At 39.1% G+C, this 461,373-nt stretch carries 425 protein-coding genes, 10 tRNA genes and 2 pseudogenes (2 of these 437 only partly in view); 153 read left to right on the top strand and 284 right to left on the bottom strand.

Translation table 11 applies throughout. The features are described from left to right. On the top strand, nucleotides 1–2,723 hold the 3' portion of the coding sequence (locus tag CH364_RS07330) for a vitamin B12-dependent ribonucleotide reductase (RefSeq protein WP_100742891.1). Its footprint begins 898 nt before the window's first position; only the last 2,723 of its 3,621 coding nucleotides appear in the window; its start codon lies beyond the left edge, outside the window; it ends in the stop codon at nucleotides 2,721–2,723. A 333-nt stretch (nucleotides 2,724–3,056) separates the two neighbouring features. Here the strand turns inward: CH364_RS07330 and gspN are convergent, their stop codons facing one another. The 14 genes from gspN to CH364_RS07260 form a co-directional block, all read right to left on the bottom strand. Continuing rightward, on the bottom strand, nucleotides 3,057–4,019 hold the full coding sequence (gspN, locus tag CH364_RS07325) for a type II secretion system protein GspN (protein WP_100742890.1): 963 nt from the start codon (nucleotides 4,017–4,019) through the stop codon (nucleotides 3,057–3,059). A 1-nt stretch (nucleotide 4,020) separates the two neighbouring features. Beyond that, nucleotides 4,021–4,545 (bottom strand): hypothetical protein, encoded by a 525-nt coding sequence (locus tag CH364_RS07320; RefSeq protein ID WP_100742889.1) that lies wholly within the window; start codon nucleotides 4,543–4,545, stop codon nucleotides 4,021–4,023. Beyond that, complete coding sequence (locus CH364_RS07315; protein ID WP_100742888.1) at nucleotides 4,545–6,167, bottom strand: cell division protein FtsA; 1,623 nt, start codon at nucleotides 6,165–6,167, stop codon at nucleotides 4,545–4,547. The genes CH364_RS07320 and CH364_RS07315 overlap by 1 nt, the downstream gene beginning before the upstream one ends. Before the next feature lie 2 nt (nucleotides 6,168–6,169). After that, nucleotides 6,170–7,270: a type II secretion system minor pseudopilin gene (locus tag CH364_RS07310; RefSeq protein ID WP_243401284.1), complete on the bottom strand. Its 1,101-nt coding sequence runs from the start codon at nucleotides 7,268–7,270 to the stop codon at nucleotides 6,170–6,172. Then, a complete protein-coding gene (locus CH364_RS07305; protein ID WP_100742887.1) occupies nucleotides 7,233–7,874 on the bottom strand; it encodes a type II secretion system protein GspJ in 642 nt (213 codons plus the stop codon). The genes CH364_RS07310 and CH364_RS07305 overlap by 38 nt, the downstream gene beginning before the upstream one ends. After that, nucleotides 7,874–8,401 carry a prepilin-type N-terminal cleavage/methylation domain-containing protein gene (locus CH364_RS07300; protein WP_100742886.1) on the bottom strand — a complete coding sequence of 176 codons (528 nt, stop codon included), beginning with the start codon at nucleotides 8,399–8,401 and terminating at the stop codon, nucleotides 7,874–7,876. The genes CH364_RS07305 and CH364_RS07300 overlap by 1 nt, the downstream gene beginning before the upstream one ends. After that, nucleotides 8,379–8,897: a general secretion pathway protein GspH gene (locus CH364_RS07295; RefSeq protein WP_100743461.1), complete on the bottom strand. Its 519-nt coding sequence runs from the start codon at nucleotides 8,895–8,897 to the stop codon at nucleotides 8,379–8,381. Before CH364_RS07295 ends, CH364_RS07300 begins: the two co-directional genes overlap by 23 nt. 88 nt (nucleotides 8,898–8,985) lie before the next feature. Next, a complete protein-coding gene (locus CH364_RS07290; protein WP_100742885.1) occupies nucleotides 8,986–9,447 on the bottom strand; it encodes a type II secretion system protein GspG in 462 nt (153 codons plus the stop codon). Nucleotides 9,448–9,452: 5 nt separating this feature from the next. Further along, entirely contained in the window at nucleotides 9,453–10,679 is a 1,227-nt protein-coding gene (locus CH364_RS07285; protein WP_100742884.1) for a type II secretion system F family protein, read from the bottom strand. A 5-nt stretch (nucleotides 10,680–10,684) separates the two neighbouring features. Then, entirely contained in the window at nucleotides 10,685–12,361 is a 1,677-nt protein-coding gene (gspE, locus tag CH364_RS07280) for a type II secretion system ATPase GspE (RefSeq protein WP_100742883.1), read from the bottom strand. After that, nucleotides 12,358–14,118 carry a type II secretion system secretin GspD gene (gene gspD, locus CH364_RS07275; protein ID WP_100742882.1) on the bottom strand — a complete coding sequence of 587 codons (1,761 nt, stop codon included), beginning with the start codon at nucleotides 14,116–14,118 and terminating at the stop codon, nucleotides 12,358–12,360. The genes gspE and gspD overlap by 4 nt, the downstream gene beginning before the upstream one ends. 1 nt (nucleotide 14,119) lies before the next feature. After that, the gene (locus tag CH364_RS07270) at nucleotides 14,120–15,034 is read right to left on the bottom strand and encodes a general secretion pathway protein GspC (RefSeq protein WP_100742881.1); all 915 of its coding nucleotides are present in this window, start codon (nucleotides 15,032–15,034) and stop codon (nucleotides 14,120–14,122) included. A 29-nt stretch (nucleotides 15,035–15,063) separates the two neighbouring features. After that, entirely contained in the window at nucleotides 15,064–16,062 is a 999-nt protein-coding gene (locus CH364_RS07265; protein ID WP_100742880.1) for a peptidoglycan DD-metalloendopeptidase family protein, read from the bottom strand. An 18-nt stretch (nucleotides 16,063–16,080) separates the two neighbouring features. Further along, nucleotides 16,081–16,446, bottom strand: coding sequence for a type II secretion system-associated lipoprotein (locus CH364_RS07260; protein WP_100743460.1), 366 nt, complete (start codon nucleotides 16,444–16,446; stop codon nucleotides 16,081–16,083). Nucleotides 16,447–16,529: 83 nt separating this feature from the next. Between CH364_RS07260 and CH364_RS07255 the strand changes: the two genes are divergently transcribed. Next, complete coding sequence (locus CH364_RS07255; RefSeq protein WP_244280400.1) at nucleotides 16,530–18,011, top strand: ATP-binding protein; 1,482 nt, start codon at nucleotides 16,530–16,532, stop codon at nucleotides 18,009–18,011. Here CH364_RS07255 and CH364_RS07250 read toward each other — a convergent pair whose 3' ends face one another. The 28 genes from CH364_RS07250 to rfaE1 all read right to left on the bottom strand — a co-directional run bounded on the left by CH364_RS07250 (nucleotide 18,012) and on the right by rfaE1 (nucleotide 41,648). Beyond that, the gene (locus CH364_RS07250) at nucleotides 18,012–18,212 is read right to left on the bottom strand and encodes a hypothetical protein (RefSeq protein WP_004788727.1); all 201 of its coding nucleotides are present in this window, start codon (nucleotides 18,210–18,212) and stop codon (nucleotides 18,012–18,014) included. A gap of 104 nt (nucleotides 18,213–18,316) precedes the next feature. After that, nucleotides 18,317–18,664 carry a YraN family protein gene (locus tag CH364_RS07245; RefSeq protein ID WP_100742879.1) on the bottom strand — a complete coding sequence of 116 codons (348 nt, stop codon included), beginning with the start codon at nucleotides 18,662–18,664 and terminating at the stop codon, nucleotides 18,317–18,319. A gap of 19 nt (nucleotides 18,665–18,683) precedes the next feature. Further along, nucleotides 18,684–19,871 (bottom strand): cyclic di-GMP phosphodiesterase, encoded by a 1,188-nt coding sequence (locus tag CH364_RS07240; RefSeq protein WP_100742878.1) that lies wholly within the window; start codon nucleotides 19,869–19,871, stop codon nucleotides 18,684–18,686. A gap of 34 nt (nucleotides 19,872–19,905) precedes the next feature. Then, a complete protein-coding gene (locus tag CH364_RS07235; protein ID WP_100742877.1) occupies nucleotides 19,906–20,166 on the bottom strand; it encodes an EscU/YscU/HrcU family type III secretion system export apparatus switch protein in 261 nt (86 codons plus the stop codon). Continuing rightward, a complete protein-coding gene (locus tag CH364_RS07230; RefSeq protein WP_243401281.1) occupies nucleotides 20,163–20,759 on the bottom strand; it encodes a hypothetical protein in 597 nt (198 codons plus the stop codon). Before CH364_RS07230 ends, CH364_RS07235 begins: the two co-directional genes overlap by 4 nt. Before the next feature lie 40 nt (nucleotides 20,760–20,799). Then, nucleotides 20,800–21,450: a ribonuclease HII gene (locus tag CH364_RS07225; RefSeq protein WP_243401280.1), complete on the bottom strand. Its 651-nt coding sequence runs from the start codon at nucleotides 21,448–21,450 to the stop codon at nucleotides 20,800–20,802. 113 nt (nucleotides 21,451–21,563) lie between these two features. Next, complete coding sequence (gene rplS / locus CH364_RS07220; RefSeq protein WP_165779488.1) at nucleotides 21,564–22,001, bottom strand: 50S ribosomal protein L19; 438 nt, start codon at nucleotides 21,999–22,001, stop codon at nucleotides 21,564–21,566. An 8-nt stretch (nucleotides 22,002–22,009) separates the two neighbouring features. Further along, nucleotides 22,010–22,663 (bottom strand): tRNA (guanosine(37)-N1)-methyltransferase TrmD, encoded by a 654-nt coding sequence (trmD, locus tag CH364_RS07215; RefSeq protein WP_100742873.1) that lies wholly within the window; start codon nucleotides 22,661–22,663, stop codon nucleotides 22,010–22,012. Then, on the bottom strand, nucleotides 22,653–23,189 hold the full coding sequence (gene rimM, locus CH364_RS07210) for a ribosome maturation factor RimM (RefSeq protein WP_100742872.1): 537 nt from the start codon (nucleotides 23,187–23,189) through the stop codon (nucleotides 22,653–22,655). The genes trmD and rimM overlap by 11 nt, the downstream gene beginning before the upstream one ends. Beyond that, nucleotides 23,179–23,409, bottom strand: coding sequence for a KH domain-containing protein (locus tag CH364_RS07205; RefSeq protein ID WP_002974362.1), 231 nt, complete (start codon nucleotides 23,407–23,409; stop codon nucleotides 23,179–23,181). The genes rimM and CH364_RS07205 overlap by 11 nt, the downstream gene beginning before the upstream one ends. Before the next feature lie 7 nt (nucleotides 23,410–23,416). After that, nucleotides 23,417–23,674 carry a 30S ribosomal protein S16 gene (gene rpsP, locus CH364_RS07200; RefSeq protein WP_002973959.1) on the bottom strand — a complete coding sequence of 86 codons (258 nt, stop codon included), beginning with the start codon at nucleotides 23,672–23,674 and terminating at the stop codon, nucleotides 23,417–23,419. 47 nt (nucleotides 23,675–23,721) lie between these two features. After that, entirely contained in the window at nucleotides 23,722–24,384 is a 663-nt protein-coding gene (gene rpe / locus CH364_RS07195) for a ribulose-phosphate 3-epimerase (RefSeq protein ID WP_100742871.1), read from the bottom strand. A 1-nt stretch (nucleotide 24,385) separates the two neighbouring features. After that, complete coding sequence (locus tag CH364_RS07190) at nucleotides 24,386–25,405, bottom strand: PASTA domain-containing protein (protein WP_100742870.1); 1,020 nt, start codon at nucleotides 25,403–25,405, stop codon at nucleotides 24,386–24,388. Next, the gene (gene fmt / locus CH364_RS07185) at nucleotides 25,402–26,370 is read right to left on the bottom strand and encodes a methionyl-tRNA formyltransferase (RefSeq protein ID WP_100742869.1); all 969 of its coding nucleotides are present in this window, start codon (nucleotides 26,368–26,370) and stop codon (nucleotides 25,402–25,404) included. Before fmt ends, CH364_RS07190 begins: the two co-directional genes overlap by 4 nt. An 11-nt stretch (nucleotides 26,371–26,381) precedes the next feature. Further along, nucleotides 26,382–28,334, bottom strand: a complete 1,953-nt coding sequence (gene priA, locus CH364_RS07180) for a replication restart helicase PriA (RefSeq protein ID WP_100742868.1) — start codon at nucleotides 28,332–28,334, stop codon at nucleotides 26,382–26,384. Next, complete coding sequence (locus tag CH364_RS07175) at nucleotides 28,334–29,152, bottom strand: hypothetical protein (protein WP_100742867.1); 819 nt, start codon at nucleotides 29,150–29,152, stop codon at nucleotides 28,334–28,336. Before CH364_RS07175 ends, priA begins: the two co-directional genes overlap by 1 nt. A gap of 1 nt (nucleotide 29,153) precedes the next feature. Beyond that, nucleotides 29,154–30,506 (bottom strand): sigma-54-dependent transcriptional regulator, encoded by a 1,353-nt coding sequence (locus CH364_RS07170; protein WP_100742866.1) that lies wholly within the window; start codon nucleotides 30,504–30,506, stop codon nucleotides 29,154–29,156. Beyond that, nucleotides 30,506–32,329 (bottom strand): LIC_11548 family sensor histidine kinase, encoded by a 1,824-nt coding sequence (locus CH364_RS07165; protein WP_100742865.1) that lies wholly within the window; start codon nucleotides 32,327–32,329, stop codon nucleotides 30,506–30,508. Before CH364_RS07165 ends, CH364_RS07170 begins: the two co-directional genes overlap by 1 nt. Next, nucleotides 32,319–32,594, bottom strand: coding sequence for an HPr family phosphocarrier protein (locus CH364_RS07160; RefSeq protein ID WP_100742864.1), 276 nt, complete (start codon nucleotides 32,592–32,594; stop codon nucleotides 32,319–32,321). The genes CH364_RS07165 and CH364_RS07160 overlap by 11 nt, the downstream gene beginning before the upstream one ends. Beyond that, the gene (hprK, locus tag CH364_RS07155; RefSeq protein ID WP_100742863.1) at nucleotides 32,569–33,537 is read right to left on the bottom strand and encodes an HPr(Ser) kinase/phosphatase; all 969 of its coding nucleotides are present in this window, start codon (nucleotides 33,535–33,537) and stop codon (nucleotides 32,569–32,571) included. Before hprK ends, CH364_RS07160 begins: the two co-directional genes overlap by 26 nt. A gap of 4 nt (nucleotides 33,538–33,541) precedes the next feature. After that, entirely contained in the window at nucleotides 33,542–34,963 is a 1,422-nt protein-coding gene (gene rpoN, locus CH364_RS07150; protein ID WP_100742862.1) for an RNA polymerase factor sigma-54, read from the bottom strand. Further along, nucleotides 34,964–35,671, bottom strand: a complete 708-nt coding sequence (gene lptB / locus CH364_RS07145; protein WP_035983849.1) for an LPS export ABC transporter ATP-binding protein — start codon at nucleotides 35,669–35,671, stop codon at nucleotides 34,964–34,966. Nucleotides 35,672–35,720: 49 nt separating this feature from the next. Further along, nucleotides 35,721–37,058 (bottom strand): hypothetical protein, encoded by a 1,338-nt coding sequence (locus CH364_RS07140; protein ID WP_100742861.1) that lies wholly within the window; start codon nucleotides 37,056–37,058, stop codon nucleotides 35,721–35,723. Then, nucleotides 37,055–37,600: an LPS export ABC transporter periplasmic protein LptC gene (gene lptC, locus CH364_RS07135; protein WP_100742860.1), complete on the bottom strand. Its 546-nt coding sequence runs from the start codon at nucleotides 37,598–37,600 to the stop codon at nucleotides 37,055–37,057. The genes CH364_RS07140 and lptC overlap by 4 nt, the downstream gene beginning before the upstream one ends. A 10-nt stretch (nucleotides 37,601–37,610) precedes the next feature. After that, entirely contained in the window at nucleotides 37,611–38,456 is an 846-nt protein-coding gene (kdsA, locus tag CH364_RS07130; protein ID WP_100742859.1) for a 3-deoxy-8-phosphooctulonate synthase, read from the bottom strand. Between the two features lies 1 nt (nucleotide 38,457). Further along, complete coding sequence (locus CH364_RS07125) at nucleotides 38,458–40,080, bottom strand: CTP synthase (RefSeq protein WP_100742858.1); 1,623 nt, start codon at nucleotides 40,078–40,080, stop codon at nucleotides 38,458–38,460. Nucleotides 40,081–40,143: 63 nt separating this feature from the next. Further along, nucleotides 40,144–40,632, bottom strand: a complete 489-nt coding sequence (gene rfaE2 / locus CH364_RS07120; protein ID WP_100742857.1) for a D-glycero-beta-D-manno-heptose 1-phosphate adenylyltransferase — start codon at nucleotides 40,630–40,632, stop codon at nucleotides 40,144–40,146. Continuing rightward, the gene (gene rfaE1, locus CH364_RS07115; RefSeq protein WP_423790163.1) at nucleotides 40,629–41,648 is read right to left on the bottom strand and encodes a D-glycero-beta-D-manno-heptose-7-phosphate kinase; all 1,020 of its coding nucleotides are present in this window, start codon (nucleotides 41,646–41,648) and stop codon (nucleotides 40,629–40,631) included. The genes rfaE2 and rfaE1 overlap by 4 nt, the downstream gene beginning before the upstream one ends. A 111-nt stretch (nucleotides 41,649–41,759) precedes the next feature. Between rfaE1 and CH364_RS07110 the strand changes: the two genes are divergently transcribed. Then, nucleotides 41,760–42,311 carry an LON peptidase substrate-binding domain-containing protein gene (locus tag CH364_RS07110; protein WP_243401278.1) on the top strand — a complete coding sequence of 184 codons (552 nt, stop codon included), beginning with the start codon at nucleotides 41,760–41,762 and terminating at the stop codon, nucleotides 42,309–42,311. Here the strand turns inward: CH364_RS07110 and CH364_RS07105 are convergent. The 3 genes from CH364_RS07105 to CH364_RS07095 all read right to left on the bottom strand — a co-directional run bounded on the left by CH364_RS07105 (nucleotide 42,295) and on the right by CH364_RS07095 (nucleotide 45,633). Next, a complete protein-coding gene (locus CH364_RS07105) occupies nucleotides 42,295–42,966 on the bottom strand; it encodes an LIC11631 family protein (protein ID WP_100742854.1) in 672 nt (223 codons plus the stop codon). The two genes, CH364_RS07110 and CH364_RS07105, sit on opposite strands and share 17 nt — an antisense overlap. A 78-nt stretch (nucleotides 42,967–43,044) precedes the next feature. Next, complete coding sequence (locus tag CH364_RS07100; protein WP_100742853.1) at nucleotides 43,045–44,979, bottom strand: AMP-dependent synthetase/ligase; 1,935 nt, start codon at nucleotides 44,977–44,979, stop codon at nucleotides 43,045–43,047. A gap of 135 nt (nucleotides 44,980–45,114) precedes the next feature. Then, nucleotides 45,115–45,633 carry a TlpA family protein disulfide reductase gene (locus CH364_RS07095; RefSeq protein ID WP_100743457.1) on the bottom strand — a complete coding sequence of 173 codons (519 nt, stop codon included), beginning with the start codon at nucleotides 45,631–45,633 and terminating at the stop codon, nucleotides 45,115–45,117. A gap of 92 nt (nucleotides 45,634–45,725) precedes the next feature. Here CH364_RS07095 and CH364_RS07090 point away from each other — a divergent pair, with 92 nt between their 5' ends. Continuing rightward, the gene (locus tag CH364_RS07090) at nucleotides 45,726–46,034 is read left to right on the top strand and encodes a hypothetical protein (RefSeq protein ID WP_100743458.1); all 309 of its coding nucleotides are present in this window, start codon (nucleotides 45,726–45,728) and stop codon (nucleotides 46,032–46,034) included. On the opposite strand, the gene CH364_RS07085 is transcribed toward CH364_RS07090, so the two are convergent. The 8 genes from CH364_RS07085 to recN all read right to left on the bottom strand — a co-directional run bounded on the left by CH364_RS07085 (nucleotide 46,017) and on the right by recN (nucleotide 56,389). Then, complete coding sequence (locus CH364_RS07085) at nucleotides 46,017–47,156, bottom strand: glycosyltransferase family 4 protein (protein WP_100742852.1); 1,140 nt, start codon at nucleotides 47,154–47,156, stop codon at nucleotides 46,017–46,019. The genes CH364_RS07090 and CH364_RS07085 overlap by 18 nt on opposite strands. Further along, nucleotides 47,150–48,019, bottom strand: a complete 870-nt coding sequence (locus CH364_RS07080; RefSeq protein ID WP_100742851.1) for a 3'(2'),5'-bisphosphate nucleotidase CysQ — start codon at nucleotides 48,017–48,019, stop codon at nucleotides 47,150–47,152. Before CH364_RS07080 ends, CH364_RS07085 begins: the two co-directional genes overlap by 7 nt. Nucleotides 48,020–48,036: 17 nt before the next feature. Next, a complete protein-coding gene (locus CH364_RS07075) occupies nucleotides 48,037–48,465 on the bottom strand; it encodes an LIC11625 family surface-exposed protein (RefSeq protein ID WP_100742850.1) in 429 nt (142 codons plus the stop codon). Between the two features lie 18 nt (nucleotides 48,466–48,483). Next, nucleotides 48,484–50,667 carry an ATP-dependent helicase gene (locus tag CH364_RS07070; RefSeq protein ID WP_100742849.1) on the bottom strand — a complete coding sequence of 728 codons (2,184 nt, stop codon included), beginning with the start codon at nucleotides 50,665–50,667 and terminating at the stop codon, nucleotides 48,484–48,486. Then, nucleotides 50,668–53,544 carry a BamA/OMP85 family outer membrane protein gene (locus tag CH364_RS07065; protein ID WP_100742848.1) on the bottom strand — a complete coding sequence of 959 codons (2,877 nt, stop codon included), beginning with the start codon at nucleotides 53,542–53,544 and terminating at the stop codon, nucleotides 50,668–50,670. It lies immediately after the preceding gene. Nucleotides 53,545–53,548: 4 nt separating this feature from the next. Beyond that, a complete protein-coding gene (locus tag CH364_RS07060; protein WP_004788434.1) occupies nucleotides 53,549–53,980 on the bottom strand; it encodes an ExbD/TolR family protein in 432 nt (143 codons plus the stop codon). Nucleotides 53,981–53,986: 6 nt separating this feature from the next. Continuing rightward, the gene (locus CH364_RS07055; protein ID WP_100742847.1) at nucleotides 53,987–54,604 is read right to left on the bottom strand and encodes a MotA/TolQ/ExbB proton channel family protein; all 618 of its coding nucleotides are present in this window, start codon (nucleotides 54,602–54,604) and stop codon (nucleotides 53,987–53,989) included. Nucleotides 54,605–54,679: 75 nt separating this feature from the next. Further along, nucleotides 54,680–56,389 (bottom strand): DNA repair protein RecN, encoded by a 1,710-nt coding sequence (recN, locus tag CH364_RS07050; protein ID WP_100742846.1) that lies wholly within the window; start codon nucleotides 56,387–56,389, stop codon nucleotides 54,680–54,682. A 130-nt stretch (nucleotides 56,390–56,519) separates the two neighbouring features. Here recN and CH364_RS07045 point away from each other — a divergent pair, with 130 nt between their 5' ends. Further along, a complete protein-coding gene (locus tag CH364_RS07045) occupies nucleotides 56,520–58,226 on the top strand; it encodes a patatin-like phospholipase family protein (protein ID WP_100742845.1) in 1,707 nt (568 codons plus the stop codon). Here CH364_RS07045 and CH364_RS07040 read toward each other — a convergent pair. From CH364_RS07040 to CH364_RS06995, 10 genes are all read right to left on the bottom strand, one after another. Then, a complete protein-coding gene (locus CH364_RS07040; protein WP_100742844.1) occupies nucleotides 58,223–59,224 on the bottom strand; it encodes a PLP-dependent cysteine synthase family protein in 1,002 nt (333 codons plus the stop codon). The genes CH364_RS07045 and CH364_RS07040 overlap by 4 nt on opposite strands. Next, nucleotides 59,224–59,601 carry an FKBP-type peptidyl-prolyl cis-trans isomerase gene (locus tag CH364_RS07035; protein WP_100742843.1) on the bottom strand — a complete coding sequence of 126 codons (378 nt, stop codon included), beginning with the start codon at nucleotides 59,599–59,601 and terminating at the stop codon, nucleotides 59,224–59,226. The genes CH364_RS07040 and CH364_RS07035 overlap by 1 nt, the downstream gene beginning before the upstream one ends. A 7-nt stretch (nucleotides 59,602–59,608) precedes the next feature. Beyond that, nucleotides 59,609–60,235 (bottom strand): 3-isopropylmalate dehydratase small subunit, encoded by a 627-nt coding sequence (gene leuD / locus CH364_RS07030; protein WP_100742842.1) that lies wholly within the window; start codon nucleotides 60,233–60,235, stop codon nucleotides 59,609–59,611. Between the two features lies 1 nt (nucleotide 60,236). Further along, a complete protein-coding gene (gene leuC, locus CH364_RS07025; protein ID WP_100742841.1) occupies nucleotides 60,237–61,631 on the bottom strand; it encodes a 3-isopropylmalate dehydratase large subunit in 1,395 nt (464 codons plus the stop codon). Between the two features lie 77 nt (nucleotides 61,632–61,708). Further along, on the bottom strand, nucleotides 61,709–62,533 hold the full coding sequence (locus CH364_RS07020; protein WP_100742840.1) for a hypothetical protein: 825 nt from the start codon (nucleotides 62,531–62,533) through the stop codon (nucleotides 61,709–61,711). Between the two features lie 4 nt (nucleotides 62,534–62,537). Next, nucleotides 62,538–64,010, bottom strand: a complete 1,473-nt coding sequence (locus CH364_RS07015) for an FHA domain-containing protein (protein WP_100742839.1) — start codon at nucleotides 64,008–64,010, stop codon at nucleotides 62,538–62,540. Next, complete coding sequence (locus CH364_RS07010) at nucleotides 63,970–64,725, bottom strand: ATP-binding cassette domain-containing protein (RefSeq protein WP_100742838.1); 756 nt, start codon at nucleotides 64,723–64,725, stop codon at nucleotides 63,970–63,972. The genes CH364_RS07015 and CH364_RS07010 overlap by 41 nt, the downstream gene beginning before the upstream one ends. Then, nucleotides 64,712–65,299 carry a D-sedoheptulose 7-phosphate isomerase gene (locus tag CH364_RS07005; RefSeq protein ID WP_100742837.1) on the bottom strand — a complete coding sequence of 196 codons (588 nt, stop codon included), beginning with the start codon at nucleotides 65,297–65,299 and terminating at the stop codon, nucleotides 64,712–64,714. The genes CH364_RS07010 and CH364_RS07005 overlap by 14 nt, the downstream gene beginning before the upstream one ends. Next, a complete protein-coding gene (locus CH364_RS07000) occupies nucleotides 65,289–66,062 on the bottom strand; it encodes an LBBP_01157 family protein (RefSeq protein WP_100742836.1) in 774 nt (257 codons plus the stop codon). Before CH364_RS07000 ends, CH364_RS07005 begins: the two co-directional genes overlap by 11 nt. Next, on the bottom strand, nucleotides 66,049–66,870 hold the full coding sequence (locus tag CH364_RS06995; RefSeq protein WP_100742835.1) for a glycosyltransferase family 2 protein: 822 nt from the start codon (nucleotides 66,868–66,870) through the stop codon (nucleotides 66,049–66,051). The genes CH364_RS07000 and CH364_RS06995 overlap by 14 nt, the downstream gene beginning before the upstream one ends. 30 nt (nucleotides 66,871–66,900) lie before the next feature. Between CH364_RS06995 and CH364_RS06990 the strand changes: the two genes are divergently transcribed. After that, nucleotides 66,901–68,787: an O-antigen ligase family protein gene (locus CH364_RS06990; RefSeq protein WP_100742834.1), complete on the top strand. Its 1,887-nt coding sequence runs from the start codon at nucleotides 66,901–66,903 to the stop codon at nucleotides 68,785–68,787. Between the two features lie 308 nt (nucleotides 68,788–69,095). Here the strand turns inward: CH364_RS06990 and CH364_RS06985 are convergent. Both CH364_RS06985 and CH364_RS06980 read right to left on the bottom strand, forming a co-directional pair. Continuing rightward, nucleotides 69,096–69,179, bottom strand: a tRNA-Leu gene (locus CH364_RS06985). Nucleotides 69,180–69,193: 14 nt separating this feature from the next. Next, a tRNA-Cys gene (locus tag CH364_RS06980) sits at nucleotides 69,194–69,264 on the bottom strand. Between the two features lie 132 nt (nucleotides 69,265–69,396). On the opposite strand from CH364_RS06980, the gene CH364_RS06975 reads away from it, so the two are divergent. After that, on the top strand, nucleotides 69,397–69,807 hold the full coding sequence (locus CH364_RS06975) for an LIMLP_04285 family protein (protein WP_100742833.1): 411 nt from the start codon (nucleotides 69,397–69,399) through the stop codon (nucleotides 69,805–69,807). A gap of 44 nt (nucleotides 69,808–69,851) precedes the next feature. On the opposite strand, the gene guaA is transcribed toward CH364_RS06975, so the two are convergent. Continuing rightward, a complete protein-coding gene (guaA, locus tag CH364_RS06970) occupies nucleotides 69,852–71,651 on the bottom strand; it encodes a glutamine-hydrolyzing GMP synthase (protein WP_100742832.1) in 1,800 nt (599 codons plus the stop codon). Between the two features lie 42 nt (nucleotides 71,652–71,693). Between guaA and queF the strand changes: the two genes are divergently transcribed. The 3 genes from queF to CH364_RS06955 are packed head-to-tail and all read left to right on the top strand — an operon-like array spanning nucleotide 71,694 to nucleotide 72,565. Next, on the top strand, nucleotides 71,694–72,095 hold the full coding sequence (gene queF / locus CH364_RS06965; RefSeq protein ID WP_100742831.1) for a preQ(1) synthase: 402 nt from the start codon (nucleotides 71,694–71,696) through the stop codon (nucleotides 72,093–72,095). After that, entirely contained in the window at nucleotides 72,096–72,350 is a 255-nt protein-coding gene (locus CH364_RS06960; RefSeq protein WP_100742830.1) for a SemiSWEET transporter, read from the top strand. Beyond that, nucleotides 72,347–72,565 carry a ferredoxin gene (locus tag CH364_RS06955; protein WP_100742829.1) on the top strand — a complete coding sequence of 73 codons (219 nt, stop codon included), beginning with the start codon at nucleotides 72,347–72,349 and terminating at the stop codon, nucleotides 72,563–72,565. Before CH364_RS06960 ends, CH364_RS06955 begins: the two co-directional genes overlap by 4 nt. Before the next feature lie 9 nt (nucleotides 72,566–72,574). Here the strand turns inward: CH364_RS06955 and CH364_RS06950 are convergent, their stop codons facing one another. Next, a complete protein-coding gene (locus CH364_RS06950; protein WP_100742828.1) occupies nucleotides 72,575–73,459 on the bottom strand; it encodes a LysR family transcriptional regulator in 885 nt (294 codons plus the stop codon). A 137-nt stretch (nucleotides 73,460–73,596) separates the two neighbouring features. Between CH364_RS06950 and CH364_RS06945 the strand changes: the two genes are divergently transcribed. Next, complete coding sequence (locus CH364_RS06945; RefSeq protein ID WP_100742827.1) at nucleotides 73,597–74,265, top strand: type 1 glutamine amidotransferase domain-containing protein; 669 nt, start codon at nucleotides 73,597–73,599, stop codon at nucleotides 74,263–74,265. 48 nt (nucleotides 74,266–74,313) lie between these two features. On the opposite strand, the gene CH364_RS06940 is transcribed toward CH364_RS06945, so the two are convergent. From CH364_RS06940 to CH364_RS06910, 7 genes are all read right to left on the bottom strand, one after another. Continuing rightward, nucleotides 74,314–75,726: an alkaline phosphatase family protein gene (locus tag CH364_RS06940; protein WP_100742826.1), complete on the bottom strand. Its 1,413-nt coding sequence runs from the start codon at nucleotides 75,724–75,726 to the stop codon at nucleotides 74,314–74,316. A gap of 20 nt (nucleotides 75,727–75,746) precedes the next feature. Beyond that, nucleotides 75,747–76,772, bottom strand: coding sequence for a flagellar motor switch protein FliM (gene fliM / locus CH364_RS06935; RefSeq protein WP_002974265.1), 1,026 nt, complete (start codon nucleotides 76,770–76,772; stop codon nucleotides 75,747–75,749). Then, complete coding sequence (locus CH364_RS06930) at nucleotides 76,769–77,755, bottom strand: hypothetical protein (protein ID WP_100742825.1); 987 nt, start codon at nucleotides 77,753–77,755, stop codon at nucleotides 76,769–76,771. Before CH364_RS06930 ends, fliM begins: the two co-directional genes overlap by 4 nt. Before the next feature lie 61 nt (nucleotides 77,756–77,816). Then, a complete protein-coding gene (locus tag CH364_RS06925; protein ID WP_100742824.1) occupies nucleotides 77,817–78,416 on the bottom strand; it encodes a hypothetical protein in 600 nt (199 codons plus the stop codon). Next, the gene (locus tag CH364_RS06920) at nucleotides 78,413–79,294 is read right to left on the bottom strand and encodes a peptidylprolyl isomerase (RefSeq protein ID WP_100742823.1); all 882 of its coding nucleotides are present in this window, start codon (nucleotides 79,292–79,294) and stop codon (nucleotides 78,413–78,415) included. Before CH364_RS06920 ends, CH364_RS06925 begins: the two co-directional genes overlap by 4 nt. 2 nt (nucleotides 79,295–79,296) lie before the next feature. Next, nucleotides 79,297–80,727 (bottom strand): argininosuccinate lyase, encoded by a 1,431-nt coding sequence (gene argH / locus CH364_RS06915; RefSeq protein ID WP_100742822.1) that lies wholly within the window; start codon nucleotides 80,725–80,727, stop codon nucleotides 79,297–79,299. Then, on the bottom strand, nucleotides 80,724–81,152 hold the full coding sequence (locus CH364_RS06910; RefSeq protein ID WP_100742821.1) for a heme-binding domain-containing protein: 429 nt from the start codon (nucleotides 81,150–81,152) through the stop codon (nucleotides 80,724–80,726). The genes argH and CH364_RS06910 overlap by 4 nt, the downstream gene beginning before the upstream one ends. A 93-nt stretch (nucleotides 81,153–81,245) precedes the next feature. Between CH364_RS06910 and CH364_RS06905 the strand changes: the two genes are divergently transcribed. The 3 genes from CH364_RS06905 (at nucleotide 81,246) to CH364_RS06895 (ending at nucleotide 83,635) form a co-directional block, all read left to right on the top strand. Then, nucleotides 81,246–81,701, top strand: coding sequence for an NfeD family protein (locus CH364_RS06905; protein ID WP_100742820.1), 456 nt, complete (start codon nucleotides 81,246–81,248; stop codon nucleotides 81,699–81,701). 91 nt (nucleotides 81,702–81,792) lie between these two features. Next, nucleotides 81,793–82,713 carry an SPFH domain-containing protein gene (locus CH364_RS06900; RefSeq protein ID WP_004789303.1) on the top strand — a complete coding sequence of 307 codons (921 nt, stop codon included), beginning with the start codon at nucleotides 81,793–81,795 and terminating at the stop codon, nucleotides 82,711–82,713. Between the two features lies 1 nt (nucleotide 82,714). Beyond that, a complete protein-coding gene (locus CH364_RS06895; RefSeq protein ID WP_100742819.1) occupies nucleotides 82,715–83,635 on the top strand; it encodes an SPFH domain-containing protein in 921 nt (306 codons plus the stop codon). A 31-nt stretch (nucleotides 83,636–83,666) separates the two neighbouring features. Here CH364_RS06895 and CH364_RS06890 read toward each other — a convergent pair whose 3' ends face one another. The 3 genes from CH364_RS06890 to fliN form a co-directional block, all read right to left on the bottom strand. Next, nucleotides 83,667–84,143, bottom strand: coding sequence for an RNHCP domain-containing protein (locus tag CH364_RS06890; RefSeq protein ID WP_100742818.1), 477 nt, complete (start codon nucleotides 84,141–84,143; stop codon nucleotides 83,667–83,669). A gap of 189 nt (nucleotides 84,144–84,332) precedes the next feature. Continuing rightward, nucleotides 84,333–84,785 carry a GNAT family N-acetyltransferase gene (locus CH364_RS06885; protein WP_100742817.1) on the bottom strand — a complete coding sequence of 151 codons (453 nt, stop codon included), beginning with the start codon at nucleotides 84,783–84,785 and terminating at the stop codon, nucleotides 84,333–84,335. Between the two features lie 32 nt (nucleotides 84,786–84,817). After that, complete coding sequence (gene fliN / locus CH364_RS06880; protein ID WP_100742816.1) at nucleotides 84,818–85,336, bottom strand: flagellar motor switch protein FliN; 519 nt, start codon at nucleotides 85,334–85,336, stop codon at nucleotides 84,818–84,820. 86 nt (nucleotides 85,337–85,422) lie between these two features. Here fliN and CH364_RS06875 point away from each other — a divergent pair, with 86 nt between their 5' ends. The 4 genes from CH364_RS06875 (at nucleotide 85,423) to CH364_RS06860 (ending at nucleotide 88,839) form a co-directional block, all read left to right on the top strand. Further along, nucleotides 85,423–86,673, top strand: a complete 1,251-nt coding sequence (locus tag CH364_RS06875) for an AAA family ATPase (protein ID WP_207762244.1) — start codon at nucleotides 85,423–85,425, stop codon at nucleotides 86,671–86,673. A 121-nt stretch (nucleotides 86,674–86,794) separates the two neighbouring features. Next, on the top strand, nucleotides 86,795–87,628 hold the full coding sequence (gene fcpB, locus CH364_RS06870; protein ID WP_100742815.1) for a flagellar-coiling protein FcpB: 834 nt from the start codon (nucleotides 86,795–86,797) through the stop codon (nucleotides 87,626–87,628). Nucleotides 87,629–87,681: 53 nt separating this feature from the next. After that, a complete protein-coding gene (locus CH364_RS06865) occupies nucleotides 87,682–88,113 on the top strand; it encodes a hypothetical protein (RefSeq protein ID WP_100742814.1) in 432 nt (143 codons plus the stop codon). Nucleotides 88,114–88,116: 3 nt separating this feature from the next. Further along, nucleotides 88,117–88,839, top strand: coding sequence for an RsmE family RNA methyltransferase (locus CH364_RS06860; protein WP_100742813.1), 723 nt, complete (start codon nucleotides 88,117–88,119; stop codon nucleotides 88,837–88,839). Here CH364_RS06860 and CH364_RS06855 read toward each other — a convergent pair. Next, nucleotides 88,829–90,424 carry a hypothetical protein gene (locus CH364_RS06855; protein WP_100743455.1) on the bottom strand — a complete coding sequence of 532 codons (1,596 nt, stop codon included), beginning with the start codon at nucleotides 90,422–90,424 and terminating at the stop codon, nucleotides 88,829–88,831. The two genes, CH364_RS06860 and CH364_RS06855, sit on opposite strands and share 11 nt — an antisense overlap. 156 nt (nucleotides 90,425–90,580) lie before the next feature. Between CH364_RS06855 and CH364_RS06850 the strand changes: the two genes are divergently transcribed. Genes CH364_RS06850 through metW form a run of 3 tightly spaced genes read left to right on the top strand, consistent with a single transcriptional unit; the run spans nucleotide 90,581 to nucleotide 93,644 of the window. Continuing rightward, entirely contained in the window at nucleotides 90,581–91,885 is a 1,305-nt protein-coding gene (locus tag CH364_RS06850) for an O-acetylhomoserine aminocarboxypropyltransferase/cysteine synthase family protein (protein ID WP_100742812.1), read from the top strand. 8 nt (nucleotides 91,886–91,893) lie between these two features. Continuing rightward, nucleotides 91,894–93,030 carry a homoserine O-acetyltransferase MetX gene (metX, locus tag CH364_RS06845; RefSeq protein WP_100742811.1) on the top strand — a complete coding sequence of 379 codons (1,137 nt, stop codon included), beginning with the start codon at nucleotides 91,894–91,896 and terminating at the stop codon, nucleotides 93,028–93,030. Continuing rightward, on the top strand, nucleotides 93,027–93,644 hold the full coding sequence (metW, locus tag CH364_RS06840; RefSeq protein WP_100742810.1) for a methionine biosynthesis protein MetW: 618 nt from the start codon (nucleotides 93,027–93,029) through the stop codon (nucleotides 93,642–93,644). Before metX ends, metW begins: the two co-directional genes overlap by 4 nt. Before the next feature lie 418 nt (nucleotides 93,645–94,062). On the opposite strand, the gene ilvA is transcribed toward metW, so the two are convergent. Beyond that, nucleotides 94,063–95,295 carry a threonine ammonia-lyase IlvA gene (gene ilvA / locus CH364_RS06835; RefSeq protein WP_100742809.1) on the bottom strand — a complete coding sequence of 411 codons (1,233 nt, stop codon included), beginning with the start codon at nucleotides 95,293–95,295 and terminating at the stop codon, nucleotides 94,063–94,065. Nucleotides 95,296–95,489: 194 nt separating this feature from the next. After that, nucleotides 95,490–96,338 (bottom strand): flagellin N-terminal helical domain-containing protein, encoded by an 849-nt coding sequence (locus CH364_RS06830; protein WP_002974229.1) that lies wholly within the window; start codon nucleotides 96,336–96,338, stop codon nucleotides 95,490–95,492. A 238-nt stretch (nucleotides 96,339–96,576) separates the two neighbouring features. Between CH364_RS06830 and ispH the strand changes: the two genes are divergently transcribed. The 10 genes from ispH to CH364_RS06780 are packed head-to-tail and all read left to right on the top strand — an operon-like array spanning nucleotide 96,577 to nucleotide 108,198. Next, on the top strand, nucleotides 96,577–97,524 hold the full coding sequence (gene ispH / locus CH364_RS06825; protein WP_100742808.1) for a 4-hydroxy-3-methylbut-2-enyl diphosphate reductase: 948 nt from the start codon (nucleotides 96,577–96,579) through the stop codon (nucleotides 97,522–97,524). Between the two features lies 1 nt (nucleotide 97,525). Then, nucleotides 97,526–99,142 carry a sensor histidine kinase gene (locus CH364_RS06820; protein ID WP_243401273.1) on the top strand — a complete coding sequence of 539 codons (1,617 nt, stop codon included), beginning with the start codon at nucleotides 97,526–97,528 and terminating at the stop codon, nucleotides 99,140–99,142. Nucleotides 99,143–99,190: 48 nt separating this feature from the next. Further along, nucleotides 99,191–100,483, top strand: coding sequence for a response regulator (locus tag CH364_RS06815; RefSeq protein WP_100742806.1), 1,293 nt, complete (start codon nucleotides 99,191–99,193; stop codon nucleotides 100,481–100,483). A gap of 11 nt (nucleotides 100,484–100,494) precedes the next feature. Then, nucleotides 100,495–100,860 carry a response regulator gene (locus CH364_RS06810; protein WP_100742805.1) on the top strand — a complete coding sequence of 122 codons (366 nt, stop codon included), beginning with the start codon at nucleotides 100,495–100,497 and terminating at the stop codon, nucleotides 100,858–100,860. A 1-nt stretch (nucleotide 100,861) separates the two neighbouring features. Then, the gene (locus CH364_RS06805) at nucleotides 100,862–101,233 is read left to right on the top strand and encodes an STAS domain-containing protein (RefSeq protein WP_100742804.1); all 372 of its coding nucleotides are present in this window, start codon (nucleotides 100,862–100,864) and stop codon (nucleotides 101,231–101,233) included. After that, nucleotides 101,233–103,437, top strand: coding sequence for a chemotaxis protein CheA (locus CH364_RS06800; protein WP_100742803.1), 2,205 nt, complete (start codon nucleotides 101,233–101,235; stop codon nucleotides 103,435–103,437). Before CH364_RS06805 ends, CH364_RS06800 begins: the two co-directional genes overlap by 1 nt. 10 nt (nucleotides 103,438–103,447) lie before the next feature. Further along, nucleotides 103,448–106,162 (top strand): methyl-accepting chemotaxis protein, encoded by a 2,715-nt coding sequence (locus CH364_RS06795; RefSeq protein WP_100742802.1) that lies wholly within the window; start codon nucleotides 103,448–103,450, stop codon nucleotides 106,160–106,162. Between the two features lie 14 nt (nucleotides 106,163–106,176). Then, on the top strand, nucleotides 106,177–106,653 hold the full coding sequence (locus CH364_RS06790; protein WP_100742801.1) for a chemotaxis protein CheW: 477 nt from the start codon (nucleotides 106,177–106,179) through the stop codon (nucleotides 106,651–106,653). After that, nucleotides 106,653–107,141, top strand: a complete 489-nt coding sequence (locus tag CH364_RS06785) for a chemotaxis protein CheD (RefSeq protein WP_100742800.1) — start codon at nucleotides 106,653–106,655, stop codon at nucleotides 107,139–107,141. The genes CH364_RS06790 and CH364_RS06785 overlap by 1 nt, the downstream gene beginning before the upstream one ends. A 4-nt stretch (nucleotides 107,142–107,145) precedes the next feature. After that, nucleotides 107,146–108,198, top strand: a complete 1,053-nt coding sequence (locus CH364_RS06780; protein ID WP_100787840.1) for a protein-glutamate methylesterase/protein-glutamine glutaminase — start codon at nucleotides 107,146–107,148, stop codon at nucleotides 108,196–108,198. On the opposite strand, the gene CH364_RS06775 is transcribed toward CH364_RS06780, so the two are convergent. The 5 genes from CH364_RS06775 to CH364_RS06755 are packed head-to-tail and all read right to left on the bottom strand — an operon-like array spanning nucleotide 108,199 to nucleotide 116,052. After that, nucleotides 108,199–110,952 carry an ATP-binding protein gene (locus tag CH364_RS06775; RefSeq protein WP_100743454.1) on the bottom strand — a complete coding sequence of 918 codons (2,754 nt, stop codon included), beginning with the start codon at nucleotides 110,950–110,952 and terminating at the stop codon, nucleotides 108,199–108,201. It abuts the gene before it with no gap. A 4-nt stretch (nucleotides 110,953–110,956) separates the two neighbouring features. Then, nucleotides 110,957–112,603: an acyl-CoA carboxylase subunit beta gene (locus CH364_RS06770; RefSeq protein ID WP_100742798.1), complete on the bottom strand. Its 1,647-nt coding sequence runs from the start codon at nucleotides 112,601–112,603 to the stop codon at nucleotides 110,957–110,959. Nucleotides 112,604–112,650: 47 nt separating this feature from the next. Further along, on the bottom strand, nucleotides 112,651–112,992 hold the full coding sequence (locus CH364_RS06765; RefSeq protein ID WP_100742797.1) for an STAS domain-containing protein: 342 nt from the start codon (nucleotides 112,990–112,992) through the stop codon (nucleotides 112,651–112,653). After that, nucleotides 112,989–115,736, bottom strand: a complete 2,748-nt coding sequence (locus CH364_RS06760) for a SpoIIE family protein phosphatase (RefSeq protein ID WP_100742796.1) — start codon at nucleotides 115,734–115,736, stop codon at nucleotides 112,989–112,991. The genes CH364_RS06765 and CH364_RS06760 overlap by 4 nt, the downstream gene beginning before the upstream one ends. A gap of 4 nt (nucleotides 115,737–115,740) precedes the next feature. Beyond that, the gene (locus tag CH364_RS06755) at nucleotides 115,741–116,052 is read right to left on the bottom strand and encodes a hypothetical protein (protein WP_100742795.1); all 312 of its coding nucleotides are present in this window, start codon (nucleotides 116,050–116,052) and stop codon (nucleotides 115,741–115,743) included. A 75-nt stretch (nucleotides 116,053–116,127) separates the two neighbouring features. On the opposite strand from CH364_RS06755, the gene CH364_RS06750 reads away from it, so the two are divergent. The 3 genes from CH364_RS06750 to CH364_RS06740 all read left to right on the top strand — a co-directional run bounded on the left by CH364_RS06750 (nucleotide 116,128) and on the right by CH364_RS06740 (nucleotide 120,144). Further along, nucleotides 116,128–116,200 (top strand) — tRNA-Ala (locus CH364_RS06750). Nucleotides 116,201–116,314: 114 nt separating this feature from the next. Further along, nucleotides 116,315–116,854 (top strand): peptide deformylase, encoded by a 540-nt coding sequence (def, locus tag CH364_RS06745; RefSeq protein ID WP_100742794.1) that lies wholly within the window; start codon nucleotides 116,315–116,317, stop codon nucleotides 116,852–116,854. A gap of 26 nt (nucleotides 116,855–116,880) precedes the next feature. Next, on the top strand, nucleotides 116,881–120,144 hold the full coding sequence (locus tag CH364_RS06740) for an efflux RND transporter permease subunit (protein WP_100742793.1): 3,264 nt from the start codon (nucleotides 116,881–116,883) through the stop codon (nucleotides 120,142–120,144). Between the two features lie 149 nt (nucleotides 120,145–120,293). On the opposite strand, the gene CH364_RS06735 is transcribed toward CH364_RS06740, so the two are convergent. Both CH364_RS06735 and tyrS read right to left on the bottom strand, forming a co-directional pair. Then, nucleotides 120,294–121,484 (bottom strand): polysaccharide deacetylase family protein, encoded by a 1,191-nt coding sequence (locus tag CH364_RS06735; RefSeq protein WP_100742792.1) that lies wholly within the window; start codon nucleotides 121,482–121,484, stop codon nucleotides 120,294–120,296. A 71-nt stretch (nucleotides 121,485–121,555) separates the two neighbouring features. Continuing rightward, a complete protein-coding gene (gene tyrS, locus CH364_RS06730; protein WP_100742791.1) occupies nucleotides 121,556–122,782 on the bottom strand; it encodes a tyrosine--tRNA ligase in 1,227 nt (408 codons plus the stop codon). 97 nt (nucleotides 122,783–122,879) lie between these two features. Here tyrS and CH364_RS06725 point away from each other — a divergent pair, with 97 nt between their 5' ends. Continuing rightward, the gene (locus CH364_RS06725; RefSeq protein WP_100742790.1) at nucleotides 122,880–124,487 is read left to right on the top strand and encodes a glycerol-3-phosphate dehydrogenase/oxidase; all 1,608 of its coding nucleotides are present in this window, start codon (nucleotides 122,880–122,882) and stop codon (nucleotides 124,485–124,487) included. 47 nt (nucleotides 124,488–124,534) lie between these two features. Here the strand turns inward: CH364_RS06725 and CH364_RS06720 are convergent, their stop codons facing one another. The 6 genes from CH364_RS06720 to CH364_RS06695 all read right to left on the bottom strand — a co-directional run bounded on the left by CH364_RS06720 (nucleotide 124,535) and on the right by CH364_RS06695 (nucleotide 130,916). After that, entirely contained in the window at nucleotides 124,535–125,641 is a 1,107-nt protein-coding gene (locus CH364_RS06720; RefSeq protein ID WP_243401272.1) for an NADase-type glycan-binding domain-containing protein, read from the bottom strand. A 56-nt stretch (nucleotides 125,642–125,697) separates the two neighbouring features. Continuing rightward, nucleotides 125,698–127,470 carry an RNA polymerase sigma factor RpoD gene (gene rpoD / locus CH364_RS06715; protein ID WP_100742789.1) on the bottom strand — a complete coding sequence of 591 codons (1,773 nt, stop codon included), beginning with the start codon at nucleotides 127,468–127,470 and terminating at the stop codon, nucleotides 125,698–125,700. Nucleotides 127,471–127,486: 16 nt separating this feature from the next. Next, entirely contained in the window at nucleotides 127,487–129,298 is a 1,812-nt protein-coding gene (dnaG, locus tag CH364_RS06710) for a DNA primase (protein WP_100742788.1), read from the bottom strand. A gap of 12 nt (nucleotides 129,299–129,310) precedes the next feature. Then, nucleotides 129,311–129,766: a GatB/YqeY domain-containing protein gene (locus CH364_RS06705; protein ID WP_100742787.1), complete on the bottom strand. Its 456-nt coding sequence runs from the start codon at nucleotides 129,764–129,766 to the stop codon at nucleotides 129,311–129,313. A 19-nt stretch (nucleotides 129,767–129,785) separates the two neighbouring features. Beyond that, nucleotides 129,786–130,004, bottom strand: a complete 219-nt coding sequence (gene rpsU, locus CH364_RS06700; protein ID WP_002973784.1) for a 30S ribosomal protein S21 — start codon at nucleotides 130,002–130,004, stop codon at nucleotides 129,786–129,788. A gap of 87 nt (nucleotides 130,005–130,091) precedes the next feature. Beyond that, nucleotides 130,092–130,916 (bottom strand): hypothetical protein, encoded by an 825-nt coding sequence (locus CH364_RS06695; RefSeq protein ID WP_100742786.1) that lies wholly within the window; start codon nucleotides 130,914–130,916, stop codon nucleotides 130,092–130,094. Between the two features lie 105 nt (nucleotides 130,917–131,021). Between CH364_RS06695 and fbp the strand changes: the two genes are divergently transcribed. Together fbp and CH364_RS06685 are read left to right on the top strand one after the other, a co-directional pair. Further along, on the top strand, nucleotides 131,022–132,056 hold the full coding sequence (fbp, locus tag CH364_RS06690) for a class 1 fructose-bisphosphatase (protein ID WP_100742785.1): 1,035 nt from the start codon (nucleotides 131,022–131,024) through the stop codon (nucleotides 132,054–132,056). Between the two features lie 89 nt (nucleotides 132,057–132,145). Further along, complete coding sequence (locus CH364_RS06685) at nucleotides 132,146–132,394, top strand: hypothetical protein (protein ID WP_015681059.1); 249 nt, start codon at nucleotides 132,146–132,148, stop codon at nucleotides 132,392–132,394. A 113-nt stretch (nucleotides 132,395–132,507) separates the two neighbouring features. On the opposite strand, the gene CH364_RS06680 is transcribed toward CH364_RS06685, so the two are convergent. After that, entirely contained in the window at nucleotides 132,508–133,791 is a 1,284-nt protein-coding gene (locus CH364_RS06680; RefSeq protein WP_100742784.1) for a hypothetical protein, read from the bottom strand. Between the two features lie 105 nt (nucleotides 133,792–133,896). Here CH364_RS06680 and pdhA point away from each other — a divergent pair, with 105 nt between their 5' ends. The 3 genes from pdhA to CH364_RS06665 are packed head-to-tail and all read left to right on the top strand — an operon-like array spanning nucleotide 133,897 to nucleotide 137,222. Then, on the top strand, nucleotides 133,897–134,883 hold the full coding sequence (gene pdhA, locus CH364_RS06675; protein ID WP_100742783.1) for a pyruvate dehydrogenase (acetyl-transferring) E1 component subunit alpha: 987 nt from the start codon (nucleotides 133,897–133,899) through the stop codon (nucleotides 134,881–134,883). Further along, nucleotides 134,884–135,858 carry a pyruvate dehydrogenase complex E1 component subunit beta gene (locus CH364_RS06670; RefSeq protein ID WP_100742782.1) on the top strand — a complete coding sequence of 325 codons (975 nt, stop codon included), beginning with the start codon at nucleotides 134,884–134,886 and terminating at the stop codon, nucleotides 135,856–135,858. 11 nt (nucleotides 135,859–135,869) lie between these two features. Continuing rightward, nucleotides 135,870–137,222: a pyruvate dehydrogenase complex dihydrolipoamide acetyltransferase gene (locus CH364_RS06665; RefSeq protein ID WP_100742781.1), complete on the top strand. Its 1,353-nt coding sequence runs from the start codon at nucleotides 135,870–135,872 to the stop codon at nucleotides 137,220–137,222. A gap of 22 nt (nucleotides 137,223–137,244) precedes the next feature. On the opposite strand, the gene CH364_RS06660 is transcribed toward CH364_RS06665, so the two are convergent. Continuing rightward, a complete protein-coding gene (locus tag CH364_RS06660) occupies nucleotides 137,245–137,454 on the bottom strand; it encodes a hypothetical protein (protein WP_100742780.1) in 210 nt (69 codons plus the stop codon). Nucleotides 137,455–137,583: 129 nt separating this feature from the next. Between CH364_RS06660 and fliG the strand changes: the two genes are divergently transcribed. Then, on the top strand, nucleotides 137,584–138,603 hold the full coding sequence (gene fliG, locus CH364_RS06655) for a flagellar motor switch protein FliG (RefSeq protein ID WP_100742779.1): 1,020 nt from the start codon (nucleotides 137,584–137,586) through the stop codon (nucleotides 138,601–138,603). A 14-nt stretch (nucleotides 138,604–138,617) separates the two neighbouring features. Here the strand turns inward: fliG and CH364_RS06650 are convergent. Next, nucleotides 138,618–138,694: transfer RNA gene (locus CH364_RS06650), tRNA-Asp, on the bottom strand. A gap of 103 nt (nucleotides 138,695–138,797) precedes the next feature. Here CH364_RS06650 and CH364_RS06645 point away from each other — a divergent pair. Beyond that, nucleotides 138,798–139,472, top strand: coding sequence for a CDP-alcohol phosphatidyltransferase family protein (locus CH364_RS06645; protein WP_100743452.1), 675 nt, complete (start codon nucleotides 138,798–138,800; stop codon nucleotides 139,470–139,472). 92 nt (nucleotides 139,473–139,564) lie between these two features. On the opposite strand, the gene CH364_RS06640 is transcribed toward CH364_RS06645, so the two are convergent. After that, nucleotides 139,565–140,230, bottom strand: a complete 666-nt coding sequence (locus CH364_RS06640; protein ID WP_100742778.1) for a TetR/AcrR family transcriptional regulator — start codon at nucleotides 140,228–140,230, stop codon at nucleotides 139,565–139,567. A 140-nt stretch (nucleotides 140,231–140,370) separates the two neighbouring features. On the opposite strand from CH364_RS06640, the gene CH364_RS06635 reads away from it, so the two are divergent. Next, nucleotides 140,371–141,801, top strand: a complete 1,431-nt coding sequence (locus CH364_RS06635; protein WP_100742777.1) for a flavin-containing monooxygenase — start codon at nucleotides 140,371–140,373, stop codon at nucleotides 141,799–141,801. Further along, nucleotides 141,798–142,637 (top strand): SDR family NAD(P)-dependent oxidoreductase, encoded by an 840-nt coding sequence (locus tag CH364_RS06630; RefSeq protein WP_100742776.1) that lies wholly within the window; start codon nucleotides 141,798–141,800, stop codon nucleotides 142,635–142,637. Before CH364_RS06635 ends, CH364_RS06630 begins: the two co-directional genes overlap by 4 nt. A 165-nt stretch (nucleotides 142,638–142,802) precedes the next feature. Here CH364_RS06630 and CH364_RS06625 read toward each other — a convergent pair whose 3' ends face one another. The 3 genes from CH364_RS06625 to CH364_RS06615 all read right to left on the bottom strand — a co-directional run bounded on the left by CH364_RS06625 (nucleotide 142,803) and on the right by CH364_RS06615 (nucleotide 146,006). Next, on the bottom strand, nucleotides 142,803–143,102 hold the full coding sequence (locus tag CH364_RS06625) for a hypothetical protein (protein ID WP_100742775.1): 300 nt from the start codon (nucleotides 143,100–143,102) through the stop codon (nucleotides 142,803–142,805). Nucleotides 143,103–143,336: 234 nt separating this feature from the next. After that, the gene (locus CH364_RS06620) at nucleotides 143,337–145,196 is read right to left on the bottom strand and encodes a PP2C family protein-serine/threonine phosphatase (protein WP_100742774.1); all 1,860 of its coding nucleotides are present in this window, start codon (nucleotides 145,194–145,196) and stop codon (nucleotides 143,337–143,339) included. Between the two features lie 183 nt (nucleotides 145,197–145,379). Further along, the gene (locus CH364_RS06615; RefSeq protein ID WP_100742773.1) at nucleotides 145,380–146,006 is read right to left on the bottom strand and encodes a TetR/AcrR family transcriptional regulator; all 627 of its coding nucleotides are present in this window, start codon (nucleotides 146,004–146,006) and stop codon (nucleotides 145,380–145,382) included. Nucleotides 146,007–146,153: 147 nt separating this feature from the next. Between CH364_RS06615 and CH364_RS06610 the strand changes: the two genes are divergently transcribed. Next, nucleotides 146,154–146,798: a class II aldolase/adducin family protein gene (locus CH364_RS06610; protein ID WP_100742772.1), complete on the top strand. Its 645-nt coding sequence runs from the start codon at nucleotides 146,154–146,156 to the stop codon at nucleotides 146,796–146,798. A gap of 37 nt (nucleotides 146,799–146,835) precedes the next feature. Further along, nucleotides 146,836–147,567 carry an aldose epimerase gene (locus CH364_RS06605; protein WP_100742771.1) on the top strand — a complete coding sequence of 244 codons (732 nt, stop codon included), beginning with the start codon at nucleotides 146,836–146,838 and terminating at the stop codon, nucleotides 147,565–147,567. A 32-nt stretch (nucleotides 147,568–147,599) separates the two neighbouring features. Here CH364_RS06605 and CH364_RS06600 read toward each other — a convergent pair whose 3' ends face one another. From CH364_RS06600 to CH364_RS06585, 4 genes are all read right to left on the bottom strand, one after another. Beyond that, nucleotides 147,600–148,088 (bottom strand): GyrI-like domain-containing protein, encoded by a 489-nt coding sequence (locus CH364_RS06600; RefSeq protein ID WP_100742770.1) that lies wholly within the window; start codon nucleotides 148,086–148,088, stop codon nucleotides 147,600–147,602. Between the two features lie 73 nt (nucleotides 148,089–148,161). Continuing rightward, entirely contained in the window at nucleotides 148,162–149,022 is an 861-nt protein-coding gene (locus CH364_RS06595; protein WP_100742769.1) for an AraC family transcriptional regulator, read from the bottom strand. 11 nt (nucleotides 149,023–149,033) lie between these two features. Next, complete coding sequence (locus tag CH364_RS06590) at nucleotides 149,034–150,053, bottom strand: response regulator (protein ID WP_100742768.1); 1,020 nt, start codon at nucleotides 150,051–150,053, stop codon at nucleotides 149,034–149,036. Nucleotide 150,054: 1 nt separating this feature from the next. Continuing rightward, entirely contained in the window at nucleotides 150,055–153,402 is a 3,348-nt protein-coding gene (locus CH364_RS06585; protein ID WP_100742767.1) for an MHYT domain-containing protein, read from the bottom strand. 453 nt (nucleotides 153,403–153,855) lie between these two features. Here CH364_RS06585 and CH364_RS06580 point away from each other — a divergent pair, with 453 nt between their 5' ends. Continuing rightward, entirely contained in the window at nucleotides 153,856–154,608 is a 753-nt protein-coding gene (locus CH364_RS06580; RefSeq protein WP_100742766.1) for an SDR family NAD(P)-dependent oxidoreductase, read from the top strand. Nucleotides 154,609–154,739: 131 nt separating this feature from the next. Here CH364_RS06580 and CH364_RS06575 read toward each other — a convergent pair whose 3' ends face one another. Then, nucleotides 154,740–155,600 (bottom strand): flagellar hook-basal body protein, encoded by an 861-nt coding sequence (locus CH364_RS06575; RefSeq protein ID WP_100742765.1) that lies wholly within the window; start codon nucleotides 155,598–155,600, stop codon nucleotides 154,740–154,742. Nucleotides 155,601–155,713: 113 nt separating this feature from the next. Between CH364_RS06575 and CH364_RS06570 the strand changes: the two genes are divergently transcribed. From CH364_RS06570 to CH364_RS06550, 5 genes are read left to right on the top strand one after another with little or no spacing between them, the layout of a single operon-like run. Continuing rightward, nucleotides 155,714–156,082, top strand: a complete 369-nt coding sequence (locus tag CH364_RS06570; protein ID WP_100742764.1) for an RNA recognition motif domain-containing protein — start codon at nucleotides 155,714–155,716, stop codon at nucleotides 156,080–156,082. Beyond that, a complete protein-coding gene (locus tag CH364_RS06565; RefSeq protein ID WP_100742763.1) occupies nucleotides 156,083–157,285 on the top strand; it encodes an ATP-grasp domain-containing protein in 1,203 nt (400 codons plus the stop codon). After that, entirely contained in the window at nucleotides 157,282–157,890 is a 609-nt protein-coding gene (locus CH364_RS06560) for a class I SAM-dependent methyltransferase (RefSeq protein WP_100742762.1), read from the top strand. The genes CH364_RS06565 and CH364_RS06560 overlap by 4 nt, the downstream gene beginning before the upstream one ends. Further along, nucleotides 157,890–158,774 carry a class I SAM-dependent methyltransferase gene (locus CH364_RS06555; RefSeq protein ID WP_100742761.1) on the top strand — a complete coding sequence of 295 codons (885 nt, stop codon included), beginning with the start codon at nucleotides 157,890–157,892 and terminating at the stop codon, nucleotides 158,772–158,774. The genes CH364_RS06560 and CH364_RS06555 overlap by 1 nt, the downstream gene beginning before the upstream one ends. Before the next feature lie 5 nt (nucleotides 158,775–158,779). Continuing rightward, nucleotides 158,780–161,131 (top strand): YhjD/YihY/BrkB family envelope integrity protein, encoded by a 2,352-nt coding sequence (locus CH364_RS06550; RefSeq protein WP_100742760.1) that lies wholly within the window; start codon nucleotides 158,780–158,782, stop codon nucleotides 161,129–161,131. A gap of 83 nt (nucleotides 161,132–161,214) precedes the next feature. On the opposite strand, the gene CH364_RS06545 is transcribed toward CH364_RS06550, so the two are convergent. The 14 genes from CH364_RS06545 to rimP form a co-directional block, all read right to left on the bottom strand. Beyond that, complete coding sequence (locus CH364_RS06545; protein ID WP_100742759.1) at nucleotides 161,215–161,697, bottom strand: rod-binding protein; 483 nt, start codon at nucleotides 161,695–161,697, stop codon at nucleotides 161,215–161,217. 35 nt (nucleotides 161,698–161,732) lie between these two features. Beyond that, nucleotides 161,733–162,881: a flagellar basal body P-ring protein FlgI gene (locus CH364_RS06540; protein WP_100742758.1), complete on the bottom strand. Its 1,149-nt coding sequence runs from the start codon at nucleotides 162,879–162,881 to the stop codon at nucleotides 161,733–161,735. 6 nt (nucleotides 162,882–162,887) lie between these two features. After that, on the bottom strand, nucleotides 162,888–163,646 hold the full coding sequence (locus CH364_RS06535; RefSeq protein ID WP_243401271.1) for a flagellar basal body L-ring protein FlgH: 759 nt from the start codon (nucleotides 163,644–163,646) through the stop codon (nucleotides 162,888–162,890). Between the two features lie 6 nt (nucleotides 163,647–163,652). Beyond that, complete coding sequence (gene flgA / locus CH364_RS06530; protein ID WP_100742757.1) at nucleotides 163,653–164,603, bottom strand: flagellar basal body P-ring formation chaperone FlgA; 951 nt, start codon at nucleotides 164,601–164,603, stop codon at nucleotides 163,653–163,655. Beyond that, entirely contained in the window at nucleotides 164,603–165,400 is a 798-nt protein-coding gene (flgG, locus tag CH364_RS06525) for a flagellar basal-body rod protein FlgG (RefSeq protein WP_004788667.1), read from the bottom strand. Before flgG ends, flgA begins: the two co-directional genes overlap by 1 nt. 72 nt (nucleotides 165,401–165,472) lie before the next feature. Further along, nucleotides 165,473–165,916: a dUTP diphosphatase gene (gene dut, locus CH364_RS06520; RefSeq protein ID WP_100743450.1), complete on the bottom strand. Its 444-nt coding sequence runs from the start codon at nucleotides 165,914–165,916 to the stop codon at nucleotides 165,473–165,475. A gap of 120 nt (nucleotides 165,917–166,036) precedes the next feature. Continuing rightward, the gene (locus tag CH364_RS06515; protein WP_100742756.1) at nucleotides 166,037–167,323 is read right to left on the bottom strand and encodes a M16 family metallopeptidase; all 1,287 of its coding nucleotides are present in this window, start codon (nucleotides 167,321–167,323) and stop codon (nucleotides 166,037–166,039) included. Between the two features lie 36 nt (nucleotides 167,324–167,359). Continuing rightward, nucleotides 167,360–169,450, bottom strand: coding sequence for a polyribonucleotide nucleotidyltransferase (gene pnp, locus CH364_RS06510; protein ID WP_100742755.1), 2,091 nt, complete (start codon nucleotides 169,448–169,450; stop codon nucleotides 167,360–167,362). Nucleotides 169,451–169,455: 5 nt separating this feature from the next. Beyond that, nucleotides 169,456–169,722, bottom strand: coding sequence for a 30S ribosomal protein S15 (gene rpsO, locus CH364_RS06505; protein ID WP_100742754.1), 267 nt, complete (start codon nucleotides 169,720–169,722; stop codon nucleotides 169,456–169,458). A gap of 26 nt (nucleotides 169,723–169,748) precedes the next feature. Further along, the gene (gene truB / locus CH364_RS06500; protein WP_100742753.1) at nucleotides 169,749–170,678 is read right to left on the bottom strand and encodes a tRNA pseudouridine(55) synthase TruB; all 930 of its coding nucleotides are present in this window, start codon (nucleotides 170,676–170,678) and stop codon (nucleotides 169,749–169,751) included. Nucleotides 170,679–170,753: 75 nt separating this feature from the next. After that, nucleotides 170,754–171,224 carry a 30S ribosome-binding factor RbfA gene (rbfA, locus tag CH364_RS06495; RefSeq protein WP_100742752.1) on the bottom strand — a complete coding sequence of 157 codons (471 nt, stop codon included), beginning with the start codon at nucleotides 171,222–171,224 and terminating at the stop codon, nucleotides 170,754–170,756. 10 nt (nucleotides 171,225–171,234) lie between these two features. Then, nucleotides 171,235–173,898, bottom strand: coding sequence for a translation initiation factor IF-2 (gene infB / locus CH364_RS06490; RefSeq protein WP_100787839.1), 2,664 nt, complete (start codon nucleotides 173,896–173,898; stop codon nucleotides 171,235–171,237). Between the two features lie 15 nt (nucleotides 173,899–173,913). Beyond that, nucleotides 173,914–175,311 carry a transcription termination factor NusA gene (nusA, locus tag CH364_RS06485; RefSeq protein ID WP_100742750.1) on the bottom strand — a complete coding sequence of 466 codons (1,398 nt, stop codon included), beginning with the start codon at nucleotides 175,309–175,311 and terminating at the stop codon, nucleotides 173,914–173,916. A 4-nt stretch (nucleotides 175,312–175,315) separates the two neighbouring features. Continuing rightward, a complete protein-coding gene (gene rimP / locus CH364_RS06480) occupies nucleotides 175,316–175,804 on the bottom strand; it encodes a ribosome maturation factor RimP (RefSeq protein WP_243401270.1) in 489 nt (162 codons plus the stop codon). 48 nt (nucleotides 175,805–175,852) lie between these two features. On the opposite strand from rimP, the gene CH364_RS06475 reads away from it, so the two are divergent. From CH364_RS06475 to vapC, 5 genes are all read left to right on the top strand, one after another. Then, complete coding sequence (locus CH364_RS06475; RefSeq protein WP_243401269.1) at nucleotides 175,853–177,043, top strand: LIC_12708 family protein; 1,191 nt, start codon at nucleotides 175,853–175,855, stop codon at nucleotides 177,041–177,043. Further along, nucleotides 177,044–178,534 (top strand): NAD(P)H-hydrate epimerase, encoded by a 1,491-nt coding sequence (locus tag CH364_RS06470; RefSeq protein ID WP_100742748.1) that lies wholly within the window; start codon nucleotides 177,044–177,046, stop codon nucleotides 178,532–178,534. Continuing rightward, a complete protein-coding gene (locus CH364_RS06465; protein ID WP_100742747.1) occupies nucleotides 178,535–179,146 on the top strand; it encodes a hypothetical protein in 612 nt (203 codons plus the stop codon). It begins immediately after the preceding gene. Nucleotides 179,147–179,260: 114 nt separating this feature from the next. Continuing rightward, nucleotides 179,261–179,491, top strand: a complete 231-nt coding sequence (locus tag CH364_RS18795; protein ID WP_100742746.1) for a toxin-antitoxin system, antitoxin component — start codon at nucleotides 179,261–179,263, stop codon at nucleotides 179,489–179,491. Next, a complete protein-coding gene (gene vapC, locus CH364_RS06455; RefSeq protein ID WP_100742745.1) occupies nucleotides 179,488–179,886 on the top strand; it encodes a type II toxin-antitoxin system tRNA(fMet)-specific endonuclease VapC in 399 nt (132 codons plus the stop codon). The genes CH364_RS18795 and vapC overlap by 4 nt, the downstream gene beginning before the upstream one ends. Before the next feature lie 30 nt (nucleotides 179,887–179,916). Here the strand turns inward: vapC and CH364_RS06450 are convergent, their stop codons facing one another. The 5 genes from CH364_RS06450 to CH364_RS06425 form a co-directional block, all read right to left on the bottom strand. Continuing rightward, on the bottom strand, nucleotides 179,917–180,336 hold the full coding sequence (locus CH364_RS06450) for a DUF1398 domain-containing protein (RefSeq protein ID WP_100742744.1): 420 nt from the start codon (nucleotides 180,334–180,336) through the stop codon (nucleotides 179,917–179,919). Between the two features lie 10 nt (nucleotides 180,337–180,346). Beyond that, on the bottom strand, nucleotides 180,347–180,817 hold the full coding sequence (locus tag CH364_RS06445) for a MarR family winged helix-turn-helix transcriptional regulator (protein ID WP_100742743.1): 471 nt from the start codon (nucleotides 180,815–180,817) through the stop codon (nucleotides 180,347–180,349). 633 nt (nucleotides 180,818–181,450) lie between these two features. Further along, on the bottom strand, nucleotides 181,451–182,191 hold the full coding sequence (locus tag CH364_RS06435; protein WP_100742741.1) for a UDP-galactose-lipid carrier transferase: 741 nt from the start codon (nucleotides 182,189–182,191) through the stop codon (nucleotides 181,451–181,453). Next, nucleotides 182,188–182,949, bottom strand: coding sequence for a polyphosphate kinase 2 family protein (locus CH364_RS06430; protein ID WP_100742740.1), 762 nt, complete (start codon nucleotides 182,947–182,949; stop codon nucleotides 182,188–182,190). Before CH364_RS06430 ends, CH364_RS06435 begins: the two co-directional genes overlap by 4 nt. Nucleotides 182,950–182,996: 47 nt before the next feature. Beyond that, on the bottom strand, nucleotides 182,997–183,353 hold the full coding sequence (locus CH364_RS06425) for an HIT family protein (protein WP_100742739.1): 357 nt from the start codon (nucleotides 183,351–183,353) through the stop codon (nucleotides 182,997–182,999). Between the two features lie 32 nt (nucleotides 183,354–183,385). On the opposite strand from CH364_RS06425, the gene CH364_RS06420 reads away from it, so the two are divergent. The 4 genes from CH364_RS06420 (at nucleotide 183,386) to CH364_RS06405 (ending at nucleotide 187,103) form a co-directional block, all read left to right on the top strand. Then, a complete protein-coding gene (locus tag CH364_RS06420; RefSeq protein WP_100742738.1) occupies nucleotides 183,386–184,228 on the top strand; it encodes a hypothetical protein in 843 nt (280 codons plus the stop codon). A 19-nt stretch (nucleotides 184,229–184,247) separates the two neighbouring features. Continuing rightward, nucleotides 184,248–184,322 (top strand) — tRNA-Arg (locus CH364_RS06415). 895 nt (nucleotides 184,323–185,217) lie between these two features. Then, nucleotides 185,218–186,207, top strand: coding sequence for a PAS domain-containing protein (locus tag CH364_RS06410; RefSeq protein ID WP_100742737.1), 990 nt, complete (start codon nucleotides 185,218–185,220; stop codon nucleotides 186,205–186,207). A 92-nt stretch (nucleotides 186,208–186,299) separates the two neighbouring features. Further along, complete coding sequence (locus CH364_RS06405) at nucleotides 186,300–187,103, top strand: PhzF family phenazine biosynthesis protein (RefSeq protein ID WP_100742736.1); 804 nt, start codon at nucleotides 186,300–186,302, stop codon at nucleotides 187,101–187,103. Between the two features lie 3 nt (nucleotides 187,104–187,106). Here CH364_RS06405 and CH364_RS06400 read toward each other — a convergent pair whose 3' ends face one another. The 3 genes from CH364_RS06400 to CH364_RS06390 all read right to left on the bottom strand — a co-directional run bounded on the left by CH364_RS06400 (nucleotide 187,107) and on the right by CH364_RS06390 (nucleotide 192,373). Further along, on the bottom strand, nucleotides 187,107–188,909 hold the full coding sequence (locus CH364_RS06400) for a methyl-accepting chemotaxis protein (RefSeq protein WP_100742735.1): 1,803 nt from the start codon (nucleotides 188,907–188,909) through the stop codon (nucleotides 187,107–187,109). A gap of 72 nt (nucleotides 188,910–188,981) precedes the next feature. Beyond that, nucleotides 188,982–191,150, bottom strand: coding sequence for a CHASE2 domain-containing protein (locus CH364_RS06395; RefSeq protein ID WP_100742734.1), 2,169 nt, complete (start codon nucleotides 191,148–191,150; stop codon nucleotides 188,982–188,984). Next, entirely contained in the window at nucleotides 191,147–192,373 is a 1,227-nt protein-coding gene (locus tag CH364_RS06390; RefSeq protein WP_100742733.1) for a M48 family metalloprotease, read from the bottom strand. The genes CH364_RS06395 and CH364_RS06390 overlap by 4 nt, the downstream gene beginning before the upstream one ends. A 99-nt stretch (nucleotides 192,374–192,472) precedes the next feature. Between CH364_RS06390 and CH364_RS06385 the strand changes: the two genes are divergently transcribed. Genes CH364_RS06385 through CH364_RS06375 form a run of 3 tightly spaced genes read left to right on the top strand, consistent with a single transcriptional unit; the run spans nucleotide 192,473 to nucleotide 198,157 of the window. Next, nucleotides 192,473–194,011, top strand: coding sequence for a hypothetical protein (locus CH364_RS06385; RefSeq protein WP_100742732.1), 1,539 nt, complete (start codon nucleotides 192,473–192,475; stop codon nucleotides 194,009–194,011). Nucleotides 194,012–194,033: 22 nt separating this feature from the next. Continuing rightward, nucleotides 194,034–195,500, top strand: a complete 1,467-nt coding sequence (locus tag CH364_RS06380; protein WP_100743448.1) for an OmpP1/FadL family transporter — start codon at nucleotides 194,034–194,036, stop codon at nucleotides 195,498–195,500. 47 nt (nucleotides 195,501–195,547) lie between these two features. Then, nucleotides 195,548–198,157, top strand: coding sequence for a PAS domain-containing sensor histidine kinase (locus CH364_RS06375; RefSeq protein ID WP_100742731.1), 2,610 nt, complete (start codon nucleotides 195,548–195,550; stop codon nucleotides 198,155–198,157). A gap of 1 nt (nucleotide 198,158) precedes the next feature. Here the strand turns inward: CH364_RS06375 and CH364_RS06370 are convergent, their stop codons facing one another. From CH364_RS06370 to CH364_RS06360, 3 genes are read right to left on the bottom strand one after another with little or no spacing between them, the layout of a single operon-like run. Next, nucleotides 198,159–199,049, bottom strand: a complete 891-nt coding sequence (locus tag CH364_RS06370; RefSeq protein WP_100742730.1) for a patatin-like phospholipase family protein — start codon at nucleotides 199,047–199,049, stop codon at nucleotides 198,159–198,161. Between the two features lies 1 nt (nucleotide 199,050). Next, the gene (locus CH364_RS06365) at nucleotides 199,051–200,301 is read right to left on the bottom strand and encodes a C40 family peptidase (RefSeq protein ID WP_100742729.1); all 1,251 of its coding nucleotides are present in this window, start codon (nucleotides 200,299–200,301) and stop codon (nucleotides 199,051–199,053) included. Nucleotides 200,302–200,325: 24 nt separating this feature from the next. After that, the gene (locus CH364_RS06360; protein WP_100743447.1) at nucleotides 200,326–202,200 is read right to left on the bottom strand and encodes a patatin-like phospholipase family protein; all 1,875 of its coding nucleotides are present in this window, start codon (nucleotides 202,198–202,200) and stop codon (nucleotides 200,326–200,328) included. Between the two features lie 170 nt (nucleotides 202,201–202,370). Here CH364_RS06360 and ruvA point away from each other — a divergent pair, with 170 nt between their 5' ends. Then, the gene (gene ruvA, locus CH364_RS06355) at nucleotides 202,371–202,970 is read left to right on the top strand and encodes a Holliday junction branch migration protein RuvA (RefSeq protein ID WP_100742728.1); all 600 of its coding nucleotides are present in this window, start codon (nucleotides 202,371–202,373) and stop codon (nucleotides 202,968–202,970) included. A 1-nt stretch (nucleotide 202,971) separates the two neighbouring features. Here the strand turns inward: ruvA and CH364_RS06350 are convergent, their stop codons facing one another. Beyond that, nucleotides 202,972–203,604 (bottom strand): hypothetical protein, encoded by a 633-nt coding sequence (locus CH364_RS06350; RefSeq protein ID WP_100742727.1) that lies wholly within the window; start codon nucleotides 203,602–203,604, stop codon nucleotides 202,972–202,974. After that, nucleotides 203,604–205,148 (bottom strand): restriction endonuclease, encoded by a 1,545-nt coding sequence (locus CH364_RS06345; protein ID WP_100742726.1) that lies wholly within the window; start codon nucleotides 205,146–205,148, stop codon nucleotides 203,604–203,606. The genes CH364_RS06350 and CH364_RS06345 overlap by 1 nt, the downstream gene beginning before the upstream one ends. Between CH364_RS06345 and CH364_RS06340 the strand changes: the two genes are divergently transcribed. The 5 genes from CH364_RS06340 to CH364_RS06320 are packed head-to-tail and all read left to right on the top strand — an operon-like array spanning nucleotide 205,142 to nucleotide 208,630. Continuing rightward, on the top strand, nucleotides 205,142–205,750 hold the full coding sequence (locus CH364_RS06340; protein ID WP_100742725.1) for an ABC transporter permease: 609 nt from the start codon (nucleotides 205,142–205,144) through the stop codon (nucleotides 205,748–205,750). The genes CH364_RS06345 and CH364_RS06340 overlap by 7 nt on opposite strands. After that, entirely contained in the window at nucleotides 205,750–206,421 is a 672-nt protein-coding gene (locus CH364_RS06335; protein ID WP_100742724.1) for an ABC transporter ATP-binding protein, read from the top strand. Before CH364_RS06340 ends, CH364_RS06335 begins: the two co-directional genes overlap by 1 nt. 2 nt (nucleotides 206,422–206,423) lie before the next feature. Then, a complete protein-coding gene (locus CH364_RS06330; protein WP_100743446.1) occupies nucleotides 206,424–207,320 on the top strand; it encodes an ROK family protein in 897 nt (298 codons plus the stop codon). Nucleotide 207,321: 1 nt separating this feature from the next. Next, nucleotides 207,322–207,666 carry a histidine triad nucleotide-binding protein gene (locus tag CH364_RS06325; RefSeq protein WP_100742723.1) on the top strand — a complete coding sequence of 115 codons (345 nt, stop codon included), beginning with the start codon at nucleotides 207,322–207,324 and terminating at the stop codon, nucleotides 207,664–207,666. Between the two features lie 10 nt (nucleotides 207,667–207,676). Beyond that, nucleotides 207,677–208,630: a lysylphosphatidylglycerol synthase transmembrane domain-containing protein gene (locus tag CH364_RS06320; RefSeq protein ID WP_100742722.1), complete on the top strand. Its 954-nt coding sequence runs from the start codon at nucleotides 207,677–207,679 to the stop codon at nucleotides 208,628–208,630. A gap of 103 nt (nucleotides 208,631–208,733) precedes the next feature. Here CH364_RS06320 and CH364_RS06315 read toward each other — a convergent pair whose 3' ends face one another. Next, on the bottom strand, nucleotides 208,734–209,195 hold the full coding sequence (locus CH364_RS06315; protein WP_100742721.1) for a VOC family protein: 462 nt from the start codon (nucleotides 209,193–209,195) through the stop codon (nucleotides 208,734–208,736). Between the two features lie 307 nt (nucleotides 209,196–209,502). Between CH364_RS06315 and CH364_RS06310 the strand changes: the two genes are divergently transcribed. Beyond that, nucleotides 209,503–209,835 (top strand): YkvA family protein, encoded by a 333-nt coding sequence (locus CH364_RS06310; RefSeq protein ID WP_100742720.1) that lies wholly within the window; start codon nucleotides 209,503–209,505, stop codon nucleotides 209,833–209,835. 80 nt (nucleotides 209,836–209,915) lie between these two features. Here CH364_RS06310 and CH364_RS06305 read toward each other — a convergent pair whose 3' ends face one another. From CH364_RS06305 to CH364_RS06290, 4 genes are all read right to left on the bottom strand, one after another. Then, entirely contained in the window at nucleotides 209,916–213,077 is a 3,162-nt protein-coding gene (locus CH364_RS06305) for an efflux RND transporter permease subunit (protein WP_100742719.1), read from the bottom strand. Nucleotides 213,078–213,191: 114 nt separating this feature from the next. Next, entirely contained in the window at nucleotides 213,192–215,909 is a 2,718-nt protein-coding gene (locus CH364_RS06300) for a PAS domain S-box protein (protein ID WP_100742718.1), read from the bottom strand. A 31-nt stretch (nucleotides 215,910–215,940) separates the two neighbouring features. After that, nucleotides 215,941–216,510 (bottom strand): Tll0287-like domain-containing protein, encoded by a 570-nt coding sequence (locus tag CH364_RS06295; RefSeq protein WP_100742717.1) that lies wholly within the window; start codon nucleotides 216,508–216,510, stop codon nucleotides 215,941–215,943. A gap of 27 nt (nucleotides 216,511–216,537) precedes the next feature. Continuing rightward, nucleotides 216,538–218,085, bottom strand: coding sequence for a sensor histidine kinase (locus tag CH364_RS06290; RefSeq protein ID WP_243401265.1), 1,548 nt, complete (start codon nucleotides 218,083–218,085; stop codon nucleotides 216,538–216,540). A gap of 151 nt (nucleotides 218,086–218,236) precedes the next feature. Between CH364_RS06290 and argC the strand changes: the two genes are divergently transcribed. Continuing rightward, nucleotides 218,237–219,259, top strand: coding sequence for an N-acetyl-gamma-glutamyl-phosphate reductase (gene argC / locus CH364_RS06285; RefSeq protein WP_100743445.1), 1,023 nt, complete (start codon nucleotides 218,237–218,239; stop codon nucleotides 219,257–219,259). Next, nucleotides 219,246–219,842, top strand: a complete 597-nt coding sequence (locus CH364_RS06280; RefSeq protein ID WP_100742715.1) for a nucleoside phosphorylase-I family protein — start codon at nucleotides 219,246–219,248, stop codon at nucleotides 219,840–219,842. The genes argC and CH364_RS06280 overlap by 14 nt, the downstream gene beginning before the upstream one ends. Here the strand turns inward: CH364_RS06280 and CH364_RS06275 are convergent. After that, nucleotides 219,828–220,439 carry a glutathione S-transferase family protein gene (locus CH364_RS06275; protein WP_100742714.1) on the bottom strand — a complete coding sequence of 204 codons (612 nt, stop codon included), beginning with the start codon at nucleotides 220,437–220,439 and terminating at the stop codon, nucleotides 219,828–219,830. The two genes, CH364_RS06280 and CH364_RS06275, sit on opposite strands and share 15 nt — an antisense overlap. Nucleotides 220,440–220,492: 53 nt before the next feature. Next, nucleotides 220,493–221,653, bottom strand: coding sequence for a deoxyguanosinetriphosphate triphosphohydrolase (locus tag CH364_RS06270; protein WP_100742713.1), 1,161 nt, complete (start codon nucleotides 221,651–221,653; stop codon nucleotides 220,493–220,495). A gap of 49 nt (nucleotides 221,654–221,702) precedes the next feature. Here CH364_RS06270 and CH364_RS06265 point away from each other — a divergent pair, with 49 nt between their 5' ends. The 6 genes from CH364_RS06265 (at nucleotide 221,703) to CH364_RS06240 (ending at nucleotide 226,926) form a co-directional block, all read left to right on the top strand. Beyond that, a complete protein-coding gene (locus CH364_RS06265) occupies nucleotides 221,703–222,323 on the top strand; it encodes a DedA family protein (RefSeq protein ID WP_100742712.1) in 621 nt (206 codons plus the stop codon). Then, a complete protein-coding gene (locus CH364_RS06260) occupies nucleotides 222,324–222,806 on the top strand; it encodes an LIC11661 family lipoprotein (RefSeq protein ID WP_100742711.1) in 483 nt (160 codons plus the stop codon). A 169-nt stretch (nucleotides 222,807–222,975) separates the two neighbouring features. Then, nucleotides 222,976–223,878, top strand: a complete 903-nt coding sequence (locus CH364_RS06255; protein WP_100742710.1) for a TRAP transporter TatT component family protein — start codon at nucleotides 222,976–222,978, stop codon at nucleotides 223,876–223,878. Between the two features lie 22 nt (nucleotides 223,879–223,900). Beyond that, on the top strand, nucleotides 223,901–224,908 hold the full coding sequence (gene dctP / locus CH364_RS06250; RefSeq protein WP_100742709.1) for a TRAP transporter substrate-binding protein DctP: 1,008 nt from the start codon (nucleotides 223,901–223,903) through the stop codon (nucleotides 224,906–224,908). A gap of 21 nt (nucleotides 224,909–224,929) precedes the next feature. Beyond that, on the top strand, nucleotides 224,930–225,625 hold the full coding sequence (locus CH364_RS06245) for a TRAP transporter small permease (RefSeq protein ID WP_100742708.1): 696 nt from the start codon (nucleotides 224,930–224,932) through the stop codon (nucleotides 225,623–225,625). Then, nucleotides 225,625–226,926: a TRAP transporter large permease gene (locus CH364_RS06240; protein WP_100742707.1), complete on the top strand. Its 1,302-nt coding sequence runs from the start codon at nucleotides 225,625–225,627 to the stop codon at nucleotides 226,924–226,926. The genes CH364_RS06245 and CH364_RS06240 overlap by 1 nt, the downstream gene beginning before the upstream one ends. Nucleotides 226,927–227,084: 158 nt before the next feature. Here CH364_RS06240 and CH364_RS06235 read toward each other — a convergent pair whose 3' ends face one another. Genes CH364_RS06235 through fliS form a run of 3 tightly spaced genes read right to left on the bottom strand, consistent with a single transcriptional unit; the run spans nucleotide 227,085 to nucleotide 228,465 of the window. Then, nucleotides 227,085–227,615, bottom strand: a complete 531-nt coding sequence (locus CH364_RS06235) for a J domain-containing protein (protein ID WP_100742706.1) — start codon at nucleotides 227,613–227,615, stop codon at nucleotides 227,085–227,087. Then, complete coding sequence (locus tag CH364_RS06230) at nucleotides 227,594–228,007, bottom strand: flagellar protein FlgN (protein WP_100743444.1); 414 nt, start codon at nucleotides 228,005–228,007, stop codon at nucleotides 227,594–227,596. The genes CH364_RS06235 and CH364_RS06230 overlap by 22 nt, the downstream gene beginning before the upstream one ends. 11 nt (nucleotides 228,008–228,018) lie before the next feature. Next, entirely contained in the window at nucleotides 228,019–228,465 is a 447-nt protein-coding gene (fliS, locus tag CH364_RS06225) for a flagellar export chaperone FliS (RefSeq protein ID WP_100742705.1), read from the bottom strand. 77 nt (nucleotides 228,466–228,542) lie between these two features. Here fliS and purN point away from each other — a divergent pair, with 77 nt between their 5' ends. Genes purN through fsa form a run of 5 tightly spaced genes read left to right on the top strand, consistent with a single transcriptional unit; the run spans nucleotide 228,543 to nucleotide 232,821 of the window. Then, entirely contained in the window at nucleotides 228,543–229,157 is a 615-nt protein-coding gene (gene purN, locus CH364_RS06220; RefSeq protein WP_100742704.1) for a phosphoribosylglycinamide formyltransferase, read from the top strand. Continuing rightward, the gene (gene purH / locus CH364_RS06215; protein WP_100742703.1) at nucleotides 229,154–230,695 is read left to right on the top strand and encodes a bifunctional phosphoribosylaminoimidazolecarboxamide formyltransferase/IMP cyclohydrolase; all 1,542 of its coding nucleotides are present in this window, start codon (nucleotides 229,154–229,156) and stop codon (nucleotides 230,693–230,695) included. Before purN ends, purH begins: the two co-directional genes overlap by 4 nt. Continuing rightward, the gene (locus CH364_RS06210; protein WP_100742702.1) at nucleotides 230,695–231,411 is read left to right on the top strand and encodes a hypothetical protein; all 717 of its coding nucleotides are present in this window, start codon (nucleotides 230,695–230,697) and stop codon (nucleotides 231,409–231,411) included. Before purH ends, CH364_RS06210 begins: the two co-directional genes overlap by 1 nt. A gap of 43 nt (nucleotides 231,412–231,454) precedes the next feature. Next, on the top strand, nucleotides 231,455–232,126 hold the full coding sequence (locus CH364_RS06205; RefSeq protein ID WP_100742701.1) for a hypothetical protein: 672 nt from the start codon (nucleotides 231,455–231,457) through the stop codon (nucleotides 232,124–232,126). A 50-nt stretch (nucleotides 232,127–232,176) separates the two neighbouring features. Further along, nucleotides 232,177–232,821, top strand: a complete 645-nt coding sequence (fsa, locus tag CH364_RS06200; protein WP_100742700.1) for a fructose-6-phosphate aldolase — start codon at nucleotides 232,177–232,179, stop codon at nucleotides 232,819–232,821. Nucleotides 232,822–232,825: 4 nt separating this feature from the next. Here the strand turns inward: fsa and CH364_RS06195 are convergent, their stop codons facing one another. The 3 genes from CH364_RS06195 to CH364_RS06185 are packed head-to-tail and all read right to left on the bottom strand — an operon-like array spanning nucleotide 232,826 to nucleotide 235,165. Then, nucleotides 232,826–233,299, bottom strand: a complete 474-nt coding sequence (locus CH364_RS06195) for an HPP family protein (RefSeq protein ID WP_423790162.1) — start codon at nucleotides 233,297–233,299, stop codon at nucleotides 232,826–232,828. A 40-nt stretch (nucleotides 233,300–233,339) separates the two neighbouring features. After that, nucleotides 233,340–234,365 carry a DUF1574 domain-containing protein gene (locus tag CH364_RS06190; RefSeq protein ID WP_100742699.1) on the bottom strand — a complete coding sequence of 342 codons (1,026 nt, stop codon included), beginning with the start codon at nucleotides 234,363–234,365 and terminating at the stop codon, nucleotides 233,340–233,342. Between the two features lie 56 nt (nucleotides 234,366–234,421). Continuing rightward, entirely contained in the window at nucleotides 234,422–235,165 is a 744-nt protein-coding gene (locus CH364_RS06185; RefSeq protein ID WP_100742698.1) for a pseudouridine synthase, read from the bottom strand. Nucleotides 235,166–235,214: 49 nt separating this feature from the next. Between CH364_RS06185 and lipA the strand changes: the two genes are divergently transcribed. Further along, nucleotides 235,215–236,120, top strand: a complete 906-nt coding sequence (gene lipA / locus CH364_RS06180; protein ID WP_207762217.1) for a lipoyl synthase — start codon at nucleotides 235,215–235,217, stop codon at nucleotides 236,118–236,120. A 19-nt stretch (nucleotides 236,121–236,139) separates the two neighbouring features. Next, on the top strand, nucleotides 236,140–236,436 hold the full coding sequence (locus tag CH364_RS06175; RefSeq protein WP_100742696.1) for a hypothetical protein: 297 nt from the start codon (nucleotides 236,140–236,142) through the stop codon (nucleotides 236,434–236,436). Between the two features lie 75 nt (nucleotides 236,437–236,511). Here the strand turns inward: CH364_RS06175 and CH364_RS06170 are convergent, their stop codons facing one another. Further along, nucleotides 236,512–237,693, bottom strand: coding sequence for a lipoprotein LipL45 (locus CH364_RS06170; protein WP_100742695.1), 1,182 nt, complete (start codon nucleotides 237,691–237,693; stop codon nucleotides 236,512–236,514). 257 nt (nucleotides 237,694–237,950) lie between these two features. On the opposite strand from CH364_RS06170, the gene CH364_RS06165 reads away from it, so the two are divergent. Next, entirely contained in the window at nucleotides 237,951–239,273 is a 1,323-nt protein-coding gene (locus tag CH364_RS06165; protein ID WP_100742694.1) for a radical SAM protein, read from the top strand. A gap of 36 nt (nucleotides 239,274–239,309) precedes the next feature. Beyond that, nucleotides 239,310–241,385 (top strand): PP2C family protein-serine/threonine phosphatase, encoded by a 2,076-nt coding sequence (locus tag CH364_RS06160; RefSeq protein ID WP_100742693.1) that lies wholly within the window; start codon nucleotides 239,310–239,312, stop codon nucleotides 241,383–241,385. A gap of 20 nt (nucleotides 241,386–241,405) precedes the next feature. Here CH364_RS06160 and CH364_RS06155 read toward each other — a convergent pair whose 3' ends face one another. Together CH364_RS06155 and CH364_RS06150 are read right to left on the bottom strand one after the other, a co-directional pair. Beyond that, nucleotides 241,406–241,831: a hypothetical protein gene (locus CH364_RS06155; RefSeq protein ID WP_100742692.1), complete on the bottom strand. Its 426-nt coding sequence runs from the start codon at nucleotides 241,829–241,831 to the stop codon at nucleotides 241,406–241,408. A 260-nt stretch (nucleotides 241,832–242,091) separates the two neighbouring features. Further along, nucleotides 242,092–243,285 (bottom strand): aminotransferase-like domain-containing protein, encoded by a 1,194-nt coding sequence (locus CH364_RS06150; protein WP_100742691.1) that lies wholly within the window; start codon nucleotides 243,283–243,285, stop codon nucleotides 242,092–242,094. A 74-nt stretch (nucleotides 243,286–243,359) separates the two neighbouring features. On the opposite strand from CH364_RS06150, the gene CH364_RS06145 reads away from it, so the two are divergent. Then, nucleotides 243,360–244,766: an aminotransferase-like domain-containing protein gene (locus CH364_RS06145; RefSeq protein WP_100742690.1), complete on the top strand. Its 1,407-nt coding sequence runs from the start codon at nucleotides 243,360–243,362 to the stop codon at nucleotides 244,764–244,766. 50 nt (nucleotides 244,767–244,816) lie between these two features. Next, nucleotides 244,817–245,074: a hypothetical protein gene (locus CH364_RS06140; protein ID WP_004788896.1), complete on the top strand. Its 258-nt coding sequence runs from the start codon at nucleotides 244,817–244,819 to the stop codon at nucleotides 245,072–245,074. A gap of 7 nt (nucleotides 245,075–245,081) precedes the next feature. Here CH364_RS06140 and CH364_RS06135 read toward each other — a convergent pair. Continuing rightward, a tRNA-Phe gene (locus CH364_RS06135) sits at nucleotides 245,082–245,154 on the bottom strand. A 70-nt stretch (nucleotides 245,155–245,224) separates the two neighbouring features. Between CH364_RS06135 and CH364_RS06130 the strand changes: the two genes are divergently transcribed. The 6 genes from CH364_RS06130 to CH364_RS06105 all read left to right on the top strand — a co-directional run bounded on the left by CH364_RS06130 (nucleotide 245,225) and on the right by CH364_RS06105 (nucleotide 250,363). Further along, nucleotides 245,225–246,163: an alpha/beta fold hydrolase gene (locus CH364_RS06130; protein ID WP_100742689.1), complete on the top strand. Its 939-nt coding sequence runs from the start codon at nucleotides 245,225–245,227 to the stop codon at nucleotides 246,161–246,163. An 83-nt stretch (nucleotides 246,164–246,246) separates the two neighbouring features. Then, the gene (gene coaE, locus CH364_RS06125; protein ID WP_100742688.1) at nucleotides 246,247–246,867 is read left to right on the top strand and encodes a dephospho-CoA kinase; all 621 of its coding nucleotides are present in this window, start codon (nucleotides 246,247–246,249) and stop codon (nucleotides 246,865–246,867) included. After that, nucleotides 246,864–247,649: an SPOR domain-containing protein gene (locus CH364_RS06120; protein WP_100742687.1), complete on the top strand. Its 786-nt coding sequence runs from the start codon at nucleotides 246,864–246,866 to the stop codon at nucleotides 247,647–247,649. Before coaE ends, CH364_RS06120 begins: the two co-directional genes overlap by 4 nt. Before the next feature lie 133 nt (nucleotides 247,650–247,782). Then, complete coding sequence (locus CH364_RS06115; protein ID WP_100742686.1) at nucleotides 247,783–248,193, top strand: DUF2452 domain-containing protein; 411 nt, start codon at nucleotides 247,783–247,785, stop codon at nucleotides 248,191–248,193. 9 nt (nucleotides 248,194–248,202) lie between these two features. Beyond that, nucleotides 248,203–248,913: a VanW family protein gene (locus CH364_RS06110; RefSeq protein WP_100742685.1), complete on the top strand. Its 711-nt coding sequence runs from the start codon at nucleotides 248,203–248,205 to the stop codon at nucleotides 248,911–248,913. Then, complete coding sequence (locus tag CH364_RS06105) at nucleotides 248,870–250,363, top strand: hypothetical protein (RefSeq protein ID WP_100742684.1); 1,494 nt, start codon at nucleotides 248,870–248,872, stop codon at nucleotides 250,361–250,363. The genes CH364_RS06110 and CH364_RS06105 overlap by 44 nt, the downstream gene beginning before the upstream one ends. Here CH364_RS06105 and CH364_RS06100 read toward each other — a convergent pair. Further along, nucleotides 250,338–251,096 carry an SH3 domain-containing protein gene (locus CH364_RS06100; RefSeq protein ID WP_100743442.1) on the bottom strand — a complete coding sequence of 253 codons (759 nt, stop codon included), beginning with the start codon at nucleotides 251,094–251,096 and terminating at the stop codon, nucleotides 250,338–250,340. The two genes, CH364_RS06105 and CH364_RS06100, sit on opposite strands and share 26 nt — an antisense overlap. Before the next feature lie 196 nt (nucleotides 251,097–251,292). Next, nucleotides 251,293–251,478, bottom strand: a complete 186-nt coding sequence (locus CH364_RS06095) for a hypothetical protein (protein WP_125178660.1) — start codon at nucleotides 251,476–251,478, stop codon at nucleotides 251,293–251,295. 101 nt (nucleotides 251,479–251,579) lie between these two features. On the opposite strand from CH364_RS06095, the gene CH364_RS06090 reads away from it, so the two are divergent. Beyond that, complete coding sequence (locus CH364_RS06090; protein ID WP_165779486.1) at nucleotides 251,580–253,463, top strand: FG-GAP-like repeat-containing protein; 1,884 nt, start codon at nucleotides 251,580–251,582, stop codon at nucleotides 253,461–253,463. Between the two features lie 92 nt (nucleotides 253,464–253,555). On the opposite strand, the gene CH364_RS06085 is transcribed toward CH364_RS06090, so the two are convergent. Both CH364_RS06085 and CH364_RS06080 read right to left on the bottom strand, forming a co-directional pair. Continuing rightward, the gene (locus CH364_RS06085; RefSeq protein ID WP_100743440.1) at nucleotides 253,556–254,029 is read right to left on the bottom strand and encodes a VOC family protein; all 474 of its coding nucleotides are present in this window, start codon (nucleotides 254,027–254,029) and stop codon (nucleotides 253,556–253,558) included. Between the two features lie 70 nt (nucleotides 254,030–254,099). Further along, complete coding sequence (locus tag CH364_RS06080; RefSeq protein ID WP_100742682.1) at nucleotides 254,100–254,921, bottom strand: AraC family transcriptional regulator; 822 nt, start codon at nucleotides 254,919–254,921, stop codon at nucleotides 254,100–254,102. Nucleotides 254,922–255,404: 483 nt separating this feature from the next. Here CH364_RS06080 and CH364_RS06070 point away from each other — a divergent pair, with 483 nt between their 5' ends. Together CH364_RS06070 and CH364_RS06065 are read left to right on the top strand one after the other, a co-directional pair. Next, nucleotides 255,405–255,839 carry a hypothetical protein gene (locus tag CH364_RS06070; RefSeq protein ID WP_100742680.1) on the top strand — a complete coding sequence of 145 codons (435 nt, stop codon included), beginning with the start codon at nucleotides 255,405–255,407 and terminating at the stop codon, nucleotides 255,837–255,839. Further along, nucleotides 255,839–256,777: a hypothetical protein gene (locus CH364_RS06065; RefSeq protein WP_100742679.1), complete on the top strand. Its 939-nt coding sequence runs from the start codon at nucleotides 255,839–255,841 to the stop codon at nucleotides 256,775–256,777. Before CH364_RS06070 ends, CH364_RS06065 begins: the two co-directional genes overlap by 1 nt. Before the next feature lie 480 nt (nucleotides 256,778–257,257). Here the strand turns inward: CH364_RS06065 and CH364_RS06060 are convergent. After that, nucleotides 257,258–257,339: transfer RNA gene (locus tag CH364_RS06060), tRNA-Leu, on the bottom strand. A gap of 118 nt (nucleotides 257,340–257,457) precedes the next feature. Between CH364_RS06060 and CH364_RS06055 the strand changes: the two genes are divergently transcribed. The 3 genes from CH364_RS06055 to CH364_RS06045 all read left to right on the top strand — a co-directional run bounded on the left by CH364_RS06055 (nucleotide 257,458) and on the right by CH364_RS06045 (nucleotide 259,564). Continuing rightward, nucleotides 257,458–257,880, top strand: coding sequence for a cyclic nucleotide-binding domain-containing protein (locus CH364_RS06055; RefSeq protein ID WP_100743439.1), 423 nt, complete (start codon nucleotides 257,458–257,460; stop codon nucleotides 257,878–257,880). Beyond that, nucleotides 257,877–258,380 carry a Crp/Fnr family transcriptional regulator gene (locus CH364_RS06050; RefSeq protein WP_100742649.1) on the top strand — a complete coding sequence of 168 codons (504 nt, stop codon included), beginning with the start codon at nucleotides 257,877–257,879 and terminating at the stop codon, nucleotides 258,378–258,380. Before CH364_RS06055 ends, CH364_RS06050 begins: the two co-directional genes overlap by 4 nt. An 89-nt stretch (nucleotides 258,381–258,469) precedes the next feature. Continuing rightward, nucleotides 258,470–259,564, top strand: coding sequence for a PilZ domain-containing protein (locus CH364_RS06045; protein ID WP_100742648.1), 1,095 nt, complete (start codon nucleotides 258,470–258,472; stop codon nucleotides 259,562–259,564). Here the strand turns inward: CH364_RS06045 and CH364_RS06040 are convergent. Together CH364_RS06040 and CH364_RS06035 are read right to left on the bottom strand one after the other, a co-directional pair. Continuing rightward, on the bottom strand, nucleotides 259,547–260,251 hold the full coding sequence (locus CH364_RS06040) for an IspD/TarI family cytidylyltransferase (RefSeq protein ID WP_100742647.1): 705 nt from the start codon (nucleotides 260,249–260,251) through the stop codon (nucleotides 259,547–259,549). The genes CH364_RS06045 and CH364_RS06040 overlap by 18 nt on opposite strands. Beyond that, complete coding sequence (locus CH364_RS06035) at nucleotides 260,248–261,516, bottom strand: diaminopimelate decarboxylase (protein WP_100742646.1); 1,269 nt, start codon at nucleotides 261,514–261,516, stop codon at nucleotides 260,248–260,250. Before CH364_RS06035 ends, CH364_RS06040 begins: the two co-directional genes overlap by 4 nt. A 57-nt stretch (nucleotides 261,517–261,573) precedes the next feature. Between CH364_RS06035 and CH364_RS06030 the strand changes: the two genes are divergently transcribed. The 6 genes from CH364_RS06030 to CH364_RS06005 all read left to right on the top strand — a co-directional run bounded on the left by CH364_RS06030 (nucleotide 261,574) and on the right by CH364_RS06005 (nucleotide 268,865). Next, nucleotides 261,574–262,644, top strand: a complete 1,071-nt coding sequence (locus CH364_RS06030) for a zinc dependent phospholipase C family protein (RefSeq protein WP_100742645.1) — start codon at nucleotides 261,574–261,576, stop codon at nucleotides 262,642–262,644. A 26-nt stretch (nucleotides 262,645–262,670) separates the two neighbouring features. Continuing rightward, nucleotides 262,671–265,223, top strand: coding sequence for a penicillin-binding protein 1A (locus CH364_RS06025; protein ID WP_100742644.1), 2,553 nt, complete (start codon nucleotides 262,671–262,673; stop codon nucleotides 265,221–265,223). A 59-nt stretch (nucleotides 265,224–265,282) separates the two neighbouring features. Further along, nucleotides 265,283–265,687 (top strand): bactofilin family protein, encoded by a 405-nt coding sequence (locus CH364_RS06020; protein ID WP_002974102.1) that lies wholly within the window; start codon nucleotides 265,283–265,285, stop codon nucleotides 265,685–265,687. Between the two features lie 17 nt (nucleotides 265,688–265,704). Beyond that, complete coding sequence (locus CH364_RS06015) at nucleotides 265,705–266,829, top strand: M23 family metallopeptidase (RefSeq protein ID WP_165779484.1); 1,125 nt, start codon at nucleotides 265,705–265,707, stop codon at nucleotides 266,827–266,829. A 16-nt stretch (nucleotides 266,830–266,845) separates the two neighbouring features. Continuing rightward, nucleotides 266,846–267,955 (top strand): alpha/beta hydrolase, encoded by a 1,110-nt coding sequence (locus CH364_RS06010; protein ID WP_100742643.1) that lies wholly within the window; start codon nucleotides 266,846–266,848, stop codon nucleotides 267,953–267,955. Nucleotides 267,956–268,091: 136 nt separating this feature from the next. After that, nucleotides 268,092–268,865 (top strand): helix-turn-helix transcriptional regulator, encoded by a 774-nt coding sequence (locus tag CH364_RS06005; protein ID WP_100742642.1) that lies wholly within the window; start codon nucleotides 268,092–268,094, stop codon nucleotides 268,863–268,865. A gap of 95 nt (nucleotides 268,866–268,960) precedes the next feature. Here CH364_RS06005 and CH364_RS06000 read toward each other — a convergent pair whose 3' ends face one another. The 3 genes from CH364_RS06000 to CH364_RS05990 all read right to left on the bottom strand — a co-directional run bounded on the left by CH364_RS06000 (nucleotide 268,961) and on the right by CH364_RS05990 (nucleotide 272,377). Beyond that, nucleotides 268,961–269,503, bottom strand: a complete 543-nt coding sequence (locus tag CH364_RS06000) for an Mpo1 family 2-hydroxy fatty acid dioxygenase (protein ID WP_100742641.1) — start codon at nucleotides 269,501–269,503, stop codon at nucleotides 268,961–268,963. An 80-nt stretch (nucleotides 269,504–269,583) separates the two neighbouring features. Beyond that, entirely contained in the window at nucleotides 269,584–271,308 is a 1,725-nt protein-coding gene (locus CH364_RS05995) for a 4-alpha-glucanotransferase (RefSeq protein WP_100742640.1), read from the bottom strand. 4 nt (nucleotides 271,309–271,312) lie between these two features. Continuing rightward, nucleotides 271,313–272,377: a class I fructose-bisphosphate aldolase gene (locus CH364_RS05990; RefSeq protein ID WP_100743437.1), complete on the bottom strand. Its 1,065-nt coding sequence runs from the start codon at nucleotides 272,375–272,377 to the stop codon at nucleotides 271,313–271,315. A 128-nt stretch (nucleotides 272,378–272,505) separates the two neighbouring features. Here CH364_RS05990 and CH364_RS05985 point away from each other — a divergent pair, with 128 nt between their 5' ends. The 3 genes from CH364_RS05985 (at nucleotide 272,506) to CH364_RS05975 (ending at nucleotide 274,824) form a co-directional block, all read left to right on the top strand. After that, nucleotides 272,506–273,369: a sensor histidine kinase gene (locus CH364_RS05985; RefSeq protein WP_100742639.1), complete on the top strand. Its 864-nt coding sequence runs from the start codon at nucleotides 272,506–272,508 to the stop codon at nucleotides 273,367–273,369. Beyond that, nucleotides 273,366–274,049: a response regulator transcription factor gene (locus CH364_RS05980; RefSeq protein ID WP_100742638.1), complete on the top strand. Its 684-nt coding sequence runs from the start codon at nucleotides 273,366–273,368 to the stop codon at nucleotides 274,047–274,049. The genes CH364_RS05985 and CH364_RS05980 overlap by 4 nt, the downstream gene beginning before the upstream one ends. Nucleotides 274,050–274,110: 61 nt before the next feature. After that, nucleotides 274,111–274,824: a hypothetical protein gene (locus CH364_RS05975; protein ID WP_243401312.1), complete on the top strand. Its 714-nt coding sequence runs from the start codon at nucleotides 274,111–274,113 to the stop codon at nucleotides 274,822–274,824. Here CH364_RS05975 and CH364_RS05970 read toward each other — a convergent pair. Beyond that, nucleotides 274,821–276,560, bottom strand: a complete 1,740-nt coding sequence (locus CH364_RS05970) for a PP2C family protein-serine/threonine phosphatase (protein ID WP_100742636.1) — start codon at nucleotides 276,558–276,560, stop codon at nucleotides 274,821–274,823. The two genes, CH364_RS05975 and CH364_RS05970, sit on opposite strands and share 4 nt — an antisense overlap. 361 nt (nucleotides 276,561–276,921) lie before the next feature. Between CH364_RS05970 and glnA the strand changes: the two genes are divergently transcribed. The 3 genes from glnA (at nucleotide 276,922) to CH364_RS05955 (ending at nucleotide 278,881) form a co-directional block, all read left to right on the top strand. Continuing rightward, complete coding sequence (gene glnA / locus CH364_RS05965; protein WP_100742635.1) at nucleotides 276,922–278,382, top strand: type I glutamate--ammonia ligase; 1,461 nt, start codon at nucleotides 276,922–276,924, stop codon at nucleotides 278,380–278,382. 112 nt (nucleotides 278,383–278,494) lie between these two features. Continuing rightward, nucleotides 278,495–278,571 (top strand) — tRNA-Met (locus CH364_RS05960). Between the two features lie 19 nt (nucleotides 278,572–278,590). Beyond that, nucleotides 278,591–278,881, top strand: coding sequence for a Cys-rich protein (locus CH364_RS05955; RefSeq protein ID WP_100742634.1), 291 nt, complete (start codon nucleotides 278,591–278,593; stop codon nucleotides 278,879–278,881). A gap of 86 nt (nucleotides 278,882–278,967) precedes the next feature. Here CH364_RS05955 and CH364_RS05950 read toward each other — a convergent pair whose 3' ends face one another. Beyond that, complete coding sequence (locus CH364_RS05950; RefSeq protein ID WP_100742633.1) at nucleotides 278,968–281,751, bottom strand: chromosome segregation SMC family protein; 2,784 nt, start codon at nucleotides 281,749–281,751, stop codon at nucleotides 278,968–278,970. 78 nt (nucleotides 281,752–281,829) lie between these two features. Between CH364_RS05950 and CH364_RS05945 the strand changes: the two genes are divergently transcribed. Then, a complete protein-coding gene (locus CH364_RS05945) occupies nucleotides 281,830–283,761 on the top strand; it encodes a motility associated factor glycosyltransferase family protein (protein WP_100742632.1) in 1,932 nt (643 codons plus the stop codon). On the opposite strand, the gene CH364_RS05940 is transcribed toward CH364_RS05945, so the two are convergent. The 5 genes from CH364_RS05940 to CH364_RS05920 are packed head-to-tail and all read right to left on the bottom strand — an operon-like array spanning nucleotide 283,725 to nucleotide 289,821. Continuing rightward, nucleotides 283,725–284,354, bottom strand: a complete 630-nt coding sequence (locus tag CH364_RS05940) for a hypothetical protein (RefSeq protein WP_100742631.1) — start codon at nucleotides 284,352–284,354, stop codon at nucleotides 283,725–283,727. The two genes, CH364_RS05945 and CH364_RS05940, sit on opposite strands and share 37 nt — an antisense overlap. Beyond that, nucleotides 284,344–284,964, bottom strand: a complete 621-nt coding sequence (gene plsY / locus CH364_RS05935) for a glycerol-3-phosphate 1-O-acyltransferase PlsY (RefSeq protein ID WP_100742630.1) — start codon at nucleotides 284,962–284,964, stop codon at nucleotides 284,344–284,346. Before plsY ends, CH364_RS05940 begins: the two co-directional genes overlap by 11 nt. Then, on the bottom strand, nucleotides 284,961–286,313 hold the full coding sequence (gene der, locus CH364_RS05930) for a ribosome biogenesis GTPase Der (protein ID WP_100742629.1): 1,353 nt from the start codon (nucleotides 286,311–286,313) through the stop codon (nucleotides 284,961–284,963). The genes plsY and der overlap by 4 nt, the downstream gene beginning before the upstream one ends. Beyond that, nucleotides 286,310–286,798, bottom strand: a complete 489-nt coding sequence (smpB, locus tag CH364_RS05925) for an SsrA-binding protein (RefSeq protein ID WP_100742628.1) — start codon at nucleotides 286,796–286,798, stop codon at nucleotides 286,310–286,312. Before smpB ends, der begins: the two co-directional genes overlap by 4 nt. A 5-nt stretch (nucleotides 286,799–286,803) precedes the next feature. After that, on the bottom strand, nucleotides 286,804–289,821 hold the full coding sequence (locus CH364_RS05920) for an AAA family ATPase (RefSeq protein ID WP_100743436.1): 3,018 nt from the start codon (nucleotides 289,819–289,821) through the stop codon (nucleotides 286,804–286,806). A gap of 81 nt (nucleotides 289,822–289,902) precedes the next feature. Here CH364_RS05920 and CH364_RS05915 point away from each other — a divergent pair, with 81 nt between their 5' ends. The 3 genes from CH364_RS05915 to pdxH are packed head-to-tail and all read left to right on the top strand — an operon-like array spanning nucleotide 289,903 to nucleotide 292,522. After that, a complete protein-coding gene (locus tag CH364_RS05915; RefSeq protein ID WP_207762242.1) occupies nucleotides 289,903–291,000 on the top strand; it encodes a pyridoxal phosphate-dependent aminotransferase in 1,098 nt (365 codons plus the stop codon). 42 nt (nucleotides 291,001–291,042) lie between these two features. Further along, a complete protein-coding gene (locus CH364_RS05910; protein WP_100742627.1) occupies nucleotides 291,043–291,891 on the top strand; it encodes a prepilin peptidase in 849 nt (282 codons plus the stop codon). Continuing rightward, nucleotides 291,884–292,522 carry a pyridoxamine 5'-phosphate oxidase gene (gene pdxH / locus CH364_RS05905; protein WP_207762241.1) on the top strand — a complete coding sequence of 213 codons (639 nt, stop codon included), beginning with the start codon at nucleotides 291,884–291,886 and terminating at the stop codon, nucleotides 292,520–292,522. The genes CH364_RS05910 and pdxH overlap by 8 nt, the downstream gene beginning before the upstream one ends. Before the next feature lie 107 nt (nucleotides 292,523–292,629). Here pdxH and CH364_RS05900 read toward each other — a convergent pair whose 3' ends face one another. Beyond that, nucleotides 292,630–293,838, bottom strand: a complete 1,209-nt coding sequence (locus tag CH364_RS05900) for a bifunctional 3,4-dihydroxy-2-butanone-4-phosphate synthase/GTP cyclohydrolase II (protein ID WP_100742625.1) — start codon at nucleotides 293,836–293,838, stop codon at nucleotides 292,630–292,632. Nucleotides 293,839–293,956: 118 nt separating this feature from the next. Between CH364_RS05900 and CH364_RS05895 the strand changes: the two genes are divergently transcribed. Further along, nucleotides 293,957–294,337 (top strand): STAS domain-containing protein, encoded by a 381-nt coding sequence (locus CH364_RS05895; protein WP_100742624.1) that lies wholly within the window; start codon nucleotides 293,957–293,959, stop codon nucleotides 294,335–294,337. A 3-nt stretch (nucleotides 294,338–294,340) separates the two neighbouring features. Here the strand turns inward: CH364_RS05895 and CH364_RS05890 are convergent, their stop codons facing one another. The 18 genes and pseudogenes from CH364_RS05890 to rplM form a co-directional block, all read right to left on the bottom strand. Beyond that, on the bottom strand, nucleotides 294,341–294,943 hold the full coding sequence (locus CH364_RS05890; protein WP_100742623.1) for a riboflavin synthase: 603 nt from the start codon (nucleotides 294,941–294,943) through the stop codon (nucleotides 294,341–294,343). Nucleotides 294,944–294,947: 4 nt separating this feature from the next. Beyond that, nucleotides 294,948–296,189, bottom strand: coding sequence for a dihydrofolate reductase family protein (locus CH364_RS05885; RefSeq protein ID WP_100742622.1), 1,242 nt, complete (start codon nucleotides 296,187–296,189; stop codon nucleotides 294,948–294,950). A 10-nt stretch (nucleotides 296,190–296,199) separates the two neighbouring features. Continuing rightward, nucleotides 296,200–297,138 (bottom strand): protein translocase subunit SecF, encoded by a 939-nt coding sequence (gene secF / locus CH364_RS05880; protein WP_100742621.1) that lies wholly within the window; start codon nucleotides 297,136–297,138, stop codon nucleotides 296,200–296,202. Next, a complete protein-coding gene (gene secD / locus CH364_RS05875) occupies nucleotides 297,131–299,065 on the bottom strand; it encodes a protein translocase subunit SecD (protein ID WP_100742620.1) in 1,935 nt (644 codons plus the stop codon). The genes secF and secD overlap by 8 nt, the downstream gene beginning before the upstream one ends. 21 nt (nucleotides 299,066–299,086) lie before the next feature. Next, nucleotides 299,087–299,722 (bottom strand): SRP-less Sec system protein, encoded by a 636-nt coding sequence (locus CH364_RS05870; RefSeq protein WP_100742619.1) that lies wholly within the window; start codon nucleotides 299,720–299,722, stop codon nucleotides 299,087–299,089. Between the two features lies 1 nt (nucleotide 299,723). Beyond that, nucleotides 299,724–300,047: a preprotein translocase subunit YajC gene (gene yajC / locus CH364_RS05865; protein WP_100742618.1), complete on the bottom strand. Its 324-nt coding sequence runs from the start codon at nucleotides 300,045–300,047 to the stop codon at nucleotides 299,724–299,726. 26 nt (nucleotides 300,048–300,073) lie between these two features. Continuing rightward, complete coding sequence (gene trpD / locus CH364_RS05860) at nucleotides 300,074–301,102, bottom strand: anthranilate phosphoribosyltransferase (RefSeq protein ID WP_100742617.1); 1,029 nt, start codon at nucleotides 301,100–301,102, stop codon at nucleotides 300,074–300,076. Next, complete coding sequence (gene pgsA, locus CH364_RS05855) at nucleotides 301,083–301,865, bottom strand: CDP-diacylglycerol--glycerol-3-phosphate 3-phosphatidyltransferase (protein ID WP_207762216.1); 783 nt, start codon at nucleotides 301,863–301,865, stop codon at nucleotides 301,083–301,085. The genes trpD and pgsA overlap by 20 nt, the downstream gene beginning before the upstream one ends. Beyond that, nucleotides 301,831–303,177 carry a MiaB/RimO family radical SAM methylthiotransferase gene (locus CH364_RS05850; RefSeq protein ID WP_100742615.1) on the bottom strand — a complete coding sequence of 449 codons (1,347 nt, stop codon included), beginning with the start codon at nucleotides 303,175–303,177 and terminating at the stop codon, nucleotides 301,831–301,833. Before CH364_RS05850 ends, pgsA begins: the two co-directional genes overlap by 35 nt. After that, entirely contained in the window at nucleotides 303,177–304,277 is a 1,101-nt protein-coding gene (locus CH364_RS05845; RefSeq protein ID WP_100742614.1) for a helix-turn-helix domain-containing protein, read from the bottom strand. The genes CH364_RS05850 and CH364_RS05845 overlap by 1 nt, the downstream gene beginning before the upstream one ends. A gap of 18 nt (nucleotides 304,278–304,295) precedes the next feature. Then, the gene (locus tag CH364_RS05840; protein ID WP_100742613.1) at nucleotides 304,296–304,997 is read right to left on the bottom strand and encodes a LolA family protein; all 702 of its coding nucleotides are present in this window, start codon (nucleotides 304,995–304,997) and stop codon (nucleotides 304,296–304,298) included. A gap of 40 nt (nucleotides 304,998–305,037) precedes the next feature. Then, a pseudogene (locus CH364_RS05835) lies at nucleotides 305,038–307,152 on the bottom strand (DNA translocase FtsK); the annotation flags it as partial. A gap of 462 nt (nucleotides 307,153–307,614) precedes the next feature. After that, nucleotides 307,615–308,010: pseudogene (locus CH364_RS18925) on the bottom strand (DNA translocase FtsK 4TM domain-containing protein); the annotation flags it as partial. 76 nt (nucleotides 308,011–308,086) lie between these two features. Then, the gene (locus CH364_RS05830) at nucleotides 308,087–308,584 is read right to left on the bottom strand and encodes a YajQ family cyclic di-GMP-binding protein (RefSeq protein ID WP_100742611.1); all 498 of its coding nucleotides are present in this window, start codon (nucleotides 308,582–308,584) and stop codon (nucleotides 308,087–308,089) included. 28 nt (nucleotides 308,585–308,612) lie between these two features. Then, nucleotides 308,613–311,372 (bottom strand): alanine--tRNA ligase, encoded by a 2,760-nt coding sequence (gene alaS / locus CH364_RS05825; protein WP_165779483.1) that lies wholly within the window; start codon nucleotides 311,370–311,372, stop codon nucleotides 308,613–308,615. A 49-nt stretch (nucleotides 311,373–311,421) separates the two neighbouring features. Further along, the gene (locus CH364_RS05820) at nucleotides 311,422–312,624 is read right to left on the bottom strand and encodes an MFS transporter (RefSeq protein WP_100742609.1); all 1,203 of its coding nucleotides are present in this window, start codon (nucleotides 312,622–312,624) and stop codon (nucleotides 311,422–311,424) included. Between the two features lie 71 nt (nucleotides 312,625–312,695). Next, nucleotides 312,696–313,091 carry a 30S ribosomal protein S9 gene (gene rpsI / locus CH364_RS05815; protein WP_100742608.1) on the bottom strand — a complete coding sequence of 132 codons (396 nt, stop codon included), beginning with the start codon at nucleotides 313,089–313,091 and terminating at the stop codon, nucleotides 312,696–312,698. A gap of 1 nt (nucleotide 313,092) precedes the next feature. After that, nucleotides 313,093–313,545, bottom strand: a complete 453-nt coding sequence (gene rplM / locus CH364_RS05810) for a 50S ribosomal protein L13 (RefSeq protein ID WP_002973943.1) — start codon at nucleotides 313,543–313,545, stop codon at nucleotides 313,093–313,095. A gap of 77 nt (nucleotides 313,546–313,622) precedes the next feature. Here rplM and thiL point away from each other — a divergent pair, with 77 nt between their 5' ends. Next, entirely contained in the window at nucleotides 313,623–314,531 is a 909-nt protein-coding gene (thiL, locus tag CH364_RS05805) for a thiamine-phosphate kinase (protein WP_100742607.1), read from the top strand. Here the strand turns inward: thiL and CH364_RS05800 are convergent. The 3 genes from CH364_RS05800 to pcnB form a co-directional block, all read right to left on the bottom strand. Continuing rightward, complete coding sequence (locus CH364_RS05800; RefSeq protein ID WP_100742606.1) at nucleotides 314,510–315,790, bottom strand: ATP-binding response regulator; 1,281 nt, start codon at nucleotides 315,788–315,790, stop codon at nucleotides 314,510–314,512. The two genes, thiL and CH364_RS05800, sit on opposite strands and share 22 nt — an antisense overlap. Before the next feature lie 76 nt (nucleotides 315,791–315,866). Further along, nucleotides 315,867–317,132: a hybrid sensor histidine kinase/response regulator gene (locus CH364_RS05795; protein WP_100742605.1), complete on the bottom strand. Its 1,266-nt coding sequence runs from the start codon at nucleotides 317,130–317,132 to the stop codon at nucleotides 315,867–315,869. A gap of 71 nt (nucleotides 317,133–317,203) precedes the next feature. Continuing rightward, nucleotides 317,204–318,685, bottom strand: a complete 1,482-nt coding sequence (gene pcnB, locus CH364_RS05790; protein ID WP_100742604.1) for a polynucleotide adenylyltransferase PcnB — start codon at nucleotides 318,683–318,685, stop codon at nucleotides 317,204–317,206. A gap of 67 nt (nucleotides 318,686–318,752) precedes the next feature. On the opposite strand from pcnB, the gene CH364_RS05785 reads away from it, so the two are divergent. Beyond that, nucleotides 318,753–319,754: a M23 family metallopeptidase gene (locus tag CH364_RS05785; RefSeq protein WP_100742603.1), complete on the top strand. Its 1,002-nt coding sequence runs from the start codon at nucleotides 318,753–318,755 to the stop codon at nucleotides 319,752–319,754. 72 nt (nucleotides 319,755–319,826) lie between these two features. Here the strand turns inward: CH364_RS05785 and CH364_RS05780 are convergent, their stop codons facing one another. Further along, nucleotides 319,827–320,273, bottom strand: a complete 447-nt coding sequence (locus CH364_RS05780; protein ID WP_100742602.1) for a DoxX family protein — start codon at nucleotides 320,271–320,273, stop codon at nucleotides 319,827–319,829. Between the two features lie 137 nt (nucleotides 320,274–320,410). Between CH364_RS05780 and CH364_RS05775 the strand changes: the two genes are divergently transcribed. Together CH364_RS05775 and CH364_RS05770 are read left to right on the top strand one after the other, a co-directional pair. Continuing rightward, on the top strand, nucleotides 320,411–321,337 hold the full coding sequence (locus tag CH364_RS05775) for a prolipoprotein diacylglyceryl transferase (RefSeq protein ID WP_100742601.1): 927 nt from the start codon (nucleotides 320,411–320,413) through the stop codon (nucleotides 321,335–321,337). Beyond that, a complete protein-coding gene (locus CH364_RS05770) occupies nucleotides 321,334–322,164 on the top strand; it encodes a crotonase/enoyl-CoA hydratase family protein (protein WP_100742600.1) in 831 nt (276 codons plus the stop codon). The genes CH364_RS05775 and CH364_RS05770 overlap by 4 nt, the downstream gene beginning before the upstream one ends. Here the strand turns inward: CH364_RS05770 and CH364_RS18685 are convergent, their stop codons facing one another. Beyond that, nucleotides 322,165–322,320 carry a hypothetical protein gene (locus tag CH364_RS18685; RefSeq protein WP_165779482.1) on the bottom strand — a complete coding sequence of 52 codons (156 nt, stop codon included), beginning with the start codon at nucleotides 322,318–322,320 and terminating at the stop codon, nucleotides 322,165–322,167. It lies immediately after the preceding gene. A 79-nt stretch (nucleotides 322,321–322,399) separates the two neighbouring features. On the opposite strand from CH364_RS18685, the gene CH364_RS05765 reads away from it, so the two are divergent. Then, nucleotides 322,400–323,251 (top strand): tetratricopeptide repeat protein, encoded by an 852-nt coding sequence (locus CH364_RS05765; protein WP_100742599.1) that lies wholly within the window; start codon nucleotides 322,400–322,402, stop codon nucleotides 323,249–323,251. Beyond that, nucleotides 323,236–325,062 (top strand): AAA domain-containing protein, encoded by a 1,827-nt coding sequence (locus tag CH364_RS05760; protein WP_100742598.1) that lies wholly within the window; start codon nucleotides 323,236–323,238, stop codon nucleotides 325,060–325,062. Before CH364_RS05765 ends, CH364_RS05760 begins: the two co-directional genes overlap by 16 nt. Nucleotides 325,063–325,136: 74 nt before the next feature. Here CH364_RS05760 and CH364_RS05755 read toward each other — a convergent pair whose 3' ends face one another. Both CH364_RS05755 and CH364_RS05750 read right to left on the bottom strand, forming a co-directional pair. Further along, nucleotides 325,137–325,790 (bottom strand): adenylate/guanylate cyclase domain-containing protein, encoded by a 654-nt coding sequence (locus tag CH364_RS05755; protein WP_100742597.1) that lies wholly within the window; start codon nucleotides 325,788–325,790, stop codon nucleotides 325,137–325,139. Between the two features lie 31 nt (nucleotides 325,791–325,821). Continuing rightward, on the bottom strand, nucleotides 325,822–326,415 hold the full coding sequence (locus tag CH364_RS05750) for a TetR/AcrR family transcriptional regulator (RefSeq protein ID WP_100742596.1): 594 nt from the start codon (nucleotides 326,413–326,415) through the stop codon (nucleotides 325,822–325,824). Between the two features lie 192 nt (nucleotides 326,416–326,607). On the opposite strand from CH364_RS05750, the gene CH364_RS05745 reads away from it, so the two are divergent. Then, the gene (locus CH364_RS05745; RefSeq protein ID WP_100787838.1) at nucleotides 326,608–326,991 is read left to right on the top strand and encodes a DoxX family protein; all 384 of its coding nucleotides are present in this window, start codon (nucleotides 326,608–326,610) and stop codon (nucleotides 326,989–326,991) included. Nucleotides 326,992–327,096: 105 nt separating this feature from the next. Here CH364_RS05745 and CH364_RS05740 read toward each other — a convergent pair whose 3' ends face one another. The 11 genes from CH364_RS05740 to rlmN all read right to left on the bottom strand — a co-directional run bounded on the left by CH364_RS05740 (nucleotide 327,097) and on the right by rlmN (nucleotide 340,611). Beyond that, entirely contained in the window at nucleotides 327,097–327,612 is a 516-nt protein-coding gene (locus tag CH364_RS05740; protein WP_100743434.1) for an Lsa16 family lipoprotein adhesin, read from the bottom strand. A gap of 10 nt (nucleotides 327,613–327,622) precedes the next feature. Beyond that, nucleotides 327,623–328,873, bottom strand: a complete 1,251-nt coding sequence (locus CH364_RS05735) for a hypothetical protein (protein WP_100742594.1) — start codon at nucleotides 328,871–328,873, stop codon at nucleotides 327,623–327,625. Nucleotides 328,874–328,881: 8 nt separating this feature from the next. Then, nucleotides 328,882–329,469: a c-type cytochrome gene (locus tag CH364_RS05730; protein WP_100742593.1), complete on the bottom strand. Its 588-nt coding sequence runs from the start codon at nucleotides 329,467–329,469 to the stop codon at nucleotides 328,882–328,884. Next, nucleotides 329,466–330,032: a DUF3341 domain-containing protein gene (locus CH364_RS05725; RefSeq protein WP_100742592.1), complete on the bottom strand. Its 567-nt coding sequence runs from the start codon at nucleotides 330,030–330,032 to the stop codon at nucleotides 329,466–329,468. Before CH364_RS05725 ends, CH364_RS05730 begins: the two co-directional genes overlap by 4 nt. A gap of 1 nt (nucleotide 330,033) precedes the next feature. Continuing rightward, nucleotides 330,034–331,407 (bottom strand): NrfD/PsrC family molybdoenzyme membrane anchor subunit, encoded by a 1,374-nt coding sequence (nrfD, locus tag CH364_RS05720; RefSeq protein WP_100742591.1) that lies wholly within the window; start codon nucleotides 331,405–331,407, stop codon nucleotides 330,034–330,036. Nucleotides 331,408–331,426: 19 nt separating this feature from the next. Beyond that, the gene (locus CH364_RS05715; RefSeq protein WP_207762239.1) at nucleotides 331,427–334,555 is read right to left on the bottom strand and encodes a TAT-variant-translocated molybdopterin oxidoreductase; all 3,129 of its coding nucleotides are present in this window, start codon (nucleotides 334,553–334,555) and stop codon (nucleotides 331,427–331,429) included. A 24-nt stretch (nucleotides 334,556–334,579) separates the two neighbouring features. Further along, nucleotides 334,580–335,092, bottom strand: a complete 513-nt coding sequence (locus CH364_RS05710) for a cytochrome c3 family protein (protein WP_100742589.1) — start codon at nucleotides 335,090–335,092, stop codon at nucleotides 334,580–334,582. 263 nt (nucleotides 335,093–335,355) lie between these two features. Then, complete coding sequence (locus CH364_RS05705; RefSeq protein ID WP_100742588.1) at nucleotides 335,356–337,356, bottom strand: methyl-accepting chemotaxis protein; 2,001 nt, start codon at nucleotides 337,354–337,356, stop codon at nucleotides 335,356–335,358. 222 nt (nucleotides 337,357–337,578) lie between these two features. Continuing rightward, on the bottom strand, nucleotides 337,579–339,285 hold the full coding sequence (locus CH364_RS05700; RefSeq protein WP_100742587.1) for an ArnT family glycosyltransferase: 1,707 nt from the start codon (nucleotides 339,283–339,285) through the stop codon (nucleotides 337,579–337,581). Beyond that, nucleotides 339,282–339,566 (bottom strand): Cys-rich protein, encoded by a 285-nt coding sequence (locus tag CH364_RS05695; protein ID WP_100742586.1) that lies wholly within the window; start codon nucleotides 339,564–339,566, stop codon nucleotides 339,282–339,284. The genes CH364_RS05700 and CH364_RS05695 overlap by 4 nt, the downstream gene beginning before the upstream one ends. Continuing rightward, the gene (gene rlmN, locus CH364_RS05690) at nucleotides 339,553–340,611 is read right to left on the bottom strand and encodes a 23S rRNA (adenine(2503)-C(2))-methyltransferase RlmN (RefSeq protein WP_100743433.1); all 1,059 of its coding nucleotides are present in this window, start codon (nucleotides 340,609–340,611) and stop codon (nucleotides 339,553–339,555) included. Before rlmN ends, CH364_RS05695 begins: the two co-directional genes overlap by 14 nt. A 214-nt stretch (nucleotides 340,612–340,825) precedes the next feature. Between rlmN and CH364_RS05685 the strand changes: the two genes are divergently transcribed. Then, nucleotides 340,826–342,145, top strand: a complete 1,320-nt coding sequence (locus CH364_RS05685; protein WP_100742585.1) for a sterol desaturase family protein — start codon at nucleotides 340,826–340,828, stop codon at nucleotides 342,143–342,145. Here CH364_RS05685 and CH364_RS05680 read toward each other — a convergent pair. Together CH364_RS05680 and CH364_RS05675 are read right to left on the bottom strand one after the other, a co-directional pair. Beyond that, nucleotides 342,142–344,124 (bottom strand): LTA synthase family protein, encoded by a 1,983-nt coding sequence (locus CH364_RS05680; RefSeq protein ID WP_100742584.1) that lies wholly within the window; start codon nucleotides 344,122–344,124, stop codon nucleotides 342,142–342,144. The genes CH364_RS05685 and CH364_RS05680 overlap by 4 nt on opposite strands. Nucleotides 344,125–344,195: 71 nt before the next feature. After that, nucleotides 344,196–345,431 carry a PQQ-dependent sugar dehydrogenase gene (locus CH364_RS05675; RefSeq protein ID WP_100742583.1) on the bottom strand — a complete coding sequence of 412 codons (1,236 nt, stop codon included), beginning with the start codon at nucleotides 345,429–345,431 and terminating at the stop codon, nucleotides 344,196–344,198. A 73-nt stretch (nucleotides 345,432–345,504) separates the two neighbouring features. On the opposite strand from CH364_RS05675, the gene CH364_RS05670 reads away from it, so the two are divergent. Beyond that, on the top strand, nucleotides 345,505–345,807 hold the full coding sequence (locus CH364_RS05670) for a transmembrane 220 family protein (protein WP_165779481.1): 303 nt from the start codon (nucleotides 345,505–345,507) through the stop codon (nucleotides 345,805–345,807). 99 nt (nucleotides 345,808–345,906) lie between these two features. Here the strand turns inward: CH364_RS05670 and sufB are convergent, their stop codons facing one another. From sufB to CH364_RS05650, 4 genes are all read right to left on the bottom strand, one after another. Further along, complete coding sequence (gene sufB / locus CH364_RS05665) at nucleotides 345,907–347,301, bottom strand: Fe-S cluster assembly protein SufB (RefSeq protein ID WP_100742581.1); 1,395 nt, start codon at nucleotides 347,299–347,301, stop codon at nucleotides 345,907–345,909. Nucleotides 347,302–347,336: 35 nt separating this feature from the next. Further along, a complete protein-coding gene (locus tag CH364_RS05660; RefSeq protein ID WP_100742580.1) occupies nucleotides 347,337–347,930 on the bottom strand; it encodes a peroxiredoxin in 594 nt (197 codons plus the stop codon). A 35-nt stretch (nucleotides 347,931–347,965) separates the two neighbouring features. Beyond that, nucleotides 347,966–349,474, bottom strand: a complete 1,509-nt coding sequence (locus CH364_RS05655; RefSeq protein ID WP_100742579.1) for an ATP-binding cassette domain-containing protein — start codon at nucleotides 349,472–349,474, stop codon at nucleotides 347,966–347,968. A gap of 178 nt (nucleotides 349,475–349,652) precedes the next feature. Next, nucleotides 349,653–352,214: a hypothetical protein gene (locus CH364_RS05650; RefSeq protein WP_100742578.1), complete on the bottom strand. Its 2,562-nt coding sequence runs from the start codon at nucleotides 352,212–352,214 to the stop codon at nucleotides 349,653–349,655. Between the two features lie 162 nt (nucleotides 352,215–352,376). On the opposite strand from CH364_RS05650, the gene CH364_RS05645 reads away from it, so the two are divergent. Both CH364_RS05645 and CH364_RS05640 read left to right on the top strand, forming a co-directional pair. After that, nucleotides 352,377–352,781 carry a PaaI family thioesterase gene (locus CH364_RS05645; RefSeq protein ID WP_002973585.1) on the top strand — a complete coding sequence of 135 codons (405 nt, stop codon included), beginning with the start codon at nucleotides 352,377–352,379 and terminating at the stop codon, nucleotides 352,779–352,781. 4 nt (nucleotides 352,782–352,785) lie between these two features. Continuing rightward, nucleotides 352,786–352,872 (top strand) — tRNA-Leu (locus CH364_RS05640). 8 nt (nucleotides 352,873–352,880) lie between these two features. On the opposite strand, the gene CH364_RS05635 is transcribed toward CH364_RS05640, so the two are convergent. The 7 genes from CH364_RS05635 to CH364_RS05605 are packed head-to-tail and all read right to left on the bottom strand — an operon-like array spanning nucleotide 352,881 to nucleotide 360,320. Beyond that, complete coding sequence (locus tag CH364_RS05635) at nucleotides 352,881–353,654, bottom strand: hypothetical protein (protein WP_100742577.1); 774 nt, start codon at nucleotides 353,652–353,654, stop codon at nucleotides 352,881–352,883. A 15-nt stretch (nucleotides 353,655–353,669) separates the two neighbouring features. Next, on the bottom strand, nucleotides 353,670–355,019 hold the full coding sequence (locus CH364_RS05630; RefSeq protein WP_423790161.1) for an N-acetylmuramoyl-L-alanine amidase CwlD: 1,350 nt from the start codon (nucleotides 355,017–355,019) through the stop codon (nucleotides 353,670–353,672). Nucleotides 355,020–355,063: 44 nt separating this feature from the next. Continuing rightward, complete coding sequence (locus tag CH364_RS05625) at nucleotides 355,064–355,816, bottom strand: hypothetical protein (RefSeq protein WP_100742576.1); 753 nt, start codon at nucleotides 355,814–355,816, stop codon at nucleotides 355,064–355,066. A gap of 58 nt (nucleotides 355,817–355,874) precedes the next feature. Next, a complete protein-coding gene (locus CH364_RS05620) occupies nucleotides 355,875–356,534 on the bottom strand; it encodes an O-methyltransferase (protein ID WP_100742575.1) in 660 nt (219 codons plus the stop codon). Continuing rightward, nucleotides 356,531–357,370, bottom strand: a complete 840-nt coding sequence (locus tag CH364_RS05615; RefSeq protein ID WP_100742574.1) for an MBL fold metallo-hydrolase — start codon at nucleotides 357,368–357,370, stop codon at nucleotides 356,531–356,533. The genes CH364_RS05620 and CH364_RS05615 overlap by 4 nt, the downstream gene beginning before the upstream one ends. Then, nucleotides 357,370–358,773, bottom strand: a complete 1,404-nt coding sequence (locus CH364_RS05610; protein WP_100742573.1) for a M16 family metallopeptidase — start codon at nucleotides 358,771–358,773, stop codon at nucleotides 357,370–357,372. The genes CH364_RS05615 and CH364_RS05610 overlap by 1 nt, the downstream gene beginning before the upstream one ends. After that, nucleotides 358,770–360,320 (bottom strand): M16 family metallopeptidase, encoded by a 1,551-nt coding sequence (locus tag CH364_RS05605; protein WP_100742572.1) that lies wholly within the window; start codon nucleotides 360,318–360,320, stop codon nucleotides 358,770–358,772. Before CH364_RS05605 ends, CH364_RS05610 begins: the two co-directional genes overlap by 4 nt. A 21-nt stretch (nucleotides 360,321–360,341) precedes the next feature. On the opposite strand from CH364_RS05605, the gene CH364_RS05600 reads away from it, so the two are divergent. Then, nucleotides 360,342–360,974, top strand: coding sequence for a hypothetical protein (locus CH364_RS05600; protein ID WP_100742571.1), 633 nt, complete (start codon nucleotides 360,342–360,344; stop codon nucleotides 360,972–360,974). Continuing rightward, nucleotides 360,975–361,403: a lipoprotein gene (locus tag CH364_RS05595; protein ID WP_100742570.1), complete on the top strand. Its 429-nt coding sequence runs from the start codon at nucleotides 360,975–360,977 to the stop codon at nucleotides 361,401–361,403. Between the two features lie 21 nt (nucleotides 361,404–361,424). Here CH364_RS05595 and mpl17 read toward each other — a convergent pair whose 3' ends face one another. The 9 genes from mpl17 to CH364_RS05550 all read right to left on the bottom strand — a co-directional run bounded on the left by mpl17 (nucleotide 361,425) and on the right by CH364_RS05550 (nucleotide 370,836). Beyond that, nucleotides 361,425–361,850, bottom strand: a complete 426-nt coding sequence (gene mpl17 / locus CH364_RS05590; protein ID WP_100742569.1) for a cell surface protein MPL17 — start codon at nucleotides 361,848–361,850, stop codon at nucleotides 361,425–361,427. A 13-nt stretch (nucleotides 361,851–361,863) separates the two neighbouring features. Further along, on the bottom strand, nucleotides 361,864–363,021 hold the full coding sequence (locus CH364_RS05585; RefSeq protein WP_100742568.1) for a DNA methyltransferase: 1,158 nt from the start codon (nucleotides 363,019–363,021) through the stop codon (nucleotides 361,864–361,866). A 76-nt stretch (nucleotides 363,022–363,097) separates the two neighbouring features. Continuing rightward, entirely contained in the window at nucleotides 363,098–364,054 is a 957-nt protein-coding gene (locus CH364_RS05580) for an RluA family pseudouridine synthase (protein WP_100742567.1), read from the bottom strand. A 3-nt stretch (nucleotides 364,055–364,057) separates the two neighbouring features. Then, the gene (locus tag CH364_RS05575; RefSeq protein ID WP_100742566.1) at nucleotides 364,058–365,284 is read right to left on the bottom strand and encodes a PilZ domain-containing protein; all 1,227 of its coding nucleotides are present in this window, start codon (nucleotides 365,282–365,284) and stop codon (nucleotides 364,058–364,060) included. 2 nt (nucleotides 365,285–365,286) lie between these two features. After that, nucleotides 365,287–367,539 (bottom strand): alpha-hydroxy-acid oxidizing protein, encoded by a 2,253-nt coding sequence (locus CH364_RS05570; RefSeq protein WP_100742565.1) that lies wholly within the window; start codon nucleotides 367,537–367,539, stop codon nucleotides 365,287–365,289. Next, nucleotides 367,536–368,678 (bottom strand): tRNA 2-thiouridine(34) synthase MnmA, encoded by a 1,143-nt coding sequence (gene mnmA / locus CH364_RS05565; RefSeq protein ID WP_100742564.1) that lies wholly within the window; start codon nucleotides 368,676–368,678, stop codon nucleotides 367,536–367,538. Before mnmA ends, CH364_RS05570 begins: the two co-directional genes overlap by 4 nt. 1 nt (nucleotide 368,679) lies before the next feature. Next, on the bottom strand, nucleotides 368,680–369,561 hold the full coding sequence (locus CH364_RS05560; RefSeq protein ID WP_100742563.1) for a hypothetical protein: 882 nt from the start codon (nucleotides 369,559–369,561) through the stop codon (nucleotides 368,680–368,682). Beyond that, nucleotides 369,525–369,752: a hypothetical protein gene (locus CH364_RS05555; RefSeq protein WP_100742562.1), complete on the bottom strand. Its 228-nt coding sequence runs from the start codon at nucleotides 369,750–369,752 to the stop codon at nucleotides 369,525–369,527. Before CH364_RS05555 ends, CH364_RS05560 begins: the two co-directional genes overlap by 37 nt. A 22-nt stretch (nucleotides 369,753–369,774) precedes the next feature. Further along, the gene (locus CH364_RS05550; protein WP_100742561.1) at nucleotides 369,775–370,836 is read right to left on the bottom strand and encodes a sensor domain-containing diguanylate cyclase; all 1,062 of its coding nucleotides are present in this window, start codon (nucleotides 370,834–370,836) and stop codon (nucleotides 369,775–369,777) included. A 167-nt stretch (nucleotides 370,837–371,003) separates the two neighbouring features. Here CH364_RS05550 and CH364_RS05545 point away from each other — a divergent pair. Continuing rightward, a tRNA-Met gene (locus tag CH364_RS05545) sits at nucleotides 371,004–371,076 on the top strand. Nucleotides 371,077–371,082: 6 nt separating this feature from the next. On the opposite strand, the gene proC is transcribed toward CH364_RS05545, so the two are convergent. The 3 genes from proC to CH364_RS05530 are packed head-to-tail and all read right to left on the bottom strand — an operon-like array spanning nucleotide 371,083 to nucleotide 373,359. Beyond that, nucleotides 371,083–371,874: a pyrroline-5-carboxylate reductase gene (gene proC / locus CH364_RS05540; protein ID WP_100742560.1), complete on the bottom strand. Its 792-nt coding sequence runs from the start codon at nucleotides 371,872–371,874 to the stop codon at nucleotides 371,083–371,085. Next, nucleotides 371,855–372,553 (bottom strand): YggS family pyridoxal phosphate-dependent enzyme, encoded by a 699-nt coding sequence (locus CH364_RS05535; RefSeq protein ID WP_100742559.1) that lies wholly within the window; start codon nucleotides 372,551–372,553, stop codon nucleotides 371,855–371,857. Before CH364_RS05535 ends, proC begins: the two co-directional genes overlap by 20 nt. Nucleotides 372,554–372,555: 2 nt before the next feature. Next, nucleotides 372,556–373,359 (bottom strand): hypothetical protein, encoded by an 804-nt coding sequence (locus CH364_RS05530; protein WP_100742558.1) that lies wholly within the window; start codon nucleotides 373,357–373,359, stop codon nucleotides 372,556–372,558. A gap of 69 nt (nucleotides 373,360–373,428) precedes the next feature. On the opposite strand from CH364_RS05530, the gene CH364_RS05525 reads away from it, so the two are divergent. Genes CH364_RS05525 through nadE form a run of 3 tightly spaced genes read left to right on the top strand, consistent with a single transcriptional unit; the run spans nucleotide 373,429 to nucleotide 377,386 of the window. Continuing rightward, on the top strand, nucleotides 373,429–374,178 hold the full coding sequence (locus CH364_RS05525) for a flagellar filament outer layer protein FlaA (RefSeq protein ID WP_100742557.1): 750 nt from the start codon (nucleotides 373,429–373,431) through the stop codon (nucleotides 374,176–374,178). Then, nucleotides 374,179–375,456, top strand: a complete 1,278-nt coding sequence (locus CH364_RS05520; protein WP_100742556.1) for a 3-deoxy-D-manno-octulosonic acid transferase — start codon at nucleotides 374,179–374,181, stop codon at nucleotides 375,454–375,456. After that, on the top strand, nucleotides 375,443–377,386 hold the full coding sequence (nadE, locus tag CH364_RS05515; protein ID WP_100742555.1) for an NAD(+) synthase: 1,944 nt from the start codon (nucleotides 375,443–375,445) through the stop codon (nucleotides 377,384–377,386). The genes CH364_RS05520 and nadE overlap by 14 nt, the downstream gene beginning before the upstream one ends. On the opposite strand, the gene CH364_RS05510 is transcribed toward nadE, so the two are convergent. Continuing rightward, nucleotides 377,383–378,078 (bottom strand): LIC_20245 family lipoprotein, encoded by a 696-nt coding sequence (locus CH364_RS05510; RefSeq protein WP_100742554.1) that lies wholly within the window; start codon nucleotides 378,076–378,078, stop codon nucleotides 377,383–377,385. The two genes, nadE and CH364_RS05510, sit on opposite strands and share 4 nt — an antisense overlap. Nucleotides 378,079–378,120: 42 nt before the next feature. Here CH364_RS05510 and CH364_RS05505 point away from each other — a divergent pair, with 42 nt between their 5' ends. From CH364_RS05505 to CH364_RS05475, 7 genes are all read left to right on the top strand, one after another. Beyond that, nucleotides 378,121–378,861, top strand: coding sequence for an LIC11073 family putative lipoprotein (locus CH364_RS05505; RefSeq protein WP_100742553.1), 741 nt, complete (start codon nucleotides 378,121–378,123; stop codon nucleotides 378,859–378,861). Continuing rightward, complete coding sequence (gene rsmI / locus CH364_RS05500; protein WP_100742552.1) at nucleotides 378,851–379,573, top strand: 16S rRNA (cytidine(1402)-2'-O)-methyltransferase; 723 nt, start codon at nucleotides 378,851–378,853, stop codon at nucleotides 379,571–379,573. The genes CH364_RS05505 and rsmI overlap by 11 nt, the downstream gene beginning before the upstream one ends. Before the next feature lie 21 nt (nucleotides 379,574–379,594). After that, a complete protein-coding gene (locus CH364_RS05495) occupies nucleotides 379,595–379,921 on the top strand; it encodes a flagellar biosynthesis anti-sigma factor FlgM (RefSeq protein ID WP_002973649.1) in 327 nt (108 codons plus the stop codon). A gap of 83 nt (nucleotides 379,922–380,004) precedes the next feature. Next, the gene (locus CH364_RS05490; protein ID WP_004789281.1) at nucleotides 380,005–381,171 is read left to right on the top strand and encodes an iron-containing alcohol dehydrogenase; all 1,167 of its coding nucleotides are present in this window, start codon (nucleotides 380,005–380,007) and stop codon (nucleotides 381,169–381,171) included. Nucleotides 381,172–381,177: 6 nt separating this feature from the next. Next, entirely contained in the window at nucleotides 381,178–381,423 is a 246-nt protein-coding gene (locus tag CH364_RS05485; RefSeq protein ID WP_100742551.1) for a hypothetical protein, read from the top strand. Further along, nucleotides 381,420–382,598 carry a flagellar motor switch protein FliG gene (locus tag CH364_RS05480; RefSeq protein ID WP_207762215.1) on the top strand — a complete coding sequence of 393 codons (1,179 nt, stop codon included), beginning with the start codon at nucleotides 381,420–381,422 and terminating at the stop codon, nucleotides 382,596–382,598. The genes CH364_RS05485 and CH364_RS05480 overlap by 4 nt, the downstream gene beginning before the upstream one ends. 64 nt (nucleotides 382,599–382,662) lie before the next feature. Continuing rightward, entirely contained in the window at nucleotides 382,663–383,313 is a 651-nt protein-coding gene (locus CH364_RS05475; RefSeq protein ID WP_243401263.1) for a hypothetical protein, read from the top strand. Nucleotides 383,314–383,376: 63 nt separating this feature from the next. Here CH364_RS05475 and glpK read toward each other — a convergent pair whose 3' ends face one another. Next, on the bottom strand, nucleotides 383,377–384,873 hold the full coding sequence (glpK, locus tag CH364_RS05470; protein WP_100742550.1) for a glycerol kinase GlpK: 1,497 nt from the start codon (nucleotides 384,871–384,873) through the stop codon (nucleotides 383,377–383,379). 1 nt (nucleotide 384,874) lies between these two features. Then, nucleotides 384,875–385,831, bottom strand: coding sequence for an MBL fold metallo-hydrolase (locus CH364_RS05465; RefSeq protein ID WP_100742549.1), 957 nt, complete (start codon nucleotides 385,829–385,831; stop codon nucleotides 384,875–384,877). Nucleotides 385,832–385,916: 85 nt separating this feature from the next. Here CH364_RS05465 and CH364_RS05460 point away from each other — a divergent pair, with 85 nt between their 5' ends. Further along, the gene (locus CH364_RS05460; protein WP_100743429.1) at nucleotides 385,917–386,234 is read left to right on the top strand and encodes an STAS domain-containing protein; all 318 of its coding nucleotides are present in this window, start codon (nucleotides 385,917–385,919) and stop codon (nucleotides 386,232–386,234) included. Between the two features lie 2 nt (nucleotides 386,235–386,236). Here CH364_RS05460 and CH364_RS05455 read toward each other — a convergent pair whose 3' ends face one another. From CH364_RS05455 to CH364_RS05410, 10 genes are all read right to left on the bottom strand, one after another. After that, nucleotides 386,237–386,992, bottom strand: a complete 756-nt coding sequence (locus tag CH364_RS05455; RefSeq protein WP_100742548.1) for a CDP-alcohol phosphatidyltransferase family protein — start codon at nucleotides 386,990–386,992, stop codon at nucleotides 386,237–386,239. Next, nucleotides 386,989–388,014: a tRNA (adenosine(37)-N6)-threonylcarbamoyltransferase complex transferase subunit TsaD gene (tsaD, locus tag CH364_RS05450; protein WP_100742547.1), complete on the bottom strand. Its 1,026-nt coding sequence runs from the start codon at nucleotides 388,012–388,014 to the stop codon at nucleotides 386,989–386,991. Before tsaD ends, CH364_RS05455 begins: the two co-directional genes overlap by 4 nt. Next, the gene (locus CH364_RS05445; protein WP_207762238.1) at nucleotides 388,014–389,378 is read right to left on the bottom strand and encodes a S41 family peptidase; all 1,365 of its coding nucleotides are present in this window, start codon (nucleotides 389,376–389,378) and stop codon (nucleotides 388,014–388,016) included. The genes tsaD and CH364_RS05445 overlap by 1 nt, the downstream gene beginning before the upstream one ends. A 1-nt stretch (nucleotide 389,379) precedes the next feature. Then, nucleotides 389,380–389,670, bottom strand: coding sequence for an LA_1448 family UV-C exposure upregulated protein (locus tag CH364_RS05440; RefSeq protein WP_207762214.1), 291 nt, complete (start codon nucleotides 389,668–389,670; stop codon nucleotides 389,380–389,382). Between the two features lie 36 nt (nucleotides 389,671–389,706). Then, nucleotides 389,707–390,315 carry a transcriptional repressor LexA gene (gene lexA, locus CH364_RS05435; RefSeq protein WP_100742545.1) on the bottom strand — a complete coding sequence of 203 codons (609 nt, stop codon included), beginning with the start codon at nucleotides 390,313–390,315 and terminating at the stop codon, nucleotides 389,707–389,709. Between the two features lie 50 nt (nucleotides 390,316–390,365). After that, a complete protein-coding gene (locus tag CH364_RS05430) occupies nucleotides 390,366–391,547 on the bottom strand; it encodes an efflux RND transporter periplasmic adaptor subunit (protein WP_100742544.1) in 1,182 nt (393 codons plus the stop codon). A 5-nt stretch (nucleotides 391,548–391,552) separates the two neighbouring features. Next, nucleotides 391,553–392,878, bottom strand: coding sequence for a TolC family protein (locus tag CH364_RS05425; protein ID WP_100742543.1), 1,326 nt, complete (start codon nucleotides 392,876–392,878; stop codon nucleotides 391,553–391,555). Beyond that, nucleotides 392,875–393,498 (bottom strand): inorganic pyrophosphatase, encoded by a 624-nt coding sequence (locus CH364_RS05420; RefSeq protein ID WP_100742542.1) that lies wholly within the window; start codon nucleotides 393,496–393,498, stop codon nucleotides 392,875–392,877. The genes CH364_RS05425 and CH364_RS05420 overlap by 4 nt, the downstream gene beginning before the upstream one ends. Next, nucleotides 393,495–396,794 carry an efflux RND transporter permease subunit gene (locus CH364_RS05415; RefSeq protein WP_100742541.1) on the bottom strand — a complete coding sequence of 1,100 codons (3,300 nt, stop codon included), beginning with the start codon at nucleotides 396,792–396,794 and terminating at the stop codon, nucleotides 393,495–393,497. The genes CH364_RS05420 and CH364_RS05415 overlap by 4 nt, the downstream gene beginning before the upstream one ends. Before the next feature lie 75 nt (nucleotides 396,795–396,869). Then, nucleotides 396,870–397,196 carry a hypothetical protein gene (locus tag CH364_RS05410; RefSeq protein WP_100742540.1) on the bottom strand — a complete coding sequence of 109 codons (327 nt, stop codon included), beginning with the start codon at nucleotides 397,194–397,196 and terminating at the stop codon, nucleotides 396,870–396,872. A 152-nt stretch (nucleotides 397,197–397,348) separates the two neighbouring features. Between CH364_RS05410 and CH364_RS05405 the strand changes: the two genes are divergently transcribed. Together CH364_RS05405 and recJ are read left to right on the top strand one after the other, a co-directional pair. Further along, the gene (locus CH364_RS05405; protein ID WP_002973855.1) at nucleotides 397,349–397,669 is read left to right on the top strand and encodes a bactofilin family protein; all 321 of its coding nucleotides are present in this window, start codon (nucleotides 397,349–397,351) and stop codon (nucleotides 397,667–397,669) included. Then, nucleotides 397,657–399,627 (top strand): single-stranded-DNA-specific exonuclease RecJ, encoded by a 1,971-nt coding sequence (gene recJ / locus CH364_RS05400; RefSeq protein ID WP_100742539.1) that lies wholly within the window; start codon nucleotides 397,657–397,659, stop codon nucleotides 399,625–399,627. The genes CH364_RS05405 and recJ overlap by 13 nt, the downstream gene beginning before the upstream one ends. Before the next feature lie 59 nt (nucleotides 399,628–399,686). On the opposite strand, the gene CH364_RS05395 is transcribed toward recJ, so the two are convergent. From CH364_RS05395 to CH364_RS05285, 23 genes are all read right to left on the bottom strand, one after another. Next, nucleotides 399,687–400,220, bottom strand: a complete 534-nt coding sequence (locus CH364_RS05395; RefSeq protein ID WP_100742538.1) for a cupin domain-containing protein — start codon at nucleotides 400,218–400,220, stop codon at nucleotides 399,687–399,689. A gap of 99 nt (nucleotides 400,221–400,319) precedes the next feature. Next, the gene (locus tag CH364_RS05390; protein ID WP_100742537.1) at nucleotides 400,320–401,762 is read right to left on the bottom strand and encodes an NADH-quinone oxidoreductase subunit N; all 1,443 of its coding nucleotides are present in this window, start codon (nucleotides 401,760–401,762) and stop codon (nucleotides 400,320–400,322) included. Between the two features lie 3 nt (nucleotides 401,763–401,765). Continuing rightward, nucleotides 401,766–403,505 carry a complex I subunit 4 family protein gene (locus CH364_RS05385; protein ID WP_100742536.1) on the bottom strand — a complete coding sequence of 580 codons (1,740 nt, stop codon included), beginning with the start codon at nucleotides 403,503–403,505 and terminating at the stop codon, nucleotides 401,766–401,768. Nucleotide 403,506: 1 nt separating this feature from the next. Further along, nucleotides 403,507–405,435, bottom strand: coding sequence for an NADH-quinone oxidoreductase subunit L (nuoL, locus tag CH364_RS05380; protein WP_100742535.1), 1,929 nt, complete (start codon nucleotides 405,433–405,435; stop codon nucleotides 403,507–403,509). 4 nt (nucleotides 405,436–405,439) lie between these two features. Then, the gene (nuoK, locus tag CH364_RS05375; RefSeq protein ID WP_100742534.1) at nucleotides 405,440–405,760 is read right to left on the bottom strand and encodes an NADH-quinone oxidoreductase subunit NuoK; all 321 of its coding nucleotides are present in this window, start codon (nucleotides 405,758–405,760) and stop codon (nucleotides 405,440–405,442) included. Continuing rightward, nucleotides 405,757–406,374: an NADH-quinone oxidoreductase subunit J family protein gene (locus CH364_RS05370; protein ID WP_100742533.1), complete on the bottom strand. Its 618-nt coding sequence runs from the start codon at nucleotides 406,372–406,374 to the stop codon at nucleotides 405,757–405,759. Before CH364_RS05370 ends, nuoK begins: the two co-directional genes overlap by 4 nt. Further along, nucleotides 406,353–407,423, bottom strand: a complete 1,071-nt coding sequence (gene nuoH / locus CH364_RS05365) for an NADH-quinone oxidoreductase subunit NuoH (RefSeq protein ID WP_100742532.1) — start codon at nucleotides 407,421–407,423, stop codon at nucleotides 406,353–406,355. Before nuoH ends, CH364_RS05370 begins: the two co-directional genes overlap by 22 nt. A gap of 16 nt (nucleotides 407,424–407,439) precedes the next feature. Beyond that, the gene (nuoF, locus tag CH364_RS05360; RefSeq protein ID WP_100742531.1) at nucleotides 407,440–408,711 is read right to left on the bottom strand and encodes an NADH-quinone oxidoreductase subunit NuoF; all 1,272 of its coding nucleotides are present in this window, start codon (nucleotides 408,709–408,711) and stop codon (nucleotides 407,440–407,442) included. A 1-nt stretch (nucleotide 408,712) separates the two neighbouring features. Then, nucleotides 408,713–409,201, bottom strand: a complete 489-nt coding sequence (locus tag CH364_RS05355) for an NADH-quinone oxidoreductase subunit NuoE family protein (protein ID WP_100742530.1) — start codon at nucleotides 409,199–409,201, stop codon at nucleotides 408,713–408,715. Continuing rightward, entirely contained in the window at nucleotides 409,201–410,421 is a 1,221-nt protein-coding gene (locus CH364_RS05350; protein ID WP_207762213.1) for an NADH-quinone oxidoreductase subunit D, read from the bottom strand. Before CH364_RS05350 ends, CH364_RS05355 begins: the two co-directional genes overlap by 1 nt. A gap of 16 nt (nucleotides 410,422–410,437) precedes the next feature. Next, entirely contained in the window at nucleotides 410,438–410,959 is a 522-nt protein-coding gene (locus CH364_RS05345; protein WP_100742529.1) for an NADH-quinone oxidoreductase subunit C, read from the bottom strand. Then, nucleotides 410,956–411,516, bottom strand: a complete 561-nt coding sequence (locus CH364_RS05340) for an NADH-quinone oxidoreductase subunit B (protein ID WP_100742528.1) — start codon at nucleotides 411,514–411,516, stop codon at nucleotides 410,956–410,958. Before CH364_RS05340 ends, CH364_RS05345 begins: the two co-directional genes overlap by 4 nt. Next, on the bottom strand, nucleotides 411,507–411,884 hold the full coding sequence (locus CH364_RS05335; RefSeq protein WP_002981657.1) for an NADH-quinone oxidoreductase subunit A: 378 nt from the start codon (nucleotides 411,882–411,884) through the stop codon (nucleotides 411,507–411,509). The genes CH364_RS05340 and CH364_RS05335 overlap by 10 nt, the downstream gene beginning before the upstream one ends. A 115-nt stretch (nucleotides 411,885–411,999) precedes the next feature. Then, nucleotides 412,000–413,259: a replication-associated recombination protein A gene (locus CH364_RS05330; RefSeq protein ID WP_100742527.1), complete on the bottom strand. Its 1,260-nt coding sequence runs from the start codon at nucleotides 413,257–413,259 to the stop codon at nucleotides 412,000–412,002. 1 nt (nucleotide 413,260) lies between these two features. Then, nucleotides 413,261–413,482, bottom strand: a complete 222-nt coding sequence (locus CH364_RS05325; RefSeq protein ID WP_100742526.1) for a hypothetical protein — start codon at nucleotides 413,480–413,482, stop codon at nucleotides 413,261–413,263. After that, nucleotides 413,483–414,067 carry a YqaA family protein gene (locus CH364_RS05320; protein ID WP_100742525.1) on the bottom strand — a complete coding sequence of 195 codons (585 nt, stop codon included), beginning with the start codon at nucleotides 414,065–414,067 and terminating at the stop codon, nucleotides 413,483–413,485. A 52-nt stretch (nucleotides 414,068–414,119) separates the two neighbouring features. Then, on the bottom strand, nucleotides 414,120–414,686 hold the full coding sequence (pth, locus tag CH364_RS05315) for an aminoacyl-tRNA hydrolase (RefSeq protein WP_100742524.1): 567 nt from the start codon (nucleotides 414,684–414,686) through the stop codon (nucleotides 414,120–414,122). Beyond that, on the bottom strand, nucleotides 414,683–416,218 hold the full coding sequence (gene cimA, locus CH364_RS05310) for a (R)-citramalate synthase CimA (RefSeq protein WP_100742523.1): 1,536 nt from the start codon (nucleotides 416,216–416,218) through the stop codon (nucleotides 414,683–414,685). The genes pth and cimA overlap by 4 nt, the downstream gene beginning before the upstream one ends. Further along, nucleotides 416,215–416,490, bottom strand: coding sequence for a Smr/MutS family protein (locus CH364_RS05305; protein WP_100742522.1), 276 nt, complete (start codon nucleotides 416,488–416,490; stop codon nucleotides 416,215–416,217). The genes cimA and CH364_RS05305 overlap by 4 nt, the downstream gene beginning before the upstream one ends. Before the next feature lie 21 nt (nucleotides 416,491–416,511). After that, on the bottom strand, nucleotides 416,512–416,928 hold the full coding sequence (locus tag CH364_RS05300) for a response regulator (protein ID WP_100742521.1): 417 nt from the start codon (nucleotides 416,926–416,928) through the stop codon (nucleotides 416,512–416,514). Continuing rightward, entirely contained in the window at nucleotides 416,925–419,657 is a 2,733-nt protein-coding gene (locus CH364_RS05295) for a HAMP domain-containing sensor histidine kinase (RefSeq protein ID WP_100742520.1), read from the bottom strand. Before CH364_RS05295 ends, CH364_RS05300 begins: the two co-directional genes overlap by 4 nt. Nucleotides 419,658–419,677: 20 nt before the next feature. Next, nucleotides 419,678–420,748, bottom strand: coding sequence for an A/G-specific adenine glycosylase (gene mutY, locus CH364_RS05290; protein ID WP_100742519.1), 1,071 nt, complete (start codon nucleotides 420,746–420,748; stop codon nucleotides 419,678–419,680). Next, the gene (locus tag CH364_RS05285; RefSeq protein ID WP_004788885.1) at nucleotides 420,745–421,029 is read right to left on the bottom strand and encodes a hypothetical protein; all 285 of its coding nucleotides are present in this window, start codon (nucleotides 421,027–421,029) and stop codon (nucleotides 420,745–420,747) included. Before CH364_RS05285 ends, mutY begins: the two co-directional genes overlap by 4 nt. A 139-nt stretch (nucleotides 421,030–421,168) precedes the next feature. Here CH364_RS05285 and ispG point away from each other — a divergent pair, with 139 nt between their 5' ends. The 3 genes from ispG to CH364_RS05270 are packed head-to-tail and all read left to right on the top strand — an operon-like array spanning nucleotide 421,169 to nucleotide 426,177. Continuing rightward, nucleotides 421,169–423,217, top strand: coding sequence for a (E)-4-hydroxy-3-methylbut-2-enyl-diphosphate synthase (gene ispG / locus CH364_RS05280; protein ID WP_100742518.1), 2,049 nt, complete (start codon nucleotides 421,169–421,171; stop codon nucleotides 423,215–423,217). Nucleotides 423,218–423,259: 42 nt separating this feature from the next. Next, a complete protein-coding gene (locus tag CH364_RS05275) occupies nucleotides 423,260–424,945 on the top strand; it encodes a DUF2339 domain-containing protein (RefSeq protein ID WP_100742517.1) in 1,686 nt (561 codons plus the stop codon). Then, entirely contained in the window at nucleotides 424,942–426,177 is a 1,236-nt protein-coding gene (locus tag CH364_RS05270) for a hypothetical protein (RefSeq protein ID WP_100742516.1), read from the top strand. The genes CH364_RS05275 and CH364_RS05270 overlap by 4 nt, the downstream gene beginning before the upstream one ends. Nucleotides 426,178–426,247: 70 nt before the next feature. On the opposite strand, the gene CH364_RS05265 is transcribed toward CH364_RS05270, so the two are convergent. Beyond that, a complete protein-coding gene (locus CH364_RS05265; RefSeq protein WP_100742515.1) occupies nucleotides 426,248–427,336 on the bottom strand; it encodes an alkane 1-monooxygenase in 1,089 nt (362 codons plus the stop codon). A 12-nt stretch (nucleotides 427,337–427,348) separates the two neighbouring features. Further along, nucleotides 427,349–427,852, bottom strand: a complete 504-nt coding sequence (locus tag CH364_RS05260; RefSeq protein WP_100742514.1) for a TetR/AcrR family transcriptional regulator — start codon at nucleotides 427,850–427,852, stop codon at nucleotides 427,349–427,351. Nucleotides 427,853–428,408: 556 nt separating this feature from the next. Here CH364_RS05260 and CH364_RS05255 point away from each other — a divergent pair. Further along, nucleotides 428,409–428,855, top strand: a complete 447-nt coding sequence (locus CH364_RS05255; RefSeq protein ID WP_100742513.1) for a DUF1499 domain-containing protein — start codon at nucleotides 428,409–428,411, stop codon at nucleotides 428,853–428,855. A gap of 41 nt (nucleotides 428,856–428,896) precedes the next feature. Here the strand turns inward: CH364_RS05255 and carB are convergent, their stop codons facing one another. The 12 genes from carB to CH364_RS05195 all read right to left on the bottom strand — a co-directional run bounded on the left by carB (nucleotide 428,897) and on the right by CH364_RS05195 (nucleotide 452,720). Continuing rightward, complete coding sequence (carB, locus tag CH364_RS05250; protein WP_100742512.1) at nucleotides 428,897–432,217, bottom strand: carbamoyl-phosphate synthase large subunit; 3,321 nt, start codon at nucleotides 432,215–432,217, stop codon at nucleotides 428,897–428,899. A gap of 29 nt (nucleotides 432,218–432,246) precedes the next feature. Further along, complete coding sequence (locus CH364_RS05245) at nucleotides 432,247–434,505, bottom strand: sulfatase family protein (RefSeq protein WP_100743426.1); 2,259 nt, start codon at nucleotides 434,503–434,505, stop codon at nucleotides 432,247–432,249. Between the two features lie 41 nt (nucleotides 434,506–434,546). Beyond that, on the bottom strand, nucleotides 434,547–440,147 hold the full coding sequence (locus tag CH364_RS05240) for an alpha-2-macroglobulin family protein (RefSeq protein WP_100742511.1): 5,601 nt from the start codon (nucleotides 440,145–440,147) through the stop codon (nucleotides 434,547–434,549). A 174-nt stretch (nucleotides 440,148–440,321) separates the two neighbouring features. After that, entirely contained in the window at nucleotides 440,322–441,584 is a 1,263-nt protein-coding gene (locus tag CH364_RS05235) for a porin (protein WP_100742510.1), read from the bottom strand. Nucleotides 441,585–441,708: 124 nt separating this feature from the next. Further along, complete coding sequence (locus tag CH364_RS05230) at nucleotides 441,709–442,389, bottom strand: response regulator (RefSeq protein ID WP_207762237.1); 681 nt, start codon at nucleotides 442,387–442,389, stop codon at nucleotides 441,709–441,711. Nucleotides 442,390–442,407: 18 nt separating this feature from the next. Continuing rightward, nucleotides 442,408–444,981, bottom strand: a complete 2,574-nt coding sequence (locus CH364_RS05225; RefSeq protein ID WP_100742508.1) for a sensor histidine kinase — start codon at nucleotides 444,979–444,981, stop codon at nucleotides 442,408–442,410. Further along, a complete protein-coding gene (locus CH364_RS05220) occupies nucleotides 444,974–445,552 on the bottom strand; it encodes a potassium-transporting ATPase subunit C (protein ID WP_100742507.1) in 579 nt (192 codons plus the stop codon). Before CH364_RS05220 ends, CH364_RS05225 begins: the two co-directional genes overlap by 8 nt. Then, complete coding sequence (gene kdpB, locus CH364_RS05215) at nucleotides 445,549–447,603, bottom strand: potassium-transporting ATPase subunit KdpB (protein WP_100742506.1); 2,055 nt, start codon at nucleotides 447,601–447,603, stop codon at nucleotides 445,549–445,551. The genes CH364_RS05220 and kdpB overlap by 4 nt, the downstream gene beginning before the upstream one ends. 9 nt (nucleotides 447,604–447,612) lie before the next feature. Beyond that, a complete protein-coding gene (gene kdpA / locus CH364_RS05210) occupies nucleotides 447,613–449,250 on the bottom strand; it encodes a potassium-transporting ATPase subunit KdpA (protein ID WP_100742505.1) in 1,638 nt (545 codons plus the stop codon). A gap of 78 nt (nucleotides 449,251–449,328) precedes the next feature. Further along, nucleotides 449,329–450,126: a hypothetical protein gene (locus tag CH364_RS05205; protein WP_100742504.1), complete on the bottom strand. Its 798-nt coding sequence runs from the start codon at nucleotides 450,124–450,126 to the stop codon at nucleotides 449,329–449,331. A 3-nt stretch (nucleotides 450,127–450,129) separates the two neighbouring features. After that, nucleotides 450,130–451,251, bottom strand: coding sequence for an LIC10775 family protein (locus CH364_RS05200; protein WP_100742503.1), 1,122 nt, complete (start codon nucleotides 451,249–451,251; stop codon nucleotides 450,130–450,132). A gap of 2 nt (nucleotides 451,252–451,253) precedes the next feature. Then, nucleotides 451,254–452,720, bottom strand: coding sequence for a hypothetical protein (locus CH364_RS05195; RefSeq protein WP_100742502.1), 1,467 nt, complete (start codon nucleotides 452,718–452,720; stop codon nucleotides 451,254–451,256). Between the two features lie 92 nt (nucleotides 452,721–452,812). On the opposite strand from CH364_RS05195, the gene CH364_RS05190 reads away from it, so the two are divergent. Next, nucleotides 452,813–453,082, top strand: coding sequence for a hypothetical protein (locus CH364_RS05190; protein WP_100742501.1), 270 nt, complete (start codon nucleotides 452,813–452,815; stop codon nucleotides 453,080–453,082). A gap of 8 nt (nucleotides 453,083–453,090) precedes the next feature. On the opposite strand, the gene CH364_RS05185 is transcribed toward CH364_RS05190, so the two are convergent. Genes CH364_RS05185 through guaB form a run of 3 tightly spaced genes read right to left on the bottom strand, consistent with a single transcriptional unit; the run spans nucleotide 453,091 to nucleotide 456,085 of the window. Continuing rightward, nucleotides 453,091–453,771 (bottom strand): 16S rRNA (uracil(1498)-N(3))-methyltransferase, encoded by a 681-nt coding sequence (locus CH364_RS05185; RefSeq protein ID WP_100742500.1) that lies wholly within the window; start codon nucleotides 453,769–453,771, stop codon nucleotides 453,091–453,093. A 4-nt stretch (nucleotides 453,772–453,775) separates the two neighbouring features. Then, the gene (locus CH364_RS05180) at nucleotides 453,776–454,549 is read right to left on the bottom strand and encodes an outer membrane lipoprotein-sorting protein (RefSeq protein ID WP_100742499.1); all 774 of its coding nucleotides are present in this window, start codon (nucleotides 454,547–454,549) and stop codon (nucleotides 453,776–453,778) included. Nucleotides 454,550–454,558: 9 nt separating this feature from the next. Then, nucleotides 454,559–456,085, bottom strand: coding sequence for an IMP dehydrogenase (gene guaB / locus CH364_RS05175; RefSeq protein WP_100742498.1), 1,527 nt, complete (start codon nucleotides 456,083–456,085; stop codon nucleotides 454,559–454,561). A gap of 97 nt (nucleotides 456,086–456,182) precedes the next feature. Between guaB and CH364_RS05170 the strand changes: the two genes are divergently transcribed. Then, complete coding sequence (locus CH364_RS05170; RefSeq protein ID WP_100742497.1) at nucleotides 456,183–457,340, top strand: DUF1577 domain-containing protein; 1,158 nt, start codon at nucleotides 456,183–456,185, stop codon at nucleotides 457,338–457,340. A 1-nt stretch (nucleotide 457,341) separates the two neighbouring features. Here the strand turns inward: CH364_RS05170 and CH364_RS05165 are convergent, their stop codons facing one another. The 3 genes from CH364_RS05165 to CH364_RS18680 all read right to left on the bottom strand — a co-directional run bounded on the left by CH364_RS05165 (nucleotide 457,342) and on the right by CH364_RS18680 (nucleotide 460,940). Continuing rightward, nucleotides 457,342–459,279 (bottom strand): B12-binding domain-containing radical SAM protein, encoded by a 1,938-nt coding sequence (locus CH364_RS05165; RefSeq protein ID WP_100743425.1) that lies wholly within the window; start codon nucleotides 459,277–459,279, stop codon nucleotides 457,342–457,344. 45 nt (nucleotides 459,280–459,324) lie between these two features. Then, nucleotides 459,325–460,584: an EAL domain-containing protein gene (locus tag CH364_RS05160; RefSeq protein WP_100742496.1), complete on the bottom strand. Its 1,260-nt coding sequence runs from the start codon at nucleotides 460,582–460,584 to the stop codon at nucleotides 459,325–459,327. Between the two features lie 191 nt (nucleotides 460,585–460,775). Next, a complete protein-coding gene (locus tag CH364_RS18680; RefSeq protein WP_002973824.1) occupies nucleotides 460,776–460,940 on the bottom strand; it encodes a hypothetical protein in 165 nt (54 codons plus the stop codon). 79 nt (nucleotides 460,941–461,019) lie between these two features. On the opposite strand from CH364_RS18680, the gene tmk reads away from it, so the two are divergent. Continuing rightward, nucleotides 461,020–461,373, top strand: the 5' portion of a protein-coding gene (gene tmk, locus CH364_RS05155; protein ID WP_100742495.1) for a dTMP kinase. Its footprint extends 252 nt past the window's final position; 354 of the gene's 606 nt are visible here — the first part of the coding sequence; it begins with the start codon at nucleotides 461,020–461,022; its stop codon lies off the right edge, out of view.

Genomic DNA, 461,373 nt, shown 5'->3' with positions numbered 1-461,373 from the left:
AAGAGAAAAAAGTGGCATCCCTTGTTACGGGGTCCATTCTCAATAACCGCCTCCTCAATGATATTATGAGCGCTTGTTCTTCCGCCAAACAAACACTTGGTGAAGAAGCGGCTTACGACCCAGCTGCCAATTTAGATCTGAAAAAAGCGATCCAAAAAGCAAGGAAAGCATTTGTTCCAGACAACTACATCAAACGAGTGATTGACCTTTCCAAACAAGGTTACAAAGACCTACTCTTTGAAGAATTGACAACTGATTGGCAATCCGAAGCTTATAACACTGTTTCTGGACAAAACTCCAATAACTCTGTGCGAATCACAAATGAGTTTATGGAAGCAGTGGAAAAAGACCTTCCTTTCCATCTTTACAATAGAACCGAAAAGGAAAAAGCAAAGGCCGCAAACAGAGAAGCAAAACCTTCTAAAACTTTACGTGCGCGTGATCTTTGGGAAAGAATTGCCAATGCTGCTTGGAACTCTGCAGATCCAGGAACGCAGTATCATAGCACCATCAACGAATGGCATACTTGTCCAGAAGACGGTGCCATCAATGCATCGAACCCTTGTTCTGAGTATATGTTTCTCGACAATACTGCATGTAACTTGGCTTCCGCAAACCTTGTTAAATTCTTAAAAGAAGACGGAAGTTTTGATGTCGCGGGATACCGTTACTTAAACAAAATTTGGACCATCATCTTAGAAGTATCTGTACTTATGGCGCAGTTCCCTTCCAAAGAAATTGCAGAGCTCTCCTACAAGTTTAGAACTTTAGGACTGGGATATGCAAACCTTGGTTCCCTACTCATGATCATGGGAATTCCTTATGATTCACAAGAAGCGATGGCTGTGACTGGTGCGATTTCTTCCATCATGCATATGACTTCTTATGCTACCTCAGCAGAGATGGCAAAAGAACTTGGGCCATTTGCTGGATACGAAAAAAACAAAAACCATATGCTTCGTGTCATTCGTAACCACAGACGTGCTGCTTACAATGCACCAAAAGAAGAATACGAAGGCCTTACCATCACTCCAGTGGGAATCAATCCATCGTTCCTTCCTTCCTACTTACTCGAAGCAGCGAAAGAAGATTCAGACAGAGCCTTGGAACTTGGTGAGTTACACGGATACCGCAACGCACAGGTAACTGTGATTGCACCTACAGGAACCATTGGTCTTGTGATGGACTGTGACACTACAGGAATCGAACCAGACTTTGCTCTCGTGAAATACAAAAAATTGGCTGGTGGTGGATATTTCAAAATCATCAACCAATCCGTTCCGGCTGCATTAAAAAAACTTGGATACAGCCAAGCAGAACAAGATGCCATTGTGAACTATTGTAAAGGCCATGCTACTTTCAACGGTGCTCCTGGTGTCAACACAGCTCGTTTGAAAGAAAAAGGTTTTACAGAAGATGTATTGGAAAAACTCGAAAAACAACTTCCATTTGTTTTTGATATCCAATTTGCATTCAACAAATTTACATTAGGTGAAGATTTCCTTTCGAAAACTTTAGGAATTGATCCTGCGGTTTATAACTCTATGAGTTTTAACCTTTTGGAAACTCTTGGATTTTCTGCAGACGAGATTTCTCAAGCAAATGATTATGTTTGTGGAACTATGACTATCGAAAACGCACCTTTCATCAAAGAGAAGGATCTGGCTGTTTTTGATTGTGCAAACAAATGTGGGAAATACGGAAAACGTTTCTTATCTTATCAATCACATATCCGAATTATGGCTGCGGCACAACCATTCATTTCGGGTGCGATCTCCAAAACGATCAACCTTCCCGAGGAGGCAACCATAGAGGATGTAAAAAATGCATACCTCATGTCTTGGAAAGTGATGATCAAAGCAAACGCACTTTACCGTGATGGATCTAAACTTTCACAACCACTTAACTCTGTATTCCAATTGTTAAGTGCTGTGGGTGAAGAAGAGGAAGAACTTCAAACTTCTTCTGCTCCTAAAACGGTAACGGAAGTGGCGGAAAAACTTGTTTATAAATACATTGCGGAAAGAAGAAAACTTCCACACCGCCGTGCAGGTTATACACAAAAAGCAATGGTTGGCGGTCACAAAGTATACCTTCGCACAGGAGAATACGAAGATGGCCAACTCGGTGAAATCTTTATCGATATGCATAAAGAAGGAGCGGCTTTCCGTTCCCTTACGAATGCGTTTGCGATTGCCGTTTCCCTCGGTCTCCAACATGGAGTTCCACTAGAAGAATTTGTAGAAGCATTCACTTTCTTCAAGTTTGAACCAAACGGTATGGTTTCTGGCAACCCTCACATTAAGATGTCTACTTCTGTGATCGATTACATCTTTAGAGAACTTGCCATAACCTACCTAGGAAGATACGACTTGGCACAAGTATCTCCCGAAGACTTAAGAACAGATGAAGTGGGCAGAAAAGCAGATCCCGCAAAGGATCTAGTGGGAAAGCAGGAAAGTAGCGGACTTCGTGTTCCGCTACAAGTGGCACCTATCTCTATGAAATCTGTTTTGGAAGAAAAACCGGAAGCTGTGGCAGTCGCTAGTGGAACACCACCAACAGCAGCGCAATCAGCAGCGGCAACTCTGAAAATCATTGGAGAAGCGAGAACCAAAGGATATACAGGAGATTCCTGTACAGAATGTGGTTCCTTCCAAATGGTTCGTAACGGAGCTTGTCTCAAGTGTATCTCTTGCGGATCCACGACCGGTTGTTCGTAAAATCTAAACTCCAATCAAGATCTTAAACTCTGGTCGTTTCGATCGGAGTTTGAGGTTTATGGAAAAAAGAGATCTTGGGGACGAAACCCTTTAGGTCTTCTTTTTTTATCTCTTTTGACTCTCTGCTAACTTTGAGATCTGAATCTATCATCAGTGTAGCCCACAAGCCCGTATGCATTTTGCGAGATGGCTTATCTACCAAATAGAATTTAGAAAATCTAGTTTGGAAATTTTAATATTCGGAGAAAGGATAAAGATAGTGATCCTTCAAAAGCACCGGATCCCATTCTTTCAAGAGATCCTATAATTTGGAGGATAGGCTAAGATAAAAACTTAAGGGACTGGAGCCGGTTCAATCGAAGTATCTTCTGCTTTTGGCGCACTGCCACCTAACTGATTTAAGTTGGGAAGATCAACCTTTGGAGATGAAAATGTACCACGAATCGGGATACAAGTTTTGCCCCCTTCTTGCGGAAGAAGGGCAACCATTCCCACTAAGTCCTGGCGTTCCTGAGCAAATTTTTCAGTCAAAGTAAAACAAACCTTAAGATCCAGTTGGGAAAAAGATAAAGTATCAGAAAGACGAACCACACCTTGGAATTGAAATTTAGCTAGAGATGACTCTAAAACTCCCCGCTCTAAAAGTAATTTTCCGGAACGAATTTTGAAAACAAGATTCGCCTTACGGATGTCAGTTCCCTTAAGACTACCTAAAAAAGGAATTTCTGCAGATTCTTTGATTTTTCCGCCAGAAAGGTCAATTTCCCCTTCTCCATTCCATTTGGTAATTTTATCATCGAGTGGAGCCAATCGGAGCGGAATGTCCAATGTTTGGGCAGAAAAAGCCCATTCACTACCTTCAAAACTAAAATAACCAATGTTAGCATCGCCATCTAACCTGGACTGCAAAAGTCCGATCAGAGAGACACCTAAACTAATTTCTTCTGCCTTGATCGAAGTTCCCGTTGGGAAACTAGCTACAAAACTATCAAAAGACTTTCTCCCGATCATGGGAAAATGGATTTCTTTTGCATCCATAAAGATTCCGGTTTCTTTACCAGTTTTGATAAGGATAGAACGGACGATTTCATTGAGTGGAAAAATAAATAAAGTAAATACAAAAAAGGAAACAACAGCAATGGCAACTAAGGTAAAAATCTGTTTACGGTTGACTTTGGAATGTTCTTCGTCACCATCTTCATCAAACAAATCACCATCGTCTTCCAAAAGACTCTCTTGGATTTCTTGGTCTTCTTCTGTTAGGAAATCTTCTTCCAATTCATTTTCTTTTGGCATATCATTTCCCTTTGGACAAGCGACTGTAGGAAGAAACTTTTAAGTTTACATCGTAGATTTCTTTTTCTGCAAATGGTTTTCGAAAACTAAGTAAGTCCACTTTTGCTTGGATCTGTTTATTTTTTTCTATATCGTAAACAAGTTTGATGATGTCTTGTAAAAGTACGGAACGAAAAGATACATCGATCGTAATTTTATTATAGTCCTTTTGAATGACGTTACTTGTATCCTTCATGGTTTGGACTTTGTCTTTGAGATTATAACGAACCAGAATTTGGTCCAGTTTCGAATACATCACACTCACGTCTTCTTCACTTCCACCGGACTGCAATCCACGTAAATAATTGTATTCCCGAATCACCCGGTCGAGTTCGCTAGCTTGTGATCTGGTTTCAAAAATTTCTTCCGTAAGACTATTTCTCAAATCAGAAAACAGGGTGATGATTGTATATATTCCAAGGAGTGCCACAAAACTAATGAGTCCTGTGACTAAAACCCGTTCTCTATCATTCAAACGATCAAACATTACGGTTCATCCTTAGGAGTCACAACATCCATTTTGATTTTAAAACTAACCTTGAATTTATTGACACCAGTGATGAGTCTTTTGTTTTGAATTTGAATGTTTGTAAATTTCTCTGATTTTTCTAAGGCTGATTGGATGGTTCCAATTTCTCCAAATTCATTGACCCTTCCATATATTTGGATTTCCTTTTCCTCAAAGTTAAACTGATCCAAAATAAAAGGTAAAACTTCTGGTGAAGGAAATTGTTCTGTGGCTTCATTCAAAACGTCCAAAACACTTTCTTGTGAAAGGAAAAGACGATAAATTTCTGTTTTTTTACGTTCCGCTTTTAGTTTTTTATTGGCCTCTGCGAGTGGATCGTCGTCTTCACCAAGTTCACCACCAATTCCATTTTTATACTTCTCTAGTAAAACTTGTTTGTTTGCAGAAATTTTTCGTTTGTCCAAAATGATTCCGATAATAAAAACACCAAACAATAGGACAAGAGAAATACTAACAAGAATTAAATGAGGTTTAAATGCCGATAATTTAAATCGGTTAGTATGAATTCGTTTTGCAAATCCAGTTTCTAAAAAGTTAACTCGGTTACGAGATTCAAAATGAGTTCCCGTAGCGACTGCTGTCACAAAACTTGGATCATCAATTCCTAAAAATTCATAACGCCCAGTCCGTATTCCCAACTTCTCTTCTAAATAAGAAGTGAGACCAGGATACAAACTTGCTCCACCAGACAAAAGAATCAGGTTAGGTCTTTCCGTTTCAGGAAGAGAAAAAATACTATTTTCCACTTCGTGAATGAGTTGGTCAATTTTTGCTAAAATAAACTTTCGAAGTGATTTCCACTGCGTTGCAGAGATATGGAACTTAGAAAGAAAACTGGATTCATCTGATTTTTCAATTGTTTCAAACAGAAACCCAACAGGTAGAGATTCTTTTAAAACCCGCGCGTCTTCAAGTTCGATTTTAAGTAAGTTTGCGATTTCTAAACTCACATCTTCTCCACCAATATAAATTTGGCGGGTGTGTCGTAGTTTTCCCTCGAAGAGAACATTCAGAATACTATACCTTCCACCCAAATCAAGTTGCAAAATAGTTTGGTCAGCAAGTAACAAAGGATAGTTTTTTGTAACGAGCGAAGATAAGGCAAAGGAGTCAAGAGACAAACAAGATAAAGATAAATCACCCTTCGCAAATGGTTTTAACGCACGAAGTAATTCCGAGTGGTGTACATTAAAGGAAATCACTTCTGAGTTTTCTTTATTTGCTCTCCATGTTTTTCCAATGACTTCCAGTTCTTCCATGGGGTAAGGAACTAAGTTTTCGACTTCAAAAGGTAAAACTTCTTGAATGGCTTTTTCAGAAACGAGTGGAACCGTTAGATCTCGAACAAATAAATTGTGAATTCCTAAATTTAATAAAAACCTATTTTCTTCAGGAAAAAAACTTTGAATGAAACGAATGATATTGTATTCGAAGGGATCCCCTTCTGATTCATCAAGTTCCACAACAGGAAGGCTTTCTGTCCTGAGGATGACAACTTTTCCGAGAACCTTTTTGAAAAGGACTCCCTTTAAAAACGTAGAACCATAATCGATAGCTAGGTATTGGTCAAATGATAACATAATTAATCTTCAGTATAGTATAACATTTGGTTGTTGGTAAGGTCAAAAAGACCCGATACCTTTCGAACCACTTTATCCTTGATAATCCCAACCCCAGTGATTTTATAAACTTCGCCCTTGGTTTTGATTCGTCCACCAGATACATCCGTTCCCTCACCCGCAAGTTCTTTATACAGAGTGAGATCCCCTGTGGTTTTGACTTGGAATTCTGGTTCGGTCTCCAGATCTTTCAATTCTTTAATATAGCCTCCTTTCTGCAACTTGAGTTTCAAAATTTTCATGGCGGCTTGTTTGGTCATAAAGTCGGAAAGGGAAATCAGGACAAAATAGGGAGCCGTATTGATATTGATTCGGTCATCGTAAGAATCACCTGCAGGCAAATAGGCTGTGATATTATTGGAGAGCACATAATCCTTATCGGAACGAAGGGCTCTTTCCTCCTCTGTCATAAAGTCCTTGGAGTTATTTTTATCATAATCCTTTGGTTTCAAACTTTCATAAACGAGGGAACGATCAAAACCTTTCACGCTCAATAGCTCTGAAAGCGAATAAAGTGGGGCATTTTTGATTTTTCTAGGCGGAGAAAGCCTATTGTAATAGTATTGTTCTGCACCCCCTCCCGTTTCTTGGTGATTTTCATCGATCCAATCCAAAATAGGGAAAATCATCTCTCGCTTTAAACCAAATTGATAAAACAAACGAGTGACCATTTCAATGGTCCTTTGGTTTGGCTGGTCATCATAGATTTTCACAAGAGAGTTGATATTGATTTTTCCATCTTCTGGACTCATCGTATAATAGATGACACCCCCTCCTAGAGGGATTGGTGGCGGGTCCATCGCAAGTCCCGATTGGTATAATACTTCTTCTGGAATTTTTTTAAGAGCTCCCACGGCACCCATAAAACCTGCTTTCGCAAGCATATGGGCACGAAATCCATCTGCTTGAGAGCGGGCCACACGGTATTCAGTTGCCGCATCTTCAAAAAATTTGGATGCCGTAAACAGAGATGCGGTACCTATCGCCATCACTAGGAGATAGACCATAAATCCTTTTTTTGCGTTTTTATTTGTAGAGGATAACCGGATGCGCCAGCGATTCATATTTAACAAAGGCATTCCCCACAAGTGATATAATTTCAAATCGAATGAGTCTTGGAATTTTTTTGGTAGTACGGGAATTCCAATCATCAACCCATTTGTCTCCGCGTTCGGAAAATTTCATTTGGAAACTTTTTACATTTTCAAGTAATACATGTTCAACGCCACCTTGGGTGGGGAATGTATCTATCATTTCATCTTCTCGGCGAATCAAATAAGACAATCCATCCATTTTAGGATTTGGCATTTTACGCAAATAAAAGGAAACTTCTCTGACCGAAGCTTGTCCTTCTTCTTCGGAATTCGGATTGGCAGTAGCAAATACAATCCGATCATTTCTTGTCCCAGTCACACCATCTTGTTTTCCCACAAATAAAATTCTTTTTTGATTATCGATAAAATAAGTCCGAGTGAGAGTACCACGAATATTTTCCATTGCATAAAGAATGTCTTTACGATTTGCACCTTTGTTTGAGGCACCTTTTCGTGAGATTTTATTCGCAGTATAAAATACAGAAAAAATTCCTGTGAATATCACAGCCATAATCATCACAACGATGGAAATTTCCACGAGTGTAAATCCACGTCTTCTACGATTCACAAACATTAGTATTTTGTGCTCCTGAAAGTTTCCACACTATATGTTTCTTTTTTATTTCCATCTATATAAAAAATAGAAACCTTTACACGAAATACTTTCAAAACCCCACCTGTTTCAAAACTTTTTTTCTGACCTCTTTTTTTCATCAGGTCACTCAATCCAACATCTTTATCACCTAACATATCCTTGGGTGCTTTATTCCGAAGGGATTCCGCATTAGGCCCAGCAGCTAGTTTGAGTAAATCCATCTCTTCTTCTTTAATTTCTGTTTCAAAAGTGTAACCAGGAAATGCTTCAATGGATCCGCGAGAGGTGTCCGTTTGCATAGTTGTCGATGAATCTACTTGAGCCATTTTGATTTTTGCTAAATGAACTGCATTGGCGAGTAAAACTGCTTTTTTCTGATAAGAAATTCCTTCTGCAATAAGTGAATATGTATAAGTCATTACCATCGCTGCCATTGCCATTGCAATGGTAACTTCAAAAAGGGTAAATGCACGACGTGTAAAATTATTTAGGTTGGGTTTTTGCATTGGAATCCACCTGTTCATCTCTTTCGTCGAGTCCATAGGATATTTTTTGAATTTGATTGGTGTCTAGTTCCGGAAAATATTCTGTTTTATGAATTTTGATTTTTCCACCGTAACGATAAATTTGAATGGTTCTTTTGATTTCTGTATCGGAGCCAACATACAAAAATAAATCGGTTGTGGTTCCTTGTGGAGTAAATACAATTCGGATTTTTCCTTCCGATCTTGGCTTACCACCTAAGTCACGTACGCTGACAATTTTTGAATAAAAAGGAAGAGTTACTTTCTTTAAAATGGATTCCTCTTCTAGTCCACCTTCCTCTCTTTTTAAAAGGAAAAACTGGTATTCACGCTTTTCAAAGTCATATTGGAATAAAACGGCTTGGTTTGTAAGTTGGGCCTTATTGTATCCGAATTTAAAAGATTCCTGTAGTTTAACAGCAATGTCTTCTGTGGATGGGATGATTAGGTTACGGAGAGTACCACCAACAATCACCATAATTAAACCAAGGATGGAAATCACAACGGCGATCTCAATGAGAGTGAGACCACCTCGTAATTTCCGTTTGATTTTCAAAACCGATATTTTATCGGAAAGCGGCCGGGTAATCATCCGGTGAAAGGATATTAAAGTCTTTACCTTTTCCTTCTCCACCTTCTTTTTTATCATCACCAAGTGTCAGAATTTGAGGAGTAGCTCCTTCAAACTTTAGAACATACGGTGTTTTCCACGGATCTTTCAGAACGGCTTTTTCACGTATAATTGGTTCATAATCATCACCAATTTTATCATCATCTGGTTTTTCAATCAGTGCCTGTAAACCTTGTTCTTCGGAAGGGTATTTGTCATACACTTCTAAATATCGTTCGAGGGCCGTTTTAAGAACAGCGCTATCATTTTTCAGTTTCAGTTTTTTTTCGCCTTCACCCCGGTTTCCGATACTGGAGTAAAGAATCGCCATAAGAGATCCTAAAATGAGCATTACCACGGTAATCTCGATTAGAGTTAGTCCCTCACGTATCTTTCTGTGTTTCCCTTTAGTTTTCATAAACTCTACATCCCCTGGATTTCTTGAGTTAGTTTGTACATTGGCGTCATAATCGCCGCCATAATGGTAAAAATAATTCCACCCATTACAATGATCATCATTGGTTCTAATGATTGGGTCAAAGATTTTATTGCTGTGTCTACCTCGGATTCATAGATTTCCGAGAGTTTATTCATCATTTCGGGGACTTTGTCAGAGGCTTCCCCTGCACTCAGCATCCCGAGTACCATTTGCGGGAGGACTTGTGATCCTTGTAACGAATCAGAAAGTTTTCCCCCTTCTTTGATTTTGACGATTGCCGATTCAATTTCTTCCTTAAAAACTGTGTGACCAACTACATCGGAGACAATGTTCAATGAAACAATTAGTGGTACCCGGTTGAGAAGTAAAATGGATAAATTTCTAGCAAAATTCGAAACCAAAATTTTACGAAGTAAGGTTCCGATGACTGGCAAACGAAGGAGGAATTTGTCCCAAGTTTTTTTCCCTTCGCCTCCACTTTTCCATTTCATAAACCCAAGTAGTCCACCGGCGATCGCTCCCAAAATAAAAAACCAATAATTGGTCAAAACATAGGATAAAAAAATCACACTTCTTGTGAGTAGCGGAAGTTTGGCATCAAAGGAAGCAAACAACTGTTCGATTTGTGGAATGACTACAACAAGAAGAAAGATGGATACACCCAAAGAAAGTAAACCCATGATCATTGGATAAATCATAGCCACTTGGACTTTTGATTTTAATTCGGAAGATTTTTCCTCGAGTTCAGCTAACCGGTGCAACGTGTTTTCATAATTTCCTGTCGATTCACCTACAGAAATCAAACTGGGATACTGGTCAGGAAAAACAGTTTTGTGTTTCTTCATAGACTCGGAAAGACTCATTCCTTCCGTAATATCCGCTCTCATCTCTATCAAAACTTTTTTGAAATAGATATTCTCGACTTGGTCAATGATGGAGAGTAAACATTTATCAAGAGGGATCCCTGCACCAATCAGGGTTCCAAGTTGTTTACAAAATAGTCCGACTTCTTTTCTTGGAATTCTATATAATAACTTTGATAAAAAAGGAAAAAGTTCACGTTCTTCCTTTTCCCTATCTTCTTGGATGGAGCGAACGTACAGCCCTTTCGCCTTAAGTTTGTTACGTGCCGCCTGAAGGTTTGGGGCATCTATGATATTTTTTTCTTCTTTACCCTTTCGATTGAATGCAACGTAAGTATAGAGTGGCATAAAAATTATGATACCCGAAGGACTTCTTCTGGAGTTGTTACACCCTCAATCACTTTATATTTGCCGTAAACTTGCAAAGTCGATAGACCATTTTTCAATGCGATTTCTTTGATTCGATTGGCATCAGCACCCTGTAAAATGGCTCGTTTGATTTCATCATTCATAGTGAGAAGTTCGTACAAACCTGTTCTACCTTTGTATCCAGAGTTTAGACAGGAAGAACAACCTTTCCCACGATACAAAACTCCGTTTTTTAATTCTTTTCTTTGGATTCCAAGACCTGCTAAATCTTTATCTGTAGGTTTGTAACTCGTTTTACAATCCTTACAAATCACACGTACAAGCCTTTGGGCCATAAAACCTAACACAGAACTTGTGATGAGATATGGTTCAATTCCCATATCCACAAGCCTTGTTACAGCAGACGAAGCATCATTTGTATGTAAGGTAGAAAAAACTAAGTGACCAGTAAGTGAGGCTTGGATGGCAATCCTTGCGGTTTCCTCATCACGGATCTCCCCTACCATCACCACATCCGGATCTTGACGAAGGATAGAACGTAAACCTGCAGCAAAAGTTAGGCCAATTTTTTCGTTCATTTGCATTTGCGAAATACCATCCATCTGGTATTCCACCGGATCTTCGCAGGTGATGATGTTTCGCTCTTCTGTATTGATTTCAGAAAGTGCAGAATAAAGTGTCGTAGATTTACCAGATCCAGTGGGACCTGTGACTAAAATGATTCCATAAGGTTTATAGATTAAATGCTTAAAATCATTCAAAATTTCCTTATTAAAACCCATGGTTTCAATGGAATATTTTTGGTCAGTTTTGTTTAGGATACGCATTACGATCCGTTCCCCGAATTGGCAAGGGATGATAGAAACCCGGACATCCACATCTTTTCCTGCCAACCTAAGTTTGATCCTACCGTCTTGTGGCAAACGGTTTTCCGCAATGTTTAAGTTTGACATGATTTTGATACGAGTTGAAATTCCCGCCAAATAAGACTTAGGTGGATTTAAAACCTTTTGTAAAACACCATCCACACGGTATCGAACCACTACGGATTTTTCAAATGGTTCTACGTGGATATCTGAGGCTCGTTCTGATACTGCTTGTGATAAAATTACGTTCACCATCTTGATGATGGGAGCTTCGTTGGATAAATCTAGTGCGTCGGATTCGAAAACGTCAGAGAGATCACCAAAACTCCCATCCATTTCATCCATCATCTCTTTGGCTTCGGCAGTTGTTTTGTCGAACTGAGAGTGGATGATTCTCATAATTTCGTTTTCTGTGGCAAGAACGAATTGTATTTCATATCCTTTTAAGAAGGATCTCATATCATCCATTGGATGTAGGTCTGTTGGATCACAAGTGGCAACGATTACTTTTTTGCCTTTGACTGTAACTGGAACAATTTTAGAACGTTGGACTAGTTTTAATGGGATTTTTCCAAATACTTCTTCATTTCCAACAAACTCAAGTTTGTCGATAAACTCCATACGATGGAGTTTCGCTAGTGCTTTTAAAATGTCTGTTTCGGAAGCGAGGCCTTTTTTTTGAATGATATGAGTGATAGGGAGATTTGTTTTTTCCTGTTGTTTGGAAATATCTTCGAGATCCTTAACCGTAAGGATCCCATCTTCAAGTAGGATTTGGCCTAAACTCTTTCTCATCGTAATTTCTTTTCTCGTTCGTCGACCATCCTTTCTTGTTCATTCTTCTTTTGGATGGTCATACGATCCGATTTATCTCGGTCGTCTAGAATATGCGGTGTCAAAAATACCATCAAATTGGTTTTACGGTTTTGATTGGTAGTTCTGCGAAATAAAGTTCCGAGAAGTGGAATCTCCCCTAAAATAGGAATTTTTTGCACTTTCTTTTGTTTGTCATTGGAAAGTAGTCCCCCAATCACGATGGTTTGGATATTGTCCACAACAATCGTTGTTTTGATATCTCGTTTGTTAAACGTCGGGTTTCCCCCTGTGGCTTCTGATGAAATCCCGGCTACGTTTTTAATTTCTTGGTAAAGATCAAGAGTGATTCGATTGTTTTTATTAATATGTGGGGTGAACTTGAGTTTAATCCCAGTGGGTCTGTATTCAAAGTTAGCAACCGTTACTGCGTTGTCTCCACCAAGACCGGCGTTACGATTTTGTGTTCTTACGGGAACATCCTGACCGACATTGATTTCTGCCTCCTGGTTGTCCAAAGTCAAAATTTGTGGAGCAGACAATACATTGAAATTTTCATTGGTTGAGTTTGCGTTTAAGATACCGATGATTTGTTGTCCACCGCGACGAATGAACCCAAGGGAAAATCCAGACAATGTGTTAACATTTGTGGGTCGTCCATTTTTATCAATCACTCCCCCTTGCGCCGCAAGACCCGTGTTAAACTGTCCATAGGCTAATTCTTGGTAACGCCAATCAATTCCAAAGTCATTTAAGTCAGTGGAGCTTAGTTCCACGATCAGGACTTCAAGTAACACTTGTTTCCTGGGAGTATCTAAAATTTTAATGATTTTTTTGATCTCTTCCCATTCTTGAGGAGTTGCTGTCACGATGAGTGAATTTGACTCTTTATGAGCCACTGCTTTAATTTTATCTTGTTTCCCAGGAACTTTCGGTGCTTGGGCAACTGGCTGTGGAGTCGGTGGCTTTCCATCCGGGCCAGGTTCGCCAGGTTGGCCACTTTGGGTCGGTGCCATAGGAGCATCCGGCATATCCAATTTCACTAAGATTGCAGCGAGTTTTTCCGCCTCGTTGTATTCCAAAGTATAAATATGAATATCACCTGCAGAAGATATTGATCCTGGACCATCTGCTCTTACATCCAAGTTATCTACTAACTTAAGTAACTTATTGATATCAGAAGTAGAACCGGAAAAAATCAAAGTGTTTTGGTTTTTAGGAATGATGATGTCTGTATCGGGAGAAGTAACCCTTTTAAGGATTGGTTCCAATTCCACCGCATTCGAAAATTCCAAAGGAACAATTTGAGTGATTGTTTTATTTAGTGAAACTTCCGATTCCGAAACCGGATCTTTACCAATCCGAACGATGGGTGATTTAGCGAGGGCATCTTTGATCTTGACTACTTTGATGAGGTCATTTTCTTCGATGAGACCAAACCCTTGCGTTTCTAAAACGGATTTCATAAATCCATAAGCGTCTTCGATCTTAACGCGTTTTTGAGAAATGATGGTTACTTTTTTTCCTTTCACGGCATCATCTATGAGGATATTTTTTTTGATGATGGCACTCATTCCCATGAGAAAATCTTTGAGTTCAGTATCTCTCCAATCGGCAGTAAAACTCGCAGGCTCCGGGGAAGATTTACTTTTTGGTTTTCCCTTTTCTTGGGAAAAGCTCGGTGTCACAAATACATAAAGGCAAATACTAAGTAATACTAAAGGAAGACGATTTCTCATTTTAATTCCGAATGATAAATTCATATGTGATTATTTTGCCTTGTCTCTCTAAATCCACTGTAATTTTTGGGGCTTGTTTGATCGAACCCCAAATTTCCAACATTTTCTCTGTTTCGTTCAGAGGCATTCCATTGACACGTTTGATGATATCCCCACCACGAGCACCTAGGGAATAAAATACATGGTCTTTTGCCACCTGATAGATCTTGTAACCCTCGATCTTTCCGTCTACCAAATGAGGGCCAAACCTTGCATTTTTATAGATAGTGTTCGGGTCCTTCAATTTCCTGTTTACGTCTTCACGGGAAAGAACTTTTTGAACCGTTTGGCTGGAAGGCCCTAAACTTGAAACGGCAGCCGCATCTTTTGGACGAATCCGTTCTTTTGCTTGCGCAGGGGTTTCACCAATGTTGACCCGAAGGCTAAGGCCACCTTTTTTTAACACCACGTAATGTTGTTCGATGGTTTGGACTTTGTAACCACCCACCATCTCACCCGTTCCATATTCTTCAGAATCGTTGTTTTGTTTTTCTCGGATGGTGACCCGAGCAAAAGACCAGTGACCAGAAAGGGTTCCTGTCACAAGCATTTGGTCATCGTCCCCATTGTCCTGAGCAATTTCTGGATCGAGTGGCGCACCATCTGCTCCGCGTTTGGTGGTATCATTTGGATCATACACTTGGCCGCGGATTAAATTTCCTGTTACGATGTCTTCGTACGTACTCACTGCCAAAATCACTTCTTGGCGCATTTGTTTCGGACGGGTATTTCCAGCGACACTGATCCCAGTTTCTGTAGAAAACAAAAGAAGAAGGACCAACTTCAATAGGTAAGCCAAAGAAAAAGAAAAGAGTAATACAGCCGGAATTAAAGTCAAAAACTGACTCGACTGGATTCTTTGAAGGATTAGATTCATGCTCCCCACAAACCGGAGGTGGGCTCCGATTACATTCCGGCTACTTCAGATTTGGGGAGTCTAGTGACTTGTTTTTCAGTGATACTCAGAGCCGATTCAGGATTCATAATTTTCCCGTTTCGAAACACTTCAAAATGCAAATGAGCTCCTGTTGCTGTTCCTGTCCTACCGACAAGTGCCACCACACGACCCATCTTCACCGTTTCCCCAACCTCAACTAAAATCTGTGAACAATGGGCGTAAACTGTTTTATACCCATTTTTATGTTGGATGGTGACTGAATTTCCATACCCACCGTTGCGACCAGTAAAAACAACTTCTCCATCTGCGGCAGATAAAACGGGAGCACCCACTTTCGCTGCTAAGTCAAGACCTGTATGATACACTCGGTTGTATTTGTTGAAAGGATCTACACGTCGACCATATCGGGAGGTCACTCGGCTTTGAGGAACGGGCATTATGAAGATTTTTTTAAGAACAACTCGAGAAGAAGAAGCATTCTTCACTTGGACTGGTATTTCCAAAACTTGTCCAATTTTCAATTGGTCATTGGAGAGTCCATTGTGTTTTTTTAATTTGGAAAGTTCAATCGAAAAGGACCTAGCAATTTTGGATAGATTGTCTTTTTTTTGAACTGCATATTTTTTTACGATGATACCAGATTCATGAACCACTGTATTACTCACAACAGGAGAAACATCTATGTATTTAGGGAGATCTAGTGAAGCAAGTTCCACTTCTTCCTCGTCAGTCGATGCATTGACACCTACCGAAAAGAGTTTGTGAACTTCTGATTCTTGCGATTGGGAACCAAAGAGACGAAACATCCCAGATTCTCCGCCAGGGAGTGATTCATTGATTTCTGAGTGGATTTTTTGAAAGGGATTGGCAAGGAGAACGGTTCCAGAAAGAAACCAAAGAGAAAATGTTACCAACCGAAGTGCTTTCACGATTAGAATATCGGGATTAAAAGGGAAGAATCTTGAACAAGAAACAAAGAAAGAATAAAAACGGACTACTTGCGACAATGGAGAATTCCCAAACCTTTATTTCTTTTTTTTGACACTGGGCTCGACAAGAGTGAATTTTTTTCCCACCCATTCTTCGACATCTTCCAAGTCATACTGCTTCTTTTTTATATCATCATTAATGATATAAGCCGCCAATTTTCCCACAGAAGACTCTCTAGACTCTGCAATGGGATACACCTTCAATTTCAAAAGTGAAGGTGTGGATTCAATGTATATCTTTACAAGTGTTCCTTTTTTCCAAACTTCCGTTTGAGAGAATTTGATCTCATCTTGTAATGCATACGTCTTTCCATCATAGTATTCATTGATTTCCCTTAATCTTTCTTTTTTAATCAACCGTTGGGAACAATGACTGAACACAAGGAGAAGAACGAGGGGAATTACACGAATGATACTACAATTCAAAGCAAACTCTTAGGAAAAGTCACCATGATGCCTTATTTATGAAAAGTCTTTTTTATTTTTTGGCCCAAAAGAGAGAAAACATTACCCATCTGGTTGTGATCCCCAAACGCGCAGAAGTTGGTAGCTTAATGTATGAATGGAATGGGACAAAAGAAATCCAAGTGGAGGTGGGGATACGAAGAGGTCTGCCCCATTTTCAAATTTTAGGTTGTGCTTCTCTCTCCACCAAAGAGTCCAAAGACCGCATCCGTTTGGCTCTGGAGGCTTCTGGGTACCAGTTCCCACTCGAAACCATCATCATCAATTTAAAGCCAGCTCATATACCCAAAAGGATGGTCTGTTTGGATCTGGCGATGGCTGTGGGCATCCTCCTTGCTACTGATCAAATCAAAGAACAGGAAAGGCAGATTCTGTTTTTAGGTGGTTTGGGACTGGATGGTTCTGTCGTGGGAGGAAAGGAACTTTTGCCTTATCTCTGGCAAAATCAGGACCAGAATGGAGTTTCTGTCTGTCTTCCTCGTTCCCTAGAAAAAGAAACACTACCGGAAGGCCAGTATTACTTTTTAGACCACTTAGATGAAGTTCGTGACTTAACAGGTGTCCTGCCAAACTGCCGAGGGATTCCTTCTCCGCAATCGGAACCTCTCACTTGGGATCATGTTTTATTAGATCCATACCAAATGAAAGTGTTCCAAGGTCTTATGTATTCCCTCCTCGGAAAACACCATAGCCTACTATTAGGAAGCCCAGGTTCGGGAAAAACTATGCTCCACCGTATGTTAGAATCCTTATTGCCCTCAAAAGAGACAAGAGACCTTAAAAACCAAGGAATTTGGACTTTCGAAGGAGAGTTTGAAATTCCCTCCAACAAACGTCCGTTTCGCTCCCCTCACCATTCCGCTACCGAAGTAGGACTCGTAGGTGGAGGACTTCCCTTCCAACCTGGAGAAATCTCAAAAGCCTTTGGAGGAATCTTATACTTAGATGAAGCTTTGGAATTCAAAGATCGAATTTTAGAAAGTTTACGAATGCCAATGGAAGATTCGTATTTAGAAATTGTTAGGATGAATGAAAAGACAAAATTAAAAACAGATTTTACGTTGATGTTATCAGCGAACCCCTGTCCTTGTGGAAATTATCATAGTAACCAAGTGTGTCACTGTTCCTTGCAGAGGATTCGTTTGTATTTACAAAAAATTAGCGGGGCTTTTTTAGATCGAATCACAATCTTTCAAACCTTATTCGAAACAACAAATGATCGGTGTATCAAACTAGAAGAATTAAAAATGAAACAAACTATTTTGGAAAGGTTTGCCTTTCGAAACACAAACATAATTCCTGAAAATGAAGAAACCAAAATCCAAAAAATTTTAGATACAGAAAATCAAACGAAACAACTGTCCCTACGAAAGAAAAAACAAATCATTTCTTTAGCAAGGACCATTGCAGATTGGAACCTATCCCCCCGAACCAAGGAAGTACATATTTGGGAAGCAGTGGACTATTGCATCGGCTACCAATGGATTTACAGTTTAGGGTGATTATTTTGAAATAAAATGCGAAATTTCCATCGCAATTTTATTGATCGCATAATCCATATAAGCTGGATCATCGATTTTCTTTTTATAATTTTCGAATTTTTTCTGGATGGTCGATGCCATCCCCCTTTTCCGGAGTAATACCGGATCTGGTCCAAATTCGTCGGTTTCTGCTAAATTCCCAAAAATACTAAATTGACTCATGTGGTTACTTCCTTGTAACAATCAAACTCTCATCCTTGAGAGCGTTTTCCCTTATGGGATACATCATCAATCGGCCCGGTACAAAAATCCCTTGATGAAGTATTTTAGAAGATTGACGAATAAAAACGCACTTCCTTTTTTTCAGTGATATGGATCAAATTAAAAGAAGGTGTTAGGTGAACAAAAGCCGGTATTTCTCTGATTAAATAGTAATATACCTTCCGCATTCTCATACGTTTTGTCTCATGAAAGCATTCCAAGGGATGAAATCCGTTCCTTTCATCCCAAGTTTTGACTTCAGAACAATGAAGTGAATTGTTCCACAAACTAATTATGTCTAATTCACCGAAGGACTTTCGGTAGTTGCGAAAAAGGATGGTATGACCAAGAGAAACCAAGTATTCACATCCCAAACCTTCTCCTAGTCTCCCTAGGTCCGTTTTTTTTGGCATCTGCCAATCACCTTGTAGGTTAGTAAATTTGGGAAAAAGGAATGGCTTGTTGGATGTAGAGATTGAGGTCTTTCATAAGGTCCACAAATTCTAAATGTTTTAGACGTTTGCCTTCTGCATCTTTAGTGACTCGAATGACGGGACGAAGGGGTTTATCTTTATTGGATTCAATGACCATACCCATTCTTAGGTCAGAAAGAACCACACCGGACCCCACAGGAAACATAGAAAGTTTATTCAAAAATAATCTTACCATTTTTAAATCAAAACGGTTCACGTTTTCGCTAATCATAATTTTCATTGCTTCATAAGGAAGGATAGCTTGTCTATACGGTCTTGGATGGATCATCGCAGCAAATTGGTCTGCAATCATAAAAACTTTTGTGAGTTCTTCAATTTGGTTTGCCAAAATCCTTTGTGGATACCCAGTTCCATCCACTGCTTCATGGTGTTGTAAGGCAACGATTGCAAGGGAATTTTTTAATTTCAATCTTTGAGTGAGGATTTGGTAACCAGTCACTGGATGGCGTTTGATGGTTTTTAAATCTAATTCAGAAAGGGCACCTTTTTTCTCAGAAACTTCTTCGGGGACTGTCACCATTCCGATATCTGCAAATAGAGAAGCCAATGCTAAATCGATTAATTTAGGTCTAGAAAACTCTAAAAAGTTTCCTAACATCACAGAAAAGAATGTCGCATAACATATATGAGTGTATAGATAATATCCAGAATGAGAATGTGATAAAAGTAAAATAGGTATCTGTGCGTTCGCTTTTGTATGATCGGCGATTCTTTCTGCAATCTCACGGAACTCTCGGATCTCCGTATAACGACCCTCAGATGCCGATTTATAGGTTTTTTGTACCAATTCAAAACAGTCTTTGAAAACAGAATTGAACTCAACCTTAGTTGTATTGGTTTTTTCTAATAGATACTTAAAACGAGTCGAGTTTTCATCATCCTGATAAAAAGGAAGATTGGTATCGAAGTAACCTGGCCCTGCACCTGCTGTGGTTTTGTCTCCACCTTCGGCCAATACCTTTTCACCATCTGTTAAAACAAAGGTGATTCCGAATTGGACCAAGCGGTCTAAATCTTGTTGAGTGATGGGTTGCTCAGCTCCAACAAAAACTGTATCTTTATCTAAATAAATTGACTTAGTAAACTTCGAGCCAGGTTCAAGATCTCGAATGGAAATTTTCCGCATAATTGCGTAAATTCTAGTAAGAAGCGTAGAAACATCAATTGTTTTTCTTTTGTCTCTCTAAAACAAGGATTCGAAACACTGCAGCCACAGCTTCATACAAATCTCTCGGAATTTCTTTCCCATTAGGGAGATGATCTAAGGTTTGAATCATGACTTCATCACGTATGACAAGAACACCTGCCTCACGAGCGATACGAATCAAATTTTCTGCAAACCTACCTTCGGCTTTTGCTACGAGTTTCGGTGCCGCATGGAGGTTTGGATTATAAGCAAGGGCTGCCATCTTCTGTTTCATCTATAATCTCCGTTATAGGAATCTTTTTTCCAAACATCCATTTGTACGGATTGAATTTGGGGAAAGTCCCGAGTAAGAGTTACAAAAGACTTTCCCAAGTCCATAGCTTGAAAGGAACTTTCTGTTGTGAGTTGCACAAGAACTGGTTTTTCTTTTTCGGGATCATAATGGAACTGGATTCCCATCGCTCCTGTTTCTTTGGACTCCCAAAACACATAGAGAACCAAACCTTTGTTTTTCGGTTCCACTATCATTTGTAATGATTCTTTTGAATCTGGATCTATAAAGGAAAGAAGATCTGAAAATCCAGTTTCGCCTAAAAGATAATTCCAAACTGGTTTTAATTCAGAAACTTCATTTGGTTTAGAATCAGATTGAATCGCCTTCCAATGCTCCCACCTAAAAAGATTCTCTGCTTTACCTGAGTTTATTTGGGTCTCTTTTTCGATACCTTCTCCAAACAAGACCAATTGGTCTTTCGGGTTGGGAACGGATGTTTGTTGAAAATTAACTTTTGTTTTGCCGATTCCTTTTTCAGTTGGAATAGAGTGAAAGGCATTTGTCTGAAGAAAACTTACATTTTTGTCGGACACCAATTTCCCCAAAGAGAGAAAAGGTGAGAGTGAGTTTAAATTAGAAAAGAGTGGGTTCACTTCCTTCAGATCGGAGAAATTTACAAAAACTCAACCGGTGGATGGGAGAAATTCCGAGTTTCAAAAGGGCATCCCTATGTTCTTCGGTTCCGTAACCCTTGTGTTTGGCAAACCCATAACCTGGGTATTTTAAATCCATTTTTTCCATATATTCATCTCTATAGGTTTTGGCAAGGATCGATGCCGCAGAAATGGAAGGAATCAAATCATCTCCTTTGGGAAGCGAAAAATAACCTTCTATAGGTTTTGTGATCTTTAGTTTATAATTTCCATCGGCGAGGAGATAAGGCTTAGTATTTAACAATTTGTCTTCATTGCGATTTGTCTCTCCATCGTAAGTAGAAGTGGACAAATGCAATTTTTCATGCGCAGCAGTATTGAATTCAAATGGTTGTAGGTTTGTCGGCAAACAGCGGTTCATCCCATAAAAAATAGCTTGGTTGATATTATAACGATCAATGAACTTGGCGCTAACAAAGGCCACACGATAATAAGATACATGTCTTAAAATTTCCGATCTAAGTTCGATACGTTTGGGTTCAGGAATTTTTTTAGAATCGCGAAGACCTTTTAAGATTTCGCCATTTTTGATTTTTTCTAAGGTAGGAAGGTCAAAGGAAACACAGCCCACAGAAACGGGGCCAGCAAGTGTACCACGACCTGCTTCATCGAGTGAATAACAGGTCAGGTGAGGGATTTGAAATTCAGGAAAGAACGGCCGAGTGACGACCGTTTCAAGAGAAATTATGCGCTAGGTGCTTCTGCAGCTTTTGCTTGTGCAAGAGCGGCTTTAGAAGCCTCATCCTGTCTCTTTTTATCTTTGGCAACAATTGCTTGTCCGCCTTTTCTTTCTTTGATACGTCCCGCTTTTCCTTTTTTATCACGGAGATAGAAAAGTTTTGCACGACGAACAGATCCTTTACGAACGAGTTCGATCTTTGCAATTCTTGGGCTATGAAGTGGGAAAATTCTTTCCACTCCGATATCGTAAGAAACACGTCTTACAGTGAAAGTTTTGCTTTGTGATTTGTTCGCAATGGAGATCACAACACCTTCGTAAACCTGAACACGTTCTTTTCCAGATTCAACGATTTTGTAGTGAACTTTTACAGTATCACCAATTTCGAAATTAAGTTCGTTCTTTGCTTCGCCTGCGAGTGCTGTTTCTAGAATCTGATTCATGGCTTCCTCTAAGAATGATTTCTTGTTTTGCGGTTTTTTTGCCGCCATTTCCGGATCTCTTCATGATGACCCCCAAGGAGCACATCAGGAACTGTCCAACCCATAAAATCATAGGGTTTTGTATATTGGGGGTATTCTAATTCTTCTGTTTCATTGTGCGATTCTTCTAGAAGGCTTTCTTCTTTTCCTAAAAATCCCGGAACAAACCGAGACAGGCAATCGGCAACAACGAGAGCAGCTAAATCCCCCGATGAAATAACATAGTTTCCAATGGCCACTTCCCTGTCAATTAAATGCTCCGTGACACGATGGTCGACCCCTTCGTAGTACCCGGAAATCAAAGTGATGGTCTCCGAGGATTCAAAAATCTCCCGAGCTAAAGTCTGGTTAAAAAGTTCACCGGAAGGGCTAAGTAAGATGACCTTCCCTTTATTTTCCCCAAGGGATTCTAGGGCCCGAAAAATGGGTCCCACTTGCAAAAGCATCCCAGGTCCCCCGCCATAAATTGTATCATCTACCTTTTGGTGTTTGTTGTCCGCAAAGTCGCGAAGGTGGACAGTATTGATTTCTACCACCCCTTGTTTTACGGCTTTTCCAGGGATTCCTGTATCAAAGTAAGAGGTGATTTTTTCTGGAAAAAGAGTGATGAAATTAAACTTCAATCCACTGCTCCCAGCCTATGATTTCTAAGGTTTTGGATTCTAAGTTCCAATCCCCCACAAACTGATGGAGAAAAGGAATGAGGACTGTTTCGCCTTCGCCAGTTTTTGGTTTTAGTTCCAAAATGGGATGAGCGGGGTTGTCTATGACTTGGGTCACTACATAATTCAACGATTGGCTCGTTTCTTTGGAAATGGCAATGAGACCGACTAAATCTTCGGTGTAAATTTCGCCTTCAGTGGCTTTAGGTAAATCTTCCCTTTTCCATAACAAAGAAAATCCACGGTATTTGATGACAGTTTCTGGAGTTTCAAAACCCTTTAGTTTGGCTAGGTAATGATTTCCATTGAGTTTGAGTTCCTCGATTTGGATGGTAGACTGATTCCCACGAGGGTCTTCAACTGTGCAGGTGAACGGTGGTTTGACGGAATTTAAGGTATCACCTTCGGTGAAAATTTTGATGAACCCTTTGATTCCATGTGAGGATCCAATGACCCCCACTTTCACTAAACTTGGTTTAGTCGACAATTTCTAAAGTATAGTTTTTGCCTTGTTTGGTTCCGGCTGCTTGTAAAACAGTACGCAAAGATTTTGCAATCCTTCCATTTTTCCCGATCACCTTACCTAGGTCTTTTGCTGCTACCCGAAGTTCGATCACTGTTTCTTCCTCTCCGGGGACTTGGTTGACAGCCACTTGTTCTGGTTGGTCAACGAGAGATGTAACGATATAACGAACTAAGGATTCCATGTATCAATTAACCTTTGAATTTTGACCAAACGTCGTCTTTTTTCAAAAGAGCAAGAACTGTATCAGTAGGTTGAGCACCTTTTTTTAACCAAGAAAGAGTTTTCTCTTCATTGAAAGTTGCTTTTTTCACAGAGGAAGTGGATGGGTGAAAATGCCCAATCGCTTCAATGAACTTTCCGTCACGTGGAGCACGAATGTCTGCTGCTACGATGCGATAGTGCGGGTCTGCTTTTGTTCCCGTTCTTTGTAATCTTAATTTAACCAAGGAAAAATACCCCTTTTATAGCGAGTTTTTTAAATAAGGACGATCTGTCAAGAGCGAGTTCTAGCACTTGCAGCGAGTTCTTTTAATTTTTTACCCTGTGCGTTCGGATCTCCCGTTTTATAGAGTCCCGAACCCACAACTGTAATGTCCACACCAAGTTTTGCTAGTTCTTCCATATTGGATTCGTTCACACCACCGTCCACTTCTAGTTCGATATTGTAGGGTTTCGTGAGTTTACGAACCGCCGCTATTTTTTCGAAACCAGATTTTACAAAGGACTGTCCGTAAAATCCTGGATCCACAGTCATGAGTAACACAAGATCCAAATACGGAAGGATTTGGGAAATAGATTCCGGAGGTGTTTGCGGATTGAGAGAAACTCCGACTTTGATTCCTGCCTTTCGGATCTCTTCTGCGAGTCTCACTGAGAAGTTTGTGGTTTCAATATGGAAGGTGATACAATAAGGATTTAGGTCAAAGTATTTGGGAACGTGGAGTTCGGGGTTACTTACCATCAAATGTACATCGAGTGGGATTTGGGTATGGGACTTTACTTCTTTAGTAAAAGCTTCCCCAAAAGAGATTTGAGGGACAAAGTTTCCGTCCATCACATCAATATGGATGAGGTCAATATTTTCTTGTTTGTACGTCGGAAGCTCCTGTGAGAGTCCCGTTAATTTTGCAGCAAGGATCGATGCAGAAATTTTCATATTAATAAGTTCCCTTTAATTTCCAAACCTTGGCCACTCCGGATTCTTTTCCGACTAAACTGACTTTTACATTTCCTGCTCTATGGATGAGAAAACGCACAGGTTCATCTTCTTTTAGTTTTTGGTTGGTTAAGATTTCTTTTTCGACTTCTGTATCTTCCCCAGGTTTTGTATAACTCAGTTTTGCAGAGTAAAGATCATCATCATCCACTTCATATTCCAAATATTCATAATCCTGAACCAGGGACTCCGAAGGTTTTAAATAATAAACACCAACTTCCGCTCCAGTCTGTTTTAATTCAAAGGAAGAAGTAAGTCCATTTGATTCACGAAACTCTGGTTTGGTGGCTTCTTTCAAACGATAAGGAATTTTTTTTCTTTGTAAAAAATCGACAACAAAGGGAACGGGTGTTCCTACAAACTTTGTGGAATCCAATACATCATTCGCTGATTGGTTGGATTTTTTTTCAATATTTGGTTCTGTAACGAGTAAGTAAATTTTTTCGCCGGAATGTGTTTCCTTTCCTGGAGCCGGAATTTGGTCAATGATTGTGTCAGCAGGTTCATCACCCACAGCAGGCACATATGTAATCCCACCAATTTGTAATGGAACATACACTTCACCGGATAATACTTTTTCTAAAATGGCTTTGGCACGTTTTAAATCTTGTCCTTTGACATCAGGAATGGTGACTCGATCAAATCCAATATTCACTGTAAGATAAAGTTTAGATCCGGCTTCTACTTCTTTACCAGGATCAATGGATTGAGCCAGAATGATCCCGTCGGTTTTTTCAGGGATTCTTTGGGTTTCTAAACGGACTTTGAGTTGGAGTCTTTGTAATTCGTTATGAACCTCAATGTAGTTTTTGCCAATCACATAAGGCATCATTACCTTTTGTTCTTCTTTGGTTCGAACAACGACCACAAGAAAGGCTGCTACAAAAAATACGAGGAGCCCCAAACCAACAAATAGAACATAACCACTGTAAGGTAGGATTTTTAGAAACTTTTCTTTCACGTAAATGATTCTCCGGCTAAAACCCGCGCCCCATTAAAAAACTCAAATCCTTTCATGGGTTTTTTCCCTTCGGGTTGTAAGGTATCTATACCAAGCAGGTTTCCGTCTCCACAGAGGCAGAAAAGCCTTTTTTTCTGGTATAGGAAAAAGGAACCAGGTGCGAGATCCGGTGGAATCGGAACGGGTTCCTCATCGGCTTTCGGGAGAAAGGAAGAGATAAGGATCAGTTTTTTTCCCCGAAATTCAGTTACAGCCAAAGGATCAGGATACAAGGCACGAATCCGGTTGTGGATGTTTTTTGCCGGTTCCGACCATTGGATGGGACGGTCGTTTGCCGTGATTTTTTTGCAGTGAGTTGCCTCATTGGCATTCTGCGGCTTCGAAGTCCAAGCGGTTCCCGTAGATTCCAGTTCTCGTAAAAGACGAATGAGTTCTTCTGCCCCTTCTTTTGTAATCGATTGCAAAAGAGATGCTGTGGTCTCCGCTTGCTTCACTTTCCAGGATTTTTGGGAAATGATATCGCCCGAATCCACTTCCTTGGCTAAAAACTGAATCGTAAATCCTGAGTTTTCCTCTCCACTCAAAAGAAAACTTTGGACGGGAGAAGCGCCGCGGTATTTCGGTAACAAACTTCCGTGGAGATTGATGCTTCCAAATTTCGGATCTTGGAAGACATTCTCGGGAACGATCGATCCGTAGGCATAAACAATATGAACGGGAGAACCATAGGATAAAATTTGTTTTTGTGCCTCTTCATCGGTTCGGAGTTTCGACGACTGGATGACGGGGATTCCTTTTGCAATCGCCAGTTCCTTAACGGGTGTGGGTGTGATGATTTGTTTTCTTCCCACCGGTTTGTCGATATTGGTCACAACAAAATCAACGTGGATTCCAGCGTCGAGTAAGATAGAAAGTAATTCTTTAGAGTGTTCTGGAGATCCAAAGTATCCAATTGAGAGTTTCATCATTTTTCCTATTAAACAAGTTCCAGAGGATCCAAATCATATTCAATATAACATTTGGAATCGATTTTAAATTTAGCTTTTGTTTCCCGCAATAGATTACGTAAAACGGTGATAGATTTTGATTTTAACAAAATATGGTATCTGAAGTTATTATCAATTTTATAAAAAGGACATTGGCTTGGCCCAAGAAGGGTAACAGATGCATCCATATTTTCTTTTAAATATTCTGCGTAAACAACAGATTGTTTGTTAGCAATGTCTTCGTATTTAGACCTGAAAACAAGTCTCGCCAAACGAGAAAAAGGTGGATAAAACAGATCTCTACGAAATGTCAACTCCCAGTCAAAAAATGCAGGATAGTTTTGTTCCATCGCCATTTTTAGCACTGGATGTTCGGGATCATTGGATTGGATGAGGACTTCTCCTTTTTTTTCACCCCGACCTGCCCTACCCGCAACTTGCGAAATCAGTGAATAGGTTCTTTCGCTACTGCGAAAGTCAGGAACCCCTAGTCCATGATTGGCATTTAAAATTCCTACAAGTGTGACATTTGCATAATCTAGACCCTTGGCTATCATTTGTGTACCAGTCAAAATGTCTAAATTTCCTTCACCTAACTTTTCAAGTACATCGCGAGTAACTTCTTTATTTTTGGAACTGTCTTGGTCTAAACGTTCGATCCTTGCTTTAGGAAAATGGGAAAGCAAATATTCTTCTAATTTTTGTGTACCGGCACCAAACAAGTCCAACTCATCTCCATGAACTTGTTTTAAATTACTAAAAGTAGATTTATACCCGCAGAGGTGACACCTAACAGTTTTGTCAGAATGATAACAAAGTGTAGCTGTACATTTTGGACAATGAATGAATTCTTTTGTGGCTACGGAATAAATAAAGGGATTATAACCTCGGCGATTCAGAAGGATGATGGTTTGTTCTTCCTTTTTCAACCGGTCCGCAATTTTAAACTGCAAATCGCCCGAAAGGAGTTCACTATCTTCTTTTTTTTCCGTAATTTCTACTGTTGGAAGTGATGCCTCTGGATTAGCTCTTTCTTTTAGTTCCGAATAACCAATTTGGCCCGCTTTGGCTAAGTAAAAAATTTCAAGACTCGGAGTAGCAGAACCTAACAATAATTTACCGTTTGTTTTTAAAATTCTTTGTAATGCCACTTGGCGGGTATGGTAACGAGGGGCTCCATGTTCTTTGTAAGATCCGTCATGTTCTTCATCTAATATGATTAATTCGATGTCGGACAAAGGGGCAAAGACTGCAGATCGGGTTCCGATACAAATTCGTTTTTTTCCCTCCTTTAGATCCAGATAGTTTTGAAATTTTTCCGAAGTTCTTAGATGAGAATGTAAAACCGCCACTTGCCCGGGGAAAATTCTTTCGATCCTTGTGATGGTTGGGTAAGTGAGAGAAATTTCCGGAACAAGAAAAATAACGGATCCTTTAGGTTTTCGTAAAACCTCTGCCATAAGATGAAGATACACCTCGGTTTTACCACTTCCCGTAATCCCATATAACAAATGTGTGTTGGATTTTTTATTGGTAACAATTTCATCCAATGCTTTTTTTTGTGAAGGATTTAACGGATGTAATAATTCAAATTGGATATGTACAGGACTTTGTTTTTCCTGTTTTCTTTTTTTTCCTTTCGGAACCATAAGAAACAGTGCTTCTCCGAGAGAAGACAAATAGTTTTCAGACATCCACTCTGCCAAATCCAATTGTTCATCCGTTAGAACTGGCTCTAAATCAATTTGTTTCAAAATGGAAAGAGATTCATAATTTGGCTCATTTGAATGAATCTCAATCACAACTCCTTCCCATTCCTTGCCATTTAAGGGAACGAGGACACGAACACCTGGTCGCAAATTCTCGATTGATTGAGGAATTTCATAAGTGAGAGTTCTACTTTCCCATGAAAGATTGAGGGCCACTTCTGCGAATTGGATCATTAGAGATAAGGTTTTATCAGGGATAAGTGGGCGATAAAACTATCTTCTAATTCTTGTTTCTCTTTTCCATATTGAAAAAGATTACTTTCCGAATCTGTTTTTTTAGCCTTTTCACCCAGGAAAACTAATGCTTCTGGCGATCTAGTTGTGACAATAGGAATGGTTTGTCCCGACAAATCCCACTGTGTTTGTTTTCCTAGATACTCCTTTGCCTTCTCAGCACCAAACAATAACTTAGCGGATGATCCCAAAATCACAATGGCTTTGATTCCATATTCATCTACCGTATCTTTTACGTGAAATTTACAGTTTTCAACTCTAGTTTGCCAATCGGCTTCTTTTGAATCCGTATTAGAAAAGTTACAAGCAGGATATTCTTGGTAATAAAACTCTTCGAAAGAAAATCCAAATACCTTTTGAACAAGTTCTCCCCAGCTACTTTCCGTTAGTTTGTCTTTGAAAATTTGATTTGGTTTTGTTTTCGTAAATGGTTTTTCTTTGGGACCGGTGGCACCAGAATAATGCAAAATAAGGATTGGTTTTCTTCCTTTATGGAGAAACTGACGCACGCCACTAAGTTTTCCCTGACAAAGGGTACATGAAAAATTAACCAAATCCTTATTGTTCCTTTGGTTTTCCTTCTGTTGTTTCTTCTGGATTTCCATAGATTCGGGAACCTTGGATTTCCAAGGAAATACAAAGTCATTTGGATCTTGTTCCTCTTGGTATTGGTAAATCGAAACTGATTTGTTTTGGATTAAAAATTTAGTTTCTTTGAGAATGTCTGTAAAACGTTCTAAAATCGATTTTTGATCCATACTAACCTTCGTTCAACTGTTCTACTGAAATATTTAAGGAACGTAATTTTCGATACAAATGGGTTCGTTCAATTCCCAATGCTTTCGAAGTTCTTGTCACATTCCCCTCGCAGATCTGTAAGGTTTTAATGATATATTGACGTTCGAACTCTTCTTTGGCATGTTTTAGATCACCGCGAGCAACCATTTCGTTGGCTTTTTTAAAACCATGCAGTGCTTCCTTTACATCCTTCGCACGGATGGTATCGCCAGGAACAAGAATACTTAGCCGTTCTAAAATATTTCCTAGTTCCCTCACATTTCCAGGCCAAAAATGGGAAGTAAGGGCATCTAGTCCTTCTCTATCAATAGTTTTTGGTGATAGTTTATTTTCAGAAATGGATTTATTCAAATAAAATTCTGCGAGTAAAGGAATGTCCAAATTCCTTTCACGAAGTGGAGGTAACTCCATTGGGATTACACTTAAAGCATAGTATAAATCTTCACGAAACCTACCTTCGCGAATGGCTTCTTCTACATTGGAGTTTGTGGCAGCAATGATACGAACATCCACAGGGACAGATTCTTTTCCACCCACTCGTTCTAATTTTTGTTCGAGGATTACTTTTAATACTTTAGATTGTAAGGCAGGAGTTAAATCACAAACTTCATCCAAAAACAAAGTTCCATTCGCGGCAGCTTCCCATTTACCAATTTTTGTTTCACTTTTAGATTGGTTTCCATGGATTTCGTAACCGAATAACTCCTGTTCTAAGGTTTCCTCAGGAATGGCAGCACAATTGAACTCTATATATGGTTCATCTTTCCTTTTGGAATTTTGATGAATTGCCCTTGCTGTTAATTCTTTACCAGTTCCATTTTCTCCAAATATAAAAACACGAGCGTTGGTTTGTGCGGCTTGAAAAATCGCAAACTTAACTCGTTTAATGGGTAAAGATTCACCTAAAATTTCATCCACTTCTAGTTGGAATTCTGGGATTTCGTGGTCTTTTGTTTTTTCTAAAGCTGATTCTATTGTTTGAATGACTTTTTCAATGGAAAGTGGTTTTTCTAAAAAATCAACAGCGCCTTTTTTAGTAGCATTGACTGCTAGTTCAATCGTTCCATGTCCAGAAATCATCACAATCGGCAAACTAGAATACAATTTTTTGCATTCATCCAAAATAGCCAGACCATCCTCTTTACCAACCCAAACGTCCAACAAAACAAGAGAGGGTCTTTCTTTTGCCAAAGACTTAAGCAGAGCTTTTCCATTTGCAAAATCTTCCACTGCATAATCTTCATCTTCTAAAATCACTCGAAGTGACTTCCGAATTTCTTTTTCATCATCAAGAATATAAATTAGTTTTTGCATTAATGAATATCCAGCGGAAGTTCGATTCTAAACTTACAGCCACCTAACTTAGAATCTTCGACAGAAATATGCCCATGATGATCAATAATGGTCTTCTGGACGATTGCAAGTCCAATTCCCGATCCATGATTTTCCTTTGTCGAAAAATAAGGTTCAAAAATTTTTTCTTTCCATTCCTGTTTCAAACCAGGTCCCGAATCATCAATTTCGATCACAATCGATTTGCGTAGTGCTTTTTTTTGCAATTTTGACATGATACGAATTTTTTTCCGTCTTAAACTCAAAATATCCATGTCATCTTTAGAATTTTCTGCCGATTGGATAGCCTCAACCGCATTTTTAATTAAGTTATTAATGACACCCAAAAACAACCGTTTATCGAGAAATACTTCTGGTAAATTTTCCGCAAATTTTAATTCAAATTCAATATCAGTTGTATCTTTAAAAAGAGCCACTGCTTCTTCTAAAATTGGATTTAGTTTTTGATTGATGAGAACAGGGACAGGCATTCTTGCAAATTCACTAAACTCTTTCACAAGATGTTCAAGAACCCGCACTTGACCAATGATGGTTTCAGTCGCATCAAATATTACAGATTCTAAGTTTTCGGATTTTGGATTTTGGAATTTTCTTTGGATTCTTTGTGCCGAAAGTTGAATAGGAGTCAGTGGATTCTTAATTTCATGGGCCATTCGCTGTGCCACTTCTTTCCAAGCAGCAATTCTTTGAGTATGCATAAGTTCTTCTGACTTTGCATTTAAGTCACTGACCATTTGATTAAAACTATCAATGAGAATTCCCATTTCGCCTTCTTCTGTTTTTTCCAAACGTATGTCAGATTCACCTAACGATACTTTCTTTGTTGCGTTAGCCAAATGAATGATAGGGCGAGAAATTCGTCTCGCAAATAAAAAAGAAAACAAAATGGCAATGAGAAACATTGCAAAAGAAAATGATGCAATAGTAATCCTTACACTGAACGGAATTTTTTCTTTCCAAAGACTTACTTTTTCATACGTTGAAGTTGCATTCACTATACTCTGAACATCAGCTTCTAGTCCTTTGTGTATTCTTTGTCCAACGTAGACCTGTGTCCCTTGATCCAAATAAAACTTACATAGGATATACGACTTGTCACTTAAATACAGGCGGCTTACAAAAATTCCACTCTGCTTTGAGTCTACAAAATCTAAACCTTTGATATCACGGAACAAACCTTTAGATTCAAAACTAAGTTTTCCTGACTCGACAATACCTAAATAATATTCATTTTTTTCAAATAAACCATTTTCAACACTTTTACGAAACACTATGTATCCGTCAGGTTTTACACCAAAAAGTCTAGAACGCAAAATGCTAACTTTATCAATAAATTCAGATTCTATTTCTTTTTCTTCATTTTGAATGATTAAATTTGCAGATCGAAGTGCATTGGAAATATCCACTCGATAAAATCCCTCAATGAGCCTCCCCGTCAAATTGGAAGATAGAATAAAAATTGGTAAGGAAGGAACAAGAGCAACGAACAAAAAAGCAAGAGTTAGACGGTATCGAATCGAACTTCTAATTTTCCCTGTTTCTCTATTGCGCCGGTTCCGATAAACATAACTTAGAATTAAGGATAAAATAAAAAATGGAATGAGAATAAAAACATAAGTATCTAGTTTTGAGAAAAAGGATATATCTTCTTCTTGTCTAAAAAAAACTAGTTCAGAAAAAGCAACAGACACAGCTAAGGTAAGAAAAAAGATAAAAATATCTCTTAAGTAATATCGATTCTCGTCGGACAACCTAGGTAGTATTTTGAAAAATCTAATTGGCATTGGCTTCAAAATTTCGACCAACCAACGCTTCTAACGCTAACAATGCCTCCTCTTCTCCTTTGCCATCTGCTTTTACAGAAAACTCAGTTCCGGGTCCAAGTGCCAACATCATCAAGCCCATAATTGATTTTCCATTGACTTCAATATCATCTTTAATTACAAAAATTTCGCAAGGAAAACTTGCAGCCATCTTTACAAACAATGATGCAGGTCTTGCATGTAACCCGCTACTATCTTCTCTAATCTTTAATTGGATTTGTTTCAATGGAACTCTGTTGGATGTATGTATTTAATTTATTAGAAAATTCTTTTGCACTATTTTTTCCCATTTTTCGTAATCGTTGGTTCATAGCAGCTGTTTCAACGATTATAGGTATATTCCTTCCCGGTTTGACAGGAATTTCTATATACGGAACCGAAACCCCAAGGATTTCTTCCATACTTTGTTCAATTCCCGTTCTTTCGTATTCACCAGAAGTTTGTTCTTCCCATTCTTTTAAATTGATAATTAATTCAATTAACTTATGGTCTCGCACCGAACCAACGCCAAACAAATCTTTGATGTTTAAAATTCCCAAACCTCGAATTTCCATATGATGGCGCAGAAGATCCGAGCAGGAGCCAATCAAATAACTTTCACTTAAGCGACGTATTTCTACCATATCGTCAGCCACAAGCCTGTGACCACGTTCAATTAGTTCCAAAGCGGTTTCACTTTTTCCAACACCAGAACGACCTGTTAACAAAGTTCCTATTCCGAATACTTCAATCAGAACACCATGGCGCATTGTTCGTGGAGCAAGTGCACGATCTAGAATTTGTGAAATCAGAGTAATGAACCTGTGAGTTGCAATCTCTGTTTTAAAAAGTGGAATTCCTTTTGTTCTAGCTCTCTCCACAAAAGGAACTTGGGGTTCATTTCCGTGAGTGTAAATGATACAGTTCAAATGAAATTCAAAAAACTTTTCTGTAATTTCTTGAAGTTTATCTTCAGAAAGAGAATTGAGATATGCCCATTCTCCTTTTCCTAAGATCTGAATTCTATCATTGGCAAAAAAATCAAAAAATCCTGTAAGCGAAAGTCCAGGACGATTGATTTCAGCATTATTAATCCGATTGGATAAACCAGCTTCACCAGTCACTAAAACCAACTGAAGGTCTTCATGATCCCTTAAAATAGTATCAACAGTGATCCCTGGAACTGGCATTGGATTACCCCTTTAAAGAACTGATCCTTTTTCTTTCGTTGGAAGGTAGGATTCTAAGGACCTTTCTATACTTTGCAACTGTTCTACGAGCAATTTCAATACCTTTTTTCTCCATTAGCTCTACGATATCTTGGTCTGATAAGGGATTGTTTTCATCTTCGTCTTTCACCAAATTACGTATGATCTCATGAATCTTTTTGGAACTTTCTTTTCCACCTTCTGAGGACTTCACACCAGAGGAAAAAAACCATTTGAGTTCAAATATTCCCCAAGTCGTTTGTATGTACTTATTTGTTGTTATGCGAGAAATTGTAGATTCATGTAAATTTAATTTTTCAGCGACTTCCTTTAAAGTGAGAGGTTTTATGAAACCAATTCCACCTCTAAAAAAATCTACCTGAAAATCGATGATGCAACTCACAACACGTTGCAAGGTTTGTCTTCTTTGTTGGATCGAACGAATCAGCCACTGGGCAGAACTATATTTTGTCTGAAAATATTCCTTTTCTTTCGGAGGAAGTTTATGATTTAAAAGTTCTCTGTATTCTTCTTGGATTGAAAGTTTAGGCAGCCATTCATCATTAATAAATATATTGAATTCGTTTCCCACTGCTTTCACGACCACATCAGCCACTACGTAGTCTATTTTCCTTCCTTGGTATGTTGTAGCAGGGTAAGGTTCTAATTTTTTGATTAACCGAGCTAGAGTCAGAATTTCTTCTTCAGTAATTCTTAAATTTTTGGCAATTTTTTTATAATCTACTTTTTCCAAGTCTGATAAAAATTCCCCAATCAATTGGTGTAAAAGAGTATTATCAGGGAAAAGGATTTTCCCTTGAATGAGAAGTGTTTCTTGCATATCTTTTGCCCCAATCCCAATAGGATCTAGTTCGTTGATTACTTGCAAAACACGCCGTACTTTTGATTCTGGATAACCCATTTCCTTAGAAACAACAGATAAATCGTCTGTAATAAAACCTTTATCGTCGATCATACTGATGAGAACTTCACCAATTTCAAACTCTAATTTTGTTAGTTTAATGAGCCTTAGTTGATTTAGTAAATGTTCCTCTAAGGTTTCCCCTCGAGTGGAAGACTCAATGTATTTTTGGTTTCTATCACTAGCTTCTGTGTCATAAGACCGAGGGCCCTCTAACGAATAAGAATCTTGCCAATTGACATCTGTACTTTTTTCATGATTTAATTTTTCTAAACGTTTTACTTCATCGATTGAAAAAAGCTCAGGCATCTTTGTTTTTTCATCGACCCCAACTTCATCCAATAATGGATTTTCTAAAAGTTCATTTTGAATTTTATCTGAAAGTTCCAATGTAGACAAAGATAACAATTCGATGGACTGACGTAAGTCCTGGGTCATCACTAATTTCTGCGTTTGGCGTTGTGAAAGTGAAGCCCCGAGTTTCATTTATAGTTTAAAATCCTCACCCAAATATATTCTTCTGGTTTCTGGATCACTGATTAAATCATCGGCAGTACCCGATATGAGTATTCGACCGCTATACATAATGTATGCACGATCTGTAATTTTTAATGTTTCTCTTACGTTGTGGTCAGTGATCAAAATTCCTAGACCACGTTCTTTTAAAGATTGAATGACATTTTGAATGTCCTTTACCGCTATTGGATCCACACCTGCAAATGGTTCATCCAAAAGAATAAAATCTGGATTTGTTACAAGTGCCCTTGCAATTTCACAACGACGTCTTTCTCCACCTGACAAAGTGTATCCTTTTTGATTGGCGACTCGCATGATCTGTAACTCCATAAGAAGTTCGTCTCTACGCCGAATGATTTCATCACCAGGAAGATTCATAGTTTCTAAAATGGCTTCTAAGTTTTCAGCAACAGTGAGTTTACGAAAAATACTCGCTTCCTGTGCTAAATATCCGACCCCCATTCTTGCTCTGATATGCATGGGAGCTTTTGTTAAATCTTCGTTATCTATAAAAACATGGCCTTCGTCTGGGGTTACAAAACCAACACTCATATAGAAACTAGTAGTTTTTCCAGCACCGTTGGGTCCAAGGAGACCTACAATTTCGCCTTTCCTAATATAAAAACTTACGCCATCTACAACCTTACGTTTATTGTAGATCTTAACAAGATTTTCCATCCGAAATGTTTTTACATCCGGATCCATTTCTTGTTTTTGTGTTTGAATTTTACTTTTTTTCGCCATTCGGTATTACCTTAAGCCCATCTGTCAGATAAGCTTTGTCCGATTTAGGGAAAAGAATGATCTTTCCCACAGAGACCTTTGTGTTGTCCTTTACAAGTGTTGGATTTCCTTCTAACACTAATTCATCTCGTTTTTCAAAATAAGTTGCATATTCACCGGTAGCAGTGGCAGTTTGTGTTTCTACTTCTACATTACCACGGGCAACAGTTTCGAATTTTTCATCAAATCTCTCTAGGAAAACAGCTGTTAACTTCCCACGTTCTTTCAATTCCTTTTTGTCCAAAAAAAGAATTTGGGGGTTTTCAGTTAAATACGAATATCCTTTATCTTTATCATAAGAGAGAAAACCACCTTCCATTCGGTATGCATTTTCCCGATCCAGATAACTTACATTTCCGGTAGCCCGGATATCTTTATTATTTCGACGGCTTTCCAAAAGATCGGCTCTAAACTCAGAACTCTTACGATACATAAAGGCATCCCCACTCATAGATGTCATGGTTTCCTTTCCTTTATTTTTATGGTTCAGAGTTTTTCCTGTAAACAAAGTCACAACACGCTCTTTTGTCGTGGTATCTTTTTCTTTGTCTTTTTTATTCTCATAAGAAACTTGGTAGATGGTCGCATCTCCATCCAATTGTATGTTTCCTTCTTTTACAAAATAGGAAAGTGTTTGTCCGATTAAAAATCGATTTTCAGAAAATAAAAAAGGTTCTCCAGCCAAATCAATCCGATCTTCTTTTTCGGAAAATACAGCATCTTCGCCAAAGACTTGGAATTCGTCCGAAGTGACAACAACCTTACCCGCCAAATTTGTTTTAGCTTCTTCTAAATATCGAATAATGGATTGGCACTGGATTCTAACTACCTTCCCATCTTTTTTTTGCAGAAGGACAGGGTTATTTTCTAAACTCACTGTCCCGCCTATTTTATTATAAATTCCCTTGGAAGCTGTTAAAGTGACACCGTTTTGGAAATCTTCGACAACCACTTGGCCTTTTAAATTTCCAATGAGTGCATCTTCTCCTATGATTTCAATTTCACGAGCACTCAATTTGATGGTTTTATGCATAATATAAGCGCCACCACCTAAAATAAAAACCTTCATTGGAATTCCATTAATGGTCCTTTCTTCTTGAGTAAGGCTACTTCCACCCCAAATAACAGGGATCTTATCTTTTTTTTCTTTTTTCTTATCGGGTGAAAGAATGGAATCTTCTTTTTTTAGAAAATTCTCAGAACCGTATAACACCGGTATCGGTGATGGATTCGCGGACAGAAATGAAAAAGAAAAACTGAAAATCAGAGTTATCTTTTTCATTGTTTTTCCTTAAGCGGGTTACTACCGCCCACAGTCACAGCCTTCGGCTGGATGATCGTAAACTTATTTAATCCTTTGTCTGCCCTTAATCCCTTACCTCGGATGGTGGTTCCATCGGAGTAAACCAAAACGTCATCTTCAGACGATAAAGTTTTTTCATCTAAATTATAAGTTAAGGATTCTGATTCTATGAACTTTCCATCGTTCGTTTTAAGTCGCACCTTTCCACTTAATAGAACAGTTTTTGTTGAGTGGTTGATCTCGCCTCTGTTTCCGGTCATTGCAGAAGTTGCATTTCCCTTTTCATACTGTTTGAATTCAAAACCGTAAATGATGGTTTTATTTTCTTTTGGAAAAATATATGATTCTTCACCTTTTAGTTTCCATTCTAGTTCTCCAGATTCCTTATATGAGGATCGAGAAAAATTTCTCATAGAAATCATAGAACCAGATTCTTTTTCTACTTCAATGCGAAGGTATTCCTTATCTTTACAGCTAACAATAGCTAGTAGATAAAAAAATAAGCTCAACCTTCGCATCATAAAAGGTATTTTAGGCCTCTAAAAATTTGGTTTTTACCAAACGATCAAGTTCCAAAAGTTGGGTTAAAAGATTTTTTGCTTTGGCTAAAGGAAACTGTGTAGTGGCATCTGAAAGCGCTTTTTCTGGATCAGGATGGACTTCCATAAAAAGTCCTTCCACTCCAACAGAGACTGCTCCACGAACCATATGAGGAATGAATTCGCGAACCCCACCAGTGATGTTTCCCGCAGCACCAGGGAGTTGTGCAGAGTGAGTGGCATCAAATACAATCGGAATCCCATGTTTGTGCATCATCGGAATTCCACGTAAATCAAAGACTAGATTTCCGTATCCGAAACTAGCTCCCCTTTCGGTCACCATATACTTCTCAGATCCAGACTCTTGGATTTTTGTTTTGATATGACGGGTGTCATCCGGTGCCATAAACTGGCCCTTTTTAACATTCACCCATTTTCCAGTTTCGGCTGCCTTTGCAATCAAATCGGTCTGGCGACTCAGGAATGCGGGAATTTGGAAGATATCAACAGTATCTTTTAAAGGATCGACTTGGATGGTTTCATGGATGTCTGTGAGTACAGGAACATTGTATTTGTTTTTGATAAAATCCAGAAGTTTCCTTCCTTCTTCCAAACCAGGTCCTCTGTAAGAATTGATCGAAGAACGATTGGCTTTGTCAAAAGAAGATTTAAAGATATAAACAATCCCTAAATCATCGCAAATAGCTTTCATCTCTCCACAAACTCTATCGAGTAATTCTTTGTTTTCCATCACACAAGGACCGGAAATCAAAAAGAAGGGATTACGACCCCCGATTTTTTTACCGAAAAATTCTCTTTCTTCAATTAAATCGTACATCTTAATCCTCCGTTTTTTTAGCTAGTTTGGATGCAGCTCGTATGAAACCTGCAAACAATGGATGTGGGTCAGTCGGTTTCGATTGAAATTCAGGATGAAACTGCACTCCTACAAACCATGGATGACTCGCCACTTCTACAATTTCCGCCAAACTTCCATCAGGTGAAAATCCGGTAAGATTCATTCCTTTTTTCTCAAAATCATCTTTATATCTCAAAGTGAATTCAAATCTGTGTCTATGACGTTCGGAAATTCTTTCAGCTTTGTATTCTGAAAATGCAAGACTTCCTTTTTTAACAATACAAGGATAAGCACCAAGTCGCATGGTTCCACCCATCCGTTCGATTTCTTTTTGTTCTTCTATCATAGATATCACCGGATATTCTACATTGGGTTTAAACTCTGTCGAGTTAGCATCTTTATATCCAAGAACATTTCTTGCAAATTCAATGACTGCACACTGCATCCCAAGGCAAATTCCAAAAAATGGAATTTGTTTGGTCCTTGCATATTGGATAGCGGCAATTTTGCCTTCAATTCCACGTTCCCCAAATCCACCTGGAACTAAAATTCCATGTACACCTTTTAAATGTTCTTTAATGTTTTTAGAATCAATATCTTCTGGATTGATTTTGATGACATTGACTTCTACGTCATTGGCAATCCCACCATGCGCCAATGATTCATAAACGGAACGATAGGCATCTTGTAAGGATATATACTTTCCAATTAACGCTACCTTTACTGTCTTTTTAGTATTACGAATCCGTTTTACCATATTTTCCCATTGGGAAAAATTCAGTTTACGAAGATCCATTCCGAGAGCATTCAAGACCACTTCATCCAATTTGTCTTCCCTATACATTAAAGGAATTTCATAGATAGAAGTTGTGATATCAACAGCAGAGATTACATTTTGTTCTTTAACGTTACAAAAAAGAGAAATTTTATTTTTCATCTCCTTTGACATTGGTTTGTTGATTCGACAAATTAAAATGTCTGGTTGGATACCTAACGCAAGGAGTTCTTTTACCGAATGTTGTGTTGGTTTTGTTTTTGCTTCCCCAGCAGCAGTAATGGTTGGGACAAGAGTAAGGTGCAAAAACAATACTTGGTTTGCTCCATGTTCGTATCGCATTTGCCTGATGGCTTCTAGAAAAGGAACGGACTCAATGTCACCCACGGTTCCACCAATTTCCACAATTACAAAATCTGTCTCCTGATCGCGTGTTAGGTTATAAATTCTATTTCGAATTTCATTGGTGATATGCGGTACAACTTGTACGGTTCTTCCTAAATAATCGCCTTTTCTTTCTCTTTCTATGACCGCATGGTAAATTTGGCCCGTGGACACGGAATTTTTTCTAGAAAATTTGGATTTTGTAAATCTTTCGTAATATCCTAAATCTAAATCTGTTTCTGCACCGTCTTCGGTTACATATACTTCCCCATGTTGGTACGGACTCATCGTACCTGGGTCAATGTTGATATAGGGATCCATTTTTTGTAAAGAGACGGTATAACCCCTGGCTTCTAACAAACAACCGAGAGCTGCAACGGTAACCCCTTTTCCTAAAGAAGAGGAAACGCCACCGGTAATAAAAATATATCTGGTCTTGGACAAAATGGACCTCAAAAAAGAATGTTTTTTACAGAGTGGTGGGATTTGGGTCCAAAATCAATACGTTTAGGAAGGAGATTTGGCTTTTTCTAAAATCTTCGTTGTGGATTTTCCTTGAACAAAAGGTAAAATTTGAATATCCGCTCCCATCTCTTTTAAAATTTGGTATTCCGGCAGGGTTTCCACTTGGTAGTCTCCCCCTTTGGAATGGACCGAAGGTTTTACTTTTTTCAAAATTTCAAGCGGGGTATCTTCAGCAAATGAGGAAACAAAGTCCACAGAAGAAAGACCGGCAAGGACGGTCATTCGGTCTTCACAAGAATTGATGGGTCGAGTCTCACCTTTTAGTCGCCTAACACTTGCATCCTCATTGACCCCAATCCAAAGTAAATCTCCTAAATCACGAGCCTGCGCTAAGTAACTCACATGGCCCGGGTGCAAAATATCAAAACATCCATTGGTAAATACAATTCGTTTTCCTTCGAGTGACTTTCTTTTGGATTCAATTTGATCCAAAGGAATGATTTTGGAATGGATTTGATCGTAAAAACTCATAGGCTCCCATCCAAATAACCGAGAGATTGCAGGGCCTCTTCAATTTCCGTTTGTGTGACAGTAGCAGCACCTAACTTTCCAACGACGATCCCAGCACTCACATTAGAGATAAGAGCGGCATCGGCTATGGTCATCCCCGTTGCCACAAAAGCAGTGTATGTGGTAATCACAGTGTCACCCGCACCCGTCACATCAAATACTTCTTTGGCAACTGTTGGGATATGATAAAATGAATCTGATTTTCTTTCATAAATGGACATTCCTTTTTCCCCACGAGTGATCATCATGGCATCGGGTGTGAGTTTTTCTGAGATTTCCCGACAAGCTGATTCAATTTCAAAATCACTCAGAAGTTTTTTACCTAATGCCTTTCCAGCTTCATGATGGTTGGGAGTCATAATATGGATGTTTTTGTATAAGAAAAAGTGGCTGACCTGTGGGTCTACCGTCACAATTTTATTTTCACGATTACAAAGGGCAATGACGGACTGAATGAGAGAAGGTGTGAGATACCCTTTGTCATAATCTGATAAAATGACTGCGGAACATTCATTTAATTTAAGTTCCAATTGTTTGAGCACGGAACTTTCTTCTTCTTTGGTCAGAGGAACCACTTCCTCACGGTCTACCCGACAAATTTGTTGGTGTGTGGCAATGATCCTAGTTTTTAAAATGGTAGGAAGGGTTTTGGATTTTAATAAAACCAAGTCTTCCTTAGAAACCGAATTTTTGAGTAGAAGACTTTCTAAAGAATCTCCAGCTTTGTCCTCACCAATCCTTCCAAAAACAACCCCAGAGACTCCGATAGAAGATAAATTCTGAACTACGTTGCCCGATCCACCTAAGGATTGTTTTTCGTTTCGGACCCAAACCACAGGTACAGGAGCTTCCGGGGAAATTCGTTCCACTGAACCAATCAAATATTCATCTAGAATCAAATCTCCAATCACAAGCACTTTGATTTTGCCTAAATCCTCAAAAGATTTACGAAGTGAAGTTTTCTTAATTTTCAACAAAGCCAGATCCTTGAATTGGTTTACAACTAAACAGAGAATCTAAAACCTTTCTCTGTGTCAACCTTCCCCTTACCTCTCTTTCCCTTACCAGATGTATTTCTGTTTCCGGGAATGTTTTTACCTCTCCATATCTTTGAACCCAGATACCGGATGATGCTCGATTTTTGTATGGAAAACGGGGGAGAAATGGGAATGGCGCCTTACCCAAAAAATTGGGTTGGTGCAGGATTTCCTCCCATCCCAGAAGTTGTCGGATATGGTCATATCATCCAAAAAGAATCCTTACCAGATGGAAGATCCAATATCATTTTAGAAGGAATTGGAACTGCTGAAATTGTAAGTTTGGATTCCACAGAACCATTTTATATCGCACAAATTGTTCGCCGGGAACACCAAAGAAATAAAAATGTTTCGGAAACTTTAAAAGAAAAAATTGAAGAGTTACTTATTCTCACCAAACGAATCTTACTTGCCGAAGGTGCGGAGGAAGATTTAATTTTAAAAATGAATCAAATTTTGGTTCATCCTTATCCGGTAGATTTTATAGCCTCACTCATCTACTTTGATTTTAAAACTAAACAAACCATATTGGAAACCACTCATTTAGAGACCAAAGCTGATCTTTTAAAGACGGTTTTACTTGGTCTTAATTTGAGTGAGTAGATGGTTTAGTTTTTAATTCTGCCACCAAAAATAAAAACTCAGGTAGATCTGTTGGATTTTCTCGAAAGAACACTCTTGGGTTTGTTTCTTTTGCATTTAAGTATAAATAACTAGAGTTTTCTTTACGAATGTATGCACGTTCCAAGTAGTGATCGGTTTGTGAATATTGCAAAAAATCTTTCATCAAATCACTAATAGCAATATCACCTTCGCTTTGTTTGTTGGTAGCGGAAAAGAAAACTGAAGTTGTATCTTTGTCCTGTTTTTCCCAATGAAATTCACTGGACCAATGCCCTTTTCCACCAAATGAAAGCGCTGGGATGAGAGAATCTGAAACTAAATTGGGGATAAACTCCTGAGATTCCCAAGGAACCCCTTTGCCCAAAAAATTCACCTTGGCTAAATACGTTTTCCAGTGTTTGGAGAGTCCTTTCACTTGAAGTTTGGGTAAAGACAAACTCTCCCGTAAAAAACTTCTTAAAGTTAGAAATCCTAAAAATCCCAAGTGAACTTGGGTCACAGATTGGAAGTCCCAAACTTCTTCTTGTTTCAACGAAGATAAAAACAAGGAATCCATCGCATAAAAGTCCTGGTGTTGGTAGGGGTAAAAAACGCCTGTAGATGAGGAAACTAAAGATCCGTCCGATCGATTCACAATTAGAATATCGACGGTTGGAGAAAAAGAGAAGAGTAAAAACCGCCTGAGAACCAGGCGGTTAGGAATTAAATTTACTTAATCAGCAGCATACAAAGCAGTAATTTTGTCTTTGTATTTTTCCGTGATTAAGTGGCGCTTCATTTTGAAAAGATTTGTCAATTCATCACCGACTTCAAAAGGTTTGGTAATGAGAATGAATGGAGTTACTTGTTCAAAAGACTTAAATCCAGTTTTGGTATTGTTCAGAGCTTTGATTTCTTTTTTGTAGAAATCAAGAACCTTTGGATTTTCAATGAGTTTCTGTTTGTCAGTCTCTGAAATTCCATTTTCTTTAGCCCACTCTGTCAATTTATCAAAATCAGGAACAACAAGCGCACCTAAGTTCTTTTGGTCTTGTCCAATCACCATCACTTGCGCAATGAAAGGAGATTCAGTGAGTTTGTCTTCAATGGGTACAGGTTCTACGTTTTCCCCACCAAGGAGAACTACCGTATCTTTGGCACGACCTGTGATGGTTAGGGTCTTTTTGAAATTGAACATTCCAATATCTCCCGTATCCATCCAACCATCTTTCAAAACTTTCGCTGTAGTTTCTGGGTTTTTATAATACCCTTTCATCACCTGTGGTCCACGGATATGGATGACCCCACGAGCTCCGTATTTTCCAGAAATGAGTTTTTGGTTGGCATCCACATGCGTAAGGACTTTTCCCAAATCATCTCGGATTTGCACTGATGTCTCAGGAGTGATGACCCCAACAGAACCTTGGACCAACTTTTTAAAAGTTCGAACCGAAATCACTGGAGAAGTTTCTGTCATTCCATACCCTTCGAGTACATTGATTCCAATGTCATTGAAGAAAGCATCCACATGTCTTTGGAGGGCTCCACCACCGGATACGGAAGCTTTTAGTTCCCCACCAGTAGCTTCTCTAATTTTGGAAAGTACAACCAAATCCAAAAGGAAGTAAGGAATCGCCAAAACAATGGCCAGTACCAAGTAGTAAAAACCTTTGAATAAAGAAACAATAGGATTTCTTCCCACGTAATCCACTTGGTTTCCTTTTAAAAACCTTGTGGCAGCATTGAAGTGTTTGGAGAAAAAATAAGCCATATTGAACAAACCACGGCGTAGAGCTGGAGTTTGTTTTGGATCATTGATTCTTGTATAAATTCCGTTGTAGATACTTTCCCAAAGTCTTGGAGCAGAAGCCATAAAAGTAGGTTTTGCCTTTTTCATGTCATCTCGCAAATCACGAACGTTGGTATAGTATGTCGCACAACCTGCAGCAATCGCTAAATATTCAAAAACTCGTTCAAATACGTGCCAAACAGGTAGGATAGACAACATCCTTTCATCTTGTTTGATTTCGATCATACTTCCTAAAATGACAGATGTTTGGTGGATCATGTTGCTATGTTTCAGCATAACACCTTTTGGCATCCCTGTTGTTCCAGAAGTATAAATGATTGTAAAGAGGTCATCAGGAGCGATTGCTTTCATCCGCTCTTCTGCTTTTTTAGAACCTTTGGCGCGGAGTTCTTTTCCCTTTTCAATTAGATCATAAAGCTTTAATACACCAGTTGCAGTGGATTTTTTATCCATAACAATGAGAGTTTTAGCAAATTCTAATTGAGAGCGGTTCTTTTGAAATTTCTCGAGCATTTTATCGTTCTCAAGAAAAATCACTTTTGCTTCACAATGGTTTAGAATATAAGCAATTTCTGAATCAGTAATGTCGGTTCCACGAGGAACATCTGCTGCACCGGCCATGAGGATTCCATAATCGGAAACAATCCATTCCAATCGGTTATCGGCTAGCAAGGCGACATTTTCTTTTGCAGTTACACCCAAATCAATGAGAGCTTCTGCTAAGTTGATACCAAGATCATATACTTCTTTAAAAGTGACAGGTTGATAGGACTTAGATTCGTCTTTACTGACGAACGCGGGGCGGTTCCCAAATTTTTCAGCACTCTGCTGGAAGAGTTCGGGCAAATTGGCTGGCATTATTCTGACTCCTTTCTCTAAAGAAAACGTAAAAAGGTATCTTTAAGGGACTTTTTTAACGAACATGAGTCAAGACATTTTCAATCTTGTCATTGAAATCAAGGGAAAATCAAATTGTTGTTTCGCATTGCACAATTATGGCAGATCGGACGCAGCCCATACATGAGAACGAATGACAAGCCCCGAAAGGTCAGATTCAATCAGTCCATATTGCCGATACACAATCTTTCCGCTCCTGTCAAAGACAAGGAGGCAAGGAATTCCTTCGACATGATAAAAATCTGTTAATTTCCAGTCTTTATCCAGTAAGGTGGGGTAACTCATCTTCAATCGTTCCATATCTTTTTTGATTTTTTCAATGGGTTCCGATGTATCGGTGTTAACTCCTCGAAATACAAAATCCTTTTCCGAAACTGAAGACTTCCACTTGTTGATGGTGGGTACTGCTTTCGCACAAGGTTCACACCAGGTGGCCCAAAAATCCAAAACAAGGACCTTTCCCTTAAAAGTTTCCATCTTTTCCGAGGTGCCGTTCACAGTGGCCAGGGGTTCTGGATAAAAATCGTCAGGTTCACCTTGGGGTTTACAAAAAAGGAGAGAAAGGAGAAAGATCAGATAAAAACTGGATTTAGCGTGTCGCAAAGTTTTGGTCATCCTATTTGAATTCATTAATTTATAATTACTTTTCCAACTTAGACGAATGGAACGAATACGTAAAGGGAAACTGGACTGGAAAAGGAATTTCTATGATTCCCTCGACGGTTCAACCATACGAAACCGGGGATGAAACAACCGTTATCTGGAAGTCAAATTCTAAAGAAACCAAATCTTATTTTAAACGCGGGAAAAAAGATTATTCTTTTGTTTGGTTTCTTCCATCGGAAGTCCTCTGTGATCGAGTCAAACTTACCGCAAAAGATGAAGATTGGGAATGTGAAATCCAAGCCATGACAAAAGACAGGTTTCATTTGCATGTCCTTCCTAAATCAGACAAATCAAAAATTCTTTATTCCGGAGTGGTTACAAAGAAAAAGGGTCTATTCTCCTTCCTCTAAAACCTTTCTAAAAACTTCTTCTGTGATCTTAGCTGCATTTTCCCAAGTAAATTCAGAAATGGATACTTCAAGTGGTGTAGGGTTTTCATAAAACTTTTTGATCACTTCAGCCCATAGTTTTGCATCTTCCCTAGTTTGGTAAGGAAGGTATGTGACCCCATTCTTTCCAATTTCGTGAAAAGTAGGAATATCAGAAACCACACAATTTAATCCATGAAAAATAGCTTCCACCATAGGTATTCCAAATCCTTCATACTTACTCGCAAAGGTAAACAAACCTGCTCTTTTGTAGAGATGTTGCAATTCAGAATCAGAAACAGAATCCAAAATATGAATGTCTTTATACAAACTTCGCTCTTGTAATAACTCTTCTATAAATTCTGGTGATTCCCAACCGATTTTGCCAACAATCACCCAAGGTCGGTAGTGATGAGGATCTGCTTTACGATATTCCCGAAAGACCTCAAGTAAAAATGGATAGTTTTTTCTTGGTTCAATTGTGGATACTGATAATAAAAAATCTGTCCCCAAATCCTTAATTCGATTGGAAACTTTTGTATCTAAATGTTTTGTCATATCCATTGGATTCACACCTGGGTAGGAAACCCCTGTTTGTTCCACAGGATAACCAAATTTAAGACACATATCATCACTTGTTTGTTTCGAAATGGAGAGTATAAAACTTGATCGTCTAACAGAGTATCGCTGAAAAAGTCTCTGCTGGATTTTCGCAATCCAACGCATAGTTTCAGGATACAAATACAATACCAAATCACAATAAGTGAGAACAGCTCTTAAATAACTTGGCAAAAACGGTGGTAATACTTGCTGTGATCCCCAAAAAAGATCTAATCTATGTTTCAACAAATAATACGGTATGTATAGATTATAATACAAACCACCTTTCCATTTTAAAAATCCACCGCCCCTAACCCAAGTTACATTAGGCAAACCCAAAACTGCTTTATGATCCTCATGAATTGGTAAATGTGAAAACAAAAAGAAGTCATACTCTTCTTTATGCGGGAAGGCCTTTAAAGTTTCCGCAATGAGTCGTCCGACTCCTGAAATCCGAGTAGAAAGAGGCCTCGCATCAAGGCCAATTCGTTTGGTTCTTACCATCGTTCCTTTACCTTGAGCGATAATTGGTGCATATCTATTTTGGATTCTAAATAATGTATGGCTGTTTTTTTTCCAGCAACCAACCCATACGATAAGGTATTGGATTGGTTAAAAAGATAACCTTTGTCTTTTAAAGGAAAACAAGTAAAATTCTCCTCATCCAAGAGGGCAATTCCACCACAAATATCCCATTCGTTTTTGGGTTTTAAGGAAACAATTAGGTCAATAAATCCTGCAGATAGTAGTCCTAACTTGTAAGCAATACTACCCATAGAACGAATTTCAAAATCTTCCTGCCAAAATGAATCGGCAAACAATCCTTCTTTCATCTCAGACAGAGAAACAAGTAAAACTGGTTTATTGGTAACTGGTTTTGATTCCTCTAACGGATGCAATACGGAACTACTTTCAACAACTAAAGTTCTAAAATTCTCCTCTGTAGCAAAGGGAGGTTGCAATTTAGCAAAAAAAGTATTTCTAATTTTGGAAAAAAATTCTCCAGTCGCAGGATTAAAAACCACTCCCCAAACTGCTTCACCATTTCGAACAAGCCCCAAACTCAACGCAAACTGGTCATTTTTTTTAACAAATTCTCGAGTTCCGTCAATGGGATCTAAAATCCAAACCCATTCTTTATCCAAACGCCTGTTTGTATCTGTTTTCTCTTCCGATAAAAAACCGTGGTTTGGAAAACGTGCGGAGATTTTTTCAAAAAGAAATTCACTCGCAAATAGATCAGCTTCCGTGACAGGATCATTGCCACCTTTGTCGCGAATTTGAAAGTCTGATTTGTAAATGGCTAATATGGAATCTCCAACTGATAATACCCACTGCCAAACTTCCCTAAAATCTTTTTCTTCCATTCCGCCCTGATGAATAATTAATTCTTTTTTTCTTCTTTATGAGCGTTTGAACCTAAATCCAAACCTTCTGGTTTCTCTAATACAATTTCTTCTGATGGAGAAGTAACATAGGTCTCTGGATCTACAGGAAATTGGTATTGAAAATAATAGTTTTTATACTTAACAAAAAAAGTATTTGTTCCTTCTGGACGTTCTGTTTGTAAGTCCTGGAATTTTAGGTCTTTTAAATCTTTTTTGGGATTTGTGAGACGTTTAGAAAGGGTACTTCGAACCGAACTAACCATATTGGCTTCAAAATTCTTTTTTTTCTGCTCATCAGTAAGTTTTGGATTTCGAAGATAGTCTTCTAGTTTAGTAAACTCTTCCGCCAAACCGGAGTTTTGTTGTCCATAAATAAACGTTACCGGAAACAATACAATTATACCTAAAATCCAAAATCTTCTCATAGCCGTTCCTCTTCTAGTTCATGAAATTATCTCTAATGGTGTGTATGCCAATAAGAATTTTTTATCCAAATGAGAGCCGAATCTCACTTCGACCTTACGGTTGTCCCCTGATCCAGAGATGGATAAAATACGGCCATCCCCGTAAACTTTATGCCGGACCTTGGTTCCCACTTGAAAATCACCATCACCTGCTTTCGCAAGTACAGTTTCAAATTTTTCCTCAACCTTATGAAATCTTTCTGCTCTTGGCGTAAATTCTGGCCTGCGGACTCCATAACGATTTTCAGTAAATTCACCTTCGACAAATTCACTCGGTAGTTCTTCCAAAAATTGGGAAGGGAGTCTTGCTTCCACTTCTCCAAACTTACGGGTGAACCTGGAAAAACTGATTTCTAAATGTTTCCTGGCTCTTGTGATCGCAACATAGGCAAGTCTTCTCTCTTCCTCTAAACCATCGACTGAGTCTATGGATAAAAAATGAGGGAATGTACCCTCTTCCATTCCTGCCATAAAAACATGATGAAATTCTAATCCCTTGGCATTATGGACGGTCATAAGAATTACATAGTCAGGTAAATCTTTTGTATTGTCTTCACTAGTAATCAAAGATATATTTCCAAGGTACTCTTCAAGTGTTGCTTCAGGATTGTTATCCTCAAATTCTTTTAGAGCATTCACAAATTCATTTAAGTTTGATAATCTAGAAAATGAATCCTCAGTTCCTTCATTCTCTAAAAATTCACGGTAACCAGAATGTTCTAAAACATCATAAGCAATTTCCGATGGAGTTTTTTTTCCAAGATCCTCCATCGAAGAATCAAACATTCTATATAAGGAAGATAACTTTTGCAAAGTTCCTTTTTTGATTTCTGGAACAGATTTTCCTAAACATTCGAATAAAGAAAGACCTTCGCTCACAGAATAGGATAACAATCGGTTTACTGTAGTATCACCGATTCCACGTGGAGGTGAATTGATGATGCGAAGTAGAGAGGTGGAGTCCACGGGGTTCACAACTACCGAAAGATAGGCAATTAAATCTTTTACTTCCTTTCTATCAAAAAATCGGAACCCACCAAAGATTTTATATGGAATTGCTTTTTTTCGTAATGCCTCTTCAAAGTATCTAGATTGTGAATTGGTTCGATAAAAAACAGCAAAATTGGAATACTTTTGTCCTCGCCTAACTCCCGCTTGAATTTTCTGAACAATTCCTTCCGCTTCTTCGATCTCATTCTGGTAGGAAGTGAGTTTAATTTTATCCCCCAAAGGATTTTCTGTTCTGAGGGTTTTATTTGTTCTTTGTTTATTGTTAGCAATTAACGCAGCAGCGGTTTCAATAATTGTTTTTGTGGAACGATAATTTTCCTCTAGCTTAACAACAACTGCATCCGGATAATCCTTTTTGAAGTTTAGAATATTCGAAATATCTGCTCCGCGCCAGGAATAAATTGATTGGTCATCGTCCCCGACAACACAAAGATTCTTATGAAAGGAAGAAAGCGACTGCACCAAATGGTATTGGATTTTATTTGTATCTTGGTATTCATCTACCATGATGTATTTCCAAAGCCTTTGGTATTTTTCCAAAATGACTGGGAAATCGCGAAATAAAATGACTGTTTTTAAAATCAAATCACCAAAATCTAAAGCATTTCGTAAGTCTTTTCGTTTTTCATATTCTATAAAAACGGAAGCAATAGTTTTTGTATAAGAATCATCTGCTTTCTTTTTTGCATATTCCTCGGCAGTCATAAAGGAATCTTTTGTTGAAGAAAAAATATTGGCAAGGCTCGAAGGGCGAAACTCTTTTGTATCCATATCTTTGGACTTTAAAATTTCTTTGATCAGCGATTCCTGCATATCGCTGTCATAAACGGTAAAGTTATTTCCGATTCCTAAAGCCTTACCTTCCCTTCGAAGTAAATACAAACAAAGGGAATGGAAGGTGCGAACCAACGGCTCTCCGTTCCCTTCTGGCAACAAACTCCGGCAACGACTGCGCATTTCTTCTGCAGCTTTGTTCGTAAACGTAACGGCAAGGATTTGATTCGGATAAACTTTATGATTGAGAATAAGATTGGCAATTCTATAGGTGATCACCCTAGTTTTACCTGAACCTGCACCAGCTAAAATGAGAAGCGGTCCTTCTACCGATTCAACCGCTTTTTTTTGTTCAGAATTTAACCCAACTAACTCCACCTAGAATCGCATATCTCCAATTCCAAAAACAAATTGAAAGCTGTTATTATCTGGATAAAGACCAAATGGTCTGTCTTCCACTCCCGTATAACGAATCCTTTGCGCAAAATACAAACGAAGTGGTAATACAGGAATTTGGATCCTTAATCCAAAACCCCAAGAAAAACGGAAGTTTGACATAGAAAGATTTTTACTAGAAAGAACTAAATTTCCTGGATCATTCACAACAAGAGGTGAATCAGGAAGTTTTTGTCCGTATGAATTATAATTTTCGTATAAGTAAGTTTCAACAGGTTCTTTTGTGCGTTGTGCTTGAACTAATGAATCATAGTTTTTGAAGAATTCTTTTCTTTCACCTACTGCACGGTTGATTTGTTCATACATTGCACCAGCATCGAAGAAGATAACAAACCAGAGTAACGACGGTTCGATAGGAAACCGCATTTCAGAAGTAAAAAGAACCCGACTGGATGCCCCATCTTTCCATTCATCAGGATAGTATTTATCGTCAAAAAACCATCCACGAAGAGATTCATATCCTCCAAGAAATAACCTGTCCTGTACTTGAATGTAAGGAATTCGTTCTTTATCTTGATTTTTATACTTCGGAGTTCTTTCAAAAGTAAATACAGAAGAGGTTCTGAACTGTTGAACCACCCGCCATCGCCTAAGTGCGTTTTTGCGAATGAGACCAAAAAAAGTATAATCAAACCAAGTATGGTAGTATTCCAAAATAGGACTAAACTGATCGAAATGACTTTCGCCACCAAGGAACTGACCTACGTTGTCCACGGAAAAGATTAAGTTAAATCCTTGTGTGGAATTAAACACGTTATCCCGGCTATCATAAGCAATACCGTTAGTTAACTGGGAACGAAATTGCCAGCCGCGGTCTACCTCTGCTAAGACTTGGTCAGAAACAAGCGAAGTTGGTCTCGTAGATGCAAAAAAGGAAGGAGAATAACGATGGAAGTGAGTCCAGTTGATTAAGAATCTATGTCCAAGTCCCGCACTCACACCCACACCCGAACGTTCATAAGACGCTACTTCCTTAATCCCTTGGTTGTTGTTTTCTGTAATTGAGGTAGCACCAACATACAAAGTTCGGGAAGAATAAAAAGCAGAAAGAGTTAATGACCAAGGTTTGTCCATAAACCAAGGTTCTGTCCAAGATATTTGTAAATAACGGCGTATCGGTCCAAATTCCACACGACCTGTAATTTGTTGTCCAGATCCGTTCAGGTTATTCTCACCTAACTGAGTAAAGATGGAAAATCCAGTAATGGTTCCATAACCACCCCCCATCGACACTGTTCCTGTAGGTTGTTCCACAAGTTCAATGATGAGGTTCATTTTAGTTTCATCGGAACCAGGTCTCATATTAAAGTTTACTTCTTTAAAATAACCTAAGTTAAAGATCCTTTCCCGAGACCTGTTTACAAGTGTGGAATTAAAAAGATCGCCAGGTTTAAAAAGAAGTTCTCTACGAACCACTCGATCTTGTGTCTTTTTATTTCCTTTGATAATGATGTTTTCAATAAAAGCTAAGTTGTTTTCACGAATGGTAAAATCAACATGGATGAATTTTTTACCTCTTAATTTTGGCTCATCTTCATATATCTTTCTTAACTTTGCAACATTTAGCCGGTTGTATTCTTCATTACAATCAGAAGTTGCATCTGAACTTCCACGTTTATCGCAGTTTTCATAACGCGCTAAATATCCATCACTTAATTCAATGACCTTTCTGCGAGGGATTACCTGTGCGAATAAATACCCTTTTGCCGAATAAGCTTCGTTAATCGAAGCTCTATCTTTTTGAAATTTTGTTTCATCAAAAACTTCTCCCACATCTGCAGGAGCAAATTCAAATTGGTCTTCCAAAAATTTTACTGGATAAACCGGTGACCATTCTTCCTTTGGCGTCCCTATTGGGTTATTTTCTTTGTTTAAAAATTGTGGCATTCCATTGGGAGCAATGGTCATATCATGGCTTGTGGAATATCCATTATAGAAGTATTGTTCGCCTTCTACGATTTTAAAATTGACTATGACAACACGTTTGTCCTTTTTCTGAGGATTCTCCCAGCGAATTTCCCAGTTGGTTCCTTCGTTACTGAGCTCCGCATCGACATAACCTCTCGATTTAAGGTAAGCAGAAATTTTCTGTTTATCTGATTCAAAAGCGGATTCTTTAAATACACCTGATTCAATAATTCCACTTTCTTTTAAATCCATGATTCCTTGGATATCATAGGTATCTATTTCGCTATTTCCAAAAATGTTAATTTTACTGACGGGAATTTCTTCACCTTCATCAATAATAAACTTCACTTTCACCGTGTTCGTTTCAAGATTCACAGGTTCCGTCTCAAAACGTACATATGCTAAAAAGAAACCTTCATCTCGGTATTTCTTCAGAATTACTTCTTTAGAAAGAGTCACTTTCTTGGGAGTGATCACTTCGTTTTCTTTCAGTGGGATTTTATCACGTAAATCAGAGGGGAATACTTCATCTGCCCCAATAAAATCAATGTCTTTCACTCGAGGCCGTTCTTTTACGACTACTAGGATTTTGACTCCTTCCCCGTCGGCTTCTCCCTGAATATCGATATGATAAAAGAACCCTGAAACAAAAAGGGCACGCATATCTGCATTCAAAATTCCTTGTGATAATTGCATCCCTGGACGCATGTCCATTAGTTCCAAAATATCATCAGAGGAAGTATTGATATTCCCCTTAAATTCAACTTTAGTAATGACTTTATCTATAAATACAGATTTGTTCGACCAAAGGGAAACCCACTCTGCCGAAACTAGTAAAAGGAGAGATAAGACAAAAAGACTAAAAAACTTAATTTTTTTTTGAATATTCAAAGAATCACTTAGATGTGCCTTTCACCATAGCTAGGTTAAAGCGACTAACACCTGCAGCATTCACTGCATCGATTACCTTAACTACAACTTGGTAAGACGCACCACCATCTCCACGAATAATGACTTTATTTTTTTTAGGGTCTCTTTCTTTTTCAGGACCAAGGAATCCGTTTATTTTTTCAGTAAGTCCTTCGAGAGGAACTGGTTCGGAATTTTGATCCAAATAAATTTTTCCCTGTTTGTCTACAGTGATAACAAGTTCATCTTTTTGTTTTTCTTTAGCAACACTGGATGACCGAGGCAATTCCACTTTCAACGCAGTGTTTTTTTCTAAAGTTGCATTCATCAAAAAGTAAATCACTATAAAGGAAATAACATCGATGAGAGGTGCAAGTTCAATGTTATTAAATGATTTTTGCGTTTTGCGAAATTTCATTTAGGTTTATCGTTTGTTTAGGTGGGGTAACACCAAATCAGTTACGTTTTCCATTTCTGTAATTCTTTCCTCTTTCATTCGGGAGAAAAGATTATAAAAAATGTAAGCAGGAATTGCAATTCCAAGTCCCATTGCAGTTGTAATAAGGGCTTCTGAAATACCAACTTCAGCACCTTGGGTTCCTGCCCCTTCTGCAAAGGACCGAACAATCCCGATGACCGTCCCAAGTACCCCGAGTAACGGAGCGATGGTGGCAATGGTTCCAAGACCGGTTAAATAACGTTCCATCAAATATATTTGTCGGAAACCTTCTTGGCGGATGTCCTCTTCCCAGAACTGAACTCCTCTACGTTTGAGATCAAACGCCATTCGAAGAAGGACGGCTGCAGGTGATTGAATGTCTTGGCCTAAAACATCCTTAGCTTCATCCCATTTTTGTTCCCGAGCTAATTCACGAACTCGACGGAAATGGTCTTGAGGGATGGCCTTTAATTTCCAATAATAAACAAGTCGTTCCACGATGATGGTAAAACCAACAATAGAAACAAAGATGATTAATATTGGAATGGTTTGCGGTGGAACCGAGGAAATGATTGAATCTGATTTAGCGAAAGGAAAAAACATGAATGAGACCCCATTGAAGGATTACGAATAGAGTTTTCAGTCTTCCCTTTTTCGCCAAATACTATTTTTAGACGACTAGCCTGCTTTTTTCATCAAAAGATCCGTCGCGGCTTTTAACACTGCAGAGGTCAGTTGTTTACCTCCGATCATTCGCGCCAGCTCCCTTTTCCGTTCTTCGAAATCCAAAACAGAAGCGTAAGAGACCGTTCTTCCACCTTCTTGACGTTTTTCGATCTTGATTTGGTGATCCCCAGAAGCTGCTACCTGTTGGGTGTGCGTAATCAGAAGAATTTGTGAGTTTCTTGCTAGTTTTTTAAGCTTTGTCGCCATTGCTTCCGCCGCTTCCCCACCAAGACCCGTATCCACCTCATCCAAAACCAACATTTGAGGAGAAGGTGCTTGTTTTCCAAGAACACTCCTGAGAGCAAGCATCACTCGAGATAATTCTCCCCCAGATGCCACTTTTCTCAGCGGGCGAGGTTTTTCACCCGGATTGGCACTAAAATAGAACTCAATTTGGTCAAGTCCTGATTCAGAAAGGAAATAAGACTTAGAACCTTCTTCCACTTCTCCTTCTGGGTTTTCTTCCCAACGAAGGACAACCTGGAGTTTTCCTCCTTCCAAACCTAAATCTGCCATCTCTTTTTGAACTTCTTCTTCAAACTGAGAAATGACATTGCGTCGTAACTTGGACAATTGAAACCCTAGTTCTTTCATCTCGGATAGAGATTGGTCTTTTTTGATTCTTAAAAAATCTTCATCCCCTGCTTGTTCGTTCCAACGTTCAAGTTCTGACTTTTTCTCCTCGAGGAGTAAGTTAATTTCAGTTAAACTTACATTATATTTTTTCTTTAGTTTTTTGATGTCCTGGAGTCTAGACTGAACCATATCCAACCTTTCTGGACTAAAAAATAATTCTTCTTCTTCCTCACGAATGACTGACTTGAGAGATTTTAGCCTGTCGTATACCTCTTCCCATTCATCTAACATTTCCTTTTTTTCAGGGATTAATATCGAAATCTTTTGAATCGCATGAATGAGAGTTGGAAAAACTTTTAGAATCGAGTTTTCCTTTTCAGTCAATTCCTCTAACACCAAACGGTAGTTTTCTGCTAATTTTTCACCGTTTGCCAAAAGAGATTCTTCTGTAGATAAACTTTCATCCTCTCCTTCTTTCGGAGAAACCGATTCAATTTCTTCGATTTCATATTCCAGGATTTCCTTGCGTTTGAGCATTGTCCTTCTAGTTTCTTCAAAATCGGTGAGTTTTTGTTTCCAGTGACGGTATTGTTGTAATGCAGATTTAAATTTGAATTTAAGAGATTCTAGGTTACCAAAACGATCTAAAAATTCCAATTGGTTGGATTTTTCCAAAAGGAAAAGTTGTTCGTTTTGAGAATGGATTTCTGCCATGGTTTTACCTAGTTCACGTAAGTGAGTGGTGGAAGCCAAACTCTCACCAATTTTCACACGGGCCTTTCCATCTTTCATCAGTTCTTTGGTGATGATAATTTCATCACCTGTATAACGGAATCCTTGTTCCATCAAATAGTCTTTTGCCAAATTTTGTCCGGTCAAAGATAGGACGGCCTGCAAAGAATACCTTTCTTTTCCCTGCCGGATATTTGCCGTAGAACACCGCCCTCCAAACAGAGAAGCCAAGGCATCGAAAATTAACGATTTTCCGGCACCAGATTCGCCAGTAAAGACAGAGAGACCATCCGCAAGAGACAGTTCCAGGGATTCGAAGAGGGCAAAATCTTTAATTTTCAAATGTGTAATCATATAGACTCCTGTTTGCTATACAAACAATTACTACTTAACAAAAATATAGTCAATGAAATTTTTTAGAATTGAGTAAAAAACGAAATTTCTCTCCCTTTCCCCTCTGAAACCCTGGTGGAAAAGGTACTGTATGAAAGATTTAGAAGGAAAAATCCACCTAGTTTCCAGCCTACCCTTGTTCCGAGGTCTCTCGCGAAAAGAAAAGGTCTGGGTTGCGGAGTCTGTTCATATAGTGGAATCGGAACGAGATGAAATTCTTTTCACTGCAGGAGACGCAGACCGAAGTTTATTTTTGATACTTTCTGGTGGGATCAAATTGTTTCTCCCCAAAAAAGGGGAAGGAAAAAGAGAAGAGGAAGTCCAATACCTCAAAAAAGGGGAATATTTTGGAATCCAATCCTTACTCACTGGAGAAAAACACAGCCATACAGCCGTTACTGTTAGCGAATCTAGATTTCTTGTTCTTTCTCAAGTAGGTTTCCAAAAGTTAATCCAAAAAATTCCTTACCTTTCAATCACATTTTCAAAAATGTTAACTAAGTCATTGCGAGGTGAACTTCTCGGAGGTAGAGAATACTTTCGTAACTCTGTTGTCTGCCTTGTACATTCTGATCCCATTGCCAAAGACCGTTTGTCAAAAGAACTAGTGCAAACCATCGAGGTAGAATCCGGAAAAAAATCCGTAATTCTACATTTCCAACAAAATGGCACAGCTGAAAACCCTTATGTAAAATCTTATAAATTTAAAGATTCTGATTCTATCAAAGAAACATTAGGAAAACATTATGCCAGTCATTCTTTTATTTTTTTGGAAGTGTTTCCTGAAACTGACGAAGAACTAAAACGTCTGTTACTTGATGAAGCAGACCATATTGAAAATTTTATTTCAGCAGATAAAAAAATCAATTTATGTGATTCAATCACAAATGAATCGAAAGAAAATCAAATCCTTTACCACGAAACAAATATTAAAGACACAGTCGACCATGGGAAATGGGAAATTTTTATTCGCAGAAAAGCAAGAGAACTTTCTGGAGTAGAAATGGGTGTGGCACTCGGCGGAGGTGCTGCATTGGGTCTTGCACAAATTGGGATCATGAAGGTCATGGAAGAGGAAGGAATTGTTCCTGACATGATTGCGGGTACTAGTATTGGAGCCATCATTGGGGCCTTCTTCGCAAGCGGGCTTGGATACAAAGGTATCTTACCTCTACTTGGTGAAATGGATAGCATCTTTAAAATGTTCAAACTTGTGGATTTATCGTTTCCAGGGCAAGGTCTCCTCCACGGTAAACATGTTCGCGCACTTCTCGAAAAGTATTTGGGAGATTTGTATTTTGAAGACCTACCCATCAAACTCAGACTGATCAGTTGTGATATTTCCACCAGGCAGGAAATTGTTCTTTCTGAAGGGAAGGTTTTGGATGCAGTGATGGCAAGTATTTCAATCCCAGGAGTGTTTGTTCCACAACCCCAAGAAAATGGAAAAACCTATGTGGATGGAGGGATTGTCAATCCACTTCCCGTTTCAGCGCTCAGCCACGAAGGGGTTCAGAAGATCATCGCCATCAATTCAATGCCGAGTTCAAAAGATGAAATGAAAACAAACAAACTTTTAAATTTAAATGTTTTAGATATCATTGTCAATAGTTTGTATTCCTTACAATACCGGATTGGAAAGTACAGTGCTCAGGAAGCAGACATATATCTCAATCCGATTCTTCCTAATTCCAATTGGTTTGAATTTTGGCGTAGTGCAGAATTCATCCAACTAGGGGAAACAGTGGCAAAAAGTTCCCTAGAAGAAATGAAACAACTGTTTAGCGAAAAAAATTAATCTCTATCGGGAGAAAGTATCACGATATTGTAAGGATTTTTTTCATTTTTTTCTGCATCAGAAAGAGATTCAGAAAATCTAAGTGCTCCTGTAATCACAGTACCCGTAGTCAGTCCGGCAAAGATCCCCTCTTTTTCATAAAGGTCTGCTTGAAGATGCAAAGCTTCGTCTGGAGTGACATGAAAGTAACGGTCTATGAGTTTAGGATCATAAACAGCCGGGAGTTGGATCCTTTCCTTTTCTTTTGGATTTTCCGTTTTCCCGTATTCCATAAAGGGCGAATTTGGTTTTCCCGCAATGATGACTTTGACCCTGCGGTCTTGAGATTTTAAATACCTTCCGATTCCAGTGATGGCTCCACCAGATCCAGGTGCGGAAATCACTGCCCCCACTTTTCCTTGCAAATCTCTCCAAATTTCTGGTCCTGTGGTTTTGAAATGAAAGTTGGGGTTGGCAGGGTTTGAGGCTTCGTCAGGAATCCATCCACCTAGTTTTTTTGCTTTCTCTTCGGCCAGATCATACAATCGCCCCAAATCTCCTTCATTCGTGACAGTAACTTCTGCACCGTAACTCCTAAGAGTTTGGATTCGTTCTGGAGAAGTGTGTAGAGGAACAAAACAGTATACGGGATAACCTTTTACTTTTCCAATCCAAGTGAAACTAATAGAGGAAGAACCTGCTCCCACGAGTATCACACTCATTCCTTTTTTTAGTTTCCCTCTTCTTTCTGCATCGATGTACATCGCAATCGCCGTACGATCTTTGGCAGAACCAGTTGGATTTAAAAATTCTGCTTTGAGATAAAACTGGACTCCCGAATATTCCGAACCGATTCGATTCAATCTGATGAGAGGAGTGTTTCCGATAAGTTGGAGGATATTGTCGTGAATTGGTTTGGCAACGGAAAGTTCCTTTCCAAAGATACCTTGTACGTTGTTAAGCGCCTGAAGAAGGCTATTGCCTAGGTCATCGATGCCTTTGGAAATTGGATCTATCATTATTTTACTTTAATTAATTCTACATCAAAGATAAGGGTAGAATTGGCAGGGATCGGGCCAACGGCACGCGCACCATAACCAAATTGTGGAGGGATGGTGAGTTTTCGTTTTCCACCTTCTTTCATTCCGACAATGCCCCGTTCCCAACCTTGGATCACTTGTCCTTGGCCTAATTGGAAACTAAATGGTTCCCCACGATCGACAGAAGAATCAAAAACTTTTCCGTTAGTAAGTTTGCCTGTGTAATGAACCACAACAGTCGTTCCGCGAATGGCTTCTCTACCTAATCCTTGTTTGGTGTCTTGGATCAGGAGTTCGTCTGCAAAAAGACTACCTGTTAGAAATAAAAATCCGAGTAAAATTGAAAACCGTTTCATAGTGTGATTATACAGTTTTCTCGTACAACCAGGGAACTTCTTTTTGGTTCTTTTCCTCAAATTTTTGAATAAAATCGGCCTTTTGGAGAGTGAGTCCGATATCATCTAAACCATTTAGGAGGCAATGTTTTCGAAAGCCGTCCACTTCAAACGGGTATTTTTTACCTTCTTCCGTCACTACCACTTGGTTTTCTAAATCAATTTCCAAGTTAGCACCTGGTTTTTTATTTATGGTTTGAAAAATTTCTTCTACTTGGTTTTCCGGTAGAACAATGGGTAACATTCCATTTTTAAAACAGTTATTGTAAAAAATGTCTGCATAAGAAGGAGAGATGATGGAACGAAATCCATAATCTTCTAAAGCCCAAGGAGCATGTTCTCTTGAAGATCCACAACCAAAATTATCTCTTGTGACAAGGATATTGGCGCCGTTGTATCTTTCTGCATTGAGTGCAAATTCTGGATTTGGTATTTTCCCAGCATCATCGAGAAATCTCCAATCATGGAATAGATGTTGTCCAAACCCTGACCTTTCAATTTTACGAAGGAATTGTTTTGGGATGATTTGGTCTGTGTCTACGTTTGCCTTATCTAAAAGAGCAGCGATACCTTTTAACTTTGTAAATGCTTTCATCTTATTTCCACTCCCGAATGTCTACAAAATGCCCTTCAACCGCTACGGCAGCTGCCATCGCAGGTCCAACTAAATGCGTTCTTCCACCTTTTCCTTGTCTTCCTTCAAAGTTTCTATTGGAAGTGGAAGCACAACGATCACCGGGCGAAAGAACATCATCGTTCATGGCAAGGCACATCGAACAACCTGGGTTTCTCCATTGGAATCCGGCTTCTAAAAAGATCTTATCGAGTCCTTCTTGTTCCGCTTGTCGTTTCACACGACCAGAACCAGGAACAATGATGGCTTCCACATCTCTACTAACTTTTTTACCTTTGACCGTATCTGCAACGACACGTAAATCTTCAATCCTAGAGTTTGTGCAAGAACCTATAAATACTTTATTTACTTTAACATCGATTAGTTTCTGACCAGGTTTCAGATCCATATAAGCTAGAGCAGACTCTGCTGATTTTTTTTGGACAGGGTCTGTAAAATCAGAAGGTGCTGGCACTGCCGATGTGACAGGAATCACTTGGCCCGGAGAAGTTCCCCAAGAAACCATAGGGGCAATTTCACTTGCATTGAGTATAACAGTTTTATCAAACTTGGCACCGGCATCAGTTGCATAAGCTCTCCACTTTGCAGCTGCTAAATCAAAAGCCTCACCTTTAGGTGCAAAGTCTCTTCCTTTGATATAGTTAATAGTCGTATCATCTGGGGAAATGAGTCCAGCACGGGCACCAGCTTCAATTGCCATATTACAGATTGTCATACGACCTTCCATACTCAGAGAACGAATGGCCTCTCCAGTGAATTCAATTACGTATCCCGTTGCCCCATCAGTACCAATTTTACCAATGATCGCAAGGACAATGTCTTTAGCAGAAACAAGTGGAGATAACTTTCCATCCACACGAATTTCTAAAGTTTTTGGTTTCTTTTGGACGAGTGTTTGTGTTGCGAGAACATGTTCAACTTCAGAAGTTCCAATCCCAAATGCAAGCGCTCCAAAAGCACCATGAGTGGCTGTGTGTGAGTCTCCGCAAACAATTGTCATCCCAGGATGGGTTAGGCCAAGTTCTGGGGCTACAACGTGGACTATTCCGTTGTCTGGATGGTTGATATCAAATAATGTAATTCCGTTTTCTTTACAGTTGTCCATCAAAGTCTGCATTTGGAGGACAGAGATTGGATCAACCGACTTCCAATCACGAGTTCGTGTGGATACGTTGTGGTCCATAGTTGCAAAAGTAGCATCTGGCCGGCGCACTTTCCTATTTGTCAGTTTTAAACTTTCAAAGGCCTGCGGGCTTGTCACCTCATGAACAAGGTGTCTATCAATATAAATGAGGCAGGTTCCATCATCCTCGTGGACCAAATGGTCATTCCAGATCTTCTCAAACATGGTTTTCATAACTAGACTCCCCCACTTCCAGTCATAACTCGGACATGGGGTAGTCTGTCCAGGGAATTTGAAAAAATAGACGAGTTCTAAGGGGTTTGGACGGTCGCACCGTCCACATAGGTTCCAGAAAGTCCGCTACAGTGAGTTGCAGCAGTTCCCCCACCCCCGCCCGTTTTGGGTGCAGTATAAACACCAATGATATAACCAACTCCAGACTGAGTCACTTTGCAAGAACCAACGACACTGGTTTCTGTACATTTGGCAGACTGTTTGGTTCCAGAGAGGCAACTAGTCAGATAACCATAATAATTTTGACAAACACCTGATCCTAAATCACAAGCAAACTTAAATGTTTTGGTAGAACCTCCATTCAAAAGGTCAGAAAGATCTGAATCGGAGATGGTTTGAACGGGAGTTCCGTCTGTCAATACCGTCAAAGGACTTGTTGTGCCACTTTCTTTTTGATACAAGTAAATCAAATAACTTCCCGCCTTTGTGAACGTAATGACTGTGGCAGGAGAATCCACTTTAGAATATTCTGTTCCTTCTTTTGCGAGTATAGCAGAAGATAAATCCAAAGGGCAACTTGTGGATACATAAACGGAAAGTTTCGCATAACGAGAAAGTACGACTCGAGTTCCAATTTGAGCGCCAGCGATTTGCATCACAGCATAATAGGTATCCCCAGCCAAAGAAAAAGACACAGATTGCGAAGTCGTCGTGATTCCCGTATAACCGGCTTTGATTTGTGTTCCTAGACCGGCGACAGTACATCCGTTTGCCCCCGATTCTTTGGCTAAAAGTAGAGAAGTAGTAGCATCATTTTTGGATGACTCTCCCGAGCACTGAACCAAAAATAATGAAAGAACTAGAAGAAGGGAGAAAAGATTCCTTTCTATCATTTGCAACATACCTCTACCTTCCTCGAAACGACAAAATCGTTTTTCCAATTTGGATTTCGTCCAAATTATGTAGAACTTTGGGACGAAGTAACTTTTTACCGTTTAAATATACACCTGTTTCGGATACACAATCAAACAATATATACTTTCCCTTTCTGTTTTTTATTTTTGCATGAAGCCCAGCCACAGTAGGATCCGAAAGGATCAAATGATTTGATTCCCAACTCCCAATGGTGACTTCATCAAATTGCAATGGGATTTGATCGGAATTTTGGTTTCCATCTCTTCTCATAAGAACAGCATAAGAGTATGCAGTTCCTGGAAGCGATTCTTTCTCAGCAATGGCAATCGCAATCTCTCGGTCACGTGCAGCCCTTTCTAAGGTTTCTCCATACATTCGATCGTACACCTCGAGTTCTTCTTTACGTTCCGAAAATTCTGATGGAACCGAGGTAATTACGGCAGTTTGATTTTGATTTACTTTCTGGTTTGTTTCTTCGAACCCGCGTAAATAATACAATGCCGCCAAACAAAGAAAAATGAGAAATAAACTTACAGGAAAAAAGAATAAAGGGTCGGAAAGTTTCAAATACAAAGATTGAAAAAAAGAAAGTTCATATTGGAATTCGAATCGAATTCCCTGGTCTACAGAAACCAAATTTCCAAAAATTAAATTTCTTTTCCATTGAGATAGTTTCCAAGGGGATTCATAAACTAACTCAAAATCAGGTTGGCCTAAAGTCCTTAAATAGGAAAATAAGTCGCTGTAACTATCTGACTTTGTTATCGAATAATGTTTTCCGTTCGCATAACTTGCAAGTTTGGTTGCTTCCAATGAACGAGGAGCAAGCACAATGAGTTGCAGATTTTTTTCTCGAATTCGTTTTGCTAGTTCAGGGATTTCAAAACGATCCTGCCATTCTGGACTAAAACTGACAAAAACTAAAATATGGTCTTCCGATGATTGGTTGCTTGGAATGGTCTCTAAAAAATTTTCCCAGTTTCGTATAGGATAAACAGGTGTAGGTTCTTTTGGAAACGGAAAGGAGATGTCTAAAACATTCGAACGAATTCTTTCAAAGGAATGTTTATTTGTATCGGATTGGATTTGTAATTGAGAGGAACCACCACTTAGTTCTGCAATTTTAACCAATTGGTTTGCTAGTTGAATGATCCATCGACGGTCCTCTGCATCTGTATAACTAGGTATTGAAAGATATAAGTGAATTGGATTTTTTGAATCCGTTTTTTCAAAACGAAAAGATTCGGTGAGCCTACGATTTGAATCCAATTGTTCGGAAAGAACAAATCCAACAGGGTCCAAAACTCCATTGGAATGGAATCGAATTTTGACCTCTGGATAAGACCGAATGTCGATTGAACGAAGTTTGAAACCAGGATCCGCCGAAAGAATTACTGGAAATAACAAACTAAGGAAAATCCAATTACTGAAAGAGTAGAGATGCTTCCTTAAGTTGTTTTCCATATTCAGTTTTTGGCTCCAGGTTGTGGTTTAAAACCGGAATGGTTTCTATGACTTCCCCTTGTTTCATTATCGTAACTTGAGAGGTCAGACTTTCGACGATCCGGAGCTCGTGTGTAATAAAAACAACGGTCGTCCCCATTTTTGCAAGGTTTTGGACAGTTTCTAGGACAATTTTTTCAGAAAAGGCATCGAGCCCTGTGGTGGGTTCATCCAAAACCAAAATCTCCGGCGTACGTAAAAAAGCTAGGGAAAGAAGAATCCGCTGCTTTTCTCCTCCAGATAAAGTCTTTGCATATTTTTTCCAATGATTTCTGGAGATGGACAAACGATCCCAAATTTGAAATAACGATTCAAATTGGATCAAATTCAATTTTGATAATTTAAAAAAATCTCGGATTTGAGCTTCGATGGTTCTAAAAGGATGAAAGGCCCAATTCGGATTTTGAGGTACCATAAATAACTTAAGACCAGTTTTGGCATTGCTGACACCCTCACCTAACACATCAAAGGTCTGATAAGTCAATGTACAACCGTTAGGAACCATTCCGAAAAGCGAAAAACCTAATGTCGATTTACCGGAACCCGACTCACCAATCACTCCATAAACAATACCTTTTGGAATTTCCAAAGAAATTCCCTTCCAAATCTTCTGACCATCTTTTGTTTCGATGGTGGCATTTTTGATTTGGACAGCAGGGATTTTAGTCGAGGCCAAAGAGTTCCTTTTCAATGATGCTACAAAGGATATGGCCTATAAGAATATGACATTCTTGTATCCTTGCGGTGACTTTGGAAGGGACAATGATTTCTACGTCTCCCTTACCCTTTAGTTTTCCACCGTCTCCACCCAAAAACAAAACGACCTTCATCCCAATTTTTTTTGCTTCCTCCACCGCCAAAATAATGTTTTGCGAATTTCCCGAAGTGGTGAGTCCCACAAAAACATCTGATGGTTTTCCAAAAGCCTGCACCTGTCTTTGGAATACATATTCGTACCCATAATCATTGGAACAAGCAGTAAGAACTGCCTGGTCACTGTTTAGGGCCAATGCAGGGATGGCCTTTCTTTCATTTCCAGATTTATATCGAACCACAAGTTCTGCAGCAATATGTGAGGCGTCACAACTAGACCCCCCGTTTCCACAAAAATACAAAAGCCCCTTCTGATTGAGTGAGGTAACGAGGAGTTTTCCTGCGGCTTCAATGGAAGGCAAAAGTGTTGGGAGTAATTGTTGTTTTACCGCGATCGAATCTTCGATTTGCGTTTGGATGAGTGATTTATGATCCATGATTTTGTTCCTTATCTCTTCTTTCTTTGGTGGCATTCACCGCATTTCCGAATTCAACCAGAGCAGACCCGAAACCATATAAATTTTTTGCTTTTGAATACGGGTTATTTTGATCCGTTGTACCAAGATTTAGATAAAATAATTCATCTCTCACTAACTTCTTTTGTCTATCGGTTGCCACAGACTCAAAAAAAAGCCGACACTCTTCCCCTATGGCAAGCATCGCCAGTGCCATTGAATTTGGTTTCATTTGTAGAACCAATTGTTCTTTCCAAAAACGTTCCCAAGTTAAAACAATCCTCCAATCTTCTTTAGGCGCATTGGTATCTAAAAATAAATCTGTTTTAGGAATCGAAAGGGCCGAGAGGAAAACATCCAGACTAGATAGATCTTTGGTGAGATTTTTATTTAAATCCCCTTCATCGACAAAAAGAACCCCTGACCACTTATCCTCTTTATTTTTATAAAGATGGTTTCCTGTAACTAAAATCAAAGAATAATCTAAACCTTCTGCACGAAACAATTTCTCGTTTGTTTTTGTTAAGCGAAATTTTGGCGATTCGATGACAACACCTGAACTCACTTGTTTTGTTCGTAGTTTTTTTTTCCAGTTGTCAATTGCCACTGCCCATTCCATAGCAAAGGCTTTTGGTTCTTTTTTTCGTTTTGTAGAATCAAAGTCTTCCGGTGTCCCTTTCGAAAGGAAAAGACTGAAGAACCAAGAGAAAAATCCGGGTTTGGATGTTTGTTTAGTTTTTGCCATATTCTTTTCTAATATTGGACGGTCGTTCGATCTGCTTTCTATCTAACTCATACAATTTAGCATATTTCAAAAAGGTGGAAAAGGATGAGGCAATCGCAATCCAAAGTCCAGGAATTCCATCCAAAAACCCAAATTTAAAAATATAAATCTCTAAAAATTTTCCAAATGGTTTGAAAATCGTTTTGAAAAGAGAAAATCTTTCTCCTTTCGCATAACGAGTATAAGCAACAATGCTTGAGAATTGGTTGATAGTGGTGATTTGGTGACTAAAATCTATAAAACTATAATGAAGGATATCTCCCTTCATCACTTTTCCAATGGATCCAGGTTTTAATTCAATATAATCGTGAGGATTTTCTCCAACCCATGTGGCGGCGTTTTTTTGGAACAAACGAAACCTACGCAAAGGATACCAACCACTATAACGAATCCATCTTCCCAAATGGTAAGTAAGCCTTGCTATTTTAAATCCGTCCGCATGATCCTGATCTGAATCTAAAAATGATTGAATAGAATGAACCAAAGTTTCATTTGCACGTTCATCAGCATCTAGTGACAAAATCCAATCATGGGAACATAAACCAATGGCTTTGTTTTTTTGTTCCACATGTCCCGGAAACGGGGACTCATAAAATTTGACTTTGGAAAAGCCGGTAGCAATTTCTTTCGTTCTGTCTGTACTTAAAGAATCCAATACAATAATTTCGTCGGCAACTGACTCGATGGATCGAATACAATCCCCGATATTTTTTTCTTCGTTGAAGGTGATGATGGCCACCGACAATTTTCTTTTTCTCTTGCCTTCCATAGGAGTTAAAACCTATTCTTTTAACCAAATATGATTGGGAAAGAAACATTTCGTAAGATTTCTGTTGTTTTTCTATACCTTTTTTTCGTTCTCTCCCCATTTTCCATTAGTCTTTGCCAAATTTTTGCAGGTGCTTCCGTATTCTTTTTGTTCTTGGACTTCCTTCTAAAAAAAGAGATCCCTAAGTTTGAAACCCAAATCCTTTTTTGGATTTTACTCTACCTTAGTTTTCTTTTCACCCCCATTCTTACTTGGGAGGAAACAAACTGGAAAAAAGTGGTTCTAAAATCGGAATTTGGGGACGTATGGATGGCATTTTTATTATTACACCATTCACATTTATCTCACATAGAAAAAACAAAATTAAAACAAGCAGTGTTGATTGGAGCCGTTTTTCTAGTTTTATCTGGACTTGTTTCTTTACTTTCACCCTATAGGCTTGCTCCTTTTGTAATGGATGGATTTCAGTACACCGAAGGTAGGCGCCTTCCCCATCTACTTGTTGTTTTTTTGCAAAAACTTCCTCTTTATTTACCCATTGGTTTTCAAAGTACCCACCTCACTTACGGAGGTTTACTTGCCATCTACCTTCCTTCTCTTTTCGAAAGGACCTTTCGGATGATCCCAATGGTAAAAAAAGAAAGGTTTTCTAGATTCTATACATTCTCACTTTTTACATTCAGTTTGATTGGTTTCCTTTTACTTTTCCTAAACCAAAGTCGTTCCATCTGGTTTGGATTATTATTCGGTTTGGTCCTACTCTCTCTCCCAAAAAAGTTTTCGATTAAGAAATACCTTCCTTGGATTGGGCTTGGTCTTATTGGTTTTGTTTTTCTGTCCTTTTTACTCTACCAAAACAATTGGTTATTCCAAAGAGCCATAGATGATTTATTCGCTAAACGATCGTTAGAGAACCAAAGGGTGTGGATTCATAAAATGAATTTTGCCATACTAAAAGATTCGTTGGTTTTGGGTATCGGCAGCGGGAATTATCCACGGCAATTTGTTTTGCATGCAACCCCCCTCATCCGAGAACTTCCCGAATTGTATTATGATTTATCCATTACACCTAAATCCCATGCCCATTTTGACTTTTTGCATTTTTGGATTTTGGGCGGGGTTTTTGGAGGAATTTCTTTTTTTAGTTTTTTGTATCTGATTACAAAAAATATTTTAAAAGTTCCTAAACATAACCTCTTTTATTTAGGTTTTTATGCGATTGTTTTTGCTGGTAGTTTCCAATGTTTTCTGTTAGATGATGAAGTCCTTCTTCCTTTCCTTGGGATTTTATGTTTATTACCAAAAACTAATTTTCAGAAAAAAGGGTTAGAAGAAAGGCCGTTAAAAAAAATGCAATCTAAGGTATTTGGAATCCTTGTACTTTGGATTTTCATTTCCGCTATGGGTGCTCTTTATTTATCGAAAACTCCCGCAAATGATCTATTCATCCACAGAGCTCGCACAGAACACAACTTCCCCGCACCCTTACCGCAAAACTCCATCAATGCTAAAGGCCCGGTGGCCCTTCCTTTGGAAACAAAGGAGATGTATTTCAAACTTGCAGGTTGTTTGGACAAGAATATAAACTTTGACAAAGATGCCGAATTACGTCAAATTCCCGTTCAGTTCCAAATCCATTGGGAAGATTTATCTAGCGGAAACCTCCCCGAATCCATGGAATTAGAAATTCGCAAACGAGAAAGTTTTGACCAAGACAAAGAATACAAAGTCCAAGCAGAACGAATTGTAAAAAAAGAGAGTTTTAAGAATCCAAAAGGAGTTCAAAGAGTGATCGTCCAACCCAAAGACTATCAGGCAGAGAACCTAGAGTTTATTGATTTTGGATTTAAGTTTGTTTGGTCGGGAGAAAGGCCCTACTTGCCGCGAATTGAAATTTCAGGGAATTGTGAAGAGTAAGCAGGGAAAAGTAAGAAATGTCGATTTTAGTTTTAATTGATTGAGCGTGGGAGCGGGAATCGCTTCGATCTTCGGCCAAATTCGCTTCCTGCTTCGAAAAAGCCTGAGCGGTGTTTATTTAAGAGTAAGAGATGTTGAATTAAGTTTTGATTGATTGGGTTCGCGGGAATCGCTTCAAACTTCGGCCATCCTGGCCTTTCGTTTTCAGCCCGTCCTACTCGCGACTTCGGACTTCCTGTCCTCAGAAAAATGGCTTCACGCTCCCTATGGGTCGCTACCATTTTTTTCGCTCGTAGTCGTTCGATTCGTACCTGGAGCGGGAATCGAACCCGCACGGGATTACTCCCACAGGATTTTAAGTCCTGTGTGTCTACCAGTTCCACCATCCAGGCGAATTTTCAGTGATAGGCGTCGGCCGGATTCGAACCGGCGGTCAAGCTTTTGCAGAGCCATGCCTTACCACTTGGCCACGACGCCAATCGTGACTTTGGATAGGCTAAAATGGGAAGGCTAGGTGTCAAATGGAAACTGAATTCACTTTTCATCGGATTGTAACATTTCTCTAAAAAATCAAATTGCCTAAGGTTTCAAAGAAGATGGGCTGTAAATATGAACCGAATGACCTTTTTCACTGTATCTATTTTAGCGATTCTAACGCAAAATTCTTATGCGGACACGGTGACAGTAAAAGCAACAAAAGAGATAATGGAGAACGTGAAGACATCCTCCCCTACTGCCAATTACGTTTTGGTAGAATCAAAAGATGGCACCAAACAAGCGTTTAAAAAAACAGCAGTGAATGTAGTTTCGCTACCTGTGGTTTGGGAAGAAATTAAGGAAGAAAAACCTGGAATGTTTGGATCTCTCTTTGCTTCCAAAGAAACCAAAGAAACACAAAATACAGAATCCACAAATCCGGAAGAACCAAAAGAAAACCCAGAAAACCAAAGTTTTTTCAAAAGAAAATTACCTGAACTAGCAATGGGTGGTATGGCTATTCTTTGGCTCCTTCTCCCTTAAAATATACACTTAATATTTTGATTTCCTCAAAATACTACTTGAACTCACTCCCATTCAATCGTTCCCGGTGGTTTGTGAGTGAGATCATACAACACCAAAGAAATTTGTGGTAATGCTAACAATTCTTTGGTAATTCGTTCTAAAATCCTTCTGTCCATTGCATAAAAATTAGCGGTCATAGCTTCGGTAGATTCCACTGGACGTAACACAACTCCGTAGGAATTTTCACGCAGACCAACCGGAACCAGGACCACAGGCATTTGCCAGATGGATGTATGGATGGATTCTTCAAAGAGGATTCGGTTCACAATCGCGTCAGCATCTCTTAAAATATCTGAATGTTCTTTGTCTAGGGTCAATTTGGTATAATGAAAGGCTCCCGAGAAATGACCTATCCCTGGTGCAAAAACCACTCGATTGATTTCTTTTTTGAAATTGGTGATCTCCACTGCACATTCGTCTAACTCATTCCAGTTGGTGGTAAAGTCATTTAACACGGCACAGTGGGCGTAACTTCTTTGGTCGCCTTGCACACCCACGGAAAGGATGGGTAAAATTTTCACTTCAGCTTTTTTACCCGAAAGAGCCAAATCAGAAAAATTGATGACCGGAGGTTTTGATTCTGGGCTCGCAATCATTCTTACCACAAGGCCGGGGCCAGGAAAAGGATGCCTTTCGATCCAACGTTCCGGAAGGCCGAGAAGCCTTCCTAGTTCTCTCACTTCATCTTTGTACAAGTCGGCGATGGGTTCGATGATTTTCCCTTCTTGGATGAGTTTTTCAATTTGAGGGACACGATTGTGGTGGGTTTTGATTTTATGAGAATGTTTTGTTCCCCCAGATTCAATTGTGTCAGGGTAAATGGTTCCTTGGCCTAGAAGCCAATGTTCCGAATCCAAACCGAGGGAATCTGTAGCTTTCCCTTGTGCTTCTAAAAATAAGTCTCCCACAATACGGCGTTTTTTTTCTGGTTCAAATTCCGATTCTAAATGTTTGTAAAAAATTTCACTTTCATCCCAAATGGTTAGGTCGAACCCAACTTGGTGGAGGTTGTCCATAAGATCCTTCACTTCGTTTTTACGCATAAACCCAGTATCCACAAGTAGCCCCTTCACTCTGTCTTTCCCAAGTGCTTTTGCAAGAAGTAGATACGCAACAGAAGAATCCACTCCCCCGGAAACGAGTAAAAACACATTTTTGCCCGGTGGGACTTTCTTTTGTAATTCAGAGATTTGTTCTTCTAAAAACTGCGAGATACTCCAACTGGATCCGGCATTACAAAGGTTCACAAAATTACGAAGTAAAACTTCTCCTTCTTCCGAGTGAGTGACTTCTGGATGGAATTGGATTCCAAATTGTTTTTTAGACTCATTAGAAACGAACGCATAACGACAATTATCGGATGATGCAACGATTTGAAATCCATCAGGCATTCGAACCACTTCATCTCCGTGGCTCATCCAAACTTTTGTTTTTGGAGAGAGTGATTTGGAAAGTAAAGAATTTGGATTTTGTATTTCTAAAATGGCTGGACCATATTCTTTAGAATTAGAAGAAACAACTTCACCACCAAATGCTTTCATTAAAAGTTGGTGTCCGTAACAGATCCCTAATATAGGAACAGAAATTTGAAAGAAACCATCTGGTAGAAGTGGTGCACCCTTTTCATAAACACTGCTTGGTCCACCCGAAAGAATGATTCCCGCATAAGATGCGTAAACAGAGAGAGGTTCTTCGTTGGAAAGGATTTCCGTATAGGCTCCGAGCCTACGAATTCGGGAAGCGATGAGGTGAGCGTATTGACCGCCGAAATCGACGACTGCAATTTTTTTATCACTTTTCATGGGATGATTCCAAAATAATTTTGCAATTGTCGGGGTAAACAAATGTCGGAAAAAAAATCAGAATCTTCTTACGAGGACAAACAAGACCATATCCAGTCCTGGAAAACCCCAGAAATCGAATGGTTTGCCAATGTTTATGCCGGAAAAGAATACAATATTGAATTTACCATCCCTGAATTCACTGCGGTTTGCCCAAAAACCGGACTTCCCGACTTTGGAACCATTTATATCGACTACATCCCCAGAGATCGCTGTGTTGAGTTAAAATCCCTCAAAGAATATATGATGTCCTTCCGAAATATAGGAATTTTTCATGAAAACGTTGTGAACAAAATCCTCGAAGACTTTGTTTTGGCCGTGGATCCCCTATATGTAAAAGTGGTGGGAGATTACAATGTTCGGGGTGGAGTCAAAACTGTCGTAAAACGAGAGTACAAAGCTTAAATGGAAAATCTAATCGGTTACGTTGCCGCTTTTTTAACGACCGTGTCTTTTCTCCCCCAAGTATTACGTGTGGTGATGACCAAACAAACTCGAGATATCAGTCGTAATATGTACATTATGTTTTTTATTGGTGTACTTTTGTGGTTTGTGTATGGAGTTTTAAAATCTGATTTGCCTATCATTCTAGCAAACGCAGTCACTATATTTTTTGTATCCATTATTTTATATTATAAACTGAGAGAGAACATATCATGAGAAAAGCTTATGTAGACAAAGACAATTGTACTTCTTGTAACCAATGCGCTGATAATTTACCAAAATACTTTATGATGGATGAAGATGATGTTTCTCAAACGCATATTGCAGGTGAGACCATCAACGATGCAATAATCCCAGATGAAGACGAAAAAAAAGTGCAAAAAGAAATGGATGAATGCCCAGGGGAATGCATCCACTGGAAAAAGCACTGACAAAAAAATTCAATCCGTAAGCCACTGCTTCAATCTTTGGAACTCTTCTTCCAAAGATTCGAGATTCTCACCGTGACTCACCAAATAAAGTTGGTTATCAAAACCCAAACATTCTTTTTGATTTGTATACAAGGAAGTTTTTTTACCCAAAAGATAGGTAGGCAAAACAGAAACTCCTTTTCCAATTTCAAGGGCATTTCGAATGTCATGTAAGTTTGGAATCACAGAATAATCCTTAATTTTGGGACGAGAATCGAAGTTGACTTTCCAGAACCTACGAACAATCGCAAAGTCTTCGCTATACACAAACCAATGTTGGTTTTCCATCCATGTTTTTAAAACTTCTAGTTTGGGTTTGGTATGTCCTTGAAATGGAAATTCTGGATCCAAATTGATTTGCCTTGATCCCACAAAAACAAATGATTCTGTATACAATTCTTTAAAACGAAAACCAGGATAGTTTAACTTTTGGTTGCAAATGACAAAGTCAATTTCCTGTTTTTTCAGTGACTCCATGAGTTCGGGAGGATGGCCATATATCACTTGAAAATGGATCCCCTGTTTTGAAAGGTTCGGCAAAACTTTTTCTGAAAATATTTCTTTGGCAGAACCAATCCGGAGTTTACCTATTTTTTCTTTGGGTCGAATTGACCCTTCCATACGTTCCAATTCTTCAATGGGGCCTGCAATCTGCACATACAAACGTTTGGCGGCCTCAGTCGGAATTAAATCCCTAGACGTGCGACGAAACAAAACTTCTTTTCTATGTCTTTCCAAAGATTGTAAATGCAAACTGAGTGCCGGTTGGGATAACCCAAGAATTTTCCCCGCTTTCGTTAAATTTCTCTCCCGGTAGATAAGGTAAAAACTCTGGTACAATTCGATGGGATTCATCTTGGTATAATATTATTAATAACAATGAATAAACACCATCATATTTTTAATAATAACTTTCTCTTGTCTAAAAAAACAGATAAGGAAATATTTTCTTTATGAACTGATTCAATTAAAGGAATCAAAGAGAGGATCCAATGAAAAAAGTATTATTTGTATTAACAAGCCACGGTGAAAAAGGAAACGCAGGTTCCACCGGTTACCATTTGGGAGAAGTGTCTCACCCTTGGAAGGTCTTACACGACGCTGGTGTGGAAATGGATTTGGTAAGTCCGAAAGGGGGAGAACCTCCAGTGGATGGATTTGATTTGGAAGATGCAGCCAACAAAGAATTTTGGAACCATCCCGTATATAAAGAAAAACGAATCCATACGAAAACACCAAAAGAGATAAGTCCTAGCGATTATTCTGCGATCTACTTTGCCGGCGGACATGGAACCATGTGGGACTTTCCAGAGAACAAAGAACTCCAAGACCTGACTCGGACTATCTATGAATCAGGAGGGATTGTAGGCGCCGTTTGTCACGGACCATCGGCACTTGTCAATGTCACCCTGTCTGATGGATCGAAACTAATAGCAGGCAAACGAGTGAATGGATTTTCCAATGAAGAAGAAGAGATTGTAAAATTGGAAGGAGTGGTTCCCTTTCTTTTGGAAAACCAACTGATTGCTGCGGGCGGAAAGTATTCCAAATCAGCACCTTGGATGAGCCATGTGGAAGTAGATACAAGGCTTGTGACAGGACAAAATCCACAGTCAGCAAAAGCAGTGGGAGAGGCCATTCTTAGTTTATTAAAAAAATAAGAAGTACTCGTGTTCACCTGGATCAATTAAATCGATTCAGATTTTGGATCAGGGTTTTGTATGCGTAGGCAGACGAGGCCCTTTGGTTTTTTTTTCTTTTAAACCTAACATATCTTTAACGATTCCAAATACATCCTTTACGGATTCAAACTTGTGTTTTTTCCCCGTTGGGTCATAAACAAAACCAATGGTTTTCATCTCAGGATTCCCATTCCAATACCCATGACCATGAATCTTTGATTGTGATTTGGTAAACAGCTCCCCTTTTCTGGTTCCACTAAAGAATAATGCCTGTTTTGTGTAAAATAGTCCCAAAGCTTGCGGATGAATTTTCTTTTGAATGAAACTTGTATCAATTTCCCCAGGAATTGGCTTTTCTAATTCACCTAATGGCCCACTTGTAGAACTGGAAGAAGAAATCCATTCAGATCCTGGGCAAGCCGTGAGAATTTCAGAGACAATCGATTGGACTTCCGTTTCCGGCACTTGGAAACCGGAACCTGGCAAAAGGATGGATGAGCCACCAGAACTTTTAAAGGTTAAATTGTAGGTGCCAGCCTCGTCATTGATATAACCTTTTTGTTTTAAAACTACATTTGGTGCACAAATTGAATCTGCGGAATGGAAGCCGTGGTCGGAAACAATTACGATCGCCGGTCCTTTGGGAGTGAAGGCTCCTACCGATTGCAAAAAAGAAAAGATGGAATTGTCAAGTTCCAAGAGTCGTGAAAGGGCTTTTTCTGATCCTGGGCCAAATCCATGGTGGCTGGTATCCAAATCCGTAGTATAGACAAACATAAGATCTGGATTTTTTTTCTGAAAGAGCCAAGTGGCTGTTTTTAATTTCACTTCGTCTTTGGAAACATCGTTTAACGGAAATCCTACGGTTAGTTCAGCTTCTTTGTGAAGATCCTTTGTGGACAAAACCCGAAGGAGTTTGTCATCTTCAGGGATTTTTTTTCGCCAGTATTGAGGAAGGTTCCAATCAATATTTGCACCCACTGTCACGGGCCAAAACACATTGGCAGTGGTTTTGTGATTGTCTTTTGCTAAATCCCAAAGTGTGGGACTTGAGATATCTTCCGCATACCACATCCATCCCCCATCATTTTTTTCAAAGGGATCGGACAAGGTATTGTTGTAGATCCCGTGTTCACCGGGATCTTTTCCAGTCACCATAGAAGTATGAGCCGGATACGTAACCGAAGGATTGATGGTTTTTATTTCGGAAATTCCGTATTTCTGAAAGATTTCGCTTAAGTGGGGGAAATAAGAATGGTATTTGGGATCAGTCCAGTAGTAAGCCGGAAATCCATCAATGGACAAAACAATCATTTGGTGAATCTTCGCAGATTTTTCCTTATATTTTTCAATTGTTTTGTTAGGTTTGGCATCTATGGAAATGTTTGAGGAACACAAACAAAGAATACCTAATGAAAAGAAGAAATGGATTTTTCGCATAAACTCCGTTTTGCGAAAAATCAGTATTCTTGTTCCGATCTAGTAGATCCAAGAAGTTCGTCTGGAATGTCCTCAATGCTATCACCAATTTGAATGGCAAGACGGTTTCCTACTCGGCCTGGTGTGGCCTTGAACTTACTACGATCCCCCACCTTTACCATAAGGTCGGTTTTGATCGGCGTGTTTTCCAGTTTGATCACATCACCCACATGTAAGTTCATGAGATCATTCAGAGAAATATCCACACTTCCCACTTCGGAAATCAGAGGGATTTTGACCTGGTCGAGTCGTTCTTGGATGACGGCACGGTTTTCGTCCACTTCTCCTTTACGAATCGAGGAATACCAGTACTGGGCAGAAAGTTTATTGATAATAGGTTCAATGGTGATGTAGGGAATACAAAGGTTTGTCATCCCTTCCACTTCTCCCACTTTCGTTTCGAGGGTAATCAATACCACCATGTCATTGGGAGGAACTACCTGTGCGAATTGTGGGTTTGTTTCGATGTTTCCAAGTCTTGGACGTAAATCAATTACCGTTGACCAAGACTCGCGTAAGTTTCCAAGAATCCTAACAATGATCCCTTCCATAACCGATAACTCGATATCCGAAAGTTCGCGATTTACCTTAGAGGACTCACCCTTACCACCAAACAAACGATCGATGATAGTAAAGGAAATCGAAGGGTCAATTTCTAAAATGGCAGATCCGCGAAGAGGGTCCATATTGATGACCGCAAGTGTCGTTGGGTTCGGGATGGAACGAATGAATTCTTCGTAAGTTAACTGATCCACTGATGCCACGTGCACCACAACGAGAGCTCGCAGCTGTGCTGATAGACCAGTGGTTGCCAAACGAGCAAAGGTCTCATGCATCATCTGGAGTGTTCTAATTTGGTCTTTTGAAAATTTATCCGGACGTTTGAAGTCGTAGATTTTGACTTTCTTTTGTTCCCCAACCGATGAGTATTCATCCTCCGAAACTTCGCCGGAGGAGATGGCATTTAACAGGGCATCAATTTCATCTTGGGAAAGGATTTCCGTCATTTTTTTACCTTTACGAGTAAGTTTTTAATCTGCCAAAATCCAACACGGCTTCCTTCTTCCTGTCGCAAGGTGTATATATATTCGTACCTTGTTTTAAACCGACCCATCATTCTTTCTACATAAACCTGAACACGGGCATCCCTTTTGGACGGATAATCCACATTCATCACTTTAAAGTATTTTAAAACTCCAGAGGGTGTCTCCGTCAAATACTCTTTAAAATCTTCTATGATTGTTTCTCGTTCTCCTAAACCAGCTTCGGTATAGGCACTGCTAAAACGATCATAAGCCAAAATATATTCTGAAAAATCGATCCACTTAAAATGGTATTCCCAACGTTTTTTCATCTCTGCACCAAGAAATAAGAAGATGGTTTCTTCTGGGGTTAACCCACCGTTTTCTGTGATTTGGCGAGTGACTGTTTCCTTTCTCTCTGCTTTGGAATTTTGAAATAGGAATCCTACTGTATTTTGTGAGCGTAGGAAAGCAGACTTATCTTCGGTATAATTGGGATAAAAATACCCGGTCACATAGAACTTTTGATCTGCTAAAAAACTATAATGTTCATCCAAATAAATCGTTTTGGAAAACGATTCATTCCTATGGAGACTCACTTCTTTGTTTTCATCACCCACCAAGTTGACAATGGTTGTCCTTCGTTTGAGGATGGGATCAGGAAATTCCGGATCTTCCATTGGTGTGAGGATGCGGTCATTTTCGTCTTTTACAATGATTTGGAAGGAATACCGAAAATCAAAGGAAGGAAAGATACGAACCACTTCCTTTCCTGTGTTGGTCACGGTAAAGGTAAGGGGGATTCGTTCTCCGGCTTGGTAACTCCGTTTGGTTAAAGAAAGACTGATTTTTGACTGAAGGGAAACAAAATTATCAATTCGTTCTCCCCTGGCATCCCTGTCAGGAAATGCATAGAGGGAATTTACCAAGAGAATTCCTAAAATCATTAAATTTCGGAGAGACCGCATACAGTTTCAAACTTCGGCAGGTCTTGGTATTTTCGAAAGAATTTTTAGGACATAAAAATGACTAACCGGCACTCATTTTGGCTTCTTCCAAAATGTAATCGGCAATGCGAATGAGCCTTGTCATGACCCCAACTAGTTTTTTGTATTGGTAGTAGTTTTCCCTTTGTTTGTCCAAATGTGGCTCCACTAGAGCTACAGTTTTGGAGGAAACTTTTAGGTTTTTGATCTCATTTTCTGTGACCCCGTAGAGATTGGCTTCGGAGACAAAACGGTTCAATTCCTTCACCAAACTTTCATCAGTCAAATCTTGGATCTCAAATACTTTTTCGATTTTTAAAATAAAGTCCGTTAATGTCCGTTTGATTTTAGATTCTTCTTCTGTGGGGCGGCGTTTGGCAGTGACCTGGTTTAAAGATTCGTATCGTTCGAGGGCTGTTTCATAAAGTTGGTTCATCTTTGACTTTTGCCCCAAAATAAAACTGATAAAACTAAGAAGACCCACAAAGGTATCGGGGTAACGATTGATTCCCCCGATTTCATCAAGAGCATTCGCAAATGCTTCTTCATTATGCGGAATTGTCATAATGAATTTTAACACCGGTTCCACGGAAGAACCAGATGTATATTTTTGAATGACTTCGATTCCTTCTAAGTAGTTCATTGGCGTTTGTCTATGACCACAACCTTACGGATTGTCGTCTGTAGGTTTCCTTTTTCAATGATTCGGTCAAGTACATCGTATCCAGAAACTAAAAATCCAAATACAGTATGAAGTCCATCTAAATGAGGAGTGTCCACTTGGTTGATGAAAAACTGAGATCCATTGGTATTGGGTCCTGCATTTGCCATCGCCAAGGCACCTCGAACTGCTTTCTTACTAGGAAGTACTTCGTTGTAACGGTATCCAACTCGGTGCAATACTTCTAACACAGGTAATTCCATAGCTTCTTGGTAAGCTTTTTCTACTTCGGTTCGTTTCTCTTCAAACTCAGCCCTAGACTGGATTTTAAATTCCGCAAGGACTGCTCGTTGGAGTTGGGATTGGTATTGAGGTGCATCTTTGATTTTGACTTTGTCGAGGCCAAGAGCCTTCCCATTGATCTCATCTTCGATTTGAAATCCAGGCCCACCAGTTCCATCCCCTCTTGGACATCCACCTTGTGCCATAAAGTTTTCGATGACACGATGGAATTTGAGTCCATCGTAATATGGTCTTCGTTCAGAGCCTTTATCGGTTTTGAATTCTTTTTCTCCTTGGGCTAAATCAATAAAGTTCTGCACCGTTTTGGGAGCGGCTGCATCGTAAAGTTCGATGACCAAGTCTCCTGCTGTGGTTGAGAGCACAGCGTAAATGGCTGGTTTTTCCGGGAGTTTGACTCCGGTTACGTCTTGGCGTTTGACGATTACTTTCGAAGGTGAATAAGGAACCGGTTCGTATGTGATCTTTTTGAAAGTTTGGTCACTACAAAAAATGGTCTGTGTTAATGACAAAAAGAGAAAGGCTAAAAAAGAGAGTTGATGGACTACGCTGAGCTTCATATTTATTTTTTACCTTTGGATTCTATCGATTTTAGCTTTTTGGTCAATTCGTTTACCTTTGCCTTGGCCCTTTTGATTTGTTCTTTTTGACGAAGGAACGAAGTCCCTCCCATCACATCTTTTTTGTCACAAGAAGTTTCTAGAGAAATTGCGGCTTCATACCCAGGATCAGTGAGTACCGCATGGATTTGACCCCTTTCTCCACTAGGAATGGTAAATAAATCATAACCTTTGGAAGAGCAGTGTTTTACCAGTTCCCCCACAATTTCATGGGCAGTCCGAAATGGAATTCCTTTGGCACTGACAAGCCAATCCGCCAAGTCGGTCGCTGTTGCAAATCCAAACCTTAGACTACGAATTGCATTTTCAGGAAACACTTGGATTCCGAGAACCATATCCCGAACCCCTTCTATACTCAATTTCACCTGTTTGACCGTATCAAATAACGGGAGTTTGTCTTCTTGGAAATCCCTGTTATACGACAAAGGAGTTCCTTTTAACATCACAAGCACATGGGTCAAACTTCCAATCACACGTCCCGCCTTCCCGCGAATCAGTTCTGCTACGTCTGGATTTTTCTTTTGCGGCATAATAGAGGAGCCAGTGGTTAGGTGGTCAGGGAGTTTAAAATAACTGAATTCCTGAGATGTGTAGAGGATTATCTCTTCACAAAAACGAGAAACATGGATCATGAACTGAGAAGCTGCAAAAAGAAATTTAAAAATATGATCTCTTTGGCTCACGGCATCCATTGAATTTTCTGAAATCCTTGATAAAGATAAATCCTTTTTTAAGAACTCTCTGTCTGTGGCGTAATTGACTCCCGCAAGAGCACCAGAACCTAACACCAATTCATCGGCCCTATCATAAGCATCCAAAAAATCTTCAAAATCACGAACATTGGCCCAAAAATGAGATAAAAAATAATGAGAGGCACGAATCGGCTGCGCAATTTGTAAGTGGGTGTATCCAGGAATAATGGTTTTTGTATGGGCCTCTGCTTTACCAACCCAAGCCCCAAGTAAATCCATAAGAAAAACCAAAATGGATTCGACTTCTGTTTTTATATATAAACGGACATCTTGCGAAACTTGGTCATTTCGGCTTCGACCAGTATGTAGTTTTTTTCCTAAATCTCCCAATAGTTCCGTTAGGCGAGATTCAATAGACATATGTATGTCTTCGTTTTCTATTTTAAATTCAAACTTCCCAGAATCAATTTCCTTTTTGATCTGAATAAGACCAGTTTCAATTTTTCTCTGTTCCGATTCAGAAAGGATTCCTATTCGTTTCAACATTCGGGAATGAGAAATGGAACCTTCTATATCGTGAGCATATAGTTCTTTATCAAAACTAATTGATTCACCGATACGAACCATAAGTGAAGATGGGGGGGCGTCAAATCGTCCTCCCCATAATTTTTTCTCTTTCATTCCGATTCCCCGCTAAAACCTTCTGACCATTGTTTCAAAATTTCTTTGTCTTTGTCAGATAACTTAGCATTTGGATGTAACAAAAGATAGTCTTTCGGTGGCATCTCCCCTTCATCCACTTGTTCCCAAATCTCGTAGATTTTTTTATTTTGTTTTCGTTCTGCCAATTTTCCAAACTCGGAAAAATTCAATTCTTCTCGTCCTTCCTCCACATGATGGGAAATCAGTAAGGATGCAGGAAAAACATAAGAGTAAACGGGCCAAACGGTTTCGTTCGAGTGACAGTCGTAACAACTTCGTTTTAGGATTTCTTTGACCTCTGCACCGGATTGGATTTCCGATGTAACAGATGGATTCGTACGGTTGATTGGGAACAATTGGAGGAGGAGGAAGACTCCAAGTAGGATGAAAAAAAATCGTTTCACACAAGACAGGTTCTATCCCTTCCTTTGAAATCAAAGTATTATTTTTCTTGCCACCGCCTAGAATCCATTGTTCTTATTCTTTAGAGGTTCCCTTTGGATTTTATTTTCACGAACACACCTTATATTTGGATTTTCCTTGGACTCACATTGTTATTTTCTGAGTTCCTTTTACCTGGAACCTTCGTGATGTTTTTAGGAATTGGAGCCATATTTACAGGGATTTTGGCTCGTTTGGTGTCTTTGGAATTTTATTCACAAGTGGTGGTTTGGGTACTGACAAGTTTTGTTTCTATCCTTGTTGGTGGATCGGCAGTAAAAAGATTTTTTAAATCCGAATCCTCAGTCGATCCTTTTGTCAAAGATGATTTTTTAAACCAAATTGTTCCCGTTGAAACAGACATTTTAGTGCAAAGGCACGGAGGAAAAATAAGGTTCCAAGGTACACTTTGGGATGCGGTTTCTACTGATTCCAAAATCACCAAAGGAAACTTTGTGAGGATTTTATCTCGAGAAAATCTGACATTCACTGTCGAACGAGTGGATTCATAATCCAAAGATTTCATTTTTTTTTCAATAGAACCAAAAAACCCTTTTCTCTTTTACCTCATCTCGTATGGTCAAACGTCACAAAGGAGAAACTATGGGCGCGACCGTCATTGTTGTATTTTTGGTCATTGTTTATATCATCAAAAAAACAATCATCATTGTTCCAGAACAAAGTGTTTATGTTAAAGAAAGATTAGGTGTATTGAACGGGGTTTTAAAATCGGGATTTTATTTTATGATCCCTTTTGTAGACCAAATTCGATACCGTCAAAACCTAAAGGAACAAACCATCGATATCGATCCACAAGTTTGTATCACAAGGGATAACGTATCCGTTGAAGTGGATGGAGTCTTATACCTAAAAGTCATCGATGGAGAAAAAGCATCTTACGGAATTGATAACTTTATGTTGGCAACGACCCAGCTTGCCCAAACCACTCTTCGCTCTGAAATCGGAAAATTAATTTTTGATAACTTACTTTCAGAAAGAGATGAAATCAATGGCCGAGTGGTTTCCAATATTGATAGGGCTACCGATCCCTGGGGAATCAAAGTCACAAGGTACGAAATTCGTAATATCACTCCGCCTAAACAAATTTTACTCGAGATGGAAAACCAAATGAAATCCGAAAGGGAAAGACGAGCCGAGATCACCATCTCCCAAGGAGAAAAGGAAGCTCGCGTGAACCATTCTGTGGGAGAAAGACAAGAATCGATTAACATTTCCGAAGGGGAAAAAATCCGGTTGGTGAATGAAGCCGATGGACGTGCCCAAGAGATCACACTCATTTCCAATGCAACAGCAAAAGGTTTACAACTGATCTCGGAAGCCATTAGCAAAAAAGGTGGAAAGGAAGCTGTTAGCCTACAGATCACCCAAGAATATTTGGATGCACTTGGTCAAATTCTGAAAACATCGAAAACGACTGTGGTTCCCGAAACTTTAGCAAACATTGGTGGAGTGTTTGAAGGACTTTCCAAAATCACCACAAAAATCCCACAGGTAGGAGAATAGTATGGAATTTGCATATTTAGGTTTTTGGTCGGTCATTGCCATTTATTTGATTTATAAAATCTTCCGTTGCATCCGCATCATTCCAGCGCAGGATGTTTTAATTGTGGAACGACTGGGAAAATATTCTCGGAGTTTACGAGCAGGATTTCATATCCTCATTCCTTTTATTGATCGTGATGCTTATTACCATACTCTCAAAGAACAGTCCATCGATGTACAACCACAAATTTGTATCACACATGACAACGTACAGGTGAAGGTAGATGGAGTGATTTATTTAAAAATCATTGATCCCGTTCGTGCTTCTTACGGAATCGAAGATTTCCAATTTGCAGCGATCCAACTCGCACAAACTACGATGCGTTCTGTCATCGGAACAATGGAACTAGACAAAACCATTGGTGAAAAAGATCTTATCAACTCGACCATTGTTGCTGCCATCGACCAAGCATCGGAACCATGGGGGATCAAAGTGAATCGTTACGAAATTCTGAATATTGTTCCACCAAAATCAGTCCTTGATGCGATGGAAAAAGAAAAGAAAGCGCAGATCGCCAAACGTTCGCAGGTGCTTCTTTCCGAAGGGGAAAGAGATTCACGAATCAACCGCTCCCTCGGTTTTAAAGAAGAAGCCGTGAACAAATCCGAAGGGGAAAAACAAAGAAGGATCAACTCTGCCGAAGGGAAAGCAACAGAAATTGAAGCCCTTGCTGTCGCTACGGCCAAAGGAATTGAATCCATCGCCGGTGCTATCTCCGACCAAGGAGGAGCTTCTGCGATCAAACTCCAAATCACAAAAGCCTTCATCCACAACTTTCTAAATGTTGCCAAAGAGAATACAGAAATCCTCATCCCTGCGGATGTGATGAATTTACCAAATCTCATTGCCAACCTTACCGAAGGGAAAAAACCAAAAGCATAATAGGACATTCCTAGAATGCAAAAAAGGTAGATTAACATTTGTCATCCGGTGGGTCTTCCACCGGATTTTCTCTAAACAATCGAAAACTTGGTTTGGCCATTGCTTGGGCAGCAAGGGAAACAAGAAGTGCTTCGTTATCGTCTGGCCCAATGCGATTGGCATGGATGACCCCACAACCTTTGCAGCGATGTAAAATCACCCATTCCCCTTTTCTGACCCAAATGGAAATTGCTTCCATCTTACTTCCACAAATGGCAGCTCGGTCGCCAGGAGAATTGTCAAGATGCAAACTCGTTAAACAATTAGGACAATGGTTTCTTTGATCGGTTCCAAAACCCGGTGGGAAAACCATTTCTTTGCATTCTACACAACGAAATTCATCTACATCAGAACGGAATCGATGTGATTTTGTTTTGGGTTTTTGCGATGAAAAGTCCTCGTCTTCATCATCAAAACGTTTCTTCTTAGAGATCTTTTGAAATTTAGATAGATCGGATTCACGTACCATATCCAGTTTTTGCGGCAAAACAAAAAGAGGAAACCAAAACAGTGGATGAGAGGAATAGACCGCCTGTGCGAAGATAGCCGCCTCCTAATTGAATTTAGGCGGGGTATCCAAAACAAGTTCACCGTTTTGGCGGTCTACACAATGGCTAGAGTTAACATAGGATACAGTTTGAAAGAGAAAGGATCGTTGTCAAGGAGAATCAGTTTTCAATTTTTTACAAAGGAAATAACAATTCTGACCTTCTGGGTAATTGGGGATCATTCCCACTTCTTCGTAACCCAATTTTGTGTAAAATTTTGGGGCTTGGAACCCAAAAGAATAACCAAATACCAAAGTGGCCCCTAGAGTTTTGGCCTCTTCTTCGATTTGAATGAGTAATTTCGTTCCTAAATCCATTCCCCTTTTTTCTTCTGCGACCCATAGAAGTTGGAGGTTCAGTCCTTTAAAAAATAGATAACAAAGAGAGGCAGCAACTAAAGTCTCTCCTTCCTTTATAAGGATGGCAAAAAATTCTTTTTTTTCGAGGTTTGAATCACCTAACTTGGAAATGCTGAATTCGTGCAATAAGTTCCAGAGTTCGGATTGTAAATCATCTGATGGATTGATGATCCGTTCTAATGTATATGGTGATTCAAAATTCATACATGGTTAGGTCATTTGGAAAGGTTTAATACTTATAAAAATGCTGGGCCACCAAGTCTTTCCATAGGATCAACAATTTGAGTGATTTGAACTCCATAGTAATCATCCAAAATGATGAGTTTTCCTCGGCCAACAAGTTTGCCATTTGCCAAAATATCGAGTTCTTCCCCAATATTTTTATCTAACTCCACGACAGTTCCTTCTGTGAGTTGGAGGACATCTTTGATGAACATCGTAGTTCGTCCCAGTTCAATCGTGAGTTGGAGGGTTACATCTAAAAGTAAATTGAGATTGGCAGTATTATTTCCAGCACTGGATTGGGACTTAGCACCGGCCCTTGTGGGACTTGGAGTCGCACTTGGTCCAAGTGCTGCGGCAATGTCTGCAAAAGAGGGTCCATTATCATCTCCCCCGCCGCCACCGACCAGGGCATCTAAATCATCAAGACCACCTCCCCCTCCGGAACCACCAGCAGCAGGAGCATTTCCTCCTCCACTAAATCCGCCGAGCAGAGCATCTATGTCTTCTTGTGATAGTGAACCTTCACCCATATCTTTGCAACCTCTCCAATCTATTCGTCGGTGGAAATCAAAATCCTTCCTTGAAAAAAAAGGCAAAGTTCCGCATTTTGTTCCTTATGTCCAATTCCCCGTCCCATCTGGATTATTTCAAAGCCAAGGAACTCTTTGCCTCCGAACTAAAAAACGCCAACTACCAGTTTGTTCAGGAAAAAGAAGAAACGATCTTTCGGTTTCGTACAGAAAATGCGAGTAAAGACCGAATCTTGGACTGTTTTGGAATTGTGAGAAATTATATCGAAAATTTTCGCATTTATAATTTTGAAGAAGGATACATCAGCATCCAAACGCTGAACGAAAATCTATTTGAACCGCAAAAAAACCTCTCTGGAAAATTTCGAATTCGATTTTCATTCAAATCAGATTTAAAAGTTGAATGTTCCAAACATGGGGATTTTTCCACCAAGGAAATCCAAACCTGCGTCAGCCTCTTTCATTTTTTAAAAACAGAAGGAGCCGAAGCCAGGGATCCAAGAATCCTCCTCCACCAACTCGGCGCTGAAGTGTACGACCCGCACCTAGAAAAAGCCAAAGGAAATGAGTTGGGGTTTGATTCGGTATTTGGGTATGAGGGAGTGAAAGCACAAATTTTAGAGAGTTTGGTATTTCCCGTTTTGAAACCAGAGCCATTTTTTGAAATCACCAAACTAACAAGAAAAAAACCAGCTCCAAATCTCCCTCGTGCGGTCCTTTTTGAAGGAGAACCAGGAGTGGGAAAAACGAGTATGGCAAAAATTGTTTCCCATCTTTGTGGGGTACCAATGGTTTATGTACCTATCGAATCCATATTAAGCAAATACTATGGTGAGTCTTCCCAGAATCTCGCCATGGTTTTTGATGCTGCTGCGCTTTTTCCAAAATGTATGCTTTTTTTGGATGAAATTGATTCCCTTGCTACTTCTAGAGAGGACGGCTTATTTGAAGCTACAAGGAATCTACTCAGTGTGCTCCTAAGAAAACTGGACGGGTTTGCTGAACGGAGCGGAACCATCACCATTGGTGCGACCAATAGAAAATCAGATCTGGATTCCGCCCTTTTGTCCCGTTTTGACAGAAAGATCTATTTTCCATTACCGAACAAGGAAGAACGCAGCAAAATTTTGGAAGGTTATGCCAAACAACTGAAGCCAAACGAACGCCAAAAATTGGCAGAGATCCTTGATGGTGCTTCCGGAAGGAATTTAAAGGATTATTGTGACTATGTAGAACGTAGATGGATCACCCAAAACTGGGAAAAAGAGGACTTTTTGTCCGCTCCCGAAATTTCATTTTATTTGGACTCCTTCTCAGATTTTGGATGGAAACGCTAAAAAGTAAGAGTTTCGGCTTCAATCTTCTAGGTGAAATACCGATAATTTTTACAGGATAGTTGTTTACGACCATTGGTCGTTCCTTGGTATCCTCAAATTAACCTTTTAGGAAGATTCGGACATGAAAATAAAATTAATACTCCCCATCCTTTTGCTCAACTTTGGGGTTTTCGCTCAAACTGGTAGCTCGGAAACAGGTTCTACTTCAGCAGGAATTGACCCAACACAATCCGGTAAATCCATCACTGAGACAGAAAAAGAACTAGATGATAATATTTCTGAAGTGAACAAACGACTACGTTTGCACACAGTTTTATTTAAAATGAAAGTAAGAACTCTCCCACACCGCACTGTCCTTTACAAAGGAAAACCTAGTGCTGATGGAGAAAGATGTGAAGCAACAGACAAACAAGAAGCACAAGATAACACTTGTTTGCATTTAGAAGTGTTTGACTTTGTAGGAAGTGAAGATGGACGTTCAGGAAGAAACTTGGGAGCAAAATTCAAAAAGATGGAACTCTTTTTTGAAGGAGCAAACAACGCTGATCCTGATCCGCGAAAAGAACAACCTCGTAACCTTACAAAAGTAAGAACTTATATTTATCAAAACAATTTTGTTTTAGAAGATAAAATCATTTCTGTGATTGCAGATGTTGCACCTAACGGAACACCAGCACATAATGATAAAATTGAACTCTTCTACCAACATGATGATTATCCTGTTTGGGGAACTCCAGAAACTCCTTCTGAAAAAGGTGTTGGTAAATACATTCTTGCAAACGTAGAGAATACAAAAACAAACCCAATTCGAAATAATTTCAAAAAACAATTCTACTTTAAGAACTTGGACTACTTCGACAAATTGTTTACAAAACTTTTCGATTATAACGATCGAGATTCCAATAAACATTATAAGAAAAACGTTGAAGCATTGAAAAGTTCTTTAAAATACTAAGAACAACAGGTTCTTAATTGAATCTCGTTAAACAATGTCCGAATTGTTCCACGATGTTAAGGTTCCCTGCCACACAGGGAACCATTTTGGTTCAATGTCCAGTTTGTTCTCATCGTTTTACTTTTGTTCCCGATTTAAACTCTTCGGATGATTTTGAATCAACGGAACAGATCCCCTCTTTTCAATTCAAACCATCATTTCAAAGTTATAAAGAACTTATCCTTGATTTGCTTTATGCACCTATTGATTACTTAAAATCAAAACAAGGACCCAAAAAAAGGGAATTTCATATTATCCCCATCTTATTATTTGCAATTCTACTTTTGTATTTTTGGAAGTGGTCATCCATTCCAGAAACGCCAGAGCATGATTCAGTAAAAGAAGGACAATTCCAAAATCCGAGTATAGAACCTGAACCAGAACAAAATCAGATAGAACCAGAAGAAGATTTACAACCAGGAACGAAACCTAGTTACGAGATTTAAACTTTGAATTGGATTCTTATATATCAAAAGGAACTAATTCATAACCATTCAGTAAACCTAACAGGTGAACGACATACACATATACGATCGATCTTAAAAAAAGAAAAAGATGAAACAATCCAAGTGGTAGTCCCTTTTTCCGGAAATTATTTATTTAAAATTACTTCCATTTCTGAATCGGAAACAAGATTAGAAATATCTAATTCGATTCCTGATATTTTAAAACCACTTGCTATCCAGACTTTCTTTTCTTTGCCAAGACCTCAGACTGGAAAAAAAATTTTACACTTAAGTGGAGCCTACGGAGTAACATCTGTCTTTTTTTATGCAACCGAATCAAAAAATAAAGAATATTGGACCTCTCCAGTTTATACCAAGGATTCAATTTCATATTTAGAAACAGGATTAAGCCAAACAGGAAATAACAAACTTCCTAATTTACATTTATCCCAATCAGAACCTTGGAAACCATTTCTAAAATCTTGGAAGGGAACAGTTCTCATTTTGGATCGAGAGGGAGAGTTTTTTTCCAATAATGCGCCTGAGATTCAAAAATCTTGGGATGACCTACTTTTTGTGTTTGGACCGGAATCCGGTTGGAAACCAGGCGATATCTTGTTTTTTAAAGAATGTGAATTTAAATTACTCAGTCTTGGGAAAATCAATCTGCGAACAGAATTCGCATATTCTGCATTATTACACCAATTGTTTTCGATTAGAAACTAATTCCGCCTGAAACTAAAAATCGAATTTCATCAATGCTAACAAAAGATTTTTCGCTACTATCTAAATAGTACTTACGATAGTTTTGTAAACGTAAAACAATCGGTCCAAATGATTTCGAAATTTCAGCGGCAGCTTGTGTATTATTGTCTAACTCAAAAGCCTTCCCTTGTGACTCATACCCTTTTTTTGTATAATAAAAAGACATTAAAAATGAAGATCCAAGTGGGATATAAGCGGCAGCAAACACACGTTTGTTTCCTTTTAATCCATAATCTTCCACAGCAAATTCAAACCCAAGGTGATAAAAATTAATATAAATTGTATGATAATAACCAGTAACTTTGGCATTGGATTGGTTATCTAAATAATCGTATTTGGGACGAAGGGGTGCAGAAACAGGAAATTTTTGAAATCGTTCTACTTCATAAAAACTATCAAAGTACATTGGTGCATAGTTTGCCGTCATTTGACGAAACTCAGGTTTTAAAATGACATTTAGATCTTTTGTACCTAAACGAAAAACACTTCCATAATGTGTTCCTTGAGCTCCATCGAGACCTTTGATTTTATTAAAATCTAAATAAGGTGTAAATTCTACAAATGGAAGATTTAAGAGCCGGTATTCAATATCCATTCCTTCCACTGAAGCACGAGTCACTTGGGTTGTTTTTGGATTGTCTAAGTTCTTTTCTGTAACAGGTGATCCATTGGTATTATAAGACATTTGGACAGGGGCAGCTCGGTCCCAAGCCCTCGTATAACCAATCGTCAAACGGTTGTACCATGGATCGTTATCAACAAGTTCCATCCGAGAGTCTTTATTATAAGGTCGAATTTCCTTTTTTCTAACCTCTTCTGCTTTTTTGGCCTTGGATTCTTCTGAACCGGCTTCTTCTTCTACACTCAATCTCCCCGATTCATCGAGTACATTTCCTCGTAAGTTCATGAGGTATACTAAATCAGAGGATTTATCAAATAGCGAAATAAGTGATTTACCAATGGCAAGGGGTTTGATATAAACCCGAGCAGCGTTCACTTCAAAATTAACAACTGAGTTAGCAAAATACTGTACGCCCACATAATCAGTATTTAAATCTGCCATTACACCTGGGTTATAAGAATCAAACCGTGAGGAACTTTGGTATTTATTTACAATCGTTCCATGGCCAATATATCCATCTACCATCTTACCTGTGTAAGCGGAATAAGTTATCTTCCCTGGGATTTGTTGGTTGTATGTTCCGTAGGATATATAATTCAGAACCCTAGAATAATCATTTTTGCTATTGTAATCCATCTCTCGGATTTTTCCGGCCTTACTATCCAATTGGAGTGGATCTTTGTCGACCGCCAGTGCATTGATGGGAAGAGAAAAGGAATACCCGAAATTACTTCCATGGTTGTAAGTGAAATTGGGTGAAAAATAACCGTAATAGTCCTTTTGGAAACTAGAAGCACCTGCATCAAATTGTAAGGCGGATGCCCGTCTGGACTCTGTTCCTGTGGGAACCCAAACCTGCGCTTCCAATGGGAGGAAAACAGTCAGGAAAAGGAAAACCAAAACTGGGGTCAGAAGATACTTCATCACGATACGATCATTATCGTAAGGTTTTGGGCTGAAAATAAGAAATAATCTACCCGGACTCAATCCAATAAAGTGAACTGAGAATCCGTTTTATTGGATTTTTTCTTGACAATTCGAAAAGAGGAGACGAGGATGACAAGACCATCGGGGGAATTTATGCCACGTAATTTTAAACCAGAAACCATCGCACTCCACGGAGGACAAGAGCCGGATCCGACGACTACGTCGAGAGCTGTTCCTTTGTACCAAACCACTTCTTATGTATTTAAAGATACTGACCATGCCGCACGACTATTCGGCTTACAAGAGTTTGGAAATATTTACACAAGGCTCATGAACCCAACCACAGATGTTTTAGAAAAACGTGTGGCAGCATTGGAAGGTGGTGTGGCAGCTCTCGCAACAGCATCTGGCCAAAGTGCAGAAATGTTAGCACTCCTCAATATTGTAGAAGCAGGTCAAGAGATTGTAGCCTCTTCCTCACTTTACGGTGGAACTTACAACCTTCTACATTATACATTTCCAAAACTGGGTATCAAAGTTCACTTTGTTGACCAATCCGATCCTGAAAATTTCCGCAAAGCTTCCAATGAAAAGACAAGAGCTTTTTATGCGGAAACTTTAGGAAATCCAAAACTTGATACACTTGATATTTCTGCAGTGAGTAAAGTTGCAAAAGAAGTAGGTGTTCCTCTAGTGATTGATAACACTATGCCTTCTCCTTATTTAGTGAACCCAATCAAACATGGTGCTGACATTGTTGTTCACTCACTCACTAAATTTTTAGGTGGTCATGGAACTTCTATTGGAGGGATCATCATAGATGCTGGTTCCTTTAACTGGGGAAACGGAAAGTTCAAAAACTTTACTGAACCAGACCCATCTTACCATGGGTTGAAATTTTGGGAAGTGTTCGGAAAATTCGAACCATTTGGTGGAGTGAATATTGCATTTATCTTAAAGGCCCGAGTCCAAGGACTCAGAGATCTTGGCCCTGCGATTTCTCCTTTCAACGCTTGGCAAATTTTACAAGGTGTGGAAACACTCCCCCTTCGTATGGAACGTCATTCAAGCAATGCCCTAAAAGTAGCGGAGTTTTTACAAAAACATCCTAAAATTGAATGGGTCAACTACCCAGGTCTTCCAACAGGAAAAGACTTTGCTACCGCTAAAAAGTACCATGAACGTGGACTCTTCGGTGCGATCGTAGGATTTGAAATCAAAGGTGGTGTGGAAAAAGCCAAAAAATTTATTGATGGACTTGAGTTATTCAGTTTACTCGCTAACATCGGTGATGCGAAGTCTCTTGCCATTCACCCAGCTTCCACAACTCACCAACAGTTGACAGGACCTGAACAAATTTCCGCAGGAGTCACTCCGGGGTTTGTTCGTTTGAGCGTTGGTCTTGAAAACATTGATGACATTCTGGTAGACTTGGAAGAGGCATTAAAAAATATCTGATTAAGACTATGCCTACCTCCGAAAAGAACGAGTTTTCCCACGGATCCGTAGGTGTAGTATACACTCAGGTCATTCAATTTGACACTTTGACTTTAGAGGGGGGTGAAACCATCACTCCTCTCGAAATTGCCTATGAAACTTACGGCACATTAAACGATAAAAAAGACAATGCCATCTTAGTCTGCCATGCTCTCTCCGGTGATGCTCATGCTGCCGGTTTTCATGAGGGAGACAAACGTCCCGGTTACTGGGATTATTACATAGGCCCAGGCAAAGCCTTTGATACAAATCGTTACTTTATCATTTCCTCCAACGTGATTGGTGGTTGTAAGGGTTCTAGTGGACCACTTACAGTAAATGGAAAAACAGGTAAACCTTTCCAATCGACTTTTCCTTTTGTCTCCATTGGAGATATGGTAAACGCACAAGAAAAATTAATCAGTCATTTTGGAATTCATAAATTATTTGCTGTTGCCGGTGGTTCTATGGGTGGGATGCAAGCCTTACAATGGTCAGTCGCTTATCCAGACCGACTTAAAAATTGTATTGTGATGGCATCTTCTTCCGAACACTCTGCACAACAAATTGCTTTTAATGAAGTGGGAAGACAAGCCATCCTGTCTGATCCCAACTGGAACCAAGGTTTGTATACCCAAGAAAATAGACCATCAAAAGGGTTAGCACTGGCACGGATGATGGGACACATCACATATTTAAGTGATGAGATGATGCGTGAAAAATTTGGTCGAAAACCACCCAAAGGAAATATCCAATCCACCGACTTCGCTGTGGGTAGTTATCTTATCTACCAAGGGGAATCCTTTGTGGATCGGTTTGATGCAAACTCATATATTTACGTTACAAAGGCACTTGACCATTTTAGTTTAGGAACCGGGAAAGACCTAACAAAAGTTTTAGCAAAAGTTAGGTGTCGTTTTCTAGTTGTGGCTTATACATCAGATTGGCTCTATCCGCCTTACCAATCAGAAGAAATTGTGAAGTCGCTAGAAGTCAATGCAGTTCCTGTTAGTTTTGTGGAACTCAACAATCCTGCCGGACATGATAGTTTTTTATTACCCAGTGAACAACAAGATTCCATTCTTCGGGATTTTTTAAGCTCAACAGACGAAGGAGTTTTCCTTTGAACATCCATACAAATGAAACCTTGGGATTGGATTTAAAAAACAGGCCTGATATCTCTTACATTGCCAATCTTGTCAAACCCGGAGAAAGAGTATTAGACCTTGGCTGTGGGTATGGAGAACTCATGTTAATCCTAAAAAACAAAGGGGTTCGTGTCCAAGGGATCGAAAAAGATGATAAATGTATCATACAATGTGTAAAAAAAAGCTTATATGTCCATCATGGTGATATTGATGACGGCCTAAAACACCACTTAGATCATAGCTTTGATTTTGTTATCCTCAACCAAACCATACAACAGACGTTAAACCCTGGTGAAATCATTAAAGAATGTTTACGAATTGGCAAACAGGTGATCATTGTATTTCCTAACTTTTCGCATTGGCAAATTCGCTCTTCCATCTTACTTAGCGGTAAAACTCCCGTGACCGAACTTATGCCTTTCCACTGGTATGATACACCTAACTTACATTATTTATCTGGAAAGGATTTTGAAGATTTTTGCGATTTTGAAAGGATCAAGGTTTTGCACCGAGCTTTTTTTAACAGGACGAGACAAATCAAACTATTCCCTAATTTGTTTGCGACTCTTGCTCTGTTTGTGATTCGGGCTTAAAAAATAAATTGCACTTCTTCGGCTCGGTGAAGGTTTTTAAATTGCAAGTTAGGGACTCGGTAGGTATACTATCCCCGCCCTATTCGAACTGGGTGGGGTTATCCACCCGCCACCCAATGAGGCCTGTTTATCACATTCCATTTAAAAAGAAAAGACTCTTACCAAAAGTTTGAATTTTATACTTAAAAAGTTCATAGTTATACAAAAGCCCGGCAATCACTCCGGGCTTTTAGCTGTACGACGATCATTCAATCACTATAGATATCGATAAGATTCAAAAAACCTTTAGGTGAATCCAGATATTTTAGCAAAAGAAATTGGAAAGATTTTTGGTCAAAAATAAAATATTTTCTAAAGTATCCAAGGAGAATCGACCAACGAACCATCACCTAACATTATACAGCCTATCCAAAAAATCCTAAACTAGATATTCAAATAAATTTTCATCTTGGTTCACCAAAGTAAAGTTAAGGTGAAAGGAATCCATTCTCTCGAGTAAACCCTTGAAATCATCTTTAGATTTTAGCTCAATACCAATAAGGGCAGGCCCCGATTCTTTATTGTTTTTCTGTATGAATTCAAATCGAACAATATCATCGTTCGGGCCGAGGATTTCGTTTACAAACTGTTTCAAAGCTCCGGGTCTCTGTGCAAAACGTACGATAAAATAATGTTTTAAACCCTCAAAAAGGAGCGACCTTTCTTTGATTTCTTGCATTCGATCGATATCGTTATTTCCACCACTAAGGACGCAGACTACTTTTTTCCCACGAATTTGATCTGCATACAAATCCAATGCAGAAATACTCAATGCTCCTGCGGGTTCTGCAACAATGGCATCTTCATTGTATAATTTCAAAATAGTGGAACAAACCTTACCTTCTTTTACAAGTAACGTATCAGAAAGGACTTCCTTACAGATAGGAAAGGTAAGTTCTCCTATCTTTTTCACCGCAGCTCCATCTACAAATTTATCAATTTTTTTAAGGGAAACGGGCCTTCCCTCTTTCAGTGCTTCTGTCATGGAAGGGGCACCAAAAGGTTCGACACCAATGATTTTCGTATTTGGAGATTTTTCTTTAAAATAACTACCAATTCCAGCACAGAGCCCGCCACCACCAATGGGAACAAACACATAATCGATGTCAGATTCTTCGTCTAAAATTTCTTTGGCAACAGTACCTTGACCTTCCATAATTTTGACATGATCAAAAGGTGGTACAAATACTTTGTTATGAGTTTTGGCATATTCCAAAGCGAAGGTCTGGCATTCATCAAACGTATCACCTACTAACACAATTTCGATCCAATTGCCACCAAACATTTTTACTTGGTTGATTTTTTGTTTAGGAGTGATGGCTGGCATATAAATCACTCCAGAGAGGTTTAATGTTTTGCAAGAATAAGCTACCCCTTGCGCATGATTTCCTGCACTTGCACAAACAACTCCTTGCGCTCTTTCTTCTATGGTTAAACTTTGAATTAAGTTGTAAGCACCCCGGATTTTATAGGATCTTACAATTTGTAAATCTTCTCGTTTGATATAAATTTGGGCTTTAAAATTTTCAGATAGTTTTGAATGGAATTGAAGTGGAGTTTTCAAAACGATTGATTGGATCGCTTCGTAGGCAGAATCAATATCTAATTTCATAGAGTGTACTCACTATTTCAAATAAATAGAATGTTTCGTTTTCGGAGAATGAATTTATCTTTTTAAGTAAAAAAAGGAAAATGATCAAAGAAAAGAGGAAGGTTCAAATTTAGAGGGAATTTCAAAAAAGAAAATCGAGAAACCAAAGACGGGGCCCCAACCACCCTGCCCGGCCTTTAGTTTCTCTTATCCTATTACTGGAGCAATCTCATCACTGACTGAGACTTCATGTTTGCTTGCGCAAGCATTGATGTAGCAGCCTGAGTTAAGATTTGGTATCTTGTGAAACTGGTCATTTGTTCAGCCATGTCAGTATCACGGATACGAGACTCAGATGCTTGTGTGTTTTCATAAGCATTCATAAGTCCTTTCGCAGCATGCTCCATACGGTTGTAATAAGCACCAAGGTCAGCTCTTTGTTTAGAGATCACTCTTAGGGCATCATCACAAAGTCCGATCACGGAGTTTGCTTTACCTGCAGTCGAAAGAGAGATGAAAGTAAGAACCGTAGGGTTTCTTAATCCCAATGCAGCAGTGTTCATTGTTTCAATGTACACGCGCTCTCTTTGGTGCATGTTAGCTCCAATATGGAACCACATACTAGCAGTTGGGTTGAGACGAGCAAATGCTCCTGTAAGCAGTTTCATTTTGTTGAATTCTGCTTGAGAAGCAATACGATCGATCTCGTCCACTAGCTGTGAAACCTCGACTTGGATCTGTTGTCTATCTTCTTCCGAGTAGATACCGTTCGCAGCTTGCACCGCGAGTACACGAACACGTTGAACGATTTCGTGTGTTTCTTGAAGATATCCTTCCGCCGTTTGAATGAGGGACATACCATCTTCAGTATTCTGTTCTGCACGTCGAAGACCAGCAATCTGAGTTCTCATTTTCTCAGACACTGCAAGTCCAGATGCGTCATCTCCGGCTTTGTTAATACGCATACCAGAAGACAACTTTTCGATATCTTTGCTCAGGTTCGCGTCGTTAGACTTCAAAGTTCTGTGTGCAAAGATCGCACTTACGTTGTGGTTGATAATCATCCGGGTTCCTCCTTGAATCCGTTCCCTCGCCACTTAAGTTTTCACTAAAGTCCGAGAAATTGATGAATTTTCGAAGAGGCCATCCTTGGCCCTTTCAAGATAAGGATCGGTCATTCCGCTAGGGAGGATAATAGGGAAAATGAAATAAAAATTGAATAAAAATAGAACTTCCCCTTTTCTAAAATATGTCCTGGAAATTCTATGGAGTTGGATTTAAAGAAAAGGCAGGCCTGATTCAGTGTTAGAGACAATATATTTAGCGAACCCCCGTGGATTTTGTGCTGGAGTGAAATATGCCATTTCCTATGTGGAAACCGCATTTCAAGAAAACCCTGAAACCCCTCTTTATGTTCGTAAAGAAATCGTCCATAACCAAAGGGTTGTGGAGGAAATGAAGAAAAAGGGAATCCGGTTTATCGATGAACTAAAAGAAGTTCCTGATGGCGCCACAGTTGTGTTTTCCGCACATGGAGTATCGCCTGAAGTTGTGAAAGAAGCCACCGAACGCAAAATGAAAATTGGAGATGCTACCTGCCCCCTCGTCACAAGGGTTCATAAAAAAGCGCGGAATATCAAAGATACCCATCAAATCATCTACATCGGCCATAGAGGCCACGATGAAGCCATTGGGACAATGGGAGAAGCACATATGTATCTTGTGGAATCACCTGAAGACGTGGAAAACCTTAAAGGCAAAATTTCAAAAGATAAACCTTTAACCTATTTGATGCAAACCACCCTCTCCGTTGCCGATACAAAAAATATTGTCAAAAAAATTGAAGAAGTTTTCCCTTATGTTGAACATCCGCAAAAGGATGATATTTGTTATGCGACAACAGAGCGACAAGAAGCAGTTCGATCCATGTTAGAATCTGTCGATGCAATGCTCGTGATTGGTGCCGAAAATTCTTCGAATTCAGTTCGTTTATGCCAATTGGCCAAAAAAACAAGGCCAGCGAGTTTCCAAATCTCTAAAAAAGAAGATGTAGATCCAAACCATATCAAAACATCAGGGATAAGAACCCTTGGCATTACTGCAGGTGCCTCAAGCCCGCAAGTTCTTGTGGACGAAATAGTAGGAGAGATTTTAAGACATTTTCCCGAAGCTAAGGTTTCCCTTTTTCCAGAAAGCAGGGAAGATACAATGAGTTTTAAGCTTCCGAAAGAGTTACTCAAACAGTATTAGTATGGATCCATGGTCATTATTCAAAGCTTCGATTGAAGGCAATGAAATGGGTACTGCGATCATTGCTATCGATAAATTTAAAAAAAGCTTCGAATATCTATTAAAAAATTCAAAATTTGAATCCTTACAATTAGAATTTAACATAAACAATTTTTTAATTAACAAAATCAATAATAATGATTTTTCTACAGAATTATTATATATCGATAATGGAACAATTTTAGAAATTTCTTTTGGACTATTTGTTTTCCCTTATGGAGAACCGAATAAAGATTATTCGCAATTCTTTATTAAAGATATCACCACAAAACGAAGACAAGAAGAAGAAATTGCATGGCGATTACGATTTGAACTAGGAGTTGCTTCATCAATTCAAATCTTGATTCAACAACCATCTGTCAGAGAAGGATTACCTAGCGCCCTTTATCAATTGTTAAACTTTACTGAAATGGATTCTGTTTTTTTTCTGAAATATGAACCAGTAGAAAATAAAGATAGGTTTAAACTTTGGGCGAACGAGCGTAAAACAACTAAATACCCTCTTTTGCCTGTTCAGTTCTACAAAGAGGACTGGTATGAATTAGGACTTGGACGCTGGCTTCATAAATTAAAAAAAGGAAGCACAATCCATTTAAGCGCAAATAAAGCTTTTCGAAGGGAAAAATGGTTTTTTGACGAAACGAAAGCAGAAACAATCTTACTTATTTCCGTTCGATTTGAAAATCAGTTTTTGGGCGTGATGGGGTTTTTCAAATACAAACAGAATTCCCCAATTGAACTCGAAAACCTACTCATTTACCAGACTGTGAGCCGATGGATGGGACTTTTTGTACAAAGAGACATGGACCTGACCGAATTAAATCGATACAAGTCCACATTGGAATCCTTAGTTTTAGAAAGAACGGTCGCCCTTACCAAAACAAAAGAAGAATTGGAACGTGCCTACCGAGCCAAAACAGAATTTTTAGCTCACATGAGTCACGAACTGAGAACCCCATTGAATTCCATTATTGGATTTTCAAAACTCATTCAATTGCCAGAGACAGACGAAACAGGTAAAGAATATTTAAACTATATTTATACCGGTGGGACAAGGCTTCTCAATATGATCAATGAAATCCTAAATTTGATGAAAATCGAATCTGGACAAATTATGGTCCAATTAACAACGTTTAAACCGGAAGATATATGTCGCCAAACCTTGGAGCTTATTCAACCGCAAGCAAAGGCAAAGGGGATGGAGATTCGATTCCGGCCAGCAAAATTTTCCAATAATCTAACTTCGGATTCAGGCAAAATCCAACAGATCCTACTAAATCTACTCGCAAATGCGATTAAGTACGCAAACAATCCACACATTGAAATGGATTGCGAATGGGTTGAGGGCCATTTAGAGATATCGGTCCAAGATTTTGGACCAGGAATCTCTGAAAATGATCAAAATCGTATATTCCATACCTTCACCCGGTTAAACGACGATGGAAACATTGAAGGAACTGGTCTTGGTCTCTCAATTTCCCAGGGATTGGCACAACGCCTTGGCGGATCGCTCGAACTCAATTCCCAATTAGGACAAGGCTCTATTTTTAAACTTAGGTTACCTGAAATAATAAAATAAAGGAATTGAACCTAATAGAATTATACCGTATGATTTCCGATAATCTATATGGTGGAATCGAACGTAAATCAAAGTCTATCCGCAAATCACCAGTTCAAGGAACAATTAAGACGTCCCAAAGAACCAATCCTAATCATTGAAGATAAAAAGGAAAACCAAGTCCTTTTGGAGGGTATTTGCAAAAGGATCGGTATAGAAGCCTATGTGGCTGAAGATGGAAAGGTTGCCCTCGAGATGGCGGCAAAACGTCCATATAGCCTGTATTTGGTGGATTTGATGATGCCGGTTTTAGATGGAAAATCATTCATCCAAGAACAGAAAAAATTAGAACCAAACGCCGTTTTTATCATCCAAACCGCCATAGACCAAATCGATGAAATCATCGATATCATGAAAATGGGTGTTTACGATTATCTTTTAAAGCCCCTCCATGTCGAAATTGTTGCCGATCGTTTAGAAAAAGCATTAGAATACGTCTACTTAAAGAGAATGGAATCACTTCTCATTGATGAGGAATCAAAAGAATTAAAAAGCCAATTGGAATGGCTAAACTACAAAGAAACACATAGAAAAACAAATGAAATCAATTCAGAACTTCATTCGATTCAAAATTTAAAAACAACATTAATGCAAGGTTCGGGACTTGGGGCCATGTCAACTATCATAGCCTCTATCCAACAAATGAAAACTGACTTGGGAAAAGAATACTCGATCAACAAAGAATTTTGGGATCTTCTTTATGAAAACCACGAACACAATAATGCAATGATGAGTGGATTAGACCGCGCAGTAGAAATCGTTCAGAATAAAGTTAAATTGGTTAAAACCAAAAGTGATAGCCTGCTCAGTTTACTACCTTCCCTAGTCGAAACTTTTCGGGATCAAATTACTGAACGTGAGTTAAAGGTAAACTTACCCGTTATAAAACAATCGGTTATCCTTGATCTGGATTTAGATGCAATAAAAGCCGCTATTTATGAATTAATTACAAATGGTCTTAAATATTCCAAAAGGAAATCTCACTTTGATATTTTTGTTACCTTTGTTGATGGATATTTCTGCCTTTCCGCAAAAAACAATATCATCAATGATGAATATGCAAAACAATTAACCCAGTTTGAAAATAAACTAAAAGAACCTTTTTTTCGAATTCATCCACCAGTGGAGAGTTTTTTCTCTAAAGAAAAATTCAGTTTAGGTTTAGGATTAACAATGGTTGATTATATTCTCCACAGACACAATGGAATGTTTTTCATTAGAAATGCGACCGACCATACTACGCAAGTGAAAACAGATTGCATCATTGCAGAAATATTTTTGCCAATCCAAAACGAGAAATAAGGAAACAAAACATGAATAGAAAGATATTGATCATCGATGACTCTGCGGTATTTCGTAAGATTATCTCCGTACATCTAAAGAATGCAAACTTTGATCTCATTGAAGCTGGTGATGGATTAGAAGGTTTAAAACAATTAGAAACTAACGAAGTCGATTTAATCGTTTCGGATATGAATATGCCAAATATGGATGGGATCAGCTTTATTAAAAAGGTGAAAGACAATCCTAAATACAAATTCACTCCGATCATCATGTTAACGACAGAGTCTCAACCTGAAAAAAAACAACAAGGTATTGATGCTGGCGCCAAGGCTTGGTTAACAAAACCTTTTTCTCCAGAAGAACTGTTAGATACCATTGCAAAACTAGTTACATAATATGGAACCAGTCCAAAATCTTAAAAAGACAAACGATGGCTTCACAATCACTTGGGAAGGGTATCTAACTGTACCCTTTGTCAAGGAGTGGAAAAAATTGTCTGAAGTTTGGACAAGTTCCCAAGGTCAAACAATCCAGTTGGATTTAAATGGGATCCAACGAGTGGATTCAGCCGGAATTCAGTTTTTAATGTATCTTAAGACATTAAGTCAAAACAAACATTTTTCCATAAAATTAGAGAACCATTCACTTCCTATTTTGAAAGTTTTAGATCTTTTGGGATTGGTTAGTTTTTTTGGAGACCGCGTGAAGGTAAAAAAGGAACATGCGAACGAAGTTGAATTTAAGTATGGAACGAGGAAAGTCAATTAATGGATTTAACAGAGGTTATAGATGCCTATTTAGTTGAATCAGACGAATTCCTTCGGGATATGGAGGCGATTCTTTTACGTACAGAAACGTCCACTCCAAACGATGAAGATTTGAATGCTATCTTTCGTGCCGTCCATACAATCAAAGGTACAGCGGGAATGTTTGGCTTTGAATCCACAGTTAAGTTTACCCATGTTGTGGAAAATCTACTAGATCGATTGCGTTCTCATGAAATAAAATTTCGACCTGAATTAACAGAGATTTTATTAAAGGCAAAAGACCATCTTTCTTATTTGGTGGCAGAGGAAACCAAGGGAAAAATACCTGATTCAAAAATATCTTTTGGAAATTCAATTTTGGATTTAATGAAGCCATTCCAAGGCGAAAAAAATGATTCCTCCGAAAAAACTCAAACGGAAATTGGAAATTCGGGTAAAGTAAATCCAAACCATTTGGATTCACCAACAACAAACAATCATTCTCCTTCAAACCAAAATTCAAACGGTTCAATCTCAGGTTACTTGATTTCCTTCCGTCCGAATCGAAATGTTTTTTCTCAAGGATTGGATCCTATCTCCTTTATCGGGTATTTAAAAAAAATTGGGAAAATTCAATCGGTAAAAACTATCACTGAAACGATTCCTAACCAAAATGAATTTGATCCAGAATCCTGTTATTTAGGATTTGAAATCCATTTGATTTCAGACTCTGATTTAGATGCAGTAAGAAAGGTTTTTAACTTTATTGAAGCAGATTCTTTTTTACACATCCTTCCTCCTGGTGCAAACATAGAAGACCTGGCGGACCTTTCCTTTCAGCTACCTGAAGAAGAAATTCTATTGGGTAATATTTGGAGAGAAATACAAATTCTAACTGATAATAGTTTAGTTAACTACTTCGAAGAATTAAAAAAAAGAAAAACAGGAATCACAACTTCAATCTCCCAAGAAAAAAATACTTCCCCTCCTTCACAACAGCTTTCAGAGGAAATTCAAGAAGATAAAACGACCTCTAATCAAAAACAAGATCAGAACAAATCATCAACAATAAAAGTCGACTCAAAACGAATTGATACATTGATTAACCGTGTAGGAGAACTTGTTGTCTCTTGTGCTAATATGAACCAACTCATTGGTAATACGGAAGATTCAAATTTACAAGAATCATCCATGCTTGCCATGAGACTTCTCAATGAAGTAAGAGAAATTTCCCTTAAACTAAGAATGGTTCCGATCGGGGATACCTTTCAAAAGTATACAAGAACTGTCCGCGACTTAGGAAAAGAACTTGGGAAGGATATCAAACTCATCACAGAAGGTAATGAAACAGAACTAGACAGAAATATCGTGGAAAAGTTAGGCGATCCTCTGACTCATTTAGTTCGTAATGCATGCGACCACGGATTAGAAACTTCCGAGGTTAGAGAAAAAAAGGGAAAACCAAAACAAGGTACCATCAAACTCAATGCATTTCATGAAGCAGGAAGTGTCGTAATCGAAATCACCGATGATGGAAATGGGATCCAAAAAGAAAAAGTTTGGCAAAAAGGAATTGATAAAGGTTTAGTCTCGGGTCCAATTCCCGATTCTGAAGATGAAATTTTCAAACTTCTTTTCCACCCAGGCCTCTCTACTGCATCACAGATTACTAATGTTTCTGGCAGAGGTGTGGGTCTTGATGTAGTGTTAAAGAATATTGAATCCCTCCGTGGTACGATTACAGTTAAATCCACACCCAATCAAGGAAGCCTTTTTATCATTCGTCTCCCGTTAACACTTGCAATTATTGATGGTTTTTTGGTCGAAGTGGGCAAAAACCAATTTATCATTCCAATGGATATGGTTTTGGAATGTTTACACTTTACCGACGACAACAAAGTAGATTCCAATCAATTTTTTGCACTACGAGGAAGTTTGATTCCATTTCTCCGCCTAAAAGATTATTATCCATGTGAATCAAATGATGAAAATTACAGGGAAAATATCGTCATAGTCAGAAACGGAGAAAAAAAAGCCGGGATCGTTGTGGAACGACTTCTAGGAGAATACCAAACAGTGATTAAACCAATGGGTTCCGTATTCCGCCATGTAAAAGGTGTGAGTGGGTCAAGCATTCTCGGTGATGGGAATGTAGCCTTGATCATTGACATACCATCGCTATTTGAAAGAACGATAGCTGTCGAAAACGAAAGATTATATAAATGAAGAGGATGATATGAAAAATATAAAGATAAGCACTAAGCTGATAGGCTTTTTTCTTACGGGTCTAATTTTTGTGATTTGGACTTCGGCTTATTCTTGGGGAATACTTTCGAATGTAAATCATTCAGAAGAAATAACAAAGGTTCATTTGCAAAAATCAGAGAACCTAACTTCTATTTGGAATCTTAGCCAATCAATCCAAACAGACCTTTTTTCTGTTCTTCAGTCACCAGAGGTGGATAAAACCTCCGTTGCAAAAATTAAATATGATTTAGAAAAATTAAATTCAGCCTGGGAACAAATTGTTACCCTTCCAACCTCCACGGAAGAATCCAACATCCTCAAAGTAGCGATTTCACAGAAAGATGAATATATAACTAACATAAAATCCTACCTAAATGAACCGGAGGATCTTCTTAAAAAAGAGAATCTTAAGTCAAAGATTTCCGAATACTGGAAACCCTACTCTAGTTCCATTTCTAAATGGAACTCCCAACTCACAAAGGAAAGTATTTCTGAAATCGCAAAAGACAAAACAACGCCAAAAGAAAAACTGTTTCCAATCTATATTGCAGGAGTCATCTTTCTTTTCATAACCGCAAGCCTACTCTTTTTGTTATTAAAACAAGTTGGAAAACCACTTAGAGATGCAATTCAAATCAAAACTGCCTTAGACCGTGTATCCACGAATGTAATGATTTCCGACTTAGATTTGAATGTGGTCTACATGAACAAATCGATTCATAATATGTTTGAGAAATCGGAAGCAGATATCAAAACTCAATTGCGTAACTTTTCACTCAGAGATTTGATGGGTAGTAACATTGACAGTTACCATAAGGACCCGAGCCACCAACGTAGAATTCTAGGCTCATTTACATCCGAACATAAAACGAGTATAAAAATAGGAAACAGAGAATTTAATTTAATTGCGAATCCTATCATTACAGATTCAGGAGAAAGATTAGGTAGTGTAGTTGAATGGGCTGATGTAACAGAGTCCAATGCTAACTCAAAAGCTATTGAAAGATCTCAGGCGACTATTGAATTCAGTATGGATGGAACGATCACAACTGCAAATGAAAAGTTCCTCAATTTGATGGATTATAATTTAAATGAAATCAAAGGCCAACACCACAGAATTTTGGTAGAAACACAAGAGGCAAATTCAGAAGCATACCGTCAATTTTGGGCCGCCCTCAACCGCGGAGAATACCAGTCAGCAGAATACAAACGAATTGGTAAAAATGGAAAAGAAGTTTGGCTCCAAGCCACATACACACCCATCCTTGATGCCAACGGACGACCTTACAAAGTCATCAAATTTGCAACTGATATCACAGAAAATAAAAAAGTTGTAAGAGAATTTATTGGTCAAATTGAAGCAATTAACAAAGCCCAGGCGACTATTGAATTCAATATGGATGGAACAATCATCACTGCCAATGATATCTTTTTAAAAACAATGGGTTATGGTTTGCAGGAAATTGTAGGGAAACACCATAGAATGTTTGTAGAATCTACCATGGTTAATTCAGAAGAATACAGACAATTTTGGGCTGCCCTCAATCGAAGTGAATTCCAAACCGCTGAGTATAGAAGGATTGGTAAAGATGGGAAAATTGTTTGGTTACAAGCAACCTACAATCCAATCCTGGATTTAAATGGAAAACCATATAAAGTTATAAAGTTTGCAACAGACATCACAGAGCAAAAAAATCTAGCGATCGAAACAGCCCGCATAGTAGATGATCTTGTAGTAGGACTATCTGCATTAGAAACCGGTGATCTCACACAATTAATCACTAATGAGTATGAAGGAGGCTTTGCAAAGCTTAGAGACTCTTTTAACAATACATCGAAAAAATTAGTCGATATCATTAATGATGTAAGAACCAATACCGACGCTCTTGTCAATGCTGCAGATGAAGTAGCTTCCACAGCGAGTACACTTTCCCAAGGAGCCAGTGAACAAGCTGCATCAGTGGAAGAAACATCTGCTTCGTTAGAAGAAATGGGTGCCTCTATAGACCAAAATGCTGAAAACGCAAAACAAACAGACACCATTGCGACAAAATCTGCTAGAGATGCAAAACAAGGTGGAGAAGCAGTCAGAAACACAGTTTCTGCTATGAAAGAAATTGCAGATAAAATTTCAATCATTGAAGACATAGCCTACCAAACCAACTTACTTGCATTAAATGCAGCCATTGAAGCGGCAAGAGCCGGTGAACATGGAAAAGGTTTTGCAGTTGTTGCTTCTGAAGTAAGAAAATTGGCAGAACGCTCTCAAAAATCAGCCAATGAAATTGGAAGTTTAGCAGGAAGTTCAGTGCAAATTGCAGAGTCTGCGGGAAAACTCATTGAAGAAATTGTTCCAGCAATCAACAAAACAGCTGACCTAGTCCAAGAAATTACTGCGGCAAGCCAGGAACAATCTTCTGGAGTGAACGAAGTGAATAAGGCAATGGGGCAACTGGACCAAGTGTCGCAACAGTCAGCAAGTGCATCTGAAGAATTAGCAGCTATCGCCGAAGAGCTGCAAGCCCAAGCAGAGAAATTACTGTCTTCCATTAGTTTCTTCAAATTGGGAAAACAATCAACCCTCCAATCAGCCTTAGATTCAAAACATACTAAGCCATTGGCAAAAAATGCCACTAGACTACAAACACCAAGTGCAAGAAAGGTGGATCCGTCTGATGACAATAACAAATTCCAAAAGTATTAAAGTAGGATACCGATATGCAGGAACTACAATACCTAACTTTTTTAATTTCGGAAGAACTCTTTGGTTTGGGAATTTTATACATCAAAGAGATCATTGAATTCGAATCGGTAACCCATGTTCCGATGATGCCTGAATACATACCTGGAGTGATCAACCTTAGAGGGAATGTTGTTCCAGTGATTGATCTCAATATGAGATTCTATAAAAGAAAAACAGAAACCAATCGGAAAACTTGTATCATCATCACTGAAATCAAAATGGAAAATGAAATCATTGATGTTGGATTACTTGTGGACGCCGTTAACGAAGTAGTTGATATTGCACCAGAATCCATTGAGGATCCACCAAGTTTTGGATCAAAAATTCGTTTAGATTTTATCCAAGGGCTTGGGAAATTAGAAAATAAATTTGTAATTATCTTGAAAGTGAACCAAATTCTGGAACTTTCCGAGTTACATTCCATCCAAGAATCATCGTCCAATGTGATGTAATGGATGCACCAAGTGAAGTGATTGATCGTTTTCTGAACCCTGGAGAAATTTTTTTTGGGGGGCCAGAATTTAGAGTCAGGACCCTACTCGGCTCATGTGTGTCCATCGTTTTGTGGCATCCCAACAGACACATCGGAGGAATGTGCCATTACCTACTCCCTACTCCAGCAGATCTTCATTCAGAAAAAACACATAAATACGGGATAGATGCTGTTACGTTCTTTTTATCAGAAATAAAAAAACACAAATTACAACCTAACGAATTCTATGCGAAAATTTTCGGAGGATCTAATATGTTTTTAAATGAAGAAAGGGAAATCCTAAAAGAAAACTCAACTTCCCATGTTGGAAACAGAAATGCGGAATTCGCAAAAAAGATTCTAAAAGAAAATGAAATCAAAATCATTTCCGAAGATGTAGGCGGCACCTTATCAAGAAAAATTTATTTTACCGTCTGGGACGGCGAAGTTTGGGTAGAAAAAAAGTAATTTTATGAAAAAAATTAAGGTTTTTGTAATCGACGATTCTGCTGTCGTAAGACAAGTGTTAACCGAAATATTCAAAAGCGATCCAATCTTTGAATTTTTAGGGAGTGCCTCGGATCCTATCTTTGCCTTGGATAAAATGAAAAATGATTGGCCGGATGTGATCGTTTTAGACATAGAAATGCCAAGAATGGATGGATTGTCTTTTTTAAAAAAGATAATGGCAGAAAGACCAACTCCAGTTGTAATATGTTCCACGTTAACCACAGAAGGATCAGATACTGCAATGATTGCCATGAGCCTTGGCGCTTGTGAAATCATTACAAAACCGAAAATTGGTTTAAAAGATTTTTTACATGAATCAACCATTGAACTAACAGATGCAGTGATTGCAGCCGCATCCGTTTCGCTAAAAGCTCTTCCGAATCCAACAGAGAGAAAAGAGTTTTCGGTTAAAACGGAAAAAAAACAAGATATCTCACAATTGCAAGCAACGGAAAAAATTGTTGCCATTGGAACTTCCACTGGCGGGACAATTGCACTGGAAGAAGTCCTTACCAAACTCACCAGAGACAAAACACCCGGCATTGTTATCGTACAACACATGCCAGAAAAATTTACAGAAACTTTTGCCAAACGTTTGGATTCTATTTGTGATATTAGTGTTAAGGAAGCGAAAGATGGCGACCGTGTTGTGAGAGGTCTTGCCCTAATCGCTCCAGGGAACCGCCATATGACAGTTCGGCGATCTGGAGCCCAGTATTTTGTGGATGTGGCAGATGGTCCTTTGGTAAATCGACACAAACCTTCTGTGGACGTGTTATTTCGTTCTGTTGCAAGACAAGCGGGACAGAATTCCAAAGGAATCATTATGACTGGAATGGGTGATGATGGGGCTTCGGGACTTTTGGAAATGAAAGAGGCTGGGGCTGATACGATTGCCCAAAATGAAGAAACGTCGGTAGTATTTGGAATGCCGAAAGAGGCAATCAAAAGAGGAGGAGTGAATCACATCCTCCCTCTTACTGAAATTTACAAAACAATTGTGGGTTACGGCTGATTAGCCGAGACCCAATTCTTTTGTTACTTTTACTTTTCTAGATCGAATTTCTTCTGGAGATTCCTCTTTTAGAATTTCATCCGGTTTGATTTTAAAAATGGGTTGAGCCTTCGAAACAATCTTTCCATCAGAATCCACCATCAGATTCTTAACAATGGTTCCACTCACTGGAGCAAGAATTTTGTTAAACATCTTCATGACTTCGATGATAAAGAGCGGTTGTCCCGCTTGGAAATGATCCCCTTCATTGATGAGCATAGGAAGATTTGGCGCCTCTTTTGAGTAGAACATCCCACCCATAGGAGCCACAATTTCATCTCCGGACATTTTTGGTGGAGGGTTGAGCGTTTTAATAAACGCATCTCTTGTGTCTTTGTTTTTGAATTCATCAGGAACCACTCCGTCCAAATCAGCATTCACATCCAAACCAAAGAAGTTGGATTTGATACCAATTTTAGGCAGAAGTAAAAGTGTTTCAAGACCCGCTTGGAAACCATTATGGCTAGCAACAGAGGCATTCCAAAGATCTTCAGAAAGAGATTTCGATGGATTTTTACCTTTAGACAATGCATCCGATAAATCTTTCCACGAGCTAAGTCCTGTTCTTGTAGATAGCTCAGAATAGAATGCTTTGGCTTCCAAAAGAAGGTTGGCGTCATGATCCCAAATTTTTTCAGAACTTGGTTTTTGTTCCGTTGTATCTAAATTCAAATAGTAATACAATGAATCCAAAAATTGGATTGGGTTTTCATTGAAAGTCACTCCTGACCCAGTGCGAGTCCAAAGTTTTCCGTCAAAGTATCCGAGAAATCCACCAAGAAGGTGTGGGTTGGCTAACAATCGTTCCATGGGACGAATGACAAGAGTCATCTTTTTGTTAAGGATTTTTTTAAGGTCAGCATCAGCTACCTTCGTTTTTTCCGTCCAAAGATACTCTAAATCAAGATCATTAATGATTGATTGTAAGGCTCCGATCCCGGCCAAATAGGAAATCATAAACGCAGTCGATGGTTTGAACATAGCATCCTTACCCAAAATCCACTGGATGAGTCCATAGTGAACCAGTAAGTTCGTTTCGAGGTTTTGTCCTCTAAGTTCTGTTTTGCGAAGGATGTTTCCCAAAATTTCTAAGTTTTCTGTTCTGCTAGTTCCATAAGAAACAAGAAGAGCCACGTTTGAGTCGTATGCACCTGCTAGGTTGTAATGGACAAAGGCACCAGTGTCTGGGTTACGAGTACAAATCCCTTGGTCATCTCGAATTTCTTCAGGAAGTGCATTTGACCAGTTTTGGATGATTCCCCCAGCGTGTGGTTGGAGGGCACGGTTTGTAGCATTGATCCTAACTTCTGCACCAGATACGTTGCGAACAATTCGTTCTGGTTTCGGAACTCTTGGTCCGTGGATGGAAAGAACGGCCATTGCTTCCACAAGAGAATCAATATAGAAAAAATCATTCGGATCATTTGGATTGGTGAACTTCATTTTGTACACCATCTCTGTTACCCGGTGTTCCACCTGAATCCTTGTGTTTACTTCCATAAAGAAGAAACTATTCCCTTCAACGATACATTCGAAAGTAGAAACTGAATTTAGGCGAATGGCCTTTCCAAACACTTCTGCTTGGTGTTCCATATCTTTTAGAGTTTGCACATCTTTATCAAGGATCGCAGCTTTTTTGGAATTCGAAGAACGAACGAGATCTGCTTCTTTTTGTAATAACTCAACCGTTTGAGAAATTTCCAAAAGTTTTTGTTCGTGCATCTGCAAAGAACAATCACGACCACCAAGAGACAACGACCACTCACCGTTACCAATGAGTTGGATTTCGTTATGACGAGTGTTTTCGATGTTTAATTCAATTAAAAAGTTTCTGTTGGAACCAACGGCAGTGACTTTTGATTCCGCAAGAATTTCCATAACGGCAGCATCGATTTCGGATTTTTCACCAATGACACGTTGACCCTTACCACCACCACCACCGATGTATTTGAATCGGATGCGTTTTCCAGGATACTTCTTCCAAATTTCTTCACAGAGGATGGCAGATTCTTTTTGGAGGTCTGGAATGGATGTGATGTCTATGGTTTTTTCGTAAGAAAGTTGGAGTAATTCTTCTGCATTGTCTTCAAGGGAACGAGCCTCGTTGAAAGAAAAGTTTATGTTATTTTCTTTGGCAACTTTAAGAAGTCCATCTTTTGAATTTCCCGTTTTACGAAGTAAAGCGAGTGCGGTGATGTTATCGACCCCTGGGGTTACAGATACATTGAGGCTTCTTGCTAATTTTTTTGCTTCGTCTTTGGCACCGGCACCTTTGGCTACATGGGAACTTGGTCCCATAAAAGTGATCCCTGCTTTTTCAATGGCTTCGATGAATTCGGCATCTTCTGCCATAAATCCGTAACCTGCAAAGATATGTGTGTATCCATTGTCTTTTGTGATTCCAATGATTTGGCGGATGCGTTGTTCTTTCTCTTCTTTTCCCGCACCCATATAATCAGGGACTCGGTGGATGTTTTCTGGGAATCGGAAGTTACGAAGTTCCGGTGCAAGGGCTTTTGGATAAACGATGGAATCTTTTTCAGATAATAAAATTCCATATTCTTTCACACCAATCGCATCAAAAACATCCATGGTTTCCTTACGAACTGGGCCACGGCAAACGATGAGGCATTTGATTGATTCCACACTAAAAGAACGAATCCATGCGGACTCGGACTCTTGGAACTGAATGCGTTTTAAATTCTTATCTAACATGGAATTATTCAAACTCCCTTTGAGGACCTGACATTTCTGTCGGTTTGTATTTGGACATGAGGAAACTCAAGTTTTTGGATAATACATTTCTTGTGTATCCAGGTAAAATGATGGAGGAAACAGAACCAAGGGAAAGTGCTTCCTTCGGATTCATCAGTTCTTTTTCGTATCGTTGTCCGATTTCGAAAAGTTTGGCATCACGAGTGGCAGCGGCTTCCTTATCGCTCATTCCTTTTTTCACATTGGCCAAAAATTCTTTTTGGATACTTGTGATTTCGTCTTTGTAAACATACTCTTTTCCAGCAGGACCCATAACCGCAATCCTTGCCGTAGGAAGTGCAAACACCATCGATGCTCCAGTAAAATAGGAGTTAAATGTTGCATAAGCACCGCCGAAGGCGTTACGAATGATGAGCGTGAGCCGCGGAGTTCTAAGATCAATGATGGAATCGAGGAGTTTTCTACCTTCGAGAACGATACCATTGTGTTCTTGGTCACGTCCTGGTAAAAATCCAGTTGTATCTTCTACAAAAACCATAGGGATATTGTATAGATTACAGAATCTTACAAAACGAGTTCCTTTGCGTGAAGCTCCAATATCAATCTGACCTGAGGATACAGCAGAGTTATTGGCAAGAAAACCTACCACATGACCACCGATACGACCAAAAGCAGTAACGATGTTTCTTGCTCTTTGAGGTTGTAATTCAAAGAACTCACCATGGTCACAGATTTGTTGTAAATACAGTGTAATGTCAAACGGAGTGTTCATTCCAGTTGGGGAATTGAAGGTTTTTCTAAAAAGAATGTCTTCTTCGTAAATAAATCTGTCTACCGGATCTGAAGTTGGATAAAACGGCGCAAAACTATGGTTATTGTCTGGTAAATAAGATAAAAGACGAATGGCAGTTCGTAGAGAGCCTAATTCATCACCAGTGACAAGGTCAACCACTCCCGATTGTCCATGGACTTTTGGTCCACCCAAGTCTTCAGCAGAAATATCTTCTCCAAGAACAGACTTTACCACACCAGGTCCTGTCAGACCAAAGAAGGTTCCATCACATTGGATCATAAATGACCCTTGGCGTGGAAGGTAAGCTCCCCCACCTGCGTTAAAACCAAACATTAACATGACGGAAGGAACCACACCGCTGATTTTGCGAAGTGCGGTAAAGGCTTCCGAATATCCGTCAAGTCCACCCACTCCCGCTGGAACATAAGCCCCTGCCGAATCATTCATCCCGATGAGAGGTATCCCATGAGTTCCGGCCATTTGGATAAGACGGGCGAGTTTACTTCCGTTCGTTGCATCCATGGAACCGGCACGGAGTGTAAAGTCGTGTCCGTAGACCGCTACATCACGACCTTTGATATTTAAAATTCCAGTCACAATGGAGGCACCATCTAAATTGGGTCCCCAGTTTTGGTAAGTGATATTAGGTTCTTCGTCAGTAAGGACTTTGATTCTTTCCCAAACCGTCATACGGTTTTTTGAATGTTGGACGCGAATCCGATCCTCTCCGCCTCCAAGGATTGGTTTCTCAATGAGTTCCTTTCCTAGTTTGAGAGCATCGTCATAAATTCCGGTTTGTGTTTCCGGAGCCTTGGATTCTTTGAACGGGTTGTTTAGGGAATACTGCTTGGTTTCCATAAGTTTTTTTCCAATGTTTTGTTTAGGATCACTTAGAAAAGTGATTTTTACTTCAGAGCAGAGCTCAAATCAGGATAAATTGTGAATAGCTGCTGCATTCCAATGATATCAAATACTTTCTCTACTGCAGGTTGCAAACCGCAGATAGAAATGCTTATTTTTTGTTCTTGGCAGTGGCGAAGAGTTGTCACGAGCAACCGAAGTCCTGCGGAAGAAATAAAAGGGACATCGCTTAAATTGAAAATAACGGATTTTCCAGCTGCACTCACAAGTGCGATTAAATCCTTTTCAATTTTATGTGTGTTGTGAACATCCAAATTGCCTTGGACATGTACAACCACCTTGTCACCAACTTCTTCCGAATGGATTCCAATTTTATCTTCGTTCATACAATAGTTTTCTCCAAATAGGTTATGTTTTGTTTCCCGTTGAAGTCGTAGGACACTTTGTCCATCAGAGTCTCCATAAGATAAACGCCAAATCCTCCCTTCCGTTCTCCTTTTAAATTGGCCTCAACGGAAGGTTTAGGAACTTTTTTTCTGTCAAAGGGTTTCCCCTCGTCTATGAGTATAACTTTTAGATTGTCGCCAATCAATTCCAACTTACATTCGAAACTAGGGTGGTTTAGCTCCGTATTCTTGTAACTATGCATGACTATATTGGTCGCTGCTTCATCCAAAGATATAAGAATATCATCGAAAGCAAAGGGTTTTGTGATTTTGCCTTCTAAATGTTCAGAAATAAACTCTCTGAGTTTAGGAATTTCGTCTGGATGGGCAGGAAAAACCTTCGAAATTTCAAAACTCGTCACTTCCGCAAATTTTAGGATCATCACTGTAAAGTCGTCGTACTGTTCCTCAGACCGAGAAAACTTTCTGATGTCATCGTAAACTGCTTCCACGATATTTTGCGAAGAGTCAGACCTTCTTTGGATGATAAATTCGATAAATCGGTCTAAACCATATTCTTCTTCATCAGGATTTTTTTCTTCGATGGCTCCATCCGTATAAAAAACCAGTATATCTCCTGGTTCAATTTGGATCTCCCCACCTTGGTAGTTGGTTTGCGGTACTACTCCTAGAGGTGCACCCTTTCCTTTCAGAAGTTCAAAACTTCCATCACTACGAATCCAAATTTGGTCATTATGTCCTGCCGAGGCAAATTTCAAAGTCCTTGTGCGCCTTTGGTAATTGACTAGGAACAAGGTAACAAACATACCCGATTGCGAATCTTCATAAATCAACTGGTTTGCCCGAAATAAAAGTTCGGAAGGTGAAAGGTCTGTGGTTCTGGAAAGCGTACGAATGATGGAACTGGACATGGCCATAAAAATTGCAGCAGGTAAACTTTTCCCAGAAACATCAGCCACAAGAAAGGAGAACTGATCCTCACCAAAGGAATGGAAATCATAAAAATCACCTGACACCTCTTTGGCGGCAACAGACATGACTCCCAAATCAAATAAAGGTGACTGCAATAAAGAATTGGGGAGAATGTTATTTTGGATTTTTCTTGTAATTTCGATTTCCTTTTCAATCGACTTTTTTGTAATGATTTCCTGATTTAAACGAAGGTTTTCATAAGCCTTAGCCAGTGGAGACGAAAGTGTTTTTAACATTCTTAGGTCAGTTTCATTAAAGGAATTTGCAGATTGTTTTCCACTGACAAAAAGTGCTGCACGTAAATTACCACCTCGGGGGGCTATAGGCAAAATCAGAAAATTTTTCCTTAAGGCATAAAACTCTAATTCCAAAAAAGATTCTTCTAGTTGAGAAGAAACCACCGCCATCCTAGGATTTCCAGATTCCATGAGGCTCAGGAAAAGGCGACTTTCATGCATTGGAAAAAAAGACTCACGAACAATTCCAAGTTGTCTGGCATATACCTGAATTCTGTTTTTGTTTTTTTCCTCTATAATGACCATGCCAGCATCATCACATGATAACTCTTTGGTGAGAATACTCAAAGTTTTGGACATAAGGCCAAGTTCATCATGTGATTCGAGGACAGCCTGCCCTAAATCAAAAATGGATTCTAATGTACTTAACTTTTGTTTGAGTTCTAAGTTGGTTTCGTTTAAATTGTCAAGCAGTCTCGTTTTTTGGATGGCGACTGCACAAGCGCTTGAAAAAGACAAAAAGGTATCTATGTCGTCTTGGCTAAAATTATTTCGATCAATTGTATTGATGGCTTCGATGACACCAATCACCTCATCTCCAACAATCAGTGGACTTGCTAAAATATTTCTAGTAATAAAATTGGATGCTTTGTCCACATCCCGAAACACCCTGTTGTCGTTCTGGGCGTCATTAATGATCATAGGTTGTTTGGTGACAGCAACTGTTCCGGCAATTCCTTGTCCCACAGGCACCTTAATTTTGGCCACTTCTTCCCGCTTTTCCCCAGTGACTGTATGAAAGATCAGAAATTCTTTTTTATCGTCTAACAAGAGCAAAGAACTAGCTTCTGTTCGAAACACAGACTTTGCAGACTCCATAACCATCACAAGCACATGTTCCAAATCAACACTGGTATTGATTAGGACAGCCACACGGATGATTTCTTCTAAAAAATACTGAAGCCGATTGTTATTGTTGTGAATATTTGCATTATCGATAAGTAGAAGAATGGAAGTGGTGAGTGAATTAAAAAATTCTGGTTCAGCCTCTGAAAGGACTGTATCCTTTAAAAGAGCGTTTAAATTCGCACTAAAATAATTGATTAAATCTAAATCTTGTTCAGAAAAATTCTGGAAATGTTTGATTCCTTCCAGAACCAATACTCCAAGTTCCATATCCCCCATTTCATCGCCAACATAACAGGCAATATACGACTCAGAAATTGGGCCATCCGACTCTCTTAAGTAAGATCCTTTTTTAATAAGAATACTTTTTCGAGTTTTAAAAACATGTTTGGCTATGGCACCGGCTGAGGATTTGTCACTGACCAAACCAAACCGACTGAGGTTACCTCTTTGGTTTTTAAAATAAAATGCTGCTGATTTCGCCGAGACGAGTCGTTTCGCTTGACCAAGAATAAAAAGGTACAAGTCATCCAGTTCAGAGGAAGAGGAAAGATAGAACCCGCCTTCTTCGTTTTTTCGGATGATCGGCGGAAGAGAGCTTGGTTTCAATTGTTTAATCTTTGTTAAATTTTAATGATTCTTCTCTTAGTTTTCGATTGGCGTCTTCCAAAGACTTAATTTTGTCGAAGGCAGACATCAGTTCGTCTCGACTGAGGTTTGATACCATTGAACTTGCTTGAACTGTTTCCTTAGCCTCCCTGAGTTCCATCCGAGAATAATCTATGATTTGTTCGTACATACGGATGATTTCATCGGCATTTGCTAATTCTTGTTCGTTTAGCCTAAGAACCTTTTCATAGCCTTTGATGATATCCGATTGGATTTTCAGTTTTTTATTCAGTTCTTCTACCGTATCTTGACCCATAACATCTCTGGTTCCTTAGCCATTTTAGGATTCTGTTGACAGACAAACGCTGTCACCCACCGTGGTTTAGCACTAGGGGACGTAGCTCAGTTGGGAGAGCGTTTGAATGGCATTCAAAAGGTCGGGGGTTCGATTCCCCTCGTCTCCAAAATCCCTCCCGGAATTTCACAGTTCAAAGCCTCCCCTGTCAAATTCTTTTTCATTTAGATTGGAGATCACTTGATCAATCAGTGACCTTTTTCAATCTATTCCATATTAGATTATGGCTGTTAGAAAAATCCTCAAGATTGGCAATCCCTTACTCCGTCAAACGAGCGAAGACGTTACTGAATCAGAAATCCAAACCAAGGATTTCAAAAAACTGATTCGAGATATGTTTGAAACCATGCGTCATGCCGAAGGTGTAGGTCTTGCTGCCCCGCAAATTGGTGTGATGAAAAAATTGGTAGTTGTTGGCCAAGACGATGACAACGAAAGGTATCCGGGAACACCAGAAGTTCCGAACCAAATCATTTTAAATCCAGAGATCACACCACTCTCTCCTCCGGGTGAGGGTTTTTGGGAAGGTTGTTTGTCTGTTCCAGGAATGCGCGGGTATGTAGAAAGACCAGATAAAATTCGAATGAAATGGCGAGATGAAAATTTCGAAGAACATGAAGAAATCATTTCGGGTTACCGTGCTATCGTATTACAACATGAATGCGACCATTTATTCGGCGTTCTTTATGTTGATCGTCTCAAAAGTACAAAGTTATTCGGTTATAACGAAGACATTGATACCGCAGGTAAATTGTTAGATTAATTAGTTTTGTCTCCTAAAGGAGTTATATGGGCACATCCATCGTTCAGTATTTTCTTTCAAAGAGTTTATTTGTAAACCTTCTTACCGTTCTAATCATTCTTGTCGGTGGATTTACTGCTGCTACAATGAACCGTGAAGCATTTCCCAATATCAACTTTGATATTGTGAGTGTCACAACGGTTTATCCGGGCGCCGCACCTGCCGACGTAGAAAAGTTAGTCACCAAACCGCTAGAAGATGCAATCAAAGAAGTAGATGGAATCAAAGAATTTCGATCTGCCTCATTGGAAAATAGATCTGGAATCATTATCACCATTGATCCCAATACGAAAAATACTCAAAAAGTTGTAGATGATTTAAAGTCAGCCATAGACAGAATTCAGGACTTACCCGAAGATGTGGATGATCCCATCGTCACAGAAATCACAACAGCAAGACAACCAGTAATCGAAATCCATTTATCATCGGTCTCAAAGGACGGTAAACCTTTGTTAAATGGAAAGGAACTAAGAGACCAAGCAAAAATTTTAGAAGAAAAACTCAAAGACCTGCCTTCCGTTGCTAGAATCACTAAACGCGGATGGAGAGAAAGGGAAATGAAAGTGGACCTAGATCCTGACAAACTCAGGGCACTTTCCCTATCCTCTACTCATGTACTCAATGCCCTTCGATTGCGAAACATCAATTTTCCAGGAGGGAATATCAACGAAAGAACAAGAGAGATCATTGTTCGGACTGTAGGCGAATTTGATACGCCAGAAGAAATTGAGAATGTGTTTGTGCGTTCCAACGATGCCGGACGTTCTGTACGGATTCGCGATGTTGCTCGAGTGACGGAAGGATTTGAAGACTCAGAATATTTGGATAAATCCAATGGTGAAATTGCCATTGCTCTCACTGTCATTAAAAGGGAAAAAGCAGATGCTATCGCTGTCGTAGACGATTCGAAAAAAGTTGTAGAAGAGTTTATTAAATCCAGTGGCGGAACAATCAAACATGCATTTGTCAACGACCTATCCAAATACATTCGCAGAAGACTTGGCGTATTAACTTCCAACGCTGTATCTGGATTATTCCTTGTGACTGCATCACTATTTGTCTTCCTCGGATGGAGAATGGCACTGATGACTGCTCTTGGTATTCCGATCTCCATTGCGATGACCTTTGTAGCAATGAATTATATGGGATTAACTTTAAATTTAATCTCTATGATGGGTCTTATCATTGTTGTGGGGATTTTAGTGGATGATGCCATCATCATTTGTGAAAACGTCTACCGCCATTTGGAAATGGGAGAAGAACCATTTGAAGCAGCGATGCGTGGAACCAGTGAAGTTCTTGCTCCTGTAACAGCTACGGTTACCACGACCATTGCTGCCTTTGGACCCATGTTATTTATGACTGGGATTTTTGGAAAGTTCATCCATTCCATCCCATTGGTAGTAATTTTATCTTTATGCAGTTCACTATTTGAAGCATTTTTTATGTTACCTTCTCACTTGTATGATGTGAGTAAAGCTAGTGATATGAAGGGTGAGGTCAAAGAAGAGTCCCATTGGTTTGTTAAGTTTAAAGAAAGAACTTATTTGCCACTCCTTAGTTTTGCACTTAAAAATCGTTGGAAGATGGTGGGGCTTCTGATGGGCCTATTTGTGTTTTCACTTGCCATCCAAGTGAAATTTGGAAAATTCAAACTTTTCCCTGGAGCTATTGAAACCTTCCAAGTCCGCGTCACTGCTGAAACAGGATTAAAACTGGAAGAAACAGACCGTTTCATTCGAGCCATTGAAGATGCAGTAGGAAAACTTCCCGAAGGAGAAGTGGAAAACTACATTTCACGAGTGGGAATCATCCAAAAAGATCCTAACGATCCTTTTACGAAACGAGGGAAAAATTATGCACAAGTAATGGTGTATCTAACTCCCGATGACAATAGGGATAGATCCACAGAAAAAATCATCGAAGTCGTACGCCAAAACACCAAATTCATGTTAAATGAAAAGGCCCTACAACTTTTAGAAGAGAAATTAGCCAAAGAAAATATTGGCAAAAAAGAAGAAGAACCCATCCCTACTTCTGAAATTCCAAAAGAATATCTTTCTTTAAAAGGAAAACTCGTGAATCTAGAGTTTGAAAAATTGGCAGGTGGTCCTCCCGTAGGAAAACCAGTAGCGATTGAAATCAAAGGAGATGATTTTGCCACCTTACTTAAAATTGGTGCAGAATACAAAGCAGCTCTTGCCAAAATCAATGGAGTCACTGACATCGGAGACGATTTTAACGAAGGAAAAGATGAAATTAGAGTTTCGGTAGATGAATCTCTTGCCTCTTTCGCAGGTGTCAGTGTACAATCAGTCTCTCTTGCCATCAATACTGCCTTACAAGGGACTGTACCGACAAAAATCAAAAGGGCAGATGAAGAAGTCGATGTTCGGGTTCGGTTTCCAGAAGAATACAGATCTTCTCTCACTCACTTAAACAAAGTGTATGTCAACAACCTAACAGGAAACTTGATTCCGGTTTCCAGGCTGACCAGTTATGACAGAAATCCTGGGCGAGCCTCTATCAACCACTTAGACGGTAAACGATTGTTAACTGTAACTTCCAATATTGATGAAACTGTTTCTACCTCTAGGCAAGTCAATATAGAAGCCAAAAAACTCACAGAAGGAATCATCGCAAAATATCCTGGGTATTCTGTGCGTTTTTCAGGTGAAAACAAAGATACAGAAGAATCAATGGCTTCCCTTGGTAGAGCGTTCCTTGTGGGTCTTCTTATCATTTATATGATCCTTGCTTCTCTATTCCGTTCACTGGCCCAGCCTCTCATTGTCATGAGTGCCATTCCTTTTGCCGTCATTGGTGTGATTTTTGCTTTTTTAATCCACGGACAACCATTTTCGTTTCTAGCGTTTCTTGGAATCATTGGACTTGCGGGGGTGGTCGTAAACGACTCCATTGTCCTTGTGGACTGTGCCAACCAGTTACGAATCGAAGATCCATCTAAATCAACTTTTGATTTATTAGTGGAAGCTGGAAGTATTCGATTAAGAGCCGTTATGCTAACGACAGTCACAACAGTTCTTGGACTTCTTCCCACTGCTTATGGAATTGGCGGTAAAGATCCATTCCTAGTTCCGATGGCATTAGCATTTGGATGGGGACTTGCTTTTGCTACTTTTATTACGCTCATTATGGTGCCGGTATTTTACCTTAACCTTTATATGTTTAAGGATTGGGCTGTAGCAAAATTCCAATCAAGACAATCCAGAAAAAAAGGATTCGCATAAGATAAAGTTTTTTCAATGGTTTACTGCAACATGTTTAAACCAAAGCGCAGTAAACCAGGAGGTCTAGTCTGAAAAAACCTATTCTGGATACGAAAGAATAAGGAACTAAATGTCTTTTTTAGAAAGAGACAAACGTTTGAATTTAAAATTCAATCCTTCTTATCATTCAAAACTTCGGAAAGAGTCACAAATTTATATCCTTTTTCTTTCATACGTTCAATGAAGGTAGGAAGGATATAAATCAATTTATCAAATTTCCGTGGGCCACCCAAATGCATTAAGATAATAGCTCCGTTCATTCCGTTCGGGTCGGCCTTCTCCCATTGGTCCAAAAAAGTTAATGTTTCCTCACCGGTTTTATAATGGGGATTCCTAACCACTTCTTTCTTTCCCTTGGATGTTTTTTTATACAAAAATTGTTTACTGATATAATCTGGTAAGTCTAGTGAACCTTTTGAATTATTAGACCACATAATATGATCTGTATAACCAAGACTCGCATGTGCATCTAAAATTAATTGGCTAAGTGCCCCATAAGGTAGGCGGTAATATTTCTTTATTTCTTGTTTGGTGAGAGTATGAAAAGTATCTTCCACTCGTTTTAACTCTTCTGCCATTCGAGGTAAATCCAAAACCGATTTGGAAAGGTATTCCAACACCAATCTTTTTTTCAAAGATGTTTCAGTGACTGACCTTTGGTAATTAAAGTGGGACCAAGTGTGGTTTCCAAATTCCACTGAACCAGTTTTGGCCATTTTTTTAATGTAATCTAAATTTTGTCGGATAAAAAACGAACCATTGATATCAGATGGTCTTTCATTGGAAAGAAATAGAGTCACTTTGATTTTATGTTCTTTGATATAATTGTATAAAACGGGTAACTCTTCGCCTGTAGCTAAATCAAAGGTAAGGGCAATTTCTTTTTGGGATTCATTTCCTCGAAGTATATTACGGCCTTTGGTATTTTGACTGACTTCTTTTAGAAACTGAATGTTTTCTTCAACTTGTTTGACTAGCTCTTTATCGGGTTCGGTATCCCCAGCTAAAGCATATTCTTCTCTTAGTTGTTCTTGGTACATCAGAGAAAAAAGAGACTGTTCTAACTCTCTTAGATTTTTTTCTTTCTCTTTTACTTCAGTTTCAAGTTTGGTAACACTAAGGCTTAGATAAAGTAAATACCCACAGAGAACAAGAACTGTGATTCCCACAAAGGAAAGGGCAGAGATCAGAGCAAACTTTCTTAGTTTTTTCGCAAACAACCTGTCTTTCTCGATGTCCTGGGAAAGTTCATGAACAATATCTTGAATTTCCTTTTCTTCGTTTGTCGGATCGAGGGACATGAGGGTATTTGGTTTTCCTTATTTCCTAATATCGGATTTTGACCTGTCGTTCTAAAACAGGCCTTGGTTCCTTACGTCTTTATCTTTAAAAATTTTCCTTTCTTCCCTTGTCGGATGAGGTATTCCTTTCCAGGTTCCAAGGACAAAGTTGGGTCGGTAATTTTTTCCTCATCCAAATACAAACCTCCCGCTTGGATGAGCCGTCGACCCTCCGAAACACTAGGAATGAATTTCAATTGAGAAAGCACATAAACTAAGAGTGGAGGTTTTTCCGCGAAATACGAAGGTTCCAGAGTTTCAGTAGGAATTTCATCCGGGAGTGCTCTGTTTTTGGTGTTGTGGATAGCAGTCCACTCTTCTACAGCCTTTCTATTTTCTTCTTCTGGATGGAGTTGGTCCATCACAAGGAGAGCAAGCTCTGTTTTGACTTCTTTCGGATGAAGGGATTTGGAACGAATTCCTTCCTTCCGTTTTTCCATTTCGGAATTGGGCAGGTCGGTAAGTAACTCAAAGTAATTCCACATCAGATCATCCGAAATCGACATGATTTTTCCATACATATCGATTGGTTTCTCGGTCACGCCAACGTAGTTTCCAAGGGACTTCGACATTTTTTTCACACCATCAAGTCCAACCAGTAATGGCAAAGTGATGACAGATTGTGGTTTTTGTCCGTATTCTCTTTGTAAGTCGCGACCAACTAACATATTAAATTTTTGATCGGTTCCTCCGAGTTCCACATCAGCTTTCATCGCGACCGAATCATACCCTTGCACCAAAGGATATAAAAACTCAATCATGGAGATAGGAGTTCCTGCCTTATGGCGTTTGGTAAAATCATCTCTTTCCAACATACGAGAGACAGTGTATTTGGATGTTAAAACTAAAACATCTTCGAACTTCATTTCCGAACACCAATGGGAGTTATAAAGAATCTTCGTTTTCTTTGGATCCAGAATCTTAAAAACTTGGTTTTGGTAGGTTTTGGAATTTTCTAAGACCTCTTCTTTGGAGAGACGTTTTCTTGTTTCCGATTTTCCTGTTGGGTCACCAATCATAGCTGTAAAATCACCCAACATAAAACAAACCTCATGGCCGAGATCTTGAAAGTGTTTTAGTTTTCTTAGTAATACAAAATGGCCCAAATGCAAATCGGGTGCAGTCGGATCAAAGCCCGCTTTGATCGTAAGGGAAGGTTTGGATTTGATCTTTTCTAAAAGTTCGGCCTCGCTGATGATCTCAACAGTTCCGCGGCGTATGGTATCTAATTCTTGGTTCAATTCTCTTTCAGTTTTCATAACAAATTCAAAAATTTTCGATGGTCGAAATGGTGACTTTTGACAATACTAACCGTAGAATCTCTATAGGCAACCACCAAAGTACGTAAAAAAACTTATGAATCACTTAGATGAAAGAAAACAAACGCTCAAACAATTAGAATCAACTGACTACGATGTCTTAGTACTCGGTGGAGGAGCCACGGGATCTGGTACCGCACTGGATGCTACCTTACGTGGCTACAAAGTAGCCCTTTTAGAAAAACAAGATTTCTCTGCAGGTACCAGTTCTCGTTCCACAAAACTCATCCATGGGGGTGTTCGTTATCTCGCCCAATTTCATTTTAAACTCATCTACGAAGCTTTGTCAGAAAGAAAACGGCTTCTTCTCAACGCCCCTCATCTCGTAAAACCACTTCAATTTGTTTTACCAACATATGTTTGGTGGGAAAAACCGTTTTATTCCATTGGTCTCACGATGTATGATCTACTTGCTGGTAGATCCATTGTCCCAGGGCATGAAAGGATCTCGAAAGCTACTGCTTTAGATTATTTTGTTTCGTTAAAAAAAGAAAAACTCAAAGGCGGAATTTCTTACTTCGATGCCCAGTTCAACGATGCAAGGCTCAATGTCACAACCATTCGAGCAGCTAAAGAAAACGGTGCTGATATCCTTTCTAGGATTGAAGTTGTATCCTTTCTTAAAGATGGAAATGGAAAAATCGTTGGTGTTGTAGCAAAAGACCTGATCACTAAAAAGAAATTAAATATCAAAGCAAAGGTTGTTGCAAATACCACAGGTGTTTGGATTGATTCCATACGCAAACTAGACGACCCGAAAGTAGAAAATGTCCTTGCTCCCAGCCAAGGAATCCATCTCGTTTTCGACAAAGCGAAGTTACCTTGCCGCACGGCCATGATCATTCCGAAAACGGCAGACGGACGTGTGGTTTTTGTGATTCCATGGGAAGGAAAAGTTCTACTAGGAACAACAGACACGCCGATTCAAAAAATTGATGAAGAACCTTTACCTTTGCAATCGGAAGTAGAATTTTTATTAAAAACCGGAAACGACTATTTAGATACCAAACTTACCAAAGCAGACATTGAATCTGTATTTTCCGGTCTCCGCCCTCTTATCTCCACTGGAGATAAAAAAGATACAAAATCGATTTCTCGTGAAGAAGCCATTCTTGTTTCCGATTCAGGTCTTGTTACAATGTCAGGTGGGAAATGGTCAACCTTTCGAAAAATGGCAGAAGACCTAACAGACAAACTTATCTCTGTAGGAAACCTTCCACCTAAAATGAAATGTGTCACTGCAAGTTTTGCCTTTCCAGGTGCTGATGGGTATTCCAAACATTTAGTCGCCAAAATCCAAACCATGTATGATCTTTCTTATGATACAGCAGTTCGTTTGGTCGATGCGTTTGGCGGGGAAGTTCCTATGATTTTAGGTAAAAATCCTAAGGAAATTAAAAAAGGAACTGGATACTTTGTCGAAGAAATCAAACATTTTGTGAAAAAGGAATTTGCACTTTCTGTTACTGATGTTCTCTCCAGAAGGTGGAGAGTTGTGTTTTTGGACTTAAAACTAGCGGAGTCATTAGCGGTTCCTGTGGCAAATACACTTGCAAAAGAACTTGGTTGGAAGGAAACGGAAAAAAAATCTTCTCTAAATGAACTACTAGCTCACATTAAAGATTTAAAGAAAACTATCGCTTAACAAACTGATGACGAAACCATTTGCTTGGATGGAAAAATTCATCCAAGTTATTTTGGTTTGGGAAGTTCATAATGATAAAATGTTCTTCCTGATTCTTTTTCTTTTAGAACGAGTAGGTAGTGCGTTTTGGGATTAAACACTTCAGAAAACTTAGTTCCCAATTTGGTTTTAAAATTCTCATAATCTTCATCACCGACTTCCGCTCGTTTGAATATCCATGAAATATTTCTTTCAATTCCGCCTCCATCGTAATAACTTAAATTTAACTCTAGTCCTTCTTCTGATGATTGTAGGATGGTATAAGTTCCCACAATCGATGGTAAGAATCCCAAAGGGTCACCTTCCCCATACATTTCTGAAAAACTAAAGGTTTGGTCGGACTTAAAAAAAACTGGAAGGATGGTGCCTTGGTCATAAAAGAAAATGGTTCCCTTTTCATTTGCCAATACTAGTTGTTTGAATCCAGAAAAATGTTTTTCTGCCTTTCCAAATTGTTCGATAGATCTTTTAATTTTATCAAAGGAAACCCAAGGATAGGATACAAAACTTTCTTTTTGAATTTCTCCAAACTGAAGTTCCGAAATACAAACTCGCCCTGTGGAACCTAAGCCGTATGTTTCCAAAATTTCCAAACGAATCACATTCCCTTGGAACTTAGAATCCAAATCCAAAACTTGAAACCCAGATTTTCCGAACTTTGCTTTGTTTAGTATTAAATCCACTGTAGAATCAATTTTCATTTTTGATTTTAAATCATCAATTTCCATTACATAAGAACTAAGACGGAGTTTCTTTATTGAATCATTAGTTTTAAGATCATTGGCTGATTTATGGTAACCATTAAATACACGTAAGGCGGAGAACTGGGAATAAGAATTTAGATAAAGGGTAAAACCAGAACCCAACTCTTTGGAATTAGCACAAAATGCTGTGGAAACTTTATCATCCAGGGCAAACTCAGGACTAAATTTCCATGGTTCCTCTGGGTTGATTTGCCCGAGACTTTGGGTGCGGTGGTAATCAAATAGTTTTTCAGAACCTTTACAACTAAATCCTAAAGAAAGAAATAGAATTCCGGAAAGAATTCGAAAAATGTAATTTGTATTTTTGGAAAATAAATTAGGAAAGTATGGCAATGATTGGTTCAGACCCATGGACTTTCAAACCATGGATCCGACCAAAACTTCAATCAAGCGAAAAACGATTTTAACTAATCGATATAGTCTTTGAGTTTTTTAGACCGACTTGGGTGGCGAAGTCTACGAAGTGCTTTCGCTTCGATCTGACGAATCCTTTCCCGAGTGACCTTAAACTGATAACCAACCTCTTCTAATGTCTGAGCATAACCATCATCCAAACCAAATCGCATCCGAATGACTTTCTGTTCCCGAGCAGGAAGAGTTTGTAAAACCTGACGAATTTGTTCTGAAAGAATTGAGGAGGCTGCAGAGTTAAGAGGTGAGATCACTTCTTTATCTTCTATAAAATCTCCAAGTTCCGAATCTTCTTCCGATCCTACTGGGATCTCAAGTGAAATTGGTTCTCTTGCTACGTTTTTCACCGCTTTCACTTTTTGCACTGGCCAGCCGAGTCTTTCTGCAATTTCATCATTGGATGGATCACGACCAAACTCTTGGACAAAAAGCCGTGTTTCCCGAATCACTTTGTTCACCTGTTCAATCATGTGAACTGGAACACGAATTGTACGAGCTTGGTCAGAGATAGCACGAGTGATGGCTTGCCTGATCCACCAAGTGGCATAAGTAGAAAATTTATAACCTTTTTTGTATTCGAACTTATCAACAGCACGAATCAGACCGATGTTTCCTTCTTGGATCAAATCAAAGAAATGCATTCCACGGTTGGCATAACGTTTTGCAATGGATACCACCAAACGAAGGTTTGCTCGAACAAGTTCTCTTTTGGCTTGTGCAATTTCCCTTTCACCCTTGATGATTTTTTCACCCCAGTCTTTGATTTCCCCAACGGGAGAACCCGCTTCCTGCTCCATACGGCGAAGTTTTCTTTCATTATTGCGAATGTCTTTGATGACTTCTCTAACTTCATCGATATCACAACCCATCATCTTTTCGATTTCATCTAAGTTTTCATTTTTTTCGATGAAACGGTTGAGGGCTTTGATTTCACGAACATCATGTCCGTATTTGGCTTTAATTTTAAGGAAATGTTTTTCAATTTCCTTTACACGAAATACCATTGATTTGATCTTTTGAGAGATCTTTTGGATTTCTTTTTGAGAAACTCCAATTTTACGAATGGCTTCGTCAATTTTGCCAGTAGATAAATCGATTTTTTCTTTGAGTTCTTTAAACTTTTTAGAATTTTCAGAGTATTTACGAATTCGGTTTGTGGATTCGTTTAAAACTTTTTCATCCTGTTGGATGAGTTCCATGTTTTCAAAAAATACTTTCTCTAATTTGTCCGCTTGCTCTTGGTTGAGAGCGTACATTTTGTCCACTTTTACTAAGTCATAAACTTTGATTTTTTTGGACTTAATTTTTGGAATAAGTTTTGCAAAGTTTTGGCGGAGAATCGAAGAACTTAAGATAGTTTCTTCGATAATTTTTTCACCCTTCTCAATCCGTTTGGCAAGAAACACTTCTGTTTCTCCAGAGATCAGGGATACTTTACCAATTTCTTTTAAATAAAGACGAATTGGATCTTCGGAACTAGAAGAAACACTGGACTCTCTTTTTTTACGTGCAGGTTTCTCTTTCGTTTCTTTTGTGGATTCTTCTTTTGTAGTAGTGAGCGAACTAGATTCTTCCAAAGATTTTTTGGAATACTCTTCTACAATTTCGATCCCCATTTCGTGTAACAAAGTAAAGACATCATCAATTTTTTCGGAATTTAAAATTTTATCCGGAAGTATTTCATTGATTTCATCATAAGATACCTCTCGATTTGCTTTTCCGATCGAGATGATCTTTTGTACTTCTGGTAGGCTTGCTAGATTTTCCATTCTACCTTTATCCTCTTTATACTTCTAACGTTTGGATCGTTCGGAGATACACGGATCTCTTATTTTTTTCACTTTTTAAAAGTGAAAGTTCTGACAAAAGATTGTTCTTTTCTTCAATCGTTAAGTCAGGTTTGGCCATCTCTTTGACAAGTTCTTCCATCCTTGCGTCATCCAACAAATCCGCATGGTAAAGAAACATCCCTTTAAATAATCCCGGTGACGTCGATTCATCGGCCGTAAAATGTTCGGCAATCATTCCCAGGTATTCCGAAGGAATTTCTTCCCTCGAAAGAATTTCTGCAGCTGTTAAGTTCTCATTCTGCAAATACTTCGTATATAAATAGTCCCAAAGAAAAGCGGAAACTTCATCTCGAAACTCCAGTGACAACAAATCATCAGCGAAACTAAAAAGCTCCAAATTCTGAATGAGCATTGCGATCATCTTACGTTCACAAACCAAAATGGGAGATAGTTTCCCCGGTTTGGCCACTGTCCGTTCTTTTTTAGTATCGACCACGGAGGGGGTCGAAGTTACACCCGGCTTGCCACGAAAATCCTGAAAAAGCGAAGAAAAAGAGAGTCCGAGTTGGCGTGCCCCCTCTTCTAAATAGACTTGTTTGTCTGTTTCTTTTTCCATGGGTTTCAAGAATTCAAAAAGTTTTTTGACACCTGCTTGTTTTTCCTCTGCAAGAGAGGTGGGGCCGGCGCCGGCAAGGATCTCACGGATCATAAATTGGGAGGCTGGTGCTGCCCCTTCTAACAAATCCCGAATTTCTTGTTTGTTATGATGGAGGGAATAATCAAAAGGATCTTTTCCTTCCGGGATATGACAGACTTTTACTGAAACTCCTTCTTTCGAAAGAAGATTCACAGCACGAAAGGCACCTTTAGTTCCTGCTTTATCAGAATCCATCATCAAGTACACTTTGTCCGCCATATTCTTTAAGATACGAACATGGCCTTCTGTAAATCCGGTTCCGAGAGGTGCGACGACAAACTCGATTCCTTTCCGGAATAGGCCAATGGCATCAAACACACCTTCGACGATGACTGCTTCTCTTGTTTTTCTGATGCTGTCTTGGCTCAGATTTAAATTATAAAATGTGCGACTTTTGTCGTAAATGAGTGAGTTCGGGCTATTGATGTATTTTGCTTCTTCTGATTCACCCAAAATCCGTCCCGAATAAGCAATCACTCTGCCCCTTGTGTCAATCACAGGAAACATGATCCGATTTCGAAAAAAATCATAAGGATCTTTGTTCTGGTCTTGTCGTTTGAGAAGACCTAACTGCTCACCAAGTTTGACTTCCGCCTCTGTTTTAAACAAATCTTGCCGTAAATTTCCAAATCCAGGCAGTCCAAATCCTATTTTAAAAACTTTTAAATCTTCAGAATACAACCCGCGTGATTCCAAATATTTTAGAGCCACTTCACCAGCACTTGTATTTAAATTCCTTTGAAAGTATTCTAAAGCTTTTTGAGAAACTTGGTAAAGAGCTTCTTTTTTTCGTTCCGACTCTTCTTCTTCTTTGGTTCTTTCCACAAGAGGAATTCCAGAATAGTCAGAAAGGATTTCCAAAGATTTGAGAAAGTCTACCTTTTGGTAGTCCATTACAAACCGAAACAAATCACCAGAAGCTTTACATCCAAAACAATGGTAAAATCCGCCTTCTGCATTTACATTGAAGGATGGTGTTTTTTCATTATGGAATGGGCAAATCCCAACGAGGTTTCTCCCCATACGGCGTAAGGGAACAAATCTGTTGATATAAGAATCAATGGAGACTTCTCTGCGAACTCTTTCTTTAAAACTTTGGTAAGGATTCACAGTATAACAGTATTAACGGGCGCTAAGTGCTTGTTTTGCGAGGGAGGATACCTTGGAGCCGTCTATATTTTGTCCTTTAAATTTTGCCATGACTTTACCCATCACCTTTCCCATGTCCTGGGCACCGTTTGCATTCAATTCCACAATGGCTTCGTTCACTGCCTTTGCGATCTCCTCTTCGGAGACTTCTTTTGGAATATAACGTGAGATGACTTCTGCTTCCTGAATTTCTTTACTGGATAAATCCGGACGATTGGCCTTGTCATATTCGACAGCCGTGTCCTTTCTACGTTTGAAATTGGATTTGAGGATCTGCATCACAGCAGTGTCAGTCAGTTCGGAAGCACCGGTTTTGGTTAATTCATATTGAATTTCTGCTTTGATGAGACGCAAAGTGCCGAGGACTGTTTCATCCTTGGCCTTTAATGCCGTTTTTAGATCGGTACTAATCGTCTCTTGCAGGGTCATTGGATCACCGGCTTAAAGATTACAGTTTATCTTTTTTAGCAAATAATCTTTTCTTTTTGTCTCGTTTGCGTTTCGCTGCTTCGACTGCCTTTTTTTTGACAACACTCGGCTTTTCGAAGTACTCACGGCGTTTAATTTCGCTCATGATACCTGCATTCGCACAATCTCTTTTGAACCTACGAAGCGCAGCCTCGATTGATTCCCCTTCTTTTAAATAAATCCCTACTTGTGGGGTCATAGACAAACAACTGTCCTTTTGTAAAAATGGTCTAGTTTTGACGGTATCGGAAACCGCCCTGATTTGTCAATTCAGCCGAAAAACAAATCAGAAATTTTCGATGAAAATAGAAGAAAACCGAGTCTCATCGGCCAAAATCTCCCGATCTATCGGGAAAATCTTTAACTTATAGTCCAAAATCAAATGTTTGGAAGGAAAGTAAAGCGATCCAAATCTTTGGTTCGCTCCATCCAGTGTCTCACCCGGACAAAATAGAAAATAGGACCTTGGATTCAATTGGAAATTGAATTCATTTTCTCTTGTTTCTTTATGGAGGGTAGCCGTCACTTCGCGCAAAATTTCTTGGCTTTTGACAACACCCAAAGGTTTAAAAAAAGGAGAGAGATCTTGGAGGTGGAAAAAAGCGATCACGCCGGAAACTACGTCTTTGGAAAGCGAACGATCCATTTTTTTTCGAATGGGATCTATAATGGATTGGAAGTCGAGAAGGTTCTTTTCTCGAAGAGAAATCCCCGTTGCACAAAAGGTCAAAACTTGGTTGGAAAGGTCCTCCCAATTTCGTTTAGAAAGTTCTGGTTCGATTTCCTGAACAACAAGGGCAAAAACAGGAACTTCTCCTTCAGGAAGACGTATGATGTTGACCTTTAAATCCCTTCCCTCTTCGGAAAAAGTCCCAAGGGATTTGGGGTCCATAAATTCCAGATCCCGAACCAGGCTCGCAAATTGCGAGGAAACAAGGTTACGTAGCCACTCTTCTTTTTCCGTTCTGCCAAACTCATAAACGATTTCACCGGCAAGATACACCCATCCCAAATGGGCGCCGACACTGGCAAAACTGATTCCAAGCCTTCGAGAATGGTAATCTGTCATCTGCATGGAGGGGGATGGACTTACGTGCGTTGGATCTATCATCGGAATCTAGTTTTAGTATCGGTAAGGACATTGCCAATCAAAAGGAGAAAGGATTGCCCCTGGCGTTACGCCCCCAAAATGGAGTAAAAACAACTCGGGGAACCTGTGAACGCAACACCGAAACAAAAAAAACTCATCTCTCTATCGCAATTCATTCTAGAAGAGCAACTCAAAATCCCTCATGCTTCCGGAGAATTTACAGCCTTACTCAGTCATCTTGTCTATGCAGCCAAAATTGTTGGTCGCGAAGTAAGAAAGGCAGGCCTTCTGGACGACATTCTTGGTGCTACCGAGGATACCAATGTCCAAGGGGAAACCCAGATGAAACTGGACCAATATGCTGACAATGCATTCAACCAATCCCTTAAAATTTGTGGCCACCTTTGTGTGCTCGCCAGTGAGGAACACGAACACATCATCCCCATTCCTGGTGGGTATAATATTGGAAAATACACGATGGCAATCGATCCTCTAGACGGATCTTCGAATATCGATACAAATGTTTCCATAGGTACTATTTTTTCCATCCACCAAAGGTTAGAACCCAATTCCAAAGAGCCGGGAAACGAAAGAGATTTATTACAACAAGGCCATCTGCAACGCTGTGCAGGTTATATCATTTATGGATCTTCCACCATGCTTGTTCTTTCTACAGGAAAGGGAGTTTCAGGGTTTACCTTAGATCCAAGTGTGGGGGAATTTTTACTCTCACATCCCAATATGCAAATGCCTACCTCTGGGGATATTTATTCCGCCAACGAAGGAAATGCTTCTTATTGGTCGCCAGAAGTACAAGCGTACCTCCAAAAAATCAAATCGATCGAAGGAGGAAAAAAACCAAAAACTGCTCGTTATATCGGTTCCCTTGTTGCTGATTTCCATAGGAACCTTCTCAAAGGCGGAATTTTTCTCTATCCTAACGATACAAAATCTTCCAAGTACCCTAATGGAAAACTAAGGTTGTTATACGAAGCGGCTCCCATGGCTTACATCGCAGAGCAAGCTGGGGGAATGGCCGTGACAGTGAAAGGAGAAAGGATTTTAGACCTCACACCGAAAGACCTTCATGAACGAACAACGCTCATTATTGGTAGCAAAAAGGAAGTAGAAGAATTCCTTACATTTGTTCCAAAGTCATAATTTTCGAAACAAATACAGAAATTTCTTTCAAAGGAAATCTCTATCTATTAGTTTTGGCAGAATTAAAAGATTTTAGGAGAAAACTTTCAATGAATAAAAAACTACTCGTTTTAATTCTTGGTGTCACTATGGCTTCTGGACTTGCATTCTGCAAAAAAGAAGAACCAGTTGTTGAAGAAAAAATCGAATCTGTTGAAGATGCAGCAAAAAAAGTAACTACAGAAGTAGAGAAAAAAGTTGATGCAGCTGTAAAAACTGCAGAAGCAGAGGCTAAAAAAGCAGCAACTGGTGCGATCAAAGACGCAACAAAAGACATTAAAAAACCAGCAGGTTTCTAATCATCTTTTTCTGTAAAAAGAAAACCAACCGAAGTTTCGGTTGGTTTTTTAATTTTATACCTTCCCCTCTCTCGTTCAAAACCAACTAACAATTACATACGAAAGTTTTACTATTAACTGTCTGTATACTTAATCTTTTCATGAAGTTCTTCTTCTAAGGCACACTTAGGATAGGTTCCCACATCAAGAGAGGTACCTATATGACCAAATGGATCTTGGGGGGAAATGATTCGGAGATCCCAACCATTGACGATCCAAGGGCATTGGTAATTTTTATCCCGACACAAAATCTGTGCCGCTTTTGGTTTTGGATAGGCCCAAGCTGATGACTGGAACTTACATTTATTCTCAATTTCGGCAATGGTACGAATTCGTTTGATGGCTTGGTCAAATTCTTTGAACCTGTCAATCATAGGATCAGCAAGTTCCTTTCGAAAAAGTCCTTTCTCCGCATTATAAGTGAACATCACCAGTAGTTTCTCGGAAACATGCTCTTTATCTGAGGTTACCTTTAGATTTTCCATAATGTAACGAGCAATTTTCAAAGCATCCAGTGTCACTTCGGCAGTATCATCTGCATACTCACCTTCTTCTTCCTCATCATCACTGGCATCATCTTCCATTCCACTTCCCATGAGAAGGTCCTGGTTTAATTGGTGTTTGCGAAGGTCATCGACGTTTACATTGGCAGGAGACACGCCAGGAATTTCAAACCCATTCGAACCATGGCTGTTTATGGCACTAATCACTTCTTCAGGAAGGTTTAGTTTCCTTGCGATTTCAAGAGAAAGTCCAACCGCAGAAGTTAAGGAAGAACCAAAAAAACTTTGTTTATACAAACCTTCTTTAGATACTGCGACGTCTGCACAAAGACCTGCAAGAAAACTGAACCGATTGACCATCTTAAATCCATATTGTTTTTGAATGACTGATCCTAAACTCAAAAGTCCGAAGTCAGCGAGATGATTAAAAAATTCTTTGTGATTGAGAAGGACACGAAAAAAAGATAAAGCCAAAGATTTGGAATAAAATGAATTTTGAATGATACCTTTGAGACTTGCCATTCGTTCTGCATTTTGTTCATATAGATGAAACACAAATTCGTTGCTTCTATCTTCGATTCTGCTTAAGATTGCTTTCGAAAGGACCATTCGAAGCATCCGCATCAAATCCTTGGACATTGCTAACTTAAATGAAGGAATGTAGTTTCCTTCCATACCTTCTAGTTTTTTTAAAACGTTTTCCTTGATCGCCACTTTTTCTTTGATTAGTATATTGCCGTTTTTATCGACAACAGGTTCACTCAGGGAAACAGACCCTAACAAATCATAATCAACTGCAAAATTTTTAAATTCATTGAATTCCAAGAATTCAATTCCAGCATTCGTAATTTTCATAAATGTCCTAAGGAAACTGTCTTCTACGATCCTTCTGAGAGCAAGATTTTTGCTTTCCTTCTGCGTCTAAATAGTGTAGTTTTTTAGACGTTTTGGAGGTTCTCGTTGGTTTCTTCTATCCCAAAAGACTCACAATCAGTGAGCGAGTTGAAAGAGTTCTACAGACAAATGGTACTTATACGAAAGTTTGAGGAAGCCGCAGCCAAAGCCTATAGCGTAGGAAAAATTGGTGGGTTTTTACATTTGTATATCGGCCAAGAAGCGGTCGGAGTTGGTTCCATCGCAGCCCTTACACCTAGAGACTATATTGTTTCTACTTATCGAGATCATGGACATGCATTGGCTAGAGGATTAAACCCCAAACCTCTGATGGCAGAGTTATTTGGCAAAGGTACGGGAATCTCAAAAGGTAACGGCGGTTCGATGCACTTTTTTGATCGTAACGCACATTTTATGGGTGGCCACGGCATTGTAGGTGGACATATCTCACTTGCTGCCGGAATTGCATTCGCATCCAAATATAAAAAAGAAGATTCTGTTACTATATGTTTTTTTGGAGAAGGTGCTGCCAATATTGGATCCTTTCATGAAGGATTGAACCTGGCTGCCATTTGGAAACTCCCAGTTGTATTTATTTGCGAGAACAACCATTATGCGATGGGAACTCCAGAATACCGTGCTCTTGCAGTCAAAGATGTGTCTGTGAGAGCCTATGCATATGATATGGCTCGCGATCATATCGAAGGGGATGAAGTCAGAAAAGTAAAAGAACATGTCCAAGTTGCGGTGGAACGAGCACGTCGCGGCGAAGGCCCCACTCTCATTGAAGTTTCCACTTACCGGTTTCGAGGGCATTCCATGTCCGATCCTGCAAAGTACAGAACCAAAGAAGAATTAGAAGCTTACAAAAAGAAAGACCCTCTCATGCGAGCAAGACACGAACTAGAGTTAGGTGGAATTAAAACAGAAGAATTAGACAAAATGGATTTGGATATCCAATCTCAAATTGATGAAGCTTACCAATATGCAGAAACCTCCCCAGAGCCCCCTCTTTCTCAACTACACAAGTTCGTGTATGCGGAGGATAAATAAATGGCCATCCTAACTTACAGAGAAGCATTAAATCGTGCCATGGTAGAAGAAATGGAAAAAGATCCACTCATTTACCTTATGGGAGAAGAAGTGGGCCATTACCAAGGGGCTTATAAAGTTTCCCAAGGGATGCTCGATAAATTTGGAGAGGAACGAGTGATCGACACTCCCATTTCTGAAAATGGATTTGCAGGGATTGGAGTGGGTTCGGCGATGGTGGGTCTACGTCCCATCATTGAATTTATGACTTGGAACTTTTCCCTTGTTGCCATTGACCAAATCATTAACTCCGCTGCAAAAATGAATTTTATGAGTGGAGGCCAGTTCCCCATGCCGATTGTCTTTCGTGGTGCTGGTGGCGTTGGGGGGAGGCTTGGTGCCCAACACTCGCAAGCCTTCGAATCTTGGTATGCCCATTGCCCGGGACTAAAAGTGGTTTGTCCGGCCACTCCAAAAGATGCCTATGGCCTACTCAAATCCTCCATCAGAGACAATAACCCTACCATTTTTATCGAATCAGAAGTATTATACGGATCCAAAGGGGAAGTCCCTGAACAGGAATACACCATTCCATTAGGACTTGGTGAAATCAAACGGAAAGGAACAGACATTACCCTAGTGACTTGGTCAAGGGCCCTTGGGTTTGCCGAAGAAGCCGCAAGTATTCTCGAAAAAGAAGGGATCTCTGTGGAAATTGTGGATCTCCGCAGTTTACGCCCGTTAGATGAAAATCTAATTTATGAATCCGTTAAAAAAACAAACCGAGCTATTGTTGTCGAAGAAGGATGGCCTGTGGCTGGATTTGGAGCTCAAATTGCTTACCTCATCCAAAAAAATGCCTTCGCTTATTTAGACCATCCTGTGGAACGAGTGACTCAAATGGATGTTCCTATGTCTTACGCTGCCAACTTAGAACGAATGAGTTTGCCCAATGCAACAAGAGTTGCCGATACCATCCGCGAGATGTTACAGTAGGAGAACTGCCCATGGCAAAAATTCAAGAAATGACCCAACTTTCCCCTACGATGGAAGAAGGAACCATTGTGAAATGGTTAAAAAAGGAAGGAGATTCCGTCTCTCCTGGCGATATCATCGCCGAAGTGGAAACAGACAAAGCCGTGATGGAAATGGAAGCCTTTGAATCAGGTGTACTTTTGAAAATCCTACATACCGAAGGTGCCAAATTAAAAGTGGGACAGGCTCTGGCCGTAATTGGAAAACCAGGAGAAGATGTATCTTCTCTGTTAGCTGATTTACCCAAAAATACACCAAACCAAACAAAAGTGGAAGCAACACCCCCAACGGAATCTGAAGCCCAAACGGCAAAGCCGACAGTACAAGAACCGGTTGCTACAACCATCACAAATAATGAAACGAATGCTCTCCCTTCTCCGCAAACAAAACCAATTCAACAGCCAAAAGAAAATATAACAAACCCTGCTTTGTCTGCCAACAGAGGAGGTCTTCGTGTCCTTGCATCTCCCCTTGCCAAATCTATTGCCATTGAACAAGGGATAGATTTGCATACAGTCATTGGGACGGGACCTGAGGGAAGGATTACTAAAAAAGATGTTCTGGATACTTTAAGCCAAGGAAGTGGAAACTCCAGATCCGCAGGTGTTGTGTCAACTCGTTCGGACGAGGTGGTCACTTTGAATGGAATGCGTAAAACCATTGCCAAACGCCTGACTGAATCCAAACAAAATCTCCCCCACTTCTATTTGAATGTGGATGTAAATGCCAAAGCAATGGAATCCTTTCGCACAGAACTTTTGGAATTTCAAAAACATTTAGATCCAGAACTCCAAGTAAAAGTCAGCCTAAACGACATTGTCGTCAAAGCCACAGCGGCTGCCCTGAGATTTCATCCCAAAGTCAATGCCAGTTTCCAAGGTGATTCCATTTTGCAGTTTGGTCGAGTGGATGTGGGGATAGCGGTTTCTCTCGACGGCGGACTATTAACGCCTGTTATCCGAAGTGCAGATAAAAAATCCATATTAGAAATTTCGAAAGAAGTGAAGGAACTTGCAAAAAGAGCCCGCGAGAGAAAATTAAAACCCGAAGAATTCTCTGGCGGAACCTTTACCATTTCCAATTTAGGAATGTATGGGATCAGTCGGTTCACAGCCATCATCAATGAACCAGAAAGTGGAATCTTGGCAGTTGGTTCTGTGGAAGACAAACCAGTTGTGGAAAACGGGGCCGTGGTAGCTGGCCGAGTTTTGTCACTCACCCTTTCTTGCGACCACCGAGTGATCGATGGTGCTGTCGGGGCCGAATTCTTAAGAACCCTAAAGAGTTTACTCGAACAACCAAGCCTTATGGCCGGCGTGGTTTAACTCTTAAGATGATGTGAATGGATTAAGCTGCGAAAAAATCAGCGCTTTGGATGTCGGCGATGGGGATACGAACCACACCACTTGCTAAGTTCCCGATCACGATATCATCCATCATTTGGCGATTTTTATCAAGTTCAATGCTTTTGCCGTCTTTGAGGTGAAGAACGATATCAATTCCTCGGTAGTGGATGTATCTTTCGAGTGTGTTTTTGAATTTGTGTGCTTTGTCCATCTGGTTTTCTGTTCCTTATCTTTGTAACTTACAAAGGGTATCGTACGATTTTATGAGACCTTTAGAAAATTTTGTCTCATTAGGTAAGTTTTTTTTGACAGTATCAGGAAACCGGGAGAATTATGTCACATGAAGCCTGAGAACAGTACATCCGCCACTCCTGGCGTAAGGAAAGCCGCCCTACTCCTTTTATCCCTTGGCAAAGAAAGAGCTGCCGATGTTCTAAAACACCTAGACGACTCTATGCTCGAAGCTGTGATTTTGGAAATGTCTAAAATCCGCTCCATCTCCAAAGAAGAAAGAGAAGTCATTTTAAAAGAATTTCATAATACCATCGAAGACTTAAACGAAACCACATCCGGTGGGCTCTCCACGGCCAAGTCCCTTTTGGAACATACAGTGGGCGCAGAAAAAGCCAATGTGATCTTAAAAAAAATCCATAAAGAAGAAACGAAAAACGATTTTGAATTTTTAAACCAAGTGGAACCAGGGGTTTTACAGGGAATGCTTGGAACCGAATCCCCACAAATCATTGCTGTGACCTTATCGCATTTGGATCCAAAAAAGGCAGCCGATGTTTTGAAACTTTTTCCGAAACCAGAACAAGCAAAAATTGCTGTAAGACTCGCCACCACATCCAAAACCCATCCCGATGTGATCCAAAACATTGCTCGCATTCTCAAAAAACGATACGAAGAAAGAGACAAACAGGAATACTCCGAAGCTGGTGGTGCTCACGTCCTTGCGAACATTTTGAACTTTATGGAAAAAGGGGCCGAAGAAACCATCCTTTCGGAACTGGAAGAATCATCTCCTGATGTGGCCGACCAAGTTCGTGAAAAACTCTATACATTCGAAGACATTCTTTCCTTGGATAATAAAGAAATGCGAATCCTAATCAATCGTTTGGCTGATGACACTTCCATATCCCTTGCCATCCGGGGTGCTGGGGATGAAATCAGGAAAAAATTCCTAAACAATATGAGTCAAAATAGATCGGAGGATATTTTAGATGCTTTGGACATGAAACCTCGTGTCACCTTACGAGAGATAAACGAAGCAAGAAGTAAAATTGTTCAAGTTGCCAGGGTCTTAGAAGAAGAAAATCAGATTCTGTTTAAGAAGGAAAAAGAAGAGTATATTGAGTAAAGGGGAAAAACCGATGGCGGAGTTGACGGGGCTCGAACCCGCGACATCCTGCGTGACAGGCAGGCACTCTAACCAACTGAGCTACAACTCCATCGGAATAAAAACCAAAGTATAGAATCGACTCCGAGAGTCAACACTGTTTTCATTTGTTTTCTTGCCTTTCGTTAGAATTTTTAGAAACTGGCATTGGTTCTATGCAAATCGAAGAAAAAAAAGCCAAAGACCTTTTCCAGGATCGTATCTTTACCCTATCCAATTTTTTATCTGTGTTCCGGGTATTGTTACTCCCCTTTTTTTTCCAAAGCACTTATGCTTATGCAAATGATCCGGCTAACATACGTGCATTTTTTGCCTCGATCTTTTATGCACTGGCCGCAGTTGTGAGCGATTATTTAGATGGGCTCTTTGCTCGTCTCCTCCACCAAGAAACCACCCTCGGTAGATACTTAGATCCAGTTTGTGATAAACTAGTCACACTCGGCGGACTCTTTGTAGTTACCATTCATTTTGATTTTCCTAGTTGGATCCTAATTACCTATTTTATCAGAGAAATACTCGGTGTTTGGCTTGGTGGTTATTTGTATTTAAAAAGAGGATTACAGGGAAGACCTAACTGGTGGGGAAAATTTGGTGTAGGGATTGTTGCCGTATCAGTGATTTGGTATATGTCATTACCTTACTTTTTACAGTTTGGTGCGCCCTATGCTTTTTTACTCCATCCAGTGATCTCTGCCTATGTTTTACTTTTTGTACTCACAGCAGGTGTTGTCGCTTACGTGGTTCGGTACTGGAATATAGTTTTTCATCCAGAGGCCATTGAATTAGATCCAGAAAACAAAAAACAAGCAAAGAAGTACCAAAAAATCTAATTTGATTTCCAATCATAAATGCAATACCAAAGGATTCTGAATTACAAAACTAATTCCGCATTGTGATGGTAAGCTCTTGTCGCAACCTGTTTTTATTTAGTATTTATTTTTTGACTACCCTTCTTCTTTTGTTTGGATTTTTGTTTTGCCAATTTTTCAAACTCTCGAAGTCTCAATTTTAGAATTTCTAAAGTTTCTTTCATAACTGCTTTTCCATGATCCACTTCAATTTCCCGAACAAACCTGATGACCATACCAATGGTGTGACTAAAATACAATGCAAAAGGTCTAACTTCTGATTCCTTTAAGATAGGCAGGCAACGTAAAGTAGTTCTTACTATTAATTCCGCATTTCTATATGTATCGCGATTGTCCTCGGATACTAATTCCGGAATGGCCCGGGCACCTGCCCAAAGATTGGCAAGGGCCGGGTCTTTTTGAAATACAGTAATAAATTGTTTGAAGGCAATTTCTGCTGCCACTTCTAGTTCAACAATAGTTCGCACTGGTTCTAAGATTCTTTTTGTTTCGTCATACAATGAATCGTAATACTGATTCATGATAGTTAACAACAATGCACTCTTTCCTGGGAAGTATTGGTATAAAGATCCAATTTGAATTCCTGCTGTCTGAGCAATCTCTCGCATACTCACTGCATCGATTCCTTTTTCACCGATCAGGTCCCTAGCCGTTTTTAAAATGAGTTCGACTCGGTCACGACTTCTAGTTTGGACAGGGATTTTGAACTCAAGACTCATAAGAAAAGGAGAATTTCCTTATGATAATTTGCACTTCTTTTTTTCCCAAACTGCTTAATTTGGTCTTGACTGATTCTAATTTATGATCAATGATCTCAAAAATATGATCAATGATCATGTTTTTGAGAATGAGAGGAAATATGGATCTTGTAAAAAACAACCAACTTAATTCTAGAGGAATCATCGATAAATCAGATTCAATTTGTATCGTGGGTGCCGGGCCTGCAGGCCTAACAATGGCGAGGTCCCTACTAGCAAAAGGCATTCCTTTTTTAGTTTTTGAAAAACACAACGATGTTGGTGGGATTTGGGATATAAGTAATCCAGGTTCTCCGATGTATGAAAGTGCTCACTTTATTTCCTCAAAGTATTTATCTAGTTATTTTGATTTCCCGATGCCAGAGGATTATCCAGACTATCCATCCAACCGACAAATTTTAAAATACCACAGAGATTTTGCTAAAACTTACAACCTCTATCCATGGATTCAATTCAACACATCAATAAAAGATATTAAAGAAAAAGATGGTAATTGGCTTGTTGAAACAAGTTCTAAAGAAAAGTATTTATTTGGCGGAATTGTTTGTGCCAGTGGAATTACTTGGTCACCAAACCAACCAAAAATTGAAGGTGAAAGTAGTTTTACCGGAAAAATATTACATAGTGTAAATTATAAAACTCCAAACATTTTTCATGGGAAACGTGTACTCATTGTAGGCGCAGGTAACTCTGGATGTGATATAGCTTGTGATGCAGGAGCCAATGCAGAACAAGCATTTATCAGCGTTAGACGAGGTTATCATTTCATACCAAAACATATACTGGGCCAACCTGCTGATGTTTTTGGAGATGGTGCTCATTGGATTCCTAATTGGGTCTCTCAATTGGTATTTGGTAAGTTATTGAAATTTCTTGTTGGTGACCTAACAAAACTTGGATTACCAGCACCAGATCATAAAATATTTGAAACTCATCCCATCATCAACGACCAGTTAATCCATTATTTACGGCACGGGGATGTCATCGCAAAATCTGATATAGAAAAACTTGAAGGTGACAAAGTAGTATTTAAAGACGGATCTAAGGAGAAAATAGACCTCATTATTCTTGCTACAGGATACAACTGGTCCATTCCCTATATGGATCAAAAGTATTTTGAATGGAAAAATGGTAGACCCGATCTTTACCTAACTTTGTTCAATCGTAATTTCGAAAATTTATATGCCCTAGGTTATATGGAAACCGATGGTGGCGCCTACAAGATGTTTGATGAAATGGCAAATTTAATTGCTTCCTACATTGAAGTTAGACGAAAAGGAAACCCATCCTCTCTACGTTTTGCCAATCTCATCAAAACTGATAGGCCATTGTTAAATGGTAAAATTCAATACTTAAATACAGGGCGTCATTCCGTTTATGTCAATCAAGTTGCTTATAAAAACTATAGATCCAAAGTTCAAAAGAAAATGGGTTGGTTGGAACTGAAACCAGGGCAATTCAACTTTCTGAAATCAACAATCCTTCCTTCCGGATCGAAAACCCAGACAACTACTTTCGGAAGTTCCCAATGAAGAAAAACATTGAAAATCAAACTAATAAAATTGCTTTAATTACCGGTGGAGGTGGTGCGATTGCAGAGGCGATTGCACTCCGATTGGAAGAGGAAGGATACCAATTGCTTCTTTCCGACATCAGTTTAGAAAAAATGTCGCAGGTAAAAGAAAAACTAAAAGGGAATCCTCGTTTGTTTGTCTGCGACCAAACAAACCCAGATGAAATTCAAAATCTAATTCACTCCATTCAGAAAGATTATCCAGAAATCAGTGTATTGATTAACAATGCAGGATATACCAAAGAAGGTCCTTTTATTAGCCAAACATTGAACGACATACAAAGGCAAATTTGGATCAATTTGATTAGTCCCATTCAAATTACGCATGGGATCCTTCCGCTAATGTTGAAACGAGGAGAAGGTGCCATCGTATCCATTGTTTCGATTGGCGGAATTATTGCCTTAGCCGATTCATCTCTTTACTCCGCAGGAAAATTTGGACTGAGAGGATTTTTAACTGCCCTTTATGAGGAGCTAAAGAATACGAAAATTAAAGTGTCAGGGATTTATCCTGCCGCTGTAGACACTCCCATGCTTTTACATGAAGCATTAAATGGTGGCACTGCACTCAATTGGGTAAATCAAGTGCAATCTCCAGACAAAGTGGCCCGGGCTGTCATGAAAGGAATCAAAAAAGGGACCTTAGAAATATACGTTCCCTATTCAGATGGACTCATTTCCCGATTGGTTGCAGTTTTCCCCGCACTTATGGGAAAACTATCGCCTGTGCTCTTATGGATTGGCAAACGGAACCAACAGAAATGGTTAAAAGCGAAAGGAATTATAAATCAATAGAAGATTCGGTAAGAAGAATGTGAATTGGAATGAAATAAAATTCGGAACGGAGATGTTCCAATGAGTCTTCAGGAATTGGAGGATTGAATTCTTATTGAACGGGATAATAGGTTCCATTACAAAGCCAATCTAAGGCTTTAAACGAAGCTATTATCCCAAACGGATTTAACGTCTTTTTTTCTTTCTTGCGACTTTTTTCTTCGCTGCTTTTTTCTTAGCAGTTTTCTTTTTCGCTGGTCTCTTTTTAGTGAGAACTTTCTTAGTTTTTTTCTTTGCCGCTTTTTTCTTTTTAGCAGCTTTCTTCTTCTTTGCTGCCTTTTTCTTTTTAGGAGCTGCTTTTTTCTTCGCTGCTTTCTTTTTTGCGGCTTTTTTCTTCTTAGGAGCTGCTTTTTTAACCACTACTGCTACTTCTGGAGCAGGTTCTTCTTGGATTTGTGGTATTTCTATTGTTTCATTTTCTTCCATTCGTGTAACCTTATGAAGATAGTATCAAATCTTCCTTCTAGGGTACGATAACAAAGCTTGGATTCTTAAAAGTAAATTCATTTTTGTTATGACTAATCGAACAATAGTAAATTATTTAAAAATGATTCTATTTTAACGAGATCGTTTGTAAAAGAACCCTTTCACCACCAATAAAATTGTTTATCCAAATTCACCTAACCCCTAAGGTACGAGTTGAACCTTGCTTCTTTTGACTCAATTGGTGCTCTTATTTTGTAGTCTAAGGATTTCCTTTTGGTATTCTTTTGCTTTGTCAGGCCGTTTCGACTTTTGATAGAGTCGAGAAAGGATCTTAATTACTGGAATTACCTCGGGTTTTCTGCTATAAATTCTTTCTGCCATATCAATCGCATCCTCTACCAAATGAGCTTTGGCATACTGGATGGCCCCATCAAAGATCATTTGGAGCCCTGAAGGGTGTAGATTAGAAAAGTTCTCAGCGGCGCGACCTGCTTCCGCCGGTTTCTCCAATTTACGATACACTCGGTACAATAATTTCCATACAGCAGGATCTAATGGATGGACATCAGCATACTGAGTGAGTAATTGAAGTGCCTCTATGTCCTGATTTTTCTTATGAAGTCGGATCGGTTCTTCTAAATTTTTCTCCCTTTGATTAAAATTCCACTGAGACTGGGGAAAAAACTGGATACTCAGCAAGGAAAGATCATCTGTAAGTTCTCCAATTGTTTGAAGACGTTTTCCTAAAGTTTCAATATTCCCTTCACTTGTTTCCACATGTGATAAAATTGAAGTATGATCCATATTGATCACTCGGTTTGGATCCATTGGATTTCCAATATTCAGGTCATCTCTACCATCGGAACCGATGATAATGGTATCTCCAGGACGAATCCAACAGGTTTCGATCCTTGCTTTGTCCTTTTGCATCCCTAATTTGAAATTGGTAGCTTCTTCAGATAGAAAACTTGCCTTCCCATCTCTCAAACGGATTGGAAAAGGATGTTCTGCATTGATATAGTACAAAAATCCATTTTCTTCATCCACTAAACCAAGAAGGAGTGACATCGACATAGAACCTTCAAACCCTTCGAAAACATCATTCAAATCATTCAGTGCAGTGTGTAACCATCGTTCAGGATAATACCCAGAAAGGATTCCCTCTCTATGAGTTCTTTCAATCAAAACACGAAAGGCGGTGCCAAATACGAGAACACCTCCAGCCCCTTGCATGGATTTACCCATTGCATCCCCGTTCGCAAAAACGCAATAACTACGTCCCCTGAGAACAATTTGGTCTGCTACACAAATATCCCCACCCAACTCATATTCCCTGCTTTTAAATTGGAATGACTTCTTTTGTTTGATATAAGTTTGAAACAAAATGGATTTCGAACGAAAGCGAATCCCTGATAGTGGACGAGTGAGAAGAGAAGTAAGATAATAATCTCCATCTTGTTGGTATTTCAAACGGCTGACTTCACCAATCGCATCTTCATAAGAACGATTGAGAGTTCGTAACATCAGTCCTAGTAAAAATAAAATAGAGACACCTGTGATGAGAAAATCTTCACTGCGAGCCTTTTCTGAAGAATAATCGAAAAACCAATCTGGATGTACTGTCTGGATATAATTTACACCAAATAAGGCTGAAACAAAAAATACTATGGCCATCCAATCAAATTTTTTTCCAAGGATGAGCATATTCAAAACCAGAATGGGAGCAAGTAACATTACGTTAGCACTAACAATTCCACCACTGTATTTAATTTGTAAAAAAGAGGTGAGAGAACTGATGATAAAGGTAGGAAGGATAAGGATTTGAAACTTGTTTTTGAATCGAGCCAAATAATAAAAAAGGCAGGCAAACCCAAAAGCTACCCAAAGTGAAATGAGGCCACCAATCTCAAATCCTTCACGAAAGAATTCAGAACTAAGTCCGACTCCCATCGCAATGATTCCGGCAAGAAGGGTTCCATTCAAAATCCGATGACGCATCACAAATCGATCTGTCGGTCCAAGAACAGAAGAAACAAATTGAATTAAGATATGATTCCACTTGCGAACCAATGATTGGAATTGATTGATGATCATCCAGACTCTCCTACCAAACAAACTCTCAGAAATTTTAATGGAAACAACCGAACGCATCGCAAACGAAGGACTTTCAGAATTGGTCCCTCCCAAAAAGGCGTAAGAGGTAATCTTACAAAAAACAAACAATTGTCGATTATTTTTTATAGGACGAAAGGGAATCAGTACAATCGTGAATGGAATTCATTTCCTGTATTTTAGATATTCAGGCAAATAGGAACGTAAATAGGCAACGGCGGCCCTTCCCGCTTCGTTTACCATTTCTTCTGTGATCTCTCCGCCTTCTCGAAAGGAAAATCGAAAGACAGAATCAATGATTGAAACGGCAATTCCTACCTTACGTAAGGCTTCTGGCCATTCGGGTAAAACAAACCTTTCTTGTACTTGCGATAATGCCAACTGAGAGATGGTTTCATCCAAAGCCTTGCCAATGAATTTCGTCTCTTCGTTTCTGACTCCGTAAACCACACGCATCAAAGCTTGGTCTTCGCAAACTACAGCCGCAGCTTCCTTAGCAAGAAAATATACATAGTCCTGCCAAGTGGCAAAAACAGAAGTGTTTACCTTTGCCAAACGTTCGGAAACCAATTCCGAATGTACCAAACGAAGTCCAAGATACAATGCCCCCATATTGGGAAAAAAATGATAAGCCGAGGCTCTCGGGATATTTGCCCTTTCACAAACCTTCGCATAAGTAATGGATTCCGGTGATTCGATCCGCAAAAGTTCCCGTAATGCTTGGACAAGGATGGCCGGTCGTCCCACAAGATCTGAGGTCTTCTCCGAGAGAACTTTTGTTTGTTTTCGCATCTCCTTCGACAGATGCCGAGTTTTCACGTTGATTCAAGCAAAAAATGGCATGATTACGAAAAAATAGTCGACAAATGCCCAAAAGATTTCAAATTATAATCGACAGATGTCGGGTATTCACTTCACCCGAACCAGGAGACGAAAGCAATGAAAGATTCAAAAATAGAGACTGTAAGAAAGGCAATGCTTTCCGCCTGTATCAAGTTAGCTGACTTGGGTTTTTTAGCGGGTGTTGGTGGAAATTTAGCAGTGAGGATCGATTCGGAACTGATGGCAGTCACTCCTTCTGCAACTGACTATTATACAATGAAACCAGAAGATCTTTGTATTTTACAAATCAAAGATCTAAAGATGGTAGATGGAACCAAACAACCAACCACTGAAAGCGGAATTCATGCTTCCTTTTTTAGTTTGAGACCTGAAATCCAAGTGAGTTTACACACTCACCAACCTTTAGCCAGTGCTGTTTCCTTACTTGGTATGGATATGGACATCGAATCCCATGAAGGAAAAAAAAATATAGGTAATTTTGTACGAATTGTATCTTATGCTCCCTCTGGAACTTCCTTTCTTGTCAAAGCCTTTCGAAAAAGAATTATCAAAGAAACAAACGGTTATCTTTTGCGGAATCATGGTCTTGTCTGTGGTGCAATGAGTTTGGACCAAGCAATCGCAAACGTAAAATTATTAGAAAAAGAAGCCGCTCGTTTTCTTAAAACTAGAATCGAAAAAAATCCAAATGCATCCAACATGCCACGAGAAATGAGAACTCAATTAATCGAAGCTCTCTAACAAAAAGAAAATCGTGAATTAGAAGCAAGGAATCAAAATGAAATCGACTACAATCAAAAAACAGAACCATCAATTAGAATCACAAACCAATAAAGAGGAATTAAATCATTTATGGCATCGTTTGGATTCCAAAGGTTTGTTACAAAATCATAAAGCAGACCTTTCTTTTCGTATTCCAGGCAAAGGAAGTTTCCTTCTCATTCATAGAGGGGAAGGTAAAAAATCAAGAGTAGAAATCACAGAGTTCCCAATCGAAAACCCAACAACATCCATTCGAATCCAATCACTAAGTGAAGAAACTCTCAATCAAATTCGATTCCATGCGAGTTTATATTCTTTGAGATCTGATATCGGTGCCATCGCTTCGTTTCAACCTGAGTGGGGTTCTTTACTAAAAACACTCGACCATCCTCTTCCATTGGTATTTGATGAACAGTGCCGACAACTTGGTGCACCTGTGTTTCAGATACCTAAAAGAATTGACGGAACAGTAGAACCATCGTCTATCGTTCTCGGCGGAGCCAATGCATTTTTAGATGAAGAGGCAGTGGTCATCACGAGTGTGACTCGAGAGAAAGCCATATACAATTGTGAGTTGATCGAAAAATGTTCTAAAGCCTATCTTCTTGCTCATTCTACTGGAAGTCCCATCCGAAATATACCTTGGTGGGTACGTTTCATCGCAAAAAGTAGGCTCATCAAAGATGAAAAAAAAGCTAGTGCCGCCTATGCCCGTGGCGAAAGGCCAACGGGATTTAAGGCTTACTGATTTCTTCTATATTTTACAATTTCGAACAGATTCTATTTGATTCCCAAGTATATATCAAACTGGGAATGATTAGGGTCTGTCGCATTGGCACCGTAAATTTCTAAGTCTGTTTTGTAAGAACGGTTTTTGCGGTACTTTTCTTCAGACCAAATAGTTTTCCATGTTTTGATTCCAATCTCAGAGATTGGACCCCACTCCGTTTGTACTTTGATATAATCAGATCCAGCAACATGAATCGATCTTAAATGCGGTGGAAGAGAATCAAATGATCCCACCATAGTACCAATGAGAATGGTGTATTCGCTGTTTTCGTCAGTTTCAAATTCTGTATATGCCACAACGATTTCAGAAGGATTTAAAGGGTCAGGAATTTGGGAAAGGATTCCCTCTTCCCAGAACTTCTGCCAGAGGGCAGCGATTTTTCCATTCCCAGCCATTTCCATCACATTGGAAGTTCGTGCCGTGATCCCGACAAGGGTCATTGGGTCTAAATGAATTTTGTTGATTGTAGTTGGTTCCATAAAAAAATCCTACACCAACTTCATTCTGGTCTCTTGACTTTTTGTGCTTTTTATAAGCGTCAGGCTAATGAGTTTATTTGATGGGAATGTAAATTTCGGATTCTGGATTTGTTTGTGACTGGAACCTGTCATCGAACAAATCAAAGTCATCACTAAATTCTCTTTCGTATCCAGTGTTTGGCATCCAAGTACCGTAGATATATTTCCAACCATTCAGGATGTCTACATTTTGATTTCCAGGAACTGTAAACACCATATATTTTGCTGGTTTTAATTTGTATGTGACAAACCCATCGGGAACCTTTGAATCTTTTGCAACTTGGGCTCCTATTAATACGTCAAAGTTTTCCGCATAATCCCAGTTTGTGTAAATCCCAATCAAAGAAAAATTCAATTTATTTGGAATGGGTTCCATATATCCATTTCCCATAAATTCTGCCCAAAACTTGGGGATATCAATTTCATTTTGGCATTTTTGCATGGTGGTTCGATAAGTTTTTCCAATAAAAGAAATTTCATTTTTTGTGACAATCTGTGTTTTGATTTTAGAACCATCAATTCGAATCCCGTCTCTTAATGAATCAATCTCCAATTTAGGAAAATTTTTATGTTCTAGTTGGTTTCTATATTCAGAGGGATTCAATCCGTATTCGGATCGAAAGGCGCGAAGAAAAGATTCGGGAGTTGTATAATGGTATTTTAATGCAATATCAATGATTTTATCTTTTCCCAAAATTAAATCATTCCCAGCTTCAGTGAGGCGGCGTTTTTTTAAATAGGTATAAACTGAAAATCCAGTTACATATCGAAATATCCTTTGGAAATGCCATCTGGATTGGAATGCATTTTTTGAAACATCTTCAGCACTAATGTCTTCAATTAAATTTTTTTCGATAAAATCAATGGCAAGTTTGATATGATCATAATAGTCCATAAGGTTTCACATCATTTTAAGTCTTGTCTTTTTTGGATTTCAATTTCTTCCGGCCATTGGTCTTTGATCTCAAGAATTTTTGGCAAAACAGTAATGAATTTTTGTACTAAAACTGGATCAAAATGTTTTCCTGATTCTTGTTTGAGAAAATCAATGGCGGATTCAACTTCCCAGGCTTTTTTATATGGTCTTACCGTTGTTAGAGCATCAAACACATCTGCGATAGCTATGATTCTACCTTCAAGAGGAATATTTTCACCCTTCAATTGATAAGGATACCCTGTTCCGTCAAACTTTTCATGGTGTGTGATGGCAATGGACTTCGCCAATTTTAGTAAACTGGAGTTATGGTCTCCAATGATTTCTGCTCCAATCTCTGGGTGGCGTTTCATAATTTCCCATTCTTCAGTCGTTAATTTTCCAGGTTTTTGGATGATATAATCGGGGATTCCAATTTTGCCTACGTCGTGCATAGGAGCAGCATTTAAAATTTCTTCTGCTTGTTCGGAAGAGTAACCATGGGCAAGTGCAAGAGTTTGCGAATAATGGCTCATACGAATCACATGCATTCCGGTTTCATTGTCTTTATATTCGGATGCCATACCCAAGCGTTGCACAATCTGTAAACGAGTGGTTTTCACTTCATTGACATTTACCAAAGAAAGATGGTTTTTAATCCTAGCTTTTACAATTGGAGGGCTAAGAGGTTTGGTAATATAGTCAACAGCTCCCAAATGAAATCCTTTTTCTTCATCTTCCACATCATTTAAAGCAGTTACAAAAATAATGGGAATGTATTTAGTTTTTTCATTCGATTTTAAAATTTTACAGACATCATACCCCGTCATCTCAGGCATCATCACATCAAGTAAAATGAGTTCTGGTTCCTCTGAAATTGTTAGCTCAATTCCTTTGTTCCCATCCTTTGCAAATAAAAGATGGTAATCTTTTTGTAGAATTTCTTTGAGAATTTGTAAGTTTGTTGCTTCATCATCCACAATCAATACTTTAGGTTTCTGATTTTTTTCCACTCTAACCTTCTCCCAAAATTTGAAGTTTTAAGTTTTCTAATTTCTGAATCGTATTTTCAAAATCAAACTGAAGGATGGATAAATCAATTTCCGAAACAAAATTGAATAATTCAGTTCCCCTTAAAAAGTTTGATAAATATTTCCACTCTTCTTGATTGACTGACCCTTTAGAAAAAGAGTCAGTTAAATTTTGAATGGATTTATACAAATGCTCTTTCGATTCCTCTGGAATTTTTTTGATTGGAAGAGATGTTTCTTTGGTGGTTTGGAATTCCTGAACAAACACTTCTTGAAATTTTTGAAAAGAATCTTCAAATTTTTGTTTTAAATTTTCAAAGTCGTTTAATGTTAAAATTTCATTTTTTAATTTCTTTTCCAAACGATTGGTTTCCTCGGCTAAAGAATAGATTCCCAAATTCGAAGAAACTCCTCGCACTTTATGCAAAAAACTCCGTTGATCGTCAGGTTTTCCAAGAGTTTGCGCTTTTCTTTGAAACTCATCTTCAAAATCAGAAAAAAATCCACCTAACATAGATACATATTTTTCTAATGAGCCAAAAAGCCGAATTCCACGATCCGTTTGAAATAACTCTGGTTCACTTGAATCCAAACTATTTTGGATAGGAGAGATATTTGGTTTGCCTAAAACCTTTTTGATCTCTGAGAACAAATCTTGAAGCTCTATAGGTTTGGATACAAACCCATCCATTCCTGCATCTTTCGCTGAAATTTTATCCTCATCAAATACACTGGCCGAAAGGGCAATGATAGGAGTTCGAACTGATGATCGATTTTTTTCGTGTATCCTGATTTGGCGAGTGGCCTCCAATCCATCCATCTCTGGCATCTGAATGTCCATTAAAATCAGATCAAAAGGTTTGTTTAAAAATAATTCTAATGCTTCTTTACCATTCCGAGCAATCTCCACCTTGTGCCCATTTGTTGCCATTAATAGCTGAATTAGTTCCACATTTTGTTTTACATCGTCAACAATCAGGACTTTGGAACTTGGTAAATCAAGTTGAATCTTTTCATTGAGTTCAAAAACTGGGATTCCTTTTTCCAAAGGTATTGAGAAATAAAAATCAGAACCAATGCCAAGTTTACTTTGGACCCAAATTTTTCCTTTCATAAGTTCAACTAACTGTTTAGAGATGGTTGTTCCAAGTCCTGTACCACCAAATTTTCGACTCATTGATACGTCTGCTTGGGTAAAAGGATCAAAAATCTTTTCCAATCGATCTTCAGCAATTCCAATCCCTGTATCTTGGATATGAAAAACAACATCTCTATCTTTTTTGAAAATATTTAATTTGATAGATCCTTCTTTTGTGAACTTAATCGCATTTCCAAGTAAGTTCGTTAGAATTTGACGAATGCGTAAACTATCACCCTTATAATAATCTTCTAATTCGGATGATAACTCAGAATGGAATTCTAATCCTTTACGTTTAGCTTCAATTCCCATTGCGGAACAAACTTGATCCACAAGCGAATGTAATGAAAAATCGATAGTCTCTAGTTCGACTGCTCCTCGATCTAATTTTGCAGAATTCAAAACATCATTTAACAAACGTAACAAGGACTTGGCCGAATGTTTTACGGTCTCTAAGTGACTTTTTTGGTTTCCGGACAATTCACCTGACAACAAAATTTCCGTAAAACCTATAATTGCGTTCATAGGGGTTCTGATTTCATGACTCATATTTGCCAAAAACGTTGTTTTGGTGATTGCTGCCATTTCTGCTTTTTCTTTGGATTCAATGAGTGCTTCTTCTATCATCCTTCTGTCGGTATTATCTAAAATCACACCATCTAAATATTTTACTTTTTTTTCTTCATCGAAAACCAAACCACCATATTCCAATACCCAACGGATTTCACCGGATTTTTGTATGATACGGTAGTTGAGGACAAATGTATCTGAAGTATCCACTGCGTTTTGAATGAGATTTGCAACATGTGATCGGTCTTCCGGGTGTATAATTTCGGAAAAACTACGTTTGCGATTGGGTTCTAAAAAATCTTCTGCTGGATAACCAGATAAGGTGAGAATGGCATCACTCATAAAAACAGAAGTCCAATGTTCATCAACCAAACACCGATACACAACACCTGGGATATTTTGAATAAAGGACTTGAGTTGTTCTTCATTTTCCTTTAATGCATTTTCGATAATCACTCTTTCAGAAATATCGCTGATCAAACCTACAAAAATATCATCTTGTGGAAGTTTTGTATGACCAATTGCTAATCGAATTGGGAAAGTAGTACCATCTTTTCGAACTGCTACAGTTTCTCTGCCTACCCCAATGATTTTTGCATCTCCCGTTTTTAAATAGTTGGCAAGGTAGTTATTATGATCTCTTTGAAAGGGATCTGGCATCAGTATCTTTACATTTTTGCCAATTATCTCCTTCGCTTTCCAACCAAACATTCTTTCTGCTGTATTATTAAACTCTAAAACGATACCTTTTGTATTGATCATTACAATGGCATCCGCAGCTGTTTCAATAATGGCACGTAATCTAGACTCACTTTTCAAAAGATTTTGAAAGAGGTCTTTATAACTAATAAAAGCAATTGTAACAACCGCTGAACCAATGACAAAAAAACTTCCAAATCCCACAAGGGCGGCCAAAAATAATTGGTCCGAACTGGTTTTGTCCAAAATTTGATCCGGTTCAATGACAAGCCGAGCTGCCGCCATTCCGGTGTAGTGCATTCCAGAAATGGCACTACCCATCACAATTCCACTAATCAAAGTTAAATACTTTGTTTTTATATTTAATTTAGTTTCTTTTAATCGAAATTGGATAAATATCGATAGGATTGCGAGTGAGATGGCGACAATGAGAGATACCACAAACAAATAAGGATCATACATTAATTTTGGTCGCATCTCCATTGCGGCCATTCCCATATAATGCATAAAACCAATGCCTGCTCCAACTAAAATACCAACTGAAATTAGTTCTTTGCGGGTGATTTTCTTTTTGTTTAATGTTTGCAAGGCGAAATAGGAAGCAAAAAAACTAGGTAAGATCGAAAGAATGGTTACTGATTTATGATATGTGACTTTTGTACATAATTCAAAAGACATCATCCCGATAAAGTGCATGGACCAAACGGCCCCCCCCATTGATAAACTAGAAGTAAAAAGAATGGCCCAACGAGAGTATTTGTTTTCCACGTTTGAAAAACGTGTAAGCATGTATAGGGAAATCCAGGATGCAAAGATCGAAATAAAAATTGAAAGAGATACCAACCAATAATTATATGTGCCTTCTACAAAAATGAATTGGTTTGCATCTAATATAAAAAAATGTTTTAGAAATTCGATCCCCATTTGTTCGTTTCCTACACCAACTAAATCCTATCATTCATTTAGGGATTCTTTGGATACTAGGTAAATTAGATAGATTCTAAAATATTATTTTTATTTTCAGTACTAGCACTAAGTTAAAATGGAAATGAGCGAAATCGAAAGCATGGATGTGGTGATTTTTGCTATACGACAAAATCAAGGGGTTTGCAAATAATTAATAACTGAATATTCGAATATACGAAATATTAAATATATATTATATACAACTCAACGAAACCCATTGTTAGTGAATGGCAAATCTGGATCAAGTTTTCCTTGATGGTTAAGATGCCACTAACAATTTTTTTTGGAACACCACTATAAATTGGGAAAACGCTAAGAATCTGGAGACCGAATGGTCTACTTAGCTAAAATTCATCTAACAATGATTTATATTTTAATTGCCTATGCCATAAACCTAAATAAATTTTGCAAATGGATTTAATTTTAAAAAACAAAAATGCCATTGTTACTGGTGCTGCCCTTGGTATTGGAAGAGAAACTTCCCTTTTACTCGCCAAAAAAGGAGCACACGTGATTGTTTCTGATATCAACGAACCAGAAGGCAAACGAGTTGTTCTGGAAATTGAATCCGTTGGTGGATCTGCTGAATTTGTCAAATGTGATGTCACCATCGAAGAAGAAATTATATCCCTTGTAGAAATATTTAAATCTCGCAGCCAAAGATTGGACATTATGGTGAGCAATGCAGGGATTGCCAACAAACCTACGTTTATGCATAAGGTGACAACGGAAGTTTGGAACCGGTTGATTCTAATGGATTTAACCAGTGTGTTTTGGTGCCAAAAGTATGCCACAAAACTGATGCTTGGTGACCGGATGGGTGGATCCATTGTCAATGTGGCATCCATCGCAGGACTTGGTGCTTCGCCCTCCCTTGGGCCTTATTGTGTGGCCAAAGCAGGTGTGATTGAACTAACCACAACAGGAGCAATGGAGGTGGCAAGGTTTGGTGTTCGGATCAATGCCGTTTGTCCTGGTTGGACAGAAACTGCCATCCTTGATGTGGCAGGCGAACGTGGAAAAGAGGCTATGGAAAAAAATATCCCGATGGCAAGACTTGGTAAACCGGCGGAAGTGGCAAACCTGATTGGATTTTTAGCATCAGAGGAATCCAGTTTTATTACAGGTTCGGTGTATCGTGTGGATGGGGGAACTAGAAGTTAGGGGGAGATCGAAAGTTTTCCCGTGAAAGGGATACGAAGGGCTTGGTCTGACGGATGTCAGACGGGAGCGTTAGCGCACCCCGGAGAAGCCCGCTCCCCGAAATTCTTTCGGGGATTCACCAAAAAGAAATCCTATCGCATAATTTCGAATAAACGACCAAGTAAACTGTCTTGGGTTTGCATGGTTTTGGAATTAGCTTCGTAGGCGCGGTTTACTTCAATCATATCCACCATCTCTGTCACAACCGATACATTCGATGCTTCGAGATAACCTTGTAACACTTGTGGGGCGAGACGTTCTGGGAAAGCTGTGGGTTCACCGGATTCGTGAGTGTCGGAATAAAACGAGTCCCCTTCTTTGTCTAGGTGACGCGGGTTTTCGACCGTGCGGATTTTTAATTTGTCGAGTAGGACTGGGTCTTCGAATCTGTTTTCGCTAAAGTTGGTTCCGTCTTTGGGAGCGGTTCCGAGTTTTGCATTGATATAAATTTCCCCATTTTCTTTCACAAGGAAATTTCCTTGGTTCACTTGGATGGGACCTTTTTCCCCGAGAAGAGGAAATCCTTGTGGGGTCACCACAAACCCATTTTTATCCAAAACAAAACTACCACTTCTTGTCAGGCGTTCGCCGCGGTTGGTTAGGACGGAAAAGAAGGCAGGTTTTTCCATTCCGGGTTGGTCTTGCACCATTAAGTCAAAAATATTGTCTGTTTTTTTTACGGCACCTTGTTCGAAGCGAGTGTAAACTTCGTTCACTTCGGCACCAAACCCCAGTTTACCGACAACGGGAGATGTATCAAAGGAACCCATAGGTGTTTTTCCAATCCCATCTTCAGAATAACGATGGAGTAACATTTCAGGAAAGGTTTTGAAGACCGTGGTATCTTTTTTGAATGCAGTTTTATCCACATTGGCCAAATTGTTGGCGACCACGTCCATTCTCACTTGTTGGGAAATCATCCCATTGGCACCAGTATAGAGTCCTCGTAACATAAAGTTCCTACCTATACTTTCTTTCGACAAGATCTGCCAAATCCCCAAGAGAAAATGCGACATAGTCAAAAAAGAGTTGAAGTTTTCTTTAAATTTTAGGAGAAAAGAAGGACATGAAGTTATCCATAGGAAACCTCCCCCAGTCGCTTACCGAAGAAGCCTTAGAAAAACTTCTTTCTGCTCATGGAAAAGTGGAACACCTCCAAATCAAACGGGACAAAATCACCAAGGTCTCTCTTGGGTATGGAACCGCAGATATGGCGGATGCTGAAGCCACCAAGGCAATTTCTGCTCTCAACGGGAAAGAAATCGAAGGCAAAGCCATTGTCCTCGTCAACCAAGAAGACCTCACAAAATCACAAAACGAAGCTGCCAAAAAGAAAGGAAGCCCTGCCGTTTCGAAACCAACCTTTGGTAGAAACCAAACCAGTGGTGGAGGAAATACAGGAGTCCAAAGGAGAGGCGGATCTCGCGGGTCGTAAATGAAACAACTCACCGGCAGTTACCTCTCCATTGGAGCCGGAGAGAACCAAATCCCTCTCATTCGAGCGGCAAAAGCCAGAGGACTGAAAGTCATCTCGGTGGATACAAATTCAGAAGCGCCTGGCCTTGCGGAATCAGACATTCGTATATTAGAATCTACTCATGAGTATAGGAAAATTCTTCATTCCATGAGTCGTGTCCCCCTTCCCTTCAAACTAATGGGAGTGGGATCCAGATCCTTTGGAAAAGCAGTGTATACTGTTTCCTATTTAGCAGAAAAATTAAAACTTCGGGGAAATCCAAGAGACACTGTGAATTTGTTTTTGGACAAAGAAAGGTTCAAAACTGCCGTTTCTAAATTTGGAATCCCTGTTCCGGCTTCTCTCCAATCCAATGGAAATTCTAAAACCAAAGAAAAAAAAATAGACCTTAGTTTTCCCCTCATTGCCAAACCAAAAGAAGGTTCTGGTAAAAAAGGGATCTCTGTATTGGAATCAGAAGCCGATTATAAAAAATTCACTAGATTGAAAACTAGCGAAAGTTACTTACTGGAACCTTTGGTTTCTGGAGATGAAGTCACTGTCCTTGGATTTGTGATTGCAAGACGCTTTTATTTGATTTCCCTTACGGACAAAATTACAACTGGAAAACCTAACTTTATTGAGGTGGCACATGTGGCCCCTTCCCAACATATCGATTTGGCAGGGGAAATCAAAATGATCTGCCAAGCCGTTGTGACAGCGACCAAACTAAAAACAGGTCCATTTGTAGCCGAATTCAAAATCACTAAAAATAAAGAATGCCTTCTTATCGAATCCGCACCGGAAGTGGGAGGAGAATTTTTAGCCGATGTTCTGATCCCTGAGCACTATGGGTATAATTACTTTAGTGACCTACTCTCGGTGACCATTGGGGAAAAAACAAGGCCCGGTTTTTTAAAAAAAGCCAAAGACGGGATCACAAAATCTGCGTTAGTATTTACACTTCCCAAAGAACGCCAAAAAAAAATGGGCGAACCTGTTGGATTGGAAGCATCTACCGGTGAAACTGTTTTTTTCCAAAAACAATTAATCCAAACAGGTGTGGCTCTTGATAAGTTTGAGGGAAACCACAGAAGAACCCAAGTGTTTGGAATCACTACCAAACAAACGATCTCCACCAGAGATTGGTTAGATTCCCTATTCCAAAGAATTGATTCATGAAAAATGTCTGGGATGAACACTATGAAAGGCCAAAATCCAAATTGTCCTTTCCTGACGAAAATTTAATACGTCTTTTGTCACGGATCCAACCTAAGAATCGGAATGCTCTCGACTTCGGATGTGGTTCCGGAAGGCATTCCTACCTTCTCCAAAATGAAGGGTATACAGTCACAGCCTGTGACACAGCAAAAACCACCATCGATCTGTTAAAGGACGAGACCTCCTCCATTCGGTTTTTACATACCCCAAATTCGGATCTTCCTTTTTCATCCAAAGAATTTGGGCTCATCGTGAGTTGGGGGGTTTTTCATTACAACCACAGAGAAGATGCCAAAAAACTTTTATCGTCCTTATATGAATCACTTGATACGAATGGTTATCTTTTGGGTTCCATTCGTGCGGACGGGGACACTCACCTAGGTCTTTCGAAAGGCAAAATGAATTTAAAAGACTTAAGCGGTGGTTATGCGGAAACATATTCTCTAGAGGATTTAAAAAGTTTTTTATCAATTTTTTCAAACGTATCCATTGGGTATTCAGAAAGGACACCACTAGGAAAATTGGAAGAACGAATTTGCCACTGGTTTTTCCTTGCTGAAAAATAATGAAGGTTTTAGATTCCTTACATGAAGAATGCCCACTCGACAAACGTACCGATTGGCAATTCTTATATAAAACCACAGGAAAGTATTCGGGACTTTCCATTGTCGAATGCAAACACTGCAAACTCCAAGGCCTCTTTCCTCGCCCCAATCAAAAAGAACTGTATACCAAAGACTATTACCAAGGGAAAGCGGACTATACTTATATCGATGAAAGAGATCACAAAAAATTTTTTCAGTATGTTTGGAAAGCAAGGATTCGAAATATAAAGAAGTTTGTTAACTCAGGAAACTTTTTAGATATTGGTTCATCCTTTGGAGGATTTTTGGAATCGGCTAAGGGCGAAGGATTCCAAGTGCAAGGTGTGGAAATATCAGAATATGCTTCCCGTTATGCGAATGATATAGGAATCCCAACTTTTAACGGAAGTTTAGTCGAGGCAAAATTTCCAAACAACCACTTCCATGTAATCACGATGATTGAGGTGATCGAACATATTGAAAATCCGAGTTTCTTTTTTCAGGAACTCACTCGAATTCTAAAACCGGGAGGCCTTCTCCTTTTACAAACTGCAAATTTTGATGGATGGCAGGCCAAATTAGAGGGTCCAAACTATCACTACTATATGCCTGGCCATGTCTTTTATTACTCTGATACCATCTTAAAAAAAATATTGACGAACCTTGGATTTGGTCGTTTTGTATCGTACTTCGGAGTGGATTTTCCCTTATATGCGAAACTACAAAAATCTAGAGGATCCTTTCAAAAATGGAAAGATTACCTAACTTGGTTTCGTATTGCATATTACCATTTTAAATCCAAATGGAAACGAAATGGATTTCCCATCACTTCAAGTTACGTTCTGTACGCATTTAAAAATAGGTAACCCCAATGAATGATCTCACCAAACCACCTTTACTAGTCCGACTGACTGCGATTCCAGAAGAAAATGGTTGGAAACGAAAACTCATTTTAGGTATTCGGGTTCTCCTTGTTTCCATCCACAGATTTATGAAAGACGATTGCCTGATCATTGGTTCAAGTCTTGCCTATACAACTATCGTCACTCTTATACCCACTCTCACCGTGGCCCTGGCACTCATCACTGTGGCTTCGGGAATCCAAACAAGACAAGGAGAAATGGTAGATGAAATTAATGCCTATCTACTTCGTAACAATATTCAATTTGATATCACACCTTATCTAGATACTTTAACTGACATCATCTCTACAGCTTCTCAAATTGGTGCAGTCGGGTTTGTTGTATTTATTTTTTCAGCGACCGCAGTGTTACGTTCACTGGAAAAAGCCTTCCATATCATCTGGAAAATTGACTTACACAGAAATTTTATCAATAAGTTTGTATTTTACTTTTTTTTAATCTCTTTTGGTCCCCTACTCTTTGTGGTTGGAAAAAACATTACGGATCAAATCTCTGATACAGTTCGTCCTGCACATTTAAAATCCATCGTAGCAACAAAACGTGGTGAGTTATGGGTCGCAGGTGAAAAAGGAAATATTGGAAGTATCAAGGAACTTAATAAATCAGTTTCATTCATACCGAACTCCAGTATAGATTTCGAAAATATGCTCTGTATTGATTTTGAGACGGTAGAAACAGGAACCTGTAAAAAGCCAGATATTTCAAAAGAGAATTTTTTTCGTATCCGTAGTGTAGGCGATGATTTATTTACAATCTCTGAAGAAGGAACATTTTTGTATTCCAATGACTTAGGTAGTACATGGAAACTCCACTCTCTCAAAGGAATTGCTGTCTCCGATTTTGGTGCCATTGATTACGACACTTTATTTATCCTAACAAAGGATACACGAACCCTACGTTATGAAATTGGAAAAACATTAAAAGAAATCAAACGATTTACCGATCCTGCCATTACTCCCATTCGGATTCGTTTCTTCTCTGATAAAGATGGTTTTATTTTGGACCGAGAAGGTAGACTTTGGAAAACAAGCGATGGTGGAGTTACTTTTTTTCCCCAAGAGATTTCACCAAAACCTCTCAATGACATTGCTTTTCTCAATCGTAATGTTGGGTTTTTGGTGGGTGATAGCGGTGCCATTTTTAAAACCACTGACGGTGGATATACTTGGAATGAACTAAGTCATAGAAAATATTCTTATGAACGTGTCTGGGTTTTTTCCTCTCCTAAAAAACAAGATTACGATGTTTATATTCTAACTTCTCTTGGAGATATCCTTTTGTCAGAAGATGAAGGAGAAAATTGGTCCACCGCTTATAAAGGAAAGGCAGGGATGATTTTGGATATGATTCTACTATCGAAAAAAACCAAGGTACCTGAAATCCCTACGGACGGATCTGTTTTGACGACGGAAGAGACTGCAGAAATCGAAACGCAAGGAGAAGCAGATTCACCAAGTGAAAGTATGTTAGGTTTGGTTGGTGTTGGAGAATTTAATAAAATCATCCGCGTGGAAGAAGATTCAAAAGGTCAAACCATTTGGAAAAAATACCAAGGAGGAAAAAGATTTTTCTCTTTGTATTCAATCTTTCAAATCCTCCTTCCCCTCCTTGCCCTATGGCTTTTCTTTTTGTTAATTTTTAATATTATCCCCAACACGAAAGTTCCAATCAAAGCATCTTCCATTGGAGCAGCAGTTACGGGAATCATTCTTATCATTTTCTTTTGGGGATTTATCAATATCTACCTAACTTCATTTACCGAAAAAACGATGTTAGTGTATAAAGCTCTTGCAGCAATTCCTATTGCCCTACTTGCCATTTATTCCATCTCACTCATCATTTTGTATGGTGCAGAAGTCACTGCCACTTTACAATTTCCAGACAGATATATTCTTCCAAAACATCCGTTTGAAGATATCGATAACAATCTCTCGTATGAGTTTTACAAAACCATCCAAGTTTTGGCCCTTACATACGAACACCAATCAAATCGAGGAGAACTCATCAAACTTTCTGGATTAAAAAAAGCACTCCTGATGCCCGAAAAAGATTTAACTGTCATCCTAGAAAAATTAACCAATGCAAAACTCATTGAAATTACCGAAGACAAACGAATTACACCGGTAAAATTAAAAGACCAGATCGATATGGTTATGTTATACGAACAAACTTCTAGTTTTAAATTAGGGGCACCGAAAGAACTAATCAAAGTTTCACCCAAACTTAACGAAAGTTTAGCTCACTTAGAGGAAAAATTAAAAGAGGAATTAAAAAAGATTTCTTTTAAAGATTTGGTTTAAGATTAAAAACTAAGTTAGAAACCAGATTAATTTTTACCTTTAGTAAACATTTGCCTTTCTCGAGAAAAGCAAATGGCTAAAGTTTAAAGATAAGGATTTTTTTTCACCGGCGGAAGAGAGGCAGACATTTGTTTGTAAATCTCTTCGGCAAGCCCCATAGATTCATTTTGAGAAATGTTCTTCGCATACTCATCGTATAACATATCTTCAAAAATTTCTTCCGCATAACCGCCATCGATCATTTTTTCTTTATGGATGGTGTTTTTCATTTCTTTTAACATCATCTTCACAAAAACCGATTCAAATTCTACTGATGCATCATAAAGTTTTTTTCGATAAGGATCTTCTTTGATTTCTTCACGAATGTTTTGTGGAACTCGTAAGGAAGAAGAACTCACCTTACCCATAATTTCTTCATGAGTTTCTAGTAGATTTTGAAAATCCGAAATCCCATCTTTTTTCGATGATTTTAATTCATCCGAATAGGATTTCATCCGGTTCAGGATGGATTCGTCCTGCGATCGGCTCAGTCTTCCGGAATAGTCTTGGATTTTATGAATGTCCATATTATGTCTTCTAAATCTATCGGCAGAATTTTAAATTACTGAATCACAAGTTCTGCTTTTAAGGCCCCTTGTTTTTTCAAAGCCTCTAAAATCGAGATGATGTCCCGAGTGGAAGCACCGACTTTGTTTAAGGCACCCACCACATCCGAAACTTGGGTGGTTTCCTTTAAAACAAAAACTGACTCACCTTTACCTTCCTCTTGGATGGGGAAAAAATACCGAGCTTTGTCTCTATTCGCAATTTGGATGGTGAGTCCTTGTTGGGAAATGGCCACTTCATCAACAGGGATGTTAGCCCCCATCACAATGGTTCCCGTCCTTTCGTTGATCACGACACGTGCGACAGGAGAAGAATTGACTGTTAAATTTTCTAATTTGGAAAGAAAGGCCAAATCTAGTTTGGGTTCCCCCGTTACCATTTCTCCTGTGGAAGTTTGGCCGGAAGTTTTTACTGGAAGGGGAACAAGGACTTCTGTGGGTGATACTACTTCGGGAGTTACTTGAAGTTCGGCGGTGATGGCATCCACAATCGCACCCATCGTTGTATAATCTTTTTCGAGGAGTGTGAGTTTGACCGATTTTGTTACAGGAGCATTGGGAACCGATTTTTCTAAAATGGCTCCCATTGGAACAAGGGCGGTATTGGATCCGGATTTTTTATCAGCACCACCACGTTTTTTCTCTTTTCCACCAAACGCGAGTACGCCGGAAGCAACGGCAATGATTTCTCCATTCCCTGCTTTGAGAGGAGATTGTAAAAGCACTCCTCCCTCAAGAGAACGTGCATCTCCCAGAGACGAAACCAAAACATCAATTTTATCCCCTTCTTTTAGGTTCACAGGAACATTAGCAGTGATAAGAACAGAGGCGGTGTTTTTGGCATCCCTTAGATTCTTTTTGGTGTTCACACCAAGACCGGCGAGGTAATTTTGTAAGGCTTCTTCCGTGAGTGGATTTTTTGTATCCCCTGTTCCGTTAAGACCTACCACAAGACCAAATCCTGTCAGTTGGTTTTCCCGCACGGCATCAATCCGAACTAAATCTTTAAGTCTCGTTTCTACGGCAAAACAAGGAATCGTCGCAAAGAGGAAGAGGGCAAGTGCCACAAAAGGATTTGCGAAAAAACGGAAAATTTCAGTTTTTAACTCTTGGTTCGATGATAAATTTTCTTTCAAAATAGGCATTGTTACTTACTCACTTTCACCTAAGAGTCGTTTGATATTTTTTAAAATGATTTCTTGTTTTTCTTGTTCCGAAAGTTCTGCTTTTTCAGTTACGGTTCCATCGGGATTTGTGATCCGTTTCATTTGGATGTTCGGATTTGTTAATTCCTTAGGATTTAAAGTGCCTTGGTATTCCACTCTTAGGTTTGCAATGAGATCACTCGAAATAAAACGGTTTTTATCCAAATCTTCTGGCGAAATAGTTCCCGACAAACGAAGGTTAATCCTTTCTTCCGAAAGATTAAATACCTTACTTCCCTCAAGTTCCAAATTCCCTGTTCCCGGATCAATTCCTGTGACAAGGACTGCCATCACACCCACCACTTTGCCTTGGGATTTGGATTTTCCCACTTTGGAACGCATATAAGTTGAGTTCGAATTATAAGCGGGGAGATCCGGGACTAACTTTTTATCTGGAACGGTTTTGATATCATTGTCAAAAGTAGCTTTGTATTCTGATTCATATTCCACACGAAGTCCGTTTTTTAAAACCACCTTAACTACAGTTCCTGGTTGGATGGTTTTCGGATACGAATACGGATCTTTGTCTTTCCAAAGGGAATCCGCTGCAAAAAGAGTAATGCCGGTGAAAGTCAATAAACCAATAATTGCCAACTCAGAAAAGAAGATGAGGAATTTTCTGGTTACTGATGGTGTCTTCGGGGAACTCAGTTTTGCATCTCTGTTCCTGCTTAATTTTGACTTGGGCTTTTTCTTTAGATTCATAAAATCTTATATCTCTTCCAGAAGGCAGATCCCTTCGTTTTGGACTTTGGCTTTTAAAATTTTTTGTGATGCCAAATTGAGGACAGGGATTTCATCGCCTCGGTTTCCAGAGGCAAGTGCCCTTGTTTTGATTTTTAATAATAAATTTCCAGCAGTATAAACAAGTTGTACTTCTTGTCCCCTTTCAATGGTGTGTAAAGTTCGAACTTGTTTTTTTTCAATGGTCGAGTCACTAGTGAGTGCACCTAGGGCTGTTTTGCCGATAGGACTCTCTTCCACATATTCCCTGTTATGGTCTGCAGTAAAAAATGAGCGTAGTTCTACGTCCTCTTCTGTTAGCACTGCCTTTGCAGGAATTTCTCGTGTGGTAAAGTATGCCTTTTTCTTTTCTTCAATTAAAAAAGGGACAGATTCCGAATGTACCATCTTCCCTTCATAATAATAGTCCAAAGGAAAAAGTCGTTTTCCTCCGTGGAGGGTGCGGCCTGTATTACGCCAAACGAGTTTCGTTCCAGAGATCGTTAGAATAGATTCCTTTTCTGAACTCAATCGAAACAAATCACCATCATCACCAATCGTCTGTTCTACGGATTCCTTCAAATCTTTCCAAAGAGAACGTTCCAATTCTTTTTTGGAAACAGTAGTCGTTTTGGGGAGTAAAATGCCAGCGTTACCCATCACTTCAAAAGAAATAGATTCATCCGATTCTTTTGTTTCTGCAATGTAACGAGAATTCAAAATACCCACCAAAGATTCTGGAGTGAGAATTTTCGGTGATTGTAAATTTTGAAAGAGGATTGGGTTCCAATTTCCTTTCCAGTTGGTAAAATCAGAAAGACGAATCTCACCTGCACCCACAATGGTTTTGGGTTTTAAGTAGAGTCGAAAGTCTTTTGTACTTGCCACGATGGGCAAAGAAAAACCTAAACTAAAAAGAATCAGGAACCAAACTTTCATTAACGTTTCAAACCAATGGCCGTAGAAAGCATGTTATCTGAGGTCTGGATGGTTTTGGAATTGGATTCGTAAGCCCTTTGTGCCACAATCATATTCACCATCTCTTCCACGATTTTTACGTTACTCATTTCCAAAAAACCTTGTAATACACTTCCATACCCTTCTTGGGATGGCATACCTGGAATTTCAGGACCAGAAGCCACAGTTTCTCTGAATAAGTTTTTTCCTACAGCTTGGAGACCGGCTGGGTTTACAAATCGGTAGAGTTCCAATTGGCCGATGGTTGTGGGACGAATGTCATTTCCGATTTTAACGGTAACTTCTCCCTCTTCCGAAACCATAAGAGTATTTAGGATTGCATTTTCAGGTAAAATAATAGGTGGTTCGAGTAAGTAACCGTTTGATGTAACCACTTGTTGGTTGGAATCAATTTTGTAAGATCCGTCTCTTGAGTAAGAGAAAGTGCCGTCAGGCATTTGGATTTTAAAAAAAGCCATTTCACCTGTAAGGGCCAGGTCTAGTTTATTTCCTGTGGCTTGGAAAGAACCAATCTCGAATAACTTCTGTGTGGCGGCGACTTTTACCCCATGACCCACATTCACTCCAGTAGGAATTTCGGAAACAGAGGTGGCTGGAGTTCCCGCAAGCACTTGGTGTTGGTACACTAAATCTTCGAAGTCCACACGATTCTTTTTGAAACCTGTGGTGTTTACGTTGGCCAAGTTGTTGGCAACCGTATCAATATGGAATTGTTGGGCAATCATCCCGGTAGCACCGGTCCAAAGGGATCGCATCATAAAAAGGCACCTCTACAGCTTCCTATCGGTAGAGATCAAAAAAAGCTAAGTGTCTTTTTTTCTAATTATGTCTTATTTTCCTGTGCTTCCAAACCCGCCGGCTCCCCTCTCTGTGGTAGAAAGTTCTGTTACCACTTGGACCGGAAGCTGTGCCACTGCTTGGAACACAATTTGGGCAACCCGAGTTCCGGGCTCCAAAACAAAATCGGCCCCACTTAAGTTTAGAAGTGGGATGAGAATTTCTCCCCGGTAATCGGAATCGATGGTTCCCGGGCTATTTGGCATCATAATTCGGTTCTTTGTGGAAAATCCACTCCTTGGTCGAATTTGGCCTTCGTATCCTTCCGGGATCGCCATGGCAAGTCCTGTAGGAACAAAGACCACTTTGCCATTCGGAAGGATAAGGTTTTCAGATAGGCAAGCAGACAAATCCATTCCTGCGGAACCAGAGGTTTTGTATTCAGGGACCACTGCTCCCTCTTTTAAAATCTGAATATGAATTTCAGGTAATTTCATTTTGTCCTTTGTAAACTTCATTTTTCGTAGTTTAGGTTCAAAACCAGCAGATTCCGTGTTTGAACCTATGGTTTCGCATCTTCACATTTGGCTCCTGGCTTCTTTTCGAACTTTTGTCACCTAACCACCGAACTGCGTAGGGATTTTGGAAAACTGAGATTCTGACATATCACCCACACAAGACAAATGAACTTTCTTTAAATCAAACAGTTGTTTAGCGGTTTCGTTGATTTCGTCCAAGGTTACGGATTTAATGGATTTCATTCGGTCTTCCAAAGAAAAATACTTACCGTAATAGATTTCTTGGAGGCCTATATTATTCATTCGGTTTTCGGGAAGTTCATAACCGATGGCAATCGAACCCATTTGGTTGGACTTTGCATCGGCAAGTTCTGATTTGGAAAAGCCATTTTTGGAAATACTTTCCAGTTCCTTTAAAATCAGTTCCACACAACGAGCTGCCTTTTCTTTCGAAGTGGCAGAAGAGATGGAAAATAGTCCTGTGGTTTTGTAATAAGAAGGAAAACTATAAATGCTGTAACATAGTCCTTCTTTTTCTCTGATGTTTTGGAAAAGACGAGATGCCATTCCTCCACCAAGAATCGTAGAGATGAGTTGGGTCACAGTCACAGTTCGGTAATCTCTTTTATTTCCATTCACACCAAGCATGATATGAAACTGTTCGATTTTACGGCGTTCCAAATGTTTCGAATAACTTTTTTTAGGTGCTGGAATGATAAGCTCCGTCGGATTTTTTCCCTTAGGATTTTCAAAAGAAAAATATTTGTTAGTTAGGTCTAAAATTTTTTCCCAAGTGAAATTTCCAGATACGGAAATCACCATATTTTTAGGGAAATAATGTTTTTCAAAAAAAGTCCGTATGGATTTTTCACTCACCCCAGTGACCGATTTTTTTGTTCCAATGATATCACGGCCGTAAGGTGACTTCCCGAATATATTACGAAAGTAATAATCATAAACAAAATCATCGGGAGCATCTTCATAAGAACGCATCTCTTCCATAATGACACCTTTTTCGATATGGATGTCTTCTTTACGAAAAAGAGGACGAAAGAGCATATCGGAAAGGATATCAAAAGCAAGTTCGGCCTGATCCTTAATAGCAACTACATAGTATTGGGTGTATTCACGTCCAGTGGATCCATTTAAAATTCCACCCACTCTTTCGATGGATTCAGCGATTTCTTTACTGGTTCTGTTCTTCGTATCCTTAAAGAGCATATGCTCTAAAAAGTGAAAGTATCCATGTTCGGAATTGGTTTCGGCAAGACTGCCCTGTTTCAAAAAAACACCCACCCCCATTGAGGATGCGTGTTTCATAGGTTGGAAGAGAACCGTTAACCCATTGGGTAAAACGGTTCGTTTGCATTCGACGACAGAAACCATTTGGTTACTCCCCCCAAACAGTTGTTTGGGGACTGTTTAGTTGTCTAAAAGAACATCCTTACGAGAAAGGTCAATTTTTCCCATTTTATCAACGGAAATTACCTTTACTTGGATCTTGTCCCCTTCGGAAACAATATCACGAACCGATTGCACTCGTTTCACATCCAGTTTAGAGATGTGGCAGAGACCTTCTTTTCCAGGAAGAATTTCAACAAAGGCACCAAAATCAGCAATTCGTTTGATGACACCATCATAGATTTTACCAACTTCGATTTCTTCAAAAATTCCATCGATCATGGCAATGGCTTTTTCTTTTGCTTCTTCACTTGGAGAAGCAATCGTTACTTTACCAGTATCATCCACAGAAATTTCGGAACCAGATTGTTCGATGATCGCACGGATCATTTTACCACCAGGCCCAATGAGTTCACCAATTCGATCTTTTGGAATTTGTTTGAGAGTGATGCGCGGAGCATTGAGGCTCAAGTTGCCTTTCACAGCAGAGATGGATTTGTTCATTTCCCCAAGGATATGATCACGACCCACTTCAGCTTGTTCGATGGCTTTTTGTAAAACTTCGAGTCCTAGTCCATTGACTTTTAAATCCATTTGGAAAGCAGTGATGCCTTTTTTAGTTCCAGCCAGTTTGAAATCCATATCACCAAAGTGATCTTCGATTCCAGCAATGTCAGAAAGAACTGCAAATCGACCCTTTTCATCACTGAAAAGACCCATAGCAATTCCGGACACTGGGCCAGAAATAGGAACTCCACCAGCCATAAGGGCTAAGGTTCCCGAACAAACGGAAGCCATAGAGGAAGATCCATTGGATTCTAAAATTTCAGAAACGATACGAATCACATAAGGAAAGTCCACTTGAGAAGGAAGGACTTTTTTAATCGCACGTTCTGCCAGGTTTCCGTGACCAATTTCACGGCGACCAGGGCCTGAGTTACGACGCACCTCTCCCACAGAAAAAGCTGGGAAATTGTAGTGCAACATAAAGTTCTTCTCTTTCGAACCTTCCAAAGTTTCGTATCTTTGGTTGTCGGAAGTAGTTCCAAGAGTCACAACGCCAAGAGATTGGGTTTGTCCACGAGTGAATACCGCCGATCCATGAGGTCCAGGAAGGACATCGATTTCACAAGAAATTTGACGAATTTCATTGGTTTTACGACCGTCAAAACGAATTCCTTCGCCGAGCACTAGTTCGCGAACCACTTCGTATTCTAATTCATGTAGAAAATGTTTGATATCTTTTGTTTTGTCTTCGGGAGCAAGTAGAGTTTTAAAATGTTCTACTGTCTCTTTGTTGATGGCTTTGATGTCATCATTACGTTTTGCTTTGTCTGCATTTTTGTTAGCAGCAGTCAAACGATCAAATGCAAACTCACGAATCTTTGCGTGGAGGTCTTTATCAGGAGCTTTTAAAACAACTTCCTTTTTGACAGTTCCATTTTTCTTCGCCAACTCTTCTTGCATTGCCACAGCAACTTTCAATTGTTCCTGTGCAAAACGTAGAGCCGCCATCATATCTTCTTTGGAAATTTCGTTAGCTTCCCCTTCGATCATGACGATGGCATCTTTGGTTCCCGCAACTACCAAATCCAAATCGGATTTTGTAATTTCTTCGTTCGTAGGGTTTAGAACAAATTCTCCACCAATACGACCGATACGAGCACCAGCAATAGGGCCTGCAAAAGGAATGGAAGAAACAGAAAGTGCCGCCGAAGCTGCGTTAATCGCATGGCCTTGGACAGAAACTTGTTTGTCTGCAGATAAAACTTGAACAAGAAGTTGTACTTCCGAGAAGTAACCTTCTGGAAACATAGGGCGAATGGGACGATCTAAAATTCGAGAAAGGAGTACTTCGTGTTCTGCTGGTTTTGCTTCTCGTTTGAAGTATCCACCGGGGAAACGACCTACCGAGTAAGCTTTCTCTGTGTATTCGCAAGTAAGGGGGAAAAAATCTTGTCCTTCTTTTGGTTCGTCAGCAGCACAAACTGTGGCAAGGAGAACCAAATTTCCGGTTTTGTATACAACCGACCCGTGAGCTTGTTTCGCCCACTTGCCGGTCTCAATGGTGATAGAGTCTCTACCCCAAGAACCAGTCAACTCTGTAGCCATAGGAATTATTTCCTAAGGCCGAGTTTTTCAATCAGCTTTTTATAACTTTCTACGTTGGATTTTTTCAAATATTCCAACAAACTCTTTCTCTGGTTCACCATTGCGATAAGACCGCGGCGAGAGTGAAAGTCCTTCTTGTTAGCTTTGAAGTGCTCAGTAAGGTCTTTGATTCGAGAGTCGAGAAGAGCGATTTGTACTTCTGCAGAACCTGTGTCGTTTGGTTTGCTACCGAATGTAGCAATGATCTGCTGTTTTTGTTCTTTTGTGATCATACTAGTGTCCAGATTTTAAGAAGGACTCATTTAGAAAACATAATTTTTGCTGAAGGGTCAAAAAATACTTTTCTGTACCGGTAAGGAATGTGCTCCGGTTTCCCTTCATAATCGCACCAAGCAAGGATGGTTTTTTCGTCTGCGTCCACGATATAAAACCCATTTTCCACAGGCGTCGGTAGTTTGTCCCAGATATAACCCCCGTGGATGACAGCTTTTTTTTCAGTTTCGTCCACAACGCGAGTGGGAAGTGGAAACACTTCTTTCCAATTCCTGAGGTCTTGGTTAGATATTTGGTCTAGGGTTTTCACTCCGTTCAAATCGTATTCACCAATGGATTCCCGGACGAGTTTTCCCAGAGAAAGGGGAATACCCCACTTCTCCGAAAGGTCGAGGACGATTTTACGAATGTACGTTCCAGAACTTACATGGATCCGAAAGGAAAATCCAAACTCTGTCAATTGGATGTCTTCTACTTTGTAAATGGAAATTGGTCTTTCTTTTTCTTCCACAGGCGAACCTTCCCGAACGAGATCGGACTGGCGTTTCCCTCCGACTTTCAGAGCCGAAATTTTAGGTGCTTTTTGGAAAGTCAGAGCCGTGAGTTGTCCCAGTTCTGCGAGCAATCGTTCTCTCGGAAATTCTGATACAAAACGAGGAAGGAACTTATTCCTTTCGTCCACTTCCACCACTCCCTCTGGATCCCCGGAATCGGTTTTGAATCCCACCACCACTTCCCCGTAGTAAGACTTATCTTTTCCGAGAAAAACTTGGGAGAAGGATGTGTAATCTCCACAAGGCAAAATGAGAAGACCTTCGGCAAACCGGTCAAGGGTTCCCGTATGGCCAACAGACTTTTGACCTAAGATCCGTTTGGTTTTCAAAACCAAATCGGAACTTGTGATTCCTGGTGGTTTGTAGACAAATAAAAATCCAGAATGATAGGGTTTAGACATTGAACAAGTCACCAAATCAAAGTAAGTTGCAAAATTTCAAATACTTTAAAAAGTATTCTTTTGGGTTCTTTTGTTTTACTCTTTGCTATTTCCATCACCATCAGTTTTTGTTTGGGATGGAGAAGAAATTTCCGTTTCAGAATCATCTTCTGAATCTGTATTTGATTCGGATTCTTCTGGATGCAGTTCTTCGAAAAGAGTTTTGGGAGCGGATTCATCAATCAGACGATTCACTTCTAAACTTTTGATGTAGTTATTGTCCCAGACAAATGTAAATCTTGGGTTGGTGTGAAGGTGGAGATTTTTTCCCACAAGAGAGGATAAAAAACCTGCACAAGAAACTAGGCCTTGTGTGAGTTTTTTCCTTTCGTTGTTATTACATAGAGCAGTAAAATACACTTTTGCATATTGGAGGTCTTCACTGATCTCGATCCGATGGAAACTCGGTAAAAAGACCCGAGGGTCTTTTACCTTGCCTTCCAAAATTGCTGTGGAGATAAGGCGAATGATCTCCGATTCGAGTTTTTTCATTCGAATGGGATTCATTTATGCCGCCTTACAGTTTACGAGCAATCTCGCGAATCTCGTATGCTTCGATTTCGTCACCCACAGAGAAGTCGTTGAATCCATCGAGTAAGATACCGCACTCAAATCCAGTAAGAACATCTGCCACGTCATCTTTCATACGTTTGAGGTTTTTGATCTTACCTTCCCAAGTGATTTCACCGGACTCGCTTGAGACCACACGAACATAAGCTTGTTTTGTGACCTTCCCAGATTTAACCATACAACCTGCAATGTTACCAACTTTAGAAATTTTGAATACGTCACGGATTTCTACCTTACCGATTACGTTTTCTACTTTTTCTGGTTCGAGCATTCCTTCCATGGAAGCTTTCACCTCGTTCACAACATCGTAGATGATACTGTAGTATTTGATTTCTACTTTTTCTTTCTCTGCAAGAGAGACCGTTTTTGGATTCGCACGAGTATGGAAACCAATCACGATGGCGTTCGAAGCCGATGCCAAAATGATATCGGAATCAACTATGGCACCTGTTCCTGCATGGATTACGTTGAGACGAACATCGGCAGTTGAAAGTTTTTCTAGTGCTTCTTTCACCGCTTCTGTAGATCCGCGTACGTCCGCTTTGATGATGACTTTGAGTTCTTTGAGAGCACCTTGTTTGATGATCTCACTCATATTGTCGAGAGTCACACGAGTGGCCGCATTTTTAGATTGGCCTAGTCTTTCATAGTCTTGACGGCTATGAGAAATGGTTCGTGCTTCTTTATCGTCAATCACCACATCGAATGGTGCGCCAGCATCAGGAACTCCATCAAGTCCTGTCACAAGGGCAGGGAAAGAAGGACCGGCTTCACGGATCGAATGACCAAGATCGTCATACATAGCTCGCACACGACCTGCGTGAACTCCCGCAACAAAAGCATCTCCTACACGAAGAGTTCCGTTTTGGATGAGAACCGTTGCCACAGCACCACGACCTGGATCGAGTTTTGCTTCCACAATGGTTCCTTTTGCTTTTCGTTTTGGATTGGCTTTGTGATCCAGAAGTTCTGCTTGGATGATAAGCATCTCAAGAAGTTTATCGATTCCAATATTACTTTTCGCTGAGATATCACAGAAGATGGTAGTTCCACCCCACTCTTCTGGTTGTAATCCGTAATTAGAAAGTTCTTGTCTCACCTTTTCTGGGTTTGCTGCAGGTAAATCAATTTTGTTTACCGCAACAATGATTGGCACTTCTGCTTCTTTGGCATGGTTGATGGCTTCAATCGTTTGAGGCATAACCCCATCGTCTGCAGCAACAACGAGCACAACAATGTCAGTAACCGAGGCACCACGTGCTCTCATGGAAGTGAAGGCTTCGTGACCAGGTGTATCGAGGAAAGCAATTTTACCGCGTTCTGTTTCTACTTGGTAAGCACCAATGTGCTGAGTGATTCCACCAGACTCCCCTTCTGCCACTCGTGATGAGCGAATGGTATCGAGAAGTTTTGTTTTACCATGGTCAACGTGACCCATGATAGTCACCACTGGAGGACGAGTGATGTAGTCTTCCGGTGCATCCTTTTCTTCTTCGATAACAGTTTCATCGTAAAGAGAAACAATCTTCACCTTACAACCATAGTCATCTGCTAGGATGGATGCTGTTTCTGCATCGATCACATTATTGATGGTTACCATCATTCCCATTTTCATGAGTTTACTGATGACTTCACCGGGTTTTAAATTCAGTTTTTTAGCGATCTCTCCCACTTGGATGTTTTCCAAAATGGAGATTTCTTTCGGAACAGCTGCTAATGCTGCAGCTTGTGCCTTTTGTTTGCGGAAAGATTGTTTGAAAAACTTAGTGTTTTCGTTTTCTTCTCTTCCGCCCTTTTCTTTATCGAATACTTTCTTTTTGGCACCACTGGCACCACCAGCACCGGGAGGTCCACCCGGAGCACCAAAAGGAGCGTCACCAGGAGGTCTACCTGCGCCAGGGCCACCTTGACCGATGGGTCTAGCTCCACGATTTCCTTGGTATCCACCAGGGCCACCTTGTCCAGGTCCACGATTTCCTTGGTATCCACCAGGGCTACCTTGTCCAGGCCCGCGATTTCCTTGGTATCCACCGCCACCTTGTCCAGGTCCACGATTCCCTTGGTATCCGCCGCCGCCTTGTCCAGGTCCGCGATTTCCTTGGTATCCACCGCCTTGGCCTTCCGGTCTTTGAGGGCGCGGAGTTGTAGGACGTGAAACGATCGGGTTACGATCTTCTTTTCTAAAATAACCTTGGTTTCCTCCTCCTTGTTGGCCGCCTTGGCCAGAACCACCGCCGGAACGGTAGTTAGGAGAAGATGTATCACCAGAAAGAATGGATTCGGGTTTACGATCCATAGGAGGTCTTTCTCTTTCTGCTTGTGGTTCCGGTTTTCTTTCTGGCCGGGACACAATCGGTGATGCTTGGGAAGGAGCTTGTGGACCGGAACCGAGTCCCTGTCTTTTGGCTTCCTCACGAATGAGTTCATTCAAATCCTTTTTTTTGTCCGAAGCAGGAGAAGTTGTTTTGGCTTCTGCGCTTTGCGGACTCGTACCGGATTCTTTTTTCTCATCTGCAGGTGCCGCTTTTTTCTTGATGACAAGCTTTTTCTTGGTTTTGTCACCACTGGCTCCCTGCTGGAGGGTTTCTTTAATCGATTTTTGCTCTTCCATAGTATGCCTTAAAACTTAACCCTCTTCTACCCATTCGATAGATTCACGGAGCAGACGTAAAATTTGTTCTGCTGTTGTTTTCCCGATTCCGGAAATTTTCGAAAGTTCCTCTTGGCTGAACTCGAGAAGGGTTTCCACATTTTTGATCCCGCCGGCTTCGAGAAGGCCAACGATTCTGGGAGTGAGACCCGGAACTTCGGATAGCGGAGTGAATCCGGAATCCTCTTCTTCCTCATCTTGACCCTCGTTATATTGGTCGTCCGATTCTTCCATTGCTTCTTGTTGGGCATTGAAGAGTCGATCCAGTTTTTCACGAGCTTCCGGTGAAGCTAGTTCCTGGTTGTATTGGGATACTGTTTTGATATCAATTTTGAAACCGGAAAGTTGAGATACGAGTTTTACGTTCGATCCGTTGATTCCGATGGCAAGAGAAAGAGATTCATCGGGAACAATGACAAGAGCATCTCCTCTTTTTCTATCCACATGCACTTCTACTGGTTTTGCAGGAGAAATGGCATTAGCGATAAATACACTTGGTTCATCCGAGTGAAGGACAATGTCGATCCTTTCGTTTCCAAGTTCTCTGACGATGGCTTGGATCCGAACTCCCTTCATCCCTACGCAAGCACCCACTGGGTCTACGTCGGACTTACTAGTGGTAACAACCACCTTGGTTCTGTAAGACGGGATACGGGCTACATCACGAATTTCCACGATGCCATCATACACTTCAGGAATTTCCATCTCGAAGAGTTTTTTCACAAAGTCACCCGAAGCACGGGAGAGTGTGATGACAGGCATTGGTTCACGGGGTCTGAGTTCTACCCTTGAAATGATGGCTTTCAGACGATCCCCTTGGCGGTATTTTTCACCCGGGTTTTGGTCTTTTTTCAACATGATCCCTTCTACCTTGCCGAGGTCGATGGACATGATGTCTTTTTTCCAACGTTGGAAGTACCCGTGAGTGAGTTCCCCTTCTTTGGATTTATACTCTTGGTAGAGTAATTCCTTTTCCATGTCACGAAGACGCTGGAACACCATTTGTTTGGCTTGGCTGGAAAGTACCCTAGAAAGGTCTTGTGGTTTTTCAAACACACGCATTTGGGTTCCTACTTGTGCAGTAGGTTCCAATTTGGTTGCCTCTTCCAGAGAAATCTCCAGAGGGTTTGTTGTTTTATCTTCTACCACGTCACGAAGGACAGAGATGATGATTTCGTTTTTGTTATCGGACCCGAAGTCTACTTGGCAACGGTCATCTGTTTCCGCTTCCAATCCGACTTTTTTGCGATAGGCGGCGAGAAGTGAGTCTCGGATGACACCGAGTACGAGTTCTCTATCAAGAGATTTGTCCTGACAGAATTGTTGGATGGCTTCGAATAGCCCAGTTTCTTTCGTTGCTTGTTTTGTCGCCATAGTCTTAAATTTCTAAATACAAATTTCCCTTTCGTATTTCTGCGATGGGCATAGATACCGATTTTTGGTTCTTTTTGTGTCGAGTTTTACGATCGTAAAGCGTAAGCTCGACTGAATCCCCCGAAACCGGTCCCAAACGATACAATCGTTTGTCCCATTTCCCTGCTTCCAGCGGCACTTCTAGTTTGACTAAAAGTCCTTGGAAACGAATTAAATCCTCCGGCAGACGCAAAACACGTTCTGCTCCCGCTGAGGAGACTTGGAGAGTGAAATCAAATTCCTCTCCCCATAAATCCAGCTCCTCTTTGAGTCTCCTAGACACAGTCTCACAGTCTTCCAAACTAGCGGAGCCAGTTTTGTCTGTGAGATGATCCAGTTCAATCTCAATGAGGGCGTGGTTCTTCCGATTCTGTACTTGGAGCGAAAAAAGCGCTAGAGGTGGAGCGAGAACACGTAAAGTAAGTTCTCTGATGTTTTCCTCGGTATATACCAAACCATTTCCAAAAGATCCCAAAAGGGATCTGTATAAGAGACCCAGCCCATGTTAAAATTTAACATGTCTACTGTCAAGTTAGGAAAAGCGAGTTGTCCTGTAAATAAAAAATTAGGGAATGGATGTTGCACCATGCGAATCCTTTATCTCATCCTCACCCTCTCCTTTTTTGTTTCCTGCCTTCGTTTCCGAGTGGAGAACTTAAAAGAAGAAATCCTATTCCGCATCCCTCTTGGACAAACCAACGAAAGTTTTGAAGGTGTTGTGGTGAACCAAGTCCTCACCAACGTTCCCTTAACCATCCCCAACTCTTCCAATATTAGCGCAATGGCGGACAATAAACAAGCGGTAATCAAACTTTTTGATAGAAATGGAAGGCTTGATGCCACTCTAGGAAACCCGGATTTTAAATCCATTTCCGGAATTCCTCATTATCCGTTTCGATTTGGCGGGATTGGAATTGTTGCCATGAATGAAGACGGCGACCTCATTGTCCAAAATCGAATTTCTACCAAAGGAATGGAACTTCCCCAAGGCCAAGAAAATCTCTACAAAACGTACAGTGGGGCCTTTTCCACCCAAGGAACTACGGTACTTCCATCATTTCTTGTTCAAATTTCCCAAAAAGGTGTCGTGAAATTTATGTTAGGGGCATCTGGAAAAAACACAGAACCGTTCCGTTACATTGAATTTATCCTTCCAGGTGAAGGAGAAAAGTTATTTGTTTACCACCGCATTGCAGAAGAAATGCGACTTTCCTATTTTGAGGAAGGAGAACTAAAAGGGAACTTAAAAGAATCAGGGCTTGATGTATTTGCAAGTAACGATTCCAAAGAATATGACATCACTTTAGATAAACTTTTGCCCCATCCAGAAGGTGAGTATGTTCTCGGATCATTTAGTTATTATTCCAAAAAAGACAAACGGTTTAAGTTTCGTAGGATCTTTCGTTTTGTTTTTGATTCGAAAAGTTCTGAATTTTTAAAAGAGATCCAAGACCCTTCCGAGATTTTATTTTCCATTCGTAACAATGGAGAGTTTTATATTTGGGAAACAGAAGACGGTGGGAATGCGGCTAGGCTCCAAGTCCATGACAAAGAAGGAAATCATATCAACAACAAACGAATTCCTTTTTCTAGCCCACGCGGACAATGGCGAGAAACCTATACAGATGCTTTCGATAATATTTATTCCGTACGGATTCGCGCAGGGGCTTTGGAAGTCTATCGTTGGATATAAATGAAGCAAAAACCCTTATTCACCAATAAAGAATCTAAGGCTTTAGATTCTCTCGCCGCAAAAGAATTAGGGTTTAGCGAAGAGACCTTAATGGGAATGGCTGCCCTTTCTGTATTTCATGCCAATGAAGATTTATGGAAAACAGCAGAGTCCATTTGGATTCTTTGTGGGACAGGAGGGAATGGTGGGGACGGGTATGCCCTCGCCCACACCCTTCACCAAGAAGGATATCATGTTAAATGTTTTGCCACTTCACCAAACAAATCCGAGGCGGGAAAGTTCTACGAATCTTTGGTTTTAAAAACACTCGGAATGATTGGTACTGTAGAGGACTTTTATAGGGAATGGGAAGAGGCAGAGGAAGACTCTGTTTTACTTGTGGATGCCCTCCTTGGAACAGGATTCCTGGGAGACCTCTCTGAAGAACTTGTAGAGCTCATTGAAACCATCAACGATTCCGATGTCTTTTTTTACAGGTTGTCTTTAGACTCACCTAGTGGATGGAATCCATACGTTCTTGGAGATCAGGCAAAAACCAATGTATTTGTTTATGCCGATTCCATTGAAGAACTGGGGACAAGGAAATGGGAAAACATTGGATTTATTTACGAAAAAGATTCCATCATTCCTAGATACTACGAATCCATTGGATTTCCGATTCGTACCCACCTAAACAATGATAACTTTTCTAATCGATTCTACTTAGAACCAGATCCAGAATCCGCAACCTCGGTGATCAAAAGAAAAAACAAAGATCACAAATACAGTGCGGGGTCTGCGATTTTTTTCGGTGGGGAACAAGGCATGGAAGGCGCGATCCTACTATCCGAAGAAGCCTTTTCACGACTTGGTGGAGGGATTAGTAAAATTTTCTCCCCATCTTCAAAAATCACTTCTCTCATTTTAAAAGATGATCTTTCTAAAATGGCAAAGACCTCTTCGTTTTTAGAAATTTCCGAAGATCCTTTTTTTACGAAAACTAAAACAATCGTTGTGGGACCTGGTCTCACAACGTATCCGAAAGATTTGGAAGGATGGAATTTACCCGAAGGTAAAAAAATGATTTTGGATGCGGGAGCCATTCCTGACTTTGGAACGAAACTCCCCAAGGGAAAAAATATCCTTCTCACCCCTCATGTCGGAGAATTAAATCGGATGACGGGAAAAACTCATAACTCTGTTCAGACCGCCTATGATACGTTAATCGAATTCTGTCCACAAAACAATGTATATGTGTTACTCAAATCTTTTGTAAGTCTTCTTGTTTGTCCCGATGGTTCTTCTTATGTTTGGGAATCACCCAATCCAAAACTCGCAACCATGGGAACGGGAGATTTGTTATCAGGAATTTTAGCAAGATACCTGAGTTTGGATTTTGAAATTCCAGAATCGGTTCAGCTAGCCCTATCCTTTTTGGATCATTCCAAACAATTGGAAGAACCCTATCCATCGGCACACCAAATTCTAAAATCCCTTGTGGAGTTAGTATAAATGGGAAAAGGATTCCACTCACGTTCGCCGGAAGAATTTCGCGAATACCTAAAACAAATCGGCGATAAAAACAAAAAAACAAGGTGGAGACAAATTGTCCTTCTCATTGATTTGGTTTTAGTTGTACTGATTTTTTATATTGGATTTCGGGCCTTAAATCCAGGAAGTTTCCAGAACAGAACCCAGTCCGACAAACAGATCGTAGACGGATACCCGACCTATTTAAGTCTTTCCCGGGAAGAAGATGAAAAGTTCCAAGGGTATTTCTTATTCATCGAAAATAATACAAAAAGTCCCATCCAGGTTCCCAACCCAAACTGGAAGTCGGAGTTTCGCATCAAAACGAAACAAGGGATTTTGTGTTTCCAAGAAGAAATCCTTTGGGAGAACCGAACCATTCCCCCGAATGCCAATGGATTTTTATACCATTCTGTTTCCAAAGAAAAATGGAAGTCCCTTATTTCCGATTGTCGAAAGGAAATTTTTGATGAAGATGCCTCTATCTTTCGTTCGAAGTTTCGTTCCCTCGATTTAGGTTTTTATTCGCAGGTGCTCATCCAATCCGAAGACAGAACCTATACGTTTCAAATCAAACAAAAGCCATATAAGTAAAGATTAAACTCTAGCCATAACAACATCAAAAGTAACCCATAGGTATTAATATAAGATTGACGCAAGTATACTTGCAAGTATACTTGTCCCTAGATCCGGTCAAAGGAGAATAAAATGCCACAGCTATCGCTATACATAGATCAAGAAACACTCAAAAAAATAGAATTAGCTGCAAAAAAGGAAAAGGTTTCTATATCACAATGGGTGAAAGGGAAATTACAGAGTTCCTTTGAGAAAAAATGGCCTGACAATTATTTTCAATTATATGGTTCAATCGAGGACGAATCTTTCAAAAGGCCAGATTCTTTAAGTTTTAAAAATGATAGTAAGAGAGAGACGTTTTGAATTATTTCTTGGATACCAACATTTGTATCTATTTCCTCAAAGGAAAAAACGACAAGATTGAAAATAATATAAAAAAACTAAACCCAAATAGAATTAAAATCCCTTCAATCGTAAAAGCAGAACTACTGCTCGGTGCATTAAAAAGTCAAAATCCCAAAAAAAATCAAGGAACGATATTAAACTTCCTAGATCCTTTCGAAATTATCGGTTTTAACGATATAGAGTCAGAAATCTACCCAGAAATCCGTTCCGATTTAGAATTGAAAGGATTACCAATAGGACCAAACGATCTAATTATCGCATCGATTGTCATCAGTAACAACGGAATTCTCGTCACTAATAACGAAAAAGAATTTTCAAGAATCAAATCTCTTAAATTAGAAAATTGGACTTAAAACACCAGGCATATCGAAGTATAACCAGTGCTATATTTTAATTGTCACCGAAGGATACTCTTCTAAATAACTTTCCCCGTTCACGCCGTAATAAATTACTTTTCTGTTAGTAAAATCAGCATCGTATCCTACTACACCTGCTTCCCAAGTTGCCTTTAAAAATTCCGGGAAGGTACTTTTTCCTTCTTGGTCGGCGCGGATTGCTTTAATTAAATCTTCTCTATGAAAGTTCGGAATTTCATGGACTCCTGACACAAGTGGATTTCCCTGCTGGACAACGGAGCCTTCTTTCATTATATAGAAGGCTTGGCAAGAAGGAAGATACCATCGATTCATAAGAATTCCTGCCTCTCTTAGAACTTCCGCTAAGACAGGAAAACCTCCTACTTTGGGTCGGATGGACATCGCAAATTTTTGCGCTTCTGCTAGTTTTGTTGTTAGATTGGTCATATGTGTTTCCTTATTCGATTGGGTTTAAATTGAGTTTATGAGCATTTGTTAGTTTCACGAGAGTTTTCCTTAGTTCATCTTTTTCTGATTTAGAAAGGAGCGAAAAAAATGTGGAATCGTTTTCATCTGCAATCTCTGAAAGTTTGGGGACAAGTTTTATCCCTTCTTTTGTCAGTTTGATTTCTTGGTAACGCCGATCTCCACTTGCTTCTTCGCGACTCACAAAGCCTTTGTTTAAAAGCCTATCGACGAGTTTGGATACGGCTCCCCGACTAAGACCTGTGATCTCTGCTATGATACTAGGTGAAGTGTTGGTTTCAAAAGAATATATTTCACGAAGGATCACCCATTCTGCAACGGTTACATCCAAAGCAGCAAGTTTCGAAGCAAAAGTATGCGAAACCGCATTAGAAACAACTCGTAAATGGTATCCCAAGTGAGACTTTAAGTGGCTCGGCTCTAAATATTGTTTTTTGGGCATAAACTCACTATAGTTTCCTAGGAAACGATTGTCAAGGAAATTAAATGGTTTTTAAAATCCAAAATCCTTTTTGGTGTAATAATAGTATTTCTCCCAGATATATAGTAATTAGAATTTTACCCTGAGTTGTTATCTAAAAATCCATTAGCTTTCCTCTCAGATTCAAATATAAAAATCGTTTTACAAAAGATTCAAACTAAATATTCAATTTAATTAATGTAACTTACATTTCGAACAGAAAAAGCATACTGCGAAAACCATTCGCTCAAACAAAACAAATTCAAACTAATTTTTTCTGTAAAAAAAAATTGAAATGATATTGTAATTCGGCAAAACTTGCTTTATGAATAAGTTAACAGTTGTTTATTTTGCCTGTTTTTTGTTGTTTTTTGCTTATTGTAGTAAACAGAAAAAAGAAGACCAATCACAAGAAAGGAGAAGTGAATCCTTCCTTAATTGTTATTTAGTCAAAATGCAAGAATTTACTGGTAAAACAGATACAGTTATTTTTCAAGAGTGTTTGATATGTTATGCAAAAATTTGTAATTTTCCACATCTCTTGTAGTATTACAAAACATAAAACAAAAATTGAATCTTTAATCGACATTCGATTGAGAGTATTTATCTAATTTTTTACTCTAGTTCCCCTTGTAGTCTACCTACTACGGTTTCCAAGACTTTGATCCTTGCGAAGTATTTGTCATTGGCTGGAACCAAAAACCAAGGAGCTTTGGGTGCGTCGGTTTTTTGGAACATTTGGTTCGCGGCTTCTTCATAGAGAGGCCATTTGTCACGATTACGCCAATCTTCGTCAGTGAGTTTCCAACGTTTGAGTGGGTCGTTTTTTCTGGTTTCGAATCGAAGTAATTGTTCTTCCGAATCAATGTGTAACCAAAATTTGATGACGATGGTTCCAAAACTCACAAGTTGTTCTTCGAAAAGTAAAATTTCTTCATAAGCCCGAGACCACTCCGATTCGGTAGCAAAACCTTCCACCCGTTCTACAAGAACTCGGCCATAGTAAGAACGGTCAAAAATTCCGATATGTCCTTTTTTAGGAATTCGATTCCAAAACCGCCAAAGATAATGGTGTTGGATCTCTTCTGCATTAGGTGCAGAAATATTATGAACTTCGAATAAACGTGGGTCAATTTCTTGTGTCAGCCTTCGAATGGAACCACCCTTTCCTGCTGCGTCCCAACCTTCGAACACAAAAAGTATGGGTCTGTCTTTTGCTTTCGAAAGAAATGTGAGTTCACGGATTTTGTTTTTTAAATCCTTCATCTTTGCCTGGTATTCGTCAGGTAATAGATTTTGTTTCATATCTAACTGTTGTAAATGAAGGATACGATTTTGTAATGAGTTTGATTTCATGGAATGAGCTCCATACCGTGATTGATAGATTGCAAAGCACTTCTAGAATCAAATTGTAAGATCCTTTCCAAACGTTCTAAGATTGCTTCAAATACAAGAAGTTTTGTGTCGTCTTTTTTATCGCAGGATATGATTTGCCAAGGGGAATCAATGGTTCGAGAAGAACTCAAAATAGAATCAAAAATTTCGAAGTAACGGTTGTAATGTTCTCCTTGGTCTTTGTCAAAACGAGACAGTTCCCATTCCTTTTTTTTCTTTTTGGAATCTTCTAAACGTTTTTTTTGGTCTTTTTTGGAAATATGTAAAAAGAATTTATGAACAATGATTTTGTCTTTAGAAAGAATTCTTTCTGTATTTAAAATGGATAACAATCGATGGTCGTATTCGGCTAAGTTTATCTTTTTTTCACAGCGAAGGTATGCCAAACGACTGTAGTAAGTATTGAGATAAAACAAAAACTCACCGTAACGGGGAACCACTCTCCAAAAATTCCAAAGAAAGGGATAACCTCTGTCTTCCGACTGGTCCACATAGGGAGAATAGACTTTAAACTTCCTTGGATCCAAACGGATCGTTAACGACTGTAAAATCGATCCTTTCCCTGTAGAAGCAAAACCTTCGATGAGAAAAATATGAGCTATTTTTTGTTTGGAACTTTCTCTTTGTAAAAGAAAAAATCGTTCCTGTAAATCGGTAAGGTCACTGATTGAATTGTTGGGAACTTGGTTGGTTGGATGTCTTTCTAAAACCACAAGCAAAGATTGTAATTTGGATTTGTAAAAATCCTATTCTTTTTTTTTGTCTTTTACATGGGTCGCGGAAAACCTGGGCCCGTGGCTTTTGTTATATGATCAATTCCTTTCTCTTGGTTTTCATACCTAGGGATCAAATGTACATGTAAGTGAGGAACTTTTTCTGCAATGGCAACAATGTACATTTTTTCGGGATCAAATTGTTTTAAGATCTCGGTCGCTTTGTGTAATGCCCTTCCATAATTTTCAAACTCTCCCAAGGACAATCCAAACCAAGATTCAATGTGGTTCCGATGTTCCATGTACAAATACCCTTCTAGGTTTTGGTCTGCTTTTCTGAGGATCCAATCTTCGTTTTGGAATAGAATTTGGGATTTATTTTTGTGGGCATCGCAGATAGGACAGTTCATCATTCTTCCCAACTTGGCCGATAGGTAAAGAGATGAGAATCTATTTTTTAATCCTGCTATTCATAGCAACGTTTGGTCCAATGCCTACCTTTGCCGAAACACAAGGGGATTCTCAAGAACCATTGACTGAATTCATTTACTCGCTCTCAGAAGTCGTTTTTTCCAATCCTTTTCGCAAAGAGGAAACAGAAATTCACAAACGAATTTTAGAAGCCAATGCTTCAGAAGTGAGAGACCTTCGCATTCAATTGAAAAACCTACTTCGCTCTGAGTCCATCAAGGGAAGCGATGCCAAGGAAAAAAATAAAAAATTCCAATCGCTAGTGGCTTCCTTCGAAGAACTTCCAAGTTTGGGTGGTTTTTTATGGAAAGAAGATTCTGGCACTATTTACCAATGGGGAGACTGGTCCGATTTTTATGAGGACGGGTTTAGCAAAGACAAACTTAGACTCGAGGGACAAATTCCTTCCTTTGCCTATGAGGGCGGAACCATTTATTTTTTTGTCAGAAACCCGCCAGGCTCCCTTCCCGCTGAATTTGGATTTTTGGGTTGGGAATCACATTTTTATGCTTTTGGTGATGAAGGTTCCTTACGGTATACAAATGATTTTCACCTAGATCCTTCCGAACGTCTTGGTGATTTTCGAAAAGCATTTGATTCCATTCGCAAAAAATTCCCAGGTTCCCAAATCATTTCGGCGAACGACCTAACCATCTTTATTGTTCCCGGTGAACCAAAACCCATCTACTATGTATTTTTATTCCTTCGGTTGTTCCTGATTGGTTGGACCATCTTACTTTCTCTCTACATCATTCGGATGAGCCTTTCCCATCCAAAAAATCATTTGCCCGAACACAGGCCCCCCCTATCCTGACATTACATACCATCACCATGCCCTGGTAGTTCAACGGATAGAACATCGGTCTTCGGAACCGACAGTGGGGGTTCGATTCCCTCCTGGGGCACCAGTCCAATCATTACAACAAAATCCATCTAACAAAACAAAGCTGGGAATCTAACAGTTTTGTGATCAGAAATGAGAACGACCCATAGGGAGTGATTATTTCTGTCCAGTAGCCAAGATAGCGAAGGGAGAGCAAAACCAGGCGTAGCCGTGCCTCGAAGCGTTGACAACACAGGAGGTGTTGACAGCGGAGAGGGCGATTCCCGAAAAGAAAACATGACTAACAACTTCACCAACGTTTGGCGATCATTTTCCTCTTATTAATCAAAAAAGATTACTATAGAATTTAACATTCCTCACCAAAACTTTCACAACTTCGTAATTAAATAAGTATACATAAATATTTTAATATTCTCTACCTCCCACAAAAATAAAGGCAATATCACTAGAAAGTGGACCGCAAAATAACGATAACAAAAAGAAAGTATTTACTGGCGAAACTACCAAATGACTTATCGCAAAAAATTTAGACCTGATATGATCATAAACCAAATCAACCTATGTAATTCCTATTTTTGTTAGTAGTATCTAAAGGCCAATAACATGTTCGTTATTTTTGAAACCACAATCATCAGAGGAATATAAATTCACAGGACTACTTTGAACTTATTTTTCCTTAAAATCAAATCCAGAAAAAAAACGGAATATAATTATAGACTTTCCCATTTTACATTTACGATGTTTAGAACCCAACTTACCTAACGTGTTTTACAATTTTACAATCATACTAAAATTGGATTCCTCTCTAAAGAATAACAAATTTTTAGAAAAATAAAATAACTCCATTAAAGGTAACTCCAACATTTTCATTGCTTTAAATTGTTAGAAATACTGACTCAAGAGTCATCTAAACATTTTCTGATTTACGTTCTCAACAGAATTGAAAATTTGTATTAAAAATGGTTTCAAATATTCCTGTCAATTATGCACAAATGGTTTTGGATAATTCAACCGATGCCATTGTACTGATGGGAACTGATTATTGCGTTCTTGCCTACAACCAAAACCTGGAACTGACGATCCAAGCCTATTCTGGAAAGATTCTAAAAACTGGGGACGATTATCGTAACTTTGTGACTGCTGCCGACAAAGAAGCGTTTTTCGATCTCTTTCAAACGGCGACTGGAGGAGATAGTGTTACTATTGAAAGACTCGCAAGACTCAATGATATCTCCATCTGGTATGAATACAAAATGACTCCTACCTATGATAAGGAAAAAAAACTTTTAGGAGTTTGTCTCCGTGCAAAGAACATTGATGCAAAAAAGAAAATGGAAATTGCACTTTCCGAAAGTGAACAGAAGTTTCGAAATTTAATTGAATCCGCACCAAATGCGATTCTTATAGTTAACTCTAAAGGAAAAATCATTCACTGCAATTTAGAAACGGAAAATACATTTGGTTTTCCGAGAGAAGAACTCATCAATCAATCTGTAGAACTACTTGTGCCCTTTCATCATAGAGGTGGACACGACCGTATGATCGAAGGATATTTCCAAGCACCCAGACCCATGCGCATCGGAAAAGACCAAGTCACCACAGCAGTAAAAAAAGATGGGACAGAAATTTTAGTGGAAGTAAGTTTGAATGGATTTGTTGTCAATCAAACGAGTTATGTTTCGGCGATTATCGTAGATATCACAGAAAAAGTCTTAGCCGATCAAAAAATCAAAAATCAGATTCGCGAATTAAAGGAAATTGCAAGAATCCAATCACACGAAATCAGAAGTCCACTTTCCAATATCCTTGGTCTTGTGAATTTATTGGAATCAGGTATGCCTGAAGAAACCAGCCGAGAAATTTATTCACACTTAAAAAAATCTGCTACAGATCTCGATACTTTGGTTTGTGATATTGTAAAAAGAACTGCGATTAGTCTTTCTAAATAAAAGTTTCACTTATATTTACTCGCAAAACTGTATACTTTCAATTTTTTGAACTGTATACTTACTAGAATTGGTTTCTCTGATAGAATCAGTTCATGAAACAAAGCATATTTATCGTTGATGCTTTTACGAATTCCTTGTTTTCAGGAAATCCGGCAGCAGTTCTTGTTCTTACCGATTGGCCAGATGACATCTGGATGCAAAACATCGCAAAAGAAAATAACCTCTCAGAAACTTCCTTCGTTGTAAAAGAAGGAAATGATTATCGAATTCGTTGGTTCACACCTTTTGTAGAAGTCGATCTTTGTGGACATGCAACTTTGGCAGCCGCTTTTGTATTAAAGAATTATTATGCAGAAAATAGAAACGAATTTCAGTTTGTTTCTAAATCTGGATCTCTACCCATCACTATCGATGAACATTTGATATATCTCAATTTTCCCACGTATCCAATTTTCCAGAAATCAAAAACAATCGATTCAAAAGTTTTGACTTCTATATTGGGAAGGGAGCCAATCGAAATTTGGCAAGGAAAAGATACAATCTTTGTCTTCGATGAAAAGAAAGATTTAGAAATATTGTCCCCGGATTTCCAAAATCTAGGCAAACTACCAACAAACAGAGGTTTTATTGCACTCTGGATTAAAGATTCAGAATCCCAGTCAGAAATTGTAGACTATGAATTTCGATTTTTTGGTCCAGGACTCGGAATCCCAGAAGATCCAGCCACTGGATCGGCCCATTGTAGCCTAGCTCCCTTTGTGGCAAAGAGGCTAAAGAAAAACAAATTTAGGTCTTTACAGAAATCAAGCAGAGGAGCAGATTTTTTTATCGAATTACAAATCGATCGTGTGTCCATTGGAGGATCTGCAGTTTTGTATCTTCGCGGTGAAATCTAATTATTAAATTTGAAAAAAACTAACGTCACGTTTTAAGTTGTTCGCTTGCTCAGAGAGAGCACCACAAAGTTTGTCAATTTCTCCTACAAATTGATTAAGGTATTCGGTTCCTTCGGAAATGGTAGCAATACTATGAGACAACTCAAAAGAAGTCCGAGCTTGTTCTTCTGTATTTTGTTCGATCTCTAAAGCAGAACGAGTTAAATTTCCAAAACCTTCTTTAACATCTTTAGCAATAAGCACCTGTTTTTTGGTCATGTCAGATGAATCTTTGATTAGTTGGACAGTCGTTTCGACAGCACTCCCGATCTGCGAAAATGTTTTTTCGGTATTGGAAACAGCTAACCTTCCTAACTTAGATGCTTCGTAGGCTTTTTCCACTGCTTCTAAAATACGTTTTGTATTTTGTAGTGTTTGTTCGCCGAGCTTAGAAATTTCGCTAGCAACCACTGCAAATCCACGCCCAGCCTCCCCTGCACGAGCAGCTTCAATAGAGGCATTGAGAGACAATAAGCCAATTTTATCTGATATTTCGCCAATCACTTGGATCACATCAGCAGTATGTTCCACACTTGTTTCAATTTCTTCCATAGCAGATAAGGTGGAATGTAATGCATTTTGGCCAGAATGAATTTCTTCTACCATTTTTTTTGTTTCTGTTTCTGTACGTTCCATTGTCGAGTGAACACTGACCAACTCTGATTCCATTTCGATTAATGATTGAAGTGAAGCATGTGTGATTTCATTTTGTTTTTTTGCACTTGATGCAGTGGAACGAATACTCGCAGACATTTCCTCAATTCCAGCTGACATCTGTTCAGTGGATGAAGCCTGCTCCATCATCGCCTGCGAAAGTCCTTGGGTTTGAGATGCAATTACTTTCGATTCCTTACTAACTCGTTCCGCTTCCGCAATAACACCGGCTGTAATTTTTCGTATGCTTTCAATAAAAGAATTGAGAGATAAGGTTCCTAAACCAAGTTCATCAGTGGAGATCATTGCAACCGTATTACGAAGGTCACCTGAAGCGAGGCCTTCATACCGTTTTACCATTTGGTCTGTGTTTGACTTCAAGGCTCGAACAAACAAAGAAGTTAATACATAAATAGCAATACAAATAAATAACGCAAGAAGTCCAATGGTGATTCCAGCATTTTGTAATCGGATGACACCTGTAACTTGAGTCCCAAGTAAGTATCCAAGAGTTGTCATACTCATACTAAAAACGGCAAACATAGTAAAAAATACTCTTGGAAAAATTCCAATACGAGGGATATCAGTCATTGGCAAACTGAGCTCCCTTAGCAAGGGCTGAGACAATACTGGCGCCAACTTTAATTCAGTCATAAAAAAATGAGAAACACCTAATACTGGATAAATGATCACTGGCAAAACTGCATAAGGAATTAGCTCAACAAAAGTTGGTGTAAAAAAAAGAAATGTGATAATGGCAGCAAAAGGAATTCCAAGTGACCATTGGACAAGAAAGTATCCCGAGTTATTTCTTGGAAATTTTAGGAGTTGAATTTTGATATTCTGTTTTTCTTCGTTTGTTTTTTTTAAAAAATAATCAGGAGAGGTTTGGGAGATCAGGCTCCTCAAACGAAAAAACCGAATCGTTGGAACAATATAAGAAACAGTTAGAGAAATGGTGGCTCCGAGGACAACATAGATCGCCTTTTCAAAGTTATACTCACCACCAGAAACTATAAACAAAACAGCAATTGGAACTGCCAAAATTGAAGTTAATAATTCCAACCCCAATGTCAAATTCCAACAAATCGAGGTGATTTCCCTTTTTTCCATTTTGTTTTTTCCTTTTCAAATCTAGTTCTTTTCTTTTGTATTTTTTTATATTAGAGAAGTAAAAATTCATACTTACTTTGAAGTTCTTGTAAATACGCCATCCCAATTCTCTGGAGGTGGGTTCTTAAACAATGTCTTACAACGATCAATGAGAAGTTGGCTTGGAACATCTTTCATTCCATAAATTTCGGATACTTTTTCAAAAGATTCTATCGCCTTTTCCCAATTTCGATTTAGGTAAAACTGAAAACCAATGTCGTACATTTTTTCTGCGTCTAGAATCTGTGACGAAAGATCTGAAAGAAAACATACTAAACTATATATTTTTACTGGTGCCTCTTTTCCTTTTACACGAATCCAATCTAAAAATCGGAAATGGTAGTCTTGTTGACAAATAGATTCGATACTTTCAGAAACTAAAATGGAAACTCCATAATCTTTCGCAGCCGCTTCTAATCTAGCACTAAGGTTTACAGTATCACCCATCATTGTATAGGAAGCCAAACTATCTGTTCCCATAAAACCAACCTTAGCTGGTCCACAGTTAAGACCTATCCGGAAATTCATATTCCTTGCCGTTTCCGTATAATCCATTTTTTCTTTCCAGACTGATCTGAGTATTTCCAATTCAGAAACCATCTCCAATGCCGTTTTGCAGGCAAGCCTAGGATGTTCTTTGTTTTGAATGGGAGCACCAAAGATTCCAACGATGGCATCACCAATATATTTATCTAACGTACCAGAATTGGACTTAAGAATTTTTGTCATTGCAGATAGATATTCGTTCAGTAATCTTGCAAGGTCACTAGCACTCAATTCTTCACTAATTGAAGAAAATCCAGCTACATCGGAAAAAAATGCAGTAATTTCCCATTCTCCTCCTTTTTTTAAAGAATCCATATCTTCCAATGCTTCACTGACAACACTTGGATCGACTAGATTGCGAAGAATACTATTGAACTTTCTTTTTTCTTTTCCTTCTGTATAAGTCAAATAAGCAAAACCTAACAAATACGATACGGGGAATGCAAAAACAAATGAAGAAGTTGGTAAAACCAAATCCAAACGATATAAAAAAAAGAATAAACCAATAAAAACTGAAACGGCTAAAATAGGATATATGTTTTTTAACAAATGCCATTGATTGATAAAAAGGACAAAAACTCCAACCACAAGAATAAACAACGTAAACCCAATTCCAAAAATTTCTGGAAGTTCACGTAACATATGTCCTTCGATTAAATTGGATGCAAATACTGCCTGCCCAATCACACCAGGAAAAAGACCATGCGGTGTGACAACGTCATCATGAGTGGAAGCAGCGGAGGTTCCAATTAACACAATTTTGTTGTCAAACACAGTCGGTGGTACTAATAGTTTTTCTGGATCTTCTACTTCACTAGTATTTAGTTCGTTTAATGATTCAATGATTCCTGCAGCTGAGTAACGAGGAATATTTCGAAGTTCCTCTTCTGTATAAAAATAAGCACGTACTAAACCATCTTTTCCTAAAGGAATTTCTCGTTTTGTTTCACCTTTTTGGATTGTGAGTTTACCATTTTCCCAATTTGAAAGATAGGATTCGCCAGCAACAAACGCTTGCAAAGCGAGAGTAGGAAAATGGTAATTTTTCCACCGAATAAAAGGTGTAAACCTGCGTAGAATTCCATCACTGTCAGGGATCACATTCACAACATGGATCATAGGTGAAGTTTCCCCAACTTGCCCAATGGGAAAAGATGCATTTTCATAACGAGGAAAAGGAATCTCTTCCGGTAGAGTGACATTGAACTTTTGGATCAATATCTCTTCCCCTAACCTTGGAATCACAATTCCTCCATCTCGAAAATTGGCAGCGTGCGAAATCTCTCCTAAGTTTTGATTGGCAGCAACCAAAGCGTCATCGTAGTCTGATCTCTCTGTGAACATGATATCGATGATAGTCACTTTGGGTGGTGTGATCAGTTTGGTGTAACCAATCAATGTTGGATATATGTTGCGTTTCCAAGGCCATTGTCCAAGCTCCGGATGGTCTGCATACTTGGCTATACTTTGTTCATCGATATCAATAATGACAATGTCTTTAGAAATACTATGATGCGAAGGTAATAAGTGAAAAAAAGAATCAGATAATTTTCTGTTTAAAGTTTGCGAAAAACCAAATAACGACAATAATGCGACAAGGCCTGCTGGTACAATGACCATCAAAAAAAATGGTAAAAGAAAATTCTTTTGTTTCATGGTTTTAGTTTGGATTTAAAATCATTCCAACGATCTTTCGGAACAGGTTCATTTTCGATTCCCGCAATAGATTCATAAAATATGAGTTTTGCAATTCGAATTGTTGTATCAGGATGCGTTTTTTTGAACGATTCAGTACCTTCCGATCTGGACAATGTGTTCAGGTAATTCGATAGTCCCAAGGGTGAATATCCAGATTGACTTGTCAGTCCCACAGCCGCTTCATCGGCTTCCAATTCCAATTTCATATCCCTTCCTGTTTCGAAAAATTGTTTTTCTATCTCATCCAAAACTTGGCCTGTTGCAACATTCACAACCTCACCACCAGGAGGAGATAAAAGTCCAGAAAGGATATCAAAAAACACATTGGATTGTTTAAATTCTCCATTATGAAAGAGTACAATGTGTCCCATTTCATGGCCAATGATACCAGCAAGTTCCGATTCCGATTGGATTTTCTTTAAACTGGCTGTGGTGATCAAAACAAATCCACCGGGACAAGCATATGCATTGATTTGCGAGGATTCAATCACTCCGACTCGAAAACTCAAATCCTTTCGAGAAGAAACCGCAGCAAGCCTTGCGGCAATTCCCGTAAGGTATCCCGTTAATTCAGGATCTCGCACCAAAGGAAATTTTTTAAGTAATCGTGCGGCAAGGGACCTTCCCAATTTTACTTCTGCCCTTGTTTCCTTAGGCACTTCTAATTCTGAACTATAAAACCATTGTTCCCACAATGGTTTATTCTCAACTTTTGATTCGGTGAGAGAGGATTGTGCTATTGGGGATTCAAAAGGAACGGATTCAAGCCATCGTAAGGATTCAAAATCATATTGATCCCCTTCCCCACGAACTCTCATCTTTTGTGTTTCAGAAAGTCCTCTTGCTGCCGCTGTCTTTGTAAAGTCAGAAGCTCTTTGCCTAGCCACTACAGCTTCCGATGAATTGGATGTGATTCCCAATTTGATCTGGTTACCGGGAGGGAGTGGGGAAACAAATAATTTCGATACCCAACCTAATTGATCGCGGGTCCGAACCTGGACAAAAAGTCCTTGTTCACTGATAGGAGATAGTACTTCTCCCATTGCCAATGCTGAACCATCTGCACTGAGTTTGGGTTGGGAAAGAAGTTTCGCCTTTGTGCTTTGTACGTATACATTGCCTTTGGCCAGAAGTGATTGTGCTAAAAAAAGTAACAAAACGGTTTGAGATAGTGCTCTCATTCAAGAAATTATGATTTTGATTGAATCGTTGGAAACTCTTTTTTTATTAGAAGACTTTAGAATTGACATTTCCTTTCCTACTCATGAAATGAATGCGTAATGAATCATCTATTTCTATTATTTTTTCTTCTATTCTTTACTTTGGTAGGTTGCAAAAAAGAAAAAGATGAAAGTAACTCCTTAGAAGCTTTGGTGTCTCGCTTTCTAGTTAGAAACTTACTGAATTCCAATATCAACTCAGAACTTCCTTCGAATTTAAGTGTCGCAGTTCCGAGATCCATTCGCAAACCTTCTACTGGACTTGGCGCATCCGTTCGAAAAGTACCAAAATCAATTCGTTTGATGCCAACATCTAAAGGCATTGCGCAAGACACATTTGATGCTGGATTCACTGGACAAGCGTTTCTTACTGAAGGCACATCCATTGTTTCAGAAATTTTGCGAGACTCCAAACGAGATTTAGTTCTTATCAGCGGAGCTTATGCCACAGCGAAAGCAAATCCTGGGACCTGTGTTCCTGGTGGGGCATCTACAGTTAGAATTACACAATCCATGGAAGATGAATTTTTATCTGGAATCGAACGTTTGGGGCTTAGTGCTGATGAAGCACGCGGAGAGCTTGTTAGTCTACAAAACGAAGGGATACTTCCTTTTATAGGACAAGCTGTACCAAGTCCTGCAATGGTTTACAGAAAACTATCGAATAACGAATATGATATGGAAGTAGAGTATTCGTTTGCAGATTCCATTGGAACCCCGCAACCTTGCCCTGCAAACAATCGTTTTCAAAAAAGTATAAAATTTAAATCTGATAAAACAAAAATCTTTAGTTCGATTACTCGTTCTTTAAAAATATTTGGAATTTCTTTAAGTGTGGAGGCATCCATTACTTATATCACTTTAGAAGGAAAAAAAGACAAAGCCATCTTAAATATCAAACAAGTCACAAGTGGTTCAGGCAGTACAGACAAATCCACTACTAGATTTACTTTTGAAGAATGTGACAACGACACAAATGCCAATGCTAACAACTGCGTAACCTTGAGTTATAGCAATGTTTATGATACAAACTCCGGCGATAAAATTACAACCACGGTCAAAGGAAAAACCAACGACTACGGTGGGTATGTGACAACGGAATACATAGACAACGCAAATCAGGAAGAATATTATTTAGAAGAAACTTATGATGCCAATGGTGATACTGCATATTTTGCAGTAGATTATTATGATATTATTACTCCTGCAAACAATGATTATGAAGAATTAGGTTACTTTGACAACGACCTCTATGGACAATTTTACGAAACAGGTGCAAACGCATACCAATTTGAATGGGATGCTTATATCGATTTTGTGATATCACTTCCAGGCGGAAATATCGGTATCGATGCTGGATTTACAGAATATGATGCTTATGTCGTTATGCCAAATGGTGTAAATCCAAACACATTTCCAGATGAATACATTGGATGGGGCGAATTTTTTAATAACGTAAATAGTGGTGGGCCCGTTTATTATGTAGATTTTTATGGAACCGCCGATCAAATTCCATCTGCCAAAGTTTGGCGCTATTATATTGATTCCAACGGGAACGAACAATATACTTTACTCGCAAACACAGTTGTACAAATTTAAAATTTTCAAATTGAAACTAAACATGTCAAAAAACAAACTAATTAAAAATTTCGTATTCCTTCTTTTCATTTTATTTTTATACCCAAATATTGTTTTGGGTTCAGAACCTTTCCATAATATACAAGGATTCTACGGAGAACGAGCCGCAGGACTCGGTGGTGCCTTTACTGCTATTGCCGATGACCCTTCTGGTGCTTATTACAATCCTGCAGGACTTGGGTTTACTTATAACGATGGAATTTCTATTTCTGCCAGCAATTTTAAGGATGTAAAAAGAAGTTATATCAACATTGATACACCTGGACAAGTTTACAACCAAACGCACCAAGGGTTTGATCCTAACTTTATAGGTTTATTAAAAAACTTTGATCGTTGGAAGTTTGCATTTTCAATTGTCAATACCTACAATTACTCTTATAACCGAGTGGACCAAGTCAACTACCCACTAGTTTCTCCCTCCATCAACTCAACAAGAAATTACTCAAAAGAAAAATACAACCAACTCCTCGTGGGACCAAGTGCCGCCTATTTACTTTCCGACAAACTGTCAATTGGTGCTACTCTCTATTATATGAATGATACAAAAGAAGTATCAAGGACTCAGTTCCAACAATTCTCTGATCTAAGTTATGTAATGCGATCTTATGTTGACAATCGTAGAACTTCAGGCATTATGCCAGTTCTCGGAATCCAATACCAACCAATCCAAAAGGTATCCTTAGGGATGAGCTATCGGCGAATCTTTGTTATGGGAGGGAACCGACTTTATAACGAAGTGTATGCAGACTCAACTAGGAGACCAGGCTCCTCTGCCATTGATTTTATAGAAGGAACAGGAGATGGAGCATCATCCATTGAATCGGGTGTCCTTACACAAAAACCAAAACTCACAACATCAATTCCACAAACTTCTGAATTAAGATTTGGAGTCGCCTTTTTTCCAACTTCTCGATTTTTGGCATCCTTTGACATGATCTATACCACTGGATACAAATCCAGAAGGAACCAAGATGAAATTTCGGCGTTCGGACGTAGGGTTACATACACAATTAATGACACTGAAGTTCGAGAATTAACAAGAGCCTCCACTACAAACTTTGCTGCCGGGATGGAATACTATGTTGCAGACACCTTCTCCGTATTAGCTGGAATCTATACAAACGAACCAAATACAAAACCAATTTCCTGGACTGAATCAGCCGTTGATTTATACCTCCAGAACACATACGGCAACCAAGTACAAATGAATTCAGGTGATGCCAGTGTCATTTATAAAGTAGCAAGATCTGGAACAAATCCAAGAAATGAATATTCTAGAAACAAAGGTTTAAGTTTAGGATTTTCTTGGGTCACTTCAAAATCATCAGTCTCTGTTACTTATATTCGAGAAGTTGGATATGGAAATTCCCGTATTGATCCGAATTCCTTATCGCAATCATTTGAATACAGTGCTCACTCAGTTTATATTATGGTTAGTTCAAAAAATTAACTTATATTTTACTTGTCCTCAAATCTCCATATCCTATCTTTTTGTAGATGGGATTGGAACTTACAGACCAAAGACTGATCAATACCATTTTAGAGCAGTCGGTAAATGCAATTGTAATTTCTGATTTAGAAGGAAACATTCAATTTGTAAACCAGGCTTTCCTTACCCTCTGGGGCTATGAACATACTGATGAAATCCTCGGGAAAAACACTCTCAGATTTACCGATGACAAAGAAAAAACAAAACTCATCTTATCAGAAATTCTATCCAAATCTCAATGGACTGGAGAATTACGTGCAAAAAGGAAAGACGGTTCTTCTTTTGACATCGCAGTATCAGCTTATAGCTCCAAAGACAAGGATGGAAAAATCACGCATCTACTTGCAAGTTTTTCAGACTTAACAAAAACTAAAGAATTAGAGCGATACACAAAAGAGAGAGAAATATATTTTTCACAAATTTTAGATTCAATCACAGATTTAGTTTTCTGTAAGGATAAAAATTTTAGAATTACCTATGTAAACAAAGCATGTGCCGATTTTTACGGCCTCACCAAACAAAACTTAACGGGAATCCAAGGTGTACCTTACAACGAAGAAAAATACACAAAGGCATATCATTTAGAAGACAAAAAGGTCTTTGAAACTGGAGAAACTAGTTACGTAAGGAGAGAACCAAATCTTGGACCAAACGGTACTACAAGAATTTTGGAAACAGTTAAAAATCCAATTCACGATGCAAAGGGAAATATAAAAGAAATTGTAGGTGTTTCTCGAGATATTACAGAAACCCTAGTTTTAGAAGATCGACTGCGAATGGTCACTGAACTTACTTCGGATTATATTTATAGCGCTAAAATCATTAATGGTGAAGTCATAGCGGAATGGAGTTCCAAAGAACTAACTACAACTTCAGGATATTCCATTGAAGAAATTACAAAGTTAGGTGGTTGGTTCAACGTCATCCTCAAAGAAGATCTAACTAATCTCGCAGAACGTATGACAAAAATTTTAAAGGGAGAAACGGGAGTTGTTGAATACCGAATTCGAACTAAATCTGGAAAAATCAAATGGTTACGTGACTACACTCGCCCTATTCAAGATTCAAATGGAAAAATAATATCAATCATAGGAGCAGCAAAAGACATCACATCTGAAAAAGAAACAGAATTAAAATACCTTGTTAGTAGCCAACGATACCAAGCGGCAATGAAATCTGCCTTGGAAGCAATTTACTTTTTGGAAACATTAAAAAACAAAGAGGGAGAAATTATCGATTTTATCATCTCCGATTTAAATGAAAAGGCAGTAGAACAACTAGGTATGAAAAAAGAAGAACTACTTGGGAAGGGGATCTGCCAATTATTTCCTGTGAACAGAGAAAATGGATTTTTTGAAAACTACAAAAATGTAGTCTTAAATAAAATTCCCTTAGAAGAAGAGTTTCAAATTCCAGGCAATTATGTTGCTCCCGGATATTATTTCCACCAAGTCATCCCCACTAACGATGGTCTCGTGATACAAACACGAGATATCTCAGATCGAAAGCGCATGGAAGAACTTCTGCTCCGTACAAACCGACTCGCTAAAGTGGGTAGTTTTGATTATGATTTAGCCAACAAACAAATCACTCTTTCAAAAGTAGCAACAGAAATTTTAGTACAAACCTCCAAACATGTGAATGGAGTCGATTTAAGTTTTTTTGGAACCAAAGAATTTACCCAAATATTAAAACAAAAAGAAACTCATTGTATGGCTACAAAAGACACATTTGATCTAGAATGTTTAGTGCAGGCAGGAACTGGAAATGAATTTTGGATTCGCATCATTGCCACGCCGAAATTTATTGAAAACACTTGTATTGGATTTTATGGAGCAATTCAAAATATCCAGGATCAAAAAATGGTCAAAGATTCCTTACTTGAAAAAGAAAATCTTTTATTAACAAAAAACAGAGAACTTGAATCCTTAGTTCAAATTACTAAAAAACAAAACGAACGTCTAAGAGAATATACATACATTACATCGCATAACTTACGGGCACCGATTGCGAATCTAATCAGTCTGACGGAAATGTTAAAGGAAAATCCCTCCAATCCTGAATTACTAGGATTTATCGAATCATCTTCTTATCAGTTGGACCAGATTATTATTAATCTCAATGAACTTTTAAAAATAGAAAGAGATACCAAAGAACTTCCAAAGTCAAAAATTTTAATCAAAGAAAGTATCGATGCACAAATTTCAATTCTAAAAAACGGTTCGAATAGAGAGATAGAGTTCACGAACCTACTTCCCGAAGGAATGAAACTTCTCGGATTCCAAGCTTATTTTGATAGCATCGTAAACAATATCCTAACCAATGCGATCAAATACTCAAACCCAAACCAAGTATGCAAAATTGATGTCTCATATGAAGATACAAAAAATTTTTTAAAAATAGCCATCACTGACAACGGTCCTGGGATTGATACAAATCGTCATGGCCAGAAATTATTCAAAATGAACTTTCGATTGCGACAAGACATAGAAGGGAAAGGAATGGGATTATTCCTCTGCAAACACCAAATTGAAGCGATGAACGGAGCCATTGAAGTAAAAAGTCAAATTGGCAAAGGTTCTACCTTCTATTTAAGTTTTCCGAAAGGATTGGATTAACCTATTTTTGTTTCGAAAAAAAATCTTTGGCATCTTCATAACCTTGATTTAATAACAGTTCTGCTTGGTCTTTTTTAAAATTTAAAATGCTACCTAAACCTAACATTTGCTTTGGTGCGATTACTGAAATGTTTGCATTTTTATAATCTGTTCTAAGTCCGAATAAAAAGTTTTCAATCGGAGTGAGGCCTTTCATAACTGTCTTTCTATATTCCAATCCTTGTTCTACACTTCTATAGGAACCAAGTAAATATAACTCAAACAACCTTTCTAGGGCCTCATCTTTTGTTTTCGGAGCATCCATCACTCGCATACCACCAACCGGAGAAAGTAACACGACTACAATTTCAGATGCTTCATTTGTGAGTGCCGGAAGAATCGGAGTATTTGCCATCACTCCCCCATCCCAATACGGTTCACCATCAATGATTTGCCAAGGGAAAATCATTGGGATGGCAGACGATGCAAGTATATGTTCAATTTGTAAGTTAGGATTTTCAAAAAATTTTAATTCCGAACTCAGAATGTTTACTGCAGAAATGATTACTTTTGTTTTAGATTCATTCAGTTTCGTGAAATCCAAATTTTCATGAATGAATTTTTTAAGAGGATAAGTTTCGACCAGTGGGTAATATTTTTTTCGAAAGAGTCCTTTTAACATATTCCAAATCGAATATCGCATTATATTTTTCTGATTGAGTCTAAGCCATAACTCAGACAATCGACTGGAATTCATTCCCGAACCAATGGCACAAGCATTAATGGCACCTACAGAAGTTCCACAAATGATATCCGGTTTCCAATGGATTTCTTCTAAATATCGCAAAACACCTGCTTGGTACGCACCTCTCGCACCTCCCCCAGACAATACGAGTGCTTTCTTTTTTCCCATCCTATTTTCCTACCGTAAAAATATCTCGACCAGTCACGTATCTCTCCTTCCACCATTTTTCATTTAAGGATTGGATCACAACTCCACGACTCGTCGAAGCGTGAATGAAATTTCCATTTTCTAAAACCATCCCAACATGTGTGATTTTACTTGTGTTCGGTGAAGCAGAGAAAAATACTAAATTACCAATTTGTTGTTTATCCCTAACAACGGACTTTCCAATCTGTGCTTGGTCTCTTGCAGACCTTGGAATCATTCGGTCATTCATTCCGATTTTGGGATCTGTGAGAATTGATTTTGTCAGTCCTGAACAATCCACACCCCTTCGTGAAAATCCACCATAAAGATAAGGAGTTCCTATCCATTGGCGACCCACTGGATCAACTAACTTCCGTTTATCTTTTTCGCTGCTACTGACAATTTCCGGACTGGAAATTTGTTCTTCTAAAAAAATTAGATTGGGATCCAGTTTTGGTCTTTCTTTGCTCACCCATTCCCCTTGTTCATTCCAGATAATTTCTGTTCGCCTTTCAGAAGTTTGAAATTTTTCCTTTTCAGTCTTTTTGGAACTCAATTGAATTGAATCGGTTTGAATCATCTCCCAATGTTTTTCCTCAATTTTTCCCGCGGAGGCCAAATACCAATCTTTGAAAAACTTTGTCTTTTTCTCATCACTGAGTGTTTCAAATTGTTTTGGAAGAAGGGATTCCAAAGTTTTAAGTGTGAGTATAGAATTGGGTTCTTTTTTTTGAGATAAGACAACCAACCTACCTGCCACAAGGACCGAAGCACCACTCCATTGTTTGGCTTTCGCAACCCGTAAAAGATCCAAAACGGTTTCTTCTGAAACTTTCGAAAGGTTCATTTCCTTAAAAAATTTACCTAAATACGGAATGTCTTTTTTGTTTGGTTTGGCTGTGATGAAATAGGGAATCAACTCTTCTGTCTCTTCCCAATTGAATCCATAATCTTTTAAGATCACAAACCGTTCCACTTCTTCTGCAAATTCAGTTGGAGGCATTGACTCAAACACAGCCCAAACTCGTAAAGATTTTACAATCTCTTTGATGGAAGGTTCATTGGCACGATCTCCCAAACGTTTTCGAATTTCACTACGAATGAGAAGTGATTCCTGTTTATTGTAAACTGATTCCACTAACGAATCTAGATTTTGTGCAAAAAGAAAATCCAAGGATCCAAAAGTGAAACAACCAAAAATCAAAAAAATATGTAAGTAACGATACAAAGACATACTTTTTATGATAACTGATCGAATCTAATGTAAAGTAGGATTTAGAAATTTCTCTTTATTACGAATGATTTTATCAATCGATGAAACATATCCCAGTTCAATAAGACGTTCATAGGCAAACCAATCCAAAAGCCCAAAATTATTCGTAGGAATTTGTAAAAACAAATCTGATATTTTTTCTGTTTGGCGGATCCGATCCCTACTAGAAGCAAGAATGGAACGAATGATAATGTCTCCAATGGGAGGAAACTTTGGCCTTAGAATTTCGTTAAAGTTAATTAAGTTTGTAATTTGTGTCAGTGGATTTGCCATCACACCTGGATTTGATTTATCAAAATAAGAGGATAATTCCCGGTCTTGGTCAGGATAAATATCTCCAAAAACATCTACAGAAATGATTTTGCCGGCACCTTGTTCCTTCAAAGCAATTCCAGGAACATTGTCAAGAACACCTCCATCTACAAACACAACTCCTTCATCCACAAATGGAGGAACCACACCTGGAATGGATGTACTGGCTCGAATTGCTTTCCACAAATCTCCTTTATCAAACACATGAATTTCAGAGTGAGACAAATCGGTAGCAACCGCAAAATAAGGAATCCATAAATCTTCGATTTGGATCGTTCCAAAAAATTGTCGGATGGCTTCAGTATATTTTTTTCCGGTGGTAAGAGATAAAACGGGAACGGTATACTCGTTTAACAAGTCTTTGGAGATCCAAAAGGCTTTTGCTTTTTCTTGACTTCCTTGACTCGATTCTCCCATTGCAATGAGAGCAGAAAAAATAGAACCCGCACTGGTTCCAGAAACCATATCAATGGGAATTTGATTTTCCTCTATCGCATGCAAAACACCTAGATGCGAAAATCCTTTTGCACCACCACCACCCAGTGCTAAACCTATCGATTTTCCGAGTAATCCCCTTCCCAATCTTTCCCAAGTATCCAACCGATCAAAATGAACATGAAAATGGCGACTATACTTTCTTTTTTGCAAATGTTTGATCGTACCAGGAAGTACATTTACAACATCTGGTTGGAGAAGGACTAATACTTGGTTTCTCTCTTTGATTTCTTTTTGATTCAATAAGGATTCTAACTGGATACAATTAGGATCTGCTGTGGCTTCTTTGATCAATATAATTGAATCTGACTGCCTAAGTGCTCTCTCCGACCAAGTGGTGAATTCTTTTTTGTCTTCTAATAGATAAAAAACAAAATCATATTCAGCTTCCATTTGAGAAAAAAAACGGATGATCCATGGTTCTCTATCTTTTTCAGCTAACGACTGCAACTCGCTTGTTCGATCTAAAAAAACGGATTCATCCACAACACAAAACGAACCATACCTAAGGAAAATAAGTCCTAGTTTATGAATGATTTCATCTAAAGATGTTTTTGGGAGGGATGTCAAAATAGAAAAGGTCCGGGGAAGCGGAAAAAATTCTTTGTTTTCTTTTTTGGCATTTGCCAACCTTTCGGCGATGATTTTGGTGATCTGTAACAAACTTTCAGGGTATTTAATCAAAATGGACAAAGCCACGTTTCGTGGTACCCGAATTAGTTCCGAATCCCGAATTGCCTTTACAGTAGCCGAACGTTTTTCACCTGTGAATAAGCTGAGCTCTCCAATGATATCAAGTCGTTTGAACTCACCTACATCCCGAATGGATCCATCTGCCCCTCGTTTTTCATAACGAAGTTTTCCTGCGGCTAAAATGTATAAATCATTTCCTTCTGAGTTCTCTTCAAATAAAACCTCACCTCCCACTAAAAACTCTCGAACGGTATTTTCCTTCATTTCCCGAAGAACCGTATGTGGTAAATTTTTAAATAGGTCTGCTAAAGTCAGATACTGAGCCAGACTCGGATTTTTAGACAACCGGATTCGTTTCACCTCATTTGTTTTACTAGATAGAGATAAAAATTCAACCTCCTTTTCTTTTTTAAATTCAAATCGAATTAAGGGAAAAACTCTTAGCAGAGATGTATGATTGTAAGGAAACAAACCAAAAGAGTTGTCGCCAAAGAGATGGTTTCCTAGAATTTGGAAGCGGAACCAAAACGATGATTGCAAGTTTACGTGGGAAATTAATTCAATTAGAAATGGATCACCTGGTCTTAGATGTAGCGGGTGTCGGATACGAAGTTCATATTCCCTTTCCTTTACACTTAGAATGTAAGGACAAAATGAAAGAAGAGATTTTTTTACATATCTTTCATTCCATCACTGACAGAGGGGAACGACTGTTTGGATTTTCCACGAGGAAAGATCGTGAACTTTTTCAACTCATCAAATCCCTTCATGGAATTGGAGAACTTACTGCCTTAAAAATTTTATCTTTTTTTCAAGCAGACGATTTGTATAAAATCGCAAAAGAAGATGATCGAAAAACTTTGGAAAAAATTCCCAAAGTGAAAGGTAAAACTTCTGAAAAAATTCTTTTTGAAATCAAACAAAACTTAAAAAAACTAGAAATCTTTTTAAATGATGAATCCACAAAAACAGATTCCGAAGATAGAGAAACTGATTTGGCAACACTTGCCCTCATCCAACTTGGTTTTGACGAAAAAACTGCCACAAAACAAGTATCAGATGCAAAAAAAATAAACCCACTAGCAACCGCTTCTGAAATCGTCAAACAGGTGATTACAGGAAATCGTTAAACTAAAACATACGGAGGAGATACCAATTCCCTTCCGTTTTGATAAAACTTGGATTTATCAAATACCTTTCTAGTTTTGGATTTTCTTCAAACCGGAACTTAAGTTCCACTTCTTCACTAGAACTTACATAAAAATCCACGATCACTTGTTTTGCTGCTATAAAAACATCTCTTACCGTTAAGTTTCCTGGACTTCCCTTTTTTTTGTCTAATTTTTTAGAGTCAAAATAATATACCTGAAAATATCCGTTTGGATCTATTAAATCATTTTTCACTTCATCAATGGTCCAATATCCTTTGGCATCGACATACAAACCTTTGGTGGGGTGGATTAGATTGATGAGGTGATAGAACTTCCGTTCACAAAGATCGGAAAGAAGGGTTTTTAGTTCTGATAAAATGACAGTTTGGTCAAATTTTGAAATCGAGGTTCCATAAATTTTTCCTTGAGAAATCGGAATGGGGCAGATGATTTCATTGGTTCCAGGGCTAGTAGTGGTCTTTTTTTCCTGGATTTTCGTTTGGTCTGTAAGTTTGGATTCTTCTGATTCGGAACCACCAGTTTGGATTTGGCAATGATACAAAAAAACTAAGGCAAATGACAAAATACAAAATCGATTGGTCTCAAGTTTCATTACATTGTTTTGTTGAGAAGATCCTCAAACAAATCCCCACTGTACATCTCGAGAGCCCCGTTACTTGCAGCGATGATTTTTTTGCCGGCCTCAGTGACATCAAAATTTCCAACCACATAACCTTTGGTCGCACCTAACTCTTCCATTTGGTTTGTCATCTCGCGTAGGAATACATCGGATACTTTTGCATCCTTCCATTTACGAACTCGAAATAAGGCTCTTTTGTTTACATCTTCTTTAGAAGAGGCAAGTAAATTTACCCCATCCGCTTCTGGATTCGACATTTCCTTTGTCACACGATATCCCATACTCATGACCATACGAGTGGCTTGATTTTTGAAATTGGTTCCAGGTAGACTGATAAACTTTTCAAATTTATCGAGTCCCAACATATCAAGTTTCGAAGTTAGTTTTTTTCCTGCATCATCCACCATTCCTTTGATATTAAATGGTTTGGAAGAACGCATTCCACTCAGTTCAAAGTATCTAGAATTGGGAAATAAGTTTACAGATAATAAATTAAGTTCTCTCGAGAGATCATACTCATGGGTGAGCGATTCGACTGTCCCCGTCCCACGTTCCAATCTATATTTTAAATTTGCTAAAGCCACTACATCAGGATCATCCAATCGTTCGGCTTCTGCTTCGATCAAATATTCAGAAGCATCATCGAGCCTCCCCATATAGACAGTGATCATTGCAAAGTGAATGCTTGTTTCTATGATTTCGCTAGGCCAGGCATTGAGTCTCGCCATTTCCAAACACAAACGCCCATACTTTAATGCCTCAGGAAAATTTTGCATGAGGATGGCTTCTGTCATTAAAAATTGAAAGAGAGTAAACCGAACAAACTCGTCTTCGATCTGTTCGCTGATGGCAACAGCCGTTTTTACAGCGTCTTTGTGTTTGTTCTCCCGAGAAAGAGAGAGCGCATATAAAAATCCGGAGACTGGTGACTTTTCTAGTTTGTACGCCTTTTCAAAATATTCCCTTTCCTTTCCCCCGCCGGTCACACCAGAAATCACACCACGGGCAATGAAGTATGAGGAAAGATTGATTTTTTCTTCCGGGATTCGAGAAAAGAAATGTTCCGCAATTTTAAATTCTTTTTGTCCAAGTGCCATAAAACCTAAACGGAGGCAAGCGATGGGATTGGAGCGATCCGCTTGGAGAGTATCCAAATAGTGAAAGAAGGCTTCTTCAAAAAAATCTTTTGTATAATAAATATCAGCAATGCGGTTCGAAACCGTGACGGAATCGATTTCTTTTGTATACCGGTTGTTCTTTTTAATGATTTCGAGGTGTTTGGCCTCGTTTAAGGGATCATTTTCCATGGCATAGATTTTTGCCATTACATAGTGTCCGTAAGGGTTTTGGTGGTCTTCTTCGAGCTTTTCTCGCACGAGGGCCCGTGCATCTAAAAAATTCCCAAGTGTGGCGAGACTCAAGGCCTTGGCATAACTATCCCTTCTTTGGCCAACAATGAAGGTCAAAAGAAACCCGAGCATAATCACAGCTGCTCCCACAAAGATAAAAAATGCCAAATTCGCTTACTTCCTATTTTCCTATTTTAGTTGGTAAAAAAGAGTCTTACGTCAATTCTGTCCTGGAAGTGATACAACTCACCTACATTTCCTTTGCTCTTCGACTTCTCTTCCGGGATCGACTTTACTCGGTGGCCTATGGCCTTGTCGGTGCCCTATTTTTTACATTCTTTTTACTCGCTATTAGGATTCACTTCCATTTGTATTCTGGTGTGTCCCTTACTAGTATCGTTTCCTTTGACCAATCTCCCCAGATTCTTTTTTATTCCACGAGTTTTGCATTAATGGCTCTCTTTTTCTTTCATTGCCTTCATGGACTCGGTGACATTGGAGTGATGATGGCCATTGGAGGAAACAGGTTGGGTTGCATTTGGCTCCATTCTTTGTCCTTATTTTTCCTATTTTTACCAAGTTTCCTACTGGCGATCATGATAAACCTCGCATACTTAAATCCACCGGCAGATTTCGGATTCATCAGTGAGATCAAATCCGTTTTTTCTTGTTTGGTTCTCTTTATTGCACTAGGTTTACTTGTTTCTGTTCCCACCATTGGAATTAGTTCTTACATTGATCCTTATAAATCCATCCGGAGACAGAAATAATGTTACTCCGAGTCCACAGCCTGACCAAACGATTTGGCAAAGACGAAGCTGTCAGTTCCGTTAGTTTCGATGTGAACCAAGGTGACTATGTTGCCATCATTGGACCATCCGGATCGGGAAAAACCACTTTGCTTTCGATGCTTACGGGAATGCTTTCACCAACAGAAGGTGACATCCTTTACGACCAAATCAAACTTTCCCAAATTTCCAAACAAGAACTAGCAGAAATTCGGGCCCGTGACTTAGGACTCGTTTTTCAATTTTCCGAACTTGTGGGAAACTTAACGATCAGAGAAAACATCCTTTTGCCAGCACTCTTTACTCGTAAGTTTTCGAATGATGACTATATTCGTAAATGCGATTATTTGATAGAACATTTAAAGTTAGGTGATATCCAAAATTCTTTACCTCGTACTTTGTCGGGAGGACAAATCCAAAAAGCGGCAATTGCAAGGTCTCTCATCAATGATCCTGCCATCCTTTTTGCAGACGAACCTTCTGGAGATTTAGATCCAGAAAATAGTTATTTAGTCCAACTCCTCCTCAATGAATACAACAAACGAAATCATTCCATTATCCTTGTCACACATGATATGAAACTTGCTTTTGATGCCCAAACTGTTTATGAAATGAAACAGGGGAAATTCGACCAAGTCATTAAGGGAGAATGAGTTTGGGAAATGCCATCGGAGTGGATATCGGTGGAGGGAGCATCAAAGTTAGCCTCTTTGACAAAAAAGGAGACGAACTTAGGTCACAAATTTCCCCCACTCCCGAACATTTGGACAACCAAAGTTTTTTAAAAAATTTAAAAGATACAATTCGTCCGCTCATACCCGATGCCATTGGAATTGGAGTTGGATCCCCCGGTCCCTTAGACAATGAACGAGGGGTTATGATTTCCAGCGCCAATATGCAAGGCCTAAAAAACTTACCAATCAAAGAAGAACTTAAAAAAGAATTTTCATTGCCCGTTTGGTATGAAAATGATGCCAATTGCGCTGCTCTTGGGGAAGCCTACTTTGGATCATATAAAAACACAGAATCACAACTCATCGTCACCTTAGGAACCGGAGTTGGTGGTGGGTTTGTCAATAGAGGAATTCTTTATTCTGGTTATCTAGGCAATGGGATTGAAATTGGACATACCACTTCTGTGATTGGTGGAGCACTTTGCGGATGCGGGGTTAAAGGTTGTGTGGAGAGTTATTTTTCTACACGTGGTTTTTTAAATCGTTATGCGGAAAAATCCAACCAAACATTGGGAAATGCAGAAGAATTTTTTCAATTGGTCCGTAAAAAAGATTCACTTGCACTAGAAATTTTACATTTTGGAACATTAGCACTGGCTCATGCAGTACGAGGGGCCATTCATTTGCTTAACCCGGAAGCGGTAGTTTTTGTAGGTGGGATCACTAAATCCTATGATTTATATGGTAAACTTTTAGAATCTGAAATTAGAACTACCATATTCCCCGTGTTAAACGACCGGCTCAAAATCGGAGCGGGCGGAAGTTTGTCAGGTGCTTTAGGTGCTGCATCTCTTGTTTTTTCTAAGGAGAAAGTATAATATGGAAAATTGTCTTTTCTGTAAAATTGCGAGTGGAGAAATCCCTACCAAAAAGGAATATGAATCGGAAAACATTCTCGTGTTTCACGACATCACTCCCCAAGCTCCCTTTCATGTCCTCATCATTCCCAAAGTTCATATTTCCAGTATGAACCAAATTGAAGATTTGGATCCTGCGATATTAAAAGAAATATTTCACATCATCCCCAAACTAACAAAACAAAACGGAATTTCCGAAAAAGGATATCGGTTAGTAAACAACTGTGGTGACTTTGGCGGACAAACCGTACACCACATCCACTTTCATCTGCTAGGTGGTCGTCACATGGTTTGGCCACCGGGTTAATTAGAATTATATGAGAAAATTATTATTTGGAATTTTAGTTTCAGGAATAGCGGTTTATTTTCTATCAAAGAACTTTGACCTTGCAGAATTCGAACGTTTGGAAGGGAAAATCAACTGGTGGATTTTCCCACTGTTGTTTTTATCCAATTTATGGGCTTTTGTTCCGTTTTCAATTCGATGGTATTATCTCTTAGAAAAAAAGATTAGTTTTTCAAAAGCATTTACCACGGCGATCATCGGAGTTGGGCTCAATATGGTTCTTCCTGCAAGAGGGGGTGACCTTGTTCGTTTGATCATGAACAAACGTGATACGGAACTTCCACTCACCCATTTACTGAGTCGTATTTTTTTAGAAAAGGTAATGGATCTTGGATCAGTTGTTATCATAGGAGCGTCCGCACTCTTTTATATGGGACTAGGACAATCCAAAAACCTAAGTTTACTACTAATATCCACACTTGTCATCGTTGGTATGATTGTTGGGTTAACAGTCGTTCGATATTTTTTGGACCCATTACGAAATTTTATCAAAAAACTATTTATCCTTATCGGCAAACACAGTCTATACGAAGAAAAGTTAGACCACCATCTTGTCGAATTTTCCTCCTTTTTAAAGGGTGACAAATTATTAAAACCAGTTCTTTATTCTATTCCCACTTGGGTTTTTGGGTATGCTGTTTCCTACTACCTTGCCGGTTTACTCATCGGAATGCCTCTTAGTTTCCCCGAAGCTTTATTATTTATGTTCCTCGGTGGGATGGGTGTTGCTATACCTTCAGCTCCTTCTGGAATAGGAGTATTTCATGCAGCTATCATATCTGGATTTATTATTTTAGGAAGAGACCCTGGAGAAGGACTTGTGTATGCAACGGTCGTCCACCTAACACAGTTTATAATTACAACAAGTTTAGCTTTAATTGCCTATCTATACTGGCGTTTGACTCACGAAAAAATATCAAATTAAAACTAAATGGAAAAACCAAACCCAATCTTTCAGATTCGGTTTGGAAATGGAAGATGGCAATCCATCGGCATTTTAACCAACTGAATTGCCATTGTGAATTCTCTTAACTTAATGCTTTGATTACATCTTCTGGAGCTTGTACAAGTTCGACGAGAACCCCTTCGCTACAAAGCGGAAATTCTTCATTTCCTTTTGGATGAATGAAACAAACGTTATAACCTGCCGCACCTTTTCTGATTCCGCCTGGAGTGAACCGAACTCCTTGTTTGGTCAAATACTCCACACATTCTTCCAATTTATCAATCCAAAGGCCAATATGATTTAGTTTTGGGTCATGAACTTTGGGACTTTTATTTGGATCAATGGGTTGCATTAAATCAATCTCAACCTTAAACGGTCCATTTCCCATGGACAAAATGTCTTCATCCACATTTTCTTTTTCGCTTCTGTAATCAGAAACTTTTGTTAGTCCCATCACCTCTACCCAAAACTTGGATAACTTTTCTTTTGATTCGCCACCGATGGCTACTTGTTGGATTCCTAATACTTTGAAAGGACGGGACATGATTTATACCTCAATTGTTGCAAAAATATAATTTCTACCTCACCACATTCTTTGAATGACCTTCTCTCGAAAATTATTTTTCTCGCTCATTTTTCTGATTTCTGGGCGAGTCCCCCAAATTTTATTCAAAACAAATCCCTCTCTTCGAATACCATAAAATGAATTGTCTTATGGGGACCGGGCTACTTTGGGGTCCGCATTCGCTCCCGTCTGACTTACGTCAGACCAAGCCCGACGTATCCCTCTCGCAAAAGTTCTGTAATATAATTCTTGCCTGGTGGAAATAATCTAGTAAATTATTCAAGTAATGAATGATAAACAAAAGATCCAATTCATCAAAGATAATTTCTGGAAAAAAATAAAAGAAACAGGGAAAAAAATTCCCTTTATCAAAGATGTCATCGCCATGTATTATTGTTTGTTAGATGAAAATACATCCTTAACAGCAAAAGCCTCAATCGTTTTGGCATTACTTTATTTTATATCACCGGTGGACGCCATACCAGATATCATTTTGGCTTTGGGTTATACTGACGATGCCGGAGTCATCGCCACAACCCTACTTATCATCAAATCACAATTAAAACCGGAACATTACGCAAAAGCAAACTCGTCACTTTCGGAAGAAGAGGAAAAATAATTTAAAACCAAAAATCGTTTTACCAAAACGGAAAGTAACGATTTTTAGCTTTAATCTTACAATACTAACGCGAGTATACTCTATACTTTTCTCACAAATTTAGAAAAAGAAATCTTCGAAAAGATATGTTTAAAATCTTCTTTGATTCGATACAATACAGGTACAAATACAAGAGTCACTCCAGTTGCAAAAAACAATCCCCAACCAAATGCGAGTGATAATGGTTGGACAAACGGATCCAATGTAGGAATCCCATATGCACTAGGAACAAGTCCAATCACAGTACTAATCGTAGTTAAAAAAATTGGACGCAATCGAATGGCTCCACCATTAATGATGGCTTCTTCGATTGACATTCCTTGCATACGAAGTTCCTCAATAAAAGTAATCAGTATCAAAGTATTTGCAACAATCGATCCACTGAGTGCCACAATTGCCAAAGTACTCATAAAACTTAATGGCATTCCATGTGTCATAAGTGCAAAAAGAACACCGACAATCCCAAAAGGGATGGAACCAATGATGACCGTTGTTGTTCCAATAGAATTAAAATACACAATAAAAATTCCAAAGATTACAGCAACTGCAAGTAACATAGAAATACCTAAATCTCGAAAGGACTTACCTGCATCCTCTTGTTCTCCACCAAAGATAACTGAGTAACTATCTTTTGCATATTTATCAACATTCACCAAATTCTTTAGTTGCCTATTCACAAACAAAGAAGTCGTTTTATCCGTATCAACCGAAGCTTCGAGTCGCACCACTCGTTGTAAGTCTTGCCTGTTGATCATGGAGTAATCACGATCCTTTTCAAAATAGGCAACTTGGTTCAAAGGAATCAGTCTGCGGTTTCTATTTTCAACCTTTACTAAATTCAAACTTGAAACTGACTGTCTTTCTGCTTCAGGAAAACGAACAAGGATATTGATTTTATCTTCTCCTTTACTGATTGTAGAAGCAACCTCTCCGTTAAATGCTGTTCGAACTGATCTAGCAATATCACGAACACTCACATCTGTTCGTCCCGCAATTTCATCCTTTACAAAAAATCGATATTCTTCCTTTCCCAATTCTAAATCAATCCGGATGTCAGAAACACCATCCATTTGTTTTAATTCTTTAATGTATAAATCTGCGATCTCTTGGATGACCGAAAATTCAGCCCCACGAATTTCCAAACTCACGGGTTTCCCAACAGGTGGTCCTTTAATTTTGGCATTTACATCATAAATCATTTCTTTTGGAAAATTCCCAGAAACCTTATTTTCCTGAATAAATTCACGAATCTTCTTAACAAGGACCCTCGCATCTTCCCATACCTTTCTATCCGCTGCAGTCACAAGTTTCATTGTTAGGTGTGATCTATGAACTTCCAAACCAGGCTTTGGATCAGTAATTGGATTTTCATGAATTCCAATGCGACTTCGTAAATGTACAAAATCTTTTCCAGCCATTTTCGTAACAACAGGTTCTATCTTTTCAATGGTTTCCAAGTTCTTTTGTAAAGTTGTTCCAATAGGCATCCAAATTTTAATTTCGATGTCCTCTTCACTTCCTGAAGGAAACATCACAAAAGGTAAAAACTTTCCCGCAAGAAACAACGTAAAGAAAAAGATAAAGGTAAATATCGATAAAACAAAAACTCTATGTTTCAATGCGAACGTCATTGTTCGTTTGTATCCAGAAATTACATACCCAAAGGCTCCTTCTTTTTCTTCGATGGATTCTTCCTTTTTTACCTGACCCTTAAAGTTTTTTGGTAAAAATTGGTTCAACCAATTAGGCAAAAATACAAGAGCAAACAGAAGGGAACTTGCAAGTGTCACAAGAACCACTGCAGGAATTCCCAAAATAAATTTCCCAATAACCCCACTCATAAAGAGTAATGGGAAAAATGCAGCTGAAATCACAAGGAAGGAAACTAAAAGTGGAACCAAAACATCTTTAAATGTTTGTAAGATGGCATCCCTTCTATCCAATCCCTCTTGCATCAATCGATAAGTATTTTCTGCAACAACAATAGAGTTATCTACCATCATTCCAAGAACCATCACCATCCCAAATATCGTGATGGTATTGATGGTAAATCCGAATTGTTTTAAAAAAATAAAGGCAATAAGAAAAATAAATATAATTGCTACACTAATCATTATACTTAAGCGCAGACCCAGAATAAAGATAAGTGATAACATAACAAGAACAAGACCCGTTTCAAAATTCAAAATCAAATCGCCAAGTTGGCGACGAACGTCCTTACTTTTATCATCATAAATTTTAGTTTCTATTTCAGGAAAATTCCCTTCCATTGAGGTGACTAAAGTTTTTACCGTATCAGCGGTTGTGATGATATCAGCTTGGTCAGTTTTCCAAACCCGAAGAATGATACTATTTTTACCGTTTAACTTTTCGTAGGTCTTTTCTTCTTCAAATCCATCAAATACCTTTGCTACATCTTTTAATACTGTGGCGAAACCAAATTCATTTCCCAACATGGGAACAGAAAGCATATCTTTTGCTTCCTCAAAATCTCCACGAGTCCGAAGAAGGTATTCAGTTCCATTCACTTTCAAACGGCCAGATGGCATATTGATATTTCGTGAACCCAATGCATTTAAGACAGTATTGAGTCCCACTTCCTTTGCGTTGAGCGCTTTGGGATTCACTTCCACAAGGAATTCGCGATTCCTATATCCAATTTTTTCAATTTCAGCAATTTCTTTAATTTGGAAAAACCGATCTTCAAAAGCTTTAGCTGTGTCACGTAACTTACGGTAGTCGGACGTTGAATCTTTCGAATCTTCTTTCAATGAGAGAGCAAGACTAATTACCTCTTGTTTTTCCGTTGTGATTTCCCTCACCTTAGGTTTTTGTGCATTATCAGGTAACCGAACTGAATCAACAGCATCCTTAATATCATCTAAAACTTTTTTTGTATTTTTGGTACCTTCTACAATGAATACCATAATCACGCTGACATTTTCTAAGTTATAACTTCTAATTTTATCGATCTTTGCAACTGCTCTTAATTTCTTTTCGATTGGAATGGCAACCAAACGTTCGATTTCTTCTGGAGTTGCACCTGGAAGTGGGGCCTCTATTACAATTTTATCAAGCGCCACATTCGGAAAAGCTTCTCTATGCATCGAAAGTAAACGTGAAAGTCCAATCAAAACGAATAAGACTAAGATGAACTGAATGATAAGTGTTTTATCGGTAATGAATTTTGCTATATGTTGCATCTGTTACTTCCCAAAATTTGAAATATTGACAATAAAGTTGACTAACAGGTCAGTTTTCAATAAGGGAAAAGAAAAACAACAGATTTTGAATTCAAAAAAAGAAATTAAAATCGCCTAACGGTCTAACCATCTCAGTAAAGTTTGTTTCAAATGTTCTTTTTGGACTGGTTTGCTGAGATAATCGTTCATCCCAACTTCAAGACATTTGTCTTTTTCACCTGCAATGATCCCTGCAGTTACTGCGATGATGGGTACCGTTTTTCCATTCCTAGATTTCCGAATTTCCTTTGTAGCATCGTAACCATTTAACACGGGCATCTGGATATCCATAAGAATGAGCGAAGGCATTTCGTTTTGAAATACTTTGATAGCCTCTTCCCCATTTTGAGCTTCCAGTATTTTTACTTCAGGAAGAATCCGTCTGATAAAATTTTTCATCAAACCCAAGTTTACTGGGTTGTCTTCAACCACTAGAATTTTTGCAGTTCCAGAATGGAATGAATGAACCCGATCTTTTTCATTCAATTCTTTTGTTTCTGTATCCACTGCTTTGAGAAGCGGATCAAACTGAGGAATCCTAAGTTGGATATCAAAATAAAATTCACTTCCATGATTTAATTCACTTTTTAATTTTAAATCTGACTTCATCAGAGACAATAATTGTTTACAAATGGCAAGTCCAAGTCCTGTTCCACCAAACTTTCGAGTTGTGGAAAAATCTTCCTGAGTAAATGAATCGAATATTTTTTCTTGGCTGTCTTCCGCAATACCAATCCCGGTATCCTTAACAGAAATTCTAAGTTTCACCAAATCAGAGTTTGTCTCTTCTAATCTTTTTACGTTACATTCCACAAATCCGTTTTCTGTAAATTTAATGGCATTCCCAAGTAAATTCAAAATCACTTGGCGCAACCGGTTGGAATCAAACATTAAATTTGTTGGAATATTTTCATCAATGTGAAACTTGATATCGAGACCTTTCATCATAGCCTGGATATTCACAATTTTAATTGCTTCTAAAACCATTTTCTTAACGTTATTTGGTTCTTCCGCCAGTTGTAACTTACCGGCTTCTGCTTTAGAAAAATCTAATATATCATTTACGATGTTGAGTAAAGCATTTGCCGATTGTTTTACGATTTGTGCATATTCATTATAAGAAGAATTTTCCAAGGTTTCCGCTAGTAAGTCTGAATAACCTATGATGCCGTTAAGAGGAGTTCGAATTTCATGACTCATATTCGCCAAAAATTCTGACTTTGCACTGTAAGCTTTTTCAGCAAACTCTTTGGCAGCCTTTAACTCTAGTTTGGTTTCATAAGCTTCAGTGATGTCACGTGTGAACATCAAGATCCCACCAACTCCGCCACCTAATTGTTTCCACGGTCGAATCTCCCATTGAATCACTTGGTCTTTTTCCCAACCTGGTGGCCTCCAAACATCTTCATCTCGCTTTAATATTTCGCCTCTCAGTCCCCGCGAATGGATATCTTTCCACTCCTGACTGATATTTGGAAAAATTTCATAGTGACTTTTTCCAATGATCTTATCCTTGGTGAACGGAATTTTATAATCTTCGACCCACCTTTGGCTAAGAGCTACATAACACATTTCCTGATCTAACATAGCTACAGCAGCAGGTGCATGTTCTACAAAAGACCATAATATCGAAGTTTGTGCAGCCAGTGCCATTTCCCATTTCTTGCGTTCATTGATGTCTTGAATGATTCCGTAAATTTTTACAATTTTTCCATTCTCGTATTCTGCACGGCCAATAGTACGAATCCAAGTTTGATTCCCTTTTGCAGTGACCATTTCTAACTCTAGATCATACTCCTTCCCTTCTGCCAAAAGTGAAGAAACTGCTTCCGAAATTTTACGATAACTTTCTTCTGACTGAAAAAACTGGATCCCTCCTTCCACACTTGGGATATAGTCATCTGGCACCTCATGAATTATTTTGGTGACGTTTGTCCAGTTTGCTTTTTTGGTTCTTAAATCCAAATCCCAACCGCCAATTTTTGCAAGGCCTGCTACTTGGTCGAGTAACCGTGAAACATTTTGTAAGTCCATCTCTGCTTGTAAGGACTCTGAAATATCTAAGATTTGCGAAAGATAATAAACTGGATTCCCTAAATGGTCCCTTATGATCGATTTATTTAATACGGCCCAAATCAATCCTTTATCTTTTGTGATGTAACGTTTTTTGATTTGAAAACTTTGAATGGAACCACGATTTAATTTTTCTAAATAAGAAAGTTCTAATTCTAAATCTTCAGGATGAGTAATTTCGGATATGGACTTTGTTTTTAGTTCTTCTGCAGGATAACCAAGCCAATGACAAAAAATTGGATTTACTTCAATAAGTTCTCCATGAGGATTTTCAATTTTCATACCAATACTTGAGTTTCGAAACGAAGAAGAAAATAAATCTCGTGATAATTCTGCAGATTGTAAAATGTATGGATTCGGATGATTTTTGCCTTCCAATGTTGTATCTAATACAAGAAGGATGTATTTTTTTCCCGATTCAATAAATTCTTTTGGATAAATTCGGAATGGAAATCCAGCACTGTTATTTGGATCAAAACAAATACGACCAACCACCGATTCTTGGGTTCCGGGGAATGAATCCAATCGAATTCCAGAATGAGTCAAAATACATTCGGAAGGAAAAGATTGTCCCACTGCCATCCCCATTGACTTTGAAGCCACCGGACTCGGATACACAATTCCGGTGTTTCTATCCCAAATCAAAAATCCATGTAATCCGTATTCCAATACAAGTTCACATAATTCTTGTTTGTTTGCAATAAAAGTAATCGGATTCATTCTATCGTTTAATTTCGATTCTTTGGTTCGTTTATTTTGGAAACTTCACAGAAAATAGTCCTCTTAAATCCCCTACACGATATCCTTTTGCTTTATCACTTGGATATTCTTTATCTAAAACTACCAAGGTTTCATTTTTGATATCTTTGTTTGGTTCTCCATGACACTGAATGCAAAGACCTGCAACAGGAATAGGAATGTAAACCGTTACGGAGTCATCAGACGTGAACGTTTGATTTGGAAATACACCGTCACTAGTTTTTAATTTTTCTATTTCTAAAAAAATCCTTTTCTCTTCTTCGGAGAGAAAATTCGAAAGATTCCTAGGTTTGTTTGTGATCCTTCGTAACTCAACTCTATGTTTTTTCCCTAATTGGTCCGTAATCCCAAGGGCATTGATTTTACAAAACGGAATGGCTTTTTTGGTTCCTCCTTCAGCAATCAAAGCCGAAAGTTTTTGCACCAAATTGGTTTTTGCTTCATTAGTAATCTTAAGGGCAATTTTTTCATAATCTGGGTTTTGGGTTTGGCAGCTTGATCCAAATACCAAGATTAAGATCCAAAAACTGAGTTTGAATACGAATGACTTTTTTGTTACCATATACATTCGAATTCTAATGGAAGTTTTTCATTCTGCAACCGGTAAAATCACCGAGAAAGTTGTTTTCCCAGGTAGCGATTCAAAATGGATTTTTCCATTCTGGTTTTTAATGATTTCTTTAGAGATATAAAGCCCAAGACCAATGCCCTCTCCTTTCTCCTTCGTTGTAAAAAATGGCTGAAAGATTTGGTTTTGAATCGAATTGGGAATGCCTGGACCATTGTCGGTTATTGTCACTTCCACTTCCGATTTATTTTTCAAACTTACCTTCACAATAACTTCTCCCGAATTGGGTAAAGTGGCTTGGATGGAATTAAATAACAAATGGGACCAAACCAATTTCATCGCAGGTTCACAAACAAATACCAAAATACGATCATCAATATAAGTAACCAAACGACGGCTGATTTCCCAATATTGATTATAAAGGAATAAAATATCCCGAATTCCATCTCCCAGGGAAACTTTTGTTTTATCTTGATCAAGAAAAGGTAAGGAAAATTGGCGAAACGTAGAAATAACTTTTTCAGTCCTACTAATTGCATTGGAAACTAACAAATTAGCTTTTTCCATTGTTTTAAATTTGAGCCATAAATACACAAAGTCCCAATCATTTGTATCATCTTTTGTTAGCCCTTCAAAACTTCGATGGTCAACTCCAATGTCAATGCATCTGTCTGCTAAAAAAAGCAGGTCACTTTTGGGTAAAAAAGAAAAAAAATTCATGATCAAATCGTAATCTTCTCGTTTTTCAATTCGTGTTCGATGTTTCCAAAATAATAGTTTTTCTTTTTTTTCCCAAAGAGGTTCCTTTCTTTTCAAAAAAGACAATTCCTCTTCAAATAAAAATTCCATCATTGATTTTATTCCCGCGAGCGGATTGTTAATTTCATGTGCGACATTTGATGCCAAAGTTCCGAGTGTTACCAAACGGTCATTTTTTAATAATAAAGTTTCTCTTTTATTTAGTTCTTCAACCAGTGATTTATTATTATTTTCTAATATATCTAACAAAAAGGTCACCAACCTAACAATACAAATAGTAATTCCGAAAAGTAAAATTACCTTCAATATCTCTAGCGGTAAAACAATTCGATTCGGAGTTTGAGGAACAAGTCTGTATCCTGTAAATAGTTCTGCACCATTCAAGACAGCAATTATGATTCCACATACATATCCAATGATCACAATGATTCCCATAACTGCGGAAAATTTACGATGGAGAAAAAAACCTATATAAAGCTGGTATAAAAAGAAAATGGAGAAAAAAATTGCATTTTGAATAGGAGAAGCGACCAGATCTCTAGGGTGACTTAAAATGGTTAAATAAAATCCCAAAAGAATAATCAAAAAATCTAATACTAAAAAGCTAAGTACAGAAAAATTTCCTAATTCAGAAATCTGTTTATTTTTAATTTTGTATTTAGCGAATATAGAAGACGTTAAAAAAAATATCCCCACGAAACAAGCAACCCAAAACGGAGGTTTCCCAAAATTCAATGAAGCAGCAAGTACTCCAATCCAACCAATCACCATACGAATGGAGATAAGAATCAAAAGCCCTTTCGACTTCATTTGATTCGAAAATTGTAATAGGAGAGTGGCGGAAGTAACCATAACCAAGGAGAAATCAATAGAACCTATGTTTTTATAAAATCAAGCCAATTCTAAAAAGAGCCATTTGACAGCACGTACCAATCCGAAAATCTTGGACTTGGTTCCCTCAATGAAACAAACTAAGATTGCAATCATCGGCGCCGGTGGACTTACCGGGAAAGAACTCACAAAACTCCTTGCCCATCATCCAAGTTTTGAATTAGTTCATGTCACATCCAACCAGGTGAATGGCAAACACATCCGCGAAGTTTTCCCTGACCTTAGCCATTTGCCTAATTTAGAATTTCAAAAACATGAAGCACCTGTCCCTAAAGATGCAGGGATTGTCCTTGCTACCCCCAATGAGGTTTCCCTCGAGAAAGCTCCTGAGTTTTTAGCGGAAGGTAGGAAGGTAATCGATCTTTCTGGAACCTTTCGATTGCACAACCAAAGTAAATTTGAAAAAGCATATCAGTTCCCACATACAAAATTTTCTTTGATGGACCAAGTAGTCTTTGGATTACCGGAACTCTTTAGAGAAAAATTAAAAAATGCAAACTTTGTTTCGAATCCAGGTTGTTTTTCGACATCAGCCATTTTGCCAATCGCCCTTCTTGGAAACTTACGAAAAGAAATCCAAGGCCCAGTGATTGTTGATGCAAAATCAGGAGTGAGTGGTGCTGGTGGAAGGACAGAAGAAATTAAATTTGCTTATACGAATGTGTATGAAAATTTTAGAGCATACAAAATTTTAACCCATCAACATGAACCGGAAATGGAAGAATATGGATTTGTTGGAACTGAAGAAAAGGAAATTCTTTTTACACCACACTTACTTCCTATCTACAGAGGAATCCTTTCTAGTATCTACATTACTTTTCCAAAAGGAATCAGTGCAGAACAAATCAAAGAAAAATTCCAAACCGCAGCAGAGAAAGAACCCTTTGTTAGGTTGTACCAAACTCCAGAAGAAGTAGAAATCAGAAAGGTGCAAAATACAAACTTTTTGGATTTAGGATTTCGGATCAAAGGGAACACTCTTGTCATTATATCGGCTCTCGACAACCTAATGAAAGGAGCAGCAGGCCAAGCCCTACAAAATCTAAATTTGATGTATGGTTATCCTGAAACGGAAGGACTTGTTACACTTTAATCCCAAACAAACACTCGTTACAGGAGCTTTTATTGGAGAAATAGATCTCTTAAAAGCTTCTGGAAAGTTCCCTCATTTAGATGTGATGGGGATTGGAAATTTAGAATCTGCGGTCCAACTTTCAGAGTATCTTTCTAAAAACAGTAACATCCGTCATATAGTTTTTTTTGGGTCCTGTGGGGCTTACGAATGGAGTGGAATCACGATCGGATCCTTTATTTCACCAAACAGAGTGTACTCGAAAGAAATTTCCCATGCCCTTAAGATATCCAAACAAATTCCAGAATCTCCCGAGTTTTACGAAATGGTTCCAGACAAATCCTTACAAACTGTAGCATGCAATGCTCCCACAACCATCACTTTAATCGATTTAAAACATCCGCCCGAAGAACCGTGGAAAAATCTAGAAATTGAAAATCTAGAATTGTTTGGAATTTCTAAAGTTGCCAAAAAATTTTCCGTAACTGTAACAGCTTATTTAGCAGTGACAAATCTTGTGGGGCCGAACGGATCCAATGATTGGGCCAAAAACTGGAAACACCTCTCCCACTCTTTACAAAATAAAATTCTATTCATTTCCTAAAACTTCCCTGACACTTTCATTTGCTAATACTCGTTTGATCCAAATTTCCACAGAAAGAGGAAGTTTTGTTTCCATCATATCTATATTTTTGATAAAAGGAGCATAAAGAATCTCTAAAAAGCCAAACTGGTTTTCGTGAAGATACTCGTTTGTTTCCAAAATTCCTTCTAAAATATCCAGATGCCTTCCGATTCGTTTGGAAGAATCTTTCATCCGATTTGTATCCCATTTTTCAGGTGGAACAAATTTTTTAGAAAAATATATAACACTGCCAGGAAAACAGAACTCTGATTCACAACGATTGATGGATTGGTTCAAAAGAGCTCTGGATCTCAAGTCTTCTGAAAAAAAAGGATTCGCAAATGAATGTTTTTCTTCCAAATAACGAATGATAGCCGATGATTCTGCGAGTAAAAAATCATCATCCTTTAACACGGGGACTTTCCCATAAGGATTAATCTGTAAAAATGGCCTTTTCCTATTTTCTAATTTGTCCAAAGCAATCGTTATGGTTTCATAGGGAAGATTTCTATATCGCAAATAGATATGTACACGCATACTATAAGTCGAACGGGGATGTGCATATAATTGATACATTCAAATTTCTCCAAAAATTAAAAACTGAGAACACATGCGATAATTCCTCTCTATTAGTAAGGAAACCAAAGGATCCCTTCTCGTTTTAGCTTCTCAATGGCATACCGGTCCGTCATTCCAGCAATGTAATCACAAATGACACGCATCCTTCCCTCTTCTTCTTCACGGTTCCGATAAGATTCCGGGATGGACTCAGGGTGAGATTCAAAATGTTTAAACAGTAAATAGATAGTTTCTTTGCCTCTTTCACTCATCCGAGAAACTTCAGGATGGCGATAGAGTTTTGCAAATAAAAACGTTTTGAGTTCTTTGAATTCTTTTTGAAACTCAAGAGAGAATTGCACCAATTTCTTTTGGTTTTGAAAGGCGATTGATACATCCTCTCTTGAAGAAATAAAAAATGTCTTTAGTCTTTCATCAATGGAGTCAATCAAATCGGAAACCATTAAATTCAGTAAAACTCTTCCTGCCGATCTTGAAAAAGAATCAATATCGAAGGTACTAATTTTTGGAAGAGCGACTTCCATCCTTTTCCAAATTTGGAGTTCTTTTACATCGGATAAATTCAAAAGTCCACTTTCTAATCCATCTTCTAAATCATGAGCACTATAAGTGATTTCATCCGAACTATCCACGACCATTGCTTCCAGAGAAGGACCAAGATCTCGTCTAACATCTAACAATTCGGAAGGTTCGTAATCTCCCCCATGTTTCATAATCCCAAGCAATGTTTCCCCACAAAGATTGAGGCCAGGGAATTCAGGATAACGTCTTTCTAATTTCTGAACCACACGTAATGATTGTTTGTTGTGCTCAAAACCACCATTTCCTTTCATAAGTTCCGACAGTGCCTCTTGACCGGCATGTCCAAAAGGGGAATGGCCTAAATCATGGGCTAGAGCAATGGTTTCGCTCAAATCTTCGTTGAGTCCAAGCACCTTCGAAATTGTTTTTGCAATCCCTGCAACTTCTAATGTATGAGTGAGTCGATTGCGAAAATGATCTCCTTCTGAATAGACAAAAACCTGAGTTTTGTATTCCAAACGTTTGAAAGCATGAGAATGAATGATGCGATCTCTATCCCTTTGAAAAGGAAGTCGATAAGGATGTTCCGGTTCGAAGTGCTCTCTTTCGCCCGGATTTTTACTCCGAACTGCATAGGGTGCAAGGATTTTTTCTTCTTCTTCTAGGAGCTCGTTTCTCCCTTTCTTCATAAATCTCTTTCCTTTTTGAACGAAACCATAAAATCAGTATAAATCCCTCATGGACTTTCTACAAACTCTAGTTTCCATTTTTATGCAATACGGTTATTTCGCCGTTTTCGGAATTCTAATCCTTTGTGGATTTGGACTTCCTGTCCCAGAAGACATCTCCCTTACGGCAGGTGGTGTTATCTCCGGTTTGGGTTATGCCAATGTTCATATCATGTTCTTTGTGGGGATGGCTGGTGTTCTACTTGGTGATGCGTTTGTTTTTTGGCTCGGAAGTTACTACGGAGAAAAAGCATTAACCCTTCCCGTCTTAAGAACAGTCCTCCATCCCGAACGTTTTGACAAAGTCCGCGAACAATTTAAAAAATATGGACGTTGGGTGGTCTTTTTTGGTCGTTTTATGCCTGGCCTCCGGATGCCCATATTTTTCACAGCGGGCACTTCCAAACAAATTAGTTTCATTCGATTTGTCCTTACTGATGGATTTGCAGCACTAATCTCTGTTCCTATTTGGGTCTATTTGGGATATTATGGGGCCCATAATTTTGATGAACTCATGGGTTGGGTTCGTAATGGACAGACTATCATTTTGGCCCTAGTTGGGATCGCAATTGCCGGAGTTGTCTTCTTTTGGTGGCGGAGGAAACACCGCGAAGTTAGAGGCGAAAAATAAATGAATACTGCTCTTTTTTGGTTCCGTTTACCCATTTCCGTTTTTCTCTGTTGGTTGGCATTCGGATGCACGAATTATTCGACCACTGCTTCTGTACAGGCTCCTCCTACCTTGATTTCCATCACAAACAATGGAAATTCCAATTTTACCATTAAAGTCAGGGCCCAAAACCCAGAATTTATCTTCCAAGGGTATCGTCTTTATACAGGTGCCACCGAAAATTTAGCCCAAAACCCAACCGACCTGAATATGGGAGATTCTTGTATTCTTGCTCAGGCGGCCATAGTCCAACCTTTGGATTATATCTTTGAAATCGATCCTTCCACAAATCCGAATACAACTGGTGTTTCCTGTCGGATTTTTGCAACCCTCACACCCGGAACCTACATAGCGATGAGGACTCTGGGGCTTGCTGTAAATTTACAGAATAGCACCAGTTCGTATAAGGTGTCTATGTCTTCCAATGCTCTTATTGTCCCTTAAAATAAAACTTTCTTGCATTTAAGTCAAATGCGTGTATTTTTTTCCGGAATCATGGGAATTCTTTGGACTTTTTTTAGAATTTTTCTAAAAATTTGCCCCAAACGAGGAACGTGAGGATACAAATAAAAAGGGATCTTTGGTCCCAAAAATCTTTGGAGGATGATACAAAATGTACCAAACAAAACATTGGTCAAAAATTGCAATGGCAGCTCTCGTGCTCGTTTCTGTCGTTGCTTGCGGAAAATCAAGACAAACCAAAATCTCTGACTCAAATGTAGAGCGAGCGACAAGCCCAGCCAAACTTCCAGCTGATATCGAAAAACTCTGGAAAAACCGTCAAAACGAACAAGACCTCAGGTCAGCTCTTGTTGGTTTAGAAAAATTCGCTCTCGAAAACCCTCAATATGCAGACGTAAAAGTCCTACTCTGTCGAGGAAACTACCTACTAAGTGACGGACATCTTTGGTTAAAACTGACAGGTGATTCTGAAGTAGACGAAAAAGTAAAAGAAGAGTCCATCCAATATTACGATGCTGCAGTCACATGGTGTGAAGCAGCTCTTGCATTAAATCCAAAATTTAGAGATAAGGTAGTCAAAGATAAACTAACGATTGAAAAATCTTTAGATGTTCTAGGACCACAGGATATCGACGCTCTTTATTGGAGATATGCCTCCCTCGCCAAATGGTCTCGTTTGGTAGGATTTACTACATTACTCGCAAACCGTTCTAATTTTTCAGCGATGGTGAACCGAGTGAAAGAAATCGAAAAGTCGATGGGAAAAGAATACTTTTACTCTGCAACACTCAGGTATGATGCAGCAAGTAATGCTCTATCTCCAACTGGCGATAAAAAATTAGCCGCTAAACTTTTCGAAGAAGCAATTGCGAAACACCCAAATTATTTTGCTGTTCGAGTTTTATATGCAGAAAGTAGCCTCAAAGGAAACGAAGACAAATTCAAAAAACAATTGGATTTTGTATTAAAAGGCAAAGCTGCATCCCTTCCTGAAATCGAAGCAGACCAAATCGTAGAACAACGCAAAGCCAAAAAATTACTCGACGAACTATAATCAAGTTTACTAGGAGAACTAAATGTTTTTAAGACAATTAAAGTATTTAGTTTGCGTAAGTATTTCCCTCACTATCAGTGGGGGTTTATTTGCTCAAACGACTGTTAAGTTAGCAACCGTTGCACCCGAAGGATCTCCGTGGGCAAACGAACTTTCTAAAATCAAAAAGAAAATTGAATCGGAATCGCAAGGCCAAATTAAATTTAAAATTTATCCTGGTGGGCAAATGGGTGGAGAAAATGAAATCCTCCAACAGGTCATCCGTGGAAAATTGCAAGGTGCTGGTCTTACTGCCGGGGCTCTTGCAAACACTGTCAAAGAACTAAACGTATTAGAAATCCCATATCTATTTGAATCTTACGCACAAGCAGACTGTGTTCTTGATGACCACCTTCAAGAAGACTTTCGTAAACTCTTTGAAGCAAAAGGACTTATCTTTGTGACTTGGGCAGAAAATGGATACCGTTCGATTGGAACAAAATCGGCTCCAGTCAAAACGCCAGATGACCTTAAAGGTGTAAAAATCAGAATCCAAGAATCTCCAGTTCATATTGCTTATTGGAAACAATTGGGTGTGAGTGGAATCCCGATTGCCATCCCTGAAGTTCTTCCCTCGCTCCAAACAGGTGTGGTAGAAGGATTTGATAACACTCCTCTTTTTACTTTAGCAGCAGAATGGCAAACGGCGATCAAATACTTTACTTTGACTCGCCATATTTACCAACCAGCAGCCATCCTTTATTCTAAAAAGTTTTGGGACACCTTAAATGACGAACAAAAGAAAACACTGATGGGTGAAGGAAACAAACTCGCTCCAGGTGCAAGACAAGCAGTTCGTTCCATCGAGAAGAACATGATTGCTACATTAAAAAAAGCTGATGTGGTAGTATACGAACCTTCTAAGGCTGATTTAGCAGGGTTTAAGTCTGCAGCCAGTGCAGTTTCCGGCCAAGTGGTAGGAAAAATTGGAGGTCAGTCTAAAATGATCTTCGATAAAATCCAAAAAGCAAAAGCAGCTTGTGGCGGATAAGTTAAGGAAGGATATAGATACATGAAATTCGTCGAACGAATTCTAAATACTTTGAGTTTCGGCGAGAAATGGGCGGGAGGAATTTGTTTCCTTCTGCTCACTCTTCTCATGATTGCTGACGTTTCTAAAAGAGAAGTCATTGATAAAGTTTTAAGTTGGGTTATGGATGTCACTGAAGCTTATCCTAATACTGGTGTAGCTGGTTTTGTTGGCGATTGGAGTGTTTACATTGCAGAATCCATTCACGGAGGAACCTCTGGATTTTTAGAGTGGCTCGGCCTTGGTGGAATCATTTGGGCACAAAAACTTTCCCTCTATTTTATGTTATGGGGTGGGCTTTTCGGATCTGCACTTGCAAGTGCCAAAGGTTCACACTTACGTCCGGAAATTGCAGATAAGGTATTACCAAAAAAATTCTTACCTTATATCAAAGTCATCGAGCAATGGGTAATCTCTCTTTTCTTTTTATTCCTCGCTTACCTATCTGTCATTTATGTTCTAGAAAGTATCAGTTTAGATGAAGTGAATCCAGTAACAGAAATTCACTTATGGAAAGTACAAATGATATTCCCATACATCTTTCTTTCTATGGGTTTTAGACATTTATGTTATGGAATTTTTCCAGCACTCATTCCTTCCGACATCAATGAAGCCACAGAAGCTTTGGAACTTGCGGAAAAAGAACTTTCCGAATCTAATTCACGGGGGAATCAATAATGGGTTCTTGGGGAATACTCCTACTCTTACTTGCTTTAATTTTACTCAGACAGCCACTCATCGTACTTATGGGTGCCATCACTGTGTATTGTTATTACTTTTTACCAGATCCACCTCTTGAGTCTTTCCAAGAACTCAACAGCATCATTGGAGATTTGTTTTTTGCTGGTGATAAAGAAATCCTTCTTGCGATTCCACTTTTTATCATCGCAGGGAATTTAATGACTCATGGTAGTATTGCAAGACGACTCATTCGGATTGCCCAAGCCATGACGGCACCGATCCCTGCAGGCCTTGCCATTGCAGGTGTATTTTCTTGTGGGATTTTTGCTGCCATTTCTGGATCTTCTCCTGTGACACTTATTGCTATCGGTGGACTCATGTATCCTTCTCTTACCAAAGCAGGTTACCCTACTCAGTTTTCTATGGGTCTTCTTGCTTCTGGTGGAACTCTCGGGATCATCATCCCTCCTAGTATTCCTATGATCGTGTATGCGATTATGGTAGGAGTTTCTGTTACCGATCTTTTCATTGCAGGGATTGGTCCAGGAATTTTACTCATGTCACTTCTTATGATATACTCTGTGTTTCGTGCCGGAAATGTAGGTCGCGGAAAATGGGACTGGCCAGAAATTCGCACCGCATGGAAAGAAGGGGTTCTTGCCCTTCTTATGCCTGTGGTGATCCTTGGTGGAATTTACTCAGGATTCTTCACTGCCACAGAATCAGCAGCCATTGCTGTATTTTATGCCATCCTTGTCGAAGTATTCATTCACAAAGAACTTAGTTTTCCTAAGATTCCCAAAATCATGGCCGAAAGTGCTGAGATGTTAGGGATTCTTTTCCTCATCCTAATCCTTGCAGTCAGTTTGAACAAGTTCATGATCGAAAATGAAATTCCTCAAAATCTCGTAGCGACCATGTCCGAACTCATCTCAAGTCCAGTGACCTTTCTCATTGGTGTGAACGTATTGTTACTCATCGTGGGAATGTTTATGGATATTATGAGTGCGATTCTTGTGCTTGCTCCCCTTTTGGCACCTATGGCAATCAACTACGGAATCAATCCAGTTCACTTCGGAATCATTATGATTGTGAACTTGGAAATTGGTTACCTCACACCACCAGTGGGTGTGAACCTATTTGTGGCATCTGGAATCTTCAAACAACCGTTAGGTAAAGTGATCCAATCGGTAGCCCCTATTGTGGGACTATTTCTCATTGGTCTTATGCTTATCAGTTGGATTCCAGAAATCTCTTTAGGTCTCCTCGGTGGAGAAGCAGCGGCACCTACACCGTAACCAGGTAGACATATAATTCTTTTTGTCCTAATCATCTAGATATTAGGATGATTGGTGACAAAAAGAATTTCCTTAGAAAAGCCGAGACTTTCTCGGCTTTTTTTTATGATCCAATATATCTTTGTTACTTTCAACAATTCTCTTTGGAAAAGATTTTGTTAACTCCACCAAACACGAAGTCGTTCAAAGGAATCTTTGGCATCACTGGCCCAAAGGCTTGTGGGATGTTTTTTTAAAATCTCTGCGTATACAGATAGAACTGGTTCTAAGTCCTTTCGCAATTGTACAAGTTCCTTATTTAAACTTTCCGAGAGTTCAATGGGATGTAGGTTTCGTTTTTCATAATAATGCAATATGGCCTCTGTTTCTTTTTCTTTGGCCAGTTTGTATTCGTGAAATACAGGGTCTTTGGATGGTTTTGTATATAGATTATTTTTATCAAAAGAACCAAGATCTTCCCGAACCTCTGTTCCAATAAATTCCTCTTCCGAATGGATCAGAAGGAAATCTTTTAATGATTCGTAGTGTTTGTTTAGTTCCAAAAACATCACATCACTCGTGAACTCACCAGAATCGGGATGGTATTTTTTCGCTAATTTATGATAGGACTCTTTGAGTTCAAATTCTGTAAACCCTGGATTAAGGCCTAAAAAATGGAGAGAATCATTTAACAGTAATTTTTTGTCCATGAGAGGCCAGAGGACTGGATCAAATGTGATTTCAATCGACGTTTGATACTGAATTCCCAATATTCTTTTTTACTCTCATTCATTTCAAATACAAGTAATTCTTGTACTTTCTGTTGAAGACTTCTCGCTTCGTCCAACTTTTGGAATACAGTTTCAGAAATGGCGATTTCTTCTTCGGAATGAATTTCCTTATCCCCTTTTTCCCAAATTTCCCGATCTACGGCTTCCAACTTTCGAACAATGATTTCATTTTTGAATTCAATCTTCACTGCAGAATCAGCATCTCGATAGGAAAGTAGTTCTTCTTCTCGTTTTAAGTTGGAGATTAGTGAATCCAAGTATTGGATCTTTTTTTGCAGAAGTTGTTTTGTGGAGTGTCTTGCGGAAATCATAAAGCGATTCATTAACCTGTGATAGAGATTCCAGTCGGACGCGTTCCAGGCGTCGAACTAGGATTCGGGGTGTCTTTTTTCTCTAGTTCTTCCCAGGATATTTTTAACTCGATAAGGATTTTAATGCATTCTTCGATGATGGCCTTGTCCTTACGCATATTGGCTTCTAGTAATCTTTTTTTCAGATAAACATATAAGGACAATAGATTGTTTGCAACTTCCTTCCCTTCTTCCATATTGAGAGAGAGGAGAAGTTCCGTAATGATGTCTTGAGTTTTGATGATATTGTTATTCACAACATCATACTTTCGGGGAGTCATATTGTCTTTTGCCACACCTAAAAATCGGATGGCTCCGTCAAAGAGCATCACAATCAGTTTGATTTGGCTAACGGTAGATATCTCATTGGCTTTGTATTCATTGTAAGCAGAGGCACCGGTTTTTCTCGCAAGCGACATTTTTTTCTCCTGAGTATTCCCATCGACCAAAAAGGATACTTGCTTAATGACCCGAGTGAATATTCTTAGAATATCACATGGGAAAAATAAAACGTCTCGTTTTTTTGGCCTCGGGCAGAGGGTCCAATTTTACCGCTTCCGTCGAGTACATTCGTAAAAAAAAGCTAAAGGTCGACTTGGTTGCCCTTGTGACCGACAACCCAGAGGCGAAAGCCTTAGGCATTGCCAAATCCTTTGGAATCCCGACAAAGGTCATTCCTTACGCCACCTATTCCCAAAAGACAGAATACCATAAGGATCTACTTACGGAAGTGGAGAGTTTTGACCCAGACCTGATTGTGGCTTGCGGCTATATGAGGATCTTAAAACCAGAATTTGTCCGAATGTTTAAAAACAAAATCATCAATGTCCACCCGAGCCTCCTCCCTTCCTTCCCGGGCCTCGATTCCCAAAAACAAGCCCTGGACTATGGGGTAAAAGTTGCAGGGTGTACGGTTCATTTTGTGGAGGAAGGTGTGGACACGGGTCCCATCATCTTACAAAAAGCGATTGCCATTGCCCCCGAATGGACTGAAAAAGAACTATCCCTTGCAATCCTTGCGGAAGAACACAAGATCCTTCCGCTCGCTATACAACTGTTTTGTGAAGATAAATTAAAAATCAAAGAACGAAAGGTAGAAATCCTAAAATGATCGAAATCAAACGAGCACTCGTATCCGTATCCGATAAAGCCGGAATTACAGAGATCTGTTCCTTCCTTGCCAAAAACGGAGTGGAAATTCTTTCCACAGGCGGAACCTATGATGCCCTCTCCAAAGCAGGAATTCCTGTGAAAAAGGTAGATGAGTTTACTGGTTTTCCAGAAATCCTTCATGGCCGTGTGAAAACCCTGCACCCAAAAATCCACGGGGGTCTTCTTGGTGACACAACAAACCCTGACCATGTAAAACAAATGGAAACGAATGGAATTGTTCCTATCACACTTGTGATTGTGAACCTTTATCCATTTGTAAAAACAGTCATGAAACCAGATGTAACCCTAGAAGATGCCATCGAAAACATCGATATTGGTGGACCGTCTATGCTCCGTTCGGCGGCAAAAAACCATAAAAACGTTGTTGTTCTTACGGATCCAAAAGACTACGAATCTTTCCAATCAGAGTTTACGGCAAACAAAGGAAAAGTTTCCAGAGAAACTGCATTTCAATACGCAGCCAAAGTTTTTTCTGAAACTGCTTCTTATGACTCAGCTATTTCCACTTTCTTTAATAAGAAGTTAGATATCAAATATCCTGATAAAATCACTTTTGCCTTTAATAAAAAACAAAAACTTAGGTATGGAGAAAATCCACACCAAGATGCAGCATTTTACGAACCACTATTTATCAAATCACAGTTTGAAGCCTTACAAGGAAAAGAACTCTCTTTCAATAATATGTTGGATTTTGATGCCGCATTTCACGTAGCAAGCCTACTTCCTAAAAATGCAGTTTCCATAGTCAAACACTTAAACCCATGTGGAATTGCTTTTGGAGAAAATGTCCTCGAATCCTTTGAACTTGCCAGAAAAACAGATCCTATTTCTGCTTTTGGTGGAATCATTGGAATTCATGGTCGTGTGGAAAAAGATGCCGCAGAAGAAATCACAAAAAACTTTGTAGAAGGTGTAATTGCCGAAAGTTTTTCAGAGGAGGCTTTGGAGATTTTCGGGAAAAAACCTAATATTCGTTTGATTCCGATTGCCAAATTTGACGAAGCTTTGGATGAACTAGATTTACGTTCTCTCCATCATGGACTTCTCATTCAAAATCGTGACTATGATCTAATTACAAAAGACAAACTCAAAATTGTTTCAAAAAAACAACCAACCGCAGATGACTTGGAAGGATTGATGTTTGCTTGGAACTGTGTGAAGTTTATCAAATCCAATGCCATTGTGTATACAGACCAAAACTCAACTCTTGGAATTGGAGCGGGACAAATGTCTCGAGTGGATTCGGTGGAACTTGGTGCCATGAAAGCACAAAAAGTGGGACTCTCTGTTGTAGGATCTTACGTGGGGAGTGATGCATTTTTTCCATTTCGTGATGGAATTGATGCCATTGCCAAAGTGGGTGCAAAAGCCATCATCCAACCAGGCGGATCCATCCGTGATGAAGAAGTCATCCAAGCCGCAGACGAACATGGTTTGATTATGGTGTTCACTGGAATGAGGCATTTCCGTCACTAATGGAATTTTTTCTTTTCCTCCTATTTCTCACCTTCTTTTGTTTGGTGACAGCGGTCATTGTGTATTATGTAAAGATTCTATTCTTTTCAAAAAAAACAAATTACCGCAGAGAAGAACTCACAGACATTCGTGCGGATGTATTTCGCATTTGTTTGGATGTTTTGGAATCAGGTGGAAATTTAATCTACGGAAGTGGGGCCTTTTTCGGAAGTGCCCTTCTTGTTTGGCTTTGGTCCCTTCTTGGGTCCGTCCTTGGAGAAAAAGGGCCTGGGCCATTCGAACATATCTTCCATATGCCGATTTTCTTTTTGGCACTTTTCTTTTCCTTTCCGTTTTTAAAAGAGGCTTACCGTGGTGAAAAATACCTCGCATTAGCGAAGCCGATACTCTCTGGCCTTGCTTTAGGGAATTTATCTGCGGGTGCTGTTCACTACGGCTTGGATCGTGATCTTTTCTTTTTGTTTTATTTACTTCTCGTTCTTTTCCAAATTCCAGTTCTTGTGTTTCTTTGGAATAGAGAACCTATCTTCGGAATGAGTTTTGAAGAAAATGACACTTCCTATTCCTATGAATCGGAAGATGACTGGGGGGCACCTTCGGCGACTTCCAATTCAGCACAAAACGATGGTTGGGAAGAGGAAGATGAGGGACCATTTACGGAAGAAGCCGATGACTTTGGATTGGGAGACGACCCTTTCCGAGACGATTTTAAGTAAGAAACAGGTTCTCTTTTTTCTCACTTTGACCGATAGAAATCATATGAAGAAATATCTGGTTTTCCTTCTTTTCCTAGTCCCTGGACTTCTTAGCGCCCAAACAGAAATGCCAAATAGTTTGGATGGATTTGCAGAAGCTTCTTGGGGAATGACCTTTGAATCCATCCGTGAAAAATTTTTGTCTATGGCTACCAATCCGGAATCAAAGGAAAAGATCGAACTCTTAAATGAAAAAAAAGAGGAAAGCCTTCTTATTAAAAGAAATGGAATCTTTTATCTTTACCGTTTTTATAAAACTCCAGAATTACTCAAAGAAGTTCGCCCGAAAAGGGAAGGCACTGCAGAAACCGATCCTTCCATCGATGGACAAACCGAATTTCGTGAAAATGGAATCCTATTCTCCGTAGGTGTGACTTTCAACTTAGTTCCATCAGATAAAATCAAAGAGAAGATGGAAAAGAAATATGGGAAACCCAGAAAAGAGGCCATCGGAGACGATAAGGTTTCTGGAGCTGCCATTTGGGAACTTGTAGAAAGACGTGAGAACCCTCCTCGTGGTGGATTTGCTGTAGTTTGGAGAGAAGGATACAAAAAAGCACCCTACACTCGCCGTATCGATTATTTTTCTGCGAACTTAAAAGAGATCATCGCGAAGGATTATGTCGATTTCTTTAGTGTTCAAGAAACAAAAACCTTGCGGGATTTAATCCCGTAGTTACCCTGTCTCGTGAGGCTTGGCAATCCAAGCCATCCATACGAGGCAAAATGAATTTATTTTTAGACACAGCCAACATAGACGAAATCAAAAAAGTCCATGAACTTGGTCTCCTAGACGGAATCACCACCAACCCATCCATCATCGCAAAATCAGGCCGTAAGTTCACGGAAGTCATCAAAGAAATTTGTAGTTTTGTAAAAGGACCTGTGAGTGCAGAAGTTCTTGCAACCGACGCTCCCACGATGATCAAAGAAGGTTTAGAACTTTCTAAAATAGCTGAAAACGTTGTCGTAAAAGTTCCTCTGATTCCAGAAGGAATCAAAGCTGTAAAAGCTTTTTCCGATCAAGGAATCCAAACCAACGTAACACTTTGTTTTACTGCCAATCAAGCTCTACTTGCTGCCAAAGCAGGTGCTAGTTTTATCTCTCCTTTTGTAGGACGATTGGATGATATTGGATATGATGGATTGGAGCTGATTTCGGAGATCCGAGACATTTATGATAACTACGGTATCGAAACACAAATCCTTGCGGCTTCAGTACGCCATCCCATCCACTTCAAAGAAGTGGCTCTTCGTGGGGCAGATTGTGTTACCCTACCTTATTCCGTATTTGAAATGCTTTTCAAACACCCACTCACTGACAGTGGACTTGCAAAGTTTGTGGAAGACTCTAAAAAATTAAACTGGTAGAACGCTAAAACCACACCACCGGATATTTTCGGTGGTGGACCAAATTATTCACGAGTAATGCATTTACAAGTAGAATCATCACCCCAATAAAAACGGGGAACAAAATAAAATCCACTCCCACCCCTCCAAGAACTCCAATCATAGCTGTCGCGCCACCTGGTGGGTGTAAGGTGTGAGTCATATACATCACAAAAATCGAAAGTCCCACAGAAATTCCAATGGTGAAAAAATTGGTTCCCAGTGTGGCCACAAGGATCACAGCAATGGTAGCAGAGATCAAATGCCCACCAATCAAATTTCGGGGTTGGGAAAGTGGAGCATCAGGGACAGCAAAAAGTAAAACAGCTGTAGCTCCAAACGAACCAATCAGAAGGGAATGCCCAGACAAGTTGGTAATGGCAAGGATAGACCAAATAGATACAGTACTACTTATCAAACTCCAAATTGCAAATCGAAGGGACCGTCTAGGGCGATCCATTCGAAGAGGGGCTTTGATTTTATAAGGTATATTCTTAAATCTACTTTTCAGCGTAAGTTACCCAAATTTCTTTCATTTGGTCGATAAAACAAAAAGCAGATTGGTGTGAGGCATCGTTAAATAAATCACAAGTTCCGGGTTTATTCCAATTGAGTGTGTAAGCTCCATACGAAGTAGACATAGACTCAATGGGTTCCCACCAAACTTCCTTAATATGAAATTTTTCATAATACTTGTAATAATCACCATAAACCTTCGGCCAAAGAACTAAGGTTTTGATTTTATTTTTTCGAGTGAGTTCTAAAAATGCTTCCACATAAGGTTTTTGTGACTCGCCTATTGCATAAGAACTCATATACAAACTACCGATACGAAGAGTATCTTTTTTGATTTTTTCAATAGGGTTGGACTGAACTCCATACATCAGATACTCACCTTTACTAAAATTGATGAGTTGAAACTCTTGGTTGTATTTAGATTTGTATTCTTTTAATTTCCCTTGTTTGAGCCGAGAACCAAGCAAAGATAAATTCAATTCCATACTGCGGATCACAAAGAGTTTATCCAAAAAGTAAGTCCATTTTTCTTTGAGAGGGATGTCTTTCCAGACGATGTCCATACACTCTTTGTTACAACCCATACGTAGGAAGGGAGAAAGAATAAAACCTTTATTGTCATCGAAAGCCTCTGGACTGAGAGAAAGAATGACAAACTCAGGAGTGACACCCTTCTCCAATAAATCCTTTAATTGGATATAGGAATTCATTGGAATTCCTTGGGGACTGCTAAAGTTGTAGAGAGTCCAATTTTTTTTGTAGTTATCCGGAATACCAAGTTCCGAAAAAGGATAGGACCTAGAATCTCCAAAAACAAGTGCTAAGTTCTTCTCTTGGGCTTCCTTATCTGCAAGAAGTCGATCAGCCAATACCTTTCTTTGGTAATAAAAAACAGAATTCCCCGCCTGAAGAAAATCATTGTGAAAGACAGGCAAAAGAAAAATTTTATCTACGACAAAGATAAATAAAAACAGAACCACTGGATAAAATAAAAACGGTTTTGATTTCAAAAAAACAAATCCCCTAACCTCACAATTTTAAGAGTGGATTGGATTCTTCAACTAAATTAAGCCGTCGGTTTTCCAAGAACCTGTTCTTCTGTCACAACCTTATATTTGCCTTCCTCTAGAACAAAGTCACGTAAATCCAATTTTCCGATCCGAATTCGATAGAGATCAAGAACCACCAAATCCTTGGCTTTGCACATCCTACGGATTTGTCGTTTTTTTCCTTCTTTTAGGATGATACTTAGATAACTTGTGAAACCGGGGTTCGTTTTTTCCGGCATTACATTTGCTGGTTTTACAGAAAGTGCTCTGAGAGTGTCTCCCCCTTCCCTTACACCTAACATAAACTCGTCGGCAATACTCTTCCAAGCCACTGGTTGTCTCAAACTGATGATATACTCTTTATCTATTTTGTTTCTTGGGTGTGTGACTTTTTGGATAAAATCTCCATCAATCGATAAAAGCAAAAGCCCACGTGAATCCAAATCCAAACGACCCGCATAATTGTATTTTTGAAAACCTTCCGGCAAAAGTGAAAAGATTGTATTCTCATGGAACTTATCTTCGTGGGAAGTTAGGTAACCTGCTGGCTTATTGAAGGCAATGATTTTGGGTCGTTTTAGCGAGTCCTCATCCATTTGTACCTTTTTCCCATCGAAACTCACTGAATCGGTTTCTTCGACCTGAAAAGAAAGGTCAGTGATGGTGCTTCCGTTGATTTTGATTCTGCCAGAGAGAACCAATTCTTCTACTTTTCTTCGGGAACCGAGACCTAATTTGGCTAGAAATGCGTTGATCCTCATGATTTTCCATTTTACAAAGTGGCCTCATTTCAAAAAGTCTAAAGAAGGTATGAATCCGTTAAAAAAGAAACCTCGCTCTAAAAATATCAGCCCCCGAGTGGACCTTCCCGAGTGGATGAAGGTGCGAGTGAGTTTTCCGACGGAAGGAGATGCTCTAGCCAAGGTGAGGGATGAGGTGGAATCCAAAAAACTCCATACTGTTTGCGAATCAGCCAGTTGCCCGAACCTCAACCATTGTTGGAACCGTAAAACAGCCACTTATATGTTGTCGGGTGATATTTGCACAAGGCGATGCCAATACTGCGATGTGGCTTTTGGAAAACCAAACCCGCTTGATTCGGAGGAACCCGAACGAGTCGCAAGGTCCGTCGCAGAACTCGAACTCCGCCATGTGGTTCTGACTGCTGTGAACCGAGACGATCTAAAAGATGGCGGAGCTGGACACTTTGCAGAAACCATTACGAAAATCAAATCGTATCGTCCTACATGTTCCATAGAAGTTCTTATCCCTGATTTTAAGGCCAAAGAAGATTCCTTACAAATTCTTTATGCCGCAAAACCCAATATCATCAATCATAACATCGAAACTGTGGAGAGACTTTTTCGCACGATCACACCCCAGAAGAACTACAAACGATCACTTGAGGTACTTTCCCATATTGCAAAACATGGTTTCCTTACAAAAAGTGGGATCATTTTGGGACTTGGGGAAAAAGAAGAAGATGTAAAACAATGTTTGGAAGATCTCTATGCTCATGGAGTTCGGATGTTAACCATTGGACAATACCTCCAACCTGGACCCACTCACTACCCTGTGCAGGAATTCGTGAAACCGGAAACTTTTGAATTTTGGAAGGAATTTGCCTATCAAACTGGATTCAAAACTGTAGCTTCTGGTCCACTGGTTCGGTCTTCCTATCATGCTGAGGAATATTTTTCAGACGAAGTAAACTGATTGGTCCGAAAGATAGACTATGGATCGGGAACAATTGGAGGCATTCAGGGAGGAACTAACCAAAACCTTCTTTTTTTCAATTTTAAAGGATCTAAGTGAAATTGGAGAAACCTTAACTGACTTTGAGGTAAAGGTCCTCATCCAAAATGCATTATCTCATTCGCCCGACCTCCAAGTAGAATGGGGAGAAATGGATCGATTTGGCAATAGCACCTTACTCGTAAAATACGAATCCAACTTACTTGTCATTGAAGTGAGTCCTTTGATCAATGCCATTCGCATTCTTTGGAACGAATACAAATCCAAAGAAAAATAAAAAAGATAAAAATACATAAAAAAAGCCCGAAGGATTTCTCCTCCAGGCTTCTTTTCTACTTAAGGGTTGGTTTATTTAGAATTTGGATTTTTGTTGAAGGTCATAAATGACTTCTTCTACATTGTCCATATCAATTCTCTTAACACCATTTTCAGTGTGAACAATCAACTGTCCATTTTCTTGGTTGATGATCGCACCAATCACTGTTTTTCCATCTACAAGAACGATTTTTTCAATTCTTTCGTAGTAGTTTACAATGTCTTTTTTAGATTTAAATTCTTTAGGTTGGTTAGCCAAAGACTCTTCGAATTTTTTCTTCTCTTCTTCTTGGCGTTTCGCAACTTCACCTTCAATTGCATGTCTCTTAGCATCAATTTCTTGTTTTTTCAACTCATCTAACTTTTCAGTTTGAGCTGATTCGCTAAGTTTTGCGATTTCCTCTGCAGTTTTTTTATCTACAGTTACGATGGTTTTGATTTCTTGCTCTTCGTTCTTAGTGAGTTTTGCACTTTCAACAACGAGTTTTTCTTTCTCAGAAGTTTTGAATGCTTTGTTCAAATCCAAAGTTTGGATATCAGCAGCCTTTGCAAGGTCAGCAGATTTTGCTGATTGAGTGGAAGCTTGGTCTTTCTCTAGAATGACTTCTGCTTTCGCTAAAGACTCTTGGAGTTTTTTCAAGTCAGCATTTCCAGAGATTTCTTCTGTAGAAAGTTTTTCTAAAGCAGGAACACGTGGAGCAAATGCAACCGCGCCTTCAACTACTTTTACTTTCGCAGGTTTTCCCTCTGCAGCTTCTACGATAAAAGACGTTCCTCGCACACCCGCAATCGCAGTTGGTGTTACGACAGTAAAGTTGTCTTCTTTCTTAGCTTTGTTGACTTTCGCAAATACCTTTCCTGAAACTAGAGCAATTTGAGTGTCTGTAGTTCCAGAATTGTCCATAGAGAGTTTCGCAAAGTCAATCGCGGACTTAGGAGAGATACGAATGCTCGATCCATCCGCAAATTGGATGTCTACTTTTCCATTGTCGCCTGTGACTACGTTATCCCCGGATTTCAGAAGGGCACCAAGCTGTGCTTTTTCTTCTGTTTGGTCTGCGTGTTGGATTTTTGAATCTCCTACCGCAAATACGACTACCGCAGATAAATCTGCTGGTTTTTTTGGTGCTTCAGACACTTCTGCGTCTGGTTTCTTACAAACTGTAAGACCAGTAAAAAGAAGCGCGAGGCCCATTATGGTTAGTTTCGATGCTTTCATATCGTCCTGTCCCTTAGTGAAATTCAACTTTCGTTACTCTAATCAACAAACTGAGGGTTAAGAAATTCCCAGCTTTTTTGTATTTTTTTCTAGAATGAAAAAAAATTCATTAGTTCGGAAAAAAAATAATTTAGTGACTAGATTTGTAAACGAATATTCAGTATTTTTCCCTGAAACTAGGGATTTTCAAGGGAAAAGATAAGTTTTCCTTTGGAAAATAGCTTTGTCTAAGATAGAGGAAGAAAAAAACTCCCATTATGGCTGAAACTTCTACACTGAACCAAAGACCCGCCTCCTCCATCAAACTCCTGGAAGAAATGGAAAGGTTGTACAAAGACCTACCGATGGAAGCCATTGTCAAACAAGACATCCTAAGGCAAGGCATCCACTTTTTACCGGAATCCTTTTTAGTCAAAGATCCTTATAAATCCAAAGATTATTTTATCTTTTCCTTCGACCACATCCCTCTCGCTGACCTGAAAGATGGGGCAGACACCAAAGCACCCGAGGAAATCAAAATCTCTGGAGGTCATTTTGGTCTTTTAAAAACAGTGATCTCTACAAGAAACAACCCGAACTCCCCCTATAAAATGAAATCAAAGGATGGAATTCCTACTTTGTTTTTAGAAGAAACAGAAATTGGGAGTGCTGAGTATCCTCCGATTCCTTCTTGGTATAGACACAAAACCAAATCAGGAAAATTACCCGGGGAAGTGGCACCTGTCATCGAATGGGGTTACCTTTTGTATCTAACGGTATTCCGAAATTGCCAATACTTTGGAAAAGATGAAGAATGTGCTTATTGTGATATCAACCACAACTACCGCCAACAAAAAGGTGCTGGCCGGCCCTATACTGGGGTGAAAGACGTTGAAGATATTTTAGAAGTTTTATCTTGGGTGGATGCAGAGGACCAAATTGCAAAAGTGTATACCATAACCGGTGGATCAGTCCTTACCAACTTAAAGAAAAAATCTGAGGTAGATTTTTACCTCCAATACCCGGAAGCCATTGAAGCACGATTTCCCAAACGATGGATGGGAAAACTAGTAGCCCAAGCCTTTGAAAAAGAAGACTGCCAAAAGTTCAAAGATGCGGGGATCCAAATTTATCACCCCAATTACGAAGTTTGGGACAAGGCACTTTTTGAAAAGATCTGTCCTGGAAAATCCAGTTGGATTGGTTATGAAAATTGGATTCGTCGTGTGGTAGATTCTGCGGAAGTATTTGGTCCAGAAAATGTAATCCCTAACTTTGTCGGCGGGGTAGAACTTTCAGAACCTTGGGGATTTAAAACGGTAGCTGAAGCCATCACTTCCACAAAACAAGGTTTAGATTTTTTTATGTCCAAAGGAATTGTTCCGAGATTCACTGCTTGGTGCCCAGAACCTTATACCACACTTGGACAACAAGCAGGCCCACCACTTGTTTATTTTTGTGAATTGTTACGCGCTTGGAAAGAAACCTTTGAACAGTATGGTCTCCCCACTCCTCCAGGGTATGGGGAACCTGGTCCAGGTAAGGCAGTATTTTCTGTTTCTGCTTTTATGGATGTCATAGGATATTCTGGACGAAATTAGTTCTATCCTGTATAAAGAAAAAACTAAAATCCGTTTATGCGAAAACAAATCCTACTAACGGGAGTTTTTTCTCTCCTGGTCTTCCAATTTGCCTGTCAGAACCCCGAACAAGAAGAACCTTATAGGTTCCGCCAAGGGGTTCTGGACTTAAAGGAAATTACGTTCAAAGAAGATACCATTGTGGACTTACAAGGGGAATGGGAATTGTATTATGGCGAATTCCATTATCCACCTTTTCACGGAGAAAAACCTCTGACTGGTTATTTGGCAATTCCCAATTCTTGGCAAGATGAAGAATTTGGTGGGGAAGAATTACCAAGAACAGGCCACGTCACCTTACGTGCGTTCATTCATATCAGTAAACAAACCGTAGGACAAGAATTACGGATTTATATTCCCGATGTTGCCTCTTCCTATCGATTTTTTGCCAATGGAATTTTGATTGGTGGCCAAGGAAAACCAGGTATCAACCAATTTGATGATACACCAAGGATTAAATCCAAATACTATACGCTCATTCCTGATAATGAAGTCATCGAACTTGTATTTCATATCGCAAACTATGATAACAATTTTGGCGGGTTTTGGGCCATTCCAAGCCTTGGAAATAAAAATGCTTTGGATCGGGAGAAGATGCTCGCCAATGCACGGGAACTTTTTTTACTCGGTGCTCTCGTTCTTATTGGTCTCTATCATTTTGGATTGTATTTTTATAAAAGAAAAGAAACCTCTATTTTTTATTTTGCAGTTTTTTGTTTTTTACTGGGGATCCGACTCGCCTTTACCGGTGAAAGGTATATCTTAGAACTCTTTCCTGGTCTTCATTGGCCCACCGCATTTCGGATTGAGTTTGCTTCCTTTTATTTTGCGGTACCAACCTTCTTATTATTTATTTATTCTCTTTTTCCAAAAGAATCCAACCCAAAGTATGTACGAACTGTACTCATCGCAAGTGTTGCATTTTCTTTTACATTATTTTTACCAATATCTATTTTTACCATTTTACTATATGGATTCCAAGTGTTGGCATTTTTTACCATTGGGTATGTCATTCATATCAACCTAAAAGCTGTTTTTAACAAAAGGCCCAATTCCAAATTATTTTTTTTAGGACTTCTTGTTTTAGCATTTTCTGTAGCATTTGATATTTTACGACACAGTGTAAACAACCGAGGAATTGGACTAACTCCTTATGCCCTACTTTGTTTTATTTTTATCCAATCTCTGATTCTTTCGAGTCGGATTGCCAATGCTTTTATCCGTGCAGAGGAACTTGCGGAAAGTTTAAAGATTAGCAATGAATCCTTACTAGCAGTCACCGAAAATTTGGAACAAATTGTTTCGGAAAGAACGTTCCAATTAAACTCTTCTTTGAATCGAATCAAAAAAGACCTCCTACTCGCTAAAAAAATCCAACAAAAGATCCTTCCTGAAGATGGAATCAAATTTGAACATTTGAAGATCCATCTCTACTTCCAACCACAAGGAGAAGTGGGTGGAGATTTTTATGATATCTTTGAATTGGATAATGGAACTGTTCGTTTTTTTGTAGCTGATGCAACTGGACACGGAATCCAAGCAGCATTATATACGATGGCAATCAAATCTGAATACGAAGCCATCAAACGTTTCATCACCAAAACGGATGATATGATGAACCATCTCAATCAAAAGATTCAGAACAAATTTTCAGGCCTAAAAATTGTATTTTCTGGATTTTTATTGGATATCGATACAAAAACAAAGACCGTCTACTATTCGTCAGCGGGTCACCCTAACCAGATTTTTCAATCCTCAGGCGAACAAATCATTTTAGATCGAACTGGGAATATCATTGGTTTAAAAAAGGACCAACCTTATACACAAAAACAATTCCAAATGGCCGTGGGAGATCGCATTTTACTTTTTACCGATGGGATGTTAGAACAAAAAAACGAAACAAGAGAAGAGTTTGGAATGGAACGAATCCAAAAGATTCTAGTAGATTACATAGGAAAAGAATCGGAGAGAGTTCTTGCGGAACTTGTCATCCAACTGTTCCTCTTCCAAGGAAAAGAAGAACAAGAGGATGACCAAACAATGGTTCTCATTGAATGGGAAAAAACTCCGTAGAATCTTTTCCCAAACTTTCTTTATTTTTTTAAGAATAAATTGTCTACTCCATTCTTTTCAAATTCTGCATCATACTTTTCTGCTTCTTTGGAAACTTTCGTTTCATAATCTTCAGGGCTCAATGCTTCCAAATCCTTTGCAGATACTTTTTGTTCTAAATCTCTTTGGGCAAGTTCCGTAGAAAGGTCTGTCCAGAATATATCATCGTTATAAGGTTCGATATATGATTCGAATACTTCTTGGAAGTACTCTTCTGCAATGGTATAAAGTCCGTTTTCAGATACGATGGGACTATCCTTTGCAGCAGAAAGTTTTTTTAAAATGGATTGGATGAATTCGTCTACAGAAGGATCTGTTTCTTCATGGGGCGAATTGCTCACCCATTCAAATACAGCAAGTGCATTCAAAAGGTGTTTTGTTTCTTGGGGATTTAGATCTAAATTCATGATTACCTACTTTGTTTCCATGGAAGCGAGAATCCTTCATGTAGGCAAATCAAAGAATGACTGTGGACCTGTTTTCCTTATAGTTTTGATAGATCTGATCGACAAGAAGACGAAAACTAGGATCCTCTTTGAGAACCTCCAATTTTTCTTCCAAACTCAAAATAGAAAATTTAGGATACAAAGCTTTGGTGACAGCGGGCTTCATACCCAATAAGTAAACAAACGAATAGTAGTGTCAAGAAAAAAATACTTAACGCATGTCACGTATTTATGTCGCGATAGGCTTTTGCGATCCGTTTCACACCGAGTTCCAACTCTTCATTCTCTAAAAAACTAAAATTCATTCGGAAATAAGAAGAAGGCCGGCTTACGGGAGAAAACTCAGTTCCCGGAACCATTGCGACACCACTGGAGAGACAACGATCCATTAACTCTTTAGTAGTTACCTTGGGAAAATCCACCCAAAGAAACATTCCCCCCTCTGGAATAGAAAACCGAGCCTCTGGTAAATATTCTTTTAACAATGAAACTAAGTTTTCCTTTTTTTCTGAATAAAACTTTTGAATGGAAAAAAGGTGGCTCTTCCAATCTAGTTCATTCAAAAGTTTAGAAACAACAACTTGCGAAAACTGATTGGAATTCAAATCGTTACCTTGTTTGATCGCCGTAAATAAAGATCGATAAACCTCTGGTACTACTGTCCAACCCAATCGAAACCCAGGAGATAAAATTTTAGAAAAACTTCCAAGAACAAATGTTAGGTCACTTCTTTTACGAAAAGAACTGACGGAAGGATAAACAACCCCATTAAAATCCAAATACCGATAGGCTTCATCTTCGATAAGAATGATTTCTTTTTCATCTAAGATTTTTGCGATTTGTTTTCTTTTTTCCAATGACCAAGTATAGGTAGAAGGATTTTGGTAGGAAGGGTTAACATAAAAAACATGGATTTTATTTTGTGAAACAATTTCCTCAAACCAATATAAATTAGGTCCATCGGTTTCGATGGGAACACTAAAAAAATTAGGGTTGTAAGGGGAAAACGCCTGCAATGCTCCCAAATACACAGGGTCTTCCAATAAAACATTGGTATCGGAATCCATAAACATTTTCCCTAAAATATCAAGTCCTTGTTGGGAACCGTGAGTGACTGTGATGGATTCTGCGGAAGACCAATATACATCGGTTAGTTGGTTTGAAATAATTGTTCGCAGAGGGAGGTATCCTGAAGAATCACCATATTGAAATGCAGTTGCAATGTTTTCTTTCACTACAGACTCCATCACAGAACTTAAAACACCTTTCGGAAGTAAATTAGGATTCGGAAGTCCTCCTGCAAAAGAAAGAATATCAGAATTTTCAACAGTTAGCTTTAAAATTTCCCGGATGACCGATGTGCGAACAAAAGAAGTTCGTTTTGCTGAAAAAATACTTGGCTTTTCCGTTTTCATAGTGTTAGAATATCAAAAATAGAAGCAACTGTCCATATACAGTTATCTCAATCTATTCGTATACAGTGTACTCTATGACAAAATACAAACAATTAGCGACAGACCTAAAAACCGAAATTAAGTCTGGATATTATTCTGAAGGTGAAAGAATTCCATCCCTTCGTGAAATTCAAAGTTTAAAGTCATGTAGTCTCACCACTGCCAAAGAGGCTTACCGAATTTTGGAAGAGGAAGGTTATATCTTTGTAGTTCCTCAGTCGGGATACTTTGTTCATCCCAACATTCGCACTGTCATTTCGGGACCACAGAATGAATTTTATCCAGCTGTGGAGGCTGATGATCGAATCCAACAAATTATGAACACAGTGATGGATCCTAAGCTCATCGCTTTTGGCGCAGCAATACCTTCTGATTTTTATCTTCCACTAGGAGCTCTTACCTCCTCTTTTAAAAAAGCGCTTCAATTCAAAGAGATATTTTCGTATGGAGATCTACAAGGAAACCTAGGTTTAAGAGAATGGATCAGCAAACGCACTTCCATCCAAGGATATAGAGTAGGTAGAGAACAAATTCAGATCACAAGCGGATGTACAGAAGCCATTACATTTTCCTTACTGAGTACAACAGAACCTGGAGATACAGTGATTGTCCCTTCCCCCATTTATGTTGGATTATTTCAAATTTTAGAAACTCTGAGACTAAAAGTTGTAGAAATTCCCTACAGAAAAGAAGAAGGGATCTCTTGCGATGAATATGAAAAACTAATCAAACGACACAAACCGAAAGTATTTTTATTCTCAGCTAACTTCAATAATCCGAACGGAATCCTTTTAAGTGATTTTACCAAACTAAACTTGGCAAAAACTTCTTATTTTTATGGAATTCAATTAGTAGAGGATGATATCTATGGAGATTTATATTTTTCAGGTACAAGACCCAAACCTTTGGTGAGTTATTTTCCCACAGAACCAAATGCACCGAAAACATATCTTTGTTCTTCATTTTCAAAAACAATAGCACCTGGACTTCGGATGGGTTGGGTGGCTTCCAAAACAGGAATTCGGGAATTAAGTAAACAAACCAGAGCTTATAAAATTTCCGAAAACAATCCCACGCAAATGGCGGTACTTCAATTTTTAAAACTACAAACTTATGAAAGGCATCTCAAATTTTTACGGGTCGAATATCAAAAATTGACGGACGAATATACAAAACTTTTATCGTTTCATAGTGCCGAAACCCTAGAGATCCAAAAACCAGATGGCGGATTTGTATTATGGATCAAATCTCCGTTAGACGGTGATAAACTATTAAACGAATCCAAAAAGATAGGAATGGCAATTGCCCCAGGTTCCCTATTTGGACTTTCCAAACACTGGGACCACCATTTTCGACTCAATGTATCTGTTGGTGTTTCACCAAAAATTCGAGAAAAACTCATTTTGTTTTCCAAGTTATTCTTAAAAAAACGAAAACCCTAATTTTAAAGTTTTTGGTTGCAAGAAGAAGAATCGAAAACAAGGTCTATACTATGTCAGAAAACACACGCAAGTATTTGGAAACTTCTCAAATCATTCCTTCTAAAGGAATGTCTTACACGATGTATGAAATTGAAGGCCAAGATACGATTTTAAGAATGCTTACTTTTATCCCAGACAATGATGAAATCCATATTTATCCCAAACCTCCGGTAAAAAAGCTCTATAAGCCAGAACTATGTAAAAAGGTAGAAGAGAACGAATTTTTGGGTCTATGGACGATGGGAGAAGAGAGAAAGGTTGGAAATTAGGCAACCGTGGCCCCGGACAGAATCGAACTGCCGACACGAGGATTTTCAGTCCTCTGCTCTACCGACTGAGCTACAGGGCCTTCGGTTACGACCAAAGTATTTTTTCTGATCCCTCTGTCAACGAACCTTTATATTTTTTGTAAGGACACTATGAAAACCAACTGGAAACCATTCACCACCCTAATCCTTTTCTCCGTTTTGCAAATACAATGTGCAGCCACGCTCCACAAAACAGGAATTAGCCTAGAGCGTTTCCGGTCCGACCTGGAAACCAAATCCATTTTGGTTGATGGATTAGAATGGAAGTATACAGAAAAAAAGGGAAACACAGAAACGATTCTCGCCATACACGGCTTTGGTGGAGATAAAGACCATTGGACTAGATTTTCTAGACACCTGCCTGAAGATTTCCAAGTCATAGCCCCCGACCTCCCCGGTTTTGGAGAATCGGACAAACCAGATGGACTCAACTACACCCAAGAAGCACAAGCAGACAGACTCTTCCAATTCACAGAATCTTTAGGTTTAAAAGAATTTCATATCGCTGGAAATTCAATGGGTGGAGGCATTGCAGGAATCTTTGCCGCCAAATACCCAAAGAAGGTAAAATCTCTTATCCTCTTTGACAATGCTGGCATCAAAAGTCCAACTCCTAGTGAAATGCAAACCATTGAACTGTCAGGAAAACCAAGCCCCCTTCTTCTCACAAGTCCCGAAGACTTCGACAGGCTTCTTAGCTTTACTTTTGTCAAACCTCCCTATCTTCCCGGTTTTTTGAAAACTTATTTTGCAAACAAATCTTTTGCGAATAGAGAATGGAATGCCTCCATCCTAAAACAAATCAGAAAAGAAGGTTATGTATTAGAGAAAAAACTAACCGAGATCCAAGCACCCACTCTTGCCATCTGGGGAAAAGAGGACAAAGTCATTCATTATACTGTGATGGATGTTTTAAAACAAAAATTAAAACCCCATCTAGAAACTGTCCTTTTAGAAAATATGGGTCATGCTCCCATGATTGAAGATCCCAAGTTGTCCGCCAAACTCGTACAAGACTGGATTTTGAACCTCGATCGATCCAAAAAATAACTCACCAAATACTTTAGTATTTTTTTTCTAAATTAGGATAAAAAAATACTTGTACTTTCACGGGTTTTTTATGTTATAAACCCGTGAGTCCAAAACATAACAATAAAACACTGATTGGAATTACCGGATCGATTGGTTCGGGAAAATCCACTGTACTTGCTATGTTTGGTGAATTAGGCGCAGAAACCATTAGCTCTGATACCATCGCACGTACTTTCACAGAACCGAATAGCCCTGTCATCGGGGAACTCGTCAAAATTTTCGGCGATGTTATCTTAGATACAAATGGGGCACCCATCCGCGCTAAAATCGCAGAACTTGCCTTCACCGACAAAACAAAGCTAACCGCCCTAAACGAACTCACACACCCACTAGTTCGCAAAACCTTTCTTGAATTCCTAAATTCCAGAAAGGATGGAAGTATTGTTGCCTGGGAAGTTCCCCTTTTATTCGAAACTGATGCTCATACCATTTGCGATTTTACAGTGACTGTAGCTGTGAGTCCGGAAGTGGCATGGGAGCGAGTACAAAGTCGGGGTGGAATGGATTACCAAGATTTCCAAAAAAGAAATCTTTCCCAAATGGATTTAGAGAAAAAAAAGTCTCTCTCTGATTTTGTCGTAACTAACGATAATCAAAGGGAAAAGTTAAAAGAACAAATTGTTATCATCGATTCAGAAATCAAAAAAAGGATAAAAAAATGAAAGAAAGAGTATTTTACGTAATCAACCTAGATAAACAAAGAATCGGAGTTTTATCCCTCTTTCTTTTTGCACTTTTCTTTTCTATTTTTTTCCTAGGCGTTTCTGTTGGCCGCGGAAAACAAGAAGAGGCACAGACCCTTCAAAAAAAGAGTGAACTCACTCAAATTAGCCCTGAAACAACGGAGTCAACCATCCCTGCTCCGATAACAACTAACGGAACAGAGGCGACAGTGGGAACAAATGCAGCCTCTTCTCTTGTCCAAGGAACAAAATCCAAAGAACAAACAAACGCATCACAAGAGATTCCAATGGCTGATGTTGGAAATCATCCATACTTTGTAGAGACTTCCACAGCGAAAGATGAAGAAGAAGAGAAAAAACAACAAATTGTTGATTTGACAAAACGTAGAGAAAAACGAGAGTTAAGTGCGAAACAAGAAGAACGTTTCAAAAACTTGGCTCCCACGTCGAAGTTGTCCAAATCGCAAAAACTTCCTTCTCTAGCATCATCTACAAACAAATCAGATGGAAAACAATTTACGATCCAACTGGCTGCCTTTAATAGCAGACAATCTGCTGAAACTTTTTTATCTCAACTAAAAGCAGATAACCATGGTAAGTTGCCAGCAAAATCGTTTATCCTTGTAAAAAATGGATTCTTTGTAGTCCAATTGGGAAAATCAAAAGACAAAGGATCTCTTTCCAAGGTTCTTTCCAAAACTTCTATGCCGAAAGAGATTAAATCCAAGGCAATGGTTGTCAGTTACCAACCGTTATCATAAAAATAGAGATCGTCAAAAACCTTGGCCTTCGGCTTTCCTAAAATATTTAGGGAAGCCTTTTTCTATCTTCACCGAAATTTCATTTCGGAAATTCATTGCAAATTTCTAAAATCACGATTGTCTAATCCTTAGAATGGAAACAGAGGAAACTCCCCATCATAGTCTTACCTATGGAACCAGTAGGCTTGCACCAAGTATCAGTCTTGTAGACCGGGCCAAAGAAATTGAACTTGCAGAAGAATCTGTCCGACTGCATTTACATGGAAAACTGGAAGTTATTGCAGGACAAATTCGTCGCCTGAAAGAAGAAGCGGAACTCATTTTAAAACGCTCTGAAAAAGACATTGAGCTACACAAAGCACGATGCCAGTTTGAAAAAAAACCAGGCCAAACAATTCATTTATATGAAAAAGAAAATGGTTCTTACTTTTCTCTCCTTTCTCCCAAAGATTGGGGCAACCAGCCTCCACATTCCTATAAAGGTTCTTATATTATGAATCCCGATAGAAGTTTCACTGAAGTTTTTTTAGAATCGAAGGATTGACACCAAACATTGATTCACCGAATAAAACTTAAAACCAAGGTTTTTAAACGATGGATTGTCTTAATCCTTACGGGAGGTTTGTATCGATTCGGCTTAAAACCTGACACCAGTAAAAATGGAATTTGGTCAGAACAAACAAAGTTAACGCTGCCGATCTTTCCTTCTCCATTCAAAGAAGGAAAACTCCAAAACCTTAAAATTGCCATTGAATCAATGAACAATAAAGTTTTGTATCCGGGAAAAATCTTTTCTTTTTGGTATGAAATAGGTGAACCCACAATCAAAAAAGGGTTCAAAGAAGGTCGTGTCATTCGGGGTGGGCAAGTAGGTTCAGAAATTGCCGGTGGACTTTGCCAATTGTCAGGGATCATATATTATCTTTCATTAGAGCTTGGTTTAGAAATTTTAGAACGATTCCCCCACTCGCGTGATTTATACACGGAAGAAACCAGGTTTACGCCACTTGGGACAGATGCATCTGTCGTTTATCCTTCAAAAGATTTGCGAATCAAAAACTCTCTTTCGTTTCCTCTCCGTTTTTCTTGGGAACTTATGGAATCCGAACTCACGTTTCAAATCGAATCACAACAACCGATCAAACGAAAAAAAATATATTTCAAACAATCACAAAAAAATGGATTTTCGAATGTCCAAGTCTTCTTAGAATCAGAAGAAGATGGCAAACCAATTCTTTGTTCCTCAGATGATTACAAATTATAAAAAGTTTGGTTTCGTTTTCTTAATTTTTTTACTAATCGTAACTTTGCAACTAACCGTGCAATTGAGTTCTGCCTTCGCATATGGAGCAGATGGATACTATTATGCAGCCCAAGTCAATTCCTATATAACCAAAGGAAGATTCTTTAGCCCAGATTCCTCGCCTATCTTATATGGAATGGTATTATTCTCAAAACTAGGATCAAACATCGTAATTACCAATAAAGTTTTTGTTTCCTTACTGATTGGATTTTTGTTTTTATCTGGATATCGACTAGCGGTTTTTTTAACTCAAAATGAACTTACATCAATTCTTTTTGGTTTGGTTCTGATTTCATCATCGTTTATTCCACATTTTAGTTTTAACTTTATCAAAAACCTAGGTGGGATTGTTTTTTTTATCATATTTTTAACTGAGCTTTGGATTTTGGAACAATCAACTGACAGATCCAAACGATTCAATTATCTTCGCTTGGCTTTGAGTTTTATTTTGGTTTTTCTTAGCCATAAGATCACGGCAGGAATTTCCTTTTTCCTATTATTACCTTGGATTTGGAAACAAGTCCCACTTTCAAAACGATATCGTATCCTAATCTTATTGGTTTTGCCTCTAACTTTGATTGGGATAAGTTTTCTTTTCCCCAATGTCTTACACTGGAAGGACTTAAAAACGGTTTTATTCGAAGATTTACATTTTCAATTCCTCTCTCCATTTTATAAATATTCTGAAATTTTTCCGGAATTCGTTTTGGAACAAATTCTATTCTTCTTTTCCCCTTTGGTGTATTTTATCACAAGATCGAAACTAAATAAAGAATCCCAATCATTCTACGACAAACTGGTTATTTTGTTTTTTTTACTTTCGTTGCCAATTTTTAGTTATACCGCATTTAATTTTCCATTTCGGCTGTTTTTATTAATTTTTATTCCTGCTACGGTTATCCTCTTACCTTCTTTCTCCAACATTAAATCGAACCGGATCAAAATCATATTATGTATGTTTGTTTTTTTCTACCAATGGTTTACAATAGTTAAAGAAAAAGATTTTAATAACCAAGATTATAAACTTTATTCGATTTTACTCCCCTTATTCCAATTTCCCCCAAATACACTAATCATAGTACACCAAGGGTTTGATTATTTTATTTGTTACAATAAGGCTGGAGATGCTTTTCATTTTCTGCCAGAAGAAAAACACAAAAATAGACCCATTTATCGAATTGTGTACGGAGTGTCCGCCAAAGAATATGAAAAGTATTTAAAAAAGGATGTTAAGATCCAATACTTGCCAGGTTTTTATTCTGTATTGGAAGAAGAAAAGTGGCAGGAGTTTTTGACACAACTTCCTGCCGAATTAAAAAGTAGAATTTTAGATTGGAAAAATCCAAACACTCATCGAACGAATTCTATGTTAAGAAATGAATCCTTTAAAAAGAAGAATACGACGATTTAGTAAAAGCATAATCACTTTTACATGCCGCTTCTTTTTCCTTTTTCTCTCTCAGTAACAAGAGTTTGTCGTTACAAATGTAAAAATAAAAATTTTCTTTTCCAGCAACTGGATAAGTACTTAATGAAACCAAATATTCATCTGAGTTCGTAAATTCATAATAGGCATTGTAATAAGCAGTGCGTTCTTCCTCTGTTTGAGGGTATTGGATAAAAATGGAAGGACGAATGTATCTAGATTTTGAATCAAAAACAAGATGGTCAGAATACACATCGAACACACCTTCTAATTTTTCACTAATACCGGAATATTTACTGAATTCTCGGTAAACAAATCGGATTCCATCAAACTCAATTGTATTGGAACAGTCATCACGATTAGGAATTTTACAATATACAAAATTTCCCTGTACTGCCGCAATCATGGCATCTCTTGATTCCACTTTTTCAAGAGATAGATACCCACCAAACACCCAACCAGTAACAAAATTAGATTGAACCCGGTACCAGTAGGAAGTGATTCCGTCAATTTCCAAATCCTTTTCCGATCGTTCCAAGACCTTGATCTGATCTCCAAGTTTTAATTTTCCAACCTTCTCCCCATCCAATGTGGGAGTTTTTCGTGCGTTAAGAACTGTCGCAGAAATAAATGCAGTTTGACCGACTTCTATTGCAGGAGTTTTTTTACACTGAAACAAAACCAAAGATGTTAGGAAAACAAGGAACAATTTCTTCATGGAAGTGAGAATGGTTTTTGGGAGTAATTTTGGCAAGAAAAAATGTAATTTCAAAAAACAGAATATCCACCTAATTTTCACTAGGTGGACCAAACAGAATAGCAATCTATTTGGTAAATAAACTAACCAAATAAGTTAACTGAAAAAGTGATACCCCCCTCTGTCTCCTTTTAAGTTTATCGATGACCATAGGCAATTAATTTCCGATGAAACCTGCTGTAACTTCTGAATCCAAACTATTTTTTGCAATTTCCTGTATGGAATCACTCTCTAAAACCTTCATTACCTCGGATCCTTCCTGGTTTATATTTTCCCCTGTTTCCACCCAAAAAACCGAATCATCTATAAATCCCTTGCCTTTGAACTTCTTATAGCGAATCAAAGAACCTGTTTCCAGTTTATTTTTCTTTGTAAATCCCAATAATTTATTGCATTCCCATTCCTAAAATCAAAACATCAATCCAATGTTAGTTGTATTATGTCATGAAATTTAGAACTCCCAACCAAATTCTGAACTTACGACTAGTAGCACTAGGAATCTCTTTATTCCTAATCAATTGTTGGGCCAATCCCCTCACCCACCCACCAATTGAATGTTTGATGAAGCTTTCCAATTTTCTCTGCTCTGATAAGGATCCTTTCAAACGTTGGTCACCTGCACAGTATTTACTCCTTCTACCAGAATCCTCTGTTACAATCTCTAACTTAACCAACCATTCAATTGTTGAAACCGGATTTGTTGTGGGAACAGCGCCCCCTGGCATTACCTTTGTAAACGTTGGCATTGACGATGCGCCACCGACCCAAGTGCCAGTGGTCAATGGTAGCTGGAGGTATGGCCTTCCGGCAAAAGCCATTACGGGAACTTTTTGGACATACGGTAGCCTTCATACTATCTATGCGCACATTCCTTATGAAAGATCCAATACCATCCAAGTTCGAATGGGAACCAATCATGATACTGATGGAGATGGGTATCCTGATTTGATTGTATCGGCAAATGTCGCTGCAGGAACACAAGGATATGGATATGTATTCACAACAAACCCAAATACAAAACTACTCAACTCAACGCCAAACACGAGTTTAACGGACGGAATCACACAAACTTACTTTGGTTCTCGGATAGGATCAGGAGATTTCAATGGTGACGGATATGCGGACGTAATGGTAGGAGCCCAAGCATATCTTGTAGGTAATTATTTCGGTAAGTCTTATCTTTTCCTTAGTAAAGGTCAATCAGGAATCCCATCTCAAAATCTAAATACTGGAGGAACCGCAGATGCCATTATCGATGGAGTGAGCAATTCAGGGAGATTCGGAACCAATGTGATTGGAGCTGATGTCAATCATGATGGTTATGATGATGCGGTATTTGCTTCCCCTTGGAATGACGAAGTTTTTATCTTTTATAGCCAAGGACCAGCTGCCATCAGTTCACAAAACACAAATTCTGCTAATATTACTTATAAACCAGGAGTAAACGATAATTTCGGATCTTATGCTTATGCGGGAGATATCAATGGAGATGGTTTTTTAGACCTCGTAGTCGGTGCAGCGACGTATTCCTCTAGTTTGGGAAGAATCTATATATTTGTTTCCAATCACGGATTTCTACCATCAAGTCCTCAACAAATTCTAGTGGCTCCAATTGATCCATCCGATTGCCCAGGACCAAACGGTTGCCAGTTCGGAGCTAATTTTGTATTAGATTATTTCAATTTCGACGGTTGTATCGACATTGCTGTAGGGTCACCTGCCTTCAATTCCAACCAAGGAATTGTCTTTGTATACCATTCCACATGTGATCCCATAAGTCCCTATCCGAATCCACCGGTTGCAACATTCCTAGGTCCACCCACAACAAGTTGCAATGCGAATAATTGTTCTTTTGGTGGAAACCTAGCCTCGGGCGATACCAATGGAGATGGATTCCCCGATTTACTAATTGGATCTACGGGTGCAAGTGCCGGAATCGGTGACGTTTATCTAGTGTTAAATGATCCAAACACGGGATTTCGCAATATGAACCTAAGTGCCGGGGGAGCCGCTGATAGTTTATTTTCAGGATCGCTTGCGAATCGTAATTTTTCTTTGGGACTTCAGTTCCAAGACACCAATGCGGATGGTCTCCAAGACATCATCATCTCGGAACCAACGACCACCAATCGAGTGTATACCTTTCATAGCATTCGAGGTAGTGTTCCCGCAAGCCAAAACTTAAATGGAACAGGCGTGACAAACCAAACTCTTTCCCCTCCAGCAGGAACTTCCTTGGGGAATACGATTGCAGAGTTGAGAATTAAGGCAGAAGGTTATCTGTTAGTATTGATCTCTAAAACAAAAAAGTATTTTGGACTTATATAACAGGAATTTATTTTCTCCTCTCTTGGCGCCTCGCAATCGTTTGGTGGACTAAAAATCCAAAGATTATGCGACCGCGCTTTACGCTCCAATCTTTAATTCTTGGAATGGAACCCTATCCGGTTTCCCTCGGAATCAATGACCAAAGCATAGTATCCCATCTCCGTATCAATTAAGGTTTTTTGCAAAAGGATTTTCCCTCCATTTTGCTCCACTCGGTCCAAAGCTGGTTGTAAGTCATGCCCAAGATTCAAATACACCAATACGCCATTCTTAGTCGGACTATAATCTTTTCCTTTTACAAGGACAACATTGACAGATCCAACTTCTGCCGGTAATACACCCATCTCCGTATCACCCATATTCATTCTTTCTATCGTAACATTCAGGATAGCTTTGTAAAACGTGACAGCTCTGGTTAAATCCAAAACAGGGATCTCCACAATTGATATTGTATTTTTCATACTGTTATCTCCAACTTTCTCTTTCAATGCACCAGACAAACTTTCTTCTTTACAAGAAGTCAATCCCCAAAATAAAATGATCGTCGTCATGATGTATTTTTTCATTTTTCTCAGTCCTTTTGATTCCATTACGATACAATATAAAGTTGCCTACAAATTGTAAAAAAACGACAATTCAATCGTTTTTGTAGAATAATGCAGAAAGCAACATTCCATCATCGCGAATCAACTGTTTTGGACTTAAACCTGTAAATTCTTTAAAATCCTTAATAAAATGAGCTTGATCATAATAATTACTTTCATATGCAATTTCCGTTAATTTTTCGGATTCTCGGTTGATTAGCATTTTGAATGCAGCTTGCATTCGTATAATTTTTCCCAATTTTTTGGGACTGAGTCCGATTTGTATTTTGAATTTTCTTTCTAGTTGCCGTCTGCTTAAAACCTCATCACCCAAAATGGAATCAATGAGTTCATTTCCTTTAGAATGCAAAATGGTATCGATGATATTTTTTAGGATTCGATCAGAAGTAATTTGCTTTTTGAGTTTTGCATTAAAAAAATCTTCAATGATACGTATGCGAGTCATCGTATCGCAAGCCTTGCGAATTTGATTCTCTAAGTCTTTTGCATTGTCGAATCCGAACAATTGATCAAGAGAAATTTCCCTGTTTGCATAATGATCCATTGGCTTTTCAAAAAAATTAGCAATTCCATAGGGAAAAAATCTGACAGAAAAAGTGTTCACTGATCCTGTAGGTTTTATATAAAACGGTTCCGTGATTTGGCCGATAAAACAAGCCCAAGGTTGAATGATAAAATTATCTTCATTTGTAAACCGCTTAATTGGATCTCCAAAATTAAATGCCAATTCCATACAACCATCAGGAACAATTCTTTGTTTGGGATAGGGAGTGGAATCCTCTACAATCAATGTCCAAAAACATTTTATCAAAGAACTCAAACCAGGTGACGGAGAAAATGTTTCGTAAATCAAACTAATCTCTCTTTAAGGAAATTCTTCATTCTTTAAAATACTTTAAACTCTCCAAAACCTTTACATCATTCCGCAAGACAAAACCACACCATCCCACTGAACTTTACAAGCCGTCGTGTTATTATCATTCAGGATATTGCATGCCTGAAACAATTTCATTGCTTCCGAACAAGACCTCGAGCCTACACCTGAATCTTCAGTTGGCTTACATCCGATAGTAGCCGTAACCCATAAAAGCATCAATACAATTCCAAACAAATAAATCTTCGAACTTTGAAAGCGCATATAATTATTTAACTTTAAAAAAATCCAATCCTAACGTAAACGAATACTAAGGTGATGTCAACCATTCAAAAAAAAGACAGACATAGCAAATCCAGAAACAATCGCAATTTCCGTTAGGTGATAAAACAAAAGAGCTATTCCCTAAAAATAAAACATCGACTGAAATCAAAAAAATTCGATCAATAGCAAAAAAGCAGAATGAATCATTCAAATACCAGCCTAATCATCGTTTTTTCGTTAGTTTTTCTTTTTGCATGCAGACTTCCCATAGACAATCCAAATACAAGTCTCACCATCTCCAAAAAAGAAACGGAAGACAAAATTGCAACATACACAACAATCAAAACCTTAAGTTGTCAATTCGAAGGATTCCAATCTTATTTTTTTTCAGAACTGGGAAATGATGAAGATCCAAACCCCGACTCCAAAAACCAAAGTATTTACTATGAAAAAAGAGCAGTCAGTGCTTGTTTGCGAAGTATTCTTGCAATCCCCTGCCCATCATATTCCAAAAACACAACACAGGCGGTCTCTGAAATGATCCTCCATATTGCCACTAATCGTAAGTTAAACTGTAATTTCAAAGTGGCCTTATTTTTCGAATTTGAAAAACCGTTTTATGGAAACTTTTAATGTTTAAATACCACAGCCAAAATATTTTATTCTATGTCTTCTGCCTTCTCTGGATTGCAAACGATTCCATTTTTAAAGTTCTATTTCCCGGATGGATCACTGGAAAAATTTCTGACGTGATTGGACTTGTTTTCACTCCGCTCATCCTTACCGGAATTTTTTCTCTGTTTACCAAAAAGAAAAATCCAAAAAAAATCTTTTTGTTTTCACTCCTTTTCACAAATCTTATTTTTATATGGATCAATCTATCACAAGATTCCAACAATCAATTCTATGTGTTGATTGGTTCAAACGAAACTTTAAATTTAGCAGACAAATCTGATTTGGTTTTCTTGCCTATTTTGATTCTTAGTATTTATATCTTCAATCAAATAGGCATCTTTTTTCAAAAGTCAGTTCTGAAGAAATTTTGTATTTTAGTATTGCCATGCCTTGCCTTACTCAATACTTCCTTTCCGCATGGAAGATCAAACATTCAGGATATCATAGTTCTACTTGGCTCTGCTTATGATAAAATTATCCAATTAGAACCAAAGGAAATAGAAATCCCGGGCAATTCATTTACCTTTAAATTTATATTCATTGGCAGAAACAATGAAAGTAGTCCTTTGTCCGTTGAAATTGCCAACGGAAATACAAATTGTCCAAGCCCAGACAATCCACCAATAGAAAATGGCAATGGAGCATATGCCTATCGCGAATCTTATATAGGTAAATTTCAAAATTATAAAATTGACATTTCAAAAAGCCAAAAATTTGAAACCATCGAAAAAACTTCTGATTGTAGCGATATAAAGTGTACAATCGATTTACAATCATTAAGCCCAGGTATCTATTTTTGGAATGTCCGCATTAGATACCTATATCGTTCTGATTGCCAATTGTATTTAGAAAACTTCTTGGTTCAACAGGAAGTGCATTATTTTTATAAGCAATGATTCCGTTACAATTCCAAATGATTGTCATTTAGCAACAGCACCTTGTTGCCTCGTCATCGTTTGGTGGACGGAAATTTAATTGAATCGTGCGACCTTGCTTAACGCTCCAATCTTTTGCGAACGCAAGAGGATTTCCGCACGCAGTCTCTAGCGAAGGGTATCACCTTGTCAAAGAAAGCCTATCATATTTGTTCTTTTGATCTTCCAAATTGAGAACAGTGAGTCAAAATTTATTTTTCCTAGAGACCGAATCATTACATCTTCTATTCTGCATACAATATTCATCGGTTGATACACTCAGTATCAATGATCAATCAAAAAAGTATAGACTAGAGTAGAATATCGACCTTGCTCCGAGACTTGCCTCTTTCGCTGCAAACACATCCTTTGGTCGCATTCATTTCAGCCTCAGGGAACTGTTCAAGTCCATTGGTTTATATCAATTTGAATGTTATGATTGATTTTAAGGAAAGGTTGTTATGCGGGCGGAGGGACTTGAACCCCCACGCCTCTCGGCGCCAGAACCTAAATCTGGTGCGTCTGCCAATTTCGCCACGCCCGCATTGTGGTTGTATAAGCAGGTTTTTGTACTAGGGAAATCTGTCTAGTGCGATTTTGTGATTCACTTGCCTTTGTTTTGAAAATTTATTCTAATGTCAGATAAGAATAGGACAACTCCCATGAACATTTTGGAATTTATGCAAAATATCTCTACGCAGGTGTATTTGCGAGGGGATATGATCTTTCGCGAAGGAGATCCTCATGATGGAAGTATGTATTGTGTCATGAGTGGGATGTTTGCGGTCACCAAACGACTGCCAGATGGAAGCCAAGAAGTCATCAAAGGACTTGGTCCAGGTGAATTTTTTGGAGAATTATCACTTCTGACAAGAAGACCCCGGGCCATGACCATCAGCGTGGTATCGACCAACGCTCGGGTAGGAATTTTAAGAGAGGAGCAGTTCGAAAAATTGGCCCGTATCAATACACATTTTTTATACCAACTCACTAAAAGCACTGTGGAAAAACTCCATAGAGCAGAAGCAAGGCTTACCGAACTCGACAAATTATTAGAAGAAATCAAAAAGGACGATGAGAAATGAACGTTGACCACTTACGAAAGTACATTAACGAAGTGCGAATCGATCACTTCTCCGAGGGAACCAAAGTATTTTCCGAAGGAGAAGATTGTAATGGAAAGATGTTTTTTGTTTTTGCCGGTGGACTCCAAGTGTTCAAACGAAAAGCGTCAGGAGAAGACCAATATGTTCGGGACATCAAACCCGGTGAGTTCTTTGGAGAAATGGCTTTGGTGTATCCCTCACCAAGAGCTGCCACTGTTGTAGCCTCCGCAGAAGACACCAAAGTGGGAACCATTACGAAAGATATCTTTTTGGCCATGGGGAAAGAAAGCCCAGGATTTCTTTCTGTTATTTTGCATAGTATAATTAACCGCCTAACTGCTGTAGAAGATTTGATTTCAGAAAAACAAGAAGAATTGCATATTCTGATTAACGGAATGCCTTCCTTACAAAGGGAGCAAATCACCACAGAATCCGTCATCACCAATGAGGACAAAACACAAGATTCAGATAGTCCTTAATCAAAAGTTTTAGGGGAGATACGAAGCCTCTCTCCCTTTCCTTTCAAAAATAAGTTGACTAAATCCCTAAAATCGAATTTGATTTGCGGGTGACTTTGCGGTTCTTTAATTACCCCATCCCTGTTCTACTGGTGACCCTTGGCTTTTTTGCTGTCCCATTTTTAAACGTTTTGATCACTGCATCGTTATACGATCTTGATCTAGACCATTTTGGAATGATTCTCTCTAGAATTCAGCCATTACAATATATTCTTTCAGGTCTTAGTGCCATCATTGCCTATGGCTTGGTAACGAAGAAAAAATTTGGATACTACCTTTTCCTTTTTTTTACATTCCTTATTCTTACATATAACGTTTGGATGGTTCTATCCGTCGCACTTGGCAAAAAGATCTTTCTCGCAGGTATCCGCATCCATACGGCAGATATTATATGGAACATGGTGACAACCACCCTCTTACTTGGAATTGTGTTTTATTTTTTGCGCAGAGAAATTGCAGCCCCTTACCTCAGTGGGAAACGTCGTGGATGGAGAACCAAATACCGAGAAACCCATCCCATTCCTTTTCACTGGACCAACTCTGACGGCGAACGAGAAGGTGACGGACAGACCATCAATATCTCCAGAAACGGAATTCTCATTCCCATCCCAGCTCATCATTTCTTAAAAGTGGGAGACCCCATCAACCTACTTTTAAAATTAGAAAAGGAAAATAGAGAACCTGTTTCGATTTCGGTCCAAGCAAAGATCGTTCGTATCGACCAAGAGAATGATGGTTCGGAAATTGCCGGTGTCCAACTGTATTTTCCAATCAACCAAAGGGAAGAAAAACAAATCTATGAAGCTTTCCTTGCAAGGGTATTTGCACCGAGATACCCAGTTTCCAATCCAGTCAATTTTTCCAGTAAAGACAATCGTTTGCACCAAGGAACCTTACTGAATGTGTCCATGGAAGGTTTGTACATTGGAACTAGTTCCGTTTTAGAACAAAATCAAATTTGTAATGTCAAAATTCAAACAAGATCAGGGGAAATTTCAGTAGGTGGTGTTGTACGTTGGTCTAACCCTCAAGGCAAATACGGAAAACCAAGTGGATTTGGAATTCAAATCGATACCATCGAAAACAAAAACTTGTTTCGCATTTGGATTTGGAAACAACGTTTTAAATTATTCCACGGCCGGTAAGTCCAGCCAAAACAATGAGTCGGCAAGTTCTGCATCTCCAGGACTTGTCACTTTGATATTGTGGTAATCGGTTTCGACAATCCCTACTCTCCGTTTTCCCATCCAAGTACAAAGATCTGTCGGATGTTTATTCATATCCCCATCAAGTCCCTCTGCAATCAGTTCATTGATCATAAACCCTGCAATCGACTGCGGCGTTTTAACCGAATACACTTCATCTCTTTTTAATGGTTCTTCCGTATAATTTGTATGGATTCGGACACGAACCAAACTCTCTGTCGATTTTGCGACTAAACTTGCTCCACCAAATATTTTTGTTTGTTCCACTAATTGATAGAGTTCATTTTGTTTGAAGTTGGGTCTTGCCACATCATGGATAAAAAAAATATCTTTTGTATCATAGGAAATGGATTGGATTCCACATAACGTAGACAGATGGCGACTTTCTCCACCGGATACAATTTGATCATTCCCTTCCAATAAATCATCCAACTCTTTTTCCGTTTCCAAAATCCAATCAGGATGAGAAACTACAGTGATGGATTTAACAAGACCAAACTTTCGGAATCGTTTGACAGAGTGCCTGAGAAGGGACTCACCTCTTATTTTTAAAAACTGTTTGGGAACTTCCGTTCCCATTCGAGTTCCCGTCCCACCCGCAAGTAGGACAGCGTACAAATTGTTCATTCGACAACACTGATTTCGTTTCTAAAGATTTCCGATACTGGTTCTTTTTTACGAATTAGTTTTCCTTCACCGTTCGTACGAAGTAGAACTTCTGCCGTCTCAGGAAAACTATTGTAGTTTTTTGTGGACATACTGGAACAATATGCACCTACAGCTTCCATCACAACATAGTCACCAATTTCGGCTTCGCCCATAAGTCGAGTCATGGGTTCACCACCTTCTTTCTGAGTGAAAACATCACCTGACTCACAACAGTGGCCAACCACCACATATTCCTGATTAGATGTTGGTACACCGCCATCTTTTTTTACAGTGACAAGTGGGTGTCTTGCACCGTATAACGAAGGTCTGGTGTTCGAATCCATACCTGTGTCCAGTTTCATAAAATGAAAACCCTTAGGACCAGTGTCCACTAGATCGTCCACGGTTGTGAGAAGTGCTCCACAGAGTGCGATGAGATAGGTTCCTGGTTCAATTTCTAAAATCAGTTTTCTTCCATGTTTTGTTGCAAATTCTTCAAATTGAGGTTTTACTGGTGCACCAATCTTTTGTAAGTCGGTAGATTTTTCATCTTCCATTCTTCCCACTTTGTATCCACCACCAAGACTGACGACAGTGACACTTGGAAATGCTTCCGCATATTCTAATGTGTATTTAGCAACGGCCTTCCAAACTTCTGGGTCACTTCCCGAACCAATATGAGTGTGGACTTTTTCCACAACGATTTTGTATTTTTCTACGATGGCTTTAACTTCGTTGAGTTTTTCATGCCAAATTCCAAAGGAAGATGTGACTCCCCCTACATCGGTTTTTTTGGTATGACCTGAACCAAGGCCCGGATTGAAACGAATGGAGACAGACTTTCCAGGGAAGGCCTTTCCGAAGGCATCGAGTTGGCGAAGAGAACAAGCATTGAACTTTACCCCTTTTCCAATGAGTTCTTCAAAGGCCTTGGGAAATTCTTGGGAGGTGAGCATAATGGATTCTGGTTTGAATCCAAAGTGGAGGGCACGCACTACTTCATGTTCTGAGGAAGCATCAATGAGGATGCCTTTCTTTTTCATGATCTGAAGGATATTGGAATTGGGATTTGCCTTCATGGCATAACGGACTTGTAAGCCGAAAGCATTCGGGAATGCCAAAGCCTCGTCACATTTTTGTTCAATTTCTTTCTCGGAATAGACAAAGAGTGGCGTGCCGAATTCATTTGCTAAAGACCGTACTTGGTCTTCTTTCAAAAACTTTAGTTTTTCGATTGATGTCATAGGATTTAAGATAAACCTTTCAATAGGTTCCATTCCATAAAGTCAAAAAAGTAGAAAATGGCAGGAAAGATTACACATATTGAAGCGCTCTCCCAAGTGAAAAAACATTTGGAACATGGAAATGCAACCCAACGCAAGATGGCCGCATTACTCTCACGCCCCGATGTTGCCTCTTACGCCAACCTAGGTGCCGTGGCTCCTGATATCTTTTACTTCTATCACGTGTTACAACCTAAACGTACAAAGAAGGCAGCTTTCTTTGGTGATCTTGCCCACCATGACCGAGTGGCCGAACTGGTATTAAGTTTTCTTAACCAAGTGCATGATACAGAAATGGGACTCTATAGGGACCGTTTCCTTGCCTTTACTTTAGGGTATATTTGTCACTGCGTGGTAGACATCCAAACCCATCCCTATATCTTTTATATTTCTGGGGATTATTATAATAACGATAAAAAGATCTCTTACCAAGCCCAAGTCAATCATATGAAGGTTGAGTTTGGTTTGGATACCCTTCTCATCAACCACCGCTGGGGAATGAGTGCCAGAGAATATGATTTCCCACAATACATTGATATCCGCCACAGAACGGTAGGCATTAAAAACAAAATGGATCCTGTACTTTGGAATTTTTGGTTACAATCTATCAAGGAAACTTATCCAGAAGAGTTTGCTACCTCCTATTTAGGTTCCGAAAAAAAAATCATTCCTGGTGACATTCTAAACGAATCTTATTTAGGTTTTTATAGATTTACCTCCACTTTGGACTCGAGAAGTACACTCATGCGCGGACTAGTCAGTGTAGTGGATACGCTGACCTTTCATAAATACAATGCCAGTGTTCTCATGTTGCCAGCTCTCGAAAATATCAATCCCAAGATCATGAATGATGAAAAAAGGGAATGGTTTTATCCGGCTGACCCGAAACGAAAGTTTAACGACTCCTTTATTGAACTTTTGAACCAAGCAAGCCAGGCCTGCAAAGAAATTTTAACGAGAGCCTACGAATATAGTTTTTCTCCGGAAAGCAGATCGAAAATTCTGGAATCTCTCGGTGGTTACAATTTGGATACCGGTCTCCGTTACCACGGAATCGACCATATGAAGGAATTTTCTCCACTCGTTTGATCTGGATTTAAAGTTAAGGGAAATGTATGAAACAAGAACCCGTTGGGCTCTTTGAAAAGTATTTTATCATTTGGTTTCGAATTGTTACAGAAAGGATTTGGACCGGAGACAAAAAATTAAGAAACACCACCATTGCTATTTTTGCCTTTGGGGCTTTGAATGTTTTTTTACTCACAGGTTCAGTAAAAGACTTTTTTAAACTAAAAGAAGCTGCCGTTTACGATATCCCATCCACCTTATATGGGTTAAATGACAAAGGGGAATACGAACCCATTGCCGAGTATTATAAATTTTCAAGAATTCCTGTTCGATTAGAACAATTAAAACCTGAAGAAAATACTTTATCTGCTGACAATCGGCATAAGGTCATCCAATGTTTTTTATCCACAGAAGATAACTCCTTTTACTCACACAATGGAATTGATTTAAAAGGGATCGCTCGTGCTTTTGTTGTGAATCTAATGGCGGGCCGAGTCAAGGAAGGTGCCTCCACCATCACCCAACAAGTAGCAAGGCTCAAATTTTTATCCATTGAAAGATCGATCGCAAGAAAAGCACGTGAAGCCTGGCTTGCCATTTTACTCGAACTTGTTTTTCCTAAAGATAAAATTTTGGAAGTGTATTTAAACGAAATCCCTCTTGGGCATGGAACCATCGGTGTGGGTGCGGCGTCTCGGTTTTACTTTCGTAAGGAAGTCCAAGACGTTACTTGGGGAGAGGCGGCAATACTTGCCAGTCTTACTACAAGACCGACGCAGTTTAGTCCCATAGTCAATCCTGTCTCTAGTATGAACAAGGTTCGAGTCGTATTTCGTAAGTTAGTCGAAAATGGAAGGATGTCTGTTGCAGATGCAGAAAAGGAATATGCAAGCCTGCAAGAATATTATACAAATTTAAATCGTTCTCCGAATGATTCTGCATTTTCTGACAGGTTGAACCGCTTTCCTTATGTCACAGAATACATAAGAAAAAACCTGATTCGTTCCATTGGTTCAGGACGCCTTTACAATGGTGGACTCAAAATTTATTCCACCATCCAAATCCGCCACCAAGAAGAAGCAGAAAAAGCGCTCTTACCAGCCCTACAAAGACAAACCATCGAATCCAACCAAAGGGCGTTTCGAAACATTGATGCCTTTGATGATTTGTATGGAAGTGGGTATTCTCTCATTGCAGATTTGTATGACCTACCAGATTTTAAATTTCATATCTCCCGAACAGAACGTACGTTTTCTTCTGCTTACCAGGAAGATATACGTGACGAGTTCGCTACTTTGAATTTACTTATTGGCGATGATTATTTAGGCGATTTGATTGATAAAAACTATACTTCACAAACGACTAAAGACCATCTCCTTCCTGTAGAAGGTTCTCTCATAGCCATTCGCCCAGAAACTGGTTACATCACAGCTCTTGTGGGTGGGTCAGGATTTCGTTCGGACAACCAACAGATTCGTCCCTTCCAAGCCTTTCGCCAACCTGGTTCTGCTTTTAAACCCATCCTTTACGCAGCTGCAATGGACTACTCTGGGAAAAATCCAGATCCAGAAAAAAATGTAACACCTGCTACTCTTTTTGCCGACTCTCCTCTCCAATATCTTATGGAGGATGGCGATGAATGGGCGCCGGAAAACTATAGTAGCGAATACTCTGGTTTTATTTTACTCAGAAAGGCATTAGAACAATCTAAAAACTCTGTGGCGGTTCGAGTTTTAGAACAAGTGGGACTTTCTCACCTAATGGATAGTTTGCGAGGCCTATTACAACTACCAGGCCGAGACATTCCTTATAATTTTAGTGTGTCACTCGGATCCTTTGAACTCACACCTTATGAACTCACAAGAGCATACGCAGCCCTTGCCTCCGGTGGTAAAACAGTAAATCCTATTTCCGTTTTGTATGTAGAAGACAATGCAGGCAAAGTCATCAAAGACTTTCGTAATGACTATGATGAAGATGATCGAAAACAGATCATTTCCAAAGAAGCAGCTTTTCTCATCACTTCCATGATGAAAGACGTAGTTGAAGAAGGAACAGGTCGTGGGGTTTTATCTTATGGACTTGGTCGCAAAGCATACGGAAAAACGGGAACCACCAATAACTTTCGAGACGCTTGGTTTGTGGGTTACACTCCCGAACTTGTGACCTCAGTATGGTTTGGGTATGATGTAGGTACGATATCTCTCGGACGAGGGATGACTGGTGGGAAATTGGCTGCTCCCGTTTGGGGTAGGTTTATGGCAAGAGCCCTCGACCGTGAACCAGCAATCGATTTTCCTTGGCTCGTTGACGTCAAAGTCACCAAAAAAACCGTCTGCCGCATGTCAGGAAAACTGCCTGGATCCCAATGCCATGACCTATTTGAAGAGTATTTCATCCCACAAACAGCTCCAAAAGAGGTTTGTAATGACCATGGCTCTTCATGGAATGTAGTGGAATCAAGGCCAAGTCAGCCTTCGGCCCAAACAACACATTCAGAAAAGAAAAAAACGGAAAAAGTAGAAAAACAACCCACCTCTTCCAAACCGCCAAAACGAAAAAAATCGGTCTTTAGCGGGGATGAGGAAATCGACTACTAAAAAGGCTTGTCAAGAAGACCGAAAATTTTGATTCTCACAGAAGGGGAAAAGGAGCAGGAATGGCAATAGGTAAGGATTCCATCAATAGCGTTATCGGACCAGGGTCGATATTTGAAGGTAAGTTTTATATCGCAGGTTCACTCAGAATCGATGGAAAATTCGAAGGTGATATCAAAACGGAAGATGCACTTGTCATCGGAGAAACCGGTAAAGTTAAAACTAACATTAGCGCAAGAGAAGTCATTGTATCTGGTACCCTCATTGGAAACATCAAGGCAGAAAACGAAGTAAAACTCGAAGGTACAGGACGAATGTTAGGTGATATTACAGCTCCTTACTTAGAACTTCAAAAAGGTGTAGTTGCAAAGGGAAATATCACAATCACAGGCGGTCAGAAAAAAGACGTTCGTAAGATTGTAGAAGAATCCTTTGGTGGTATAAAATCCTTAGATACCAAGGATTAACCAGTCCCTATTAACACATGCTACTTCGATCTCCGGAAAAGTCTACGATCGGTAAGCATGTGTTACGCTGGGGAAACGTAAACGTCATCCAAGTTTCTCCTGGTAAGTATTTTTACAATCTCCAATCACAATCTAGTGTTTTACATGGCACAATCGATCTCAATCGCAAACGTTATCGTATTCTCCCACTACTCGCTTCTTCTTTTATCTTAGCATTCTTTTTATCAATCATCGTCGACAAACAAACTTATGAAGAAAGTTTGATGGAAAAAGAATTCCTTAGTATGTCCACTGAGGTAGAAGAAAACGATATCAAAGACAAAGAAGCAAAACTTGCGGATGCCAAATATCTACAAGAAACAGAAGATAAAAAAATGGCCATCCTTCGTTCTGCGGATTTGGATGCTTTGGCAGAAAACAAAAACAAAAAACTAAAAGTCACCCAATACAAAGTCAAAAAAAACGAAACCCTTTCTGATATTGCTCGTAGGTTCAAAGTGTCCGCCGAATCCATTGCGGGGAGTTCGGGAATTCATCCTGAAGTATCAATCCTACCCGGTCAAATTTTAAACATCCCGAACAAACAAGGGTTAGTTTATAAATTAAAAAAAGGGGATACACTAGCAAAAGTAGCTGACTACTACAAAGTAAAAATAGATGACATTTATTCTGAAAATCAATTAGAAGATTATGATCTATTCAAATCAGGACAGAAGGTGTTCCTCCCTGGAGCTGTGATTCCAGAAACTGGTCCTGTTTGGAGAATTCCTGTTGTATCCAAAGTCATCACCTCTGGTTGGGGAACTAGATCTTATCCTCAATACAAATTCCATATGGCACTTGATCTACGGGCCAATTATGAATCTGTATATGCAGCAAGAAAAGGAAAAGTCACCTATTCCGGTTGGATGGGTGGATATGGAAATGCGATCATCCTCACTCATGATGATAACTACCAAACCTTGTATGCTCATAATTCTAAACTTTTCGTAAAAGAAGGTGATTATGTGAGTGCTGGGAAAGTCATCTCGCGGTCAGGTTGTACGGGATATTGTTTTGGACCTCATTTACATTTCGAAGTCATCAAAGATGGTAAAAACGTTAACCCGACCAAAATCATCAAAGGATTTTCATACAAATAAAACGGATTAAAAACCTATGCATAAAAGTAATCAAAAAATCGAACATTCAGCTTTCCTAATATTCTTTTGTAACTTATTTTTAGTATCCATATTTGTATCTTGTTCCCCAAAGATTGGAGAACAAATCAACAAACGCATTGTAGATCCATTTGATGAGACCAAAATTCTCAATGTTCATTTTGTCACCACTCGCCGGGAAATGACTGTGAAAGACAATTGCGATACTGCAAGTTTTGGATTTATTACTGATATCAATCCTCATTACGGAATTTGTTTGGTCAACATTCCTTCCAAACATTTTATTGGTGACATTTCTTTAGACAATGCCCAAGACAAAAACCAGTTTTTTCAATTCAAAGGCCGTATCAATACAAACGACCGAGAGTTTATAACTAAAATCAAATCTTCAGCTTCCGATGAAGTATTAGTTTTTGTGCATGGATTCAACGTCAACTTTGATGAAGCCGTACTTCGCGCTGGACAAATCAAATATGATTTAAAGTTTCCTGGAGAAGTCGTGGTTTACTCTTGGCCAGCAGGAGCGGACGCAGGAATCCTCGGTCAAGTGATGGTGAAATCCACTTACGATTTAAACTTTACAGAAGCTAAAATAAACAGAGAACCCTTTGCTAAGTTCTTAAATGATATCACAGGCCTTGGCAAAAAAATCCATTTAGTCGTACATAGCATGGGCCACCAAGTGGTTTTACCTTCAGTGGCAGCACTATCCAAACAAGGGAAAAGTAAATTTTTATCAGAACTCATTTTGAATGCTCCCGACTTTGATAAAAATGAATTTGAATCAATCCTATCAGATTTAACAAAATCTTCTGAACGTGTTACTTTATATTGTTCCCCAGGAGACAATGCCCTCGTTGCTTCTCAGAAAGTCAATGGTGCCCCTCGTGCGGGAATGTGTTTTAAATATTCTGGTGTGGATGTGATCAATGTCAACGAAGTAGATGATCCCGTTTTAGGTGTGGGTGGACTTGGTCATGGATATTATTCATCAAGACCCATTCTGACAGACATCTATCAAGTGTTACTTGGTGTCTCAGTAGAACGAAGGCTCTTTATCCGAAAATCTGGACCGAAAAATGGGGAAAATTTTGTTCTTAGAAAATAACTTAAGGAACAACCAGATCTTCCCCAGAGTTTAAGGCTCGGTTTGTTTTTGAGTGGTGCAAGTCGCTATCAAAAATGTTTTTTTCATTCGATATTCCTTGCCTTTTTCAGAATGGTTCTTAGAATTTTTCTAGTATATGGATTCAAAAAGAAAAGGAAGTCTTTTTTACTTTGGAGAACGAATTCTCCTCGGAACAACAGGTATAGTGACAGAACCTCACTCTCACTATGCTGTATCCATTCTAGTTTCTCTTGGTTCTCCTTTTCAATTATTTACAAAATCCAATGAAGTCATTGTGTCCCAAGGAATCGTCATCCCTCCCAATTTTTACCATCGGTTGGACGCATCTCATTCGGAAATGGTCATCATACAACTCGATCCAAAATCTGATGAATACAAACGTATCATCATAGATGAGTCCCCAAAAACAATTGAGTCAGAAATTAGATCCAAAATACAATCAATCGCCGATCCACTGTTTGGTGAAAGTTTAAATTGTAATACTGCACGATCCATTTACAACCAGATCCTTTCTTTACTTGGTTCTGAAACTATGTCTAAAAAATATGATGAACGAATTGAAATGGCAATTCAGAAAATTAAAGAAAAAATTCCTAATCCTGTCACTCTCAATGAACTTTCTGAAATTTCAGGAATTTCTACGGATCGGTTTATGCATTTGTTCAAGGACAATATGGGAATCCCACTGAGGCAGTATTTATTATGGCAAAGGCTTCATATCGCCGCAAAACTTTTACAAGTAGGAGAAAACTTGACCACTGCATCTCATGCAGCTGGTTTCAGCGACCAAGCTCATTTATCTCGAACATTTAAAAAGATGTTTGGAGTGAAACCCTCATTATTTTTAGGAGGACAATCATTGAGTAAGGTTTGTTTTTGCGAAGATTAAAAAGTAGAATAGAAAATTGAAATCTTAATGAAGAACCAGGTGAAAGAATAATCACCTAGCTCTTACTAATTCAAATCGAATTAACAACTTATCGATTAAGCTGCCTTACGAACACTAAAGTCTTTCCAAACACCTTTTTGTTTTAGTTCTGCGTCGACTGCATTTTTTAAATCCATTCGGTATCCAAGTTCAAAAAACACGTCCGCTACAACGAACAGAGGAGCCGATACCAAAGCTTGGAACAAGTTATCAAAAAGGGCAGGCCTACTCTTTTCGAACACAAAGTGTCCGTAAAACTGTGCTCCCCAACCGATCACTTGGCCAAGGCCAAAAATTGTCCAGGCTGTATTTGCAGGAAGTTGCGTTGTGATCCACTCGGAGGTTACATACAACCCTCCAAAAACGAGAGTCGCCACAAATGCAAATAGAACATCCAAAGTATAATAGTAACCAAGCACAGCCAATGTAAAGACTAGGGATGCAGACACGTGAAAACCATTGTATTCAAAAAGTGAAAAACGGCTTAACACAACAAACAAAGTGAAGGTGATTGTAGGAACACCCAACACGTGGATCAATACATTTCGTTTTTCTTGGTGGTAGGCGGAGTAAAACGCCATTTCTTTTGCAAATCTCAAAGGAGACCTCCGGTGTAAAATCTTATGCTATCAGACCTTCTAGTATCCGACTTGAACGAATCTGTCATCATTCTAAAAAATTAAGAATTTCGGCCAGAATCCAAGAGGAGCTTGCGGACTAGGAGGTTGCGTTTGAAATCAGAGGCGAAGTCTTCGATGAGAACGGGGAACCGGTAAGTCCAATTGGAATGGTCGGGAGAACCAGGTAAATTGATCCTGTGTTTTTCTGGACTTTCCAAAACACTTGGAACCCCAAGTGCCAAATCCTGAAACATCTGAATAGAAAAAAGACTACTAGTTTGGAACACAAACTGCAGAAGTCCAAGTAGTATTTCCTCGTCTGTTTTTGGCCTTGGTTTTCCCAATCGGTCAAAGAAAAATTGGAGTTTGGATTCCCTATCTCCTTCCGATTTCCACCATTCGAGAGCCAAACTCGTATCATGTGTTGATAAAACTGAAATCGCATTTTCTCTATACAATTCTTCAGGAATGAACTCACCTGTTGTAAAGGATCTTGTCCAACGAACCACATCAATTCCGATCATTTGTCTTTCAAATAACGAATCTCGGATAAAAGAAGGAACAGAACCCAAATCTTCTGCACAAGGAATCATCGAAGAAAAAGATTCAAAAAGTTCTAATATCCTTTCTCCAGACTGTCTCCAATGTTTTTCTTCTTCTGCAATGTGTAATTCTGATAAAGGAAATAGTTTGGCTTTGATCTCCTCATCTAAACCTTGGTACCCGTCTTTTTTCCAAAAATCCCAATAAAAAATATAATGATCGGGAATGAATTCATGAATCAGCCCCAAGTCCTCAAAGAATTTTGGATCTAAACCCTCTTTGATAAATTCTTCGGTCGCAATTCCAAATTGTGGATGGAACCAACCTTGGAGGGCTGTAGTATCTTCTGCTGGAATGGCCCAAATCCTATACATTCCTATCACGTGGTCAATGCGATAGAGATGAAAAAAATGTTCCAAATAAGACAAACGATCTTTCCACCAAGAATAGTTTGATTTTTCTAATACTTCCCAATTTAAAACCGGGAATCCCCAAGTTTGACCAGTTTTCGAAAAATCATCTGGAGGAGCACCAGCTTGTAAATTCATAATAAAAAATTCAGGATGTTCCCAAACATCACAAGAATTTCGGGAAGTTAGGATGGGCATATCACCCTTTAAATACACACCCACATCTTCATAATGAGTTTTTACTTCAGATAACTGATCATAGGCGATTTTTTGCAAATACACCCAAAAAAGAGCCTCTTCCCTTTTTTTTGTAAATATATATTCTTTGGTTTTGTTTGGATCAATGAATTCCTTGGGCCATTCCCACCAACCGATTCCTTTAAATTCTTCATACAATAATCGAAAGGCTGCATAGGAATAACACCAAGGATGTTTTTCCAAAAAGTAAGTGGCCTCACTCATTGCTTCTTTTTGATTTTCTAAATAAAACTTACGAATGATATCTAATTTTAGGTTACGAATGCGGTTAGGATGATTGTGAAGAAACTTAATTTCTCGTTTGCGAGATAAAGTTTTAAAACCTAGTTTGTATAGGGATATATAAAGAGGATCAATGGCAAAGGCGGAAATAGCACTGTAAGGTGAATACCCAAATCCAGTATCATTTAAAGGTAACAATTGAATGATACTAAAACCCACATCTTTTGCCCAATTGCAAAGTGGGTATAAACTATAAATGTCTCCGCATTCAAAAGAACGCTCAGAAACGATTGAGGGCAGAGATACAAGTACCCCTGCCCTTCTTTTTTTTACATTTTCAAAAAATTTCAAGTCTTTAAGCGACTGTGATTTCTTTCGATAGGTATACGTCTTGGATGGCGTTGAGTAATGCAACCCCTTCCTTCATTGGTTTTTGGAAAGCTTTTCTTCCAGAGATGAGACCCATTCCGCCAGCTCGTTTGTTGATCACGGCAGTTTTGATTGCATCTTGTAAGTCATTTTCCCCAGAAGCTCCACCAGAGTTAATGAGCCCTGCTCTTCCCATATAACAATTTGCTACTTGGTAACGAGTGAGGTCAATCGGGTGATCAGAAGTAAGATCTGTATAGATACGTTTGTCTGTTTTACCATAAGAAGACTCTTGGTTGAGTACGTTGTATCCACCATTGTTTTCAGGTAACTTTTGTTTGATGATATCCGCTTGGATAGTCACACCTAAATGGTTTGCTTGTCCTGTTAAGTCAGCCGAAACATGGTAGTCTTTATCTTTTTTGAAAGCATTGTTTCTTACATAACACCAAAGGATGGTTGCCATTCCAAGTTCGTGAGCCATTTGAAAGATTTTCGAAATTTCAACGATTTCACGACCTGAATCAGCGGAACCAAAATAAATGGTAGCACCAATCGCAACACAACCTTGGTCATATGCTTGTTTTACCGTAGCAAAAAGGATTTGTTCACTTTTGTTTGGGTAAGTGAGAAGTTCATTGTGGTTGATTTTCAAAATGAAAGGGATTTTGTGAGCATACTTTCTTGCAACCGATCCAAGAACTCCAAGGGTCGTTGCCACACCGTTACAACCACCTTCAATAGCCAATTTGATGATGTTTTCGCCATCAAAGTAAATAGGGTTTTTTGCAAATGATGCACCTGCAGAGTGTTCAATTCCTTGGTCAACCGGAAGGATGGATACGTAACCAGTTCCACCGAGACGACCACTTCCAAGTAAGGTTTGGATGCTACGAAGCACAGGTATAGACCTGTCTGTGGGAGCAAAAATTCTATCAACCCAGTCTGAGCCTGGTACGTGAATTAATTCTTTAGCGATTTTTGGGGATTTGAATCCAAGTAGGGATTCCGCGTCGTTTCCAAGATGTTTCGAGATTTCGTCGAAGTTCAAAGTTGTTCTCCTAAAAAATAAATTCTCGGGTTCTTCCAATGTGACAACACCTTTTTTTGCTCGTCGTCCATCCGCTTGGCCTTAACTTGAATCGAGAGGCAAAATTGAGAGGATCAGCACAATTTCGAATGTTTTTTTCCCTTGCTTGGCTTTTCCTTACACTCTCTTTGGGTGTGTGGTGGTGGATTTTGGGGTTTCGCCAAGCCAAAACCATTTCGGAAATTTCTATCAGCGACGCAAGGCAAGTGGAACTCAACCGAGTCAATCGGATGTTGCAACTAGAAGGATCTTTTTTTCTTTCTATGCTCACACTCGGTGGAGTGACTCTGGCGATTCTTTCCTATAGAGACCACAAACGTTCCAAACTCATTTCTGATTTTTTTTCTACTGTCACTCACGAAATGAAAACTCCCATTGCCAGCTTACAGTTGCAAATCGAAGTACTTTTGGAAAATACAAAAGAACCAGACCTAAAAAAGAAATTGGAAAAAATTTGGAAAGAAAACCAACGCATTGAATCCCAAATGGGAAATGCATTTTATCTCGCAAGTCTAATGCAAGGGGAATCCTTATATTTAGAAGTAACCACCATTTCTGATTTATGTGAATCCTATTCTCACCACGAACCAGACCTCAATTGGAAGGTACTGATTCCTAAAGAAACCAAAGTATATATCGATAAAAAAGCATTTTTTGCAATGTTAAAGAACTTAAGTGAAAATTCAAAACGCCATGGCAAAGCAAACTCCATCAAACTCACTGTCGCAAAAGATAAAGGACAAATTTCTTTTCTTTTAGAAGATGATGGTAGTGGATTTAGCGGTAATAAAAAAAATCTCACTCTTCCTTTTTTACGTCATTCCAAAACCAGTGGGAGTGGGATTGGATTGTATATTGTTAAAAAATTGATTGAAAAAATGAAAGGTTCTCTTGAATTTCCGAACAGTTCGTCCGGATTTCAGGTTAAACTGATTTTAAAAGAGGTTCCATGAAACCAAGAATTTTGCTTGTGGAAGATGACGAAGGCCTTGGGGAAACTTTAAAAGAAAGATTGGAACAAGACAGGTATAGAGTTAAGTGGGCGAAAACTGCCCAAGAAGCGGAGACTCTTTTTTCACCCAACCAATTTGATTTGGTGGTTCTTGATTTGCGACTCCCTGATGGGAACGGATTCCAATTAGCGGAAATGTTTTTATCCAAAGAAAAAGATATCCCCTTTTTATTTCTCACTGCACAAGCAGGTGCCCAAGAAAGACTTCGTGGATTTGAACTTGGGGCCGCTGAATTCATTCCCAAACCCTTCCACTTAAAAGAATTTCTGATCCGACTGGAACGAGTGGTTGCCCAAACTCGCCCACACTTCGGACAAAAATGGAAAATGAACGAGTCGGAAATCCACCTAGATTCCTTCCTTGTAAAACAAGCAGATGGGTCTTCTGTTTTACTTTCCAAACGTGATTGTGCCCTCCTCGCACTCCTACTTTCCGATGTGAGAAAGGTCTTCAGCCGTTCGGAAATTTTAGACAATATTGTTGGAGAAGAAAGTTTTCCTACAGAAAGGACCATAGACAATGCAATTGTACGACTTCGGGATGCTTTGGGAGAAGAATCCATCCGAAATGTCCGGGGTGTCGGGTACCAATGGGTGGCAGAAGTCTTCCCTCTAAAATAAGAATCCCATTAGGGAATCTGCCCGTTTTACCGATACTTTTAAGGTGAAACAAGGATTTGTCATTTCAATTGCGCTCGTTCTATCCTTGTTTTCCCATTCCCTTGGTGCCTGGGAAACCGATATCGATTACAACTACGAATACGAAAAAAATGGACCTTATACAAAATTTTCAGATTGGGTGCCTTACAAACTCCATAAATGGGAACCAAAGTATTTGGAAGATTTTTATGAGTTGTACAATCTCAAACAACATTATAACGATAATGAAATCAGAAAAAATATCTATTGGTTAAAAATTGCTTTAGGGAAACGATTCCGCCACCCAAAACATTCTTTGTGTGAAACCAAAACAGAACAAGAATACTACAAATATCGTAATTTGATGTTTATGCATATCAACATTCAAATCATGCGTTCCTACATGAGACTTGCCTCCAAATTTGACAAAAGACATGTTTATTTTTATAATTTAGATTTTGCACATGAACTCAAAGAAAGTTTTGGAGTGGCGGAAGCATTTTATAAAGAAGCCATCCCCTATTGGGAAAAAGCAAAAGAGTATGCTGACAAAGCAAATGAAGTACCCGTTGATTTGGACTTAGGAACCATTGAAACCGAACGGTATGAAATTGTGACTGGCAAATTGGATTTTGGTCATATCATTGAGAACCATTTGGACCGGCTTGATGGGAAAAAGAAAATTGTTTCGGAATATTTGACAAAGTATCCAGAAGCAGATGCCAAAGCACTTGATCTTGCAGACAGAGAAAATTAAAATTCCATAAACAAAACAGCAATGTCATCATGAATGATTCGTTCTTTGTCTATGAGACAATTAGCGATCATTTTTTTGAGTAAAGTATCGGTTGTATCCGAAACAGAAATCATCTCAGAGAGTTCTTGTAAAAAAACATCAAGACCAATATAACCACCTGTCTCTTCTTCTAATTCATAAATTCCATCAGAATATAAAAGCAAACGATCTCCAGGCTCAAATGTTTTAGAAATGGTTTTCCCTTCCCAATGATCTAGTAAAAGGATGGGGTACATTTCATCTTTTACGAGTTTCATCACTCGTTCATCTTCTTTCCAAAATACAACTGGGGGATGGCCTGCAAAACTAAACTCTACCTTTCTTTCTTTGGGATAAAGACGAAGTACACAGGCAGAAATATGGTGTTTGAAAATAATGGTTTTTAGTTCCAAATGCATAGCAGAAAGAATCGCAGAAGGACTGGATTCCAATTTGGAATGTTTTTTAAAGGAAACAGCTGCTATCCCTGAAACCAAAGCAGAAGAGATTCCATGACCAGAAATATCACCGAAGAAAATATCGATACATTCTTCGCTAAGTCTTTCATACAAAATCAGGTCACCACCAATTTCATCGTATGGTAAAAAACGAGATTGGATTTTTACATTTTGAATTTCGCCAAAATCTTTGGCAACCCACGCTTCTTGGGTTAATTTGGCAAGGGCCAAATCTTCTTTTACATCGGAATAAAATCTTTGTAAGATTTTTTCCTTTTTCATCAGTTTGATTTCATTTTTAGCACGAACTAAACCTTGCGAAATAAAACCTGCGACCAAACCTAACAATTGTTTTGTTTCTTCCGACCAGTTCCCAATTTGTTCGTAAGTTGTAATACCGAGAATCCCGATCACACTCCCCTCATCTCGTAATCCCACGACAAGGATAGATCGAACCTCAGCACGTTTAAACAAATCCAAATGCCAAGGTTCATCTACCATCAATTGAGTATCAGCAATATGAATCACTCCATCCGAAGCGAGAATCCCCAATCTTTCTGGATTCATTTTGGCAATGGGAAGTTTTGTACCTACCGAAAATAAAGAAGGGATGCCATCTAATACCCATTCGTGGGTTACTGATAAAAATTGTTTGTCTGATGAAATTTCGGCTGCAAAAACCCGATCGGCTCGGGAGTATTTTCCAAGTTCTTCCAAAGCAAACTGAATGGCATCCGATACAAATTCAGCTTTGGTATGGACAAAGGTTTTGGAAACTTCTGTCACGATTTGGGAAAATCGTAACAGTCCAGAAAGTTTGACTTCGGACTCACGAATGGAAGAAATTTCAATTTGTTGGCCCCAAATTCGCAAGAGGTGTCCATCTTCCACTTGCCCATGTGAATTCATTAAAAAAACTCTTTGGTTGCCATCCGACAATTCAACTATGTATTCGTAATTTTCTAATTGGTAAGTGTTTTCAATGAATTTTCGAAGTAAAAAAACACTCTTTAGTGTCACAAGGTCCTTGAGATACTTTCCCACAATCTCATGGACAGAATGGTATCCATAAAACTTCGCCATGGCCAAATTACATTCCCGGATCACGCTATGGTTCCATACATATTCCATCTGTTCTTCTAAGGAGAGGGAAATTGGCATGGGGATGTCCAACTCGTAACACCAGATGGCGTCTTTGGAAAGGTGGATGAAGCTCTCTAAATGTTGGTAACGGCCATAATCCGGTTTTCGAGAACTCATCTAGATTCTAGCCTTTATGAATCTTCAGTCACTGCCACAAAAAAAACATAACTTGTTGGGAATCTGAAAATTTTCTGAATTCTCTTCGAAAATTAGCCGATTCCGTTGACCAAATTCCCCCGTTTGGAGATAGTATTTCGAAATGGCGGAAGCTTAAATGAGGCAATTTTGCTACAAATTTAAGCGTAAGGTTTCCATTATATGCAATTCGTTTAGAAACTGGGCATGACTTTTAACTCACATTGCTTAGAAACTCCACGAAACCCTTATATTTAGGTCGAAATGCCTTGGTATAAATCTTGCATCTTGATGGACATCAGATTACAACAATCAGACCGACCTCTGAAAGAAGGAGAATCAAATGCAGTTCGCAACCCCAAAATTTACTTCCGGAAAGGAAGTGGTTGAGTATGCCAAAAAAAATGGAGTCATTTTCTACGACTTCCGCTTCACGGATATCAAAGGAATGTGGCATCACGTTTCTTATTATGTGAATTCAGTTGATGAAGAAACATTCAAAGGAATTCCTTTTGATGGATCTTCCATTGCTCGTTGGCAGCCAATCAATGCTTCTGACATGCAGCTACACCCAGAAATTTCTACGGCTTTTTTAGATCCGTTCACTGCTGACAAAACACTCGTTATGTTTTGCGATGTATGGGACATCTACAAAAAACAATACTATGAAAAATGCCCTCGTTCCATTGCGAAAAAAGCATTAGAGTTCATGAACAAATCCGGAATTGCTGACACTGCTTACTTCGGTCCAGAAAATGAATTCTTCGTTTTTGACAGCTTAAGAGTTCGTGATGAAATCAACTGCCAATACTATGAATTAGATTCTAACGAAGGAATCTGGAACACTCACTCTGAAATTCCAGGAACAAACAATACAGGAAAAATCAACTTCAACTCCGGACATCGTCCTGGAACTAAAGGTGGATACTTTCCAGTAGCTCCGATTGACTCTCAAGTTGACCTCCGTGCTGAATTTGTAAAAACTCTAGAAGCCATCGGAATGGAAACATTTGTGGTTCATCACGAAGTGGCACAAGCACAAGGGGAAATTGGTGTTAAGTTTGGAACTTTGATTGAAGCGGCTGACAACGTTCAAAAGCTAAAATACATCGTGAAGATGGTGGCTCATAAACACGGAAAAACTGCTACTTTTATGCCAAAACCACTTTTTGGCGATAATGGTAACGGTATGCACGTTCATATCTCTCTTTGGAAAGGTGGAAAAAACCTTTTTGCTGGAGACAAATACCAAGGTCTTTCTGACTTCGCATTCAACTACGTTGGTGGAGTTTTGAAATACGCAAGAGCTTGTGCTGCGTTCACTAACGCATCCACTAACTCTTACAAACGACTCATTCCTGGATTCGAAGCTCCGTCTATCTTAGCATACTCTGCTCAGAACCGTTCTGCTTCTTGCCGTATTCCTTTTGTGAGCGGTGAAAAAGCAAAACGTGTAGAATTCCGATTCCCAGACTCAACAGCTAACCCATATTTGGCGTTCGCGTCACTTCTTATGGCTGGTATGGCCGGTGTCGCTGAAAAAATCGATCCAGGTCCTGCACGTGAAGAAGATCTTTTTGAACTTTCATTGGATGAAATCCGTGAAAAAGGAATCCGCCAAATGCCTCACACACTTCGTGAAGCAATGGAAGAGATGCTTGCTCAAAGAGAAATTTTTAAACAAGGTGATGTGTTTACAGAAAACTTTCTACAAACATACCAACACTACAAGTTTGAAACAGAAATTTGGCCATGGGAAGGTCGCCCTCACCCATACGAATTCCTCACTACTTACTCTTGTTAAGAGAAAAGGCCCCGGTAACCCCGGGGCTTTTTTTTGTTTACCATTCTTAATCTCTTCAAAAAATGACAAAAGAACTAAAGATTTAGTTCAACCAAACGATCTAAGGTGATAGGGCGAGGTAGCTCAGATGGTTAGAGCACAGGATTCATAACCCTGAGGTCACGGGTTCGACTCCCGTCTTCGCTACCAAAGATCGAGAGGACAAGGTATGAAAAAAACAAACCGTTTGTTTTCAATTCTGGTTCTGGTATTATTTACTGGTTCCATCCAAGCAGCTGACTTTCCTAAATGTAAAGAGGCCTGCGATAAGTTTTATAGCTGTACAGTGCAAGTGAATCCCAACGCTTCTGAAGAGCAAAAATCAACACTCAAACGTGGCTGCGAATTCAATTGCAACCGTCCCAAATACTATAACAAAATTGCGGGCTGTCTCACTGGTGGTGATTCTTGCAAAGCTTTCTCTTCTTGCATCATGAAAGAAATGCAAGCCAACAAATAACAAAAGACCTCTAGCATAATAACAAAAAACTAAGACTACCAAATGTAGCCTTAGTTTTTTAACGTACAACAGGGACCGGCGCCGACTTAGTTGTCAGTTCCGGTTTTTTGTGTGATTTGTTTGGAGAGTGATTTGGCTTCATCCAATCGAAGAGAAAGGATCTTAGAGATTCCTGGTTCTTCGTTTGTGACTCCAAAGATGGCATTGGCCCTTGAGATCGTGGACTGGGCATGCGAAACTACAATGAATTGTGTTTTGTCTTTGAACCGGTCAAGAATCTGGCAAAATCTAAGTTTATTTGCTTCATCCAGAGCCGCATCAATCTCATCTAAGAAACAGAATGGACTTGGTTTGACCATGTAGATAGCAAATAGAAGCGCAATTGCGGTAAGAGACTTCTCTCCCCCAGATAACAATCGTAAGTTCTGCACATGTTTTCCGGGAGGTTCTGCCATGATCTCCACTCCGGAATTGAGAGAATCTTCTTTTTCCGTAAGTTCCAGTGTGGCCCTTCCCCCATTAAAAAGTGTTGAGAAAGTTTCTTGGAAGTTCTGTTTGATTTTTTCAAACGTTTCTTGGAAAAGTTTTTCGGACTCTTCGTTGATTCGTTTCAAAACTTCTTCGATGTCTTTTTTGGAACTTTCGATATCAACCTTTTGTTTTAGGTTGTGTTCGTAGATTTCTTTGATATTTCGATATTCTTCAATCGCCAGTGGATTGATGGAACCAAGAAGTTGGATTTCGGATTTAGCAGAACGTAATCTTCTTTCTTCAGCCTTTTGGTCAAGTTCCAGTCCCCCACGTTCTGTTTCCAATTCAGAATCGGTAAGAGAGTAATCATTGTACAACTCTTCCACAAGAGAATCAATTTGAACTTTGAGTGCGGAACTAGTTCTTTCTTTTTCTGAAAGTAAAGGGAGAAGGTTTTGAAATACTTCTTGGTTTTTTGTGATATTGGATTTAATTCCGGAAATTTCTTCCACAAGTGACTGCAGGGTTTCTTTTTCAGATTCCAAAATTCGACTCATGGAAAGAAATTCTTGGTAAGATTCTTCGATTTCTTTTTCTAGAACCTCAACTTCCTTTTCCAAACTATCTTTTTTCTCACGAATGACAGACTCTTGTTCTTTTGCCCCTAAAATTCGTTTTTCAATTTCACCAATCCTTTCATCTAGGACTGCAATTTCCTTTTGTTGGTTTTCCAAACGAGAATTGGATTCCAGAAGTTTTTTCTCGAGTTCCACAATATGAGTTCTTGTTTCTTCCCAATGGCTTCTATGCAAAATGATATTACTTTGGTTGTCTCGAATTCCCCGTGTTAGGTTTTCGTTTTCTAAAATTAGGTCTTCGATTTCTTGGTCTATGGATTCTTTTTTAGATAGGATTCCGTCTTTATCAAAAAGTAAATTTCTAAAATCATCTTCTCTTTTCAAAAAGGATGTGAGTTTTTCTGAGTAACGACTGAGTTGAATTTCTTTTAGGTTGGAAATTCCGTCATTTACCATTGATGATTCTAAATTTTTAAGGGCAGATTCTAATTTGTTTTGATACAAATTTAAATCAGAAAGAAGGTCTGCTTTGTCAGCATTACGAATTTCTTCCCCTTCTCTTGATTCCCTTTTTTTGTTTTCTAACTCTTGGATTAGTTCGAGTATGACTGTTTTTTGTTTTTCCCGAAGGATGATATGGCGTTTTTCATTTTCGCCAATCCTACCTTCCTTTTCTTCAATGGACTTTTCTTCTTCTTTGATGGAAAGCTCTAAGGATACTCGTTTTGATTCCAAACTTTGGATCTCTTCTTGCAGAGTGGATTGGATTTCTCTTTGGCGTTCGTTTTCCAGTTCTATCGCACGTTTTTCCACTTCGAGTCTGATTGTGGCCTGGTTTTCCGTTTCTAAAGCTGAAAGGATTTCCCCAATCCGAAGTTCATACTCCAAGATAAAGGTTTTGTTTTTAGCTATTTTTTCTTTTTGGATTTGGCTTTTGGAAAGATGATCAAATAACTTTTTATCAATTTCTGCAATCTCTCTTTCTTTGGCCTCTTTCGTGGTTTCTTTTTCAGAAATCAAATTGGTTTCGTTTTGGATGAGAGATAAAATTGATTTATTTTTTTCGCGGATCTCAAGCAGATCTTCATCTGACTTTTTCATCCGACGTTTGAAGTCTCGTAACTTTAAAAACCTTAGGTTTTTGTCGGACTCATCCAAATCAGATTTGAGTTTGAAATACTGTTCTGCCTTTTCTGATTGTTTTTCTTTGACTTCTAGGTCTTTCACCATAGAGTTCATAATGTCTTGGATACGAAGAAGGTTTTGGTTGGTATCATCCAACTTCTTTGTAGCTTCTTTCCGATCCAGTTTGAACCGCGAAACTCCCGCTGCTTCTTCAAAGATGGCCCTTCTTTCTTCCGGTTTGGAATTGAGAATTTGATCCACTCGTCCTTGTTCTAAAATGCTATAACTGGATTTACCAATTCCTGTATCGAGGAGTGTTTTTTCGATATCCTTTCTTGTAGTTCTGATATCATTGAGATAATATTCGTTTTCTCCATCAGGATACAAACGACGAGTGATTTTTACCGATGGATAATCTATGTTGAAAAAATGGTCATCGTTATCAAAAAGAATAGAAACTTCGGCAAAACCGGCAGCTCGCCTACTCTCTGTTCCGTGGAAGATGACATCATCCATCTTTTCGCCTCGAAGTCCCTTGGCGCTTTTTTCTCCAAAGACCCATTTGACTGAATCGACGATATTTGATTTCCCCGAACCATTCGGTCCGACGACAGCAGTAAACCCGGGATCAAAATTGATCTCTGTTTCATCCGCAAACGTTTTGAATCCAACAATACTTAGGCTCTTTAAATGCATATATGTTTCGCCGTTCGATTTCCCTGTTTCCCGGTTGACACCACTTGGGAGACATAAGAAAAAACCTTAGATAGTATTATGTCCCAAATTATCGATCCCATTTCCAGTGAAATTTTTGAAAGAAAGCCGTACTTACAAAATTATTTCAGGAACTTCGCATCCGATCTCCATTGGGAATTGGGTTCTGCGAAGAAACCAGGGGAATATTATGTCTCATTAAACGGGGAACCACTCTCTTCTTCCTTCTCTCCCCTAACACAAGCCATTCGACTTTTAGATACTTACTCCTTACGTTCAACGGATATTGTCATTTTGTTTGGACTTGGAAATCCCCACCTCATCCAAAAGATCAGTGAAACTTTGGCACCAGGCCAGATTTTCATTCTAATTGGAGATGATGAAACACTAATCCCTGTTATCTGGGACAAAATTTTAATCCCGGTTTTAAAGATACCCGGTAGGCATTTGTTTTCTGGAGATGCATTTTTTCCCTTATTTTTTAACTATCTAGAGTCCCTACCGATTGAACGAGTGAGTGGACTAAAAGTCATTCGTAACCCAACCGACACAAATCGAAACTTGGTCTTTCGTGAATTAGAAGAAAAAACCCAAACTGTATTTTCAGCAAAGATGAGTGACCTACTCACCAAGTTTGAATTTGAAAGGTTATGGATTAAAAACTCCATTTGGAATTTAGTCCATGTAGGAAAAGAAACACCTATTCGTTATCCCATCTCTTCTTTAAGGGAAAAATTCAAAGGACTAACCGCCGTACTCGTGTCAGCGGGTCCAAGCCTAAGAAAAAATCTTTCTTGGCTACAGTCAGTAAGAGACAAAGTTTTTGTTTTGTCATGCGATACTTCGCTAAAAGTCCTGATCAAAGCGGGGATTGAAGCGGATGGTGTTGTCACACTGGATGCCCAAACCAATTCCTTTTTTCATTTTATGGGAGAGTCTCTGACTCAGATTCCTCTTTTTGCAGATTTGGTAAGTTCTCCCACACTCCTTAGGGAACCGATGTTTCAATCAGTGGTGCATTCTGTCACAGCAAAATACCAAGTAGATGCGGAAGGTTCACTTGTCAGGGAAGTCACAGCAGGAGGAGAACTCGCCGAACAGGTATTTCATGAAGTAGGAGATATCCAATCGGGGGGATCAGTGGCAACCACAGCCTTTGATATGCTTAGGTATATGGGTTTTACCTCTGTTTATTTTCTTGGCCAAGACTTGGCGTATTCGGGAAGGGAAATCCATTCCACGGGAACCCATCACAATGAAAAATGGCTCACCCTAATCAACCGGAAGAATAGTTTAGAACGAATCAACGAAGTCATCATTCGCAAAAGAGAAACCAGGTTTGTACCAAGGGCTGGTAACGAAGGATCCGTTCTTACCGATTATGTTTTGGATTTGTATAGACACTGGTTTGAAGAGTCAGCAACCACTGTGACCGAGATGAAACTATTTAATGTAAATGAAGACGGCGCAGAAATTACCGGAATCAAGTCTCTCAGTCCAGAAAAAGCAAAAGAAAATTTGAATGAAATTCCAAACCACAATTACCCTTGGAAGGAACTTCCCATTTGGAAGATAAATTCCAAAAACAAAAATGGATTTGAAAATTCGCAATCGAATGATACTTCTCGCTCTAAAACAAACCAGGGAAAAACAAAAAATCACAAAGAAATTCCTTCCTACTTAAATCCCCAAGGATCAGAAAACCTATACAATAGAATCCAAAAAGATTTGGAGTTTATGGAAGAAGGACTTAAGAAATTTGAAGAGAATACGCAAATCCAGTCTTTCCAAGAATCCGACATTTGGATTTGGATGCGGGAACAATCGTATTTACGAAGGATGGTGCGTAAAACAGAGATTTATATTTTACGCCATAAAGACTTGGAACTTGTAAGAAAGAACCAACTCATGATCCAATCCATCAAAAAAGAAATTAGGTATTTAAAACGAAGTCTTTATCCAATGATGGATTCATTTCCTGAAAAAGGATGAAACACAGAATTGTCTTCAAACTCAGGAAAATAATCAAAAAATAATTTTTGCGACACCACTCGGTAAGCAAAAGGATTTTTTTCCGCATAGCCATCTGTATAGGGAAGAGCGGGCAATTGGTGGAAGTTGATCCTTTCCTCAAAATTAATAAAATCTCGACGACTCAGTTCTGGTCTTAACTCTAAAACAGTTTCTTTGAGTAAGTTCCAATCCAATTTAAAACTCATCCTTGCCCCCCGAAAGGCGGGAGACCTTTCCAATAAATTGACAAGTCGTTTCACCGGACAATCCATATGGTAGTATTTGGTTGCATACACTTTGACAAACCTTGCGGCAAGTCCCATTGGTTCCCAAATGAGTTCAGATTCTATATTTTCAGATTCTTCTTTTTTGATTTCACTGAGAACAATATGTAGTTCTGGAATGGATTGCCGACCTGTCATAATCAAAGTAGATTCTTCCATTCCAAATTCCCCATAATACAACCATTTGTAAAAGTCCTGGATTTCTGCTTCCGGATGGTCTTCTACAAATTTGGTAAGAAGAAAAAGTTTTTCTTTATTTGTGAGTATGGATTCGCGTTCAGTTTGCATTTTGTGTAGCTCGCAGTTCTTTACCTAACACCAAACGTTTGATGTTTTCTCTATGCGAATAGGAAATGAGGAAAAAAGTAGCAACTAACACAAAAAAGATGACGGGATGGTATTCTGAGTCCGGAATGTACTTTGTAGTTCCAAAATACCAGATGGGCATGGATAAGGTTGCCAAAATGGAACCAAGGGAAACAAATCCAGAAATTTTATACACAATAAAGAAAATCACAACCGCACAAACTGTTACAATCGGAACTAAAGTCATATACACACCGAGAGCTGTGGCCACTCCTTTTCCTCCTTTGAAATGAAGGAAAGGTGTAAATGTATGCCCGAGAATGGCAACGGATCCAAGTAAAATTTCTGTTGTGGTTAAGGAATAAGGAGATTCAATATAGGAGGCGGCAACGACCGGAATCGCACCTTTCAACGCATCTAAAAAGAGAGCAATGATTCCATACTTCCAACCGATCACACGACCCACATTGGTGGCACCGATGTTACGGCTGCCGTGTTCGCGGATGTCAATCCCCCGCACTTGTTTGGCCAGAAGATACCCGACCGGAATGCCACCTAAAAGGTAACTCAATAGGATTGCAGCAAGAATCATTCCTTGCCCTCCTTACCCTCGTTTCTGTTCCGAAGTTCGATCTCAACCGCTAGGCCATCCAGTCCGAACTCCGCTACTATACTCTTTCGGTAAAAGCTTAAAATATTTGACGGAAAGAGTTTCGTATCATTGACGAAGAATAAAATTTTAAAAGGAATCTGGGACACTTGCGTGGCATAATACACCTTCGGAGGTCGATTGGATGCCTTCTGCACCTTATTTTTGCCCCCCCATTTGCTTAACCAGTCATTTAAGGCACGGGTGGTGAGCTTTTTCTGGGACTTTTCATAAAGAGCCACAACCGACTCCAGGAGTTTGTGTGTGCGCACCTTTTCTTTGGCAGAAAGGGAGATGAGGGGACGTTCCTTTAAAATCGAAAGTTTTGCTTCCATTCGGTCTTTGTAGTGTTTCCAAGAATTGGATTCTTTTTCTGGAACGAGATCCCATTTGTTTACAGCCACAATCATTGGTTTTCCAAGCTCCTGGATTTCTCCAAATATCTTTTTATCAAATTCGCCAAGACCTTTCATAGCATCTACAAGAAGGACCACCACATCGGCTTCTCCCAAACTATGGAGCGTTCGTTTGTAAGAATAAAACTCTAAACTTTCCCCAGTTTTGGATTTTCTGCGAATCCCGGCCGTATCAATGATTTCCAATTTTTGGTTTTGGAAATAGAACTGATCGGAAACAGAATCTCTTGTGGTTCCAGGCACATCGCTCACAACCGCACGTTTGTATCCGAGAAAGGTATTCAGAAGCGACGACTTACCGGAGTTAGGTTTTCCAATGATAGCAATTTTGCAATACGGATCTTCCGGCATTTTGATTTTGTCTGGAAGAAAAAAATTAATCTTTTGATAAAGAAGGTCAAAATTCCTTCGCCCAAGGGCAGAGATAGGAAGGAGTTCGTTTAACCCTAGTTTGTAAAATGGTTCCAAATCATATTCGTCTTGTTCGGTATCCACTTTGTTGATAAGAGTTAAAACCATCTTATCTTTTAAGATTTCATCTTTTTTAAATAGTTCGATCAGTCTGTGATCATACTTACGTAAATCTTTATGATCGATTACATGAAGGATCAAATCCGAATTTCGTAAATGTTCAAAGGCAATCTCAATGATTTCCTTAGAGATTTCATCGATATTTTCAATATCAAGACCAGGAGTGTCTGACAAAGTGAAAGGAATTTTAAATTCTGATCTTTCGACAGTCTTTTGTAACACATCTCTTGTCACACCAGCTGTATTTTCTGTGATAGCACTTTGTGCGCGGAGGATGGCGTTGAATAGTGTGGACTTACCCACATTTTGTCTACCAACAATGGTGACCACTGGAAGTCCTTTCATTTGCGTAGGTGTTCCTTCATGGCTCTTTCCATATCGATTTTGGCTTCCTTTTTTTGGATGTCTTCACGTTTGTCGTAAAGTTTTTTTGGTTTGGCTAAAGCGACATCAATCTTCACCAAACGGTTGTTTTTAAAGAAACAGCGAGTGGCCACAAGAACCAAACCCTTCTCTTTGATGGAACGATCAATTTTTTCGATTTCTTTTGCTTTTAAAAGGAGTTTGCGAGGCCTAATTTCAGGATGGTTCGCATAACCTCCATTTTTGTAGGGAGGAATTTGAAAGTTTTCTAGAAACACTTCCCCATTCCGAATTTTCGCAAAACAATCGGTAAGGTTTCCCTTTTTTTCACGAAGGGATTTTACCTCAGATCCTGTGAGTACGACACCAGCCTCGAACGAATCTAAGAGTTCGAAATTAAACTTTGCCTTTTTGTTGATTAAAGGATCGGTTCCGCGTGGTTTGTCGTCTTTTTTGGTTTTGCCCATAGTTATTATTGCCTAAGCGAATGGTGAATTTGCACAAGTCTTGCAATTTCAGCCCCAATCAAATTTGGCATGGAAAAAAAGTTATCTGCCGTAATTTGGATAGAGTCTTGGAACACGTGTTCCGCAATGTAGCGAGACCCAAGTCCCACCCCTAAAAATACATAATTTTTGTCCTGGTTTTTCAGTACAGCTTCTTTCAACTTTCTGGTATCAAAAGACGCAAGTTCGTCTTCGATATATGTCTTTGCCCTTTGGCCCCGGAAGTCAGAAAGGATCACAATGATCTTAGTTTGGGCATCCGGCGAAAAAAACCGCTCCGAATTGGAGAGAACTTGGTATTCTGGAATGCTGTCCCCATGCCAATTTTTACAAAGAGCAGAAAATACCTCTTCTTCCTTTTCCGCAGTATAATCTTCTTCCGCCGATTTTAAGTTAAAAATATCCACTGTGTCTTTGGAGTTTTTGATATCACAGAAAGTATGGACACTGGTTTTGATATCATGTTCGTTTAGGATATGCAAACTCACAAGGAGAGCCGAAAGCATCGCAATCGAATATTCAAAGTTAAAGATCCTACGGCATTTCGAAACAAGGAAGGTGACTTCTACACCTTTTAATTTTTCATCATTCTTTTCGATGATGGTTTTATCGAAGATTTTAGTATCTCCCCTTCCACTTTTGTACGAGATGTATTTTCTTGCATCCACCCGTGACCCTTCGTTTTTATACATCCGATGGATGTCAATTTCTGGATCAAAAAGTTGTTCTAAATTGAGTTCGACCTCTTCCAATTCCTTTCCAAAGACCGACTTAAATTCTTCAAGGCCTACCATAATGGAATAGTCCCAAAGAAGACGGCGTTTTTTTAAGAATTGTTTGTAGAGTTCTTCGGTTCGGTAACCCCAAGCACCACCACCACCTTGTGGTTCTCCTTGGCCTTGGTTTCCTTGGGTGTCTTCACCATACCAGGCGTCGGCACCTTCTTTGATTTTGCCACCAGTTTCGGGGGTATTGATTTCAATCCCCCGTTTGGTTTCTTCCCCAGAGTTTAGTTTTTTTGCAACGCCTGTTAGGGGGTCACGTTTGTGGAGTTCCGGATCCCACCAATTTTTTCGATCTAATCCTGATTCAACCGTAAACGTTTTTTTTTTCTCTTCGATTTCCTCGAAGAGTGTTGAGACGACTTCTACTCCAGAAAGATAACCTTCGAGGAGACGTTCCAGTTCCTTTCTCTCTTTGGGATCAGCGATTTGATTGGTATAATAAATCTTTCCCCCACGAATGGCTATGTCTTTTACATCCGTTTGGTTGTAACGATAGATATGATTTTTCCATTTTAAGAGATTGGCGATTCCAAATCGGTATGGCATTAAGTTTGCCGAACCAATCGTACGTTTTTCTGCGAGTTCCTTAGCTTTGAGGTGGAAACGCGCAAGGGAACGTGATAGAACCCCTTCCGGAAGATAAAACTCTAAAATTTCTTCTAAAACTTTTACATCTTCTAGTTCGGGAAAAAGAATCGGTGTGAAACGGTTACGAAAGGCACGAGAAATTGTTGTTACTGATTTAGAAGAACGAAAAGACTTCATTCCAAACACAATGGATTTTTCTGTGAGTTGGATGGGAAGGTATTCGCCGGACTCCGGAGGCAAAGTGAGGGAACGTGCATCGTCAGTTAACATATTCATCTTTTCCACAAGTTCTGCACCAGCAGATTCAAGTCCAGAGATAAGAATGATATGGCCTTTTCGAATAGAGCGTGTTAGGGGGCCGTCTACCCAAGTCACACTTTCAATATTTCCTTCTTCTGTTGGCTTTAAGGCACCCACTACATCGGAGGTATGCATCCCTTTGGATAACATCACAGACTCCAGTTCGATTCCTGTAAGCTCTGTAAAAAGTGGTAAAAACTCTTGTGGGTCTTGGTCTTCTCTATATTCAATTAAGATATTTTCTTTTGCTTGGATGGCGGTGAATACTTGGTCGAGAAAATGTAAAACTGGTTCTGGAGTGGGATAAGTGGAAAGAAGGGAGATGGTCTTTTTTTCATCCCAAGTTTTGATTTCCTTATCATTCCAAAAAATAGTGGAACCTTGTACATACCCTTTGGTAGGAACGAGTTTCACTGAACCACCAAACTCCGATTCGATGAGTTCTCTTTGTTTGGCTTTGTCTTCTTTTTTACGGAAAGGTTCTTCGAATAAGTAAAGGGCTTCTCTTGCCGCAACGATTTTGTCTTTAGCGCCAAATAAAACCAAACGGTTACAATACTTTTGTAAGGTTCTTAAGTTAAAATGGTATTTTTCTAAATCACCTTTTCCAATTTCCCCGGATTTGATCCGAGTTTCCGATTCCAAACTAATCCGAATGATTTGTTTGAGAACCTCTTCCCCAAGCATTGGATAAAGTTTCTTTAAGATAAAAAACATCTCCTCCGGCGAATACGGATCTACATACACTACAGCAAAATGTTTGGTGATATCAAAAGGAAGGGGTTTTCTACCTTCAAATCCTTCACTGGGGTTTTGGGTTCCGATAAACCAGAATCCTGTTTTTCCATTTACCCGTTCTCCACTTCCTTCCAAAAGATCTAAGTAGTTGGATTCGTAGACAGAAGAAAATCGTTTGATGATGTTTGGTGCACAAAGGTTCATCTCATCGGCGACAAAACTAAGTCCTTCTGACAAAGCATTAGTGAGAGGGCCATTCGACCAAGTGAATCCTTTTCCATCCAGAAGGATGCGGTAAGAACCGATGAGGTCTTCGGGGAGTGTGTCTTCGTTGAAACTAAAACGAAGTGTAGGTTGTTTACGAAGAGAGTTGATATAATAAATAAGTGCGTTTTTTCCAACACCTGCATCGCCCACAAGGAGGACAGGAATCCCTTCAAGCATGGGGTATAGAATTTTTTGTAAGGTTTGTTTTACCGAGTCAGTTTCGACTAGGCTAGAAGGGAAAACGGGAAACTTACTCGTGGGCGGGAGAACCGGCACTTTCACATCAGCGATGGTAACAAATTCCATATCCTTCAGATTTCTACCCATTTCCTAGGTGTAAACCAAATTCTATTGACCCGTACCTCCCCAAAAAACCATGATGATTCCATGGATTTCGCAAATCGAATGTATGGGATTGACTCCTCCCCCATCCGTAAGGCTTTTGAGCTTGCACGGACCATCCAAAACCCGATCAATCTCAGTATCGGACAACCTCACTTCCCTTGCCCACCTAACATCATAGAGGTTTTAACTAAAGCGGCTCGTGATGGAAAAACTTCATATACCTTAACTGGTGGGATTCCGGAACTAAAATCAGCAATGGCTGAAAAATACAGAACCCAAAACAAAATTTCTTATGCGCATGAAGACCGGATCCTTGTTACTTCAGGAATTTCTTCTGCTTTATTTTTACTCTTCAATGCACTTGTAAACGAAGGTGACGAATGTTTGGTCATCTCCCCTTACTTTTTAATGTATCCGGCGATGTTAAAATTCTATGGTGGAAAAGTAGTTCCACTGGAAGAAAGTTTCAAACCAGAAGATTTAGAATCTTTAAAATCTCGGAAATTCAAACTGATTATATTTTCCAATCCTTCCAATCCCACAGGAAAAGTCCTTTCCAAAGAACAACTGCGAGCCCTCGCGAACTTAGCGGAAGCTACTGGGGCATACCTGATCAGCGATGAAATTTATGAACTTTTTGATTATGATAAAAAGTTTTTTTCAATTGGTTCTGAGTATGAAAAAACCATCACACTCACAGGTTTTTCTAAAACCTATAATATGACAGGCCTTAGGCTTGCGACCATCCTTGCCGAAGACAAGGTGATCAAAGCTCTTACCACCTTACAGCAGTATACTGTCGTTTGTGCTCCTTCCATCACCCAATGGGCGGGAATTGAAGCACTGAATACAGATATGAGTGTCTACATCCAAGACTATAAAGAAAAACGTGACTTTGTTTATGATTCTTTAAAAGACTACTACCCCATCCAAAAATCGGGTGGGGCTTTTTATTCCTTTTTTCAAGTTCCAGTCACTGATGAAGAGTTCATCCAAAGAGCTGTCAAAAAAGATCTCATCCTTGTTCCTGGATTTATCTTTTGTGATAAAAAAGATTATGTGAGACTTTCCTTTGCTACAGAATGGGACACTTTAAAACGAGGGATGAAGGCCTTACAAGAACTTTCTAAGGAAAGTTAATTCCGTCATTCAGATTTAACGAAAGGAAGTAAATTGGATTTTATGGACGAATCGGTTTGGTTATTTCTTTGGACCCTCTCGACCTATGGAATCCTATTTTTTTTTGGCGGGGCCTTAGCCAGTTTCTACACTACCCTTGCAGAACGCATTTTACTTTATTGTTACGGTAAAAAAAGAAAAGAAACAAAGGGTCTGAAACGTTGGAAAATTATTTTTACAAAACCTAGCCATTGTCCATCTTGCGGGCATTTGGTGAAAAAAACCTATCTCACCCCAATTTTTGGTTGGTTTTTGACTCAAGGTAAATGCGACAATTGCAAAAGAAGTTTAGCCAAACTCTACCCACTTTCGGAATTTTTATTTGGACTCATTGCAATCTTTGTCTACTTTGTTTCGGAAGATATTTTTGGAACTCTCTTCCTGCTTTTTTTATTGGGACATCTTCTTGTCTCCATGATGACAGACGTCGCCAAATTTTCCCTGGATTACGAAAACTTACCTTTTATCATTTGTTTCGGTTTTCTCTCCAACTACTTCTTGTTTGGTGAATCCTTGCAAATAGAAACCCTATGGGTGTTTTTAGGATTTCTATCATTTTACCTAGTCATTTACCTTCTTTTTCGTGGGGGGACTGGCCTTGGGGATGTGCTTTTTTCACCTATTTTTTCTGCCATTGCAGGAAATCCATTTTGGATTTTATACTTTAACTCCACATACCTTCTTGCCGTAGGTTTCAGTTTTCTTTTACGAAAAAAAGGAGACTCCTTAAAGGGGAAAAAAATCCCTATGGGACTCTACTTTTCCCTCGGACTATTTTTAACTTATTTTGCAAAACTTCTTGTCCACTACTACAATTGGGAGGGATTTCCGATCTATGGAACCATTGAATGAATTACCACATATGAGAAAACTCTACACTCGCTCTGTTCTTTCGGAAGAAACAGCAGGTTCAGATCCCTTAAAATTATTTAGTCTTTGGTTTTCGGAAGCCAAAGAAGAAGGAGAAGCCGAACCCAATGCCATGAGCCTTGCTACGGTAGACAAAACAGGCCAACCATCAGTGCGCATTGTTTTACTCAAAGGACTCATCCGTGACGAGTTCCAATTTTTTACTAATTATGATTCTGATAAAGGACAGGACATTGCCACAAACAATCTTGTGGCTCTCAATTTCTTTTGGCCGAAGCTCGAAAGACAAATCCGAATCGAAGGTCGAGCAACCCGCATATCCAAAGAAGAATCAGAAACTTATTTTGCAGTTAGGCCCAGAGAATCCCAGATAGGAGCCCACACATCTAATCAAAGTTCGGTGGTGCCATCTAGAGAATTTTTAGAAGAGAAGTTTGCCTCTCTCACAAAAGAATGGGAAGGTAAAAAAATTCAAAAACCAGAAAACTGGGGTGGGTATTCCGTGTCCCCTACCAAAATTGAATTTTGGCAAGGAAGGGTGGGACGACTGCACGACAGGATTTCTTTTGAAAGAATCGAATCAGGTTGGAAACGAAGTCGTTTATCTCCGTAAGGTCTCGATTTAAAAAGTCTTTCTAAATCTCAAATACGGCAGACCCGCTAAAAAGGTTTTCCTTTCTAGCGGGCATACGGATCGCTTGATTCATAAAATCGATGCGATCAACCGTGAAGGTTGAGTAAGTGACCTAACTTTGTTTTTTTAGTCTGCAGGTAACGGGTATTTTCTTCCACAGGATCAATCTCAATGGGAACTCTTTCTGTTACGTGCAGATTGTATCCTTCGAGTCCCACAATCTTACGGGGGTTATTCGTGATGAGTTTCATTTGTTTCACCCCGATGTCTCGTAAAATTTGAGCACCAATTCCGTATTCACGTAAGTCAGGAGCAAATCCTAATTTTTCATTGGCTTCGACAGTATCCAGGCCACCCTCTTGTAAGGAGTAAGCTTTGAGTTTATTGATGATTCCGATCCCACGCCCTTCTTGGCGCATATAAAGTAGAACTCCTGTTCCTTCTTTTTCAATCATCCGTAGGGCATTATGAAGTTGAGGTCCACAGTCACATCGCTGTGAAGAAAATATATCACCTGTCAAACATTCACTGTGAACTCTTACGAGCACAGGTTTTGTAGGATCAATTTCTCCCTTAACCAGTGCCATATGGATTTTGTCGTCAATTTGTGTGGAATAAGCTTTGATTTTGAAATCACCAAACTCAGTTGGAAGATTTGCTTCCACTTCTAGGTGAATTAATTTTTCTTTGTGTCTTCTATAACGAATGAGATCTTCAATTGTATAAATATTGAGTCCATGAGTTTTTGCGAACTTTTCCAAATCAGGGATACGAGCCATTGATCCGTCGTCATTCATAATCTCACAAATGACACCACTAGGATATAGACCAGCTAACTTTGCTAAGTCGACAGCAGCTTCGGTATGACCTGCCCTTCTTAAAACTCCACCGGTAACTGCTTGTAAAGGAAACATATGACCTGGGCGCATTAAATCTTCCGATTTTGTTTTAGGATCAAGGAGAGCTTCCACCGTTTTGGCTCTGTCAGGTGCTGAAATACCTGTTGTCGTTCCATGTTTGGCATCCACGGAAACTGTAAAGGCAGTTCCATGTTTATCTCCCAATGAAAGATCATCCACCATTTTCCCAAGGCCCAAAGATTGTAGCCTTTCCCTTTCCATGGGAACACAAATGAGTCCGCGACCGTGGGTTGCCATAAAGTTGATTTTGTCTTTATCTGCAAATTGGGAAGCACAGACCAAATCTCCTTCGTTTTCTCTGTCTTCAGAGTCGACGAGAATGATCATTTTGCCTTGGCGGATTTCTTCGATTGCTTCTTCGATCGGACGTATCATTGGGGAAGGCCTCTATATACTAAAACTCTGAAAGCCGTTCCGAATTAAAGAAGATTCCCAAAGAAAGTCATTGATTTTTCCCCTTTCTTTTGTCTAAATATTCCGGATCGGAGGCCTTGTGGAACTGAAACTAAACGCAACAGGAAAGATCAAAACCATAGAAATTGCTGGAAAATTCGATATAGAATCCACAGAGGAATTTGAATCTATCTTTGCAAAAATCATCGAACCAAATCCCAGTATTGTTTCTATCGATATGAGCCGTCTCGACTATATTGACTCTTCTGGAATTGGTTCTCTTATCAAAAGCCTCAATTCACTGAAAAACAAAAAAGGCAAACTCATCCTAGTGGGTATGAAACCCATGATTATGAACGTATTCAAATTAGCTAAACTAGATATGTTTTTTGAAATTATGAATGAAATAGATTTTCGAACCAAATATGTTTCTGATGACGACACTGATTCCGAAATCGACGATTTACTAAAACGGAACTAAAACTCAAGACCTCTGTTCCAGATAATTTTCAATGTATTTGGCAAGAACATCCACTTCTACATTCAACCATTGGTCTTTTTTCCAGGAATTTGCATTTGTTTTTTCCATCGTCTCAGGAATCAGGATCAGTTGGATATTTCCGTCTTTCACATCGACAACTGTAAGGCTGATTCCATCTAAAGTCACAGAACCTTTTTTAACAAAATAACGTTGTAGTTCTTTTGGGATCGCCACCCAGAACTCTTCTACTTCGGCTTCGATTTGTTTTCTACTGATGACTTTTGCCATTCCGTCCACATGGCCTTGGACCATATGACCACCAAACCTTTGTCCGAGCGCCATCGCTCTTTCTAAATTCACAGAAGATCCTTCCCCTAACCGAGACAAGTTGGTTAATTCTAAAGATTTAAAAGATGCATAAAAATTAAAAACATTCCCTAAATCACTGAACTCAGTGACTGTCATACAAGCTCCATTGATGGCAATGGAATCTCCTATTTTTAAATCAGGATTTTCCCATTCTGTTTCGATTGTGAATTGGATTCCCGAATCAATTGGTTTTATAGTGATTACTTTTCCGAGGGTTTCGACAAGACCTGTAAACATTGGGTTAATGACTCCTTTGCGGTTTTCTGATAAAAATACGGTTTGTTCCGACTTTGTATTCGGAAATCAGTGGTTCGTTGTGAAAAATAAAAGGAATTCCATCAGGAATCGATTTTTTTTCATTTCGAATCTCCAAAATTCGATCTTCCTCTGAAAGTTCATTTTGTAGGAAGTTTGGGAAAAAACTACCGGCTTCACATAACAAAGTATTGATGCCGAGTTCTCCGAGAATTTCCAAAAACTTATCACCTTCATTCGAATCAATGAAAACTGCTTCATAAGGGGAAACCATCTTAATTTGTTCCTCTAATTCTTTAGAGATAGATTCCGAATTGTCCTCGATTAATATAAAAAAAATACATTTTTTCACTCCAAACTTTTCAGTCAGTTCCCTTTGTTTTGCAAAAAAAACATCAGAGGGAAGATGGTTTGGATCCAAACAAAAGATACGAAATGGTTGGTATACTTCTTCCTCTAAACGATGTAATTTTTCAGAATCTTTTGTATAGGATAATAACGAAGATATGAGTCCAGATCCCGCTTCAAAAAAAGGTTCTAATTCGGTAACTCTTTGTCCTGGTTTCTGCGTAAGAACCATCTCATCTGTAATTCGAAAATGAAGGGAGGGAGAATCGGAAATTACGGTTCCTGGACCAACAGCGATTGCATCCATTTTCGCACGGAGAACCTGCAAATATAAATCCATTTCCTCTGAACTCACACGTTCCTTTTTTTTCTCTTTCGAAGCATAATTACCTTCAATGGATGTGGCTGCTTTGATCCAAACCCAAGGCCTTCCCGTTTGGATTCGGTGTAAAAAACCTTGTAAAAAAGGTAGGGAAACCTTTGCGAGCATGGGATCCAATGTAACAGAAATTCCAGACTCTGTATACTTTTCCCAATCTCCCGAAGTCACTAAAGGATTCGGATCTTTCCAACCGAGTTTGATTTCTTTAGGTTTTTTTTCAATCACCAAATCGCGGCAAGGTGGTGTTTTTCCAAAATGGGTACAGGGTTCTAAACTAACAGAAAGGAATTGGCTTTCACCAGCACTCGGATAACGTGAATAAAGTTCCCTTTCGGCATGGTTCCCACCAAATTTTTGGGTATGTGCACTGGCAAGAATGGAGCCTGTTTCATCAGTTAAAACAGCAGAGACGGGAGGATTGGCTCCGGTTTTTCCCATTGCCAAAAACCCAAGTAGGGAATGCAGAGAATAAGTTTCCTTCCGTTTCTCTGCATCCATAAAATATTTGTTATGCGAATTTTTTCTTCCTGAGTTGGTCGTAAATCTCAGAAATAGGTGCCGCAATATAGATTGAAGAATAGGTTCCGACAATTACCCCAAAAAGTAGAATGAAAGCAAAATCATACAATTCGACTGCCCCACCCACAATGATTGCCACAACAGAAATCATTGTTGTAAAAGAAGTATTGATGGTTCTACCCAAGGTTTGTGTGATCGAAACATTGATGATATTGGAAAGAGCTAAATTGTCTTTTCCATGTGCGTTTTCTCTAATTCGGTCAAATACCACGATTTTATCGTTAATGGAATAACCAAGGAGTGTGAGAAGTGCCGCAATGATAGGAACACTTGGTTTGATTTGTAAAAATCCAATGAGTGCCAAAGTCATAAGGATATCATGAACCAGAGCAATGGAAGAAGCCAAAGCAAACTTAAACTGAGAACGAATACTCAAATACAAAAGGATGATGGCAAGTGTTGTGAGTAGAAGTGTGATACCCACCTCTGTCAACTCTCCTCCAACTACTGCACCTACTTGGTCTGCGGAAAGAATCTTTTCTTTCGGAAGTTTATATTCGTAACGTACAAGTTGAACAAAACGATCAATGGCAGAAGTGGAAGACTCACGGTTTTCTTCCGGAATTTCCTTATACAAAGTTTCAATTGTATCTAAAGAACCTAGTCCGATGTCCAATTGATAAATATTTTTATCTTTTTCCAAAAGAATCACGACGGCTTCAATGTTTTTGGACTGAAAGTATCCATCCAAATCACTACGAGTTTTATCCGCAGGAAGTTCCACAACAGTTCGTAGTCCACCATTAAAATCAAGAGAGTGAGCAAATCCGCCGTATTTAGCAAAAGTTACAACAAAACCAAAAACAATCGCTAAAAATGAAAAACTAAGAGTAAAGTATTTATACTTTGTGAAATTGATATTACGCATTTGTAGTCTCCTTTTTTCCAAAGAAGAAAGGCCTTAAGTTTAAATGATGGATTCCCAATCGGTTAACAGTAAGTTCCATAAACAACCGTGAGAGGAAAAGAGAAGTAAATAGAGTTGTCACAATCCCCCAACAAAGAGTGATCGCAAAACCTTTGATTGGTCCATTTCCAAGACGAATCATTAAAATCCCTGCAATGAGTGTGGTTACGTTCGCGTCCATAATGGTCCAAAATGCATTTTCAAAACCACGTGTGACTGCGATGGAAAGTGCCCTTCCCTCTTCAATTTCTTCACGTATCCTTTCATATATGATTACGTTCGCATCAACAGCCATACCTGCTGTCAGAATGATCCCGGCAATCCCTGGAAGAGTCAACGTAAAGTCCATCAAAGTTAGAAGTGCCGCTAAAATGATAAGGTTTACTAATAGAGAAAGGTCTGCAATAAATCCACCTAACCTGTAATAAAATATCATATAAACCATCACTAGGAAAAATCCTATGGCAACAGCTTTTACACCCACTTCGATGGATTCAATTCCAAGAGTTGGTCCAATGAATCTCATTTCCAAAACAGAAAGTGGGATAGGAAGTGCTCCTTCTGAAATTACGTTTGCCAATCGAATGGCTTCTTGTTCAGAGAAACTTCCTGAAATTTCAGCACGTCCACCAGCGATTGGGTCATTGATAACAGGATTTGAAATCACCTTATCCCCCCAAACAATTGCTAGGTTACGGCCACGGTTTTGTGAAGTAAGATCAAAAAACTTTTCTGCCCCATTAGGAGTGAGAGTAAAACTTACCATCCATCCATAGGAATTGGAGTTATAAGATGGTTGGGCATTGGTCATATCATTTCCAGATAAGGCAATTTTACGTTCCAAAACCACAAAACTACGAGGCAAAAGTGCCGATTTGGCTGCATTTCCACGAGCCCACATTGCATATACTTTGAAGTCTTTTGGAATATTGTATTTTTTCTCTAACCCTTCTAAAAACTCATCTTGGGCTTTTTTACCCATTTTGTTTTTTACAAGTTCTTGAAAGAGAAAAATATCCGTGTTCTCTCTTTTTCCTAAATCCATCATACGGCGTTCATTATCCGCAATTTGGCTTTTATAAAGGAAAGGTGTTGGTTCTTCTAAACGATACTCAACCGTTTCCGTATTTTGTAAAATTTCTAAAATGGCTGCTGAGTTAGAAACACCTGGTAGGGAAACTTCGATCGCATCCTGTTCTTTTTGAATACGAACTTGTGGCTCTGTTAGGTTTTGAGTCGTAAGACGATTGTCAATAATCATCTTTGCTTTTTCTAGTTCAACAATCTTACGCATTGGTGAAAGATCAAAACTAGATTCAATTTCGGCGAGCCGTGACTTTGCTTTTTCTTTTTCTTCTGGTTTTATAGTTGGATTACTAAGTGTTAGGTTGAGCTCAGTTAATTCTTTTGCATAAAGATCTTTGAGTTTGGATGTATAGTCATCAAAGTCACCTTTGAGTACAACTCTCATTCCACCTTGTAAATCTAATCCCAATTTAATAGACAAAGATTTACCACCGCGAATTGTATTTTCAATCCAAGTGGGCTCAAGTTTATTTTTAGATTCACTCACTAAAGATTGGTTTTCTTGAGAAATTTGATTGATCTTTGCTGAAGTGATAAATCGACCCTTTACCGTATAAAAAGGATTTTCTTTAGGAGGAAGTGTTCCTTGTGGTTCTATGGTCCATCCAGAAGTTTTGCCATAATCTTTCGCCCAACGTTCAAACAGCCCATTAACCAATGTTTTTTGGTCTGCTTCTGGAAGAGAGTAAACATCCTCTCTCACAACGATTTTTAAAGTACGATCGGCAAAATTCGGATACAAAATTGTAAAGGAAACTGCCAAAATCAAAAAAGGAAGAATCAATAGTCGATACGATTGCAAGTTAGTTTGCTCCTAAAATTATTATCTTCTATAAGAACGACTGCTAGATCCCGGGCGAGCGGATCTAAGTCTATAAAACGCAAAGAGTATGATAATCCCTAGGATCATCATCGCTTTCTTATATTTAGCAAAAAAATCAGAGAAATTAAAAAGTGATTTTCCGGAATCTTTGCTCGGAGAAAGATTTGTTTCGACGTTTCCACTTTCAGTTTTTCCAATTTTTAGATCCGCAGAAAACCCAGGCAGTCCTGTTGGTTCTACGGAAACATTGGAATCCATCCACATTCCGTTACTAGCCACTTCCTCTTCTTCTACGACCGTAGGTTGTTTTTCTATGTTCGGTATGGATTTGTCCGTAACCGTAGGGTTCGTGTTTAGATTATTTGTCACCACACTCGGGTTTTGCGGAAGTGTTTCCGCAGTGAGTTGGTTTTGTTTGGACTTCTTTTTAGATCTCTTCTTTTTTCCCGTTGTAACACCAGTAGTGGTCACAATGTTTGTTTGTTTTTTGGTTGTGGTTCCAATTGTCTCTTCTTTTGGTTTGGTGGTTGTTGATTTTGGTTTATCATTTACCTTATCTAAAAAATCCAAACCTTCTTGAGCCAAGAGGGAAACAGAAAAACAGAATGTAAAAGAGATTAAAAAGAGTTTTTTCATCTTAGGCTTTCTTCTTCAGAATAGCGCTAGTTTCAAAAGTGACGTTTGTGTTCGCAGCAACACTGAGAACAACTGTTTCATTGTTGTCTTTGAACTCAACGATCTTACCATGGAGACCACTGTTTGTGACAACGTTGTCTCCTTTTTGGAGATTAGTGATCATCTCTTTTCTTTTTTTCTCTTCTTTTTTGTTAGGAAGGATCACAAGAAAATACATAGCAACTAACATGATCGGAATGATAATGAGTGACTGTAGAGACGACTTTGCACCCTCTTCTTGGGCAAGGATTAGGATATCTGTTGTTAAAAAGTTAAAATTGAGCATAGCTATTTATCCAATGTTTATAGGCCTTATCTTAAATTCAATGTTTCATGAACGAATCGGAGAACTTTTTTCTCGAGGATGGCCTCTTTGGCGGTTTCGTATCCTGTTCGTATATCGTTTGTGGCTCCCAGTAAATACATAGCCACCCCAACATTGAGCGCCACCATGGAAGTGCCACCCGTGGATCCACTTGGGTCTAGAACCGCACGAAATAGGGATTCCGCACCTTCTTTTGAGGAAGAGAACACTGTATTTCGATCCAATTCTTTAGAATTTAGGCCCAGTTCCTTAGGATCAAAGGAAAATTCTTTTGTCTCCTTTCCATCAAAAAAGGCATAATGGGTTTCTTCAAAAATAGAAAACTCATCCAGTCCATCCGCCGAATGACAAACAATCGCACGTTTGGAACCAAGCCTTCCTAAAATTTCGGCAATGGGCAAACAAAGGGACCGATCATACACACCTACCAATTGGTGTGAAGGGGAAAATGGGTTGGAAAGGGGCCCGATCAAATTAAAAAAAGTGCGAAATCCAAGTGCTGTACGCACCGGGCCGGCATATTTCATTGCCGGGTGCCAAGCCGGTGCAAACAAAAATACAAACCCAGTTCGTAAGAATTCGGATTCCGATTCTGCAGTCGAACGGTCTAGTTTGTATCCAAGTCCTGACAAAATATCAGAACTTCCCGAAAGAGAAGACACGGAACGATTTCCATGTTTAGCAACTTTAAATCCAAGGCTTGCCAGAGTGAGGGCGGAAAGTGTAGAAACATTCAAAGTCCCCTTTCCATCTCCCCCTGTTCCGCAAGTATCCAAAAAATCAAAATCAAACTTCTTAGATGGTTTGATGGCATGGCTTCGCATGGCCCGAACAAAACCGTACAACTCGTCTGTAGTTTCTCCTTTCATTTTCATGGCAGTGAGAAAAGAAGCAAGGACTGGTTCTGGAACTTTCCCATCCATCACTTCACTTAAAAATAGTTCTGCATGTTCTTCCACAAGGTGGTGTCCCGAAACAACTTGCCCGAGTATTTCCTTAACTGTTGGCGCGGTCATAAAAAATCCTTTTTAGGTTGGAAAAAGTTAACAACTGATAATTGGTCACAATATAACGAAGGCCAGAAATCACTGTGATGAATGTTGTGAATAACATTCCGAAATAAGGAACAAAGGAAGCAATGGAATCAAAAAAATCTTTAAAACTTAAATTCTCTGTGGTTTTGACAAATGTATAAAACTCATTCGCATGTTGTGCTGCTACTTCAAAGGTAGAATAACCTGCTAGTTTTCCCATGGCATAAGTTTCATTGATCATGGCTCTTCTTTTGCCTGAGATGAGCATAAACACAACAAGGATCATAAGAATGGCACCCATTTGAAAGGCAGTTTTTACTTTTCCCATCATGGTGGTGCGAAGGCTTTTTCCTGACCGAACCGCAATGTAACGTAAAAAAGTGATGAGCATATCACGCGCAATGATAAGCACTACCATCCAAACTTCAATTGGTTCGTGGATGAATAAAAAAGTAACAAAACAACCAATAACTAAAAATTTATCAGCGAGTGGATCGAGAAACTTTCCAAACTCAGTTTGTTGGTTCCACTTACGCGCCAAATATCCATCCACAAGATCAGTGAGAGAAGCAAGAGCAAAGAGAACAAAGGCAAAAATTTGGTATTCCCATTCCTTTTGGAAAAGGGAAAAGATAAAAAATGGAAGTGCGAGAACCCGTAGAACCGTAAGTAGGTTCGGAATATTGGCAATGGTTTTCCAATCTTCCAACTTAAGCCACCCAAGTCCCCGACATGTCCAGTTCATAAAAAGAGTCCACTCGGACCTGACCAAACTGGCCGACCTTTAAACCCTCTTCTTCTACATAAACGACTTCATCAATTTCTGGTGCATCTTGGAAACGGCGAACCATCGCACCTTTTTCCAAAACTTCATCCACAACCGCTGGATATAATTTTCCAATTCGGTTTTGGTGGATGGACTTTAAAGTTCCGAGATAGGCATCCCGAACAAGATTCACACGGCGAGCAATTTCTTTGTCTTTGAGTTGCCCATCCATCGTCGCACCTTTTGTTCCTTCTTGTGGAGAATAAGGAAATAAATTTACCTTTTCTGGTTTTACATCTTCCACAAAGCGAATGATCTCTTCCACATCATCCATTGTTTCTCCAGGAAATCCTAAGATAAATGAAGTGCGAATTTCCAAATCAGGCCTTAGATCCCTTGCTTTTTGGAAAAGAGATTTGAAATAAGAATACTCACCAGTGCGGTTCATCGATTTTAAAACGGATTTGGAAACATGTTGCAATGGGCTTTCCAAATACGGGGCAATCTTAGGAATTTCTCGATAAAGATCGAGTAACTTTTCAGTTTTTTTATCAGGGTAGAGATAAAGAAGCCTGAGAAGTTCCACTCCATCTACATCCGCTACAGAACGAACCAAATCTAAAAGTTTATCAGTGTCCTTTCCATAAAACACAGTATCTTGGGAAACAAGACAGATCTCTTTGGAGCCAGCTTTCACTGCTAGTTTGGTTTGCGATAGTACATCAGTACTATCTGTGTCTCGGTATTTACCGCGTAAGTTGGGAATGATACAAAAGTGGCACCCACGGTTGCAACCATCTGAAATTTTTACATACGAGTAAGGTTTGGAATAATTTTCAATTCCCTTACTTGTGGTGAGCCTTTCTAAAAGGTCTTCATTGAATTCGGATAAATCTTTAAAATCTAGAGGGAAACTCTTTCTCAGGATCTCTCCTGCTTTGTCATACTTTCCAGTACCAAAGTGGAGGTCTACTTCAGGAAGGTCGTCCGAAATTTCCTTTCCTGCACGTTCAGCAAAACACCCAACAACAACTAACTTTTGTTTGTTTTTCTTTTTGATGTCAATCGAGTCCAAAATGGTTTGGATGGTTTCCTTCGTAGCATCTTGGATAAACGTACAAGTGTTGACTAAGTGGAAGTCACTGGCTTCGGGACCTGCCGCTGGAAGAAGACCTTCCTTTAGAAGCGACTGGTGCATGGCCATAGAATCGACGGTGTTTTTGGGGCAACCGAGAGTCGTGATAAAAAACGACTTCGGTGTTTCTTCCGTTGTTTCTTTTAGTTTCGGCATTACTCGCCTAACTCTCCAATGATGGACTGAGTCGAATCATAAGGATTTGGTTTACGAATGAAGATTTTTTTGACAAGTTTTCCTGGTTTGCCGAGGACAGAACGTTCTTTACCGTTTTGTACCATTTCTACGGCACCCCCGTCACCCACTTTGATTTCGAGGCGATCTCGCGCTTCTAAGTGTTTGACTTCCCCAGCAGAAACAAGCCCTCTTTCTCCCATTTGTCCATCTAACACGAACTCTACGTAGCTCGGTTTAGAGAAAAATAGCGTAACTTGAATCGGCACATCGCCTACGGGAGACTTTACAGCCGCACCTTCTCTTTCTTCTTTGAGTGTTACAAGGACTTTTGCAGATTTTTCTGTCACAGCTTGGGTCACCACACGGATATCACGTCGTAAAGAGGCAAGTTCCTCGATGCGGTAGGAAAGGATGGTTTCTTCCCCTTCTGCTGTTTGGAAAAAATATACATTTTTTTCAGGAAAGATATTAAAACCAAGGTTTGCTTTTCCATTAGAAACACCTTTGATAAACATCTTACACTGTTGGTTGTTCACACTGAAACTCACACCCCGGTCTTCAGTTAAAATAAATGGAACACTGGCATTTTCTGGAACACTTTGAGAAACAAAATTAATTCCAGAAGGAATGTCTGAACTTGCGACTGTTTCTACAGTGGAACCAACTTCTGTGGTTTCTTCATCCATCGATCCAGAATTGGAATCTTCAAAACTAATATAGATAATATAAGCCGAAATCACAAAAAGGAATACGGATACAAGACTAATGATTTTATTTCGATCCAAACTAAAAGGTGTGGTCGTAGGTCGAGTCAGTTCTTCTAAAGGAGCTTGGGATTCTTCTATTTGTTCCCCACGGTAAAGATTGAGAAGCATCGCAGTGTCTAACTTTAAATAACTGGCATAGTTTTTTAAAAAACCAAGGGCGAATGTCTCCGCAGGAAATTGAGAATAATCTTCTGTTTCCAAAGCGATGATGTATTTGGCTGCGATATTTGTTTCTTTCGCAACATCTTTCACGGAAAGTTTTTTATCTTCCCTCGCTTCTCGAATGATTTGACCGACTCGTTTTGTGTTCAAAATGATATCCTCTTAAGCTTAGTTCTCGGAGACAAGTGGGTTGTTGACAATCTTCGCGTTACCGCTCATATGAAAATTGAAAACTCCGTCTTGGATTTCTTCAGAAAAATTAATATTGGAAAATGAAATGGTGGTTACTTTCCCACGTCCATCGGTAGCCACTGCTTTTTTGATTAAGTAAGATTCAGAATCTACAAAGAGTTTCATCTTTTCAAACCCACCAATCTTTTCTCTTTGGTCAAGGTCTAACACAAAGTATTTGGCTGTGTCACCCATCGAACGTGGTTGTTCAATGGTATCAAATTTATAATGGTATTTACGAAAGAGGCGATTTAATCCATCAGGACTATTGGTTGTAAAGATAGGGCCAGATGTATTTTTACGGTCGAGAGTTAAATCCTGTTTTCCCACAGCACCTAACCTCTTGATAAAGATATGAAGCGTTTTTCCATCGGATACAATTTCGTCCCCTTCCGGTTCAGCAAAGTTATATCTAATTTTTCCGGGACGTTTGTAGAAACATTTCCCGCGCATCTGTTTTTCCTTTTTGTTGTCTTCTGTTTTGATGAGAAAATCAGCCGAATAGGAATTGATATCACTAAAGTTCTTCTTTATCTTTTTCACCACTTCTGAGGGTGAGTGCCAATTGTGAGCCGGACTTGTTTGGGCACCAAGAGAAACACCCAAGACAAGTAACAAAGATCCGATCCATACTTTCATAGATTCCCAGTTTTTCAGACAAACTTCTCTTGTCGATGATTTACGCTGAACGCAGGATTTCCCGGGGTTTGGCCCCGATTTGCGGTGAAACATAACCCCTCATTTCCATGAGTTCCATAAGCCTTGCCGCTTTGTTGTAACCGATTCTCATTCTTCTCTGTAAGTAACTGGCGCTTGCCTTTTTTTCGGTGACCACGATATTCCAAGCTTCATCAAAAAGTTCTTCGTCTTCATCTGAGGCCATTTCGATACTCGTTTCATCGTCCCAATTCATTTCCACATAAGCTGGAGCCCCTTGTTTTTTGGCTTCTTCCACGATGGACTCAATTTCTTTCTCTTCGATAAATGGGGCTTGGATCCTTTGGAGGTCACTCGATGTGGGAGACCGGTATAAAAAGTCTCCTTTCCCAAGAAGGGTCTCGGCTCCACTTGTATCCAGAATGGTTCTAGAGTCTGTTTTTTGTGCCACTTGGAAGGCTACCCTTGCAGGACAATTGGCTTTGATGACCCCTGTGATCACATCCACGGAAGGCCTTTGTGTCGCCATCACAAGATGGATTCCGACAGCCCTTGCTTTTTGGGAAATTCGTTGGATTTGTTCTTCCAAATCCTTTCCCGAAACCATCATCAGGTCCGCAAGCTCGTCTATAAAGATCACAATGTACGGTAGTTTTTGAAATCCCTTGGCATGGGCATATTCATCCACCTTTTCATTGAAACTTTTGAAATCCCTACTTTTCAATTGAGAGATCATTTGGTAACGGCTCTCCATTTCTTGGATGGCCCAGGAAAGTGCCTTCGTTGCTTTTTTAGGATCAGTAATGACCGGCATAAGTAGGTGTGGGATTCCTTCATAAAGGGTCATCTCCACCATCTTCGGATCGATCATGATGAATCGCACTTCTTCTGGAGAGCGAGTGCAGATAAGGCTTGTGATCATGGCGTTGATACTCACCGACTTACCAGAACCAGTGGTTCCCGCCACAAGTAAGTGAGGGAGTTTAGCGATATCAATCATCACAAGTTTCCCAGAAATATCCTTTCCAATACAAATGGATAAGTCTTTCGCCTTATGTTGGAGAATGGTATCTTTTAGAATCTCTGATAAAAATACGTCTTCTCGGATTCGGTTCGGAACTTCGATTCCAATCGACGCCTTACCAGGGATAGGTGCCACAATCCGAATGTTCTTTACTTCCAAGTAAGCACGGATTTCATCAGAGAGGGAAACAATCCGGTTCAGTTTGATTCCGTTCGGAATGGTAATCTCATAACGAGTGATGATGGGCCCACGTTCTTTTGTGATGACCTTGGATTCAATTCCAAAATGCCCAGTCGACTCTTCGATTTTACGAGAGATCAGATCCAGTTCACTATCGTTCTTTAGAATGTTCGCCACAGGAACTTGGTGGGATACAAGAAGCCTTGGAGAGATATAATACTTTCCTTTTTTTAGTTTTGGTTTCGGAACCATAGAGCCAAACATCAGTTCCTGTTGTTCTTCTTTTGGCTCGGATTTTTTTTTGCCAAAATTGCCTGCACTGAGATTGGATTTGACCAACGGTGAGTTTGTTTCTACTGCTAAGGTTTCTAGAGTTTCCTCTTCATACACTTCACCACTTCCATCTTCTACTTCAGGAGATTCATCCTCTTCCTCATCACTAGTTTCCCAACCTGTTTCTTCCACAAGAGACAAACGAACCGATTCAGGAATCACTATGGCTTCCGATTCCAATTCAGATTCCTCTGATGGATCTTCTTCCAAATCAGTATATTCCTCGTTTTCCTCGTAACCAAAAGATGTAGCGAAAGGCGAATTTTTATGAATGGTAGGATCACTCACAAAAGAAGGGTGCGTGGGATCTAGTTTAGGTAACTCTAAACTTTCGAGTCCAGGAGCCTCTTCTAACTTTGGTTTCCACTTGGCTTCAGGAAATTGAAAAAGGATTTTGGATTCCCTGACACTTTCAATTTCTTCCAATTCCTCTAGTGGTCGCCTGTTATCAGTTAGTTTAAGTTTCGAAATCAAAATTTCATTTTTTTCAAATTCGGCAAGAGAATCGAGTTTGGATTCTTGTTTTTGGAAACGGAATACCTTTCCCGATTCATCAAAAAAACCTTCAAAATGAGAAGTATTCCTGTAACGAACGGAAAGCGATTTTTTATAAGAAGTATTTCCTTCAAATCGATTCCCGAAATGATCTTCTCCCTTTGTATTTCCTTTTTCAGAGAAATAGGAATTAGAAACTGAACTCTCTCTTGGAGAACGTGACTTTACATTTCGATTTCCATATTGGTTCTCATCTGCCACTACATTCCAAAAATGGTGGGCCAAGTCTTCTTTCGATTCTTCTTCTGTTTGAACAGCAAACCATTGTTTGCTGCGAATTTCATCGACGGGTGCTCTTCGTGTAGAAACCACAGATTCTAAAAAGGAAGGTAGTTTTAAATGAGGCAGTTCCTTTCGTCCTCCCATCATTCGGTAAATTCCATTGGAATAACGATTGATGGCAGCAAAGGTAAAAGACCAAGCCCCGTCCTCAAGCCAGATCACGGCAAAGTATAAGTATAAAAAGAAAACAACAAGGATGCGCCCTGTCTCACCAAAGAGATAAGAAAAAACCCAAGAGAAAAATTGACCGAGGATCCCACCACTATCTCCCACCTGTCCGAGAGGGGTTTCCAGTAAGTTCAAACTGACAGTAGTCGCCACAAGAAAAAGTGGAAAAAAGAGAGCTTTACCGAGCCTGTCAAAGTCGGGATTTCGTAGTGATAGAACACCTAACATCAAAACAAAACCCGCAAGTAAAAAGGAGGACTTTCCTAAAATATAAAACAATGTGAAAGAAATGTAATGCCCAAGCCTTCCAAACCAATTGAAAAGCGATCCGTCCTCTCCTTCTTGAAACGAAAAGAGAGACAGAAGTAAAAACACACCGGAAAATACTAATAGATACGGAAGGAAGTCTTTGCGAGGCAAAGTCCATCCCCATACGGATTTTTTAGGGTCCATACGGGAAATATCGGAAGGTTTTGAGACATAGGGAGAAAAAAAATGGAAGCCGAAAGGCTTTCCTTAAACCAAAATTCTAACCCTTAAAGTTCGTAAAATTGGCATCAAAATTGAAATTGGCGTTGCGGATCGCCGCCATCACCTCTTGCAAATCATCCTTTTTTTTGCCCACAACCCGAACCGATTCCCCCTGGATGGTGGCCTGAACCTTTAGTTTTTGGTCTTTGATGAGAGTGGTGATTTGTTTGGTTTGTTCTTTGTCCAAACCATTTTGGATCTTTACTTTTTGGCGCACCGTTTGGCCGGTCGCTGATTCAATTTTGGAGTCAAAATCAAAGGCCTTAAGGCTAATTCCCCGTTTTGCCATTTTGGTCGTTAGGACATCAATCACTTGTTTTAGTTTGATATCATTTTCGGAAGTCAAAACCAAACTATCTTCCGTGAGTTTGATCTCCGAATTAGATCCTTTAAAATCAAACCGAGTTTGGATCTCTGTCATGGCCTGGGCCACGGCGTTTTGTAATTCTGGTCTTTCGATTTTTGATACAATGTCAAATGATGGATCTTGTGCCATATGATTCCCTACTTAGCTTAAATCTCTTTTATCCTAATTTCTTTTTGGAAAGTTCCAAGGCAAATTCCAATGCGGCCCCAAGACTTTCTGGTTTTTTACCACCACCTTGTGCCATATCGGGCCTTCCCCCACCCTTTCCATCTAACATCACCAAGGTTTCTTTTAATAGATCCCCACAGTGGATTCCTCTTTCATTCAAAACTTTGTTGCACATAAAAACGAGGGTGCTGGCATCCCCATCACTTGTTCCAAACAAACAAAGAATTTCTGGTTCTTTGGCTTTCAAACTATCAGCCAAATCTTTCAGTGATTTGGCATCCACAGCTTCAAAAACTTCTGTCACCACCTTCCCTTTCGAAAAGGAATGCGCTTTTTGCAAGAGACCATCCACAAGTTCTGGATTCATCTGGAAACTCAATTGTTCTTTTTTCTTTTTGGCTTTAAAAAGAGCCGACGACTTTCCTTCTAGTTCTATCTCTAAACTTTCGCGAAGTTTTCGCAAACTTTCTACAGCGGCATTCCCTTCTTTTACAAATAAACTTTGTAAATCTTCTGGAGCCGGAACTATAGTTGTGATTCCAAATTCTTTTAAATCACCAAATGTTTCTTTAGCAGATAAGTTATGTGTTTCTACTTTTGCGGCCAGTGTTTGGAACTCTGTCAAAAAGTATTCAATGACAGAATCCCCGCAGATGGCTTCTACCCTACGATTTCCCGCACCCGGGCTTCCTTCTTTGATGATGGCAAAGTATCCAATTTCCTTTGTGTTCGAAACATGAGTTCCCCCACAAAATTCTTTGGACTTATCACCCATAGAAATCACACGAACCAAATTCCCATACTTTTCATCAAACATGGACAAGGCGCCTGATTGTTTTGCGGCATTGATATCCAAAACTTCAGTTTTTACTGGAATGTTTGCATTTACTGCTTCATTCACATCTTTTTCGATGGAGATAATTTCTTTATCACTGAGAGCCTTAGGATGAGAAAAATCAAATCGTAAATAATCAGAAGAAACAATGGAACCTTTCTGGGCCACATGAGTTCCTAGAATTCTTCGCAGTGCCCCATTTAACAAGTGTGTGCCGGAATGGTGGTTTGCGAGATTTTGTCTACGAGCCGTATCAATCTCTGCTTCAATGGTTTCCCCAACAGAGATTTTTCCTTTCAGAATCATTCCCAGATGTAAAAAGGTCTCGTTTTCTTTTTGAGTGTCTTGGACTTGGAATTGGAAACCCTCTTTTTTGAGATATCCCCAGTCTCCTACCTGACCACCACCCTCTGCATAAAACGGAGTTTTGTCGAGAACGACAACTGCCTCCGTTCCTTGGTTTGCCTCTGTTACGGACTTTCCATCCACAAAAAGATAAATTACTTTTGCCAGAGATTTAGTATCTGTATAACCCAAAAACTCTGTTTTGAGTTCGGGACTTGCACTAAGACCTGTGAGGTATTGGACTTTTTTCCCTTTCCAACTAGCGCGCGATAGGTCACGGTCTTTTTCGAGTTCGGCTTCAAATCCTTTGTCGTCAAATCCAAATCCCCGGTCTTCTACGAGTTCCTTAGTCATTTCACGAGGAAACCCGTAAGTGGAATACAATCGAAATCCTTCTTTCCCGGTAACCACAGTTTGGTTGTTTGATTTTAATTGAGTCAGAAGAGATTCTAATTCTTCGAGTCCCACTTCTAAAGTATGTAGGAAGAGTTCTTCTTCCTTTTTTAAAATGGATTCGATATCTTTTGCTTTGTCTTTTAGTTCTGGGTAACGAACCGAATATAAATCACGAAGGGTAGCGATCAGTTTGTATAAAAACGGTTCGTGGATTCCTAGTTTTCTTGCAAATAACGATGCCCTACGGATCAGCCTACGAATTACATACCCACGTCCCGTCCGGTCAGGATAAATCCCGTCCCCTAATGAAAAAAATACAGAACGGGAATGATCAGTGATCACACGAAAGGATTGTTTTGTGGACTCGTCGTAAGTAATTCCAGAGAGTTCTTCAATCTTACGAATGATGGATTTTAATTCGTCCGTATCATAAACAGAATCCACCTCTTGGAGTAACATTGCCACTCGTTCGAGACCTGAACCTGTATCAATTCCCGTTTGTTTTAATGGAAGGAGTTCACCGGATACTGTTTGGTTGAATTGGTTGAATACTAAATTCCAATATTCTAAATAACGATCACAATCACATCCGGGTTTACAATCCGGATTGTTTCCACAATTCGGGCCCCCTTTTTCTGGGCCTCTATCTAAATACAATTCCGAACATGGGCCACAAGCCCCACTATCACCCGCAGGTCCCCAGAAATTATCTTTTTTTCCAAGCCTTACAATTCGTTCTTCGGGAATCCCTGCTTCCATCCAAATCTTTTTGGCTTCATCATCATCTAGGTAAATAGTGACCCAGATTTTTTCTTTGGGGATATGTAAATGGTTTAAGGAAAAATCTAACGCGTATTCGATGGCTTCTTTTTTAAAATAATCACCAAAGGAAAAATTACCAAGCATCTCAAAAAAAGTACAATGCCTTTCTGTTTTACCCACGACTTCCAAATCTGTCGTACGAACACATTTCTGAACCGAGGCCGCGCGGGTGTATGGTAACTCCACGGCTCCCGTAAACAAAGGTTTGAACTGAACCATTCCGGCCGTTGTAAATAAAAGAGTGGGATCTCCCTTGGGGATGAGGCTTGAGGAAGGCACAATGGTATGGCCTTTCCCTTTAAAGTAACTAGTATACAACTCGGCAATTTCGCGGACAGTTTTCGACATCATACACTTACAGCGAAATCGGGTTTGCCTCCTAGGGCAAGGAAATTAGAAGTTAACTCTGCCGTAATTCTTTGTATTGGAAAAAAGAAAACAAGGCAAAACAGAGAAAGATCCCCCCGAGAATTCCGAAAGTCAACTGCGAACCAATGCTGTCCGCAAGAAGAGCTGCCAGAAAACCAGAGACCGCCGGTGTGAATTGGAAACAGACCGTATAGAGAGAAAGGATTCTCCCTCGAATTCCATCCTCAGCCCGTTTTTGCAAAATGGCCGGAAGTAGGCTCGAAAGAACACCCCCCGACACTCCAAAACAAAATAAAAACAAGGATGTGGCTTCTGGTTTTCCAAAAGGAACAAAACCCAAAAAGAAAAAAGAAGAGAGAGAAAATACAATCAGTAACACGAGGCCCTTTCTTTCCAAATGATGGAAGAGAATGGTGAAAACCCCACCGAGAAATAACCCTGGCCCCAAAAAGACAAGCACCGTCCCCCGTGCGAGTTCCCCGAGTCCCAGTTCATTCCGCACATATTTTGGAAGGATGACTTGGATGGGCCCCAGGGCAAGCATACTGAGGATTGCCATGTACATCACTTGTCTAGAAACTGGATCTGTTTTCAAAAAATCCAAAATTGTTTTTAGATTTTTAGTGAATGATGGGAACTCTCTTCCGATCCCTTTGGATTTTCGGTTTTGTTTTTGGTCCTGATTTGAATATCCTAACAAAGTAAAGGCGAGCATTGAAAGAAAATGCAAACAAGCTAAAACTAAAAATAGATGCGTATACTCCCGCCCCTCCCGAAACCAACCCACAGCAAGAGGACTCATTCCAAAGGCAAAAATCAAAAGTAAGTTCCCTGCAATGGTATGGAAAACAAGCCGATGAGAATCCATCACTTCTCGCAAAATAGCCATCCTCCCAGGAAGCACCGTTGTCATTCCAATTCCATTCACAAAAGCCAATGGTAATAAGAGAAGCGGATGGATTTGAAAGAGACTGGTAAAGGCACCTAACACAAAGGATGAGATAAAAAGAAAAAATTGAAAACTCACCACCACCCATTTTTTAGAATAATGATCGAGTAAGTAACCTGTGTATAAAAAGAATATAGGAAAGGGCAAAAATAGAAAAAAGAAAACAATCCCCGAGAAACCTTTTATCACATCCAAAGTTTGGCAAAAGATAACAATAGAATATAAAAAACAACTGCTGGCAAAGGTACCAATGGCAAAGGCAAAATAAAAAACGAGAGTGTTCAAATGGTACCTACCTAAAAAAAAAGCCTCCTTGGGTCAGGAGGCTTTGGTTCGGAAAAAAAGAGGATTTCCGATTAACGTTTAGAGAACTGAGTTCCTCTACGTGCTTTGCGTAGACCGTATTTTTTACGTTCTACCATACGACTATCTCGTGTGAGAAATCCTTCTTTTTTCAAAGTTGGTTTCAAAGAATCATTGAAAGCAACAAGTGCACGAGCCACAGCGTGACGAATAGCGCCTACTTGTCCAACCACTCCACCACCTGTTACATTGAGTGCAATGTCATACTTATCGCGAGCTTCTAAAACAAATAGAGGCTCGAGAGCACGACGAACAAGATGTGCTCCATTTTTAATGTAATCATTTACGTCTTTGTGGTTTACTGTGATTTTACCAGTTCCAGATGCGATTTTTGCACGTGCAACGGATGTTTTGCGTCGGCCTACTGCCCAAACTGCTTTTTGCGCCATATTATTTCAACTCCAGTTTTAGGGGCTTTTGAGCTCCCAAGTTGTGATCATTACCAGCGAATACGCGGCAATTTCTCAACATTTGATCACCTAACTTAGATTTAGGTAACATTCCTTTGACTGCTTCCATAATCACTCTTTCTGGGTTCTCTTGAATGAGTTTGTGAAAAGCGATGGCAGTCATACCACCTGGGTAACGTGAGTGGTGGTAGTAAATTTTTTGTTCTCTTTTGCGACCTGTGACAGCCACTTTAGAAGCATTAACGATAATAATATTATCACCACAGTCCTGGTTAGGAGTGAAGGTAGATTTGTGTTTTCCGCGAAGTCGGGAAGCTACTTGACTTGCCAATCTTCCGAGAGTCTTATCAGTTGCGTCCACAACAAACCACTGTTTTTGTACGGCTTCTTTTGCAATAGAAGGGGTCTTGTGGGCTTTAGACAATAGTTCCATAAGTACGAGATTTTCCTCTTTTATGTCAGGATTTTCGGTTTTCACACCGGGTCAAACAAATTTATTGGATGTAAGCCTTGAAAGAATCCGAAATTATACGAACCTTGTTTGGGACCACTCCACCACCGGAGGACGATTGTTATTTTCTGGCTCCAAACCGCCTCGTCACCACCGATTCTCTTTCGGAAGGAACGCATTTCCTTCATTATTGGTCTTCACCAGAAATTCTGGCAAAAAAACTAGTAGAAGTCAATGTTTCGGACATCGTTGCATCGGGCGGAACCCCAAATGAATGTTTTCTCAACCTAGGCCTTTCTCCACTCTCTCGTAAAAAGGAATGGATTCGGAGGTTTTCTAAAGAATTACGAAAATCCTTAGACCAATATGGCATGAAACTGGCGGGAGGCGACACCTTTTCTTCCCCCACCACCCAATTGGCACTGACGGTTGTGGGTACAGTAGAAAAACCCTGGCTCAGGTCCGGTGGGAAAACTGGAGATTACCTTTATCTTACAGGAAGCCTAGGTTTAAGCCAACTGGGATACAAAACCCTTAAAAAAAAATCAAAAGACAAAATTTATAAAGAAGCAGTTGAAAGACATCTTTCTCCTAAGTCCCGTTATGTGATCTTAAATCACCTAAAAAATTTCAAAATCCATGCTTGTATGGACATTACCGATGGGCTCATCCAGGACGCAGAACGTTTGGCCCTAACTTCCAAAGGGAGGTTAAAAATCCAGATTGAGTCGGTTCCCCTGCACCCGCTCGCTTTAAAAGAATTAGGTCTCGATCTTTGTTTAGGTTCTGGTGAGGAATTGGAGCTTTTGTTTTTATCACCAGAAATATTACCAACAAAGCTTGCAGGTATTTCGGTGACAATGATAGGAAAACTAAACCAAGGAAAACCGGGAGTTACCCTCCAAAAAGATGGAAAAACTTACATTCCCAAGTCTCGAGGTTTTTTTCATTTCTCTGAAGAGGAATAAGGAAGGAAAATTTTGAATTCAATTTTCGTTTCGCTTTGGTCGCTTGTATGATCAATTAAATTTAAAGCCGATATAGAACCGCCAAACTTTAGTATAGTTTGCTTAACAAAACTCAACCCAATTCCAAAGTCCAAAGAACCATGTTTTTCATAAATATTTTTGTTTAACCTAAAAAATGGTTCAAAAATTAGTTCTAAATAATCATTTGGAATTCCGTTTTTTGCAAACAGCTCCTGCTCATCGGTTAGAGAATTTACAATAGAGAGATAAACTCCGTTAGAATCCAGAATTAACATAGTATAAATTTTACTGGAGCTTTGCGAAAAGCGCATCGCATTTAACAAAAGTTCGTGTAACGACTTACGAAAGAAATTTTTGTTAAGTAAGATTTTTTGTACACCGAAATCCTTAAATTTATATTCAGGAACTAATAATATTTGGTCTCTCAGTGCTAAAAGTGGTATTATTTCTTCTTTCAGACTCAACATTTCATTAAAAATGGTTAAAGGAGAAACAAGTTGTAATTCGATTCGATCAAAAATTACATCTTCAATTTCCATAAATCGATCTAAAACTCTTTTTGAATAAAGTGCATTTTCTTCCAAAATATTCAGAATTTCAACATCTAAAATGATTCCTCCTCCTTCTGCTTTTGGCATTGATTTGATGAGGTCAATCATTTGAGTTAATACTCCAAATCCAGCACCCTGGGCTAAACTTGTACGCAGTCCATAAAACAAGTTTTTGTGTAATTCATGCGAATTTAAATCACCCTTTTTGATCCTGCTATTTTTGTATGCATACCAATCCAAAAGTTTTTCAAGGGAGATAATCTTTTCACGTTCATATTCTGAGTATTCATAATCCTTTTCTTTGTTTGAAAGTTGGTATTTGATTCGTGATATGAGTTCGTCCGGAACCATCGGTTTAATAATGTAATCCTGTACATGTTCTTTCATCACTTCAATAATAAGTTTTGGATCTTCCGTTGAAGTAATTACAACAATTGGTATGTGTTTATTGATTTTTCGTATTTCTCTAACAAATTCCAACCCATTACCGTCCGGTAGTTGGAGATCCGTTAAAACAATATTTTCTGTATGAAGATGGTTTTCGGCAAAATATTCTAAAGCTGCTTTGATTTTTGCAAAACTTGTCACTTCCATCCCATGTTTTTGCAACAGTCCACTATATAGAAGTGAGATGGTCGGATCGTCTTCAAGTAGTAAAACTTTCGTTATCGCTTTTGGTTTTTCCATCGCTACATTTGACGAAAGTTATGGAAACTAGTTATTGGAAAACTGGGGGTTACCTTCCGAAATCGCAAAGATTTCTTCATTTCTCTGAAGAGGAATAAGGAAGGGTCACTTTAAATTCCACCTTAGGCAAAACAACGTCTCCCAAATGGTCGTTTATATTTTTTACAACAACGGTTCCACCAAACTTTTGTATAGTTTCTCTCACCAAAGAAAGGCCAATCCCAAAATCCAAAGATTCGTGTTTTTCATATAAATTCTTGGTGAGTCGAAAAAAAGGTTCAAAAACTAAATCTAAATATTCATTAGGGATACCAACTCCCATCTTCAAATCCCCTGCCACGGAATTTACAATAGAAACAGATAGAAACTCCTGATCCGACTGAAACATAATAAATATGGCGGATGAATCTGGAGAGAACTTCATCGCATTTACCAATAATTCTGAAAAAACTTTGCGAAACAATTCTCTGTTCCAACTGAGTTTAGTTTTTTCCGAAAACCTTTCTTCTAAATTGCCTAGTTGAATTCTTTGGTTTTTAATTTTTAATAAAGGATGCAAATCATTAACAATAGATTGAAATTCCCCTAAAAAACTTTTAGTTCCTACTACTTCCGATGCAACTCTATCAAAAATAATGTTTTCGATTTCGGAGAAAGTATCCAAAACCTTTTTCGCATAACTTGCGTTTTCTTCCAGAATCGAAAGGACTTCTTTTTGGAGAATATAATCTCCAGATTCAGTTTTTGTCATCCCTTTGATGATATCTATGATTTGAACAAGAATTCCAAAACCAGCACCTTGAGACAAACTTGCCCTTAAAATATGAAAGAGATTTTTATGTAATTCTTGAGTATCAAATTCCCCCATAGCCATAGATCGATTTTTAAAGCTATACCAATCTAATAGTTTTTCTAATGAGATAATTTTTTCTTTTTCAAAAATCGTTTTTTGATAATCCATTTCCTGTTTGGAAAGATGATACTCAATTTTTTTGGCTAACTCTTTAGGTGCAATTGGTTTGATACAATAATCTTGAACATTCTCTTTCATCACATCAATGATCGATTTACTATCTTCTTCTGAAGAAACAACGATGACGGGAATGTTTGAACTTGATTTTCGAACTTCTTGTATTAATTCTTTTCCGGTACCATCAGGCAAAACAAGATCTGTGACGATCAAATCAATGGATTTAAAACCTTCTTCCTTAAAGGTTTCCATAGCAGGCTTAATACCTGAAAAAACGACAATTTCGTAACCAAATGGCCGTAAGGAACCTGTATAAAGGAGAGCTGTTGTTGGATCATCTTCGATGATCAAAATTTTTGGTTGGTGTTTCATTCCCACGACCCTCGTCTATTTTGACGAGGGCGATGGAATGAATCTAACGAAAAGCAAGAAAGATACGGCTGTTATACTTCCCTTTCTTCGTTTTCTACTGAGGATTCGCGAGTTTTTCGCGGTTCTTGTGACTCTTTTTGCTCAGAAGCATTCGGCTGTTGAGATTCCGCTTGGTTCTGATTTTGGGAGCCACCTCGCCGGTCTCTGTGTTTCTTTCTCGGCGGACGTTTTTTGTTAGGTTCTTTTTTTCGGTTCTGTTGTCCAAACTGATGGCTATCTGGTTTTGGTCTTTGTCGTAAAGAAATTTCCCAAAAGAAAGCAGTTTGTACTGCCGATTCATTTCCTTCGGAAATTGCGACAATCTTATAAACCATAAACGCATCGTAGAAGTAGTCCTTCTTTTTGAAGAAAGAGTTTTGTCTTTCTTTTTCATCGTCGGTCACTTGGAAACGAGGTTGGCTAATAAAAATTTTGACCAAATTGTCTTGTTCTCGTTTGGGAATTCCCATTCGTTCGAAAACAGGTTGGAGACTTTCTTTGATGTTATGAGCTAGATGTCCACGGTCATTTTCATATAGATCTTTGATAAGATCATAAAAAATTAACGAGTAAAAAATCGCAGGTGTCATCTCTTCTCTTGCTGAGAGAAGTTTGTCTGTGACTGCGAGTCTCTTCCCAAGTGGTGTTTCCATAAAATGTTCACGCCACTCTGGATCTGTTTTTTTTAGTTTATCAGCTGGTTCTTTGAAAAGTACATCGAGCAAATGGTTTTCTGCAAGGCCTTCGAAAATAATCGAAGTTTTCCAAGTTCTAAACATTTTGTTGTATTCTTCCAAAAGTCTTGCTGTGGAAGATTTTTCGAGTTCCAAACGGTTCTTTTTAATTGCCAGTTTGGTTTTTTTCTCGATGTCAAGTCCAAGTAAAACTGAAAACTTAACCGCTCGTAACATTCGAACCGGGTCTTCTTTGAAGGAAATATCTGGATCACCAATGACCCTAACGATTTTCTTTTGAATGTCTTCAAATCCACCAACGTAATCCAAAATGGAATCGTTTTTAGGATCGTAAAACAATGAGTTAATGGTAAAGTCGCGTCTAGCTGCGTCTTCCTTTGCTGTACCGAAGGAATTGTCCCGTTTGATGAGATAATCGTTTTCTGCTTTGTGTTTTTCCAATCGATGTTCCGGTAATGATCGGAATGTCGATACTTCAATAATTTTACCTTTAAAAATGATATGTACAATTTTAAATCGTTTACCGATGATTCGGCAGTTATTGAAGATCCTTTTGATTTGGTTTGGAGTCGCACTTGTGACTATGTCAAAATCTTTTGGGCGTTTGCCCATAAGCAGATCTCTGACCCCTCCACCGACTAAATAGGCCTTGTAACGAAACTTGTTCAATCGATTGATGATTTTTATGGCATCTTCATCGATATTGGCCCTGCGTATGGAATGGGTTTCTCGATAGTATCTCTTTCCCTCGGGGTACATCAAAAAGGAATCGACAGAGTCGGCTTTCTTTCTGAAAAGAGAAGTGAGAAATTTAAACATATTGGATTCATCCACTTTCCCCTGAAAAATGGCTTGGGCAAGGAAAAAATTGGCTGAATAACGAACATTGGCAGAAACTTACGTCACAACCGCCTACGAAAGGCTCCAAATTGCACACTTACGTTGGCGAAAACGCGCCGAAAAGTGGATTTCCCGTAGCCGGGAAAAAGTGAGCTTTGTCCTCATCCCCAATGATGAAAAACCTTTGGCCCAAATTGAAATTTCCGTGGGGATGCTTGGATTTTTAATAGGCCTCTCCCTTTCGCTTGTCCTTCTTTCTTTTGGTCTACTAATCTATTTTTCCTTTTTCTTTGACCGAAATCTTTCGTTAGAGAAAAAAACAGAAACCCAACTGGTCTCCTTTCTCTTTTATGACCTACTTTCACAGGATTTAACCGATTCCGTGGAAGAACTAGAATCTACCACCGAATCCCTAAATCTTCTCGCCTGGGAGGAAATCCCAGAAAAGGAAATGATCACACAAGACTATTTGCTTAAAGAAGAATATCGTAAAGATGCGAGCGAATTGGATTCGAATCTTTTATTATTCCAACAAGTTGTCACCACCTACACTCAGTTTGGTGTAAGATTAGGCAACCTTGTTCCCAATTTTCAAAATGCCATTGATTATCTTTCGATGCGAGAAAGTATATTTTATTCCATGCCAAGGGGACGACCTTTAAAACCGGGTGTGGGAGTTGTAACCTCTACCTTTGGTTACCGTAGTGATCCTTTTGGAATTTTACCTGTTGGAGAATACCATTCGGGAATTGACTTTGCTGCGGGCGAAGGAACACCCATTTATGCCACGGGTCCTGGAATCATTGCAGTCGATACTGCTGTGGGTGGACTTGGAAAATCTGTTAGAATCAACCATGAAAATGGTTTTTTTACACTGTATGGACACTGCTCACTCATTTTAGTCAATCCTGGGGACCGAGTCAAACGGGGAGATAAAATTGCACTGGTTGGCCAAACGGGAAAAGCAACGGGAGCTCATGTTCACTATGAAGTGAGAATTGGTTTAGATGCACCTCTCGATCCGGAAGAATACATTAACTTAGATTAACAATTGGTTCGAACCCTTGTGTGACTGATTCAGTGACAAAGGTCGAACCAGTTCGAATTTAGATTCTTTAGATTAGAATTTTCCGATTAAATTAAAATCAACGGAATACACACCAGCTCCACCAACTACAAGTGCAATGAGAAGTCCAGTTGCAAGAATATGGAACTCATACCCTTCGCCTTTTTGGTTTCCATTCCAGTTGATAAAAAAACCGTTTTGTCTATGTGCGAGGATAGCTGCACCAATCATGATGATGGCAATGGAAGCCGCAGCAAACTTAGTGAAAAATCCCACGAGGAGTAAAACTGATCCAAAGGACTCACCTAGAATGATGAGAACTGCCAAAATTCCAGGGAATTTTAGTTGTCCTGTAAAAAATCCGTAAGTTCCTTTGAAACCGTAACCACCAAACCAACCTAGTAGTTTTTGGGCACCGTGTGGAAAAATCACAACGAAAGCTGTGATACGAAGGATGAGTGGGATGATGTCCCCTGAAGTAGAAAATAGAGTATCGAACATTTGGTTCTCCTTAAATCAATACTAGATAATTCAATATTAAACTATCTAGAGTCAAGCTATTTTTTAAGTAAATTTCCCGGTTTCTTCGGTTTTAAATTCTCCTTTCCCCTTTAAGCCTAAATTTTACCCTTTCCCCTATGTTAGATCGAATTCCGATTCCAAATCCCTTTGGCTGGGAGGGTTTGTCCACTTTCAGCCTTCTTATGATGTTGGCCTTTCTTGTTGGTTCTTACCTTCTCCCCAAGGAGTTAGAACGAAAAAAGTTGGATCCGAGCCATTCGGATTGGTTGATATTTCTTGGGATTTTAGGTACCCTGGTCGGTGCCAAAATTTTCTTTATCTTCGAAATCTGGGACCAAGTGTTTATCGATGTTCCGGGTTATGATGGAAAGTATACTTACCCACTCACACATTGGAATGGATTTCCTGGGCACCCAGGTCTTTGGTCCTCACTATTTAGCGGTGGTGGTCTCGTATTCTTTGGTGGCCTACTTTTTGGATGGCTTTTCATCACTCTTTACTTCCGACATCACAAACTAGACGTCGGAGCATATTACGATGCCGTCATTCCAGCACTTAGCATGGGTTATGCGATTGGTAGACTCGGATGTTTTGTCAGTGGTGATGGATGTTACGGTTTCGCTACTGATGCGCGGATTCCATTTTTTGTTTTTGATTTTCATGGTGCCCATCCTTCTGGCGTTCCTGTATGGAACACACCCGTTATGGAGTCAATTATGGCCTTTGGATATTTTGCCTATTTTCAATTTTGGGCTAGATACCAAAATTTTCGCAAATGGAGTATCGGTGCTCAGTTTCTTATCATCCACGGATTTGCAAGACTCATCATCGAGTTCTTAAGGGTGAATAAAGCAGTGATTCCTTTTATTGATCCTCCTACTCTTGTGAACATTCCTGATGCAAATGGAAATCCAAGTTTTCTTACTGGTTATTATTGGCATGGATTTTCTCAGTCACAGTACATCTCCATTGCCCTTATCCTTTTTGGTGTGTATCTAATGGTTTCCAAAAAACTTTGGTTAAAGGAAGAAACAAAAGTATGAACCCTTCTCCATTTTTTGAAATAGAAAAAAGAAAAAACGTGGCCATCCTTTGGCTAAACCGTCCAGAAAAAAGAAATGCCATGAATTGGCCTTTCTGGCGAGACCTTCCGGATATGGTGGATCAAATCAATGCTGACCCGCAAATTCATTGTTTTGTGATCGCTGCAAAAGGAAAATCGTTTTCCACTGGTCTTGATTTAGAAGAATTCTTCCAAGAGTTCAAACAAGTGGTGCAAGGAGAATTAGCAGATGGTCGAGAAAAACTCTACCAACTGGTTCTCACTATGCAAAAGGGAATCAATGCTGTTTACAATTCCAAAAAACCTTCCATAGCCCTTGTTCAAAAACATTGTATCGGTGGTGGACTTGATTTAGTATCTGCCTGCGACATTCGTTATGCATCAGAAGATGCAGTTTTTTCACTACGTGAATCCAAAGTAGCTATCGTGGCCGATATGGGATCTTTACAAAGACTCCCCCATCTGATTGGAAATGCTCATACGAGAGAACTGGCTTTGACTGGAAAAGATATCACAGCCGAGGAAGCTTTTCAAATGGGTCTTGTGACAAAGGTCACTAAGGATTTTGATTCCCTGATCCAAGCCGGACTTAAAACAGCGGAAGAAATTGCTGAAAACCCAACCATCGTGATCCGTGGGGTCAAGCAGGTTTTAAACCACGGAATTGGCAAAACCATCGAAGAAGGTTTGGACTACGTAGCCGTTTGGAATGCAAGTATGTTAGATTCCAAAGATTTTCGTTCTGCGATCGGTGGATTTATGGAAAGAAAACGACCAGTTTACAATCCAGAAACCCGGGTAGATTAACTAACAGTAGATGTCGAGTAACCTTTCGCTTTTTGCGCTTGAGCCAACTTTTTCTTCCACAGCCAACTTCATTAGTTTTTCGGTGAGTTGGTTTTGTGCCTGGAAAATTTCCTTCGGCAAATTGACGATCGAGTTAATAGGTGTAGATGGAACCATGATGGACCTCCTTTTACAATCTTTACTCCCTATTCTACCCATCGGTGAATCCGTTATTTCCTGAAGTAAAAAATACCGTATGAGTTCCTTTTTTTCACTGATCCGCGAAGCCAAACTTTTGGAAGAAGAAAAGGAATTCACGCGAGCTTTCAATGTATATGCAGAGAGTGAATCTCATACAAATAACGAATCGGCACTCATCAAAATCAAAGCGAAGAAAGCCTGGTGTTTGTATGCAGTGGGAAATCCCAGAGAAACAGAATCTCTGTTTCAAGATATCATTCAAAACTATCCCTCTCATCCACTAAGTATCACCGTTTACTCGCGTTATCTGATCAAATTAAAGAAATTCAAATCAGCAAAAGTTTTGCTTCAAAAAAGTATCCTACAGTTTCCATCTTATTTAGAAAACTATCTACTACTTGCTTCCCTATTAAAAGATATGGAGCGTTCCGAAGAAGCAATCGAGGTTTTAAAAAAAGCTCTTTCGCAAGATCATTTGAGTAACGGCCGTGGAATTGATAGGAAGGACATTTGGGCGGAACTTGGATCCTTATATTTTTCACGAGGTGATTTTAATTCAGCCCTTGCTTCCTTAAAAAAATCTCTGAAAATGGTAGAACCAGAAGAGTTCCTTCATTATGATCTACTTGCTCTATGTTATTTGGAAGCAGAAGATCCGGAAAATGCACTTAGTTCCATTCGAACACATATCCAGTTTTGTAAGGAAATTGATCCTGAAACACTTATCATTTTAGCAAGAGCACATTGCCGCATGGGAAAATTGGAAGAAGCCGCTAACAATCTCATCCAAGCATACTCCATCGAAGATTCTTTATACTTAAAAGCAGCTGATTTTATTGATTTTGCACCACTACTTAGGAATGGATTTTTTACTACCTTGGAGAATATAGAATGGGAAGAACCATAAAACAAGAGTTTGGTTCATTAGAAGAAGAAATTCTAAATGTAAAATTAATCCTAAATAAAGAACGTGATTATGAGCGTTCTTTATTTTTAGAAAAAGGCGAACAATCGAGAGCGATACAATCCGCACAATTGGAAGATTTAAAATTTGTTGTGGGGAACACATGGAGAGCTGAATTCCAAATTTCTCCTTCCACAAAAGCCAAGGAATGGTTAAAACCAGGAATTCCAGTCCTACTCAAAGGAAATTCTGAATCTATTTTTGGAAATATATACAAAGTTACTGATTCCCAATTGATTATCCAAGTTCGCGGAGACTATGAATGGGAAGATAGTGAGTTTCAAATTTCCAAGTGGTTCCAAGAATCCACATATGATTTGTATAACGAAATCATTTCCAAAGTTTTAGATGATAAAGATAGCCTTTCACATAAAAAACTAAATTGGATTTTGGGATTTGGTCTGGGCGATAAACCCACTCCTCCCAAACAAGGACTAACGGCAACACCGCTGGAACGTATCTTCCAAATTTCAGATTATGGGATGATATTTGGTCCACCTGGAACAGGAAAAACCACCTTACTCATGCAAGCTGTGGAAAAAATCAAATCTAGGGCTGAGTCTGTATTAACACTTTGTCCCACAAACTTCGCCTGTGATTATATCGTAGAACTTGCATTACAAAAAGGAATCCGTGTCATCAGGATGGGTAACTCTACCAAAATCAAAGAAGAAATCCTACCGTATCATATTGACAATCTCATCCAGGAGCATCCGGATCAAAAACAAATCCATAATTGGCAAACAGAGCTGAAAGCAATTCAAAAAAAAGCAAACTCTTGGAAACGAAATTTTGGCAAAGAAGAAAGAGAAGAAAGAAAAGCCCTGAAAAAAGAAGCTAAGTTTCTCCTTTCCACAATAAGGGAGGCTGAATCGAACATTCGAATGAAGTTGCTAGATAGCGCCGAACTCATTGTGTCTACGTTTTCTGGATTCGGAAATGAATTTAAGAAAGGGAGAGTTTTTGATTATGCGTTTGTGGATGAAGCGACCCAAAGTTTAGATCCTGGATGTTATCTAGCAATGTATGCGGGCAAAAAAACATTTTTCTTTGGGGACCCGAAACAACTAGGTGCTAGTTTTTCACACCCAGACCACGGAGCAGTCCATAGTTTCTTAGAAAAGGCAGTTGCACTTGATTCAGGAGAAAGAGTTTTATTTTTAGAAAAACAATTTCGGATGAAACCGGAGATTCTCGGGTTTCCCAACCAAACCTATTATGAAAGTAAAATTCTCACACACCCTGATGCACGGTGGAATGGAAACATTGATATCTCACATGTTTTAGGAAATGATCCTCCTATCCTTTGGATCGATACGGCAGGAAGTGATTCTGAAGAAGAAACAGAAGGAGAAGAACCAAGTTTTTTTAATCATACAGAAATCCAGCTTGTAGAAACTTTATTTCGATTAGGCATTCCCAAGGAACTGACAACCGTTATTTCCCCTTACAGAGGACAGGTGGAAAAACTAATCAAAGTATCTGAGGGGAGATGGTTTACCCAAACCATAGACTCCTTCCAAGGTAGAGAGTCAGAAATTGTGATCTTAAGTTTGGTTAGGTCCAACAGTGATGGAGAGGTTGGGTTTTTATTAAATCCAAAACGCCTAAATGTAGCTTTAACCCGCGCAAAATCTCACCTGATATTGATTGGGGATTCAGGAACCCTCTGCCAAACCAAAGAATTTCAAGACCTTTATGCTTATATTGAATCAGTGGGAGAAATCCGTTCTATTTATGAATTTATGGAATAAAATTCTTATCCAATTTAACTGAATGGTGATTGCGTATTGACTCAAATTCTCTAATTGTTTTCTTACATTCACATTTATAAAACAACCCACTTTGGTTCTTCTAAAGTATAAACCAAACGGAATGCCCCATCCGAACCAGGAGGAATTTCTGCGATTGGTTCAAAATCAAAATCAGTAGTTTCATCTGCGTTTTCTTTAACAGCATTTGTGACTAAAATTTCCCATGCTTTTGCTGTATCCTCACCTAACTTAGATGCTGCGTTCACTTCGGCGCCAAAAACATCTGTATCCCCAATCTTTAAAATTTTTCCATACCCAAGTCCAACACAAAGTAAAATTTGTTCTTCATCAACTCTTCCTTCATTGTATCGTTTGCATGCTTTTTGCATATGAATGGCACATTGTATGGCTTTATTGGTATTTCGAAAAAGAACCATTAGGCTATCTCCTTCGTCTTTCATTAGGATTCCATCAAACTCATCCAAAACAGGAATCAGAATCCTTTGAGATTCATAGATAGTTTGTAAAAAATGAATGATTCCAAATTTAGCAACTCCACGTGAAAAACCAGAAAGATCGGTAAACATGACACACCAAGTTTCTCCAAAAAGATCCCAAATTCGTTTGTCGATGATTTCTTGGTTGGAACCTGGATTTAAACGTTCTTCTAAAAGTTTTTCTAATCGTTCTTCGGAGGCGGAGGTAGCAATGGTGCGTTTTTGACCCATGCAAGTGAGTATAACAAGTTATAAAAGAATGTCAATGGCAATGGCTTAGTAAATGATCTCGAAAGGAATGATACAATGAATCATAAACACTACGGTCATTCATCACCTTACCCATGGCAAAGGTGGCTTCCTGGAACGTGACAATAAATTCTGCCAGTTTCATTGTGTCCGTCTTTGACTTTAAGATCTTTTTTCTTTTTGCGACATCCAAATAAATTTTTGTTTTATCAATCCAAAGTGACAAGAGTAACTTAGCTTTCTTTTGAAATTCCGGATCAATAGCAGACATTTCTTGACCCAAGTTATTCAAAGGACAACCTCTAGACACAAATTCCTCAGGCCATTCCTCAAATGTTTTTTTGAAAGTCCTAATGATTCCTTCGATAGGACTCTCAAATGATTCCAGTGGAACAATCCAACGATCCAAAATTCCTTTAGATAAAAACTCATCAATGATGGCATAACCAACATGGTTTTTCGTGGGAAAGTGGTAAAAAAAAGCACCTATGGTTAAATTTGCTTTTTGCGCAATTTCACGAACGCCCACTCCCTGAAATCCATTTTGGTAAATCAGAACAAAGGCAGATTCAATGATTAGTTTACGAGTTTCCTCTTGTTTACCCATTTCTCAATTGGATTCCTCTGCACCAGAAAACGGCACTAACTTCCGAAGAGAAGATTCTTTTGGTTCAAATCCAAACAAGGAATGCAAACTAAACAACTCCTCTTTTACGAATTTTAATGATGATAATTTCTATTGACAACATATCAGTTGATATGTTTTTCTAGCTAGATAAATTTTTTGATAGGTGATTTTATGAACGAAGTAAACCAATCCCCAACTTATCTTTGGGTGGGACGAATTCTAAGTGGACTAGTGATCGCATTTTTACTGTTTGATGCGGGAGGAAAATTAGCAAAAATTGAACCGGTATTAAAAAGTATGGAGGAACTGGGTCTTCCAGCATCCAGTGCCACTACCATCGGGATTCTCCTTCTCGTGATTACAGTGATGTATGCCATTCCGCAAACGGCAACACTCGGTGCTCTTCTACTCACTGGGTATTTAGGTGGTGCGGTTGCCATTCACGTACGTGTGAATAACCCACTTTGGACTCACACTCTTTTTCCAGTGTATGTGGGGATTCTTCTTTGGACGGGACTGGCCTTACGAAATCCAAAAATTAAAGAACTATTTTGAATTTGATCTTAACATAAAAAAAAGACCCTTGGTTTCCCTTGGGTCTTTTCTAAAAAAGAAAGTTCAGCGGAATTTTCTCCAACCGAACTCGCCTTCACAAATTTCTTAGTTTTGTTTTAACATGTTTTTGTTTGTGTAAGGAACTTCTTCCAAACCTTTCGTCAGGTCAGAAAGTGGAATCTTGTCTTTAGGAAGATCTTTTAAGTTACTATATTCATAGGATCTAGGATAGTGCGATTTATCTGCTGGATCGTAAAATGGTTTTGAATCCTTTACGAGTCCTTTTGAATATCTCCAAACACTATTTTCTGGATTTTGGTTCACAACAAAACATCGAGGGCTCATAAAACCTTCATTTTTTGCAGTTTGCACTTTTACAAAATACTTAGGTGCCCAAACGTTGTGGTTACGAGCATCAAATACTTTAACAACTGTTCCAGCAGGAACAAATTCCACTACTTTAGAGTTAGAATCTGCTTCTGAATACAAAGGAACTGTAAAATCCAAACTTGCTTTGTTTGTTTTGGCATCACAATTTTTATGCCAAACCACTTCTGCGTTTTTAGCACAAGCTGTGAAACTTGCACAAGCGATCATGAGTAATACAATTTTGTTTTTCAATTCCATTCTCCTATTGGTGGTGGTGGAGGCATTCATCCAAACGAGGATCCCCAACCGGAACTAAGCTGTGTTTTTCCAACTTTTTGAAGATAAAGAAACCGAAAATCCCTACTACACCCACAGTTCCGCCGAATGCTAAAACAAAGTGAAGGAAAGAGAATTTTTCGAAATTTGCAGGGAATACCAACCAAAAAAGTTCAAAGAACTGAACAGCAAGAATCCATGCAGATAATTTCCATAGGAAATCAATGTCTCTTTTATTAGGACGGTTGAGGAGAAGAAGGAAGGGAATCACGAACTTCACAAATGGAAGTGCGAGAGTTGTATAACCCCATCCACCAGTCATACGCATTTCGTAAAAGAATGTTTCTTCTGGGATGTTTGCATACCAAATGAGCATAAACTGTGAGAAACCCACATAAGCCCAAAAAGTAGTCATACCCAAAAGGAATTTTGCAATGTCATGGTAGTGGTTTTCATTCACCGCTTCGCCAAGATATCCGTTTTTCTTGAGGATTGCAATTACAATCAAATAAGAAGCAAGGGAAGTTTGGAAAGCACCCGCAAATGCATATACACCAAACATTGTAGAAAACCAGTGAGGAGAAAGAGACATGAGAAGGTCAAACGCCATAAAACACCAAGAAAGTGCAAAGAAAAGGATGAATCCTCCCGAGATCTTTGCCAATGTTTTAGTTGTATCAACAACCTTATCTTTGTCCTGACCTACTGACTTTCCATGAAAGATGTAAGCAAAAATAGTCCAAACACCAATGAAAGCCACACATCGAATGATGAAAGCCGTTGGGTTTAGGTAACCTGATTTGTGGTGGATGAGGTGGTCGTTTTCACGGACACTCGCATCGGCCCATTCATAAAGGTCATGCATTCCAAAGATCACACCCACTAGCAAAAGTCCTGCAATGGGAGTGAAAAGTCCGTATGTTTCAAAAAGTCTTCTAACTGTGACAGACCAATGAGAACCGGTTAAATGTTGGATTGCTGTAAAAAAGATTCCTGTGATGGCAAGGCCCACAACAAAGTAAGTTCCAATGAGTAAAACATGGTAACCTAAGTTTGTATGATGGAAATGACCTGCTTCGTCCATATGACGAGATGTTTCATGACCAAATCCGAGGAAGGCGATGAGAAAACTCACCACTCCCACTCCGATCATAGCAATGAGGGCATTACGAAGGTTCACTGGCAGTTTGAACTGCAGTAATTTTTCGTCTAGTTTAGCTGCTTTTGTCGCGCTCATAGTTTCCCCTAGTTCGCCTTTTTATTTTGAACTTCATATTCTTGAAGTTTTCGAATGTAAGCAATAAGCTTCCATCTGTCTTCTGGTTCGATTTGGTAAGCATAACTTCCCATTCGACCTCGACCCATTGTGATGATATGATAAATCTGCCCATCAGTCCAACCCTTCACATTGTCAGAGACAAGTGCAGGAACAGGACCTTCGAATCTTGGCGCAAAACCTACCACAGTTCCATTTCCTAATCCCCTTACTCCGTGGCAAGGTGTGCAATAGGTTTGGTAACGTTTTTCACCGATCATTAAATCACCTAAGTTTGCTTTGGCGATTGGATTTTTTAATCCTTTGTCAGGTCCAGTGAGTGTGTCAGGAGTTGCCTCTGCTGCATAAGGGTATGGAAAATATCCTACTGGAATGGCACCTTTCGGTGGAATCCGAGAAGCAGATCCATTGGCCGCAAAAGAATCAGCTTCTTGCGACTCACGTGCAGGAGAATCATACATACTAGGAAAGTATTCATAAACGGGAGTTTTGTAATCGCAATTCGCAAGAACAAGGAGTCCCGCGAGTGCTAAAACTCTAAAGATGTTTTGTTTCATTTTTGGTTCTCCGGTTTTACCACGGTTACTTCTGATCCACCAAGGCCTTTTACGAAAGAAACTACTTCTGATTCGTTATAACCTTTAGCAGATTTTGGAATCCAAAGTCCGAATCTGTGAGATGTCAAATCCGGGTGAAGGATTCTTCGGGTTGCTTTGGGAATACCGCTTAAAAAACATAAGGCAGCTACAGTGTAAATCCCCGCAGAAAATACTGTTAATTCAAAGATGATTGGCACATAAGCAAACCATGCATTGAGAGATTTTCCAGAGATATTGAGAGGCCAGTCATATGCATGTGTGAGGTACTGGAATGAGATCCCAATGGCACATCCAAAAATCCCTGCAAAGAAAGTGATCCAAGGGAGTCCAGATCTTGGAGTTCCCATCGCTTCATCGATCCCGTGAACAGGATAAGGAAGGATACAATCAAATCCTTTGTAGTCTTTTTCTTTGGCTTTTTCAGCCGCATGCATGATTGCTTCGGGAGTCTCGAAAATTCCGAGAACTCCTTCATCCATTTCTTTGTATTTGTGAAACTGTTCTAATTTTGGAAGATACATACTAATGGTGTGCTCCTTCTTTCTGTGGCATCACTGTTTTTACTTCTGCAATCGCAATCACTGGCATAATTCGGCACCAGAGAAGGAAGAGAGTAAAGAAAATACCGAAAGTTCCGATTAACATTGCGTAGTCGAAAAGTGTCGGTGTATACATGGCCCAGCTGGATGGTAAAAAGTCACGGTTCAGAGTCATCATGATCACAAATCGTTCGAACCACATACCTACGTTTACCACAAGGGAAGCCACAAACATCACAGGGATGTTGTAACGAAGTTTGCGGAACCAGAACACTTGAGGTGACAATACGTTACAGGAAATCATAATGAAGTATGCCCAACCGTAAGGACCAAAGGCTCTGTTCCAGAATGCGAACACTTCGTATTCGTTTCCAGAATACCATGCGATGAAAAATTCTGTTCCGTAAGCTAGACCTACGATGAGACCAGTTACCATCATGATTTTATTCATGTTGTCCAAGTGTTTCATCGTGATATAGTTTTTGAGATTGAATACTTCACGAGCAATGACCATCAGTGTTACCACCATCGCAAAACCGGAGAAAATCGCACCGGCAACAAAGTATGGAGGAAAGATGGTCGTGTGCCAACCTGGAAGGATGGAAACAGCGAAGTCGAAGGATACAATGGTGTGAACCGAAAGAACCAGCGGAGTAGAAAGTGCAGCAAGGATCATGGAAACGATTTCCAAATGAGACCAAGATCTAGCCGATCCTACCCAACCAAAAGCAAGAACGTTGTATAAGTTCTTTCTCCAAGTTTCTGTCGCACGGTCACGAAGTGTTGCTAAGTCAGGAATGAGTCCTAAATACCAGAACACCATAGAGATGGAAAGGTAGGTTGATACCGCAAACGTATCCCAGATGAGTGGGGAACGGAAGTTCACCCAAAGTGGACCTCTTTCGTTTGGATATGGAAACAACCAAAATCCGAGCCAAGGACGACCTACGTGAAGGATGAGGTTCGATGCCGCAACCAGTACGGCAAAGATAGTCATCGCTTCGGCAGCACGGTTAATCCCTGTTCTCCAACCTTGACGGAAGAGAAAAAGAACCGCAGAAATCAAAGTTCCTGCGTGACCGATACCGATCCAGAATACGAAGTTGACTACGAAAAATCCCCAACCTACCGGGTTATTGATCCCGAGTAAGTAAAGACCTTCATAAAACAAATATCCGATGATGGCAACGTCGATCAGGGTGATCGTAAGAACCAAAAGAAAAGTATTCCACCAAAGTTTGGTAGGGAAATCTTCGTTTGGTTTTGCGATATCAACGGTTACATCTTTAAGCGACTTCCCGCCTGTTACCAGGTCGGGGATGTCTAATTTATCTCTAACTGCTTGTGTTAATGACATTCCCTTTGTGTTCTCCCTGTTAAACTTCGTTACGAACGCGAGTCATATAACTGACGGCCGGTCCGATGTTTAGGTATTCCAGAAGTTTGTAAGACCTAGGGTCTTTCAAGAGCTTCGCTACTTTTGATTCAGGATCATTTACGTTACCGAACACAATGGAATTAGAAGAACATGTTTGTTCACATGCTGCTTTCACTTCTCCATCACGTAATGTTCTTCCTTCGTTTTTCGCTGCGATTTTTTTCTCAGCAACTCGAGAAGCACAGAAGTTACATTTTTCCATAACCCCACGAGAACGAACGGTTACATCTGGGTTGAGGCCTAAGTTTCTTGGAGGGCGTGCCTTAAAAGTAGGTGTTGCTTCGCCAAGAAGGTTGTGTTCATTCCAATGTTCTAACCAGTTAAAACGACGCACTTTGTAAGGGCAGTTGTTCGAGCAGTAACGAGTTCCCACACAACGATTGTAAACCATATCATTGGTTCCTTCCGAACTGTGAACAGTCGCAGCTACTGGACATACTGTCTCACAAGGAGCATTGTCGCAATGTTGGCACATAAGTGGTTGGTGTGCAATTTCAAGTGATTCTGGTTTTTCAGGATCACCGATGTAGTAACGGTCAATCCGAAGCCAATGCATCTCACGACCCATTCTCACTTCGTCACGTCCTACCATTGGCACGTTGTTTTCAATATTACAAGCAACTACGCAAGCACCACAACCAGAACAAGAAGTAAGATCCACTGCCATTCCCCATTTGTATCCTGGGTATGCAAATTGGCTTCCTGGTTGGTCAGAAGGGGCGTTCGCTCCTTGGGCTCTTTGTAGTTTTCCATCGATTAGGATTTTTGGAATCTCTGGTTCAGGAATTCCTGCACCAGGATTTTTTGCATAATCTTGGAGTTTTGCGGAAATGATAAGAGGTCTTTCCTTCCACTCTACACCCATCATCACACCTGGGCTCATCATATGATGGTCTTGTGTGGTAGCGAGTTTGTATTTCTTTCCTGTAGGAGAGAGAGTGATGGAAAGTCCAGAGTAAACAAGTGTTCCATTTACTTCTGTGGCAAGAATGTTTGCATTTTTCCCTACTCCGTTTCCAATCTCACCTACGTTTGTTCTTCCGTAACCAAGAGCAATTCCCACTGCTTCTGGATGGAGTCCCGGTTGGATGAGCGCTGGGAGTTCAAATGATTTACCGCCAACAGTGACTGTGACGACATCATTCAGTTTGATTCCCGACGAACGAGAGTATTGTGGACTGATCGCAACATAATTGTCCCAAGTCACTTTGGATACTGGATCCGGAAGTTCTTGGAGTTGCGAGTTGTTTGCTCTTTCGCCAGAACCAACTGCGGTGCTTTCGTAAAGAGAAACTGTCAGACCTTTTTTTGAAGGAGAAAGTGGCGCAATCGTTCCACGGAAAGATCGTCCGCCTTTGTCAGCCTTTGGATTTCCAGAAACTAAAACACCTTTTCTAAGTAGGTCTTCCCAATTTGTTTTTTTAGAGTATTTTGCTTTGAGGTAGTCGTATAACGAACTTGCACCAAGGAGAGATCCGCCAGCCCAAGTGATGAGCATGTCTTCAAACGCTTTGGATTGGAAGATCGGTCGGATGGTAGGTTGTTGTACAGATACAATTCCTGCTACCGATTCGTTATCACCCCAAGACTCTAAGAAATGCGACACTGGAGCAAGCCAGTTAGAAGCAAGAGCTGTTTCATCCACACGGTCCGAAACTTGAACTACTTGTGCTGCTTCGTGAAGGAGTTTTTTCCACTCATCTCCGTTTGGCGCTTGGTAAACTGGGTTCACTCCGAAAAGAATGACCACACCGGCCTTTCTTTCTTTTAAGTCTTTTGCTAGAGTTTTTAGATTCTCTGCATAATTAGAACGTCCTTCTTTCAAAGGATTTCCTGCATCGATAGTTTTTCCATCGTTACCGAGCATGCTGTTGAGCATATTCACTGCGATTTGTAAATCAACAGCGTCTTCGGTAAGAGCATTGGAACCACCAGCAATCACAAGGGATTCACCCTTTGCAGAAGCAAGAGCCTTCGCTGTGCGTAAAACCACTTCTTTAGAAATTCCCAGTTCCGCTGCAGAAGATTCTACATTGATTCCGGAAACTCCCGTTCCACCACCCACTCCCAAATCAGAAAGCGCTTTTGCAATCACAAGGGCAAACTTTCTTTGGTCACCTGGTTTTAGTGGCACTCTTTGGTCAGCGTTGGAACCCGTCATAGACGGATGAGTTTCTGCCGCAATGAAAGCATTGAAGGATTTGACACCTTTGTCTTGCAAATCTCTTCTTTTCGAAAAGTCATTGTGGTAGTTTGTATTGTTTAAAAAATCGCTGTCGATGGAGAGGATGACTTTTGCTTTGTCGAAATGGTAGTTTGGTAAAACTGCCTTTCCGTAAGATTTTTCTTGAGCAATCGTGATCGCATCATCAGAAGATGCAAATGCCACTTCGATGTGTTTTCCACCACCCACTGACTTTAAGAATTCAGAAATGAATTCAGAAGTGGCAGGAGAAGTAAGAGGTTTTGTGACAACAATGGTTTTCCCTTTGTTAGCATTTAATTTCTCTTTTACATCTTTGTCTAAAACAAACCAGTCACTAGACTTAGCTGTTCCATTCACCACTTGTTGTGGTTCTTTGGCACGGTCGGCATCATAAAGATCAAAAATAGAAGCTTGTCCAGAAGCACAAAGGGCACCTTCCGAAATCGGATGGTTTGGATTCCCTTCGAGTTTCAAAGGTCGTCCGTCTTTTGCTTTGACTAAGATCCCACAACCAACAGAACAACCACCACAAACAGAAGCATAGTGGTAAGAGTGTCCATGTTTTACGAAGTCATATTGTTCTACGTCTTTACCATCTGGGTTCTTAATGGTGAGGTTCACATAAGGAACAATTTTTTCAGCAGGTTTTTGGATACAACCAACAGTCGTCATAACAACCGAGGCACCCATAAACTTTAAGAAAGTTTTTCTGTCAAAATCACCCTTTTTGATTTTTGCAATTAGAGGATCTGGAGATTTATAGAACTCTTGCTTTTGCAATTCACGTTCGCGAGAAGTTCCGCGAAGTTCGTAAGACTGCCAAAGCGATTTTTTTTCTTTTTGGAAACTATCGTCTTTCATCATAAATTATTACTTGTCTCCCGATTATCTGTGGCACGTAGAACAATCATTAGGGGCATTGTTCTCTCTATGGCAATCGACACAAAATCCCATATTGAGGGACTTGGACTGTCTAACCTTTACCATCTCTGCCATGTTACCGTGGCATGTGGAACAATCGACACCGCGTTGTACGTGTCGTGAATGGTTGAAGTATACGAAGTCTGGTTGGTCATGAACCTTTACCCAGGATACTGGCGTATTGCTATCGTATTGTTCTTTAAGCCATTTAACATGTTCTTGGTTGCCCGCTACGTTACCTGCTCCATGACAATTCATACAAGTGGAACTTGGAGGAACTGTGGCATGGGCCGAATTTTCAACACCAGTATGGCAATACTTACAGTCGATTTTGTTATCGCCGGCATGTATCTTATGGTTGAAGGGGATGGGCTGGTCGGGTGAATAGCCCACATAACGGCTAGGTGAAAAAATCAAATATGCAAGCGCTGCAACTGCAACGATAGGCACAGAGATCTTGAGTATTTTTATATTCATTCGCAGATTTCCTGAATCCGTTTACACTGTCTTCTGACAAGGAAAGGTAAAATCAGAAAAAAAGCAAGTATGTAAGGGTTTCGGATGCGAAAAAACATAAAAAGAGACATAATGCAAAATTTTTGGTGAACTTTCTTTATTGAAACCGAGTCTCAATTAATTGGTAATTTATCGGCAAACATCTGTTACTACTTGGTAAATCCCGAAAGGAACCTACTTGGTTGGCCTTAGACTGGCTAGAGGTGAGTCTAGTACCTTGTTCCTTAGTTTTTTGCGATGGTAAACCGCTTGGTAATGGACCGAAGGGTTTCAGCCGCATGGGAGAGTTTTTGTGAAGATGAAGCCACCTGGTCGGAACCTGTCGCAATGTGCATGGTTTCATTATTGATTCCAAGCACAGATTGTGAAATTTGTTCGATGGCCCGTTTTTGTTCCTCAATGGCCCCGCGAATGGACTCAGACTCAAGACCCACTTCGGTGGACCTTGCATCCACTTCCTGGTTATAGTTCAGCTGGGATTTTGTAGCTTCCGAAAGTCGCTTCATCACACTTTCTACTTCAGCAATGTCTCGAATGATCAGATTGAGTAGTTCTACCGAAGAGCGGATTCCCTTGGCCCCCTCTTCCAATTCCTTGCTATTTTTTCCAATCATATCCTCGATGGATTGGATGGAATGAGCAGTCTTGTCAGAAAGTTTAGAAATCTCTTCAGCAACAATGGCAAACCCACGCCCGGCTTCTCCAGCTCTTGCTGCTTCAATGGCGGCATTCAACGCAAGCAAACTAGTTTGATCAGAAATCTCATCAATAATCCCTATCACTTCTTTCATTTCAGTTGAAGATTCCAAAATGACTCCAATGACTTCCTTCATTTGGTTTAAGGATTCACCACCTAGTTTTGCTTGTTTCGTTATGTTTTCCGTATTGGCAAGGGCTGCTTTTGTATCTTTTTCGATTTGGATGGCACCTTTGGAGAGCTCTAAAATCTTTTCATTGAATTCAATGATATTGTTATGTTGTTTCGATGTGGAAACTGCAGTTGTTTCCATACTCGCCGCCACTTCTTCCGTAGTGGCTGAAATTTCTTCAGCAGAGGCTGCTGTACCTTGGGCCATATCAGAAAAACTAGAGGACGAATCACGTAATCCTTCGGCAGAAGAAGCGATCTCTTCAGCCACAGATTGAATTTCTCCGAGAGAGTCCCGAATGCTTTTCACAAATCCATCCAAAGCCAGATTCATTCTTCCAATCTCATCGTGATTGGTGAGAGTGAATGATTCAGTCAAATCTCCCTTCGCCATTTTATCTAAAATCAACACCGAGTTTTCTAAAGGCAAAAGGCGTTTTTTCAGAAACCGAAACACTCCTAAAACTACAAGTGCAGTAATTAAAAATACAACGACAACCGCAAACAATGCCACTTGGATGAATCCTGAATTCATATCGGATTTAGGAAGGACGACTCCGATGATGGTATTCCATTCTTCCAATCGTTTGATGAGAAAAGCAAAATCCTTTCCATTTTCTGTGTATTCGAAATAGGCTCCGTCTTTCGCCTCTAAAATGGGACGGCCTTCAGGAATTTTGCTTAGGTCTAACTTTAAAATTTTGGATTTATCTGGGCCAGCGAACACAACTCCTTTCGTTGTGATGGCTGTGATGTATCCATTGGCACCTACATGGATCCCTTCTCCCATACGTTTTGAAACTTGTTCTAAGTTTAGGGCGATCCAAAGAATTCCAATCAGTTTTCCATTATCTTCTATGGGAAAAGACACAAGGCTCACAGGCAAACCAGTGATAGGTGATTCTTGCACAGAACCAATCAAAAACTGTTTTTTTAAAGCAACTACTACATGGTCTCCCGTTTTGGATTCTTCCAGTTGGTATCCAATGGACCGAGGAATTCCTGCGGCAAAAATTTTTGCGTTTTGGATGGGTTCCGATAAAAAGATATTTTCGTATTCTCCATTAGCCTCTTGCATAATGCCAACAAGAAGATCGGTTGCAAATTTGGATTTTCCGGTTTGAAAGGATTCTTTAATTTCTCTCTGTTTAGAAAGAAGGCCTGCGATTCTAAGTTGTGATTTATAATAATTGGAAAGTTCGGCACCGGCACTTTTGCCAGCGTTTTCCATTTCCCCTCGGTAAACTTTTACAAGGAGGCCCCAATTCAAATATAAAATGAGGGCAGATACAACTGTAGATAAAACTAAAATGGAAAGAAATGTATAAAGGCCGAGAATGTATTTTAAACTTTTCATATACCCTGTATGTGACGTGTGATGGTGAAATTTTTAAGATGGAAACGGAGATTTATTGAAATAAATTTCCAAACTGGCAAGCTACTTTTTGGACCGTCTGAAAACAATGTTCAGTTGGAATGATTACAAAGGGAATTTGGCTCTTTGCGTAAGGACAAAAAAAAAGGCCCTGATTCTGACATCGAAGGGCCCTAAAAACCAGACTTACACAATTTAGCCTAGTTATACTTTCGAATTTTTAGAAGATTTCCCCTGAATTTTTTTTAGCCAAACCAAAGAAATTTTCTTTGTGACGAGGTTTCTTGTCTCTTTTTTCAAAAAACCGACTGTGGGTGTGGCTACTTTGAATGAATCCCTCTCAAGAACGGGTTCGATGGTATATTCCGGACCCGCAAACTCTTTTAATTGGCTTAGTTTTTCCGAAGGTAGGATGAGTAGCCTTTCCGGTTTTTCTGACCAAAGCCTGTTTAATTTGTCTTTATCATACACATTGCGAAAGTTCCTTTCGGCATAGAATCCGTAGGACCTTTTGGAATTGGACAACCAAAAGGTATACACAACCGGTTCGTTTGGTTCCAGTTCTTTGATTTTGGCACCAAATTCTTTTGCAGGTTGGTAACTTGTGAGTAACGGATAAAACTGCAAACTAATGGAACTAAAAAATAAAGTCGCACCGACGAGTGTGACAAGCACTTCCAAAGGAATGAGTTGGGCAAGCAACATAATGAGTAAAATCCCAATCCCTCCAAATACATAATAAACAATGCCTACTTCTGCTACGAACACAGGAATGAGAAAGTATCCCACCAGATACACGAGGCCTGCGATGAGAAAAGAAGGACGAAGACGTTCCACACTCGAACGAAATAAACTTTCTTCTGCAATCTTTCCAAAATAAAGAGCGGCACCCGGAAGCACCCAATAAGTGTATTGTGGGAGTGGAAACCTGGAAAAAGAAATCAAAAACAAAAAGAGAAATACCCAAAACGGAATCACAAAGTCTATGTCTTTGAATTCATTCGAACGGATTTTACGTAAGATTTCCTTCCAACCTAGTGACTTGATATAATTGTATGTTCGAAAGGCAATATAGATGATCATAGGCACTACTCCACTAAAGAAGGCCCATGAAAAAGATTTATAAAAGTAAAAAGGATCAAACTTCACATCATACATTTCTTTGTAGAAGCGGCCAAAGGACTGGATCCATAAAAAGAAGGATGGTCCATAGGAATTAAAACTTTTGTATAAAAGAACACACCAGAAGGCAGGAAGGGAGGCAAGAACGAGAAGTCCCGTTGGCACTCGCATGGAAAGAAGTAACTTCCAATCCCTTCGAAATAAAATGTCTCCACCAATAGACAATGCAGGAATGACCACAGAGATTGGCCCTTTGGTGATAAATCCCATAGACATCATAAGATACATCAAGTAAAAGTAGTTAGGATTCTTTTTTCTTCCCAAATAGTAAAAGTGATAAGTAAACACCAAGTAGGCGGTAAGATAGACGTCAATTTTTGGGTCCACAACCATAGCATAAAAACCAGGTGCTAAAAGATAAGCAAAAGAGGCCAAGTAACCTTGTCTTTCTTTTCCACCGGTTAAAATGGTGATACGATAAATGGAATAAACGGAAAGTAAACTAAGTAAAATAGCGGGTATTCGAAAGGCAATATTACTGATACCAAAAAGAGAAAAAGAACTGGCAATCGTCCAAAAGGTTAAGATGGGTTTATCTAAATATCTTCTTCCATTATCAAATAAGGTAAAAAAATCACCAGATAACACAAGCTCACGGCTGATACTTGCATACTGAGAACTATCAATATCAATCACATCCAAAGGAAGTGTGAACAAAACAGGAAGCGTTGCGAGAAGTAACAAAATTCGATAAAAAATTCTTTCAGAGGCGTTAAGTGTTTCTTTCATTCTAAAGTACCAATTTGGATCAGGCATTGTCCAAATCCTTTGCAGGAATTGGGTTCTTGGTCATAACATTGCAAAATATCGCTATTATGTGTGGTACATCCGTCCATACATTGGATCCGACCAGTTCGTTTGACATCTGGTGCTAACGTGAGTTTTAGTTCTTCTTCTGTACAAGAAATAAAAACCTCACATGCTGCTTGGCATTTTTTTTCCACTATATCTTGGCAGTTAACTAAAAATAGAGCTAACGCCAGAGTTAAGATCCAATTACCGTGTTTCACTTCGAATTCCTTTTAATGCTAACATTCCACAAGCACCGTTGATATCCCGTCCAGGACTTCTACGGTTGAGAATGGGAGCTGTTGTTTTAGCTTTGAGATGCATTACAAAATCTTTTACTTCCTCATCGGTGGGTCTACGCCAACCGGTAAAATCTGTATTGAGAGGAATCACATTGATTTTGCATTTATTTACCGAACGAGAGATTTTTGCGAGTCGTTCTGCGTTGTCACGACCCATATTGACTTCTGGGATCATTACGTATTCAAAAGTAATGGCCCGGTCTAGTTCTTTTGTAAATCGTTTCGCAGATTCAATCAATTTCTCTAACGGGTGTTTGTCGTTTACATCCATAATCGAGGAACGTGAATTAGGATTTGGATGATTGAGTGAAATGGCAAAATTGAAAGGTTCTTTGTTTTCGATAAACCGGTTGATCCCTGTGGTGACACCGGCTGTGGAAATCGTAATTCGAAGAGCTCCCAGGCCAAATCCTTCTTGGTCTCTAAGGATATGCGCTGCCTTCATTACGGAAAAATAATTGTGCATGGGTTCACCCATTCCCATAAAAACGATATTGGTGGCACGGTCGCCGACAAGACGTTCTACTTGCAAAACTTGATCCAAAATTTGCCAAGTTTGGAGGTTGCCTTTGTATTCAAGAAGTCCCGTGGCACAAAATTTACAATTGAGAGTACAACCAATTTGGGAAGAGATACAAATGGTTTTACGTCCTCCGTCACCGGAAGGAATCCAAACCGCTTCGATCTCCTTGTTTTCACCTACAAAAAAAGTAAACTTACGTGTCCCGTCTTCTTTGGAAGCTAAGTCCCGGCCCAGCTCAATTTCTGGAAAGGAAGTATGTTGTTTTAATTTTTCACGGACATCTTTGGATAAGGTGGTAAATTGATCCAAGTGCGTGTAACGGCTCTTATAGATGCCTGTATAAATTTGTGCGGCTCGGTATTTTTCCAAACCCAAAGAAACACAGATTTCTTCTAGTTCTTTTTTGGTTTTCCCTTTGAGAACCGGTATTTCCTCTTTCATTTGTTTGGATTTCCCACCTTTAGCCAATCTTTTCGTTGCCCCCCGACGGGACAAGGATTTCCGGCAATTCTTTTAGACTTACATTAGTTTCTTTCCTGAAACAAGTCGAATTTGAAATTTAAAAGAAACCTGTTCGAAAAATGGTTCGGTCAAATGGACATTGACTTACACACAGTGATTCAAAAGCCTAGTATCAAGTGAGGGAAATTTACGAATGAATAGCGACGCCTTTATGGAATATGCCTTTATCGTCATGGTCGCATTGATAGGAATCGAAATCTTCGTTTCCTACATCAAAGGCAAACAATACTACCGGTTAAATGTTCTCATAGCCGATGTAAGTACGGGTGTGATCTTTGCATTGATTGGAGTGGTCATCCTCCTCGGTGCCCTATATGTATATGATAAAATAGAGACAAATTTTTCACTCTCCACCTTGGGTTACCATTTTTTTCCTTTGGAAAGTCCGTTCCAATTCTCCCCTAGTTTTTCTGTGAACTGGCATGCACTAGGAGCTTGGACTTTTGCCGTTGTTTTTGCTGATTTTGTTTATTACTGGTTCCATAGACATTGCCACGAAATCAATTTGTTTTGGGCCACACATGTCACCCACCACTCCACACAAGAAATGAATTTATCAGTTGCTTTCAGGGGGAATGGACTCCAAAGAATATTCGAATATATTTATTTTCTATCGATGGCACTTCTTGGAATTCCTTGGGCTATGTTTTTACTGAGCCACCGAATTCTAAAAGTATATCAATTTGTGGTTCATACTCGTTTTATTGGTAAACTAGGAATTTTCGAACAGTTCATGGTGACTCCTTCAAACCATAGAGTCCACCACGGAGTTCAAAAAAAATACATCGACCGTAACCATGGTGGTATCTTTATCGTTTGGGACCGAATGTTTGGATCTTTTGAATGGGAAACAGAAGAACCAATCTATGGTTTGACAAAACCTGTCAATTCCTTCAACCCTATCACTGTCAACTTACACGTGTTCAAGGATATGTTTTTTCAAATTCTGGAATGTAAATCTTTTGGAGATATACTTAAAACTATTTTTGGACCTCCTGGTTGGAAACCAAGTTATCTCATCACTAGCGCTGACGAAGCACCAGAGCCAACAAAAATTTTAAAATATGATCCCAAACCTCCCATGGGTGTGATGATTTATGTAGCACTTCAGGCAGCGGTTCTTATGGCTGTGGGTCTTGTGATTTGGAAAGTTGCCAAAATCAATTTGGAAAAAGATATGGTGACTCTTGGAATTTTATCTACTGTGATCATCTTTAGTTTGTTTTCGATTGATCGAACGATGGAAATGAAACGATGGTCAAGAAGAACGGAAGTGGTAAGAAACGTATTGTTTATTTTAGCTTTTGTTGCGGCTTTAGTTTATTCCAATATTCCTAATATTGAAATTTTTGCGATCCCACTCATTGGCCTCTCGTTCGTGTCCCTTGTATGGATTGTCATCAAACGAAAGACCTTCTTTGATTTGAGTAATATTTCTAATACTTGGTATTAGTTTTTTATCTCTTTTAATACGGACTCCGAAGGGAACAATTTGTTCGACTTCAGGAGTTCGTCTCCTAAATTTAGGAAAGCCTTTGTTTTATCCCCATGTTTTTTGCATAAGTTGATGTCTTTATAACAAAGTCCCAAATCGACAAACGGAGGTTGGATGGTCTTGGTTTCCCCTTGCCCACCAGAGACTGACTGGTAATATAAAAAATCATCCGCTATCCATCCAAAGATATTTCCATAAGCAAAATAAGCTGATGTTCCTTTTACTTTCCTTAAATCACGGCCCATCACACTAAAGTATACTTCCCTTTCCATAAACCCAAGGATAGTAGGTATCAAATCAAGTTGGGAAGTGATGTCTTCCCTGAGTTCAGGTTTGATTTTTCCAGGAGCATAAATGAGTAGAGGAACGTTTCTATCTTCATAGTAGTTGAGAAACCGGTGGTGGCTGTGGTCAGAAACAAAAAAGAAAATTGTATCTTTAAAATAAGGTGCTTTTTTTGCTTTTTCCATAAATTCGTTCAAAGCAAAATCTGCATAATGTAAAACATTTAAGTATTCGCTGTCTTGCGTAGTGGATTCAAACAAACGATACTTTTCATCGGGAACTTTGTAAGGATAGTGTGTGGTTCCCGTATGAATCACAGAGACGATCGGTTTTTCTGGTTTTACATTCAGGAGGCGTTTGTGCATGGCATCGAGTGATGCCTCATCCAAATAACTCCAAGGCCCAGTTTTGTATTCGGGATTTTTTTCTAACTCGGTTTTGCCGACCAGAGTATCAAACCCCCAATGGTACATGATACTTCCTTTGTTATTAAAACTAAGATCGGTTCCTGTTACAAATAAAGTTTCATACCCAATGGTTTTTGCAATATTCCCAAGTCCAGAAAATCGATTGAGGATTTGCGGTGTACGAACTGCCGTGAGACCTGGTCTATCAGGAATTCCACCCATCAATGCCATAAGGCCGTTTGTGGTCCTTCCCCCACTGGCAAAAAAGTTTTTAAAAAACATTCCCTGGCGAATGAGTTGGTTGAAGTAAGGTGTGACTACCTTCCCATCCACTTTTCCAGTCCCAATGATATCAATGAACTTTCCCGTCCATCCTTCAAGCACCACCACAACAATATGAGGCAAAGGTTTGTTTGAATGAACCGTTGTTTTCCGAAGGAGTGGGTATTCTTGGCTGACAAAGTTTGCGCCGGGATAAGCCACTTCCTTTTGAACAATCGCACTCGCCTCGGTTAACTTCATAAAATGGCGGTCATCCACTTTCGTCATCTTTAAGTCTGTGATGACCGTAAAACCCGGATTTAGAACCAAATCATTAATGATGGTTTCTTTGGTGATGATGGCATCACTGGTACGAAGGGGACTTGTTTGGATTCCCCCACGGATTCCTAAAACTAGAAGTGCCAGTACCACGAGGAATTGGAGACCAGCCCATTTATAATGTAAGTTTACATGGGAATAAGGGAACTTGGATTGGATTTTATAAATTCCAAATCCGATGGCGGCAATCACAACAATTCCCAGTAAAAACAGAAAAGGGTTTTGGGAAAAAGCAGATCCAACGAGCGGCAACATCTCAAACCCAAGATAAGCAAATGCCTCGTATCCTAAATGTTTGTTTCCGTTTTCATAATAAATCAAATCTGCGATGAGAAGAAAAAGAAGCAGAATGATAAAAATAACAGGTAAGGTTCGCCAAACTGTTCTATATATTTTATTACGATTAAAAAAGTGCAAACTCGAATATAACAAACTCACACCGAGTAACACACACAATACGGAGATGTCAAACCGCGCCCCTTTTAAAAAGGCTTTCAACAGAATCCACGTTGACTTATCATGAATCCTGTAAGAATACATGGTAAAAAAAGCGACACGGTAGATGGTAAGAAATACGATTCCAAGACCCGCAAGGAGTAAATGGAACCGAATGTAAAACGGCAATTTAGAAAATAGTTTTTTCATAAACGAAACTTAAAGAAACTTCCATAAAACTAAAAAAGATAAATCAATTGAAACATTGTCTGGTTCGAAGATTACGGTTTTACCATTTTATAAATGGTTCCTGATTGGTAATCTGCCACAAAAATCTCTCCCTCATTGTCCCGACCAAAAGTAGGAATGAGTAAGTTCCATTTTCCAAGGGCTATCGTTTCTGTGACCTTTGTATTTTCTCCAGGTTTGGGAACGGGGATTGCCCAAATTTTACCTTGGATAAAATCTCCAAACACATACATTCCCTTTAATGCTGGAATGGCAGATCCTGTATAAACATAACCACCGGTGATGGATTGTCCTTCGTCTCTACCATATTCATAAAATGGTGGTTGGTAAAGCGCAGGATTACATCCATCGGTAAAACAATGGAACCCTTCGGTTTGGTTCCAACCATAGTTTTTACCCGAAAGAATGATATCCACTTCTTCGTAAGCATCCTGACCCACATCCGCCACAAGCAAACGCCCATCAGGTGAAAAACTCATCCTCCAAGGATTTCGAATTCCGTATGCAAAGGTTTCCGGAGCGAAACCCGCCTTTCCCACAAAAGGATTGTCTGTAGGAATGGAATATGGTTTTTTTAAAGTTACATCTGGTGTGGGACTAATTCTTAAAATGGAACCAAGGAGAGTGTTTGGATTTTGTCCGTTGTTTTTGGGATCCGCTCTCCAACCGCCATCCCCAAGACCAATGTATAAATGTCCATCGGGACCAAAGGCCAATTGCCCGCCATTGTGATTGGGATAAGGCTGCTCCACTTGCAATAACACTCGTTCGTTTGTTAGTTTCATGGAATCGAAGTCGGATGGATTATCTACTTCCCATTCAGAAACTATGGTGACATCTTTATTCGCAACAGACTTTACATAATTGGTATATAACTTTGGCTGTTTGGGATATTTGGGATGGAAGGTTAAACCAAGTAACCCCTCTTCACTGTCAGTAATCACAGGAAATTTAGCTAGCACTCGGCTTGTCTTTTTTTCCCTGTGGAATAGAATCATATTCCCGGTTTTTTCGAGGGCAAATAAAAAGGGACTGTCACCCGGTGGGAACTGGATGTCCGTTGGCTCTTTTACTTTTACCACTTCTTGTAAAGAAACGGTTACCTGTTTGCGGTTTGCATCGACTCCGATAAAAAGAGGTTTGGATCCGAGCACCTGGCCATCGGTTTCATACTTTTTATTGTAATTTTTTAAAATACTGCGACCTATATCATCACAAGAAACAGACATAGATAAAAAAGAAAATAAGACAAAGGTTTGGATTTTCATAAACTTAGGTTCCCACAATAAGATAATTGGCTTGGATTTCTCTCCGCAATCAAAAAACTTAAACGAAAAAACTATGAAACTCTTTCGAATCCTGTCTGTTCCCCTTTTCCTTTATTTTGCCTATTTGCAATTGAATGACCCAGATCCTTACCTTTGGTTCCCGATCTATGTATTTGTCGCCATCATTGCCCTGGCAAGTTTGTTTCGTCCAGTTCCCAAGTTTGTGGGATGGATACTCATTCCGATTTATCTCGTTTTGTCTGGGTATTATTTTGCCCACACTCCCTACTTTGGTATGGAAGTGGAGGAAGTCAGAGAATTTTTAGGACTTTTGATTGCCAGTGTAGCGGTGGCTCTTCTTATTTTTAAGAAATAAAAACCATAGCGAATCAAACTGCCACTGGTAATTCAACCATCGTTGCAGAAACGAAAGGAGATGGAAACTGGGATCTAGGCGAAAATGAAGGACCGAAATTTATTTTTCGGCGATCACCTTTCCATCTTCCAAAATCATTTTGATGAGTTTTGTCATCTCAACAGAATACTCTACATCCAAATGTTTTGTGACACCTTCACAAAATCCATTAATGATAAGTAACTTTGCATCGTCTTCACTCATTCCTCGCGATTGAAGGTAAAACAATTGGTCGTCATCAATTTTAGAGACAGTGGCTTCGTAGTTTAAAGTTCCCTCTTCTCCTGATACATCATTGTAAGGATAGGCGTGCGACTGGGAACGGTTGTCCATCATCAGTCCATCACATTTGATATGGCTATAAGATCCTTTGCTAGATGGCTCAAATTTGACAAGACCTCGGTAAGAATTGATTCCTCCATCGAGTGCCACACCTTTTGCCAAAATATTGGAACGAGTGTTTTTTCCCACATGGATGATCCTTGCGCCCGTATCTTGCACTTGCCCACTTCCAGCAAAAGCCAAAGACAATACATCACCAGTCGAATGATCCCCTTGTAAAATGATTCCTGGGTATTTGATGGTATTGGCTCCAATATTACAATCGGTCCAAGTGATATGAGCGGCTTCTTCGCAGATCCCTCGTTTCACGGTCCAATTGTACATATTCTTTTTCCAGTTTTGGATGGTGGTATAAAAGATTTTAGAATTCTTTTTGGCTACGAGTTCCACAACAGCGGTATGAAAATTGGTACCTTTGTCTTGGACAGAAGTACAACCTTCGCTGTATTCCAAATGCGCACCCTCATCAGCAATGAGAAGTGTACGTTCATATTGTCCGGAACTAGCAGCTGTTACTTTAAAGTATGCTTGAAGAGGCATAGGAGTTTTGACTCCCTTCGGAATGTAAGCAAAAGATCCCCCGCTAAACACAGCGGAGTTCAGTGCTGAAAATTTATTATCACCAATGGTGACTACAGTCCCCAAATACTCACGTACCAGTTCTGGATATTCTTTAATTGCCGTATCGATGTCACAAAAGATAATCCCAAGGTCAGTCAGTTCCTTTTTGACATTGGCATAAATGGTTTCGGAATCGTTCATGGTTTCGATTCCAGCTAGGTATTTCCTTTCGTGTTCAGGAATTCCTAATTTTTCAAAACTACGTAGGATTTCGGGATCCACTTCGTCCCAAGATTTTTTCTTTTTTTGGTTGGAACCTACGTAATGTACATAGTCATCTATATTGATATGAAATTGCGGAATGAATCCCCAAGTCGGCATCGGTTTCTGTTCATAAACTTCAAAAGCCTTTAAACGAAATTCCGCAAGCCAACTTGGTTCATTTTTAATATGGGAAATGGATTCAACAACCTTACGAGTGAGTCCCTTTGGAAAATTATCAGGTTTGTAAAATTCGAAAGAAACCTTGTCTAAGTCGGCTGTTGATTCCATTGTTTTTCCCTTCTCTATTTGTAGAGAATCCTAAATTAATTTACAGAAGCGAAGTAAGCTTTGGATCCAGTAGGATCTGCTTTCATCGTTTTCTTTCCTTCGTCCCAATTCGCAGGGCAAACTTCACCATGTTTTTCCACAAATTGGAAAGCTTTGATGAGGCGAACTGCTTCCTCAATGTTACGTCCTACAGGTAGGTCATTAACAGTTGCTTGGCGAATGATACCCGCTGGATCTATGATAAAAGTTCCTCGAAGAGCAACTCCTGCATCAGGACCAGACTCGATAAGAACTCCAAAAGCCTTTGCAATTTCTTTTGTTTTGTCAGCGATGAGTGGGTATTTGATCTCTCCAATACCACCTTCTTTTCTGGCAGTTTTTTTCCAAGCTAAGTGTGAAAATTCGCTATCAACAGAAACTCCCAAAACTTCAGCTCCGATCTTTTTAAAATCTTCGAGTTTTGCATCGTATTCAATAATTTCTGTCGGACAAACAAATGTAAAATCGAGTGGATAGAAAAACAGTACCACCCATTTTCCTTTGTAATCTGACAATTTGATTTCTTTAAAACTGTCCCCGATTACAGCTGTTGCTTTAAAATCTGGGGCATGTGATGTCACTTGTGGCATAAAGTCACTCCTTAGAATTATTCTAAGTACAATGATTAGATTCTGTCTAGATGTTTTTGAACAAGCGACAGGTTTTCCAAACACCATTCTTCCTTAGCCAAAGTTTCCACAAACCTCCTATCATGACTCACAAATATTAGGGCAGTGCCAAGTGTGGCCAAAGAAGATTCTATTGCTTCCAAAGATTGGAGATCCAAATGGTTCGTTGGTTCGTCTAAAACAATTACCTCTGGACTTTTTTCCAAATGAAGCGAGAGGAATAGTTTTTTTCCTTCCCCAGGACTCAGTGCCTCCGATTCAGAAAAACGTTTGGGGTCACTTCCGAGTCTGTGAATCCCAGAAAGAACCTTAGCTTTTTTTTCATTCGGTAAATTTTGAAATTCCCAAAGTAAATCGGCTAATTCGTTTTTTGAAAATTCCTGAGGAAGATACAAATATGGTATCCCCTTCTCTTGGAAGGATTGTAACAGATACCGAAGCAGAGTGGACTTACCTGCACCATTGGGACCTGTGATCGCAATTTTTGAATCTGGCAGGATTTTCAAATGGGAGGAAAGTGACAAAGAAAGAAATTCCAAAGTGAGAGATTCTTCGTCAAACATAAATAAGGTGCTTCGTTTCGAAGGAACACCATTCCATAAAATTCCTAAATTTTCTTTTTCTGGAAGTTTTTCCCAAATTTGTTTTTCTTTTAGTTTGGAATTTTCAGTTCTTCTTTCGATTTGGTTTTTCAATCGGCCTGCTTGGCCATCCTTTCCAGTCACTCTAGCTAAGTTCTTTTTTTGGCGGCCGTCATGATCATGTAGATCAAGTCCTTTCTTTGATCTATGTGTATGAGAGAGCCTTGCTTCTTCCCTTCTTCGGTTCAGTTCGGCTTCTAGTTTTTTATGTTCTGTCCTTGCCATTTCCCAATCGTGAATCCGTTCTTCGGCTTCTCGTTGCATCTGCATTTTACCCGCAGAATAATTTCCGGGTCGATGGGAAATAAAGTTTTTTTCAAGAAATACACAAGAGGTAGTCACTTCATCTAACAAAGACCTGTCGTGGCAAATTAGAATTCCAATTCCTTGGAAGTGCAAAATCGCATTTCGGATGATTTGGCTGCTTTTTGTATCTAGATGGTTCGTAGGTTCATCCAAAATCAAAACATCCACATTCTTCGACAAAGCCATTGCTAAAAGTATCCTTCGTTTTTCACCGAAACTGAGAAACTCATAACCTTCTTCCGATTGGATTTTTATTTCGAGAAGACTCTTCCAAAATCCTGTATTATTGGAATCATCGTATATAAAATCAGTAAGTTCCACATCTGCCAGTTCGGTTCCTTGCGAAATCGAAAAAAGAAAATCATTTCCTTGGACGGAGCCCTTGTCGGGAAGAATTTCCCCAGAGATGAGCTTCGCTAAAGTAGATTTTCCACTACCGTTTTTTCCGACAATGCCAGTCCAACCTTTCGAAAAATGAAGGTTTAGATTTTGGAATAGTGGTTCTTGTTGTGATTCGAACTGAAAGTTTAAATTATGAATGGTAATATGATCGGACATGCGACAAACTCCTTTATTTTCCAAAAAGGGAAATAGGTAAGCAAGTCTTGTCCTAAACTAGGATAAGTGTGGATTTGATATTTTGTTTTTGCTTACCTATTTTTGGTTTCGCAATCTCATCGGACTATACCTCTTGTACATTTATTAGACTGAAAAAATTGAAAAAAGTTGCAGGGAGTTAGTTACCTTTAGCCATTAAGAATTTTTCCATAAACTCAGTGATGTCTCGGATGTTTCGATTGATCATCTTACGAAGTTCCGGTGGAATATTTTGTGATTTAATGACTCTATAATAATTCAATGCATTCTTTAACATCTTACGACGTGCAAACTCTTGTGCCTTCATTAACATTGGTTTGTACTTGTAATATGAGTATTCCATAATAGAATAATTTTTTGACAAACGAAATGCATGGGGAATTTTTCCGAAGTCGTAAGTAAGAGTTAAAAATGGAGCATCATCGGCTTCGGGGGGTTTGAGTTCTAATACCCCATGGATGATTTTTTCTGGTTCGTCCTCCGTGGCTTTTTCAGCCATTTCATCCAGAGGGATGGGAGATTCTTCATCTGCAATTTCACCTAAGTTACCATCAACGATTTCAATTTCAGGTGCTTCAGCATCTTCGATGGAGGGCCCTTCTGCCGGGAAACCAGCCTCTTCCTTTAATTTGCGATCCCGAAAGACTTCGTCAGCATCTGGCAGACCAATTTTTAAATCCTCACTGGTCAGTGGCCGGTTAGTGAGTTCTACTTGGATTGGCAGGTCGGTTTCGATTATGGTTTCTGATTTATTGGAATCGGTTTGTTCCTTGGGTTCAGATTTTGGCTTAATTAATTGATCAGTTTGGGGATCAACTGGGTCGGGGAGTTCTAATTCCTGACGCAGTGCATCGGTGGTTGTTTCCAACCAGTTGGGTTCTTCCGCTAAGGGGCGTTCCCCAGGATGAAGAGGCGGCTCTTTTTCATCCCGACGTAAGTCATTGGGGTCAGGAAGATTGATTGGCTCTAAATCTAAAAAGTCTGGAAGTTTTCCGCTGGGTTGGTCTGGGAAATAAGGTTTTAGTAAATCATTGAGAGAAGATTCCTCTCCTTTGGCCTCAAGTTCTTTCGCTTTTTTCTCAATCTTCTTTAAAGCTTGGTTTTTTAAAAAGTCTTCTCGTTCCTGGAACCGATTTTTTTTTCGTCTATCTTCCCCAGACCTTCTATCTTTCCTTCCCGCTATGTTTGTTCGTCGGTCTGGGTTTTTTCTCCTATCATCACCCGACCTTCTATCAACAAGAGGTAAGTCTTTAAACTGTTTCCAATCATTTGAAAAAAATGTATCTTCGGGAAGATCCAGTTCCGAAACATCTTTTTTGGAAATTTGTTCAGCAAGCGCTTGTAAGTCGAGTGGTTGGGATGGACCTGCCGATGGTCCTGGACTACCGGAAACACCAGGAAAACTTGGTTGGCCTTGCATCTCAGGAGGAACATAAAATGGACCAACAATTCCGGAACCAGGTGGTGCCGCAGGAAAACCAGGGGCAGCTCCTGCAAGACCACCCGTCGTCAAACCTTGGTTTAACGATTGTAAAAGCTGGTCTTGGTTTTGATTTGCCTTTGAATCAATCCCAGATCCTCCCGGTGAGGATTGTAAAAACTGATACACAATGGGGTGAACAAGTTGGTTTCCTCCTGCTACTGTTTGGTTTAGTTGTGGAGTGGATATCGAGTTGTCTTGACCACGTTTTTCATTTGCACCAGTTTTATCTGAAGGATTGGGAGGAAGCGGAGGTGGTGGCAATTGAGAAGAAGGTTGAGGTAAAGGTTGGTTACCTTGTGGAAAATTGGGTGGTGGACTACTCTGTGCAAATTGGATCGCTCGAGCAATGGATTCAGCAAATAGTTCAGAAACTTCTTTGAGCGCTCCAACAAGATCACTTAAATCTTTGTCAGGTTTTGGCCCACTCGGTTTGGATTCTTTTTTCTTTTGTTTTTCTTTGGCCGAAGTATCGGCCTTTGGATCATCCTTCCCCGGCTCTCCCGCTTTTCCCGATTGAGGGTTGTCTTCTAGAAACTCTTCTAAGTCCTGGATGTTTTTTTTGATTTTATCTTTGATCTCTTGGTCAGGGATTCGGTTCCCCGTCCTTTCAAAAATCTCAATGGCTTCTTCCACTTGTTCGGCTTCCACAAGTGCCTCTGCATTGAGAAGTGGCCTTCGGTGGAAACTATACTTCGAATTTTTCGATATGATATCATCTGCGGAATAACTAATGTCAGGACTTTCTTTTTTGGACCTTCCACCAGATGATGGAGAATCCCCAGTTTCCTCACCAAATTCACCTAACGGAAGATCGCTGATGTCTTTCGGAGTTTTTGGTTTTTCTCGACGTTTCCGCCCTGGTTTTGAATCAGATCCGCCACTGTCACCACCTGGTTCTCCAAAGTTTTCTTCATCGGATTCTAAATCAGATAACCTTTCTGAAAGTGGTTTGGGTTTGGACTTAGGTTCTTTGGGATCTGTTTGGAAATTTAATTCTTGGCCACGCCCACCCCGGGAAGGTTTTTCTTGTTTTGTGGATTTTGAGCGAGGTTCTACCCTTTGTCCTTCTTCTGGCGAAGATTGCCTTTGTTGTATGCGTCTTTTCTGGCGAGGACTCAAATCCCCTGATGGCCTAGCTCCCCCTTCGCTACCTGCGATTTCATTGAGGTCGGCACCTGTGCCAGAAAGACCGAGTAACATCATGAGGGTGGTTAACATAAAAGGGTTCTACTCTATATTTTCGAGGTTTGCTATGCAGTAACTTAAGGTAGACTCAAAGAATATTCAATTTCTCACCATTTTACGCAAGTGTTTAGGCCAAAATGACCGCAAGTTCTTTTTCTGCTTGACATAGGAGAAATTCTTGCGTTCCATGGTGGCATGAAATCCGTTGCGAAAAAAAATCTCAGCTTTGCTTCCTCACCGGACAATGCAGACGGGTTGCAGCTAAAAATCACATTCGACGAAGACACAAAAACTGCCTTCGGTGATTACACCTGCCCCGAAAAATACCAAGGTTTACCGGATCAAATCCACCCAGGTATTATTTCTACTATCTTAGACGAAATCATGGTTAAGATCAACGAAGCGATGAATTTCGAAACCACTACAGGTGAATTGACAATTCGATTCTTACAACCTGCAAAGGTAAACGAACCACTCCACTTACGTGGATGGTTTGTGAAAAAGAATAAAAAAATCATAGAAAACCGTGCTGAAATAGAAAATGAGATCGGCAAAATAGTGGCCCGCGGAAAAGGTAAATATATCGAAGCTGAAGACTGATTATGCCGATGTGGTGGAATTGGTAGACGCAGTGGATTCAAAATCCACCGATGGTAACATCATGCCGGTTCGATTCCGGCCATCGGTACCAACAGTAGTTTAGTTCGAATTCTTCTCGCAAGCTTTTAGATAAAAATCTTCTTCGATTCTATCTATGGCTTGTAAGACAAGAGTTATCTCATCTTCTTTCATATCATCAAAGATCTTCCTTCCTGCTTTTAAAATCGAAACTCCAAGAAAAATTCCTTTTTTGTCTTCTTCCGTATAAAGACCACCTTTCGATTCCATTTTCACCAATATATCTTCCATAATCAAAATGATCTTTCGAATGAGTTCTGCATTCGAAAACACTTTGAATAAACCACCAATGTCATTGCGAAATGCATCCGCTTTATCTTTTTCTACTTTAGAGATAAGGAAATCCATCGCAAACTCTGAACCAAGTAATTCCATTTGATTTTCCTGACGGTCGAGTTCCATCACTAGTTCCTCTTCAAACTGATGCGCCGTTACATAGGAGTGAAGGGCAGCAAGTCCTGCTTTGAGTGCGATTGGAAAATGTTTTCCAAATCGAAAGATAGACATTGCTAAGTTCCCAAGGATCCCCCAAATTTTTGTTGGATGGTTAACAAATCCAGATAACGCATCAAAGGCGGCGTCTAATTCTTTTCGTTTGGAATATTCAGGATATAGATATTCTAAAAAAAAATATAGCAATTGATCTATTTTGATACGAGGGATAGAAGCAAATTCTGGATATAATTTTAAATTTTCTTCGGAGTACCTTTTCTTTAGGGAAGTTTGGTACATCAAAATTAATTCTTTGAATAAAGGGTGATTTAAAACTTTTGATGATTCTTTTTTTGGCTTCATAGTTGAATCGACTGATTATAATACTTCATCAAAATAAGTTTCATATCTATCTAGGTTTACCTTTTTACCCTTAGGATTGTATGGAAGCGAAGGTATTTTTTTGACGTCCAATCCAACAAACAAAGAATAGATTCCTACTGCCAATGAAATAGCGGTTTCTTTTTTATTTTGGGTGAGGTATTTGACATCACGGCTCCGATTCACATATCCAATTTCAATAAAAGCACAAAGGGCATTTGTATAAGTAGGCAAACTATAAGTAGAAATGTAAGGTTTTTGAATCGGACCAAGTTCTGGATAAGGGGAATCTTTTTCCTTTAATTGGACAGGCAATCCATACTGGACAAAACGCATTAGCTCCTTAGTAACATAATGGTTGTCACCACCAAAGCCTTCCCTTCCCCCTTCCCTTCTCCATTCTTCTTTTTTCCCTTTTTCTCTTTCCCAGAACTTACCAGTTTCCAAAAAGGTTTGGTGGTCTGTGGAATAAGGGCCTTGTTTTCCTATTTGTTTTTCCCAGTTGGGATCGTCAGCGTATCGCCAACTAACCATATTTTGGCGGTATCCTTCAAATTTACTCAGGTCAGTATCTTTTCCATTTTTTTTAGACCAATATCCATGGAAGTATATCCATGTATCAGCAATTGCATTCTCTAATTTGGACCAACCAGATTGGAAGATGAGCCACTCAGACCAAGGCCCATTCGTAAAACCGTGAGCGGAATTTTTTTTATCTGAGATTTTTTTTAACTTCGCAAATGTTTTGTACCCAGGAGTGAGCACAGCTCCCATACCACCGGTTTGGCCTTTACTTGCAGGATTCAAATGTAAGGACAAAACCAATTGGGGCTTTAATTCATTGATTTTGGATAGTCGCCCTTTTCGCCTTACGCCCGTTTTTGGATCGGGAAAGTCATACAAACGGTAAGGAGCATTAGGATCCTCTGAAGAGGGATCATCATCAAAGGAAGACTCACGAGTGAGTTTACTTTCTAAAATCACTCTTTGGAAATCTGATCTTTTTGAGAAAAGTTTCAGGTAACCTTCAAATTCCTTCCAACCTGCTTCCGTTTCCGTAAGTTTTAAGATTTTGTGGACTTCCTTTGCTAAATCAAGAACCACCTTTCTCTCCGTTACACTTCCGTGTTCCGTTCCTTGTTTGTAAGTTTCTAAGTAGGTTTGAGTGACACTATCGTATTTGTCTCCGTGTTGCGCCTTTGGATCTTTGGCAATTCCTCCATGGCCAGGATCCACAACGATCCTAAAGACAGGCACTGCTCCAAGCGAAACGGTAGTCGAAAGAAAACTAACAAAAATGATGAAATTACGAATCTGAAGTGAAGATAAAAAGACCACGATGGTCATTCTCCGCTCACCAGTGAACGGAGAAAAGAAAAAGTTTATCCTCTCTATTTGGCGCTTTGTGATTGTGCAAAGATTTGGTTTCTATTATCGCTCAAATCTTTTCCGTATTTATCGGCTATAGCTTTTTTATCAGCGTCCGCTTCTTTAAAATCAGATAGGATTTTGATACCGTAGTCTTTTGCAATTCGGTAATGTACGATAGCATCGTAAAATCTGTCTTCACGAGACATGTCAGTTGCCAATCCCATTTGTCCATATGCGATACGAAGCTTTTGTTGTGCTTCTGCAATCTCGCGATACGGAATGATGACTTTGGATCCCTCTTGAGATGTTTCTACAAGTTGAGTTTGTTCTTGGTTTGTAATCAAATCTGCGCATTCAGCTAGCAGGTTTTGAGTTTTGGTATCATAGTTTTTTGAAAATTTTCCAAGGAGTGTCGTAATATCTTTTTCCAAAGCTACCATAGCTTTTCCAGAAGCAATGTAGGCACGACGATAGTAATAACGTAAAACCACTTGGTAATCCTTTTTGATTTTTTCAAAGGCTGTTTTGGAATCAGGAACTTCTTCCCCGAAATTTGCAGTAACGATTGTTAACAGTTTGATGGAATTAATGACTCGGTCTTTGTTATTTTCGGAAATGTTTTTATACTGTTTTCGTTCTAAATTGTTTCCTTGGTCCAGTTTGTCTAATTCCTCAAAGGATTCTTTTCCTTTTTCCGGAGCCCCTGATTCTTGGGCAAAAACTGAGAAACTAAAGATGCACAACGAAAGGATGATGAAACTATTTTTTAACACGAAACTTGCTCTCCTTAAACCAAGGAGCAGAATACACAGAAAAGAGGAGGTTTGACTACTATTTTTTATCCTTCTGAAAAAAGAGTAATCCATCACCAACAGGATACAAAGTATATCCAGAAACTAGGGATTTTACCTCATTCCAAAGAGCCATTACCGCTAAATCAGATGGTTTCTTGGGATCTGGAGAAAGGACTCGACCGTGCCACAACATATTATCGAATAAAAAATAAGATCCAGGTTTTGCTTCATCCCAAAGGATTCGAAAGATTTCAGGATAGGTAATTTTATCACAATCTACAAAAAATAAATCGGAACCAATCCACTCATCGTATTCCCTTTTTAGATAATCCATTACCGAGTCCGTCACCCGTTTTACTTGGATTTGTTCCAAAATCCCCATTCGTTTGGCATAACCATCCATCAAGTCCGCTTGTTCTTTATGTCGATCCACAGTAACAAAGCGAGTATTAGGTGAACCAACAGCCATCCAAAGTGTGGAATACCCAAGCCCGGTTCCTAATTCCAAAATTTGTTTGGGTCGGACGAGTGAAACCAAATGAGACAAAACAGCCCCAGTGGCTGCGGTCACGATAGGAATGTTTTTTTCTTTGGCGTATAATTCCATATCAGCAAACACCGTGTTTGGCTTGTAAACCAAACTGGAATCAATAAAAGATTCCAATTCGGGAATATAAATACTAGGTCTTGGTTTCATGATTTGGGAGGTAAAAAAAGTGAAATTCTGTCTTTTAAAATTGGTGGAACTTTTTTACGAAGCATATCGTTTAGTTCGCGATAACTATAGCGTTTGGAAGGGTGGATGAGAACTATGGCTTCATTTTCAAAAGCGGATGCATGAGCAACTATTTCATCAAAATGAGTGTGACCCCATTCCCGGGCACGTTCCACATCCCTTTTCTCGCAATAATAAGTACATTCCATAAAAAGAATTTTGCTTTTGCGAACGTCTTCATTTTCTAAAACATATTCTATTTTTGTATCACCGGAAAAAGAAACCAAAGGCACAGAAATTTCTTCTGTAGGATCTTCTCCTAAGTCTTTTTTGTTTCGGATTTCGTCGGAACTAAGACTTGTCCATTCTTTCTTAAGTTTGCGTTTAGTTTCATAAACCGTATAACCTTGCGAAGGAACCCGATGAAAACTTTCCCAAGGTTTAAAAAAGTACCCTGGTTTCAATTCTACTCTATCTCCAAAATCCAACCCAAAGAGTTCGCATTGATAATCAAAACCTTCAATTTCAGAGTATAACTTTAAAATTTGAGACATCTTTGGTTCCAAAGATTTTGGTAGGTAAATTTTTGGAACAGGAAGTTTACGAAGGCTTCGTTGGGAAACATAATAAGGGATTCCACAAGAATGGTCTAAATGAGCATGGGATAACAATATTTTCCCGATATGAATTTTATCAGGATTGATGAATCCAAAATCAAACATAAAGTCAAGGGAGGGACAAATGATCGAAGTCCGAATTCCTCCTTCGGACAAACCTTCAAACTTAATTCCCTTATATTCAAAACTAGCTGTTAACATCAATCTTCCGGTTGTATCACCTTTATTGATCCTTGGAAAGATGACTCTAGAACCTTAGGGCCAACAATGGTAATGATCAATTTGTCTGATTGGAAATACAGTTTACCCACTCGTTTTAAATCAGAAAGAGTCAACCGGTCAATTTCCCTTCTGAAATTTTGTAAGTATCCTTCCGGCATTTTATGGTCACGTCTCCGTACTTCGCTTGCGAGAGTTCTTTTATCATCTTCAAATTGGAATACAAACTGGTTGATGATGGCATTTTTTGCTCGGACCAGTTCTTCTTCTGTGAGTGAATCTATGAGTTTGGGTTGGATGAGTTCTTGCATGAGCGACAAAACTTCTTTTGCGGATTCTGTTTTTGTCATCGCAAAAAACTGGATGGTTCCGTAATTTTCTTGGAAATCAGTATTACTTCCAGCAGAATAAGCAAGGCCCCTATTGTTTCGAATTTCTCTCATATAATAGGAGTTAAATCCTCCCGCACCAATGATATAATTTAAAACTTGGATGGCATAAAAATCTGGATGATTGTGTTCAGGGAGGACTCCAACCATTGAAATGAAAGTCTGGTTGAGATCTTTTACGACAAGCCGGATGTTTTTTCCTTCTTTTTTTACATTTTCAGAAAGACCTGCTGGGCTAATCACTTCTGCGTTTTCAATTGCGACACTCGGTCCCAAATTAGAAAAAAAACTTTCAAACGACTTAAGATCATAATCTCCCGTCACAAGAAATCTTCGTTTGGGTTCTTTTAGGATTTCGGATTGGAAATCGGTAAGGTCACTTAGTTTCAGCGCTTCCAAAGAAGAAATTTGCATAGAAGTTCCAGCAATGGTCCCTCGAAACAAAGATTCCTTCGCCTTCCTTGAACCAAGAGCAGTAGGATTGTCATTTCTTCTTTTGATCTCCTCCGTAAGCTTACCTTTGGTGGTCACAACTAAGGACTCATCCAAGTTGGGAGAATCGAAAAATGACTGAATGATAGGAAGCACTTCCTTCTCAGTCGATTTTAAATAAGAAAAACTAAATATCGTTTTTTCATAATCGATTGAAACTGAAAATGATGCTCCATAAAACTCCAAAGTTTCTAGGAACTTTTCTTTTGGATATGTTTTTGATCCTGACAATTCCCAACTATCTTCCAGTAGTTTTGTGATCTCTACAGCTCGTTTGCCTAAATTTTTCCTGCCATGATACACGTAAATATCTGCATACACGATGGGAAACTCTGCATTTTTTAAAGAAAAAATTTCAACGCCTGATGGTTGTTTTATGGAAGTGATTTCAGGAACTTCAAACTCCAATGGTTTGAATTGTAAATCACGCACAAAATCACCCATCTCACGAGCCGAAAGACTAAAAAAACTAATTCCAATTAAAATAAAATAAATACGTTTCATTCTGATTTTTTCCTTACGTCTTCCAATACTCCGATCACAACTTTATCTTTGGTTAAATATGTTGGGATAAGCGTTTGGATATCCGCTGAAGATGTTTTCATAATGGTGGAATATTGACTGAATAAACCCGCCCAATCACCATATAACAGCTGATAATAACTTAGCAGATCAGCAATACTTGCATTTTCATCTAAAGTTTTGATAAAATCGGAAACCATCTGGTTTTTGACTTTTTCTAATTCTTCTTTCGGAACACCAGTTTCCTGGATTTTGAAAAGTTCTTCCCAAATGATTTTTTCAATGACCTCTGGTTTAGCACCCTCATTCGGTTTAATAAAAAACACAAAATAATTTTGGTATCGTTCTCCCGGATAACCATTCGCTGCTCCAATACTCAGAGCTAATTTTTCTTCTAATACAAGTCGTTTGTATAACCTAGATCCAGTTCCCGATGTGAGGATGGTTGACAATACATCAAAAGAGGAATTGTCTTTATGCGGATACGGAGGTTTTAGAAAACCCATCATCATTTGGCTTCCTGATGGATGGTAAACTTTGAATCGTTTTTCACCTGGAAACGATTTTTCTTCCTGCTTTTGGATCGGTCTTGGTTTCCCTGGCTTTAATTCAGAAAAATACTTACGAATGATGGATTCTGTTTCTTCAAAATCAAATTGACCTACAACAGAGATCACCATTCGGTCTGGAGTGTAATGTTTTTGAAAAAAAGCTTTTGTATCTTCAATTTTTAAAAAAGGAAGACCTGTGGAATATCCAATCACTGGTTTTCTGTAAGGATGACTTTCAAAAGCGATCGAAAAAAACTTTTCTCGAAGTACACCTGCCCCACTATCGTCGGTTCGCATCCTACGTTCTTCGATCACAACATCTCTTTCAGTATAATATTCACGTAAGATTGGATGTTTCAAACGATCGGACTCAATTTTTGCCCAAACTTCAATTCTATTATTGGGAAGTTGGATTTGGTAGTTGGTAACATCTTGCGAAGTGTATGCGTTGAATCCCACTTCCCCATTTTGTTCGTAAATATATGAATCTTCATTTTTTACAATGAACTCATCTTGTAATTGGATGAGGTTTTTTAATCTGCGTTCTAAAATTTCCTTCTCTTCCAGTAAGGATGGCGAAATGGTTTCGCCGCGTGTTGTCAAATCACGAATTTTTAATTTGAGATCATCAAGTTCTGTTCCCCAAACTTCGATTTGTTTTTGGTATTTTTCTTCTTTTTCGTAGTTCGTGGTGCCAACAGTTTTTGTCCCTTTGAATAACATATGTTCCAAAAGGTGTGCGGTTCCGGCTTCTTCTGGGGTTTCATCCACAGCTCCGACCAGAAATTTAATGTACAAAGCAACAGTAGGCGAAGTTCCTCTCTTCATCATCACAACAGTCAGCCCATTGTCTAAACGAACGGTTTTTATCTTTTCACGGAACTGCGATTCTGAGGTTCCAAAAAATTGGTCCTGGGAAAAAAGGGGTAAAAATTGTAGGAAACAACAAAGGAAAAAGATTCGTAATTTCGACATCATCTACTAGTCTTGAAGTTGGAAATGGTTCGTAAACTTCTAATTTTAAGTCTCTTTTGTTCATGTCGCCTCTTTACCATTGCCGATCCCAGTTATGTGGAACGAGCACTCCAAAATGAAAGCGATGAAGGTTTTATCTCCAGGGAATTTTTCCAAATCAAAGTAGAAATCCCCGTTACTTATAAAGAAGTTTCTGGCATCGCTCGTCGCAACGATTGCAAACAAAGAGCCTTTGTGGAAAGAGAACGCCTGGCTCTTCCTTTTCTTTTACAAATCCAAAGACAAAAACACCGATTTGGCGAAGGACTTGACGAATACTCCAAATCTTTGGAAGGAAAGGACAGACAGGCCCGGTTGATTGCCAATGCCCCGCAAATCACTACCCCTGTTGGAGTTCAGTCGGCCGCTAGTCCAACCTCCACCACAACAAACCCGCAACCAAACCAACAAGGCCAAACCGCTACAAATATTCCCCAAACTCAAAAAGAGAACACAATCGAAACCATTCATAACTTTGCTTGGTTCTTTGATGGCTTGATTCTTTACAAAGAAGATTACTCGGATCGCACAAAATGTGCTTTCCTATTCCGAAATATCCAACCTAAATTGATGGAACGTGTGGAGAAAACTCCACTGTCAGAACCTAGGAAATTGTAAATGAGCAAAACTTTATCAAGGATGATCCTATCTTTCGCAATTCTTGTTTTTGTTTGGAATTGTAAGTCCAAAGAAACAAAAGAAGTCCCACAAACCAAAGATACTGAAAACGAAGTAATTCTAGAATTTACGAAAGCAAAGGAAGGATTCCTTTCTGAATCCTTATTCCAAGTTGCGGTATCCAGTGTTCTTCCCACCGAATCAGAGCGAATTGAAGAAGCAAAAACAATTGCTGAACAAAAGTCTCTGAACTTATTAAAAACTTATACAATCCCCAATCTTACTGATAAGGGAAGAAAAGAACTGCGCGAAATTTCAAAAGAAGGAAAAATTTTGGATAAAAACGTTTCGGTTGGCGGAAGGTATTTTTTCTTATACCAAATTCAAAAAACCAACTTGAAACGTCTTGTTACCAAAGATTTAGAATAATAAATGACCAACTAAATTTGATTAGATGGAAAATGTTTTGTTTACCTTAGCTGGGATACAAATGTTTTTTACAAAGTTACAGTAAAATAATTTTGCATCTAATTGTAATTTCCCATTTCCTTCCACTTGGAAGGTTAAGGGTTTGAGGTATTCAAAGTATTCTGGTTTTTTGGGATGTACTGGACCTTTAAGCTTTAAATCGGCATTTAAAACCTTAAGACCGTCAGCACCTGACAAAAAGATTCGGTGAGGTGCTTCCATCTGAAATCCATAGTCTTTTGGTAAAAACAATTCCAATTCATACTTCCCAACCGATTTTTGTTTGATTGAAACTTCAATCGGGTGGGAATCGATCGGATCTGCACTAAGTCCTACAAAGCCATTACGGCCAACAAATAACATAGCGACTAAAAAAGAAAAGGAAACCAAAAATCGAAATTGTTTCATACAATGATTAGACTTATAAAACTTTTCGTAAAACCACACAACGGTTGGAATTTGTACCTTTTTCATTGTTAGAAACCTGCCAACAATTAGAAAGTTTTGTAAAACTTTGGGTATGGACGTAAGTTTTATTCCAAACAAGGCCCGTCCCCTCAGCCATCCTCACCACATCTTCATCCAAATAAAGAATGGAATTTCCTTTTTTGACTTCACCCACTTCCATTACCATATAGGATCCTTTTTTGAGAACCCTTGCTGATTCCTTCAGAGTGGACCGAATAAAAGCATTCCAATCACTTAAGTTGCTAAAGATACTGAGTTTTCTATCTTTGGACTTTTGGATGTCCAAAAACCAATGACGCAACCAGTTGTCGCCTTCATAGTCCACCTTATCCAGGAAAGGTGGAGAAGTCACAATCAAATCCACAGATTCTGAAGCCACATTGGGAACTGAATTCGCGGAATTCAAAGAATACAAATTGTTTTTAGAAAATTCATGATAAAACGGAGGAATCGGAAGAGCTAGATCACGTTTCATTTTTTGAAAAATTCTTGGTTTGATCGGACGGTATTCCGGACTTTGTCCACGTTTGATATTATTTTTTGCCTGTGCTTCCGGTGGAATTGAAACTTGCGGAAAAGTATAAACTGAAAAAAATCCAGTGCTATGCCCATGTAACCTAGAAAGTGCGATGAGTGAAATAAATCTCATCTCCACAGAAAAATCTTCTGCCATATACTTCTTTAGGTTTTTGATTTCTTTGAGTGTTCTTGGATGAAAAAAAGGAAGTAAATTCACATCAAAAGGATCATCTTCTACTTCAGAATCTAAATCTAAAGAGTTTAACTTTTTTTCTAAATCTTCAAGTTTGGGAACATATTGTCTCGCACTAGCAAGAAAAATCGACAATGGGTGTATGTCGTTATGAACTGCTACATGGCCTTCAATATTGGCTTGGATGGCAGTTGTACCCCTACCACCAAACGGATCATATACGACCCTATTTTTCTTTTTTAAAAATTCCTTCATAAAGAAAGAAGGAAGTTCCGGCTTAAATGATGCTCTATAACTTACAGTATGATGAATTGGATGTCCTTGGCGTTGTTTTGCTGTCCAAAACTCACCAAATACAATCTTTTCTGAATCCTTTAATAATCTGCCTGCTCCTGCCATCCGTTGCAAAAGCCTCCTCTCTCTTTATAGAAAGATCGGAGGAAAGGCGAATCTTAAGTTGGATTTTTATTAAAATCTATGGGACATAGTCTAGATAGTTTGGGAAGTAGGATAGAATCTCTTTTAATGAATCCGATTTTACTTTAATACTCTCACCGGTTCGATCATCCACATAACTTATGCTATGCGCATGTAGAATTTGCCTTTCTGCACCTAGTTCTTCTAATAAGGAAGGACTGAGTCCCGTTTGAACAAAATCCAAAAACATAGTTTCTCTTGGCCCATATAATTTATCTCCAAGAATAGGATAACCAAGATAAAGTAGGCTTACTCGAATTTGATGAATTCTACCTGTTACAGGCCGAACAAGCACCAAACTTAGATTTTGTGAATTGGAAGTTTCCAATGGAATAAATTCAGTTGCAACAAACTTTGAATCAGAAAATTCTTCCAACGAAAACTTCATTTTTTTCCGAATCGCTGAATTCAAATCTTTACCAAGAAAACCTTCTAAAACCATTGGCCTCGGAAACCTTCCTCGAACCACGGCCAAATATTCTTTTTTTACTTCTCTCTTTTCAAATTTTCGTTGGAGCCAAGTCCGACTTTCTTCTGATTTTGCAAAAATCACAATCCCCGAGGTCTCTCTGTCCAATCGATGGACAGGAATCACAACGGGGTAAGTCTCTTCTAAAAGATTCAAAAGAGTTCTCGTGCGGTATCTTCCCGCTGGGTGCATGGGTAAGTTTCCCGGTTTATTGATAAATAGAAATTCTTCGGTTTCCTTTAACACCTTATAACTTGTGTCGACTTCCGGTTCTTGGATTCGACCAGGGATAGGATCGTATACAACACTGTCTCCTTCTCTAAGCAAACGATCTGCACCCGCTACTTCCCCTTGGACTTGGATGCGGCCCATTTCTAAAAGATAGTTCCACTCTTCTGGACTGTGGTAAGGAAACTTAGTGGTGAGAAACACAAAGACCGTTTTACCCGTAAAAGGATAACGAATCAATGAATGATAAGATGACATTGTTTAGGATTCGGGACTTGGTTCTTCGGAAGGAAAATCAGAGTCCATGGCACCGCCAAAAGGATCCCCTGGTTCGTCCACAGAACCAATCACAGAGGTTGTTTCCTCTTTGTTTTCTTCCGGACTATCTTCCTGTAACTCTTGTGATTCGACCGGAGTTTCCTCTGTCGAATTCTCTGTCTTTTCGACTTTAAGAAATAACTCTAAAATCTCTATGTCTTTTTCTGTTAGGTTGTAGAATTGGCAACCCACTCGAAAGTTGGTTTCCTGGTTACGAATGTTTTTGATGATTCCACGGATAGTGACTCGTTTGCCCTCTTCCAAATTTAGGTCAAAAAGTATGGTTCCGTTTAAGGTAACGGATCTTGAGAATGATCGAGAAGGTGCATGGATAAAACTGATACCTCCCATACTTAAATCCATAACCTGGCAAATATCACGTGATTCTTGAAACACACCTGTACTTATGATATCACGGCTAACAGCATTCGCAAAAGTTTGAATTTGTTTATATATTTCGAATTCGAGAGGTTTTTCGGACAAAACTTGTACATATCCAAGATGAACATAACCCTTATATTTAATTGGCACACAAATTTCCGAAGTGTAAGAATCAGGAATTTTAGAACTTTCAAAAATTCTTAAGTACTCATCAAAGGGAAAAAAGTCAGCAGATGCGGTAGACTTATCCTTACGATCAATGATAAAAATATCTTTATCGTAATGATGCATGAGTCTCAATCGATTGTCCATACGACCAGCAAAGAAGATTGATGATAAAGGGAATGCTTTTGTGAGTTTTGTTCGATAAGCAAGTAAAATAGCATCTACTTTTTTATCATCAAAACCAATTGCCTTAGACACATCATTCACGTTGATGATATTGGATACAACCATCCCAGTTTGAACTTGACTTGTATCAACCCTAGATCCTTGTCTAGAGGCTGCCGTTATTTGTATTTTAACGGGCGTTAAAATTTCAATTCCATTTCCATCACCACCGGCAACAATAAAATGCGCTAAAAACTTACTGCCATTATGGACAACAGTCAATATTCTATCTTTACTTAAAAATTGAAGATTAGTATTAATAACTAGGGCTTTATTCTTTAAGGCGATGATTTTTACTGGGAACTCCTTATCTGAGTTTATTATGTATGCAGGTAGTTTACCGAACAATGCGGTGATTACCTTCAATATTCCGTCGGGATCTTTGATTTCCTTATCCATAATCAACCGTGAAGTTTATGAAGCAACATCGTTCGCTTGATGTCCACTAAAGTTTTGGTCCCAGTAACACTCATTGATTGTTTTAGTTCTTCAGAATATTTTTGTAAAAGAAAACGAATTCCTGCATCCTCTCCACCCACAAGCGAAATCGCAACTGGCCTTCCAAGGAGGACAGAATCTGCACCTAATGCGATCATTTTAAAAACATCCATTCCCGACCGAATGCCTCCATCCACAAGTATGGGTATTTTTCCTTTTACCACTTCCGCAATTTTAGGGAGGACACGTGCGGTTCCAGGCATTCCATCGAGAACTCTCCCTCCGTGATTCGAAACCACAATTGCCGAAAACCCACCATCCACTGCAAGTTTTGCATCGTCTGGACTCATAATGCCTTTTAAGATAAATGGCAATTTTGTTTTTTCTTTTAATTTGATCAAACGTTCCAAAGGCCTTGTGATACTGGATAAATTCTTTTGGACCATGGTTTTGAAATTCACTGCATCAATGTCCATTCCCAAAGCGAACACTCCGTCCGCTTCTGCCTGCATAAAACGATCAACTAACATCGATTCATCTTCTCTTGGTTTGCAGATCAAAATTCCTTTTCCTGAGGACTTTTTCAAAGCCTCCAACATAACTTTATATTTTTCGGGAGAAGCTCCGTCACCAAGCCAGGCAAGGCTTCCATTTTGAACAAAGGAACGTACAACCATACTGGCGTAATCCGCATCTGTCATTACAAAGTTCATATTGGTTCCCACTCCTGTCATAGGAGCAGCCATTATTGGCGTTTTTAAATCATAACCTAAAAACTGAGTTTGGATTTCCGGAACTATATGATCTCTAATATAACCTGGCAGTATGGAATATTCAGAAAGGGCAAGACTGTTGTCATGGAACGTTTCCATTCTACCGACACCACCCATTCCTGGAATTCCTGAGGCACAATTACTTCCGTCACATTGTTTACAAACCCAACAAATATCTTTTCCAAATCGAATTCTTGCTTGGTCATTAATTTCCTTTTCAGTGACAGAAAATTGTTCATCGACTTCAAATCGAATTGTCTTTTTTACTTTTTCAAAAACAAGATCTGCATCTTTTAGATTGTTTGCCACAATGATGACGTGGCCCGACTTATCAATATTATTTGTAGGTTCCTTAATGATATCACCTGGTTTGGATTGGATAAATACTTCAGATACTCCATCTATTTTTTTAATTTCCTCAACACCACCAATCGAAATAAGTTTTCCAGGTTTGGAGAGTAACGAACGTTCAATGGACACACGACTGAGGACAGGATCTAAATTATCTGGAGTTTCACCAAGAGATATGAGAAGTGCAGCTCGGTTTAAATTTACACCTGTGGACAAAGGATAGGTAAACGCAGACATAAAACCACCAGAAAGTCTGGCAGCAATTTCCCCTATTTTTACTCCCTCTTTTGTAACTTTAATGTCACCCTTCCCCGCACCAAGATGGATTCCAAGTGCCCGCATTCCCCCTGCCATCACTCGTTCCACTTCTTCCAAAATTTCTTTTGGCATCGCTGAAGGCATGTTATGCCCTACTTCAATAAAATAAGGTTCACGTTCGATAATTCGGTCTGCAATGCCTGTCATTCTAATTTGGCCATGAAAGGCCAAGGCATCTACGGAAAGTTCAGGCCCTTCCATATATTCTTCTAAAATCAATTCACCTGTTGGACAAAATCTTTTGGCATGTCGAAATGCAGTTGGCAGATCATCTTTGTGATTTACTTTGATGACTCCCCTCGCTCCCATATTGTCAGCGGGTTTCATCACCAAAGGGAATGTCAATGAATCAAGAGCCTCTTTGGCATCTAATAACGACCAAACGGGTGCAAAACGAGGAATTGGCATTCCAAATTCTTTTAACCTTTGGCGCATCTTTACCTTATTAGATGCAGCCTCCGCATCCACAAAGCGAATCCCAGGAAGTTGTAAGGCAGAAGCCACTGCAGCCACCGTCATACTAGCATCTGTCCCTGCTGTGATCACACCATGGATCGGTGAATTTTGTGCAAATTTTTTAGATTCCCTAACCATTCCCTCCACATCCTTTGTGGACATTAGAATGGCTTCGTCAGCAATTTGAAATCCAATGGAAGAAGGATTCATATCTGCAACAACAGTATGGAGTCGCATCGTTTTAGCCGTTTGGATGATGGGAACTTGTAACAATCCCCCACCAATGATCAGAATGGTTTTGCCTTCTACCGATTTCAAATGGTAACGCTCTCTGCCTCTAAAACAAAATTTGTTTTCACCTTTCTTGTGATGGAACCTTTTTGTATGATCCCACCTGCGAATAAATAATCACCATTAGTAGGATAAAAGGTTGCGGATTGACCTGGCGTTACACTTTTTACATCTTCTAAAAAATCCACTTTCCAAGTATTCCCTAGAGAAGTCACCTTACAGTGAACAGGTGCACTCCTATAACGAATTTGGACTTTCATATCTTTCGATTCACCTACTTCCATAGGTGTGAGTGCTTGGTATGTAATTTCTTCTAATATAAAAGATTCAGAAACAGTTTCTTCTTCTTCCCCAAGTACCACAGTTCCATCGTCTTCAATGGATAAAACATAAAGTGGGTTTTTCCATGCAATCCCTAGGCCCTTTCTTTGACCGATGGTGAATCCTTCTTTTCCTTGGTGTTTGCCGATAATTTGGCCGGAAGCCAATTTAAAAAATCCTGGTGTGAACTCCATTCCTTTCTTTTTTAAGAAAGATCTGTAATCATTTTCTGGAATAAAACAAATCTCTTGTGATTCTGGTTTTTCAGCAACAGGCAGTCCCATTCGTTTTGCAATTTCACGCACCTGACCTTTATCCATTTCTCCAAGTGGGAAAACTGTATTTTTAATATTTTCTTGGGACAAACCGTACAAATAGTACGTTTGGTTTTTTTTCATGTCAACGGCATTCCGGATGGCATACCGTCCATCAACTTCGATGACACGGGCATAATGACCAGTCGCAATTTTATCTATTCCCAATATTTTGGCTTGTTCAAAAAGAGCACCAAACTTCACGAAGGTGTTACACTCTACACATGGATTTGGAGTTCTTCCATCTTTATAATCATTAATAAAACGATCAATCACTCGTTCCCCAAACACCTTTTCCATCTTAATTACATAAAAGGGAATGTTTAAAGAAAGACCTACATCGCGGGCATCACGAATGTCTTCCGGAGAACAACAGGATTTTTTAGTGGTATCACAAGCCGGGGCTTCATATTCCCAAGTGCGTAGATTTATCCCGATCACATCGTAACCTGCTTCCATGAGAAGCCCTGCGGCCACAGCGCTATCTACCCCACCACTCATCGCCACTATGATTTTTTCTTTTTCTTTCACCTTAGTTTTTGGTGCGAACGATCCCAATCCGGTTTCGGGAAAAATCCCAAAACAAAGGACGAGTCCTTAGGACATTCAATCCAATCGACCAAACCTCTTCCTTATCCTTGTCCCCTGGCAAAAGGAAATTCTCAAGTGAAATTCCTGTGAGATATTGGACTTGTTTGTATTCTTCTCGAATTCCCGATTTGGCAATCAAATGCAGAGGCAAATTTGTCTCCCGAAGTGCAGCAGTTTGGATTTGGTTCCCGGCAAAGAATACCTTCTTTTCTCCAAGAATAGAATCTCCAGGGCTCTGCGGGATCAAAGTTAAAGACGATCCTGTGTCCACCATTGCAAAGGACCTGGAGCCTTCGGGGTATTCAAATTGCACATAGTAATAGTCCCCTTTTTTCTTCGTATTCAGAATTTTTAAATCAGTCGAAAGATAGGCATCCGGGTGTTCACAAAAAGGAGAATCACCAGGAAACTGCTTCAATTCTTCACCGAACCAAAAGATACAAACACCGCGAAAAAAATCCAAACCAACAAGGCCGGAAAATGTTTTTGGCAATACTCCTTTGATCTTTTTAAAAGTAAACGGCAGTCCTTGCAGTTTGAATTCTACCTCACCTTCCGATATAGGCGAATCATAAAAGCTGGTTTCCGAACCCGTATCCCAGAAAAAGGAAAACGATTCTCCCTGGGATTCAAATCCCGAAAGCAGGAGATGAGTTCCTTGGTCAACTACCGAAATGGAAAGATGGGGAGGTAATGGTTTAGAAGTTGGGAATTGGTATGAAACAGGAGTTTGGTGGGAACGAACAGGGCCAGGGATACAGGCCCCAAAAACTATAAAAAGGAAGACTAAACTAACTTTTTGATACAGCGTGAGTTTGTACATCGAGTATAATCTACGATACAATCCCGGTATTCGATCCCAGTAATGGAATCCTTAGTCTTGTATTCGATGAAACAAGAGTATGGTTGGAAATCATACGAAGAAAGACCCAAAGCACGATTGCGAATGGATTCATAGACATCAGAAGGAACCGATGGTGAAAGATCGTTGAGTAGGTATGCCGGCTCTGCCATACTCTACCCATCGGCAAATTTCCTAATCTTTATAACAAATTGTGCGGTTTCTACCAGAATGTTTTGCCTGGTACAAGGCTTTATCAGCCCTTTCGATCAAATCTTTATTGTTTCTATCAGTGGGCCGGAAACTAGAAACCCCTACAGATAAAGTCACCTTGAGGTCAGATCCATCGTTTGGATTTTTGACTACCATGGACTCAACTGCTTTGCGGATTTCTTCTCCCTTTGCCATCGCTTCTTCTTCTGATGCTCCTGGCATCACAAGGCAAAACTCTTCTCCACCATACCGGGCAGGTATATGGTGTCTTTGGCCCGCATTGATCAATTGTTTGGCAACCTCAATGAGAACCACATCCCCTGCTTGGTGTCCGTAAGTATCATTAAAACTTTTGAAATGATCCACGTCAGTAAAAAGCAAACAAAGTTTGGTTCCTTTTTTACGACAACGTTCCATTTCTTCTTTGAGTTTTGTTTGAAAGTAATGGTGGATTTTTAATCCAGTCATCATGTCCACTGTGGCTAGTTCATAAAGCCGAGCGTTGTCCACAGCAATCCCCGCAAGATTGGCAAGGGTAGTCATAAATTCTTTTTCATCTTCCAAAAACTCTTCGGAAGTCATCTTGTCCCCAAGTACAAGAAGCCCATTGACCTTGCCTTTTGCGTTCAGTGGGACAAGAATCTCTGCTCCCATCTTACGCAGGTAAGTGATATCAGGAATAGACTTTAATGAATCTATTTGTAGAATTTGATCCATAGTGATGGCTTTGGGTTTTTCTTCAAAATAATGAATGAGCGGACTATCGATTTTTACTTCGTAGTTTTGTTCTTCTGTATTTAACTCAAATCCCTTGATGGACTGTGGTTCTAATTTAAATAATCCTAAATCAATTTCTGGCTCTAAATACATTGCCGCATGAAGGGTCTGTAATTGCGCCAAACAGATGTTAAGAATTGCATCAATTAAATATTTATAGTCTAACGTGGAATTCAGGGCACGGGAGATCTCCAGTAGCTGTTTTTGGTCGTAGATTTTTTTTTCGTAATGCTCAAAAACGATATCAGTGTTTTCTTTAAAAGACAAAACGCACCGCCAGAATTCTGTATAAGTTAGGAATCATTCGTCTTTTTTGACTACTGTAAAGTAAGATTTTGGCGGAAATCGATAAATTTACAAACGAAAGAAAATAGCAAAGTTTTCGTAATGTTAACGTTGACAATTTACTAATCTTAAAAATAATGGTCTTATACCGCGCGGTGGAGCAGCTGGTAGCTCGTTGGGCTCATAACCCAAAGGCCACAGGTTCGAATCCTGTCCGCGCAACCGTTATCATCCTTTTCCTAATTCCTTACTTCTCTCCGTCGCTCGTTTGATTGCATCTCTAACGGCGGTTGAGAATCCTCCCCTTTCTAATGCATCCAATCCATGAATGGTGGTTCCACCAGGAGACGTCACCCAGTTTCGGACTTCCATAGGATGAAGGTTAGGATTTTCTTTACGCAAATTCCTGAAATACACAAGAGTTCCTTCGATGGTTTCCATTGCCAAAGCCAAAGATTCCTCGTAGCTCAGTCCCTCTTGCAAACCACCTTCTGCCATTGCCTGCAAAAATGTGAGTACATAAGCTGGACCAGAACCAGATAGTCCTGTGACCGCATCCATTAGTGATTCTTTAGAGACACGAATCCCTGAACCCATTCCATCAAACAAACGTTCTACATTGGATACGGAAGGATCTTGACAAAAATACGCAAACGCACCTCGTTCAGAAACTAAGGGAAGATTGGGCATAACTCTCACAGAATTTGATCCTTTTGGAGCAACCTCTGACATTTGCGAAAAAGAAATTCCTGCAGCAATCGACACAAAGGTTTTTGGTTTCGAAAATTCTTTTAAGACAGGTAGCACAAGATTGGGTTTCACAGCAATTACGATGAGCTCCGCAACTTCCGCAATGGCTTCCAGAGTTCCCAAAAGAGTGACACCAGAAACTGGTGATTCTTTTATGTTGGGATCATACCCGTATACCTTGGTTCCTTTTTTAACAAGGGCAGTGGCAATCGCTCCGCCCATCTTTCCAAGACCCACAATCCCTACTGCTTCAAATGGTTTCTTTTGCATAGTCCCTCTCTCCAAAAATTTTGGACCCAACTCTTAAATAGTCGGATCCTAATTCGCAGGCGATTTCATAATCCCCGCTCATTCCCATGGACAATTTTTTATCTGGAAAATATGTATTTCTTAATTCAGCAAGTAATGAAAACACTTCCCTAGTTTCTCGCAAATCTCCGCTGGATGGCCCCATTCCCATAAAACCTTCCCAATGGCAAAATTCATTTTGGTAACCGATCATTGTATCTTTCATCGAACGTAAAGTTTCAAAACTAAGTCCATGTTTGGTATCTTCTCCAGTTAGGTTGGTTTGCAAAAAATACCGTATCTGTTTTTTTTCCTTTTCGGCACGTTTCAAAAGTTCCTTTAAGGAGGAGATACTCCCTACTCCATGCGTATAAGAAAAAATACCAAATAACTTTCGTAAGGTCCCAGATTGGACAGGACCAATATGATGTAAGTTCACCGATGTGACTGCTTCGGGAAACTCTTCTCTTAGTTTCGTGAATTTTGAAATAGCCTCAGGAAGGTAATTTTCACCAAATTCCCGAATCCCTTGTAAATAAGCTTCTTTTATTACTTCATATGGTTTGGTTTTGGAAACAGCAATGAGGATGGGTGATTTGTTGGGAAACAAATCTTTTAGAGATGTTTGTATGGAGCGGTAGGAAGAACCGTAATCGGACACGATTACTTAGCTAACGCTTTTTCTAAAGACTCAATCCGACGTTCGATTTCCACGAATCGTTTTTCATTTTTGTCGTTTTGAGTAGAGAGTTTCTGTTCCACAGTCCGCATCCGAACTTCCAATGAAGAGGATCCCGAATCATCAGAAGTTTTTCTCTGCGATTTTTCCGCTGCAGCGAACTTTTGTGATTTGTTTCCCAGTTTTTTAGAAGTTACCGTCCGGCTTTTTTGATTGCGAGACGAAGATACTTGTTTTTCTTTTTTAGAAAGTCTGGATTTCACCTGTTTGGTTTGTCTCAAAGAATCCTCTACCTCAACTTTAGGCTGTTTGGTGGAAGATGTTGGTTCCATGCCTTCGGAAACTGAGTCTTCTTTTTTAGAATCCTTCTTTGTTTTTTTAACCTCTTCTTTAGGGGTAAAAGACTCTTCCACTTTGTTTAATTTCTCTTGCAAACGAGAAGATGGATCTACCTTTTCTTTAGATTTGGTTGAGGCTGCCACGGAGACAGAACGAGACCGCGGAGAATCTGGTTCCATATCCTCTAAACTAGGGAGTTCAGGGAGTTTGGATCTGTCTTCTGGAGGTTCATTGGATTCCGTCTTTGCAAAATTTTCTTTAGGTGCAGGGATTTCTGGATTTTCTCTTTCGATTTCTCTGTCCACCATCTCCACCTCGCGGTTTTTTCCGATGGTTTGGAGCTTTTGGTAAATTTCGTTTCTATAGATAAATGCAAAAATGAACGATGAAAGAAGCAGGACCACTAGAATGGCAGTTGTGAGTATTTTCAAATTGTCGCGGCGGCCCATGACGTGCGGATTCCTTTCCTTTGATAAAAACAGAGTACACGTTTTTGGGTTTTCGAAAAGTGAGAAATCATGAAATTTACAAAAAAAATCACAATCTGTTTGGGTTTCCTACTCATGATTTCTGGTCTTTTGTCTCTTCCGAGGCCCCATGATCCAGATGAAACCGGCAGAGTTCAAATTTTAAAATCCGCTCTCGAAATCGATACTAGTTACCTACTCTTTCTTGTGGAAGATTTCGAAGGAGAAAGGCCATGGGATTTTTACCGGGTGGATTCCTTTTTGACAGTCACTCAGTTTGCAGCTTCCATTCCCAAATCAGAGGCATTTTTACAAGAGACGGCCATCCTCAAAGAATCAGGATACCCCAACCTCCAAAACCAAACAAGTTTTCTTGTCCAAAGTTATGTAGAAAATCCAAGACTCGACCACTGGGAGATTCGACCCAAAGAACCAATTTCGATTCCACTTGGGATGCCCATCCAAGGAATCCTTTGGGTGTATTCAGAAGGCCATCACATCAATCTCAGTATGGGACTTTCGCAAAAGAAATCCAAGGATTTGTATTTTGATTTAGGGACTTTAAATTTTGTAGGTTGGCGTCGGTTGGAATTTAAAATCAACCTTCCCAAAGAAAACACAAGGCTCATCCAGTCCATGTCCTTCCCGATTTCCTTTGCTTCCTTTCGGTTAAAAAGTTTGGCTTCACAAAAGAAAGGAGAGTTTCATTTATACTTTGACAATTTGAGTTTTGTCATTGATAAAAGAACTTTCATCTACCCTGGTTCGGAAGTAAACGACACTTGGGGTAACAAACGCTAAATGGTATATTTTTTTTACAACATCCTTGTTTTCAAAATAGATTGGATTCTGAAATTTTTATCTATATTTATTAAACAGATAAGAGATGAATTACAAAAAAGAAAACGTTCCTTAACCCAAAGTTATTCCAAAACAGCGGAGGGAAAATTTGTAGTTTGGCTTCATGCAGCCAGTGTGGGGGAACTCGACCAAGCCAAAGCCCTCGCAGAAACCATCCGCAAAAAAAATAAAAATGTTTTTATCATCCAATCAGTTTTTTCCTCTTCGGTAAAAGAATCAGCATTTTCGGATCCACTGGCGGATGTATATTTTTATCTTCCTCTTGATAGAGCCAATGCTTATGATCAAATTTTTTCGCACTTCCAACCCAAAATTCTCTTTGTGATGGCTTGGGACACTTGGCCCAATTTACTAAAAAAAGCTTATCAAATGGGAACAAAGTCTTATCTTTGTTGTGCCAGTTTGTCTTCTCAGTCCTCAAGAAAAAATCCACTCATTCGTTCTCTTACAAAAACCTCTTTCCAATACCTAACGGGGATTTATCCAAGCCATGAATTGATGGCAAAAGAATTTGAAGGTCTTGTATCAAAAAATACAGACTTTTGTGTGTTAGGAGATACTAGATTTGAATCTGTTTTGAACAAACTAGAAACCAAATCTCCAAATCCTGTTTTTACAAATTTCATTTCTGAACAAAAAGATTTTTTATCCAAAAACAAACCAATCATTCTTGGTTCTACCTACGAAATCTGTGAAGAACATTTTACGGCTTATTTAAAAGTTCATTCGGATGAGGCTTTTTATTGGATTTTTCCACATAAATGGGAAGAAACTCGGATGAAGGATTTTATTTCGAATTTGGAAAGATATGGATCAGTGGGAGTGTTTTCGAATCGAAATCCAAACGATCCTTTGCCTAAATTCCTTCTTTTTGATCTTATGGGAATTTTGGCATTTGCCTACCAATATGGAAGTATTGCTTATGTAGGTGGTGCCTGGTTACACAGAGTTCATAATACCATCGAACCGGCTGCGCTTGGACTCCCCGTTATCACTGGACCAAAAATCAACAATGCACCAGAAGCAATCGTAATGCGAGAGTTAGGTGGACTTTTCAAAACAGAGACTGAATCTGAATTTATAAACAAAATCCATCTTTTAACGAAAGACAAAACATTAAGGGAAAAGATGGGAAAAGGAAATCGAAACTTTGTTGTAGAAAACAGAGGTGCGTCGGATAAGATTTATAACCGAGTTTTCTCCCATGCCCAAAATTAAAATTGCTGCTGTTACACTCAATACGACTCCTCTCGATTTTATTGGAAATTACGAATCCATCATCAAGGCAATGGAAAGTCCAGAATCTAGGGATGCTGACTGTATTCTTTTTCCCGAGCTTTGTATTTCAGGATACGGATGCGAAGATGCCTTTTACAAACCTTATGTTTGGACTAGGGCAGAAGAAATTGTAAAAGAACTAAAAACAATTTCCAAAAACCAAATCATCTTAGTCGGCCTCCCTGTTTTTTTTGGGTCCTTTTTGTACAACTGTATGGCAGTGCTTTTCGGTGGTAAGGTCGTAGCACTTGTTCCCAAACTCAATTTAGCAAATACTGGCGTACACTATGAACGGCGTTGGTTTCATTCCGAATCGGATTTTTTAAATTCATCCATTTCTTTTGCTGGGGACAAAGTTCCTTTTGGACATTTCATTTTCCAAACTAAGTATTGGAATTTTGGAGTGGAGATTTGCGAAGACAGTTGGTCTGTCCAAAAACCATCATCAGATTATTCTTTACAAGGAATGGATGTTTTGTTTTCACCGGGAGCATCTCATTTTGCTTTTGGAAAACAGAAAATACGAAGACAAATTTTTACAGAAGCTAGCCGAAACCAATGTAACCTCCAAGTGTTCACAAACCTGACAGGAAATGAATCGGGGCGAATCATATTTGAAGGAGGAGCCATTTTTGCTTCAACAGGAACCCTTGTCAAAGAAGGACCAAGGCTTTCATTCTCCCCTTTTCAAGTGACTTCTTATGATTTTAATCCAATGGATCTTCGTGCGACAAAAGCAAGGTCCTTTCGAGAACCAAAACCTAACACAAATCGGAGAGTAGTCCCCACCATCCTTCTAGATGGAGTTTCCATTGAAAAAGACAAAATGACTCATGGATTTTCTCTTTTAGACAAAAGAATAGAAGTTACACATGAGGAAGATTTGAATTCATTTCATTTTACAGTTTATGAAGAATTTACAAAAGCCGTTTGTTTAGGCCTTTATGATTATTTGAGAAAATCAAAGACAAAGGGATATACTCTTTCCCTTTCCGGTGGAGCAGATAGTGCCACTTGTGCTCTTCTTGTAAATGCAATGAAGGAGATCACCAAACGAGAAAATGGTGATGTTGCCCTTTCTTCTTTAGGAATCAAAGAAGAAAACCTTCTCGTGACAATTTACCAAAAAACAGAAAATAATTCTAATCTCACAGAGGAAATTGCTAAAACTTTAAGTGAGGAACTTGGTTGTCGTTTTTATTCCATCCCAATCGATGCTGCTGTTTCCACTTCTGTCCAATTGATTGAATCCGTTCTCGGAAAAACATTGAATTGGAAAGAACACGACCTACCATTACAAAATATCCAAGCACGAGTTCGTTCCCCTCTCGTTTGGTTATTAGCCAACCTAGAAGGACATTTACTTTTATCGACCGGAAATAGAAGTGAAGCCGCTGTTGGTTATACAACGATGGATGGAGATTCTTCTGGTTCACTCGCACCACTTGCAGGCGTTAGCAAAGAATTCTTACTCGATTGGCTTGATGATATACAAAATGGAAACAACCGTTTTATATCACCCAAAGAATCCATTCGAATTTTACGAAACACTAAACCAACTGCCGAACTAAAACCTTTATCGGAACACCAAGAAGATGAAAAAGACTTAATGCCCTATCCCATTTTACAATCGATAGAAAAGAAATTGGTGAGCCTGGGAATGCGGGATGAGGATTGTTTGGAAATGGTAAAACAAGAATTCCCTTGGGAACCAGCCGAAACAATTTCGGGATACATCAAAAAATTTAAAAAATTATTTATGACTTCACAATGGAAACGAGAGAGGCTTCCTCCCTCATTCCATTTGGATGAGTATGGTTTGGATCCAAAATCCAGTTACCGTTATCCCATCCTATCAGGTGAAACTTAACTAGGAGGAGGAAGTCCCGCCTTCTCGAAGGCTCCTGCTGCTTCCTTTTCCACTTGTTCATTTTGGTATTGGATATTTTTTAAGATCTCTTGGAATTTTTTGTCCATCTCCGGATCGTCACCGCCTTGGGATTCAATCAAGTAGTTGATAATTTCCAATCTATCTTTACCTTGTTTTCGCACATGGTTATAATACAATGCAACATCTGTTGAGTTTGCATTTCCGCCAAACACAGAGTTTGTGGCCCGTGATAATTTTTGATTAAATTCAGCCGCCTTTTTTTTCTCTTCGGCAGTTGTCCGTTTTGGAATCAAATCGTTATCTGGAAATTGTTCTCGAAGTTCCTCAAATGCCTGCATTGCTTCCGGCGGATAAGGTTTTCCAGTTTGTGGATTGATGGGAACCTCACCAGCCTCTGAGCCTGCTACATTGTTATCTTCCTCATAACGCATCCCACCAGCATTGTAGTAATCAGAGTCAAAGATGGAACCTGCATCTTCCCCACGTACCCCCAATCGATTGGTCCCTTTGGGGTTGTTACTTCCACCCCCAAAAAGGGCTAGGGCCTGAGAACTTCTTTCTTTTTTACGACGAGCTTCTTCATCATCCTCACCACCCATAACGAGTAAGATGAGAAAAAAAAGCCCAATCAGTGCGATAGAGACAAAGAGTAATTTTTTTTGGATTCCCATAGATTGAATTCCTGAAAACTTGGAAGGGAAACGAGAAACTGAATGCGTTTTCCCTCTTTACATCCAATTTACTTAGTCTGCATATCTTTTCTCTCTTTTTTTCACTGCGGGATCAATACAGATACGCCCGTGGCCCCATTTGTGTTTTTGGTTCCTCCCAATGTGCCACAGATTCTTTCGGTTGTGGCGGTAAATAGCAATATTACTAACGACTACCAAACAGATTTTTTCAATTATTCAGCGGACCCAAGGCCGGAGTACATCTTGCGTTATTTTGTAACGAACAGAGAGCCACAATTTTTGGGTTACAATCTCTACGTAACCACAGCTTTCCCGGGAATCATCCAAACCATCCAAGGGGAATGGCTAGAAGATGGGGTCCAACCGAGTTTTCCCCACCTTCCTTATGAGGCCTCCACTTCTTCAAGTAAGGTTGTGACCAAAAGGATTCGGTTTGCGGTTCCTCCACCGGGAGCAGAGTTCTTTCAAAAGTGCCAAATTTACAATTTTACAATGCGATCCATGCTCACTGGAGGACTGATTTCTAACCCTTCCACAGCTGTGAGTACCTGTGCCATTCCGAATCGAGTGAATGACATCCAAACACTTTGTGCTACTGGAGCTGGTTGTAATACAACTACCTGTGCCAACCCAGCTTGTGGGACACCAAGTTCCTGCGCATTGGGAACAGCCTGCAACCCCTGCACCAAAGGGAATAATGATTTAGGTTGTACTTGTCCAGCCGGCCAATCTCCTCCAGGATGCCAATACGTTGGCCCATAAACGGGAAGTAGGTTCTCTCTATGTCGTGGCCACACCCATAGGTAATCTGGGGGACATCACACTTCGAGCTTTAGAAATCTTTAAAACTGTGGACCTCGTTCTCTGTGAATCATCCAAAGAAACTAGGTCTCTATTTTCCAAATTAGAAATTGTGACTCCGGTCCTTGCCCTTTATAAAGACAGTTCAGAAACTCCGTATGCCAATGTCCTAGAACAACTAAAGGCTGGAAAATCGATGGCCCTAGTTTCTGATGCAGGAACTCCGGGCGTTTCGGATCCAGGAAGCCAGATGGTGCGAACCGCTCGGGAAAAAGGGATTCGGATCGTTCCTGTGCCAGGTGCCTCCGCCCTAACCGCTCTACTTTCTGTTTCTGGATTTCAGGTCAATCCCACATATTTTTTAGGGTTCCTCTCTGAAAAACCGAGTAAAAAACGCCGAGAATTAGAAAGAGCCTCGGAGATCGATGGTCTTGTGGTTTTTTATGAATCGGTTCACAAACTCCCAAGACTCTACCCTATGCTTGAAGAGCTCTTTCCGGAAACGGAGGTCCTTGTGGGAAGGGAGTTGACGAAGACCTTTGAAGAGGTACTTTACTATGCAAATCCTAGGGAATTGGCGAAAGATCCGCCAAATGCCAAAGGAGAGTTTGCTTTTCTCTTAAATCATCGAAAAAAAACACTTAAGGGAATTTCGGATTCCTCCGATATGTGATGTAGGAAGAGGACTAAATATATGAACGTCGACAAAGTAGGACGAGTTGGTGGTTACGGATACGAACCAAAAAAACCACAAGGGCCAAGAGAAACGGAAGCACAAGCTCCGGTAGACACAATTTCTATCTCTGACGCTGCCAAAAAAATTGCCTCAGAAGCAAAACTTCAAGCAGAAGTAAAACAGATCGCAAAACAAATCGTACAAGCCCCTCCAGAGGAAGATCGTACGGAAAAAATCAAAGCGATCAAAGAACGATTGAAAAACGGCGACTACGACAACCTCTCAACAGAGATGTTGGATAAAATCTCCGACCAAATCGCGTCAACTTTCCTCGGACAACAGTAAAAAGGACGGGTGGTGAGGGATCCTTTTTTATTGTCCTCTCCGAGGATTTCTCTAACTCCGCCGAATCATAATTAGGGGATCGTATGCCAGTTCTCCCCGAATGGATTAATTTTCAATTTCCTCCTAAAATTCACTTCGAAATCGATTGTGGATACAAACTCGGATCTTTTGTTAAAAACATTGGGTCTCGAGTGGTTCTTATCACCACACAAAAAGAACTAGAAAACGCAGAAGAACTTTCCATCATCAAAACCAGTCTCGAAAAACACGCAGAAGGTGTGATCATCTACGATGATATTGTTGACCGAGTTCATTTTAAAGATTTAGATTCCTGTGCTCACTTCCTTAGAATTTCCAATGCAGATTGTGTGGTGGCTTATGGTTCTTTTGAATCAGTAAACGCAGGTAAGGCGGCATCTCTTCTTGCTACCAATGATTTATTTGCAGAAGAACTCCTCATTGGAAAAAAACAACCCAAGAAAAAAGGCCTTCCTTTAATTGTGGTTCCGACAAAACCCCTACTCGGAAATGAATGTTCCCCATTTTTTTCGATCGTGGATGATAAAGACAAAAATAGAAAATACTTTGCTCATGAATGGGCTTTTCCTGAACTCATCGTCTCTGATCCGAAAATTGGGGCTGGGATGTCTAGTTCTGAAACTGCAAAAACCGGAATCTCCATTCTATCGGCAGCGGTAGACAGTATTCTTTCTAAATATGCCAATGAGATTACCTCATCCACGGCACTTCGTTCCATTGAACTTATCTCTAAAAACATTGTTCCTGCCATTCGAGAACCAAGAAACTTAGGGCCAAAAAACTCCATTTATGCAGCAAGTTTACTTGCAGGAATTGCTCAATCCACAAGTAGCCTTGGACTTTGTTATGCATTGTCACTTGCCGTAACAACCGTTACTAATTTAGATATTTTTCAAAGTATGTCAATCCTTCTCCCACATGTGATGGAATACAACTTAACTTCATCAGCTGGAAAGTATGTAATGATTGCAAGGGCGCTAGATGAAGACGTCACCAATATCTCGGTAATTGAAGCAGCGATTAAAGCGGTGGAAGGAATTCGTAAAATTTATTTAGAACTGCGTATTCCCCAAAGGTTATCCGAATACGAAGTGAAAAAAATCGACCTACCTGGGATTGCTACCTTGGCGGCTACCTATTCATTTCTTGATTGTCTTCCTAGAGAACTTCCCAAAAATGAAATCGAAACCATCCTCGTGGCTGCGTTTTAGGTTCCCTTGATCCAACTAACGGAATTCGAAAAAAAACTTTTAGAAACTTTTACTCTCAGTGATCGCGATGCGAGACGATTGTTACGAGTCATCCAAGACCTTTCCATCGTCGTCGGAATGGATCATGAAGAGATTTATGACTTCATGCGTTTTGGCGTGGAAAATGAGTTGGAAATTTTAAAAAGAGATTATAATTGGGAACACTTTCGGATTCGAATTCAGAAAAAACTTAAAAAATCTCCACCCCTTTGATTTATAGACAAGGAAACAATTACCATTTCTTTTTAGCCAACGCCGACTCGGTGGCTCGGTTCCAATCTTCCATTTTTCCTTTTTATCCGATTCCCAAAAATAAGATTCCAGAATTACCTTCTGTCACCTCAGATCCAATTCTTTTTCCGCAGTTTTTATACGAGTTACAATACAATAGGCAAACCTTGGGATCCAAACCAGTCCACACACCCACTTACATGGGTAGTAAGAAAGTTCCTACAGATACCGAATCAAAACCAAAACCAGGATTTTTTCCCTTAACTACCAATATGGGTGGGGTACAAAATTCTCCCTTTTCTCTTTACAGGGGAAAACGAGACAAATTCCAATCAGCAAAATATCTCTCACTACGAGACATCATAAACCCAGAACTTTCGGAAGACTTAGTGCGGGAAAAAATTGAATCTTTATATTTTGATGCCAAAAGTAAAACCTTCCTTTTTCGTTTGGTATCCATTCTCTTTTCGGGAACACCAAAAGAAGAAGAAACCATTGTTTCCAATTTATTTCGTTTTGAACCAGAGTTTGCTAAATTCTTAAACAAACAGATGTTTACTGTCGAAATGATTCCTTTGATACATGGAAACTTTTTACAAGAGATCCTACGTGACCACGATGAAAGATATATCAAATACGTAATTCCTAGTCTTTCCAAACCTGTCTTGGAAGTGGTACGAACTTCTCTCTCGAAAAACAAAATGAAACAAATTTTAGATGGACCCATAAAGAAACCTCCAGAGGGAGAGGATTTAGTTTCTGTCATTGAAACAGAACTCTTCAAACGATTTGCGAGAAATATTTATTACGAAGAAGGATCTATCTTTACCTACCGGGAGACTGGGGATGAGGAACGAAAAGAAGAAGTTTCCTTTATCGATGCCAAGAAGTTTCAATTCTTTGTCGATGGTCATATTCTCCAATTTTATGGAAGAACTGTAACAAAAATATTTTTCAAAACCTGCGACTGGATCGATGCCCTGCGATTTGATTTCTTTTTATCTCGGAAAGAAATCGAAACAAATGAATTCCATAGACTTCCTCCAGACCTACTCATTGAAATTCCCTACTATTCTACTGGAATTTTTCTTGTAGGCGGTGGAATTACAAAGCAGAAAAATCCATTCGAATTTTCGCTTCTTTGGTTTGATTACTAAAATTTAATTTTAGTTTTTTACTTTTTCTCTAGACCGGCTGTTTGTTTGGTTTCTCATTGGGGTCATGTCCAAACAAACCAATAACCTTCTCAATCGAAATCGGATTCCGTTTTTCATTTGTAGTTTGTTATTTCTTAGTTACTACCTTACAATGTATCTGGTACCACCACCACCTAACGAAACAAATTTATTACAAAAATGGATTTTAGATTGGAAACATTACCTCCAAATTGCAGATGAGATCTTAATTTTTGCCGTCCTCGCATCACTTCCTGTGATTTATATTTTGGGAAATCCTTGGAAAAAGGAGGAACCACCCATGGTTCTCTTTGCGTCTGGTTTGTTTTTCCTTCTAGTGGTTCCGCTCTTTGTTTTCTTGGATTTATTAATAGGAAGGTTGGTTTATCCTGTGAATGTATATCCATTGTCAGAGGACACGATTGTTTTTCTTCTGAGTATGCAAGTGGGAACCATGCATATGATCTCGCTCGTTTTAGCTCTAGCGATTTTATTATATAGTATTTTTTATCGAAAAAAGAATAAAAACGGTAGTTTGATTTTGGTCTTTGGAATCCTTACATTTGGGTTGCAAATGATTGCAAGTTACTCCTGGTTACTCGCACCAGAAGTATTACTATTTTGCCAACTGAGTTTTCCGATTTGGATTCTATTCGCAGGAATTACATTTGTAAAAGAAGAATCATTCAGCACATAAACAAACCAAATAACAACCGCTAGGTTAATTGACGATTAACCTAGTTAGACAAAATGGCTCCTTTTAATTTCCTGTTTTTACCCGAGCGATCGCCCAATTCCATTTATCGATTTCTTCTTTTCTTTCAGACTCTTTCATCTTAGGCAGAAACTGAGTGGTTTTTGTTTCTTCTTTACGAAGGCTTGCGACCGATTTAAAAAATCCTCGTTCGAGTCCAGCTAGGTAAGCAGCGCCAAGAACTGTTGTGTCGACATTTTGGGGACGAATGACTTTAGTTCCGAGAATGTCTGCTTGGAATTGCATAAGCCAAGCATTGGAAGTAGCTCCCCCATCCACACGTAAGAACTTCAAAGGTTTTCCCGTTTCTTTTTCCATCGCATTGGCGAGCTCATAAGATTGTAAGGCAATGGCTTTGAGTGCGGCTCTTGTGATCTGTGCAGGTGTTGTGTCTCTAGAGAGTCCAAAGATGGCACCACGAGCTTCTTGGTCCCAATGAGGAGCACCAAGTCCAGCAAAGGCAGGAACAAAAACCAAATCATCTTTTGTTTTAATGGCTTTCACCAATTTTTCAGAATCTTTTGAGTATTCAAAAAATTCTAAATTGTCGCGGAGAAACTGGACTACGGCACCACCAATAAATACAGAACCTTCTAAACAATAGACAGTTTTTCCTTCAGGACCGAGTGCCAATGTTGTGATGAGACCTTGGTTTGAAATTCTAAATTCATCTCCCACGTTGAAGAGTAAAAAACATCCAGTGCCATAAGTGTTTTTAGCTTCCCCAGGTTCTGTACACAATTGACCAAAGAGAGCTCCTTGTTGGTCACCCACAAGAGAAGAAATTGGAATTCCATCAGGAAGAGATTTAACATTAGATGTGAAACCAAATAAGTTTTTTGAATTAAATGCTTTAGGGAGCATTGACATAGGTACTCGTAAAATTTCGCAAAGTTCCTCATCCCATTCTTTTGTTTGGATATTAAAAAGAAGTGTTCTTGAGGCATTGGTATGATCCGTTTTGTGTTCTTTGTGACCGGTGAGCTTATACAATAACCAAGTGTCAATGGTTCCAAATAATAAATCACCTTTCTCAGCTTTGGCCCGAGCACCTTTGACGTTATCGAGGATCCATTGGATTTTTGTTCCTGAAAAATAAGCATCCAAAACTAAACCTGTTTTGTTTCGAAAATTGGAATCTAAGCTTTGTTTTTTTAAGTCCTTACAAATATCAGAAGTCCTTCTGCATTGCCAGACAATGGCGTTGTACACAGGTTTGCCGGTCTTTTTATCCCAAACAACAGAAGTTTCCCTTTGGTTGGTGATTCCAATGGCAACAGCATCCTTTGGATTTAATTTACCGTTTTTAATGGCTTGGCCAATGAGTTTTTGAGTTTTTACCCAAATTTCTTCTGGATCATGTTCAACCCAACCTGGTTTAGGATAGTATTGTTTGAATTCTTGGTAAGCTGAAGAAATAACTTTTCCTTTGTCGTTAAAACAAAACGTTCTGATTCCTGTCGTTCCCGCATCAATTCCAATGATATAATTTTTTTTTGCCATTTTAAACCTCTATTTCCAAACCTTCATAAGCCATTATGATTTCTAATTTTCCGTGCGGATCAAACATCTCCTTGTATTTAAGAGCCCGCAAATACACCAAATCCAACTTCTCATCATCATAAGAAGGATCATGGTGAAACATGACTAATTTTTTAACCTTTGCACGAAGAGCGATATCGGTTGCAATTGAGGCGGAGCTATGACCCCAGTCAATTTTTTGTAAGGAATCTTCGAATGTGTATTGGGTATCAAATACAAGGACATCTGCATCCCTAAAATAATCAATATAGGTATCGATGTTCTCCATCTCTTCCAAATTGAATTCTGCATCGGATGCAAAAATGATCGCCTTTCCATCTTCCATAAACCGATAAGAAAAACTTCCACCAGGATGGCGCACTGCCTTACTAAAAGCCTGTATGTTTGGCCCAAGTGAGATGATCTCTCCTTCCTCTATAAATTGAAAGGTTTTATTGGCTGCGTAGTGATCAAAGGAAACAGGAAAATGCGTAAATACAAATTGGTGTTCCAATCTTTTTTCAACATCATTCATACAGGAAATAAATTCAAAATGATTGCCAGGCAAAAAGAGAGGAACAAAAAACGGAATTCCTTGGATATGATCCCAGTGTGTATGTGTTAAGATCCAATAGGCATGGCCAACACCTTTTCCAAAGTCAGAGGACATCATTTGATTTCCTAGTTCCCGAAGTCCGGTTCCCCCATCAATGATGATTAAGTTTCCATCTTTATCTCGAATTTCAACACAAGTCGTATTACCGCCGTAAGTTGATGAAGATGAAAAACTTAAAGAATTTAGGAAACTAAGGATACTCTGTTCGTTTTGAATGTCGGTAGGACTTGCCAAAGAAAGAATTTTTTCAATTTTATGTTTAACACTTTCAGGCCGAATGGGTGAACCAATGGAACCGCGGACACCCCAAAACTTGATTTTCATTGCTCTTTTTCTAGAGTCCTTTTTTGAAAAATCAAACGTTTTTTGATTGTATTTGGTTCTTTCAGATGTTGTCTTAACTGAAGTTATGTTTCAGTATGAAATCAACCGAGAGAACGAAAAAGCGGTAGTCCTTCTAAAAGGGTCTTTGTCCCTGCGAGACACTCCCAAACTAAAAGCGGACATCAAAACATTGATTGATACTGAGGATGTAAAAGAAGTTGTTTTAGATTTTAAAAACTTGAGTTATTTGGATTCCTCTGGAATCGGAATCCTACTCCATACTTACAGTTGGACCAAGGAAAAGAAAAAACAAGTTCGCATCATCCACATTTCAGAGGAAGTCAAAACGATTTTTACTGTCGCAAACCTGCTGGATATTTTCCAACTCAAAGAATCCACTTAAGACTACACACGGTAGTCCTGAATGGTTTGAATCAAAAAAGAAACAATTCCAGAAAAAACATAAAATCCCACTGCACCATACATCACGTATGGCCATTGATAAAACCCAATGGCTAGTAACAATAGTCCAAGTCCAAGAATGCTAATCCCTAATTTTTTCCAGGAAAAAAGTCCCCGGATGGCAACCTGAGGTTTACTATATCTTAAAGTAGAAACCATAAGGAGAGCAGTGAAAACAAAAAAGAGAACTGCAGTCCAAACCGGAACTTGTGATACAGAAAATACCAAAGGAAAAATTCCAATGACAACCCCTGCTACTGGAGAGGGTAGCCCATTAAAAGATTTCGGATCGTGAGCAACATTAAAACGTGCCAAACGATAAGCGGCACAGATTGGATACAAGGCTGCGATGAACATACCCAATGGAAAATAATCCGGTCTGTCAAAAATATCCAATTTGATATCGTAGAAGAACATTTTGTACGATAAAAATCCTGGGGCAATGCCAAAGGTGGTTAAGTCAGCCAAACTGTCCAAGTCTGCACCTAGTTCACTAGTACAATTCAGGGCTCGAGCGGCCATTCCGTCAAAACCATCGAATAACGCTGCTAAGATGATAAATACACCCGCTAGCGAATAAAGTTCATGCGAATTTGATTGAGAAGGATTGGTTTCTGCTACAAGTAACATAGAAACAAATCCTAATGTTAAGTTTCCCAGAGTGAGTGTATTCGGAATCCAAGTTAATTTTAGTTTCATAATATTTGTTCAAAGTTTCGTTTTGGGCTTACCTTAAAGTCAAGCCCCACAAAAGATTTTTGTTTCCAAAGATGGTATCCAAGACATGCCACCATCGCTCCGTTATCTGTGCAGTAAATTTTTTTGCCAGGATAAAATAGGTCAAACCCAGACCTTTCTTTTTCTTTCTCCAAATTCTCCCGAAGGGTACCGTTGGCGAGAACCCCACCTGCCGCCACCACTGTCCGAATTCCCGTTTTTTGAATGGCCTTTCGAATGTTCCGAGTGACAAGCTCAAAGGCAGTCTTTTGAAAGTAATAAGAAATTTTTTCAATAGGCGGATTTGTAACATTCGCTTTTAAAAAATACAATACAGCTGTTTTTAGGCCACTATAGGAAAAACGAATCCGATCTTCTCCATCTTCCTTTAAAAGTTTAGGGAAGGGATTGGCCTCCCCTTTTGTCGGTTGGTAGGCATTGGCTTTTGATTCCAGATAAGGACCGCCGGGATAAGGCAAGTTTAAAACTGCACTCACTTTATCAAAAGCTTCACCGAGTGAATCATCTTGGGTATCAGCAAGGATCTGTAGGTTCCCAAATCCTCTATAAAGATAAATTGATGAATTTCCGCCTGAAAGAAGGACTCCAAGCCACGGAAACGGAGGAAGTTCTCTTTCTAAACCAATCACTGCCAAATGTGCTTCAAGATGGTTGACCGCAACAATAGGAGTTCCATACACAAGAGAGATACAACGAGCAAGTTGAGCACCAATCATAAGTGATCCAACTAACCCAGGATAGCTGGTAACTGCTACATATTCTAATTCGGAATATTTGATTCCCACCTCTTCCATCGATATAGCAAGGAGAGAATTAATTTTTTCTAAATGGGCTCTTGAGGCAATTTCGGGAACCACTCCCCGATACGGAGAATGGGAATCAATTTGGCTATAGATTTTTAAGGAAAGTAATTCCTTTCCATCCCGAACAATGGCAATGGAAGTTTCGTCACAACTGGATTCAATTCCCAACCCGTAGGTCATTATTTCAAAACACGAATGGCTTCAGCAAGTTGGGTATCTAAATCCAGCCGAGGTTTGGTATTTGATGAACCTGCTCTCATTTCATTGAATAAAAAAATTCTGATAACAGAATCAGAAATAGTAAGGTTTTCTTTTTTCAAAATCGCGGAAAAATCACTGAGTGCCAGATCATTGAATTCCTCGTGTGTTTCTAAAAACGGACGAACAAGATTTTTTTTATACAATTTTTCTAAAGCATACTTTTCATCTTCACTTGCGGCAATGGGATTCACAACAAAATCAGGTGTGATCCCCTTCCCATGGATGGAAATTCCAGATGGAGTGTAGTATTTTTGAATGGTAATGGCAACCCCGGTTCCTCCAGAAAGCGGAAAAATGGACTGAACACTTCCCTTCCCAAAACTTTGGGTACCAACGACCACAGCACGTTTGTTATCTTTTAATGCACCTGCTAAAATTTCAGAAGCACTTGCCGATCCCCCGTTCACGAGTATTGCAATGGGAATCTCTAAAAACTTTTTTTCTTTTTTATCGGCTTTGTAACTTTTTACAAGAACTCCACCTCTACCTTTAACAGACACAATGTCCGACTCTGGTGGTAAAAACATGTCAGCCAGGTCAATGGCTAGATCCAAAAGGCCACCAGGATTCATTCTCAAATCGATGACTAGTTTTTTTGCACCTGCTTCTTTCATAGAAGTGACTGCGTTTGCAAATTCTTTCGCAGTGGTTTCTTTTCCCATAAACTGAACCAGTTTGATATAACCAGTTTCCGTTTCTGGAAGGTAATGAGACCTGACATATCGAATTTGAATGAGTTCTCGAACCAAATTGACAACAAAGGGATCTTTGATTCCTTTTCTTTCAATTTTCATTGAAATCGAAGAACCGACTTCCCCACGCATCATTCCTATCGATTCCGATAGAGATACAGACTTTGTACTTTTTCCGTTGATTTCTATGATTTTATCTTGGGGTTGGAGTCCTGCCTTCCATGCAGGAGTGCCTTCAATTGGGGCCACAATGATAAATGCATTTTCTTGGAAACTGATCTCAACTCCTATCCCGCCGAAACTCCCTTTGGTTTCATTCTGTAGTTCACCAAATTCATCTGTGTCCAAAAATCGAGTGTGAGGATCACCTAAACTTTGTAAGGCTCCAAGAATTGCCCCAGTATATATTTTTTTTTCTTCTTGTGGATCCACATAATCGTTTTCAATATAAGAAACGACTTCATGCAAAATCTGTAAGTATTTTTCGCCATCCGTAGATATAGCTTTTACTTTCTCTGTGCTAACAAAAAAAACAATTACCACCAAACAGAAGGTAATTGTCCCCCAAACCAGACGTTCTGAAATTTTGATTTTATTCATTTCCATAAATTGACTCGTATAAGGCCTTGTTTTCTTTTTTTAACATTTTTTTGGCTTCCGGGATCGACAGCCGGTATACTTCGCACGCCTCTTCGAACAGAGCACTGTCAGTTGGTGCAGGTCGTTTGGTGTCTGCCATAAGTCCTGTTTGGATTCGATTTTGCGCAAATCGCTCCAAAACTCGTTTCAAATCATAGGCAGAGATATCTTGTTTTTTGGGAGCGCAAGAAAGGATGAGGGATAAAATGAGAAGAGTTGGGAAAAAGAAGAGATGTTTCGACATCCCTTCTAAACTCATGCCCAACCGGGCTTTGGTCAATCAGTAAATACGATAGAGACCGATTAGTTTTCCAATTATCGTGGCCTTTTTGGTACGAATGGGTTTCAATTTTGCATTTCTTGGTTCGAGACGGATCATATCTGTTTCTTTATAAAAAACTTTGAGAGTGGCTTCGTTTTCAATCATCGCAACAACGATCTCACCGTTTCTTGCCGTGTCTTTTTTTTGGATGATCGCAATATCCCCGTCACTGATCCCCGCTTCCACCATGGAATCCCCTTTGACCCGAAGGGCAAAAGTTCCCGGTTTGGCAGCCATTCCATCGGGAACCGCAATGTATTCTTCAATGTTTTCCTCGGCTAAGATGGGTGAACCGGCGGCAACTTGGCCAAGAAGGGGAATTCCCGAAGCTCGGACGAGGAGTGCCTCTTCCGCATTTCCTTTTAATAGTTCGATGGCCCGGCTTTGGTTTTTCGAAGTGCGAATATAACCTTTTTTTTCAATGGCCTTGAGATGGTCATAGGCGCCTTTGGCTGTGATGCCAAATTGGTCGCCCATTTCACGAATGGTAGGAGGGAAACCCTTCTCGCGGACTGTGTCCGAAATGTATTGTAGGACCAGTTCTTGTTTTTCCGTGAGATCTTTCATACTAAACAGATAACTAGGAAATGGGCGTTATGTCAACAAAAAACTAGGAGTTATAATTTTAAATATTCACTTTTCAATACAAAACTTCCCTCTTCTACAATTGCTTCACCCGATTCCACACCGTTTGTGATTTCTACCCAATGGTCATAAGTTTTACCAATTCCAATTTTTTTGGCAGAAAAAGATCCATCACTGTTACGAACAAAAACAAAATTTTCACCCTCAATTTTATGAATACAATCTGCAGGAATCACCTTTGCTTTGTTTACTGATGATTCAACCATTGCACCCACAACGGTGGCGGTTACACTTTGACCGGGACGTAACCTTCCTTTTGAGTTTCTCACTTCCAACCGAATCTCTGCCGTTTTTTTAATAGGATCAATCACATCCCCAACGTGAGAAACCACTGCTTTTAAAGAATCATCTTTAGAACCAATCGGAATCACTTTTGCCTCGTTTCCCATTCGAATGGACGCCAAATCTTTTTCATAAACTTCTAAGTTGATCCACAAAACACTTAAATCTGCTACAGTAAAAAGATTATCACGAGCATTGACCGCCTGACCAATGATAGCTTCTCTTTCTGTAACAGTTCCAGAAATGGGTGTTCTGATGTATAAGTTTTTAGAATTATATTTCCCGGCTTCTAAGTTAGCGATTTCTATTTCATTGAGGCCAAGATTTTCTAGTGCGTTTCGAGATGTTTCCATCTCTGCTTTGACCGATTTATAATCCATTAATGACATTTCATATTCTTTCGCAGAAGTTACTTTTCTTTCATATAAATCTTTTGCTCTATCTGCCTGCACTTTTAAAGCTTCGAGTCTCGCTCTAGCTTTCAAATAATTTGCTTCGGTAGTCCCAAGTTCTACAGATTGGATAGAAGCAAGTGCTGTGCTTTTTTTCACATGTTCACCTTCTTTCACAAAAACCTGTACAATTCGTCCGCTAACACGCGAACCAACTTTAGCAACACTATTCATATCATAAGATACAGTTCCAGGAAGTTGAAGCTCTTCTTCCAAGGCTTTTTCTTCTAGATATACAACTGAAAACGGGTGGTTCTTCTGAATTTCTTGAGAGATAATGAACTTTGATTTGTCTTCAGTTATGGCTTCTGTTTTTTTACCTGAACCAAAAAACTTTGTATAACCAAAGTATGCCAAACTTCCAACGAGTACAAGTATACTCAATGAACGAATATTTTTAAAATTAAATTCTGTTTTCATATAAATTAAAACTCCGAGCTATCCATCTTTCCGATAGAAGCTTTGTATCCTTCCAAAGCATTGTAATAGAGATAAATGATTTCATAATAACTACGAAGGACACTGAGATAGTTTTTCTCCGCCTCCAAAAAAGTTACTAAATTGGATGCACCTCGAATGTAAGCAAGTCTTGACTTCTCTTGTACCTCTTTGTTTTTTTCCAAGAGCCCCATTTTTTGGTAATCCAATAATTGCGATTCTCGTGCTTGTAATTCTTTGATTGCCGCTGAAATCTCAGAAAGGATTTCGTTCCGTTTTGCATCCACATCGAATCCTAATTTTTTATAGGACTCTTCTGACTTTAAGATTTCCCCTTGTTTGCGATCAAATAAAGGAAGTGGAGTGGCCGCATAAATACCGGTAACATTTTCATTTCCTTTGTTTAAAAATTCAACCCCCAAAGTCAACGGTGGAATGATCTCTCGTTTTTTTAATTCGATATTCATTCTTTCCCTTTGTTGGCGAATTTTTAAAGCCACCAAATCGGGTCTTTCTTCAATATCAAAATCGTTTAAATCAATCCCAAACTCTCGTGTAGAAATAAATTCCAACCTACCTTTGATACTCAATGGCGAATTTAAATCTGAAATCCCAATCAATACTCGAAGGTTTTTCACTACTTGCGCACGAAGGATTCTTGCATTTCGGTATTCCCTTTCGATTTGAACCCGCTCCAAAGCCAAACGATCATACTCTAAAAAAGAAATATCGCCTTTTTCAGCTCTGAGTTTGGTTAAATCCAAAAGGTCTTGGTAATTTTCCAAAAACTCTTTTTGGTAATTGATTTGTTCCGTTACATAAAGATAAGTCCAAAAGTTTTGGCGAAGACGTAATCGAAATAAACGATCGAAGTCGCGAAAACTAGCAATGGTTCCCAAGAACTCTTGTTTGGCGACTTTCTCACGCTGAGGAATCACCCCACTCATATCAAATGGTTGGTTGTAAATGATTGAAGTTTCTGGTTTTCCTGTTGCGGCATTAGCCGAGGCTCCCATAAACTGCTGTTGCATATTAATAATTGGATTATAATATAAACTTGCCGTGATAATATCACCTCGTGCCATCCCAATGTTCTGTTTTTCACGTAGATACAAAGGATTACTAGTGACAGCAAAGTTTTCCAACTCATCCAAATTCCACTTTTCTTTGGAGTCTTGGGCCCTGGAATCTTCACCAAGAAAAAATAATTCATCCTTAGAGTGAAGTTCATACACTGCTTTTTCTTTTGGAAAAACAGTGTATGAATGGATTCCAAGAAGGAATAAAACCAAAAACTTCGTTATTGATTTCATACAGTTACAAATTTCTTTATATAATCTTCAATTCCAAACTGAATCACTTTGATTGCTTCTTTACGGTCGTATACCTCTGTAATTTCAACAGTTCCCGTAGAAGGAGAATTTGGATCTAGTTTGTAAGTTAAAAAATAATGGTGGAGTTTGTTGATAAGGGCTTTTGGAACCTCAGAAATGTCTTTGATTTGGCCGAACACTTCGTCCCCTTTTAGAACAGCTACAATTTTGTCATCGGCTTCACCTTTATCGATCATTCGAAGACCACCAATGGGAATTACTGTAAGAATCATATTACCATGAGTGATTGGATTCACACTGAGTACACAAATGTCAATAGGATCTCCGTCTCCAATGATATCTGGTCGGCCAACTACTTCCGAACAATGTTTCCCAGATGCTTCACCGGAATAAGTTCTTGGAATGAACCCATACAAAGTCGGCGAACGGTTGCTATACTTTTGAGGTCTATCTACACGGATAAAACCAGATGCTTTATCAATTTCATATTTAACTGTGTCTTGTGGAGTGAGTTCGATAAATACATCCAACTCATCTGGTGCTTTTGGTCCGAGTTCTAATCCATGCCAAGGGTGTGCTACGTAATAATTAGGTTTCATTTAAGTCCTCTTTTTTTAGATTTCTGATTTTGTTTATTTGTTTTGGAATCATCTTCCGTTTGTGATTCGTGATGATCCGCTTCATAATGATGCGAATGTCCGTGGGAATCGTGGACTTCTGATGCTTTGTATTTTTTCATCTCTTCTACAAAGTATTCATTCATTTTACGTTCCCTTTCCATTTGCCTGATCTCTTGACGTTGTGCTAGTTTGACTAAAAACTCAAAGGCAATGGGCAGAAGAAAACGTGATAAGATCGTTGCCACAAGAACTCCACCCATTACCACCGTTGCCAGTGGTCTTTGCACCTCTGCTCCTGCACTTGATGCAATGGCCATGGGTAAAAATCCAATGATGGCAACAAGTTCTGTGGTAGCAACAGCACGTAAGGTATACACAGCAGCTTCCACAACTGCTTTAGAAGGATCACGGGTGATCTTTAATTGGTCCTTAAGAGCCGAAGCATAAACAACCCCGTTTAACACTGATATACCGGCTGCCGCAATGAATCCAACTCCAGCTGGAATGGAAAATGGGAGGCCTCGAATGACAAGGGAAAGGATTCCTCCTGAAAGTGACAAAGGCACTAAAATAAAGACTCCCAATGCATAATAAACACTTCCAAAAGCTATAAAAAGCATCGCAAAAATAATGGCACCTGCAATGGGAATCACTATGGCAAGTCGATTCTTAGCACGAGTGAAGTTTTCAAACTGGCCACCCCAATCCACATAGTATCCTTGCGGTAATCCTGATTCAATCGACTGTGTCGCTGCTTGTACATCATTTACAAATCCAATCATATCTCGCCCACGAACGTTTACTTCCACAAGGATCCTTCGTTTCAAGCCTTCGTGATAAAGAGCAGCTGGTCCTTCTGTCATCGTAATGTCTGTGACCTGACCAAGAGGAACTGTTCCACCGAGTTCCGTCATTACGGGAACGTTTTCGATGACACCGATGTCAGTTACGTCTGCATCCAAACGAACAATCAAATCAAAGCGTTTGTAACCTTCGTAAACTTTTCCAGCATTGGCACCCACTCGAAGAGTTTCGATGGTTGTGAGAATTTCTTCCGCACGAACCCCATACCGCGCCATGTTTCCACGATTCATTTTGATTTCGAGAAGTGGTAAACCTAAAAGTTTTTGGACTCGTAAGTCGGCAGCCCCTTGGATTTTTTTGATTTTGGATGCATAATTATCTGCAATGGATTTGAGTGTTTTTAAATCATCACCATAAATTTTAATCACGATATCTGCTTTGGAACCGGATAACAATGCATTGACGCGGTTTTCAATGGGTTGTGACAAACTGATGTAGGAAGAAGGAACACTGTTGTTCACAGAATTTTTCATGAGTTCCATCAGCTCTTCTCTATCATGTGCCGAAACCCATTCTTTTTTGGGTTTCAATTTGACCATCATCTCTCCTTCTTCCGAACCAATGGGTTCTGCTGCCGATTCCCCCCGACCTTGCCTTGAAACAACACTCACTGCTTCTGGAAATTTCAATATCACCTTTTCCATTTCCAAATTCAAATCACGTGAGTGATTGATGGCAGTAGAAGGCAATCGTTTGATGTCGATGGCAATTTCTCCTTCATCAATCCTTGGTAAAAATTCGGAACCGAGAGTGGATGCGAGCATAAACGATAACAAAACAACTCCGATCCCGGCATAAGTAAACTGGCGTTTGAACTTCATCCCATAAGTTAGAACTTCCGCATACTTAGTTTGAAACTTTTCCCAAAATGCAGACTCATGCAAAATTGGTTTTTTATAAATATACGACATGAGGGCTGGGAAAGTGGTAATGGAATAAAGAAGAGCAGCACCTAACGCAAAAGCAACGGTGATTGCCATCGGACGAAACATCCTACCTTCCACACCTTCTAATGTCATAAGTGGCAAATATACTAGTAAAATAATTCCCACACTAAAAGCGGAAGCCCGCACCACTTTGATACAAGACTCCATGATCACTTCTTCCATTCCATCTTCCATGTCTTGGGCTGAAGTCTTCGAAAGAAGAAAACTTTTACGAAGTAAAAATCCATGAAGTGTGGACTCTAACATCACAATGGAACCATCCACAAGAAGACCGAAGTCGAGAGCTCCCAGTGACATTAAGTTTCCCACAATGCCAAAGGCATTCATTAAAATTGTGGCCACCATCATAGAAACAGGAATGGCAAGTGCGACGGCAAATGCCCCTTTTACGGTTCCTAAAGTTAAAATGAGACAAACAAGAACAATGATAGCGGCTTCCACCAAATTGGTAAATACTGTGGAAAGAGTTCGGCCAATGAATTCCGAGCGGTCATAATACACTTCGATCTTCATCCCTTGGGGAAGACGAGATTCAATCTCTTTCATTTTTTCTTTCACTCGGCTCACAACTTGAAGTGAGTTACTACCGAGTAACATCATGGCAGTCCCACCCACAACTTCTCGTTTGCCGTTCATGGTACTCAGTCCAAAACGAAGGGCAGGTCCCGTTTCCACTCGAGCAATTTGGCCCAGTGTCAAAGGAATTCCATCTCTTGAAGTTCTTACAGAAAGCCTCGCAATATCATCAATGGATTTAAATTGGCTTTCCCCTCGAATCACAAACTGTTCTTCCCCTTTTTGGATGTACCCACCGCCAAGATTGACGTTGGCACCTTCAAGTGCTTCTGTGATCAGAGAGAGAGTTAGATTATGAGATAACAATCGTTTGGGGTCGATTTTAATTTGAAACTGTTTGGCATCTCCCCCCACCACGTTCACATCAATGATTCCTTTGACAGAACGAAGTTGTCTTGCCACTTCCCATTCCATCACCGTGCGGAGTTCTTCCGGAGAATGGCTTTCCGATACTAGTGCAAATTCATAAATATCGCCAAGACCAGTAGCAATGGGAGAAAGTTCTGGTCTTCCATAGGATTTCGGAATAAAGTTCTCTGCTTGTTTGAGCCTTTCATTTACAAGTTGTCTTGCAAAATAGATATCCGTTCCATCTTCGAAGATAACAGTCACAGAACTCACACCAGTTCTTGAGATAGACCGGATCTCTGTTACCTTAGGCATCCCGTTAAACTCAAGTTCGATGGGGTAAGTGATAAATTGTTCTACCTCTAAAGGAGAAAGACCAGGCACCGAAGTCACTGCAGATACCTGTACGTTTGTCACATCAGGAATAGCATCGATTGAAAGGTGCAGCGCATTGTAAAAACCAACAATGGTGAGTGCTGCTGTCAAAACGAGAACTGTGGCCCGTTTGTGAATGGAAAACTGAATGATTTTTTCTAACATAATTCCTATTTCAAATAAAAAACATCGCAAGAGCCATTAAAGGCTTCCGCTTCTAGACTAATCTACATGCAACGATTAAGCCAAAACAGGAGGTGGGAGGTAAAGAAAGTGGAATAAGATGAGAATTTCATGAAAAAAAACAGGTTCTGTCGAAAGTGTGGACCAACGTATGACCAAAACCTTTACCGGAGACTCCTCTCTTCGAGAAGGAACCAGTTTCAAAACTTGGTTGGATTCTTTGGAGGAAGTAAGAACACGAGTCGTTTCTTCCAACTCGTAGGATTGGTATTGGAAGTCCAAATCTTCGAGAGGAGAAACAAACCGGTCATCGACCAGATTCAGATTGATGAAAACCGCTAAAAGCAGGATGAACCCTGACTTCCAGAAGCGCCTAATTTTCACTTTTTTTTCCTATTCTTGAGACCCAGGTTCAAGAATAGACCCAGAGACTCAAGTGAAAACCCCGGAAATATGAACTTTTTTCTATTTCCTTTTGATGACAAATACTTGTGTAGTTGCCAAAACTCGAGAGTCAAACAAGACTATCCCTACCGATGAAAGACGAATCTATAGACACCATCATTAGCGACGACATCACGTTTCGCGGAACCCTTTCCTTCAACCAAACATTGAAAATCAAAGGGCAGTTCAAAGGCACAATCACTTCTCAAGGCAAACTCATCATCGATGAAACAGGCGATGTAGAAGCAGATGTAGAAGTAGGAAGCCTTGTAGTTCACGGAAACCTCAAAGGAAATGTGGATGCAAAAGAAAAGGTAGAACTTAAAAAAAATGGTAAGGTAGTTGGAGATATCAAAACACCGGGACTCGAAGTAGAATTCGGTTCCAAAATTATTGGCAATTGCATCATGTAACCAAGGTTCACTTCGGACCTTTACTTTCCGAAGTAAGAACCAAAGTGGATTCGAAACGCCCCCTCTTACGTTACTTAGTCGATAAAAGAGAGGGCCTTCGCAACATTCATCCCAAAGAACTGCTCACATCCGACTTTTCTTGTTTGCACTCACCTTTCTCACTTCCCGATCTTTCGACGGCAGTAGAACTAATTCTATCATTTGTGAAGGAAGGAAAAAAAATCCTCCTCTATGGTGATAGGGATTCTGATGGAGTGAGTTCCACTTGTTTACTGGCCTTCTTTTTAAAATCACATCCCGCATTTTCTTCCATCAATTTAGAAGTGATGGTTTCCTCAGAAAGTGATCCTTACGGTCTTTGTAAGGAAGCACTAGTAAAAATCAAAAAAGTAAAACCAGACCTACTCATCACTCTCGACTTTGGATCAAGCCAAGCCGATGAAATTGAAGAACTTACGAATACAGGAATCAAGGTAATCGTTCTTGACCACCACGAAGTTCCTGTTCGTATCCCAACAAACTGCGCTTTGGTGAACCCAAGAAGAACAGATTCAGTATACCCTGAAAAAAAAATCTGCACGGCAGTGCTTTCCTTTAAATTAGTCACCGCTATTTTGTTTCGACTCAGTGATGAATTTGGAAAAATTTACAGGAAAATAGAATTAGAAGAAGAAACAGGTAAAAAAGAATCCATTTACTTTCAAAATGGAATTCGATTACAAGAAAAAATGACCACCTCACTATCTTTAGATGACACTTCGATATTCCCTTACCCTGAGGACTTTACAACGGCAATCCCAGTGGATTTGGAAAGAAAACTTTTCTTCTACCAATGTTCCAAGATCCCTGATTTTTTTACTGGAATGGAAGAAGAAACTGATTTAGCAGGAATTGGAACCATTACTGATATGATGCCTCTTATTGGGGAAAACAGGCATTTTGTTAAACTTGCATTAAACTCACTCACCAAACTCTATGTTGGTGATAAAAAACGAAAAGGTTTATCCGAACTTTTAAAAGAACTGAAACTGAGCCCCCAAGGTGTTACCACAAAAGATTTAGGTTGGTCGATAGGTCCGGTTTTAAATTCCGCTGGTCGGATGGGAAAAACGGAGGAAGCGGTTTCTTTGTTATTATCAGAAACTAGTTTGGAAGCTAAAACCAAGGCCAAACAACTTCTTTCCATCAATGAAGAAAGAAAAGAACGAACCAAACGCAATATGGACCGGGTGGAACGTTATTTCCAGAGAAAACCAGAACGAACCGCACACGAAGTCGTATTTTGTTATGAACCTGATATGGAACCCGGGGTCAGCGGAATTGTGGCCACTAGGATGGTGGATACTTACAAAAAACCTGCCATCTTTCTTGCACCTGACAATGGTGATGCGAGAGGAAGCATTCGTTCCTATGGTCCCGAAAATGTTTTAGAACTATTAGAATCTCTCTCTGACCATTTCCTACATTTCGGTGGGCACCCGGAAGCCGGCGGATTTTCTATCAAAATCGACCAAATCCCCGCCTTTGAATCCGCATTGTATCAGGCTGCTAAAGCTTGGTTGTCCGTTGACAAAGATAAACCCAAAGTTCATTCGATTGAAACAGATTTTACCGTCCTCACAGAAGAAATCGGTGAAAGATTACTCAAAGAATGGAAAGACTTGGAACCTTTTGGACAAGGGAATCCCGATATCAAACTTGCGATTAAAAATGCAAAAGCAATCCACCTAACTCCACTTAGTGGAGGAAAACATGTTCGATTCCATTTGATTGGAAGTGGTTCCTTAAAGTATATGATTTGGAATAAGGGCGAAGAATTCCAAAAGTTTATGTCAGAACATGGAAGTTTTGATTTGGTAGGAAGTTTGGAAGAGAATTTTTACCAAGGAAGAACCACTCTTCAATTTATCGTCGAGTGGTTTGGAATCACGGCAGAGAATCCTGCCGTATCAAACTAAAAAAATTTTATTTAGCAAACGATTCGAATCTCTCTGCATCCAAGAGATCCGAAACCAAATCAAACGTTGATTAAAACTTTTGATTCATCCACATAAACAGGAGTCCATCCTGAATTGTCTTTGAAGTAACGAACCGCTTTGATTCTTAAGTTTTTGTCGAGGGTAAACCAGTGGTTAGTATTGGCAGGGATCGAAAGAAAATCACCTTTACTCACATGGACTTCAAATCTTTCTCCATCAATGATGAATCCAAAAATTCCGCTACCATCAATGATATAACGAACTTCTTCATCTGTATGGATATGTAGTTTATCAAATTTAGCTAACATGTCCTGGATTCCAGGAACTTCGTCATGCAAGACAACGAGGTCATTGGCTTTGTAACCATGTTCTTTCTTTAGTTGGTCAAATCGATATTCCAATCCTGAGAGGACTTCCGCTTTTTCAGCGTCATTTAAGCCCTTTTGGTCGAGGATGAGATCCAAGGTTTCTGGGGTTTTATAGAATTCATACACAAGACCCTTGGAAACAAGGAAATCCTTAATTGCTGTGGGATCCTGAAGAGTTCCTGACTTTCTTTGAATGGTTGCCATACGAATTACCTACCTACGGACTACCCTTTAGATCCCTTTCTATGAATCAATTATTTTTCGCTATCCTGGAACTAATTCTGCTATAACAGATTTGTTATTTTATAACAAAGCACCTGGCTGGAAAAAGACCCAACCCACTGTGAAAAATAAACTCAAAAGAAATATCAAAAATCCAAGGGTTGGCATACTCGGAAGGTCACGGACACCCGCCACAACACCTGTCTCTTGTTTCATATAAGATTGGATGGTGATCTTCATGTAGTAGTAGAAGGCTACACAAGAGTTTGCCACTGCCCCAAAAAGAAGGATTCGATTGAATAATAAATCCGATTCAGCAATTTTTTGCAAAAGGAAAAGTTTTGTCCAAAATCCAATGAGGGGTGGAAATCCTGCAAAAGATAAAAAGATGATGGAAAGTGAAAGGGCTGTTAACGGATGTTCTGCGCTTAAATGTGCAATCCCATTGACTGTCACTTCGTGTTTGCCCTGCTCCAAGTAGGAAATGATAGCAAAAGCTGCCAAATTCAATAGAGAATAAGAAAATAAATAATACAAAGCTTCTAGGCCCGCCCCACAAGCAATTCCTGCCACAATGTATCCGGCATGAGAAATAGAAGAGTAAGCTAACATTCGTTTGAGGTTTTCTTGTTTGAGAGCAACAATATTTCCCCAAGTCATGGACACAAGGGCAATCACTCCCATTAATACTTTCCAGGAATCTCCTATCTCACCGACAGGGATATGATTGAATAAAACAATCATAAGTCCAAGGGCAGATGCTTTTCCTGCACTTGCCATAAAACCTGTGATTGGTGTTTGTGCACCTTCATATACATCTGGAGTCCAAGAATGGAAAGGAACAAGCGCTGCTTTAAAAGAAACTCCTACCAAAAAAAGTCCAAAACCTAACTTTGAAAAATTGGATTCATACCCTTTTAGAAACAGACCACGCAGTGCGCCGTCTAAATTGGTGGTTCCCGAACCACCATATAAAAAAGCAATTCCTAGTAACATAAAGCCAGAGCTAAAGGATCCGAGTAAAAAGTATTTCATGGCACTTTCTAAAGAAGAAACAGAGGTCCGAGCCATTCCGATCATTACATACAATGCAAGCGAAAGGATTTCTAATCCAACAAAGATCACAATGAAATCATAACCAGAAGTAAGAAACATCATCCCTGATAAACAAAATAGAAGGAGGGGGAAAAACTCTGGAAACAATGTTTTGTGTTGTGCGAGAAATGGTGGAGCAATGAGTAACGTGATAAGACCAGCAATCAAATAAATTCCACTGAGCCAAACGGTAAGTGGACTTAGGGAAATTTGTGAACCAAAAAATTTACCATACCCTGGAGACCCCGTTGTATGATACAAAGCATACATGGCACCTAGAATTCCAAGAACCGAAAGCACCCATAATGGTTTGGAATCTTCTTCTTTGGGAACAAGGAACTGAACTACGAGAGAAAGTAAAGCCACTCCACATAGAATGAGCATGGGAGAGATTGCTATTAAATCATTTGAGGATGGAGTATATGACATGGGTTAGTTTCCTATTGTCTCTTTTTGGATTGGTTCCAAGTCAAAATCAGACTCAATGGACTTTTCCAAATTGTCCAAGTTTTCATTCAAATTCGGTTTGTTTTCCTTTATGGAAAGAAAAGTAGGAAGAGCATACTTTGATTGGAAAGACCCCAACCTTTCTTCAAAGGACAAAGGTTCTTTTCCTAAACTTGAATAATCCGAAAATTGCCGGCTTACGTTTCCACCAAGGAAATCTTTTTGTAAGTCTTTTCTTTCAACAATGGATTGCATCGATGCGGAATTTAAATATACATTGGAGGAAGATTGCAAAATTTCTAAAAATGGTTTCGGATAAATCCCAATCCAAAAGATAAAAAGAACCAGAGGAGATAAAATTCCCACTTCTCTAAAGGTTAAATCTTTATATGGTTTGGCTTGGATGGTTTTACTCACTCCAAATAGGAATCGTTTTACAAACCAAAGTAAATACAAGGCACCAAGCACCACACCTGTGGCAGCAATTCCACCAAGCCAAATATTGGATTTAATGGCTCCCATAAGAATGAGAAACTCACCCACAAATCCATTGGTACCAGGAAGGCCCACAGAAGACAATACCGCTATGAGAAAAAAAGTGGAGAACACAGGCATCTGACCTGCAAGTCCACCAAACTCGGCAATGTTTCTTGTATGAGCTCTTTCATAAATCATCCCGATCATAAGAAAGATCATACCAGTGGATATCCCGTGGGATACCATCTGCAACATCCCACCCACAACTCCTTCGTTTGTAAAAGAGAAGAGGCCCAAGATACAAAATCCTAAATGGGAAAGTGAACTATAAGCAATGATTCGTTTGATATCAGTTTGGACAAGTGCCGCCATCGAACCATAAACGATACCAATGACAGCGAGAATCTGAACCCAATTTTGAGAAAGTAAACTTGGTTCCGGGAAAAAAGGAATACAAAACCGAATGAATCCATAAGCCCCGATTTTGAGTAATACACCAGCTAAGTCCACCGAACCAACAGTAGGTGCTTGTGTATGGACATCCGGCATCCAAGTATGGAAAGGGAAAAGTGGGATTTTAATTGCAAATGCTAGGAAAAAACTAAAAAACAAAAACCATTGGAGAGGTTCCGAATACATCCCAAGACTTGCCGTAGACAAAGATTCAATCGATGTTTTTCCTGTTTTAAAATATAGGGTGAGTATACCACCTAACATAAACAAGGAACCAGCCATAGAAAATAAAAAGTATTTTAATGCAGCTTTGGTTCTTTCTTCCCCACCCCAAATGCCAATCATAAGGACCATTGGTAATACCATAAGTTCCCAAAAAACATAATAGAGGACTAAGTTACCGGCAGCAAAAACCCCAAGGACTGCTGTTTCCAAAACAAGTAAACAGATATGGAATTCTTTGATTTTCTTTGGAATGTTAGACCAAGAGGCAATACTCGAAAGGAAAAACATAAAAGCAGTTAAGGCAAATAAAAGAAGAGAAATTCCATCAAGCCCAACATGGTAGTCTACACTCAGTTTGCCCGATAGAATCCAATCTGGAATCCAGTGGACAAATTGTAATCCCGACTTACTGGAATCAAAAAAGAAAAAAAGGCCGATGGATAGGATCGTAGTAAATGCTGACGAAAGTGCTGAGATGACAACAATTGCCCCTACTCGTTTTTGAAATACAATGAGTAAAGAGGATAGAATTGGTAAAAAGATAATGATCGATAAAATTTGTTCCGGCACCTTACACCCCCCTCGTTAATAGATACACTAAAATACAAAATGTACCTATGACAACATACAAGGCGTAATCGCCAATAAATCCAGATTGGAGCCTCCGTAAACCATTAGCAATCACACCAAAACTCCCACCAATTCCCAAAAAGAATCGATCAAGAATCTTGATATCAAAAAAGAATGCCACTCCTTTTGATAAAAAGAGAAACGGACGCACAAATAGGAAGTCATAGATTTCATCGATATAGTATTTATGGAAAAGAATCTTTCGAAACCCTGTATGTTCTTCCAGAATGGGGCTCTGTTTTCTTTGATAAAGAAAATAAGCAAGGATAAGACCAATAGTTGCGATGCCTACAGAAAACGCAGCTAACGAAAGTTCCACGTCATGAACTAGAGTCTTGTGTTCGGCTAAAGTTCCATGAAGAGAAGCCAATTCATACCCTTTTGACAATACAGGAGCAAAAAATCTTTCTAAAGTATCAATATGTAAAAAGAAATGTGGGGTCTGTAAAAAACCGGCAACCACGGCGCCTGTCGCAAGAATCACAAGTGGCAAGGTCATCGTCCAAGGAGATTCATGAACTTTGTGATGTGAGTCCGTGTTGTCTTTTCCAAAGAATACAACAAAGACAAGTCGGAACATATAAAACGAAGTGAAAAAGGCAGCGACAACGCCCATTGTCCAAAGGATAGAACCAAACGCACCGTAGGTGTAGGCCTTTTCTAAAATTAAATCTTTTGAGAAAAAGCCAGAGAAAGGAAAAAATCCTGCAATGGCAAGAGTTCCCAGTAAAAAAGTAAAAGAAGTAATTTTAATTTTTCCGAAAAGTCCACCCATATGTTTGATGTTTTGTTCGTGGTGGAGGGCGTGAATCACAGAACCTGCACCAAGAAACAATAAGGCTTTAAAAAAGGCATGTGTCATTAAGTGGAAAAGTCCAGCCACATAACTCATGCTACCCATCGCAAGAAACATAAATCCAAGTTGTGAAACTGTTGAGTATGCTAGAATTTTTTTGATATCGTTTTGTAAAGTTCCAATGGTGGCTGCAAACAGTGCAGTCACAGCCCCAATGATGGCAATGAAAAGAGATGTTTCCGGAGCAAGTAAAAATACAAAATTTAGCCTAGCGATGAGAAATATCCCCGCCGTTACCATAGTTGCTGCATGGATGAGAGCAGAAACAGGGGTGGGACCTGCCATCGCATCAGGCAACCAAACATACAAAGGAATTTGTGCTGACTTTCCCATAGCCGCAACAAAGAAAAAAAGTGCTACAATGTTTGCATAATTTGCAAACTCACTCATTTCACTTAAATTAGTTTGGAGTTGTAAGTATTGTAAACTACCACCTAACCAAAATAAAAACCCTGTTCCTAGGATAAAACCAACGTCACCAATTCTGTTTAGGATGAATGCTTTCATCCCCGCTTCCGCTGCGGAACTTTTATCGTAGTCAAACCCAATGAGTAAATAGGAAGACAATCCCACTCCTTCCCAACCAAGAAAGGTAAGCACTAGGTTGTCACTTAAAACCAAGTTTAACATACAAAATATAAATAAATTCAAATAGGCAAAAAATCGGTTATATCCCACATTCCCTTTCATATAACCCATCGAATACAAATGGATGAGAGATCCAATGCCTGTAATGATAAGAGTCATATAAAGAGAAAGTTGGTCGATTTGGTAACCAAAAGAAGATTTAAAATTACCCACCACAATCCAATCAAAAACAGGAACCAAATGTGGTGCCGTTCTTTCCATTGGTCTAAATTCGTTAAACGCACCTAAGGTGATTAGGAACGGAATGAATACAGCCAAGGTTCCAATGGCACCCGCAAACCGATGGGGAATCCGGTCTTTCAATAGACCATTATGCAAAAAACCTAGGAGAGGAAGAAGGACAACAATTGGGAATAAATCTAACATAGGATTACCATCTCATCGATTGGAGTTCATCCACGTTGGTGGATTTTTTATGCCGGAAAATGGCAATCACAAGTGCCAGTCCCACAGCCGCTTCTGCTGCCGCAATTGCCATTACAAAGAAAACAATCGTTTCCCCTGAAATATGGGAAAGGGCTTTGGAAAAGGTAACAAAAACTAAATTTACAGAATTTAAAATGAGTTCCACTGACATAAAGATAATGACAATGTTTCTTCGGATGAGAACTCCAAGAACACCAATAGAAAATAAAATTCCGGCAAGACCTAAAATGTATGAAACGGGGATGTCATTAATGAATTGATTCATAACACGTTGTCCTTTGTTTGCTCCACTTCTGTGAGTCTCTTTTTTGCAAGGATCACTGCCCCAAGGACAGCTACTAGAAGTAATATAGAGATCATTTCAAAAGGAAGTAAGTAATCCAAATAAGTGGAAGCACCAACACTGGCGACATTGCCTTTTGCATTGATAGTTCCCGTTCCTTGGATGGGAAAGGAATACTCGGTTAGTTCATATCCTTTTCCTTTTTGTTCTGAATGAGGAACTCCTGTTGTGAGTGCACTATACAATAAAAAGAAAAATCCCAAGGCAAACACAGAAAGTAAAACCAAACGGATCGGGTGTTTTCTATAACGAGAAAGAGTCTCTGCTCTTTGCGAAAGTAACATCAAAACAAACACGATCAGAACCATAATCGCACCAGCGTAAACTAACACCTGCATGGTGGCAATAAACAAGGCTCCCAAGATTCCGTAAATACCCGCGAGCGCAAAGAATGTAAATACAAGTGAAACTGCCGAAACTACGGGATTTTTCTGGAAGATGACACTTAGTGCCGTAATCACTGTCACTGTTCCAAAAAAGATAAATAATAAAAAGGATGGAGAGGATTCAAAGTTCATATAAATAATTTCATCCATCCTTCTTTCCAATATACTGTGTAAATGGCTGCGAACATCACAGCAAAAAGGCCCCAAGGTATCATTTTTTTCCAACCAAGCTTCATGAGTTGGTCATAACGAAAACGAGGAAGGGTCCAACGAACCCAAATAAACAAAAAGGCAAAGAACAGAACTTTTAGAATAAAAAATCCAAGTCCATAAAATGCTTGGTAGGGAGACCCTGCGCCTAAATGAAAAGGAACATTGTATCCACCAAAAAAGAGTAAGGTGGTAAGACAAGACATGGTGATCATATTCATGTACTCTGCCAAAAAGAAGAGTGCAAACTTAAAAGCCCCATACTCAGTATGAAAACCCACAACCAGCTCCGATTCCGCTTCCGCAAGGTCAAAAGGAAGTCGATTGGTTTCGGCAAACATCGCAGTCACATAAATGAAAAAGGCAACAAAACCGGGTGGAGATAAAATATTCCACATGTCTTTTTGGGAATCGCTAATGTCTGTTAGTTTAAGTGATCCGGTCATAATCACAATCACAACAATGGAAAGTCCCATAGGAAGTTCGTAACTAATCATCTGAGCCGTAGAACGAACACCACCGAGTAACGAGTATTTGTTGTTGCTGGACCAACCTGCAATCATAATCCCATAGACTGAAAGGGAAGAAATGGCAAGCATGTATAAAACCCCAGAGTCAGGGTTTGCAATTTGTAAATCAATGGTCGTGACACCGGTAAGAGCCATAAGCCACTCCGGTGCCGGAAGACTTCCCCCAAAAGGAATCACGGCCCAAGCCATAATGGCACAGGTCATGGAGATGGTGGGAGCCAAAAGGTACATCCCTTTGGATACGTTTTTTGGAAAAATTTCTTCTTTGGCGATAAACTTAATCCCATCGGCCAGTGGTTGGAAAAGTCCAAAAATTCCAGCACGGTTAGGACCCGGACGATCCTGGATAAAACCAGCGAACTTACGTTCGGCGAGTGTGTAATAGGCCACACCCGTTAGAATGATAAAAAAAAGTGAGAGGATTTTAATTCCCCAAGCAAGTATTAGAGCCCAGTCCATATTGTTTCGATGACCTTTAGTGAGAGATGCTCACTTCCTTTTTCAATCGAGCAGAGAACTCCCCTTTAAACTTTGTCATCGTTGGACGGACTGCCATAACACAAGCATCCGCTAACGGGCAGATGGTGGTTCCACCTTCCATATTCCTAGACAAAGAAAAAATGAGTTCTACATCTTTTTCTGTTCCTTCTCCAATTTTAATTTTATGGAGGAGGTCTTTTACCCAGTGTGTACCTTCCCGACAAGGTGTACATTGGCCACAGGATTCATGTGAATAAAACTCTGCCAATCGGTATGTGGTTTCCACAAGATCTGCAGATTCAGAAAGAATGATGACCGCCCCAGAACCTAACATAGATTTGAGAGAAGCAATCGATTCATAATCCATAGTTGCCGTCATGGCCTCTTCTGCTGTGAGAATTGGAGAAGAACTTCCTCCCGGAATCACTGCTTTCAGAGTTCCATCGTTTTTAATCCCACCACAAATATCATAAATGAGTTCCTTCATCGGAGTTCCCATTTCGACTTCATAAATCCCCGGTTTTTTCACATGTCCACTGACTGCAAATAGCCTGGTTCCCGGTGATTTTTCTGTTCCAATTTTTTTGTATTCTTCACCTGTCATACGAATGATATGCGGGACATTACAAAAAGTTTCCACATTGTTCACAACAGTAGGACATGCATACAATCCAGATACGGCTGGGAATGGGGGTTTGAGTCTTGGATGGCCCCTCCTTCCCTCAAGGGAATTGATAAGAGCCGATTCTTCCCCGCAGATATAAGCACCTGCTCCGGAATACACAGCCAAATCAAAATCATACCCAAGGCCTAAGATGTTTTTTCCAAGAAGGCCCGCTTTGTAAGCTTCTTCCACTGCTTCTTCCACAATCCGAATTCCTTTATGGAACTCACCTCGAATGTAAATATAACCTTGGTGGGAGTCGATTGCTTTGGCAGCAATGACCATCCCTTCAATGAGCATATGAGGAAATTTTTCTATTAAAAGTCGGTCCTTAAAAGTTCCCGGTTCGCCTTCATCCCCATTACAAATCAAATACTTTGGTTTGTCAGTTTTAGGAATGAATCCCCATTTGTTTCCTGTGGGAAAACCGGCACCACCGCGACCACGAAGGCCGGAGTTTTTCACATCGTTTACAATTTGTTCGGCGGTCATTTCGGTAAGGGCTTTTTTTTGGCTTTCATACCCTCCGACCGAACGGTAATGATTTAAAGTATGAGAATCAGCGGCACCAACGTGAGTTGTGAGAAGAGTTTTTAATCCCATTTTATACCTGCTTTTCCAATTCGGAAATGATAGCTTCGATTTTTTCCGGTGTTAGGTTTTCATAATATTTGTCGTTGATTTGAGCCACTGGCCCAAACCCACAAGCACCGAGGCACTGCACTTCATCCACTGTGTATTTTTTATCACCCGTGGTTTCACCCGGCTCGATTCCTAATTTGGAACATACATGTTCGGTGATAGAATCAGAGCCTGAAAGATAACAAGAGATATTTCCACAAATTTGGATATGGAACTTACCCACAGGTTTTTTGTTGTACATGGTGTAAAAAGTAGCAACTCCATGAACATGTGCGAGGGATATGGGATCTCCAATTCGATCTGCAATGTACTGCATCCCTTCCTGGTCCACAAAACCTTTGTCAGCTTGTAATAAAAAAAGACAGGGTAAAATTAACGAACGTTTGCTCGGAAATTGCGGAATCAACCTCTGGAACCTTATTTCAGAATCTTGTGAAAATTGATAGGCCATTAACAATCCAACTCCCCTGCAATGACATTGAGTGAAGACATAGTAGCAATGGTGTCAGCAAGTAAGCCCCCTTTGACAAGTTCCGGGAACGCTTGGTAATACCAAAAACAAGGGCGTCTTACATGCACTCTCCAAGGAGATTTTTCCCCTTCGGATACCACATAAAAACCGAGCTCTCCATTGGCAGCCTCGGTGGACATATAGTATTCTCCTGGAGGAACCTTCACTCCGTGCATAATGATTTTAAAATGGTAAATGAGTTCTTCCATATTGTGATACACACGATCTTTCGGAGGAAGGAAAGTGTGAGGAACATCAGCGTGATATGGTCCTTCTGGAATTCCATCGATGAGTTGTTCAATGATACGCATGGATTGACGCATCTCTTCCATACGAACAAGAGTTCTGTCGAGGGCCGATCCATCTTCTCCCACAGGAATATCAAAATCGACTTTGTCGTAGAACATATAAGGATCATCTTTTCTTACATCCCAAGGAACACCTGCCGCACGAAGGTTTGGACCAGAAAATCCATAGGCGATCGCACGATCTGCAGATAAACCACCAATCCCTGCTGTTCTTTCATTAAAAATTTTATTACGAATGAGTAGGTCTTGGAATTCATCCAAAGCTGGTTTCAGGCCTTTGATGATGGTTTTGATTTCGGATTGGAATTCAGGATAAATATCACGTTCCATTCCGCCCACACGACAAAAGGTGGTCGTCAGCCTAGCGCCAGTTAACTTCTCTAGAATCTGATAAATGTTTTCCCTATGATGAAACAAATGGAGTAACCCAGAAAAAGCGCCAAGGTCCACACCCATAATCCCATTGCAGATGATATGATCCATGATCCGAGAAAGTTCAGAGATGATCATTCTTACATAAGTAACACGATCGGGAACTTGGATCTGCATCATCTTTTCAACGGTTAGGATCCAACCAATATTATTGAGTGGAGTGGATACATAGTTCATACGATCAGTACAAACTAAGAACTGATTGTAATCGTAACGTTCGCCTAATTTTTCAAAACAACGATGGACATATCCAATGACGGATTCTGTATCCACCACACGTTCTCCATCAATTTGGATTACGTTTTGTAAAATACCATGAGTGGCGGGGTGACTGGGTCCCAAGTTGACAAGTAAATGTCCTTCCGGTAGGTCTTTGAATTTCTGGCCAAAGTGTTCGGCTGTTTTTTCGTACATTACCATAATGATTTCCTACCGCCTAACCGGTAATATCCTCGTTCACATGAATGGTGAGTAAGTCTTCAATGAGATAATCCTGTCCCGGTCCCTCTAACGGATAATCCTTACGAAGTGGATGTCCTATAAAGTTATCAGGCATGATGAGCCTTTCCAACTGCGGGTGGTTGGAAAACGGAATCCCCATAAGGTCATACACTTCTCTCTCTGGCCAATTGGCTGCAGGGAAAATACTAACGAGACTTGGAACTTCATCCCCTTCTCCCACAGGAACGCGAAGTTGTAAACGGAAGTGTTTGTTCTTGGGAGAACGAAGTAAATATACCACTTCAAACCTTGGTTCTCTTTTTCCAAGCCAATCGACGGAGGTAAGATCATTTAGGTAAGTGAAAGCAAATTCAGGATGTTCCTTTAACGCTTGTACAATGGTTGGGAGGGCTTCCTTTTTGATACTAAAATAGAGCAAATTGGTGTTTATGTCCCTTTGTGGAAGTAAAACATCAGAAAACCGCGAGTTTAAGTATTCAGTAATTGTTTCTTTCATGCCACTACGAGAGGTTTGTTACGTTCGTTGATTTCTTCGATTTTTCTCATGACTTCTTGGCGTCTCGCTTCTAATCCTTGTCCTTGTACTTTCTTTTGGAGTTTGACAAGGGCATCAAGGAGTGCTTCTGGACGAGGAGGACAACCAGGAACATAAACATCCACAGGCAGGATTCGGTCGACACCTTGTAACACACCGTAGGTGTGAAACATACCACCAGAAGAAGCACAAGCACCCACAGAAATTACAAATTTAGGTTCTGCCAATTGGTCGTATATCTGGCGTAAGACGGGAGCCATTTTATATGTGATGGTTCCAAGAACTAAAATCATATCGGCTTGGCGTGGTGAAAAGGAAGGACGTTCTGCACCAAATCGAGCGATGTCGTAATCAGCACAAGAAGTACTCATGTATTCGATTCCACAACAAGCTGTGGCAAAAGGATAAGGCCATAATGAAAAACTTTGTCCCCATTGGACTACGTTATCCAATGTAGCGACTTGGAACATGTCGCCAAACATCTCACCCGGTTTGGATAGTGTTTCTGTTAATCCCATTCCAGTGCTCCCTTTTTCCATATATAGTATAGACCCACAACAAGTATGAGTAAAAAGAAAAACATCTCCACAAGGAAGAAGGTACCAAGGCCCGCTTCTTTAAAGCTGATTAAGTTCACTGCCCAGGGATATAAAAAGACGGCTTCAATATCGAAGAGGATAAAAAGTACCGCAACAAGATAGAACTTAATGTTAAAGAGTCCTCTCGCATCACCGTAATAGGTAACTCCACATTCAAAGGTATCTTGGGGTTTTGATTTTTTCTTCGGATTGATGAGGAAGGCAAGGGTCAAAATCAGAGCGGAAAAACCGACTCCGAGTAAAAGTTGTAGAAGGATTGGCGCAAAACTATCTGGTGCAGAACCCATGTATGAAAATGCTCTCACGAGTGGGGTCGATTGTCAAGATGAGAATCATTTTCCCCTTTGTTTTCGTGTTAATTTCGATCGTTTGTAATTTTTGCGGCCGATTTGAGATATATTCTCAATACCGGTCCCCCCAAAGTCGCTCCAGTTGTTCCTTTAAATTCTTTTCCATACCTTGGTTTGTCGGAGCATAAAACTGGGGAATGTCTGGATAAAAATCAGTGGGAAAATAACGTTCTTTCAGGAAATGCCCTGGGAAATCGTGGGGGTATTGGTAATCTTTTCCTGCCCCTTCCTTCTTATGTGTGGCTGTGGGAGCATTACGCAAATGGTTTGGAATTTGAAATTCCCGTTTTCTTTCTCGAACCAACTGCAAAGCTTTGTCTATTGCCAGATAACTCGCGTTAGACTTCGGTGCCGAAGCAAGAAAAGTTGTACATTGCCCGAGGGGAATGCGGCCTTCCGGCATCCCCACTCGTTCCACAGCTTGCCAAGTGGCAATGGCTAGGGGAAGTGCGTGGACACTCGCGTTTCCCACATCTTCACTGGCAAAAATCACAAGTCTCCTTGCGATAAAAAGTGGGTCCTCTCCCCCTTCGATCATCAGTGCCAAATAAAAAAGGGCGGCATCGGGATCACTCCCGCGGAGGGATTTAATAAAGGCCGAGATGATATCATAGTGACTTTCACTATTTTTATCGTAAAAAATTACATTCTCACCTAGAATTTCAGCTAACTTAGATTCGTTGATATTACCTGTGTCTTCTGTAAAATTTAAAATTCTTTCTAGATATCCGAGAAGTTTCCTGGCATCTCCTGAACTTCTACGAAAGAGTTCCTTTTTTAGGTCCGGAGGGAACTTCCCCTTGTGATTGAGTTTTGTAAGGCAAGTTTCAAAAATAGAATTTTCTTCTTCTTCAGAAAGAGTTGTGAGACGGTAAACAAGCATCCGAGAAAGTAGTGCTTTATTTACGCGAAAACTAGGATTTTCGGTGGTCGCAGCAATTAAAATAATTTCACCTTCTTCTACTGCTGACAAAAGAGCGTCTTGTTGGGAAGATGAAAAACGGTGGATCTCATCTAAAAATAAGACTATGGTTCCTTGCCGTTTGGCTTCATCCAAAACCTCTCTCACTTCCTTAAGTCCACTTGTCACACAACTTAAATAACGTTTTTGCATACTCCAACTTTGTGTTAGAAGGTGTGCTAAAGTGGTTTTTCCAGATCCAGGGGGGCCATAAAAAAGAATTGAAGTGGGTTTAGAAATGGCTTTGAGTGATTGGACAACCTGCGTTTGTCCGACAAATTCAGACCAGTTTTTTGGTCTTACTGCATGAGCAAGTGGAACTTGTTTATTTTGTGAAAAAAGAGAATCCAACTTAAGTTTTTTCCAATTCTTTTTTTACTGCCACATAACAATTGTATATTGTTTCGTTACAGACATCGCAACCTGAATTACAACAAATCAACGACCTTTCGGAAACCTTTCCTTCTACTAAATTTTTTACAAAAGCAGCAGTCCGATCTGGCAAAAAGAAAAATCTTACTTTCTCTAAGATGACCTCATCAATAGTTTTTGGAAACAAACGTTCGTCAGACATCTATCCTCCAGTGATCCATCCAAGATACATGGCATAAAAATAAACGGTCACACGCACAAACCGAAATAGTGAACCAAACAAAAATAACGAATAACGCATTTTAAACGTTCCGACAGTGTATGCCATCCAAGAATAAGGAATGGGTGTGAGTGCGCTCAGAACTACTGCGCCAAAACCATACTTACGGAGATAAGGAAGGAGTTTTTCTTCATAATGCAAAACCATCTGTCTACCTAAATGGAATCTAGGAATTAGGTATAAGCCAATGAAATATGCAAGTGATCCACCAAGTATGCTCCCAAAAGACATGGATAGAATTGTAAGAATTGGGTCCATTTCCCCTGTTATTGCAAGCATTAGAAAAGCATCGGGTGGAACAAAAGCGGGAAGGCTATCCGAAAGGATCATCCCCACAAAAAGTCCCCAATAACCAAAAATTCTTACAAAATGTTCGCTAAATCCGAGTAGTTCCTTTCGAAAAAAAAAGGCAAGGCCAAACACTATGACCAATACAATTACAATTGATAAGATGGTTTGAATGATGAGACTACGAAGGTTGATAGTGGTTTCTTTGTCTTTAGTCATAAAAATTTGAATTATCGTCCATTCACCTTGATTCGTTGGAAGGTGGGATACCTTATCCTCCGTTTTCTTTTCGGATTAGATTGCGATTGGTTCGAACCCATTCTTCAATTTTCGTAACCGATTCTTTAATTAGATTGTCCAAGTTACTTTTTTCTTCCGAATTAAAATTCTGTAACACAAAATCAGCCACTTCCATTCCACCTTTATCTGGTTTGCCAACTCCAAATCGCAACCTGTGAAAATCTTGTGAACCAAGTTTTGCTACAATATCCTTTAGTCCGTTGTGACCTGCCGTACCGCCACCAATTTTATTTTTGATTTTACCAAAAGGTAAATCTACTTCGTCCTGAACCACTAGAATCTGGGAAGGAGGAATTTTATATAAATTTGCGAGGGTTTGTGTGGATTTTCCGGAAAGATTCATGAACTCTAATGGCTTTAAAAGATGAATTTTATCCCCATCTAAAGTATGAGTTGATTCCATATATTTTTTGGAATCTTTGAAAGAAACACTGAAACTACTCGCAAGAGCATCCAAGATCATAAAACCAATGTTATGGCGAGTGTTTTTATATTTATCGCCTGGATTCCCTAGGCCCACAATGAGAAAATGAATCATACGTTTCCGAGTAGAATATGTAACAATCGTTCTGTGGCTTTCACAGCTGCCACTTGTTGGTCAGAGTCAATGCCGATAGTGCGAATGGGATGAGTTTCACCTTCCACTTTCCAAGTAATGACCGTTTCGACCAAAGCATTGGTATTTCCTCCGGGAGGAATCCGAACTTCATAGTCATAGAGTTTTGGAATTTGGATTTTTAATTCTTTTAAAATTTTACCAAGGGCATTCATAAAAGCATCGTAACCACCGTCCCCTTCTCCCTTTGCCGCGTAATCCTTCCCTTGGAAATTCACTTTTACTTCGGCCTTTGGTTTGACTCCGATCCCACTCGTTACGGTGCAAGTCTCAATGCGAAAACTTGCTTCCAGATTTTCGCCAGTGATATCAGAGATGATATAGGGAAGGTCTTCCTTGGTGACGGTTTTATTCTGGTCACCAAGTTCAATCACCCTTTCCAAAACTTTTTTTTCAATTTCAGGAGACAGGACCATTCCTAATTGTTTTAAATTTTCAGTAATGCTGGCCTTACCAGCTAACTTTCCTAATGCGTAAACCCGAGATCTCCCGAACCGTTCTGGTAAAATTGGATTGGCATATAAATTTCCTTTTTTATCCCCATCCGCATGAACCCCTGCAGTTTGGGTAAATACATCTTCACCAACAATTGGTCTGTTATCCGAAATTCGTTTACCAGAGAAAACGGCAACAAGCCTAGATGCATTGGTGATTTCTTTTTCCACTATGGAAGTTTTATATTTTGTTTTGTCATGAATTGCAGTAACAACAGCTTCCAAAGGAGAATTTCCGGCCCGTTCCCCAAGACCATTCACAGCCACATGAAGCCCACGAACACCGGCACTCACTGCTTCCAAACAATTAGCAACAGCTAAATCATAATCATTATGTCCATGGAACTCAAACCAAAGTTGAGGAAACTCTTTTACTAAATCGGAAACGGCTGTCCGAACTTCTAATGGAGACAAAACTCCAAGAGTATCTGCTAAATAAAATTTACGAACTGGAAATTTTGATACAACATTCAAATATTCTAATACATATTCTCGAGAATATGTGTAGCCATTTGACCAATCTTCCAAATAAACATTTACCGAAATTCCAGAAGAAGCAGCAAATTCTACAGTTTTTTGTATATCTAAAAAATGTTCCGAAGGAGTTTTTCGAAGTTGATTTGTTAAGTGGTTTAATGAACCTTTAGTGAGAAGATTAAGAACTCGAACCCCAGTTCCTTTCATCCATTCTACTGTTTTATCGTAATCAACAAATCCCAAAATCTCGATTCGATCGTGTAGGTTTTCGGATTTCGCCCATTCCACAATTCTTTTGACAGCTTCGAATTCACCAGGCGAAACACGTGCGCTTGCAATTTCCACACGGTCCGTTTTCAAATCCATTAGCAAATGTTTGGTGATATTTAGTTTTTGCCGCCAGGAAAACGAGACACCGTTTGTTTGTTCCCCATCTCGTAAAGTGACGTCGAGGATTTCTATCTTAGAGTTTGGTTCGGTCATGATTTCAATCGGTTGATGTATTCTTTTGAAGGAGCGAGAATTTCGACAATTGTTGCGCCTGGATTTGACCGAAACATCGGATCGGTCTCCACTAGTTTCAGAAAACCGCAAGTCTCCACGTAGTCAATCGCCATTCGCCTGAGAATTCCTTCTCCAATCCCATGTAGGATTTCCACATAGGATTCTCCGTCCATAAAGGCATCGTGAAGTTCTCGTTCTAGTTTGATACGAGCTTCTTCAAATCGGAGTTTGCGGATGTAGATGGTACGCACCTTACGTCCAGAAAAATGGACTTAGGTCAAATTGCAACAGAAACGAACTGCATCGAGTAATTCCCTGCTATTCCAAGGTTTGGAAAAAATGGCATAAGTTTTTGCTTCTTCTTTCACTCGATTGATGGCTTCGCGGTCAGCATGCCCTGAAATCAGAATGGATTTAATTTGTGGGTATTTTTGATGGACTTGGATGAGAAATTCGTCTCCACGCATTCCAGGCATCAGCCAATCAGAAAGGATGAGAATGACTTCGACTCCAGAACGACAAAGGTCATCGATCACTTCCATCGCTTCCTCAGGGTTTTGTGCAGTTTCATAAGTAAAACCACCACCAATTTCTCGTTTTAGTTCTTGTACGAGGGAAAGTAAAAGAATCGGCTCATCATCCACGCATAGGATTGCGTTTTTTTCAGTTTGTAGCGGCGTAATATTCAATCTCTTTCCCCTTCAATTGCCTTTGGTAAGTACACCCTAAACTCAGTCCCTCGATCATCTGACGAAAATTCGATTGTACCTTTCATTTTTTCTACGATTTGTTTACAAATGTCAAGCCCAAGCCCAATCCCTTCGCCATGTTTTTTTGTAGTAAAAAAAGGTAAAAAAATCTTATCTCGAATTTCAGGAGCAATTCCTTTTCCTGAATCTAAAATCGATGTAATGACGGAATTCTCATTGGAAAAAACTGAGATGGTTAATTTTCCACGATATTCCATTGCCTGTAATGCATTGTTTAGTATATTGATCCAAACTTGGTTGAGTTTATCTCTTTCCGCCAAACAATAGTCAGATGTTTTATATAATTTTGTAACTTCTACATCATTTTTTATCTTTGTCTGGTATAAGGTTAGAATCGAATCTAATTCGGTAGGTATATGGACATTTTGAAAATTTGTTTCTGTTTCTAATCGATCCGTATAAAGATAATGTTTGAGAGCATTTACCACATGTGATGCTTTTTCGGTGGCAGTTTGAATTACGTAAACCAAACGGTATAAACTTCCCAAAATCAAAACATTTTGTAAAATAATTCCGGCATTTGGATTCTTTAGTTTTTTTAATATTGGTTCGTCGATTTGAAGAATTCCAAGTGAAATAAGATCTTCCAACACTTCTTCTGGATTTTCAACTTGGTGGGAATTTAATATCCCTAGTCTTTCTTTTTTTTCTGCTCGATTGAGAAGTCCCGAATGACGAGAACCATAGGATACACTCAATTGAAGAAAAAAACGAAAATCTTCCTTTTCAAAAGCATCCAATGATTCTAAAAAATCAGGTAAGTTTGCTATGTCATTTTTTAATATTTCCGACATGGTATACACGCTAGAGGTAATCGCACCAAGAGGTGTGTTAAGTTCATGTGTGATCCCTGCAGCAAATTGGCCAAGAGCCGCTAATTTTTCACTTTGCAAAAGTTGATTTTGTGTTTTATGTAAATCGATTAAGATTTTTTCTTTTGTTTCAATCATATCAATTAAGTTTAGATTACTTTCAATCAGAGCTTCTGTTCTTAGGACAATTTTTTCTTCTAAGTTGGAATTGGTTTCCATCACCAATCGTTGGCTTTCCTCCACACGTTCAAAACTTTGTCTGAGTTCGGAAGACATAAAACGAAAGGCATCAGAAAGATCTTTTAATTCCGCAATCATACTTTCGCCCACAGGATAATTCCAGTCTCCTTTTGCTAATGATTTGGAAGCCTTTGCGAAAGATAAAACTGGCCTAGTTACGAATTCAGAAACGACTGCAGCCAAAATTAAACTTAGTAAAATGGCCCAGGCAAACACCATGGCCGATTTACTATTTCCACTGATCACTCCGCTCAGATAAAAGGATGAGGGAAATAAAGTAATCAAATATGTTTTTTCTTTTAGTTTTGGGTGAGTGTAAACCGTAACCATTGCATTCCAATTTTCTCGAGAGAGAGGTTTTTTAGTCACCACCGCAAAGCTAAATCTTTTTTCGGAAGTATAAATTTCATTTCCTAACTTCTTAAGTTCTACCCTGGCTATTTCCAATAACCTTGATTTATTTGTTTCGGAAGAAAGTGATGCCAATGGATTTAAATGTTCATCCAATAAAAAAACTCTACCTTGTGAATTTACTTTCGAGTTATCTAGAACTTCTACAAGTTTACCTTGTTCATAGTTGTTATTTAGCTTCTGTGATGATTCTGAAAGATAACGATCCAAACTTAAATTGATATTTTTTGACCATTGTCTATGAAGGACCTCAACCAATTGAAAGGCAGACTGTTCTTCATTTTTTAAGGTAACGTAAGATGTGATCCCAACAAGGACTAACACCAAACAAACAAAAGGTGTAACAATGAATAATTGTAAGGAGATTCCAGTTTTTATATCTGAATCTTTTTCTGAAATTTTTAGTTCGGTTGGTCCAGAAACCCAAACCCATGGAGGATCGGAAAGAGTCACTTCTTTGACTTGGCCAGGAACTTCTGCCCAAAAAAAACCAAACTTGCGGACGATTGGAAACGTCAGTAACATCGCAAACGGAGCAAGAATCCATGTGATTCCAGTGGTAAACAAAAGTGCTGAGCTTATCGTGTGGTAGGATAACTCTGCCCCAAATTGTTCCGAACATAAATAACCCCACAAAAAGGGTTCAAGAAGCAAAAACAAAACAACAAAAAGAAAATAATAAAACCAAACGCGCACATTACGGAAGTCAGGTGATTTTCCAATCATTTGGTAAGACAGCCAAAACAACGTTGGATTGATAAAGTAACCAGGTAACCAGTCCCATAAAAATTCTGGAGGGACTCCTTCAATTAAGTCAGAGAGCCCGTAGGCAAATGGTACGGCAAGAAGTGCTGGGTAACCAAAAAAATTCAAACAAAGGAATACGGAAAGATCCTTTAGGCTTTCGAGTGTTTGTGCCCCTGGAATCAGAACGATAGAACTTCCCAAATACCCTGTGAGAAAGATAGATACAAAGGTAATTACAAACCAATAGAAACTTGTCAGATTCCATTGCCAAACTTCTCTAGAAATTCGGAAAGTTTTTCCATTTCGAAAGGTAAAACCAGTAAATGCGAATATAGAAATAATAGAACCTAGTAAAAAGGAAAACCGACCCCAAACCTCTAGGATTGGCAGAGGGATATTAGCAATCACATGTTCGATCCAGACAATGACCTCGACCATAGCCCGTGAATCGTATCGAATTAGGATTCTAAGTAAAGCAAAAACTTTTTTACTTTTGAGGCGAGAGAAGAAGGAAATTCAGTATCTAGACTCGAGAGAGTAACCCACTTACTTTCGACACCGAATTTCTTTGTCAAATTGTCGATTTCTTCAATCCCTTTCAATGGTGAGACAAAAACGGAAAAAACCAATTTATGGTGGGTGATCGTATGTTTAAACATACCTACTGGTTTTGGGTCTTTTAAGATTTTTTTCAGGCCAAGAAAGAAGGGAGTGGGAGCATAGGTTTCTTCGGGAACTTCACCGACCATTCCATAAGGAAGATGAAACATATCCTTTAGAAATCGCATTTTAGGTTCTCGAACGAGTAAAATTCGTTTTTGATCCATTAGAACAAAAATTTCAGAGGAAAGTTGGATTTGTTTTTTCTCTTTTTTCCGTAATGGGATTTCACCAGTTTTTTGGTGGATTCTTGCGAAACAAAAATCACTAAGAGGACAGAGGAGACATTTCGGTGATTCAGGAAGACAAAGGGTTGCCCCTAGTTCCATCAATGCTTGGTTGTGGTCACCAGGATGTTCGGTGTTTAAAAAGAGGTCAGCTTTCTCTTGTAAGTCACTATCAGCCTTTGAACCTAAAATATTTTCTGTATATCCGTAATACCGAGACAAAACCCGTTTCACGTTTCCATCTAACACAGCAAAGGGCAAGTCATAGGCAATAGAAAGAATTGCCCTAGCTGTATAATTTCCAATTCCAGGAAGTTTTAAAACAGAATTTAGATCTTTCGGAAAAGAACCATTATAATTTTGGACAAGAAAGATGGCCGCCTTTCTAAGATTACGAGCTCGACTATAATAACCTAGGCCTTTCCAGTAAGCCAATACTTCTTCCTCTTCCGAAGAAGCTAATGATTCCGGATTGGGAAATCGTTTGATAAACGCTTCATACAATGGCAACATTGCATTAACTCTTGTTTGCTGAAGCATTACTTCAGAAACCCAAATAGGATACGCTTGTTTTTTCTTTCGAAAAGGTAGATCCCTTTTATGGGTTTGGTACCAATCGAATATTTTTTTTTTAGGATTCAAATTTCAGAATCTTGAATGCTGTATCGGAGGAATGTATTACAACTTCCCTCTTCTGTGTAACGAACAAGATCATAATCCAAACGAGTGGACCGGAAGAACTTAGAATGGGCTAATCTTTCTCGGATTTCTTGGCGGATATGGTCTCGAGCTTCTTGGCGTTTGTCATAATACGCCGGTGACAGAATTTCACTTTTGTAAGACAAACTTCCTTCTCGGTAGATTGCCACTGTGACCTGTACTCGGTATTTTCGCTGTAAACCTTGTTTTACTTCCGTATTCATCGTATCAAAAAGCCCGGTATTCTTCCTAAATAGATTTTCGGTCTGAGGAGGATGGAAATTGAAACCCACAGATTTTTTTCATACTGCTTGCCCAAAATTTTGAATTTAATTTTCTAGATAATGAGAACATAAGATTCAAATGAGCACCAAATATAACGAATCGCCATTTTTCTATAAAAGACGTCCTACCAGGGAAGTGAAGGTAGGAGATGTTGGAATTGGTGGGAAAAACCCAATTCGTATCCAATCAATGATTACATCTAACACAAGAGATACGGAAGCCAGTATCAAACAAATTTTTGATTTAGAAAAAGCTGGATCTGAAATTGTCCGCCTAACAGTACCTAGTCAGGCAGATGCAGACAATTTGCCAAACATACGTCAAAAAATGAAAGAACTAGGACTTAAAGTTCCTTTGGTTGCAGATATTCATTTTACTCCACAAGTAGCCTTAAAATGTGTAGAATGGGTTGAAAAGGTGCGAATCAATCCTGGCAATTTTGCAGACAAAAAAAAATTTGAAATCATCGAATACACAGACAAAGATTACAATGAAGAACTAGAACGAATTGAAGAAGTATTTACGCCCCTAGTGCTTCGTGCAAAAGAATTGGGTGTGGCTATGCGCATAGGGACTAATCACGGAAGTCTTTCTGATCGTATTATGAATCGGTTTGGTGACACTCCACTTGGAATGGTAGAATCGGCATTAGAGTTTATACGAATAGCAGAAAGACACTCTTATCGAGATATTGTTGTTTCAATGAAGGCATCCAATCCTCAAGTGATGATCCAAGCCTACCGGATGTTAGTTTCCAGATTTTATGATTTAGGAATGGACTATCCTCTTCACCTAGGTGTTACGGAAGCTGGTGATGGTAAAGACGGCAGGATTAAATCTGCGATAGGGATTGGAAGTTTACTCGCAGATGGACTTGGTGATACCATTCGTGTATCGCTGACCGAAGATGCCATTTATGAAATCCCTGTAGCGAAAGAATTGGTTCGAAAATACAACGAACTCTTTCATCAAAACAACAAAATTTCATCAGTATCAGATCCCCATTTCGAATCACAATCGATTGAAAACCAAAAAACTATTTTTACTGAATTTCGCGATCCATTCCAATACTCTAGATTCTATTCCAAAGAGTTGGCTTTGGGTGAAACTAAAATTGGTGATAACTCGCCTGTTCGTATTGAAACTTGTTTTCCTTTTTTTGGATCTGAATCAGCAGAAGAAGTTCTTCATCTCATCCAAAGGGGATCTAAGTCTGGTCGAATTCCAGAACTCATTCATTTTACGATTCAATCAGAATTGGATTTAATCTCCCTTGGAACTACAGTTAAACGGGGATCATTTCCGCTCCCAGTCTCTGTGGAACTTTCAAAGGAACTGACTTACCAATATGATAGTTTGGCAGAGGACATTTATCGATTTCAAAAGTGGGTGATCAATCCCAGTTTATTCTTTCAAGAATCAGAAGAATCTTGGGATGATCTTTTGGATTTTGTCACTCGTTTTGCCAAGGATAAACGTAGCGTTGAATGGAGTATCGATTTGCAAAACATTCATCTAGCTGAAAGAATTGTAAAAGAATCGAAAAAAAGAAAAATTGAAAACCTTCTTTTTTCTGTAAAAAATGGAGATCTACTCACTGTCAGAAAGTTGGCTTATCAATTAAGAGAATCTGATTATCCAATTGTCCTTGTCCATCATTCAAAGGATAAAGAAGAACTTCTCTATGAATCATCGATTCATGTAGGTGGAAGTTTATTGGATGGAATTGGCGATGTAGTTCGTTTGTCTTATGGGGATGGGGAACCAGAAGAATCACTTCATTTAAGTTTTGATATTTTACAAGCAACAAGACTGCGTCTCACAAAAACTGAATACATCTCTTGCCCATCCTGTGGACGCACTATGTTTGATTTACAATCCACAACTGCTATGATCAAACAAAGAACAGGACATCTAAAAGGTGTAAAAATTGCAGTCATGGGATGTATCGTAAATGGCCCGGGTGAAATGGCAGATGCTGATTTTGGATATGTGGGTGCAGGAATCGGTAAGGTTCACCTCTACAAAGGGAAAGAAATTGTAAAAAAAGGAGTCCAAGAAACGGAAGCTGCCGATTTACTCATCGACCTCATCCGTGAAAACGGAATGTGGAACGATCCAGAATAAAAAGTAGTTCCCCTCCTTATGCGGATGTGAACCATTTCCTCCGTGGAAGAAAAAGAAACAAAAGAAATCCTAACAAGGATTCAATCCATGGAGAGGGAGCTTTCTTTTCTAAAAGAAAGAGTTTTATCCCTCTCTAATACCCAAACTCCGCAAGAGCAGATTCGCACAAAACCGGCCCCTGCTCCTACAGTTGTCCACCAAACAGAGGTATCATTAAATGATGGACCCAATTGGTTTGTTCAGTGGATCGGAGAAAATTTATTTGTAAAGTTAGGAGTATTCTCATTACTTCTTGCTTCAATCTGGTTTTTCTATTTAGCAATTGAAGAATATTGGATCAATGAATCTGTTCGAATTTGGATTGGCCTTGTTTTGGCAATTCCGGTTCTAATTTATGGATTCCGTGTAAGGAATACAAGACCCTACCTTTCACCAAGTCTTATGGGTCTTGGAATTGCAGTTTTATTTTCAGCGTACTATTCGGGATATCTTTGGTATGATCTCTACTCTACTGAAACCTGTTTTGTTGGTTTACTAATCCTAAGTTTAACCACAGTCGCCATTGCCCATTCTCAAAAAAGCGAAGTGTTATTTGGATTTGCATCTCTTGGTGCATTTTTAGTTCCCCTGCTACTATCGACAGGACAAAACTCATATCCATTTTTATTCACTTATCTACTTTTATGGAATATTTTATTTTTCTGGGTACGAAAAGATACAAACTGGAAAATCATGCCACTCCTTTTGCTTGGAGCAAATCACCTAATCTTTGTTGGCTGGGCTGATTCAAACCTAGCCGATGCAAAACCATTTTATCCAATTGTCTTCCAATTGGGAGTTTTTCTATTGTTTCTTTTGAGAGAATTTCAAACATTAGAAACTTCAAAATCAAAAGACCTCATTCTCACCATCACTGCTATCGGGTTTACATTGGGACTTGGATTTGTACAGTCATTTTGGATTTTTTCTGTTTTTTATCCAATTGCAAAGCCATTTTTACTGACCTTAATCCTTATCTTATTTTATGGATTGTATGAACGTTCTATCAGAAGAACAACCTTAAGTTTGGATAAGAAAAAACTATATGATATCATTGGGTTATTTGGTCTCCCATTCATTGTAAGTTTAATCGTCATTGGAACCACGGGAAAATTTTTGGCTTTTAGTCTCATCAGTTTCGCTTTCCTTGTAACCATTGCATCCACCTACTCCAAACAATTGTATATGTATTGGGCGGCTTTCCCTGTTTGGTTTTTTGCATTGTTCTACATTTTTGCTTTCACTTATCGCTCTCAAAACGAAATCCCTTTCTTAAACGGAAGATTTTTGGTATTCGCAACAGGATCGGTTTATCTGGTACTTTCTTATCTCTACAGCAGAAAGTTCTCTGATTTTTCTAAACTCTTTTTATATGCTGCCTATCCCTATTGGTTGCTTGGTACTTTCGTTGAAATTTACCTTGGATTTCCAGAAGAAAAACAATTATTTCTCTATACGCTCAGTTTGATTGTTTATGGATTAGTTGCTTTAACCATCGGATTCCTCAAAAAAATCCAATCTCTCAGATATGTTGGATTTGGCTCATTATCCCTAGTCATCATAAAATTCTACTTATATGATTTTTGGAATTTGAGTTTAGGTTACCGTATTCTCGCAGGTTTATTCTTAGGTGTTACACTCATTGTAACAGGAACATTATACAATCATTTCAAAAAGGAAACAAAATGAAACTTCAATACTTAATTTCCATTCTATTCTTTATTTCGATTACTTCTCAAGTTTCAAGCAGACCTCTTGCTGTACAAAACTTTAAATACAAAAAAGATCTGAAAATTTCAGGCAATATATCTCCAAATGGAGTTGTAAAACTGATGTTAGACGAGGACATCTATAAACACTCCTTTTACGGCGACTTAAGAATCGCTTACAACGGAGAAATAGTACCCTATCATATTCAAAATGCAGAAGAAATTGCCAAAAATACAGAAAAAGTAAAACCGGAACTTCTATTTACTAAAAAAGATGATTTAGAAATTTATGTATTGGAACTTCCTAAGTTACCAGAAGGTATGAATTATACTAAGTTATCGGTTTCTAGTGCTTATGATTATGAAACATCCATTACTTTAAAATTAGGTGACAACCCAGACCAATTTTCGGATTCAAAATCAGTTTTCCTTTATAAATATGGCAACCAATCGTCTGGAGAAATTGATTTAAGTGGAACAAAACACCGGTTTTTACGATTAGAGGCAGAACCAGGTTCGGATTTAAAATTTCCGAATGCAACCAGAGCAAAACAAAATAAAAACCTATATTGGGAAAAATCGCATTCAGTTGCAAGCCCAGTGCTGGCAGAAAATCACTGTAAGTTTTTATTTCCTAATGAATCACAATCGGCATTTCAAATTTTAAAACTAGAGTTTGAGGAAACCAACTGGGAACGGAGAATTACTGTTCGCGGAAAAATAAACAAAAAAGAATGGGACACTGTATTTGAAGGAACAGTAAATCATAACAAAGAGGAAGGAGTTTTTACAGAAATACCTCTTTCAAGGACAATCAATTCTGAATTTGAAATTGAAGTTTATGACGGCGAAAACGAAACGCTTCACCTAAAAAATGCGATAACTGTCCAACCACTTGAAGAAATTTATTTTTTCGCAAACCAGGATGGAAATAAGGAAGGTTATTCACTTTATTATGGAAACCCTTACCAATGGCCAATCAATTTTGATCCTTACTCATATCCTTCAGGCGATGAAATTAAAAATAACGAACCTAAATTGGCAAACTTACTCAAGGAATCAGAAAATCCTGATTTTAGTTTTAGTATTTTATACCCACCTGTTTCTGGATATATTGCGTCCGGATTCTTTTATTTAGGAATCGCAGCATTGTTGTATTTGTTATTTTCGATTATAAGATCAAAAAGATCGGTTTTATTAGAATCCGAATGAGCAACTCGGAAACCTGCAAAGTTTTTCTTTGCAGGTTTTTCTTTAGAGCAGAACCAAGCTCTTAGAAATATTAATGTTTCAATGGATTCTTTAATTCCCAAGACTCTAAAATTGGATTCATCATTTGAAACCAAAGCGGCGGAAACAAAGCGATAAGAATCATCAATTCATAACCAAATGGCAGTTGAGGAGCTTCTTCAAAATGTCTTAAAACTTGGTATCGCCTACCCGCATTTGCATGATGGTCTGAGTGTCTTTGTAGGTGAAACAAAAAAGCATTGGAAACAAAATAGTTTTGATTCCAAGAATGAATGGGTAGTACTTTTTCAAATTTACCATTGCCAATTTCTTTTCTCTTCAAGCCATAATGTTCAATGTAATTGGTCAACTCCAATAGGGAAAATGCTATTAGCGATTGTAACAACAAAAATCCGAGTATATCCCAACGGATAACATTGAAAGAATACATTGATCCAAATCCCACCATCAATGTCAAAAAGAGAATAGTAACTACCAAATACCATATCATTTCATTTCGATAATGAAGCGAGCTGAGTCCCAACTTTTTTAAACGTTTTGTTTCTAACTCCCAAGCAGATTGGTAAGCACCGAAGACTGTTTGAAGATAAAATTGATAGAATGATTGGTTTTTTTTGGAGGAAGCAGGATCGTTAGGAGTAGAGACGTTTGTATGATGCCCTCGATTGTGTTCAATAAAAAAGTGCATATAACAAACTGTCATATAAATCATCTTGGCAAGAAATTGTTCATAACGCATGTTTTTATGCCCAAGCTCATGGCCAACAGTAATGCCAATTCCACCCGTTACAATTCCGACTGATATCGCAAACAGAATAAATTCAACCAAGGAATGTGGGTATACGGCAATTCTGTAAACGGACCAAATAACAAAGGCAAGTTGAAGATAAGCCCACACTTGCGTTAGAAAACGGAAATAGAAATCATTTTGTAATTTGAGGAAATTAGATTCGTCTGGATTCGAGTTGTCTTTTCCTAAAACAAAATCCAACAATGGTAAAAAAACAAAGACCGTAATCGGAACCAACAAATAGGTAAGGCCACCAACCCATTCGGCAACAACAACCAAAATCGGCAAAATAAAACTAAGTAAAAAACTAAGTCTTTTGGTGAATGTCATAAACGTATCTCCTTATTCTTTGCTTTGAAACAATGTCATGAGGTTCCCCAAACCTTCAAAAAGTTCCGGCCAATTGGTTTCCTCAGTTGCATTATTTTTTAAAAACAATGCTCCCAGAAAAAATGACAAAAATGCCTTACCACTATTTGTATTAGTCGTCGAAGGAAAAAATCGATCCAAAGCTGTTCGATACGAAGTAAATGAATCTTCCACTAGTTGCATAAGTTCACTCGATTCACTCAAGTGTCTCTTTACATCCACAGCAAGTAACATTAGGTTTATAAAATGTTCCTCTCGTTTTGCAACGAAAGCCATAATGTCCTGGAGACCCGTATGACTTTCAGAAAGTTCGGTAATCTCTTTTTCATCAATGGCAACGAGTTGTTTTACCATAGATTCAAATAGAATCTCTTTCGTTGGAAAGTAATGGTAAAGGGTTCCCGTTGAAACACCTAACTCCTTTGATAATTCGCGCATCGAGACAGATGAAACACCTTTCGTTACAAAAATAGGCATACATTTTGCCAGTAGTTCAGCTCTGTAAAGATCGTGGTCGACTATCTTAGGCATAAAAAAGAAATCCTTTTATATCGAACGATTGTTTTATAAAAATACTTTTACCATACTTTGTCCATCTTTTTTTCTCATTTGCTTGGGATTTCCACAGTTTGCGATTCAGGTTCATTCCGTTTCACTCCTTCTCTTGGCCAAACGACTGCAAAGTCTAATTTTAGGCGGAATAGTTCTAAGTACTAAGCAGTAAAAAGAAAGTTCAAGCGAGAAACCGAATGGAAAAACAAAGGTTGGGAATTCCGTGTCTGAAATTTGGCAAGGAAAAGAAATTAAATTGAAAGGGAAACTGGATTAATTTGGAATTTGGGCGTATGGAGATGGGAAACGCAGTTTCCATGGAAATGGGTTGTATGCGGAAACTGGTATGCCATGGAACCTGGCTTTCCTTTTACACCGATTGCAAAAAGTAACTCACTTACTTTTTATAGCTAATTGCTTTTTTCCCCAATGGATGAAAGGATCAGTCCAATACAAAGAAACTCGCTTCAGGAAGCAGCATATGAACCAAAAAGTCTCACTCATTCTATTCACTCTCCTTGTCCTACTAGTCGGATGTACGGGAACACGACCGGAATATCTAGGAGTCAAATCAGGGAAATTGAACGATTGCCCCAAAACTCCAAATTGTATTAGCAGTTTTGCAGATCCCTCCGATAAAGAACACTATCGTAATCCTGTCCCTTACAAAAAATCGCTAGTAGATGCATATGGAATCCTGAAAGGAAAACTAGAACAATCTCCCCGAACCAAAATCATACAAGAGAATTCGAGTTATATCTATACCGAATTTACATCTCTCATTATGAGATATGTAGATGATGTAGAATTTTATTTTGATGAAAAAAATAAACTTCTTCACTTTCGGTCTGCTTCCCGATTGGGAAAATCAGATTTGGGAGTGAATCGAAAACGAATTGAGTTATTACTCAAGGATTTAGATATCTAACATAACAAACTTACATCAGAATCTCTAAATCCTTTTGTATTTTAATTTTTTTTATGTTTCGCGTGAATTTCCTGAAGGGAATTCACCGAAAATCCTTTATCTTTCATTTCTGCCAAACCGTGAATGAGTGCTTTTGCTGCTTGAGCAGTAGTCAAACAAGGCACTTTGTATTTAATCGCTGCTTGGCGAATCGTAAATGCATTCTCACGCGTGACTCTTGAGAGTGGCGTATTGATGATCAAATGGATTTTCTTTTCTTTAATATAATCAATCACGTTTGGAAAGTATCCATCGTAGATTTTGTTAATTTTACTAGAAAGAATTCCATTATCCGAAAGAAATTTATGTGTTCCTTCAGTGGCAATGATATTGTATCCTAAATTAGATAAAGACCTAACTGACTCCAACAGTTCTTTTTTCGTTTTATCGTTGATAGTCACAAAAACAGTTCCATGTTTAGGAGGTTCTTCTCCTGCCATAATCTGAGCTTTGACAAAGGCTTCTCCCTTGGTCATTGCAACACCCATTACTTCCCCAGTGGATCTCATCTCTGGACCAAGGATGGTATCAACACCTGGAAATTTACTAAAAGGCAATACTGCTTCTTTAACGGTAATCATAGGTGCAGAAAATCGTTTACCGAGTTGGAAAGATGACAAAGGTTCGCCTAACATAAGTCTTACGGCAATTTTTACAACCGGGATACCAATGGACTTTGCAACGAAAGGAACAGTTCTTGAAGCACGGGGATTAACTTCTAAAACATAAAGTGTTTCTTCTTTGATCGCATATTGTACGTTGATCAAACCCTTTACATCTAATTCCAAAGCTAAACGGTATGTTGCTTCTTCGATTTCTTGTAACATTCGTTGGGATATGGATTGAGGAGGTAAAACACAAGCCGAGTCACCGGAGTGAATCCCCGCTTCTTCAATATGTTCCATAATACCTGCTATAAATACATCCTTGCCATCACAAAGTGCATCCACATCCACTTCGATCGCATCTTGCAAAAAGGAATCCACAAGAAGTGGCCTATCTTCCGATACTTCTTCTGCTTCTTCCATATATCTATCAAGCTCTGACTCTTCGTTTACGATGAGCATAGCCCTTCCACCCAATACATAGGAAGGTCTGACTAAAACAGGATATCCAATTTTTTTTGCGATTTCCCTTGCTTTGTCTTTGGATGCCGCAATACCATTGTCAGGTGACTTTAAACTCAGTTTTTCCAATACTTCAGCAAAACGTTTACGATCTTCGGCTCGGTCAATGGAATCAGGACTTGTTCCCATAATTGGAACACCACGTTTCTCAAGAGCTTTTGCTAATTTTAAAGGAGTCTGTCCACCTAATTGAACAATCACACCATCAGGTTTTTCCTTTTTAAAAATTGCCATGACATCTTCAAGGCTTAATGGTTCAAAATACAATCTGTCAGAGGTATCATAATCTGTGGAAACGGTTTCTGGATTGGAGTTGACCATAATGGATTCTACTCCAGCTTCCTGTAACGAAAACGAAGCATGACAGCAGCAATAATCAAACTCAATTCCTTGTCCGATCCGGTTTGGACCACCACCAAGGATCATCACCTTCTTTTTCGAAGTAACGTCAGCTTCGTCCTCTTCATCGTAAGAAGAATACATATACGGTGTAAATGCTTCAAATTCTCCAGCACATGTATCAATTCTCTTATACACTGGATGGATATTTTTTTCTTCTAAATATTTTTCGATGGACTCTTCTTCTTCTCTAAGAGTTTTTTCTACTTTTGCTTTTGTGATTTCAATTGCCGCACCACTACGAACTTGTGCGAGGATTTGTTCTTCTTTCGAAAGGAAGGCAAGTTGGCGGTTTGAAAAACCTGATTTTTTCATCTCTTCGATGATTGCCTTTCCCTCTTTTCGAAATCTGTTTTCTAATTGGAACAATTCTTCGAATTGATAAAGAAACCATGGATCAATTTTACAAATTTCAAAAATTTCTTCGACACTCATTCCAAAATCAAATGCCATCTTCACATAAAAAATTCGTTTGTCTGTTGGACGTTTTACTTTAGCTGTTAACCAGGTTTTTCTTTCCTCTTTCGGAATAGACTCCCATTCTAAAAGTTCTTTTAAATAACCATCACTACCAAATCCAAAACGATCTGTTTCAAGTGATCTCAGTGCTTTTTGAAAACTTTCTTTGAAGTTACGACCAATGGCCATGGCTTCGCCAACAGCTTTCATCTGAACACCTAAGGTTGGATCAGAACCTGGGAATTTTTCAAAAGCGAATCTTGGAATTTTAGTCACAACATAATCAATGGAAGGTTCAAAACTTGCCGGTGTCACTCGAGTGATGTCATTTCTGATTTCATCTAAAGTGTAACCAATGGAAAGTAATGCGGCAATTTTTGCGATGGGAAAACCTGTAGCTTTCGATGCCAATGCAGAAGAACGTGAAACACGTGGATTCATCTCAATAACAATGACATCTCCGTTTTCTGGATTCACAGCAAATTGGATATTCGAACCACCGGTTTCCACTCCAATTTCCCGGATGATATCAATGGACATATCACGCAGTCTTTGGTATTCTTTATCACTTAGAGTTTGTTGAGGAGCAACTGTGATTGAATCCCCAGTATGGACACCCATTGGATCTAAGTTTTCAATAGAACAAATGATGACAACGTTGTCAGCGAGATCTCTCATCACTTCTAACTCAAACTCTTTCCAACCCATCACCGATTCTTCAACTAATACTTGTGAGATGGGAGATGCAGAAAGTCCTTTTTGAGCAATTTCTTCAAATTCAGATTCTTCGTAACATGTTCCACCGCCTGTTCCACCTAATGTGAATGCAGGTCTAATGATGATTGGATATCCAATTTCATCTTTTGCTTTTCTAGCTGCTTCCATGTCGGAAACCATAAACGATTTTGCAACACGAATTCCCAGTTTTTCCATCGCTAGTTTGAATAGTTCCCTATCCTCTGCTTTACGAATGGCATCAACCTTTGCACCAATTAACTCAACATTGTATTTTTCCAATACACCTTCGCGATGGAGTGCTAATGCTAAATTCAAAGCAGTTTGTCCACCTACTGTTGGTAAGATGGCATCTGGTTTTTCTTTTTTGATAATTTTTTCTAATACAGGGACTGTGAGTGGTTCGATATAGGTTGCATCAGCAAGATCGGGATCCGTCATAATGGTCGCCGGATTGGAATTTACGAGAATCACTCGTATCCCCTTTTCCCGAAGTGCCTTTGTGGCCTGGGTTCCGGAGTAGTCAAACTCACATGCCTGCCCGATGACGATAGGTCCGGATCCGATGATCAAAATTGATTTTAAGTCGTTACGTTGCGGCATAGTTTCCTCTTTTAATTTCCCATTTATATTTAGTTTTCATTGATATCAGATAAAGAACTTGGTATTAAATACTCTCCTGCGAGAGATGCGTCTTCCCATTGAATCACAGTTTGATACAACATGTCTTTCATTTTTACTGCCATGGGGTGGTTCGGATAAAGATTCTTTGTGTTTAAAGGATCTTTTTTACGGTCATACAATTCAAAAATCACACCTTGGCGGGTTGGAATATAAATTAGTTTGTAATTGGAATTTTGAACAGACCTATGTTTTGAAAAAGCAATGGTTTCTCTATATATTGGATCTGTGATCATAATTTGGTAATCTTGTTCGGGGACCACTTGGTGAAGAGAAAGGATGTTTGGATAAGGGATTCTCTGTTTTTGAAAAAAATGATCCCCTGCATCAGAAAACCAAATTCCAGTTTCCGCATAAACCAAACGGTCATCTTCCCAATTTGATTTTCCTATCGTTGGCAATAACGACCTACCAGGAAACTTTTGTTTGGTGGCAATATTGAGATAATCCATAAGAGTTGGATAGATATCAATACTGGATGTAATTCCAGTAAATTGTTGGTTTGGTTTTATCGAATTTGTTGATTTAGGAAATTTAATAAGGAGAGGGACATGTGTCACGGCTTCCCCACGTAAATGTTCTCCATGCCCTTGGCCATGGACATCTTCATACAAGGCTTCCCCGTGGTCAGCTGTCAGTATAATAATGGCCTCATCATAGATCCCTTTGTCTTTTAAATCAGAAATGATATCTCCAAATTCAGAATCAAAGGCAAATACAGCACTGTCAAACAATCCCCGAATTTGTTTTATTTCTTCTTCATCGGGAGTAGTAGAGTTTGTTGGATCTACAAACTTTAAATATTTATACTTACCGTAATAATTTGGGTCGGTAAAAGTTTTATAATATGGGTAAGCCGGTGTGTAAGGGAAATGAATGACACTAGAAAAGTAGGTCACAGAGAATGAATCCTGCCCTTCTCGATTGAGAACCGATCGGAATCGGTCTAAAATACGACTCCCATCTCCCCAAGTGGACAATCCATCCATTTCTTCCAGATACTTCCTACCAGAGAACCAAGACCCTGTAAGAAAAGGCATTAGGAAAAGTTGTGATTCAGCTGTCCGCTGAACTGTCATAATACGAGCATTAAAATTTGGCGCAAGGACCTCATCAAATCCAAAGTTTGCTCGGGGGAAAATATCAGCGGCAAAACTTCCGATCGCATAACTACGGTATCCAATTTCTTTTAACTTTTGTTGGATTGTGGAAAAAGCTCGCGATCCGATTCGTTGTTTTTCTTCAGGTGAAGGAAACATATCCCGAACCTTATGACTCATAGAATATTGACCGGTGAGTAAATCTGCCCAACTGGGGAAGGTGCGAGGAATGGTTGTATGATGGTCATGAAATACAATACTATCATTGGAAAACAAATCGATGTTAGGAGTGATACTTTTTCCATTGAGTTTGAAGCCTATTCGATCGTAACGTAAGGAATCTGCTGCGATAATAAAAATAGGAGGTTTGCCTTTTGATTCAGTGCGAGTGAATGCCTCAATCCTTGTCCAAATACTGGGAATCAAATAAAGAAAAAGAAACAAAAGGATGGCAAATCCATAAGACTGGACATGTATTTTTTGATAGTGTTTACCTTGCCAAAAAAGAATCGCAAAATAAAAAATCCCTACCATATAATAACCAGATGCATGTAATAACCCAAGGGCTAACACATGTAACAAGGCAAATAAACTTTCTTTGGTTTTGTACAGATAAATCTGCCGAAAAAGAACTGAGGCAAATCCCAAAATAAGAATTCCGAGTACCAAACTGAAATATCCAGGTTTTGTATGATCTGTTAAAAAATATAAAAACGGTGCGAAGGAAGGATAACGGAAAAAAAAGAACTCACCATAAATTTGTGGGAAACTCACCATCGAATGTAGTAAAGCCAAACATTCAATCAAAACCACCCAACCCGATAATTCATACCAAGGAACATTAGGTCGTTTCAGGAAATGGTAAGTTAAATAAACCAATGAAAAGAGAGTTAGGTGCAAAAAAAGAGAAACTGAAAAAACTTTGAATGTTGTCGAAAGGTAAACCCCAAAAAAAGCACCTAAATACTGTTTGAGGAAGTCACCTACATCAACTCCCATAATGGTAAAACTAGTATTAAAGATTAAAAAAAATAGATAAAAAAAAACGGTAAACCAAATGGTAATTTTAAGGATTCGGATGGGGAAAAGAGGGGCTTGGTTCGGACCCATTAGAGTCATAATTCCAGGCCCTCTTTATCCGTAAACTTTTCCTAGTCCAAATTTTCCGAAATCCTCACAGTTTCATTCGGCCATTCCGCATGGGTTTCAGGAGAATACATGGCCTCTACCCGGGTGGCAGGCAATCGGAACGTTCCCGTATGGTTCAAACGGAAAGTGTGTTCTAGGGTATGAGTGCCTTTGGGCAGGTATTCAAAATACGCTCTGTACTGAGAAAGGGTCTTTTCTTCAAAACTCAAATAATAAGAGGAATCGCTTGAATTAGAATCTTGTTTGATGATTGACTCCCGGCCAAATCCTCGACCCAAAGGTAACGATCCTGGTGGGATCGGGTCTTCCACAACCACCCAAGTTTTGTCGGAATCCGCTTGGATTTCAATGGTAACTCGAATGGTATCTCCTTTCGATAAAACTCCCGGTTTGGCTACCTGCATTGGTTCCCAAGTTCGTTTCAATCGGTAACCACTTGAGATTGGCGCTTTTAATGGAAGAATGGATTTGACTGACCATTCCACCCATGGTTTTCCTTTTCCATCATAACTGACGGATACAGATTCCGGAATCGTCCCAATGGCTTGGGCCACCGTCTGTTTTCCGTTAGGCTCTAAACTAAAAGATTCTTTTGTTGATTGGATTTTTAATTTTCCACCTGACACTTTCTCTGATTCTAAAACTTTACTCACACGGTCAAAAACCAAAATGGAATACGCATTTCCAAGAGTTGTATCGTAACTTCCTTTTTTTTGCATTTTAACAAAGGCTTTAATAAGGCGCGGCATATCTTTTTTATAACTTGGTTCCGAAAATGACCATAACAAAAGTTTTGCCATAGTATAATCTCGGCTTCCCAAAATCCACCAAGGATTGGTAAAACCAGAATCTGCAACAATGAGTTCTGTACCTTGAATATTTAGCCTTGATCGCAAAATACTTGCCAGGCGAGATTTTACGGAACTATCTCCCCCATTCACCCTTCCCCAAATTTCGGAAAGATCGATAAGAGAGGCTGTCGGTAAAAATTCTAATCCTTCAAAAATTGGTCTTACCTGTTCCCATTCATATGTTTGGTATCTTGTGAGAGCTTCCCAAACAATGATTTTTCGAACGATCGAATCGGCACCAAACTTGTATCTCTCCCCTTTCACACGGCCTTCCAAATAACCTTGTAAACCAAGGAGCATCCTTCCCAATGTTTCCTCTGGGATTTTTTTGTTTGCCAATTGAGCCGAAGTTAATACGTAAGCCGTTAGAATTTCGCTTCCATTTTCCATTCTCGCAAAATATTTCACAAGACCATCATAATCCAAAAAGGAATTTAAATCAGAGAATACATCATTCCACATTGACTCGGATTTGAGACCAATGGCTTTTGAAACTCGTTGTTCCATACAATAGTAAGGATAATTCTGAAAATAAGTTTGGATTCCAGAAAGGCTTGTCAAAATTGTAGGAGAAGCCTTCCATACCATCTTACCAGAGTTTGGTTGTGATCCATCAGGAACTTGTACTGATTCTTTAATAGGTGATTCATATAAAAAAAGTCCGGCCTGGTAAACCCTTTCTGAGTCCACAGGCAAAACCGTCTGTTCCACTGATAATTGGTCAAGGACAGTTCCATTGGGTGAAGAAACTTCTAAATTAAACTTCCGTTTGGTGGTATTTTCTGGAACGGTTAAATCCCAAAACACCACCTTAGTTTCGCCAGAACCCAAAATGGCAGACTTTGTTTCTAAATCTTCCTTTGTTTCTGTTCCATTTTTTATATCTGTGACAGACAATCGCAATCTTAGTTGTTCTTTATTTTCCCCGGCATTACGAAGAGTTAGCTCATGGCGAAGAGTATCACCCAACCTAACCACTGGTGGGATTCCAGAGAAGGATTGAATTTTTTGTGTGGTTTGGATTTTGGCCATACCAGTTCCAAATTCTTTGACACCCGAGGTGGCAACGGCAACAATTCGAAAACTGGTAAGAGAATCATTTAGAGGAAAACTAAATTTATATTTTCCATCCTTTCCAACAATCGCCTTTCCTTTCCAATAAACTAAAGTATCAAATAGAGACCGAGTGGATTGTTTTCCTCCACCTCCTCCTTCGGGTTTTGCTTTTAGACCAAAATGACGTTTTCCAATGATCTGCGATTGTGCCGTGGAAGTTCCGACAGAATGCGGCCTTGTTCCCATCATTGTATCCAATAAATTCCAAGTTGGATTAGGCGAAAGTTCCAGAAGTGCTTCATCCACAACGGCAAGAGTAACCTCGGTAGAATCAACAGGCACTTTTCCATCAGAAGTTTTAATCTCTAACTCCACATTAGCTGTTTCTCTTACTTGATAAAGTTTTTTCTCTGGATTGACAGAAACGGACAAAGTGTACGGTTTTGAACCCACTTTTAACATGGTGAGACCCAAACGATATCCAGGTTTTGCTAAATCCACTAGTCCCGTCGGTTTTGGATCACCTACCCTACCTCTAACTAACAATACCGAGATAAAAACATTCGGTGCATATTCCTTTTTAATAGGAATCGAAACCACTGGATCTTTTCCTGATACTTGTGTCACAAAATAATCCAACACACCTTCTCTTTCTAAACTAACAAGAGCAGTTGCTTCCCGGAAAGGAGAACGAATTTGTACTTTGATGTTTTCTCCGACATCGACACTCCGTTTTTCAGGTAAAATGTCCATACGATTGTGATCGCTGACATCAAACCATGCTTCTTGTTTGGAACTGACCCAAACACTATATCCAGAATTTGTAAGATTCCCTTTCGTATCTTTGGTTTCAGCAAGGAAAACAATATCACCCACAGCAGGAGATTTTCCTTCACAAATCAAAATGCCTTTAGAATCTGTTTTCCCTTCGCAAAATTCTCCAAGTTTTGTGACTTCCTCATAATGTTCATAAGCATAAAATCCACCAACAAGGCGTTTGCGATTGGAATAAAATTCTCTTTTATAAGCAGTCACTTTAATTTTTTGAGATGGTAGGATTTTATCTTTTGAATCAAGAGCCACTAACTGTAGCTTTACGGTATCTTCTGTAAAAAGCCAACCATCAGGTAAAATACCTAAATGTACTTCCGCAGGAGAGACCGGAAAACTTCTGGAAACAGTTTGAATTTCTCCTGAAGGATCTGCATATTCCATTTCCACTTGAAATTTTCCATAACCTGGAATTGGTTTTAAACCACCAAAGGTATATTGTAAAAATCCTTTTTCATCAGTTTTTAAAGCAGTGGATAAAACTGTAGGTTTTGATTCTTCTACTTCCTCTTCTTCATAACCACTCACCTTCCATTTTCCTTCTTTTAAGGTTTCGGGTGAAAAAGAAAATGCAGAGTATTCTTCTTTGGGAGAATAAAAACTTGGAACCACTTGGGAACGAATTTTTACAGGAAATTGAGAAGCCCCACCTCCAGACAAATACTCCAACCCAAATAAAACTTTGGATTCCTTAGGTGAGACTAACTCTTGTTTATCTCCATATAATTGGATATTTCCTTTGACCACGGGGAGGCGAAATTCTTCCACACGAAATTGAGTGATTGTTTCTCCATAACTGGAATCTTCATTTGAATAAGGATAATAAACAATATATACTCCATGTTTTGCCGTTTTTGGAATTTTGAATTCCGATTCTGCCTGTCCAGGAAAAGACCATACCAATGGCAATGGATATGCCTCTCCCGAACCTTCATGTTTGATGATTACCTGCTCGGGATTGTCTTTTGGTTCGGCTGGAGTGAGCCCTTTGTTTCCAAACCCACGACGAACATGTTTTAGATGAACGGTCTCCCCTTTTTTAAATAAGGTTCTATCTAAAACAATGGATTTGATTTCTTTGGAATGACCTGTAGTCACACTTGGAAGTTGGTAACGCCAACTTTCAATCCCTTTGTCCCATGTGCTTGAAGTAAAACTAATATCATCATTTTTTTGAACAAAAATGGTAAGTCCTGAACCTAACTCATGATAACCGCAATAAGGAACATCTTGGAAGTTTAAATTTCCAAAAAGCATTGTCCCGTCTTTTCCTGTGATTCCAGCTCCTCGTAAATTTCCCTTACAATCCAAGATTTTAATTTGGACTCCTGCTTCCGGAAGACCTTGGTCAAGGTTTGTCACCCAAACAAGACTTGTGTCCTTTCCCCATTTAAAATGTGCGGAAAGGTTTGTGACAAGTGCAGCACTTGATACATACATCTTCCCTTTTTTTTCAAGAAGGCTATTTCCAAGAATGTCACTGGCAAGTTCGACTACATAAAAACCGGGAGTCTCCAATGGAATTCCCACCACTTCCATCGGTTTTTTACCATTAGGTTTCGGAAGTGTGAAAGAAGAAATACCTGCAGCCGTCGGTGGATTTTGAAAAACAGATTGTTCTCTTTCTCTCGATGATAAAATTTGAAACCATTTTTGGATTTCTAAAATATCCATTGTTTTTTGGGTTTTTCCACCGACACCGAGAGAGACGGATTTTAAAGGTAAATTTGCTTCTAAATTTCGAAGTGTGACAGGTAACGCTGGTTTGGCTTTTGATTCTAAAATTCCAAATTTGGCACCAAACTTTGCAAGAGGTGGAAACTCGTCTGTCTTAAACTTCAATGGAAAGGAAGCCTGGTTCGATAAACTTCTATTCGTTTCATCTTCAAGTTCAGGCAAACGAATTTCAAATTCAGTATTTTCGGGAAAGGGTCCAGGAAAACTTACCCATTCATAAAACTCATTTCCTTTTTCTGTAAAAGGAGACATGGGGTATTCTTTTCCATCCTTAGAAACTAGTTTTATTTTTTGTAAACTAGACCGGGATACCGCCGAACTAAAAGAAAGTGATACAGGAAGGATGGGTATACAATCGGCTTTTGCATTCACACGTTCACAGCTGAAACGTACAGAAAATACAGGTCTAACTGTAAAAGAAAGGACCTCTTCCTCACGGATCTCGCCACCCCAAATGGATTTTGTTCCCTTACCTAGTACCAATTGGATTTGTTTATCTGGTAGAAAGGTTTGTTTGGATTTTAAAAGGATCGTTTCTTCTTTGTCTGCATCACCAGTTGATTTTAAAATTGCTTTCCGCTCGGATCCCGTCACAAGAACAATCGGAATTCGATTTCCTAATTCTTCGGAACGGAAATATACAAACTTTTGAAACGAAGTTATGTCAGGCTTCGCATCTAAATGCAAAACAAAAATTTGGTCTTCTGTGATGGAGGAACCTTGGTAAGGAGAAGAATATTGGACAGAAGGCCCACCTGTATGAAAGGAAAATTTACGTTCCCCAAGGACTACTTCACCACTTAGAGTTTTTGTTCCCTCTTTCAATTGAAAGGAACACTCCACACCACCAGGAAGTTCTTTTTCGAATTCGTAAACCCAAGTTGTGGAATCTAAAAAACGACTGGTTCCTACGAGCGGGCACTGGACCTGGAAGATGTCAATTTTCGGTCGGATGTCACCGAGAGCGACCATGGGTTTTGTGAACCGAACGGTCACTTGTTTGGGCTGTTTGACAAACCCATTTGGAGTGAAAAATTCTATGGAAGCAGGTTGGGTTTGGCTGAAATCAGATCGAACGAAACCAAGGATTAGGAGAAAAAGGATAGCATAACGAAACCGAAAGAACATGGAGAGAATTTAGGAAAAGGAATCGGTTTGGAAAGAAAAAAAAGAAAATCAGGGATACTAACCCCTCCCTGCGGGTATCATAAGGAGAAACATCTATGAACACAACTTAGACCCTGGTGGGTAAAAAAGGTTCTGTTTTTATCCGGTATCCAGTCAAAAAATAAGTTCGTTCCCTCAAAATTTGATAGAAAATGCCAAAAGGAAAAAATCTTCCTTCTTGGAAGTAGAAGAATCATGATAGGCAAAAACAGAATCTGCTGACCTTCGATAAACATATTCAAATCGAATTAAACCTGGATCATAGGATAGAATATCAAAAGTAGTTGTATATCCGTTCGACATAAATCCATTTCGAGTGCCAGTGTTAACCATAACTTGTAATGGATCGTAAAAACGTTCTATTCGGAAACTCAAACGATACTCTGGTGATAATTTAAAACATAGCCAAAATGTTCCATGATACCATTGTCGATAGGCATTGGAAGAAGTTTCTCGGTAATCCCCCAAACTTGGATCAAAGGCAGCTAACCAAGGTTCGTAAATAAAACTTTGTTTTGCCTTTTGTATGCCAATATCAAACTGTCCTACCAAACTAATTTGATCAGAAAACATCCATTCCAAAATTGTATTCTGATAGTATCGCATTTGTTTTCTTTCATTATTTGGTGCCTCATTTCCCGCGAATTGATTCAGAGTCAATGTTAAGTTTGGACTAAACAAATATTTGATCTGACTTCCAAATGCCTTGTCCTTATTATTGTCAGTGATGTTTTGCCAGCCATTTAACACCTGCAATTGACCACTTAGTTTGTTTGAAAACTGATGCATCAATCGAACACCCGATGAATAATATGGAACGTAATCCAAAGCAAAGGCACGAGTATAATTAATGTTGTTTTGGGAAATCCAAGACTCATGCCCTATGTTTCCAAAGAATATTCCAGCATCCAACCAAGTATCTTTTCCTATTTTAAATCCAGTATATGCTTCTTGGATATTTTTAACGGAGTTTTGATTGGAAAATTTTTCTGTAGAAATTTCGCCCGCATAATTTGCATTTACCGAAGTTCCCCACTGAAAGGCCAACCTTCCTCTATATTTTTTCTCTTCTACTTTTGCTTCAACATAAGCCAAGTTAATATTAAATTCATTATTTCTTACTGCTTGGGTCGTAAAATTTCTTTCGGTATCCTTTGGCAGGTTACGATTGTATAGATAATATGAATCCACAAATCCACCAAACTGGACAACATTAGGCAGGGTATTTGTTTTCGAAGTGGAATCAGGGTTCTCTTTTTTTTCGATGAATTGATTTTCTTCCGCAAGAATCGGATTAAATAACCCCCAAGATACAAAAAACAAAATCCTGATGTGCACTCTTAAACTTGGGAACCATCTGCTTATGATGTTTGAAAAAACATTAAATTGATCTAACATATTAAAATCAATTTAGCATTTTTTTATCTTCTCTACAATGTTTAAGGAATTATCTTTCCTGAATTTACGTTAAGAACTTATTAAGATAAATCAGATAAAAACAAATTAAATATTTATGACTAAGTTATTGAGTAACCCAACGATAACCAACACCAGGTTCAGTTATCAAAAACTTTGGATCACTTGGCGAATCTTCAATTTTTTTACGAAGTTGAGTGATATGAACTCTGAGCGAATTCATTTCATTTAATGCTTGGTCTCCCCAAATCATTTTAATCAAAACATCATGAGTGATTACTTTTCCTGAATTTTTAATTAATAATGTAAGGATTTGAAATTCTGTTGGGGTCAACCGAATTTGATTCTGATTTTTAATCACTTGGTAGTTTACAAAATCAACGATTAAACTTTCTTTTTCCCAATTGGATGGTGTTTCTTCTATGGGGAGCCTGCGCAAAGCAGTGCGAATCCTTGCCAGTAACTCACCCATACTAAATGGTTTGGTAATATAATCATCTGCGCCTGAATCGAGTAATGCGATTTTATCTTCCTCAGAACTCATAACGGACAAAACTATAAAAGGAACTTCTGAAAAAGTGCGAACGTTTTTGATAACCTCTAAGCCAGTTCCATCAGGAAGCTGTAAGTCTAGTAACACTAATTTTGGTGAATTAAGAGCGATGGATTCAATCGCCTCTTTTTTAGAGATTGCCTCTAAAGTCCTGTATCCTTTGGCTTCCAAGGCAATACGTAACATCTTGCGAATGGCACTGTCGTCATCGACTAAAAGAATCAAATCCTTCACCATATACATTCTTTCTTATTATGAAATTGGGATGTCAATGAGAAACCTCGCACCTCCCTCACTTCGGTTGGTCGCTTCAATATTCCCACCATGTAACTCGACGATAGACTTAGTAATTGCAAGACCAAGTCCAGTTCCAATTTTACCAGAAGATTCTCCCCTATAGAATTTCTGAAAAATCCTAGAAGAATCCTGAGGGAGACCATTCCCATTGTCTTCCACAATCCACCGAAATGTATTTTCAGTTTTAGCAAGTGAAATCCAAACAGTAGAACCTTGTGGGGTATACATACATGCGTTGTAGAGTAAATTAAAAATAGCATGCGAAAAGAGCACTCGGTCAAGTTCAACAGGAGAATCCAAACCATTTAACTGAATTTCTATCAAATGATTTGTTTTATTTTTTCCTAAATAAGATATAGAATCGTGAATGATCTCTGATGGGAATACCTTTTCCTTTTTCAAAGTCAAATACCCTGACTCAATGCGGCTAATGTCCAACAAATTTCCTAAAAGTAAATTTAATACCAAGGAACTTTCCTGGATTTCCTCGATTAGATCTTTTCTTACATTTGCATCAGCATCAATTTCTGGGTCGAGTAGAGCAGAAGCAGAACCTTGAATGGATGTGAGGGGAGTTTTTAATTCATGTGATAAGGAATTAAAAATTAGGTTGTATAACTTTTCGGATTCCTTTAATAGAAAATTTTTTCTAGAATCTTCCGAAAGTATATCCCGATCCAATGCTAAGGCAACTTGATTTGCCACAGTATTCAAAAGGATTTCCTTTTCCAAACTTGGCTCTTCAGATGAAATTACATTGATGACACCCGTAATGCCTCCGGGCGAAACTAACGGATAAAAAGTTGCATTGGCAAGAGATAAAGTTTCGGTATATTTACCTGCAGGTTTTCCATTTTTAATCGTCCAAGTTGCCACAGCCAGGTCTTTTACATCCTCAATGGCAGGAGTAAACTCACCCCCTTGGTAAAAATGAAGTTTTACTGGAAAAGGAAAAATTCGTTTAAAAAATGATTCACCAGTTTTTATAATTTCTGGTGCAGTTGAAGTTTTGGAAAGATTTCGTGTGAGCTCATAAAGAATAGAAAGTTTTTCTTCTCGTGACCTTAGTTTTGATTCGTTTTTCTTAAGCCTTGCCGTCAAACTTCCATTAATTAGAGCAATTAACATAAAAATCACAAACATCAAAGCATCTTCTAACTTCGATATATAAAAAGTATAAAGAGGTGGAATGAACAAAAAATTCCAAAAAGATGCGGAAAGTATTGCCGCAAGTAAAACTGGCCCTCTACTAAAAAACATTCCTAGCAATGCCACGTAAAATAAATATAAAATCGATATAGTCCAATACCCTATATAGGATATCAAAAGTTGATTACAAAATGTAACAATTGAGGTTAATGCAAATACAGAAATATATTGCCGAATTCCAGAAGAAGGGATTAATTTTTTATAAAAATCAAATTGGTATTTATGATCATCTAAATAAGGAACTACTATAATTTCCACATTACGAAGTTGTTTGATGATTTCATATGGGATGTTTTTCTGAAAAAAATTTGAAAAAAAAGTTTTTCTGGATCCGCCAACAACCAGGCGATTGATTCGTTTTTCTTCTGCTATCGCAATGATTCCTGCCACTGGATCCGATTCGAAAGAATGAATCACTTCCGCACCAAGTTCCTTTGCAAATCGAATATGAGCACGAATGAAATTTGCCGCTTCTACACTTTTGTCTTCTTCATTTTCAGAAAAAAATGCATACAGCTCCGAATTTCGCTCTAATGCCAATCTTTTTGCATATCTAAGTAGTGTTTTTGAATGTGGACTTGCAGAGATTGCAACCATTACCCGCTCTCGTCCTTGTGGCATTCTTTTTTCAACGTATTTTGCTGTGTATGATAAAGATAATTCTCTAAGAAAGGTTAAATTTTCCTTACGGAAAAAATTTTCTTTTGCAGACATTATTTTTTCAGGAACATATACCTTTCCCTCTGACAATCTTTTCAACAATTCATCTGGTATAATATCGATTAATACAAGTTCGTCTGCTCTTTCGAGAATGTTATCGGGAATCGTTTCTTTGACCGGGCTTTGGATTATTTTTTCAATAGAATCTACCTGGCTTTCTAAATGTTGTACGTTAACAGTAGACAATACATTGATGCCTGCTTCTAATAATAGAAATACATCCTGGTATCTTTTTTTATTTAACGAACCAGGAATATTGGTATGTGCCAATTCATCAACAAGTACATAACTTGGTCTTTCTTTTAAGATACTTTCGACATCCATTTCCTCCCATATCTTTCCTCGATAATCAATTTTTTTGAGTGGTATCCAATTTAGTCCCTCAATCAAAGCCTTTGTCTCATCTCTCCCGTGACTTTCAACAATCCCAATTCTCACATCCTCACCTTCAGCTTTTAAGTGATGTGCTTCGGTTAACATTGAATAAGTTTTCCCAACTCCAGGTGACATTCCGAAATAAACTTTCAAAATACCTCGTTTTTTTGATTCTTCCTGGTTTGCTATTGAAAGAAAATCTTCCGGACGTTTTCCTTCATTCATGACTCAATTGTTTCCAGGAAATATTTAATTTAGTAACATTCACTCGTTCACTTCCAATCATTCCAAATAAAGGATACTCTGTATTTTGGTGAATCAACTCATTTAAAGTTTCGATAGGAATCTTAAACCGGCGATGAAGTGATAAAGCTTGTTCATACGCACAATTCAATGAAATATGTGGATCGAGCCCAGAACCAGAACTATACAATAGTTCGGGACAACGTTCGTGACGAATTCCCAAATCCGCTAAAACATATTTTCTTTGTTCTGTTAATGTTTTTAAATCTAAACTAGAAGGGCTTAAATTGGAGGCCCCACTCGGTATTTTATTGTAATCATTTGCACTTGGTCGATACATAAACAGCGAATTTGAATTTACTTTTTGAGCTAAAAGTTCTGAACCAAGTATCTTACCATCAATAAGAACCAAACTTCCATTTGCTTTCTCACGAAAAAACAAATTTGCAATACCAGTCACTGTCATTGGGTAAATAAAACCAAATACCAATAAAGATATAAACATAAATCGAATGGAAATTTCCCATTGGTTTGATGTTTCACTTTTCTTCATAAATAACCTCCAGAAATAATTAAGTCAATGAGTTTGATTCCTAAAAATGGGAAAACAATTCCGCCTCCGCCATAGAGAAGGAAATTTCGTAATAAAGCGGAATCAGGAGATTTAGGAACATATTTCACCCCTCTAAGAGAAAGTGGGATCAGTGCGGGGATCACAAGAGCATTAAAAATCACTGCAGATAGAATAGCATGATCTGGGCTCGATAAGTGCATAACATTGAGTGGTGCTAATGGCAAAAACAATGCAGGTAGGATAGCAAAGTATTTTGCGATATCATTGGCGATACTAAACGTAGTGAGTGCACCTCTTGTCATTAGGAGTTGTTTCCCAATTTCAACTATTTCAATGAGTTTACTTGGGTTACTATCTAAATCGATCATATTACCCGCTTCCCTTGCTGTTTGAGTACCTGTATTCATAGCAACTCCAACATCGGATTGAGCAAGAGCAGGTGCATCATTTGTCCCATCGCCAATCATAGCCACCAAATATCCGTTTGCTTGTTCTTCTCGAATTCTTTTTAACTTTGCCTCGGGAGTGGCCTCTGCAATAAAATCATCTACTCCTGCTTCAGCTGCAATTGCGGCGGCTGTCAAAGGATTGTCTCCTGTGATCATCACAGTACGAATGCCCATCCTTCTTAAGGTTATAAACCTTTCTTTTAATCCTCCTTTTACAATATCTTTAAGTTCGATAATGCCCAGAAGTTTGCTTCCATCCGCAACAAAAATTGGAGTGCTACCTTTTTTAGAAACTTCATCTGAAATCATTTGCATCGTCGGAGGAATTGTTCCACCTAATGATTCAACATATTTTCGAATGGCATCCGATGCTCCTTTCCTTATATTACGAACTAACCTTCCATTTTCATAAATTTCGACTCCACTCATTCTTGTTGAAGCTGAAAAGGGTATCCAATTCACATCCAATGATTTTAAATTTCTTTCTCGGATCGCAAACTTTTGTTTGGCGAGAACTACAATCGATCTCCCCTCAGGTGTTTCATCTGAAAGCGAAGAGAGTTGGCTTGCATCAGCCAATTCTTCCTCAGTAACCCCAACAGAAGGGAAAAAATGATGAGCTTCTCTATTTCCTAATGTAATCGTACCTGTTTTATCTAATAACAACACATGAATGTCTCCAGCGGCTTCCACTGCCTTTCCACTCTTCGCAATGACATTACATCGAATCAATCTTTCCATTCCAGAAATTCCGATCGCACTTAGAAGTGCAGCAATTGTTGTAGGAATCAAACAAACAAATAAAGCCAACCAAACCGAAAAATCAAAATTCCAATTTTGACCAATCTGTTTACCAACAAAATTTGCAATCGGAATCATCGAAATTACTGCTAAAAAGAATAAAATTGTAAGTGCGAATAAAACAATTCCTAAGGCAATTTCATTGGGAGTTTTTTGTCGCGTTGCTCCTTCAATCATAGTAATCATTTTATCCAAAAAACTTTCGCCAGGTTTTGTTGTGATTTTAATATATAGATGATCAGAGATCACTCTAGTCCCTCCAGTCACTGCCGATCGATCGCCACCACTTTCACGAATGACGGGAGCTGACTCACCTGTTACCGCAGATTCGTCAACGCTGGCAATTCCTAAAACAACATCGCCGTCACAAGGAATCACATCTCCTGCTTTGACAAAAACGATATCCCCAACTTTCAACTCACTGGATATGATCTCTGTAAAATTCAGATCTCCAATCGAATCCACTTTTTTAGCGATTGTTTTGGTTCTAGTTTTTCGCAAACTATCGGCTCTCGCCTTACCTCTGCCTTCAGCAATACTTTCTGCAAAGTTTGCAAAAAATAAGGTAATTACCAACCAAATGAAAATAGGAATTTCATTTTGAAATTCAATCCCCGAAACTAAATAATACAAAATTTGGATGAGTAAGATGAATGTTCCAATCCAAACAGTCGCCATAACAGGATTGGAAAATGCATATTTTGGAAAAAACTTTTGAATTGCACCATAGATTGATGCCTTCAACATTTCTAATGAAATAATTTTTTTAGAATTTAACATATATTCCTCTTAAAAGAAAACACCCTGATTGATAAGTAACTGTTCTAATATAGGTCCTAATGCAAGGACAGGAAAGAATGATAGACCACAAACGATTAAGATGACACTAAAAAGTAAAACTCCAAACAAAACTGTATCCAACCGAAAGTTCCCATCAAAGGAAACTGTTGTTATTTTTCCACCTAAACTCCCTGCGACAAGTATGACAGAATAAATAACACTAAACCTTCCAACTAACATAGATATACCCAACGATAAGTTTCCCCATACTGTATCTGCAGAAAAACCAGCAAAGGCAGAACCGTTATTGCCTGCAGCAGAACTAAATGCATAAAGAATTTGTGACAATGCGTGTGGACCTTTTGCAGTATATCCAGATTCTAATAAAATTGAAATGGCTGATCCTAAAAGAATACAAACGGTAGGAGATAAAATTCCAAATAACGTCCATTTGATTTCATAACTTCCAATTTTTTTCCCAAAATACTCTGGAGTTCTACCAGTCATTAACCCAGATAAAAATACAGTTAATATTAAAAATAAAAACATTCCATACATTCCTGTTCCAACGCCACCAAAGATAATTTCACCTAACATCATTTGAAAAATTGCTATACCTCCAGCTAATGGAGAATAACTATCATGCATGGAATTTACTGATCCATTGGAAGCAGCAGTGGTTGTTGATAACCAAAGAGAAGATTCTGTCAAACTAAACCGAAATTCCTTACCCTCCCAAAATCCTAAGTGATTTTGTTCAGAAATGTAGACACCGATAAAACCTAGGATCAAAAACGACAACATAACAAAGAAGATTACCCAGACGTGACGAAAAGAATTAGTTATTTTACCGTATAAAAATACACAGGATGCAGGCAAAAAAAGAATCGAAAACATTTGAATGAAGTTCGAAATAGGAGTTGGATTTTCAAAAGGATGGGCACTATTGACACCAAAAAATCCACCTCCATTTGTTCCTATTTGTTTGATTGCGACCTGCGATGCAACTGGACCCATTGGAATGTTTTCGGAGATTCCATCTAAACCAAAACTTTGGATAGGTGGCTCAAATGATTGAATGACACCTTGGCCTAAAAGAAGTATGGAAACAAAAAAGGAAATAGGGAGAAGGATATAAAAGGTGGACCTAAATAAATCCATCCAAAAGTTTCCAAACCGATTTGATTTTGTAGAAACAACAGCTCGACTAACAAACGCTAAAACGGAGATACCCACTCCTGCACTAAGAAAATTTTGAGGTGTTAATCCCACCATTTGCGAAAAATAACTCAATTGACTTTCCCCTGAATACGCCTGCCAATTTGTATTTGTGATAAACGATATTGTCGTATTGAGTGCGAGGTCCCAGTCCATTCCCAAAAGATTTAAAGGGTTGCTTGGGAAAAAATTTTGAAATTTCAAAATTGAAAACAGAATTCCTGCACCTAACAAATGAAATAGCGAAAGACTACTTAGATACTGTTTTGGTGTTTGAGACGGAGGTAAACCAGAGAAAAGAAACTGAAATACCTGTTTTTCGAATGGTAAGGACTTTGCATTCAAAATGAATGCCATGTAATAACCAACGAAAGGTGAAATAAAAATCAGTAACCCAAGATAAAAAGGGAAATATAGTAATTCAACCATAAAGAAATTTTCTCATGGTTATAGGAAAACGTAAAGGTTTCCTAACTTAAGATAGGAAGGAATCGTATTAAGAAATAGTTAAGATTCTTTTTCTCCCAAAACAGGAAAATATACAATTCCCGCCCAAACGAATATTAAAAACAAAAAGAATAAAAAGGAATAAATCCCTTTCGTATACATCTCTGCATCCAAAGGTCCTCGCCAAACCAAAAAATGTGAATCTTTAGACCAAGGCAATTCGCTAGTATCCCAAATGGGTTCCATCAAAACCACTCCCCCAGAAAACAATCGAGATAGTTCACACTGTATATTTTCTTTCGAATAACAAATAGCATATAACGGAGGCTTCACTTCTTTTCCTGAGATGGAACGGATGCGTTTGTATTGGAATCGAATGACGGGACCATACACAGCACCTCCTGACCTTCGTCTCACTAGTAACGGAGACCGAAATTCTCCTTTTTCCAAATCATCCAAATAAAAATCTCTAAGAAACAAATAACGAAACCCAATGTTTTTGGAAACATCTTCAGCTAGAACATCCGACTTTGCAGTGATCCCTAAAGTATAACCAATGGAATCACCCAAAAACAAAATGGAATTTCCGCCTGATAATAAAGATAAAAATACTGCTAAAAGAATCTTTAATCCGGTGCGTTTGGATAATACAATTCCCAAAAAAAGAACAGGTAAAAATAGAATTAATAGTGCCCATACAGAAACGGAAAGTGTAAAAAATGCACCTAACGGAAGTAACAAAACTCCGAAACCTAAAATAATAGAAAGCCCTGTCCAAAAAGTAAAAAACAAAGGAGTGGGCTCACCATTTGGTTCGCGTTTTTTCCTGTTTTGATTTTCAACAAAACCAACAAACATTCCCTACTCCTTTACATCAAATGAACCTCGAATGGTTTGCCAATAGAGTTCGGCCGTTTCTTTTTCTCGTTTAGGATAAGACAAAGAAAGAAAATAACCACGAGGTGCATTATAAAGATAATACTCTTTCATTTCCATTGCAACTGAATTTCCAATCTCATCTACTTCAGTCCATTCACTCAAATACTCAGATTTATTTTCAGTCCTTTTATATCCTAATTTTCTAATTTGGGTTGGAGTGAGAGAACGCATCGAATCCCAAAATCGAAAATAACTTTTGGTATCTCGAAGTGGTCTTGTTTTATCAAAACTGGAACCGATTGAGAGAATGATCTTTGGCCGATTTTTCTTTTTTTTACCAGAAGTTTGTAAGGTTAAGGCTTCCTCCCATTCTGTTTGGCCATCAGGTAAATAATTGGAAAGAAACTGCACAAATCTGACTATCCGGTAAATAGAATCTCTGTTTTCACCATATATTCCTAACCGATCCCCAAAAAGACCTTCATAACGCAACTTAGATGGAATGCGAATTCGATAACGAAATGATTCAGACTCCAAAACCAAAACTTCAAGTTTTTTTGAATCTCCCACATAACATCCATAAGGATCACTTACCAAATCCAATGGTATGGTCTGGTCCGACCATTCATTCGCTGCTCGATTAGTAATTTCATTGGAACGAACTAGCCAACTAGGGAAAAATCCAGGTTCTTTTTCTTGTTTTAAACGATAACAAAGATTGATTCCCTTTCCTAAAAATACCGCTTCCTTTTCCTTACGAACGTCATACAAAGCTTCCAATTCTTTGGATGCAATGTCTGCCTCTTCTGCTACCGGAAATTCTTTATAGTATTCATCATCAATGAGAAAACGCATCTTCCCTGCGGGAGTCACCAGATAGTTCCTTCCTAAAGAATCTTTTTTTTTGACAGTCCCTTGTTTGTTTTTGAATTCAGAAAGGAATCGGTGAAAACTTCGACTCTCCTCTTCTTCCGCATCTGGGATCCAAGGTTTTTGTAACAAAGGATCAACGATGATATTAGAAGGTTGGGAACGCAGAGAAGTGATTTGAATCAAAAGAAAAAAAATAACAAAATGAAAAAGAGAGTTTTTCTCCCCTTTCATGTTTAAACCTGAAATTTAGATTGGATAAAATTAAGTGCCATTGTAAAAATCTTAGAAAAGTCTCTTTTATGACCTTCGTCATTCACGCGAGACAAGATTCCTTTTAATACAGTTTGCACTTGCGTATAATTGGGAACTTCGAAAAATGCTTTTTGGATATGCGGCCAAGCCATTTTCACCATTTGCATAAATTCAGGACTTCCTTTTTTAAATTCCTGAATCATTCGGTCTAATGTTAGTTTTACAATCTGAAAGTTTTTTATTTTTTTAACAATCCCACTTAAAACATCACGGCTCAAATCGGACTTTGAACTCATCATTTGGTATAGAGAGTTCCAATCCACCACTTCATTTTTTTGTTCTTTTAACACTTGAGTACGAAGTGATACAACTGCCTTTTCAAATTCGGAAAGACCACGTAACCAATTTTGGTATCCTACTTGGTCAGACTTCGTTTGGAAGTTTGTGATGTTTTGGACTAAGTCCATAAATTCTTTTACATTAAAGGCATCTAACTTTACTTTGTTGGGATCAACTTGGACAACTGGTTCTGGTTCTGGTTCTTCAAAATCGACGTCAATGTCTTGTGAAAAATCAAGAGAATCATCGGTAGGAGAACTAGAGGAAGAAGATTGTGAGTCAGACTCTTCAAATTCTAAATCTTCAATTTCATATTCTTCCGATGAATTTGATTGTTGGTTTGCCTGGTTTGTTTCTTGGATTGGATTGTCTTTGGGATCAGGACCTATTTTAACTTCTAAAAGTTCTCCCGTCAAAGTGTCTCCAAAGGTTTCCACGATTTCCAAAAGAATGGATTTATCTTTTTCCGGAATGAGAGATTGTTTTTTTGCCACTGGTGTTGGCGGTGCATTCTGGTTGGCCAAGGCATCAGTAAGAGACAATGGTTCTTTTTCTGACTCGGCATTCGTTGGCATTGAAAGAGCTGCTTTTGCTGACTCCGCCATAAGGCCCTTGGGTTCGATGATTTCCCCTGTCACCGGATTTTCGAGAACCATAAGAATCCCTTTTTGGGCAAATACAAAGTCTTTGGGGTGAGTGACCTGGAGTCGTTCCACAATCTCTTCTGCCACAGAAGAAAAACTGGGAGCTGGAGCGTTCGTCAGTTTGTCCAATTCCTGTGCTTTAAGTTTTTCTTGTACTTTGTTTAAAACTTCGATAAAATTAGTATTTAGATAAGCGGAAACTTCATTTTGTGGGACACCTAACATCGTCGCAAACTGAGGAAGGTGTTCAAAAAACTGGTCCGTCTTTTTGATATTCCCCGTCATGTAGGATTTAATCTGTTTTGCCACTTCTTCCACTTTGGCCGGATCCATTTTACGCGCCTTGAGGAGCCTCTTAAAAATGTCGATATGGGCGTGGAAATAAGATAAGAATTCCCCGTAAGCGGTAAATTCGAACTCTCCGTGCGCTTTTTTTTCTAAAACCTTTTTAGAACCGTCTGACATATAGGATCTCATCCAATGCATAGGAAAAGTCACAAGGGTCAAGATTTTTACGAACCGATTGACGAAATGCAGGGAGAACGGAGTTTAGGAATATGAATCGTATTTTTGTTTTGGTAGTATTGTGTTTTGTCATGATCTTCTCTACATCTTGTCAAAAGAGAGAAGACAAAACGGTGGAAAGGAACTTGATGACTTTCCTAATTACTTGTACGGGTGGAAGTTTAGAAGCTTGTAATGCTGGTTGTGCTGGAAAATACCCTGATGTTACTGGTAGCAATTACCCAGCTGCTTCCGCTTGTTTTACTGCTTGTTCCACCAACTGCAATCTTTCCACAACTCTCCTCTTATTAACCAATAAGTAGAAAGTTTTTTACAATCCGTATGCAAGGAAACTCGCGGCAACAATGCCCGCAGTTTCTGTACGGAGTACCCCACCAGGAAGTCTGAGTCTTGGGATTTGGTTTTTTTCCATCCAATCTTCTTCATCGATATGAAATCCGCCCTCTGGGCCAATCACAGGAATTTTTCCAAACAATTGTTTTGCAGTAAATACCTCTGACCTATGCGGATGAAAGACCACCAAACTATCTTTATGTGATTTCATCCACTCACTTGCAGGTTCAATCGAAAGAGAAAGTAATTCTGTTTGTTTGGATTGTGCTGCTGCCTCTTTTACTATTTTTTCGGCACGTTCCAAATTGAATTCCTTACGAATGGAATGACGGAACACCAAAAACACAACAGAATCAAGACCTATCTCGGTCACCTTTTGTAAAAAAAAGTCAAAACGATTTCCTTTGGGAAGAGCTATGGCGATGGTTTTCCTGTCTGTTTTTTTTTCCAGATGAGTTTCATTTAAAAACCTTAATTCTTTGGAATGAGGTGAAAATTGATAGTTATACAAACCACCAACTCCATCCCGAATTTGTATCACAGCTTCATCTTTACTCAACCGTAAAGCTCGAAGATGAGCCATTTCTTCTTGGGTAAGAGTAATAGAAGGTTTTGATGAAAATCCAGTGCGAAAAAGGATAAGACCAGGATCTAACAAGAGTTTATCGGCTTAGATTATCGACTGCAAACAAAGAAGCATCAGGATTTACTGATTTATCAACTTCTTGGATTTCCCAAACGGTGATACTTCCTGTATTCAAATCTAACATCTCTAACCTAGATGCTTTCTGAATTTCTTCCACCTTTCCAGAAATTTCTTTTACTTTTACAGGACCGTATTTTAAGTTTAAGGTTTTGAATAAAATTCCATCCCGATCATGGAAGTCCACACGGTATGGTTTTAGGTCTTTTTTTCCCACAAGTAGGACTAATTTTTTATAAAAGTAAGGGAGGATGGGTTTTAAAGAAATCCGGTAGTATACTTCTCCACCTATTTCCAAATCCCCGTTCACTAAAGGATTGTAATTGGCCTGATAAGAGTAACCTGATAGATCGACATAAAAAAATCCAGTCCCCATAAGGGACTCGTATTTTTCATCATCTGTTTTTCGAAAGAGTTTGGCACTGAGAACATTGAAGAAAAAAACATTTTCTCCTTCGTCCTTTGTCAAAAGTTTGGATTCAAGCCCTCTCCCCTTTCTATCAAAAAGAAGGAGAGCATCTTCCCCATTAAAAAACCGATTGATCTTCCAAGTTTCCGAAGTTCCGTTCCTACGAATCAGAACATAAGTACCTTTTACAAGACCTTTCCCGAAATCCATTTCTCGGTCCAGTCTTGCCAAAAGTTCTTGCGCCGACAAACTAGAGTCAGGTGAACCTTGTGCCTCTATTGAAACGAAACTAAAAAAAAGTATGAAGATCCAAAGGTATCTCATTAAAAATTGTTATTCCGCCCTCATGGAAGGTTTTGTGTAAGAATACAATCCATGCACACTACCTTGTGCTTGGGCCGATTCTGTCCTTCTTTCAAAACGAAGTTTTCCTTCTCGTAATGCTTTGTGTAAGTCAGGAATATTTCGAAATCCCATATCTTGAAAACTTTGTCTGAGTCCTTGTACCAGATAAGGAATGAGGTTTAAAACAGATCCTTTGTCCACAACATATCCAGAAACACCTTGTGCTACTTTGATCTTTTGTGATTCAGAGAAGTAACGTTTGTCACCACCTTTACTCATCGCTTCCAAACTCGCCATTCCCCGATACTTCTTTAGACGAATTCCATTTTCATAAAAATACTCACCTGGTGCTTCTTTTGTCCCTGCGAACATAGATCCCATCATACACATGGATGCACCAATCGCAAGTGCATTGGCAATGTCCCCAATATTGGAAATTCCACCATCTGCAATCACGGGAACTCCATGTGCCTGCGCGTATTCTGCAGTTTTAAATACGGCAGTGGCTTGTGCTCTTCCAACAGCCATCGTATCTTGTGTGATACAAATGGAACCAGGTCCCATTCCGATTCGTAGTCCATCGGCGCCGGCTGCAATCAAGTTCGCAGCTTGTGCTTTCGTAACTACGTTTCCACCAATCACATCAATGTTTGGAAAATTTGATTTAATCCAATGGATCATTTCCATTTGGTAACTGGAATTTCCTTGTGCAGAATCAATGATGATAGCATCCACGCCGACTTCTGCAAGTGCCGCCATTCGATCACGTGACTCTGGTAAGGTGGATAATGCTGCCCCTACTCGTAGTCTTTTTTGGTCATCCTTGGAAGATTGAGGAAACTCTTTATTTTTTTTCAAGTCACTACGGCAAATGAGAGCCACGAGTTTTCCTTGTTTATCAACAATTGGAAGTTTTCCTTTTTTACTTGTTCTTAGGATGTTGTTTGCTTCTTGTAAACTGATTCCAACGTTTGCAGTGATAAGGTCGGTTGTCATTACCTTTCCAAGTTTGATACCACGGTCTCTTTCAAAATCCACATCTCGGTTAGTAACAATTCCAACTAACTTTGTGCTGGCGGTTCCATCTTCAGTAATAGGAATCCCACTAAAACCATATTTTTCTTTGACTGCATCTAAATCAGCAAGTGTATGTTCCGGAGAAAGAAGGATTGGGTCTTTGATAAATCCGTTTTCGTATCGTTTTACTTTTCGAACAAGATCAACCTGTTCATCAATACTATTGTTATAATGTATAATTCCGATTCCACCCATAAGGGCTTGTGCTATGGCCATTTCTGACTCGGTAACAGTATCCATCGGTGAACTCATCAGAGGTCTTTTGAGGGAAATGTTTTTGGAAAGTTTGGTTTCGAGTTCTACATCACTTGGGTTAAAGTCGATGTATCCGGGTAAAACTAAAAAGTCCCGATACGTAAGTCCCATGTTGACCGAGAAGAGCTCTTGTCCACTGACTCCATCGAAAAGCTCAGATCCTGGTAGGGGTTGATTTGACATAATTATCCTTCCTTTTTCTACTTTAGGCAAGAAAACTCTCCGTGCAAGAGAATTTCAGGAGAAATTCGTCCGATAATAGTAAGTAACACGACCTTTTATGGAAACACTAGAAAGAAGTAAGCGATCTTTGGATGTTTTTTCTGACAAAGAAAAAAAACTCCATGTTTTGACGAAATTTTTATTAAACCAGGAATTGAGTCTAAAGGACAATATCCACTCTGGGGAAAGTTGTTTTTTAAAAAAAGTATCTGCAGACGGCAACAAGGTTCTCATCAGCGTTCGCCCCACGATGACCCTTTCCGTGGGTCAAAAAATCACCCTCTACAAAATTTTAGGCCGGTACCTTCACCTTGAATGTACTGTGGAACAAGAAAAAGGGGAATCGCAGTACGTCCTCCATTTAGATAAAATTGCCATTGCAAAAAAAGATAGGGAAAGTTCACGAATTCCAGTCCCTCCCGGGTCTGCCTGGATTACAAATGTGGTTTCTAGTAAGGCAAAAATTGAAACCGATATGTTTCATGTTCCTACGGCCGTGAAAGTAAATTTTCAAGACTATGAAACTAAACTCAAAAACTCAGTTGATTTTATAAAAATTTCTACTTTTAACTCCAGCGAAGATTCGGAAATCATACGCCAAATTAAAAAAACGAAAAAAGGTTTATTGTTAGAAGATGCAACCGATCGCAAATCTTATGAGTCCGCTCCGAATGAAGACTTTTTAGTTTTTTCAGATGAGATCGAAGAAGATATAGATAAAGAAATCAATAACAAACGAAACCAAAAAATTAAATCCGAACTCATCCTTCCCATTCTCTATTTGACTGATGAAGAAGAATCCATCCCAATTGGGTACATCCAAATGCAAAGTAAGTCAGAAACCTTTGATTTGCTAAAAGCCATGGAAATGAAAACTCTATGTTTTGAAATGGTAGATCGAATCCGCCATTCGAATATGATTAAGTCAGATGGAAAATTTCCAGTAATAGATATTTCGGAAGGTGGACTCAAAGTGATTGTAGATCACCCAGATCTTATCCAAAGTTTGCCTAAACTTTCGGGATTCCAATTTGATATATTTTTTAAAATGCAATCCCCTCTTACAGCATTTGGGACCATTAAAACAATCACCAAAAATGAAGAAGGCCACCTAACCGTAGGTTTAGCGATTGCTGGACATTCTTCCCGTTCTGGTGAGAAAAAAAGATTTTTGGAAAACGTGGAATTCTTTCGAAAACAAAACCATAAATCCTAATTTACAATTCTCCGTAACCCAAAACTTCCATAGACCATCTTTCTTCTAATTTTCGAGAGGAAAAAGTAATGGTCTCAGGATCCATATTTTGTTTTAAAAATTCAAAATCTTTTGAGTCTAACTTTTCACCTTCGACCAAATAGAAAGATTCTTCTGCGGGGTCTAAACTTTTGATTCTGTTTGTAGCCACTCTTTCATAGATTAAAAAGGCAGCAGAATCCAATTCCTTTTCTCTCCAATTTCTTAGTTCCAAATGATTTCCATCAAAAACAAAAACCAGTCGGTGTTGGAGGTTTTCTCCCCGATGTGCCAAAGTCCTAGATAAATAAGAATTTCGTTTAGTTTCAATTGTAGAAACAAGTTTTGAAACATCAATTTGATTGGGGACAGAGACCAAAGGAATCACAAAATCAATAGTAGAATAAGGTTCAGAACCAATCCTTTCTGCAATGTATGATTGGATTTGAGAAAGGTCTTTTCTTAAATTTTCGGAATGAAACCAAACACTGTGATGGCGACTGCCTGACCAATCATTCACCTTACCGAAAGATTCCTCTAATCCAGAATTAAAAAAACGAATTCCAGAACTTGTAAACTGCAGATCCATTCTGTCATTTTTCTCCGGATCTGCGACACATAAAAACGGTCTTGGGAATTCATCGAGCCTTCTTTCCAATAAATCTTCTGCAAAGTACAAAGACTCTGTTAAGTCCCTTGGGCTGAAAGTGGGAGTTTGAATGATTCGATAAGGAGGTGTTGGCATAAAAGATAGGCCTTCCTTTTCTGCATCCCTACGCATCGCAGTTCCAGGTAAAACAGACAAAGGAAAGGCTTGGACCCATTCCCCGAGTCCATGTTCCAAAAAGAAATGAATTCCTCTTTCTACATCTTCTGGAGTGTCACCTGGAAGACCAATGATGAGATCAAGAAGTAGTTCCATCCCTTCACCAGCCAACATCTTTGCCACTTCTGCTACTTTGTGTGGACTACCGTATCGTTTCACTCGTTTCAAAGTTTCTTCGTTTACGGATTGTAGGCCGAGTTCCACTCGAGTGAATCCCGCCTTACGAAGTTTAGTTGCAATTTTAGGTGTCACACCTTCTGAACGTAACTCGGCAAACATAGACATCTTACCATCTGAGTTCACTTCGGCAATGGCATCTAAAAAATTTTCAAAACCTGGTCTATGGTTGAAAGTTGGATCTAAAAAAACAAGTTCCCTTGCCCCTTTATCCTTTAAGTCAGAAATCAATCGAATGGTTTCTGGAATGTCAAGGGTCCTAAGATTTTGAGATGACTTAGGATAAAAACAGTAAGTACACTGCGATTTACAACCTCGCACAGTTTCCAAGTATGTGGAACGTTTGGGATCTACCTTTAAATGGCCAGTGGTATAAGGAGAAGGAAAATCGGTAAGTGGAAAATTTGCTGCCGCTTGTGTTCCAAATGCGGAGAGAGTTCCATCCTCTCTTCTGTAGGCCACATTTTCCAAACCTTCTAATGATGACCGAGATAAAAGGGTTCGCATCAAATTTCTAAAACTATGTTCTGCTTCGCCCGATACAGCGATATCATAACCACTTTCCCCCAATACATATGGGTTGTCTTCATTTACCTCAGGCCCGCCAATCAGAATGGTTGTTTCTGGATTTCTTTTTTTAATTTCTCTTGCGATGTAAAGACTACGTTCTGTATTCCATAAATAAAGAGAGAGGCCTAAAAAGTCAGGACCTTCTTTGGCAATTCGATTGATTAGTTCTTTGTCTCCTAAGGAGTCAGTATCTTCCGGTGGGATGACATAAGGTTTGATTCCTAAGACGGGATCTTCTTTGGATTCTAGACAACTTGCTAAACTAGCAGCTGCTAGGGGAACATTTCCCGTGGCTGCATAGTAAGATGGCGGAGGCACTGGTAATTGCAAAAATTGTATTTTTGCCATATCGATTGTCATCATCTCCCAAGAGAGGGATTTTCGCAAAACCTTTCAGGACCTAGAGACAACCACATCGATAAATAATATCAAGTTTTCGGAAAGATTTCTAGCAAATGTCCGCAACATCATCCGTTCAGATATATCATGGTACATTTGAGAGAGAGTCCAAGCATCCCTACTGGTTTTGGATTTATGCAAATGTTCAAAAAAATAAGGACGAAAAGACCAGTTTTTTCCAAGGAAGGAATAATCTGGTTCCATATTCCCCGTTTTGTCACGGGAATAATTGGGAGAAACTTGAAACCCAAGTGGGCTTGTGATGTACATCCGAAAAAAATCCCCATCTCCAAAAACACTGGTTTCAAAACCACCCTTCCATTCCCAAATTCCATTTTCTTCGGTAAACCCCATCATAATTTCAGATAGTTTATCTTTCCAAATGGTTTCCCATTCGATTTGGCGATTCATCTCCGATTGTTTGCGAGCGTGAAAGTATTCTAAGGAAGATTGCATCTCTGTTCTATAATCAAAACGTTTGGCAAAAGTTGGCTCTGGTTTAGCAAAATAAAACCCTTGGATGTATCTTGCACCATAATTCAAAGCATTATACAATTCATCTTCGGATTCGATTCCTTCAAAAAGTAAACTACTACCTAATGATTCACCTAACTTAGACAAGTTGATTAAAATTTCTTTGAAGTTTCTTGAGAATGTTGACCTTCTTAACATCTGTAAGTCAACTTTGATAATTTCTGGATGAAATAGTCCGATTCTATCTAAATTACTGGCCTCTGATCCCGCATCATCGACAGCGATGGAGAATCCTTCTTGCCGATATAAATTGAGAATAGGTCGTAATAATTCTAAATTATGTGGAAACCTTTCTTCTGTAATTTCGATCACAATCCTTTCCGGATCCACACCCACCTCTCTTACCATTTGGATGGTTTGTGGAAGTGTAGTTTCCAATTGTAATAACGCATGGTACATTACGTTCGGTGAAATGTTTAAAAATAACTTGGTTTCTGCAGGAGCTTCTTTTGCAAATTTTTGTAAGGCAGTAAAACGGATCTCTTCATCGACTTTTTTTTTCAGGAAAAAAATTTCATCGTAACCAAAAGTCTGGGATAAAAAGAATTCTCCAAGACTTAACAAACCTTCCGGTGTGGAAAGACGCCCGAGGAGTTCATAACCGTAAATACCAGTGGATTCGGACGAAAGGATGGGTTGGAAAACGGGAACAAGGGTTCCGCAAGACAACCATTCTTTCCAATCGCGCAGAAACTGATGACTTTCTCTTTCTGTAATCATAGATGGATACAGTCTTTTAATGCAAGATCGGTACCAGTAAGCATTGTAGGGAATTTTACTGCAAATTGCTTAATGGTGAGGCAATAGGGAACGGAGGCTGAATTAAAAAGTATTTTTTGCTTATTAATTAAGCGAAATGGTATAAAAAAACCACCCAAGTTTCCCGGGGTGGTCCTGGTTTTGAGTAGAAATTATTTAATATCTCTAGCTCTAGTTTTGAATGAATCATCCAATTTTGGTTTTTTGGAAGGTTTTGGTTCTTCCACCACTGGCGTTTGTTTAACTTCTTCAGAGGCACAGTTAATCATAAATACAGCCAAAAAAGCAATGATCAGCATAGACGAAATTTTTTTCATGTTTTTGCTCCTTAGACTAAATTGCCGAGTTTAGTAAATAAGTCGAGGAAAAAACGACCATTCTTAAAATGGAGGGGATATGCCCCAAAATAATCAGTTCTTTGTCTTTGAAGGGATCGATGGATCCGGGAAAACTACAGTCTCTCGAATGGTATCGGAAGCACTCTTAACAAAATCCATACCTAACCTTTGGCATAGAGAGCCAACAGACAGTGTGCACGGTAAAAAGATCAGAGAGTTCTTACAAGGAAAACTCAAACTATCCAAAGAAGAACAAATTGAAACCTTTATTGCCGATAGAGAATGTTCAGTCAATGAAGTCATCTTACCAACGTTAAAGAATGGTAAATCAATTGTACAAGATCGTTATTATTTTTCCACTGCAGCTTACCAAGGTAGAGATGAAGAACATGCAGCAGACATCTTATACAAA

This window comes from Leptospira harrisiae (assembly GCF_002811945.1).
Taxonomy (GTDB): domain Bacteria; phylum Spirochaetota; class Leptospiria; order Leptospirales; family Leptospiraceae; genus Leptospira_A; species Leptospira_A harrisiae.
This window is presented reverse-complemented; position numbering and strand designations above follow the sequence as displayed.

Bases quoted from the DNA above. Each gene is read 5' to 3' on its own strand.
- gspN (WP_100742890.1), bottom strand. From the start codon at position 4,019: ATGCCAAAAGAAAATGAATTGGAAGAAGATTTCCTAACAGAAGAAGAC.
- CH364_RS07320 (WP_100742889.1), bottom strand. From the start codon at position 4,545: ATGTTTGATCGTTTGAATGATAGAGAACGGGTTTTAGTCACAGGACTC.
- CH364_RS07315 (WP_100742888.1), bottom strand. From the start codon at position 6,167: ATGTTATCATTTGACCAATACCTAGCTATCGATTATGGTTCTACGTTT.
- CH364_RS07310 (WP_243401284.1), bottom strand. From the start codon at position 7,270: ATGAATCGCTGGCGCATCCGGTTATCCTCTACAAATAAAAACGCAAAA.
- CH364_RS07305 (WP_100742887.1), bottom strand. From the start codon at position 7,874: ATGTTTGTGAATCGTAGAAGACGTGGATTTACACTCGTGGAAATTTCC.
- CH364_RS07300 (WP_100742886.1), bottom strand. From the start codon at position 8,401: ATGCAAAAACCCAACCTAAATAATTTTACACGTCGTGCATTTACCCTT.
- CH364_RS07295 (WP_100743461.1), bottom strand. From the start codon at position 8,897: ATGGTGATTGTTGGTGGTACTCTCCGTAACCTAATCATCCCATCCACA.
- CH364_RS07290 (WP_100742885.1), bottom strand. From the start codon at position 9,447: ATGAAAACTAAAGGGAAACACAGAAAGATACGTGAGGGACTAACTCTA.
- CH364_RS07285 (WP_100742884.1), bottom strand. From the start codon at position 10,679: ATGCCACTCTATACTTACGTTGCATTCAATCGAAAGGGTAAAGAAGAA.
- gspE (WP_100742883.1), bottom strand. From the start codon at position 12,361: ATGAGAAAGAGTTTAGGCCAAATCCTACTTGAAGATGGGATCCTTACG.
- gspD (WP_100742882.1), bottom strand. From the start codon at position 14,118: ATGAGAAATCGTCTTCCTTTAGTATTACTTAGTATTTGCCTTTATGTA.
- CH364_RS07270 (WP_100742881.1), bottom strand. From the start codon at position 15,034: ATGAATCTAATCCTTCAAAGAATCCAGTCGAGTCAGTTTTTGACTTTA.
- CH364_RS07250 (WP_004788727.1), bottom strand. From the start codon at position 18,212: ATGAGTCAATTTAGTATTTTTGGGAATTTAGCAGAAACCGACGAATTT.
- CH364_RS07245 (WP_100742879.1), bottom strand. From the start codon at position 18,664: ATGCCAAAAAAAACGGACCTAGGGAGACTAGGAGAAGGTTTGGGATGT.
- CH364_RS07240 (WP_100742878.1), bottom strand. From the start codon at position 19,871: ATGCGGAAAATTTCCATTCGAGATCTTGAACCTGGCTCGAAGTTTACT.
- CH364_RS07235 (WP_100742877.1), bottom strand. From the start codon at position 20,166: ATGAAACAGAAGATGGCAGCCCTTGCTTATAATCCAAACCTCCATGCG.
- rplS (WP_165779488.1), bottom strand. From the start codon at position 22,001: ATGAATCAGATTCTAGAAACAGCACTCGCAGGCGAAGCAAAGAACGAA.
- CH364_RS07205 (WP_002974362.1), bottom strand. From the start codon at position 23,409: ATGGAATCCTTAGTTCGTTATATCGTTACATCTCTCGTTGACCAACCA.
- rpe (WP_100742871.1), bottom strand. From the start codon at position 24,384: ATGAAAATTTCTGCATCGATCCTTGCTGCAAAATTAACGGGACTCTCA.
- fmt (WP_100742869.1), bottom strand. From the start codon at position 26,370: ATGAAACTCTCAATTGGATACTTTGGATCTCCAGAACACTCTAAAGAA.
- priA (WP_100742868.1), bottom strand. From the start codon at position 28,334: ATGATCCAATTCGCAGAAGTGGCCCTCAATCTTTCATGGGAAAGTAGA.
- CH364_RS07175 (WP_100742867.1), bottom strand. From the start codon at position 29,152: ATGGATCAAAAATCGATTTTAGAACGTTTTACAGACATTCTCAAAGAA.
- CH364_RS07170 (WP_100742866.1), bottom strand. From the start codon at position 30,506: ATGCAAAAACTAATTTATATTCTTGATGATGAAAAAGAAATTCGGAAG.
- CH364_RS07165 (WP_100742865.1), bottom strand. From the start codon at position 32,329: ATGCCAATTAGATTTTTCAAAATACTACCTAGGTTGTCCGACGAGAAT.
- hprK (WP_100742863.1), bottom strand. From the start codon at position 33,537: ATGCCAGTTCCAGGGATCACTGTTGATACTATTTTAAGGGATCATGAA.
- rpoN (WP_100742862.1), bottom strand. From the start codon at position 34,963: ATGAAACTCGGGGCTTCACTTTCACAACGCCAAACGCAGAAATTAGTG.
- lptB (WP_035983849.1), bottom strand. From the start codon at position 35,671: ATGGAAAATCTTGTTAAGATCTACAATAAACGTAAGGTTGTAGATGGC.
- CH364_RS07140 (WP_100742861.1), bottom strand. From the start codon at position 37,058: ATGAAAAAGATAACTCTGATTTTCAGTTTTTCTTTTTCATTTCTGTCC.
- lptC (WP_100742860.1), bottom strand. From the start codon at position 37,600: ATGATGCGAAGGTTGAGCTTATTTTTTTATCTACTAGCTATTGTTAGC.
- kdsA (WP_100742859.1), bottom strand. From the start codon at position 38,456: ATGTACGATTTAATTGAAGAAAGAGAATTTTTCGGTAAAAAAATCGGG.
- rfaE2 (WP_100742857.1), bottom strand. From the start codon at position 40,632: ATGAGTTTTTACGATCAAATCCATTCCAAAATCATTCCTTTGGATCAA.
- CH364_RS07110 (WP_243401278.1), top strand. From the start codon at position 41,760: ATGTTTTTACCTCTCCATATCTTTGAACCCAGATACCGGATGATGCTC.
- CH364_RS07100 (WP_100742853.1), bottom strand. From the start codon at position 44,979: ATGCCAGCCAATTTGCCCGAACTCTTCCAGCAGAGTGCTGAAAAATTT.
- CH364_RS07095 (WP_100743457.1), bottom strand. From the start codon at position 45,633: ATGACCAAAACTTTGCGACACGCTAAATCCAGTTTTTATCTGATCTTT.
- CH364_RS07090 (WP_100743458.1), top strand. From the start codon at position 45,726: ATGATTCCCTCGACGGTTCAACCATACGAAACCGGGGATGAAACAACC.
- CH364_RS07085 (WP_100742852.1), bottom strand. From the start codon at position 47,156: ATGGTAAGAACCAAACGAATTGGCCTTGATGCGAGGCCTCTTTCTACT.
- CH364_RS07080 (WP_100742851.1), bottom strand. From the start codon at position 48,019: ATGGAAGAAAAAGATTTTAGGGAAGTTTGGCAGTGGGTATTATCAGTT.
- CH364_RS07075 (WP_100742850.1), bottom strand. From the start codon at position 48,465: ATGAGAAGATTTTGGATTTTAGGTATAATTGTATTGTTTCCGGTAACG.
- CH364_RS07060 (WP_004788434.1), bottom strand. From the start codon at position 53,980: ATGAAATTTCGCAAAACGCAAAAATCATTTAATAACATTGAACTTGCA.
- CH364_RS07055 (WP_100742847.1), bottom strand. From the start codon at position 54,604: ATGTTTTTTCCTTTCGCTAAATCAGATTCAATCATTTCCTCGGTTCCA.
- recN (WP_100742846.1), bottom strand. From the start codon at position 56,389: ATGATTACACATTTGAAAATTAAAGATTTTGCCCTCTTCGAATCCCTG.
- CH364_RS07045 (WP_100742845.1), top strand. From the start codon at position 56,520: ATGAAAGATTTAGAAGGAAAAATCCACCTAGTTTCCAGCCTACCCTTG.
- CH364_RS07040 (WP_100742844.1), bottom strand. From the start codon at position 59,224: ATGATAGATCCAATTTCCAAAGGCATCGATGACCTAGGCAATAGCCTT.
- CH364_RS07035 (WP_100742843.1), bottom strand. From the start codon at position 59,601: ATGAAACGGTTTTCAATTTTACTCGGATTTTTATTTCTAACAGGTAGT.
- leuD (WP_100742842.1), bottom strand. From the start codon at position 60,235: ATGAAAGCATTTACAAAGTTAAAAGGTATCGCTGCTCTTTTAGATAAG.
- leuC (WP_100742841.1), bottom strand. From the start codon at position 61,631: ATGAAAACCATGTTTGAGAAGATCTGGAATGACCATTTGGTCCACGAG.
- CH364_RS07020 (WP_100742840.1), bottom strand. From the start codon at position 62,533: ATGTTGCAAATGATAGAAAGGAATCTTTTCTCCCTTCTTCTAGTTCTT.
- CH364_RS07015 (WP_100742839.1), bottom strand. From the start codon at position 64,010: ATGGAAAACAACTTAAGGAAGCATCTCTACTCTTTCAGTAATTGGATT.
- CH364_RS07005 (WP_100742837.1), bottom strand. From the start codon at position 65,299: ATGGATCATAAATCACTCATCCAAACGCAAATCGAAGATTCGATCGCG.
- CH364_RS07000 (WP_100742836.1), bottom strand. From the start codon at position 66,062: ATGGCAAAAACTAAACAAACATCCAAACCCGGATTTTTCTCTTGGTTC.
- CH364_RS06995 (WP_100742835.1), bottom strand. From the start codon at position 66,870: ATGGAAGGCAAGAGAAAAAGAAAATTGTCGGTGGCCATCATCACCTTC.
- CH364_RS06990 (WP_100742834.1), top strand. From the start codon at position 66,901: ATGATTGGGAAAGAAACATTTCGTAAGATTTCTGTTGTTTTTCTATAC.
- CH364_RS06975 (WP_100742833.1), top strand. From the start codon at position 69,397: ATGAACCGAATGACCTTTTTCACTGTATCTATTTTAGCGATTCTAACG.
- guaA (WP_100742832.1), bottom strand. From the start codon at position 71,651: ATGAAAAGTGATAAAAAAATTGCAGTCGTCGATTTCGGCGGTCAATAC.
- queF (WP_100742831.1), top strand. From the start codon at position 71,694: ATGTCGGAAAAAAAATCAGAATCTTCTTACGAGGACAAACAAGACCAT.
- CH364_RS06960 (WP_100742830.1), top strand. From the start codon at position 72,096: ATGGAAAATCTAATCGGTTACGTTGCCGCTTTTTTAACGACCGTGTCT.
- CH364_RS06955 (WP_100742829.1), top strand. From the start codon at position 72,347: ATGAGAAAAGCTTATGTAGACAAAGACAATTGTACTTCTTGTAACCAA.
- CH364_RS06950 (WP_100742828.1), bottom strand. From the start codon at position 73,459: ATGAATCCCATCGAATTGTACCAGAGTTTTTACCTTATCTACCGGGAG.
- CH364_RS06945 (WP_100742827.1), top strand. From the start codon at position 73,597: ATGAAAAAAGTATTATTTGTATTAACAAGCCACGGTGAAAAAGGAAAC.
- CH364_RS06940 (WP_100742826.1), bottom strand. From the start codon at position 75,726: ATGCGAAAAATCCATTTCTTCTTTTCATTAGGTATTCTTTGTTTGTGT.
- fliM (WP_002974265.1), bottom strand. From the start codon at position 76,772: ATGACGGAAATCCTTTCCCAAGATGAAATTGATGCCCTGTTAAATGCC.
- CH364_RS06930 (WP_100742825.1), bottom strand. From the start codon at position 77,755: ATGCGGTCTCTCCGAAATTTAATGATTTTAGGAATTCTCTTGGTAAAT.
- CH364_RS06925 (WP_100742824.1), bottom strand. From the start codon at position 78,416: ATGAACTACTTAGAAGGAATCGAAGTCATTCAAAAATATACATCTGGT.
- CH364_RS06920 (WP_100742823.1), bottom strand. From the start codon at position 79,294: ATGAAGCTCAGCGTAGTCCATCAACTCTCTTTTTTAGCCTTTCTCTTT.
- argH (WP_100742822.1), bottom strand. From the start codon at position 80,727: ATGAAAGAGAAAAAATTATGGGGAGGACGATTTGACGCCCCCCCATCT.
- CH364_RS06900 (WP_004789303.1), top strand. From the start codon at position 81,793: ATGGGCGCGACCGTCATTGTTGTATTTTTGGTCATTGTTTATATCATC.
- CH364_RS06895 (WP_100742819.1), top strand. From the start codon at position 82,715: ATGGAATTTGCATATTTAGGTTTTTGGTCGGTCATTGCCATTTATTTG.
- CH364_RS06890 (WP_100742818.1), bottom strand. From the start codon at position 84,143: ATGGTACGTGAATCCGATCTATCTAAATTTCAAAAGATCTCTAAGAAG.
- CH364_RS06885 (WP_100742817.1), bottom strand. From the start codon at position 84,785: ATGAATTTTGAATCACCATATACATTAGAACGGATCATCAATCCATCA.
- fliN (WP_100742816.1), bottom strand. From the start codon at position 85,336: ATGGGTGAAGGTTCACTATCACAAGAAGACATAGATGCTCTGCTCGGC.
- CH364_RS06875 (WP_207762244.1), top strand. From the start codon at position 85,423: ATGTCCAATTCCCCGTCCCATCTGGATTATTTCAAAGCCAAGGAACTC.
- fcpB (WP_100742815.1), top strand. From the start codon at position 86,795: ATGAAAATAAAATTAATACTCCCCATCCTTTTGCTCAACTTTGGGGTT.
- CH364_RS06865 (WP_100742814.1), top strand. From the start codon at position 87,682: ATGTTAAGGTTCCCTGCCACACAGGGAACCATTTTGGTTCAATGTCCA.
- CH364_RS06855 (WP_100743455.1), bottom strand. From the start codon at position 90,424: ATGAAGTATCTTCTGACCCCAGTTTTGGTTTTCCTTTTCCTGACTGTT.
- CH364_RS06850 (WP_100742812.1), top strand. From the start codon at position 90,581: ATGCCACGTAATTTTAAACCAGAAACCATCGCACTCCACGGAGGACAA.
- metX (WP_100742811.1), top strand. From the start codon at position 91,894: ATGCCTACCTCCGAAAAGAACGAGTTTTCCCACGGATCCGTAGGTGTA.
- ilvA (WP_100742809.1), bottom strand. From the start codon at position 95,295: ATGAAATTAGATATTGATTCTGCCTACGAAGCGATCCAATCAATCGTT.
- CH364_RS06830 (WP_002974229.1), bottom strand. From the start codon at position 96,338: ATGATTATCAACCACAACGTAAGTGCGATCTTTGCACACAGAACTTTG.
- CH364_RS06820 (WP_243401273.1), top strand. From the start codon at position 97,526: ATGGATCCATGGTCATTATTCAAAGCTTCGATTGAAGGCAATGAAATG.
- CH364_RS06815 (WP_100742806.1), top strand. From the start codon at position 99,191: ATGGTGGAATCGAACGTAAATCAAAGTCTATCCGCAAATCACCAGTTC.
- CH364_RS06810 (WP_100742805.1), top strand. From the start codon at position 100,495: ATGAATAGAAAGATATTGATCATCGATGACTCTGCGGTATTTCGTAAG.
- CH364_RS06805 (WP_100742804.1), top strand. From the start codon at position 100,862: ATGGAACCAGTCCAAAATCTTAAAAAGACAAACGATGGCTTCACAATC.
- CH364_RS06800 (WP_100742803.1), top strand. From the start codon at position 101,233: ATGGATTTAACAGAGGTTATAGATGCCTATTTAGTTGAATCAGACGAA.
- CH364_RS06795 (WP_100742802.1), top strand. From the start codon at position 103,448: ATGAAAAATATAAAGATAAGCACTAAGCTGATAGGCTTTTTTCTTACG.
- CH364_RS06790 (WP_100742801.1), top strand. From the start codon at position 106,177: ATGCAGGAACTACAATACCTAACTTTTTTAATTTCGGAAGAACTCTTT.
- CH364_RS06785 (WP_100742800.1), top strand. From the start codon at position 106,653: ATGGATGCACCAAGTGAAGTGATTGATCGTTTTCTGAACCCTGGAGAA.
- CH364_RS06780 (WP_100787840.1), top strand. From the start codon at position 107,146: ATGAAAAAAATTAAGGTTTTTGTAATCGACGATTCTGCTGTCGTAAGA.
- CH364_RS06775 (WP_100743454.1), bottom strand. From the start codon at position 110,952: ATGTTAGATAAGAATTTAAAACGCATTCAGTTCCAAGAGTCCGAGTCC.
- CH364_RS06770 (WP_100742798.1), bottom strand. From the start codon at position 112,603: ATGGAAACCAAGCAGTATTCCCTAAACAACCCGTTCAAAGAATCCAAG.
- CH364_RS06765 (WP_100742797.1), bottom strand. From the start codon at position 112,992: ATGAACGAAGATAAAATTGGAATCCATTCGGAAGAAGTTGGTGACAAG.
- CH364_RS06755 (WP_100742795.1), bottom strand. From the start codon at position 116,052: ATGGGTCAAGATACGGTAGAAGAACTGAATAAAAAACTGAAAATCCAA.
- def (WP_100742794.1), top strand. From the start codon at position 116,315: ATGGCTGTTAGAAAAATCCTCAAGATTGGCAATCCCTTACTCCGTCAA.
- CH364_RS06740 (WP_100742793.1), top strand. From the start codon at position 116,881: ATGGGCACATCCATCGTTCAGTATTTTCTTTCAAAGAGTTTATTTGTA.
- CH364_RS06735 (WP_100742792.1), bottom strand. From the start codon at position 121,484: ATGTCCCTCGATCCGACAAACGAAGAAAAGGAAATTCAAGATATTGTT.
- tyrS (WP_100742791.1), bottom strand. From the start codon at position 122,782: ATGAAAACTGAAAGAGAATTGAACCAAGAATTAGATACCATACGCCGC.
- CH364_RS06725 (WP_100742790.1), top strand. From the start codon at position 122,880: ATGAATCACTTAGATGAAAGAAAACAAACGCTCAAACAATTAGAATCA.
- CH364_RS06720 (WP_243401272.1), bottom strand. From the start codon at position 125,641: ATGGGTCTGAACCAATCATTGCCATACTTTCCTAATTTATTTTCCAAA.
- rpoD (WP_100742789.1), bottom strand. From the start codon at position 127,470: ATGGAAAATCTAGCAAGCCTACCAGAAGTACAAAAGATCATCTCGATC.
- CH364_RS06705 (WP_100742787.1), bottom strand. From the start codon at position 129,766: ATGACCCTGCAAGAGACGATTAGTACCGATCTAAAAACGGCATTAAAG.
- rpsU (WP_002973784.1), bottom strand. From the start codon at position 130,004: ATGACCCCACAAGTAGGGATTTATTTAAAAGAAGGGGAATCAATCGAG.
- CH364_RS06695 (WP_100742786.1), bottom strand. From the start codon at position 130,916: ATGATAGATCCAACGCACGTAAGTCCATCCCCCTCCATGCAGATGACA.
- CH364_RS06685 (WP_015681059.1), top strand. From the start codon at position 132,146: ATGAATAAAAAACTACTCGTTTTAATTCTTGGTGTCACTATGGCTTCT.
- CH364_RS06680 (WP_100742784.1), bottom strand. From the start codon at position 133,791: ATGAAAATTACGAATGCTGGAATTGAATTCTTGGAATTCAATGAATTT.
- CH364_RS06670 (WP_100742782.1), top strand. From the start codon at position 134,884: ATGGCCATCCTAACTTACAGAGAAGCATTAAATCGTGCCATGGTAGAA.
- CH364_RS06665 (WP_100742781.1), top strand. From the start codon at position 135,870: ATGGCAAAAATTCAAGAAATGACCCAACTTTCCCCTACGATGGAAGAA.
- CH364_RS06660 (WP_100742780.1), bottom strand. From the start codon at position 137,454: ATGGACAAAGCACACAAATTCAAAAACACACTCGAAAGATACATCCAC.
- fliG (WP_100742779.1), top strand. From the start codon at position 137,584: ATGAAGCCTGAGAACAGTACATCCGCCACTCCTGGCGTAAGGAAAGCC.
- CH364_RS06645 (WP_100743452.1), top strand. From the start codon at position 138,798: ATGCAAATCGAAGAAAAAAAAGCCAAAGACCTTTTCCAGGATCGTATC.
- CH364_RS06640 (WP_100742778.1), bottom strand. From the start codon at position 140,230: ATGAGTCTTGAGTTCAAAATCCCTGTCCAAACTAGAAGTCGTGACCGA.
- CH364_RS06635 (WP_100742777.1), top strand. From the start codon at position 140,371: ATGGATCTTGTAAAAAACAACCAACTTAATTCTAGAGGAATCATCGAT.
- CH364_RS06630 (WP_100742776.1), top strand. From the start codon at position 141,798: ATGAAGAAAAACATTGAAAATCAAACTAATAAAATTGCTTTAATTACC.
- CH364_RS06625 (WP_100742775.1), bottom strand. From the start codon at position 143,102: ATGGAAGAAAATGAAACAATAGAAATACCACAAATCCAAGAAGAACCT.
- CH364_RS06620 (WP_100742774.1), bottom strand. From the start codon at position 145,196: ATGATCATCAATCAATTCCAATCATTGGTTCGCAAGTGGAATCATATC.
- CH364_RS06615 (WP_100742773.1), bottom strand. From the start codon at position 146,006: ATGCGAAAACAAACAAAAGTTCTCTCGGAGAAGACCTCAGATCTTGTG.
- CH364_RS06610 (WP_100742772.1), top strand. From the start codon at position 146,154: ATGAAAGATTCAAAAATAGAGACTGTAAGAAAGGCAATGCTTTCCGCC.
- CH364_RS06605 (WP_100742771.1), top strand. From the start codon at position 146,836: ATGAAATCGACTACAATCAAAAAACAGAACCATCAATTAGAATCACAA.
- CH364_RS06600 (WP_100742770.1), bottom strand. From the start codon at position 148,088: ATGGAACCAACTACAATCAACAAAATTCATTTAGACCCAATGACCCTT.
- CH364_RS06595 (WP_100742769.1), bottom strand. From the start codon at position 149,022: ATGGACTATTATGATCATATCAAACTTGCCATTGATTTTATCGAAAAA.
- CH364_RS06585 (WP_100742767.1), bottom strand. From the start codon at position 153,402: ATGGGGATCGAATTTCTAAAACATTTTTTTATATTAGATGCAAACCAA.
- CH364_RS06580 (WP_100742766.1), top strand. From the start codon at position 153,856: ATGGATTTAATTTTAAAAAACAAAAATGCCATTGTTACTGGTGCTGCC.
- CH364_RS06575 (WP_100742765.1), bottom strand. From the start codon at position 155,600: ATGTTACGAGGACTCTATACTGGTGCCAATGGGATGATTTCCCAACAA.
- CH364_RS06570 (WP_100742764.1), top strand. From the start codon at position 155,714: ATGAAGTTATCCATAGGAAACCTCCCCCAGTCGCTTACCGAAGAAGCC.
- CH364_RS06565 (WP_100742763.1), top strand. From the start codon at position 156,083: ATGAAACAACTCACCGGCAGTTACCTCTCCATTGGAGCCGGAGAGAAC.
- CH364_RS06560 (WP_100742762.1), top strand. From the start codon at position 157,282: ATGAAAAATGTCTGGGATGAACACTATGAAAGGCCAAAATCCAAATTG.
- CH364_RS06555 (WP_100742761.1), top strand. From the start codon at position 157,890: ATGAAGGTTTTAGATTCCTTACATGAAGAATGCCCACTCGACAAACGT.
- CH364_RS06550 (WP_100742760.1), top strand. From the start codon at position 158,780: ATGAATGATCTCACCAAACCACCTTTACTAGTCCGACTGACTGCGATT.
- CH364_RS06545 (WP_100742759.1), bottom strand. From the start codon at position 161,697: ATGGACATTCATAAAATCCAAGACTATTCCGGAAGACTGAGCCGATCG.
- CH364_RS06540 (WP_100742758.1), bottom strand. From the start codon at position 162,881: ATGCCTATTTTGAAAGAAAATTTATCATCGAACCAAGAGTTAAAAACT.
- CH364_RS06535 (WP_243401271.1), bottom strand. From the start codon at position 163,646: ATGAATCTAAAGAAAAAGCCCAAGTCAAAATTAAGCAGGAACAGAGAT.
- flgA (WP_100742757.1), bottom strand. From the start codon at position 164,603: ATGAAAGTTTGGTTCCTGATTCTTTTTAGTTTAGGTTTTTCTTTGCCC.
- flgG (WP_004788667.1), bottom strand. From the start codon at position 165,400: ATGATGCGATCCCTTTGGACCGGTGCTACCGGGATGATTGCCCAACAA.
- dut (WP_100743450.1), bottom strand. From the start codon at position 165,916: ATGAAATTACCTGAAATTCATATTCAGATTTTAAAAGAGGGAGCAGTG.
- CH364_RS06515 (WP_100742756.1), bottom strand. From the start codon at position 167,323: ATGGTTTCTGTCGTCGAATGCAAACGAACCGTTTTACCCAATGGGTTA.
- pnp (WP_100742755.1), bottom strand. From the start codon at position 169,450: ATGGCTACAGAGTTGACTGGTTCTTGGGGTAGAGACTCTATCACCATT.
- rpsO (WP_100742754.1), bottom strand. From the start codon at position 169,722: ATGATCACAAAAGAACAAAAACAGCAGATCATTGCTACATTCGGTAGC.
- truB (WP_100742753.1), bottom strand. From the start codon at position 170,678: ATGTCTAAACCCTATCATTCTGGATTTTTATTTGTCTACAAACCACCA.
- rbfA (WP_100742752.1), bottom strand. From the start codon at position 171,224: ATGAATCCCATTCGAATGAAAAAACTCGAATCGGAGATCATTCGCCTT.
- infB (WP_100787839.1), bottom strand. From the start codon at position 173,898: ATGGAAGAGCAAAAATCGATTAAAGAAACCCTCCAGCAGGGAGCCAGT.
- nusA (WP_100742750.1), bottom strand. From the start codon at position 175,311: ATGGCGACAAAACAAGCAACGAAAGAAACTGGGCTATTCGAAGCCATC.
- CH364_RS06475 (WP_243401269.1), top strand. From the start codon at position 175,853: ATGTTAAAATTTAACATGTCTACTGTCAAGTTAGGAAAAGCGAGTTGT.
- CH364_RS06470 (WP_100742748.1), top strand. From the start codon at position 177,044: ATGAAGCAAAAACCCTTATTCACCAATAAAGAATCTAAGGCTTTAGAT.
- CH364_RS06465 (WP_100742747.1), top strand. From the start codon at position 178,535: ATGGGAAAAGGATTCCACTCACGTTCGCCGGAAGAATTTCGCGAATAC.
- CH364_RS18795 (WP_100742746.1), top strand. From the start codon at position 179,261: ATGCCACAGCTATCGCTATACATAGATCAAGAAACACTCAAAAAAATA.
- CH364_RS06450 (WP_100742744.1), bottom strand. From the start codon at position 180,336: ATGACCAATCTAACAACAAAACTAGCAGAAGCGCAAAAATTTGCGATG.
- CH364_RS06445 (WP_100742743.1), bottom strand. From the start codon at position 180,817: ATGCCCAAAAAACAATATTTAGAGCCGAGCCACTTAAAGTCTCACTTG.
- CH364_RS06435 (WP_100742741.1), bottom strand. From the start codon at position 182,191: ATGAAATCAAACTCATTACAAAATCGTATCCTTCATTTACAACAGTTA.
- CH364_RS06425 (WP_100742739.1), bottom strand. From the start codon at position 183,353: ATGAACTGTCCTATCTGCGATGCCCACAAAAATAAATCCCAAATTCTA.
- CH364_RS06420 (WP_100742738.1), top strand. From the start codon at position 183,386: ATGAGAATCTATTTTTTAATCCTGCTATTCATAGCAACGTTTGGTCCA.
- CH364_RS06410 (WP_100742737.1), top strand. From the start codon at position 185,218: ATGGTTTCAAATATTCCTGTCAATTATGCACAAATGGTTTTGGATAAT.
- CH364_RS06405 (WP_100742736.1), top strand. From the start codon at position 186,300: ATGAAACAAAGCATATTTATCGTTGATGCTTTTACGAATTCCTTGTTT.
- CH364_RS06400 (WP_100742735.1), bottom strand. From the start codon at position 188,909: ATGGAAAAAAGGGAAATCACCTCGATTTGTTGGAATTTGACATTGGGG.
- CH364_RS06395 (WP_100742734.1), bottom strand. From the start codon at position 191,150: ATGAAACAAAAGAATTTTCTTTTACCATTTTTTTTGATGGTCATTGTA.
- CH364_RS06390 (WP_100742733.1), bottom strand. From the start codon at position 192,373: ATGAGAGCACTATCTCAAACCGTTTTGTTACTTTTTTTAGCACAATCA.
- CH364_RS06385 (WP_100742732.1), top strand. From the start codon at position 192,473: ATGAATCATCTATTTCTATTATTTTTTCTTCTATTCTTTACTTTGGTA.
- CH364_RS06380 (WP_100743448.1), top strand. From the start codon at position 194,034: ATGTCAAAAAACAAACTAATTAAAAATTTCGTATTCCTTCTTTTCATT.
- CH364_RS06375 (WP_100742731.1), top strand. From the start codon at position 195,548: ATGGGATTGGAACTTACAGACCAAAGACTGATCAATACCATTTTAGAG.
- CH364_RS06370 (WP_100742730.1), bottom strand. From the start codon at position 199,049: ATGGGAAAAAAGAAAGCACTCGTATTGTCTGGGGGAGGTGCGAGAGGT.
- CH364_RS06365 (WP_100742729.1), bottom strand. From the start codon at position 200,301: ATGTCTTTGTATCGTTACTTACATATTTTTTTGATTTTTGGTTGTTTC.
- ruvA (WP_100742728.1), top strand. From the start codon at position 202,371: ATGATTGCAAGTTTACGTGGGAAATTAATTCAATTAGAAATGGATCAC.
- CH364_RS06350 (WP_100742727.1), bottom strand. From the start codon at position 203,604: ATGAAACTTGAGACCAATCGATTTTGTATTTTGTCATTTGCCTTAGTT.
- CH364_RS06340 (WP_100742725.1), top strand. From the start codon at position 205,142: ATGCCAAATTCGCTTACTTCCTATTTTCCTATTTTAGTTGGTAAAAAA.
- CH364_RS06335 (WP_100742724.1), top strand. From the start codon at position 205,750: ATGTTACTCCGAGTCCACAGCCTGACCAAACGATTTGGCAAAGACGAA.
- CH364_RS06325 (WP_100742723.1), top strand. From the start codon at position 207,322: ATGGAAAATTGTCTTTTCTGTAAAATTGCGAGTGGAGAAATCCCTACC.
- CH364_RS06320 (WP_100742722.1), top strand. From the start codon at position 207,677: ATGAGAAAATTATTATTTGGAATTTTAGTTTCAGGAATAGCGGTTTAT.
- CH364_RS06315 (WP_100742721.1), bottom strand. From the start codon at position 209,195: ATGTCCCGTCCTTTCAAAGTATTAGGAATCCAACAAGTAGCCATCGGT.
- CH364_RS06310 (WP_100742720.1), top strand. From the start codon at position 209,503: ATGAATGATAAACAAAAGATCCAATTCATCAAAGATAATTTCTGGAAA.
- CH364_RS06305 (WP_100742719.1), bottom strand. From the start codon at position 213,077: ATGCAACATATAGCAAAATTCATTACCGATAAAACACTTATCATTCAG.
- CH364_RS06300 (WP_100742718.1), bottom strand. From the start codon at position 215,909: ATGAATCCGATTACTTTTATTGCAAACAAACAAGAATTATGTGAACTT.
- CH364_RS06295 (WP_100742717.1), bottom strand. From the start codon at position 216,510: ATGGTAACAAAAAAGTCATTCGTATTCAAACTCAGTTTTTGGATCTTA.
- CH364_RS06290 (WP_243401265.1), bottom strand. From the start codon at position 218,085: ATGAAGTCGAAAGGGCTTTTGATTCTTATCTCCATTCGTATGGTGATT.
- argC (WP_100743445.1), top strand. From the start codon at position 218,237: ATGAAACAAACTAAGATTGCAATCATCGGCGCCGGTGGACTTACCGGG.
- CH364_RS06275 (WP_100742714.1), bottom strand. From the start codon at position 220,439: ATGTATCAATTATATGCACATCCCCGTTCGACTTATAGTATGCGTGTA.
- CH364_RS06270 (WP_100742713.1), bottom strand. From the start codon at position 221,653: ATGAAGAAAGGGAGAAACGAGCTCCTAGAAGAAGAAGAAAAAATCCTT.
- CH364_RS06265 (WP_100742712.1), top strand. From the start codon at position 221,703: ATGGACTTTCTACAAACTCTAGTTTCCATTTTTATGCAATACGGTTAT.
- CH364_RS06260 (WP_100742711.1), top strand. From the start codon at position 222,324: ATGAATACTGCTCTTTTTTGGTTCCGTTTACCCATTTCCGTTTTTCTC.
- CH364_RS06255 (WP_100742710.1), top strand. From the start codon at position 222,976: ATGTACCAAACAAAACATTGGTCAAAAATTGCAATGGCAGCTCTCGTG.
- dctP (WP_100742709.1), top strand. From the start codon at position 223,901: ATGTTTTTAAGACAATTAAAGTATTTAGTTTGCGTAAGTATTTCCCTC.
- CH364_RS06245 (WP_100742708.1), top strand. From the start codon at position 224,930: ATGAAATTCGTCGAACGAATTCTAAATACTTTGAGTTTCGGCGAGAAA.
- CH364_RS06240 (WP_100742707.1), top strand. From the start codon at position 225,625: ATGGGTTCTTGGGGAATACTCCTACTCTTACTTGCTTTAATTTTACTC.
- CH364_RS06235 (WP_100742706.1), bottom strand. From the start codon at position 227,615: ATGGACAAAAAATTACTGTTAAATGATTCTCTCCATTTTTTAGGCCTT.
- CH364_RS06230 (WP_100743444.1), bottom strand. From the start codon at position 228,007: ATGATTTCCGCAAGACACTCCACAAAACAACTTCTGCAAAAAAAGATC.
- fliS (WP_100742705.1), bottom strand. From the start codon at position 228,465: ATGTCGCTTGCGAGAAAAACCGGTGCCTCTGCTTACAATGAATACAAA.
- purN (WP_100742704.1), top strand. From the start codon at position 228,543: ATGGGAAAAATAAAACGTCTCGTTTTTTTGGCCTCGGGCAGAGGGTCC.
- purH (WP_100742703.1), top strand. From the start codon at position 229,154: ATGATCGAAATCAAACGAGCACTCGTATCCGTATCCGATAAAGCCGGA.
- CH364_RS06210 (WP_100742702.1), top strand. From the start codon at position 230,695: ATGGAATTTTTTCTTTTCCTCCTATTTCTCACCTTCTTTTGTTTGGTG.
- CH364_RS06205 (WP_100742701.1), top strand. From the start codon at position 231,455: ATGAAGAAATATCTGGTTTTCCTTCTTTTCCTAGTCCCTGGACTTCTT.
- fsa (WP_100742700.1), top strand. From the start codon at position 232,177: ATGAATTTATTTTTAGACACAGCCAACATAGACGAAATCAAAAAAGTC.
- CH364_RS06195 (WP_423790162.1), bottom strand. From the start codon at position 233,299: ATGGATCGCCCTAGACGGTCCCTTCGATTTGCAATTTGGAGTTTGATA.
- CH364_RS06185 (WP_100742698.1), bottom strand. From the start codon at position 235,165: ATGAGGATCAACGCATTTCTAGCCAAATTAGGTCTCGGTTCCCGAAGA.
- lipA (WP_207762217.1), top strand. From the start codon at position 235,215: ATGAATCCGTTAAAAAAGAAACCTCGCTCTAAAAATATCAGCCCCCGA.
- CH364_RS06175 (WP_100742696.1), top strand. From the start codon at position 236,140: ATGGATCGGGAACAATTGGAGGCATTCAGGGAGGAACTAACCAAAACC.
- CH364_RS06170 (WP_100742695.1), bottom strand. From the start codon at position 237,693: ATGAAAGCATCGAAACTAACCATAATGGGCCTCGCGCTTCTTTTTACT.
- CH364_RS06165 (WP_100742694.1), top strand. From the start codon at position 237,951: ATGGCTGAAACTTCTACACTGAACCAAAGACCCGCCTCCTCCATCAAA.
- CH364_RS06160 (WP_100742693.1), top strand. From the start codon at position 239,310: ATGCGAAAACAAATCCTACTAACGGGAGTTTTTTCTCTCCTGGTCTTC.
- CH364_RS06155 (WP_100742692.1), bottom strand. From the start codon at position 241,831: ATGAATTTAGATCTAAATCCCCAAGAAACAAAACACCTTTTGAATGCA.
- CH364_RS06150 (WP_100742691.1), bottom strand. From the start codon at position 243,285: ATGAAAACGGAAAAGCCAAGTATTTTTTCAGCAAAACGAACTTCTTTT.
- CH364_RS06145 (WP_100742690.1), top strand. From the start codon at position 243,360: ATGACAAAATACAAACAATTAGCGACAGACCTAAAAACCGAAATTAAG.
- CH364_RS06140 (WP_004788896.1), top strand. From the start codon at position 244,817: ATGTCAGAAAACACACGCAAGTATTTGGAAACTTCTCAAATCATTCCT.
- CH364_RS06130 (WP_100742689.1), top strand. From the start codon at position 245,225: ATGAAAACCAACTGGAAACCATTCACCACCCTAATCCTTTTCTCCGTT.
- CH364_RS06120 (WP_100742687.1), top strand. From the start codon at position 246,864: ATGAAAGAAAGAGTATTTTACGTAATCAACCTAGATAAACAAAGAATC.
- CH364_RS06115 (WP_100742686.1), top strand. From the start codon at position 247,783: ATGGAAACAGAGGAAACTCCCCATCATAGTCTTACCTATGGAACCAGT.
- CH364_RS06105 (WP_100742684.1), top strand. From the start codon at position 248,870: ATGGCAAACCAATTCTTTGTTCCTCAGATGATTACAAATTATAAAAAG.
- CH364_RS06100 (WP_100743442.1), bottom strand. From the start codon at position 251,096: ATGAAGAAATTGTTCCTTGTTTTCCTAACATCTTTGGTTTTGTTTCAG.
- CH364_RS06090 (WP_165779486.1), top strand. From the start codon at position 251,580: ATGAAATTTAGAACTCCCAACCAAATTCTGAACTTACGACTAGTAGCA.
- CH364_RS06085 (WP_100743440.1), bottom strand. From the start codon at position 254,029: ATGAAAAAATACATCATGACGACGATCATTTTATTTTGGGGATTGACT.
- CH364_RS06070 (WP_100742680.1), top strand. From the start codon at position 255,405: ATGAATCATTCAAATACCAGCCTAATCATCGTTTTTTCGTTAGTTTTT.
- CH364_RS06065 (WP_100742679.1), top strand. From the start codon at position 255,839: ATGTTTAAATACCACAGCCAAAATATTTTATTCTATGTCTTCTGCCTT.
- CH364_RS06055 (WP_100743439.1), top strand. From the start codon at position 257,458: ATGAACATTTTGGAATTTATGCAAAATATCTCTACGCAGGTGTATTTG.
- CH364_RS06050 (WP_100742649.1), top strand. From the start codon at position 257,877: ATGAACGTTGACCACTTACGAAAGTACATTAACGAAGTGCGAATCGAT.
- CH364_RS06040 (WP_100742647.1), bottom strand. From the start codon at position 260,251: ATGAACAATTTGTACGCTGTCCTACTTGCGGGTGGGACGGGAACTCGA.
- CH364_RS06035 (WP_100742646.1), bottom strand. From the start codon at position 261,516: ATGACATCAATCGAAAAACTAAAGTTTTTGAAAGAAGACCAAGTACGG.
- CH364_RS06030 (WP_100742645.1), top strand. From the start codon at position 261,574: ATGGCAGGAAAGATTACACATATTGAAGCGCTCTCCCAAGTGAAAAAA.
- CH364_RS06025 (WP_100742644.1), top strand. From the start codon at position 262,671: ATGAAACAAGAACCCGTTGGGCTCTTTGAAAAGTATTTTATCATTTGG.
- CH364_RS06020 (WP_002974102.1), top strand. From the start codon at position 265,283: ATGGCAATAGGTAAGGATTCCATCAATAGCGTTATCGGACCAGGGTCG.
- CH364_RS06015 (WP_165779484.1), top strand. From the start codon at position 265,705: ATGCTACTTCGATCTCCGGAAAAGTCTACGATCGGTAAGCATGTGTTA.
- CH364_RS06010 (WP_100742643.1), top strand. From the start codon at position 266,846: ATGCATAAAAGTAATCAAAAAATCGAACATTCAGCTTTCCTAATATTC.
- CH364_RS06005 (WP_100742642.1), top strand. From the start codon at position 268,092: ATGGATTCAAAAAGAAAAGGAAGTCTTTTTTACTTTGGAGAACGAATT.
- CH364_RS05985 (WP_100742639.1), top strand. From the start codon at position 272,506: ATGTTTTTTTCCCTTGCTTGGCTTTTCCTTACACTCTCTTTGGGTGTG.
- CH364_RS05980 (WP_100742638.1), top strand. From the start codon at position 273,366: ATGAAACCAAGAATTTTGCTTGTGGAAGATGACGAAGGCCTTGGGGAA.
- CH364_RS05970 (WP_100742636.1), bottom strand. From the start codon at position 276,560: ATGAGTTCTCGAAAACCGGATTATGGCCGTTACCAACATTTAGAGAGC.
- glnA (WP_100742635.1), top strand. From the start codon at position 276,922: ATGCAGTTCGCAACCCCAAAATTTACTTCCGGAAAGGAAGTGGTTGAG.
- CH364_RS05955 (WP_100742634.1), top strand. From the start codon at position 278,591: ATGAAAAAAACAAACCGTTTGTTTTCAATTCTGGTTCTGGTATTATTT.
- CH364_RS05950 (WP_100742633.1), bottom strand. From the start codon at position 281,751: ATGCATTTAAAGAGCCTAAGTATTGTTGGATTCAAAACGTTTGCGGAT.
- CH364_RS05945 (WP_100742632.1), top strand. From the start codon at position 281,830: ATGTCCCAAATTATCGATCCCATTTCCAGTGAAATTTTTGAAAGAAAG.
- CH364_RS05940 (WP_100742631.1), bottom strand. From the start codon at position 284,354: ATGCAAACTGAACGCGAATCCATACTCACAAATAAAGAAAAACTTTTT.
- plsY (WP_100742630.1), bottom strand. From the start codon at position 284,964: ATGATTCTTGCTGCAATCCTATTGAGTTACCTTTTAGGTGGCATTCCG.
- der (WP_100742629.1), bottom strand. From the start codon at position 286,313: ATGAAAGGACTTCCAGTGGTCACCATTGTTGGTAGACAAAATGTGGGT.
- smpB (WP_100742628.1), bottom strand. From the start codon at position 286,798: ATGGGCAAAACCAAAAAAGACGACAAACCACGCGGAACCGATCCTTTA.
- CH364_RS05920 (WP_100743436.1), bottom strand. From the start codon at position 289,821: ATGGAATTTGTTACCATCGCTGATGTGAAAGTGCCGGTTCTCCCGCCC.
- CH364_RS05915 (WP_207762242.1), top strand. From the start codon at position 289,903: ATGGATTTCGCAAATCGAATGTATGGGATTGACTCCTCCCCCATCCGT.
- CH364_RS05910 (WP_100742627.1), top strand. From the start codon at position 291,043: ATGGACGAATCGGTTTGGTTATTTCTTTGGACCCTCTCGACCTATGGA.
- CH364_RS05900 (WP_100742625.1), bottom strand. From the start codon at position 293,838: ATGATACGTCCGATCGAAGAAGCAATCGAAGAAATCCGCCAAGGCAAA.
- CH364_RS05890 (WP_100742623.1), bottom strand. From the start codon at position 294,943: ATGTTTACAGGTCTTGTCGAAACCCTCGGAAAAGTAATCACTATAAAA.
- CH364_RS05885 (WP_100742622.1), bottom strand. From the start codon at position 296,189: ATGGATGCAGAGAAACGGAAGGAAACTTATTCTCTGCATTCCCTACTT.
- secF (WP_100742621.1), bottom strand. From the start codon at position 297,138: ATGCGTAATATCAATTTCACAAAGTATAAATACTTTACTCTTAGTTTT.
- CH364_RS05870 (WP_100742619.1), bottom strand. From the start codon at position 299,722: ATGAAAAAACTCTTTTTAATCTCTTTTACATTCTGTTTTTCTGTTTCC.
- yajC (WP_100742618.1), bottom strand. From the start codon at position 300,047: ATGCTCAATTTTAACTTTTTAACAACAGATATCCTAATCCTTGCCCAA.
- trpD (WP_100742617.1), bottom strand. From the start codon at position 301,102: ATGACCGCGCCAACAGTTAAGGAAATACTCGGGCAAGTTGTTTCGGGA.
- pgsA (WP_207762216.1), bottom strand. From the start codon at position 301,865: ATGAACTGGACATGTCGGGGACTTGGGTGGCTTAAGTTGGAAGATTGG.
- CH364_RS05850 (WP_100742615.1), bottom strand. From the start codon at position 303,177: ATGCCGAAACTAAAAGAAACAACGGAAGAAACACCGAAGTCGTTTTTT.
- CH364_RS05840 (WP_100742613.1), bottom strand. From the start codon at position 304,997: ATGAAAGTATGGATCGGATCTTTGTTACTTGTCTTGGGTGTTTCTCTT.
- CH364_RS05830 (WP_100742611.1), bottom strand. From the start codon at position 308,584: ATGGCACAAGATCCATCATTTGACATTGTATCAAAAATCGAAAGACCA.
- alaS (WP_165779483.1), bottom strand. From the start codon at position 311,372: ATGATGTCGAAAACTGTCCGCGAAATTGCCGAGTTGTATACTAGTTAC.
- rpsI (WP_100742608.1), bottom strand. From the start codon at position 313,091: ATGGCGCAAAAAGCAGTTTGGGCAGTAGGCCGACGCAAAACATCCGTT.
- rplM (WP_002973943.1), bottom strand. From the start codon at position 313,545: ATGGAACTATTGTCTAAAGCCCACAAGACCCCTTCTATTGCAAAAGAA.
- CH364_RS05800 (WP_100742606.1), bottom strand. From the start codon at position 315,790: ATGGAAAAACCAAAAGCGATAACGAAAGTTTTACTACTTGAAGACGAT.
- CH364_RS05795 (WP_100742605.1), bottom strand. From the start codon at position 317,132: ATGAAACACCAACCAAAAATTTTGATCATCGAAGATGATCCAACAACA.
- pcnB (WP_100742604.1), bottom strand. From the start codon at position 318,685: ATGTTTAAATTTCTCACTTCTCTTTTCAGAAAGAAAGCCGACTCTGTC.
- CH364_RS05780 (WP_100742602.1), bottom strand. From the start codon at position 320,273: ATGTTCGATACTCTATTTTCTACTTCAGGGGACATCATCCCACTCATC.
- CH364_RS05775 (WP_100742601.1), top strand. From the start codon at position 320,411: ATGTTAGATCGAATTCCGATTCCAAATCCCTTTGGCTGGGAGGGTTTG.
- CH364_RS05770 (WP_100742600.1), top strand. From the start codon at position 321,334: ATGAACCCTTCTCCATTTTTTGAAATAGAAAAAAGAAAAAACGTGGCC.
- CH364_RS18685 (WP_165779482.1), bottom strand. From the start codon at position 322,320: ATGGTTCCATCTACACCTATTAACTCGATCGTCAATTTGCCGAAGGAA.
- CH364_RS05765 (WP_100742599.1), top strand. From the start codon at position 322,400: ATGAGTTCCTTTTTTTCACTGATCCGCGAAGCCAAACTTTTGGAAGAA.
- CH364_RS05760 (WP_100742598.1), top strand. From the start codon at position 323,236: ATGGGAAGAACCATAAAACAAGAGTTTGGTTCATTAGAAGAAGAAATT.
- CH364_RS05755 (WP_100742597.1), bottom strand. From the start codon at position 325,790: ATGGGTCAAAAACGCACCATTGCTACCTCCGCCTCCGAAGAACGATTA.
- CH364_RS05750 (WP_100742596.1), bottom strand. From the start codon at position 326,415: ATGGGTAAACAAGAGGAAACTCGTAAACTAATCATTGAATCTGCCTTT.
- CH364_RS05745 (WP_100787838.1), top strand. From the start codon at position 326,608: ATGAACGAAGTAAACCAATCCCCAACTTATCTTTGGGTGGGACGAATT.
- CH364_RS05735 (WP_100742594.1), bottom strand. From the start codon at position 328,873: ATGAGCGCGACAAAAGCAGCTAAACTAGACGAAAAATTACTGCAGTTC.
- CH364_RS05730 (WP_100742593.1), bottom strand. From the start codon at position 329,469: ATGAAACAAAACATCTTTAGAGTTTTAGCACTCGCGGGACTCCTTGTT.
- CH364_RS05725 (WP_100742592.1), bottom strand. From the start codon at position 330,032: ATGTATCTTCCAAAATTAGAACAGTTTCACAAATACAAAGAAATGGAT.
- nrfD (WP_100742591.1), bottom strand. From the start codon at position 331,407: ATGTCATTAACACAAGCAGTTAGAGATAAATTAGACATCCCCGACCTG.
- CH364_RS05715 (WP_207762239.1), bottom strand. From the start codon at position 334,555: ATGAAAGACGATAGTTTCCAAAAAGAAAAAAAATCGCTTTGGCAGTCT.
- CH364_RS05710 (WP_100742589.1), bottom strand. From the start codon at position 335,092: ATGAATATAAAAATACTCAAGATCTCTGTGCCTATCGTTGCAGTTGCA.
- CH364_RS05705 (WP_100742588.1), bottom strand. From the start codon at position 337,356: ATGAAAAGTTTAAAATACATTCTCGGCCTTTATACATTTCTTTCCATT.
- CH364_RS05700 (WP_100742587.1), bottom strand. From the start codon at position 339,285: ATGAAAGAAACACTTAACGCCTCTGAAAGAATTTTTTATCGAATTTTG.
- rlmN (WP_100743433.1), bottom strand. From the start codon at position 340,611: ATGAAAGAGGAAATACCGGTTCTCAAAGGGAAAACCAAAAAAGAACTA.
- CH364_RS05685 (WP_100742585.1), top strand. From the start codon at position 340,826: ATGAATAGCGACGCCTTTATGGAATATGCCTTTATCGTCATGGTCGCA.
- CH364_RS05680 (WP_100742584.1), bottom strand. From the start codon at position 344,124: ATGAAAAAACTATTTTCTAAATTGCCGTTTTACATTCGGTTCCATTTA.
- CH364_RS05675 (WP_100742583.1), bottom strand. From the start codon at position 345,431: ATGAAAATCCAAACCTTTGTCTTATTTTCTTTTTTATCTATGTCTGTT.
- CH364_RS05670 (WP_165779481.1), top strand. From the start codon at position 345,505: ATGAAACTCTTTCGAATCCTGTCTGTTCCCCTTTTCCTTTATTTTGCC.
- sufB (WP_100742581.1), bottom strand. From the start codon at position 347,301: ATGGAATCAACAGCCGACTTAGACAAGGTTTCTTTCGAATTTTACAAA.
- CH364_RS05660 (WP_100742580.1), bottom strand. From the start codon at position 347,930: ATGCCACAAGTGACATCACATGCCCCAGATTTTAAAGCAACAGCTGTA.
- CH364_RS05655 (WP_100742579.1), bottom strand. From the start codon at position 349,474: ATGTCCGATCATATTACCATTCATAATTTAAACTTTCAGTTCGAATCA.
- CH364_RS05650 (WP_100742578.1), bottom strand. From the start codon at position 352,214: ATGTTAACCACCCTCATGATGTTACTCGGTCTTTCTGGCACAGGTGCC.
- CH364_RS05645 (WP_002973585.1), top strand. From the start codon at position 352,377: ATGAAATCCGTTGCGAAAAAAAATCTCAGCTTTGCTTCCTCACCGGAC.
- CH364_RS05635 (WP_100742577.1), bottom strand. From the start codon at position 353,654: ATGAAGCCAAAAAAAGAATCATCAAAAGTTTTAAATCACCCTTTATTC.
- CH364_RS05630 (WP_423790161.1), bottom strand. From the start codon at position 355,019: ATGACCATCGTGGTCTTTTTATCTTCACTTCAGATTCGTAATTTCATC.
- CH364_RS05620 (WP_100742575.1), bottom strand. From the start codon at position 356,534: ATGAAACCAAGACCTAGTATTTATATTCCCGAATTGGAATCTTTTATT.
- CH364_RS05615 (WP_100742574.1), bottom strand. From the start codon at position 357,370: ATGTTAACAGCTAGTTTTGAATATAAGGGAATTAAGTTTGAAGGTTTG.
- CH364_RS05610 (WP_100742573.1), bottom strand. From the start codon at position 358,773: ATGAAACGTATTTATTTTATTTTAATTGGAATTAGTTTTTTTAGTCTT.
- CH364_RS05605 (WP_100742572.1), bottom strand. From the start codon at position 360,320: ATGATGTCGAAATTACGAATCTTTTTCCTTTGTTGTTTCCTACAATTT.
- CH364_RS05600 (WP_100742571.1), top strand. From the start codon at position 360,342: ATGGTTCGTAAACTTCTAATTTTAAGTCTCTTTTGTTCATGTCGCCTC.
- CH364_RS05595 (WP_100742570.1), top strand. From the start codon at position 360,975: ATGAGCAAAACTTTATCAAGGATGATCCTATCTTTCGCAATTCTTGTT.
- mpl17 (WP_100742569.1), bottom strand. From the start codon at position 361,850: ATGAAACAATTTCGATTTTTGGTTTCCTTTTCTTTTTTAGTCGCTATG.
- CH364_RS05585 (WP_100742568.1), bottom strand. From the start codon at position 363,021: ATGGCAGGAGCAGGCAGATTATTAAAGGATTCAGAAAAGATTGTATTT.
- CH364_RS05580 (WP_100742567.1), bottom strand. From the start codon at position 364,054: ATGTCATCTTATCATTCATTGATTCGTTATCCTTTTACGGGTAAAACG.
- CH364_RS05575 (WP_100742566.1), bottom strand. From the start codon at position 365,284: ATGGATAAGGAAATCAAAGATCCCGACGGAATATTGAAGGTAATCACC.
- CH364_RS05560 (WP_100742563.1), bottom strand. From the start codon at position 369,561: ATGTACAAACTCACGCTGTATCAAAAAGTTAGTTTAGTCTTCCTTTTT.
- CH364_RS05555 (WP_100742562.1), bottom strand. From the start codon at position 369,752: ATGGCAGAGCCGGCATACCTACTCAACGATCTTTCACCATCGGTTCCT.
- proC (WP_100742560.1), bottom strand. From the start codon at position 371,874: ATGCAAAAGAAACCATTTGAAGCAGTAGGGATTGTGGGTCTTGGAAAG.
- CH364_RS05530 (WP_100742558.1), bottom strand. From the start codon at position 373,359: ATGGGCCGCCGCGACAATTTGAAAATACTCACAACTGCCATTCTAGTG.
- CH364_RS05525 (WP_100742557.1), top strand. From the start codon at position 373,429: ATGAAATTTACAAAAAAAATCACAATCTGTTTGGGTTTCCTACTCATG.
- CH364_RS05520 (WP_100742556.1), top strand. From the start codon at position 374,179: ATGGTATATTTTTTTTACAACATCCTTGTTTTCAAAATAGATTGGATT.
- nadE (WP_100742555.1), top strand. From the start codon at position 375,443: ATGCCCAAAATTAAAATTGCTGCTGTTACACTCAATACGACTCCTCTC.
- CH364_RS05510 (WP_100742554.1), bottom strand. From the start codon at position 378,078: ATGGGAATCCAAAAAAAATTACTCTTTGTCTCTATCGCACTGATTGGG.
- CH364_RS05505 (WP_100742553.1), top strand. From the start codon at position 378,121: ATGCGTTTTCCCTCTTTACATCCAATTTACTTAGTCTGCATATCTTTT.
- CH364_RS05495 (WP_002973649.1), top strand. From the start codon at position 379,595: ATGAACGTCGACAAAGTAGGACGAGTTGGTGGTTACGGATACGAACCA.
- CH364_RS05490 (WP_004789281.1), top strand. From the start codon at position 380,005: ATGCCAGTTCTCCCCGAATGGATTAATTTTCAATTTCCTCCTAAAATT.
- CH364_RS05475 (WP_243401263.1), top strand. From the start codon at position 382,663: ATGTCCAAACAAACCAATAACCTTCTCAATCGAAATCGGATTCCGTTT.
- glpK (WP_100742550.1), bottom strand. From the start codon at position 384,873: ATGGCAAAAAAAAATTATATCATTGGAATTGATGCGGGAACGACAGGA.
- CH364_RS05465 (WP_100742549.1), bottom strand. From the start codon at position 385,831: ATGAAAATCAAGTTTTGGGGTGTCCGCGGTTCCATTGGTTCACCCATT.
- CH364_RS05460 (WP_100743429.1), top strand. From the start codon at position 385,917: ATGTTTCAGTATGAAATCAACCGAGAGAACGAAAAAGCGGTAGTCCTT.
- CH364_RS05455 (WP_100742548.1), bottom strand. From the start codon at position 386,992: ATGAAACTAAAATTAACTTGGATTCCGAATACACTCACTCTGGGAAAC.
- tsaD (WP_100742547.1), bottom strand. From the start codon at position 388,014: ATGACCTACGGGTTGGGAATTGAATCCAGTTGTGACGAAACTTCCATT.
- CH364_RS05440 (WP_207762214.1), bottom strand. From the start codon at position 389,670: ATGTCGAAACATCTCTTCTTTTTCCCAACTCTTCTCATTTTATCCCTC.
- lexA (WP_100742545.1), bottom strand. From the start codon at position 390,315: ATGAAAGATCTCACGGAAAAACAAGAACTGGTCCTACAATACATTTCG.
- CH364_RS05430 (WP_100742544.1), bottom strand. From the start codon at position 391,547: ATGAAAACAGAATTTAATTTTAAAAATATTCGTTCATTGAGTATACTT.
- CH364_RS05425 (WP_100742543.1), bottom strand. From the start codon at position 392,878: ATGAAATCAATAACGAAGTTTTTGGTTTTATTCCTTCTTGGAATCCAT.
- CH364_RS05420 (WP_100742542.1), bottom strand. From the start codon at position 393,498: ATGAAACCTAATTATTACGTAGCACACCCTTGGCATGGATTAGAACTC.
- CH364_RS05415 (WP_100742541.1), bottom strand. From the start codon at position 396,794: ATGTTAGAAAAAATCATTCAGTTTTCCATTCACAAACGGGCCACAGTT.
- CH364_RS05405 (WP_002973855.1), top strand. From the start codon at position 397,349: ATGAAAGACGAATCTATAGACACCATCATTAGCGACGACATCACGTTT.
- CH364_RS05395 (WP_100742538.1), bottom strand. From the start codon at position 400,220: ATGGCAACCATTCAAAGAAAGTCAGGAACTCTTCAGGATCCCACAGCA.
- CH364_RS05390 (WP_100742537.1), bottom strand. From the start codon at position 401,762: ATGTCATATACTCCATCCTCAAATGATTTAATAGCAATCTCTCCCATG.
- nuoL (WP_100742535.1), bottom strand. From the start codon at position 405,435: ATGTTAGATTTATTCCCAATTGTTGTCCTTCTTCCTCTCCTAGGTTTT.
- nuoK (WP_100742534.1), bottom strand. From the start codon at position 405,760: ATGAATCAATTCATTAATGACATCCCCGTTTCATACATTTTAGGTCTT.
- CH364_RS05370 (WP_100742533.1), bottom strand. From the start codon at position 406,374: ATGGATGAAATTATTTATATGAACTTTGAATCCTCTCCATCCTTTTTA.
- nuoH (WP_100742532.1), bottom strand. From the start codon at position 407,423: ATGGACTGGGCTCTAATACTTGCTTGGGGAATTAAAATCCTCTCACTT.
- nuoF (WP_100742531.1), bottom strand. From the start codon at position 408,711: ATGGGATTAAAAACTCTTCTCACAACTCACGTTGGTGCCGCTGATTCT.
- CH364_RS05355 (WP_100742530.1), bottom strand. From the start codon at position 409,201: ATGGCCTATCAATTTTCACAAGATTCTGAAATAAGGTTCCAGAGGTTG.
- CH364_RS05350 (WP_207762213.1), bottom strand. From the start codon at position 410,421: ATGGTAATGTACGAAAAAACAGCCGAACACTTTGGCCAGAAATTCAAA.
- CH364_RS05345 (WP_100742529.1), bottom strand. From the start codon at position 410,959: ATGAAAGAAACAATTACTGAATACTTAAACTCGCGGTTTTCTGATGTT.
- CH364_RS05340 (WP_100742528.1), bottom strand. From the start codon at position 411,516: ATGGGATTAACAGAAACACTATCCAAACCGGGTGAGATGTTTGGCGAC.
- CH364_RS05335 (WP_002981657.1), bottom strand. From the start codon at position 411,884: ATGGGTTCTGCACCAGATAGTTTTGCGCCAATCCTTCTACAACTTTTA.
- CH364_RS05325 (WP_100742526.1), bottom strand. From the start codon at position 413,482: ATGTCTGACGAACGTTTGTTTCCAAAAACTATTGATGAGGTCATCTTA.
- CH364_RS05320 (WP_100742525.1), bottom strand. From the start codon at position 414,067: ATGACTAAAGACAAAGAAACCACTATCAACCTTCGTAGTCTCATCATT.
- pth (WP_100742524.1), bottom strand. From the start codon at position 414,686: ATGATTCATTTTCTCATTGTGGGCCTAGGGAATCCAGGCGATAAATAT.
- cimA (WP_100742523.1), bottom strand. From the start codon at position 416,218: ATGACCGAACCAAACTCTAAGATAGAAATCCTCGACGTCACTTTACGA.
- CH364_RS05295 (WP_100742520.1), bottom strand. From the start codon at position 419,657: ATGGTCGAGGTCATTGTCTGGATCGAACATGTGATTGCTAATATCCCT.
- CH364_RS05285 (WP_004788885.1), bottom strand. From the start codon at position 421,029: ATGAATACGGAAGTAAAACAAGGTTTACAGCGAAAATACCGAGTACAG.
- ispG (WP_100742518.1), top strand. From the start codon at position 421,169: ATGAGCACCAAATATAACGAATCGCCATTTTTCTATAAAAGACGTCCT.
- CH364_RS05270 (WP_100742516.1), top strand. From the start codon at position 424,942: ATGAAACTTCAATACTTAATTTCCATTCTATTCTTTATTTCGATTACT.
- CH364_RS05265 (WP_100742515.1), bottom strand. From the start codon at position 427,336: ATGACATTCACCAAAAGACTTAGTTTTTTACTTAGTTTTATTTTGCCG.
- CH364_RS05260 (WP_100742514.1), bottom strand. From the start codon at position 427,852: ATGCCTATTTTTGTAACGAAAGGTGTTTCATCTGTCTCGATGCGCGAA.
- CH364_RS05255 (WP_100742513.1), top strand. From the start codon at position 428,409: ATGAACCAAAAAGTCTCACTCATTCTATTCACTCTCCTTGTCCTACTA.
- carB (WP_100742512.1), bottom strand. From the start codon at position 432,217: ATGCCGCAACGTAACGACTTAAAATCAATTTTGATCATCGGATCCGGA.
- CH364_RS05245 (WP_100743426.1), bottom strand. From the start codon at position 434,505: ATGGGTCCGAACCAAGCCCCTCTTTTCCCCATCCGAATCCTTAAAATT.
- CH364_RS05240 (WP_100742511.1), bottom strand. From the start codon at position 440,147: ATGTTCTTTCGGTTTCGTTATGCTATCCTTTTTCTCCTAATCCTTGGT.
- CH364_RS05235 (WP_100742510.1), bottom strand. From the start codon at position 441,584: ATGTTAGATCAATTTAATGTTTTTTCAAACATCATAAGCAGATGGTTC.
- CH364_RS05225 (WP_100742508.1), bottom strand. From the start codon at position 444,981: ATGAATGAAGGAAAACGTCCGGAAGATTTTCTTTCAATAGCAAACCAG.
- CH364_RS05220 (WP_100742507.1), bottom strand. From the start codon at position 445,552: ATGAAGAAAAGTGAAACATCAAACCAATGGGAAATTTCCATTCGATTT.
- kdpB (WP_100742506.1), bottom strand. From the start codon at position 447,603: ATGTTAAATTCTAAAAAAATTATTTCATTAGAAATGTTGAAGGCATCA.
- kdpA (WP_100742505.1), bottom strand. From the start codon at position 449,250: ATGGTTGAATTACTATATTTCCCTTTTTATCTTGGGTTACTGATTTTT.
- CH364_RS05205 (WP_100742504.1), bottom strand. From the start codon at position 450,126: ATGTTTGTTGGTTTTGTTGAAAATCAAAACAGGAAAAAACGCGAACCA.
- CH364_RS05200 (WP_100742503.1), bottom strand. From the start codon at position 451,251: ATGAAAGGGGAGAAAAACTCTCTTTTTCATTTTGTTATTTTTTTTCTT.
- CH364_RS05195 (WP_100742502.1), bottom strand. From the start codon at position 452,720: ATGTCAGACGGTTCTAAAAAGGTTTTAGAAAAAAAAGCGCACGGAGAG.
- CH364_RS05190 (WP_100742501.1), top strand. From the start codon at position 452,813: ATGAATCGTATTTTTGTTTTGGTAGTATTGTGTTTTGTCATGATCTTC.
- CH364_RS05180 (WP_100742499.1), bottom strand. From the start codon at position 454,549: ATGAGATACCTTTGGATCTTCATACTTTTTTTTAGTTTCGTTTCAATA.
- guaB (WP_100742498.1), bottom strand. From the start codon at position 456,085: ATGTCAAATCAACCCCTACCAGGATCTGAGCTTTTCGATGGAGTCAGT.
- CH364_RS05170 (WP_100742497.1), top strand. From the start codon at position 456,183: ATGGAAACACTAGAAAGAAGTAAGCGATCTTTGGATGTTTTTTCTGAC.
- CH364_RS05165 (WP_100743425.1), bottom strand. From the start codon at position 459,279: ATGGCAAAAATACAATTTTTGCAATTACCAGTGCCTCCGCCATCTTAC.
- CH364_RS05160 (WP_100742496.1), bottom strand. From the start codon at position 460,584: ATGATTACAGAAAGAGAAAGTCATCAGTTTCTGCGCGATTGGAAAGAA.
- CH364_RS18680 (WP_002973824.1), bottom strand. From the start codon at position 460,940: ATGAAAAAAATTTCGTCTATGCTGATCATTGCTTTTTTGGCTGTATTT.